Origin of the sequence: Celeribacter baekdonensis (assembly GCF_003047105.1) — a bacterium.
Taxonomy (GTDB): Bacteria; Pseudomonadota; Alphaproteobacteria; order Rhodobacterales; family Rhodobacteraceae; genus Celeribacter; species Celeribacter baekdonensis_B.
Genome location: NZ_CP028475.1, coordinates 2,616,409 through 3,074,971 on the forward strand (window position 1 = coordinate 2,616,409; position 458,563 = coordinate 3,074,971).

438 protein-coding genes, 6 tRNA genes, 3 rRNA genes and 16 pseudogenes (1 of these 463 cut by a window edge) are annotated in these 458,563 nt (G+C 56.1%); 251 read left to right on the forward strand and 212 right to left on the reverse strand.

The features are described from left to right. Positions 1-35 precede the first annotated feature (35 nt). Entirely contained in the window at positions 36-803 is a 768-nt protein-coding gene (gene radC, locus DA792_RS16495; protein ID WP_107721199.1) for a RadC family protein, read from the forward strand. A 1-nt stretch (position 804) separates the two neighbouring features. Here the strand turns inward: radC and DA792_RS16500 are convergent, their stop codons facing one another. The 4 genes from DA792_RS16500 to secA all read right to left on the reverse strand — a co-directional run bounded on the left by DA792_RS16500 (position 805) and on the right by secA (position 6,208). Further along, positions 805-2,376, reverse strand: coding sequence for a phosphate ABC transporter substrate-binding/OmpA family protein (locus DA792_RS16500; RefSeq protein ID WP_107721201.1), 1,572 nt, complete (start codon positions 2,374-2,376; stop codon positions 805-807). 33 nt (positions 2,377-2,409) lie between these two features. After that, positions 2,410-2,901 carry a hypothetical protein gene (locus tag DA792_RS16505; RefSeq protein WP_107721204.1) on the reverse strand — a complete coding sequence of 164 codons (492 nt, stop codon included), beginning with the start codon at positions 2,899-2,901 and terminating at the stop codon, positions 2,410-2,412. Between the two features lies 1 nt (position 2,902). Further along, positions 2,903-3,370 (reverse strand): hypothetical protein, encoded by a 468-nt coding sequence (locus DA792_RS16510; RefSeq protein WP_159075300.1) that lies wholly within the window; start codon positions 3,368-3,370, stop codon positions 2,903-2,905. Between the two features lie 135 nt (positions 3,371-3,505). Then, positions 3,506-6,208, reverse strand: coding sequence for a preprotein translocase subunit SecA (secA, locus tag DA792_RS16515; protein ID WP_107721208.1), 2,703 nt, complete (start codon positions 6,206-6,208; stop codon positions 3,506-3,508). 179 nt (positions 6,209-6,387) lie between these two features. On the opposite strand from secA, the gene DA792_RS16520 reads away from it, so the two are divergent. From DA792_RS16520 to DA792_RS22465, 4 genes are all read left to right on the forward strand, one after another. Beyond that, positions 6,388-7,230, forward strand: coding sequence for a peptidylprolyl isomerase (locus tag DA792_RS16520; RefSeq protein WP_107721210.1), 843 nt, complete (start codon positions 6,388-6,390; stop codon positions 7,228-7,230). Positions 7,231-7,370: 140 nt separating this feature from the next. Further along, positions 7,371-8,618, forward strand: a complete 1,248-nt coding sequence (gene argJ, locus DA792_RS16525) for a bifunctional glutamate N-acetyltransferase/amino-acid acetyltransferase ArgJ (protein WP_107721212.1) — start codon at positions 7,371-7,373, stop codon at positions 8,616-8,618. Beyond that, positions 8,615-9,013: an 8-oxo-dGTP diphosphatase MutT gene (gene mutT, locus DA792_RS16530; protein WP_107721214.1), complete on the forward strand. Its 399-nt coding sequence runs from the start codon at positions 8,615-8,617 to the stop codon at positions 9,011-9,013. Before argJ ends, mutT begins: the two co-directional genes overlap by 4 nt. 156 nt (positions 9,014-9,169) lie before the next feature. After that, entirely contained in the window at positions 9,170-9,310 is a 141-nt protein-coding gene (locus DA792_RS22465; protein WP_199908083.1) for a hypothetical protein, read from the forward strand. A 74-nt stretch (positions 9,311-9,384) separates the two neighbouring features. Here the strand turns inward: DA792_RS22465 and infB are convergent, their stop codons facing one another. The 5 genes from infB to pip all read right to left on the reverse strand — a co-directional run bounded on the left by infB (position 9,385) and on the right by pip (position 15,934). Next, entirely contained in the window at positions 9,385-11,919 is a 2,535-nt protein-coding gene (gene infB / locus DA792_RS16535; protein ID WP_107721216.1) for a translation initiation factor IF-2, read from the reverse strand. Continuing rightward, entirely contained in the window at positions 11,916-12,548 is a 633-nt protein-coding gene (locus DA792_RS16540; RefSeq protein WP_107721219.1) for an RNA-binding protein, read from the reverse strand. The genes infB and DA792_RS16540 overlap by 4 nt, the downstream gene beginning before the upstream one ends. Positions 12,549-12,574: 26 nt before the next feature. Then, complete coding sequence (gene nusA / locus DA792_RS16545) at positions 12,575-14,182, reverse strand: transcription termination factor NusA (RefSeq protein WP_107721220.1); 1,608 nt, start codon at positions 14,180-14,182, stop codon at positions 12,575-12,577. Between the two features lie 14 nt (positions 14,183-14,196). Then, on the reverse strand, positions 14,197-14,784 hold the full coding sequence (rimP, locus tag DA792_RS16550; RefSeq protein WP_107721222.1) for a ribosome maturation factor RimP: 588 nt from the start codon (positions 14,782-14,784) through the stop codon (positions 14,197-14,199). Between the two features lie 172 nt (positions 14,785-14,956). Beyond that, positions 14,957-15,934, reverse strand: coding sequence for a prolyl aminopeptidase (gene pip, locus DA792_RS16555; protein WP_107721224.1), 978 nt, complete (start codon positions 15,932-15,934; stop codon positions 14,957-14,959). A 69-nt stretch (positions 15,935-16,003) separates the two neighbouring features. On the opposite strand from pip, the gene ubiG reads away from it, so the two are divergent. Then, complete coding sequence (ubiG, locus tag DA792_RS16560; protein WP_107721227.1) at positions 16,004-16,750, forward strand: bifunctional 2-polyprenyl-6-hydroxyphenol methylase/3-demethylubiquinol 3-O-methyltransferase UbiG; 747 nt, start codon at positions 16,004-16,006, stop codon at positions 16,748-16,750. A 3-nt stretch (positions 16,751-16,753) separates the two neighbouring features. Here the strand turns inward: ubiG and DA792_RS16565 are convergent, their stop codons facing one another. The 4 genes from DA792_RS16565 to DA792_RS16580 are packed head-to-tail and all read right to left on the reverse strand — an operon-like array spanning position 16,754 to position 19,046. Then, positions 16,754-17,203, reverse strand: coding sequence for a MarR family winged helix-turn-helix transcriptional regulator (locus DA792_RS16565; protein ID WP_107721229.1), 450 nt, complete (start codon positions 17,201-17,203; stop codon positions 16,754-16,756). Continuing rightward, positions 17,200-18,036 (reverse strand): carbon-nitrogen hydrolase family protein, encoded by an 837-nt coding sequence (locus DA792_RS16570; RefSeq protein WP_107721231.1) that lies wholly within the window; start codon positions 18,034-18,036, stop codon positions 17,200-17,202. The genes DA792_RS16565 and DA792_RS16570 overlap by 4 nt, the downstream gene beginning before the upstream one ends. 3 nt (positions 18,037-18,039) lie before the next feature. Next, positions 18,040-18,297, reverse strand: a complete 258-nt coding sequence (gene grxC, locus DA792_RS16575) for a glutaredoxin 3 (protein ID WP_107721233.1) — start codon at positions 18,295-18,297, stop codon at positions 18,040-18,042. Positions 18,298-18,332: 35 nt separating this feature from the next. Further along, positions 18,333-19,046 (reverse strand): ComF family protein, encoded by a 714-nt coding sequence (locus tag DA792_RS16580; protein WP_107721235.1) that lies wholly within the window; start codon positions 19,044-19,046, stop codon positions 18,333-18,335. A 187-nt stretch (positions 19,047-19,233) separates the two neighbouring features. Between DA792_RS16580 and DA792_RS16585 the strand changes: the two genes are divergently transcribed. Further along, entirely contained in the window at positions 19,234-19,941 is a 708-nt protein-coding gene (locus DA792_RS16585; RefSeq protein WP_368074479.1) for a methyltransferase domain-containing protein, read from the forward strand. Positions 19,942-20,019: 78 nt separating this feature from the next. Then, positions 20,020-21,081 carry a ferrochelatase gene (hemH, locus tag DA792_RS16590; RefSeq protein WP_107721237.1) on the forward strand — a complete coding sequence of 354 codons (1,062 nt, stop codon included), beginning with the start codon at positions 20,020-20,022 and terminating at the stop codon, positions 21,079-21,081. Positions 21,082-21,176: 95 nt separating this feature from the next. Here hemH and DA792_RS16595 read toward each other — a convergent pair whose 3' ends face one another. Further along, positions 21,177-21,362: a hypothetical protein gene (locus DA792_RS16595; protein WP_107722744.1), complete on the reverse strand. Its 186-nt coding sequence runs from the start codon at positions 21,360-21,362 to the stop codon at positions 21,177-21,179. Between the two features lie 124 nt (positions 21,363-21,486). Next, positions 21,487-22,080, reverse strand: coding sequence for a L,D-transpeptidase (locus DA792_RS16600; protein WP_107721238.1), 594 nt, complete (start codon positions 22,078-22,080; stop codon positions 21,487-21,489). A 166-nt stretch (positions 22,081-22,246) separates the two neighbouring features. On the opposite strand from DA792_RS16600, the gene DA792_RS16605 reads away from it, so the two are divergent. Continuing rightward, a complete protein-coding gene (locus DA792_RS16605; protein WP_199908084.1) occupies positions 22,247-22,780 on the forward strand; it encodes a CAP domain-containing protein in 534 nt (177 codons plus the stop codon). A gap of 10 nt (positions 22,781-22,790) precedes the next feature. On the opposite strand, the gene DA792_RS16610 is transcribed toward DA792_RS16605, so the two are convergent. The 5 genes from DA792_RS16610 to DA792_RS16630 all read right to left on the reverse strand — a co-directional run bounded on the left by DA792_RS16610 (position 22,791) and on the right by DA792_RS16630 (position 27,319). Then, entirely contained in the window at positions 22,791-23,291 is a 501-nt protein-coding gene (locus DA792_RS16610) for a L,D-transpeptidase family protein (protein WP_107721242.1), read from the reverse strand. A 70-nt stretch (positions 23,292-23,361) separates the two neighbouring features. Beyond that, positions 23,362-24,579, reverse strand: coding sequence for a class I SAM-dependent RNA methyltransferase (locus DA792_RS16615; protein WP_107721244.1), 1,218 nt, complete (start codon positions 24,577-24,579; stop codon positions 23,362-23,364). Position 24,580: 1 nt separating this feature from the next. Then, on the reverse strand, positions 24,581-25,684 hold the full coding sequence (locus DA792_RS16620) for a CCA tRNA nucleotidyltransferase (protein WP_107721246.1): 1,104 nt from the start codon (positions 25,682-25,684) through the stop codon (positions 24,581-24,583). A 47-nt stretch (positions 25,685-25,731) separates the two neighbouring features. Then, complete coding sequence (locus DA792_RS16625; protein ID WP_107721248.1) at positions 25,732-26,334, reverse strand: CoA pyrophosphatase; 603 nt, start codon at positions 26,332-26,334, stop codon at positions 25,732-25,734. Next, the gene (locus tag DA792_RS16630; protein WP_107721250.1) at positions 26,318-27,319 is read right to left on the reverse strand and encodes an Hsp33 family molecular chaperone HslO; all 1,002 of its coding nucleotides are present in this window, start codon (positions 27,317-27,319) and stop codon (positions 26,318-26,320) included. The genes DA792_RS16625 and DA792_RS16630 overlap by 17 nt, the downstream gene beginning before the upstream one ends. A gap of 78 nt (positions 27,320-27,397) precedes the next feature. On the opposite strand from DA792_RS16630, the gene DA792_RS16635 reads away from it, so the two are divergent. Then, a complete protein-coding gene (locus DA792_RS16635) occupies positions 27,398-27,829 on the forward strand; it encodes an NUDIX hydrolase (protein ID WP_107721252.1) in 432 nt (143 codons plus the stop codon). Here the strand turns inward: DA792_RS16635 and DA792_RS16640 are convergent. Next, positions 27,819-29,102 carry a PP2C family protein-serine/threonine phosphatase gene (locus tag DA792_RS16640; protein WP_107721254.1) on the reverse strand — a complete coding sequence of 428 codons (1,284 nt, stop codon included), beginning with the start codon at positions 29,100-29,102 and terminating at the stop codon, positions 27,819-27,821. The two genes, DA792_RS16635 and DA792_RS16640, sit on opposite strands and share 11 nt — an antisense overlap. A 150-nt stretch (positions 29,103-29,252) precedes the next feature. Between DA792_RS16640 and DA792_RS16645 the strand changes: the two genes are divergently transcribed. Further along, positions 29,253-29,573, forward strand: coding sequence for an Hpt domain-containing protein (locus DA792_RS16645; protein WP_107721257.1), 321 nt, complete (start codon positions 29,253-29,255; stop codon positions 29,571-29,573). Positions 29,574-29,583: 10 nt separating this feature from the next. On the opposite strand, the gene ilvA is transcribed toward DA792_RS16645, so the two are convergent. Then, complete coding sequence (ilvA, locus tag DA792_RS16650) at positions 29,584-30,834, reverse strand: threonine ammonia-lyase IlvA (protein WP_107721261.1); 1,251 nt, start codon at positions 30,832-30,834, stop codon at positions 29,584-29,586. Further along, complete coding sequence (locus DA792_RS16655; RefSeq protein ID WP_107721263.1) at positions 30,827-31,579, reverse strand: hypothetical protein; 753 nt, start codon at positions 31,577-31,579, stop codon at positions 30,827-30,829. The genes ilvA and DA792_RS16655 overlap by 8 nt, the downstream gene beginning before the upstream one ends. Before the next feature lie 147 nt (positions 31,580-31,726). Between DA792_RS16655 and DA792_RS16660 the strand changes: the two genes are divergently transcribed. Next, a complete protein-coding gene (locus tag DA792_RS16660) occupies positions 31,727-32,953 on the forward strand; it encodes an argininosuccinate synthase (RefSeq protein WP_107721265.1) in 1,227 nt (408 codons plus the stop codon). A gap of 51 nt (positions 32,954-33,004) precedes the next feature. On the opposite strand, the gene DA792_RS16665 is transcribed toward DA792_RS16660, so the two are convergent. The 3 genes from DA792_RS16665 to DA792_RS16675 form a co-directional block, all read right to left on the reverse strand. After that, positions 33,005-33,187: a YegP family protein gene (locus tag DA792_RS16665; RefSeq protein ID WP_107721267.1), complete on the reverse strand. Its 183-nt coding sequence runs from the start codon at positions 33,185-33,187 to the stop codon at positions 33,005-33,007. A 265-nt stretch (positions 33,188-33,452) separates the two neighbouring features. Beyond that, positions 33,453-34,328 (reverse strand): ribokinase, encoded by an 876-nt coding sequence (locus tag DA792_RS16670; RefSeq protein ID WP_107721268.1) that lies wholly within the window; start codon positions 34,326-34,328, stop codon positions 33,453-33,455. Positions 34,329-34,349: 21 nt separating this feature from the next. After that, positions 34,350-36,614 carry an NADP-dependent malic enzyme gene (locus tag DA792_RS16675; RefSeq protein ID WP_107721270.1) on the reverse strand — a complete coding sequence of 755 codons (2,265 nt, stop codon included), beginning with the start codon at positions 36,612-36,614 and terminating at the stop codon, positions 34,350-34,352. A 169-nt stretch (positions 36,615-36,783) separates the two neighbouring features. Here DA792_RS16675 and mutS point away from each other — a divergent pair, with 169 nt between their 5' ends. Then, positions 36,784-39,405: a DNA mismatch repair protein MutS gene (mutS, locus tag DA792_RS16680; RefSeq protein WP_107722745.1), complete on the forward strand. Its 2,622-nt coding sequence runs from the start codon at positions 36,784-36,786 to the stop codon at positions 39,403-39,405. A 62-nt stretch (positions 39,406-39,467) separates the two neighbouring features. On the opposite strand, the gene DA792_RS16685 is transcribed toward mutS, so the two are convergent. Both DA792_RS16685 and hrcA read right to left on the reverse strand, forming a co-directional pair. After that, complete coding sequence (locus tag DA792_RS16685) at positions 39,468-40,028, reverse strand: nucleotide exchange factor GrpE (protein ID WP_107721272.1); 561 nt, start codon at positions 40,026-40,028, stop codon at positions 39,468-39,470. Between the two features lie 11 nt (positions 40,029-40,039). After that, positions 40,040-41,104 (reverse strand): heat-inducible transcriptional repressor HrcA, encoded by a 1,065-nt coding sequence (gene hrcA, locus DA792_RS16690; protein WP_107721274.1) that lies wholly within the window; start codon positions 41,102-41,104, stop codon positions 40,040-40,042. A gap of 120 nt (positions 41,105-41,224) precedes the next feature. On the opposite strand from hrcA, the gene rph reads away from it, so the two are divergent. The 4 genes from rph to hemW are packed head-to-tail and all read left to right on the forward strand — an operon-like array spanning position 41,225 to position 44,098. Then, the gene (gene rph, locus DA792_RS16695; protein WP_107721276.1) at positions 41,225-41,938 is read left to right on the forward strand and encodes a ribonuclease PH; all 714 of its coding nucleotides are present in this window, start codon (positions 41,225-41,227) and stop codon (positions 41,936-41,938) included. Next, on the forward strand, positions 41,938-42,558 hold the full coding sequence (gene rdgB / locus DA792_RS16700; RefSeq protein WP_107721278.1) for an RdgB/HAM1 family non-canonical purine NTP pyrophosphatase: 621 nt from the start codon (positions 41,938-41,940) through the stop codon (positions 42,556-42,558). Before rph ends, rdgB begins: the two co-directional genes overlap by 1 nt. Further along, positions 42,555-42,938: a RidA family protein gene (locus DA792_RS16705; protein ID WP_107721281.1), complete on the forward strand. Its 384-nt coding sequence runs from the start codon at positions 42,555-42,557 to the stop codon at positions 42,936-42,938. The genes rdgB and DA792_RS16705 overlap by 4 nt, the downstream gene beginning before the upstream one ends. 2 nt (positions 42,939-42,940) lie before the next feature. Beyond that, positions 42,941-44,098, forward strand: a complete 1,158-nt coding sequence (gene hemW / locus DA792_RS16710; protein ID WP_107721283.1) for a radical SAM family heme chaperone HemW — start codon at positions 42,941-42,943, stop codon at positions 44,096-44,098. Here hemW and DA792_RS16715 read toward each other — a convergent pair. The 7 genes and pseudogenes from DA792_RS16715 to hemJ all read right to left on the reverse strand — a co-directional run bounded on the left by DA792_RS16715 (position 44,095) and on the right by hemJ (position 51,516). After that, positions 44,095-45,003: a ParB/RepB/Spo0J family partition protein gene (locus DA792_RS16715; protein ID WP_107721284.1), complete on the reverse strand. Its 909-nt coding sequence runs from the start codon at positions 45,001-45,003 to the stop codon at positions 44,095-44,097. The genes hemW and DA792_RS16715 overlap by 4 nt on opposite strands. 3 nt (positions 45,004-45,006) lie before the next feature. Continuing rightward, the gene (locus tag DA792_RS16720; RefSeq protein ID WP_107721286.1) at positions 45,007-45,807 is read right to left on the reverse strand and encodes a ParA family protein; all 801 of its coding nucleotides are present in this window, start codon (positions 45,805-45,807) and stop codon (positions 45,007-45,009) included. After that, positions 45,800-46,416 (reverse strand): annotated as a pseudogene (gene rsmG, locus DA792_RS16725) (16S rRNA (guanine(527)-N(7))-methyltransferase RsmG). The gene DA792_RS16720 and the pseudogene rsmG overlap by 8 nt, the downstream one beginning before the upstream one ends. Beyond that, complete coding sequence (gene mnmG / locus DA792_RS16730) at positions 46,416-48,284, reverse strand: tRNA uridine-5-carboxymethylaminomethyl(34) synthesis enzyme MnmG (RefSeq protein ID WP_107722746.1); 1,869 nt, start codon at positions 48,282-48,284, stop codon at positions 46,416-46,418. The pseudogene rsmG and the gene mnmG overlap by 1 nt, the downstream one beginning before the upstream one ends. Before the next feature lie 23 nt (positions 48,285-48,307). Next, positions 48,308-49,603 (reverse strand): tRNA uridine-5-carboxymethylaminomethyl(34) synthesis GTPase MnmE, encoded by a 1,296-nt coding sequence (mnmE, locus tag DA792_RS16735; protein ID WP_107721288.1) that lies wholly within the window; start codon positions 49,601-49,603, stop codon positions 48,308-48,310. A 24-nt stretch (positions 49,604-49,627) separates the two neighbouring features. After that, positions 49,628-50,899 carry a transcription termination factor Rho gene (rho, locus tag DA792_RS16740; RefSeq protein ID WP_107721290.1) on the reverse strand — a complete coding sequence of 424 codons (1,272 nt, stop codon included), beginning with the start codon at positions 50,897-50,899 and terminating at the stop codon, positions 49,628-49,630. 164 nt (positions 50,900-51,063) lie between these two features. Then, positions 51,064-51,516 (reverse strand): protoporphyrinogen oxidase HemJ, encoded by a 453-nt coding sequence (hemJ, locus tag DA792_RS16745; protein ID WP_107721292.1) that lies wholly within the window; start codon positions 51,514-51,516, stop codon positions 51,064-51,066. 394 nt (positions 51,517-51,910) lie between these two features. Here hemJ and DA792_RS16750 point away from each other — a divergent pair, with 394 nt between their 5' ends. From DA792_RS16750 to dnaQ, 4 genes are read left to right on the forward strand one after another with little or no spacing between them, the layout of a single operon-like run. Next, a complete protein-coding gene (locus DA792_RS16750) occupies positions 51,911-52,516 on the forward strand; it encodes a Maf family protein (RefSeq protein ID WP_107722747.1) in 606 nt (201 codons plus the stop codon). Then, complete coding sequence (locus DA792_RS16755) at positions 52,513-53,343, forward strand: shikimate dehydrogenase (protein ID WP_107721295.1); 831 nt, start codon at positions 52,513-52,515, stop codon at positions 53,341-53,343. The genes DA792_RS16750 and DA792_RS16755 overlap by 4 nt, the downstream gene beginning before the upstream one ends. Further along, entirely contained in the window at positions 53,340-53,942 is a 603-nt protein-coding gene (gene coaE / locus DA792_RS16760; protein WP_107721297.1) for a dephospho-CoA kinase, read from the forward strand. Before DA792_RS16755 ends, coaE begins: the two co-directional genes overlap by 4 nt. Further along, a complete protein-coding gene (dnaQ, locus tag DA792_RS16765) occupies positions 53,935-54,678 on the forward strand; it encodes a DNA polymerase III subunit epsilon (RefSeq protein WP_107721300.1) in 744 nt (247 codons plus the stop codon). Before coaE ends, dnaQ begins: the two co-directional genes overlap by 8 nt. 9 nt (positions 54,679-54,687) lie before the next feature. Here dnaQ and secB read toward each other — a convergent pair whose 3' ends face one another. Together secB and DA792_RS16775 are read right to left on the reverse strand one after the other, a co-directional pair. Further along, positions 54,688-55,206 carry a protein-export chaperone SecB gene (secB, locus tag DA792_RS16770; protein WP_107721303.1) on the reverse strand — a complete coding sequence of 173 codons (519 nt, stop codon included), beginning with the start codon at positions 55,204-55,206 and terminating at the stop codon, positions 54,688-54,690. Between the two features lie 51 nt (positions 55,207-55,257). Next, a complete protein-coding gene (locus DA792_RS16775) occupies positions 55,258-55,776 on the reverse strand; it encodes an FxsA family protein (protein ID WP_254679293.1) in 519 nt (172 codons plus the stop codon). Positions 55,777-55,883: 107 nt separating this feature from the next. Between DA792_RS16775 and DA792_RS16780 the strand changes: the two genes are divergently transcribed. The 3 genes from DA792_RS16780 to DA792_RS16790 are packed head-to-tail and all read left to right on the forward strand — an operon-like array spanning position 55,884 to position 58,206. After that, positions 55,884-56,549, forward strand: a complete 666-nt coding sequence (locus tag DA792_RS16780; protein ID WP_107721305.1) for a Tim44/TimA family putative adaptor protein — start codon at positions 55,884-55,886, stop codon at positions 56,547-56,549. Next, positions 56,549-57,589, forward strand: coding sequence for a murein transglycosylase A (gene mltA / locus DA792_RS16785; protein WP_107721307.1), 1,041 nt, complete (start codon positions 56,549-56,551; stop codon positions 57,587-57,589). The genes DA792_RS16780 and mltA overlap by 1 nt, the downstream gene beginning before the upstream one ends. After that, on the forward strand, positions 57,586-58,206 hold the full coding sequence (locus DA792_RS16790) for a Smr/MutS family protein (protein ID WP_107721309.1): 621 nt from the start codon (positions 57,586-57,588) through the stop codon (positions 58,204-58,206). Before mltA ends, DA792_RS16790 begins: the two co-directional genes overlap by 4 nt. Positions 58,207-58,215: 9 nt before the next feature. Here DA792_RS16790 and hslU read toward each other — a convergent pair. The 9 genes and pseudogenes from hslU to regB form a co-directional block, all read right to left on the reverse strand. Next, a pseudogene (gene hslU, locus DA792_RS16795) lies at positions 58,216-59,519 on the reverse strand (ATP-dependent protease ATPase subunit HslU). Next, positions 59,516-60,073 carry an ATP-dependent protease subunit HslV gene (gene hslV / locus DA792_RS16800; protein ID WP_107721313.1) on the reverse strand — a complete coding sequence of 186 codons (558 nt, stop codon included), beginning with the start codon at positions 60,071-60,073 and terminating at the stop codon, positions 59,516-59,518. The pseudogene hslU and the gene hslV overlap by 4 nt, the downstream one beginning before the upstream one ends. 109 nt (positions 60,074-60,182) lie before the next feature. After that, positions 60,183-60,503: a thioredoxin gene (gene trxA, locus DA792_RS16805; RefSeq protein ID WP_009570410.1), complete on the reverse strand. Its 321-nt coding sequence runs from the start codon at positions 60,501-60,503 to the stop codon at positions 60,183-60,185. A 57-nt stretch (positions 60,504-60,560) separates the two neighbouring features. Then, positions 60,561-63,956, reverse strand: coding sequence for a double-strand break repair helicase AddA (gene addA / locus DA792_RS16810; protein ID WP_107721315.1), 3,396 nt, complete (start codon positions 63,954-63,956; stop codon positions 60,561-60,563). Further along, positions 63,953-66,931: a double-strand break repair protein AddB gene (gene addB, locus DA792_RS16815; RefSeq protein ID WP_107721317.1), complete on the reverse strand. Its 2,979-nt coding sequence runs from the start codon at positions 66,929-66,931 to the stop codon at positions 63,953-63,955. The genes addA and addB overlap by 4 nt, the downstream gene beginning before the upstream one ends. Before the next feature lie 10 nt (positions 66,932-66,941). Beyond that, positions 66,942-67,622, reverse strand: coding sequence for a nucleotidyltransferase family protein (locus DA792_RS16820; RefSeq protein WP_107721319.1), 681 nt, complete (start codon positions 67,620-67,622; stop codon positions 66,942-66,944). Continuing rightward, the gene (locus tag DA792_RS16825) at positions 67,595-68,548 is read right to left on the reverse strand and encodes an aminoglycoside phosphotransferase family protein (RefSeq protein WP_254679295.1); all 954 of its coding nucleotides are present in this window, start codon (positions 68,546-68,548) and stop codon (positions 67,595-67,597) included. Before DA792_RS16825 ends, DA792_RS16820 begins: the two co-directional genes overlap by 28 nt. A gap of 191 nt (positions 68,549-68,739) precedes the next feature. Next, positions 68,740-70,239 (reverse strand): PAS-domain containing protein, encoded by a 1,500-nt coding sequence (locus DA792_RS16830; RefSeq protein ID WP_159075301.1) that lies wholly within the window; start codon positions 70,237-70,239, stop codon positions 68,740-68,742. 169 nt (positions 70,240-70,408) lie between these two features. After that, positions 70,409-71,803 (reverse strand): sensor histidine kinase RegB, encoded by a 1,395-nt coding sequence (gene regB / locus DA792_RS16835; protein WP_107721323.1) that lies wholly within the window; start codon positions 71,801-71,803, stop codon positions 70,409-70,411. Between the two features lie 92 nt (positions 71,804-71,895). On the opposite strand from regB, the gene DA792_RS16840 reads away from it, so the two are divergent. Together DA792_RS16840 and DA792_RS16845 are read left to right on the forward strand one after the other, a co-directional pair. Continuing rightward, positions 71,896-72,525, forward strand: coding sequence for an SCO family protein (locus DA792_RS16840; protein ID WP_107721325.1), 630 nt, complete (start codon positions 71,896-71,898; stop codon positions 72,523-72,525). Between the two features lie 88 nt (positions 72,526-72,613). Further along, positions 72,614-73,168 carry an ActR/PrrA/RegA family redox response regulator transcription factor gene (locus DA792_RS16845; protein WP_107721328.1) on the forward strand — a complete coding sequence of 185 codons (555 nt, stop codon included), beginning with the start codon at positions 72,614-72,616 and terminating at the stop codon, positions 73,166-73,168. 54 nt (positions 73,169-73,222) lie between these two features. On the opposite strand, the gene DA792_RS16850 is transcribed toward DA792_RS16845, so the two are convergent. Then, positions 73,223-74,119: a LysR family transcriptional regulator gene (locus DA792_RS16850; protein WP_107721331.1), complete on the reverse strand. Its 897-nt coding sequence runs from the start codon at positions 74,117-74,119 to the stop codon at positions 73,223-73,225. Between the two features lie 97 nt (positions 74,120-74,216). On the opposite strand from DA792_RS16850, the gene DA792_RS22300 reads away from it, so the two are divergent. Beyond that, positions 74,217-74,423 (forward strand): hypothetical protein, encoded by a 207-nt coding sequence (locus DA792_RS22300; RefSeq protein ID WP_159075302.1) that lies wholly within the window; start codon positions 74,217-74,219, stop codon positions 74,421-74,423. On the opposite strand, the gene DA792_RS16855 is transcribed toward DA792_RS22300, so the two are convergent. Next, positions 74,386-74,976, reverse strand: a complete 591-nt coding sequence (locus tag DA792_RS16855) for an HD domain-containing protein (protein WP_107721333.1) — start codon at positions 74,974-74,976, stop codon at positions 74,386-74,388. The two genes, DA792_RS22300 and DA792_RS16855, sit on opposite strands and share 38 nt — an antisense overlap. Before the next feature lie 157 nt (positions 74,977-75,133). Between DA792_RS16855 and ahcY the strand changes: the two genes are divergently transcribed. Together ahcY and DA792_RS16865 are read left to right on the forward strand one after the other, a co-directional pair. Continuing rightward, entirely contained in the window at positions 75,134-76,525 is a 1,392-nt protein-coding gene (gene ahcY / locus DA792_RS16860; RefSeq protein WP_107721335.1) for an adenosylhomocysteinase, read from the forward strand. Positions 76,526-76,697: 172 nt separating this feature from the next. Next, a complete protein-coding gene (locus tag DA792_RS16865; RefSeq protein ID WP_107721337.1) occupies positions 76,698-77,039 on the forward strand; it encodes a DUF2853 family protein in 342 nt (113 codons plus the stop codon). 297 nt (positions 77,040-77,336) lie between these two features. Here the strand turns inward: DA792_RS16865 and DA792_RS16870 are convergent, their stop codons facing one another. Genes DA792_RS16870 through DA792_RS16880 form a run of 3 tightly spaced genes read right to left on the reverse strand, consistent with a single transcriptional unit; the run spans position 77,337 to position 79,030 of the window. Continuing rightward, the gene (locus DA792_RS16870) at positions 77,337-77,759 is read right to left on the reverse strand and encodes an EVE domain-containing protein (protein WP_107721339.1); all 423 of its coding nucleotides are present in this window, start codon (positions 77,757-77,759) and stop codon (positions 77,337-77,339) included. Continuing rightward, positions 77,759-78,031 carry a YciI family protein gene (locus DA792_RS16875; RefSeq protein WP_107721341.1) on the reverse strand — a complete coding sequence of 91 codons (273 nt, stop codon included), beginning with the start codon at positions 78,029-78,031 and terminating at the stop codon, positions 77,759-77,761. The genes DA792_RS16870 and DA792_RS16875 overlap by 1 nt, the downstream gene beginning before the upstream one ends. Before the next feature lie 3 nt (positions 78,032-78,034). Then, positions 78,035-79,030 carry an NAD(P)H-dependent glycerol-3-phosphate dehydrogenase gene (locus tag DA792_RS16880; protein WP_254679297.1) on the reverse strand — a complete coding sequence of 332 codons (996 nt, stop codon included), beginning with the start codon at positions 79,028-79,030 and terminating at the stop codon, positions 78,035-78,037. A 52-nt stretch (positions 79,031-79,082) separates the two neighbouring features. Between DA792_RS16880 and DA792_RS16885 the strand changes: the two genes are divergently transcribed. The 5 genes from DA792_RS16885 to DA792_RS16905 all read left to right on the forward strand — a co-directional run bounded on the left by DA792_RS16885 (position 79,083) and on the right by DA792_RS16905 (position 82,777). Beyond that, on the forward strand, positions 79,083-79,799 hold the full coding sequence (locus DA792_RS16885) for a uroporphyrinogen-III synthase (RefSeq protein WP_159075303.1): 717 nt from the start codon (positions 79,083-79,085) through the stop codon (positions 79,797-79,799). An 82-nt stretch (positions 79,800-79,881) separates the two neighbouring features. Then, complete coding sequence (locus DA792_RS16890; RefSeq protein WP_107721345.1) at positions 79,882-80,310, forward strand: hypothetical protein; 429 nt, start codon at positions 79,882-79,884, stop codon at positions 80,308-80,310. Continuing rightward, a complete protein-coding gene (locus tag DA792_RS16895; RefSeq protein WP_159075304.1) occupies positions 80,232-81,122 on the forward strand; it encodes a COG4223 family protein in 891 nt (296 codons plus the stop codon). Before DA792_RS16890 ends, DA792_RS16895 begins: the two co-directional genes overlap by 79 nt. A 12-nt stretch (positions 81,123-81,134) precedes the next feature. After that, a complete protein-coding gene (locus DA792_RS16900; RefSeq protein ID WP_107721349.1) occupies positions 81,135-82,628 on the forward strand; it encodes a heme biosynthesis protein HemY in 1,494 nt (497 codons plus the stop codon). A 73-nt stretch (positions 82,629-82,701) separates the two neighbouring features. Next, positions 82,702-82,777: transfer RNA gene (locus tag DA792_RS16905), tRNA-Thr, on the forward strand. 81 nt (positions 82,778-82,858) lie between these two features. Here DA792_RS16905 and DA792_RS16910 read toward each other — a convergent pair. Both DA792_RS16910 and DA792_RS16915 read right to left on the reverse strand, forming a co-directional pair. Then, positions 82,859-85,230: pseudogene (locus DA792_RS16910) on the reverse strand (DUF1989 domain-containing protein). A 68-nt stretch (positions 85,231-85,298) separates the two neighbouring features. Beyond that, positions 85,299-86,642 (reverse strand): NAD(P)-binding domain-containing protein, encoded by a 1,344-nt coding sequence (locus DA792_RS16915; RefSeq protein ID WP_107721351.1) that lies wholly within the window; start codon positions 86,640-86,642, stop codon positions 85,299-85,301. 178 nt (positions 86,643-86,820) lie between these two features. Between DA792_RS16915 and DA792_RS16920 the strand changes: the two genes are divergently transcribed. The 6 genes from DA792_RS16920 to glnT all read left to right on the forward strand — a co-directional run bounded on the left by DA792_RS16920 (position 86,821) and on the right by glnT (position 93,279). Next, complete coding sequence (locus DA792_RS16920) at positions 86,821-88,107, forward strand: ABC transporter substrate-binding protein (RefSeq protein ID WP_107721353.1); 1,287 nt, start codon at positions 86,821-86,823, stop codon at positions 88,105-88,107. Between the two features lie 42 nt (positions 88,108-88,149). After that, entirely contained in the window at positions 88,150-88,785 is a 636-nt protein-coding gene (locus DA792_RS16925; RefSeq protein ID WP_107721356.1) for a helix-turn-helix domain-containing protein, read from the forward strand. A 189-nt stretch (positions 88,786-88,974) separates the two neighbouring features. After that, a complete protein-coding gene (locus DA792_RS16930; RefSeq protein ID WP_107722749.1) occupies positions 88,975-89,862 on the forward strand; it encodes a class II glutamine amidotransferase in 888 nt (295 codons plus the stop codon). Positions 89,863-89,865: 3 nt separating this feature from the next. Next, entirely contained in the window at positions 89,866-90,552 is a 687-nt protein-coding gene (locus DA792_RS16935; RefSeq protein ID WP_107721358.1) for a GXGXG domain-containing protein, read from the forward strand. A 10-nt stretch (positions 90,553-90,562) separates the two neighbouring features. Then, positions 90,563-91,888 carry an FMN-binding glutamate synthase family protein gene (locus DA792_RS16940; protein ID WP_009570435.1) on the forward strand — a complete coding sequence of 442 codons (1,326 nt, stop codon included), beginning with the start codon at positions 90,563-90,565 and terminating at the stop codon, positions 91,886-91,888. A 71-nt stretch (positions 91,889-91,959) separates the two neighbouring features. Beyond that, positions 91,960-93,279: a type III glutamate--ammonia ligase gene (gene glnT / locus DA792_RS16945; protein WP_107721361.1), complete on the forward strand. Its 1,320-nt coding sequence runs from the start codon at positions 91,960-91,962 to the stop codon at positions 93,277-93,279. A gap of 55 nt (positions 93,280-93,334) precedes the next feature. Here glnT and DA792_RS16950 read toward each other — a convergent pair whose 3' ends face one another. After that, positions 93,335-94,117 (reverse strand): GlxA family transcriptional regulator, encoded by a 783-nt coding sequence (locus tag DA792_RS16950; protein ID WP_254679298.1) that lies wholly within the window; start codon positions 94,115-94,117, stop codon positions 93,335-93,337. A 14-nt stretch (positions 94,118-94,131) separates the two neighbouring features. Further along, on the reverse strand, positions 94,132-94,269 hold the full coding sequence (locus tag DA792_RS22880; protein WP_254679299.1) for a hypothetical protein: 138 nt from the start codon (positions 94,267-94,269) through the stop codon (positions 94,132-94,134). 111 nt (positions 94,270-94,380) lie between these two features. Between DA792_RS22880 and DA792_RS16955 the strand changes: the two genes are divergently transcribed. The 20 genes and pseudogenes from DA792_RS16955 to DA792_RS22885 form a co-directional block, all read left to right on the forward strand. Then, positions 94,381-95,631: a sarcosine oxidase subunit beta family protein gene (locus tag DA792_RS16955; protein ID WP_107721363.1), complete on the forward strand. Its 1,251-nt coding sequence runs from the start codon at positions 94,381-94,383 to the stop codon at positions 95,629-95,631. A gap of 9 nt (positions 95,632-95,640) precedes the next feature. Further along, a pseudogene (locus tag DA792_RS16960) lies at positions 95,641-95,930 on the forward strand (sarcosine oxidase subunit delta). After that, positions 95,927-98,872: a sarcosine oxidase subunit alpha family protein gene (locus tag DA792_RS16965; RefSeq protein WP_107721365.1), complete on the forward strand. Its 2,946-nt coding sequence runs from the start codon at positions 95,927-95,929 to the stop codon at positions 98,870-98,872. The pseudogene DA792_RS16960 and the gene DA792_RS16965 overlap by 4 nt, the downstream one beginning before the upstream one ends. Beyond that, positions 98,865-99,425, forward strand: a complete 561-nt coding sequence (locus tag DA792_RS16970) for a sarcosine oxidase subunit gamma (RefSeq protein WP_107721368.1) — start codon at positions 98,865-98,867, stop codon at positions 99,423-99,425. Before DA792_RS16965 ends, DA792_RS16970 begins: the two co-directional genes overlap by 8 nt. Beyond that, a complete protein-coding gene (gene folD, locus DA792_RS16975) occupies positions 99,425-100,315 on the forward strand; it encodes a bifunctional methylenetetrahydrofolate dehydrogenase/methenyltetrahydrofolate cyclohydrolase FolD (protein WP_107721370.1) in 891 nt (296 codons plus the stop codon). The genes DA792_RS16970 and folD overlap by 1 nt, the downstream gene beginning before the upstream one ends. Positions 100,316-100,382: 67 nt before the next feature. Beyond that, positions 100,383-101,267: a formyltetrahydrofolate deformylase gene (gene purU / locus DA792_RS16980; RefSeq protein ID WP_107721372.1), complete on the forward strand. Its 885-nt coding sequence runs from the start codon at positions 100,383-100,385 to the stop codon at positions 101,265-101,267. A gap of 170 nt (positions 101,268-101,437) precedes the next feature. Next, complete coding sequence (locus tag DA792_RS16985) at positions 101,438-102,163, forward strand: FadR/GntR family transcriptional regulator (protein WP_107721374.1); 726 nt, start codon at positions 101,438-101,440, stop codon at positions 102,161-102,163. Between the two features lie 420 nt (positions 102,164-102,583). Then, positions 102,584-103,963 (forward strand): ammonium transporter, encoded by a 1,380-nt coding sequence (locus tag DA792_RS16990; protein ID WP_107721376.1) that lies wholly within the window; start codon positions 102,584-102,586, stop codon positions 103,961-103,963. 26 nt (positions 103,964-103,989) lie between these two features. Continuing rightward, the gene (locus tag DA792_RS22305) at positions 103,990-104,166 is read left to right on the forward strand and encodes a hypothetical protein (RefSeq protein WP_157789776.1); all 177 of its coding nucleotides are present in this window, start codon (positions 103,990-103,992) and stop codon (positions 104,164-104,166) included. 89 nt (positions 104,167-104,255) lie between these two features. Beyond that, entirely contained in the window at positions 104,256-105,389 is a 1,134-nt protein-coding gene (locus DA792_RS16995) for an aminomethyltransferase family protein (RefSeq protein ID WP_107721378.1), read from the forward strand. 70 nt (positions 105,390-105,459) lie between these two features. Next, a complete protein-coding gene (locus DA792_RS17000; protein ID WP_107721381.1) occupies positions 105,460-106,062 on the forward strand; it encodes a dimethylamine monooxygenase subunit DmmA family protein in 603 nt (200 codons plus the stop codon). Next, complete coding sequence (locus DA792_RS17005) at positions 106,059-107,009, forward strand: PDR/VanB family oxidoreductase (RefSeq protein WP_107721383.1); 951 nt, start codon at positions 106,059-106,061, stop codon at positions 107,007-107,009. Before DA792_RS17000 ends, DA792_RS17005 begins: the two co-directional genes overlap by 4 nt. 12 nt (positions 107,010-107,021) lie before the next feature. Further along, on the forward strand, positions 107,022-108,065 hold the full coding sequence (locus DA792_RS17010; RefSeq protein ID WP_107721385.1) for a heme-dependent oxidative N-demethylase family protein: 1,044 nt from the start codon (positions 107,022-107,024) through the stop codon (positions 108,063-108,065). Positions 108,066-108,222: 157 nt separating this feature from the next. Beyond that, positions 108,223-109,074: a flagellar motor protein MotB gene (locus DA792_RS17015; protein WP_107721387.1), complete on the forward strand. Its 852-nt coding sequence runs from the start codon at positions 108,223-108,225 to the stop codon at positions 109,072-109,074. 91 nt (positions 109,075-109,165) lie between these two features. Beyond that, a complete protein-coding gene (locus tag DA792_RS17020; RefSeq protein WP_107721389.1) occupies positions 109,166-110,461 on the forward strand; it encodes a flagellar hook protein FlgE in 1,296 nt (431 codons plus the stop codon). 34 nt (positions 110,462-110,495) lie between these two features. Continuing rightward, the gene (gene flgK / locus DA792_RS17025) at positions 110,496-111,953 is read left to right on the forward strand and encodes a flagellar hook-associated protein FlgK (protein WP_107721392.1); all 1,458 of its coding nucleotides are present in this window, start codon (positions 110,496-110,498) and stop codon (positions 111,951-111,953) included. A gap of 1 nt (position 111,954) precedes the next feature. Further along, positions 111,955-112,677, forward strand: coding sequence for a flagellin (locus DA792_RS17030; RefSeq protein ID WP_107721394.1), 723 nt, complete (start codon positions 111,955-111,957; stop codon positions 112,675-112,677). A gap of 41 nt (positions 112,678-112,718) precedes the next feature. Continuing rightward, positions 112,719-112,961, forward strand: a complete 243-nt coding sequence (locus tag DA792_RS17035; RefSeq protein ID WP_159075305.1) for a flagellin — start codon at positions 112,719-112,721, stop codon at positions 112,959-112,961. Continuing rightward, positions 112,961-114,064, forward strand: a complete 1,104-nt coding sequence (locus DA792_RS17040) for a flagellar basal body P-ring protein FlgI (protein ID WP_107721398.1) — start codon at positions 112,961-112,963, stop codon at positions 114,062-114,064. The genes DA792_RS17035 and DA792_RS17040 overlap by 1 nt, the downstream gene beginning before the upstream one ends. Positions 114,065-114,208: 144 nt before the next feature. After that, positions 114,209-114,930: pseudogene (locus DA792_RS22885) on the forward strand (IS5 family transposase); the annotation flags it as partial. A 68-nt stretch (positions 114,931-114,998) separates the two neighbouring features. Here DA792_RS22885 and DA792_RS17055 read toward each other — a convergent pair. Next, complete coding sequence (locus tag DA792_RS17055; protein ID WP_107721400.1) at positions 114,999-116,180, reverse strand: CaiB/BaiF CoA transferase family protein; 1,182 nt, start codon at positions 116,178-116,180, stop codon at positions 114,999-115,001. A 12-nt stretch (positions 116,181-116,192) separates the two neighbouring features. Then, positions 116,193-117,392: an acyl-CoA dehydrogenase gene (locus DA792_RS17060; protein ID WP_107721402.1), complete on the reverse strand. Its 1,200-nt coding sequence runs from the start codon at positions 117,390-117,392 to the stop codon at positions 116,193-116,195. A gap of 111 nt (positions 117,393-117,503) precedes the next feature. Between DA792_RS17060 and DA792_RS17065 the strand changes: the two genes are divergently transcribed. From DA792_RS17065 to gyrB, 6 genes and pseudogenes are all read left to right on the forward strand, one after another. Continuing rightward, positions 117,504-118,424, forward strand: a complete 921-nt coding sequence (locus DA792_RS17065; RefSeq protein WP_368074481.1) for a LysR family transcriptional regulator — start codon at positions 117,504-117,506, stop codon at positions 118,422-118,424. Between the two features lie 737 nt (positions 118,425-119,161). After that, complete coding sequence (gene dnaA / locus DA792_RS17070; protein ID WP_107721404.1) at positions 119,162-120,520, forward strand: chromosomal replication initiator protein DnaA; 1,359 nt, start codon at positions 119,162-119,164, stop codon at positions 120,518-120,520. Between the two features lie 198 nt (positions 120,521-120,718). Continuing rightward, positions 120,719-121,837, forward strand: coding sequence for a DNA polymerase III subunit beta (dnaN, locus tag DA792_RS17075; RefSeq protein ID WP_107722751.1), 1,119 nt, complete (start codon positions 120,719-120,721; stop codon positions 121,835-121,837). 34 nt (positions 121,838-121,871) lie between these two features. Beyond that, entirely contained in the window at positions 121,872-122,981 is a 1,110-nt protein-coding gene (gene recF / locus DA792_RS17080) for a DNA replication/repair protein RecF (protein WP_107721406.1), read from the forward strand. Continuing rightward, positions 122,978-123,597, forward strand: a pseudogene (locus DA792_RS17085) (LysE family translocator). Before recF ends, DA792_RS17085 begins: the two are co-directional and overlap by 4 nt. A gap of 89 nt (positions 123,598-123,686) precedes the next feature. Next, positions 123,687-126,125 (forward strand): DNA topoisomerase (ATP-hydrolyzing) subunit B, encoded by a 2,439-nt coding sequence (gyrB, locus tag DA792_RS17090; protein WP_107721408.1) that lies wholly within the window; start codon positions 123,687-123,689, stop codon positions 126,123-126,125. Between the two features lie 189 nt (positions 126,126-126,314). On the opposite strand, the gene DA792_RS17095 is transcribed toward gyrB, so the two are convergent. After that, on the reverse strand, positions 126,315-127,127 hold the full coding sequence (locus DA792_RS17095) for an ABC transporter permease (protein WP_217621083.1): 813 nt from the start codon (positions 127,125-127,127) through the stop codon (positions 126,315-126,317). A 305-nt stretch (positions 127,128-127,432) separates the two neighbouring features. Between DA792_RS17095 and DA792_RS17100 the strand changes: the two genes are divergently transcribed. From DA792_RS17100 to DA792_RS17130, 7 genes are read left to right on the forward strand one after another with little or no spacing between them, the layout of a single operon-like run. Then, entirely contained in the window at positions 127,433-128,458 is a 1,026-nt protein-coding gene (locus DA792_RS17100; protein WP_107721412.1) for a sugar transporter, read from the forward strand. A 1-nt stretch (position 128,459) separates the two neighbouring features. Next, complete coding sequence (locus DA792_RS17105; RefSeq protein ID WP_107721414.1) at positions 128,460-129,131, forward strand: ABC transporter ATP-binding protein; 672 nt, start codon at positions 128,460-128,462, stop codon at positions 129,129-129,131. Positions 129,132-129,186: 55 nt separating this feature from the next. Beyond that, the gene (locus DA792_RS17110; RefSeq protein WP_107721416.1) at positions 129,187-130,077 is read left to right on the forward strand and encodes a glycosyltransferase family 2 protein; all 891 of its coding nucleotides are present in this window, start codon (positions 129,187-129,189) and stop codon (positions 130,075-130,077) included. 3 nt (positions 130,078-130,080) lie between these two features. Next, positions 130,081-130,806 (forward strand): hypothetical protein, encoded by a 726-nt coding sequence (locus DA792_RS17115; RefSeq protein WP_107721418.1) that lies wholly within the window; start codon positions 130,081-130,083, stop codon positions 130,804-130,806. Positions 130,807-130,810: 4 nt separating this feature from the next. Further along, the gene (locus DA792_RS17120; protein WP_159075306.1) at positions 130,811-132,049 is read left to right on the forward strand and encodes a glycosyltransferase; all 1,239 of its coding nucleotides are present in this window, start codon (positions 130,811-130,813) and stop codon (positions 132,047-132,049) included. After that, the gene (locus DA792_RS17125) at positions 132,050-133,075 is read left to right on the forward strand and encodes a hypothetical protein (protein WP_107721422.1); all 1,026 of its coding nucleotides are present in this window, start codon (positions 132,050-132,052) and stop codon (positions 133,073-133,075) included. It begins immediately after the preceding gene. 7 nt (positions 133,076-133,082) lie between these two features. Beyond that, positions 133,083-134,180, forward strand: a complete 1,098-nt coding sequence (locus DA792_RS17130; RefSeq protein ID WP_107721424.1) for a glycosyltransferase — start codon at positions 133,083-133,085, stop codon at positions 134,178-134,180. A 4-nt stretch (positions 134,181-134,184) separates the two neighbouring features. On the opposite strand, the gene DA792_RS17135 is transcribed toward DA792_RS17130, so the two are convergent. Further along, on the reverse strand, positions 134,185-135,510 hold the full coding sequence (locus tag DA792_RS17135; RefSeq protein WP_107721426.1) for a GSCFA domain-containing protein: 1,326 nt from the start codon (positions 135,508-135,510) through the stop codon (positions 134,185-134,187). Positions 135,511-135,645: 135 nt separating this feature from the next. Here DA792_RS17135 and DA792_RS17140 point away from each other — a divergent pair, with 135 nt between their 5' ends. Continuing rightward, positions 135,646-136,512 (forward strand): glycosyltransferase family 2 protein, encoded by an 867-nt coding sequence (locus tag DA792_RS17140; protein WP_107721428.1) that lies wholly within the window; start codon positions 135,646-135,648, stop codon positions 136,510-136,512. Here the strand turns inward: DA792_RS17140 and DA792_RS17145 are convergent. Next, entirely contained in the window at positions 136,506-137,267 is a 762-nt protein-coding gene (locus tag DA792_RS17145) for a glycosyltransferase family 2 protein (RefSeq protein WP_107721430.1), read from the reverse strand. The genes DA792_RS17140 and DA792_RS17145 overlap by 7 nt on opposite strands. 173 nt (positions 137,268-137,440) lie before the next feature. Between DA792_RS17145 and DA792_RS17150 the strand changes: the two genes are divergently transcribed. Continuing rightward, positions 137,441-140,383: a calcium-binding protein gene (locus tag DA792_RS17150; RefSeq protein ID WP_159075309.1), complete on the forward strand. Its 2,943-nt coding sequence runs from the start codon at positions 137,441-137,443 to the stop codon at positions 140,381-140,383. 88 nt (positions 140,384-140,471) lie between these two features. Here the strand turns inward: DA792_RS17150 and DA792_RS17155 are convergent, their stop codons facing one another. From DA792_RS17155 to trhO, 3 genes are all read right to left on the reverse strand, one after another. Next, positions 140,472-143,132, reverse strand: coding sequence for a M10 family metallopeptidase C-terminal domain-containing protein (locus DA792_RS17155; protein WP_107721434.1), 2,661 nt, complete (start codon positions 143,130-143,132; stop codon positions 140,472-140,474). Between the two features lie 123 nt (positions 143,133-143,255). Further along, a complete protein-coding gene (locus DA792_RS17160; RefSeq protein WP_107721436.1) occupies positions 143,256-143,696 on the reverse strand; it encodes a hypothetical protein in 441 nt (146 codons plus the stop codon). Between the two features lies 1 nt (position 143,697). Beyond that, positions 143,698-144,609, reverse strand: coding sequence for an oxygen-dependent tRNA uridine(34) hydroxylase TrhO (gene trhO, locus DA792_RS17165; RefSeq protein ID WP_107722752.1), 912 nt, complete (start codon positions 144,607-144,609; stop codon positions 143,698-143,700). Positions 144,610-144,711: 102 nt separating this feature from the next. Between trhO and DA792_RS17170 the strand changes: the two genes are divergently transcribed. From DA792_RS17170 to DA792_RS17180, 3 genes are all read left to right on the forward strand, one after another. Continuing rightward, on the forward strand, positions 144,712-146,109 hold the full coding sequence (locus DA792_RS17170; RefSeq protein ID WP_107721438.1) for a trypsin-like peptidase domain-containing protein: 1,398 nt from the start codon (positions 144,712-144,714) through the stop codon (positions 146,107-146,109). Positions 146,110-146,232: 123 nt separating this feature from the next. Next, positions 146,233-146,832 (forward strand): bifunctional nicotinamidase/pyrazinamidase, encoded by a 600-nt coding sequence (gene pncA, locus DA792_RS17175; RefSeq protein ID WP_107721439.1) that lies wholly within the window; start codon positions 146,233-146,235, stop codon positions 146,830-146,832. Positions 146,833-146,836: 4 nt separating this feature from the next. Further along, positions 146,837-148,108 (forward strand): SulP family inorganic anion transporter, encoded by a 1,272-nt coding sequence (locus tag DA792_RS17180; protein ID WP_107721441.1) that lies wholly within the window; start codon positions 146,837-146,839, stop codon positions 148,106-148,108. Here DA792_RS17180 and DA792_RS17185 read toward each other — a convergent pair whose 3' ends face one another. Further along, positions 148,109-148,669: a hypothetical protein gene (locus tag DA792_RS17185; RefSeq protein ID WP_159075310.1), complete on the reverse strand. Its 561-nt coding sequence runs from the start codon at positions 148,667-148,669 to the stop codon at positions 148,109-148,111. A gap of 132 nt (positions 148,670-148,801) precedes the next feature. Here DA792_RS17185 and pncB point away from each other — a divergent pair, with 132 nt between their 5' ends. After that, positions 148,802-150,094, forward strand: coding sequence for a nicotinate phosphoribosyltransferase (gene pncB, locus DA792_RS17190; protein WP_107721445.1), 1,293 nt, complete (start codon positions 148,802-148,804; stop codon positions 150,092-150,094). A 20-nt stretch (positions 150,095-150,114) separates the two neighbouring features. Continuing rightward, positions 150,115-151,317, forward strand: coding sequence for a hypothetical protein (locus DA792_RS17195; protein WP_159075311.1), 1,203 nt, complete (start codon positions 150,115-150,117; stop codon positions 151,315-151,317). A gap of 251 nt (positions 151,318-151,568) precedes the next feature. Here DA792_RS17195 and arfB read toward each other — a convergent pair whose 3' ends face one another. Continuing rightward, positions 151,569-151,985: an alternative ribosome rescue aminoacyl-tRNA hydrolase ArfB gene (arfB, locus tag DA792_RS17200; protein ID WP_009570143.1), complete on the reverse strand. Its 417-nt coding sequence runs from the start codon at positions 151,983-151,985 to the stop codon at positions 151,569-151,571. A 258-nt stretch (positions 151,986-152,243) separates the two neighbouring features. On the opposite strand from arfB, the gene DA792_RS17205 reads away from it, so the two are divergent. From DA792_RS17205 to DA792_RS17220, 4 genes are read left to right on the forward strand one after another with little or no spacing between them, the layout of a single operon-like run. Then, complete coding sequence (locus DA792_RS17205; RefSeq protein ID WP_159075312.1) at positions 152,244-152,555, forward strand: DUF883 family protein; 312 nt, start codon at positions 152,244-152,246, stop codon at positions 152,553-152,555. 5 nt (positions 152,556-152,560) lie between these two features. Then, complete coding sequence (locus DA792_RS17210; protein WP_107721451.1) at positions 152,561-152,953, forward strand: phage holin family protein; 393 nt, start codon at positions 152,561-152,563, stop codon at positions 152,951-152,953. 55 nt (positions 152,954-153,008) lie between these two features. Then, positions 153,009-153,956, forward strand: a complete 948-nt coding sequence (locus DA792_RS17215) for a DnaJ C-terminal domain-containing protein (RefSeq protein WP_107721453.1) — start codon at positions 153,009-153,011, stop codon at positions 153,954-153,956. Further along, complete coding sequence (locus tag DA792_RS17220; protein ID WP_107721455.1) at positions 153,953-154,282, forward strand: hypothetical protein; 330 nt, start codon at positions 153,953-153,955, stop codon at positions 154,280-154,282. The genes DA792_RS17215 and DA792_RS17220 overlap by 4 nt, the downstream gene beginning before the upstream one ends. Positions 154,283-154,287: 5 nt before the next feature. On the opposite strand, the gene DA792_RS17225 is transcribed toward DA792_RS17220, so the two are convergent. The 10 genes from DA792_RS17225 to chvE form a co-directional block, all read right to left on the reverse strand. After that, positions 154,288-155,136, reverse strand: a complete 849-nt coding sequence (locus tag DA792_RS17225; protein WP_107721457.1) for an SMP-30/gluconolactonase/LRE family protein — start codon at positions 155,134-155,136, stop codon at positions 154,288-154,290. Further along, positions 155,133-155,741 (reverse strand): 2-dehydro-3-deoxy-6-phosphogalactonate aldolase, encoded by a 609-nt coding sequence (locus DA792_RS17230; RefSeq protein ID WP_107721459.1) that lies wholly within the window; start codon positions 155,739-155,741, stop codon positions 155,133-155,135. The genes DA792_RS17225 and DA792_RS17230 overlap by 4 nt, the downstream gene beginning before the upstream one ends. Positions 155,742-155,750: 9 nt before the next feature. Then, a complete protein-coding gene (locus tag DA792_RS17235) occupies positions 155,751-156,674 on the reverse strand; it encodes a 2-dehydro-3-deoxygalactonokinase (protein WP_107721461.1) in 924 nt (307 codons plus the stop codon). After that, positions 156,671-158,188, reverse strand: a complete 1,518-nt coding sequence (locus DA792_RS17240) for an aldehyde dehydrogenase (NADP(+)) (protein ID WP_107721463.1) — start codon at positions 158,186-158,188, stop codon at positions 156,671-156,673. The genes DA792_RS17235 and DA792_RS17240 overlap by 4 nt, the downstream gene beginning before the upstream one ends. 16 nt (positions 158,189-158,204) lie before the next feature. Further along, a complete protein-coding gene (locus tag DA792_RS17245; protein ID WP_107721467.1) occupies positions 158,205-159,122 on the reverse strand; it encodes a dihydrodipicolinate synthase family protein in 918 nt (305 codons plus the stop codon). 18 nt (positions 159,123-159,140) lie between these two features. Next, positions 159,141-160,070, reverse strand: coding sequence for a Gfo/Idh/MocA family protein (locus DA792_RS17250; protein WP_107721469.1), 930 nt, complete (start codon positions 160,068-160,070; stop codon positions 159,141-159,143). Next, the gene (gene araD, locus DA792_RS17255) at positions 160,070-161,815 is read right to left on the reverse strand and encodes an L-arabinonate dehydratase (RefSeq protein ID WP_107721471.1); all 1,746 of its coding nucleotides are present in this window, start codon (positions 161,813-161,815) and stop codon (positions 160,070-160,072) included. Before araD ends, DA792_RS17250 begins: the two co-directional genes overlap by 1 nt. Positions 161,816-161,839: 24 nt before the next feature. Beyond that, a complete protein-coding gene (gene mmsB, locus DA792_RS17260; protein ID WP_107721473.1) occupies positions 161,840-163,051 on the reverse strand; it encodes a multiple monosaccharide ABC transporter permease in 1,212 nt (403 codons plus the stop codon). Positions 163,052-163,063: 12 nt separating this feature from the next. Then, positions 163,064-164,581, reverse strand: coding sequence for a multiple monosaccharide ABC transporter ATP-binding protein (gene mmsA / locus DA792_RS17265; protein WP_107722753.1), 1,518 nt, complete (start codon positions 164,579-164,581; stop codon positions 163,064-163,066). 127 nt (positions 164,582-164,708) lie between these two features. Next, complete coding sequence (gene chvE, locus DA792_RS17270; protein WP_107721475.1) at positions 164,709-165,761, reverse strand: multiple monosaccharide ABC transporter substrate-binding protein; 1,053 nt, start codon at positions 165,759-165,761, stop codon at positions 164,709-164,711. A gap of 161 nt (positions 165,762-165,922) precedes the next feature. On the opposite strand from chvE, the gene DA792_RS17275 reads away from it, so the two are divergent. Further along, a complete protein-coding gene (locus DA792_RS17275; RefSeq protein WP_107721477.1) occupies positions 165,923-166,840 on the forward strand; it encodes a LysR family transcriptional regulator in 918 nt (305 codons plus the stop codon). 306 nt (positions 166,841-167,146) lie between these two features. Here DA792_RS17275 and DA792_RS17280 read toward each other — a convergent pair whose 3' ends face one another. The 5 genes from DA792_RS17280 to DA792_RS17300 form a co-directional block, all read right to left on the reverse strand. Next, a complete protein-coding gene (locus DA792_RS17280; protein WP_107721478.1) occupies positions 167,147-167,788 on the reverse strand; it encodes a queuosine precursor transporter in 642 nt (213 codons plus the stop codon). 95 nt (positions 167,789-167,883) lie between these two features. Beyond that, positions 167,884-168,765, reverse strand: coding sequence for an esterase-like activity of phytase family protein (locus tag DA792_RS17285; RefSeq protein ID WP_107721480.1), 882 nt, complete (start codon positions 168,763-168,765; stop codon positions 167,884-167,886). Next, entirely contained in the window at positions 168,738-169,646 is a 909-nt protein-coding gene (mepA, locus tag DA792_RS17290; RefSeq protein ID WP_107721482.1) for a penicillin-insensitive murein endopeptidase, read from the reverse strand. Before mepA ends, DA792_RS17285 begins: the two co-directional genes overlap by 28 nt. A 2-nt stretch (positions 169,647-169,648) precedes the next feature. Next, entirely contained in the window at positions 169,649-171,031 is a 1,383-nt protein-coding gene (locus DA792_RS17295) for an MFS transporter (protein ID WP_107721484.1), read from the reverse strand. A 69-nt stretch (positions 171,032-171,100) separates the two neighbouring features. Beyond that, positions 171,101-171,703 (reverse strand): acyl-CoA thioesterase, encoded by a 603-nt coding sequence (locus DA792_RS17300; protein ID WP_254679302.1) that lies wholly within the window; start codon positions 171,701-171,703, stop codon positions 171,101-171,103. A gap of 69 nt (positions 171,704-171,772) precedes the next feature. Between DA792_RS17300 and DA792_RS17305 the strand changes: the two genes are divergently transcribed. Together DA792_RS17305 and recQ are read left to right on the forward strand one after the other, a co-directional pair. Beyond that, complete coding sequence (locus DA792_RS17305) at positions 171,773-172,060, forward strand: YggT family protein (protein WP_107721486.1); 288 nt, start codon at positions 171,773-171,775, stop codon at positions 172,058-172,060. A gap of 58 nt (positions 172,061-172,118) precedes the next feature. Next, positions 172,119-174,188: a DNA helicase RecQ gene (recQ, locus tag DA792_RS17310; RefSeq protein WP_107721488.1), complete on the forward strand. Its 2,070-nt coding sequence runs from the start codon at positions 172,119-172,121 to the stop codon at positions 174,186-174,188. Between the two features lie 4 nt (positions 174,189-174,192). On the opposite strand, the gene DA792_RS17315 is transcribed toward recQ, so the two are convergent. The 4 genes from DA792_RS17315 to DA792_RS17330 all read right to left on the reverse strand — a co-directional run bounded on the left by DA792_RS17315 (position 174,193) and on the right by DA792_RS17330 (position 180,222). Further along, on the reverse strand, positions 174,193-176,376 hold the full coding sequence (locus DA792_RS17315; protein ID WP_107721490.1) for an ATP-binding protein: 2,184 nt from the start codon (positions 176,374-176,376) through the stop codon (positions 174,193-174,195). Positions 176,377-176,580: 204 nt separating this feature from the next. After that, complete coding sequence (locus DA792_RS17320) at positions 176,581-177,324, reverse strand: metallophosphoesterase family protein (RefSeq protein WP_107721492.1); 744 nt, start codon at positions 177,322-177,324, stop codon at positions 176,581-176,583. Between the two features lie 87 nt (positions 177,325-177,411). Continuing rightward, the gene (gene serA, locus DA792_RS17325; RefSeq protein ID WP_107721494.1) at positions 177,412-179,004 is read right to left on the reverse strand and encodes a phosphoglycerate dehydrogenase; all 1,593 of its coding nucleotides are present in this window, start codon (positions 179,002-179,004) and stop codon (positions 177,412-177,414) included. 75 nt (positions 179,005-179,079) lie between these two features. Continuing rightward, positions 179,080-180,222, reverse strand: a complete 1,143-nt coding sequence (locus tag DA792_RS17330) for a phosphoserine transaminase (RefSeq protein WP_107721496.1) — start codon at positions 180,220-180,222, stop codon at positions 179,080-179,082. A gap of 255 nt (positions 180,223-180,477) precedes the next feature. Here DA792_RS17330 and serB point away from each other — a divergent pair, with 255 nt between their 5' ends. Both serB and DA792_RS17340 read left to right on the forward strand, forming a co-directional pair. Beyond that, positions 180,478-181,371 carry a phosphoserine phosphatase SerB gene (gene serB, locus DA792_RS17335; RefSeq protein ID WP_107721498.1) on the forward strand — a complete coding sequence of 298 codons (894 nt, stop codon included), beginning with the start codon at positions 180,478-180,480 and terminating at the stop codon, positions 181,369-181,371. Continuing rightward, on the forward strand, positions 181,364-182,122 hold the full coding sequence (locus DA792_RS17340; RefSeq protein WP_107721500.1) for a TSUP family transporter: 759 nt from the start codon (positions 181,364-181,366) through the stop codon (positions 182,120-182,122). The genes serB and DA792_RS17340 overlap by 8 nt, the downstream gene beginning before the upstream one ends. Here DA792_RS17340 and DA792_RS17345 read toward each other — a convergent pair. After that, the gene (locus tag DA792_RS17345; protein WP_107721502.1) at positions 182,119-183,129 is read right to left on the reverse strand and encodes an asparaginase; all 1,011 of its coding nucleotides are present in this window, start codon (positions 183,127-183,129) and stop codon (positions 182,119-182,121) included. The two genes, DA792_RS17340 and DA792_RS17345, sit on opposite strands and share 4 nt — an antisense overlap. Positions 183,130-183,308: 179 nt before the next feature. On the opposite strand from DA792_RS17345, the gene DA792_RS17350 reads away from it, so the two are divergent. The 4 genes from DA792_RS17350 (at position 183,309) to DA792_RS17365 (ending at position 185,901) form a co-directional block, all read left to right on the forward strand. Continuing rightward, on the forward strand, positions 183,309-183,848 hold the full coding sequence (locus DA792_RS17350; RefSeq protein ID WP_074645067.1) for an invasion associated locus B family protein: 540 nt from the start codon (positions 183,309-183,311) through the stop codon (positions 183,846-183,848). Between the two features lie 124 nt (positions 183,849-183,972). Further along, positions 183,973-185,151, forward strand: a complete 1,179-nt coding sequence (rlmN, locus tag DA792_RS17355) for a 23S rRNA (adenine(2503)-C(2))-methyltransferase RlmN (protein WP_107721504.1) — start codon at positions 183,973-183,975, stop codon at positions 185,149-185,151. A 163-nt stretch (positions 185,152-185,314) separates the two neighbouring features. Further along, a complete protein-coding gene (locus DA792_RS17360) occupies positions 185,315-185,668 on the forward strand; it encodes a hypothetical protein (RefSeq protein WP_107721506.1) in 354 nt (117 codons plus the stop codon). A gap of 26 nt (positions 185,669-185,694) precedes the next feature. After that, positions 185,695-185,901: a hypothetical protein gene (locus DA792_RS17365; protein ID WP_107721508.1), complete on the forward strand. Its 207-nt coding sequence runs from the start codon at positions 185,695-185,697 to the stop codon at positions 185,899-185,901. Between the two features lie 2 nt (positions 185,902-185,903). Here DA792_RS17365 and DA792_RS17370 read toward each other — a convergent pair whose 3' ends face one another. Further along, positions 185,904-186,764 (reverse strand): TIGR00730 family Rossman fold protein, encoded by an 861-nt coding sequence (locus tag DA792_RS17370; protein WP_107721510.1) that lies wholly within the window; start codon positions 186,762-186,764, stop codon positions 185,904-185,906. 123 nt (positions 186,765-186,887) lie between these two features. Here DA792_RS17370 and dapD point away from each other — a divergent pair, with 123 nt between their 5' ends. The 4 genes from dapD to DA792_RS17390 all read left to right on the forward strand — a co-directional run bounded on the left by dapD (position 186,888) and on the right by DA792_RS17390 (position 189,505). Continuing rightward, a complete protein-coding gene (gene dapD / locus DA792_RS17375) occupies positions 186,888-187,715 on the forward strand; it encodes a 2,3,4,5-tetrahydropyridine-2,6-dicarboxylate N-succinyltransferase (protein WP_107722755.1) in 828 nt (275 codons plus the stop codon). An 89-nt stretch (positions 187,716-187,804) separates the two neighbouring features. Continuing rightward, positions 187,805-188,047, forward strand: coding sequence for a GlsB/YeaQ/YmgE family stress response membrane protein (locus DA792_RS17380; protein WP_074645056.1), 243 nt, complete (start codon positions 187,805-187,807; stop codon positions 188,045-188,047). A gap of 96 nt (positions 188,048-188,143) precedes the next feature. Next, positions 188,144-188,494, forward strand: coding sequence for a hypothetical protein (locus DA792_RS17385; RefSeq protein ID WP_107721512.1), 351 nt, complete (start codon positions 188,144-188,146; stop codon positions 188,492-188,494). Between the two features lie 3 nt (positions 188,495-188,497). Continuing rightward, on the forward strand, positions 188,498-189,505 hold the full coding sequence (locus DA792_RS17390; protein WP_107721514.1) for a TIGR00341 family protein: 1,008 nt from the start codon (positions 188,498-188,500) through the stop codon (positions 189,503-189,505). Between the two features lie 12 nt (positions 189,506-189,517). Here DA792_RS17390 and DA792_RS17395 read toward each other — a convergent pair whose 3' ends face one another. Together DA792_RS17395 and DA792_RS17400 are read right to left on the reverse strand one after the other, a co-directional pair. Then, entirely contained in the window at positions 189,518-190,570 is a 1,053-nt protein-coding gene (locus DA792_RS17395) for a transporter substrate-binding domain-containing protein (RefSeq protein ID WP_107721516.1), read from the reverse strand. Between the two features lie 59 nt (positions 190,571-190,629). Beyond that, positions 190,630-191,610: a Hint domain-containing protein gene (locus DA792_RS17400; protein WP_159075313.1), complete on the reverse strand. Its 981-nt coding sequence runs from the start codon at positions 191,608-191,610 to the stop codon at positions 190,630-190,632. Between the two features lie 445 nt (positions 191,611-192,055). On the opposite strand from DA792_RS17400, the gene dapE reads away from it, so the two are divergent. The 5 genes from dapE (at position 192,056) to DA792_RS17425 (ending at position 197,915) form a co-directional block, all read left to right on the forward strand. Beyond that, complete coding sequence (gene dapE / locus DA792_RS17405; RefSeq protein ID WP_107721520.1) at positions 192,056-193,213, forward strand: succinyl-diaminopimelate desuccinylase; 1,158 nt, start codon at positions 192,056-192,058, stop codon at positions 193,211-193,213. Continuing rightward, positions 193,210-193,635, forward strand: coding sequence for a GNAT family N-acetyltransferase (locus tag DA792_RS17410; protein ID WP_107721522.1), 426 nt, complete (start codon positions 193,210-193,212; stop codon positions 193,633-193,635). Before dapE ends, DA792_RS17410 begins: the two co-directional genes overlap by 4 nt. A gap of 17 nt (positions 193,636-193,652) precedes the next feature. Next, positions 193,653-194,222 carry a TIGR04282 family arsenosugar biosynthesis glycosyltransferase gene (locus DA792_RS17415; protein WP_199908199.1) on the forward strand — a complete coding sequence of 190 codons (570 nt, stop codon included), beginning with the start codon at positions 193,653-193,655 and terminating at the stop codon, positions 194,220-194,222. 75 nt (positions 194,223-194,297) lie between these two features. Further along, the gene (rnr, locus tag DA792_RS17420) at positions 194,298-196,553 is read left to right on the forward strand and encodes a ribonuclease R (protein ID WP_107721525.1); all 2,256 of its coding nucleotides are present in this window, start codon (positions 194,298-194,300) and stop codon (positions 196,551-196,553) included. A gap of 99 nt (positions 196,554-196,652) precedes the next feature. Further along, complete coding sequence (locus DA792_RS17425; RefSeq protein ID WP_107721527.1) at positions 196,653-197,915, forward strand: lytic murein transglycosylase; 1,263 nt, start codon at positions 196,653-196,655, stop codon at positions 197,913-197,915. A 7-nt stretch (positions 197,916-197,922) separates the two neighbouring features. Here the strand turns inward: DA792_RS17425 and DA792_RS17430 are convergent, their stop codons facing one another. The 7 genes from DA792_RS17430 to DA792_RS17460 all read right to left on the reverse strand — a co-directional run bounded on the left by DA792_RS17430 (position 197,923) and on the right by DA792_RS17460 (position 204,906). Further along, positions 197,923-198,402 (reverse strand): RNA pyrophosphohydrolase, encoded by a 480-nt coding sequence (locus DA792_RS17430; protein ID WP_107721530.1) that lies wholly within the window; start codon positions 198,400-198,402, stop codon positions 197,923-197,925. A gap of 47 nt (positions 198,403-198,449) precedes the next feature. After that, entirely contained in the window at positions 198,450-199,775 is a 1,326-nt protein-coding gene (locus DA792_RS17435) for a S41 family peptidase (RefSeq protein WP_107721532.1), read from the reverse strand. Between the two features lie 42 nt (positions 199,776-199,817). After that, positions 199,818-200,951: a murein hydrolase activator EnvC family protein gene (locus tag DA792_RS17440; RefSeq protein WP_107721534.1), complete on the reverse strand. Its 1,134-nt coding sequence runs from the start codon at positions 200,949-200,951 to the stop codon at positions 199,818-199,820. Then, positions 200,948-202,474 (reverse strand): 2,3-bisphosphoglycerate-independent phosphoglycerate mutase, encoded by a 1,527-nt coding sequence (gene gpmI, locus DA792_RS17445; RefSeq protein ID WP_107721536.1) that lies wholly within the window; start codon positions 202,472-202,474, stop codon positions 200,948-200,950. Before gpmI ends, DA792_RS17440 begins: the two co-directional genes overlap by 4 nt. A 103-nt stretch (positions 202,475-202,577) precedes the next feature. Continuing rightward, the gene (rlmH, locus tag DA792_RS17450; RefSeq protein WP_107721538.1) at positions 202,578-203,048 is read right to left on the reverse strand and encodes a 23S rRNA (pseudouridine(1915)-N(3))-methyltransferase RlmH; all 471 of its coding nucleotides are present in this window, start codon (positions 203,046-203,048) and stop codon (positions 202,578-202,580) included. Then, entirely contained in the window at positions 203,048-203,437 is a 390-nt protein-coding gene (gene rsfS, locus DA792_RS17455; protein WP_107721540.1) for a ribosome silencing factor, read from the reverse strand. The genes rlmH and rsfS overlap by 1 nt, the downstream gene beginning before the upstream one ends. A 152-nt stretch (positions 203,438-203,589) precedes the next feature. Continuing rightward, a complete protein-coding gene (locus tag DA792_RS17460; RefSeq protein WP_107721542.1) occupies positions 203,590-204,906 on the reverse strand; it encodes a mechanosensitive ion channel family protein in 1,317 nt (438 codons plus the stop codon). A 281-nt stretch (positions 204,907-205,187) separates the two neighbouring features. On the opposite strand from DA792_RS17460, the gene leuC reads away from it, so the two are divergent. The 5 genes and pseudogenes from leuC to DA792_RS17485 all read left to right on the forward strand — a co-directional run bounded on the left by leuC (position 205,188) and on the right by DA792_RS17485 (position 209,455). Beyond that, positions 205,188-206,597, forward strand: coding sequence for a 3-isopropylmalate dehydratase large subunit (gene leuC / locus DA792_RS17465; RefSeq protein ID WP_107721544.1), 1,410 nt, complete (start codon positions 205,188-205,190; stop codon positions 206,595-206,597). Positions 206,598-206,615: 18 nt separating this feature from the next. Then, a pseudogene (locus DA792_RS23325) lies at positions 206,616-206,897 on the forward strand (sialate O-acetylesterase); the annotation flags it as partial. Further along, positions 206,825-208,153, forward strand: a complete 1,329-nt coding sequence (locus DA792_RS17475; RefSeq protein ID WP_302665960.1) for a sialate O-acetylesterase — start codon at positions 206,825-206,827, stop codon at positions 208,151-208,153. The pseudogene DA792_RS23325 and the gene DA792_RS17475, both read left to right, overlap by 73 nt. Before the next feature lie 14 nt (positions 208,154-208,167). Then, entirely contained in the window at positions 208,168-208,773 is a 606-nt protein-coding gene (gene leuD / locus DA792_RS17480) for a 3-isopropylmalate dehydratase small subunit (protein WP_107721549.1), read from the forward strand. A gap of 163 nt (positions 208,774-208,936) precedes the next feature. Further along, positions 208,937-209,455, forward strand: a complete 519-nt coding sequence (locus DA792_RS17485) for an HdeD family acid-resistance protein (RefSeq protein WP_107722756.1) — start codon at positions 208,937-208,939, stop codon at positions 209,453-209,455. 39 nt (positions 209,456-209,494) lie between these two features. Here the strand turns inward: DA792_RS17485 and DA792_RS17490 are convergent, their stop codons facing one another. The 3 genes from DA792_RS17490 to DA792_RS17505 form a co-directional block, all read right to left on the reverse strand. After that, positions 209,495-209,734: a calcium-binding protein gene (locus tag DA792_RS17490; RefSeq protein ID WP_107721551.1), complete on the reverse strand. Its 240-nt coding sequence runs from the start codon at positions 209,732-209,734 to the stop codon at positions 209,495-209,497. A gap of 288 nt (positions 209,735-210,022) precedes the next feature. After that, the gene (locus DA792_RS17500) at positions 210,023-210,679 is read right to left on the reverse strand and encodes a 3-oxoacid CoA-transferase subunit B (protein ID WP_107721555.1); all 657 of its coding nucleotides are present in this window, start codon (positions 210,677-210,679) and stop codon (positions 210,023-210,025) included. Between the two features lie 11 nt (positions 210,680-210,690). Next, positions 210,691-211,344 (reverse strand): CoA transferase subunit A, encoded by a 654-nt coding sequence (locus DA792_RS17505; RefSeq protein ID WP_107721557.1) that lies wholly within the window; start codon positions 211,342-211,344, stop codon positions 210,691-210,693. A gap of 364 nt (positions 211,345-211,708) precedes the next feature. Here DA792_RS17505 and DA792_RS17515 point away from each other — a divergent pair, with 364 nt between their 5' ends. From DA792_RS17515 to DA792_RS17530, 4 genes are all read left to right on the forward strand, one after another. After that, positions 211,709-212,545 carry a hypothetical protein gene (locus DA792_RS17515; RefSeq protein WP_107722757.1) on the forward strand — a complete coding sequence of 279 codons (837 nt, stop codon included), beginning with the start codon at positions 211,709-211,711 and terminating at the stop codon, positions 212,543-212,545. Between the two features lie 44 nt (positions 212,546-212,589). Beyond that, positions 212,590-213,594 (forward strand): endonuclease/exonuclease/phosphatase family protein, encoded by a 1,005-nt coding sequence (locus DA792_RS17520; RefSeq protein ID WP_199908208.1) that lies wholly within the window; start codon positions 212,590-212,592, stop codon positions 213,592-213,594. A 58-nt stretch (positions 213,595-213,652) separates the two neighbouring features. Next, entirely contained in the window at positions 213,653-214,756 is a 1,104-nt protein-coding gene (gene leuB, locus DA792_RS17525; RefSeq protein WP_107721561.1) for a 3-isopropylmalate dehydrogenase, read from the forward strand. 214 nt (positions 214,757-214,970) lie between these two features. Then, positions 214,971-215,801, forward strand: a complete 831-nt coding sequence (locus tag DA792_RS17530) for a DUF2167 domain-containing protein (RefSeq protein ID WP_159075316.1) — start codon at positions 214,971-214,973, stop codon at positions 215,799-215,801. A gap of 32 nt (positions 215,802-215,833) precedes the next feature. Here DA792_RS17530 and DA792_RS17535 read toward each other — a convergent pair whose 3' ends face one another. Beyond that, positions 215,834-216,118 carry a hypothetical protein gene (locus tag DA792_RS17535; RefSeq protein ID WP_107721565.1) on the reverse strand — a complete coding sequence of 95 codons (285 nt, stop codon included), beginning with the start codon at positions 216,116-216,118 and terminating at the stop codon, positions 215,834-215,836. A 102-nt stretch (positions 216,119-216,220) separates the two neighbouring features. On the opposite strand from DA792_RS17535, the gene DA792_RS17540 reads away from it, so the two are divergent. The 5 genes from DA792_RS17540 to DA792_RS17560 all read left to right on the forward strand — a co-directional run bounded on the left by DA792_RS17540 (position 216,221) and on the right by DA792_RS17560 (position 221,116). Further along, a complete protein-coding gene (locus tag DA792_RS17540) occupies positions 216,221-217,165 on the forward strand; it encodes a DMT family transporter (protein ID WP_199908085.1) in 945 nt (314 codons plus the stop codon). Positions 217,166-217,213: 48 nt separating this feature from the next. Then, a tRNA-Pro gene (locus DA792_RS17545) sits at positions 217,214-217,290 on the forward strand. Between the two features lie 1,087 nt (positions 217,291-218,377). Then, positions 218,378-219,364 carry a TRAP transporter substrate-binding protein gene (locus DA792_RS17550; RefSeq protein ID WP_107722759.1) on the forward strand — a complete coding sequence of 329 codons (987 nt, stop codon included), beginning with the start codon at positions 218,378-218,380 and terminating at the stop codon, positions 219,362-219,364. Between the two features lies 1 nt (position 219,365). After that, the gene (locus DA792_RS17555; RefSeq protein WP_107721569.1) at positions 219,366-219,872 is read left to right on the forward strand and encodes a TRAP transporter small permease; all 507 of its coding nucleotides are present in this window, start codon (positions 219,366-219,368) and stop codon (positions 219,870-219,872) included. Beyond that, a complete protein-coding gene (locus DA792_RS17560) occupies positions 219,869-221,116 on the forward strand; it encodes a TRAP transporter large permease (protein ID WP_107721571.1) in 1,248 nt (415 codons plus the stop codon). Before DA792_RS17555 ends, DA792_RS17560 begins: the two co-directional genes overlap by 4 nt. Positions 221,117-221,165: 49 nt before the next feature. On the opposite strand, the gene DA792_RS17565 is transcribed toward DA792_RS17560, so the two are convergent. Beyond that, entirely contained in the window at positions 221,166-222,488 is a 1,323-nt protein-coding gene (locus DA792_RS17565) for an aspartate aminotransferase family protein (protein WP_107722760.1), read from the reverse strand. A gap of 119 nt (positions 222,489-222,607) precedes the next feature. On the opposite strand from DA792_RS17565, the gene DA792_RS17570 reads away from it, so the two are divergent. From DA792_RS17570 to DA792_RS17590, 5 genes are all read left to right on the forward strand, one after another. Continuing rightward, positions 222,608-223,489 carry a MurR/RpiR family transcriptional regulator gene (locus tag DA792_RS17570; RefSeq protein WP_254679303.1) on the forward strand — a complete coding sequence of 294 codons (882 nt, stop codon included), beginning with the start codon at positions 222,608-222,610 and terminating at the stop codon, positions 223,487-223,489. 47 nt (positions 223,490-223,536) lie between these two features. After that, positions 223,537-224,502: a TAXI family TRAP transporter solute-binding subunit gene (locus DA792_RS17575; RefSeq protein WP_107721573.1), complete on the forward strand. Its 966-nt coding sequence runs from the start codon at positions 223,537-223,539 to the stop codon at positions 224,500-224,502. A gap of 80 nt (positions 224,503-224,582) precedes the next feature. Next, a complete protein-coding gene (locus DA792_RS17580; protein WP_107721575.1) occupies positions 224,583-227,198 on the forward strand; it encodes a TRAP transporter permease in 2,616 nt (871 codons plus the stop codon). Continuing rightward, positions 227,195-227,626: a universal stress protein gene (locus tag DA792_RS17585; RefSeq protein WP_107721577.1), complete on the forward strand. Its 432-nt coding sequence runs from the start codon at positions 227,195-227,197 to the stop codon at positions 227,624-227,626. The genes DA792_RS17580 and DA792_RS17585 overlap by 4 nt, the downstream gene beginning before the upstream one ends. 103 nt (positions 227,627-227,729) lie before the next feature. Then, entirely contained in the window at positions 227,730-227,933 is a 204-nt protein-coding gene (locus DA792_RS17590; protein WP_107721579.1) for a hypothetical protein, read from the forward strand. 40 nt (positions 227,934-227,973) lie between these two features. Here the strand turns inward: DA792_RS17590 and DA792_RS17595 are convergent, their stop codons facing one another. Continuing rightward, the gene (locus DA792_RS17595; protein ID WP_254679304.1) at positions 227,974-228,459 is read right to left on the reverse strand and encodes a flavin reductase family protein; all 486 of its coding nucleotides are present in this window, start codon (positions 228,457-228,459) and stop codon (positions 227,974-227,976) included. Positions 228,460-228,829: 370 nt separating this feature from the next. On the opposite strand from DA792_RS17595, the gene DA792_RS17600 reads away from it, so the two are divergent. Further along, positions 228,830-229,327: an MlrC C-terminal domain-containing protein gene (locus tag DA792_RS17600; protein ID WP_159075317.1), complete on the forward strand. Its 498-nt coding sequence runs from the start codon at positions 228,830-228,832 to the stop codon at positions 229,325-229,327. Between the two features lie 78 nt (positions 229,328-229,405). Here the strand turns inward: DA792_RS17600 and DA792_RS17605 are convergent, their stop codons facing one another. The 13 genes and pseudogenes from DA792_RS17605 to DA792_RS17665 form a co-directional block, all read right to left on the reverse strand. Continuing rightward, positions 229,406-229,768 carry a cupin domain-containing protein gene (locus DA792_RS17605; protein WP_107721584.1) on the reverse strand — a complete coding sequence of 121 codons (363 nt, stop codon included), beginning with the start codon at positions 229,766-229,768 and terminating at the stop codon, positions 229,406-229,408. Between the two features lie 37 nt (positions 229,769-229,805). Further along, on the reverse strand, positions 229,806-231,194 hold the full coding sequence (locus DA792_RS17610; RefSeq protein WP_107721585.1) for an NAD(P)/FAD-dependent oxidoreductase: 1,389 nt from the start codon (positions 231,192-231,194) through the stop codon (positions 229,806-229,808). Then, complete coding sequence (locus DA792_RS17615) at positions 231,191-231,931, reverse strand: NTP transferase domain-containing protein (protein WP_107721587.1); 741 nt, start codon at positions 231,929-231,931, stop codon at positions 231,191-231,193. The genes DA792_RS17610 and DA792_RS17615 overlap by 4 nt, the downstream gene beginning before the upstream one ends. Further along, a pseudogene (locus DA792_RS23330) lies at positions 231,928-233,477 on the reverse strand (aldehyde dehydrogenase family protein). Before DA792_RS23330 ends, DA792_RS17615 begins: the two are co-directional and overlap by 4 nt. After that, positions 233,437-234,942, reverse strand: coding sequence for an aldehyde dehydrogenase family protein (locus tag DA792_RS17625; protein ID WP_107721594.1), 1,506 nt, complete (start codon positions 234,940-234,942; stop codon positions 233,437-233,439). Before DA792_RS17625 ends, DA792_RS23330 begins: the two are co-directional and overlap by 41 nt. A 10-nt stretch (positions 234,943-234,952) precedes the next feature. After that, positions 234,953-235,981 (reverse strand): aminoglycoside phosphotransferase family protein, encoded by a 1,029-nt coding sequence (locus DA792_RS17630; protein WP_107721596.1) that lies wholly within the window; start codon positions 235,979-235,981, stop codon positions 234,953-234,955. Continuing rightward, on the reverse strand, positions 235,978-236,322 hold the full coding sequence (locus tag DA792_RS17635; RefSeq protein WP_107721598.1) for a cupin domain-containing protein: 345 nt from the start codon (positions 236,320-236,322) through the stop codon (positions 235,978-235,980). The genes DA792_RS17630 and DA792_RS17635 overlap by 4 nt, the downstream gene beginning before the upstream one ends. A 12-nt stretch (positions 236,323-236,334) precedes the next feature. Further along, the gene (locus DA792_RS17640; protein ID WP_107721600.1) at positions 236,335-236,694 is read right to left on the reverse strand and encodes a cupin domain-containing protein; all 360 of its coding nucleotides are present in this window, start codon (positions 236,692-236,694) and stop codon (positions 236,335-236,337) included. Beyond that, the gene (locus DA792_RS17645; RefSeq protein ID WP_107721602.1) at positions 236,691-237,968 is read right to left on the reverse strand and encodes a glycosyltransferase; all 1,278 of its coding nucleotides are present in this window, start codon (positions 237,966-237,968) and stop codon (positions 236,691-236,693) included. The genes DA792_RS17640 and DA792_RS17645 overlap by 4 nt, the downstream gene beginning before the upstream one ends. 20 nt (positions 237,969-237,988) lie before the next feature. After that, complete coding sequence (locus DA792_RS17650; protein ID WP_107721604.1) at positions 237,989-239,050, reverse strand: ABC transporter ATP-binding protein; 1,062 nt, start codon at positions 239,048-239,050, stop codon at positions 237,989-237,991. After that, complete coding sequence (locus DA792_RS17655) at positions 239,047-239,838, reverse strand: ABC transporter permease (RefSeq protein ID WP_107721606.1); 792 nt, start codon at positions 239,836-239,838, stop codon at positions 239,047-239,049. Before DA792_RS17655 ends, DA792_RS17650 begins: the two co-directional genes overlap by 4 nt. Further along, positions 239,831-240,691: an ABC transporter permease gene (locus DA792_RS17660; protein WP_199908086.1), complete on the reverse strand. Its 861-nt coding sequence runs from the start codon at positions 240,689-240,691 to the stop codon at positions 239,831-239,833. Before DA792_RS17660 ends, DA792_RS17655 begins: the two co-directional genes overlap by 8 nt. 108 nt (positions 240,692-240,799) lie before the next feature. Continuing rightward, positions 240,800-241,843, reverse strand: a complete 1,044-nt coding sequence (locus tag DA792_RS17665; RefSeq protein WP_107721608.1) for a polyamine ABC transporter substrate-binding protein — start codon at positions 241,841-241,843, stop codon at positions 240,800-240,802. 195 nt (positions 241,844-242,038) lie between these two features. Here DA792_RS17665 and DA792_RS17670 point away from each other — a divergent pair, with 195 nt between their 5' ends. The 3 genes from DA792_RS17670 (at position 242,039) to DA792_RS17680 (ending at position 245,510) form a co-directional block, all read left to right on the forward strand. Beyond that, positions 242,039-242,971, forward strand: coding sequence for a GntR family transcriptional regulator (locus DA792_RS17670; protein WP_107721610.1), 933 nt, complete (start codon positions 242,039-242,041; stop codon positions 242,969-242,971). Beyond that, positions 242,968-244,236: a nucleotide disphospho-sugar-binding domain-containing protein gene (locus DA792_RS17675; protein WP_107721612.1), complete on the forward strand. Its 1,269-nt coding sequence runs from the start codon at positions 242,968-242,970 to the stop codon at positions 244,234-244,236. Before DA792_RS17670 ends, DA792_RS17675 begins: the two co-directional genes overlap by 4 nt. Before the next feature lie 125 nt (positions 244,237-244,361). After that, on the forward strand, positions 244,362-245,510 hold the full coding sequence (locus DA792_RS17680) for a muconate cycloisomerase family protein (protein WP_302666021.1): 1,149 nt from the start codon (positions 244,362-244,364) through the stop codon (positions 245,508-245,510). A gap of 85 nt (positions 245,511-245,595) precedes the next feature. Here the strand turns inward: DA792_RS17680 and DA792_RS17685 are convergent, their stop codons facing one another. The 3 genes from DA792_RS17685 to DA792_RS17695 all read right to left on the reverse strand — a co-directional run bounded on the left by DA792_RS17685 (position 245,596) and on the right by DA792_RS17695 (position 247,676). Continuing rightward, a complete protein-coding gene (locus DA792_RS17685) occupies positions 245,596-246,486 on the reverse strand; it encodes a LysR family transcriptional regulator (protein WP_107721613.1) in 891 nt (296 codons plus the stop codon). A gap of 105 nt (positions 246,487-246,591) precedes the next feature. Further along, positions 246,592-247,467, reverse strand: a complete 876-nt coding sequence (locus tag DA792_RS17690) for a dioxygenase family protein (RefSeq protein WP_107721615.1) — start codon at positions 247,465-247,467, stop codon at positions 246,592-246,594. Beyond that, the gene (locus DA792_RS17695; protein WP_159075318.1) at positions 247,455-247,676 is read right to left on the reverse strand and encodes a hypothetical protein; all 222 of its coding nucleotides are present in this window, start codon (positions 247,674-247,676) and stop codon (positions 247,455-247,457) included. The genes DA792_RS17690 and DA792_RS17695 overlap by 13 nt, the downstream gene beginning before the upstream one ends. A 61-nt stretch (positions 247,677-247,737) precedes the next feature. Here DA792_RS17695 and DA792_RS17700 point away from each other — a divergent pair, with 61 nt between their 5' ends. Together DA792_RS17700 and DA792_RS17705 are read left to right on the forward strand one after the other, a co-directional pair. Beyond that, a complete protein-coding gene (locus tag DA792_RS17700; RefSeq protein WP_107721618.1) occupies positions 247,738-248,118 on the forward strand; it encodes a hypothetical protein in 381 nt (126 codons plus the stop codon). Continuing rightward, a complete protein-coding gene (locus tag DA792_RS17705) occupies positions 248,115-248,972 on the forward strand; it encodes an alpha/beta fold hydrolase (protein ID WP_107721620.1) in 858 nt (285 codons plus the stop codon). Before DA792_RS17700 ends, DA792_RS17705 begins: the two co-directional genes overlap by 4 nt. 134 nt (positions 248,973-249,106) lie before the next feature. On the opposite strand, the gene fliP is transcribed toward DA792_RS17705, so the two are convergent. From fliP to fliF, 4 genes are read right to left on the reverse strand one after another with little or no spacing between them, the layout of a single operon-like run. Beyond that, positions 249,107-249,841, reverse strand: coding sequence for a flagellar type III secretion system pore protein FliP (gene fliP / locus DA792_RS17710; RefSeq protein ID WP_107721622.1), 735 nt, complete (start codon positions 249,839-249,841; stop codon positions 249,107-249,109). 5 nt (positions 249,842-249,846) lie between these two features. Further along, on the reverse strand, positions 249,847-250,125 hold the full coding sequence (locus tag DA792_RS17715; protein ID WP_107721624.1) for a FliM/FliN family flagellar motor switch protein: 279 nt from the start codon (positions 250,123-250,125) through the stop codon (positions 249,847-249,849). After that, entirely contained in the window at positions 250,118-250,753 is a 636-nt protein-coding gene (locus DA792_RS17720) for a flagellar biosynthesis protein (protein ID WP_107721626.1), read from the reverse strand. Before DA792_RS17720 ends, DA792_RS17715 begins: the two co-directional genes overlap by 8 nt. Beyond that, on the reverse strand, positions 250,753-252,399 hold the full coding sequence (gene fliF, locus DA792_RS17725; RefSeq protein WP_107721628.1) for a flagellar basal-body MS-ring/collar protein FliF: 1,647 nt from the start codon (positions 252,397-252,399) through the stop codon (positions 250,753-250,755). The genes DA792_RS17720 and fliF overlap by 1 nt, the downstream gene beginning before the upstream one ends. Before the next feature lie 127 nt (positions 252,400-252,526). Between fliF and DA792_RS17730 the strand changes: the two genes are divergently transcribed. From DA792_RS17730 to DA792_RS17770, 9 genes are all read left to right on the forward strand, one after another. Further along, on the forward strand, positions 252,527-253,027 hold the full coding sequence (locus DA792_RS17730) for a flagellar basal body-associated FliL family protein (protein ID WP_107721630.1): 501 nt from the start codon (positions 252,527-252,529) through the stop codon (positions 253,025-253,027). Between the two features lie 10 nt (positions 253,028-253,037). Then, positions 253,038-253,445, forward strand: a complete 408-nt coding sequence (locus DA792_RS17735; RefSeq protein ID WP_107721632.1) for a hypothetical protein — start codon at positions 253,038-253,040, stop codon at positions 253,443-253,445. Positions 253,446-253,591: 146 nt separating this feature from the next. After that, entirely contained in the window at positions 253,592-254,071 is a 480-nt protein-coding gene (locus tag DA792_RS17740) for a MotE family protein (protein ID WP_254679306.1), read from the forward strand. A gap of 77 nt (positions 254,072-254,148) precedes the next feature. After that, positions 254,149-255,018 carry a flagellar motor stator protein MotA gene (motA, locus tag DA792_RS17745; protein WP_107721636.1) on the forward strand — a complete coding sequence of 290 codons (870 nt, stop codon included), beginning with the start codon at positions 254,149-254,151 and terminating at the stop codon, positions 255,016-255,018. Further along, the gene (locus tag DA792_RS17750) at positions 255,015-257,438 is read left to right on the forward strand and encodes a hypothetical protein (protein WP_107721638.1); all 2,424 of its coding nucleotides are present in this window, start codon (positions 255,015-255,017) and stop codon (positions 257,436-257,438) included. Before motA ends, DA792_RS17750 begins: the two co-directional genes overlap by 4 nt. A 237-nt stretch (positions 257,439-257,675) precedes the next feature. Then, the gene (flhA, locus tag DA792_RS17755; RefSeq protein WP_107721640.1) at positions 257,676-259,766 is read left to right on the forward strand and encodes a flagellar biosynthesis protein FlhA; all 2,091 of its coding nucleotides are present in this window, start codon (positions 257,676-257,678) and stop codon (positions 259,764-259,766) included. Next, a complete protein-coding gene (locus DA792_RS17760) occupies positions 259,763-260,539 on the forward strand; it encodes a flagellar biosynthetic protein FliR (protein ID WP_107721642.1) in 777 nt (258 codons plus the stop codon). Before flhA ends, DA792_RS17760 begins: the two co-directional genes overlap by 4 nt. Next, positions 260,539-261,633: an EscU/YscU/HrcU family type III secretion system export apparatus switch protein gene (locus DA792_RS17765; RefSeq protein ID WP_107721644.1), complete on the forward strand. Its 1,095-nt coding sequence runs from the start codon at positions 260,539-260,541 to the stop codon at positions 261,631-261,633. Before DA792_RS17760 ends, DA792_RS17765 begins: the two co-directional genes overlap by 1 nt. Continuing rightward, positions 261,630-262,001, forward strand: a complete 372-nt coding sequence (locus DA792_RS17770; RefSeq protein WP_107721646.1) for a hypothetical protein — start codon at positions 261,630-261,632, stop codon at positions 261,999-262,001. The genes DA792_RS17765 and DA792_RS17770 overlap by 4 nt, the downstream gene beginning before the upstream one ends. 15 nt (positions 262,002-262,016) lie before the next feature. On the opposite strand, the gene DA792_RS17775 is transcribed toward DA792_RS17770, so the two are convergent. From DA792_RS17775 to DA792_RS17815, 9 genes are read right to left on the reverse strand one after another with little or no spacing between them, the layout of a single operon-like run. Beyond that, on the reverse strand, positions 262,017-262,526 hold the full coding sequence (locus tag DA792_RS17775) for a flagellar basal body-associated FliL family protein (RefSeq protein WP_107721649.1): 510 nt from the start codon (positions 262,524-262,526) through the stop codon (positions 262,017-262,019). 11 nt (positions 262,527-262,537) lie between these two features. Further along, the gene (gene flgH, locus DA792_RS17780) at positions 262,538-263,263 is read right to left on the reverse strand and encodes a flagellar basal body L-ring protein FlgH (protein WP_107721651.1); all 726 of its coding nucleotides are present in this window, start codon (positions 263,261-263,263) and stop codon (positions 262,538-262,540) included. A 13-nt stretch (positions 263,264-263,276) separates the two neighbouring features. Then, positions 263,277-263,714 (reverse strand): flagellar basal body P-ring formation chaperone FlgA, encoded by a 438-nt coding sequence (gene flgA, locus DA792_RS17785; protein WP_107721653.1) that lies wholly within the window; start codon positions 263,712-263,714, stop codon positions 263,277-263,279. Then, positions 263,711-264,496 (reverse strand): flagellar basal-body rod protein FlgG, encoded by a 786-nt coding sequence (flgG, locus tag DA792_RS17790; protein ID WP_009570537.1) that lies wholly within the window; start codon positions 264,494-264,496, stop codon positions 263,711-263,713. The genes flgA and flgG overlap by 4 nt, the downstream gene beginning before the upstream one ends. 14 nt (positions 264,497-264,510) lie before the next feature. Next, on the reverse strand, positions 264,511-265,227 hold the full coding sequence (locus DA792_RS17795) for a flagellar hook-basal body complex protein (protein ID WP_107721655.1): 717 nt from the start codon (positions 265,225-265,227) through the stop codon (positions 264,511-264,513). Further along, positions 265,227-265,493: a flagellar biosynthesis protein FliQ gene (fliQ, locus tag DA792_RS17800; RefSeq protein WP_107721657.1), complete on the reverse strand. Its 267-nt coding sequence runs from the start codon at positions 265,491-265,493 to the stop codon at positions 265,227-265,229. Before fliQ ends, DA792_RS17795 begins: the two co-directional genes overlap by 1 nt. Before the next feature lie 3 nt (positions 265,494-265,496). Continuing rightward, on the reverse strand, positions 265,497-265,793 hold the full coding sequence (gene fliE, locus DA792_RS17805) for a flagellar hook-basal body complex protein FliE (protein WP_074643820.1): 297 nt from the start codon (positions 265,791-265,793) through the stop codon (positions 265,497-265,499). Between the two features lie 29 nt (positions 265,794-265,822). Beyond that, positions 265,823-266,215 (reverse strand): flagellar basal body rod protein FlgC, encoded by a 393-nt coding sequence (gene flgC, locus DA792_RS17810; protein WP_107721659.1) that lies wholly within the window; start codon positions 266,213-266,215, stop codon positions 265,823-265,825. A gap of 12 nt (positions 266,216-266,227) precedes the next feature. After that, complete coding sequence (locus tag DA792_RS17815) at positions 266,228-266,620, reverse strand: FlgB family protein (protein WP_107721661.1); 393 nt, start codon at positions 266,618-266,620, stop codon at positions 266,228-266,230. Between the two features lie 80 nt (positions 266,621-266,700). Here DA792_RS17815 and DA792_RS17820 point away from each other — a divergent pair, with 80 nt between their 5' ends. Beyond that, positions 266,701-268,029, forward strand: a complete 1,329-nt coding sequence (locus DA792_RS17820; RefSeq protein WP_107721663.1) for a FliI/YscN family ATPase — start codon at positions 266,701-266,703, stop codon at positions 268,027-268,029. On the opposite strand, the gene DA792_RS17825 is transcribed toward DA792_RS17820, so the two are convergent. Both DA792_RS17825 and DA792_RS17830 read right to left on the reverse strand, forming a co-directional pair. Next, positions 268,026-268,661 carry a winged helix-turn-helix domain-containing protein gene (locus DA792_RS17825; protein WP_439099398.1) on the reverse strand — a complete coding sequence of 212 codons (636 nt, stop codon included), beginning with the start codon at positions 268,659-268,661 and terminating at the stop codon, positions 268,026-268,028. The two genes, DA792_RS17820 and DA792_RS17825, sit on opposite strands and share 4 nt — an antisense overlap. 34 nt (positions 268,662-268,695) lie before the next feature. Next, positions 268,696-268,986 (reverse strand): hypothetical protein, encoded by a 291-nt coding sequence (locus tag DA792_RS17830; protein WP_107721668.1) that lies wholly within the window; start codon positions 268,984-268,986, stop codon positions 268,696-268,698. A gap of 198 nt (positions 268,987-269,184) precedes the next feature. Between DA792_RS17830 and DA792_RS17835 the strand changes: the two genes are divergently transcribed. From DA792_RS17835 to DA792_RS17845, 3 genes are all read left to right on the forward strand, one after another. Beyond that, positions 269,185-269,697 carry a hypothetical protein gene (locus tag DA792_RS17835; RefSeq protein WP_107721670.1) on the forward strand — a complete coding sequence of 171 codons (513 nt, stop codon included), beginning with the start codon at positions 269,185-269,187 and terminating at the stop codon, positions 269,695-269,697. Positions 269,698-269,819: 122 nt separating this feature from the next. After that, the gene (locus tag DA792_RS17840; protein ID WP_107721671.1) at positions 269,820-270,449 is read left to right on the forward strand and encodes a ribonuclease HII; all 630 of its coding nucleotides are present in this window, start codon (positions 269,820-269,822) and stop codon (positions 270,447-270,449) included. A 119-nt stretch (positions 270,450-270,568) separates the two neighbouring features. Beyond that, positions 270,569-271,669, forward strand: coding sequence for a site-specific DNA-methyltransferase (locus tag DA792_RS17845; RefSeq protein ID WP_107721673.1), 1,101 nt, complete (start codon positions 270,569-270,571; stop codon positions 271,667-271,669). A 99-nt stretch (positions 271,670-271,768) separates the two neighbouring features. Here the strand turns inward: DA792_RS17845 and DA792_RS17850 are convergent, their stop codons facing one another. After that, on the reverse strand, positions 271,769-272,908 hold the full coding sequence (locus DA792_RS17850) for an alkane 1-monooxygenase (protein WP_107721675.1): 1,140 nt from the start codon (positions 272,906-272,908) through the stop codon (positions 271,769-271,771). 3 nt (positions 272,909-272,911) lie between these two features. Next, positions 272,912-273,994, reverse strand: coding sequence for an A/G-specific adenine glycosylase (gene mutY / locus DA792_RS17855; RefSeq protein ID WP_107721677.1), 1,083 nt, complete (start codon positions 273,992-273,994; stop codon positions 272,912-272,914). Between the two features lie 102 nt (positions 273,995-274,096). On the opposite strand from mutY, the gene DA792_RS17860 reads away from it, so the two are divergent. After that, positions 274,097-274,633 (forward strand): DUF721 domain-containing protein, encoded by a 537-nt coding sequence (locus DA792_RS17860; RefSeq protein WP_107721679.1) that lies wholly within the window; start codon positions 274,097-274,099, stop codon positions 274,631-274,633. Beyond that, complete coding sequence (locus tag DA792_RS17865) at positions 274,630-275,301, forward strand: DsbA family protein (protein WP_107721681.1); 672 nt, start codon at positions 274,630-274,632, stop codon at positions 275,299-275,301. Before DA792_RS17860 ends, DA792_RS17865 begins: the two co-directional genes overlap by 4 nt. A gap of 4 nt (positions 275,302-275,305) precedes the next feature. Here the strand turns inward: DA792_RS17865 and lpxK are convergent, their stop codons facing one another. The 3 genes from lpxK to DA792_RS17880 are packed head-to-tail and all read right to left on the reverse strand — an operon-like array spanning position 275,306 to position 277,839. After that, positions 275,306-276,298, reverse strand: a complete 993-nt coding sequence (gene lpxK / locus DA792_RS17870) for a tetraacyldisaccharide 4'-kinase (protein WP_107721683.1) — start codon at positions 276,296-276,298, stop codon at positions 275,306-275,308. After that, positions 276,295-277,581, reverse strand: a complete 1,287-nt coding sequence (locus tag DA792_RS17875; protein ID WP_107721685.1) for a 3-deoxy-D-manno-octulosonic acid transferase — start codon at positions 277,579-277,581, stop codon at positions 276,295-276,297. The genes lpxK and DA792_RS17875 overlap by 4 nt, the downstream gene beginning before the upstream one ends. A 12-nt stretch (positions 277,582-277,593) precedes the next feature. Further along, the gene (locus DA792_RS17880; RefSeq protein WP_107721687.1) at positions 277,594-277,839 is read right to left on the reverse strand and encodes a DUF4170 domain-containing protein; all 246 of its coding nucleotides are present in this window, start codon (positions 277,837-277,839) and stop codon (positions 277,594-277,596) included. A gap of 157 nt (positions 277,840-277,996) precedes the next feature. Between DA792_RS17880 and DA792_RS17885 the strand changes: the two genes are divergently transcribed. Together DA792_RS17885 and DA792_RS17890 are read left to right on the forward strand one after the other, a co-directional pair. Next, positions 277,997-278,803 carry an HAD-IIB family hydrolase gene (locus DA792_RS17885; RefSeq protein WP_107721689.1) on the forward strand — a complete coding sequence of 269 codons (807 nt, stop codon included), beginning with the start codon at positions 277,997-277,999 and terminating at the stop codon, positions 278,801-278,803. A 3-nt stretch (positions 278,804-278,806) separates the two neighbouring features. Beyond that, positions 278,807-280,027, forward strand: a complete 1,221-nt coding sequence (locus DA792_RS17890) for a glycosyl transferase (protein ID WP_107721692.1) — start codon at positions 278,807-278,809, stop codon at positions 280,025-280,027. 62 nt (positions 280,028-280,089) lie between these two features. On the opposite strand, the gene DA792_RS17895 is transcribed toward DA792_RS17890, so the two are convergent. The 3 genes from DA792_RS17895 to DA792_RS17905 form a co-directional block, all read right to left on the reverse strand. Beyond that, complete coding sequence (locus tag DA792_RS17895; RefSeq protein WP_199908087.1) at positions 280,090-280,869, reverse strand: 3'(2'),5'-bisphosphate nucleotidase CysQ; 780 nt, start codon at positions 280,867-280,869, stop codon at positions 280,090-280,092. Continuing rightward, entirely contained in the window at positions 280,856-282,202 is a 1,347-nt protein-coding gene (locus DA792_RS17900; RefSeq protein WP_107721693.1) for a TldD/PmbA family protein, read from the reverse strand. Before DA792_RS17900 ends, DA792_RS17895 begins: the two co-directional genes overlap by 14 nt. A gap of 120 nt (positions 282,203-282,322) precedes the next feature. Beyond that, positions 282,323-283,855, reverse strand: a complete 1,533-nt coding sequence (locus tag DA792_RS17905; RefSeq protein ID WP_107721695.1) for a hypothetical protein — start codon at positions 283,853-283,855, stop codon at positions 282,323-282,325. 113 nt (positions 283,856-283,968) lie between these two features. Here DA792_RS17905 and DA792_RS17910 point away from each other — a divergent pair, with 113 nt between their 5' ends. The 3 genes and pseudogenes from DA792_RS17910 (at position 283,969) to DA792_RS17920 (ending at position 286,506) form a co-directional block, all read left to right on the forward strand. Then, positions 283,969-284,724 (forward strand): SDR family oxidoreductase, encoded by a 756-nt coding sequence (locus tag DA792_RS17910; RefSeq protein WP_199908088.1) that lies wholly within the window; start codon positions 283,969-283,971, stop codon positions 284,722-284,724. Continuing rightward, positions 284,721-285,334 (forward strand): annotated as a pseudogene (locus DA792_RS17915) (enoyl-CoA hydratase/isomerase family protein). Before DA792_RS17910 ends, DA792_RS17915 begins: the two are co-directional and overlap by 4 nt. Then, the gene (locus DA792_RS17920) at positions 285,331-286,506 is read left to right on the forward strand and encodes a TIGR03862 family flavoprotein (RefSeq protein WP_107721697.1); all 1,176 of its coding nucleotides are present in this window, start codon (positions 285,331-285,333) and stop codon (positions 286,504-286,506) included. Before DA792_RS17915 ends, DA792_RS17920 begins: the two are co-directional and overlap by 4 nt. Here DA792_RS17920 and DA792_RS17925 read toward each other — a convergent pair. The 6 genes from DA792_RS17925 to DA792_RS17950 form a co-directional block, all read right to left on the reverse strand. Next, entirely contained in the window at positions 286,490-287,488 is a 999-nt protein-coding gene (locus DA792_RS17925; RefSeq protein ID WP_199908089.1) for an LLM class flavin-dependent oxidoreductase, read from the reverse strand. The two genes, DA792_RS17920 and DA792_RS17925, sit on opposite strands and share 17 nt — an antisense overlap. A gap of 72 nt (positions 287,489-287,560) precedes the next feature. Beyond that, positions 287,561-288,586, reverse strand: a complete 1,026-nt coding sequence (gene holA / locus DA792_RS17930; protein ID WP_107721699.1) for a DNA polymerase III subunit delta — start codon at positions 288,584-288,586, stop codon at positions 287,561-287,563. Next, complete coding sequence (locus DA792_RS17935; protein ID WP_159075319.1) at positions 288,583-289,080, reverse strand: hypothetical protein; 498 nt, start codon at positions 289,078-289,080, stop codon at positions 288,583-288,585. Before DA792_RS17935 ends, holA begins: the two co-directional genes overlap by 4 nt. Further along, positions 289,067-291,628, reverse strand: a complete 2,562-nt coding sequence (gene leuS, locus DA792_RS17940; RefSeq protein ID WP_107721703.1) for a leucine--tRNA ligase — start codon at positions 291,626-291,628, stop codon at positions 289,067-289,069. Before leuS ends, DA792_RS17935 begins: the two co-directional genes overlap by 14 nt. A 147-nt stretch (positions 291,629-291,775) precedes the next feature. Further along, positions 291,776-292,357, reverse strand: coding sequence for a DUF3576 domain-containing protein (locus DA792_RS17945; protein ID WP_107721705.1), 582 nt, complete (start codon positions 292,355-292,357; stop codon positions 291,776-291,778). Between the two features lie 145 nt (positions 292,358-292,502). After that, positions 292,503-293,579, reverse strand: a complete 1,077-nt coding sequence (locus tag DA792_RS17950; RefSeq protein WP_107721707.1) for a porin — start codon at positions 293,577-293,579, stop codon at positions 292,503-292,505. A 219-nt stretch (positions 293,580-293,798) separates the two neighbouring features. Here DA792_RS17950 and DA792_RS17955 point away from each other — a divergent pair, with 219 nt between their 5' ends. Next, positions 293,799-294,455: a YggS family pyridoxal phosphate-dependent enzyme gene (locus tag DA792_RS17955; RefSeq protein WP_107721709.1), complete on the forward strand. Its 657-nt coding sequence runs from the start codon at positions 293,799-293,801 to the stop codon at positions 294,453-294,455. Positions 294,456-294,490: 35 nt separating this feature from the next. Here the strand turns inward: DA792_RS17955 and DA792_RS17960 are convergent, their stop codons facing one another. After that, a complete protein-coding gene (locus DA792_RS17960; protein ID WP_107721711.1) occupies positions 294,491-294,985 on the reverse strand; it encodes a L,D-transpeptidase family protein in 495 nt (164 codons plus the stop codon). Continuing rightward, positions 294,982-296,070, reverse strand: coding sequence for a GTP cyclohydrolase II (gene ribA, locus DA792_RS17965; protein WP_107722767.1), 1,089 nt, complete (start codon positions 296,068-296,070; stop codon positions 294,982-294,984). Before ribA ends, DA792_RS17960 begins: the two co-directional genes overlap by 4 nt. 169 nt (positions 296,071-296,239) lie before the next feature. On the opposite strand from ribA, the gene DA792_RS17970 reads away from it, so the two are divergent. The 5 genes from DA792_RS17970 (at position 296,240) to DA792_RS17990 (ending at position 299,720) form a co-directional block, all read left to right on the forward strand. Then, positions 296,240-296,926: a response regulator transcription factor gene (locus tag DA792_RS17970; protein WP_107721713.1), complete on the forward strand. Its 687-nt coding sequence runs from the start codon at positions 296,240-296,242 to the stop codon at positions 296,924-296,926. A 172-nt stretch (positions 296,927-297,098) separates the two neighbouring features. Beyond that, positions 297,099-297,887: an exodeoxyribonuclease III gene (locus DA792_RS17975; RefSeq protein ID WP_107721715.1), complete on the forward strand. Its 789-nt coding sequence runs from the start codon at positions 297,099-297,101 to the stop codon at positions 297,885-297,887. A 53-nt stretch (positions 297,888-297,940) separates the two neighbouring features. After that, positions 297,941-298,858: a thioredoxin gene (trxA, locus tag DA792_RS17980; protein ID WP_107721717.1), complete on the forward strand. Its 918-nt coding sequence runs from the start codon at positions 297,941-297,943 to the stop codon at positions 298,856-298,858. Between the two features lie 26 nt (positions 298,859-298,884). Next, positions 298,885-299,520 carry an LON peptidase substrate-binding domain-containing protein gene (locus tag DA792_RS17985; protein WP_107721719.1) on the forward strand — a complete coding sequence of 212 codons (636 nt, stop codon included), beginning with the start codon at positions 298,885-298,887 and terminating at the stop codon, positions 299,518-299,520. Continuing rightward, entirely contained in the window at positions 299,520-299,720 is a 201-nt protein-coding gene (locus DA792_RS17990) for a Trm112 family protein (RefSeq protein WP_009570581.1), read from the forward strand. The genes DA792_RS17985 and DA792_RS17990 overlap by 1 nt, the downstream gene beginning before the upstream one ends. Before the next feature lie 9 nt (positions 299,721-299,729). Here the strand turns inward: DA792_RS17990 and DA792_RS17995 are convergent, their stop codons facing one another. Further along, a complete protein-coding gene (locus tag DA792_RS17995; protein WP_107721721.1) occupies positions 299,730-300,965 on the reverse strand; it encodes an FAD-dependent monooxygenase in 1,236 nt (411 codons plus the stop codon). Positions 300,966-301,097: 132 nt separating this feature from the next. On the opposite strand from DA792_RS17995, the gene DA792_RS18000 reads away from it, so the two are divergent. The 4 genes from DA792_RS18000 (at position 301,098) to DA792_RS18015 (ending at position 307,462) form a co-directional block, all read left to right on the forward strand. Then, on the forward strand, positions 301,098-302,426 hold the full coding sequence (locus DA792_RS18000) for an amidase (RefSeq protein WP_107721723.1): 1,329 nt from the start codon (positions 301,098-301,100) through the stop codon (positions 302,424-302,426). 127 nt (positions 302,427-302,553) lie between these two features. Further along, a complete protein-coding gene (locus tag DA792_RS18005; RefSeq protein ID WP_107721725.1) occupies positions 302,554-303,735 on the forward strand; it encodes an aminotransferase class I/II-fold pyridoxal phosphate-dependent enzyme in 1,182 nt (393 codons plus the stop codon). 10 nt (positions 303,736-303,745) lie between these two features. Then, positions 303,746-306,766, forward strand: coding sequence for a DNA translocase FtsK (locus DA792_RS18010; protein WP_107721727.1), 3,021 nt, complete (start codon positions 303,746-303,748; stop codon positions 306,764-306,766). Positions 306,767-306,847: 81 nt separating this feature from the next. Then, positions 306,848-307,462: a LolA family protein gene (locus DA792_RS18015; RefSeq protein WP_107721730.1), complete on the forward strand. Its 615-nt coding sequence runs from the start codon at positions 306,848-306,850 to the stop codon at positions 307,460-307,462. A gap of 4 nt (positions 307,463-307,466) precedes the next feature. Here the strand turns inward: DA792_RS18015 and DA792_RS18020 are convergent, their stop codons facing one another. Together DA792_RS18020 and DA792_RS18025 are read right to left on the reverse strand one after the other, a co-directional pair. Continuing rightward, positions 307,467-308,051 carry a lytic transglycosylase gene (locus DA792_RS18020; protein WP_107721732.1) on the reverse strand — a complete coding sequence of 195 codons (585 nt, stop codon included), beginning with the start codon at positions 308,049-308,051 and terminating at the stop codon, positions 307,467-307,469. A 106-nt stretch (positions 308,052-308,157) separates the two neighbouring features. Further along, positions 308,158-309,039, reverse strand: coding sequence for an AEC family transporter (locus DA792_RS18025; RefSeq protein WP_107721734.1), 882 nt, complete (start codon positions 309,037-309,039; stop codon positions 308,158-308,160). A gap of 85 nt (positions 309,040-309,124) precedes the next feature. Between DA792_RS18025 and hspQ the strand changes: the two genes are divergently transcribed. Beyond that, the gene (gene hspQ / locus DA792_RS18030; protein ID WP_009570589.1) at positions 309,125-309,451 is read left to right on the forward strand and encodes a heat shock protein HspQ; all 327 of its coding nucleotides are present in this window, start codon (positions 309,125-309,127) and stop codon (positions 309,449-309,451) included. An 18-nt stretch (positions 309,452-309,469) separates the two neighbouring features. On the opposite strand, the gene DA792_RS18035 is transcribed toward hspQ, so the two are convergent. Beyond that, positions 309,470-309,892, reverse strand: coding sequence for an ATP-binding protein (locus DA792_RS18035; protein ID WP_254679307.1), 423 nt, complete (start codon positions 309,890-309,892; stop codon positions 309,470-309,472). A 58-nt stretch (positions 309,893-309,950) separates the two neighbouring features. Next, positions 309,951-310,295, reverse strand: a complete 345-nt coding sequence (locus DA792_RS18040; protein ID WP_107721738.1) for an STAS domain-containing protein — start codon at positions 310,293-310,295, stop codon at positions 309,951-309,953. Between the two features lie 91 nt (positions 310,296-310,386). Here DA792_RS18040 and DA792_RS18045 point away from each other — a divergent pair, with 91 nt between their 5' ends. The 4 genes from DA792_RS18045 (at position 310,387) to DA792_RS18060 (ending at position 313,238) form a co-directional block, all read left to right on the forward strand. Further along, positions 310,387-310,839, forward strand: coding sequence for a GAF domain-containing protein (locus DA792_RS18045; RefSeq protein ID WP_107721740.1), 453 nt, complete (start codon positions 310,387-310,389; stop codon positions 310,837-310,839). 18 nt (positions 310,840-310,857) lie between these two features. Beyond that, positions 310,858-311,505 (forward strand): RluA family pseudouridine synthase, encoded by a 648-nt coding sequence (locus DA792_RS18050; RefSeq protein WP_107721742.1) that lies wholly within the window; start codon positions 310,858-310,860, stop codon positions 311,503-311,505. A gap of 105 nt (positions 311,506-311,610) precedes the next feature. Then, a complete protein-coding gene (locus DA792_RS18055; protein WP_107721744.1) occupies positions 311,611-312,264 on the forward strand; it encodes a peroxiredoxin in 654 nt (217 codons plus the stop codon). Positions 312,265-312,341: 77 nt separating this feature from the next. Continuing rightward, positions 312,342-313,238, forward strand: coding sequence for a glycosyltransferase family 92 protein (locus tag DA792_RS18060; RefSeq protein ID WP_107721746.1), 897 nt, complete (start codon positions 312,342-312,344; stop codon positions 313,236-313,238). 77 nt (positions 313,239-313,315) lie between these two features. On the opposite strand, the gene pnp is transcribed toward DA792_RS18060, so the two are convergent. Beyond that, positions 313,316-315,448, reverse strand: a complete 2,133-nt coding sequence (gene pnp / locus DA792_RS18065) for a polyribonucleotide nucleotidyltransferase (protein WP_107721748.1) — start codon at positions 315,446-315,448, stop codon at positions 313,316-313,318. Between the two features lie 210 nt (positions 315,449-315,658). Between pnp and DA792_RS18070 the strand changes: the two genes are divergently transcribed. After that, complete coding sequence (locus DA792_RS18070) at positions 315,659-316,426, forward strand: SGNH/GDSL hydrolase family protein (protein WP_254679308.1); 768 nt, start codon at positions 315,659-315,661, stop codon at positions 316,424-316,426. A gap of 134 nt (positions 316,427-316,560) precedes the next feature. On the opposite strand, the gene rpsO is transcribed toward DA792_RS18070, so the two are convergent. Then, on the reverse strand, positions 316,561-316,830 hold the full coding sequence (gene rpsO / locus DA792_RS18075; RefSeq protein ID WP_009570598.1) for a 30S ribosomal protein S15: 270 nt from the start codon (positions 316,828-316,830) through the stop codon (positions 316,561-316,563). A gap of 150 nt (positions 316,831-316,980) precedes the next feature. Next, on the reverse strand, positions 316,981-317,277 hold the full coding sequence (locus DA792_RS18080) for a DUF5665 domain-containing protein (RefSeq protein WP_107721750.1): 297 nt from the start codon (positions 317,275-317,277) through the stop codon (positions 316,981-316,983). Between the two features lie 173 nt (positions 317,278-317,450). Here DA792_RS18080 and DA792_RS18085 point away from each other — a divergent pair, with 173 nt between their 5' ends. After that, entirely contained in the window at positions 317,451-318,857 is a 1,407-nt protein-coding gene (locus DA792_RS18085; protein WP_107721752.1) for a calcium-binding protein, read from the forward strand. A 12-nt stretch (positions 318,858-318,869) separates the two neighbouring features. Here DA792_RS18085 and DA792_RS18090 read toward each other — a convergent pair whose 3' ends face one another. From DA792_RS18090 to rbfA, 3 genes and pseudogenes are all read right to left on the reverse strand, one after another. Then, positions 318,870-319,382: a DUF1643 domain-containing protein gene (locus tag DA792_RS18090; RefSeq protein WP_107721754.1), complete on the reverse strand. Its 513-nt coding sequence runs from the start codon at positions 319,380-319,382 to the stop codon at positions 318,870-318,872. A gap of 39 nt (positions 319,383-319,421) precedes the next feature. Beyond that, positions 319,422-320,329: pseudogene (truB, locus tag DA792_RS18095) on the reverse strand (tRNA pseudouridine(55) synthase TruB). Beyond that, positions 320,329-320,766, reverse strand: a complete 438-nt coding sequence (gene rbfA / locus DA792_RS18100) for a 30S ribosome-binding factor RbfA (RefSeq protein ID WP_107721757.1) — start codon at positions 320,764-320,766, stop codon at positions 320,329-320,331. Before rbfA ends, truB begins: the two are co-directional and overlap by 1 nt. Before the next feature lie 102 nt (positions 320,767-320,868). Between rbfA and dapB the strand changes: the two are divergent. Next, a pseudogene (gene dapB, locus DA792_RS18105) lies at positions 320,869-321,689 on the forward strand (4-hydroxy-tetrahydrodipicolinate reductase). 70 nt (positions 321,690-321,759) lie between these two features. After that, on the forward strand, positions 321,760-322,107 hold the full coding sequence (locus tag DA792_RS18110) for a dihydrodipicolinate reductase (protein WP_107721759.1): 348 nt from the start codon (positions 321,760-321,762) through the stop codon (positions 322,105-322,107). 16 nt (positions 322,108-322,123) lie between these two features. Here the strand turns inward: DA792_RS18110 and DA792_RS18115 are convergent, their stop codons facing one another. Then, the gene (locus DA792_RS18115) at positions 322,124-322,330 is read right to left on the reverse strand and encodes a DUF1674 domain-containing protein (protein ID WP_107721762.1); all 207 of its coding nucleotides are present in this window, start codon (positions 322,328-322,330) and stop codon (positions 322,124-322,126) included. Between the two features lie 47 nt (positions 322,331-322,377). Between DA792_RS18115 and DA792_RS18120 the strand changes: the two genes are divergently transcribed. The 10 genes and pseudogenes from DA792_RS18120 to DA792_RS18165 all read left to right on the forward strand — a co-directional run bounded on the left by DA792_RS18120 (position 322,378) and on the right by DA792_RS18165 (position 334,602). Further along, on the forward strand, positions 322,378-323,670 hold the full coding sequence (locus tag DA792_RS18120; protein WP_107721764.1) for an RsmB/NOP family class I SAM-dependent RNA methyltransferase: 1,293 nt from the start codon (positions 322,378-322,380) through the stop codon (positions 323,668-323,670). Between the two features lie 93 nt (positions 323,671-323,763). Continuing rightward, positions 323,764-325,508: pseudogene (locus DA792_RS18125) on the forward strand (heparinase II/III family protein). Between the two features lie 48 nt (positions 325,509-325,556). Then, positions 325,557-327,146, forward strand: coding sequence for a bifunctional phosphoribosylaminoimidazolecarboxamide formyltransferase/IMP cyclohydrolase (purH, locus tag DA792_RS18130; RefSeq protein WP_107721765.1), 1,590 nt, complete (start codon positions 325,557-325,559; stop codon positions 327,144-327,146). A gap of 9 nt (positions 327,147-327,155) precedes the next feature. After that, entirely contained in the window at positions 327,156-327,629 is a 474-nt protein-coding gene (gene lspA, locus DA792_RS18135) for a signal peptidase II (RefSeq protein WP_107721767.1), read from the forward strand. A 58-nt stretch (positions 327,630-327,687) separates the two neighbouring features. Continuing rightward, positions 327,688-328,179 carry a DUF3035 domain-containing protein gene (locus DA792_RS18140; RefSeq protein WP_107721769.1) on the forward strand — a complete coding sequence of 164 codons (492 nt, stop codon included), beginning with the start codon at positions 327,688-327,690 and terminating at the stop codon, positions 328,177-328,179. 111 nt (positions 328,180-328,290) lie between these two features. After that, positions 328,291-329,636: pseudogene (locus tag DA792_RS18145) on the forward strand (M16 family metallopeptidase). Beyond that, positions 329,633-330,940, forward strand: a complete 1,308-nt coding sequence (locus DA792_RS18150) for a M16 family metallopeptidase (protein ID WP_107721771.1) — start codon at positions 329,633-329,635, stop codon at positions 330,938-330,940. The pseudogene DA792_RS18145 and the gene DA792_RS18150 overlap by 4 nt, the downstream one beginning before the upstream one ends. 69 nt (positions 330,941-331,009) lie before the next feature. Beyond that, positions 331,010-332,913 (forward strand): annotated as a pseudogene (mutL, locus tag DA792_RS18155) (DNA mismatch repair endonuclease MutL). Continuing rightward, complete coding sequence (locus tag DA792_RS18160; RefSeq protein WP_107721773.1) at positions 332,913-334,094, forward strand: DNA recombination protein RmuC; 1,182 nt, start codon at positions 332,913-332,915, stop codon at positions 334,092-334,094. The pseudogene mutL and the gene DA792_RS18160 overlap by 1 nt, the downstream one beginning before the upstream one ends. Before the next feature lie 115 nt (positions 334,095-334,209). Beyond that, positions 334,210-334,602, forward strand: a complete 393-nt coding sequence (locus DA792_RS18165; protein WP_107721775.1) for a DUF3775 domain-containing protein — start codon at positions 334,210-334,212, stop codon at positions 334,600-334,602. Between the two features lie 107 nt (positions 334,603-334,709). On the opposite strand, the gene ykgO is transcribed toward DA792_RS18165, so the two are convergent. Together ykgO and DA792_RS18175 are read right to left on the reverse strand one after the other, a co-directional pair. Continuing rightward, positions 334,710-334,835 carry a type B 50S ribosomal protein L36 gene (gene ykgO, locus DA792_RS18170; RefSeq protein WP_005850168.1) on the reverse strand — a complete coding sequence of 42 codons (126 nt, stop codon included), beginning with the start codon at positions 334,833-334,835 and terminating at the stop codon, positions 334,710-334,712. Between the two features lie 61 nt (positions 334,836-334,896). Then, positions 334,897-334,971, reverse strand: a tRNA-Val gene (locus DA792_RS18175). A gap of 284 nt (positions 334,972-335,255) precedes the next feature. On the opposite strand from DA792_RS18175, the gene DA792_RS18180 reads away from it, so the two are divergent. Continuing rightward, positions 335,256-336,116: an N-formylglutamate amidohydrolase gene (locus DA792_RS18180; RefSeq protein ID WP_107721777.1), complete on the forward strand. Its 861-nt coding sequence runs from the start codon at positions 335,256-335,258 to the stop codon at positions 336,114-336,116. Between the two features lie 7 nt (positions 336,117-336,123). Here the strand turns inward: DA792_RS18180 and DA792_RS18185 are convergent, their stop codons facing one another. Next, a complete protein-coding gene (locus tag DA792_RS18185) occupies positions 336,124-337,377 on the reverse strand; it encodes a DNA polymerase IV (protein WP_107721779.1) in 1,254 nt (417 codons plus the stop codon). Between the two features lie 92 nt (positions 337,378-337,469). Here DA792_RS18185 and DA792_RS18190 point away from each other — a divergent pair, with 92 nt between their 5' ends. Genes DA792_RS18190 through DA792_RS18200 form a run of 3 tightly spaced genes read left to right on the forward strand, consistent with a single transcriptional unit; the run spans position 337,470 to position 339,074 of the window. Further along, positions 337,470-338,363 carry an SPFH domain-containing protein gene (locus DA792_RS18190; protein WP_107721781.1) on the forward strand — a complete coding sequence of 298 codons (894 nt, stop codon included), beginning with the start codon at positions 337,470-337,472 and terminating at the stop codon, positions 338,361-338,363. Further along, positions 338,363-338,650: an NfeD family protein gene (locus DA792_RS18195; protein WP_107721783.1), complete on the forward strand. Its 288-nt coding sequence runs from the start codon at positions 338,363-338,365 to the stop codon at positions 338,648-338,650. Before DA792_RS18190 ends, DA792_RS18195 begins: the two co-directional genes overlap by 1 nt. Then, entirely contained in the window at positions 338,637-339,074 is a 438-nt protein-coding gene (locus DA792_RS18200) for an NUDIX hydrolase (RefSeq protein ID WP_107721786.1), read from the forward strand. The genes DA792_RS18195 and DA792_RS18200 overlap by 14 nt, the downstream gene beginning before the upstream one ends. A gap of 12 nt (positions 339,075-339,086) precedes the next feature. On the opposite strand, the gene pyrF is transcribed toward DA792_RS18200, so the two are convergent. Beyond that, on the reverse strand, positions 339,087-339,800 hold the full coding sequence (gene pyrF, locus DA792_RS18205) for an orotidine-5'-phosphate decarboxylase (RefSeq protein ID WP_107721788.1): 714 nt from the start codon (positions 339,798-339,800) through the stop codon (positions 339,087-339,089). Between the two features lie 238 nt (positions 339,801-340,038). Between pyrF and clpB the strand changes: the two genes are divergently transcribed. After that, positions 340,039-342,657 (forward strand): ATP-dependent chaperone ClpB, encoded by a 2,619-nt coding sequence (gene clpB, locus DA792_RS18210; protein WP_107721790.1) that lies wholly within the window; start codon positions 340,039-340,041, stop codon positions 342,655-342,657. Positions 342,658-342,718: 61 nt separating this feature from the next. On the opposite strand, the gene DA792_RS18215 is transcribed toward clpB, so the two are convergent. Then, on the reverse strand, positions 342,719-343,153 hold the full coding sequence (locus DA792_RS18215; RefSeq protein WP_107721793.1) for a DsrE family protein: 435 nt from the start codon (positions 343,151-343,153) through the stop codon (positions 342,719-342,721). A 186-nt stretch (positions 343,154-343,339) separates the two neighbouring features. Between DA792_RS18215 and DA792_RS18220 the strand changes: the two genes are divergently transcribed. From DA792_RS18220 to ggpS, 12 genes are all read left to right on the forward strand, one after another. Beyond that, entirely contained in the window at positions 343,340-344,857 is a 1,518-nt protein-coding gene (locus DA792_RS18220) for an FMN-binding glutamate synthase family protein (RefSeq protein WP_107721795.1), read from the forward strand. 65 nt (positions 344,858-344,922) lie between these two features. Beyond that, positions 344,923-345,849 (forward strand): protein-methionine-sulfoxide reductase catalytic subunit MsrP, encoded by a 927-nt coding sequence (msrP, locus tag DA792_RS18225; protein WP_107721797.1) that lies wholly within the window; start codon positions 344,923-344,925, stop codon positions 345,847-345,849. Between the two features lie 3 nt (positions 345,850-345,852). Next, complete coding sequence (gene msrQ, locus DA792_RS18230) at positions 345,853-346,455, forward strand: protein-methionine-sulfoxide reductase heme-binding subunit MsrQ (RefSeq protein ID WP_107721799.1); 603 nt, start codon at positions 345,853-345,855, stop codon at positions 346,453-346,455. 724 nt (positions 346,456-347,179) lie between these two features. Continuing rightward, positions 347,180-348,647: ribosomal RNA gene (locus DA792_RS18235) — 16S ribosomal RNA — on the forward strand. Between the two features lie 195 nt (positions 348,648-348,842). Further along, a tRNA-Ile gene (locus DA792_RS18240) sits at positions 348,843-348,919 on the forward strand. A gap of 15 nt (positions 348,920-348,934) precedes the next feature. Then, a tRNA-Ala gene (locus tag DA792_RS18245) sits at positions 348,935-349,010 on the forward strand. Between the two features lie 512 nt (positions 349,011-349,522). Beyond that, positions 349,523-352,403 (forward strand): 23S ribosomal RNA (locus DA792_RS18250). A 129-nt stretch (positions 352,404-352,532) separates the two neighbouring features. Next, a 5S ribosomal RNA gene (gene rrf, locus DA792_RS18255) occupies positions 352,533-352,647 on the forward strand. The 16S, 23S and 5S rRNA genes sit together here with 3 tRNA genes alongside, the layout of an rRNA operon. A 167-nt stretch (positions 352,648-352,814) precedes the next feature. Further along, a tRNA-Met gene (locus DA792_RS18260) sits at positions 352,815-352,891 on the forward strand. Between the two features lie 478 nt (positions 352,892-353,369). Continuing rightward, complete coding sequence (locus tag DA792_RS18265) at positions 353,370-354,437, forward strand: NAD(P)H-dependent glycerol-3-phosphate dehydrogenase (RefSeq protein WP_107721801.1); 1,068 nt, start codon at positions 353,370-353,372, stop codon at positions 354,435-354,437. A 3-nt stretch (positions 354,438-354,440) separates the two neighbouring features. Next, positions 354,441-355,223: an HAD-IIB family hydrolase gene (locus DA792_RS18270; protein WP_107721804.1), complete on the forward strand. Its 783-nt coding sequence runs from the start codon at positions 354,441-354,443 to the stop codon at positions 355,221-355,223. Between the two features lies 1 nt (position 355,224). After that, positions 355,225-356,730 (forward strand): glucosylglycerol-phosphate synthase, encoded by a 1,506-nt coding sequence (gene ggpS, locus DA792_RS18275; RefSeq protein ID WP_107721807.1) that lies wholly within the window; start codon positions 355,225-355,227, stop codon positions 356,728-356,730. A 46-nt stretch (positions 356,731-356,776) separates the two neighbouring features. Here ggpS and DA792_RS18280 read toward each other — a convergent pair whose 3' ends face one another. From DA792_RS18280 to DA792_RS18330, 11 genes are all read right to left on the reverse strand, one after another. Beyond that, complete coding sequence (locus tag DA792_RS18280; RefSeq protein ID WP_107721809.1) at positions 356,777-359,893, reverse strand: efflux RND transporter permease subunit; 3,117 nt, start codon at positions 359,891-359,893, stop codon at positions 356,777-356,779. Continuing rightward, the gene (locus DA792_RS18285) at positions 359,890-361,254 is read right to left on the reverse strand and encodes an efflux RND transporter periplasmic adaptor subunit (RefSeq protein WP_107721811.1); all 1,365 of its coding nucleotides are present in this window, start codon (positions 361,252-361,254) and stop codon (positions 359,890-359,892) included. The genes DA792_RS18280 and DA792_RS18285 overlap by 4 nt, the downstream gene beginning before the upstream one ends. A gap of 68 nt (positions 361,255-361,322) precedes the next feature. After that, the gene (locus DA792_RS18290) at positions 361,323-362,498 is read right to left on the reverse strand and encodes an acetyl-CoA C-acyltransferase (RefSeq protein WP_107721813.1); all 1,176 of its coding nucleotides are present in this window, start codon (positions 362,496-362,498) and stop codon (positions 361,323-361,325) included. 11 nt (positions 362,499-362,509) lie between these two features. Then, entirely contained in the window at positions 362,510-363,802 is a 1,293-nt protein-coding gene (locus DA792_RS18295) for an ArgE/DapE family deacylase (protein WP_107721815.1), read from the reverse strand. An 8-nt stretch (positions 363,803-363,810) separates the two neighbouring features. Further along, complete coding sequence (locus DA792_RS18300; protein ID WP_199908090.1) at positions 363,811-364,479, reverse strand: 3-oxoacid CoA-transferase subunit B; 669 nt, start codon at positions 364,477-364,479, stop codon at positions 363,811-363,813. Beyond that, a complete protein-coding gene (locus DA792_RS18305; protein ID WP_107721817.1) occupies positions 364,466-365,158 on the reverse strand; it encodes a CoA transferase subunit A in 693 nt (230 codons plus the stop codon). Before DA792_RS18305 ends, DA792_RS18300 begins: the two co-directional genes overlap by 14 nt. Then, the gene (locus DA792_RS18310) at positions 365,155-366,504 is read right to left on the reverse strand and encodes an aminotransferase family protein (protein ID WP_107721819.1); all 1,350 of its coding nucleotides are present in this window, start codon (positions 366,502-366,504) and stop codon (positions 365,155-365,157) included. The genes DA792_RS18305 and DA792_RS18310 overlap by 4 nt, the downstream gene beginning before the upstream one ends. After that, a complete protein-coding gene (locus DA792_RS18315; RefSeq protein ID WP_107721821.1) occupies positions 366,501-367,331 on the reverse strand; it encodes an amino acid ABC transporter ATP-binding protein in 831 nt (276 codons plus the stop codon). Before DA792_RS18315 ends, DA792_RS18310 begins: the two co-directional genes overlap by 4 nt. A gap of 16 nt (positions 367,332-367,347) precedes the next feature. Further along, complete coding sequence (locus DA792_RS18320) at positions 367,348-368,004, reverse strand: amino acid ABC transporter permease (protein ID WP_107721824.1); 657 nt, start codon at positions 368,002-368,004, stop codon at positions 367,348-367,350. A gap of 42 nt (positions 368,005-368,046) precedes the next feature. Next, a complete protein-coding gene (locus DA792_RS18325; protein ID WP_107721826.1) occupies positions 368,047-368,694 on the reverse strand; it encodes an amino acid ABC transporter permease in 648 nt (215 codons plus the stop codon). 98 nt (positions 368,695-368,792) lie between these two features. Next, a complete protein-coding gene (locus DA792_RS18330; protein ID WP_107722770.1) occupies positions 368,793-369,578 on the reverse strand; it encodes a transporter substrate-binding domain-containing protein in 786 nt (261 codons plus the stop codon). Between the two features lie 168 nt (positions 369,579-369,746). Between DA792_RS18330 and DA792_RS18335 the strand changes: the two genes are divergently transcribed. Beyond that, the gene (locus tag DA792_RS18335; RefSeq protein WP_107721828.1) at positions 369,747-370,703 is read left to right on the forward strand and encodes a LysR family transcriptional regulator; all 957 of its coding nucleotides are present in this window, start codon (positions 369,747-369,749) and stop codon (positions 370,701-370,703) included. A gap of 14 nt (positions 370,704-370,717) precedes the next feature. On the opposite strand, the gene hemP is transcribed toward DA792_RS18335, so the two are convergent. Continuing rightward, positions 370,718-370,879, reverse strand: coding sequence for a hemin uptake protein HemP (hemP, locus tag DA792_RS18340; RefSeq protein ID WP_107721830.1), 162 nt, complete (start codon positions 370,877-370,879; stop codon positions 370,718-370,720). A gap of 385 nt (positions 370,880-371,264) precedes the next feature. On the opposite strand from hemP, the gene DA792_RS18345 reads away from it, so the two are divergent. From DA792_RS18345 to DA792_RS18365, 5 genes are read left to right on the forward strand one after another with little or no spacing between them, the layout of a single operon-like run. Continuing rightward, entirely contained in the window at positions 371,265-372,320 is a 1,056-nt protein-coding gene (locus DA792_RS18345) for an efflux RND transporter periplasmic adaptor subunit (RefSeq protein ID WP_159075321.1), read from the forward strand. Further along, the gene (locus DA792_RS18350; protein ID WP_107721834.1) at positions 372,317-373,027 is read left to right on the forward strand and encodes an efflux RND transporter periplasmic adaptor subunit; all 711 of its coding nucleotides are present in this window, start codon (positions 372,317-372,319) and stop codon (positions 373,025-373,027) included. The genes DA792_RS18345 and DA792_RS18350 overlap by 4 nt, the downstream gene beginning before the upstream one ends. Further along, on the forward strand, positions 373,027-373,389 hold the full coding sequence (locus DA792_RS18355; protein ID WP_107721836.1) for an efflux RND transporter periplasmic adaptor subunit: 363 nt from the start codon (positions 373,027-373,029) through the stop codon (positions 373,387-373,389). Before DA792_RS18350 ends, DA792_RS18355 begins: the two co-directional genes overlap by 1 nt. Then, positions 373,386-376,433, forward strand: coding sequence for an efflux RND transporter permease subunit (locus DA792_RS18360; RefSeq protein WP_107721839.1), 3,048 nt, complete (start codon positions 373,386-373,388; stop codon positions 376,431-376,433). Before DA792_RS18355 ends, DA792_RS18360 begins: the two co-directional genes overlap by 4 nt. Further along, a complete protein-coding gene (locus tag DA792_RS18365; protein WP_107721841.1) occupies positions 376,430-377,131 on the forward strand; it encodes a TetR/AcrR family transcriptional regulator in 702 nt (233 codons plus the stop codon). The genes DA792_RS18360 and DA792_RS18365 overlap by 4 nt, the downstream gene beginning before the upstream one ends. On the opposite strand, the gene DA792_RS18370 is transcribed toward DA792_RS18365, so the two are convergent. The 5 genes from DA792_RS18370 to DA792_RS18390 form a co-directional block, all read right to left on the reverse strand. After that, entirely contained in the window at positions 377,123-377,779 is a 657-nt protein-coding gene (locus DA792_RS18370; RefSeq protein WP_107722771.1) for an aspartate/glutamate racemase family protein, read from the reverse strand. The genes DA792_RS18365 and DA792_RS18370 overlap by 9 nt on opposite strands. Before the next feature lies 1 nt (position 377,780). Continuing rightward, the gene (locus DA792_RS18375; RefSeq protein WP_107721843.1) at positions 377,781-378,617 is read right to left on the reverse strand and encodes an ABC transporter permease; all 837 of its coding nucleotides are present in this window, start codon (positions 378,615-378,617) and stop codon (positions 377,781-377,783) included. 2 nt (positions 378,618-378,619) lie between these two features. Then, entirely contained in the window at positions 378,620-379,474 is an 855-nt protein-coding gene (locus DA792_RS18380) for an ABC transporter permease (RefSeq protein WP_107721845.1), read from the reverse strand. Between the two features lie 113 nt (positions 379,475-379,587). Continuing rightward, a complete protein-coding gene (locus DA792_RS18385; protein ID WP_107721847.1) occupies positions 379,588-380,853 on the reverse strand; it encodes an ABC transporter substrate-binding protein in 1,266 nt (421 codons plus the stop codon). Positions 380,854-380,891: 38 nt separating this feature from the next. After that, positions 380,892-381,866: an ABC transporter ATP-binding protein gene (locus tag DA792_RS18390; RefSeq protein ID WP_107721849.1), complete on the reverse strand. Its 975-nt coding sequence runs from the start codon at positions 381,864-381,866 to the stop codon at positions 380,892-380,894. 252 nt (positions 381,867-382,118) lie between these two features. Between DA792_RS18390 and DA792_RS18395 the strand changes: the two genes are divergently transcribed. From DA792_RS18395 to DA792_RS18440, 11 genes are all read left to right on the forward strand, one after another. After that, a complete protein-coding gene (locus DA792_RS18395; RefSeq protein WP_107721851.1) occupies positions 382,119-382,805 on the forward strand; it encodes a GntR family transcriptional regulator in 687 nt (228 codons plus the stop codon). After that, on the forward strand, positions 382,802-383,068 hold the full coding sequence (locus DA792_RS23335; RefSeq protein ID WP_368074483.1) for a GNAT family N-acetyltransferase: 267 nt from the start codon (positions 382,802-382,804) through the stop codon (positions 383,066-383,068). Before DA792_RS18395 ends, DA792_RS23335 begins: the two co-directional genes overlap by 4 nt. Then, on the forward strand, positions 383,011-383,634 hold the full coding sequence (locus DA792_RS18400) for an N-acetyltransferase (protein WP_368074484.1): 624 nt from the start codon (positions 383,011-383,013) through the stop codon (positions 383,632-383,634). The genes DA792_RS23335 and DA792_RS18400 overlap by 58 nt, the downstream gene beginning before the upstream one ends. Positions 383,635-383,712: 78 nt before the next feature. After that, positions 383,713-384,399 (forward strand): HAD family hydrolase, encoded by a 687-nt coding sequence (locus DA792_RS18405; protein WP_107721853.1) that lies wholly within the window; start codon positions 383,713-383,715, stop codon positions 384,397-384,399. Continuing rightward, positions 384,386-385,357, forward strand: a complete 972-nt coding sequence (locus DA792_RS18410) for a sugar-binding transcriptional regulator (protein WP_107721855.1) — start codon at positions 384,386-384,388, stop codon at positions 385,355-385,357. The genes DA792_RS18405 and DA792_RS18410 overlap by 14 nt, the downstream gene beginning before the upstream one ends. Before the next feature lie 110 nt (positions 385,358-385,467). Beyond that, positions 385,468-386,778: an ABC transporter substrate-binding protein gene (locus tag DA792_RS18415; RefSeq protein WP_107721858.1), complete on the forward strand. Its 1,311-nt coding sequence runs from the start codon at positions 385,468-385,470 to the stop codon at positions 386,776-386,778. A gap of 89 nt (positions 386,779-386,867) precedes the next feature. Further along, the gene (locus DA792_RS18420) at positions 386,868-387,740 is read left to right on the forward strand and encodes a carbohydrate ABC transporter permease (RefSeq protein ID WP_107721860.1); all 873 of its coding nucleotides are present in this window, start codon (positions 386,868-386,870) and stop codon (positions 387,738-387,740) included. A gap of 10 nt (positions 387,741-387,750) precedes the next feature. After that, positions 387,751-388,581, forward strand: a complete 831-nt coding sequence (locus DA792_RS18425; protein ID WP_107721862.1) for a carbohydrate ABC transporter permease — start codon at positions 387,751-387,753, stop codon at positions 388,579-388,581. 24 nt (positions 388,582-388,605) lie between these two features. Continuing rightward, the gene (locus tag DA792_RS18430; RefSeq protein WP_107721864.1) at positions 388,606-389,610 is read left to right on the forward strand and encodes an ABC transporter ATP-binding protein; all 1,005 of its coding nucleotides are present in this window, start codon (positions 388,606-388,608) and stop codon (positions 389,608-389,610) included. Next, positions 389,607-390,380, forward strand: a complete 774-nt coding sequence (locus DA792_RS18435) for an L-iditol 2-dehydrogenase (protein ID WP_107721866.1) — start codon at positions 389,607-389,609, stop codon at positions 390,378-390,380. The genes DA792_RS18430 and DA792_RS18435 overlap by 4 nt, the downstream gene beginning before the upstream one ends. A gap of 7 nt (positions 390,381-390,387) precedes the next feature. Beyond that, positions 390,388-391,857 (forward strand): mannitol dehydrogenase family protein, encoded by a 1,470-nt coding sequence (locus DA792_RS18440; RefSeq protein WP_107721868.1) that lies wholly within the window; start codon positions 390,388-390,390, stop codon positions 391,855-391,857. Here the strand turns inward: DA792_RS18440 and DA792_RS18445 are convergent. Genes DA792_RS18445 through DA792_RS18455 form a run of 3 tightly spaced genes read right to left on the reverse strand, consistent with a single transcriptional unit; the run spans position 391,842 to position 393,894 of the window. After that, on the reverse strand, positions 391,842-392,648 hold the full coding sequence (locus DA792_RS18445; protein ID WP_107721870.1) for a metal ABC transporter permease: 807 nt from the start codon (positions 392,646-392,648) through the stop codon (positions 391,842-391,844). The genes DA792_RS18440 and DA792_RS18445 overlap by 16 nt on opposite strands. Next, positions 392,645-393,409, reverse strand: a complete 765-nt coding sequence (locus DA792_RS18450; protein WP_107721872.1) for an ATP-binding cassette domain-containing protein — start codon at positions 393,407-393,409, stop codon at positions 392,645-392,647. Before DA792_RS18450 ends, DA792_RS18445 begins: the two co-directional genes overlap by 4 nt. After that, entirely contained in the window at positions 393,406-393,894 is a 489-nt protein-coding gene (locus tag DA792_RS18455; protein WP_107721874.1) for a Fur family transcriptional regulator, read from the reverse strand. Before DA792_RS18455 ends, DA792_RS18450 begins: the two co-directional genes overlap by 4 nt. A 100-nt stretch (positions 393,895-393,994) precedes the next feature. On the opposite strand from DA792_RS18455, the gene DA792_RS18460 reads away from it, so the two are divergent. From DA792_RS18460 to DA792_RS18495, 8 genes are all read left to right on the forward strand, one after another. Continuing rightward, entirely contained in the window at positions 393,995-395,053 is a 1,059-nt protein-coding gene (locus DA792_RS18460) for a zinc ABC transporter substrate-binding protein (protein WP_107721876.1), read from the forward strand. Positions 395,054-395,122: 69 nt separating this feature from the next. Continuing rightward, entirely contained in the window at positions 395,123-395,917 is a 795-nt protein-coding gene (locus tag DA792_RS18465) for a S49 family peptidase (RefSeq protein WP_107721878.1), read from the forward strand. Between the two features lie 168 nt (positions 395,918-396,085). Next, positions 396,086-397,045, forward strand: a complete 960-nt coding sequence (locus tag DA792_RS18470) for a calcium/sodium antiporter (RefSeq protein WP_107721880.1) — start codon at positions 396,086-396,088, stop codon at positions 397,043-397,045. A gap of 11 nt (positions 397,046-397,056) precedes the next feature. Continuing rightward, positions 397,057-397,842 (forward strand): SDR family oxidoreductase, encoded by a 786-nt coding sequence (locus tag DA792_RS18475; RefSeq protein WP_107721882.1) that lies wholly within the window; start codon positions 397,057-397,059, stop codon positions 397,840-397,842. Positions 397,843-398,142: 300 nt separating this feature from the next. Then, positions 398,143-400,032, forward strand: coding sequence for an excinuclease ABC subunit UvrC (gene uvrC / locus DA792_RS18480; RefSeq protein ID WP_107721885.1), 1,890 nt, complete (start codon positions 398,143-398,145; stop codon positions 400,030-400,032). Positions 400,033-400,050: 18 nt separating this feature from the next. Further along, complete coding sequence (gene pgsA / locus DA792_RS18485) at positions 400,051-400,617, forward strand: CDP-diacylglycerol--glycerol-3-phosphate 3-phosphatidyltransferase (protein WP_107721887.1); 567 nt, start codon at positions 400,051-400,053, stop codon at positions 400,615-400,617. Beyond that, positions 400,607-400,858, forward strand: a complete 252-nt coding sequence (gene moaD / locus DA792_RS18490; RefSeq protein ID WP_107721889.1) for a molybdopterin converting factor subunit 1 — start codon at positions 400,607-400,609, stop codon at positions 400,856-400,858. The genes pgsA and moaD overlap by 11 nt, the downstream gene beginning before the upstream one ends. Positions 400,859-400,860: 2 nt before the next feature. Beyond that, complete coding sequence (locus tag DA792_RS18495; protein WP_107721891.1) at positions 400,861-401,310, forward strand: molybdenum cofactor biosynthesis protein MoaE; 450 nt, start codon at positions 400,861-400,863, stop codon at positions 401,308-401,310. A 21-nt stretch (positions 401,311-401,331) separates the two neighbouring features. Here DA792_RS18495 and DA792_RS18500 read toward each other — a convergent pair whose 3' ends face one another. The 3 genes from DA792_RS18500 to ubiA form a co-directional block, all read right to left on the reverse strand. After that, a complete protein-coding gene (locus DA792_RS18500) occupies positions 401,332-401,658 on the reverse strand; it encodes a hypothetical protein (RefSeq protein ID WP_107721893.1) in 327 nt (108 codons plus the stop codon). Further along, positions 401,655-403,580 carry an OmpA family protein gene (locus tag DA792_RS18505; protein ID WP_107721895.1) on the reverse strand — a complete coding sequence of 642 codons (1,926 nt, stop codon included), beginning with the start codon at positions 403,578-403,580 and terminating at the stop codon, positions 401,655-401,657. The genes DA792_RS18500 and DA792_RS18505 overlap by 4 nt, the downstream gene beginning before the upstream one ends. 64 nt (positions 403,581-403,644) lie before the next feature. Next, the gene (ubiA, locus tag DA792_RS18510; RefSeq protein ID WP_107721897.1) at positions 403,645-404,610 is read right to left on the reverse strand and encodes a 4-hydroxybenzoate octaprenyltransferase; all 966 of its coding nucleotides are present in this window, start codon (positions 404,608-404,610) and stop codon (positions 403,645-403,647) included. A gap of 11 nt (positions 404,611-404,621) precedes the next feature. Between ubiA and DA792_RS18515 the strand changes: the two genes are divergently transcribed. From DA792_RS18515 to DA792_RS18525, 3 genes and pseudogenes are all read left to right on the forward strand, one after another. Next, entirely contained in the window at positions 404,622-405,359 is a 738-nt protein-coding gene (locus DA792_RS18515; RefSeq protein WP_107721899.1) for a 16S rRNA (uracil(1498)-N(3))-methyltransferase, read from the forward strand. Next, positions 405,359-405,865 (forward strand): hypothetical protein, encoded by a 507-nt coding sequence (locus DA792_RS18520; RefSeq protein WP_254679309.1) that lies wholly within the window; start codon positions 405,359-405,361, stop codon positions 405,863-405,865. Before DA792_RS18515 ends, DA792_RS18520 begins: the two co-directional genes overlap by 1 nt. 93 nt (positions 405,866-405,958) lie before the next feature. Then, positions 405,959-407,328, forward strand: a pseudogene (locus DA792_RS18525) (glutamate--cysteine ligase). Between the two features lie 75 nt (positions 407,329-407,403). Here the strand turns inward: DA792_RS18525 and DA792_RS18530 are convergent. The 7 genes from DA792_RS18530 to DA792_RS18560 all read right to left on the reverse strand — a co-directional run bounded on the left by DA792_RS18530 (position 407,404) and on the right by DA792_RS18560 (position 412,387). Further along, on the reverse strand, positions 407,404-407,829 hold the full coding sequence (locus tag DA792_RS18530) for a DUF805 domain-containing protein (protein WP_107721901.1): 426 nt from the start codon (positions 407,827-407,829) through the stop codon (positions 407,404-407,406). 76 nt (positions 407,830-407,905) lie between these two features. Next, positions 407,906-408,409, reverse strand: a complete 504-nt coding sequence (locus tag DA792_RS18535; protein WP_107721903.1) for a DUF805 domain-containing protein — start codon at positions 408,407-408,409, stop codon at positions 407,906-407,908. A gap of 88 nt (positions 408,410-408,497) precedes the next feature. Then, positions 408,498-409,091, reverse strand: a complete 594-nt coding sequence (gene plsY / locus DA792_RS18540) for a glycerol-3-phosphate 1-O-acyltransferase PlsY (RefSeq protein WP_107721905.1) — start codon at positions 409,089-409,091, stop codon at positions 408,498-408,500. A 41-nt stretch (positions 409,092-409,132) separates the two neighbouring features. Beyond that, positions 409,133-410,398, reverse strand: a complete 1,266-nt coding sequence (pyrC, locus tag DA792_RS18545; RefSeq protein WP_107721907.1) for a dihydroorotase — start codon at positions 410,396-410,398, stop codon at positions 409,133-409,135. Next, positions 410,395-410,910: a hypothetical protein gene (locus DA792_RS18550; RefSeq protein WP_107721909.1), complete on the reverse strand. Its 516-nt coding sequence runs from the start codon at positions 410,908-410,910 to the stop codon at positions 410,395-410,397. Before DA792_RS18550 ends, pyrC begins: the two co-directional genes overlap by 4 nt. Next, positions 410,907-411,428 carry a hypothetical protein gene (locus DA792_RS18555; RefSeq protein WP_107721911.1) on the reverse strand — a complete coding sequence of 174 codons (522 nt, stop codon included), beginning with the start codon at positions 411,426-411,428 and terminating at the stop codon, positions 410,907-410,909. Before DA792_RS18555 ends, DA792_RS18550 begins: the two co-directional genes overlap by 4 nt. Then, the gene (locus DA792_RS18560) at positions 411,425-412,387 is read right to left on the reverse strand and encodes an aspartate carbamoyltransferase catalytic subunit (protein WP_107721913.1); all 963 of its coding nucleotides are present in this window, start codon (positions 412,385-412,387) and stop codon (positions 411,425-411,427) included. Before DA792_RS18560 ends, DA792_RS18555 begins: the two co-directional genes overlap by 4 nt. A gap of 123 nt (positions 412,388-412,510) precedes the next feature. Between DA792_RS18560 and DA792_RS18565 the strand changes: the two genes are divergently transcribed. From DA792_RS18565 to DA792_RS18585, 5 genes are all read left to right on the forward strand, one after another. Next, positions 412,511-413,311: a uracil-DNA glycosylase gene (locus DA792_RS18565; protein ID WP_107721916.1), complete on the forward strand. Its 801-nt coding sequence runs from the start codon at positions 412,511-412,513 to the stop codon at positions 413,309-413,311. Further along, a complete protein-coding gene (locus tag DA792_RS18570; protein ID WP_107721918.1) occupies positions 413,308-413,937 on the forward strand; it encodes a LysE family translocator in 630 nt (209 codons plus the stop codon). The genes DA792_RS18565 and DA792_RS18570 overlap by 4 nt, the downstream gene beginning before the upstream one ends. 22 nt (positions 413,938-413,959) lie before the next feature. Beyond that, a complete protein-coding gene (gene moaB, locus DA792_RS18575; protein WP_107721921.1) occupies positions 413,960-414,502 on the forward strand; it encodes a molybdenum cofactor biosynthesis protein B in 543 nt (180 codons plus the stop codon). 141 nt (positions 414,503-414,643) lie between these two features. Then, the gene (locus DA792_RS18580) at positions 414,644-416,113 is read left to right on the forward strand and encodes an efflux RND transporter periplasmic adaptor subunit (RefSeq protein ID WP_107721922.1); all 1,470 of its coding nucleotides are present in this window, start codon (positions 414,644-414,646) and stop codon (positions 416,111-416,113) included. 2 nt (positions 416,114-416,115) lie between these two features. Further along, positions 416,116-419,490 carry an efflux RND transporter permease subunit gene (locus DA792_RS18585; RefSeq protein WP_107721924.1) on the forward strand — a complete coding sequence of 1,125 codons (3,375 nt, stop codon included), beginning with the start codon at positions 416,116-416,118 and terminating at the stop codon, positions 419,488-419,490. 7 nt (positions 419,491-419,497) lie between these two features. Here the strand turns inward: DA792_RS18585 and DA792_RS18590 are convergent, their stop codons facing one another. Then, complete coding sequence (locus tag DA792_RS18590; protein ID WP_254679310.1) at positions 419,498-420,364, reverse strand: protein-disulfide reductase DsbD domain-containing protein; 867 nt, start codon at positions 420,362-420,364, stop codon at positions 419,498-419,500. A 123-nt stretch (positions 420,365-420,487) separates the two neighbouring features. Between DA792_RS18590 and DA792_RS18595 the strand changes: the two genes are divergently transcribed. From DA792_RS18595 to DA792_RS18615, 5 genes are all read left to right on the forward strand, one after another. Beyond that, positions 420,488-421,069, forward strand: a complete 582-nt coding sequence (locus tag DA792_RS18595; RefSeq protein ID WP_107721926.1) for a YqgE/AlgH family protein — start codon at positions 420,488-420,490, stop codon at positions 421,067-421,069. 128 nt (positions 421,070-421,197) lie between these two features. Then, a complete protein-coding gene (locus DA792_RS18600) occupies positions 421,198-422,907 on the forward strand; it encodes an acyl-CoA dehydrogenase (protein ID WP_107721928.1) in 1,710 nt (569 codons plus the stop codon). Continuing rightward, on the forward strand, positions 422,907-423,935 hold the full coding sequence (locus tag DA792_RS18605) for an MBL fold metallo-hydrolase (protein WP_107721930.1): 1,029 nt from the start codon (positions 422,907-422,909) through the stop codon (positions 423,933-423,935). The genes DA792_RS18600 and DA792_RS18605 overlap by 1 nt, the downstream gene beginning before the upstream one ends. Before the next feature lie 148 nt (positions 423,936-424,083). Then, on the forward strand, positions 424,084-424,218 hold the full coding sequence (locus DA792_RS18610) for an aa3-type cytochrome c oxidase subunit IV (RefSeq protein WP_107721932.1): 135 nt from the start codon (positions 424,084-424,086) through the stop codon (positions 424,216-424,218). Positions 424,219-424,246: 28 nt separating this feature from the next. Beyond that, positions 424,247-424,867, forward strand: coding sequence for a hypothetical protein (locus DA792_RS18615; protein WP_107721935.1), 621 nt, complete (start codon positions 424,247-424,249; stop codon positions 424,865-424,867). A gap of 1 nt (position 424,868) precedes the next feature. Here the strand turns inward: DA792_RS18615 and DA792_RS18620 are convergent, their stop codons facing one another. The 4 genes from DA792_RS18620 to greA form a co-directional block, all read right to left on the reverse strand. Next, positions 424,869-425,195 (reverse strand): AzlD domain-containing protein, encoded by a 327-nt coding sequence (locus DA792_RS18620; protein ID WP_107721936.1) that lies wholly within the window; start codon positions 425,193-425,195, stop codon positions 424,869-424,871. Beyond that, on the reverse strand, positions 425,192-425,908 hold the full coding sequence (locus DA792_RS18625) for an AzlC family ABC transporter permease (protein ID WP_107721938.1): 717 nt from the start codon (positions 425,906-425,908) through the stop codon (positions 425,192-425,194). The genes DA792_RS18620 and DA792_RS18625 overlap by 4 nt, the downstream gene beginning before the upstream one ends. A 121-nt stretch (positions 425,909-426,029) precedes the next feature. Beyond that, a complete protein-coding gene (locus DA792_RS18630; protein WP_107721940.1) occupies positions 426,030-427,046 on the reverse strand; it encodes a hypothetical protein in 1,017 nt (338 codons plus the stop codon). A gap of 16 nt (positions 427,047-427,062) precedes the next feature. Beyond that, a complete protein-coding gene (gene greA / locus DA792_RS18635; protein WP_074644768.1) occupies positions 427,063-427,533 on the reverse strand; it encodes a transcription elongation factor GreA in 471 nt (156 codons plus the stop codon). A 397-nt stretch (positions 427,534-427,930) separates the two neighbouring features. Here greA and DA792_RS18645 point away from each other — a divergent pair, with 397 nt between their 5' ends. The 3 genes from DA792_RS18645 to DA792_RS18655 all read left to right on the forward strand — a co-directional run bounded on the left by DA792_RS18645 (position 427,931) and on the right by DA792_RS18655 (position 432,248). Continuing rightward, positions 427,931-429,583 (forward strand): electron transfer flavoprotein-ubiquinone oxidoreductase, encoded by a 1,653-nt coding sequence (locus tag DA792_RS18645; RefSeq protein WP_107721944.1) that lies wholly within the window; start codon positions 427,931-427,933, stop codon positions 429,581-429,583. Between the two features lie 121 nt (positions 429,584-429,704). Then, on the forward strand, positions 429,705-431,411 hold the full coding sequence (locus DA792_RS18650; RefSeq protein ID WP_107721947.1) for a tetratricopeptide repeat protein: 1,707 nt from the start codon (positions 429,705-429,707) through the stop codon (positions 431,409-431,411). Between the two features lie 9 nt (positions 431,412-431,420). After that, positions 431,421-432,248 (forward strand): 4-(cytidine 5'-diphospho)-2-C-methyl-D-erythritol kinase, encoded by an 828-nt coding sequence (locus DA792_RS18655; RefSeq protein ID WP_199908203.1) that lies wholly within the window; start codon positions 431,421-431,423, stop codon positions 432,246-432,248. Positions 432,249-432,338: 90 nt separating this feature from the next. Here the strand turns inward: DA792_RS18655 and DA792_RS18660 are convergent, their stop codons facing one another. After that, positions 432,339-433,349, reverse strand: coding sequence for a polyprenyl synthetase family protein (locus DA792_RS18660; RefSeq protein ID WP_107721951.1), 1,011 nt, complete (start codon positions 433,347-433,349; stop codon positions 432,339-432,341). 50 nt (positions 433,350-433,399) lie between these two features. Between DA792_RS18660 and DA792_RS18665 the strand changes: the two genes are divergently transcribed. From DA792_RS18665 to DA792_RS18675, 3 genes are all read left to right on the forward strand, one after another. Further along, entirely contained in the window at positions 433,400-433,618 is a 219-nt protein-coding gene (locus DA792_RS18665; protein ID WP_107721953.1) for a putative signal transducing protein, read from the forward strand. Further along, a complete protein-coding gene (locus DA792_RS18670) occupies positions 433,615-434,376 on the forward strand; it encodes a tRNA1(Val) (adenine(37)-N6)-methyltransferase (protein ID WP_107721955.1) in 762 nt (253 codons plus the stop codon). The genes DA792_RS18665 and DA792_RS18670 overlap by 4 nt, the downstream gene beginning before the upstream one ends. Positions 434,377-434,513: 137 nt before the next feature. Next, entirely contained in the window at positions 434,514-434,681 is a 168-nt protein-coding gene (locus DA792_RS18675; protein ID WP_107721957.1) for a YdcH family protein, read from the forward strand. A gap of 31 nt (positions 434,682-434,712) precedes the next feature. Here the strand turns inward: DA792_RS18675 and yddG are convergent, their stop codons facing one another. The 4 genes from yddG to DA792_RS18695 all read right to left on the reverse strand — a co-directional run bounded on the left by yddG (position 434,713) and on the right by DA792_RS18695 (position 438,844). Beyond that, positions 434,713-435,576 (reverse strand): aromatic amino acid exporter YddG, encoded by an 864-nt coding sequence (gene yddG / locus DA792_RS18680; RefSeq protein ID WP_107721959.1) that lies wholly within the window; start codon positions 435,574-435,576, stop codon positions 434,713-434,715. 89 nt (positions 435,577-435,665) lie between these two features. Then, positions 435,666-436,388 carry a beta-ketoacyl-ACP reductase gene (locus DA792_RS18685; RefSeq protein WP_107721961.1) on the reverse strand — a complete coding sequence of 241 codons (723 nt, stop codon included), beginning with the start codon at positions 436,386-436,388 and terminating at the stop codon, positions 435,666-435,668. A 301-nt stretch (positions 436,389-436,689) separates the two neighbouring features. Then, a complete protein-coding gene (locus DA792_RS18690) occupies positions 436,690-437,865 on the reverse strand; it encodes an acetyl-CoA C-acetyltransferase (RefSeq protein ID WP_107721963.1) in 1,176 nt (391 codons plus the stop codon). A gap of 151 nt (positions 437,866-438,016) precedes the next feature. After that, entirely contained in the window at positions 438,017-438,844 is an 828-nt protein-coding gene (locus DA792_RS18695) for an EAL domain-containing protein (protein ID WP_107721966.1), read from the reverse strand. Positions 438,845-439,191: 347 nt separating this feature from the next. Here DA792_RS18695 and DA792_RS18700 point away from each other — a divergent pair, with 347 nt between their 5' ends. Together DA792_RS18700 and DA792_RS18705 are read left to right on the forward strand one after the other, a co-directional pair. Next, the gene (locus DA792_RS18700) at positions 439,192-439,932 is read left to right on the forward strand and encodes a PAS domain-containing protein (RefSeq protein ID WP_107721968.1); all 741 of its coding nucleotides are present in this window, start codon (positions 439,192-439,194) and stop codon (positions 439,930-439,932) included. Next, positions 439,932-440,468: a hypothetical protein gene (locus tag DA792_RS18705; protein WP_107721970.1), complete on the forward strand. Its 537-nt coding sequence runs from the start codon at positions 439,932-439,934 to the stop codon at positions 440,466-440,468. The genes DA792_RS18700 and DA792_RS18705 overlap by 1 nt, the downstream gene beginning before the upstream one ends. Here DA792_RS18705 and DA792_RS18710 read toward each other — a convergent pair. Beyond that, the gene (locus tag DA792_RS18710; protein ID WP_199908091.1) at positions 440,437-441,033 is read right to left on the reverse strand and encodes a TlpA family protein disulfide reductase; all 597 of its coding nucleotides are present in this window, start codon (positions 441,031-441,033) and stop codon (positions 440,437-440,439) included. The two genes, DA792_RS18705 and DA792_RS18710, sit on opposite strands and share 32 nt — an antisense overlap. Positions 441,034-441,045: 12 nt before the next feature. Between DA792_RS18710 and argH the strand changes: the two genes are divergently transcribed. The 4 genes and pseudogenes from argH (at position 441,046) to DA792_RS18725 (ending at position 446,503) form a co-directional block, all read left to right on the forward strand. Beyond that, positions 441,046-442,437, forward strand: coding sequence for an argininosuccinate lyase (argH, locus tag DA792_RS18715; protein ID WP_107721972.1), 1,392 nt, complete (start codon positions 441,046-441,048; stop codon positions 442,435-442,437). Beyond that, positions 442,434-442,598 carry a hypothetical protein gene (locus DA792_RS22470; RefSeq protein WP_199908092.1) on the forward strand — a complete coding sequence of 55 codons (165 nt, stop codon included), beginning with the start codon at positions 442,434-442,436 and terminating at the stop codon, positions 442,596-442,598. The genes argH and DA792_RS22470 overlap by 4 nt, the downstream gene beginning before the upstream one ends. 37 nt (positions 442,599-442,635) lie before the next feature. Continuing rightward, positions 442,636-443,899: pseudogene (gene lysA, locus DA792_RS18720) on the forward strand (diaminopimelate decarboxylase). Positions 443,900-443,947: 48 nt separating this feature from the next. Then, positions 443,948-446,503: a DUF4175 domain-containing protein gene (locus DA792_RS18725; protein ID WP_107721974.1), complete on the forward strand. Its 2,556-nt coding sequence runs from the start codon at positions 443,948-443,950 to the stop codon at positions 446,501-446,503. 21 nt (positions 446,504-446,524) lie between these two features. Here the strand turns inward: DA792_RS18725 and DA792_RS18730 are convergent, their stop codons facing one another. Next, on the reverse strand, positions 446,525-447,682 hold the full coding sequence (locus DA792_RS18730; RefSeq protein WP_107721976.1) for a zinc-ribbon domain-containing protein: 1,158 nt from the start codon (positions 447,680-447,682) through the stop codon (positions 446,525-446,527). 42 nt (positions 447,683-447,724) lie between these two features. Between DA792_RS18730 and DA792_RS18735 the strand changes: the two genes are divergently transcribed. From DA792_RS18735 to DA792_RS18750, 4 genes are read left to right on the forward strand one after another with little or no spacing between them, the layout of a single operon-like run. Then, entirely contained in the window at positions 447,725-448,339 is a 615-nt protein-coding gene (locus tag DA792_RS18735) for a cell division ATP-binding protein FtsE (protein WP_417267997.1), read from the forward strand. Next, positions 448,336-449,235, forward strand: coding sequence for a cell division protein FtsX (locus DA792_RS18740; protein WP_107721978.1), 900 nt, complete (start codon positions 448,336-448,338; stop codon positions 449,233-449,235). The genes DA792_RS18735 and DA792_RS18740 overlap by 4 nt, the downstream gene beginning before the upstream one ends. Continuing rightward, entirely contained in the window at positions 449,235-449,978 is a 744-nt protein-coding gene (locus tag DA792_RS18745; protein WP_107721980.1) for a lysophospholipid acyltransferase family protein, read from the forward strand. The genes DA792_RS18740 and DA792_RS18745 overlap by 1 nt, the downstream gene beginning before the upstream one ends. 58 nt (positions 449,979-450,036) lie before the next feature. After that, positions 450,037-450,642 (forward strand): pyridoxamine 5'-phosphate oxidase family protein, encoded by a 606-nt coding sequence (locus DA792_RS18750; protein ID WP_107721982.1) that lies wholly within the window; start codon positions 450,037-450,039, stop codon positions 450,640-450,642. A gap of 47 nt (positions 450,643-450,689) precedes the next feature. On the opposite strand, the gene DA792_RS18755 is transcribed toward DA792_RS18750, so the two are convergent. Beyond that, positions 450,690-451,652, reverse strand: coding sequence for an acetyl-CoA carboxylase carboxyltransferase subunit alpha (locus DA792_RS18755; RefSeq protein WP_107721984.1), 963 nt, complete (start codon positions 451,650-451,652; stop codon positions 450,690-450,692). A gap of 113 nt (positions 451,653-451,765) precedes the next feature. On the opposite strand from DA792_RS18755, the gene DA792_RS18760 reads away from it, so the two are divergent. After that, positions 451,766-452,611, forward strand: a complete 846-nt coding sequence (locus DA792_RS18760) for an AraC family transcriptional regulator (protein ID WP_107721986.1) — start codon at positions 451,766-451,768, stop codon at positions 452,609-452,611. 78 nt (positions 452,612-452,689) lie between these two features. Here DA792_RS18760 and DA792_RS18765 read toward each other — a convergent pair whose 3' ends face one another. Further along, complete coding sequence (locus DA792_RS18765; RefSeq protein ID WP_107721988.1) at positions 452,690-453,649, reverse strand: L-malyl-CoA/beta-methylmalyl-CoA lyase; 960 nt, start codon at positions 453,647-453,649, stop codon at positions 452,690-452,692. A gap of 278 nt (positions 453,650-453,927) precedes the next feature. Here DA792_RS18765 and dgcN point away from each other — a divergent pair, with 278 nt between their 5' ends. Genes dgcN through DA792_RS18780 form a run of 3 tightly spaced genes read left to right on the forward strand, consistent with a single transcriptional unit; the run spans position 453,928 to position 456,837 of the window. Next, positions 453,928-454,929, forward strand: coding sequence for an N-acetyltransferase DgcN (gene dgcN / locus DA792_RS18770; protein WP_107721990.1), 1,002 nt, complete (start codon positions 453,928-453,930; stop codon positions 454,927-454,929). Between the two features lie 50 nt (positions 454,930-454,979). After that, complete coding sequence (dgcA, locus tag DA792_RS18775; protein WP_107721992.1) at positions 454,980-455,948, forward strand: N-acetyl-D-Glu racemase DgcA; 969 nt, start codon at positions 454,980-454,982, stop codon at positions 455,946-455,948. A 28-nt stretch (positions 455,949-455,976) separates the two neighbouring features. Further along, the gene (locus tag DA792_RS18780; protein WP_107721994.1) at positions 455,977-456,837 is read left to right on the forward strand and encodes a D-amino-acid transaminase; all 861 of its coding nucleotides are present in this window, start codon (positions 455,977-455,979) and stop codon (positions 456,835-456,837) included. 74 nt (positions 456,838-456,911) lie between these two features. On the opposite strand, the gene DA792_RS18785 is transcribed toward DA792_RS18780, so the two are convergent. The 3 genes from DA792_RS18785 to DA792_RS18795 form a co-directional block, all read right to left on the reverse strand. Then, positions 456,912-457,853, reverse strand: a complete 942-nt coding sequence (locus tag DA792_RS18785; RefSeq protein ID WP_107721996.1) for a calcium-binding protein — start codon at positions 457,851-457,853, stop codon at positions 456,912-456,914. Positions 457,854-458,014: 161 nt separating this feature from the next. Beyond that, positions 458,015-458,344: a DUF1244 domain-containing protein gene (locus DA792_RS18790; protein ID WP_417267947.1), complete on the reverse strand. Its 330-nt coding sequence runs from the start codon at positions 458,342-458,344 to the stop codon at positions 458,015-458,017. Between the two features lie 5 nt (positions 458,345-458,349). Then, on the reverse strand, positions 458,350-458,563 hold the 3' portion of the coding sequence (locus DA792_RS18795) for a 5-carboxymethyl-2-hydroxymuconate Delta-isomerase (protein ID WP_107721998.1). It continues 131 nt past the right edge of the window; 214 of the gene's 345 nt are visible here — the last part of the coding sequence; its start codon lies off the right edge, out of view — the gene reads right to left on this strand; it ends in the stop codon at positions 458,350-458,352.

Sequence of the window (458,563 nt, forward strand, 5' to 3'; positions counted from 1 at the left end):
TACTTTTTTAGCGAATCGTGGGATGGATTCACTCCATGACCACAACACCGCACCCCTCCGCGTTTCGCGAAATGCCTGACTGGCTCTTCGATCTCGAAGAAGCCCGTCCCGTTGTCCTCCCATCGCGTCCGCCAAGCTACCTACGCAATCATAAAAAGCATCTTCAGGATCGCTTTTTTGATGGTGGCGCTCAGGCGATGCCGGATTATGAGCTTTTGGAACTCATCCTCTATCGTGCCCTCCCGCGTATGGATGTGAAACCGATTGCGGCGGTACTGATCGAGAGTTTTGGTGATTTCAACCGGGTCATTTCTGCGCCCATTTCCCGACTTTTGGAGATTGAGGGCGTCGATCTCGCGGTGGCACAGGATTTGAAAATTGTTGAGGCGGCGGCGCATCGTCTGGCTCGTGCCCGCGTCATGCAGCGCCCGGTGATTTCAAGCTGGGATGCGGTTTTGGACTATTGCCACACAACCATGGCGCATCGAGAAACCGAACAGTTTCGCGTGCTCTACTTGGATCGTAAAAACATCCTGATCGCCGATGAAGAACAGGCGCGCGGCACGGTGGATCATGTCCCGGTCTATCCGCGCGAAGTGGTCAAAAGGGCGCTTGAACTCAACGCCTCTGCGCTCATTCTTGTACATAACCATCCCTCCGGCGACCCAACGCCATCGGATGCAGACATCACAATGACCAACCAAATCCGCGATGCCGCAGAGGCGCTGGACATTCAACTCCACGATCACCTGATCATTGGCAAATCGACAGAGCTGAGCTTTCGGGGGACGGGCTACCTCTGAACTATTTTAAATCTCTCAACCAGATTTCCACACGGCGATTGAGAGACCGGCCCCAAGCGACATCATCACAGGCGAGTGGCATGACTTCGCCATAACCTTGGACGGAAAATCGGACGCGGTCCGACTCAAAGGCCTCACCAAGCGCACGTTGCACGGCCAACAGCACAGCATTCGCACGCCGCTCAGACAACGTGCGGTTCACCGTTGCGGCCCCTTCCCCATCGGAAAATCCGGCGAACATCAATTCTTTGCCGTCATAGACTCCCGCCTCAATCAACTCCGCAAGCAAATGCACGTTGGACCGCGATTGCGCATCAAGGCCGATCGCCCCCCCTTCAAATCGAAACCCCAAGGTCAACCGTTTGGCCCCCTGCAGGGCCTCGGTAACATTCTGAAGATCGTCAAGCGAGATTTCGTCTCCGGCATGGGCGATGGCATTGGCAAACCGGCGTCCCTGATCACGGAATGACAGGTGATCCACCCCCTGATCCACAAAGGCCGTGCGCGCGACGATAACTTGTGCTGCGGGCGACACGGCAAATTCAAGAAACTCCCGCGCCAATTTCGGCAAACGCCGCGCGGGTGTGTAGAGAAAAACAGGACGGGTCAACGGATAGTCTTCGGTTTTGATGTCCGGTGCGATGGCTTGCGCCTCAAACCCACAAGCACCCGTCAACCCAAGGGACTTAACCGACCCGCCTGCTGACATCCGTCCCAATCCGATAGCATATGGATCATGCTCAACCGCAGCAATCAGAGCATCGTAATTGTCATGAATGGCCAACTCACCTGTCGCAGATGCCCCTTTCGCAAGGATCATCCGGCGAAATTCGCTCCCCTCTCGCAAATCATCGCGCATCACATGACGCGACACGGGGGCATCGGCACCGCCAACCTCAGTCCAGTTGGTGACAGACCCTGTATAAATATTGGACAAATCGGTGAGAGACAGCGCCTCAAGTTGGTTTGAGCGGGACACGACAGGCACCAACGCATCCAAGCCAATCACACGCGCCCGCAGGGGATTGGACAGATCGCCAACACCCGCCTCCTGAGCCAGAGATCGCTCCATCGGGGACACCTTGCGCAATGACACGACAACATCGGTGTTCTCAGATACGAGATCGGCAAACCCTTCGCCACTTGAGGTGGGCGCGATCAAAAATTCGCCAACCACCAAATCGTTTGCAGCGTCCAAAAGCAAAAGCACCGTTTGGCCATCCGCCGCCGCCTCTTCGTCCACCACGTAGCCATTGCGCAGGGCGAATGCTGTGATCAAAGCTGGAATAAGGCCCGACGTCCCCGTCGGATCACCAGACAAACGAATTTGGGCGTAATATCCGTCAAGTTCAGGACAGCCTGGCCCCTCACAGCGTACGCCTGTGCCATCGACCGTGAGAACGCCAAGATCGGTATCGACCCGATAGAATTCACCATCGAAACTCAAAAATGTGCCGGTGATAGAAATGGCTCCATCACGCGACAAAAGGTTTACGTCTTGGGCTTGTGCCGAGAGGGGCAAGAGCAAGGAAAGGGCCAATGCGGCGATCTTCGCCGCACTTTGACTGGACATGAGCGCTTAGCCTCGCATGAAAATCGGGTGCAATCAGTTGCTGGCGATTTTCAGCTCTGGGATCATATTTTTCAACTGGATAAAGTCACCAATCGCGTCACAATCCGGCATATCAATAAAAAAACTCTGGCCTTCCGCTGGTGCAAAGGGTGCGATTTCAAATATTTGCCCCCCAATTTGGCGGCCACAGGAGGCCTGTGTCACTTCGGCCTCAACAATCAACCCGACATGGGTCTCCGTTTCCGCCCAATCCACCGGGAAGGAATAGATCTGAGCGCGAGACGCATACGCGCCAATCTCTGAGCCCAATTCAATCATATATCCGGAATGCGATGCCCGAGCACTCTTGGGATCTGAGGGGGTTGCGCTCCAGATATGGCCCGCAGAGCCAAACTCGGCCCCGTTCTCGAACGCATGCAACTGAAATTGAGCTTCACCAAGCCACTGCAGAACGATGCGAGAATAGGTGTCGATGGTGAAGACATCCAAGCTGGCTTCAGCCTGTGCACCGGACGCAAGCGTCACCTCAAAACGCGCAGTTTTTTTGCAAAGCGGGCACGGACAAGGAGAACTCGCCATGGACATCCAAAAGGGCAGAAAACACAAGACCGGCATGAGAGAGCGTGACAGTTTGATTCGCAGCACAGGGTGCGGTCATGGTGAGGCCAACCATCGCATCAGCCATTGAAACGGCCTTTAAACTGACGGGGCACATAAGCTCGTCCGAAGGACGCATCGCATCAGAGATCACGGACGGAGACAGGTGATTTTGCTCCAAGGCGGCGACACGCATCAGGGGGGAATCTTTGATCAAGGGCCGCGGCTCAGCAATAGGAGGAAGCGGCACCATTGAGACCAAAGACGGCGTTTGCACGAAGGCTTCATCGGCAAGATCAATGCGCGCCGCAACTGCGCCCCCTTGCATCACATATCCGATCGCAAAGGCGACAGACATTGTACCCACAGCGGTTAAAACTTTACCCTTAGGGAGCATCACATTCTCCACCAAACCGTTGACCCTTTGTTAAGGATTTAGGCGGGAAATCTGATTTTTCTGAGGTCGCATCAGGGCAAGAAAAAGCCCGCCTCTGACAATCAGAAGCGGGCCAAGCCGGTGTAAGAGACTGATTTAAACAACGCCGTGGCAGTGTTTAAATTTTTTCCCGGAGCCACAAGGGCAGAGATCATTGCGGCCAGGATTGCCCCAGGTTGTCACATCCGCTTCATCAAAACCGGGCGCAGCATCGAGGCTCAACTCAGCGTCTTGATCGGGGGCAACGGGTTGTGCACCCGCCGTTGCCCCCGCTTGCTGTTCCACAAGCTGTTGCAACATCGTGTTGCGCTCTTCTTCGGTCATTGGACGCACACGCGACAGTTTTTGGGTCACTTCTGTACGCAAGCTGTCAAGCATGGTTTCGAAAAGCTGGAAGCTTTCGTTTTTATACTCGTTGAGCGGATCACGTTGTGCATAGCCGCGGAAGCCAACAACAGAGCGTAAATGTTCGAGCGTCATAAGATGCTCGCGCCATTTTGCGTCGATGGTGTTGAGCAGGAACTGCTTTTCGATCTGACGCATTTGATCGTCACCAAAGGCCGCCGTCTTTTCTGCCATCATGGCATCGGACTGTTCAACAATGCGATCAATAATCACCTCATCATCAACACCCTCTTCTTCCGCCCAGTCTTGCACGGGGAGGCCCATGTTGAGGGTCTCAACAATGGATTCTTGCAGTTTCGCAACATCCCACTGATCCGGATAGGATTTCGGCGGAATGGCCTCTGCGACCAGTTCTTCGATCACCTCGTGGCGCATATCCGCCACGATCTCGTTCACATCGGCGGCTTCCATGATGCCACGACGCTGGGAAAACACCACTTTGCGCTGATCGTTCATCACGTCGTCGAATTTCAAAAGCTGTTTGCGGATGTCAAAGTTACGGCCTTCGACCTTCGCCTGTGCTTTGGCGAGGGATTTGTTGACCCAAGGGTGCACAATCGCCTCACCCTCTTTCATCCCCAAAGACGACAGCATTTTGTCGAGGCGATCAGAGCCGAAAATCCGCATCAGGTCATCTTCGAGCGACAAGAAGAACAACGAACGGCCCGGATCACCCTGGCGCCCCGAACGACCGCGGAGCTGATTGTCGATGCGGCGGCTTTCGTGGCGCTCGGTGGCCAGAACATAAAGCCCACCAGCCTCAAGCACGCGCTGCTCTTCGGCGGCATGCTCCGCCTCGATTTGTGCGCGGATGGTGTCAGGATGAGCGTCTGGATTGGCTGCAAGCGCCTCCATCACCTTCATCTCAACGTTGCCACCAAGTTTGATGTCGGTGCCGCGCCCGGCCATGTTGGTCGCGATGGTCACCGCGCCGTATTTGCCAGCGTCCCCAACGATCTGTGCTTCTTGCTCGTGGTGACGGGCATTGAGCACATTATGGACGATGCCCTCTTTGGTCAGAAGGTTGGACAGGTCCTCAGACTTATCAATCGAGGTGGTGCCAACAAGAACCGGCTGACCTTTTTCGTGCGCTTCGCGAATGGACTCGACCACAGCGGCCAGTTTTTCTGCCTCCGTGCGATAGACCCGGTCATGTTCGTCGAGGCGTTGAATCGGACGGTTGGTCGGAACTTCGACCACACCGAGTTTGTAGATTTCCATGAACTCTTCGGCCTCGGTGGCCGCCGTCCCGGTCATGCCGGACAGTTTGCCATAAAGGCGGAAATAGTTTTGGAACGTCACCGACGCCATGGTGATGTTCTCGGGCTTGATCTCGACACCCTCTTTCGCCTCGATCGCCTGATGCAGACCCTCGGACAGACGACGGCCCGACATCATGCGGCCGGTGAATTCGTCGATCAACGCGACCTCACCATTGCGCACAATGTAGTGAACACCGTTCTGAAACAGCTTATGTGCCCGCAAACCTTGGTTCACGTGATGCACGATGGTGGTGCTTTCGGGATCGTAGAGCGTCTGACCCTCGGCCAAAAGACCCGCTTGATGCAGGCGCTGTTCTAGGAATTCGTTGCCCTCTTCAGTAAAAGTCACCTGCCGGGTTTTCTCATCAAGCTCGAAGTGCTCGTCGGTCAATTCCGGGATCAATTTGTCGATGGTCAGGTACAACTCAGACCGGTCATCGGAAGGACCAGAAATGATCAAAGGTGTACGCGCCTCGTCGATCAGGATCGAGTCGACCTCATCGACGATGGCAAAATGATGCCCGCGCTGAACCATTTCGCCCAGTTCGGATTTCATATTGTCACGCAGGTAATCAAACCCAAGCTCGTTGTTCGTGGCATAGGTCACATCACTGGCATAGGCCGCGCGTTTCTCGTCTTCTGGCTGTTGGCTATAGATCGAGGCACAGGTCATCCCCAGCGCTTCAAACACATTCGCCATCCATTCCGCATCGCGTTTGGCCAAATATTCGTTGACGGTCACGACGTGAACGCCCTGTCCAGACAGCGCATTGAGATAACAGGGGAAAGTCGCCACAAGGGTCTTACCCTCGCCGGTTTTCATCTCTGCAATGTTGCCTTCGTGCAGGAAAATCCCACCCATCAACTGAGTGTCAAAGGCGCGCAGCCCAAGCGCACGACGCGCCGCTTCGCGACAATTGGCAAAGGCCTCTGGCAGGAGCGCATCAAGGCTTTCGCCGTCCGCCACCCGCTTTCTAAATTCTTCGGTCTTTGCGATCAAACCGGCGTCGTCGAGCTTTTCAAACTCTGGTTCCAGCGCGTTGATTTTAGCCACGAGAGGGCGGGTCGCCTTGACCTTGCGATCATTAGGGGTCCCAAAAACCTTTTTCGCGAGTGTACCGATGCCCAGCATATTCTCTCCGCTCGATGCGTCCTGACAGGATCGTGTGAGAGGAGGGATTGCCCCAGTGCCATTCACCCCATAGAAACAGGCGGAAGGCTCCTCTTCAGTGACCTAAGGCGATGTAAGGGGCCACATCAACAGTGTCAACGTCGCGCCCCGATATGGGGACGACAGGAAGGATTTTCTCGATGAAATACCGCATTTCTGGTGCCGCAGCTCTCATTTCCGCCGCGTTTTTTGCCATGAGCCCGCTTCATGCCGAAGATGTGACCGCGCAAACCGTTGTCGCAACAATCAACGGCACGCAGATCACCGTTGGCCATCTCATCGCCGCGCGCCAGAGCCTTCCGCCGCAATATCAAAGCCTGACCGACGAACAGCTTTACGACGGCATTCTCAATCAGATCGTCCAACAGGAAATCCTCAAACAATCCGCGGGTGAAATTGGCGAAGCGCTGAAATACCAGATCGAGAATGAAGAACGCGTCGTGATTGCGGGCTCCATGCTTGAAATCATCGCGAAAGAGGCGGTGAATGACGCCTCCCTCAAAGCCGCCTATGACGCCAAATTTGCCGAATTTGAGCCGGGCCGCGAATACCACGCCGCGCATATTTTGGTGGAAACCGAAGATGAGGCAAAGGCCCTTATTGCCGATCTGGATGCAGGCGCAGATTTTGCCGATCTCGCACGCGAAAAATCAACTGGTCCGTCAGGTCCGAACGGTGGTGATCTGGGCTGGTTTGGCCTTGGCATGATGGTGCCCGAATTTGAACAGGTCGTCGTTGGCATGGAAGAAGGCACTGTCTCCGCCCCCGTCCAAACCCAATTTGGCTGGCATGTGATCAAACTGATGGAAACGCGCCTGTCCGAGGTGCCGCCATTGACCGACGTGCAGGATGAATTGGCTGCGGAAATCCAAGACAAAGCCATTCAGGACAAAATCGCCACGCTCGAATCGGATGGCTCCGTTGAGCGTGTTGATGGCATTGATCCGTCCGTGTTGCGGATGGATGATTTGCTCGCCAACTAAAGCCTTTTGCCCTTCATCTGAGGCATGAGTTCATTGCAAAAGGCCGACAACATCGCAATGTTGCATGGCGTTTTGCAAAGCTCTGTGCCTCAGCTTTTTCGCGAACGCTTTGAGATCGTTTTGTAGCAAGGACGCCGACCATGGCCAAAATCGAACACGTTTCCCCGCTCGCGCCCAAATCGGGCTTTCCCGAGTTGCCTGTCATCGAAGGTGTGCGCTTCGCAGCCTTAGAGGCGGGTGTGCGCTACTCTGGCCGCGTTGACGTGATGCTGGCGGAGTTGTGCGAGGGAACGGCTATGGCTGGCGTCTTCACCCGCTCCTCGACGCGCTCCGCAGCCGTGTTGGATTGTCAGGAAAAAATCGGCCTTGAGGGTCCTGGGAAAGCCGCGATTTTGGTCAACTCGGGCAACTCCAATGCTTTCACTGGCAAAAACGGCATGGACGCGGTGCAAAAGATCACCACAGCGGTGGCGGACGCCATGGGCATTGATCAAACCCGTGTCTTCACCTCCTCTACTGGCGTCATCGGCGAGCCCCTGAAATGGGAACGGATCACCGCCAAAATTGCCGATCTCGACGCCGCTTTGGACGAGGCCGGGATCAGCGCAGCCGCCCGTGCGATCATGACCACGGACACTTTCGCCAAAGGCGCCACACAGACAGTCCAACTTGATGGTGCGACCGTCAAAATCGCCGGAATCGCCAAAGGCTCCGGCATGATTGCCCCTGATATGGCGACAATGTTGTCCTATATTTTCACCGACGCGAATATCTCCCGCGATGTGCTGCAACAATGTATCTGGCTCGACAACGCCAAGACATTCAACTGCGTCACGGTTGACGGCGACACCTCCACCTCAGATACGGTCCTTCTGGCCGCGACAGGCAAGGCGGATATGGCTCAGATCACTGATTTCGCCGATCCGCGCGTTCACGCCTTCCGCGAAGGGCTTCATGCGGTGATGAAAGACCTCGCCATTCAGGTCGCACGTGACGGCGAGGGTGCGACCAAACTGATCGAAGTGCAGGTCACCGGCGCCAATGCCAATGGCCCGGCGCATCGGGTCGCGATGGCGATTGCCAATTCACCCTTGGTCAAAACCGCTGTGGCGGGTGAAGATCCGAACTGGGGTCGTATTGTTATGGCCGTTGGGAAATCTGGCGAGCGGGCCGAACGGGACCGTCTCAAAATTTGGTTTGGCGACATTCTTGTAGCTGAGGATGGCTGGGTGTCCCCCTCCTATTCCGAAGAGGCGGGTGCGGCCTATATGAAAAACGACGAGATTGTGATCCGAGTAGACCTCGGTCTCGACAATGGTACGGCCACCGTATGGTCCTGCGACTTGACCCACGGCTATATCACCATCAACGCAGATTACCGCTCGTGAAACTGGTTCTGGTTTCGGCAGTTGCCTTGATTGACGTCGAGGGGCGCGTGCTTTTGGCACAGCGCCCCGAAGGCAAATCCATGGCCGGTCTTTGGGAGTTTCCCGGCGGCAAAGTTGAGCCCGGCGAAACGCCCGAAGCCGCGCTTGTACGCGAGTTGCATGAGGAGCTTGGCATTGAGACCTGGAACTCATGCCTCGCACCGCTGACTTTCGCGTCACACAGCTATGATGACTTTCACCTGATGATGCCGCTGTTTGCCTGTCGCAAATGGAACGGTATTCCCCATCCGCGTGAGGGGCAGGTTTTGCAATGGGCCAAAGTATCTGAGCTTCGTGATTACCCGATGCCTCCGGCAGACGTGCCCCTGATTCCCATGCTGCGCGACCTTTTGTGAAATGCTGCAAAGCAGAAACGGAATATTCTGTGGCTATCGTCTCTGTTTGCACAACATTTGTGCTTAAATAACGGTTTTGTCTTAAATTTGTGAATGATTTTTAAATATTTATAAGTTAATTTATTTTTAACGTCATTTCATTTGGGGGCAAAAAAGATGATGCGTTCTATCTCCGTCGGAAAATACATTTCCGTCCAAGGTCTGTTTGTCGGTGAAACCACCGATGGAAACATCCAAGTTCGCGTTGGTGACAAAACCTTCGAGGGCAAACCCGTTTCCGCAAAAAAAGCCGCCTGACTTCATAAATCAGCGTGCAGAATAAAAAAGGCGAGCCGTTTGGCTCGCCTTTTTGTTTTGATGTATCACATGAATCACTCAAGATTCCGTTGCACTTCTTCGCGCTCAAAGATCTCGATGACGTCGTTCGGACGAATGTCTTCGTAGTTCTCAAAGGCCATGCCGCATTCCTGACCGGACTGGACCTCTTTGACCTCATCCTTGAACCGTTTGAGCGTCTTGAGTGTCCCTTCGTGCATGACAACATCGTCACGCAGCAAACGCACACCCGCCGAGCGACGCGCAACGCCTTCGGTGACAAGACAACCCGCAACCTTACCAACGCCAGAGACCTTAAAGACCTCTTTGATCTTCGCATAACCAATAAAGTTCTCGCGGATTTCAGCGGAAAGAAGGCCGGAAGCCGCCGCTTTCACATCATCCACAAGATCGTAGATCACCGAATAATACCGGATTTCCACGCCTTTTTGGTTGGCGGAGTTGCGCGCCGGAGCATTCGCACGGACGTTAAAGCCAATAACCGGGGCGCCGGATGCCTCAGCAAGACCGATGTCGGATTCGGTGATCGCACCCACGCCGTAGTGGAGAACGCGCACACGCACTTCGTCGTTGCCAATTTTTTCCATCGCCTGAACGATCGCTTCGGCAGACCCCTGAACATCCGCTTTGACCAAGATGGGCAATTCGGAGACGGTTTCATCGGCTTTCGCTTTCGCCAAAAGCTGATCCAACGTCGTCGCAGCGCCAGCAGCAGCACGTTTGTTCTTGGCCGCATGTTCGCGATATTCTGCGATTTCACGCGCCTGTGCTTCGGTCTCAACCACGTTCAAAACGTCACCCGCTTCGGGCGTACCGTTGAGGCCAAGCACCTCAACCGGAACAGACGGGCCAGCCTCATCCACACGCTCGCCTTTGTCGTTTACAAGCGCACGGACTTTACCCCATTGCTCGCCCACAACAAAAATGTCGCCGCGTTTCAAAGTGCCTTTTTGTACGAGCACTGTCGCCACCGGACCACGGCCCACATCAAGCTGCGCCTCAATCACGGCACCTTCGGCGGCGCGATCAGGGTTGGCTTTCAACTCAAGGATCTCAGCCTGAAGCGCGATGGCTTCAAGCAAAGTATCAAGACCTTTGCCGGTTTTGGCCGAAACTTCCACGTCCTGCACATCGCCAGACATCGCCTCGACAACAACTTCGTGTTGCAAAAGCGCGGTCCGAACACGGTTTGGATCGGCATCCGGTTTGTCGCATTTGTTGATCGCAATGATCATCGGAACACCCGCCGCTTTGGCGTGAGCGATCGCTTCGATCGTTTGCGGCATGACCGAATCGTCCGCAGCCACAACCAAGATGACAATATCCGTCACCTGCGCACCACGGGCACGCATGGAGGTAAAGGCCGCGTGACCCGGCGTGTCGAGGAAGCTGAGAACAGCGCCCGAATCGGTGGTCACCTGATAAGCGCCGATGTGTTGGGTGATCCCACCCGCCTCACCAGAGGTCACATTCGCATGGCGAATCGCGTCAAGCAGGGAGGTTTTCCCGTGATCAACGTGCCCCATAATGGTGACAACCGGCGGACGCGATTTGAGATCTTCGGGTTTTTCTTCAACCTGTTGGATCACATCCTCAACGTCGGCATCAGACACGCGCAAAATGCGGTGACCAAATTCTTCAACGATCAACTCGGCCGTATCCGCATCAATAGATTGGTTCTGCGTGACCATCATGCCCATGTTCATGAGCGATTTGACCACATCAGCCACACGTTCAGCCATACGGTTGGCAAGCTCGGACACCACAATGGCTTCCGGGACACGCACTTCACGCACAACCTTTTCGCGCTGCTCGTTGCCCATAGCTTTTTGACGCATGCGCTCTTGTTTGCGCTTCATCGACGCCATGGAGCGATGACGACTGCCTTCGCCGCCCGTCAACGCTTGGTTCACGGTGAGTTTGCCAGAGCGGCGATTGTCCGCCACTTTGTTGCGATTGTTGCGATCGGTCTCTTCACGCTCACGCGCACGCGGTGCCGGAGTGGCCGGACGACCACCACGATCCATTTGCTTTTGCAAAGCAACCTGAGCGGCAGCCGGATCATCATCGACCTTGGGCGCTGCTGCGGCTGCCGGCTTTTTCGCCTGCGCTTGAGCCTGAGCTTCGCGTTTTTTGGCGTCTTCCGCCTCTTGCTTGGCGCGAGCTTCTTCTTCTTCCTTGGCTTTGAGCGCGGCTTCGCGCTCCGCTTCTTCGCGTGCCTTTTCTTCAATTTCACGGCGGCGGCGCTCGCGCTCTTCTTCGCGCGCCTTCTCTTCTTCCGCACGGTTTTTAGCATCCTGAACTTCGGCAGATTTTGCCGCAGCCAATGCCTTCATCCGGCGTTCCATTTCCGCATCGGAAATGCCCGCAGGACGTTTTGATGGGTCCCCGTAGTGGGCTTTCCCGGCACCCGACGCAGACGGTTTCGCGGACCCAGCTTTGGGGACCACGACTCGTTTACGCTTGGTCTCGACCACAACACTCTTGGTGCGCCCGTGGGAAAAGCTCTGTTTCACCGATCCGGGGCCGCCCCGAAGGCCGAGGGGTTTCTTGCCGTCTGTATCGCTCATTTCGTCGTCTTACCCTTCCCGGCGGAGCCCTCTCCACCGATTGTCTCGCGCACGCCCATCAGGCGTGTGGCTTCCTCTACAACACGTTTACTGAGTCCGCCACCTGCGAGCGCGCCATGTATCACACTTTCGCGTCCAAAAGCCAAACCCAATTCGGAACTCGTCAGATGACCGAACCAACGACCACCCTCCGGCGTCCAAAGTTTGCCTTTGCCGCGCTCTGATCCGTCAGAGGCCTGAAGCAAAATTTTTGCCCGCCCATCTGCCAACCAGCCTTTAACTTTTTCGAACCCACACACCGCATCTCCGGCTTTGCGCGCCAGAGAGATCAAATGCACGACACGGTCCGTCAAACCCACTTCAAGCAGATCAACAAACCCGTCAGGGATCGTCAAATCCATCCGCGCGGCCTTTGAAAAGAGACGCTTTTTGAGCGCCTCTTCCAAAACTTCGCGCTCTGCCGAGACGTAAATCCCACGACCGGGAAGCTTTTCTGACAGATCCGGCACGAGGAGCCCGTCCGGGCTAACGACGAACCGAATGAGACCACGCTTCGGCTGCGCTTCGCGCGTCACAATGCAACTGCGCTCGCTCTCATCTCTGTTTTTCGTTTGCCCACCTCGGGTCATATAGCACCTCGTCGCTCAGCCTCAAATCAGGCTTCGCTTTCCTCTTCGACTTCACCGTCCTCATCGGACACAAGATCGGACGGATCGACCCAACCAAGCTGAATGCGCGCCGTCATCACCAGTTTTTGTGCTTCTTCCAGGGACATGTCGAATTTCTCAAGGACACCGTCGTCCTTGACGCGTTCGCCATTGACCGTGGTCCAACCGCCGGCCAATTCCCAATCGGCACAGGTCGCGAAATCTTCGACGGATTTCACACCATCTTCGGCCAATGCTTCAATCATTTGGGGTGTCAGGCCTTCGAATTCAATAAGGCTGTCTTCGACACCCAATTCGCGAGCATGCTCAAGCGCCTTACGATTGGCGGCCTCCAACACATCACGGGCACGAGCCTGAAGTTCAGACGCGGTATCCGTGTCCACGCCGTCGATGACCAAAAGCTCATCCACATCAACATAGGCCACTTCTTCAAGGTTGGTGAACCCTTCAGAAACAAGAAGCTGGGCAAAGAACTCGTCAAGATCGAGGTTGTCCATGAACAGTTTGGTGCGCTCAGCGAATTCGGCCTGACGACGCTGAGATTCTTCAGCTTCGGTCAGAATGTCGATATCCAAGCCGGTCAACTGCGACGCAAGGCGCACGTTTTGGCCACGGCGACCGATGGCGAGCGACAGCTGCTCATCCGGCACAACAACTTCGATTTTGCCAGCGTCTTCGTCGAGCACAACTTTCGTCACCTCGGCTGGCTGAAGCGCGTTGACCAAGAAGGTCGGCGCATCTTCGTTCCACGGGATGATGTCAATTTTCTCGCCCTGAAGCTCGTTCACCACGGCCTGAACACGCGAACCGCGCATACCGACACAGGCACCGACCGGATCAATCGAACCGTCATAGGAAATCACGGCAATCTTGGCGCGCGAACCCGGATCACGGGCCACAGCTTTGATCTCGATGATACCGTCATAGATTTCCGGCACTTCCATTTTGAACAATTCGGACATGAATTCCGGCGCGGTGCGGGACAGGAAGACCTGCGGCCCGCGCGCTTCGCGGCGCACGTCTTTGATGAAACACCGGATACGATCGTTCGGGCGATAGGTTTCGCGGCCAATTTTCTCGTTGCGGCGCAGAATGGCTTCGCCACGGCCAACATCGACAATCACGTTGCCATATTCTTCGCGTTTCACCACACCATTGATGATGGTGCCAACGCGATCTTTGAATTCGTCAAACTGACGATCCCGCTCTGCTTCGCGCACTTTTTGCAAGATGACCTGCTTGGCAGATTGCGCCGCGATCCGGCCGAGTTCCACGGGCGGAACCTCATCCTTGATCTCGTCACCGATTTGCGGGTCGGCCATATATTGTTTGGCCTGTGTGACGGTCAGCTCCGCTTGGTAATTCTCAAGCTCGTCTTCCTCAACCACAGTGCGCACACGGGTAAAGGTGGCGCGGCCGGTCTTGCGATCAATGGACACACGAATGTCCATTTCGGAGCCGTAACGCGACTTTGCAGCGCGTGCGAGGCTCTCCTCCATCGCTTCAACGACCAATTCGGGGTCGATCATTTTCTCGCGGGCCACGGCCTCGGCGGTTTGCAACAGCTCAAGCTGGTTTGCAGAGGTGATTGCCATATCTCAGTCCTCTCTCAATCCTCTGAAGACCCGTCGTCGGTCTGGATTTCGTCAAAATTTGTTTCGTCGATTGCCCCGGACGCTTTGCGTTGGCGCAACATTTCACGGATCAACTCATCGGTCAGCACGAGTTTCGCGTCCGACAGCCAATCAAAATTCAAACCGATGGTGAGCGCTTCACCATTTTCTTCGATCGTCAGGAGAACCTCATCGCCTTCAACTCCGGCGATCTCTCCTTTGAACCGACGGCGGCCGTCGATCATCTCAGTCGTTTCAATCTTGGCCTCATAGCCCTCGAAAGATGCAAAATCTTTCAGGCGCGTCAAAGGCCGGTCGATACCCGGGCTTGACACTTCAAGCGTGTATTCGTCCTCAATCGGGTCTTCGACATCAAGAATAGCAGAAACTGCGGTCGAAATCTGCGCACATTCGTCCACCTCGATCCCACCATCGGGACGTTCGGCCATAATTTGAAGCGTCTTCGATTTGGTCGACGACATCAAACGCACGCGCACAAGTTCAAATCCCATCCCCTCGATAACCGGGGTGATGATTTCCGCCAAACGGCGGTCAATGGCTGTCTTGGCAATAAGTTCGGACATGTCCGGGCTGCCTCTCAGATACGGGTTCACGGGTCGCCCATCGACCAGCTCGGTTTCAGGGCACAAAAAAACGGGCGCGCGGCCCGTCGATCTTTCCCGGTGGAGCTTTGGGACCTCCCAACGCGCCGCTGTTGGCACGTCCTATACGCCGCCACAGGCCGCTCTGCAAGTCTTATCGCATTTCCTGCCCGATCCGATTCATTGTTGCCACCAGTGCTTGCGTGATTCCGGGCTCAGACATGGCATGGCCTGCCTGCCCGACCATCACCAACCGCGCCTTAGGCCATACCTTATGCAGGGCGTAGGCGGTATGCGGCGGACAAATCATATCGAATCGCCCCTGAACAATGGTGCCAGGCACGTCGGCCATTTTCGCAATGTCTTCCAACAACTGCCCATCGCGGTCAAAAAACGCCTTATGGGTGAAATAGTGGTTCTCCAGCCGCGCAAAGGTCCGGGCGTAATCCAGCGCGGGTTCGCCCGCTGAACCATTCGATCCAATCGACGCCAAAGCATTTTCCCAACGCGACCAAATCCGACCAAAACGCAGTTCTTCTTGGTGATTGCCACTGAACAACCGCCGATGATAGGCGGCGATCAAATCATCGTGCTCCTCCTCCGGGATCGCATCGCGAAACTCTGCCCAAAGCTCCGGCCAAAACTGACCCGCACCGCCCGCATAGAACCAATCCAGCTCGCTTTGGCGCGCCAAAAACACACCTCGCAAAATAAGGTGAATGACCCGTTCTGGATGGCTTTGGGTATAGGCCACACCCAGCGTTGCCCCCCAGCTTCCGCCAAACACCGCCCAGCGATCAACCCCAAGTTCGACCCTGATCCGCTCAACATCAGCAATCAGATGCCATGTGGTATTTGCCTCGACAGAGGCGAAGGGCCGCGATTTTCCACAGCCGCGTTGATCAAACAAAATGATGCGAAAAATGGACGGATCGAAATAGCGCCGCATATAAGGGCTACACCCACCCCCCGGACCACCATGGAACACAACCACAGGAATGCCATTCGGATTGCCGCTTTGCTCGACGTAAATCCGGTGCCCGTCCCCGACCTCCAACATCCGGTGGTCATAGACCGCGATTTGGGGATAGAGATAACTATATGCGCTCTTTTGGCCTGAGACCTTATCCATGGAGTTCCTATATAGAGCGATCAATCGGCATAGAAACCGATTTCTAAGTTGAACACGAAGGAGAGGATCATGCAAATGCATCAGTCCACCATTGACCCGCAAGAGGTCGCCAAATTCGAGGCCATGGCCGCCGAATGGTGGGACCCGAATGGTAAGTTTAAGCCATTGCATATGCTCAACCCGTGTCGGCTTGATTACATCACCGCACAAATCGCTGCTGAATTCGGGCGTGACCTGTCCGCTGAGCGACCCTTTGAGGGGCTGCGGCTGTTGGATATTGGCTGTGGTGGCGGGCTATTGTCCGAACCAATGGCACGATTGGGTGCGACGGTTGTGGGCGCCGATGCTGCGGCGGGAAACCTACCCGTTGCGCAGCTTCATGCGGAAAAATCCGGGCTTGTGATCGACTATCGCCACACCACCGCCGAATCATTGGCCGAAGCTGGGGAGCAGTTTGACGTTGTTTTGAACATGGAAGTGGTCGAACACGTCTCCGATCCACAGGGCTACATGACCGCCTGTCAGATGTTGCTCAAACCCGGCGGGCTGATGATTGCCTCAACGATCAATCGCAACCCCAAAAGCTATATGATGGCGATTGTCGGCGCCGAAGTGATCATGCGCTGGCTGCCAAAGGGCACGCATGAATGGAAAAAATTCATCACACCGGACGAGCTCTTTGCATTGATTGAAAAGGCCGGCCTGTCGCCGGTTGATCGCAAAGGTTTTGTCTTCAATCCGGTACTTTGGAGCTGGTCCCTATCTGCCCGCGATCTGTCGGTGAACTACGTCACGGCATCGACCAAGCCGAGTTAGGGTCTAATGTTCTTCCTCAAGACGAATGCGCATTTCCCGCAAGACGGGGAGTGCGGCCTTGACCCGTTCAGTGCCAATCGCCTCGACAATATCAGACAGGATCGGCGCAATCGCCGCCAAAGCTGCGTCTCGTGCCGCACGACCTGAAGGGGAAATCGACACGAATTTACGGCGCGCATCGTCCCAATCCGGGCGAATGTGAACATGTCCCGCCCATTCAAGTTTGTTCAACGTGTTGGTCATCGCGCCACGGGTGACGTGAAACGCCCGCGCAAGCTGCGCCGGAGACCTTTCATCGTTGGCGCGCGCAAGATGGTTGAGCACAGAAAAGTGGCTGATTTCCATACCTTTGGGCATCGCCTTGGTCAGCCGGTTTCGGGCCAGCTGATCCGCCATGAAAATTTCGGAAAACAGCGCCACAGACAGCGAATCATTGTTGGATGAACCACTCATTGCGGAACCTCAAAGTCACGGTCATGGGACAAAGAGGGGATGCGCGATCTGGCACGAGCAACATCATCCATATCAATATCAATCACATCCCACCCCGGCTCAACGCCGCCATCATAAAGCACCTCCCCCCAGGGCGAAATGGCAAGCGAATGACCATAGGTGCGGCGTGTTGACCCCGCGGTTTCGACGTGTTGCCCCGTTTGCGCCGGAGCGAAAACAAAACACCCGGTTTCAATCGCCCGCGCTCTAAGCAGGCTTTCCCAATGCGCGACCCCGGTCACCGCAGAGAACGCCGCAGGCACGGTGAGGATGTCCGCTCCGGCTTGCGCCAATGAGCGAAACAGCTGAGGAAAGCGCACATCATAGCAAATCGCCATACCAATCCGGCCCAGCGCCGTTTGCGCCAAAACCGCGCGATTGCCCGGACGATATCCGGCAGATTCCCGATAGGTTTCCGTTTCGCTGACATCGACGTCAAACATATGGATTTTGTCGTAGAACGCGGCAATCTCCCCCTCAGGCGTGATCAAAAACGAGCGATTGGCAAAGCGCCCATCTGGATCATCGGTCTTTAACGCCAGTGAGCCGATCAAGAGCCAAATCTGACAGGATTTAGCCGTTTCTCGCAGCCCAGCCAAGGTTGGGTCTTCAGATTCAGTGCGCAAAACCTCTCGTTGATGCGCTCGCGAACTTGACACACAATTGGTCACCTCTGGCGTCATCACAATCTGCGCCCCCGCCTCTGCCGCCTGGGTCACATAGCGCTGTGTGATCGCAAGATTGGCAAGCGGATCGTCAGAGGAGTTGAGTGTGATAAGACCGACGCGGGTCATGACTTAATCCGCCAAAAGCGGGTCGAGCTTACCGGCACGTTCAAGGGCATGAAGCTCGTCACAACCACCGACATGAGTGTCGCCGATAAAAATCTGCGGCACGGTGTGGCGACCATAGGCCTTTTGCATCATTTCGGCGCGACGATTGGGCTCAGCCATCACATTGATGTCGGTGTATGTGACCCCTTTGCTTTCAAGCAGGCGCTTGGCCGCGATACAATAGGGGCAAATCGGAGTGGTGTAGAGCGTGACGGGTTGCATGGGAAATCCTTTGATCTTTCGGCGACTATAAGGATTTAGACCTCTCTGGCAACGCGGGCCAGTACCGCGATTGAAATATGGGACGCACCGGCCTCAAGACAAACGCGTGCGCATTGCGTCAAAGTCGCGCCAGTCGTCATAACATCGTCGATCAAAAGCACATGCCGACCGGCAATCCGCTTGGCACGCTTTGGCGTGACTTTGATCGCTCCCGACACGGTTTCATGCCGTTGATCGGCAGTCATCCCATCCAATTTTCGAGTCGCAACAGGTCGGCGCAATAGATCTGGACAATAGTCTAATCCATGAAGCTTCGACACTTGGGCCGCCAACAAGGCGGACTGATTATAACGACGTTGAAGAACGCGCAGCCAATGGAGAGGCACCGGAGCCACAAGCGTATCCTCACACACCAGAGGCGTAGCCGCCTGTGCCAGCCATGCCCCCGCAGAACGCGCAAGATCGGTGCGGTCGCCATGTTTAAACTTCAAAACCATCGACCGGCCATTCTCCGCATATAACATCGCGGCCCGCCCCCGATCCCACAGACGCGGATTGGCGCGACAGTCATCGCAAAGATCACCCTCCTGCGCCTCACCAATCAAAGGACGGCCGCAAGCGTCGCAGGGCGGATCGACAATAAACGGCGTGTGAGACCAGCATTTTGGGCATAATCCACGCGCCACCTCGATCATTTCGTCGCAGGTGAGGCATTGTGCCGGGTAGATCAGCTTGGCCAGTGTTTGCATTTCCCCGTCAACTTCCTACATTGCCCGCAGGTTTGAAACATGACCGTAAAGAAAGCATATCCATGTCCGACCCCGTTCCTTTGATCCATCGGGACCATCTGTCTCGATACCGCACCCGTGCTTTGCGCATGGGGGCGATTTCTTTTTGCACGAAGAGGCCCGCGCTGAGATCGAAGATCGGTTAAGCATGGTTAATAAACCGTTTACATCGCCAGCGATTGTCACCGGTTTCCCCGAGCTGTGGTCAAAATGGTTCCCCAAGGCACGCGTCATTGCCGATGACGATGTGCTCGACTTGGAACCGGGCGCGCATGATTTGGTGATCCACGCCATGTCCCTGCATTGGGCTAATGATCCCGTTGGTCAGCTCATCCAGTGCAATCGCGCGCTCAAACCCGATGGCTTGATGATCGCGGCCTTTTTCGGCGACCAAACACTGCACGAATTGCGCGCCTGTTTGGGTCAGGCGGAAACCGCGCTTTTGGGTGGGCTGTCGCCACGCATTTTGCCGATGGGGGAGCTGCGTGATCTGGGTGCGCTATTGCAACGCGCCTCTTTTGCTCTGCCCGTGGCGGATAAAAGTCCGCGCACTGTGACCTATCCCGATCTGAAAAAACTCGTCACCGATCTGCGCGCTATGGGCGAAAGCAATGCCCTGAGCGCACGACACATGGCGCCAAGCCCAAAGGCGCTTTTTGATCTCACTGAGCATCTCTATCAGACTCATTTTGTACAAGACGATCGGCTTGTGGCGACCTTTGATTTGGTGTTTCTCACGGGCTGGGCCCCGGATGAAAGCCAGCCGAAACCACTGATGCCCGGCTCCGCCAAACACCGCCTGGCAGACGCGCTTCAGGCGCAGGAATTTAAGCTGCCCACAGAGGCCAACTCTTGACCCGAAACCCGACCGCCCTAAGCCTATAAAAAATCAAACAATCAGGACAAACACATGGGACTTATGAAGCCAAGCCGGATGAACTCAAATGCGGCAGACGCCACATGTCCAATGCACGCTCAAACAGACCACCCCAAAGTACCGAAACAAAAAATCGGGGTCTTGCTCTCAAATTTGGGGACGCCCGACGCCACAGACTATTGGTCAATGCGCCGATATTTGAACGAGTTCCTGTCGGATCAGCGCGTGATCGACTATCCGAAATGGAAATGGCAACCAATCCTTCAAGGCATCATTTTGACCTTTAGACCATCGAAATCCGGTGCGGCGTATCGGTCGATTTGGAACAACGAGGCGAATGAAAGCCCGCTGATGACCATCACCAAAGAGCAAACGGCAGCGATCAAAGCAGCGCTTGCCGAGGAGTTTGGCGATGAGGTGATGGTTGATTTCTGTATGCGCTACGGCAACCCATCCACCAAATCAAAGGTGCAAAAACTCGCGTCTGAGGGCTGTAGCAAAATCCTGTTTTTCCCGCTTTACCCGCAATACGCCGGGGCAACCGTCGCCACCGCCAATGACGAATTTTTCCGCGCCTTGATGGAAGAAAACTGGCAACCCGCCGCGCGGACCGTGCCACCCTATTTCGATGATCCCGCCTATGTTGATGCGCTCGCGCAATCCATTGAGCGCGCTTATGAGGCGGCGGAGAAAAAGCCGGATATCCTGATTTGTTCTTATCATGGCCTGCCAGAGCGCTACCTGAAAGAGGGGGGCGACCCCTATCATTGTCAGTGTCGCAAAACCACTCGACTGCTGAAGGAGCGCCTCTGCTGGGATGACACGCAGATCATGACGACGTTTCAATCGAAATTTGGTCCTGAAGAGTGGCTTCAACCCTACACCGTTGAAGAGGTCGCGCGTCAGGCCGAAGCTGGCAACAAACGTATCGCCGTGTGTGCACCCGCGTTTTCCGCCGATTGCATTGAGACACTCGAGGAAATCAACGAAGAGATCAAAGAAAGCTTTGAACACGCGGGCGGTGAGGATTTCCTCTACATCCCGTGCCTCAACGCCGAGCCTTTGCACATTAAGGCCCTTGTGGATCAAATCCGTAAAAATCTAAGCGGGTGGATCTAGACGGGGCTCAAAGAGCCTTAGCTCCACCGCTTTTATAAAATGAAAAGGGCAGCTCGATGAGCTGCCCTTTAAAATTAGTAACTGTCGCGAGACGATTAGTCAGCAGCAACAGCAGCGGCAACGAGTGCCAAGATCAGCAACGGTACAACGTAACCACCGGCGGACGAGGAAGAAGTTTCTTCCACGATGACGGGAGCTTCGATAACCGGCTCAGAGTAGCCGCCAGCGAAAGAGGCGGTGCCAGCCAGAGCAAAAACGGCAGCAGCAGCAAATTTTTTCATTTTCATTCCTCCATGATCCCTGCATTGGCAGGTCAGGTTTGTTACACAGTACTCGTCTTGACGCCAAATTCGGGGAAAATCAATTCCTCGATCACAGAGGAACCATATTTCGGTCGGCTTGTCGTCAAATTAGCAACACCTGCGTACCTACTTTTGTCAAACCATACAACTCCGCAATGTGCTCGTTGTATAAGCCGATGCAGCCATTCGACGACCGACGACCAATTTTTCGCGTGTCGTGGGTGCCATGGATTCGGTAATATTGCCAAGATAGGTAAAGCGCGTGCGTGCCGAGCGGATTATTTGGACCTGGCCCAACAAACTCCGGCCACTCAGGGTTACGAACTCTCATAGCCGGCGTTGGAGACCAGCTCGGTCCTTCGACTTTGCGAATAATCTCAGTGCGGCCGCGACGGGTCAGATCCTCTGTCAACGGAACCGACGTTGGGTAGAGTTTATAGATCGACTGGTCTTCGCTCCAAAAATGCAACGCCCGCGACGTGGTATCCACAAGGATGGCGCCATTGCTGAGGTTGCTGAAATAGGGCTGCCAATCGAGCGAGCGGAAACTTGAGATGTTGCGACGTACAACGGTTGAGATGTCGCCTTCGATCTCTGTGGTGTTATCGGTTTGTGCCAAAGCAGGCAGTGCCAAAACAGCAGAGGAACCTGCAACAAATGCGCGGCGGGAGACCTTGAGGGCCGAAAGTTTGCTCATTGAACGAAGCCAGTCATGAATGTGAAAGCGGGTACTCAGCCTTTATATGGCGCGATTGCCTCAGTCGCAAATCAAACAATCATTCATGGCAAAAAGTCGCGAACAGGATTTGATCCCGGCAATCAAAGGGTCTACGTCATCAGAACACAGTTTTTGGAGTGTCTGAATGTCTCGCATTATTGCTGTCCTCATGATGGCCCTTATTGGTCTCTCCGCCTGCGACGCGCCGACCGAACGTCTTGGGCCAGATGGCAAGCCCTTGCCGCGCCTCTATCGAATCCATGCTCGGGATGAAGCGAAGATTCAATATCACATCCTTGATTCAATCAACGCACTGCGTGCCGCCGCCGGGACCTCCCCCGTTCAACTCAATGCCAATCTCAATGCTGCCGCGGCGACTCATTCGCGTGACATGCACGTCCAAAACCGTCCCTGGCATTTCGGCTCTGACGGCTCCTCGCCGCTCGATCGCGTCAACCGCTCCGGCTACACGGGCTTGATGATTGGTGAGAATATTTCGGAGACTTACGAAACCGAACTTGAAACTCTGTCCGCATGGATGGAGCAGTCCGACACGCGCGATATCATTCTTGATCCGCGCGCTACAGATATTGGCTTTGCCTGGTATCAAGAAGACAATGGGAAATTGTGGTGGACCCTATTGATCGGGGCCAACCCGTCCCAATTTTCAGGCCTCTAATGACCTGAAATTACGGGAAAATATCTACTTGAGTGCCATCTTGCACCATCATGTAGATCTTCTCAATGTTGCGATCGGAAACCGAGATACAGCCCGCCGTCCAATCACGGCCTTTGCCTCGGTTTTCGCCTGCCCTTCCGTGAATGAAAATGTCCCCGCCCGGACGCCGCCCCATCAACGCGGCATTCTCGGCATCAATTTGGTTTGGGTAAGAAATCCCCAGAGACAGATGATAGGCTGAGTTCGGGTTCCGCCGATCTACGATATAGCTGCCTTCCGGGGTCTTGCCATCACCCTCGAATTGCTTGGGTCCAATCGGATTTCCGCCCAGTCCAATTTTGTATTTCTTGAGCACCTTTTCACCGCTCATAAGATACATTCTGCGGCGTCCCTTGTAGATCACAATTCGAGTGACTGCGGGCCCGGAATAGGCCCTGAGCTCACGCGCCAAAACGCCGAATGGCAGCACAATGGCTGCCACAGTTGATGCTAGAAAAGTTCGCCGATCCATTGGGTCTACTCGATTTGTGTTTTCCGCTGGATACACCGATTTGGCTGATCAGGCCAATGATTTGATTGCTCTAAACGCGCAGGAATCGCGCTGCGATTTCGACGTGAGTCGACCAGCGAAACTGATCAATCACCTCAATCCAGTCCAAAACAAAGCCTGCATCGGTCAGTGTTTTGGCGTCTCGCGCGAATGTGATCGGGTTGCAGGACACGAAACCAATGGTTTTCAGCGCACTTTTCGCGATCTCATCACACTGTGCAGCAGCCCCCGGTCGTGGTGGATCAATGATCGCCGCATCGAACCGATTGAGTTCGTCGGCCCGAATCGGTTGTCGAAACAAGTCGCGAGTCTCAACCGTCACGCGTTTGAGACCGTCGGCCTGTCGCCACCCTTTGTTCAACGCGTCAAGCATCTCACTCACGCTTTCCACGGCATGAACCTCAGCTGTCTCCGCGCAAGGCAAGGAAAACGTCCCGCACCCCGCGAAAAGATCAATGACGCGCTGTGCATCTCCGACAGCTCGGCGCATTGCGTGCACAAGTGCTGCCTCACCTGCTGCCGTTGCTTGAAGAAACGCACCGGCGGGCGGTACGACCCGTGCTTTGCCAAAACGCAGATAGGCTGGCGCTTCGCCCGCAACATCTTCGCCATTCCATGACAGGCGTGAAAACCGTTGATCACGCACGACTTGGCCAAGCTCAATCCTCAGATCCATATCGAGCGGCTTGCCATTCTCCACGGACACATCAAGACCGGTTTGCGTGGCGATCACCGCGAGGTTCATTTCGCCACGGCGCGAGGCCCCAAGTTGAACCAACCGTTCAAGCGCACCATAAGCCGACATGATTTCCGGGGTCATCAGAATGCAGTCAGACACCGGAACCAAGCTGCCAGAAGCGCGGCCATACAGCCCGACCATGACACTCTTTTTTGTCCGTCGTCCATGAAACACTGCGCGCCTTCGACTGCGGGAGGGGGATGTATAAATCGTCTCTAACCCAGCCGAAATACCGTGATTTTTGAGGGCAGTTGCAACGATTTCACGCTTCCAGTCGGCAACAAATTCGTCTGAGGCATGTTGAAGCGCGCAACCACCGCACGTCTTGTAGTGGCGACAGGCAGGCGCGACACGTGCAGGAGATGGCGTGATGATCCGACCATTCATCACCCGGTCATTTTCAGCGTCACCCTCTACAATCTCACCCGGAAGCGCATTTGGCACAAACACGCCGTCTCTGGTGATTCCATCGCCTTTATGTCCAAGCCGGATAACTTCGAACTGCGTCATATCACTCACCTTTTGCCCGCGTAATCAAAGCATGCCTATCGAGCGTAAATCCACTTTCAATCCACGCCTGTTCCGCTGTTTTCAACGCAGAGCCAAGCGCGGGCCCTCTCATTTCTGGCATCAAATCTGCCGCACTGATAGGAAACCGAGCCCTGTCGCCTTTGGCAATGTCCGCCTCCACATCCGGTGAGACCGGCTGTTCAAAGAACGCAGATCGAAGACATGCAACCGCGCGCGCCACATCTGCAGTTTCACGATAGGCAATTTCTGCAAGCCTCTTTGTTCCGGCCGCAAGATCTCGATAAGTGTCATATTCTCGACATTGCACCTTGGACAACCTCAAAAGTTCGCTCACATCAAAGTTGCCCAGCGCCGCAAGGCGTAAGATCGGGTTTGGACGTGTCTCAAAAGCGGTCAAAAGAAAAAATGCCTTTGTCGATGCGCCCGGCAGAAGGGCATTCAAAACGCCGGATTGATCCATCGCGCCAATGGCTTGATCAGGCGACAGGGCAGACAGCAATTTGATGAATTCCGCCCCCACACGTTCCCGCGACAGTGTTGCCAATCCATCAAGATGTGACGCGCAGGCTGCCAAGCCATCAGGGTCTAATCCGGCAGAATGATCGCCATACCACGCATAGAACCGAAAGAACCTAAGAATACGAAGATAGTCCTCTTTGATCCGAAGATGAGGATCATCAATAAAACGGACGCGACCGGCGCGTAGATCCGGCAACCCGCCAAGCGGGTCAATAATCTCTCCTGACGCATCGGCATATATGGCATTCATCGTGAAATCGCGTCGCCGCGCATCATCTTCCATATGGGTTGAAAATGCGACCACAGCACGCCGACCGTCTGTCTCCACATCCTTGCGGAATGTTGTGATCTCAAACGGTTCGCCATCCGCGATCACAGTGACCGTGCCATGCTCAATCCCGGTTGGAATGGCTTTCAGTCCAGCATCTTTCGCCAGTTTTAGAGTGAGTTCGGGTCGCACCGGTGTCGAAATGTCCAGGTCGCTGACTGGAACATCAAGCAGACTGTTCCTGACACAACCTCCAACAAAATACGCAACCTCGTCAATTTCGGAGAAGAGGGCCATCACTTGACGCGCCCCTGTACTGTTGAGCCAAGAGGCCGTGAGCCTGGTCACAATTGCACCCGATCCGCCAACCCGCGCAAAATGCGCGCTGTAGCGCCCCAGATGTAGTAAGGGCCGTAAGGCACAGTGAAAAAGGATCGTTTTTGTCCGCGCCATAGACGCGACTGTACATTAAAATTGTCTGGGTTGAGGACGTGGCTCATGGGAACAGTGAAGATTTCAGAAACTTCGCCCGGCTCAGCAATGGGCGTAAAATCGTCTCTAATCCAGCCTAAAACAGGGTACATCTGAAATCGCGTCACGGTTTCATGGGTGGGAAGAGTGCCGATGACATCAACACTCTGTCGCGGCAAACCAATTTCTTCTTCGGCCTCGCGAAGGGCTGCGTCAATCGGGTCCGTATCCGTTGGGTCCACCCGCCCGCCCGGAAATGCAATTTGGCCCGGGTGATGTTTGAGTGCGGATGAACGCTTGGTCAACACAAGTCTTGGCCCATTTGGGTGGTCCATAATGGGGATCAACACACCGGCCGCCCGCAAGTCACCCGTCACAGCGTCCGAAAAATCCGGGTTCAGATCGAAATCTGACGACGGCGCACCAGAGATATGGAGCGCCGCCTCAAGTGTGGTCCGATCAATCGGTGTTTCCATCCGGCTTAACCTCCGCATCGAAGCCAACTGTTTTAGGATCGAGCACATAATGCGCGCCGCAGAATTGGCAATCTGCGGTCACAGTGCCCTCCTCCGTCGTCATATGTCGAATGTCCTTTGCAGAGTACATCGACAGGCTGTTGCGCACACGATCCTCGGAGCAGTTACAACCGAAAGCGACAGGTTGCGGATCAAAAACCCGAGGCCGCTCTTCGTGGAACAGGCGGACGAGGAGATCAGTGGGCTGAACGCGTGGACCGATCAGCTCCATCTCCTCGACCGTGCTCAAAAGGATATTGGCACGGTTCCAATCTTCCAAATCATCCTCGGCCAGAATGTCGGCGGGCTTCAAGAGGCTCTGATCTTCGGCCCCCTCCAAAGGTGCGGCAAAAGGCGAAGCTTTTGGCATTTTTTGCAGCATAATACCGCCCGCACGCCACGACTCGGTTTCGCCAGACAGGCGCGATTTACCAAAGGACGTTGAGAACCGCGTCGGCAATTGTTCGGATTGAGCAAAATAAGTTTCCGCACAAGCAGACAAAGATCCACCGGCGATCGGCGTGATGCCCTGATACGGTGTCGTTCCGCTGCCTTGATCAATTAGGATGGCAAAATAGCCCTTACCAATTTGCGAAAACGGATCAACACCGGGCTGAAGACGCTCTGCATCATAGGATGCATAGGCCCGAATACGCCCTGGTGCACCGTCCTTTTCTGGCGCGTAATAGTCAGTGGCGATCAGCCGAGCCGGGCCATCCCCACGCACCTGCAGTGAGAGCTTCCAACGCAATTTGATGGTCTGACCAATCATTGCGGTCAGCAACGCGATCTCAGCGACCAGCGCTTCTATTTCAGGCGGATAATTGTGCTGCAACAAAACGCGGTCCAAGACCCCGTCAAGACGCGCGACACGGCCCCGGATGTCGGATGCATCCAGTTGAAACGGGAGAACGGTGTCATCCCATGCGATTTTCGATCCGATCATTTGTGCTTTCCTTGAGGTTCGGCGCTGACATATCGTGTTCATATAGGTGGAACAACCGCCGAAGGAAGGTGGAACACGATGCGGCGCTACGGAGAATCGAAAGTTTTAGGGCAAACCTACCGTACACGTCCCGGTGTTTACGCCCTATTGCCACGCAATGGACGTGTTTTATTGACCTACCAAGGCGGCATTCATCACGAGTTTCAATTTCCCGGCGGCGGTGTTGATCCGGGGGAAAGCCCTATTGCAGCACTTCATAGAGAGGTTTTTGAGGAAACCGGTTGGCGTATAGCATCCCCAAGATTGATAGGGTCTTTTCGGCGTTTCGTGTATATGCCCGAATATGACATGTGGGCGGAAAAAATTTGCCGTATATACCGGGCCTTTCCCGTCAGACGGCTTTCCGAACCTCTCGAACCAGACCACTCCGCACATTGGGTTTCACCTGAAGAGGCCGCAATCTTGTTAGAAAATCGCGGCGAACGTGACTTTCTGAACACTAGGCTTTAGAGACCTGCCCCGGGTATTCGAGAAGAATAGCAGAGATGTCGTCAGGGAAATCCTGATCGTTGTTAAAGTCGTTCAAATCCCAAAGGAACGTGTCAAAGAACGCGTTGCCCGTTTCAGTCGAAACCTTTTTGCACATTTCGACCAATCCCTCTTCGCCAAGCATACCATCACCGCCATCGGGGCACTCCGTCACCCCATCGGAAAACAACAAAATCCGATCGCCCGGCGACAGTGTCATGCGAACATCCTCGTAAGTGGCGAAGGGGATCAGACCAACCGGCAATCCACCATCACCAAAAAAGGATATATCCCCATTGGAGCGCTGCACAATCGGGTGGGGATGACCGCATTGCGTCATAACAAATTCGCCGCTGAACCGATCAAAATGACCAAGGATCATGGTGAAATAGAGATCCGTTTCCATTTCCTCCAACATCAGACGATTGAGGGCCATGGCCGCCTCAGACGGGCTGGCCGCAATGTATCCGCCATTGTCGTCAGATCGAATTGCAAGATTTTGTTCGGATGTGGAGCCCGTAAGATAAGCGGCAAGCCGTGCGGTCATCAAAGCCGATGCGATCCCATGGCCGGAAACATCAATCGAAAAAACGCCAAATTGCCGCTCATTGATTGGGAAAAATCCAACAAGATCACCGCCCACATGGCCGCTGGGGCGTAAAAGAAGTGATATTTGAGCCGTCTCAAAATCATGAAATCGCTCCCGCACCAACGATTGCTGCAACTTTCGCGCTTCGACCAGGTCGCGATCAAGGGAATCATAAAGTTCAGATATTTCTTTCAATGTTGAACTGACCAGTCGGTTCTTTTCTGTCAGTTCGCGCTCCATCCGCAAGATGCGCTCCCCGGCCCGAATACGCGCAAGCAATTCGTCCCCGGCAACTGGTTTGGTCAGAAAGTCATCAGCCCCAACATCCAAACCCTGTGCAACTTCAGTCTTATCGGATTTCGAGGTCAACAGGATGAAATACCCATAGTTGATCCGATCAAGTTGCCGAAATAATTGACAAAATTCCAAGCCGCCCATACCGGGCATCATCCAGTCGGAAACGATCAAGTCAATGCTTTCGCTTTGACAGACGTCCATCGCTTCCTCGCCAGAACCGGCTTCGAAAACGGTGTATCCCCAGCGCCCGAGATAGGAAGACAGAATTCTTCTCTGAGCTCGGGAATCATCAACAATCAACACGTTATTGACCACGCCACGCTCTGGCACAGCTTGAAGATAGGCTTGTTTTTCTTGTGCGATGGCCAAAATCAGAATCCTTAAAAGACGTGCTTTGATCGGACAATGCGCCTTGCGGTTTAATGCAGCCTTAAATCTAAAATTTTCTGGAATCATTGAGACACGCTTACGTAAAGGTAAGGTTTTTCTACTCTCATGCGTTGGAAAAAGGAGAGCGTCATGATTGATTGGAGCCGAGTGGACGATCTGCGCGATGAAGTTGGCGCTGAGGACTTTCGTGAGGTCGTTGATCTCTTTCTTGATGAGGTGGATGAGGTGATTGAGCGGATGAAGCGTCATCCAACCCAATCCAGTGTTGAGGAAGATTTACATTTCCTCAAAGGCAGCTCACTCAACCTCGGGTTTGCCGCGTTTTCAAGCCTCTGCGCGGCAGGCGAGCGTGCAGCGCGAAATGGCGATGCTAAAACCGTCGATCTCGGCCAAATTTTTGACGCCTATGCGCAATCGCGCGACGCCTTTGTGGCAAAAGTCGTCTTGTAAGGACATGAGATCAAAGGACGAATTCAGCCAAGGCCTGATCATTGGTGATGTCGCGATAAACAAGACCAGCATCGTCCATCTTTTGAAAGAGCTGTTCAAAGCTGCTTGAATCTGTCGTTTCAATTCCGATCAGGACAGAGCCGAAATTTCGAGCAGACTTTTTAAGATACTCAAATCGTGCGATGTCGTCCTGTGGGCCAAGCATATCCAAAAAATCGCGCAAAGCGCCGGGGCGCTGCGGCATACGCAAGATGAAATATTTCTTGAGGTTGCGGAACCGCTGAGCCCGCTCTTTGACCTCCGGCAGCCGCTCAAAGTCAAAGTTTCCCCCAGACGTCACGCACAAGACACGCTTGCCCCGAATGTGGTCGCGGATGTCCCAAAGCGCATCAATCGAAAGCGCGCCGGCTGGTTCAAGTACAACGCCCTCCACGTTCAGCATCTCGATCATCGTCGAACAAATTCGATCTTCTGGACAAGATAAAACGTGATCCTTCGGCACATCTTTGAGAACGTCAAATGGGATTTCCCCAATCCGAGCAACAGCGGCACCATCGACAAAGCTATCAACATTTTTCAGCGTCACCAATGCGCCCGCATCCAGAGCAGCGGCCAAAGATTGTCCGCCGGCCGGTTCAACAAAATAGACCTCAGCCTGTGGCGCAACCTCTTTGAGATAAGACAGGACGCCAGACGAAAGACCGCCACCACCAACCGGCAGCACAACAACATCCGGTGTCATTTGCGCCATAAATTCCACCGCAACAGTGGCTTGTCCCTCAATCACATCCGCATCGTTGAAAGGCGAAAGAAAATGCCCTGCCTCCTCTGCACAATAGGTGCGCGCAGCCTCTAAAGTGTCGTCAAAATAGTCTCCAACCAAGCGGATTTCGACCATATCCGCACCGAACACTCGGGTCTTGTCAATTTTCTGCTGAGGCGTGGTCACCGGCATAAAAATGACACCACGCACGCCAAATTCACGACAAGCAAAGGCGACACCTTGGGCATGATTGCCCGCAGACGCACAGACAAAAAGCGAAATGTTCGGATCATTTTCCCGCGCCTTGACCATCGCATTCCAAGCGCCACGCAACTTATAAGACCGCACGGGCGTGAGGTCTTCGCGTTTGAGCCAAACGTCACAATCATAAGCCACTGAGAGGTGATCATTGCGCAAACATGGCGTTGGCTCAAACAGGCGTCTCACACGAGCTTCGGCCCCCCGCGCCTTATCTGCAAAATTGGTCCAATCAGTCATTGAAGCGCCCTCGAAAGGAAATCTCGTAAATTGAGGACAAAAGGCTGACGTTCACCATCAAAACGATCCACCCTGTGACCAATTCGTAAATCAGCCCAAACAATCCGCTGCCAAAAAGCATACCAATAATCTGCAGCGCGACCAGACTTACGATCGACAGGATGGCTGCCTGCAAAATTGTAGCGCTGTGCGGTTTGGTGGCGCTCCAAGCCTCTGCAAACCGCATTTTTCCGCCCAATGCGATCGCGGGAAGGACTGGGGACACGCGCAAAAAGCCATAGATTGCTGGCAGACCGATCACGACCATAAGGAACAAGCCGCCGAGGACCATAGCACCTTGCGATCCCAAAATCGACACCAAGAATGCGGCCAAAACACCAACAAAAAGTCCAATCAACAGGCCGATCAGCAAAGACAGACCAAAATACCCCCAAACGCGCGAGCCGCTCCACGACGGAAACGCGGATGTCGGGCGCCTGCCCTCAAGTACATAACGGTGCCACTCGACCGCGACCCAGCAGGAACCGATCGCCATCACAACATTGGACAAAAGAATGAGGAAAAGAGATGTGCCGTCCACCATAGGTACGTCACTTTCCGCCAGGCCTTCCATATCCAACGATCCGAAGGATAAAATTTGGCAAACCAAGATGGCGATCCAAATGAGGCCCGAGACGGCCAGTGCTTCGTCGAGATTGCGGAACACACGCAAAATAGCGTGTTGGAACAATTGAAATCCGGTCATGATCGCCCTTTGAGACTGTGTTTGGGGATGGTTTAGGGCTTTTCGGGCCGAAGCTAAAGCATTCTGACGGTGAACTGAGTGCGAAACCTTGCTCTTGGGCGAAAAACCCGATACTCGCCCGTGCGATATCCGAAAAAGGAAAGTCTCATGTCTGCGCCCAAAAAAGTCGTTCTTGCCTATTCCGGCGGTCTTGATACGTCGATCATTCTGAAGTGGCTCCAGACCGAATATGGCTGTGAGGTTGTCACCTTTACCGCCGATCTCGGTCAGGGAGAGGAATTGGAGCCCGCGCGTAAAAAGGCGGAGATGCTCGGCATCAAGCCGGAGAACATCTATATCGAAGATGTCCGTGAAGAGTTCGTGCGCGATTTTGTTTTCCCGATGTTCCGCGCCAATGCGGTCTATGAGGGGCTCTATTTGCTCGGCACTTCTATCGCCCGTCCGCTGATCTCCAAACGCCTTGTTGAGATCGCTGAGATGACCGGCGCGGATGCCGTTGCGCACGGGGCCACCGGCAAGGGCAACGACCAAGTGCGGTTCGAACTTTCCGCCTACGCCCTCAACCCCGACATCAAAGTGATCGCGCCTTGGCGGGAGTGGGATTTGACCTCGCGCACCAAGCTTTTGGAATTTGCCGAACAAAACCAAATCCCGATCGCCAAAGACAAACGCGGTGAAGCGCCGTTCTCGGTCGATGCCAACCTGTTGCACACCTCGTCTGAAGGCCGCGTGTTGGAAGATCCGGCACAGGAAGCACCCGATTACGTCTACCTGCGCACCGTGAAACCCGAAGATGCGCCCGATGAGCCGGAATTCATCGAAGTCACCTTTGAAAAAGGCGATGCGGTTGCGATCAATGGCGTGGCAATGAGCCCGGCGACGATCCTGACAGAGTTGAACGAATATGGCCGCAAACACGGCATCGGTCGTTTGGATTTCGTTGAAAACCGTTTTGTTGGGATGAAATCGCGCGGCGTGTACGAAACTCCGGGCGGCACGATCCTTTTGGAAGCACACCGTGGCATTGAACAAATCACCCTCGATTCTGGCTCGGGTCACCTCAAAGACAGCCTGATGCCGCGCTATGCCGAGCTGATTTATAATGGGTTCTGGTTCAGCCCGGAACGTGAAATGCTTCAGGCCGCCATCGACAAATCTCAGGAACATGTGTCCGGCACTGTGCGTCTGAAACTCTACAAAGGCTCCGCAGTTACCGTGGGTCGTTGGTCGGACGCGTCGCTTTACTCAGAAGCGCATGTGACCTTTGAAGACGACGCGGGCGCCTATGATCAAAAAGACGCTCAGGGCTTTATTCAGCTCAACGCCTTGCGCCTGAAACTTTTGGCCGCACGGAACCGTCGCCTGAAAGACTGAGACGTCTAAAACCCAAAGAGAAAGGGCGCTTTCGAGCGCCCTTTTGCATTTTTAGAAAGCACCCGAAGCTTCTCTTACCGGTGCATTGGAAGATTGCTTCACAAGAGCAATGCCGCTAAGCGCATCACTCCTATTAAAGTAGCCCTCCCCTGAATCTGCGATCGTCTTGTTGTTAGCTGCGCGCAAACGCCAGCGCCAATAGCCTCCAGCGTCTTTATACAAAACATAGTACATTGTCTTTATCCGTTCATAAGATTGAATTCCCCCGACAAACCGCTTGCCGAGAGAAAGGTCACTTGACGGAGGCGATGCAATCCTAGAGAATCCTAGTGTGTATATTACACTGCGTCCTTGTGACGTCTGAACGCTCATTAGTTGACGCTAATGGGCGTTCGCACGTCTAGGACTCCACGATTCGGCCCGAGAGTCGAGTCTTTTCTTTCAAAATGTAGCCCGCATACGCAACACAACTACACTATACTGTGTATTCCCATAGAACTCACGCAGCCCGAAAAGATTTTACCTCATCGGCGGTCGGGATTGCATCGGCGGTCCCGTGGCGCGTGACCTTAAGTGCGGCCGCCTGAACCGCCCATTCCATCGCCGCCTTGATTGGCATGCCAAGGTCGAGCCCCGCCGCCACATAGCCGATGTAGGTATCCCCTGCGGCGGTCGTATCCACAGGATGCACCACAGGTGAGGGCACTTCGATCACTTCTCCGGTCTCATTGGAGCGCCACATCGCGCCCTGCGCACCAAGGGTAACCATGACCTGCGGGGCAGGAATTTTATCAAGAGTCACGCCCATTTCGGAACAAAGCTGTGCCGCCTCAACCGAATTCATCACCAGCATCGACACATCAGGCACAAGATCGGTGACCGCTTTGATCGAAAAGGGCGCAGCGGAATAGATCACCCGCATGCCTTTGACGATGGCAAAAGTCGCAGCAAAGGCCTGAAGGTTGGTTTCGTTTTGGATCAAAAGCGTGTCAGAGGACGCCGCCTGATCAATTGCATCTACAACAAATTCGCTGTCCTGCTGCATGTTCGCGCCGGCTTCCAAAACGATGGTGTTTTCGCCTTCCGCATCAACATAGATCACGGCATGACCCGTATCCTGTTCGACCAGGCGCAAAAATTTACAATCCACCCCGTAGGATTGGACTTTATCACGCACCCATGTGTCCCGTTTGCCAATCGCACCAATGTGAAACACGGACGCACCCGCCTTGGCGGCGGCAACGGATTGATTCATCCCTTTGCCACCCAACCCAAGGCTGTGCTCGCGCGCGCTGAGTGTTTCGCCCGGCGCAGGAAGATGTGGCAGTGTATAAAAATGGTCGATATTCACCGAACCCAGATTAAAAATCGCCATCCACTTCCCTTCCGAAATCCGTTAGTGCGTCTGACCCACCTTGCAGGCCGCAAGGATCGCCATATTCAGAATATCATTTACAGTAGAAACAGTTGAACAAATCTGAATAGGCCTATCAACCCCCGTCAAAATTGGTCCAATCACGGTCGCACCGGCCATTTCTTGCATCAGCTTCACCGAAATAGATGCAGAGTGTCGCGCAGGCACCACCAAGATATTGGCCGGTCCAGACAAGCGACAAAACGGATAGGCCGCCATCGCATCGGGATTGAGCGCCACATCGACCGTCATTTCCCCATCATATTCGAAATCAACGCCGCGCTTATCAAGCACTTTCGGCGCAATATGCATTTTGTTGGCACGTTCAGAGACCGGATACCCAAAGGTCGAGAAAGACGCAAAGGCCACACGCGGCTCGATCCCCATCGCACGCGCCACCTGAGCGGCAGAAACAGCAATATCGGCAAGATCGTTCTCATCGGGCCATTCATGCACCAGAGTATCAGCAATAAAGATGATCCGGCCTTTGTGCAGCACGGCGGTCACACCCACAGCGCCATCTTCGGCCTTGGCATCAAACACCGAATTGATCCGATCCAACACATGCGCCGATTTACGCGTCGCGCCAGTCACCAGACCATCGGCATGGCCATGCGCCAACATCAGTGCCGAAAACGCGTGACGATCACGGGCCGCCAGACGGTGAATGTCTTTTTGGTCAAACCCGGAGCGCTGTAGGCGATTGTAGAGGAAGGATTTATACTCGTCCAAATACGGTGTGTTGGCGGCGTTTACGATATCAAGCTCCGCCATAGCCTCGCCAAGACCCTCTTCTTGAAGTCGAGTGCGCACATCGTCGTCACGCCCAACCACAAGTGCGCGGCCAAATCCACCACGCTGATAGGCAACGGCAGCGCGCAAGACGCGCGGATCATCACCCTCGGCAAAAATCATCGTCGCTTGCGCCTGTTTCGCCCGCGCATAAAGACCCTGAAGGATCTGCGCCGTCGGGTCCATGCGCGCTTTCAGTTCCTGTACATAGCCTTCCATATCGACAATCGGGCGACGCGCCACGCCGGTGTCCATTCCAACCTGCGCCACAGCGGGCGGGATGGTGTAAATCAGGCGCGGATCAAACGGCGTGGGGATAATGTAATCACGGCCAAACGACAGCTTTTGCCCATAGGCCAAAGCAACCTCATCGGGCACATCCTCACGCGCCAGCTCAGCCAGCGCACGCGCACAGGCAATTTTCATCTCGTCATTGATCGCGCGGGCATGGATGTCCAAAGCGCCCCGGAACAGGTAGGGAAAGCCCAGCACGTTGTTGACCTGATTGGGGTAATCCGAGCGTCCCGTGGCCACGATGGCGTCTTGGCGTACCGCATGGGCTTCTTCGGGTGTGATCTCCGGGTCAGGGTTCGCCATGGCGAAAATCACCGGGTTGGGGGCCATATCCGCCACCATATCCTGAGTCACAGCCCCCTTGGCCGACACGCCAAGAAACACATCCGCGCCCTTCATGGCTTCTTTCAAGGTCCGCGCGTCAGTCTTAGCCGCATGGGCGGATTTCCATTGGTTCATACCTTCGGTACGCCCTTGGTAAATCACGCCTTTGGTGTCGCACATGATGCAATTGTCATGCTTTGCACCCATCGACTTGATGAGCTCCAAACACGCAATCCCCGCGGCCCCCGCGCCATTGAGCACGATTTTACAGTCTTCGACCTTTTTACCCGACAGATAGAGCGCATTGATCAAACCTGCTGCACAAATCACCGCCGTGCCATGTTGGTCGTCGTGAAAGACCGGGATGTCCATCTCTTCTTTGAGCCGTTGCTCGATGATGAAACACTCAGGCGCCTTGATGTCCTCAAGGTTAATCCCGCCAAAACTCGGTCCCATCAAGCGCACCGCTTGGATGATCTGTTCAGGGTCTTCGGTATCAAGTTCGATGTCGATCGAGTTCACATCCGCAAAGCGCTTAAACAACACCGCCTTGCCCTCCATCACCGGCTTGGAAGCCAGCGCCCCGAGATTACCAAGACCCAAAACCGCTGTTCCGTTGGAAATCACCGCCACAAGGTTGCCCTTGTTGGTGTAATCATAAGCCGTTTCGGGATGGGCCGCGATGGCTTCGCAAGGCACAGCCACGCCGGGAGAATAGGCCAGCGACAAATCGCGCTGAGTGTTCATCGGAACACTTGGCGTGATGTCGAATTTGCCTGGGCGCGGCTCCATATGAAATACGAGCGCTTCTTCGCGGGTTTGTTTGATCTTGGACATGCGGGTGGGCCTCCTCCTCGTCAGGCCTGCATCCTTATCCAGACTGAGCCCCGGCCTCAACAAAAAGAACGCGTTCTGGGCCTTTACGCCACATATAGTGCGAGTAAGTTGGGGCAACCCAAACCGGAGAGACAAACCCGTGTCCAACGAAACGCCCGCCGCCACCCCGATGATGGCGCAATATCTTGAGATCAAATCGCGTCATCGCGATGCATTGCTGTTTTACCGCATGGGTGATTTCTATGAGATGTTTTTTGATGATGCGATTGCCGCCTCGCAGGCGCTCGACATTGCGTTAACCAAGCGCGGCAAACATGCGGGTGACGACATTCCGATGTGCGGCGTGCCCTTTCACGCCGCTGAGACCTATCTTTTGAACTTGATCCGCAAGGGGTTCAAAGTCGCGGTCTGTGAACAGCTCGAAAATCCGGCCGATGCGAAAAAACGTGGCGCAAAAGCTGTGGTCAAACGCGATGTGGTGCGTCTTGTCACCCCCGGCACCTTGACCGAAGACAGCCTGCTTGATGCACGTCGCCACAATTATCTCGCCGCCTTCGCTGAGGTTCGAAATGAGGGCGCGCTGGCTTGGATCGACATTTCTACAGGGGCTTTTCATGTCATGCCCTGCCCTTTGGTTGGCCTCGGCCCGGAACTTGCGCGCCTCAACCCATCTGAGATCGTGATCTCTGAGGCAAATGACGCGAATTGGGCTGAATTGGTCTCTGATTTTCATCCAAATATGACACCTCTTTCACGCGCATCCTTTGACAGTACCTCGGCACAAAAGCGCCTGACGGAGCTGTTTCGGGTCTCATCTTTAGATGCATTTGGGGCGTTCTCTTTGGCCGAATTGTCGGCGATGGGCGCGATCATCGACTATCTCGATATCACCCAAAAAGGCAAATTGCCGCTTGTTCGACCGCCCGTGCGTGAATCCCTTCGGGGCAACATGCAGATTGATGCCGCCACCCGACGCAACCTTGAGATCACACATTCCCTGTCCGGTGCACGCGATGGGTCGCTTTTGTCCGCTATGGATCGCACTGTGACCGCGGCTGGCGGGCGCCTTTTGGAGCGTCGCCTCTCAAGCCCATCCCGAGATGCCGACATTATCACGGCGCGGCTTGATGCCATCAGCTTTGCCATAGACAATCCGAAGCTCTCCGAACCGTTGCGTGAGGCTCTACGACGTGTGCCTGATATGGAACGCGCGCTGTCTCGCATTGGTCTGGAGCGCGGCAGTCCACGCGATTTGGCTGCCATTCGCAATGGTCTATCGCAGGCGGAAACCATCGCCGATACCCTTTCAAGCGCAGAACTTCCGAGCCTAATCCAGCAAAAAACAGCATTTCTTGTCGGCCATATTGAACTGATCGACCTTCTCGATACGGCCCTTGTCGCTGAACCGCCGCTTCTTGCGCGCGATGGTGGTTTTATCGCGCCCGGCTATGACACTGAACTCGATGAATGCCGCACCCTGCGCGACCAAGGCCGAGGTGTGATCGCCTCACTTCAATCCAAATACGCCGAAACGGCGGGTGTCTCCTCCCTAAAAATCAAACACAACAACGTGCTGGGCTACTTCATCGAAACAACCTCGACCCATGCAGAAAAAATGTTGTCTGCTCCACTCAATGAAACCTTTATCCACCGCCAAACCACCGCCAACCAAGTGCGGTTTACGACGTTGGAACTCAGCGAGCTTGAGACCAAAATTCACAATGCTGGCGGACGGGCTCTTGAGATTGAAAAGCGCCTGTTTGACACTCTGTGCATGGCCATCCTCCAACGCGCGCCTGCGATCAACGATGCGTCCTCCGCTCTGGCGGAAATGGACCTGATCAGTTCGCTCGCCGATCTAGCAATTTCAGAGGATTGGACCCGCCCAAAGGTGGATCTGGGTCGAAGTTTTGAGATCATTGGCGGGCGTCACCCCGTTGTGGAACGAGCTTTACGCAAGCAAGGTGGCAATAAATTTGTCGCCAATGATTGTGATCTCTCGGATGGTCACGACGGCGCGGCGATCTGGCTTTTGACCGGGCCGAACATGGCGGGTAAATCAACGTTTCTGCGCCAAAACGCGCTCATCGCGCTCATCGCGCAGGCCGGGTCATTTGTTCCCGCCAAAGAGGCGCATATCGGCATTGTCTCGCAACTGTTTTCACGTGTCGGAGCCTCGGATGATCTGGCGCGTGGCCGCTCGACCTTTATGGTTGAAATGGTCGAAACCGCAGCCATTCTAAACCAAGCCGATGATCGCGCGCTCGTTATCCTTGATGAAATTGGCCGCGGAACGGCGACCTATGACGGGCTGTCTATCGCATGGGCCACGCTTGAACATCTCCATGACGTCAACGCCTGTCGCGCACTTTTCGCGACCCATTACCATGAGATGACCAGCCTCTCCGACAAACTCAAAGGGGCAGAAAACGCCACCGTTTCGGCAAAGGAATGGGACGGTGAGGTGATTTTCCTTCACGAAGTGATCAAGGGCAAGGCGGACAGGTCTTATGGCGTTCAGGTCGCGCGCCTTGCGGGCCTACCAACGACTGTGGTTGAGCGCGCCAAGGCCGTGCTTGAGGCGCTTGAAAAAGGCCAATCGCAACATGCGGCCAATCCGAAGGCGATCATTGATGATCTGCCGCTGTTCTCGGCCATGCCCGCCCCTGCTCCTGTGCCGAAGGCGAAAGAAAGTGCTGTGGAGAAGGCGCTTTTGGATATTCTGCCGGACGAATTGACGCCCCGTGAAGCGCTTCAGGTGCTTTATGATTTAAAGGCGAAAATCGGCTGAGTCTTAAATGGAGAAAAGCCCCCACTGCTGTGAGGGCTTTTTGTCTTTCGAATTGCTTGAGCTTAGGCCGGGTTGGACGACACGCCAACCTGAGCCGGACGCAACAAACGATCGTGGATCATAAAGCCCACATTCATCACCTGAATGATGTCGCCCGCTTTTGTGCCCGGCACCGGAGCCTCGAACATCGCTTCGTGCTCCTGCGGATCGAACGCATCACCGACTTCGGGTGCAATGATGACGATCCCGTGCTTTTTGAACACGCTGACCAGTTCGCGCATGGTCAATTCGATGCCTTCGATCAGAGCCGCTTGAGCCTCACGCTGATCTTCGGCAATTGCATCAATCGCGCGTTTCATGTTGTCAAAAATCGGCAACATATCCCGCGCCAATTTCGACCCACCGTAATTCTCCGCCTCACGCCGATCCCGGTCGGCCCGTTTGCGCGAATTCTCGGCATCTGCAACGGCGCGGATAAACCGATCTTTGAATTCATCACGTTCCGCGCGTAGCGTCTCCAGCTCGTCGATCTCTTCTTCGGCCGCAGCCTCAAGAAACTCCTCGAGCTCAGCATCCAGTTCGGTTTCGATCTCTTCAGCCATGTCTTTTTTTGGATCCGTCATGTTCCACCTTTTCACGCCTTGCCGGACAATATGCGACCTACAAGTTGCGCCGTGTAATCCACAATCGGAACAATCCGCCCATAATTGAGACGAGTCGGCCCGATCACTCCCACAGCACCAATTATCTTTCGTTCAGCGTTCATATAAGGAGAAACCACCAAAGAGGAACCCGAAAGAGAGAAAAGTTTGTTTTCTGAGCCAATGAAAATGCGCACGCCTTCGCCATCCTCGGTCAGTTCGAGGAATTCAGCGATGTCGCGCTTCTTCTCCAAGTCATCAAACAGGCTTCGAATGCGGTCCAACTCCTCGGCCTCTGCACTTTCTCCCAAAAGATTTGACCGCCCTCTCACGATGAGACGTTCATAAACGGCCCCCTCGCCCTCCCAAAAGGCGCTGCCATTTTCGATCAGATCAGCAGCAAGGCTATCCAACTCTTGTCGACGCAATTTGATCTCGCGCTCCACCACTGTGCGCAACTCACTTAGGGTTTTGCCCTCAATTAGTGAGTTCAAAAAATTCGTCGCTTCACGTAGCGAAGATGGCGTTTGTCCAATCGGTGGCGTGAAAATCCGGTTTTCCACATGACCATCCGCAAAGACCAAAACCACAAGCGCACGATCTGGCGCCAAATTAACAAATTCCACATGTTTTACAGGGGCTTCGTGCTTGGGCGCCAAAACAAGGCTCGCGCCCTGCGTCAGCCCAGAGAGCGCCGAACCGACCCGATCCAACATCCCACCAACGTGAGATTGATCATCACGCACGGTCTCTTCCATTTTCGCACGCACGTCATCTGTCACGGTTCCAAGTTCAAGCAACCCGTCCACAAACAAACGTAGCCCGAGCTGCGTCGGAACGCGCCCAGCCGACACATGCGGACTGTCCAGCAGGCCCAAATACTCAAGATCCTGCATCACATTGCGCACCGTAGCCGCCGAGACTTTTTCGTTCATTGTCCGCGTCAAGGTGCGCGAGCCAACCGGATCACCATTTTCGAGGTAGCCCTCCACAACACGGCGGAACACCTCGCGGGATCGGTCGTTCATTTCGCTGATTAAATTCGCACGGTCGTTCATATGGCAAAGGGCTCCAACGGTATCGTCATTAAAAGACATGCGTTGCCGGGGTCAATGACACTTGCACCTTTCACACCCACTTCGTTATGTCTCAGCCAACAAAAATTGGAAGGAATGACCATGCGACCCTCCGGACGGAAATTAAACGAGATGCGCCCGATCTCAATCGACACCAATGTGACAAAACATGCCGAAGGCTCATGCCTGATCCGCTGTGGCGACACGCATGTTTTGTGCACCGCCACCATTGAAGAGCGCGTACCGCCGTTTATGCGCAATTCTGGCCAAGGTTGGGTCACAGCGGAATATGGCATGTTGCCGCGTTCGACCTCCTCGCGCATGCGCCGCGAAGCCACTCAAGGGAAACAAGGCGGCCGGACCGTGGAAATTCAACGCTTGATCGGCCGCGCCCTGCGCGCTGGTGTGGATCGCGTTGCCCTTGGCGAACGTCAGATCACCATCGACTGTGACGTCATTCAGGCCGATGGCGGCACCCGCTGCGCCTCGATCACGGGCGGTTGGGTTGCTCTGCGCATTGCCACCAACAAATTGTTGAAATCCGGCGCACTGATTTCTGATCCACTGATTTCCAACGTCGCTGCCGTGTCCTGTGGCATTTACGCAGGTCAGGCTGTGCTCGATCTCGACTACCCTGAGGATTCCGAAGCCGGCGTAGATGGTAACTTCATCATGCTCGCCAATGGTCAGATGATCGAAACACAAATGAGTGCCGAGGGGGCCACCTATTCCCGCGCTCAAATGAACGAACTCCTTGATCTTGCAGAAAAAGGTGTCGCTGAACTGGTTGCTGTACAAAACGCTGCGGTCGCCTGATGCGCACGTTTGATGGCGACACACTGGTCCTCGCCTCCCACAACAAAGGCAAGCTTCGCGAAATCGCGGAGCTTCTTGCGCCGTTCGGTATCAAAGTCATCTCCGCTGGCGATCTTGGGTTCGAAGAACCGGATGAGACCGAAGATACATTCGCCGGAAATGCCCGAATCAAGGCCCATTTTGCCTCGAAAGAAAGCGGGCTTCCTGCGCTTTCCGATGACAGCGGTATAATGGTCGATGCCTTGGGCGGGGCCCCTGGCGTTTACACCGCCGATTGGGCGGAAACACCCAATGGTCGCGATTTTCCGATGGCGATGAAGAAAGTCTGGGACAAGCTAGAGGCTATAGATGCCTCCGAGCCCCGCACCGCACGCTTTTGCTGTACTCTTTGTCTCGCGTGGCCCGATGGTCATGACGAAATTTTTGAAGGCAAAGTCGAAGGTCGCCTTGTTTGGCCAATGCGTGGTGATTTGGGTTTTGGCTTCGACCCGATCTTCTTGCCTGAGGGCGAAACAGAAACGTTTGGTGAAATGGACCCTGCCAAAAAGCAGGACATGAGCCACCGTGCCGATGCTTTTCGTAAACTGGTCTCCGGACCCTTCAAGGACCTCTCTAAATGAGCACTCGTAAACTCATCTCGTCCGGCTCTGCTTTTGAAGCAACCATGGGCTATTCCCGAGCTGTCGCCCAAGGCGATTGGTGTTTCGTCTCCGGCACAACCGGCTACGATTATGCCACAATGACCATGCCCGACAGCATCGCAGATCAGGCGCGTAACTGCTTTGAAACCATCTCAAATGCACTGGAACAGGCCGGGTTTTCCCTCTCAGACGCTGTACGTGTGCAATACACCGTCAGTGACAAAACCTTGGTCGACGAGCTCATCCCGGCACTTGGCGAATTCCTCTCCGACATTCGCCCTGCGGCGACAATGGTAATTGCCGATCTCATCAAGCCTGAGATGAAAGTCGAAATCGAAATCACGGCATTCAAGGGCTGATGATGGAAGACTGGCAAAACGGCGGATTTGGTCTCTATTTTCACTGGCCGTTTTGTCAGGCAAAATGCCCCTATTGCGATTTTAATTCCCATGTCGCGGCCACAATTGACCAAAAGGCCTGGGAGCGCGCGTATCTCTCTGAAATTGACCGAATTGCAGCGCTCACACCGGGGCGCTTGGTCAACACGATCTTTTTTGGCGGCGGAACCCCATCCTTGATGGAACCGGAGCTTGTGAATGCGATTTTAAGCCGGGTTAGAGCCTCATGGACGCTTGCAAATGATGTCGAAATCACGCTTGAGGCCAACCCAACCTCCGTGGAAGCGGGTCGTTTTCGTGGGTATCGCGACGCAGGTGTTGATCGTCTGTCCATGGGCATTCAATCACTTCGTGACGACGATCTCCGCCGCCTTGGTCGACTTCATTCCGTGTCAGAAGCGAAAAAGGCCTTTGATGTCGCTCGATCTGCCTTCGATCGGGTTAGCTTCGATCTCATTTACGCTCGCCAAGGCCAAACTCTGCACGACTGGCGTTTAGAGTTGCGAGAAGCGCTTTCTATGGCGGTCGATCACCTATCTCTCTATCAACTGACCATCGAACAAGGAACCGCCTTTGGCGATCGCTACAATCGCGGCCAATTGCGCGATCTTCCTTCCGATGACGATGCCGCTGACATGTATTTTCTCACCCAAGACGAATGTGACGCCGCCGGTATGCCGAGCTATGAAGTCTCTAATCACGCTCGAAAAGGATCTGAGAGTCGACACAATCTTATTTATTGGCGTTATGGCGATTATGCCGGCATCGGCCCTGGCGCTCATTCTCGCCTCACTCTTTCTGGGCAAAAATACGCAATCGACACACCACTCTCTCCGGCACTCTGGCTCGCGTCCGTTGATGCAAAAGGACACGGCGAACACGAACGCAGCGCCCTGCCCGGTTATGATCAAGCTCTTGAATACCTCATGATGGGGCTTCGAATATCAGAAGGCGTTGATTTAGCTCGGCTATCTTCCCTTTTTGGATATGATTATTCTATTAAAAACAAATATTTATTGGACGACGGGTTTCTAAAATCAGAAAACGGGCGCCTTTCCGTAACTGGAAAAGGGCGCCCGCTGTTAAATGCTGTCATCCGAGATTTGATTCCAGACGCCTAAACGCCTTTCGACAAAATCCTACAAATCGTATCCAGATCATCCAAAGTCGCATAGGTGATCGAGAGTTTACCGCTCTCCGACCCGTCTTTGTGATCAATCTCCACCATCATCCCGACCGTAGCCGACAAATCAGCCTCCAAAGCACGCGTATCAGCATCCTTTTCAGAGGGGCGAAATACTTTTGCGGCTTTTGGCTGAGGTGGGGTTTTTTCCGCCTTAACCAGTTTTTCTGCGTCCCGTACGGAAAGCCCGCCTTTTACAATCCGTTTCGCAAGCTCGCCCGGATGTTCAGCCGTCACCAACGCTCGTGCGTGCCCAGCCGAAAGCTGACCATCAACTACCAAATCCTGAACATCCGGCGGCAAATGCAGCAGACGCATCAGATTGGCAATATGACTACGGCTTTTACCCAGAGCATCAGAAAGCTTCTCCTGCGTGTGGCCAAATCGCTCCATCAATTGCTTGTAGCCTGCCGCCTCCTCGATTGCATTGAGATCTGCGCGCTGAATATTCTCGATAATCGCAACTTCGAGAACCTCGGTGTCGGTATAGGCCCGCAAAATAACCGGCAACTCATGCAATTGTGCAAGTTGCGATGCGCGCCACCGACGCTCACCCGCAACAATCTCATACTCACCGACATTCTTGGGGCTTTCCCGCACGATTAAGGGCTGAATCACACCTTTTTCACGGATAGAATTCGCCAAATCGTCCAATGCACCTTGCTCAAAGGTTCGCCGTGGCTGATCTGGATTCGGCACGATCTTTTCGATAGGCACCATCATATCAGGACGGCGAGGTTCTTTTGCACCAGATGACCCGCCCATTTCCGGCGCAACATCAGCCATTAGCGCTGACAAGCCACGGCCGAGCCCTCGGGTTTTTGGTTTAGACGGATTTTCCATCTGTTAATTTCCCCTCTTTGCGGCAATTTCAGTCGCCAAAGCCCTGTAGGCTAAGCTGCCCTTAGAATTAGAATCGTATTGAAGAACCGGTAAAGCAAAAGACGGAGCTTCGCTAACGCGCACATTGCGTGGAATCACCGTTTGAAACACCAATTCTCCCAAATTCTCACGGGCATCCAACTCAACCTGTCGAGAAAGGTTGTTTCGTTGATCATACATCGTCAATACAACCCCTTCTATTCTCAACTTTGGATTTGCCGTCTGACGCACCTCTCGCACGGATAACATCAATTGAGACAAGCCTTCGAGCGCAAAAAATTCACTTTGAAGCGGCACTAACACGGAATCAGCGGCAACCATCGCGTTCACAGTCAACAGGCTAAGCGAGGGAGGGCAATCAATTAAAATGAAATCAAACAGATAACCATCAATCGCAGGCTGACGCAGCGCATCATGCAAAAGGAAGCTGCGTTTTTCGCTTGAGACCATTTCAATGTCAGCAGAGCTCAAATCAACGGTCGCGGGTGAAATCCACAGGCCCTCAATATCTGTTGTTTGGATAACATCGTGCAAATCCACATCCCCAAGGACCAGGTCGTAAGTGGTGTAGTTACGGCTTTCTACATCAATACCCAGACCAGTCGATGCGTTCCCTTGCGGATCAAGATCAACAACAAGAACACGAAATCCATTTTCAACCAATGCGGCAGCCAGATTTATTGCCGTCGTCGTCTTTCCGACACCGCCCTTCTGGTTTGCGACTGCGATAATCTTTGGGCTAGGTGGGCGGGTGGGATCAGACACGTCCTATATCTCCAATAAGAAGGGTGACGGCATCTTGGCCCGTCGCGCTCGGATATTCTTCATAGGTGAAGCGCCAAGTTTCAAGAGATTCCGCGATCTCGCCTGACACATTGGCCCCTTTTTGGAAAATAGCCAATCCATTGGGAGCAAGGTGGCGCTCAGCAAAACTTAAAAGTAGTGGTAGGGCTGCAAGCGCTCGTGCAGAAATGACATCCGCATTGAGGGGGGGATATCTTCAATGCGTTTTGCCAGTACAGTAACGGAAACATTTAGATCTCGAGCAACTGTGCGAAGGAACTCCGCCTTTCTTTGATCAGACTCAACCAAAGTAAACTCCATATCAGGCGCGAGCTCAGCGGCCAAAACAGCGGAAACCAAACCTGGGAACCCTCCCCCACTACCGATATCGAGCCAGTATTTGCTTTCTCTCGGCGCCAAAGCAAATACTTGGGCTGAATCCAGAAAGTGCCGATTCCAAGCATTTTCAATTGTGGATTTTGCCACCAAATTTATGACAGGATTCCATTTCTTTAAAATTGAAAAATAGGCCTCAAGTCGCTCGAATGTTTCACGTGAAACATCCAAGCCCGCAAATGAAATTTTATTCATCAGGATGCCTTTGCTTTCTTTCCTTGGCGCATCCGCGCAAGAATAAGAGTGGTCGCCGCCGGGGTCATCCCCTCAACACGACCTGCTTGCGCGATTGTTTGTGGGCGCACGCGCTCAAGCTTCATTCGTAGCTCATTCGAAAGGCCGACCAGCGTTGAATAATCGAAATCATCAGGGATAATTTGCTTTTCGTCCCGCTTCATCGCCAAAACATCCCGCTGTTGCCGCTCTATGTAAGTTGCATACAACGCGTCTTTTGAAAGTTGCTCGCGGATATCGCAATCAATCTGAGAAAATATCTGATCAAGCTTGATTATCTCATCATACTCAACGTCAGGAAATGACAGAATTTGAAAGGCGTTGCGACGGCTTCCATCAGAACTTGCAAGAATGCCAGCTGCTGACATCTGTTTTGGAGTAAAAGCATGACTTTCCAAAAGACACCTACCATACGCGAGGGCTTCCATCTTTTGAGTAAACGACTGTTCACGATCTCGACCAACGAGGCCCACATCCAAACCCACAGGCGTTAATCTTTGATCTGCATTATCTGCACGCAAGGACAGTCTAAACTCAGCCCGAGATGTGAACATACGATAGGGCTCGGTCACCCCGCGCGTCACCAAATCATCAATCATCACACCGATATAGCTTTCAGATCGCGCAAACACCGTTGTCTCTTTACCCAAGGATTTGCGTGCGGCGTTTAAACCAGCCACAAGTCCTTGTGCGGCAGCCTCTTCGTAGCCTGTGGTCCCATTGATCTGCCCTGCAAGGAAAAGTCCCGGCACATCGCGCAATTCGAGTGTCATTCGGAGCGCACGGGGATCCACATAATCATACTCAATCGCGTATCCTGGTTGAAGAATCTCAACGGCTTCAAGGCCACGAATGGAGCGCACATAGGCCTCTTGAATATCGACCGGAAGAGAGGTCGAAATGCCGTTTGGATAAACTGTGTCATCATCCGCACCTTCAGGCTCTAAGAAAATTTGATGAGAGGTCTTGTCGGCGAAGCGCACAACTTTATCTTCAATCGAGGGACAATAACGTGGGCCGACCCCTTCAATATGCCCCCCATACATCGCAGATCTCGACAGGTTTTCGCGAATGATATCGTGAGTGGCTTCATTTGTATGTGTGATTCCGCAGGATACCTGACGCGCTGTTGGAGCGTGATTTAGGAAGGAGAACATCACAGGTACATCATCACCCGGCTGTTCTTCCAAAATATCCCAATTGATCGTTTTACCATCCAAACGCGGCGGTGTTCCCGTTTTCAGACGCCCCATTGGCAAACCAAATCCATAGAGTCGCTCAGCCAAAGCGATTGATGGTTTATCCCCCATCCGGCCACCTGAGTGGCTGACATCACCAATATGTATCAAGCCATTCAGGAATGTACCGGTGGTCAGGACGGCAGCGCCGCAGGAAATTTCAGAACCGTCAGCCAAAATGACGCCTGAGATCTGCGCATCCTTCATCATAAGATCGGCAACTTCCGCTTCAATGATGGTTAAGTTTTCCGTGGCAGAAAGTTCTTTTAGCATCTCTTCGCGGTAAATCTTTCGATCCGCTTGTGCGCGCGGGCCCTGAACCGCAGGACCTTTTCGACGGTTCAGCAAGCGAAATTGAATTCCCGCTTTATCTGCAATCCGTCCCATAACGCCGTCCAGAGCATCAATTTCACGAACAAGATGCCCCTTTCCAAGCCCACCGATAGCAGGATTGCAGGACATGACGCCAATATTACTACGCTTAAGTGTGATCAGAGCGGTGCGAGCCCCTGCCCGAGCTGCCGCAGCCGCAGCGTCAGATCCGGCATGACCACCGCCAACGACAATAACATCAAAGTCGGTATGTTTCACGTGAAACACTCCTTGCGTCATTTTCATTTCCCAATGCAAAAACTGGAGAAAATCTCTCCGAGGATATTCTCGACATCGACTCGGCCCACGAGGCAATTGAGTGCGTGGATTGCTGTACGCAACTCTTCTGCCGCCAACTCCGTCCGATCTGGCCCGAGCAATACCTCATTTCTCGCCGATTCTAAAGAGAGCAACGCATCACGAATTGCAACTCGGTGGCGCTCACGAATGGCCGAGGACGCGGACGAAGCGCGTTCTGTCAAGGTCGCAGAAATCTGAGCGACCATCACGTCGATCCCCTGCCCGGTCTTTCCAGACACCGAAAGCCATGTGCCGTGCTTCGATCCGTCGTCATCCTTACTGAGCACCAAAAGATCGCCCTCTTCAGGTATCATCTCCGCAACAGCATCTTTCTCCGCTAAAAGAATAACACGTAGATCAGCGTGTTTTGCCCGTTCACGCGCGCGCTCAATACCAATCGCTTCAACCACGTCATCCGTTTCGCGCAGGCCCGCCGTGTCCAAAAGAGTCACAGGCAACCCACCAAGCTCCATCCGAACTTCAATCACATCTCGCGTGGTCCCAGCAACCTCAGACGTGATCGCCGCATCGCGTCCAGCCAGGGCATTCAGCAGCGTGGACTTTCCAGCATTCGGAGGGCCGACAATGGCGACTTCAAAGCCATCACGAATCCGTTCCGCCATATGTGCACCGCGTGCCTCGGTTTCGAGATCCAGCATGACACTTGCGATCAGTTCAAGCACCTCTGGTGAAACATCAACCGGAACCTCTTCATCGGCAAAATCAATCGTCGCTTCAATCAAAGCCGCTGCACGGACCAGAGCAGTCCGCCAACGTTCAACCTTATCGCCAAGTACCCCTGAGAACACCTTTAAAGCTTGACGTCTCTGCGCCTCAGTTTCCGCTTCGATCAGATCAGCGAGGCCTTCGACCTGCGCCAGATCGAGACGTTCATTTTCCAACGCTCGACGCGTAAACTCACCCGCCTCTGCAATACGCAAACCCTCCATTTCTGAGAGACTGCACAACACCGCATTCACAATTGCAATGGAACCATGAAGTTGTAGTTCAGCGCTTTCTTCCCCGGTGAAAGACGCGCCTTTTTCAAAGCAAATCACCAAAGCCTCATCAAGCACCTCACCTGCCACATCGCGTAGAACGCGCAGCGCCGTGCGCCTTGGAGCGGGCACATCCCCAGTGAAATTTTTGACAGCCAAAAACGCAAGCGGCCCGGAAATCCGGACCACTGCGACGCCTGCTTTGCCGCGGGCGGATGCCAGGGCGTAGATCGTATCCATAGGCTAACCTATTGATATTAAATGTTAAGCGTTCATAGAATCGAAGAATTCGCCGTTGCTCTTGGTCTGTTTCAACTTCGAGATCAGGAATTCGATCGCATCGGTTGTTCCCATTGGGTTCAAGATTCGGCGCAGCACATAAGTTTTCTGAAGATCTTTGGAATCGACCAAAAGCTCCTCTTTTCGTGTGCCGGATTTGAGAATATCCATCGCCGGGAAGACACGTTTGTCCGCAACTTTACGATCCAGAACGATCTCTGCGTTGCCGGTGCCTTTGAATTCTTCAAAGATGACCTCATCCATCCGCGAGCCGGTGTCGATCAAGGCGGTGGCGATGATGGTCAAAGACCCGCCCTCTTCGATGTTACGTGCGGCCCCAAAGAAGCGCTTAGGGCGCTGCAAGGCGTTGGCATCGACACCACCAGTCAAAACCTTGCCGGACGATGGCACAACGGTGTTGAAAGCGCGGCCAAGACGCGTGATCGAGTCGAGCAAGATGACCACATCGCGTTTGTGTTCAACCAGGCGTTTGGCTTTTTCAATTACCATTTCAGAAACGGCGACGTGACGGGTTGCGGGTTCATCAAAGGTAGAAGAAATAACCTCCCCTTTCACAGACCGCTGCATATCCGTCACCTCTTCGGGACGCTCGTCGATCAAAAGAACGATCAGATAGCAATCTGGATGGTTGGTTTCGATCGAATGGGCGATATTTTGCAGCAAAACTGTTTTACCCGTGCGCGGCGGAGCAACAATCAGCGCCCGCTGACCTTTCCCGATCGGAGCAACAAGGTCGATGATCCGAGCAGAGCGGTCTTTCAGCGTCGGATCTTCGATCTCCAACTTGAAACGTTCATCCGGGTAAAGCGGTGTCAGGTTGTCAAAGTTGATCTTGTGACGGGCCTTTTCAGGCTCCTCAAAGTTAATCTGCGTAACCTTGGTGATCGCAAAATAGCGTTCGTTTTCATCAGGTGCCAACATGACACCTTCCACGGTATCGCCGGTGCGCAACCCATGCTGACGGATCACATCCGGGGAGACATAAATGTCATCAGGACCCGGAAGGTAGTTGGCCTCAGGCGCGCGTAGAAACCCGAACCCATCTTGCAGCACTTCAAGCACGCCATCGCCAGAGATTTCCCAATCATCCTCGGCCCGCTCTTTCAGGATCGAGAACATCATCTCGCCTTTGCGCATGGTCGAGGCGTTTTCGATCTCAAGCTCTTCAGCCATTGAAAGAAGGTCTTTGGGGCTCTTAGCTTTGAGATCGGCCAGATTAAGGGTGGTGACTGTCATGAAAAATCCGTCTCGACCAACTCGATGAGTGGTCTCTTGGTCAAATTATACTGGAGAATCCCATTTGTGCCGGACGGCTGGGATTTGAGAGTACATAGGAACAGAAAGCGGTTAAGTCAATCTTTCTCAGACAGAACAGACAGTATTCACCAAACGGGCTTAGGTCAAAATGGTTTGGCGATGATCATGATCACGATGATGATCATCAAAAGCGTCGGCAATTCGTTCATCATCCGATACTGACGCCCTGTCCGGGTGTTGGTTCCCGCTACAAACTCTTTGCGCCGCAAGGCAAGCCAATGATGAAACCAGGTCATTGCAATCACAGAACCGGCTTTGATCCACGACCAACCTGCAGACCAATCAACGATCCCTGGCGTCATCACCAGACAGAGGCCAAAAATCCACGTCGAAATCATCGCTGGGTTCATGATCAGCTTGAGTAGCTTCAACTCCATGTCCTGAAATAGGATATCGGCTTCACTGCCCCGTTTCACGCTTTCAGTGTGTCGAACAAAAAGTCGAGGAAGATAGAAAATCCCAGCCATCCAAGCGATGACAGAAATGACATGTAGAGATTTCACCCATGGATATACGCTCGCTAAAATATCGCCCATGATCGTCTCCCTTGGTTCGCTCTCTTAATAAAATAAAAAGAAAGAAAAGAAAGATGATGTTGTTAGTAAGGCCTGTGGATAATGGGGATTATCGAGTTACTCACACAGTTCTCCTCCGGTTTAAAAGGCCGTTTAATTCTATCCACACCTTTGGATAAATAAGTTTTATAATTTAAATTCAGTGGTTTAAAAAAGGAGACCTCAAAAAATATGGGGATAAAATAGTTTCACATGATGGATGACTAAACCGTACCGTCATCGAGAGATTTCTTTTCCACACAGGAGAAAGAGTGCGTATTTTTCCTCAACCAGCCCTGATATCCCCATATGAGATGGATTGAGCTGATTTCGGCTATTTGATCAACGCAAACGCACAGGAGTTTTCCACAGAGTGATAAACAGTCCCAAACCCCTCATCCTTGCGTCCGGCTCCGAGATACGGCGTGTTCTGTTGCAAAATGCTGGCTTGAGCTTTGATGTGATCGTCGGACGAATTGATGAAGAAAGCGTAAAAGATGCGCTCTTATCTGAAGCCGCAACGCCGCGCGAGATTGCCGATGCTTTGGCTGAGGGCAAGGCCCGCAAAGTGTCGATGAAACATCCAGAGGCCATGGTTATCGGTTGCGATCAGGTCTTGTCCTTTAAAGGGCGCTTGATTTCAAAAGCTAAGGACATCGAAGAAGCTCGCGCGCTTTTGAGTGAAATGCGCGGAGAACGGCATTCGTTGCTCTCCGCTGCTGTCATCTATGAAAACGGTGAACCAAAATGGCGCCATGTGGGCGAAGTGCGCCTCTCGATGAATGTCTTGTCTGATGCCTATCTGGACGCCTATTTGGAGCGAAACTGGGACAGCATTCGCCATGCTGTTGGCTGTTATAAACTCGAAGAAGAAGGCGTGCGGCTTTTTTCACGCATTGATGGCGACTACTTTACGGTCTTGGGTTTGCCCTTGCTGCCACTTCTGGCATACCTGTCGGAAAGGGGGATGATTGCATCATGAGTGACAAAATTCCACTGGCGGGTGTCATCGGTGCGCCAATCAGCCATAGCCAATCACCAAAATTGCATGGGTACTGGTTGAAGCGTTACGGGATCAAAGGCCATTATGTGCCGCTTCATATTGAACAGATGGACCTCAAAGAGGCCCTTCAAACCCTGCCAAAAATGGGGTTTGTTGGTGCAAATGTGACCATTCCGCATAAAGAAACCGTCCTGGGCCTTGCCGATATTGTCACCGACCGCGCGGCTCTCATTGGGGCCGCCAACACGTTGATCTTTCGCCCGGATGGCAAGCTTTATGCTGATAATACAGATGGTTATGGTTTCGTTGAAAACCTGCGTTCCAGTGCCAATTGGGATCCGACGTCTGGTCCTGCCGCTGTGCTTGGCGCGGGTGGCGCAGCCCGGGCTGTGATCGCCTCTTTGCTTGAGGTCGGCGTTCCAGAAATTCGGCTTTCTAACCGCACCCGTATGCGTTCGGATGTGTTGCGCTCTGAGTTTGGCACCAAGGTTGTGGTCTGCGAATGGGTCAATGCCGCTGACATGCTCGATGGGGTTGCCACGCTGGTCAATACCACCTCTCTTGGCATGGTGGGTCAGCCAGAGCTCAAACTTTCTTTGGACCGCCTGAACCCCAAAGCAGTGGTCACAGACATCGTTTATACCCCCTTGCGGACTGGATTGCTCAAGCGTGCCGCCGAGATGGGCTGTCAAACCGTCGATGGTCTTGGCATGTTGCTGCACCAGGCCGCACCTGGGTTTGAGCGTTGGTTCGGTCGGCGTCCCGATGTTGATGAAGCCACTCGAAACTTCATCCTCTCCACATGACTTCCCGGCCTTTTCTCATCGGCCTCACCGGCTCCATCGGAATGGGCAAAAGCACCACCGCAGCGATGTTTGCCGAGGAAGGTGTCCCCGTCTGGGACGCCGATGCCGCTGTGGCACGGCTTTACGGCAAAAATGGCGCGGCTGTCGGCCCGATTTCCAAACTGTTCCCTGAGGCCATTCGTGATGGGGCTGTCTCTAAAGATCGGCTTAAATCCATTATCGTGGCCAATCCCGGCGCACTCAAACAAATTGAAGCCATTGTGCATCCCCTTGTCGCCGTAGATCGGCATAGCTTCGTTTCTGATTGTACCGCCCCTATTGCTTTGGTCGATATTCCGCTTTTGTTTGAAATCGGTGCGGATAAAACCGTCGATGCTGTTGTCGTCGTTTCAACCGACGCAAAAACCCAAGCCACCCGTGTGCTTGCCCGACCGGGTATGACGGAGGCGCATTTTAACGCCATTCTGTCAAAACAACTGCCAGATGCGGAAAAACGGGCCCGTGCCGATACGGTTATTGAAACCGACACTCTTGAATCCACCCGCGCTCAGGTTCAAAATCTGCTCTCAACTCTCAGGACCAAAATAGCCCATGCGTGAGATCGTTCTCGATACCGAAACCACCGGATTTGATCCACATAGCGGCGATCGTCTCGTTGAGATCGGGGCGATTGAACTGTTCAATCACATGCCGACCGGGCGGACCTATCACCAATATATCAACCCGCAACGGGACATGCCCGATGGCGCATTCGGCGTTCACGGCATTGGCCCCGATCTTTTGACGCCACCGCGCGCGCCAAAAGAGGGTGAGGTGACGCTCAAAGATAAGCCGTTGTTCAAAGCTGTGGGTCAGGCCTTTCTTGATTTCATCGGGCCTGAGTCCAAACTCGTGATCCACAACGCCAGCTTTGATATGAAATTTCTCAACGCAGAGCTGAAATGGATCGGCTTACCGGAAATTCCCTTTGCCCGTGCTCTTGATACCCTCGCCATCGCACGCAAAAAATTCCCCGGCTCTCCGGCCACTTTGGATGCATTGTGTCGCCGTTTTGGCATCGACAACGCTGCGCGCACGCTGCACGGCGCTTTGCTTGACTCGGAAATTTTGGCTGAGGTCTATCTTGAACTCATCGGTGGGCGTCAACCCGATCTGGTGCTCGCGCCGGAACCATCAAAAAAATCTGCGGCGTCTTCGGTTCCTGAAAACGACACATGGCGGCCCACACGTCGCCCTGCCCCACTTCCGCCGCGTATCTCAGACGAAGAAACCGCCGCCCACGCCGCCTTTGTGGACGGGTTGGGCGACGGCGCAATTTGGAAAAAATACAGCTAATATAAGATCTTAGTTGGTCGTAGCAGTGGCCTTTTGAGCTTCTGCACGACGCATCATGTCTTGGCGATAGAGCTGAACAAAGTCGATGTTATCCAGGTTCAGCGGCGGGAAACCCCCATCGCGCGTCACATCATGAACAACCCGGCGCAAGAACGGGAACAGCATCCGCGGGCATTCGATCATCAGGAATGGATGCATTTGCTCGTCCGGTACGTTTTCGATCAAGAACACGCCCGCGTAATCAAGCTCAAGGATGAACAGGGTCGCATCCTCTTCGGTCTTGGATTCGACCTTGATTTTGGTCGCCACATCAAACTGATTGTCCTCAGTGCGCTTTTTGGCATCAAGGGCCACTTGAACAGAAATATTCGGCCGACCTTCGACCTTCAAACCTTTCTGCGCAAGAATATTTTCAAACGACATATCGCGGATATATTGGCCCAAGACCTGCATTTTCACAGGGGCAGCTTGTGCTGTCGCTTCGGGAGCAATCGCGGAGTCGCTGGTGTCGGTTCCATTTTCGGCCATGGGTTTCGTCCTTAGAAGTATGAAATTCGCGGTTTTGTATCAGGTTGCCACTCATGCCTCAATGGCGAGTCCAACCTGATGGGTTTTGCGGGTCATTTGGGGCACTGTCGCCGTCTTGATCAATCTCTTGCCATTCGCCGTCAATGGTCGTGGGACCACCCGGTTGATCGCGAAACTCATCCCCACGCGGGGCATGGTTTGTTGGCCCATGGTAAAGCTCTGAACCTTAACCCTCTTGCGTAACTCACGAAACGCAAAGGATCTAAATGCTGGAATCAAAAGTAAAAATCCGACCGTATCGGTGAAAAATCCTGGTGTCAGCAACAGTGCGCCAGACAAAAGGATCAACGCACCATGGGCCAAAGGTTCGCTTGGATCATTGAGCTCAGCAAAAGATTGGCGCAATTGTGATAGGGCAAGCGCGCCTTGTTGACGCACCAACTGCGTTCCCAAGATCGCCGTCACAACAACGATCAAAAGTGTCGGCCAAAGGCCAATAAGGCCGCCAACTTGAATAAAAAGTGCGATCTCAATGATGGGCACAGCAACAAAAATTGCAAAAAGCCACATAGGAACTCCTGTCTTCTCTCTGTGGCACCGGTGGACTTGGTGCCAGTCAGCACCTACATAAGGTCAGTAGACAGATTTTGCCACGTTGCAACGGAGAAGAACCGCCGATGGGTAATTCCCTTCTTTCCATTTTGGTACTTGCGGGTATCGCCATTTTTTTGATCCTGCGTTTGCGCAGCGTTTTGGGTACGCGCGAGGGGTTTGAAAAACCGCGCGCCGATCTTCCCGGTGCGGCTGATGCCACACGCGCCCGACAAAATTTCGAAGTCATTGATGGCGGTGTCGATCATGACATCATCGACAATGTCGAAGCTGGCACCCGCGTCGCCGAAAACCTCGCCGCAATCAAACGGGTTGATCCGTCGTTTAGCGTCAATGAATTTCTCTCCGGTGCCCGTGGTGCCTATGAGATGATCCTTATGGCGTTTGAGCATGACGAGTTGGAAAGCATCCGGCCTTTCCTGTCTGAGGATGTGTATGAGGCGTTTTCCTCCGTCGTGACCGATCGCCAAGCCAAAGGCCTGACGATTGAAAGCCAATTCGTCGGTCTGCGCGAAATTCAGATCATCGACGCCGATTTGGATCGGGCCAGTGATGAGGCGGAAATCAAACTGCGTTTCGTTGGAGAAACCACCTCTGTGGTGCGTGATGCGACGGGCCAGTTGGTTGAGGGCAATCCCAACGACATCAAACGCCAAAAGGACATTTGGACCTTTGCGCGCACGATCGGGGCGGACGACCCGAATTGGCAACTTGTGGCAACGGGTGCCTGATGTGGACGAGGTTGGCGAGCGCTGCCTGTGCGGCCTTGCTGGCTTTGAGCGCGCCAGCCTCATCTGCGGATGATCTTATGGCACGCGTTCTTTCCTTTTCTGATCTCAACACCTGGGCCGAGGATGATCATGCCGCGGCCCTTGCTGTGTTTCGCGACACCTGCGATCTGATCGACGGTGATGAGTGGCCACAACTGTGTAAACTTGCCGCCACGCCGATCAATGCGCGTAGCTTTTTTGAGCTGTTTTTCCGCCCGGTCCTGATCGAAGACGGTGCAGATCCGATGTTCACCGGCTATTTCGAACCCGAGTTGCGTGGTGCGCGCTCCCCCAGTGGCCCCTACCGTTATCCTATTTACCGCCTGCCCCCGGATCGTGTCTCCGGCGCGCCATATCTAAGCCGCCGCGATATTGCCGATGGGGCTTTGGCTGGGCGTGGGCTTGAGATTGCATGGGTCGACGATCCGGTCGAGTTGTTTTTTCTTCAGGTCCAAGGCTCTGGTCGCATTCGCCTCACCGATGGGTCCACCATTCGGATCGGTTATGCCGGCCACAATGGCTATAATTATCGCTCCATCGGTCAGGAATTGATCCGGCGCGGGGTTTATGAGCCGCATCAAGTGTCCGCCAAGGTCATTCAAAATTGGGTGCGGCGTAATCCGGTCGAAGGTCAGGATTTATTGAACTTCAATCCGTCCTATGTCTTCTTCCGCGAATTGCCACGATTGCCTGCCGACAAAGGCCCGATCGGGGCCATGCACCGTTCGATCACGCCGATGCGTTCCATCGCGGTGGACCCGGCCTTTGTGCCTCTTGGTGCTCCCGTTTGGGTGGAAAAAGACGGTGCCACGCCATTGCGCCGCTTGATGATTGCCCAAGACACCGGTTCGGCCATCAAAGGGGCACAGCGGGCCGATATCTTTTTCGGCTCCGGTGCGACTGCGGGCGATATGGCGGGGCAAATCCGTGATCCCGGACGGATGGTCGTCTTGATGCCAATTCAAATCGCCTATGGCCTTGAGGAAAAGGCCAAAGGATGACCCGTAAACGCAAACCCGGCACTTCCTCACTTACGGAAGAGGATCAAACCCTTTGGGATTTGGTCAAAAAAACCGCGACACCTATGCATGGTGCGCTCCCGCCTGCGCCGATTGCTTGTCCGGTCAAACCAAAGGCGTCCACGCCCATCGCCCCGCGCGATGTTGCTCGTGACATACAGCTTTTTGAACTCGAAATTGGCCGTCACGCCAAGGTGGAAAAAGGCCATAACCTTGCGCCCACTCTTACTGAGCGTTTGGCGCAAGCTCCGTTGCGGATGGATCGCAAACATTTCACCAAAATGCGTAAAGGCAAGGTTTCGCCGGAGGCCCGTATTGACCTTCACGGCATGACCATAGCCCAAGCGCATCCTGCGCTCACCCGGTTTATCCTGTCGGCCTGCGCGATGGATCGGCGGCTGGTTTTGGTCATCACCGGCAAGGGCAAACATCGCGATGATGAGGGCCCAATCCCGGTGCGCAAAGGCGTTTTAAAGCATCAGGTGCCGCATTGGCTACAAACACCGCCCCTGCGTGAGGCGGTGTTACAGGTCGCAGAGGCGCATTTGAAACACGGCGGGTCCGGGGCCTATTACGTCTATCTCAGACGGCAAAAATAGCCCCAAACCTCAGAGCATATAGCGGCTTACGTCGACCTCTTTGGCCATCTCGCCGACATGGGTGCGGACATAGGCCTGGTCAATCAAAACCTCCTCACCACCCCGGTCCGGCGCACCAAAGGACAGTTCCTCAAACACCCGCTCGATGATGGTGTAAAGACGACGCGCACCGATGTTTTCAACGGTGGTGTTTACCTCTGCGGCCAACTTTGCGATCGCGGCAATGCCATCTTCGGTAAAGGTGACTTTGACCTCTTCGGTCGCCATCAAGGCGCTGTATTGCAACGTCAGCGCATTTTCCGTTTCGGTCAAAATCCGAACGAAATCACCTTCTTCCAGCGCGCGCAATTCCACTCGGATCGGCAACCGGCCCTGTAATTCTGGCAACAAATCCGAAGGCTTAGCGATGTGGAATGCGCCTGATGCGATAAACAGGATGTGATCGGTTTTCACCGGCCCATGTTTGGTCGACACGGTGGTGCCTTCGATCAAAGGCAACAAATCCCGCTGAACCCCTTCGCGGGACACATCGCCGCCGCGGGCATCGGAGCGCGCGCAAACCTTGTCGATTTCGTCAATGAACACGATGCCGTTTTCCTGCACCGCCTCCAACGCCACCCGCGTCACGGTCTCGTCGTCCAAAAGCTTGTCGGCCTCTTCCGAGATCAACAGATCATAGCTCTCCGCCACCGTAACTTTCTTTTTCACCGTGCGTCCGCCAAAGGCTTTGCCAAAAATGTCGCCGAGATTCATCATCCCGCCCATCTGTGGCTGACCGGGCACTTCAAACATCCCTGTCGGAGTGCCGCTGTCTTGCACTTCGATCTCGATCACGGTCGCATCCAACTCACCCGCGCGCAGTTTCTTGCGAAACATCTCGCGGGTCTGTTCACGTGCGTCCGTCCCGGCAATGGCTTCAATCACGCGATCTTCGGCGGAACTAAACGCCTTGGCCTTCACGTCCTCGCGCATATACTCGCGGGTCTGAGCAATCGCAGCATCCACCAGATCGCGCACAATTTGCTCCACATCGCGACCAACATAGCCAACTTCGGTGAATTTCGTTGCCTCCACTTTGACAAAAGGTGCCTTCGCCAGCTTCGCCAAACGCCGCGAAATTTCGGTTTTACCAACGCCGGTGGGCCCAATCATCAGGATATTTTTCGGATAGACCTCATCGCGGATGTCATCCGACAAATGTTTACGCCGCCACCGATTGCGCAGCGCCACAGCAACCGCGCGTTTGGCGTCATTTTGACCGATGATATAGCGGTCGAGTTCAGAAACAATTTCACGGGGGTCAGGTCAGTCATTTTGAAATCTTCTCAACCGTCAGGTTGCCATTGGTATAAACACAGATGTCAGAGGCAATTTTCATCGCTTCACGGGCAATTGTTTCGGCGTCCTTTTCTGTGGACATCAATCCGCGCGCGGCCGCCAACGCAAAATTTCCGCCGGAGCCAATCGCCGCGATGTCATGTTCGGGTTCCAAAACATCACCTGCTCCGGTGACAACCAAAAGCGCGTCGCCATCGGTCACGATCAACATCGCCTCAAGTTTCGACAGATATTTATCGGTGCGCCAATCTTTCGCCAATTCAACGCAAGCCCGTGCCAATTGGCCGGGGCTGGCCTCCAATTTGGTTTCAAGGCGCTCCAAAAGCGTAAACGCATCCGCCGTCGATCCGGCAAATCCCGCGACAACCTCATGCCCGCCGGGCTTCAAGCGCCGCACCTTGCGTGCAGTGCCCTTGATCACAGTTTGGCCCAAGCTCACCTGCCCATCGCCCGCGATCACAACTTCACCCCCACGCCGCACGCCTATAATCGTCGTGCCGTGCCATCCGGGAAACTCTTCTCTCGACATCGGTTTTCCTTTCGCTTCGTGGTTTATATGAGCGCGCGACCCGCTTGGCGCAACCCGGCCACGAAAAAGGGCGCCAAGCGGCGCCCCAAATCCGTAATGTTAGCCAAACTCAAACAGCTTCGGCAATCCAACCGGCCAATGCGGCTTTCGGCGCTGCACCGATTTTGTTGGAAATCACTTCGCCGTCTTTGAACATGAACAAGGCCGGGATTGAACGCACACCAAATTGCGCAGGCGCATTCGGGTTTTCGTCGACGTTCACTTTGACGATTTTGACTTTGCCTTCGTACTCATTGGAAAGCTCTTCGAGGGACGGGCCGATTTGTTTGCACGGGCCGCACCATTCTGCCCAGAAATCCACAACAACGGGGATGTCTGAATTGAGAACTTCGGATGCGAAAGTGTCATCGCTTACTTTAACAGTCGCCATGGGGCTTCTCCTGAATGCTGAACTTGACCGAAAACCTATGACTTGTGTGGCCAAAGATCAAGATGTGGCGGCTCGACGCAGGGCGGACATCACGATGTCGAGAGGCACCACAGCAAGTTCCGCCGTGCGCGTCCAAAGGATTGCGGTTTCAATCTCTCTCTCCGGGTAAATCTGCGCCATTGCCTCCGCATAGGCACCCAACTGCCGCAGTAATCCGTCCGGGATGTCTTCGACACGGTCTGGGATCACCGCATTGGATTTGTAGTCGATGATTTGCACGCGATCGGGGGTGATAATGAGTCGGTCGATAATCCCGTGGATCACCTGTCCGCCCTTTACGGAAAACCGCGATGTATAGGGCACCTCCGACAAAGAATTGGCCCCAAACACATCCCAGTCATAGGATGCATTGAGCACACCAAGCGCTTCTGCCAACAAATCGTCGACCTCGTCATCGAGCGCGGGATCTTCGCCGGTGGTTAAAACGTGATGGGCCACTTGCGCGCGCCGCTCGGTCTCGACCTCCGGTAGGATTTCAATCAAACGGTGAAGCTGACTACCACGCCACATTGCGGCCTCTTGGTCCAAAACATTCGCTTCACCGGGCAAGGCTTTGGCGCCGCCAAGATCAGACGGGGACAAAACCGCAGCGGTCAAGTCCGGTTCCGGTGCGGGAAAATGACACCAATCCGGGAGAATGGGCGACATTTGCTTGGTGTGCACCTCTCCGGTTTGCGGATCAGGCCAGTCGCCATAGGCATAGCGGTCCACTTCAAAATCGCCAAAATCGACCTTTTGCGTCGGCAGTTCGGCCAATCCGCGCCGCACAAGGTTGTACCAACTGTCCGCCGTCTCTTTTTCTTCGCCCGCCCCGCAGACGACAAGCCACTTTTCCGCGCGTGTCATTGCCACATATAACAGTCGCCGATCTTCCTCTAAGTCAGACATTTTAAGCTGGTTCAGGGTCTGTTTCACAACGTCGGAGCGCTGTTCTTTCGGGCCCTTCCAAACCACCTGACCACTGTCAGGTTCGACAAACTCATCCCGCGTTTCGCGAAGGGATTTTAACGTGTCTGGTAAGATCACAATCGGCGCTTCCAACCCTTTGGACCCATGCGCCGTCATGACCCGAACAAGGTTTGAAGTCTCATCCAGAACGCGTTTGAGTTGAATATCCTGCGCCTCAAGCCACGCGATAAATCCGGTGAGACTTGGCGTTTCCGCCGCCTCATATGCTCGTGCTTGGTACAGCAGGGCGTCAATGCCGTCTTCAGCCTCTTTGCCCAGACGCGCGATAAAGTTTTGTCGTCCGTTATGGCGGATCAAAATCCGCTCGATCAGGTCATAGGGTCGTAAAAAGTCTGATGTTTGACGCAAATCCTCAAGGATTTCAAAGGTCTCTGGCCATTCCGCCCGTCTTTCATAGAACGCGCGCCAAAGTGTGATCGTTGTGCGGCCATGGGCCAATTGATACAGATCGCGCTCGGACCAATTGAACAAAGGTGACCTGAGCGCTTCGGCCAAAGCCAAATCATCATCCTGCAAAGACAGAAACGCCAAAAGTGAACGAATGTCTTTCACCGCGAGTTCGTCGTTCAACGTCAGTCGATCCGCCCCCGCCACTGGAATGCGTGCCGGGTGAGATTTGAGCGTCCGCAAAATCTTCCCAAAAAGTTCAGACCGACTGCGCACGAGGATCATGATATCTCCCGGTGTCACGGGTCGTCCGTCACCATTTTTGTCAGGAATTGAGCCGGATTCGAGAAGGTTTGCGACAAAATCGGCCACTCTCTGCGCCAGCCGTGCGGAGTGGTGTTCGGGTGTGATGATATCGACCGGATTTTCCCAATCCTCGGGATCATCTGCTCCTTTTTCCGGCTCGATCAAGGGCCAAAGGTCAACGCGCCCGGGAATGTCGTCAAAGAACGCAATATGTTCCGTCGCGCCGCCAACCCCGACCCCCTCACTGGCGCGAAAGACCTGATCAGTGGCTGAGAGGATCGCGCGCGAGGATCGAAAAGAATACTGCAATGCAAGATCTTGCAGGGGCTGACCAACGGTGGCCAAACGGTCGCCAAAATGCGCTTTCATCTTGTCGAACGCTTCTGGAGCTGCGCCTTGAAATGAGTAAATCGACTGTTTGTGATCCCCAACCACAAAGATCGTGCGTGTCACATCGGCGCGTGCCCCCTCTCCCGCGGTAAATTCCCCGGCCAAAAGCTGCACTACCCTCCATTGATCCGGACTGGTGTCTTGCGCCTCATCGACAAGGATGTGATCAATCCCGCCATCAAGGCGATAAAGGACCCATTGCGATACGTTTGAGATCGACAACAAATCCCGCGCACGCCGGATCATGTCGTCAAAATCCAAAAGCCCATGTTGCGCTTTGCGCTCCAAATAAGGTGGCAAAACCACGCGCGCCAATTGATGAAGCGCCCAAGTTCGCCGCGCATCATAGAGGCCAAAGACTTTCGGACGGACCGCCTCGATCCGCTTCATGAACGCTTCCAGTTGATGAAACGCATCGGGATGCGCATCAATCAGTTTGCGCGTTGGAAAGCTAGAATGCTGCGCATAAAATTTTGAAACATTTGGGGTTTTGCTTGTTTCGCCGGACAAAAGCTTTTGGCAGCATGTCTCAATCATAGCCATAGAAGGCTCTAATCCGGCCCAAAATCGAAAGAGTGGCGCCAGTTTTTCATCTGCTTTTGTTGAGCCTTCTAAAAGCGTAGCAACCGATTGAAACATCTCTTGCTCGCCGCCCATGAAAACATCGGAGAACAGCGTGGCCTCCTCATAGCCCTCTGGCAGATCAAACCAGGACCAAATCTCCGCCTGACTTCGCGTTGGCAAAAACCCCTCTCGTTTGGACACAATTCGAAGTGCCAAATCCGTCAAATCCAAATCGTTGACATAAACCGCCGCCGCGTCGATTGCATCACGCGCTGGCCCCAATGCCAACTCGTCCAAAATGTCGGCCACCATCCGCCGAGATTGGCGTTCGTCCATTTCTTTGAACTGGGGTGAAACACCGGCTTCTAGGGGAAACCTGCGCAAAAGTGCGCTGCAAAATGAGTGGATGGTTTGAATTTTCAATCCGCCCGGCGTTTCCACGGCGCGGGCAAACAAGGTACGTGCATGTCGAAGGGTTTCCGCATCCAGAACCTTGCCGGGTGCGAGGGCCGTCAATTCGCCAATCAACTCTGCATCGGGCAGCATCGCCCAGCCACCAAGCCGCGCAAATAGCCGGTTTTGCATCTCTGCCGCCGCCGCTTTGGTGTAGGTCAAACACAAAATATGTTGCGGCGGGGTGCCATCCAGCAACAGCCGCGCCACGCGGTCTGTTAGCACCTTGGTCTTGCCCGATCCGGCATTTGCGGAGAGCCAAGTGGACATGTCAGGTTGTGCCGCCATGATTTGGCGTTGGGTCGCCTCATTAAGTGCGCTCATTGCAAATCCTCCGGCATCGGCTCATCCGCTTCCGACCATTCGCCAAAGCGCGCAAGATGTTCAAAGTCGGTTTTGAACCGCACCTTCGCCATCATACGCCGCGCGCTATAGCCCGTTTCGGGATCGTCATAATTGCGGATCAAATCCCGCAGTTTGGCCTGAACCTCTTCAATATCGCTCTTTTCCAGATCAAGCGATGTTTCGGTCAAACCAGAATCAAGCCCCAAGTAGGTCACTTCGGTGACCCTTCCGATAGGCAGGTTTTCAAACCGCCCAGCCTCCAACATGGCCGCCTCAAGCAACAACTGAATGTTGAAAATTCGGGTTTGTTTCTCCGACGGTGGACGCCCAGATTTATAGTCATAGATCACGAATGTATCGTCGTTTTTGCGGTCGATCCGGTCGGCCTTGCAGGTCAAAGAAAAATCAATATCGGTAAAATGCATTGCGCCCTTTACTTCAATGCCTGCAGGTTGCCCTCTGGTCAGGCGTGCCCGTTCTTGGCGGACCAAATCCTCAGCGATTTTGCGCACACGCCCCAACCACACTCGGCGCGCGGAAGGCCAAGCCACCTGATCTTCTAAGACGCGTTCGGCCGTCGCCATGAATCGCGCCAGTGATTGACCGAATGTTTCGTCTGAAATATCAGATAGATAGCTTTCCATGATCGCGTGAAATGCGGTGCCACGTTCACGTACATCGGGGTCGCGGCTCAGCGGATCAAGCTTGTTCAACCGAAGGATGCGGCTGGCGTAAATGTCATAAGGATCGCGGATCAGTGTTTCGATTCGTGTCACTGAAAGCTGCCTTGGGCGTGCCTCAACGGGAGGGCGCGGACTCGGTCGTTTTGCGGGCGCTAAGGTGAAATTGGGTCGATCAAGGTCATCGGCCATCTTGATCCAATCTGCGCCACGTTTGCGCATTGCCTCAAGGGCGGATCGACCCTCATCTGACATGCCAGACATCAGATTAGTCAAGCGGATCAGCCAACGCGAGGCAACAGTTTCCGCCTCCGCATCGCGTTTTGCGCGGGTCAAAACCACCTCGGGCGCGCCAACGGCCTGTTGGAAATCATGTGCGGAAAGTCCTGTGGCTTGTTCGGGTGACAAAAGCCCTGCCTGCTTACGCATGTCGCGACTAAACCATGGATCTTGCCCCGGCGCTTGCGGCCAGATGGTTTCGTTCAGCCCACCCAAAATGACCAAATCGGCCCCCAAGGCCCGTGCTTCCAATGTGCCCCAGATCATCACTTGCGGATGTTTTGGCGACGGGTCGCGCGCCAATCCTCGACCCAAAACTGCGCGAAAGAGATCAGCAAAGGCCAGCGCATTCATAGTGCCGCCATAGTCGGCCTCTCGGCGCAAATCAGACACAAGCCGCAACGTTTCTCGCCCGGCATTTTGGCCCCAAAGTTCGCGGTCATCCGTGCCTTGCGCGCCTTTTACAAAGAGAGACGCGACCGACACGAGATGATCAATGTGATCTGCCAAGCTGCGTTTAGGCGCTACGGCAAGCACATCCAAAAGATCGGCAATCCAGGTCGCCCAAACTTCGCGGGCCTCTTTGTCCGCCTTTTCTGCTCCAGACGAAATAGCCCACTGCAAAAGGCTTTCACGGTCGGGAAACACCACCCCCTTGCGGCGCAAATGCACCTCAAGTTCACGGGTCCACAAAAGGTGATAACCCCGCCCCTCATCGCCCGCATGTCCGCGCGACGTGAGCGGATGTTTCAAAAGGACCAATACGTCTTCAGAGGATAATTTTCGTCCCAAAATCCCTACAATATGGCGTAAAAGTCGACCCGGAGGGGTCTGATTGAGTGGTATCCCGGCACTGTCATCTGGTGTGATGTTCCACCGCCCCAAAAGCGCCGTCACCCGCCGCGCGAGGTCACGATCCGGCGTGATCAGAGCAGCCTTGCGTTTGCTTTGCGCTGCCTCACGGAGGATCAAAGCAATGGCATTGGATTCAATTCGCATATCCGGCGCTTCAATCAAAGTCAGAGCAGAACAGGCTATGTCTGTATTTTGAAATGCAGGGCCTTCTTTCATCCACTGATAGGTCACGGGCGCAGGTCGTAACGAGAGTGAAATCAGACGGTTTCGGATCGCATTTGGCGGCGAAACCTGCGCCCAATTTTGAATATCCCCGGCAGCCAAACCAAGTTTTTCAGCCAGACGCACTGTGCGCTCTTGCGGGTGCTCAACAGCGGGCGCGCTTCTATTGCCCTGCCCTGCAATCTCCTGCCAGACCTCAAGTGGAATATCAAAATCAACGCCCGGCAAAACCACTGCCCCCATGGGCAGACGGGATACCAAGGCCATAAAGCGTGCCATTGTTCCGCGCGAGCCAGTTGAACCCGCCACGATGATCGGGTGATTTGGCGGCTTTTCTGCCCATTGGATTTCCAGGCGATCTACGATCAATCTCAACCGATCTTCTCGGCTGGGCTCTCGGGCGGATGTTGGTCCGAAGTAGTCAAAAATGATCGACAAAAATGCCAATGACTTTTCCCAATGTCCTGACGCATCGGGAATTTTCAGCGACTTTAGACACTCTGGCGTTACGCCCTCATCCTGCATTTCAGAGAGCAAGGCCGCGAGACTATCGGAGAGATCAAACACGGAGGCGCGCGTGGCGAATTGCGGCTCTTGGCGTAAAAAGTGCGACACGAGTTGCGACAATTCCAACCGCCGCCTTAGCCCGCTGATTGGCATAGGTAGGTCCATGAATTCGGGCGATGATCCCAATTCTGAAATCAATTTTACCTGCGGCAAAAGTCGGGATGAGCCGTCGTCAAAGGCGGATAAGATGTCCTTTTTCATCCGTGATGTGTTCACGAATACCTGAGTGCGGGCCAAGACTTCGGGAGGCGTGTCTCGAAACCGTTCCAAAATCCCCTGTTTAAACGCCACCGGATAATCGACGCCGCAGGGCAGACCAAACAAATGTGGCATCTCGATGGGTCCGAACATAATCCGTCCTTTAATTGGCGTCCTTCAAGAGGCGCTCCGCAATCTCAACCCCTTCGGGATGACCGACATCACACCAATGCCCAGGATATTCCACACCGAAAATTCGGCCTGTTTGAAACAGACGCTCCCAAACGAGGTTGAGCGAAAAACACGTCTCATTGATGTTGTTGAGGGCGCTGGTTTTCAAGATTTGAACGCCAGTGTAAACCGAGCCGCGCCCACGCGCCAATCGCCCGCCTGGTAAAATGTCAAAATCACCCTGTCCAAGATGCCCATGCGTGCGCCCAAATGGCACCGTTAACAAGAGCGCATCCATGTTTTCTGGGTCCCAGGCCTCTGCCAAAATCTCAGCGGCCATCGGGCCTTTCCATACCGCATCCGTATTGACGGTAAACACGACATCCGCCTTGAGGTGCGGCAAAGCGTTGCGAAGCCCGCCGCCAGTTTCAAGTAAAACCTCTTCGAAAACAGTCTCTATTCCAGCTGAATTCAGATGTTCTTTAAGCATATCTGGCAAATAGTGAAGGTTTGCGACCCTGTGCTCGACGCTCCTGATTTGAGCCAGCGCATGGTCGACAAGCGGGCGTCCTGCCACCTGAATCATCGGCTTTGGTCGATCCGATGTCAGGGCTTTCATTCGGGTGCCGCGCCCCGCGCAAAAAATCATTGCAGTGTTGGGATGGTTCCGCATTTTTCTTTCAGACACTGAAGGGTTTCTTTTGTGGGTTCTGGTAAATGTGCGCGAATGAGGTGCGCAAGAGCCGCAAGGTCAGGATGATCTAAATCGCGTTGCAAATGCGCCCACACGCGAGGGATCAGGTCAACGTAATGCGGGCGTGCAAAATGAAGTGACATGCGTGCGAAAATCATCAAAATCCGCAGGTTCCGCTGCACCGAACAAATCGCCGCGTCACGACTAAAATCAACCGGATTGAGATTCAATCCGTTACTAAATCGCGCAAGGCATCGGTTTTGAATCGCAATCGGGACATCGCGCCGTGCATCTGTTGTCAGTGAGATCAGATCATAAGCGGGATGGCCGATCATCGCATCCTGAAAATCCAAAAGCCCAACGCGCGAAGGGCCTGTTCGATCCGGCAGCCACAAGAGGTTTTGCGCGTGATAATCGCGTAAAATCGTGGCGCGGGCATGGCCGAGAGTCGCAAGGAGTGGCGTTAAGGCGGCGCGCGCCGTCTCTCGTTCTGTAGACATATCGCGATCCAAAACAGGTTCGGCGTACCAGCGGTAACAGGAGAGCGCGAGGTCGGTCATCAAAGGAGCGTAATCCGCAGCGCCGTCAAGTGGCGTTGATGAAGCAATGTGAATCAGAACATCGACAGCAGCGTCATAAAGTTCGGGTTCTAAACGTGGCTTCTGGGCGCAGACGACATCGTACAGGTCTGTGCCAAAATCTTCTAAGATCAAAAAACCGTTGGCTTCATCGGCGGCATATATTTCAGGGGCCGACAGTCCGAGATCGCGAAGATAGGCGGCAACGTTGAGAAAAGGGCGAACATCTTCTCCGGCCTCTGGGGGCGCATCCATTGCTATCGCGTATCGACCGCTCGAACGTTCCATCAGCCGATGGTATCGCCGCCGAGAAGCATCTCCCGCCAAGGCGGTTGCGTTAGAATTGGCCCAAGGGCTAGCCCGAGAAACTCTTGGAAAAGCTGCGCGCGCTCAGTCATGAGGCCGCTGAAATTTGAGAAGGAGAGGGGCGAAAAGCATTGCGGGGAGCCTTTGATGATCGGGCAAAACATGTGCCCGACTTTAGGCTGCCCCGCAAGGGACGCAAGGGAAGAAGGGCGTTACATTTCCACGAACTGGCTGTCCGCCTGTGGTCGAATCGCGGGGCGTGCAGTGGAGCCGCGGACCTCAGGCGCAAAGCCGACAAGGGTTTGGCCGGACGGCAGGGGCGCAAAACGGCAGGCAAGGCGTCGTCCATCCCAAAGCCGGGTGGCACCAGTCCATTCTTCGCGCACACCAACGCGGCTGACGAACTCCCGAATGTCATTCCAAAGCGGAGATGGCGCACATTTCGAGTGCCATATCCGGGTTGCTTCCACGATGCTTGTCTCGGAAATGCCTTCCATCTGTTCGAGACCCCAAAGCGAGGTGTAGGCCGAATTCGCCATCATCAAAATGCCTTCGCTGTTAAACACGGCAATTGCTTCAGCCAGGCTGTCGAGTACAGCCTGGCCGGTTTCGATCTCTGATCTAAACCGTCGTGTCAGAGACATTTCGGCTGAAATGTCTTCGAACAAAAAGGCAATGGCGCCGTCGGGATGCGGGCGTCCAGAAATTCGATACGTCATACCTCCCGGCAGGGTCCAAACCTCTTGATAGGTGCCATCTTTGGCAGCGGATTCCAACGCGGCCATTTCTTGGCGCCATGATTTATAATCTTTTGGTTCAGGCATCATTTGACTGTCGCGCAGCCGATCGAGGAAGGTGGTCAAAACTGGGCGTGAGATCAAAAACTCAACAGAAAGGGCGGTCAGATCCGTCAGCGCGGGGTTGAACAAAGCCAACCTGCGATTGCGATCAAATACGGCAAGTCCGATTGTGAGATGAGAAAAGGTTTTGGTTAGGGTTTGAGTGAACTCACGAAGAGTTTCCTCCGCTTTGACCACGTGATCGGCGGAATTGGCTGTGAATAGGAAATCGCCGCCCATTTCAAACCGAAACACCTCAAACCAATGTGCGCCGTCGTTTTGATCTTTGATCGTGAGGCGGCGAGATTCTTTTGCGTCAGTGTTGGACAGAAGCGATGTGTCGAACAGAGAAACCGGTGGCCAGCTTGGAATATCATCACCCTGCGCCATACTGTCGGCAAGAGCGATATAGGCAGCATTGGCCCAGCTGATTGTGCCATCTTCCAGCTCGCGCCACACAAGATAGGGCACGTTTTCCGTGGTGGCGCGCAGAGTTTCAAGCTCCCGCTCCATTGCCATGAGGGAATGACGATCCAGCTCGATATGGCTGTGGTCCGTTTCGCGATCCAACAAAGTCAGACGCGCAAGGCCGTTGCGCCATTCGCATTTTATCACCGAACTGCCGTCTCGGGACTCGATGATCAATGTGCCGCGGTCGGCGAGCTCGACGATTTCCTTTTGAAGTGTTGGGAATTTTGAGATCATCACCGATAAAAGCCGCGACCAATCGGAACCAACATCTGCCGCCGCCGCAAGCACGCTTTGAGCGGAGGCCGTCGCGTTTACCAGTTTTTCGTCATCGAACAAAAAGACGATGTCATTGTCCTGGTCCCTTAGAGTGATCGCCTCTGACTTTTCTTTTCTGGCGGCCATCCAAGCAAACCCATAGAGCGCCAAAAAGGCTATGCACAGGCTTCCAATGATAAGGGAAGCAAGAGTGGAAAGGAGTTCGACCGACATGTGATTCCCGACAAAAATACGCTTCTGCGACGGGATGATTTTGGGTAAGGATAGTTAACGCACCGTTAAAACGACCAATAAATCATGTGTCAAATCGGGCATTTTCACCCAAAGCCTTGTTTTGTTCCCCCTCTTGAACGCTGATCCGCTCCCTCGGCCAACTCAGTTCAACGATCGCACCAGACCGACGACCTGCATGCAGGTGGAGGTCGTGGCGGTCCGATCCATTGGCAAACGCAATCTCGGCTCCAGTCCGCTCCAAAAGCGTTTTGGCAATAAAAAGCCCAAGCCCCATACCCTCATAACCAGGGCGCCGATCAATCTCGCGCTCGGGCCGTCTGCGTCGCATGAAAGGGTCGCCAATCCGCCCAATCACCGATGTCGGAAATCCAGCTCCGTCATCAATAATCCGAAGCGTGATGGTGCGTGCGTCCCAAGTGACATCAATCCATGCCGTCGTTTCAGAAAAATCCACCGCATTTTGGACCAGATTGCGCAGCCCGTGAATGATTTCAGGCCGCCGATAAACATAGGGCTGCGATGTCCCATCTTCGCTGCCCAACACCTCAAGTTTGACGGTTTTTCCCCGCGCGATATGCGGTTGGGCGGCCTCTTCAACCACAGCCTGAAGCGGCGCAAACCGCATATGTAGATCGTCCTTGCCGGCCTGCCCCATCGAACGCAAGATATCGCGACACCGATCCGCCTGTTCGTTGATCAACTGCGCGTCCTCGCGCAAAACGTCATGGTCTGCCAGATCATCGACCAACTCGCTGGACACCAGTTTGATGGTGGCCAGTGGCGTGCCCAATTCATGTGCTGCGGCGGCGATCACCCCACCTAAATCCGTCAGCTTCTGTTCGCGTGTGAGTGCCATTTGGGTTGCCAAAAGCGCCTCTGACATGGTGTGAATTTCGGAGGCGACTTTCCACGAAAACACCCCCAAGAAGACCACCCCAATTACAATCCCTGCCCAGCTCCCGAACAAGAAAATTCTCGGCATACGCAAAATTTCACCGTCTAAAAGCTCTAGGGGGACGTGATAAAGCGCTGCGATGGACACCAAGGCGATGGCTGCGCCCCCTGTCAGCACCGATGATTTGGGCCGAAGGGCTGAGGCTGAAATCGACACGGGTGCCAAGATCAAGAGCGCGAAGGGATTGTTCAATCCGCCAGATAGAAATAAAAGTGCCGATAATTGTACGATGTCGAACAGCAACATCAACGTCGCCCCGCGTTCGCTCAATCGGGTGTTTTCTGGGTAAATGAACGTGATCACGACATTTAAAATGATCGACGCGCCGATCACAACGGCAAATCCGCCCAGATCAAATTTGAGGTGAAACACCACCATTGCCAGAATGATCGTGGCAATTTGCCCTGTGATCGCGATCCAACGCAGTGCCGTGAGGGTTCTCAGGCGAACCCAATTGGATCTGCGCTCTTCGGTGATGAGATCGTCACTATTTTCAATCATTGACAGACTTTTGTTCCAACTGCGGCATTAAACCCCTTGTTAGTCTGTGCTGTTGCACCGATCAATGCGTCGCACACGTGAGGAGAGAAAACATGTCGACGAAATCTTTCGCTATTGTCGCTGGTGTCGCCGTTGCCGCCCTATTGGGTGCAAGCGCATGGTATGCCACGCGTCCGGCTGCTGATGATCAATTTGCCCAATGCCGCGGTTCCGCTGTCAGTGGTGGTGCGGGGTCCATTGGCGGGCCCTTTGAACTTGTGAGCGAAGATGGCGTGACCGTGACCGATCAAGATGTGTTTACCAAGCCGACGATCCTCTATTTTGGCTATACCTTTTGCCCCGATGTCTGCCCGCTCGACAATGCGCGCAACGCGGATGCCGAGCGCATCTTGGATGAGCGTGGCTATGACACGCAAACCGCCTTTATCTCCATCGACCCGGACCGCGATACACCTGAGGTGGTCAAAGAGTTCACGGATCTTTTCCATGAAAACATGATCGGCATGACCGGTTCTCCTGAGCAGGTGAAAGCCGCCTCTATGGCTTACAAAACCTACTACAAGAAACAAGAAGAGGGCGATCCGGAGTATTACCTCGTGGATCATTCGACCTTCACCTATTTGGTCTTCCCAGAAATTGGGTTTGTCGATTTCTTCAAACGTGATGACACACCAGAGCAGATGGCGGATCGTGTGGCCTGTTTTATTGATGCGGCTAAATAGAACGCAGGGTAGAAATTGACCCGCCGCCATCCGCGCTCTAGGTTGATACGAATTCAAATAATCACGCATATTGGCGCAAGGGGGTCCCATGACCGGGGATGAAATGATGGACTTGGGAGTGGACAAGTCGCTGTTGCTGGTCGATGACGACGAACCGTTTTTGCGTCGTTTGGCGCGGGCCATGGAAAAGCGCGGCTTTGACGTTGAAATGGCGGGTTCTGTCGCGGCTGGAAAAGCCATCGCCACCGCCCGCCCGCCCGCCTATGCTGTGGTTGACCTTCGGCTTGAGGATGGCAACGGGCTTGATGTGGTTGAGGTGCTGCGTGAAAAACGCCCCGACAGCCGGATCGTTGTCTTGACCGGATATGGCGCGATCGCCACCGCTGTGGCGGCTGTCAAAATCGGTGCCACGGATTATCTGTCAAAACCCGCCGATGCCAATGACATCGTCAATGCGCTTTTGGCCAATGGGGATGCCCTGCCCCCTCCTCCGGAAAACCCAATGTCGGCAGATCGGGTGCGTTGGGAACATATCCAACGCGTCTATGAGCTTTGTGATCGCAACGTGTCCGAGACGGCGCGACGCCTCAATATGCACCGACGCACTTTGCAGCGCATTTTGGCCAAGCGCAGCCCGCGCTAACGCGAAGCTATTGAGGCAATAAGACTTAGAAAGACCTGCTTGGGCGGGTCTTTTTTATGGCTTGGATTGTGGCCCCAAGGTCTTGAGCCAGTCAATGAACAGCCGGGTCGAGGTCCGTTGCGGGCCTTTGGGTGTGACCGCGAAATAGGAAAAATCGGCGTCAATTTCAAAAGGCACATGCAAAAGTGCGCCGGAGGCAAGGTCATCACTCACCGCGATTTCAGACACAAAGGTCACCCCTAATCCACGCACGACGGCTTGCACTGCATCGGATTGCCCCTCGATAAAAATTGCCGGTGCTTTGTGGCCATCGACGCCACCCTTTTTCATGTAAGCCAAATCTTGGCTATGCGCCTGCGATCTAATCCAAGGCATTGCCTCCAAAGGAAGATTGTTTACGTCCCCACCGTATTTGGCGACCAAAATCGGACTGGCAACAAGGATGAATCTCGTCTCCCAAAGCAATTCAACATCTACGTCCGGCCAATTGCCCGACCCAGACCGGATGCCAACATCAAATTGCCGCCGCTTCAGGTCGTCAACCGTGCCGGACGGGGTCAGGGAAACGGGAATATTCGGGTGTGCATCCCAAAATTGACCAAGACGCGGAATGATAAACGCGTAGGACAAAGCGGGCGTACAGGTGACCCGAAGCCCGCGCGAGCGTGGCCCATTGCGTAGGCGCTCGATGCCCTGTGCAATCGTCGAAAATCCTTCGCCCAAAGTCTCGGCCAATTGCGCGCCCGCTTCAGTCAGCGCCATCCCCCGCCCCTCTCGCTGGACAAGTGCCACACCAAGCTCTTTTTCAAGCGCGCGCACCTGCTGCGTGACTGCCGCATGGGTCACATTGAGCGCACGCCCGGCGGCGGTAAAACCACCCAGCCGCGCTGTCGCCTCAAAGGCGCGCAGCGTGGAGAGGGAAGGTATTTGGCGCCAGTCAATGTCGATCATGTGTAATTACAGCTTACATGTTAAAAGAATCGTTGAGTCGCGATATGGCTCTATAGGAGCTAAACACGGATCATACCCAAAGATTTGGAGAGATCAAATGTTACAGATTGTTGCGACCGATATGATGCGTCAGCCAGAGGTGACGCCAGAGATTCAGCATCTGCGCGCCCACATGGAACGTCAGCACGCTGAATCCCAAGCCGCACGTGCCGCATGGTTCGCAGAGCTTCAGGCTTGGGTCGGAAAATTAGGCTTTGTGTCTCGGCTTAAAGCGCGGCCATCAATTCGGCGTGTCGCGCCGTAAAGGCTGTGCGCGCATAGATCGGCGGTCGCAGGTGAATCCGCAGATCGCGCACCAAATCAGGGTCCATTTTACCAAAAAGCTTATTGCCTTCTTCAATAGAAAACCCGGCGATTTGTGTCGCTTCGAGCCAAGCAGAGACCTTATCCGCCTGTTTGATCTTTTTCTTAATTGTCACAGGGATTTTCGCGGGCAACCCAAATCGAATGTGAATGGCTGCGGTGAGGCGTTCGTCCAACTCACCATAGTTCGGCCCAACAGCGGCCTTCACGGGTGAGATCATATCGCCGATGACATACTCTGGCGCGTCATGCAAAAGGGCTGCCAGTTGCCACTTGACTGGCTCTGACGGGTAAAGTTTGCGAAAAATCTCCTCGACCAAGACTGAATGTTCGGCCACGGAATAGGCAAAATCACCGCGTGTTTGCCCGTTCCAGCGCGCCACAAAGGCCAGCCCATGGGCAATATCTTCGATTTCTATATCCATTGGAGTGGGGTCCAAAAGATCAAGTCTCCGACCCGATAACATCCGTTGCCACGCGCGTGGTTGAGCCATGGTTGCCTCATATGTGTTTGGCCCTAGGTAGCGTCTGAGCGGCACAGTTTCTATGATTTTTGTCGACTTAACCGGAAATCAATGCCTCTGCGTTGTAAGGAGAGCGTCAAGCTGGTAACCAGCGCTCAAATTAACCGTATTTATGCAGGAGCCAAAGATGGGCACCGATTACATCGTGAAAGATATCGCGCTCGCCGCTTTTGGGCGCAAAGAGTTGGATATCGCAGAGACCGAAATGCCGGGCCTGATGGCGTTGCGCGAGGAATTTGGCGCAAGCAAGCCGCTCAAAGGGTCCCGTATTGTTGGCTCGCTGCACATGACGATCCAGACTGCTGTGTTGATCGAAACGCTCGTGGCGCTTGGTGCCGATGTGCGCTGGGCCTCGTGCAATATTTTCTCAACGCAGGACCATGCAGCGGCGGCCATTGCTGAGGCGGGCGTGCCGGTATTTGCCATCAAAGGTCAGTCTTTGGTTGAGCATTGGGACTACCTCGACCGTTCCTTCCAATTCCCGGAGGGGCCGAACCTGATTTTGGACGATGGTGGGGATGCGACGCTTTACGTTCTGTTGGGTGCGCGCGTTGAGGCGGGTGAAACCGATCTGATCGAAGTGCCGACCTCTGAGGAAGAAGTCGCAGTTTTTGCCCAGATCAAAAAACGCATGAAAGAGAGCCCGGGCTGGTTCACCAAAATGCGTGGTCAGATTGTTGGCGTTTCCGAGGAGACAACCACAGGCGTCCATCGTCTTTATGATCTGGTGAAAAAAGGCCAACTCCCCTTCCCGGCGATCAACGTGAATGACTCGGTGACCAAATCCAAATTCGACAACAAATATGGCTGTAAAGAGAGCCTTGTGGATGGCATCCGCCGCGCGACCGATACGATGATGGCCGGCAAAGTGGCCGTTGTTTGTGGCTATGGCGATGTGGGTAAAGGCTCCTCCGCCTCGTTGCGTGGAGCAGGCGCGCGGGTGAAAGTCACCGAGGTTGATCCGATCTGCGCGCTTCAGGCTGCTATGGATGGGTTTGAGGTGGTTGTGCTTGAGGATGTTGTTGGTGACGCCGACATTTTCATCACCACCACGGGCAACAAAGACGTCATCCGCATCGAGCATATGCGCGCAATGAAAGACATGGCCATTGTTGGAAACATTGGCCATTTCGACAATGAAATCCAAGTTGCTGCGCTTAAAAACCACAAATGGACGAACATCAAAGATCAGGTCGACATGATCGAAATGCCGTCCGGTGCGCGTCTCATTCTGTTGTCTGAAGGCCGCCTTTTGAACCTTGGCAACGCGACGGGCCACCCGTCCTTTGTGATGTCCGCCTCCTTCACCAACCAGGTGTTGGCGCAGATTGAGCTTTGGACCAATGGCGACACCTATGAGAACCAAGTTTACATTTTGCCGAAACATCTTGATGAAAAAGTGGCACGCCTGCACCTTGCTCGTATCGGCGTGAAACTCACTGAGCTTTCGAAAGACCAGGCGGATTACATCGGTGTGACTGTCGAAGGTCCGTTTAAGCCCGAGCATTACCGCTACTGAGGCCAAACATAAAAGCAAGACAGAAACCGCTCATGGAAACATGGGCGGTTTCATTATGAGTTCATCCGCCAAATTTTCCCTTTTTAAAGCGCTGTGATCCCATTAGGCTTTGCCCGAGCCTCCGTTAGGTTCTGAAATAACGACATAACACTTTGAATGGTGGGAGAATAAAATGGGAAAACGTGACGATCTGATCGCCAAATACGCAGAGGATCTGAAATCCAAATGCGGCGTCGAACCTGACATGGATTTGTTGACCAAGGTGACCATTGGTTGCGGGCCTGCGATCTACAAAGAAGATGCGTCCACAGTTGCAGCTTCGCAAGACGGCGAACTGGAAACGGTCAAAACCAATTTTCTCATGAAAAAACTTGGCCTCGCAGATAGCCCCGAGCTTATGGATGCGATCAATGTTGTGATCGACACATACGGTCGTTCTGAGCGCAACAAATATCGCGCCGTTTTCTACTACATGCTCGTCAAGCATTTTGGCAAAGAAGCCGTCTATAGCTGATCTTGTTTAGATCTATTGAGAGCCGCCTCGATTGTTCGGGGCGGTTTTGTATTGGGCTCAGCTCACTCAAGTTAATCGGAGGTTTCAAAATCTGATTCAACCCTAGCTACTTCGGATTTGCGGTGAATCGCCAAAACCCCTAGGTTGAATACACGGACCAGGACGGACCGGACCTTATATCGAACACGTGTGGTGCCTAAGGGAGCACGTGGGGTGGTGGAGGGTCCCGGGGGTCGGGGCCCTCCTTTTTATTGAAATTTCTCGTTGAAACGGTGCTAGATCAATTTGATCAAAGCATTAGGCCGGATCGGTGTCCCCTAGCTCACAGACAATAGCCCATTCCGCCTCCGACACCGGTTGCACGGAAAGCCGTGTGTTGTTGACCAAAACCATCTCGGATAGACGCGGATCGGCCTTGCACATGGCGAGAGTCACGGGCGTATTAAAGGGACGCACCGCTTTAATGTCGACGCAGTCCCACCGTTCATCGTCGGTTGTGCTGTCTGGATGCGCAAGCGCGCAGACCTCAACAATCCCAACGACCTCTTTTTCTGCGCGCGAGTGGTAGAAAAAACCGCGATCGCCCAGTTTCATCGCACGCATGTTGTTGCGGGCTTGATAGTTGCGCACGCCATTCCATTCCTCGCCAGCGTCACCTTTGGCAACCTGTTGATCCCAGGACCAAACTTCCGCTTCGGATTTAAAAAGCCAATATACCATTAGCCAATCACCTTGTTCCAAGCTTCAATCCGTACATCTGCAAACAGCCCGGCTTTGGCATAGGGATCATTTGCAGCCCAAGAATTTGCGGCCTCAAGATCGTCGACTTCGATGATCACCAGTGAGCCACACATCTTGCCGTCTGTGTCCAAAAATGGCCCGGCCTGCTCAACCACGCCGCAGGATTTCAAATAGGCCACGTGATCCTGGCGCGTTTCGGTACGAATGTGAAGCGAACCGGGTTTGTCGGTGCAAATGACAGCGTATTTCATGGGTTACTCCCTTTTGAGTGGACGGGAGAGCAACACCTCTACCGCTGCAGAAATCGAAATGTGACCATCCAAAATCTGTGTGATGGTCGTTGTGATGGGCATATCTAGGTCTAAGGTGCGCGCAAGATGCACGACAGCCCTGGCTGTCGCCACCCCTTCGACAGTAACGGTCGGGTCAACCGTGGCGCCTGTCCCAAGTTTAAAGCCGTGCGAAAAGTTGCGCGATTTCTCAGACGTGCAGGTCAACACAAGGTCGCCAAATCCTGAAAGCCCTGAAAGCGTGGCAGGATCAGCCCCGACACGGGCCGCAAGCCGCTGCATTTCGGCAAAGCCACGCGTCATCAGCGCAGCACGCGCACTTTCGCCAAGCCCGGCCCCGATGGCGAGACCGCAAGCAATGGCAATCACATTCTTTAATGCCCCACCAAACTCGACTCCAACCGGATCAAGGCTCGAATACAGGCGGATGTTGTCGGTGGTCAAAACAGATTGTAGCGCCTCAACCACCCCCTTGTCGCGCGCGGCAAGGGTCAATGCGGTGGGCAAGCCCTCAGCGATATCGACAGCAAAGGAGGGGCCGGACAGAATGGCCAACTGCGCCTCTGGCACCACGTCCTCAAGAACAGCCAGAGGGCCACGATCAGATTTAAGATCAATCCCCTTACAGCACGCAATAAGGCTTTTACGCCGGATTAGGCTCTTATTTTGGGTCGCGAAATCCGCCAGCTGTTGCATGGGAACGGCCAAAAGAAGGATGGGCGCTTTGCAGGCCAGAGGTAAATCAGACGTGACACTCAGGCGGGATGGAAAGGATTTCCCCGGCAAGCGGCCAAGGTTTTCGCGAGCGGATTGCATGGATGAAGCGGCGTCAGTGGAGCGCGCCCAAAGGGTGACAGGCTTCCCCGATCGCGCAAGAGAAATAGCCAAAGCCGTCCCAAATGCACCTGCGCCGAGCACAGAGATTTGATCCTGGTGTCGCATTTCCTCAGCCAGCCGCATCGGTCGCCCTCCGTTGAGCGTTGTTCTGATGTCTTTTGGGAGGTATCACCGAGTGAACCGTCAGACAATCCCGAGACCGATTTTGCCCCAAACCGTCCTCATCACACGTCCCCAAGATGACGCCACACGACTGGCGCAGGATTTGCGCGCATTGGTGCCGGGGGCGGCTGTGCTGACAGCGCCGGTTTTAGAGATTGTACCTTGCGTCCCAAGTGTCACCACGCAGCGCTATGATGCCGTCATTCTGACGTCGCGCCACGCCGCCCAAGCGGCGATGGAGATGTTTCCGAAACTAACGGCTTATTGTGTTGGAGATGCGACCGCGCAGGCGGCTCAGTCGATTGGATTGATGGCTGTTTCCGTTGCGGGGTCGGCGGATGATTTGATCGCATATCTTGCGGAAAAACCGCTGTGTCGGGCCATCCATCTTCATGGCAAGCATACGCGTGGCGATGTGGCAGGCCGATTGACGGCCGGCGGTTTGGAGACGGATGATGCGGTGGTCTATGATCAGCAGGCTCGAACATGGACATCGGAGGAACAGAACAGCGTGGCGCAGGCGCAATCGCTCGTGGTTCCGCTCTATTCTCCGCGCTCTGCACAAATCCTGTCGAAAAGACTTGAAATCTACTGTGGGCGATTGACCCTTGTCGCGATGTCGCAAGCCTGCCTTGATGCATGGTCTGGGCCTGCTCCCATTTGCTCTATTGTTGCGCAACATCCCGATGGTGCGACGATGAAGCATGCCATTGCGTCGCAATTGACCTGATCATCGCTTGAGGCACAGGGCCTCAGGGTCTAAGTTCCAGAGGCAGTTGTAAAATTGGTTCTGGATTCGAAAGGTTGATCTTTTGGCACGAGACAAAAAAACTCCGCAAAATGATGTGAAAGCCGAAGTGGAGGCGGTTCAGGATCAAGAGAATACGCCGGTTGAAGGACAGGTGTTGCCGGAAACCGATGCGCCAACTGAGGATGTGCCTGAAACGCCTGAGATCGTCGGTGAGGCATCTGACCCGGAGACTAAGGGGGCGCAAGAGCCTGTCACTGAGGATCAGGATGGCCCCGAAGAGACAGAAGAGCCGACGCCGGATGAAGAAGAGATCCCGAATGAGCCCGCCGAAGTGACCCCGCAGCCGGTGGTTGAAAAGGTGGTTGTGAAACGTGGCGGTATTGTTCCGGCGCTTTTGGGGGCGCGCTTTGTGTGGTCCTCGGTTACGCAGGCGCTCAGTTTGTCAAACCTGAGGGCTGGCCTTTCCCAGGGGCCAACACGGATGAGCTAACACAGAAGATCACCGATCTGTCGGCGCAATTGGCGGATCTGAAATTGGGTACACAGGATCAAATCGCGGCGGTTCAGTCGGCGCAGGACAGTTTGAAATCCGATATCGAAACGCAAGTCGCGGCTAGTGATCCAACAAGCGTTATTCAGCCGTTCCAAGATCAGTTGTCCAACTTTGAATCTCGGCTGACCGAATTGGAAGCGCGCCCCGTGGCTGAGGCTGTGGTCTCGCCTGAGGCGACAGCCGCATATGAGCGTCAATTGGCAGAGATGCAGGACTTGCTGACAGGCGAGATTGCGCGACTTGAAGCCGCCAAAGCACAGTCTGTGGCCGAGGAAAAAGCCGCCACCGTCGCAACACAAAAAGCACGATTGCAAAGGCTTGTGGACGCAGGTGATCCTTTTGCCTCCGTTCTGGGTGAGCTTGGCGAGAATGCACCCGCTGCGCTCACAGAGGCGGCGCAGGATGGGATTGCCAGTGTGACGGAGTTGCAGGACACCTATCCTGAGGCCGCAAGAGCAGCTCTCATGTCGGCGTCGCGGGCCGCCTATGAAGCGGGCGAACAGGGCTGGTTTGACACCGCACTTCAAACGCAACTTGGTCTCAGATCGACGAAACCAAAAGAAGGCGAAGACGCCGACGCGATCCTGTCTCGAGCCGAAGACGCCGTGCGCAAAGGTCAGTTTGCATCAGCAATCACCACGCTTGAGGCTTTGCCAGAGGCAGGTCAGACGGAGATGCAGCCCTGGATCGAACAGGCGCAAAAACGGGTGGATGTGATGACCGCTCTCAATGAAATGCTTGGTCAGTAAGGTAGGCGAAACATGCTTTGGTCCCTCGTTAAAATCGTTCTTTTCGTCATCCTTGTGGCTGCACTTGCCTATGGCGGCATGCTTCTTATGGAAACAGAAGGCGGCGCGCAGCTGAGTTTTGGGAACTTCGAAATTACCCTTACACCGCTCAAAGCCGTACTGGCGTTGATCGCCTTGATCGTTGCGTTTTATGTGGCACTCAAGCTCATCGGGCTGTTGATCGCTGTGGTGAAATTCCTTTTGGGTGATGAAACCGCGATCTCGCGTTATTTTGACCGCAATCGTCAGAAAAAAGGTATTGAAGCCCTGACGGATGGGATGATGGCGCTGGCCTCGGGTGAGGGGCGCATGGCACTGACCAAGGTCGCGCGTGCCGAGAAATATCTGCAAAGGCCGGAGCTGACCAACCTGATCAAAGCGCAGGCAGCGGTGATGACGGGTGACAAAAAGACCGCCGAGCGCGCCTACAAACAATTGATCACGGATGACCGCACCCGTTTTATTGGCGTTCAGGGCATCATGAAGCAGAAGCTTGAGGATGGCGATACGGCGACTGCGCTGAAACTCGCGGAAAAAGCTTTTGCCCTCAAACCGAAACATGTCGAGACACAAGACATTTTGCTCCGGCTTCAGGCCGAAAAGGGCGATTGGTCGGCGGCGCGTTCGACTTTGTCGGCCAAGTTAAAACACGGAGCGATCCCGCGCGATGTTCACAAACGTCGCGATGCGGTTTTGGCCCTGTCAGAGGCCAAGGGAGTGTTTGAAAAAGGTGCCACGATTGAAGCGCGTGAAGCCGCGATTGAGGCCAATAAAAAGTCGCCTGATCTTATTCCTGCCGCCGTGATGGCCTGTGAAGAATATGTTGCGGACGACAAGCCGCGCCCGGCGGCCCGTGTGATTAAAAAAGCATGGGAAGCGCAGCCACATCCCGATTTGGCCGCGGCTTTCGCTGCGATTGTCCCGGATGAAACGCCGGAGCAACGGATCAAACGCTTTGCGGCGTTGACCAAAATCCACCCGGAAGACCCGGAAACGAAAATGTTGGCCGCAGAACTGAACATCGCGGCCGAAGATTTTCCGGCGGCCCGGCGTGCGTTGGGCGATTTGGCCGAAATCAATCCGACGTCGCGCAGCCTGACGATCTTGGCGGCGATTGAACGCGGCGAGGGTGCGGATGATGTTGTCGTGCGCGGCTGGTTGACCCGCGCCCTGACAGCGCCGCGTGGGCCGCAATGGGTCTGTGACAATTGCCAAACGATCCATTCGGAATGGGCGCCGGTTTGCGAGCACTGCGGTGGATTTGATACGCTGAGTTGGCGTAAACCAACGCGGTCCGAGGTGGCGATGCCGCAAGGCACCGAAATGTTGCCAATGATTGTGGGTGCATTGCCGGAGCCAAAAGAGGATTTTGTCGATCCGATTGAAGAGGAGCCACGGGACGCACCGAAAGGTATGGTAGATGTGACCCCCGTTGAAGAAGACGAAAACCCAAAGGTCGAAAATTAGGGCTACACACCTTTGAAAGAGGGTGATAAAGACCCGTTCACGTCACGCGCAATAGCGCCTGACAGAGAAGAGTGCCGCTGTAGCTCAGATGGTAGAGCACGTCATTCGTAATGATGGGGTCGTAGGTTCGAGTCCTATCAGCGGCACCACTTTTCTACGCACTCCTGGGAATTCCCCGCACAGAAAAGCCTCCCTTGAGGGAGACTTTGTTGTTTTTCGTTTGGCCAGAATTAGCTGCGTGGGCGTTCCTTTTTGGGATCGTAATGTGGGAAGGCCGCGACCGTGGCGCTGTAGCGTTTCAAATGACCGTCCAACTGGCCAACTTCGACCTCGGTGCCCACCTCAGAATGCGCCACATCGACCCGCGCCAATGCGATGACTTGCCCGGTCCGCGGGGATCGCATCGCGGAGCAAACCTCTCCCACCTGCGCGCGCCCAATGCGAATGCAATCGCCATGGGCAACGTGGTTTTGTCCCTCGACTTCAAGCCCCACAAATTTACGAGCCGGATGTTCTTTGCGCCGCAAAAGCGCGTCACGACCGACGAAATCTACAGTCTTTGATTTGAGGGGGACGGTGAAGCCGATCCCCGCTTCAAACGGGTCGGTTTGATCGGAAAAATCATAGCCTGCGAAGACAAGTCCGGCCTCGATCCGCACCAGATCAAGTCCGGCAAGCCCCATCGGGCGCATGCCATAGGCTTGGCCTCTTTCCCAAACGGCCCTGAACACTGTGTCACCGTCTTTGGGGTGACAAAAGATTTCATAGCCCAATTCACCAGTATAGCCCGTCCGAGACACCACAACGGGTACGCCTTGATCATCCCCAATCCGACCCACGGTGAAACGGAACCAGTCGAGATCGGAGATTGGCGTTTGATGTGGGGCGGTCCAGATGATCTCTTTCATCAGATCGCGGGATTTCGGACCTTGAACAGCAAGGTTGTGCATCTGATCGGTCGAGGCGCGGATCATCACGTTGAGGTTCAGCTTTTCGGCCTGTTCGCGCATCCAGGCTCCGCCCTCATCCGAGCCACCAATCCAGCGGAAATTCGCCGGACCAAGCCGGAAGAGCGTGCCATCGTCAATCATGCCGCCATGCTCGTAACACATCGCAGAATAGACCACCTGACCGACGCCGAGCTTTTCGACGTTGCGGGTCAGAACCCAATTCATCAATGCTTCGGCGTCCGGCCCGGTGACCTCAAATTTGCGCAGGGCAGAGAGGTCCATGACCACGACAGCCTCACGACAGGCCCAATATCCTTCGACTGCGTCGGTTTGCGGAAACGAATTGGGCAACCAAAAGCCACGGTATTCGACGAAATCATTCGTCAGCTCGGCAAAGTTTTGATGAAACGCGCTTTCACGGGTCATGACAGGGTCCTCGTCGGGAGTGGCGCGCCAGGCGACGGAACGGCTGAACCGTTCCTCGGCGGCATAGGTGCGCACATGAATGTCGGTCAAATTCCAGCCATTGGCCGGGGAAGTGTCATCGGGGCAGGCGGAGGACACACAGATCAGGTCGGTGAGAGCACGCAACAACACGTAATCGCCCGGACGTGACCACGGTTCGTCGGCCAAAAGCACGCCATGTTCATCAACATGGGTGTTGAAAAAGAAATTCGCGGCCATCCATCCTTTGCGGGCCGGGATGTCATAGGCCAAAAGTGCGCCGTTGAAATTGTCGGAACAATTGGCATGACCGGGATAGCCGATGTCATCGTAATATTTCGCAGAACAGGCCATGGCGAATGCGTCATGCCGACCACAGGTGTCCTGCACCACTTCGATGAGAGGCGTCATGTCCTGATCGAAATATTTCCCGTGTAGACCGGGCATTGGGTAGGCGTGGTTGAGGATGGTGCGTGTGGTGGTGACATCAAGAGGGAGGTAGTCGCCACGATCCGCTTTGCGCGCGTCGAAACATTGGAAATCGGTACATTGGCGACCATCGACATCGAGGATCTGGATGAACTCACCCTTGCGTACAAAATAGGCCTGTGCTGTCGCTGATTTGACCCGCAGATCCTGAACGGGATCTGCCAAAGGATCGGGCAGGGCGAATTGACCGGATTGGCGAGATTTGGCACGGGTTAGGATCACACGCAGCGGCGTTGTGGTGTCTTGCGTTTCGAAATCCATCCCGTCACCGGGGCGGCAATGATGACCCAACATGGGCCTTGCGCCGTAAAGGTGACCCTGTCTTTCGCGGGGCTTTTCGTGCCAAAAAGACCGATAGCGGATGCACTCTTTAGGTCAATATTCCGATTGATTAGACCCTTTTTGAGACGATCAAAGCCGGACAGCGGCGACAGGAGCATCGCGCGGAGGCCATCGGCGGGCGTGTCAGCAGGTACACCCAAAAGGCCACAATCCAAGCGGCCATCTGGGTGTGCGCTTACAAGCTCACAGCGTTGACCGCCTTCGATATTTTCGATCACGATCTGATCGCCTTGGGCGAGTTCGACCATGGTCGCGCCAGAGCCGGGAACGGTGAAGCGTTCTTCGTTGGATTGAAGCCCATAGGCCGCCGCGCGGCGGGGGCGCGAGGCGGCAGGTGGGCCAGGACGCAACAGGGTTGCGGGAATGTGCGTTTGCATTTTTTGTCCTTGTAAAAAGGAGAGAGACGGGCCTCGCGAAAGGCCCGTCCATTGCGTCACATGTTAGATCAGTTTTGCAGATAGACTTCCATGGAATCGTCCAGCGCATCTTTCCATGGCGTGTGGTGCGCAGGCGCCATGGTTCCGGTGATGACCGATTTATAGCTGTGATTTCGGAAACCCATGATGTCCTCGACCTTATGGTGTTTCCACTCAAAAAAGGCCTCACAGGCACCATCCACATCAAAGGACGGATAGTCGGTGTCTGCGATCAGTTCTTTGACATAATCGCCCTGATAGACGATCGCGTATTTCACATCATCCTGACGTTCTTCGCGCTCAACGCGTTCCGCAACATCGGCCAGAAGCACGTCTTTGTCAGTGGGCACCTCAATGCGATCCATAATGATGTCGCGCACATACCATGCTTGGGCGTCAAACATGTTAAAGGTGAACCACTGGTCCTGCATCCCAAGGTAGAACATCTTTGGATTGTGGACATAGGCGACGCCTTTATAGAGGTCGGCCGTGGCCAAGCGGTTGGCGGTTTTCAGGCGTAGATCATCGGGCAGGAATGGGAAGTAGTGGCGATAGCCGGTGCAAAGGATGATCGCATCGACATCTTTCGTGGTGCCGTCTTTGAAAAAGGCGGTTTTGCCCTCGACCTTCACCAGCGCAGGTCTTTCTTGCCAATTGTCCGGCCAGTTAAAGCCCATGGGAGCGGACCGATAAGAGGTTGTGATCGACTTTGCACCGTATTTCCAACACTGCGATCCGATGTCTTCCGCTGAATAGGACGCGCCCACCAAAAGCACATCTTTGCCCGAAAATTCGCGCGCATCGCGGAAATCATGGGCGTGGACGATGCGGCCATTGAACGTCTCAAATCCAGGGTATTCGGGTACATTTGGCGAAGAGAAGTGACCTGAGGCGACGATCACATGATCAAACACCTCTTTGTACATCCGATCTTCGACCATGTCGTGGGCGGTGATGATAAACTTGCCTGTGTCCTCATCGTAATCCACCCAACGGATCACGGTGGAAAAGCGGATCCAATCACGGACGCCTGCCTTTTTCACACGACCTTCGATATAATCGACCATGACAGCGCGCGGCGGATAGGAGGCGATTTGTTTGCCGAAATGTTCCTCAAAGGAATAATCGGCAAATTCCAAGCCCTCTTTCGGGCCGTTGGTCCACAAATAGCGATACATTGAGCAATGCACGGGCTCGCCATTTTCATCGACGCCGGTGCGCCATGTGTAGTTCCACAACCCACCCCAATCGGATTGTTTTTCAAAACAGACGACGTCGGGAATCTCTGCGCCTTTTTGCGCGGCGGATTGAAAGGCGCGGAGCTGTGCGAGACCGGAGGGGCCTGCTCCGATAATTGCGACACGTTTGGTCATGAGTGTCTCCCTTGGACATTAGAATTCATTGGATTGAACCGAATTAAGAAATTGGTTCAATCGGCATGAACCAGATAAGAACCAACTTTTTTCGTGGTCAATGAATTTTCTTTGTGGGAATATATTTGGAGGGGCCATTTGGCCGTGATGATCATAAAATTAGGCCAACGATGAAAATATGAGCATTTCCTCCCTCTCTCAGCGCCTGCTTGTGACAGGGTCTCTACCGAAACTGGGCGGACATACCCGCGCGCCCATTCGGATTGGCTTTTTGATTCCCATGTCGGGGGATGAACAGGCGTGGGGCCTGCCCGGATATGAGGGCTGCAAGATTTGGGTGGACTGGATCAACACCCATGGTGGGCTGATGGTCGGAGGCCGCAGGCACAAGATCGAAATGCGCGTGCATGATAGTGCAATTGGTCCAGACCAAACTTTGACTGCCGCGCGTGATATGGTCGAAAAGGATCACATCCCGCTGATTGTGACGCTCGGCGGAAATGATGTGGCGCAGGCGATTGATTACCTGATGTCCCGCAAGGTGCTGGTGGCGACCCTGTTGCCCAGCGATCTGTCACCGGATCGGCCGTATTTGATCGCACCTGCTGAGGTGCACCCCCTGTTCAATGTTACGGGTATTGAGTGGCTGGCGCGGACCCAGCCTCAGGCCAAGCGTGTCGCCCTATGTAGCCAAACCGATCTCATGGGATTGCCCTCTTTGGCTGTTTATCGCGCCGGGTTTGAGGCGGCAAAACGCGAGATCGTCAAAGACATCCAATACAGTGCTGACACCAAAGACGCGCTGGGTATTGTCAAAGCCATGATGGTCGAAACCCCCGATATTCTCTGTTGGTGTTCCTCGCCTCCGCCCATGGTCAAGGCTCTGAGCGAAGCCGCCTACAAGCTCGGCTTTGAGGGCCATATCCTGTCTTGTACCGGCGACAATTATGATCGGCTGATCGCGCGGACCTCAACGGCATTCATGGAGCGCTTCGTCTTTCAGTTCCCGGACTTCGATGATCCAAAACTGGCAGATAACGCGTTTTTCTTTCGTCAACCGAAAGCCTTCTTTGATACTTATTGTTCGCGCTTTCCTGGCGCATGGGGTGCGGTAAGTTGGGAATATGCCTCCATCTTGGATCTGTGGCACAACGCGGTTGAACTTGCGGATTCGACCAATTCCGTCTCGGTGTTGGCGGCGATGAAACGCGGGCGCAGGATGTCACATGTTTTCGGACCTGCCCGTTGGTGGGGGGAGGAAATTTTCGGGATTGATAATGCCTTGGTCGGAGATTGGCCCGTGGTTACAATCCGTGATGGCAAGGCCCGGATTGAAGACTTCGTATCCGTCCTGGACTGGCTTGAACAGAATGGACCGCTTTTAAAGCGGCATATGGAAGAGCTTGGACAATTGTGGGATCAACGCCTTTCCCCAGATCGCAGTGCCAAAGCGGCATCGCAGTAAACAGAGCATAGATTTAAGACCAGTTTCGAGACAGGATTCCGAATGACAAAATCACAAACCACCCTGCAACAAGATCCCCATGCAGTTCGTGAGACCCGTGAAAAGAACCTTGAAGTGGCGATCGGACGCCAGGTGCGTGAGTTGCGCAAGCGACAGCGTATGACGGGCGCAGATCTTGCGGGGCAGGCGGGGCTGTCGGTTGGCATGTTGTCCAAAATCGAAAACGGAGTGATCTCACCCTCTTTGAATACGATTCAAACCCTTGCCAATGCATTGCGGGTGCCGCTGGTTCAACTGTTCTCCGGTTTTGAAGAAGAGCGTGGCTGTATGCATGTGAAAGCGGGCGAGGGTGTTGAAATCGAACGTGCTGGGACTCGCGCAGGGCACCAATACAATCTGTTGGGGCATATTGGCTCAAACAACTCCGGCGTTGTGGTTGAGCCCTATCTCATCACTTTGGACAATGAGAGTGACCGTTTCCCGGCGTTTCAACATGAGGGCATTGAGTTGCTCTATATTCTTGAGGGCGTGATCGACTATCGGCATGGCGATAAGCGGTACATCTTGGAACCGGGCGACTCGCTTTTGTTCGATGCAGATTCGCCGCACGGGCCGGAGGCGCTGATTAAGCTTCCTGCGCGCTATCTTTCGATCATCACCTACCCTCAACAAAAATGATGCGTTCCAAGGAAGTCTGTTTTTTGTGCGACCTTCGCCGCCTTCGCCAGATTTTGCGACATTTGCGGGCAATTCTTTCCTAAATGGAAAAACTTGCTCCTACAGAGAAAAACTTTCTTGATGAGAAATAAGTTTTCCTTTTAATCAGATCATGACGGCGATTGGCCGAAGACTCTGATGGAGGGATATATGTGTGGCATTGTAGGCCTGTTCCTTAAAAAGGACGAACTGCGCCCCAAGCTGGGCGATATGTTGACTGATATGCTGATCACCATGACCGACCGCGGCCCCGACAGTGCCGGGATCGCGATCTATGGGGATGAGACGGGCGGCATCAAAATCACCGTTCAATCGGATACGCCGGAGACAGCATTTGCCGATCTCGACGCCGAGCTGTGCGCGGCAATCGACGGGCCTGTGGCGATCAAGTCAATCAGCACACATGCGGTTCTCACTGTCCCCGCCGGATTGGAGAAAGCAGCAATTGCCTTCCTTGAAGACAAAGGGCTGCGCATCATGGGGTCGGGTGAATCCATGGAGATTTATAAAGAAATCGGACTGCCAAAAGATGTGGCGGCTCGGTTTAACCTGCGCGAGATGGGGGGCAGCCACGGCATCGGCCACACGCGTATGGCAACAGAATCCGCCGTCACAACCATGGGCGCGCACCCGTTTTCGACCGCAGATGACCAGTGCCTCGTGCACAATGGCTCGCTGTCGAACCACAACCAAATGCGCCGCGTTCTGGCGAAAAAAGGTGTGTTCACCCGCTCGGAAAACGACACCGAAGTGGGCGCGGCCTACATTTCCTCCCGCATTGCGGATGGCGCAACGCTTGGCGAGGCTTTGGAAGGCACGCTGAAGGATCTCGATGGGTTCTTTACCTTTGTCACTGGAACGAAAAACGGCTTTGGCGTTGTGCGCGATCCGATCGCCTGCAAGCCCGCCGTCATGGCAGAAACAGACGACTACGTCGCTTTCGCCTCCGAATACCGCGCGTTTGCGGACCTGCCGGGGATTGACGCCGCCCGCGTTTGGGAACCGGAACCTGCAACTGTTTATTTCTGGGAGCGCTAATCCATGACCAATACGCTCGATATGACGCAGACAGAACTGCGCGACATCAACAGCACGCTACAGGCTGCTGCAAAAGCACAGGCAAATGCGGAATATATCATCACCAACCCACGCGGCAGCCACGCGATGGCCTGTGGTCTCGATGGCCCGCTTGATGTGACGATCCAAGGGTCTACCGGCTATTACTGCGCTGGTATGAACAAAGAGGCGACAGTTACCGTCAAAGGGTCCGCTGGTCCCGGTGTCGCCGAAAATATGATGTCTGGCACCGTCACCATCGAAGGCGACGCTTCGCAATATGCGGGTGCAACTGGACATGGCGGTCTCTTGAACATCAAAGGCAATGCTTCGTCGCGCTGTGGTATTTCGATGAAAGGCATCGACATTGTCGTGCATGGGAACATCGGCCACATGTCTGCGTTTATGGCGCAAAAGGGCAACCTTGTGGTGCTGGGCAACGCAGGCGATGCACTTGGTGATAGTCTCTATGAAGCGCGGCTTTTTGTGCGCGGGACGGTGAAATCCCTCGGCGCCGATTGCATCGAAAAAGAGATGCGCTCTGAGCACATCGAGATCCTCAAAGAGCTACTTGAAAAAGCGGGTGCCGATGCAAAGCCCGAAGAGTTCAAACGCTACGGCTCCGCCCGCAAACTCTACAATTTCAACATCGACCACGCAGACGAATACTGAGGAGCGCGACATGGAAAAAACACCACAAACCGAACCGCGCCAGTCGTGGACCTTTTCAAAGGATGTGAATGCTGAAATCCGTCGGGCCGCGGCCACCGGGATTTACGACATCCGTGGCGGTGGCGCGAAACGCCGTGTGCCGCATTTCGATGACCTGTTGTTCATGGGCGCATCAATGTCGCGTTACCCCCTCGAGGGCTACCGTGAGAAATGCGACACCTCCGTGACCCTCGGCACGCGTTTTGCGAAAAAGCCGATTGAATTGAAAATTCCGGTGACCATTGCGGGCATGTCCTTTGGCTCTCTGTCGGGACCGGCAAAAGAGGCGCTGGGCCGCGGTGCGACCCTTGCGGGCACGTCAACCACCACAGGTGACGGCGGCATGACCGAAGAAGAGCGCGGCCATTCCGAGAAACTCGTCTACCAATATCTGCCGTCTCGTTACGGCATGAACCCGGACGATTTGCGCCGCGCTGATGCGATTGAAATCGTGGTGGGGCAGGGCGCGAAACCCGGCGGTGGCGGGATGCTTTTGGGTCAAAAGATCACCGAACGGGTCGCAGGAATGCGCGATCTTCCGGTCGGTATCGACCAACGCTCCGCCTGCCGTCACCCGGATTGGACCGGCCCGGATGATCTTGAGATCAAAATCCTCGAAATCCGCGAAATCACCAATTGGGAAAAGCCGATCTACATCAAAATTGGTGGCGCGCGGCCCTATTACGACACCGCTTTGGCGGTCAAATCCGGTGCCGATGTGGTGGTTTTGGATGGGATGCAGGGCGGTACGGCTGCGACCCAAGACGTGTTCATCGAACATGTCGGTCAGCCCACTTTGGCCTGTATTCGCCCCGCCGTTCAGGCGCTGCAGGACCTCGGGATGCATCGCAAAGTTCAGCTTGTTGTCTCTGGCGGTATTCGCACCGGGGCCGACGTGGCCAAAGCTTTGGCATTGGGCGCGGATGCGGTGTCCATCGGGACGGCGGCTCTCATCGCGTTGGGGGACAATGACCCGAAATGGGAATCTGAGTATCAAAAACTCGGCACAACCACTGGGGCCTACGATGATTGGCATGAAGGTCGCGACCCGGCCGGTATCACCACCCAAGACCCTGAGTTGATGAAGCGCCTCGATCCGGTCGCAGCCGGGCGTCGTTTGCAAAATTACCTCAATGTGCTGACCTTGGAATGCCAAACACTGGCCCGTGCCTGTGGTCACAACCATGTTCACAATCTTGAGCCAGAGGATCTTTGTGCTCTGACCATGGAAGCCGCCGCAATGGCCCAAGTGCCGCTTGCGGGGACCAATTGGTATCCGGGCAAACCGGGCTTTTGAGCCAGCGATAAAAGGGGAGGGGCCATGTGCCCCTCATCCTGCCAACAGGGACTAGAAAAAAGGACAAGACGATGAGCGTTCTTGCAGATTTCGCCGCAAAGACCGGCGTAAAATATTTCATGATTTCCTATACCGACCTCTTTGGTGGGCAGCGGGCCAAGCTCGTGCCTGCACAGGCGATTGCCGATATGGAAGAAGACGGCGCAGGTTTTGCCGGTTTCGCAACCTGGCTTGATTTGACGCCCGCACACCCAGACATGTTGGCCGTGCCGGATGCCTCCGCCGTGATCCAATTGCCATGGAAACCTGATGTTGCCTGGGTGCCCGCCGATTGCGTCATGGAGGGCACTCCCGTAGAACAAGCGCCGCGCAACGTGTTGAAGAAACTCGTCGCACAGGCTGCTGAAGCCGGCCTTCGGGTCAAAACCGGGATCGAAGCGGAGTTCTTTCTTTTGACGCCCGAGGGTGATCAGATTTCCGACCCTTTCGATACGGCGGCAAAGCCATGTTACGATCAACAGGCGGTGATGCGCCGCTATGATGTGATTGCCGAAATCTGCGATTACATGTTGGAAATGGGCTGGGGCCCGTATCAAAACGACCACGAAGACGCCAATGGTCAGTTCGAAATGAACTGGGATTTTGACGACGCACTCGTCACAGCCGACCGTCACAGCTTCTTTAAATTCATGGTTAAATCCGTGGCCGAAAAGCACGGATTGCGGGCAACCTTTATGCCGAAACCGATCGAAGGTCTGACCGGGAACGGCTGTCACGCGCATATTTCGGTCTGGGATTTGGATGGTAAAACCAATGCCTTTGCCTCAAAAGACGGCAAAGGTCAGGTGGGCGAAGTTGGCCTCTCTGAGCAGGGTGGGTATTTTCTTGGCGGCATTATGAAACATGCCGAAGCCTTGGCGGCGATCACCAACCCAACGGTGAATTCCTACAAACGCATCAGCGCGCCACGCACGATTTCTGGTGCAACATGGGCGCCGAATTCGGTCACATGGACCGGCAACAACCGCACCCATATGGTGCGCGTACCGGGGCCGGGCCGTTTTGAATTACGCCTGCCGGATGGGGCGGTAAACCCCTATCTGTTGCAAGCCGTGATCATCGCCGCTGGCCTGTCTGGCATCAACTCCAAAGCTGATCCCGGTCAGCGCTACGACATCGACATGTATGCCGAAGGTCACCTTGTCAAAGACGCACCTCGTTTGCCTTTGAACCTGCTCGACGCGATCCGCGCCTATGACGAGGACGAAGGTTTGAAAGCCATGATGGGGACCAATTTCTCGACCTCTTATTCCAAGATGAAGATGCAGGAATGGAATTCCTTTGTCTCCCACTTCTCGCGTTGGGAGCGCGAGAACACGCTTGATATATAAGCGTTTTCCTCTTCCCAGTTCCCCTTTAGCGGCCCCTTCGGGGGCCGTTTTTTTGTCAGTGCCTGCGCAGCGCCGAGGGCGGTTGACCAAACTGGCGGCGGAAGCTTTCGGAAAAATGCGCCTGACTGACAAATCCGGTCATCATCGCGATTTCCCCAATGCGCAATTGGGACTGGCGCAGCAAATCTCGTGCAGTCTCAAGACGAATGTCGCGATAGGTTTCCATGACAGAACTGCCGAGGCATTCGGTGAATTGTCGCTGCAATTGTCGCGAAGAAAGCCCCGATAACTCAGAGAGTTGAGTGATGTCGAGCGGATCCGCAATATGAGATTCCATCAATTCAATCGCCGCCAACACAGGACGAGGCAACGCACCATAGCGCGCCGCAATGCTGGCCTGTTGTGGTGCCTCAGACAGCCGCACTTCGGTTTGAATAAACCAGTCGCTGATCCGTTGGGCAAAACCGACCCCATGATCACGCGAAATGATGGCATGCATCATATCCAACGGCGCGGTCCCTCCGGCGCAAGTGTAACGATCACGGTCAATTACGAACAAACGGCGCTCAAGCAGGAGCTTTGGAAACAGTTTTTGAATGTCCTCATAGTGATGCCAATGCAGGGTGAAGCGTCGATTGTCCAAAAGCCCCGCCTTGGCCAAAATCGCCGCCCCACCTGAGATGCCGCCAAGAGCTGCGCCCGCTCGCGACACACGCCGCAACCATGTCTCTAATTCAGGGTCATTGACGGCCAAAGGGTCGCCGCCCGCCACCACAAACACAAGATCGAAATCGGTTCCGGCTGTAAGCAATGGCGTTGTTTCAAACGTGCTCCCCACAGAGGAGCGGACCCTTACGTTTCGGGGGACAAAACCTGAATATTGTAGAGAGGTTCAGAGCCAAAAAGATTGGCCGCGCGCAACGGTTCAAGCGCTGCTGCCGTGGACATAAGGGCGTGGCCTTCGAGCAAGACGAATCCGATTTTTTTCATGTGCGAACGACCCCAATGTTTTGTCTCAATAAGGAAAATAAATGTCTTTTAAAGAAAAGAATAGGGGCAATTTACAGGGTAAAACTGTCTTAGTCGAATGGAGCGATATGCATGAAATTCTCCGGATTTAAGGTCATCAAAGAGGCTCTGACAGGCCACAAAGGGTGGAAACCCTTGTGGCGAGATCCCGAGCCGCAATCAGACTACGACATCATCATCGTTGGTGGCGGCGGACATGGGCTTGCCACGGCATTTTATCTTGCCAAGACCTTTGGTCAGGCGCGGATTGCTGTGCTCGAAAAGGGCTGGCTTGGGTCGGGCAATATTGGCCGAAACACCACCATCATACGCTCTAACTATCTGTTGCCGGGCAATGAGCCATTCTACGAATTCTCGATGAAACTTTGGGAAAATCTGGAACAAGAAACCAATTTCAACTCCATGGTTAGTCAGCGTGGGATCATCAACCTGATCCACACCGACGCACAACGCGATGCCTATCGTCGGCGTGGAAATGCGATGCGGTTTGCCGGCGCGGATTCGGTGCTTTTGTCGCGTGAAGAGTTGCGTGAGAAGGTGCCGTTTTTGAACTATGATAACGCGCGCTTCCCGATCAAAGGCGGGTTGATGCAGCCGCGTGCGGGTACGGCGCGTCACGATGGAGTGGCTTGGGGCTATGCACGCGGGGCAGACATGCGCGGCGTCGATATCATCCAGAATTGCGAAGTCACCGGGTTCAAAATCGAAGCTGGCAAAGTCTTGGGCGTTGAAACCTCGCGCGGCTTTATCGGCGCCCAAAAAGTCGGCGTGGCCGTGGCAGGTTCGTCCAGTCGCGTCATGTCGATGGCTGGAATGCGCCTGCCGATCGAAAGCCATGTGCTTCAGGCCTTTGTCTCCGAAGGTCTTAAACCGACCATACCTGGCGTGATTACATTCGGTGCCGGGCATTTTTACATCAGTCAATCTGACAAAGGTGGGCTTGTGTTTGGTGGCGACATCGACGGCTATAACTCCTACGCTCAACGCGGCAATCTTCCGGTGATCGAAGATGTGCTCGAAGGTGGCATGGCGCTTATGCCGATGATCGGCCGCGCCCGGCTTTTGCGCGGGTGGGGCGGCGTGATGGATATGTCGATGGACGGGTCTCCGATCATTGATCGCACCGGTGTCGAAGGTCTCTATTTCAACGGCGGCTGGTGTTACGGCGGGTTCAAAGCGACGCCGGCCTCAGGCTATGCCTTCGCGCACTTACTCGCCACTGATCGTCCGCACGACACCGCCAAAGCCTACCGTCTTGATCGTTTTGCCAAGGGCTACGTCATTGATGAACGTGGCGCTGGCGCTCAGCCCAACTTGCATTGAGGTCCACAGATGTTGATCCCTCATCCCCTTCTCGGCCTACGCGATGCTCAGGAGTTCACCTATCTGGGTGATGCGAACCTGATGAACCGTCCAGACCCAAGTGCCCCGATGCTGAAGCGGCGCTTTGCGACTATGTGTTCTTGCGAGACAACCCGGCGGGCGTGCACCGCGAACTTTGGTACCACGAACAAGGCGACCGGAGTTGGCTTGTCGTCACGCGCAACACAGTGACCCATGAAATTCTCAGTGCAGAGCTCGCCTCTGACGTGGCTTTGGCACATAGAGAGGGATCAAAATGACGCGTTTGTCCGGCGGTCTGATTGACCGGAACTCCTCCTTTTCTTTCACCTTTGACGGCAAAACCTATACAGGCCACGCGGGCGACACCTTGGCCTCCGCTTTGCTGGCCAATGGGGTGCGCCTCATGGGCCGCAGCTTTAAATATCACCGCCCGCGTGGCGTTGTGGCGGCGGGATCAGAAGAACCTAACGCCATGGTTGAGCTGCGCAGCGGAGCGCGCACCGAGCCGAATACACGCGCCACGGTGGCCGAATTGTACGATGGTCTGGTCGCCAAATCACAAAACCGCATCGGCTCTTTGGCCTTTGATGCACTTGGCATGAACGACTATTTCGCGCCATTCTTTGCGGCCGGGTTTTACTACAAAACGTTCATGTGGCCGCGTGCTTTTTGGGAAAAACTCTACGAACCAATGATCCGTCGTGCGGCAGGTTTGGGGAGCCTGTCGATGCAGGCCGATCCAGACAGTTATGACAAAGGTTTTTTGCATTGCGATGTCTTGGTCATTGGTGGAGGTGCAGCGGGTCTTGCGGCAGCTTTGACGGCGGCACGCACGGGCGCACAGGTCATTTTATGTGACGAAGACTTCCGTTTGGGTGGTCGCCTTTTGTCCGAAAGCCATAGGCTTGATGGTGCGCCCGCAACGGATTGGATTTCGGCGCTTGAAGCTGAGTTCGAGACTTTGCCAAACCTGCGCATCATGCGACGGACCACAGTGTTTGGGGTCTATGATCACGGGATTTACGGCGCGGTTGAACGTGTCTCCGATCACGTGGCTGAACCGGGCAATAAGGTGCGTCAAACTCTTTGGCGCATCACCGCGAAACGTGCGGTTTTGGCGGCGGGCGCGACCGAGCGGCACATTCCCTTTGCCGATAATGACCGCCCGGGCGTGATGTTGGGCGGTGCGATGCGAGCCTATGCCAACCGTTGGGCCGTTGCTCCGACCAAGTCCATCACAGACCCTGTGGCGATCTTTACCAATAACGACGATGGCCACCGTACGGCGCTTGATTTGATGTCGAAAAATGTCCCAATTTTGGGTGTGATCGACAGTCGTGAAAATGCGACGAGCTTTGGCGATTACGACCTCTTCGCGGGGTCTATGGTGACCGGCACGAAAGGGCGTCTTGGCCTAAAAGAGATCGAAATCACCAAAGATGGCACCGCCTCTTGGCATAAATGTGCATCCCTTGGTGTGGCGGGCGGCTGGAACCCGAATGTGCATCTTGCGTCACATCATCGTGGTCGTCCGGTTTGGGATGACACCCTTTTGAGCTTTGTTCCAAGCGGCGATGGTCCGGCGGGGTTGATCCCAGCGGGCGCATGCGCCGGGTTGGGCAGCACCGCAAAGGCACTCGCCGATGGCGCAAAAGCGGCGCGCGCCGCCTTGAGCGCATTGGGCATGAAAGCCCCCGAGATCGCCTTGCCGGACGCAGAGGACATGGCCGTATCGCAAGCTGATTTCTGGTATGTGCCTGGCAAAAAACGCGCTTGGGTCGATTTCCAAAACGATGTGACGGTCAAAGACATCGCATTGGCGCATAAAGAAAACATGAAGCCAGTGGAGCATCTTAAACGCTGGACCACCCTTGGCATGGCGACGGATCAGGGCAAAACGTCGAACGTCTCCGCGTTGGCTGTTATGGCCGAACTCACCGGGAAATCCATTCCTGAAACCGGAACAACGATCTTTCGGCCTCCTTACACCGGCGTGTCCTTGTCCGTGTTGGGGGGCGGGGATACAGGCGTTAATTTCCGTCCGCGCCGCCTCACCCCGACCCACAGTTGGGCCAAGTCGCAAGGCGCGGAATTTGTCGAAGTTGGCCAATGGATGCGGGCACAGTATTTCCCGCAAAAAGGCGAGGCCGATTGGCGTGAAAGCGTCGATCGCGAAGCCAAAGCCGTGCGCGCGGGTGTTGGACTGTGTGACGTGACCACGCTGGGTAAAGTCGACGTGCAAGGCGCGGATGCCGGGGAATTTCTGAACCGGATGTATTCCAACATGATGGGCACCGTTGCGGTTGGCAAAGTGCGTTATGGTCTTATGCTGCGCGAAGACGGGTTTGCCTATGATGACGGCACCTGCGCGCGGCTGAGTGAGGATCACTACGTTGTCACCACCACGACCGCGAACGCCGGACTGGTGTATCGCAATATGGAATTCGCGCGGCAATGCCTCTGGCCGGATCTTGATGTCCAACTGATTTCTACAACCGATGCCTGGGCGCAAATCGCCGTGGCTGGCCCTAAATCTCGGGTACTCCTGAAGCGCATTGTGGATGCGTTTGACCTGTCCAACGAGGCCTTTCCCTTTATGGGCTGCGCAGAACTTACGGTTTGCAAAGGCCTACGTGCGCGGTTGTTTCGGATCTCGTTTTCTGGCGAGCTGGCCTATGAAATCGCGGTCCCTGCACGTTATGGCAATGCCTTGATGGCGCGGCTGATGGAGCTTGGCTCTGATCTGGGCGCAACACCTTATGGCACCGAAGCCTTGGCTGTGTTGCGGATCGAAAAAGGTCACGCCGCCGGGGCGGAACTCAATGGCCAAACCACCGCCACTATGCTGGGTTTGGGTCGTATGGTCTCCGCGAAAAAGGACTCGATTGGTGCTGTGATGTCGCGTCGCGAGGGCCTCGCAAGCGATGCGCGCCGCCTTGTTGGGCTGCAACCCGTTGGTACAACAGAACGCCTGATGGCCGGGTCGCATCTTTTCACTCAAGGGGCGGAACAGACCACCGAAACGGATCAAGGTTGGGTCACCTCCGCCTGCTATTCGCCACATGTCGGGGCCTATATCGGTCTTGGATATCTTGAAAACGGGGACACGCGGATGAATGAGGAAATCATCGCCGCCAACCCGCTTGAGGGCCGTGAAATGCGCCTGCGCGTTGTTCCCGCCCATTTTGTTGATCCAGAAGGGGAGCGGCTCCGTGACTGATCTGACACCCATCACCGCCTTGGGCGGAACCATCGCCCGCGTTGAAACCTATGGCGCGCTGAGCTTGGCTGAAAACCCCGCTATGGCGCTTGCCTCCCTGGCGTTGCGTAAGGGCCAATCGGTGCCGTCGCCCTTTGCGATGACATTGCCTGAACCGGGAAAATGGACCCAATCAGGCGCGATTGGGCTCTATTGGACGGCGAAAGGTCAATGGATGGTCGAGGCTGAAGGTCGTGCAGAGGAAGACTTTGCGCGGGTCTTGAAGGCCGAAGTGCCCGAGGCCTCTGTGACGGAGCAGACTGACGGTTGGGCCGTGATTGAAATTACCTCATCAAAAGGGGCCGCCCCGATCAAAGCACTGCTTGAGAAGCTCGTGAACCTTGATGTGGAGGCATTTACCCAAGGGTCGGCTCTGCGCACCGGGCTTGAACATATGAGCGTTTTCCTGATCCGTCGGGCCGAAGATCGGCTGGCGTTTTGGGGGATGCGCTCATCGACTGAAACGCTGTGGCACACCCTTGCGGTGGCTGCGCGCCGATTGGAGGACATTTGATGTCTGCACAACTCATCGACGGCAAAGCCTTTGCCGCCACCGTGCGTGAAAAAGTTGCGACACAGGTTGGAAAACTCAAAGAGGTCCATGGCATCACGCCGGGATTGGCCGTGGTCTTGGTTGGCGAAGATCCAGCCTCCGAAGTCTATGTGCGCAACAAGGGCAAACAGACCCATGAGTGCGGCATGAATTCCTATGAACATAAGCTCCCGGCGGACACGTCCGAGGCGGATTTGCTAACGCTGATTGAAACTTTGAACGCCGATCCGGCGGTGCATGGCATTTTGGTGCAACTGCCATTGCCGGACCATCTCGACAGTGATCTGGTGATCAACGCGATTGACCCCGCAAAGGATGTGGATGGGTTTCATATTTCCAATGTCGGTCTTTTGGCCACCGGACAAAAAGCGATGGTGCCGTGCACGCCGCTTGGCTGTTTGATGATGCTGCGGGATCATTACGGTAGCCTGTCTGGTCTGAACGCTGTTGTGGTTGGACGCTCCAACATCGTGGGGAAACCGATGGCGCAGCTTTTGCTGCGTGATAGTTGCACCGTGACCATTGCGCACAGCCGCACGAAAGACATCGCAGAGGTGTGTCGCGGCGCGGACATCCTTGTTGCCGCTGTGGGGCGTCCCGAAATGATCCCCGGAGCGTGGGTCAAGCCGGGTGCGACCGTGATTGACGTGGGCATCAACCGGATCGAACGCGACGGCAAACGCAAACTTGTCGGCGATGTGGATTTCACCAGTGCTGTTGAGGTGGCGGGTGCCATCACGCCTGTACCCGGTGGCGTTGGTCCGATGACCATTGCTTGTCTGCTTGCCAATACACTGACCGCCTGTTGCCGCGCGCATGATTTGCCCGAGCCCAGCGATCTGACCGCTTGATTTCGAAAAATAACAGACGAACCGAAAGCCCGCAGGGGCGAGGTTCGCGATCCAACAGGAGACCCTGATGACCAAATATTGCCTCACCGTAACCTGCCCCACATCCCGCGGTATCGTCGCGGCCATTTCCACGTTTCTGTCCGAGATGGGCTGTAACATCACCGACAGTTCGCAGTTTGACGATGTGGAAACCGGAAAGTTTTTCATGCGTGTCAGCTTTGTGTCGGAGGACGGGCTTGATGATGTGGCGCTCGCAAAAGATTTTGACGAGATCGCCAAATCTTTTAGCATGACCTATGCTTTCCATGATGAGAGCGAAAAGATGAAAGTCGTGATCATGGTGTCACGCTTTGGTCACTGTCTCAACGATCTGCTCTATCGTTGGCGCATTGGTGCTTTGCCGATTGAGATCGTCGCAGTTATTTCAAATCACATGGATTATCAAAAGGTTGTCGTCAATCACGATATCCCGTTCCATTGCATTCCAGTGACCAAAGAGAACAAACCTGTGGCCGAAGCTGCCATCATGAAAGTGGTCGAAGACACCGGCGCGGAACTGATCGTTTTGGCGCGCTATATGCAGATCCTTTCGGATGCGATGTGCCAGAAAATGTCCGGTCGGATCATCAACATCCACCACTCGTTCTTGCCGTCGTTCAAAGGCGCAAACCCGTATAAACAGGCCTATGAGCGTGGTGTGAAATTGATCGGCGCGACCTCGCATTATGTCACCGCTGATCTCGACGAAGGTCCGATCATCGAACAGGACATTGTGCGCATCACCCATGCTCAATCGGCGGCGGATTATGTGTCGCTCGGCCGTGATGTTGAAAGTCAGGCGCTTGCCCGTGCGATTCATGCCCACGCCAATCACCGTGCGTTCCAAAACGGCAATAAAACCGTGGTTTTCCCGGCCAGCCCAGGCTCCTACTCTTCCGAACGGATGGGCTAACAGCCGCATCAACCCCATGGTCTTTTAGGGCATTACCACGCCCAAAGAGACCAAAACATGCCCCGCCCCTCTCCCCTGAGGGTGGGGCATGCGTTCTTGGTCTGGATTTCGCCTCAGCGAAGGCGTTATCTTGTACCGCGTTCCAATCGGCGCGGGCAAAGGACCAAAACGTGACAAACTCTCCCAAAGCATCGACCCTGACCGGACCAGCGCAGTCTTTGCCCGGTGCCACTGTGCGCTATGTGATTGATACGTTGAGCACGCGCATTGCGGCACAGGAATTTGCTCTTGATGAGCGCTTGCCATCTGAGCGCCAGCTTTCGCAGGATTTGGGTGTGGCGCGCAACACCGTGCGCGAGGCGTTGGACCACCTTGAACTGCGCGGTATGATTCGTCGTCGGGCGGGATCAGGGTCCTTCGTGACGTTTAATCCGGGTGGATCGAGCCAAGCGCTCTCAACTGTTGCCGCAGAGACGGGCCCCTTACATCTTCAGGCGGTGCGCGGGATTTTCGAACCGGAAATGGTGCGCCTCGCCATCATATCCATGTCGCCGAAACAGATCGACGCCCTGTCCGAAGTCTTGTCAAAAATGGAAACGGTTCAAGCGGATGCGCTGGCTTTTGTGCGTCTCGAAGAAGAATTTCACCGGATGATCGCCGAAGGTACAGGCAATCCGCTTTTGGTGGCCTGCTATAATCTGGTGATTGATGCGCGCCGTCAGGCCTTTCGCGCCGCAATGTACCGCCGCCATCTGACGCCCGCGCGGATCGCGACCTACCAGCGCGGCTACAATGGGCTGTTCAATGCCATCGCTGCGCGCGACATCGAAGAGGCCACAGAATTCATGAAGCTCTCTTTGATCGAAGACCAAAAGCTTTTACTGCAAGACGAATAATTGGTTCCCTGAGTGGACTGAAATCCTCTCCGCAACAGCCTCTCTTTAAGCCAATTTTCTGATCGGCCAATTGCTACAAAAGCATTGGTCGCTTCTGTCTCCAATGGCGGATTTTTTGCGCATTTTCGGATCGTCTTATGGGAAATAGGGGATTCGCATGTTTCCCCTATTTTTATTGGTGCCTTCAATCTCAGCCTCCGCGTTTTTGCGGGCTGCGTAATAATTGCCCATTTGGGGGTGCGGATGTCTGATTTGTCCTAAAATTTGGGTTTCATGAAATTCCCACGGAGAAAAAATGTTGACCTGTAGTGATTGTTTCGCGTGAACTTGATCTATCCGGGATACCAATTTCGGAATTGGTTCAGGCCAAAATAGGGCTGGCCATTCAATAACGACCTCCACAGGACAGGGAGATCTCAAGTGGAACAGGACCTTGCATCTTTGGCCGCCGCAGTGGCGGAACTCAAAGGCAGCGTAGCCGCAACGAACGGCACGTTTTCCGAGACTTTTTACTTTTTGACGATCCCGCTCATGGTGCTCATCCATGCCGGGTTCCTCGCATATGAAATGGGCGCATCGCGTTCGAAAAACGCATTGGCATCCGGGATCAAAAACATCCTCGCCTTCGCGCTGATCGTGCCCTTTTTCTATTTTATCGGCTGGTGGATCTATTGGGCGTTCCCGACAGGTCTTTCGCTGTCTGAAGGTGCGATGGGCATCTCTGGGCTGGCCTACGCCAATGACGTGGCTTTGCCATGGAGCCAATACATGGGGCCAAACCTTGATGATCGCTCTTCTGGCGTGTTCTGGGGGGCTTTCGTGCTTTTCGCGGCGACCACCGCGTCCATCCTTTCGGGCGGCGTGATTGAGCGGATCAAACTCACCGGCTTTGTGGTTTTGGCGATTGCTTTGGGATCCTTTGTTTGGATTCTTGCGGCCGCTTGGGGCTGGCACGCAGATGGTTGGCTCGTCACCAAATTTGGCTACCATGACTTCGGTGCCGCAGGTGTCGTGCACATGATCGCGGGGTTCTTCTCCCTCGGTGTGATCATCAATCTTGGGCCGCGGATCGGCAAATTCAACGCCGATGGCTCTGCCAACAACATCCCGGGCCACTCTATGCCAATGACCTTGATCGGGCTTATGCTGATCATCGCCGGCTTCTGGGGCTTCCTCATGGGTTGTGTCATCGTTCCGGGCGAAGCCTGGTCTTGGGGCACTGAAATCGAAGCCACGATCTATGGCACTCCAATGACCATCTCCGGCATGACTTTCAACACGTTGATGGGCTTCTCCGGCGGTATCGTTGGTGCTTGGATGATCACACGCGATCCGTTCTGGATGATGTCCGGCGCGCTTGGTGGGATCATTTCCTGTGCGGCGGGTCTCGACCTTTGGTATCCGCCCATGGCCTTTGCCATCGGCTTCATCGGTGCAGTTGCTATGCCGTTTGTCGCCTCCTTCATCGAAAAACGCGGCATCGACGACGCCGTGGGTGCCTTTGCAGTGCACGGTTTCTTGGGCATGTGGGGTTTGCTTGCGGTCGGTATCGCGGCTCAGGGCTACCCGGCTTTGTTTGGCGAAGATGTCATCGAGACCTCCTTTATGGGTCAGCTCGTTGGTGTCGTTGTCATGGGCGCTTTGGGCTTTGTTCCCGGCTACGTGATCTCTTGGCTTTTGAAAGTGACCGGCCAGTTGCGCGTCCCGAAAGAGGCAGAACTCCTTGGCCTCGACGCCGTCAAAGTTCCGGCTTCCGCCTATCCCGAAGCCATTCACCCCTCTGTCAGCCCTGCTGAATAACGCAGGGATCAGGAAAGGAAATATCAATGGAAGCTCCTTTTGAAGCCACAAGCTGGGACGGGATCACTGGCGCCATCTATGCCGGATACGGCAGCGTCGAAGGTCTCTGGCTTGCACTCGTTCTTGCCATGGTTGTGGTGGCCGTCGTGCTTGGCTGGCGGCACGAAAAACACGCCTACAATGCGGTCAAGTCCAAGGACTGATCTTGCCGACATCGGCACAATCCGGGCGGCGGTTTTCCGTCGCCCGGTTTCAAAATCAAAAAGACAAAGCAAATTAAAGGACACGTTTCATGACCGCATCATGGAGATTTTCGGCGCTGGCAGACCGGCATCGTGCGCTGGGCTCAAACCTCGAAGACTGGAGTGGAATGGGCACCGCTTGGACCTATGACAAGGACCAGACGGAAGAATACCTCGCCATTCGGACCAAGGCCGGCGTCATGGATGTTTCGGGCCTGAAAAAGGTCCATCTCATGGGGCCGCATGCGCAATATGTGATCGACAAAGCGACCACCCGCGACATTGAAAAACTCAAACCGGGTCGTTCGACCTATGCGACCATGCTCAACGATGCGGGCAAATTTGTCGACGATTGCGTGATTTACCGTATGGGCCCGCACAGCTTTATGGTGGTGCATGGCTCCGGTGCGGGGCATGAGCAACTGTCAAAATATGCCGCAGGCCGCAATGTCATGATGATGTTTGACGATGATCTGCACGACATCTCCCTTCAGGGTCCGATGGCTGTCGATTATCTTGAAAAACACGTCCCGGGTATTCGCGACGTGGTCTATTTCAGCCATATCCAGACCACGCTGTTTGGCAAACCTGTGATGATTTCGCGCACGGGCTACACCGGCGAGCGCGGCTATGAAATCTTTTGCCGCCGTCAGGATGCTGTAGAAATTTGGGACACGATCGTCTCTGAGGGTGCCGAGATGGGCATCATCCCCTCGCGCTTCACCACGCTCGATCTGTTGCGGGCCGAAAGCTATCTGTTGTTCTTCCCCTATGACAACTCGGAAATGTACCCGTTTGACGACGAGGCCGCAGGCGACACTTTGTGGGAACTTGGTCTCGAATTTACCGTGTCTAAAGGCAAAACCGGATTCCGTGGGGCTGAGGAACACTATCGTTTGCAAGGCAAAGAGCGGTTCAAAATTTACGGTGTCAAACTTGAGGGCACCACACCCGCCGCTGAAGGCGCGCCGCTTTTGCAAGGCGGTAAACCCGTCGGCGTTGTCACCATGGGCATGTATTCCCCGCTCAACGAACACAACGTCGGTATCGCACGGATGCCGGTTGAGTGCGCAGTCGATGGCACCAAGCTGACGGTTCAGAATCCGGACGGCGAGATCGCGGCCATCGCTCATTCGATGCCTTTCTATGACGTCGATAAAAAACGACGCACAGCTAAGGGTTAATCGCCTGTCATAGATCTGGGGCAGGGCGCGGTAAAGCGCCCGCCCTGACACGACAACAGGACCAAAAACAATGCCGAACACTTCATTTTCACCCTCGATTGAAAGCCGCCCCACCTACGCGGGCCTTGTGCCACAGGGGGCTGCTCCGTCGATCATGATTGCCGATGCCGAGGGCGCCGAAGCGATCATGGATCTCGCGGATCGGGACGCCGCTGTGCTGGATCAAGCGCATCTTATTTACATCCCTAAAGGTGCTAAATTCGGCTCTAAACTGGCTGAACTCGGTGCAAAGGGCTATCATGAAGAGGCGTCTTTGGACGCAGCCATGACCCTGATCAACCGGCTCTTAGGGTCCGCCCATATGGGCACACAGCTTTACCTTGCGGGGTCTGAGGGGATGATGGGGCGCGTGTCGGCGCTGGCTCTGTCGCTCGGGCTGCCGCTGGATGCGATCCAGATGGAACATCGCGGCTCCATCGGGCGACCAATGCAATGCGTCCATTGCAAAGGTGTGACCCAAGACGTCATCACCGATCCGTTTACCTGCTCTCATTGCGGGCTGACCCTGTTTGTACGGGACCATTTTTCCCGCCGCCTTGGCGTGTTTCAGGCCGTTTGTGTCGACGCAGAAACCCCCGGCGTTATTCCTGAAACACAGGAGATCACAGTATGAGCAAACAGATGATGCTTGAGGTCACCGAGGTCGAGCCTCTCACTCCGCTTGTGACCCGATTCCGCTTTGAACACCCTGAAAAATCCCCCTTGCCGATCTTTTCCGGCGGCGCGCATGTGGTCGTCGAAATGCCCGATGGCGAGATGCTTCGGCGCAATGCCTATTCTCTGATTTCTGATCCCAATGATGCGTCCGGCTATGAGATCGCCGTGCGTCGCGAAGAGGCTGGTCGTGGTGGCTCGCGCTATATGCACACAGAGGTTATGCCGGGCACTCAGATGCGGATTTCTGTGCCGACCAACCTGTTTGCTCTCGATCCGCGCGCCCGCAAACATGTGTTGATCGCGGGCGGTATCGGCATCACGCCGTTCCTGTCGCATCTGCATCAACTTGATTTGTTGCAACAGCCCTTTGAGCTTCACTATGCTGCACGGTCGCGCGACGAGGCTGCCGGGCTGAAACTTCTGCCAAAATCCGCGCGCATTCATGCGCATATCTCGGAGGAGGGCAATCGCATGGATCTGGGGGATATTCTGACCGGTCAGCCGATTGGCACCCATGTTTATGTCTGCGGTCCTGAGGGGCTAATCTCCTCGGTGATGGACGCAGCTGCGCGCCATGGGTGGCCCAAAGGCGCACTGCATTTTGAAGCCTTCGCTTCGCCGCCGCCGGGCAAGCCCTTTACCGTTACCCTCGCCAAGTCCGGCCGCACGATTGCGGTCAGCGCCAGCCAAAGCCTGCTTGAAGCCCTTGAGGCCGCCAAGGTCGAGATTGATTGGAGTTGTCGTGGTGGTGCCTGTGGTCGCTGTGAAACCAAGGTGACGTCTTGTGATGGTCAGATCGAACACAATGACCATTGGCTGTCGCGCGATGAACGCGCCGAACAGAAAAAAATCATGCCCTGCATGTCGCGCTTTACCGGCGATGCGCTGGTCCTCGACCTTTGATGGAGAGAGAGTATGACCCTTCAATTCAATGACGAAACCTTCCGTGGTGATTACAGCTATTTCAACACGGAACACGCGATCAAACGTTTGCCCTTTCCGTTTGATCGCGATGAATACATGTACTCGGTCAACATCGAGGCTCATCCGGGCGGCCCCAAAGGTTCGCCGTTTGAATTCCGTTTCGATGTTGACGAGCACTATGTCTCTGAGATGAAAGATCGGGCGATCACGCTGGATGACGATCCTTTACGTTGTCAGTCCTTACCGCATATGGAGTTGGCTGGATGGGATCTTTTGGAGATCATCATGGTGTCCAAGGCCGAGGATTACCCCGACCTCTTTACGCTGCACCGCGATGGCAACCGTTGGCATTGGATCAACCGTCCTTTGGGCATCGAGCAAAGGTTTACGTTTCTTGACCCGACGACCCTTCCTTGTGGTCCGATGGAGTATATCACCCGTCAGACCCAAGGCGACTTTGCCCTTTTGCACGAACGCGATGGCAACCTGTGGATGGATGCCGGAATGGTTACATCTCAGGCGGATTGGTCTCTTGATTTCGACATTGGCATGAATTTTTTCGAATGGCACGCGCCAGTGCCCAAGGCCAAGCAGATGGGTGTGTTTGATAAGGCGCTGAAATTTCTTTTGGCGATGCAACAGGGGCAAAGTTATCGTCGTCTCAATTGGACGATGACGGTCAATCCCAGGCTCGATACCAGCCCGGAGAATTACCACAAATGGGGCCCGGAAAAGCGCACCATCACGCCAGAAAATGTGGGTCGAAAGCAGCATCTTCGGATCGAATTACAGAGCTTTTGGCGTCTGCCGCGCTCGAATGCGATCGCCTTTCCGATCCGCTGTTACCTTGCCTGTCTCGAAGACATTTGCACGCAACCGAAATGGGGGCGTCGCCTTCATCGCGTTTTGCGCGATATTGATCCGACCTTGGCCGAATACAAAGGCTTTGCGGTCAATCAGGAGATCATCGTCAACTACCTCGCCCAATTTGATGATGGCGCACCAACGTCTGCGGGGATTTTTCCTGACGATTAATGGGATTCAATGTCTAAGTCTTTGATTACGGGGGCGCGCCAATAAGAGGCGCGGCTCTTGCCATTTACGGTGTCAAAATTCATACAATTGTAGGAGTTAAGCTGCCTTTCATTCCTCTTTGCTACACCTGTTTTTGGGTGAAGAATGAGGTGGTGTGATGAGCGCTAAAGGCAATGCGCCAATTATCATCAAAAGAAAGAAAGTTATCGCCGGTGGCGGTCATCATGGTGGCGCTTGGAAGGTGGCTTATGCTGACTTCGTGACCGCGATGATGGCATTTTTTCTTTTGATGTGGCTGTTGAATGCGACGACGGAAAAGCAACGCAAAGGGCTTGCGGATTATTTCAATCCGACCATTCCTGTAAACCGTATTTCCGGCGGTGGGGATGGGGCTTTTGGCGGAGATTCGGTGTTTACCGAAGAAACGCTGTCGCAAAACGGCACAGGCGCCTCAAGTTCGCATGCCGCGGGTAAAGACGGCTCTTCCAAATCATCCACCTCCACCGAGGACGCAAATGCAGAAGCCATGGAGGCCAAAGCTTTTGCTGAAGTGCAGGAACTGCTTACAGCCTTCAGTGGTGAAAGCATGGCCGCCGATGAGGCGATGCGCCATATTGTGACGCGCGTGACGGATGAGGGGTTGATCATTGAGCTGCATGATCTGGATGACGAACCGCTGTTCAAAGCGCGCTCGTCTGAGCCGGAAGAGATCATGACGCTTCTGGTCGACATGCTGACTGATGTGTTCAAAATTGTCCGCAATGACATCGCGGTCACGGGCTATGTTCAATCGCAACCTTTGGTTGTGGCTGATAATCCGGTTTGGGATCTCTCGACCAAACGTGCCGATCAGGTGCGCCTCCTGCTTGAGGGAAATGGAACGCCGACCAACCGCATTCAGCGTGTGACGGGTTATGCGGACCGCAAACCTGCCGTTGGGAACCCTATGTCGGCGCGCAACAACCGTGTGGAGATCATCCTTTTGCGCAATAATGCGAAAAAGAAATAGATTGGATTTTACGCGTTAGGGGGGCGTTAAGCCTAGGTGTGCATTCTGTGACTCGACCTTCGGGTTTTAGCAGCAGAAAGGCGCTACCTATATGTCTATTTCCTCCTCGCTCAATGCTGGCGTGGCGGGCCTTGCGGCCAATGCCACCCGCCTTGCGACCATTTCAGATAACATCGCGAACTCTGGCACCTATGGCTACAAGCGAGCCGAGGCTGATTTTCAGTCTTTCGTGATCACCAACAGCAACAACTCCGGCACCTATTCCGCCGGGGGTGTGCGAGCCTCCACAAACCGTCTGATCGGCGAACAAGGCTCGTTGGTCTCAACCTCAAACGCCACCGATATCGCAATTTCGGGAAATGGGTTTATCCCCGTGACCACCGAGGTTTCGATTGACGGGTCGATGGGGGATCAACCCCTGATGATGACAACCACCGGGTCATTTTATACCGATGCCGATGGGATTTTGAAAACCGACTCTGGCCTTGTTCTTCTGGGTTGGCCTGCCGAAGCGGACGGAACAATCGCCACATACGCGCGGGACACAATGACAGGGCTTGAACCTGTCGTGATCAATTCGAACCAAACTGCGGGTGACCCGACGACGAAAATCAATTTGGGCGTGAACCTTCCGGCCGAGGATGCCACGGATGTTCTTCCGCTTTCTGTAGAGTATTTTGGCAACCTTGGGACGTCTGAGTCGCTCAATGTGACGTTTACGCCGGATACCGTCGCCCCCAACACATGGGTGATGTCGATCACAGATTCGGCCTCCGCCGGAGCGATCATTGGCGAATACACCATCGTTTTTGATGATTCTCGCGGGTCTGGCGGTACGCTTTCGACGGTCACGCCAACCGCCAATAACCCGGCAACAGCGACCTATAACGCAACCGATGGAACCTTGGCGTTGACCGTTGATGGCGGCCCGATTGAAATGACCATCGGCAAACCGGGCGATACGAATGGGTTGACCCAGCTGTCTGACACGTTCGCTCCGACGTCGATCACCAAAGACGGTTCGCCCGTTGGTAACCTCACCTCGGTAGAAATTGCCGATAACGGATATGTCACCGCCACCTATGACACCGGATTCACCCGGACGATCTACCAAATTCCCTTGGTGGACGTGCCAAATGCCAACGGTCTGACCTCGTTGGGCAACCAGACCTATCAGGTTTCACCTGACTCGGGTTCCTTCTTCCTTTGGGACGCGGGAGATGGTCCGACGGGTACGATCGAGGGCTTTGCGCGCGAGGGCTCTACCACGGATGTCGCAGCGGAATTGACCGATCTGATTCAGACACAAAGGGCCTATTCGTCGAATGCGAAGGTCATCCAAACGGTTGATGAAATGCTTCAGGAGACCACCAACATCAAACGGTAACAGTGAGCGGGTCCGGGGCAAAGGAGGATAAGCGATGAGTATCTCTAACGCTATGGCGAATGCCTTGACGGGCCTGAACGCTGTCTCACGTGCGGCTGATGTTGTGTCGTCCAACGTCGCAAATGCCATGACCGAGGGCTATGGTCGGCGCGACATTGAACTGTCATCGCACCAAGTTGGCAAAACCGGCTCCGGCGTGGCGGTGGACGGTGTGTCGCGATTTTATGACCCCGTCACCACGGGCGAGCGGCGCATCGCAGATGGTGATGTCGCCCTCGAAGATGTGCGAGCAGAGTTCTATGACACATTCACCACGGCCATGGGACAACCAGACGAAGCGAACTCGGTTGCTGGCCGCATCACCGGATTGGAAACCGCGTTGATTGAGGCGGCGAGCCGTCCAGATTCAGAGGCGCGATTGACCACCGTCTTTGATGCGGCGACGGAATTGACGAGCCAAATCAAAACGGCAGCCGATAGCATCAAAGACATCCGTATGGATGCGGATAAGCAAATCGGCAAAGCCGTCGATTTTCTGCAATCTTCTCTTCAGCAAGTGGTTGATCTGAATGTTGCGATTCAAAAGCAGGTTTCCCAAGGCTACGACCCAAATGCATTGATGGATCAACGGCAATCCCTTGTTGACCAAATTTCTGAAATCATTCCGGTCAAGGAAATCCAAAAAAACAATGGCATGATCTCGCTCTACACCTCGGGTGGCGCTGTTTTGGTCGATTCCAAAGCCGCGACGATCGAGTTCACAGCCACTCCGACCATTTCGCCCGATATGACCGTCGAAAACGGTGCCTTGTCGGGCCTGACCATCAACGGTCAATTGGTTTCGACGGACGCGGAAAAAGGGGCGATTGCCGGAGGAAAACTGGCGGGCCTCTTTGAAGTGCGTGACACGCTCGCGCCGGATGCACAGGTTCAATTGGATGCCCTTGCTCGCGATCTGATCGAGCGTTTTGAAACCACAAATGCGGACCCCACGCTTGGCATAGGGGCTGCTGGACTTTTCACGGATGGAGGAAGTGCCCTTGATCCCCTCACCGAAGAGGGTCTGTCCGGCCGGATTTCGGTCAATGCCCTCGTAGATCCCGATCAAGGCGGCGATCTTTGGAAAATCAGAGATGGTCTTGGTGCCATCTCTGAAGGGGATCAAGGCGATGCCACCATCCTAAACTCTCTGGCCGATGCCCTGCAGGAGACCCGCATAGCGTCCTCGGGCAGCTTGACCTCAATCGAACGGTCCGCTCTGGGTTTTGCATCGGACATTTACTCACTCGGGAAAACCAATCAGCTCAAAGCTGAGGCGGACCTGACGTTCGCAACAGCGCGACAAGAGTCCCTTCATTCGATCGAATTGGAGAATGGTGTGGATACAGACAGTGAGATGCAAAAACTGCTCGTGATTGAACAAGCCTACGGGGCAAACGCAAAAGTTATTCAAACGATCCAAGCCCTTATGGATCAGCTGATGGGGATTTAAGATGACAGCAATTTCCTACGGCGATATGGGCGCATCCTTGCGCAACATGCGCTTGATCACCCAAGTAAAACAAGACCTCGACAAATACAGCTACGAGGTCTCAAGCGGTCAGAAACAGGACCTCGCCGCCGCCGTGTCGGGAGATTTTACGCCGCTTGCCTCAATCGAACGCTCCTTGCGCACGCTTGAATCCTACGATGTTGCAATCCAAGAGGCGAACCTCTTTGCCACGAGTATGCAAACGACCTTCGGAGCGATTTCATCTCATGTCGCGGACTTGTCCTCCACACTTTTAACCTCTTCGACCAACGGGGACGCAACCAGCATTTCGGTTGCAGCGCAGGATGCACGGACGCGGTTTGACGCGGTAATCTCAGGGCTCAACACACGTATTGGGGATCGGTCTTTGTTCTCGGGGACAGCCACGAGTAAGACGGCACTGATCCCTGCGGAAGACATGTTAACAGAACTCCAAACTGCGGTGGCAGGCGCGACAACTGCGGCGGATGTCGAAACCATTGTGGATGACTGGTTCATGTCGGCGGGGGCGGCTATGAAACGCTTGCCTACCAGGGCTCCGACAATGTGCTTTCTCCATTCTCGCTTGGAGAAAATGAATCCGTTCGACTGGGCATCACCGCGAAAGATGATGCAATTCGTCAAACCCTTAAAGGGCTGGCTTTGGCGTCTTTGGTGGACGACGGTGTATTTGCTTCAGATGTGAGCCAACAGGCAAGTTTGATGCGCTCTGCCGGTGAAACCCTCATGGGATCCCAGGCCGGTATGGCCGACCTTCAGGCCCGCGTGGGAACTGTCGAGGCCCGTATAGAGGACGCAAACCTGTCCAATTCCAGCATGACCTATGCGTTTGAAACTGCAAAATCCGAGATCATTTCATCGGACCCTTACAAAGCCGCATCGCTTTTGACGCAGACCGAGACACAACTCGAATTGGTCTACACCCTCACCGCGCATATGTCGCGCCTCAGCTTGTCGGACTATATCTAATGCTCAAAGCCCTCCTCGCGGCCGTTTTTTCCGTTCTTCTTGTCACAACGGCGCAGGCGAATCCGATCCGAATAAAAGATCTCGTCGAATTTGACGGCGTGCGTGGCAACGATCTCGTTGGGTACGGTCTTGTTGTTGGCCTCAATGGCACAGGTGACGGCATTCGAAACGCGCCGTTTACCGAAGAAATCATGTCGAACATTCTGGAACGCCTGGGGGTAAACATCACGGGCGAACAATTCAGACCCAAAAACGTCGCGGCCGTCTTTGTGACCGCAACACTTCCGCCCTTTTCGCGGGCGGGTGGTCAGATTGATGTGACCGTGTCAGCGATTGGCGATGCCAAAAGCCTTTTGGGTGGCACGCTGATCATGACGCCGCTCAATGCGCCGGATGGACAGATTTATGCAGTTGCACAAGGGACAGTGATTGCGGGCGGAGCATCCGCACAGGGCGATGGCGCCTCGGTGACACAGGGTGTTCCCACCTCCGGCAGTATCCCTGCCGGCGCGCGGGTTGAGCGCGAAATTGATTTTGATTTTACCCAAATGAAGTCCATCCGGCTGGCTCTGCGTGATCCCGACTTCACCACCGCCGAACGCATCGAAAATGCGATCAACAAAGATTTTGGTCGTGTGGTGTCGCGTATGCTGGATGCGGGCACTGTGCTTTTGGACATCAAGGCGACCCGTGAACTTTCTCCCGCGCATGCCTTGGGCCGGGTGGAAAACATCTCGGTTCAACCAGAGCGCAAGGCGCGCGTGGTGGTGGATCAACGTTCTGGCACCATTGTGATGGGAGAGGATGTGCGCATCTCTCGTGTGGCTGTGAGCCAAGGCAATCTGACGCTTCGGATCGAAGAGGAGCCCCTTGTCATTCAGCCTAATCCCTTCTCTGAAGGTGACACTGTTGTCGTGCCCCGCACACGTGCAACACTTCAGGAGGAGCCGGGCATTGGCCTTGCGGAGATCGACGAGGGCACGTCTTTGTCAGAAGTGATCGCAGGCCTCAATGCTTTGGGAGTGTCTCCGCGGGATATGATCGACATTCTTAAAAGCATCAAGGCTGCAGGAGCCCTGCACGCAGAATTCCTTGTGCGATGAATGTGAGCGCGTCGTTCGCATCCCAAGTTTATTGGGTGTGAAACTAGGGTGTGAACCCAATTCCTTGTCTTGCTGAAATGGGCTCTTCATGATTCATCTGCGGAAAACAGGTGCATGATGGCGAGATTTGATCTGAGCGACGAAGAATGGGCTGCAATCCGGCCTCATTTACCCAAACAAGGGCGCGGTCCGCAGCGCAAGGATGACAGAACAGTCTTGAATGGCATTTTCTATGTTCTGCGCACGGGGGCGCCGTGGCGCGATCTGCCGGACCGGTATGGCCCGCGCACGACTGTTTACAACCGCTATGTCCGCTGGGGTGAGCGCGGGATTTGGCAAGGGATATTTGATGTGCTGGCGACGGAATGTGAGGACGCGCTGATCTTCATTGATAGTTCAATCGTCAAGGCACACCGGGCGGCAGCAGGCTCAAAAGGGGGGAGTTGGCGCAAGGTATTGGACGCTCACGCGGCGGTCGCGGCAGCAAGGTTCACGTCGCCGTAGACCATCGCGGCCTGCCTCTACGGTTCGCGATTACAGGCGCACAAAGGCATGATAGCAAGGTATTTGGTTCATTTGTCGGCTGGCAAAAACAGCCGACAGCTATCGTCGCAGACAAAGCCTATGGCTCAAAAGCCATCCGCCAAACCATCGCTGACGAAGGCGCATTGGCAGTGATCCCATCCAAGTCAAACGCCCGCATCCACATCCCACATGACCCCGACATCTACGCCCAGCGAAACCTTGTAGAGCGGTTCTTCTGCCGCATGAAAGACATGCGAAGGCTAACAACGAGATACGAAAAGTTGAAACGCAACTTCCTGTCGATGGTCCATATCTTTGCAATCAGATGTTGGCTGAATTGAGTCCACACCCTAATAACGGAACCCTTTCAAACATGGGCTTTTGCTTCGTCTTGGGTTTGGCGGCATTTTCAATCGAGAGCGGTTTTAAGAGAAACGCTCGCAGGGGGTGTGTGGGACGGCTTGTTTTGGCCCAAAGTTGGCGCGGCGTGGTCGAGCTGAAGTTTGCTGCGCGAAAAAACGATCGGTGTACGCAATCCAGCAATCCCTTCAGGTGCAATTTGCATCTTACGGGACATAACTTGCGGCTCCTCGAGTGCTTCGCGGACGGAGTTGATCGGGCCAACGGGCACGCCGGATGTTTCTAAGGTGGCAATCAACTCCGATTTCGGCAGCGCAGATGTTTTCTCAGTGAGGATCTCAATCAGCGCGCTTCGATTTGCGACCCGGTCTGGGTTGGTGGAAAATCGGGCGTCTATTGCGAGGTCTGCCAATCCTAAGCTTTTGCAAAGCGCTACAAACTGTCGGTCATTGCCGCAGGCGATGATTAAATGGCCGTCTTGTGCAGGGAAGACTTGGTATGGGACGATATTGGGATGCGCATTGCCCAAACGTGTGGGGGTTTCTCCGCCCAGCAAGAAATTGGTCGCTTGGTTGGCTAAGACGCCGACACCACAATCGAGTAGAGACAAATCAACATGTTGCCCCAGTCCCGAACGGGACCGCTCCGCAAGGGCCGCTTGGATGCCAATCACACCGTAAAGGCCAGTGAAAACATCAATCCAGGCAACGCCAACTTTTTGCGGTTCACCCTCCGGGTCACCTGTCAGATCCATGATTCCACACATGCCTTGGATCAAAAAGTCATACCCAGGCTGTTTGGCGCGCGGGCCATTCTGTCCAAATCCAGTAATGGATGCGTAGACCAATTTCGGATTGATGGCAGAGAGGGTTTCGTAATCGAGTCCGTATTTTTTGAGACCGCCCACTTTGAAATTTTCGATGACGACATCTGCCCGTGCAATCATGTCGCGCAGAGTGCCGAGCTGGGTCGGATCTGAAAAATCACAGATGACGGACGTTTTTCCGCGATTGGCCGAGTGAAAATAGGCCGCAACGGTTTCTGTGTCACCGTTTTCCAATGTGCGGGTGATAAAAGGCGGCCCCCAGCGACGCGTGTCATCGCCCTCAGGAGCTTCGATCTTTGTGACATCCGCCCCAAGATCGGCAAGCGTCTGACCGATCCAAGGACCGGCCAGAATGCGTGCAAGCTCAATGACTTTAAGACCCTTTAAAGGTGCCTCGTTGCTCATCACCTCTGCCCTTTATGCAAAAGCCGATAGGCCAGTGATGGCGCGGCCCAGGATCAGAGCATGCACATCATGTGTGCCTTCGTAAGTATTCACAGTCTCCAAGTTTTGCGCATGGCGCATGACGTGGTATTCGATCGAAATGCCGTTGCCACCGTGCATGTCACGCGCATTGCGAGCAATATCCAAGGCTTTGCCACAGTTGTTGCGTTTGATGATTGAAATCATCTCGGGCGCAAAACGACCCTCATCCATAAGGCGACCAACGCGCAAAGAGGCTTGTAGCCCGAGGGAAATTTCAGTCTGCATGTCAGCCAGCTTTTTTTGATAAAGCTGCGTTGCTGCCAGTGGTCGATTGAATTGAATCCGATCTTGACCGTACTGATGCGCGCGGAAGAAACAGTCTTCTGCCGCCCCCAAGACACCCCAAGAAATGCCGTAGCGTGCGCGGTTCAAACAACCAAATGGCCCGCCCATACCTTCGATATTCGGCAATAGCGCCTCATCGCCGACGTCAACATTATCCATCACGATTTCACCGGTGATAGATGCGCGAAGCGACAGTTTGCCGCCAATTTTGGGGGCCGAAAGACCCTTCATGCCTTTTTCTAAGATAAAGCCACGGACCTTGCCTCCGTGGGCTTCGGATTTTGCCCAAACCACAAAGACATCGGCAATCGGACTGTTGGAAATCCACATTTTCGAACCGATCAGGCGGTATCCGCCTTCGGTTTTGATGGCGCGGGTTTTCATGCCGCCCGGATCAGACCCGGCGTCAGGTTCGGTCAGGCCAAAACAGCCAATGGATTCACCGCTTGCCAGTTTGGGTAGATATTTGAGTTTTTGCTCTTCGGACCCGTAGGCATAAATCGGGAACATCACGAGGGAAGATTGAACCGACATCATCGACCGATAGCCACTGTCAACGCGCTCAACCTCACGGGCAACAAGCCCATAAGACACGTAAGATGCACCAACGCCGCCGTATTGCTCAGGGACCGTCACACCCAAAAGACCCTGTTCACCCATTTCGGCAAAAATCTCGGGATCAGTGATTTCGTCCAGATACGCCTTTTCAACGCGTGGCATCAGGCGGTCTTGGGCAAAGGCCGCAGCGGCCTCAGAGATCATTTTCTCTTCACTGGTGATCTGATCATTCAACAAGAACGGATCTGTCCAATCAAATGAGATACCCTTGTGGAATGTAGATGACATGCAGTTTCCTCCAAACAGTGCGAGACTGTGATTTCATTCTTTATATCGCTGTTATCAGTAGGAATATTGGTAAAAAATCATTATTATCGCATCAAAACATTCAAAGGATGAATGATCATGCGGCCGAGACGATTTTTACCATCAATCAAATTGCTACAGGCTTTGGATGCTGTGGTGCGGCACCGTTCCGTCACAGGTGCCGCCGATGAGTTGAACCTCACGCAAAGTACGGTGAGCCGTCTGATCATGACGCTTGAACAGCAGCTTGGAAAAGAATTGTTCACACGACACAAGAAACGGCTGATCCCCAATTCGGCAGCTTTGACGTATCAGCAAGATATTTCCAAAGCGCTGGATATGATCCAAAGAGCCAGCACCACGGTCGTAACCAACCCAGAAGGAGGCACAATTTCTCTCGCCGTGCTGCCAACATTTGCAACGCGTTGGCTTGGTCCCAGGTTGAGCTATTTTTTGAAACAACACCCAGGTGTGGCGGTGAATCTTGCCACGCGCATACGGCGTTTTGATTTTGAGAACGAGGCCTTCGATGCCGCAATCTATTTTGGCGACGCGGATTGGCCGGCTGTGCGGCACCTAAAGCTGTTTGATGAAAAGGTTACGGCTTGTGCATCGCGAGAGTTCATAGCTCAAAATACATTGTCCAGCCCTGCGGATTTGGCCAATCAGCCCCTCTTGTATCTTGAGTCGCGGCCAAATGCTTGGCCGGATTGGTTCGCGGCACATGGTGTGGATGCCAAAGTGGGCGGCGGCATGCTCATGGATCAATTCTCAATGATGATTCAGGCCGCGATTTCTGGAATTGGTATTGCATTGCTGCCTGACTATATCGCGCAAACCGAGATCGCAGAGGGGCGGCTACAGATACTGCACACCCCCGCAGTTCAGATGCGCGGAGCATATTGGATGGTGTGGCCTGAGGAAAAAGAAAGCTTTTTGCCGCTCGCATCCTTCCGGGCCTGGTTACAGGAGCAGTCCGACGACGAAGGGTCGTCGCTTATGGCCGAGGTCTGAGCGCCACACTGTGAATGTGCGGGGTGGAGGGTTGCTTCGTCTATGTGTGCCATGTGCAGCGAATCTTTTGCAGGTGCAGCGTCTGCCAAATCTCACTCATCCGACGCAACGAGGCAAACTGTACGAGCCCCTCAAATCAACCGACCTGAGACAATTTCATCACGCAGACAGCGGACACAAAAGGCCTTTTCGGATTCGGTCTTGGGAAAGACAGAGTCAAGCGCGAAGTTCGATTGCGCGGAGGCTCCACAGGTTGCTAGCTTGCCCCTGCGATTCACGTCGTCTTGGGGGACATTCAGGGATCGTGCGAGACAAACGAACAGGTAGACTATGCTCGTTCGGGATTCATGTGATCCGTCTGCACGCCATTGAGGCCGTTCGTTTGGGTAGGGGTACCCAAGCGTATAGCTATCTAGACCGATCACGCTTCGGCGTATTGTTCGGCTCTGGTATGTCCACACAACCCGCGCTTGTCGTGTGCAAATTCTGTTGAAACAGGGTGTGAGGTCCCTGTTTTGCTAAAGGGTTTGTACAGGTTAAGCGCGATACACTTGGGCACCGGCGCCGGTAGCATGCGACTTTGTGAGGGAGTCGTATGAACGGCATTTATTTGCTGGTCCCATGGATATCGAGACGACCCGAGGCGCAAGAGCCACAATTCAGGCAGTCTGCTGCCTGAACCCGATGTCGGAAAACCCGACATTGAATGAACAATGATAATGGGTCGAAAATAAAAAATGAAAAATGATACGTGGGGACGTGTTAAGCAACAATTGCTCGAAGCCGTTGGGCGCAATAACTTTGCGAACTGGATTGAGCCGCTGGAACTGACAAAAGTGGACAACGGTGTTGCGGTTTTTTCCGTGCCGACCAGCTTTATGGCCAACTGGGTGTCCCGCAATTTCGCCGATACCATCCTGACACATCTCAAGGCCGCAAATGCCCCGGCGTCCCGTGTTGAATTTAAGGTTGTGGCGCATCAGCCGCAACCTCAGACATCAGAGGCAAAACCCGCTGCCGCCGCGCCTGCCGTGGCCCCGGTTGAACCCGCCGAATTGCCCGGCGCGCCGCTTGATGCGCGGTTCACATTTGACAATTTCGTTGTGGGCAAGCCGAACGAATTGGCTCATGCCGCCGCAAAGCGTGTCGCCGAAGGTGGCCCTGTGACCTTTAACCCATTGTTCCTTTACGGCGGTGTTGGCCTCGGCAAGACCCACTTGATGCACGCCATCGCGCATGAGACCCGCATGCGCAACCCGGAGCTGCGCGTTCTCTATCTCTCCGCCGAACAGTTCATGTACCGCTTCGTTCAGGCCCTGCGTGATCGTCAGATGATCGACTTCAAACAAATCTTTCGTTCGGTCGACGTGTTGATGGTCGATGACGTGCAATTCATTGCCGGAAAAGACAGCACCCAAGAAGAATTCTTTCACACCTTCAACGCGTTGGTCGATCAGGGCAAGCAGATCATCATCTCCGCTGACCGCGCGCCGGGTGAGATTAAGAACCTCGAAGATCGGATCAAATCGCGTTTGCAATGTGGCCTTGTGGTCGATCTGCACCCGACCGATTACGAACTGCGTCTCGGTATTCTTCAAACCAAAGCCGAAGCCTACCGCGCCCAATATCCGGGGCTTCAGTTCTCTGATGGCGTGTTGGAATTTTTGGCGCATCGCATTTCAACCAACGTGCGCGTGCTGGAGGGGGCTTTGATGCGTCTCTTTGCCTTTGCTTCCTTGGTGGGCCGCGAGATCACCCTTGATTTGACCCAAGAATGCCTTGCCGACATCCTCAAACAATCGGATCGCAAAGTCACGGTTGAGGAAATTCAGCGCAAAGTGTCAGAGCATTATGCCATTCGCCTGTCTGACATGATCGGTCCCAAACGAGTGCGCTCCATTGCTCGCCCGCGTCAGGTCGCGATGTATCTGGCGAAACAACTGACCTCGCGGTCCTTGCCGGAAATAGGTCGTCGTTTTGGCGGGCGGGATCACACCACGGTCATGCATGGGGTGCGTCGGATTGAGGAACTCAAAGGCACAGACAGCCAAATCGCCGATGACGTCGAAATGCTGCGCCGCGCCCTAGAAGCTTAACTGCGCGGGTGCGTGATGGCACATTTTGACAAAAACTGAGCCCAATCCGCTGCATCGCCGCGACAAATGTCTCTGGCGATGCGCGCGGCCCTTGACGCTCTGGTTCCAAAACAACACAGTCCCGTTAAACAATATCTTGCGCCCGGGGATGAATGGTTTAGGCTCAACTCCCCGGCTTATGAATTCTACGAGGGTGGCATGAAAATCAGCATCGAACGCGGCACGCTTTTGAAAGCCGTCGGCCAAGCGCAATCCGTCGTTGAGCGTCGGAACACCATTCCGATCCTCGCCAATGTCTTGATTGAGGCTGAGGGCGACACGGTGTCCTTCCGCGCCACCGATCTTGACATCGAAGTGGTGGACAAATGCAACGCCATGGTCGAACGCGCCGGGGCCACGACGGTCTCTGCCGTTATGCTCCACGAGATCGTGCGCAAATTGCCTGATGGCGCAATGGTTCAGCTCACCGATGATGGCACCAATGGTCGTTTGACGGTTGAGGCCGGTCGGTCGAATTTCTCTTTGGCGACATTGCCCAAAGAAGACTTCCCGATGATGGCCTCTTCTGAATATGACAGCAATTTCGCGATTCCTGCCCCGGTGTTGCGCCGCCTGTTCGACAAATCGAAATTCGCTATCTCAACCGAAGAAACCCGCTATTACCTCAACGGTGTGTTCATGCACATCGCTGATAGCGAAAATGGCAAATCTCTGCGCTGTGTCGCGACCGATGGCCACCGGTTGGCGCGCATTGATGCTGTGCTCCCCGACGGAGCTGCCGAGATGCCCGGCGTGATCGTTCCGCGCAAAACGGTGGGCGAATTGCGCAAGCTGTTGGACGATGACGACATGACCATCGCGGTCTCCGTGTCGGAGGCGAAAGTACGCTTTGCCACGCCAGAAATCACTCTGACCTCTAAGGTCATCGACGGCACCTTCCCGGATTACACGCGGGTGATCCCGGTTGGCAATACGCGCAAACTCGAAGTCGATGCGGCGGATTTTGCCAAGGCGGTTGACCGTGTGGCCACCGTGTCCTCTGAGCGTTCGCGTGCAGTCAAATTGACCCTCGAAGAAGACAAGCTGATCCTCTCAGTGAACGCCCCGGATTCAGGGGCCGCTGAGGAGGAACTGGCTGTGGCGTATAATGACGAGCGCTTGGAAATTGGATTTAACGCCAAATACTTGCTCGAAATTGCTTCGCAAGTGGACCGTGAAAATGCGGTGTTCTTGTTCAACTCCTCGGGCGATCCGACCTTGATGCGCGAAGGCAATGACACCTCTGCCGTCTATGTCGTCATGCCGATGCGGGTTTGAGCCGTTCAACCACCTGAAACACAAGTGAGCAGCAATGGGCCGTCTCTATATCGAAGAGCTGAGCCTGTCGCATTTTCGCTCTCACCGGGCCGCACGTCTTGAATTGGACGGGCGGCCTGTTGCGATTTTTGGTGCCAATGGCGCGGGCAAAACCAACATTCTTGAGGCGGTGTCTTTGTTGTCGCCGGGGCGGGGCCTGCGCCGCGCCGCGCCGGATGAGATCGGGCATAAATCCACCGGAGTCGGTTGGAAAATTCGTGCCGATCTCGTCTCTCTGCATCACATGCATGAGTTGGAAACCTGGGCTGAACCGGGCTCCGCGCGCACTGTGCGGATCGACGGGAAATCCGCGCCGCAGGTGGCGTTGGGGCGGGTTGCCCGCGTGGTGTGGCTGATCCCGGCGATGGATCGACTTTGGATCGAAGCGCCTGAGGGGCGGCGACGGTTTTTGGACCGGATGGTGATGTCGTTTGAGCCGCGCCATGCGGAGGCCGTGTTGTCATATGAAAAGGCGATGCGGGATCGCAATCGCTTGCTCAAAGACATGGTGCGCGATGCGCATTGGTATGACGCGCTTGAGGCGCAAATGGCCGATCAAGGTGCGGCGATCATGGCCAATCGCCTGTATGCACTTGATCGTTTGGCGCGGGCGCAGGAGGGGGCCGAAACCGCCTTTCCCGCGGCGCATTTGACGCTGAAGGCCTCCGATGATCTGCCTTTGCCGGTGGAGCGCGCTGATTTGCTGGCCGCTTTTGCCGACAATCGGCCGCGCGACATGCATGCCGGACGTACATTGATAGGGCCCCACCGCGCCGATTTGGCGGCGGTTTACATGGCCAAAGATGTGTCTGCCGATCAATGTTCGACCGGGGAGCAAAAGGCGCTCTTGATCTCGCTGATCCTCGCCAATGGGCGCGCCTTGGCCCAAGACTTTGGCGCTGCGCCAATCTTTCTGCTCGACGAGGTTGCGGCCCATCTTGACGCCAACCGTCGCGCCGCGCTCTATCATGAAATCTGCGCGCTGGGCGCTCAGGCATTTATGACCGGAACCGGTCCTGAACTTTTCGCAGAACTCGACGGGCGTGCCGCCCAATATGAGGTCTCTGAGGAGGGCGGATCGTCCCTTTTGAAAGAGAGTCTATGACCATCGCATTTGGCGATCTTGGCCTCTACGCCATTGCCCTTTTGGCGCTGTTTCTGACCCCCGGCCCGGTGTGGTTGGCGATGTTGGCCCGCGCGCTGTCGGGCGGGTTCAAGGCGGCCTGGCCTTTGGCATTGGGCGTGGTGTTTGGTGATGTGCTGTGGTCGCTGTTGGCGATCCTGGGCGTGTCTTGGATCGTATCCGAGTTTAGCGGCTTTTTGACCGTGCTCAGATGGGTCGCGGTGGCGATGTTTCTGTTCATGGGGGGATGTTGATCCGCTATGCCGACAAACAAATTGCCGCTGACAGCCGCCTTACACGCCCCGGAATGTGGGCCGGTTTCGCCGCGGGGCTGATTTGCATTATCGGAAATCCCAAAGCGATCTTGTTCTACATGGGCTTCTTGCCGGGCTTTTTTGACCTGTCCACCCTCGCGACCCCCGACATCGTGGCGATTTGTGTGGTCTCGGCATTGATCCCGCTGGTCGGCAACTTGATTTTGGGGGTCTCTGTTGGTGCTGTGCGCAAGATTATGACTTCGCCGCACGCGCTCAGGCGGATGAATATCGGCGCTGGCAGCCTGTTGATTTTCGTCGCTTTGGTGATCCCCTTCGTCTGAGCCGGAAACCGCCCTTTTCTCGTGTCAATTGCGTGACATCCCTCCTGTGGTCGCGTATAAATTGATCAAGAAATAACAAGGTACTCCGCATGTCCGATACGCCACACGATCCCTCCGAATATGGTGCAGATTCCATCAAGGTTCTCAGGGGCTTAGAAGCCGTTCGCAAACGTCCCGGTATGTATATCGGGGACACTGACGACGGCTCTGGTCTGCATCACATGGTCTATGAGGTGGTGGATAACGGGATTGACGAAGCTTTGGCTGGTCATGCCGATTATGTGACCGTCATTATCCACAAAGATAGCTCGGTTTCGGTGCGCGACAACGGTCGGGGTATTCCAACCGACATGCACCACGAAGAGGGTGTCTCGGCCGCTGAGGTCATCATGACCCAACTCCACGCGGGCGGCAAATTCGACAGCAATTCCTACAAGGTTTCCGGCGGTCTGCACGGCGTGGGGGTGTCGGTTGTGAACGCTTTGTCTGACTGGCTTGAACTGAAAGTCTGGCGCAACGGCAAAATCCACCAAGCGAGGTTTGAGCGTGGTGATACCGTTGAGCACCTCAAGGTGATCGGGGATGCGGGCGATGAAACCGGCACAGAGGTGCGGTTCATGGCGTCGGCCAAAACGCTTGATCCTGAGGTCGGCACGTTCTCCAACCTCGATTACTCCTTTGACACGTTGGAAAAGCGTCTGCGCGAATTGGCGTTTTTGAACTCTGGCGTTCGGATCATTCTTGAGGATCACCGTCCCGCCGACCCGCTCAAAGCCGAGCTGTTTTATGAGGGGGGCGTCAAGGAATTCGTCAAATATCTTGACCGCCATAAATCTGGGATGATGCCCGAGCCGATTTTCGTCACAGGCGAACGGGATGACATTGGCGTTGAGGTCGCGATGTGGTGGAACGACAGCTACCATGAAAACGTGCTGCCCTTTACCAACAACATCCCGCAACGCGACGGCGGCACCCATTTGGCGGGCTTTCGTGGCGCGCTGACCCGGACGCTGACCAAATATGCCGCCGATTCCGGCATTGCCAAACGCGAAAAGATCACCTTCACCGGCGATGACGCACGCGAAGGTCTAACCTGTGTTTTGTCGGTCAAAGTGCCGGATCCGAAATTCTCGTCCCAGACCAAAGATAAATTGGTGTCTTCTGAGGTGCGTCCTGCGGTTGAAAACCTTGTGAGCGAAAAACTCACCGAGTGGCTGGATGAAAACCCGCGTGAAGCCAAGGTCATCGTCAGCAAGATCGTCGAGGCCGCACAGGCCCGCGAAGCGGCGCGTAAGGCACGCGATCTGACTCGCCGCAAATCGGCGCTTGATGTGAATTTCCTTGCCGGCAAACTCAAAGATTGTTCGGAAAAAGACCCGTCGCAAACCGAAGTCTTCCTCGTCGAGGGTGATTCCGCTGGTGGTTCTGCCCAAACGGGCCGGGACCGTCGGACACAGGCAATTTTGCCGCTCAAAGGTAAAATCCTCAATGTCGAGCGCGCGCGGTTTGACCGGATGCTGGGCTCTCAGGAGATCGGCAACCTTGTCATGGCGCTGGGCACGGGCATCGGGCGCGACGAGTTCAAACTTGAAAAACTGCGCTACCACAAGATTGTCATCATGACCGATGCGGATGTCGATGGTGCCCACATTCGGACGCTGTTGTTGACCTTCTTCTTCCGCCAAATGCCGCAGTTGATCGAAGCCGGTCACCTGTTTATCGCTCAGCCGCCGCTGTACAAAGTCGCGCGCGGCAAGTCTGAGGTGTACCTCAAAGACCAAGCGGCGATGGAAGAATATCTGATCCAACAAGGTGTTGACGGGGCAGTGTTGCGCCTCAAATCCGGCGAAGAGATTGCCGGGGCGGATTTGGCACGTGTGGTCGAGGGCGCACGCACGTTCAAGCGGATTTTGGAAGCCTTCCCAACGCATTACCCGCGCCACATCATCGAACAAGCGGCTCTTGCCGGGGCGTTTGAGCCGGGTCGCGTGGACGCCGATCTGTCAGGCACTGCCGATATGGTGGCGCGTCGTTTGGATATGATCGCGCGTGAATTTGAGCGCGGCTGGACAGGTCGTCCGACCCAAGATGTCGGTATCCGTTTGACCCGCGTTCTGCGAGGCGTCGAAGAGGTGCGCACCCTTGATGGTGCGATCCTGCGTGGCGGCGAAGCGCGCCGGATCAACCAAGAGGTTGCGGCCACCAACGGTGTGTTCAAAGATCCGTCGCGCCTTGTGCGTAAGGATCGCGAAACGCTGATCCACGGTCCGATCGAACTGTTGAACGCCATCCTTGAAGAGGGCGAAAAGGGCCTGTCGCTTCAGCGCTACAAAGGTCTGGGTGAGATGAACCCGGATCAACTTTGGGAAACCACGCTTGATCCAGAGGCCCGCACCTTGTTGCAGGTCAAAATCGAAGACCTCGCCGAGGCCGATGACATCTTTACCAAGTTGATGGGGGATGTTGTTGAGCCGCGCCGCGAGTTCATTCAAGACAACGCGCTCAACGTCGAAAACCTCGACGCGTAGCATGTCTATTGGGCTCCCTTGTACGTGGGCACTGATGAATGGCGCCCCCGCCATTCGCCTGAGGGCAATGGCGAGCGGATAGCTTTGCTCCGCGAAAGATCATAAACGCCGACTAAGGCGGGGTCCGAAAATGGATCAAGGTCTATTAATGGCAAACGCCCACGTTCTGCTTTTGGCGGGACGTGGGCGTTAGTCTCTATTCTGATGCTGCCGCAACATCAAAAGGCCAAAGGCCAATAGCACCAGTGCCGGGCCGAATATGTAAGGCAAAGACACAAAGGTCGCGTCATATGTTGAGTAAAGGCCCCGTCTCATAAGGCCGACAACGTGGACCAGCGGGTTGAACCACAACAAGGATTGGAATGGTTCTGGCGCGCTTTCGAAGAGGTAGAAAATCGTCGACAATAGGAACATTGGACGGTTCAAGATGCCCCAGAGCTGTTCCCAAATGGGAAACTTTGCAAACAAGACAGCATTGATAACGCCGAGTGCGCAGGAGATTACCGTTATCGCAAAGAAAGACAGGAAAACCCATTTGAAATCTATGGTTACACGAACATTTTCCAGCAGTATGATGCCACCAATGATCACGATCACGATTAGGATTTGGGTCAACAGATTTAGGATAAGCCGCGCCAGAATGGCGTCCATGAATGTGACCGCCGGGTAGGACAGCAACTTTTCACTGAAGGCCAATGATTTTCCGATTTTCGACGACAAGTCCCGATACATCGTAAATGGCAACATGCCTGAGGCATAGAACAAAGCAAAATGTGTGCCGAGAGCAGGTTGACGGAAGATGAAAGAAAACATCAGCGTCATAAGAGTGATGCCGGCGACGGGTTCCAACACGGCCCAGATATACCCGCCCGGCGATTTACCGTAATTCGAACTCATCTCACGGATGATCAGTGCTCCAATCGCCGCGCTTGAGCGTCTGAGAGTGGAATGTTGAATTGGGGTCGTCACAGGCTCTCTTTCACGTTGGGCACAAGGTTTCACAATTCTAATAAGATAGTGTTAACCTTCTTGGTTCAACCTTGGCTTGTAGGTCCGGTTGGGATAAATACAGGATCAGATAAGTGTTTAGCGGGACAAAGGGCGCGTGCAGATTGTCAGAACAAGAGTCCCCAAAGCGTGCCAGAGCGAGGAGGAGAGGTAAAGCTCAGCCTAAGCCCAGTGTCGCAGAACCACAGATCATCGTAAGGCCTGTTGCGCGTCCCGCCAGCTTCAAAGGCCGACATATCAATCTGACGCTGTCCTTTGTTCTTTGTGTGATTATCCCCACTTTTCTTGTGGGTCTGTATATGGGTGTGATTGCCCGCGACCAATATGTGTCGGAAGTCGCATTTTCCGTACGCAGTGCGCAGACACCGCCGGCTTTGGAACTCTTGGGTGGGATCAGCACCTTAGGTGGAGCTGACACGATGGATGCCGAAATCCTCTATGCTTTTCTGCAAAGCTCTCAGATTGTGTCAGATATCAATGCGGAAATTGATATTAAAACCAAGTATCTCTGCCCAAAGGGCACAGCGGACCCACTCTTTTGTCTGAATGCGGACGCAACGATTGAAGAGTTGGTCGCCTACTGGAATCGGATGATTGAGATTTCATATGAAAGCGGTTCTGGTATTATTGAGCTGTCGGTGAGGGCCTTTACTCCAAATGAGGCGAAGACAATTGCAGAGGCGGCGTTCGCCCGCAGTGGAGCAATGATCAACGAACTTTCAGATACCGCTCAAGCCGATGCAACGCGCTATGCCAATGATGAACTGATTCACTCCGTGGAGCGCCTTAAAAATGCGCGCCGATTGCTGGCTGAGTTTCGAAACGAAACGCAAATCATTGATCCGAGTTTGGATTTCCAAGGTCAAATGGGGGTGATTTCATCTTTGCAGGAACAGTTGACTGGCGCTTTGATTGACCGCGGTCTCGTTGAACTGACGGCCACGCGGCCTGATCCTAGATTGGATCAACTGGACCGCAAAATTGATGTGATCGAACAACAAATCAAATTGCAACGGGGACAGTTTGGCCGATCTGATGTCAATGATGCCGATGCTTATCCGCAATTGATTGGCCGGTTTGAGGAATTGAATGTGGATGTCGAATTCGCCGAGCAGGCCTATATTCAGGCGCTCGCAAACCTAGATTCCGCACAGGCTGAGGCACAGCGACAAAGCCGATATCTTACGGCGCATGTCCAGCCTACTTTGGCCGAAACCTCTGAATACCCCAAGCGATTTCTAAATACGCTGCTGACGGGATTCTTCTGCTTCTTTACATGGCTCGTCGGCGCACTCGTCTATTATTCGCTGCGAGAAAGAGCGTGAAATGGTTCGATTGGAGAACCTGACCAAAGCTTATCGAACACGGGGGCGTTTAAAGTATATTGTTGATCGTGTCTCTTTGGATCTGCCGTCCAATCGAAGCCTTGCGTTGCTTGGACGCAACGGGGCCGGAAAGTCCACGCTCCTGCGGATCATTTCCGGCAACCTCAAACCGGACAGTGGAACCGTCACGATTGATGGCACGATCTCTTGGCCGGTTGGCTATGCGGGGTCTTTCCATGGTGCCATGACGGGAGCGCAAAACACTCGGTTTGTGGCGCGCGTATATGGTGTAGATACGGATGAATTAACTGATTTTGTCCAAGATTTTTCTGAACTGGGAGATCACTTTCATATGCCAATACGCACCTATTCTTCTGGCATGAAAGCGCGTTTGGCCTTTGCTGTATCCGTCGGCATTCCGTTTCAGACCTATATTATCGACGAGGTGACCTCTGTTGGGGACGCTGCTTTTCGTCAAAAAAGCAGCGCTGTCATGCGTGAGCGGCTTAAACAGTCCGGTGCAATTGTCGTGTCCCATAATATGCGCATGGTACGTGATCTTTGCGATTGTGCGGCTGTGCTTGAAAATGGAAATCTGCGTTTTTTTGACGATGTACGTGATGCCATCGACGTTCATGAGGGCAACATGAAGGCAAATGATTATGGGGAATAGGAGATTTTGACGTTGTCAAAACGGTACACAGCTACAAACACAATGGATTTTTACAATGCTTGATGTCCTTATCCCCCACTATAATGACGCCGACCAACTCGATTTTTCACTTCGTTCGGTTGCGGATCAAACGTGGCGCGGTGATTTGCGTGTGATTGTGGTGGATGATGGTTCAGACAAAGATCAATTGTCCCGTGCGGAAAAGGTCATTATCGACAGCGATCTGAACATTGAATTGATCCGGTGTCCGGAAAATCAAGGGCGGCCGAAAGCCAGAAATACTTTATTGGATGCCTCAGACGCCCGTTTTGTGGCTTGGTTAGACGCTGGAGATGTTTGGTATCCGACCAAACTGCAAACTCAGTTCAATCGTCTCTATAAACTTGACTATGAAGGAGCCGATTTGAATTCAACTTGGGTCACCTGTAACTATGATTGGCAGTGGACGGGGCGTCGGCGCCGAACCGTGAAACAAGACACCACGGGCAATCAACTTCACGATCTTTTTGTAGGGGATCGGTTGCGGGCCTATCTGTGGACTCTGTTGGGCACACGCGCCTCTTTTATGATGGCCAATCGCTTTGACGAACGTCTGACACGGTTACAGGATCTTGATTATTTTATCTCCTTTGTGCGGGGAGGCGGCGTCCTTGTGTCTACAGATACGGCAAAACCGCTGTGTTGCTATTTTAAGTCCGACATTGGCCGTAATGCGACAGAAATCCGGAAATGCTACACGACGATTTTTGACAAACATAGGGCCCCGCTTGAGGCGTTGGGCCCCCGTTTTGTGCGTCGCGCCAAGGCCAAGGCGGATTTCGTGGCCGCACGCTTTGCCAAAAGCAATGGCGATCGCTTGCGTGCGCTTTCCTATCATGTGGACGCATTGCGCACCGATCCATATTACGTCGCACATCGCGTTAAAAAATCTCTTCGAAAAGGCTGAACAATGGACCTTTGCATCATTTTTGGCGAGAAAAGGCTGCTCTTGCCAAGGCATACTCAAGTTGACGCCTTTGAGACGTTTTTACCCGACACTCACCGCGTGTTTGAAATGCCTTGGTATTCACGCAGCGCAGGGCGATATTATCACGACCGCTTGTTGGATCACGCAGGGGATCGTCGGGTCGAAACGTCCGCACTCGCAATGCGCGCTGATTATAAAGCTGGGGATGTGCCGGTTCTGATCTTTTCCGGTGTGTTGGAGGATCGCTCGGATCTTGCATCTTTATGCGCCCTTTTGGAAAAATTGGCCGCAGAGCTTTCAGACACAACTATAAACATATCCTCACGGGTTCTGAGCACTCGTGGTCTTGATGAGGCAATGCGGGCACAGTCGGTCGCACGGCTGGACAAAGCTCTTGGTGCGCTTGACTCTCTCCAGATCGCGCCGTCTGAGATTTTGTTCCTCGAGGATCTTCCGCATTCTGCAATACACAATGCCCAGCTTAATCTGATATGCGACCAGATTGCGGATGGTTGTCTGGCCAGACTGGCGGATCTCGGATTTATCCTGGGTCGCGCGCGGGCCATAGACATTTTGTCCAAGCGCCTTGACGTGTTGGAGCAAGCGGGTTTGACAATCAATCCAGACATACCAGATGCCTATTTGGATCGTTTCACCGAGAGTCTTTTGGGCGAATTGTTGCATCGTCGGCCCAGAGGTAAGGTTTGATGCAATGAGACAGACACCGTGCCGCAAAACGCGCCTATGTTTTATTATTGATAAACTCGCCCTGCGCAGTGGGGGGGCTGAGCGTGTGCTGATTGAAACGGCCAATGCCCTGTATGATCATGGTTATGCGGTTGAAATTGTGACCTATGAACCGCGCGGCAAACGTCCGTTTTATCCGTTACGCAAAGGCATCATACTCTCCAATATTCGGCCCCGTGATCACAATAGATCGCAGGTCTGGCGTGTGATGAGTCGGGTGCGATCTATGCTGCACCGAAATCGCTTTTTCATTCCCGGTCTCTCGCATCTGCAATGGTGGAGTCAAAACGGGAGTTTTCGCCGTCGTCTCGCGGCACATATTGATGCGACGGCACCTGATGTTGCGATCGCTTTTTTGCCGCCCGCGGTGACCGCGTTGGGACATGCGCATTTTTCGCATCAGACAAGGCGCTTTGCATCCCTTCATAACGTGCCAGAACAAGATTTCGATAATCCAGGCCGTTGGGATCCAAATCCGGTGGACCGTAAATTGCGCCGCGCGGCATTGGCGCATTTCGATGGGATTGGCATCTTGTTGCCAGAGTTTAGGGATTGGTTTGATGACGAGTTGCAAGAGCGTTTGATCGTGATGCCCAACGCGGTGCACCCGGTGGATCCGGCTTGTCTATCTGCGGCTAAACGCAAAAAGCGGGTGATTTCGGTTGGGCGTTTGGCGGATGTAAAACAGCATCGGTTGCTGATTGAGGCTTGGAGCCATCTCAAAGATGATTTCCCCGATTGGATTTGCGAAATCTATGGTGTTGGTCCGTTGGAATCCGCACTCAAAGAGCAGATCGAACAGCTCCAGCTTGATGAAACTGTCATTTTACGTGGTGCTACCAACGCGATTGAAAAAGAGTACCTGAGTGCTAAAATCCTAGCTCATCCTGCCGAGTTTGAGGGCTTCGGCCTTGTGATTACCGAGGCTCTTGCGCACGGTTTGCCTGTGGTCGGATTCGAGGATTGCTCTGGGTTTAACTTTATTGTCCATGATCAAGTGTCGGGTCTTTTCGTCTCGGCAGCGGGTGATCGGGCTAAAAATCTGTCAGGATCATTGGCAAAGTTGATGCGTGATCCGGCGCTTTGCACCGCCCTTGGTGACGCCGGCTTGAAAGAAATCGAACGGTTTTCCCCCCAATCTATTCTGGCACTTTGGGAGCAAGCCATTCAGGGCACTGATCAACGCTTGGTATTGGAGGCGTGAATGGGGCGGATTATTTTACATATCGGAACGCATAAAACCGGAACCACTTCGCTTCAAAAGGGGCTGTCGCGCAATCGCGAACAGCTTGAGGCGCGCGGTATTTACTATCCGGATTATGATCTGATTGGCGCAAAGTCGCACTACGCGCATATCGGAATCGTCAATGCGTTTTCAAAGGCGCACCCTGAACTGTCGCGGGAACAAGCAGAAACTTTTTTCGCAGAAGTTCATCGGCGTTCAGCAGACTATGATTTGACCATTCTGAGCGCTGAGCCATTCTTTCGTCATGTTGGCTTTGGCGCAAATGGCCAACCCCGCAAGGTTCCCCGTAATGGCGAAGCCTATTGGGTGGCTCGGAATGATTATATTCGCGATGTGCGTGATCAGTTTGTGGGGGCCGATGTCGAAATCGTCATGGCTGTGCGCAGGCAAGTAGACTACGGCATGTCACTGTATCAAGAGCATGTTAAGACCAGCAGATATAGTGGGGATTTTTCCACGTTCCGCGAGACGTTTTGGCCCCGGTTTGACTATCTGCGCCAAGCGCGTGCCTGGCGAGAGGCCTTTGGTGCTTTTCGGTTGCTGCGGTTTGAAGATCTGGTGCGTCAAAAAGATGTTTTAGCCGCCTTTGGCCGTGCGATTGATGCAAATTTAGATGACCTGCTCCCCGCACCTTTTACCAATGCGGCCCTACCACCCGATCTTGTGGTGTGGAAGCGCATGATGCATATGGCTCAGACGAGCGAAAGGACCCTGCGCAAACAGGTGGACACGTTGTTGTCAGGGCCGCTTGCGCCGCTGTTTGCTGCTCTGCCCAAACGTTCACTCTACACAAGTTTCGAGGACATGCGGGCTTTTCACCGACAGTTTGAGGATGCAAATGAGCTATTGAAACGTGAATTTATGCCTCCGGATCTACAGGGGACACCGATGTTTTCGAATGATCTGCGTGAAGACTATCTGTTCGGTGACGCGCTGCATCCTGAATTTTTGATTCATCTCGCGGCGCATTTGTCGAAACTATGACTGAGACATGATCAAACGCCATCACATTTGCCTCGCCCCCGGTGCCCTGACCGCTGGGGGGATAAGAACGGCATTTTTAATATTGGCAGAGGCATTGTTGGCGCGAGGGCATTGTGTTGATCTGCTTGTGACGCGTCAGGTCATGACGGAGGTAGCGCTACCCAAAGGGCTGCGTGTCATTCAAGCTGGCACCAAAACCCGCAACGCCTTGCCCGCCGCTACCCGATATTTGGCACAAAACACCCCGGACGCGGTGATTTCAGCACGCCCCTATATTGATCTCTTAATGATGGCGGCGCGCGCGCTTTCTGGACATCAAAAATGTAAATTGGTCTGGAGTTTTCATACCCATCAATCCAGCGACTATGCCACCCGGGGTGTTGGCTCGCGTCTTTTGGTCCGTAGCGCCTTTGTTGCGTCTCGCTGGGCCGATAGTCTGGTCGCCGTGTCCGATGGTGTCGCAGAAGATATAGCTCTGGCGTTCTTGCCTGCCCCGAGACCTGTGCATACTATCTATAATCCGGTTAAACGGGCCGATCGCTCAGCTGCCGTCTCTGAGCCGCCACATCCATGGTTGAAAGACAAAAGCATTCCCGTTCTCCTTTCAATCGGCCGACTGGTTCAACAAAAGGACCACATGACGCTTTTGCAAGCCTTTACTGATCTGCGCAAACAGCGTCCCGTACGGCTTTTGATTTTGGGTGATGGTCCGATGCGAAGTCAGCTTGAGGCAGTAGCCCACAGCTTTGGATGCGCCGAAGAGATCGACTTCCTTGGACACCAGGTGCAGCCAGAGCGATTTTTAAGCAAAGCTGATGGGTTGGTCTCAACATCTTTGTGGGAAGGCTTTGGCTATGTGTTGGCTGAGGCCCTAGCGTGGTGTTGCCCTGTGATCGCCGCCGACTGTCCATCAGGTCCTGCGGAGGTTTTAGGTCACGGGCGCTATGGGCGTTTGGTTCCGCCCAATGATCCGAATGCACTTTGCTGTGCCATCGCTCAGGCGCTGGACGACCCTAAGCGCACATACACGTTCGAGGATGATCCATTGGATCGTTTCGATCCGGATCGTATCGCGCAGGCCTATCTTGACCTTCTGGAGGGGTGACGCGTCATTCGGCCCATTTGAGTGCAAGCGGATTGCTGGCATCGTTGGCCAATACCGCACGGGCATATGTGCGCAAATCTTCGTCAAGTCCGCAGCGAGGAAAAATATGCGCAACAGCGCGCAGATGGCGATGCAAGCGTGTGTTGCGGGTCATAATTTCGCGGCCAATTCTACGAATTTCCTTTTTGTCTTTCAGCCGCCAAGAGCTTCGCAGATACACAATGAGTTGGTCATCTGAGAGGTTCTTGAACGCTGGGCGGGCTTGAGCCAGAGCGGTAAAGGCATTCGTTTCATCTGGGCTTAGATTCGATCCCAGTGCCACTGCGGCCTCTTGGATCAGCGCCGAAAGATCATCGGGGACTTCGAAATAGTGTTTGATCAATTGTTTGACGATTTTCCCGACAAACCCATCGCGCACATGACGCAAGTCGGGTTCAAACGCATCCTGTTTGGGGGATAGAGTGGCATTTTCATAACTCGGGAAATAGTCTAAGTTCTTAAATTCGGACGCCAATTTACCCGTTGCGGCACAGAGTGTGGATTTCGACAATGCGTTGGCCAATATGACATCCCGACCGGTGAACGTAGCATTCAAAGCAACGGGAGATACGGTGATGATGATAGAGATTTCGGGGTTGATGCGCCTCAGCGTTTGCACGGTGCGCCGCATGTAAGAAAGGCAAGCCTCGTAATCCAAATTGACAAAATCGTACTGGGTGGCTGCGCGCAGGAGTTGGCGTGTTGCTGGCGCTTGATGGATATGCAGGCCAGTGTCCTGGTCCACCCAGCTTTCTGTCAAACCAAAAGTCAGAGCGACAAGATTTGCCGAAAAGGCATGGGCGTAAAGGTCATAGATTTCACGCCGGCGTTCGATAAATCGATCCTTGCTGACCGGGATAAACCCACCCAAATGAAGGTCGATCACCTGTCCATCTTGGGTATCAAACTGCATCTCTTTTGCGTCGTCTTCGAAAAATCCGGTGCCACGTTCATAGATTTTTGCAGCCCATTCAATTTCTTGGCAGACGGTGGCCGGAGTGTATTTGTTCAAAATACCGTTGCGGCGTAATCCGCCCCATTCGGCTTCTGGCGCGGAAAACTCAAGAGTGGGCAACTCAAAGCCGAGCAAGGATAGGTGTTCCTCGATGTTGCGGGCAAAACAGCTACCGATAGTGAACACCTTTGCTCCGGGAGCAATCCGGAAGGTTGGCTGTAGATTGGGCCAAGCCTGTGGCACAAGGCGATCATGTACATGCGCCCAATTCGCGGTGTCATTTCGGGTTTTCAAAGCCATACGCGCATTACTGCGTTCAAAATGAGTATCTGTCATAGGCGCATACCTTTATTTAACTTCTACCCATGAGCACTTGGGTTACTCATAAGGGGCAACTCAACATTCGTAACTCGAGGGTAGGTTTCTGAAATAGAAAAGCCTAGTCTTATCTGGAGACAAAGAGGTTAATATATGTCTGACACCCCTGAAGTTTCGGTGATAGTGCCAATTTATCGACAGTGGGATTACCTTGAGACGTTGCTTGTGGCGCTCAGCCAACAAACCCTTGAGGTTGCCCGGTTTGAAATCATTCTCGTCGCAAACGAAAGACCACCGCAGGGTTTGAATGACTGTGATTGGCCCGTGTCGGTTAAAATGATCACATGTTTGACACCTGGTTCATATGCCGCGCGCAATGCAGGGCTCAGAGAAGCGCGCGCGCGCTTTTTGGCATTTACCGATGCGGATTGTCGCCCCGAGCACACATGGCTTGAAGCGCTCTTGGCGCGCCTCACATCGGGTAACGTTCCGCTGGTCGCCGGGGCGATCAATATGGATGCACCAAAATCTGAAACGCTGTGGTCCTGTTACGATATGCTGCGTGGCATTCCGCAGCACCGATATGTGGCGCGCGGTTACGGTGCTTGTGCCAATCTTGCGGTGGCACGAAAGGTGTTTGAACAAGTTGGAGAATTTGATGAGACTCGCCTGTCTGGTGGTGACGCGGAATTTTGTCGTCGTGCCGGAGGACAAGGTCATGCCATAGCCTATGATAATAGCGCGTGCGTATGGCACCCATCACGCGCAACATTTCGCGAGGTGTTCACCAAGGCGCGCCGCATTCGCGGTGGTCAAATTCGCGCTGGCACGGTGCAGCGTCGTATCGCATGGGGGCTGATGTCCTTTGTTCCACCCATGCGAGAAACCGGTCGCTTTTTACAAGCCAAACACCCGGCTTCGTGTAAGGCCAAGGCCATTTTAGGTCTGTATGCCTTATGGTTGGGGACGCTTGGTGAAACAGTGCGTCTCAGTGTTGGCGGCTGTCCGGAGCGTCAGTGATCAACATGCCCGAGATGTTTCAAGCTGGTGCGGATAAGATAGGTCCCATAGGCCATAAATGCTCTCATACGGCTGATCTCTGGTAGGGTGCTGTAGACTTGCCACGTTGCCAAAGCGGCGCGCATACGGTTGTCGGATAAAGACCCTGTGCGCCGTCGATACTGCGTCAGAGGAGCGTGCAGCCCATGGCATATGACACCTCTTTGCGTCAGTTTTAACCAAAGGGCATAATCTTGACGCCGATGCAAATCCGGAAACCGCAAATCCCCCAAAGTGTCGCGCGCGATGATTACTGTCGATGTGCCGATGGGATTGCCCTTGAGCAGTTTCTTGAAATCACTTCGCGCGGGCACAATGCGGCGGGCAAGCTGAATGCCCTCTTGCGAAATCACCCCATAATCCGTCGCGCCAAACACAGCGTTCTGTGCCGTAAGAAATGCCAAATGCCGTTTCAGTTTGTCCGGTGCCCAAATATCGTCTGCATCTAGGAAGGCAATCCAACGGCCCTGGGCGCGCTCGAGCGCGGCATTTCGGCTTTTTGCGGCACCCTCGTTTTTTTCATTTTTAATCAAATGGATGCGTGAGGTTTGCTTTTGAAACTCTGTAAGAATTTTATCACTTAAATCTAACGATGCATCCTCCACAGCCCAGAGTTCCCAATCGGTCTCCGTTTGATCCAACACAGATTGCAACGCTGCCCCAAGAAAGGCTTCGGCATTGTAAACTGGCATGATGATTGACACCTTCGGTGGCACACAGATGTCCTTCTTTGGTCTGTATTTCGCAGCTTATCCATCCGGTGGAGACATTCCAAGTGCGAGCATTTTGATTAAACTAATCGGATGATGCCGAGATTTTGCCCGGATTGATTGAGGGTTCAGTAACACCAGTGGCGCACCCTGATCGCGTGGGAAATTTGGGTGTGACAATGCCATTGTTTGGATACTTGGGTGCAGATGCGACCGGCGATGATCGTCTGGATTATGACATCTCCGAAATGTTAATCTATGAGGGGGAATACCATCAGTTCGTGGTCGCATTTAATGGCCCATCCGGTGGCATTTCGACCTATTCCATTGCTGACAACGGTGCGCTGACTCTGTGCGACAGTCGGGTGTTTGGATGGGGTTTGCGTGCGCTTGAAACGAGCCAAACGGCACTCGTTGAAATCTCGGGGCGAACCTATGCAATCGTTGGAGCTTCGTCTTCGGGCGATATTTACGCTTATCGTATTGGAACCCAGGGGGGAATTGGATCACCGACTATTTTACCAAGCTCTGCGGTGGATTTCTCCACCGTGCGCGCGCTTTTGACTGTTTCAGAGGATGGTGACAGTGCTGGCATGATTGCGGTCGGGATCGACGGGTCCGTGCAATATGTTCATGTTGCCGAAGCACCCTCGACCATTGTCGGCATGCAAAGCTCATTGCTGTTCACAGGTGATATCGTCGCTATTGATGTGTTGGATATCGGTGGCACGCAGATCGTTCTTGCGCTTGATCAAACCTCCGCAAATCTGCGGTCCTATCAGTTTGACCCAACATCAGGGACTGCAACACTTATTTCGGTACACGGGGCTGTGGATCAGGTCGGACTTGGTCTGCCCGAAGATTTCACCACTGTGACCGTTTCTGGGGCCACCTATGTTGTGGTCGCCTCTCCTGGCTCTGGGTCTCTGACCGTGTTTAGTTTGTCCGAGACAGGCGATTTAGCCCCAGTGGATCATGTCCTAGATACCAGCAATACGAATTTTGCAAACGCCAGCCATGTAGACAGTTTCGACCTCAACGGAGTGACATTTATTGTGGCAGCTGGGGCCGACAATGGGCTAAGCCTCTTGACCCTCACACCTGAGGGTCGGCTTATTCTGGTTGAAAGCCTGACTGCCTATGCCGGTATGCCAATCTATGATCCCGCCAGTCTTGTCGTTGATTCAGATGGTGGGCAAGTTATGATTTATCTGTCTTCGGAAAGTCAGGCGGGCCTCCTTCAATTTTCGTTTGATACGGTGGCATGGACCGGCGCCTTTTACGGTGGCAGTGGCGCCGATACGGTGCAGGGGCAAAGTGGCAATCAGCTTTTGGATGGTGGTGCCGGAAACGACACTATCCTTGGCGGCAGTGGTGATGACATTTTGGTCGACGGGGCAGGGACCGATACGCTTGCAGGCGGAGATGGGCGCGACGTTTTTGTTTTTGACCGTGATGGGGACACCGATACGATCTCGGACTTTCGCCTTGGATATGATCGGATCGATCTTTCCGCCTATCCGATGGTTTACACCTCAGACGCGGTCGAGTGGTCCTATCTCAGCGGCGGTATTTGCCTGATAATTGATGGTGAACAGCTCAATATCTATTCCCACGACGGATACGATATTTCTTTCGATCAGTTGATGGCTACCGCTTTTGTGACACCGCACCGCCCAATGCTGGCCTCGTCTGGTATGATTAGTGGCAGCACACAGGCAGATGTCCTGTCCGGGTCTATCGTCGATGATATGCTTGATGGGGGTGCAGGGGGCGACATCATTTATGCCGGAGACGGCAATGATGTCATCTACGGTGGCGATGGAGCTGATACCATTTATGGTGGAATAGGCGACGACATCATCTATGGCGATGCTCAGTATGATTTAATTTTCGGTGAGGAGGGTAATGACATCGTCTATGGCGGTTCCGGCCAGGACACTGTGTATCTCGGTGAAGGTGATGATACATTCTATGATGACGATCAAACTGGCACGCATGGGCGTGATACAGTGTATGGTGGCTCTGGGCGCGATGTGATCTCGGGTGGTGGCGGCAATGATGTGTTTTATGGCGGTACCGGATCTGACCGTATTTATGGCGGCGCTGACAACGACTCGTTGTTTGGCGAGGAGGGTTGGGATCGCCTTTACGGTCAAGAGGGCGATGACATGCTCGATGGTGGTGCCGGGACAGACTATCTCTATGGCGGGCTTGGCAACGACACGATTTACGGTGGCGCAGACGATGACATCATCAGCGGAAATGAAGGCGATGATACGCTGTACGGAGATGCAGATGCGGATCGGATCTATGGCGGCAGTGGGGCGGACAGGATCGAAGGTGGGGATGGCCGCGATCGAATTTACGGTCAAGACGGAGACGACGTGCTCTTGGGCGGTGACAGCAAAGATTACCTCTACGGGGCTGGCGGCAATGACCGGATTGATGGTGGGACGGGCGATGATGTCGCTTATGGCGGTGACGGATGGGACCGCCTTTGGGGTGGGGGTGGAGACGATCATATCTATGGTGAGGCTGGCGTAGATCGTTTGTATGGCCAAGAGGGCAATGATACACTTGATGGTGGTCTTGACGCCGATTACCTCTATGGCGGTTTGGGCAATGATACTGTTTTCGGTGGAGATGGAGATGACATCATTTCTGGCAATGAAGACAACGACTCTTTGTTCGGAGATGACGGGACAGATCGCCTTTACGGTGGAACTGGCAATGATGCGATTTCAGGCGGCGTAGGTTCGGATCGCCTATATGGGCAAGAAGATGACGATTCCCTTGCCGGAGAAAGTGGCCGCGATTTTCTCTACGGAGGCGACGGAAATGACCGACTTGATGGCGGCACAGGTGATGATTTTCTCACCGGTGGCACAGGCGTAGACAGTTTCGTTTTTGCACTAAACTTTGGCAAAGATACAGTGAATGATTTTGAGTTGGGTGTCGATGTTTTGGAGTTTGGTGTTGGGGTTCAGGCCTCTGATATCGCCTATTTCACTAGCACCGAAGGGTATCTCGTCATCACGCCAGATGGAGGGGATTCACAGATTATTATGCTCAACCTGACCGAGGCAGACATTGGTGCGGTTGATATGACTTTCGTGTAGCGCCAAGGGAATATGTTCCATGGCTCAACGGTCAAAGACGTTCATTGTGCCATGGTTTTTTTGATGGGATGCTGGATGCCAAAGTTTGTTAAATCAGGCTGATATCCGCAGACAGCGCGTTAAGGTCCGTGAGCCCGCTCAGAGTGATGATGGTGTCGCCAAAATCCAAGATAATGTCGGAGCCAGAGACGCCGCCATATGTCGCGACAATCTGAGCTGCGGTCAGGTTTGCGCCATCCCAAAGAGCATCGGACAGCTCAAGCCTGTCGATACCAAGCTCAAAATCTTGAATCAAATCCGACCCAAGCGCATCCGTGTCAAACACAAAACTGTCGCTGCCGCCGTTGCCCTGTAGCACGTCATCTCCGGTGCCCCCATTGAGGGTATCCGCACCCAGCCCGCCATAGAGATAATCGTTGCCTTGATCGCCAGAGAGATCGTCATCGCCATCCTGACCATAGATGCGGTCCCAACCGTCGCCGCCAATGAGCGTGTCATTTTGGGTGCCGCCGTACATACGATCTCCACCGCCGTCGCCATAAAGCGTGTCCAAACCGGCATCGCCGGTCATAATGTCAGCGCCGTCCTCTCCTCGGAGAAAGTCATTGTCGTTCCCGCCATACATATAGTCACCATCGGCGCCGCCATAGAGCGTATCGTTGCCATCTTGGCCATACAGACGGTCGACCCCGTCATTGCCGTAGACATAGTCTGCACCATCTCCGCCCCACAGGCGATCCCAACCGTCGCCGCCAGAAATCCAATCGCCTCCATCATCGCCGTTCACACGGTCCGCTCCGGCGTCGCCGTAGATATAATCAGTACCTGCCCCGCCCGAAATAATGTCGTTGCCGTCTCCACCGTTGAGAGTATCTATTCCAGCATTGCCAGAAATGGTGTCGTTGCCGGTTCCGCCGTTGACTTCGTCATCGCCATCGCCGCCCAAAAGCGTGTCATTGCCCGCGTCGCCGTTGATGGTGTCATTGTCGGTCCCGCCAGAGACCCAATCATCACCATCTCCGCCATAAATGAGATCGTCGCCGGCATCGCCGTAAATCGTGTCATCGTCGTCCTGACCATAGAGACGGTCAAGACCGTCTCCGCCGACCAACGTGTCGCTGCCGATTCCACCGTAGAGGCGATCCCAGCCAGCTTCGCCGCGGAATTCGTCATCACCGTTGCCTCCAACCATCGTATCGCTGCCGCTACCGCCATAGACAAGATCGCCATAGGCGTCACCTGTTGATCCATCAAAGCGGTCATTGCCGCTGCCAAGGTCGGCGGTATCTTCGCCAGCATCGCCATAGACTGTGTCGTCACCCCCCATGGCTTCGATGGCGTCGTTTCCGGCACCCGCGTGGATTTCGTTGTCTGCGCTGTTGCCATAAATCGTATTGTTTCCAGATCCTGCAAACAGGTTCTCGATCACCGTGCCAACAGCGATTCCAATATTGCCAGTCAATCCGATTACATTTGAAAACTGACCATCGCGCATGTCGATCATGTCGTTATATGGCGAAAAGCTTAGGTCAATTGTATCAACACCGTTGGCATCAAAAATCGTAAACGCAATAGGGTCGCCCGAATAGCTGTTGGTGCCCCCGCCCGCAATGTCTTCGATGATATCGCCCAAATAGTTGTTCAGACCCGTTCCTGCCCCCCAGCGCGTGTCGCCGTCTGTCGCACTGCCCGCATTTGCTGCGCCATAGAGGTCTTGGATGGCGTAAATATCGGCCATCATGGTCGTGATAAGGGAGGCATAGCTCGCATCAACCGCAGTATTGTCGTCCTGCGAAAAATAGGACATGATCGACAATTGCCAGCTGTCGTTGATAAAATCGGCATCAGCGGGATAACTTGCTGATCCGTTGTAGTTTGACTGGTGTCCAAGGCCCAACGCATGGCCAATTTCATGGATATAGGTCTGGAACCCGTAGGTTCCGATTTCGTCCCCCATCGAAGAATTGACCCAGCCGCTGGAAATAATGACTTCCGAGGATGTAATCGTGTTCCCGCTGACGCTCGAGGTGGAATAGGCGTTCAGGGACGTCGAGTCCCCATTTTCATCATTGTAAAACGTGATGTCAGCACCGGCGGATGTGGTTTCTTGAAACGTGATGTCTGCGACCATTTCCCAAGCCTCGAGCGCGGCCCGTGCAAGTCCCCGTTCAGTGGCATTCAAATCCGAAATATTGACTGTGATGACATTTGAGGATGACGTATCGAAAGCGCGTCGAGCTGCGCCATTATCTTCCCAAAATCCATTGGTCAGATATGTGGCGAGTTCTTCCACAGTTGCGACGTCTGGTGGCGCGATTTCCGTCAGTTCAACGGAGTAGCTGCCGTAATTTGATGCCCCATATTGGTAGGCTTCGACGCCAATATAGTAGGTGCCGGTTGATGAGGCTGTGTAGGACAAGGCGGAATAATACCCTGGTCCGCCATCATCATTATAGCCCACAATGGTGCCATTGCTGTTGTAAAGATAGAGCACTGAATCCACGAAATTGGCGCTGCCATTTAGATTAATTTGATAGCTCTCGCCCGCGACAAGGTGAACTTCAATCCAATCCACATCGGTCTCTGACGACAACGCTCCCGTGAACGTATCTCCGACTGAAATATCATACGCCGTTCCAGCATTACTCGCGGCATCGGCACCTTCGATGACGGTTGAAAAAAATTGGCTGGCCTCTTGATAAACGCAATCGTCATCAAGCGGCCTGAATTGGCTACAAATCTCACACATAAAACACCCCGAATGCCCAAGTTATGATCGCAAATATTAAGGAGACTATATTGGATGATGGAGAAAAAATCGCGTCAAAAATATGCTAATTCCGTGGTTGATTTTGCCGCATTCGCAGGAGCGTCATTCAAAAATTTCGGCAAAAAATCGCATAAAAAATCGCGAGTAAAGCGCAGATTTGTCGCCATCTTGTTTATCTACAACAGAGAGGGTTCGATCAAAATGTTGAATGCCGCGTTTTGATCCGTTGAGTGTTGCTTGCATAGAAAGGCCGAGCTGGGTTGGTCGAATGGTCAGGTTTAGACGTGTCAGTTGCGTTGTTTCTGTTGCCTGAGTGACCTCAATACCCGATGCGTTCAAGGCCGTCAGAGCCAAATCACAAAGAGTGTCGTTGGCGCTGCCTTGGAGGTTTCCCTCGGCCTCGCAATGGAATGAAATTTGTGTCACGTCCTTGCCTTTCGATGTTCCGTCAGCCAAGGCGAGGCCACATGCCAACAAAGCCAAAAAACCAAATACAGTCACGATGAACAAGTTGTGCCCCTTTGGCGATTTAAAACGACTCATGTCAAACCTCTTGTCTGAAATGAGTTTCTCCGCGCGCTTTCGCCAAAGCAATCTGGTGTTGCCGCTCGCGGAACCGTTCTTTGCGCGCCTCATCCGTTTCATCCACACATTGATGACAGGACACGCCCTCTTCATATTCAGGCCGTGCTTTGTCTTCGGGTAAAATCGGACGCCGACAAGCATGGCACAGCTCATGCGGCCCCTCGGTCAACCCGTGTCCAATCGACACCCGACCGTCAAAAACGAAACACTCGCCTTCCCAAAGACTCTCCTCTTTGGGCATCTCTTCGAGATATTTCAAAATCCCGCCCTTAAGGTGATAGACCTCCTCAATCCCCTGACCCAACAGGAAATTGGTCGATTTCTCACAGCGAATGCCGCCAGTGCAAAACATAGCAATGCGTTTGTTGTGAAACCGGTCTTTGTTCTCTTCCCACCATTTTGGAAAGTCACGAAAGCTCTTGGTCTGCGGATCAATTGCGTTCTTGAACGTGCCGATGCCAAATTCGTAATCGTTGCGCGTGTCGATCACCGCCACATCATCGGCGGAGATCAGTTCGTTCCACTCGTGCGGATCGCAATAGTGTCCAACGCGCGCGCGCGGGTCGACATCCGGTTGTCCCATGGTCACGATCTCTTTTTTCAACCGCACTTTCATGCGGCCAAACGGCTGCGCCGCCGCTGTCGAGAGTTTGTACTCAAAATCGTCACAGCCGGGCAGGGCGCGGATATGCGCCACCAAACGGTCGATTGCCGCAGGCGTCGGCCCTGCGACGGTGCCGTTGATGCCCTCGCGGGCCAGCAAAAGCGACCCGGTGATACCTTCCGCGAGGCACAGGTCCAAAAGCGGCCCCCGCAAAGCGGACGGGTCATCGAAGCGGGCGAAGTGATAGAGAGCGCAAACTGTAAACATAATGTGTTCGATACTCCCGCCTGTGGGCGCAGGCAAGACCTTGCAAAGCGGCAAAAGGGCGCGTCATTTATACACATCCCGCATTAGACACGAGGTCCCGCAATGAAACGCAGCGCTCTTTTGGTCGCTCTTTTTGTGCTTTCCGTCTCAAACCCGGTGCAAAACGCCTTGGCTGACGCGCCAAAGATCCCCGAAACCCGCGCCGAAATTCAACTGTCCTTTGCTCCAGTGGTCAAAGAAACCTCCCCTTCTGTGGTCAATATCTATGCCTCTCGCGTCGTCCAAGATCGCTTGTCTCCTTTCGCGGGTGATCCGTTCTTTTCGCAATTCTTCCAAAACGGCCCTGCCCGCCAGCGGGTTCAACGCTCCCTCGGCTCTGGGGTGATTGTCTCAAAAGAGGGGCTTGTGGTCTCAAACTACCATGTGGTTGGCGAGGCCTCAGACATCCGCGTCGTGCTCAATGACCGACGCGAATATGAGGGCACTGTTGTCCTCGCCGACAAAGATGCCGACATCGCTGTCCTGCGCTTGAATGGTGCTGCCGACCTGCCTGCCTTGCCTTTGGCCGACAGTGACGCCTTGGAGGTGGGTGATTTGGTTCTGGCCATCGGCAATCCCTTTGGCATCGGTCAAACCGTGTCCTCCGGTATTGTCTCCGGTCTTGCCCGTTCGGGCAGTGCCATACCGGGCGGCGCGGGCTCCTATATTCAAACCGATGCGGCCATCAATCCGGGCAATTCCGGCGGCGCTTTGGTCGATATGGCGGGCCGTTTGGTGGGCATCAATACGTCTATTCTGTCCCGCTCTGGCGGCTCAAATGGCATCGGCTTTGCCATTCCCGTCAACCTCGTGCGTGAATTCACCCGACAAGCCAAAGCGGGGCAAACCACGTTCATCCACCCGTGGTCCGGTGTTACCACCCAAGCCGTCGACGAAGCCGTGGCCGAGGCTCTGGGCCTGCCGCGTCCCGAAGGCGTGGTCCTGTCCGAGCTGCATCCGCAATCCCCCTTTGCCAAAGCTGGGCTCTCTGCCGGGGATGTGGTTTTGACCTTGGACGGGTTGCCCGTCTTGTCGCCTTCCGATCTCGAATATCGCCTGTCCATTTCTCCTATTGGTCAAACCGTGCGTCTGGGTGCCATGCGTCATGGCGAGGCTATTACGCTGGATTTGGATCTTATTGCCGCCCCCGGTACGGGTGACACACAGGATCTTACGATCTCTTCTTCTGGCCCTCTTTTGGGTCTTGTTGTGGCAAACCTCACCCCGGCTTTGATTGATCAATACGATTTGCCACTGATGTCGAAAGGGGTGATCCTGATGTCACTGTCTGGACCTGCCGCACGTTTGGGTCTTTTGCCGGGGGATGTGCTTTTGGATGTGAATGGTGTCACGTTGAACGATGTGGAAGCCCTGTCCGCGGTGGCAAACACCAGACCGGGGATGTGGCGGGTGACTTTCGCGCGTGCTGGGCAGGTGTTGCGGATGCAAATTAGGGGTTAGTTTCCCTTCCTGTCCCAAGGCCTCTTAAAGAAGCGTACCCCTAACGCCTGATGCGATCGGCCGCGCCATGACCCTTGCAATGCCAAGCCAACGCGCGCTACCCCTGAGACAAAGGAGACTCCCATGCGTTCAGCCAATGAAGCCTTGATCGTCATCGACATCCAAAACGATTTTTGTCCCGGCGGTGCGCTGGCCGTGCCCGGGGGGGATGAGATCGTGCCCAGCGTCAATGCTTTGATGGATGAGTTCGCTGCCGTGATCCTGACGCAAGACTGGCACCCTGCGGGGCATTCGTCCTTTGCCAGCACCCATTCGGCACCGCCCTTTAGCACCACCGAGATGCCCTATGGCCCGCAAGTGCTTTGGCCCGACCATTGCATTCAGGGCACGGACGGCGCGGCCTTTCATCCGGGGCTTCGGGTTGATGGCGACCTGATCATTCGCAAAGGGTATAACCCTGAGATAGATAGTTATTCGGCCTTTTTCGAGAATGATCATGTGACCCCAACCGGACTTGAGGGCTATCTCAAAACCCGTGGGATCGACACGCTCACACTGGTCGGTTTGGCGTTTGATTTCTGTGTGAATTTCTCCGCTGTCGATGCAGCGCGGCTTGGATTCAAAGTCTCTGTTCGCGAGGATTTGTGTCGTGCCATTGATATGGATGGCTCAAAGGCGGCGGCGATCGACGGGATGAAAGCCGCCGGGGTTGAGATCATTTAAGAGCATGACACCGAAACTTTTCACCACTCTCAAAACCTACTCAAAAGCCCAGTTTAGAGCCGATGTCTTTGCGGGCATCACCGTGGCTTTGGTCGCGCTGCCACTGTCCATCGCCATCGCCATCGCCTCTGGCGCAGGGCCTGCGGAGGGGATTGTCACCGCAATCGTCGCGGGGTTTTTGATCTCCGCGCTGGGCGGCAGCCGGGTTCAGATCGGCGGACCGACCGGGGCGTTTATCGTGGTGGTTGCCGGGGTGGTGGCGACGCATGGCTATGTCGGATTGGTCACCGCGACCTTCATGGCCGGGATCATCCTGTTGGTGGCCGGGGCATTCCATGCCGGTGGCTTGGTGCGCCATGTGCCCGAAGCGGTGATCAACGGCTTTACCATCGGCATCGCTGTGATCATTGCCACGAGCCAAATCCCCGATCTTTTGGGGTTGACCGGCACGATGCCCGCCGATTTTATCGCGAAAATTCCCGCGATCTGGCACGCCTTGCCTGTCATGACCCCGTCGGCCTTTGCCATAGGATTGGCCACCATGGTGTTGATCGTTTTGTTCCGCCGGGTTGCGCCACGGTTGCCGGGGCTGATTGTGGCGGTGGCGATCACCTCTGCGGCAGTGGCACTTTTTGATCTGCCTGTCGCGACCATTCAATCGCGGTTTGGCGATTTGCCACGTAGCCTGCCGATGCCGCATCTGCCTGACCTGAGCTTTGATCGGGTGCGTGCCCTTTTGTCTTCGGCCGTGATCATCGCGTTTTTGGCAGGTGTTGAATCGCTTTTGTCCGCCATGGTTGCGGATCGCATGATTTCGGGCAAACATCGCTCGAATGCGGAGCTTTTGGCACAGGGGGCGGCCAATCTGGGATCGTCATTGTTTGGCGGTTTGCCCGCGACAGGTGCCATTGCCCGCACTGCGACCAATGTGCGCGCGGGCGGCAAAACCCCGGTGGCGGGGATCGTCCATGCGCTGACCATTCTCGTTATTTTGATGCTAGCCGCGCCATTGGCTGGGTATCTTGCGATGCCTGCCCTCGCGGGTCTGTTGCTTTTGACCGCGTGGAACATGTCTGAGCCGCATCGCTGGGGCAGTTATCTGCGTGCTCCCCGTTCGGATCAGGTGCTTTTGCTCATCACACTTTTGCTCACGGTGCTCACCGATCTGACTCTTGCCATCGGTGTGGGCATCGCGCTTGGGCTGGCGATGAAACTGAGGCATCGCGGCGACAAACGGGTGGAGACAGACGAGGATTGGACCCCGCGCGACCGATAATTACGGGATCACGCCGACCCCGGAAAATCCGCATTCGTCTGCGGCCTTTAGGTAAGCCGCCGTAAATCCATTGAGTTGAAATGCCGCCACAGGTCGCCCCTGAATGACCAAATCCAACCGTCCGTTGGCCTGCATCTTTTGCAACATCCATTGGCTGTAGGGCTGATCATAACTCACCCGTGCAATTTTATAGCCGTCGGGGTCATAGCTTGTGATGGGGGTAGCGGCGGCGGTCTCATAGCTGTCGAAGATGATGTAGCCGGTCATGCCGTCCTGCATCTGGGTGTCATAGCCGCGTGGTGCGTATTCTTCGATCACCACGGAAGGGTACACCGTCGGCGGGCCCGCATCATGGCTCATGAACTCAATCGAAATCCGCGGGTCACCATCGCCGCCACTGCTGGCGATACAATAGTGATAGACGTCCTCAACGATCCCTGCCGTTCCCACGTTTTCGGAAAAGGTGGACACCCGCCACGACCCGTAGTCCCAATCACTCTGCGCCATGGCCGACCCTGTGGCCAAGATCCAAAACACCATTGCCAAAATCGCTTTCATCATCTGTCCTTTTGTCACAATTCAAATCCCGTCTAACACGTAAATCTTTGCAAATGACGAACAAAACCATGGGCCTGCTTGCCAAACCCCTCTCTGCCCTGCTTTAACCGTTCTGTCACAAGAAGGGGCCTGCTCATGGTCGATATCGCCACCCGCGTCTACAATCACAAATGGAAAATCGACCCGATTGTCCGCTCCCTGATCGACACTGACTTTTATAAACTTCTGATGTGTCAGTCGGTGTTTCGCAACAAACCTGACACTCAGGTCACCTTCTCGCTGATCAACCGTTCCAAATCCATCCGCTTGGCCGAGATGGTTGATGAGGGCGAGCTGCGCGAACAGTTGGACCATGTTCGCTCTCTCTCCCTGTCGCGTGGGGAAAGCACATGGATGCGTGGCAATACGTTTTATGGCAAACGCCAAATGTTTCGCCCGGATTTCATGGAGTGGTTTGAAAACCTGCGCCTTCCGCCTTATCAGCTTGAGAAAAAAGACGGCCAATATGAACTGACCTTCGAAGGCTCGTGGCCCGAGGTCATGCTTTGGGAAATCCCGGCGCTCTCGATCTTGATGGAGCTGCGTTCGCGGGCTGTGCTTGGGCCGATGAAAAAGTTCGAGCTTCAGGTGCTCTACGCCCGTGGCATGACCAAACTTTGGGAAAAAATCGAACGGCTGAAACCGCTTGAGGGGCTCAAAATCGCTGATTTCGGCACCCGTCGCCGCCATTCTTACCTTTGGCAGGATTGGTGCGTTCAGGCGATGGTTGAGGGGCTGGGCGAGAAATTTTCGGGCACCTCGAATTGCCATATCGCGATGAAACGCGATCTCGAAGCAGTTGGCACCAATGCCCATGAACTTCCCATGGTCTATTCTGCGCTGGCCCAATCCGACGCCGCGCTGCGCCAAGCGCCCTATGAAGTGCTGGCCGACTGGCACGAAGAACACGATGGCAACCTGCGCATCATCCTGCCCGACACTTACGGCACGCGTGGCTTTTTGAATGGCGCGCCGGATTGGCTTGCGGGCTGGACCGGCATCCGCATCGACAGCGGTGATCCCGCGACGGCGGCGGAAGTGGCGATTGACTGGTGGAAAGCGCGCGGCGAAGACCCAACCAAGAAACTGGTGATCTTTTCCGATGGCTTGGACACCGACAAAATCATCGAACTGCACACGCAATTCGCGGGGCGGGTTCGCACGTCTTTCGGCTGGGGCACTTTGCTAACCAATGACTTCCGAGGCCTGACCGCAGGCGATGCCTTGGCACCGTTCAGCTTGGTCTGCAAAGCGGTCGAAGCCAACGGGCAACCGACGGTGAAACTGTCCGACAATCCGAACAAGGCGATGGGGCCGAAGGCCGAGGTCGAGCGGTATAAACGGGTGTTTGGGGTTGGGGATCAGCGTGCTATGGATGTGGTAGTTTAGAATAAACTAGGAATTTTCAAATGCTGCCATTTTCCACAGAATTTCCCGTAAATAATTACTCAAGAGCTGAGTTTGTTGCATTGGTAACCGGTTGGCTTAAAGGCACAAGTTACTGTTGTTTGTTTAACGCGTCTGCAAAATCTGACCTTGAACGAGAAAATGCAAGTATCTCTTCTGAAAATGGCGAGGAGCTAAAACTTCAAGAATTTACGAGCAAAGATGGTTCAAGGGCTATAGGTTTTAGATACGATAACCCTGATGCGGATGGACGCCTTTGGCGAACCGAATTGGTAATTTCGGGACAATTAGACGATAGCGATTTTTCAATACTTCGAGTCCGCACACAGTGCATCGCACAAAGTTCTACTGCATTAATTGAACAGCCTAGGAAACCTTTTATCATTAAAGCTCTTATTCAGGAGGGCAAGGCCGGAGATGACGGCTATTTTTCGATTTCCGACAAAGCTCAGTTCCTAGATGAAACCGCCGCTTCAGTTCAAGTTGCTGCGGAAATTGTTTCGGGAGCTGCAAGTTTTCACCTCCCTATTGTATACGTTTCATGTGAAAATAATAACAAACACGCCTTGTCTCGAGAGCAGATCGGCAAGTTAGCTTATGATCTAGGAGGAGTGGCGCATATAGTCGTGGAGCCTTCGCGGGATTTTAGCATCAGAGTTCGCGACCTAGTGGCTGGAGCCAACGTTTACGGCGGTTCAGTTGGAGTTTATGCTCCGGGCTCTCCAAGGGGTAGAAAATTCTACGTCGGCGGAGCGATTAAAAATGCGCATGAGCTTTTCTCTTGGATATTCGAGTATTGTTACGACCTGCGCTCTCGTCTTCCTGCGAAGGGTTGGGACTGGACTGAATTGCAGGAACAGGCTTATAGGCGGCAGCGAGAACGAGATCGCAACCGACTTAGCGTCAAAGAGACCGAAGAGCTGTATACACAAGAAATTGAAGCTCTCAAAGAGCGCATTAAAGAGCTTGAAGCTCGCGCTTTAATGGTTGCCTCGAGCTTCATAGGTAATGAGACAAATTCATCGCAGTGGAACCAAGATCTGTTTGTTATGGATATTATGGAAATTTACGAAGGTGAGACAAGTGATCGGCTTCAATACCTCATCAAAGCAGCACTTCAAGCTGCTGAAATGTATGGTCTTGACGGTCGCACAAAGGCTGTTGCTAGACAATTGCTTGAAAAAACGTGCGATCCAAAGAAGTAGATGAGCTCAAGCGGCAACTTGATAGGGTTATTCGCGATCCAAAAAAATTTCCAAAAGAAATTTCGGTGTTGTTAACCAGATATGGATACACACAAAAATCAGAGAAAAATCATGTCAGGCTGGAGCCAAATCCAGATTTGGAAGGCTTGGAATGCCTGACAATTGTTAAGACGCCAAGCGACTACCGTAGTTTGAAGAACCAAAAGTCCCAAATTGAGAATGCTCTCGGTATTTCCAAACTTAATTAATGGTTAATCCACCCGCCCCCGCAGCGCCTTCACTTCCCCCCGGACCTTCTTCGCCTTGATCCGCCGCTCGACACTCCCGCGTGTCGGTTTGGTCTTGACCCGGAATTTCGGCTTTTCCGCCGCCTGTTTGATCAACTCCACCAACCGTTCTCGCACGATCTCGCGGTTGCGCGCTTGATGCCGGGTTTCGTCGCAGAACATCACCAGAGCGCCGTCTTTGGTCCAGCGCCGCCCCGCCAAGCGCCGCAGTCGGTTTTTCACTGGCTCCGGCAAGGACGGTGAGCGCGCCGCCTCAAAGCGAAGTTCCACCGCCGTTGAGACCTTGTTCACGTTCTGCCCGCCGGGACCGGAGGCGCGCACGAATTGCTCGGTGATCTCCCAATCGGCAATTTCGATTTTATCGGTGACAAACAGGGGCATGACAGGGTCCGTGTGAGGGGCAAGAGGGGGCAGATGCGGTGGAATTCAGGCGCTACGACCATATATGATCTTTGCGCGGCTGACTATGGCGAGGGTCGGACGCGTGGGCATAGAGTTGCACAGGTGTTCTTGGAGCCGAAGCTGCGGTTGACACCTCTGGCGACTCCTCCCAAGGTCAAACCATAGAACAGGCCCGAGAGGGGGTTCGACTTTGATTTTCCGCCCTTTTTAATGCCAGTTCCACAGAAGGAGTTTTCGATGAAAAGTGAAACCAACACCCCCGATGCTGCGTCTGTTGCCAAAGATTTCGAAGAACTGACCAAGCAATTGGCCGTTTTGCGCGAGGACATTGCAAAGCTCGCACAGTCCGTTGGGTCGACCGCGACCAAGCAGGGGCGCGACATGAGTGCCGATATTGCCGAAGGGCTTGAGGAAGCGCAAAAATATGTTGAGCGCAAAGGTCGCAGTGCCGAGGCACAGCTTGAAGCATCGGTCACCACCCATCCTTTTATGGCCATCGGTCTGGCTGCAGTTGCGGGGCTTTTGGTTGGGCTCGCGTCGCGGCGTTGAGGCGAATGGTGTTCCCTTTATTGCAACGCGCAGAACGTGACATCAAAGCGGGCGCACGCAGGATGCTCTGGTCGGCCATCGCCATTGTGATTGCTGGGCTGATTGCGGGCGTGGGCGTCTGCTTTGTGTTGCTTTGGGCCTACCTGACGTTAAGCGTAGAGCTTGGCCCGCCAATGGCGGCGGGTGTGATGGGCGTCGGCTTGATTGTCAGCGCAGGGGTGATTTTGGCCCTGTCGCTGCACGAAGCGCGACAGGACCGAACCGACCCACCCAGCCCCCAGCCTGCACCCGAACCCACTGCGGCAAATCCCGAAACAGACACGCTTCCCTCGCTCGTGGCCTTTACGGCTGCGTTTGTGTTGGCCAGGTATCTGTCAGATCGAAATACGGACGAATAAGCCCTTGCGCATGCCAGATCAGAGGTGACGTTGTGCAGGACGAAAAGGAGGCAAAATGCCTGATGATCCTTACAAAGTGCTTGGCCTGACTGTATCGGCGACGGCAGATGAGATCAAAAAAGCCTATCGCAAACTTGTGCGCACCAGCCACCCTGACTTGCACCCGGATGATCCCGATGCGGAAGATCGGTTTAAAGCGATTGGCGCGGCCTATGATCTTTTGAAAAAGCCGGAAACCCGCGCACGCTATGATGCGGGTGAGATTGACGCGCAGGGGGCGGAACGGCCTCCGCGCCAATATTACCGTGATTTTGCGGATGCTTCCGACAATACCTATCAGCAACGGCGGGGCTATGGTGCGGATACCGATCCCGCCGACATTTTCGCTGAAATCCTGCGCAATCGCGCGCGGCAATCCGGCGGTGGCGGGTTTGGTGGCCAAGGGGCCTCAGCGCGTGGTGCTGATCTGCGGTATAGTCTTGACGTGCCGTTTCTGGAGGCTGCTTTGGGCACCAAAACACGGATCACCTTGCCGGACGGGCAGGCTCTTTCGGTGAGTATTCCCAAAGGAACTGCGGATGGCCAAACCCTCCGTCTGCGTGGCAAAGGCGCGCCCGGATTTGGACAAGGCCCCGCCGGAGATGCGCTGATCACCGTGTCTGTACGCCCGCATCCGGTGTTTCACCGCGACGGGGATGATATTTTCCTGACGCTGCCGATTACCATCGAAGAGGCGATTTTGGGCGGCAAAGTCAGCACGCCGACGATCAACGGTCCCGTGGATTTGACCATTCCGCCTGGCAGCAGTTCGGGGCGCATTCTGCGGTTGCGGGGGCGTGGCATTGAACGCGCTGGGGCGAAAGAGAAAGGCGATCAAAAGGTCGAGCTTAAAATCGTCGTCCCGCCTGAGGTCGATGCAGATTTACGAGACTTTATGGCCGCGCATCGTGACAAAAATGCCTTTGATCCTCGCGTTGATCTGATGAAAGGGGGCCACTCATGACCGAGCATTTTTCCGAAGAAGACGTGATCACCACGATCACCCGATTGAGCCGGGACCAACTTGTTCGCTTTGTCGAGGCCGAGTTTGTAAGGCCCGATCGGGGTGAGGCAGGGTATGTGTTTCGGCGCGTTGACATTGCACGGCTGGAATTGCTCTGCGATCTGTCGTTTGATTTGGATTTGGATGAGACAGCTCTGGGCGTGGTGATTTCGCTGATTGATCAACTCCATACCGCTCACCAAGAACGGCTTGCCATTGAACGCGCCATTCAGGCGTTGCCCGCAGATGTACATGAGCGGATTTTGGAGAGCTTGAACGCGTCTTAAGGCCCTTACAGAAGGATGTGCGGCTCCTGTAGCCCTTTCACACCCGCGTCACAGGCGTAGACCATGCCCTGTGCCGCATCCGGTGCGAGGATGTCTTCGCGCGCGGTGGTCACAAACAGCGTGTTCAAATCCGGCCCCCCAAAGGCCGGACAGGAGCTATGCACCCCACCAACCGATATGGCGCGATCAAACGTCCCATCCGGTAAATACCGCGCCACGCGGCCCGCGCCCCATTGCGCATTCCAAATCCCGCCTTCGGCATCCACGACTGCGCCATCGGGGTTCAATCCCGCATCGTTCAGGTCAATAAATACCTCAGGTGCGCCCACAGGCCACCCCGCCGCATCGAGCGGCTGACGGTTGATCTGTCCGGTCTTGGTGCAAGCATAATACGCCATGCGCCCATCGGGGGCAAAACAGATGGCATTGGGGATGGTCAGCCCGTCAAACAGCCGCACCACCTCGCCTTTGTAAAAACGATAAATCGCGCCCAAACCGGGCTCTGCGTGTTTGCCCATGGTGCCGATCCAAAACCCACCCTGCCGATCGGCACGACCATCGTTTGAGCGGGTTTCGGGCCGATCTGCCTCCAAGGGCGCAACCAAATCACGCTGTCCGGTTTCAATGTTGAACCGCCAAAGACCCGTCTCCGAGGCGATCAAAAGCGTATCGTGATCAACCCAACCCGCCGCCGAATGATGTTCGTCAAACTGCCACATTCGTGTGATTTCGCCTTGGCGGGCCAAGAGGCGGCATGCGATGATGTCGAACCAAAAAAGCTCTTGTCGCAGTGGGTGCCAAAGCGGCCCTTCGCCCAAAACACAGGGGCGGGGATCAAAAACCTGCGCCCTCATTGCGCGAACACCGCATCATAGGCGGTGACAATGCTGCGTGCCTTGTCGCGGACCACATCGACACTGTCGCCGGGTTTGTAAACCGCCGAGCCAATGCCAAAGCCATCAACACTGGCCGCGGCCCATTCGGCAAAATTATCTGGACCTGCCCCACCAACACAAAGCACTTCGGTGCCTGCGGGCAAGACCGCGCGGATCGCTTTCAACCCTTCGGGCCCCAAAAGCACGCCGGGGAACAGTTTCAACCCATCCGCTCCGGCTTTGAGCGCAGCAAAGCATTCGGACGGGGTCATCACGCCAGGATAGGACAGCATCCCGGCGGCTTTCGTCGCCTGGATCACCTCGGGGTCCATGTTGGGCGAGACCACAAGCTGTGCGCCGATGGCTTTGAGCTGCGCCACTTGCGCAGTCTCAAGCACGGTCCCCGCACCAATCACCGCCCGTGCGCCGCAGGCCTTGACCATATCGGCAATCGAGGCAAACGGGTTTGGCGAATTCAATGGCACTTCGATCTTGGTGATGCCCTCAGCGATCAGAGCCTCGGCGATGGGCACCGCCTCATCGGGGGTGATACCGCGCAAAATGGCGATGATGTTGCGTGTCATGCGATGTCCTTATGGCTCAAACATATGCGGGTAGGCGGCGTGCAATCCGCACAGAGCAAGATCGCGCCCGTCCTCAATGTGCGGTGTGGAACCGAGTTCGGACAGCGCGCGTGCGTAAAGTGTGGTCAAGGGTCCAGCGCCGATCAAAGTCACCTTGTGTCCGCTCCAAAAATCGCGAGTTGCGGCCAATTCGATGCCAATCAAAAGCCCGGAAAGTCGAGAACGCAAGGTCGAGGAGGGTGTGGCGTTCAAAAGGCTTTCGGCGCGCAGAGCAAACAGCGCGGCAAAGGCCGTCTCCCCCGCATCCAAAGCGTGGAGTACGCCCCGTATGAATGCGGCCTCATCGAGCGTATCCCCGGCAATGTTGCGGCCAACACTGTGCCGCAACACGGAGTGTTCGGATAAAAGCGCAAACATCTCACCCGTCATCACTGTGCGAAAGTGGCGCACTGTTCCATGCGCCAAAGTCACCCATTTGCTATGGGTGCCGGGCAGACAGAGAGTGCCGTCAAATTCGGGATGAAGGGCTGCGAACCCGGCGATTTGGGTCTCTTCACCTCGCATCACATCGGCGGGCGTGGCTTGGGACAGGCCGGGAAGGATACGCACAGTGATCAAGGGCGATGTGATCAAAGGCGCAACGCCCCCGGTGCCAAGTGCGCCCAAGGTGACGGGGACCGGCAAATAGGGGGCCTCGGCCCAGCCTTGTCGCGCCCCCGCCATGCCACAGATCAGTACGGGGGTCGTGCGCGCAGGATCAAGCAGACCGTCGCAAAGGTTCAGGAGCACCGGCTCAAACTGCTCCGGCGTCAACCGTCCCATGCCTTGATCCGAACTCCGCTCGATCCTCACCTGACCTTGGGCGTCTATCGCCCAAAGCCTGAGGTTCGAGGTGCCCCAGTCGACGCCAATCCAGTCTGCAAATGGGCTCACCCGATCAGATCTCCCGGCAAGACGGCCTCTGGGATGTTTTGGTAGCTGACAGGGCGTAGGAAGCGACGGATCGCCAGGGTGCCGACCGAGGTCGCGCCAAAGTTGGTCGAGGCCGGATAAGGCCCGCCATGCACCATCGCGTCACAGACCTCGACCCCGGTCGGAAAACCGTTGGCAAGGATGCGCCCAGCTTTGCGTTCAAGGATTGGCAAAAGGCAACGCGCCAGATCGGCATCGCCCGCGTCCATGTGCAGCGTGCAGGTCAATTGTCCCTGAAGCGATTTGGCCACCGCGCTCATCTCATTCACATCCGTCACCCGAACAATCAGGCCAAGCGGCCCAAACACCTCTTCGCCTAAAACCTCATTCGCGAGCCATTCGGCCCCGGTCGTGGCAAAGAGATAGGGGGTCGCGTTGCGCAGGTCGCAGGTCGAGGTCAGCACCTCTTGGACACCGCTTGTGGCGGCGATTTTGTCTCGGCCAGAGCGGTAGGCCTTGGCGATCCCATCGGTGAGCATGACTTGCGCGCCGGTGGCAGACAGGGCTTTGATCGCGGCGTCCATATAGGTGTCGGCGTCAGGCCCGTCGATGACGATGGAAATGCCCGGGTTGGTGCAAAACTGCCCCGCTCCCATTGTCAGCGATCCGGCCCAGCCTGTGCCCAACTCTGCCGCGCGCGTGGACATCGCAGCGGGCAAAAGGAACATCGGATTGACCGAGCCCAATTCGCCGAAAAACGGGATCGGGTCCGGACGCTGGGCGCAGAGATCAAACAAGGCCCGACCGCCACCCAAGGAGCCAGTAAAGCCCACGGCGCGGATGAGGGGATGCTGCACAAGCGCCGCACCCACCTCGCGCGAGCCGCCTTGCACGAGTGAGAACACGCCGGGGTGTACGCCGCATTTTTGGATCGCGGCATGAATCGCCTCGGCGATGATTTCGCCCGTGCCGGGGTGGGCATCGTGGCCCTTGACCACAACCGGACAACCCGCCGCCAGCGCCGACGCCGTGTCACCGCCTGCGGTGGAAAACGCCAGCGGGAAATTAGAGGCTCCAAACACGGCCACCGGGCCGATCGGGCGCTGTATCATCCGAATGTCGGGGCGTGGCAAAGGCTGACGATCCGGCAAGGCCACGTCATGACGGCGGTCCAAATAATCGCCCTTGAGGATATGCGTGGCAAACAGGCGCAACTGGCCCGTGGTGCGGCCGCGTTCGCCCTGAAGGCGGCCTTCGGGCAGGCCGGATTCCTGCGATCCGATCTCGGTGATCGCTTCGGCGCGGGCTTCGATCTCGTCTGCGATTGTGTTTAATAATGCGGCGCGATCTTCGCGGGAGCTATAGCCAAAGGACCAAAATGCCTCTTCGGCGGCTTGCACCGCCCGGTCCACCACATCAGGTGTGCCGTGTGAAAACAGATGTGACGAGCCATGGGCCGGGGCGGAGGCGAATGTGTCTTTGCTCGCAACCCAGTCGCCTGCGATCAGATGTTTGCCGTGTGGAGTGAAGGTCATGGGAGGATGTCCTCTCTTATTTGCCCCATTTCAGGGCGATAACGTCAAGGTCACGCGACAGTTGCAACAGTCGTGTTTTGGTGCGCGCGCTCATCGGTTGCAATGGGGCGCGGACATAATCGCTTTGGATCACGCCACCCTCCATCATCACGGTTTTCGCCGCGCGCAGGCCGCATTGGCGGTTCTCGTGATTGATCAACGGTAGGCACAAACGCCATTGATCCAAAGCCGCGTCGATGTTGCCGGCGCGGTGCTCGATCAGGATGGGGCGGATTTTTTCCGGCTGAAGCGCGGAGGTCATCGTCCCGGTACAACCTGCGTCCAGATCGGCCAAAAGCGTGACCGCCTCTTCGCCATCAAACGGGCCAACGATGTGATCACCACCCGCCTCGATAAGGGCTGCGAGTTTATCGGCGGCAAAGGGTGTCTCCATCTTGAAATAAGACACATTTTCGATCTCTTTTGCCATCCGAACTAAAAATGGCACAGATAATGTCACGCCAGACAAAGGCGCATCTTGGACCATGATTGGGATATTCACCGCGTCAGAAACGGCTTTGAATTGGCCGAAAATGGCGTGTTCAGGCGGGACCAGACCGACGCCATGATAGGGCGGCATCATCATCAACATCGCGGCGCCCATGGCCTGTGCTTCGCGCGCACGGGCTACGACAATCTCATTGGCGAAATGCGAAATGGTCACGATCACCGGAACGCGACCGGCGACATGTTCCAAACTCACACGGGTCAAAAGCGCGCGTTCTTCGTCCGACAACAGGAATTGTTCGGAGTAATTGGCAAGGATACAGATCGCATCGACGCCTTGGTCGATCATACAATCCAACACGCGCTTCATGCCCTCAGAGTCGACTTGACCATCGGCAAAAAACGGCGTGGGGGCGACGGGAAGAATGCCAGTTAAGGGGTGTTTCATAGCGGGAAATCTTTCGTGTCAGTCGTGAAAAGGGTCAACGGCGATCCGACGGCCAAGGGCCAACGCATCTGAGACATGCACCATCGGGCGCAGGTCCATGTCGATGCCGCCACGCGCAATCAAAGCGGCCATATTGGCGTAAAGGCGGGGGTATTCGCCACTGAGCGGGGTGTCGTCTACAAGCGCGTCTTCACGGCCATCCACCATGATCCGTGCGCCGCCATCGAGCAACGTCAGGGTGCCTTGATCCGTCACCGCCTCGATGGTCCAGATTTGATCCCCCTCTTGGCGCCAATCGAACGCGGCACTGACGTTGGCTCCGCGGGGATGATAAAACGCCAGATTGGCGGCGATCGGGGTTTGACGGTTTTCGGGCACCATCAGTGTGGCGTCACGCAGATGAATGTCCACGGGCAAGATTTCGGTCACGATGGACAGCGCATTGATGCCCGGATCAAACACCCCCATGCCGCCCGGCTCCCAAATCCAATCCTGGTTCGGGTGCCAACGGCGCACGTCTTCTTTCCACGTCACTTTCAGGTTCAAAAGCGTTTTGTCCGCGAGCCATGCTTTGGCCAACGCCACCTTATCTGCCTCGCGCGAATGCCATGTGGCATAGAGCGACAGGCCGTTGTCTTTGGCCAGTTTGGTCAAGGCATGGCATTCGGCCAAGGTCGCCCCGGGGGGCTTTTCCAACATCACATGACGGCCAGCCATGAGTGCCTTTGCGGCATAGTCAAACCGCGGCACCGGAGGAAGACAGAGGGAGATCACACGGATGTCGGGGCGATCGCTGAGGAGTTGGTCAAAATCGGTATAGCTGTCGACGCCATCAACCGCACCATGGCGGGACACAGTGGCCGCCAAGTCCCATTGATCCGACGCGGAAATCGAGGGGATATGTTGGTCCACTGCGATCTTGCCGATCCCTACGAGTGCAAGTTGCATCAATGCGAATCCTTTCCGACAGCCGAGCCACGACAACCTTTGAGGAAATCCAGATCGGCCCCCGTGTCTGCGCCCTCAACGTGTTGTTGATGTAACCAAGCATAGCCACTTTCGGCGCGCTCATGTTGGGGTGTCCAGTTTGCGAGCCGTTCGGCCAATTCCGCATCCGAAATGTCCAAATGCAACCGACGATTGGCGACATCCAACTCAATCATATCGCCATTTTGCACCACAGCGAGCGGGCCACCGGCGGCGGCTTCGGGTGAGGTGTGCAACACGACGGTGCCATAGGCGGTGCCCGACATCCGGGCATCCGAAATGCGCACCATATCGGTGATGCCCTTTTTCAGGATCTTCGGCGGCAGACCCATGTTGCCCACTTCGGCCATGCCCGGATAGCCTTTGGGGCCACAGTTTTTCATCACCATGATGCAGGTCTCATCAATATCGAGATCGGGGTCTTCGATCTTGGCTTTGTAGTCATCAATGTCCTCAAACACGACCGCGCGACCTTTGTGCTGCAACAGCGCGGGCGTGGCGGCGGAGGGTTTGAGCACAGCACCTTTCGGCGCTAAATTGCCTTTGACCACGACGATGCCACCCGATTGTGTGAGCGCTTTGTCTGTGGGTAGGATCACGTCGTCATTGTGGTTCACAACGCCTTTGACCTCATCCCACATGGATTGGCCAGACACGGTGATCGCGTCTTTGTGGAGCAACCCGCCCTCGCCCAGACGTTTGATCACGACAGGCAGACCACCCGCGTAAAAGAACTCTTCCATCAGGTATTTGCCGGAGGGCATGAGGTTCACAATCGTCGGCACATCGCGACCACAACGATCCCAATCCTCAAGCGTCAAATCAATGCCCACCCGGCCCGCCATCGCCAAAAGGTGGATCACCGCGTTGGTCGATCCGCCGATGGCGGCATTGGTGCGGATGGCGTTTTCAAACGCGTGCTTGGTCATCACGTCGGAGGGTTTCAAATCGTCTTTGACCATTTGAACGATGCGCCGCCCGGACAGTTGCGCCATCACGCGGCGGCGGCTGTCCACGGCAGGGATTGCGGCGTTGCCCGACAAAGCCATGCCCAAGGCTTCGGCCATCGACGCCATGGTGGATGCCGTGCCCATGGTGTTGCAGGTGCCGGTGGAGCGCGACATCGAGGCCTCGGCTTCCAAGAACTCGTCCTGCGTCATCTCGCCCGCTTTCACCGCTTCGGAGAATTTCCAAAGATGCGTGCCTGACCCGACCCGTTCGTTGCGGTAGTAGCCATTGAGCATCGGCCCGCCGGTCACCACGATGGCGGGCAAATCGACAGAGGCCGCAGCCATCATCAACGATGGCGTGGTCTTGTCACAGCCAACCAAAAGCACACAGCCGTCCATCGGTTGTCCGCGAATGGTTTCCTCCACGGCCAAAGCGGCCAAGTTGCGAAACATCATTGCGGTCGGGCGAAAGGTGTTTTCCGAGGCGGAGAACACCGGCACTTCGACCGGGAATCCACCAGCCTCCCAAATGCCTGCTTTCACCTTCTCAGCCAGTTCCTTCATGTGGATGCCGTTGCAGGGCGACAGCTCGGACCATGTGTTCAGGATGCCGATGATCGGGCGTCCGTCGAACAGGTCATGCGGGTAGCCTTGGTTTTTCATCCAGCCGCGATGGTAAATCGTATCGCGGGAATTGCCGCCGTACCACTCTTGGCTTCTGAGTCGGCGCGGCCATTTTGCGGGCGTAAATGCCATGGGATGGCTCCTTTCCGTCAGGCCTCAGCCTTGTTTGTTTTTGTTGTAAACGTCAAAGAACACGGCAGCGAGCAGCACCAGGCCCTTGATCACCTGTTGGTAATCAATGCCGATGCCCATGATCGACATGCCATTGTTCATCACGCCCATGATAAAGGCACCCACAACGGCCCCGATGATTTTGCCCGAGCCACCCGACATTGACGCGCCACCGATGAACACCGCCGCGATCACGTCGAGTTCAAGTGAAAAGCCCGCTTTGGGGGTCGCCGTGTTCAACCGTGCGGCAAAGACCAACCCAGCTAAAGCGGCCAAGACGCCCATGTTCACAAAGGCCAAAAAGGTCAGGCGTTCGGTTTTGATACCCGACAGTTTCGCCGCCTTTTCATTGCCGCCCAGCGCATAGATGCGGCGGCCAATAACGGTGCGTTCAGTGACAAAAGCGTAGATCATGATCAATACGCCCATGGTCACCACCACATTGGGCAGGCCGCGAAAGGTGGAGAGTTTGAACATCAAAAACACGATGGCCGCGCTGACGATCAAAGTGCGGGCCCAGAACAGCCCTGCGGGTTCGCTCTCAATGCCATAGTCCATATCGCGTTTGCGCGCTTTCAGGCCCATGCGGATGACAGAGACTGCGGCGGCAAGGCCGAGCGCAAAGGAGAGCACGTTGAATTTGCGTGCGCCAAAGAGCATCGCCAGACCTTCGCCCCAGCTCGCTGGGAAAAGCTCCGGCACAAAGCCCGTTGAGATGATCTGAAAGCTCTTGGGAAAGGGGCCAACCGATTGGCCTTCAAGCAGCCACAGCGACAAGCCACGAAACACCAACATGCCCGCGAGGGTCACGATGAAAGACGGGATGCGCCAATAGGCCACGAAATAGCCCTGCGCGCCGCCAATTGCGGCCCCCGCAATCAAACAGATCGGCACGGTCACAGCCACCGGCAGGTTGTAGTGAACGATCAACACGGCGGCCAAAGCGCCGACAAATCCCATCACCGAACCGACAGACAGGTCGATGTGGCCCGCGACAATGACGATGAGCATCCCCAGCGCCATGATGATCACATAGCTGTTTTGCAAGAACAGGTTGGTGATGTTTACCGGGCGCATCAATGTGCCGCCGGTGACGATTTGAAAGAATACCATGATGGCGATCAGCGCAAACAACAGACCGAAATCGCGCATATGGGCGGCCAAATGTGCCTTAATCCCTTTGGTGTGAGTGTCCATTTCCACGGCCCCTTATTCGTTGACGATGAGCGACATGATGCGCTCTTGGTTGGCCTCTTCGGCGGAGAGTTCGCCGACAAAAGCGCCTTCGTTCATGACGTAAATGCGATCACTCATGCCTAAGAGTTCGGGCATCTCGGACGAGATCATCACGACCCCTTTGCCCTGTGCCGAAAGCTCATTGATGATCGCGTAGATTTCGTATTTCGCACCCACGTCGATACCGCGGGTCGGTTCATCAAGGATCAAAACCTCGGGCGAGGTGTTCAGCCATTTGGCCAAAACCACCTTTTGCTGATTGCCGCCTGACAGGTTGCCGACCTTTTGAAACACCGAGGGCGTGCGGGTGCGCAGGGCTTCGCGGTAGTCTTCGGCCACTTTGGTCTCTGCGTTGGCGTTCAAAACGCCGCCTTTGGACACGCCTTCAAGATGGGCCAAAGTGGTGTTGAACCGAATGGTTTCGTCCAGGATCAACCCAAGGCTTTTGCGGTCCTCGGTGACATAGGCCAAACCCGCCTTGATCGCCCGATCAACACGGGACACATCGGCCTCTTTGCTGTGCAATTTGACTGTGCCGGTGATGCCGCGCCCATAGGAGCGGCCAAAAATCGACATGGCCAATTCGGTCCGCCCTGAGCCCATAAGCCCAGCGATGCCAACCACTTCGCCGGCGCGGACATTGAACGCGATGTCTTTGATCACCTGACGGTCCGCATGTTCGGGGTGCCAGACGTTCCAGCCCTCAACCTCCATCAACATTTCGCCCGCCCGGCGGGTGCGCGCGGGATAGCGGTCGGACATATCGCGCCCGACCATGTCGCGCACGATCTGATCTTCGGACAGGCCCGCCTTGGCGTCCAATGTTGAGACCGACCGACCGTCACGGATCACCGTCACTGTGTCGGCGACATAGCGCACCTCGCCCAGCTTGTGCGAAATGATGATCGAGGTGACGCCCTGCGCCTTAAGCTCCAGCATCAGGTCCAAAAGTTTACGCGAGTCGCCCTCTTGTAGCGCCGCTGTCGGCTCGTCGAGGATCAAAAGTTTCACATCCTTGGAGAGCGCTTTCGCGATCTCAACAAGTTGCTGTTTGCCGACACCCAGACTGTCAATCAGCGTGGTTGGGCTTTCATTGAGGCCGACTTTTTTCAACAGCGCGCTGGTGCGTTGGTTGGCTTCGTGCCAATTGATCACGCCGCCTTTGGCCGTCTCATTGCCCAAGAAAATGTTTTCAGCAATTGACAGTTGCGGCACCAAAGCCAGCTCTTGGTGAATGATGATGATACCGCGATCTTCGCTGTCGCGGATGCCCTGAAACTGCGCCAAAGCGCCCTCAAAATGAATCTCGCCGTCATAGCTGCCTGCCGGATACACGCCGGACAGAACCTTCATCAAGGTTGATTTTCCGGCGCCGTTTTCGCCGCAAATGGCGTGAATTTCGCCGTCTTTTACCGCAAGGTTCACCTGATCAAGCGCTTTCACGCCGGGGAACTCTTTGGTGATGTCTCGCATTTCGAGAAGTGTGGTCATGATGTCCCCTTTGAGCGCCACGCGCTCCGTCCTGCCTTTGTCCGCGCCCACCCCGGTGGGACAAAGGAAACGCGTCGCCCGACCCCGGAAAGAACCCGGACGACGCTGATCTCAAATCAAGTGGAGGTTACTTGATCTGATCCATGCTGTAATACCCGGAGCCGATCAGCACCTCTTCCCAATTGCTGGCGTCAACGGCGACGGGTTCCAACAGGTAAGAGGGGATGACTTTGACGCCGTTGTCGTAGGTGGTGGTGTCGTTGATCTCTGGCTCAGAACCGCCAAGAACCGCGTTCACCATGCCGACGGTCACTTTCGCAAGCTCGCGCGTGTCTTTGAACACGGTCGAATATTGCTCGCCTGCCAAGATGGATTTCACCGACGGCACTTCTGCGTCTTGACCGGACACGATCGGCATTTTCAAATCGCCAGAGCCGTACCCCACGCCTTTGAGCGAGGACAGGATGCCGATGGAGAGACCGTCATAAGGGGACAAAACGCCGTGGACTTCTTTGTCGGTATAATTGGCGGACAAGATGTTATCCATCCGTGCCTGAGCCACAGAACCGTCCCAGCGCAGGGTGCCGACTTTGTCCATGCCCATTTGACCGGACTGAACAACGATGGTGCCATCATCAATCAAAGGCTGAAGGATCGACATCGCGCCATTGTAAAAGAAATAGGCGTTGTTGTCGTCCGGCGAGCCGCCGAAGAGTTCGACGTTATACGGTCCGTCGCCAAACCGCGCTTTCAGACCCTCAACGATGGAGGTTGCTTGTTGCACGCCGACTTTGAAATTGTCGAATGTGGCATAATAATCGAGATCGCCAGAGTCGCGGATCAAACGGTCATAGGCGATGACTTTCACGCCCGCCGCAGCCGCATTTTCGAGTGCATTCGACAAGGTGGTGCCGTCAATCGCCGCAATCACCAACACGTCCACGCCTTTGGTGATCATGTTTTCGATCTGCGCCAATTGGTTCGGAATGTCGTCTTCGGCATATTGAAGATCGGCGGTGTAGCCTGCCGCTTCAAGTTCCTTAACCATATTGTCCCCGTCCGCGATCCAACGCGCCGAAGATTTGGTCGGCATGGCGATGCCCACAAGCCCGTCTGCATAGGCCGCTGACGACAATGCAATTGCCGCAGTCGCTGCGGCAAGAATAGTTTTGAGTTTCATAGTTCCTCCCAATCGGACGCTCCACACGGCCTCCCCGGCCGTCTCCCACGTCCCGTTTTAGGGTTGATCCCCTAGTGCGGACCCTAGGCAGGCTTCACATAACTGTAAAATTCTATTATGTGTGTTTGGCATATCATAAATGTTATATGAGGCATGTTCCCATGGCCCATCTACGACAAACCAAATCGACCCACCTCGGATTGATCCTTAGAATCGCCGAAGTGGGGCAGTTGCAAAAGGCCGCCTCCTCTATGGCCATGTCGCAACCTGCCGCCTCTCGCATCTTGGCCGACATGGAAAAAAACGTGGGCGCACCATTGTTTAAGCGGGGGCCAAAAGGCATGGAGGTCACGCCGCTTGGTATGGCCTTTGTTCGCCACGCCCGCGTGATCCTCTCGGAACTTGATGGTCTCGATAAAGACGTCCAGCGGCTCAAAAGCGGGCAGGCGGGGGAGGTTCGGATTGGCTCGGTGACAGGGCCTGCGGTTTCGACTCTGATGCCAGCGTTGGAGGCGGTGCGCGCCCGTTCACCGCATATCGACGTGACTATCGAGGTCGGCCCCTCCGTTGATCTGGTGCGGGGTTTGGACGAAGGCCGATTCGATTTCATCTTTGCCCGAATCCCTGCGACCCAAGACAGTCGGGATTTTTTGGTACATCCGGCGCAGGAGGAAATCGTCCGTCTGATCATCCGCGACAGCCATCCTTTGGCGGGCCGCGCCAATGTGCGCCTTGAGGATTTGCAAGACTATGATTGGGTCATTCAGGAACGCGGTTCTCCCATCCGACTTGCGGTGGAGGAGGCGTTTCACAGCGCGGGCGAACCCACGCCGACCCGCATTATCAACAGTTCGTCTTTGTTGATCGTGTTGGCCATGCTGGATAGTTTGGACGTCATTGCACCGCAATCGAAAGAGGTCGCGAGCCTATTGAGCGGGCCTATTCTGGGCGGACATTTGACTACCATAGACCTTGCGGAAAAGATCACAGTCTCGCCCTATTACATCATCCGCAACCGTTTCAAAGAACTGCCGCAAGCCGCCAAGGATTTCTACGATGAGGTGTTGTTGCGCATCTAAAGCGTTCCGCCATAAACTTGTTTCAGGTTAAAGGCGGAACGCTTTAAATGCGCGGCCTTTGACAACGACATGCGGCCAAAGGAAAAGGGCTGTCCAGATCAGACAGCCCTTCGAGATCTTCGGAGATGGGCCAGTTAGGAAAGAGCCCAATCAGGGGTGTTTAACCCAAAGGACTGCCTCTAAGTCGCGGCCCCCCCGACTGTCTTGACCTCAATCTCCACTATCACTCTAGACACTGGACCACCTCCTTTCGATGAATTGCCGATACTTGGATGGTGGCACAGATTTGGTATATGGCAAGTAAAATTATACTAAAGGTGCCGTCATCCGCCTAACAATGAGGCGGAAAGGTACGAGAGCGATTAAGGCGAGGGCAAGTTTTACACCCCAATCGGCCACTGCGAGCGAGACCCAGAGCGGTACGGCAGGGCCGACCAACAAGAACGGCACAGAATCCCACGCCCAAGAAATTTCCATATCCGCAGTTTCACCAAAGAAAACAATGGACTGAGAAAAGGCGAGGGTGAAAAAGATCGTGGTGTCTAATGCCGACCCGATGAAGGAAGAGGCAAATGGCGCTTTCCACCAGGCTCCATCCCGTAACTTATTGAAAATAAAGACATCAACAAGCTGAGCAACGAGGAAAGCGGTGGCAGACCCCACAGCCACACGCAATGCGACTGCGGCATAGGTATAGCCGTCGCCTTGCAGCATGATCTGTGTGCCGATGAGCGAACACACAATGCCGGTGGCAAAGCCCGCAAAAATAACTTTGCGCGCAGATTGCACGCCATAGACGCGATTGATCACATCGGTGACGAGAAAGGCAAAGGGGTAAGTAAAGGCGCCCCAGGTCAAAAGCCCATCAGCGATGAGGAATTGTACGAGGATATTGGAGGCCACAACAATGGCGGCCATGGCAAGAATGCCAGGAAGGATGCGTTTCATGTTAGATCCGTTTTTTATCGAAGGTGACGGCAACTCGGCCCCGCGACTGCGAGGCGATGGGCGCGTTTAACCCCAGTATAACTGCAATTCAAGCGCTATTTCGGCACCAGGTAATCGACCAGTTCGGTGCGCTGGAAGAACCGGAAATTGTCGTCGGAGATCATTGTGAGGTGAATCCCCGCCGCATCAGACCAAACCGAAATGCCCTCAAGATTGTCATGGGTGCCTGTCGTCGTGCGCAACAGTTCGATCTCATTGGCGGGGCCTTTGGGTGTCATATCGAACCGCCGCACGCGGCTTGAAAACCCGATCCCGGTGAACCAGCGTTCCAAAAGATAGAGCTTCCCGTCCGGGCCAAAATCCATCCCGACAGGTAGAAAATCCGTGCCACTGTGCCGTGGGATCGACCAGGGCTGATCCCAGCCTGTCCCAGCGCGAAAACGATAGAGCGGAAAGGGGCGGTCCATCGCCCCAGAGCGTTCCGGTAGCGTAAAGATTGCGCCATTTTCATCCACGGCTAGGGCCTCAAGCGACGAATTGGCCTGCATCTTGGTGAAATCGGGGTGGCCTTTGAGATCCGTCGTCTGTCCTGTTTTAAACGACAGTCGTGCGACCCGATGCTTGCCCTCAAAGGAGACGTAAGCGGTGCCGTTTGGCGCCAAAGCAAACCCTTCAGAATCGCCTTTGGCGATCCCCATAGGGGTACCATTCTCGGACCTGAGGCGTTGAACCTTATCAATTTGAGCTGCGGACACGACGCCTTTGTCAGTCCGGGTCAATGTGCCGGAAAACAGGGTAGCGCGATCTGAGAGTGCGTAAAAGTGATGCCCATCCTCCGATATTTCCAACCCTGAAAATCCACCAAAACGCTCCTCAGGGGATGTCCACACAAAGCTGCCCAGATAGTGCGCGCTTTCGGCCTGCCCTGTGAGCGGGACAAGGCTCGCGATCAGCGCGAGGAGGCTACGGCGGAGCATTGTGCAGGGAGTGTCGCGAGGGTGATTGGTGGTTTCGGTTTCGCAGGCTTGGCATTGGGGTTTGGCGGTGGCGGATTGAGGATGTTGTTCACCCAGTCCTGCGCGTCGGCACAGCCATCGCCTGGCGGTGGCGGGGCTTGGTCCACACAAGCATTATCGCCTTTCGGACAGTTCAACCGCACATGAAAATGATAGTGGTGACCATACCACGGTCGGATTTTGCGCAGCCACGTCCGGTCGCCCTTTTCATCCTTACACATTTGGACTTTTGCGCCGGGAAAGACAAAAATCCGCGCCACGCGAGGGTCGCTTGCCGCAGCTTTCAAAACCTGATGATGCTGTGGTGTCCAACTGTCGTTAACATAGGCACCTGCGGCGCGGCGCATCGAAATCGACGAAATGTTTTCGCGTTCCGCCGCGGTTAAATCCAACCGTTTCGGCGGCAACATCCAAATGTCGGCGTCCAACCCGATTTGATGGCTGGCATGGCCCGAAGACATCGGCCCGCCACGCGGCTGGCTCATGTCGCCGACGTAAATGCCGGCCCATCCTGGTTGAGCGGCGGCTTTGCGCGACAGATCTTCGAGGAAATCAATCAAAACAGGATGGCCATAATTGCGGTTGCGCGACAGGCGCATCGCTTGCCATGTCGGCCCGGTTTCGGGCAATTGCGCCGCCCCGCCGATACAGCCCTTGGCATAGCTGCCAAAGGAGGCTGGTTCTTGTCTTGAGGGCGTAGCAATGGGGCCAAAGACCTCTTTGGCAGGTCTGTGATCGGATGAGGAAACTGTGACCTTGTGCTCCGGCGCACGGTCTTTTCCGCCGCCGACGCAGGCGACAAGCATCACACAGGCCAACAGGCCAACCCAATTACGCATCATTTTTACACCTTTGTTCCTTCTGGCGTTCCCTCAGGATTGACCCAAGCTAACAGCACAAGCCCGAGAAGGAAAAGCCCGATCAGCGGCATAATGCCGAGGCGCTGTGATCCGGTGACATCAGACATCACTGCGATCAAGCCAGGGGCCAGAAAAGACGTCGCTTTTCCCGACAATGCGTAAAGTCCGAACGCTTCTGTCATCCGATCTGGGTCGGCTTGACGCACCATCATCGTGCGGCTTGCCGATTGGATCACGCCCGCGACGGCACCCAAGACCGCACCACAGATGTAAAACGCCACATCCGGCAGTTTGCTTGTGGCGTCAACGGCCATGAACAGCACGCTTTCGCGGGTGATGGTCAAGATCACCAAACAGGTTGAGACCAGCACAAGGATGCAGAAAATGATCACGGGTTTCGGGCCAAATTTTTGATCGGCAAAGCCACCAAAATAGGTGAAAATTGCGCCTGTTAAAGCCGCCAAAATACCGAACACGCCAATGTCGACCACGCTCCAATTGAGCGCGCCAAGGGCGTAAATACCGCCAAAGGTAAACACGCCATTTAACGCATCGCGGTAGAACATTGACGAGATCAGATAGGAAAACAGCGATTTGCGCGAGGGCAAGGACGCGAGCGTGCGACCGAGATCACGAATGCCTTTTGACACGGCGCCGGTGAGTGACAAGCCTTTGATCTTTGGCTCTGTGACCCAAAGGAAAAACGGGATCATCGAGATCACAAACCAAAGTGCCACAAACGGGCCGACGAACCGCGTGCCTTCGCGCATCTCCGGGTTAAATCCGAACAGGGGCGGGATGCCCAAAAGTGTCCCGCCAGAGGCGTTTTCGGCGAAGAGCAGAAGCATGATCACCAGCGCAATGATCCCGCCGACATAGCCCCAAGCCCAGCCATTGCCCGAGATTTTGCCAATCTCAGCGCGGGTGCCCAAAGCGGGCAAAAGCGCGTTGGTGAAAATTGTGGTGAATTCGACCCCAATCAGGCCCAAACCAAAGAAAATCAGCACGAGTACCGTGGGGAAATCGCCCGGTGCCGCGAGCCAAAGTCCCGCAGCGCCAATCACATAGAGCGCGGAGAACAGTTTGATCCACGGCATCCGGCTACCGCTTTCATCGGCAATCGAGCCGAGCAAAGGCGCGCTCACCGCAATCAACAACCCGGTCACGGTCAAACCATAGCCCCAGATGGATTGCGCCTGCGCCTTGGCTTGTAACGTTTCCATGCCGCCAGCCGTCAGATAAGAAATCACCTGTTCGGCAAAATAGGGGCCGAAAATAAAGCTGATGATGAGCGTGTGAAAGGGCTGCGTCGCCCAGTCATACATCATCCAGCCCCAGATACGTTTTTTGTGACTTGGTGCGCCCATGGTCCTGCCTTCTCACCTCAGTTGACGCGATAGAACAGGCAAATGGGGGCGCGCGCAACGCCTAAGGCATCAATCGCGCACAGGCGGCCAAGGTCGCGTGTTGTCCGCCTCAATCCAATTTTGAACCCACTCGGGCAGGGGCGGACTTTCGATGTCTGGCTCGATCATCGCCAAAAGGTCGCGCGGCGGCACCATTTTGCGGTTTTTGATCACAGCGCCCCGGATCAGAATATGGTTACAACAGTCACCCTTTTGGTCCCACATCGACTGTTCGATATAGAGAAACCTGTCATCAAACCCCAACGGCTTGGTCCACATATCGACCTTTTGAAACGTCGTGACCCGCTTGCGATAGCGCACCGAGGCCCCGGCCACAGCCATGCCAAACCCACCGGTTTTTGCCGCCTGGGCGGTGCCATTGCGGATCGACATCGGAATCCGACCAAGATCAAAGAGTGTTAAGGTTCTTCCGTTATTCAACTCAAGCCAAAGGTCAATGTCCCAAGGCAGGCAATAGTGATGCGACAAATGTGCGTCGAACAGGCCAAGTTTTGGCGCGTTACGCACTTTGCGGGATTGATGGATCATGCGGACAAATGGATACATGCGTAAACCTTTCGCAGTCGCGGCAAATTCGGTCAAGCCGGGACGTTGCGGCACGGGATGCGACATCGTCCATCTTGCACGATCGGGACGGAGACCTTAGGTGATTGAACAACCTTACTGATTGGACCCCTGCACATGATGTCTCTTTCCCAAATTCTTCTCATGATCCTCGGCATCGTGAAATTCGTCATGATCGTTCAGATCATCATGAGCTGGTTGATCAATTTTCAGGTGCTCAACGTGCGCCAGCCGTTGGTCTATCAAATCTGGGAAGGCCTCTCGCGTTTGTTGGAGCCAATCTATCGTCCGATCCGTAAAATCCTACCGCCGATGAGTGGTCTCGACCTTGCTCCGCTGGTGGCCTTTATCGCGATCTACGCGCTGGAGCGGATCATCTATAACAACGCAGGCATGTTCTACTAAACCGCTTGAGCCTCGCGGCTGCCCGTGCGATTCTGACCGCAACAAAGAGCAGGATCACATGGACACTCTCAAGGCGGACCCGAACACGGGAAACCACGCGCGCGCGCTTTTGTCGTCCGTGTTCGGATTTGACGCGTTTCGCCCCGGCCAGGAAGAGATCGTTGATGCCGTCATTGCGGGGCGCAATGTCTTGGCGATCATGCCGACGGGTGGCGGCAAATCGCTGTGTTTCCAACTTCCCGCGATGGTGCGTGACGGGTTGACCGTGGTCATCTCTCCTCTGATCGCCTTGATGCGCGATCAGGTTCAGGCGCTCAAGGCGGTGGGGGTCGAGGCGGGCGCACTCACCTCTGGCAACACCGATGAAGAGACCGATGAGGTCTTTGCTGCCCTCGCCGAAAACCGTCTCAAACTCCTCTATATGGCACCCGAACGCTTGGCTTCCGGTGGTACATTACCTCTGTTGCGGCGGGCCAATGTGTCGCTGATCGCTGTGGATGAGGCCCATTGTGTATCGCAATGGGGGCATGATTTTCGCCCTGATTATTTGCGCATCGGTGATCTGCGCCGTGCGCTCGATGTGCCTTTGGCCGCATTTACTGCGACCGCTGACGAAGAAACCCGTGGCGAAATCATCACCCGGCTGTTTGACGGCCAAACGCCCGAGGCGTTTCTGCGCGGCTTTGATCGGCCAAACATCCACCTCGCCTTCGCAGTTAAAGATCAGCCCCGCCGTCAAATCCTTGGCTTTGCCTCTGCACGCAAAGGTCAATCCGGCATCGTCTATTGCGGCACCCGTGCCAAAACCGAAAGCCTCGCCAAGGCGCTGACCGATGCGGGTCATCTCGCGCAGGCCTATCATGGCGGTATGGAGCCTGAGCGTCGCCGCGATGTCGAACGTCAGTTTCAACAAGAGGACGAGTTGATCGTTGTCGCCACCGTTGCTTTTGGCATGGGCATCGACAAACCGGATATCCGCTGGGTCGCCCATGCCGACCTGCCGAAATCGGTCGAAAGCTATTATCAGGAAATTGGGCGTTCGGGCCGCGATGGTGCGCCTGCTGAAACCCTCACGCTCTTTGGCCCCGACGACATCCGGTTTCGGCGCACTCAGATTGACGAAAGCCCGGCCCCCTCGGATCGTCGCGCCGCGGATCATGCTCGGTTGAATGCGCTTTTGGGGCTGGCAGAGGCGCAGATGTGCCGGCGTCAAACCTTGCTGTCCTATTTTGGCGAGACCTCCGAGCCTTGTGGCAATTGCGACCTGTGCGACAGTCCCCCCGCGCTGTTTGATGGCACGGTCGCGGTGCGCAAGGCATTGTCCGCTGTGTTGCGGTGTGACGAAGGCTTTGGCGCCGGGCATTTGATTGACGTGCTGACGGGCACGATGACGGACAAGGTTGGGCAGTGGAATCACGACCAATTGTCGGTGTTTGGCGTGGGTAAAGAATACGACAAACGGCAATGGAATGCGGTGTTTCGGCAAATGATGGGGGCCGATCTTGTGCGGCCCAACCCGGATCGGTTCGGCGCGTTGTTCATGACCGAACCCGCGATGCCGATCCTCAAAGGCGAGGCGAGTATCACCCTGCGCCGCGATACCTTGGCCAAGGCCCACAAAGGCCCGGTGGCCAAGGCGCTGGTGTCTGATGAAGACGCGCCGCTTTTGTCCGCTCTCAAAGCCAAACGCCGCGCGCTTGCCGAAGAGCAACGCGTCCCGGCCTACGTCGTGTTTGCCGATCGCACGCTGATCGAAATGGCCGAAACGCGACCGCAAAGCCTTGATGAGATGGTGCGGATTGGGGGTGTTGGGGCCAAAAAACTTGAACGCTACGGCGATGCGTTTCTCTCGGTCATCTTAGGCGCGCCAAGCCCCGAGGTGCATCCGTCACGGCGCAAACTTGCGAGTTCCGGTGGTGGGGATTTGTTTGATCAGTTGCAAGAGATCCAACTTAAACTTGCGCGTGGTGAGTGTGGCACGCTGAAACCGCTGGCGCTTTCACCCGGACAGATTGCCAAAATCGTCCAATTGCGTCCGCGCGACCTTTCCGCGATGGCGCGCATCATTGGTGAAAAGCCTGCCGAACGTTTTGGCCCGGCTATGTTGGACGTGATTGCGGCGGCTTAGTGGCTTATTCGCCGGCCATGACGGTATCGCCGGAGGCAACGGTGGCTGGTTCTTCCGGGAGGATTGGACAGCAGCCTTTTGGAAGCTCTGTCAAAATACGATCTACTATAGACGCCTTTCTGAGAGGTTTTGTCATATAATGGTCTAAACCTGCCGCAAGAATGTCATGCTCGTCACCTGCCATCGCATGCGCCGTCAGGGCCACAATTGGGACATGCGCCCCGGTGTCAATTTCAAGCGCGCGGATTTGACGGGTGGCCTCTTTGCCATCCACCTCGGGCATGGAAATATCCATAAAGATCAAGTCCGGCTGAAAACCCTGATATTGCTCCACCGCCTCGCGCCCGTTGTTGGCAAAGCGCAATTCGATGTCGAGGGATTTAAGCATTTTCCCGAACACCAATTGATTGGTCTTGTTGTCCTCCGCCGCCAAAACCCGCATGCGACGACCGGTTTCGGATGTGGGGTGGCTTGGCTCTTCTGGGATGATCGACGACAAGGCCCGCCATAGGTTTGCCCGCAACAGTGGCTTTTGCAACGTTGTGGCATCATGCCCGTCCAAAGAACCCGCCGAAACCGGCCCGGAGGTCATCAACAGGATCGGCGCCGTGACACCGCGCATGCGCAGGGTTTTGATCAAGGTGCCGATGTCGGTGTTTGGCATATTGTTGTCGAGCAAAAAAACCTGTGCATCGAGCGGTGATGCCAAAAGCGTATCAGCACTTTCAAACGGCGACACCTCAAATCCCAGCACCGTCAATTGCTTTTCCAAGATCAAGGAATTGGCATGGATATGATCCAAAAGCGCGGCTTTGTGCATCCATGATGGCAGGTGCTGCTCTTCTAGCTGTGCAATCACGTCCATGGTGATGTGGAAGCCAAAACACGATCCCACGCCCTCTTCGCTATCGACCCAGATCTCTCCGCCCATCAATTGAACCAACTGACGGGTGATGGCGAGTCCAAGGCCGGTGCCTTCGAATTTGCGATTGCGCTCGTCTTCGACCTGATTGAATTCGCCAAAAATATGCTCGATCATATCAGGGGCGATGCCAATCCCGGTGTCTTCAACGGAAATATGGATGCGCTGGCGTTTGCCCCCTTCCTCTGGCAGGCCAACAACGCGGACGATGACGTGGCCCGCATGGGTAAATTTCACCGCATTGCCAACAAGATTGGTCAAAACCTGACGCATCCGACCGGGATCACCGATGAAACGGGTCGGTAAGAACATGTCATAGTCGATGATCAGATCGACTTTTTTCTGGGTCGCGGTGGGTTGTAGCAGCACCAAAACATCCTGAATGCAGCGTTCAAGATCAAAGGGTTCGGGGTGCAAGGACAGTTTCGAGGCTTCGATTTTCGAGTAATCCAGCACGTCATTGATCAGCCCCAAAAGCGCTTCGCCTGAGGATTTGATGGTTTCGACGTAGAGGATTTGTTCCTCGTTCAATTCGGTTTCCGCCAAGAGATCGGCCATGCCAACCATACCGTTCATTGGCGTGCGGATTTCATGGCTCATATTGGCCAGAAACGCAGATTTGGCGCGGTTGGCGGCCTCGGCTTTGGTCCGCGCTTTTTTAAGCCGTTCTTCGTAGCGGATCGTCGAGGTGATGTTGAGACCCAAGGACACCATATCACCGTCAGAGGAGCGGCGATCGACCAGTTTGACGAATTGGTTGTTCCAAAGCCGCAGCACATGGGGTTCGCGCGATGGTGCACGCCAGCGGATCATGGCGCGTTCGATAAAGGCATCGCGGGTCAGTTCACCAATATCAACGATGCCCTCTTCGACCGCGAGTTTGAGAATGTCGGGATAGCTGATGCCGGGTTGTATGTCTTCGAGCCCGTCAAACACCCGAAGATAGGCCGGATTGGCGGCGATCATGATGTCAGACGGGTCAAAAACGGCGAACCCATCCTGAATGGTTTCAAGCGAGTCCCAAAGACGGCGTTCGGCAATATGGACGGCCACATTGGCCTTTTCCAAATCCTCTTTGGTGCGGATGTTCTCGCCGCGCAGCACCTCAGTCTCTTCGCGTTTGACGATGATCTCATCTGACAGAGACCGCGCATGTTGCGACAGCTTTCGATTGGCTTCGAAAAGCTCGGCCTGTTTGAGTTCCAGAAGCCGCTCAGCGGCAAGGCGTGCGCGGCGTTCCTGAGAAAACGTTTCAGACAGTGACATATGGGACCTCTTCAAACCCTGCCCGGTCCTAGTCAACCGGGGCTTTGCGGTAGAATGGTCCAAACAGGGTGAAGAGAGTCTTAATCAAATTGCGAAAATTGACATGAAAAGACCGCGCAGAGCCGCAAATCCGCGTAATCACACAAGAGATGTCATGCACTGAGGCTGTTGATTGCCGATGTCAGGGCCGTGCGGAGCCTTAGCTTATCCGGGCTTGGCGTGGGTGAGGGGCTTACGGCCGGTCTCGGTTACCACCTCTTCATGACCGTGCTCAATCACCAATGTTGTCATCGGGTGGCCGTAACCTGCGCCGGAATCAATGTCGATGCGGTTGCCAAAATGGGTGGGCTCATCCAAGGCCGTGTGCCCATGCACCACCATCGCTGGCAATGTGCCGTGATAATCAAGCCAGCCTTCGCGAATCCAAATCAGATCCTCTTCTTCTTGATCCTCAAGCGCCACGCCGGGTCGAATGCCCGCATGAACAAAGAGATAATTGCCCCATTGATGGGTCAGTGGCAGGTTTTCGATAAAGTCCAAATGAGCCGTAGGAACGCCCTTATGGGCGCGCATGTGACAGAGCTCAAAGTCACCGTCTTTGGCCTCGACGCCATAGGAGGCCAGCGTTTCCACCCCGCCCAGCGCCGGGTGTAGCCAGCTTTTGCCGGATTTGATCTGAGCATCATGAGCAATGCCGTGGCGGACAAAGCGGGTAAACATCCGGTCGTGGTTGCCGCGAATGGCCAACCACGGCTGACCTGCCGCGATCCCATCCATTAGATATTGGATCACACCATTGCTGTCTGGTCCACGATCGACGTAATCGCCAAGGTGGATGATCTTTGCATCGGGGTCGCCCACGCGCACCTTATCCGCTTCAATCCGCTTATGAGCGGCCTTGAGCATGTCGAGTTGTCCGTGAATGTCTCCGATGGCGTAGATGCGCATGTGTCTCTCCTGTGCTGCGGCCAAAATAGAAGGGCCGCCGGAAAACTCCAGCGGCCCTTGGTGATCTTTTCGTGACTGTTGCTTTGATTACGCTTTGAAGTGCAGCGGGATCACGCGTTGGAACAACCCGGTGTCTTTCAGCGCGGACACAGTTTCCGGTTTGATCGGCGTATCAAGGAAAGTCATCGCAATCGCATCACCGCCCTCGGAGGCGCGGCCCAGCGTGAAGTTCGCGATGTTTTCGCCATGCTCGGCCAACAATGTCCCGAGTTTACCCAACACACCCGGCACGTCTTTGTTGGTGGTGTAGAGCATGTGCTCGCCGATCTCGGAATCAATGGTGATGCCTTTGATCTGGATAAAGCGCGGCTTGCCATCGGAGAACACAGTGCCCGCGATGGTGCGATATTTTTCAACCGTTTGGATGTCGAGTTTGATGAAGCCATCAAATGTGCCCGATGCATCTTGGGTGGTTTTGGAAATCTGAATGCCACGCTCTTTGGCGATCAGCGGGGCCGACACCATGTTCACGTCCGGGTTCACCGCCTGCATGATGCCTGCGATCACGGCGGCTTCCAGCGCCTTGAGGTTCATCTCAGAGGCGACGCCATCATAGGTGATGTTGATGGTTTCGATCGCTTCCTCAGTGACCTGACCAATGAACGACCCAAGGCTTTCACCAAGTTTCACCCACGGACCCATGACTTTGGCTTCTTCGGCGCTCATCGACGGCATGTTCAGCGCGTTTTCAACGGCGCCATCCAGCAGGTAGTTGGCCATTTGCTCGGCCACTTGCAGCGCCACGTTTTCTTGGGCTTCGGTGGTGGAGGCCCCAAGGTGCGGGGTGCAAACGACGTTCGGCAGGTTGAACAGCGGGTTCTCGGTGGCGGGTTCGACGGCGAAGACGTCAAAGGCAGCACCAGCAACGTGACCGGATTTCAACAATTCGGCCAAAGCCACCTCGTCAACCAAACCACCGCGGGCACAGTTGATGATGCGCACGCCCTTTTTGGTTTTCTCAAGGTTCTCTTTCGAGAGGATGTTGCGAGTGCTGTCGGTCAGCGGCACGTGCAGGGTGATGAAATCAGCGCGTTTGAGCAACTCGTCGAGTTCGACTTTCTCAACGCCCATTTCAGCCGCACGTTCCTCGGAGAGGAAGGGATCATAGGCGACCACTTTCATCTTCAAGCCAAGCGCACGGTTGCACACGATGCCACCGATGTTGCCCGCGCCGATCACGCCAAGGGTTTTCGCGGTCAGCTCGACCCCCATGAATTTGGATTTTTCCCATTTGCCAGCATGGGTCGAGGCGGAGGCCTCGGGCAATTGACGTGCCACGGCAAACATCATCGCAATCGCGTGTTCTGCAGTGGTGATCATGTTGCCGAACGGCGTGTTCATCACGATCACGCCTTTTTTCGAAGCGGCTTCTTTGTCGACGTTATCGGTGCCGATGCCGGCACGACCGACCACTTTGAGGTTGGTGGCGTGTTCCAAAAGGGCCGCGGTCACTTTGGTCGCGGAGCGGATCGCAAGACCGTCGTATTTGCCGATCACTTCGGCGAGTTTGTCTTTGTCTTTGCCGAGTTTGGGTTCGAAATCCACTTCGATGCCACGGTCACGGAAGATTTGAACAGCGGTTTCAGACAGGCTGTCGGAGACGAGAACTTTGGGGGCCATGATGGGCGCTCCTGAAATATGTGTGGGGGTGTCGGGCGCGCTCCGCCCGACTGAATGTTTGAAAATCTGGCGCGCTTATTGCGCGTTGATGCACTCTTCAAAGGCCCATTTGAGCCAGAGCGTCAAAGCCTCGATGTCAGAGGATTCAATCGTCGCACCACACCACACGCGCAGGCCAGCCGGGGCATCGCGGTAGGCGCCGATGTCGTAGGCAGCGTTATACTCTTCGAGTTTTTTCGCCACAGCTTTCGCAAATGCCGCACCGTCTTTGATACGATCATCGGTGAATTTCAAACACACGGAGGTGTTGGACCGGGTGGCCTCATCCTCGGCAAGGTTGGCAATCCAATCGTTGCGATCACAGAAGTCCCAAAGCACTTTTGCGTTGGTGGTGGAGCGTTCGATCAGCTTCGGCAGACCGCCGATTTTTTGTGCCCACTCAAGTGCCACAAGGTAATCTTCGACCGCGAGCATGGAGGGCGTGTTGATCGTTTCGCCTTTAAAGATACCGTCGATCAGCTTGCCGCCTTTGGTCATGCGGAAAATCTTCGGCATCGGCCATGCGGGGGTGTAGGTTTCAAGACGCTCAACAGCACGCGGCGACAGAACGATCATGCCATGCGCTGCTTCGCCGCCCATCACCTTCTGCCAAGAGAAAGTGGTGACGTCGAGTTTGTCCCAAGGCAGGTCCATCGCGAAGGCCGCAGAGGTCGCATCACAAATGGTCAGGCCGTCACGGTCGGCCGGGATTTTGTCGCCATTGGGGACGCGCACGCCGGAGGTGGTGCCGTTCCAAGTGAACACAACGTCGGTGTTAAAATCAATCTCGGCGAAATCAACGATGTGACCGTAATCTGCGGTTTTGACTTCGGCGTCGATTTTGAGTTGTTTCACAACATCGGTGACCCAGCCGGAACCAAAAGATTCCCAAGCCACCATCGTGGCTTTACGTGCACCCAAAAGCGACCACATGGCCATCTCAACAGCGCCGGTGTCAGAGGCTGGAACGATACCGATTTTATAATCCTCGGGGATGCCGAGAATGTCGCGGGTCGTCTCAATCGCGGCTTTCAGCTTTGCCTTGCCAACGGCGGCACGGTGCGAGCGACCCAGAGGGGCGTCAGCCAGAAGATCGAGAGAAAATGTGGGGATTTTGGCACAGGGGCCAGAGGAAAAACGCGGATTCGCAGGACGCGAGTGCGGGTGCTTAGTAGCCATTGCTGGTATCCTTACAGATAAATGCCTCTCGTTGGGGAGAGGTGTCCCGTTGATCGAATTAGAGGCTTTCCGAGTGCGCAGCAATATAGATTCGCAAAAAGATGTCGCATTTTTATCCGACATACGTCGCATATGCGCTGGATCGTTTCCGATTGGAAACTTCGAGCCTTGCTCTGAAAACCGTCAAAACGCGCGCTCATAGCACTGGCAACGCGGCATTTCATTGCGTAAACAGGCGACAAACGGAGGCCTCCCATGTTCACCTGTATCCTGCTTACAAACCCCGCCGTACCGGCACTCAACCTGACCACCGTCGATGCATTGCGCTCGGCTTGGGGCGGCGGCGATCTCAAATGGCTCGCACTGGGAGAGGCTGCGGAATTCACTGTCGAGGCGGTGCCGTCGAATCAATGGGATGTCTGGGATGGGCTGCAAGCACAGGGCATCGACTTGATCGTCATTCCCACAGAAGGACGGCGCAAGAAGATGCTCTTGGCGGATATGGACAGCACCATGATCCAGCAGGAATGCATTGATGAATTGGCCGATGTCGCGGGCGTGGGCGATCATGTCAAAGCCATCACCGCCAAAGCAATGAATGGCGAATTGGATTTTGAAGGCGCGCTGAAAGAGCGGGTCGGCTTGCTCAAAGGCTTACCCGAATCCGTCATCCAGCGGGTGATCGACGAACGCATCACCTTTATGCCGGGTGGTTGTGCGCTTTTGGCGACGATGAAACGCGATGGGGCCTATTGTGCGCTGGTCTCGGGCGGGTTCACCGCCTTTACGGGCTATGTGTCGCAGACCCTTGGGTTTGACGAAAATCGCGCCAACACGTTGTTGATCGAAGATGGCAAACTCACCGGCGCGCCGGGGATGCCGATCCTTGGCCGCGAAGCCAAGGTGCAAGCGCTCAAAGACATCACCGCCCGTCTTGGCCTTGGTCATGACGATGTAATGGCCGTGGGCGATGGCGCCAATGATCTGGGCATGTTGGAACTGGCCGGAGCCGGGGTTGCGCTTCATGCCAAACCGTCCGTTGCCGCCGAATGCGACATTCGCATCAATCACGGCGATCTGAGCGCGTTGCTTTACGTCCAAGGCTATGCGAAATCCGAGTTCGCCCAAGTTGAATGCCGGAATGTTTGAGGTCTCAACCGACCTTCTGTTTCTGTTGATCGCAGCGGCTTTTGCCGCGGGGTTTGTCGATAGTATCGCGGGCGGCGGTGGCTTGATCACCGTGCCCGCTTTGATGCTCGCGGGCCTGCCGCCGATCACCGCCTTGGCCACCAACAAAGTGCAGGGACTGTTTGGGGCGGGCATGGCCGCGATCACTTATGCGCGGGCGGGACATGTGGATCTGAAACGTCAAATCGGCCCGGCAATTTTGTCCTTTGTCGGGGCGTTGATTGGCGCGCTTTTGGCAAGTTCTCTGCCGACGGATGTGATCCGTCTGGGTCTGCCGATTCTGCTGATCGCTATCGCGCTGTTCTTTGCCTTCAAACCGGGGCTGAGCGATGTCGATCGGACCCAACGCATCACGCCTGTGGTCTTTGCCACGTGTTTTGTGCCGTTCATTGGATTTTACGATGGTTTGCTTGGCCCCGGCACAGGTGCGTTTTTCATGCTCGGGTTTGTCAGCCTTGCGGGCTACGGCATTCTCAAAGCCACAGCCCACACCAAACTGTTGAATTTCGCCTCCAATATCGGCGGTTTGACCGGGTTTATCTTGGTCGCCAAACCCTTTTGGATGTTGGGTTTGGCAATGGGCGCGGCGCAGATTGCCGGGGCCTATGTTGGATCAACCTTGGCCACGCGCGTGGGGGCAAAGCTGATCAAGCCGGTGCTGGTGATGGCCTCCACCGCCTTGGCGTTGAAACTTATGGCGGACTGGTTTTAAACCGGAAAACCGGGGGCGGTTTTGATCTCGCCGGTGTTGATTCCGGCGAAGTTCGGCACCTCCGGGTTCAGCCGCTTTTTCACCATCGGGTCATTGGCGTCTAACGCACCTAACTTGACCAAAAGAGCGGCAATCGCACATTCGGAGGCGCGCGTCGCTCCATCGGCGATTTTCAACGCAATGCCCAAGCCCTGTTCCGGCAGAATCGCGGTAAATACGCCTTCCGCGCCGGTTTTGATCGTGGCTTTGCCGCCTGCTGCGCGCATCAATTCGGTGCAGGCGCGGCCCTCTCCGGCGACCAGGTCGGGGTGGGTGCGCATCGCCTTAGCCAATCGAAACGCCGCGCGTTCCATCGTGTCGCCGTCTTCGCGCGCACCAGAAAAATATCCCATCGCACGGCCAAGCCCGCGCACCGTGGTGGCGAAATTCGGTGCAGAACACCCGTCGATGCCGTAACCCGGCGAAGTCTCGCCCGTCACGGTTTCAAACGCCTCAAGCGCGGCCCGTTGCACCGGGTGGGAGGGATCAACATAGTCCGGCCCCGCGCCCAAATGTTTGGTCAGGGTCAAAAATCCGCAGTGTTTGCCGGAGCAATTGTTGTGCACTTTGCATTTGCCCTCATCCGCTTTGATTTGGGCGTGAAGCGCGTCCGTGTCCCAGGGCCGTTGCGGGCCGCAGATCAGGTCCTCTTGGCTCAGCCCCAGCCCATTCAGCCAGCTCAGAACCCGCGTGGTGTGGATCGGCGCGCCTTGGTGCGAGGCACAGGACAGCGCGAGTTGTTCAACACTCAGACCAAAGGCATCGGCGGCACCCGATGTGACCAAAGGCAGCGCTTGGATCATCTTCACCGAGGACCGTGGCAAGATCACTGTATCGAGATCGCCCCAGCCCTCAATGATCTCGCCTTTTGCGTTGCAAACCACCGCGAACCCGTCATGTCGGCTTTCGCAAATCGGTCCGCGCCAGACATCAACCATGGGGTGCGTGGAGGGGCGTTGTTGATCCATTTGCTCTTTCCTTTCACGTTTCAGCGAATTTCCGCCAAGGGGCCTTTCCCAAATCAGCGGATTTACGTTACTGTGCCCGCGGAACATCGAAAAAGGTCTCATCACGCCACGAAACCGCAGCTATAGACAGCGGAGGCGTATCGAAAATGGGCCATGATAGCTAGAGGCAGCGAGATAACATGAGTTTTTCTGTGAAACAGGGCCTTCTTGCGGTGGGGTTTGCTATGGTTGCGAGCCATGCAGTCGCGCAGGAAAGCACCAATCAAGTTGGCGCAAACACGGACTGGTACGTCTATGAAGAGGCCGCCCCGTCCAAGACGTGTTGGGCGGTGTCGAAGCCGAAAGAAACCGTTAACACCGACAGCGCAGGCCGTTTGAAATCGGTTACCCGCAGTGAAATCCTATTGTTCGTGACCTATGGTCCGGCCAGTGGTGTCAACGGTCAGGTGTCGTTCTTGGGCGGCTACCCCTTTGCCCCCGGCTCAGAGGTCAGCCTCGACATAGGCGGATCGGATTTCACGCTGTTCACCAAATCCGAGGATGAAACGGCCTGGGCCGTGACCCCGGAAGATGACGCGAAAATCATTGCGGCGATGAAACGCGGCTCTGCGGCGACTCTGACGGCGCGGTCTGCGCGTGGCACGATCACCAAAGACACCTTCTCGCTGTTGGGCTTTACCGCCTCCGTTGAAGAGGCCGCCAAACGCTGCGGCGGTTAATAATTTCCTTTTTCCTACAAAACAAAGGCCCTGCGGAACCTGCGGGGCCTTTTTCATATGGGTTTCATTGTAGCGTCGAATCCTGTATGTGCCGCGCTTATCCATCACAGAAGAGACCCTGAGCATGCAAACCCGCGCCCCGATCACGCAGGATGTTTTGACCATCCCCCGCAAGGAGGACCCCAGCGACAAGATCAATCTCGTCGGCCTGTCCCGTGAGGACCTGCGCATGGTTTTGATCGAAAACGGGACGCCTGAGAAACAGGCGAAGATGCGTGCGGGCCAGATTTGGCAGTGGATATATCAATGGGGCGTGCGTGATTTCACCCAGATGACGAATCTGGGCAAAGCCTACCGCGAAGAGCTTGATGCAAAGTTCGAAGCCCGCATTCCCGAGGTGGTGTCCAAACAGGTCTCCGAGGACGGCACCCGCAAATATCTCGTCCGCATCAATGGTGGGCATGAGGTCGAGGTCGTCTATATCCCCGAAGAGGGCCGTGGCACGCTGTGTATTTCCTCGCAGGTGGGCTGCACGCTGACCTGTTCCTTCTGTCACACAGGCACACAAAAATTGGTGCGCAATCTCACGGCAGGCGAGATCGTCGGTCAGGTGATGATGGCACGCGATGATTTGGACGAGTGGCCAGAAAAAGGGTCACGTAAACCGGATGTTCGCCTGCTCTCCAACATCGTTTTGATGGGCATGGGCGAGCCGCTTTATAATTTTGAGAACGTGCGCGACGCGATGAAAATCGTGATGGATGGCGACGGCATTGCCCTTGGACGGCGTCGGATCACGCTGTCCACCTCCGGCGTTGTGCCGGAAATCCACCGCACGGCCAAAGAGATCGGCTGCCTCTTGGCCGTGTCCTTCCATGCGACCACGGATGAGAGCCGCGACATGTTGGTGCCGATCAACAAACGCTGGAACATCGAGACGCTGTTGGATGCGCTGCGCGACTATCCGAAAGTGTCCAATTCTGAACGCATCACCTTTGAATATGTGATGCTCAAGGACGTGAATGACAGCGACGAGGATGCCTACCGTTTGATCAAACTGCTTGAGGGCATCCCGTCCAAAGTGAACCTCATCCCGTTCAACGAATGGCCCGGCGCGCCCTACAAACGTTCATCGAACAACCGCATCCACGCCTTTGCCAAAATCCTCTTGGCGGCGGGATATGCCTCTCCCATTCGCACTCCGCGCGGCGAAGACATCATGGCCGCTTGTGGTCAGCTCAAATCCGCCACCGAACGCGAACGCAAATCGCGCAAGCAAATCGAGGCCGAAGCCGGGAAGTGATCCCTTTTGACTGTGGAAACAGTGTGTTCACGCTAGGTTCTCGTGTGGTAACGCGGCTTTAACCATGTCCGGGCAAAGTCCCGGCATGGAATGGATACAAATAAGATTCGATAATGACCTTGGTGTCCGCGTTCAACACGCGGCCCATTGTGCCGGGCACCCCATGGGGGCGTATATTCGCGGCGTGTTAGACGTCGCGGTACGCCCCGGTGAGGGGGCGTTCGGCTACAAAGGCCCAAAACAACCCCATGCGCTTCAGGCCTATTTGGCCCATGATTTCGCCTATGCCTCTGGCTGGGACGATCTACAGGATGTGCTGCGCGCGAAGGGATATGAATTGGCCGAGCGTGGCGATGGCTTGATCCTGCAAACCACCGAAGGCGAGCGCCTGTGCAAGGTCTCTCAGATTGGTCAGCCCGACGCGGCCCTCATGAAACAATTCGGCGCGCCCTTTCGGGGGCACGCCCACACATATCTGGCCCAAAAGTCTGTGGGACAGGCCACTCTGACCTTTTAATGCGCACACCTCAAGGAGGTTCCAAAATGGAACAAATCACCCTTTTGCTGTCTGAATCGACGGTTGAAATGCTACATCTTTTGGCGCGCGAGGGCGGTCAAACGATCGGCACCGTGGTGCAAGAGATGGCCCTTGATCGCTACATGCATCGGGCGATGGATGGCGTTCGGTTTGCCGACAGCGCGGCCGAGTATCTTTTGGACGCCGAAATCTCCGTCGCCCAAAAAACCTAACATCAGCGTCCGTCAATGTGTTCGCGGGCCCCTTCCAGCGACCACTCGTCAATCACGGCCACGGCCTCTTCGGCGGTTTCGACGAATTTGAACAGATCAAGGTCGGAATGGGCAATCGTTCCGGCCTCGGCTAGAGCCTCCCAATTGATGATTTTTTCCCAAAAGGCCCGGCCAAACAACAAAAACGGCACCCGGTTCATTCGCCCGGTTTGAATAAGCGTCAGGCTTTCAAACATCTCATCAAGCGTGCCAAACCCGCCCGGAAACACCGCAATCGCTTTTGCGCGCATCAGGAAATGCATCTTGCGGATCGCGAAATAGTGGAAATTGAAACAGAGTTCCGGCGTGACATATTCGTTCGGCGCCTGTTCATGCGGCAAAACGATATTGAGGCCAATGGAAACCCCGCCGGCGTCCTGAGCGCCGCGATTGCCCGCCTCCATCACTCCCGGCCCGCCGCCGGTGACGATCACATTGTGGCGATGCCCGTTCACCTTGGCGCGCTTGGTCATCATCCGGGCAAATGTCCGGGCCTCATCATAGTATTTTGTCAGTTCGGCCAAGGTTTTGGTCCGCGCCGTAGCCTTTTTGACTGGGTCAGGAATGCGCGCGCCGCCAAACAGCACAATTGTGCTTTCGACGCCATATTCGGCCATCATCAATTCGGGTTTCAGCAGCTCCAACTGAAGCCGCACGGGCCGCAATTCGTCGCGGCACATGAACGTGCCATCGGTAAAGGCCAAGGCATAGGACGGCGACCGAGTTTGCGGCGTATCGGGAATATGCCGCGCCGTTTCCATATCCATATGGCTGTCGCGCAACGGATGGCGGCGCGTGGAGGGGGCTTTCGGGGTATCGGTCATGATGTGCAGTGCCTCACAAGTGTTTTGCTTTGCCGCGCTTTGGCATCGTACGCGTTGCGCGGGGGGTCTGGAGCGACTATAGCCTCTGCCAACAGATATTCCATGTTGATCCGGGAGACCCACATGTCCAATGCACTGCTCGAAGCCGCCATCGAAGCCGCCTGGGAGGCGCGCGACACGATCACATCCGCCACCACAGGCGAAACCCGCGAGGCGATCGAAGAGACGTTGAACGCGCTCGACAGCGGCGCATTGCGTGTGGCTGAAAAGCGCGAGAATGGCGATTGGCACGTCAACCAATGGGCCAAAAAGGCCGTTTTGCTCGGCTTCCGCATCAAAGATATGGAAGAACAATCCGGTGGCCCGCAAGGCGGCGGTTGGTGGGATAAGGTCGACAGCAAATTCAAAGGCTGGGGCGACAATCAATGGAAAGCCGCAGGTTTCCGCGCTGTGCCGAACGCCGTTGTCCGCAAATCCGCCTATATCGCACCCGGCGTGGTGTTGATGCCGTCTTTCGTCAACCTTGGCGCGCATGTCGGTGAAGGCACGATGGTCGACACATGGGCTACCGTTGGTTCCTGCGCGCAGATTGGCAAACACGTCCACCTCTCCGGCGGCGTTGGCATCGGCGGCGTTTTGGAGCCGATGCAAGCGGGCCCGACCATCATCGAAGACAATTGTTTCATCGGTGCGCGCTCTGAAGTCGTTGAAGGCGTGATCGTGCGCGAAGGCTCGGTCTTGGGCATGGGTGTCTTTATCGGCCAGTCGACCAAAATCCTCGACCGTGACACTGGCGAAGTCTTCTATGGCGAAGTGCCGCCCTATTCCGTTGTCGTTGCGGGCTCCATGCCGTCGAAAAACGGTGTGCACCTTTATTGCGCGGTCATCGTCAAGCGCGTGGATGAGAAAACGCGCTCCAAAACCGGGATCAACGAGTTGCTTCGCGACTGATCCGCCCTATATCTATTGAGAGCGGGCGCGCGGGGGCAACCTTTGCGCGCCTTTTTCGTTGCCAAATGTCAGTAACTAAGGAGTGTCTTATGGGACTTGGACTTATTGCTTCGATCATCATCGGTGGTATTGCGGGCTGGATTGCAAGCAACCTGATGAAAGCCAACACAGGTCTTCTGATGAACATCGTTTTGGGGATTGTCGGCGCCTTTGTGTTAAATCTGATCCTGTCGCTTATGGGAATTTATGCCGCAAATGCATGGCTGCCGCAGCTCGTCGTGAGTGTTCTTGGCGCAAGCCTTTTGATCTGGGTGGCGCGCCGGGTGCGCTGAGCCGCCTATCATGATCCCGCCTCTCTTTGACGGGATCATACCCCTGTCAATCCGCTGAGGCTTGACTTTCCCTCGCCGCCTGAGCAAACGGATGGCATGACAAAAGAACCAAAAATCAGCCGCCAAAAGGTCTATACCCTGCTGGTCGAAGTGGGTCGCAAAGAAGGCGACGGGTTGCCCAAAGGGGCCACCGGCGGCGCGCTTATGATCTACGCGTCCGGAGTGGACGAAGCCGAGGCTGTGCGCGAAAGCGTCGCGATCCTGAAACAGGCCGACCTCGCGCCGCTTGATGTGACGGGGTATGGCACGTTGGAGGAACGGCTGGCCGAGGGTCACGACATCTCCGACGATGAACGCGCGTTGATGCAGCGCGCCTTGGCTGAAAATTCGGTCATCGTGGCGCAATTGACCCCGTTCTTCGAAGGCGATGACGGCGTGAGGCACTAAGCCATGGCGGATCGCCTCGTTCAGCTTGTGATTTCAAAACAAGATGTCGAGGATGTCTCGGGCTGTCTGACCGAAATGTCGTCCCGCGATTGGTGGCAAGTGCCCTGTGGCGGTGATGATGAACGGGTGACGGTATTTATTTCCCTGCATAAAGCCGATGCCCAAGAGGTTATTGACCGTCTGGCTGAGACATTGGACGGGCGCACTGGGTGGCGACTGTATTCCTTGGCCACCGAATCCAGCCTGCCAGAAAACACCGATGAAGACGAACAAGAGCGGATTGCTCAAAAGGAAACGGCGGCGACACGCGAAGACATTTATGCCGATATTCGCGCCGATGCGGCGCTGACCAAAGACTATTTGATCATGTCCGCCCTTGCGACCTGTGTTGCCGCAATTGGGCTCAGATCGGGTCAAGTTGCGGTGGTCATCGGTGCCATGGTGATCGCGCCGCTTTTGGGGCCCATCATCGCCTTTGCTTTTGCGACAGCACTTGGCAATCTCGCCTTGTTGAAAATCTCGGCGCGCTCTTTGGGTGCTGGGATTTTAGTGTCGGTCTTGGTTGGCGCGGTGATCGGGCAGGTGTTCCCTGCACCTCAAGAAACCGGGCTTTTGGATTACTCTGGCGTCCTGTCGCTTCAGACCGTGATCTTGCCTTTGGCTTCGGGTGCGGCTGCGGCGCTTATGGTCGCCTCTGGCGGCACCTCCGCTTTGATCGGTGTGATGGTCGCGGCCGCGCTTTTGCCGCCGCTTGCGGGATTCGGTCTTTTGATCGGGGGGCAAGATTGGAGCATGGCTATGCGTGCTTTGGCGAGCGTGGCCGTCAATATCGTCGCCATAAACCTTGCCGCTCAAGTGGTTTTTGTCCTCAAAGGCATCCGCCCAAGACGCTGGAAAAGCAAAGCTCATGCCACATCTGTGCGCGTGAGCCTTGCGATCTCTGTCGGCTTGGTCTTGTTGGTGACGCTTGCGTTATGGGGCTTTGGACATCCTGATTTTTGGCACAATTGACGTGCTTCGAGTCTATTTTGATCCAAACCATTTGCGATAAATCGCATCGTAGGTGCCATTTTCCCGCAGTTCCAAAAGGCTTTGATTGATCGGTTCGGCCAACGCAGACCCCGAAGGCAGAGCAATCCCATAGTTTTCCGGCACAAAGATTTGGCCAATAAGCCGCGCTTTGCCCCGGCCTTCTTTGGTCACATAATAGGCGAGGATTGGAGCATCATAGACCACTGCGTCAATCTCGCCCTGTTCAAATGCTTTCAGCATCGCCGCAGGATCATGATAGGGCGTGAAATTCAGATCACGTCGAGTGAGGAACTCTGCCGCAGTCGAGCGCTCAACCGTCCCGATGGTTTTGCCATAAAGATCGTTGAGACCGTTCACATTGGCTTGGATCGCATCGACGGTCAGTGCTGCGGTGATGCGCGCAACAAAAACGGACACTAAAAACAGAGACGAAATCACCAGAAACACGCCAAATAGACGGCCCATGGGCGAGCGCGGTTGCCGTTCCTCAAACCCACCATTGACGACAAGGTTCAAAGCCCACCAAAAGGCCGGGAACATCGCTTGGCTGGCGGGCATGTCGAAATACTCTTGATGACGCTTTTCAAAATGCCACATCAACATGCCACCGCCGAGCAAAAGTGCGAAAGCCCCCGCCAAAGCGAGCAAAAGATCTTTTGAGAGGACGACGGCCCAAACGGAACTGCTGTCATTGCCCAGAGGGGTCATGATTTGCAGGCCAGCCTGAAAAATTGGTTGGGAAAAATCCATGACCGACTCACGGCTTGCCGTGATCGAAATATTCGCAACGGCGGCGTCGGCGGTGTTATCTTCAATCGCGCCAAGCATCTCGGTAAAACTGTCGACCCGCTCGATGGTGTAGCTCCAGCCAAGTTCATTGGCCAATGCGTCCCAAAGCTCCATGGAGAAGCCGGTGTCGCGTCCGCCCTCAAACATGGAAAACGGCACGCGCGAGACGGTCATGATTTTAAAGTCTTGTGCCCATGCCGACATAGGGCTGAACAATAGAAAAAGAAGCGCCCAAAGGCGGAAAATGTGATTCATAGTATCACCCCCATCAAGATCGCATATGGCATATGCAGGGCCCTGCTTTCAATCATGGATCACAGGTAGCGGTCGGAAAGAAGCGCAAGGGCTTCATGGCGCAACAGGGATGCAGGGGCGTCACATGGTTTTGGGATCTGCGTCGTGTTGAGATGCGAGAGGCGGGTCGGTCCAGCTTGGTGCGGGTCGTGGTTCAGGGCGAGAGGCATGACGCGAATGCCTGCGACGTGGTAGGCCTGAAAATCAGCAAGTACGAGATTGTAGCGTTTCGATACCAATCCAGCCAAAGAGGCCGTGGCCGGAAGGAAGGGCGCGATGTGTATGGCTTTGATCGACACGTCTTCGAGGCCAAAGAGATAGGCGGTATCGACCCCTTCGGTCAGGATTTCGCAGCGTTGCGTGACGTCGAGGGTCTGAAGCAGGTTTTGAAAGGGGCGCCGTAGGCGCACCAAACCCATGCTGCCAACATTTGGCAAGGTGGTTTCGATCAGCGCGACCAAGGGCGACAGGCCGCCTGATTGGGTTGAAATGAGCGTCCCGGGCGTGAGGGTTTCGATCGGGCGCGGGCCATGTTCGGTGTCGACCAGTGCTTTGGCGGCGATGCCTTCAGAATATCCCAGAGGTTCAACATGATCAGCAAAGGCAAAACAGGTGACATCAGGCGTCAGAGACGGGCCGTCGATGGCAAACAATATCCGCGCAAGATCGTCTTCGTGCAAGGGCACAGGGCGTTCGGCAGAGGCTTTGGATTTTATAGCACCCGTCTCAAGGTTCTCGGCACCGACCCACGCATTTTGTGTCTCGCAGCACCAACTGTAGGTGATGCGAATGGGGGTTTCTTTGCGCCATGCGGAGAGATCAAGCGACAGAACAGAGAGGTTTTGACCTTGCTCGACGGCCACCCAAAGCCGACCATTGGGTCCCAACACCATGTGAAAACTGCGCCGAATGCCAGCGTGACGTTCAAAGTCTACCAGATCAAGAGGTTGACGAAACTGATCGGGGATCGCGGTTTCGAGGATCACACTGCCGCTGGTCAACGCGCGACACCGCACAGACCCGCGTGATGCGCCCTGCTCCACTCCATGCGGGTTGTAAACGGGGTGACAGTTTGCTGCCCCTGACCCAAGCCACGCCATATGATGCCCGCCCCCTCATGATCATGACCTTGTGCAAAAGATCATGATCTGCACACTGCTGATGAAGCAGAACCAACACACAGGGAACCACGCGGAAAACCGCGTTTTGAGTGACTTGTTAATGGGTAGCAGAACCGTTCGGGTTTGCCCGCAACTGGGTCTGACGCCTGCCTCGTCTTTATTTTGAATATACTCAAACATGCAATTTTGAATTTGTTAACACTTTTTCACACCGCCGCTAAATGGCGATGTGATCTGTTACAGTCACGCCACAATCTTCGGATTGCCCCGCGCGGGCTGGGCGGGTAACTCTTGAGGTCATATTTGGAGACCAAAGGAGGCCGCAATGGCGCTCGATACACCGCTCGATCCGGTTCAACTGACAGCCGACCTGATCCGCTGTCCAAGCGTCACACCAAACGAGGCCGGTGCGTTGGTCCTGCTGGAGCGGGTGTTGACGGGGGCCGGATTTACCTGTGTTCGGGTCGATCGAAATGGCACGCCGAACCTGTTCGCCCGTTGGGGCGACAAAGGCGCGGCCCGCAGCTTGGGCTTCAATGGTCACACGGATGTTGTCCCTGTCGGGGATGTTGAGGCTTGGACCCATGATCCATTTGGTGGCGAGATCACCGATGGTGTACTGTGGGGCCGCGGGGCCACAGATATGAAATCCGGCGTGGCAGCTTTTGTTGCCGCCGCTTGCGACTATGCGACCCAAACTCAGCCCAAAGATGACGCCATCATCATCACCATCACCGGTGATGAAGAGGGTGATGCCACGGACGGCACTGTCGCTTTGCTCGATTGGATGGCGCAAAACGGTGAGGCGATGAGCGACTGTATTGTTGGCGAACCGACCTGCCCGAACACCATGGGTGAGATGATGAAAATCGGACGGCGCGGCTCTCTCACCGCGTATTTCACCGCACGCGGCACTCAGGGCCATGTCGCCTACCCGCATCAGACCCACAATCCGGTTCCAGTTTTGGCGCGGCTGATGGCCGATCTTTCGGCGCATACGCTGGATCAGGGCACGGCACATTTTGACCCGAGCAACCTCGAAGTCACAACATTTGACACAGGCAATCCGGCGACCAACGTGGTTCCGGCACTCTGTCAGGCCACCGTCAACATTCGCTTTAACGATGCTCACTCAGGCGCGTCTCTGTCCGACTGGTTGCGCGCCAAAGCTGCGCGCATGGCCGAGGAAACCGGGATCGAGATCGAGGTGCGGTTTTCCATTTCGGGCGAAAGTTTCCTGACCCCACCCGGTGTCTTCGTGGACTTGGTGGCAGGCTCTGTTGAAGCGGTCACGGGGGTGCGCCCGGAGCTGTCAACCACGGGCGGTACTTCGGATGCGCGTTTTGTCAAAAACCACTGTCCTGTGCTGGAATTTGGCCTCGTCGGCAAGACCATGCATAAAGTTGACGAGCAGGTGTCAGTCTCGCAAATCGAAGACCTAAAAAAGGTCTATTCTCGTCTAATTGGGGACTATTTCGTATGAGTATCACCATCCGCAAAACCGATGACATCAAAGCCTGTTTGGCGCTGAGGCTGATGGTCTTTGTCGAGGAGCAAAACGTCCCGCTTGAAGACGAGATTGACGCATTTGACAATGAGGCGACGCATTTCCTCGCCCAAGATAAGGCGGGTGCTGCCGTGGGCACCGCGCGTGTCATCGAAGCCGATGAAATTGGCAAAATAGGCCGGGTTTGTGTCGAAAAGTCACAAAGAGGCACGGGGCTTGGCGCAGCTCTGATTGAGGCGTGTTTGGCAGACCTCAAGACCCGCCCTCACATCAAAACCGCGAAACTTGGCGCGCAAAACCACGCCATCGGATTTTATGAACGGTTCGGTTTTCGCGTGATTGGTGACGAATATATGGACGGTGGCATTCCGCATCACGACATGGTTCTCCCCCTGTGAGACCACGCGTGGCCCTGATGGTCAAAGAACCGCATCCTGGTCGAGTCAAAACCCGTCTGGGCTGCGACATTGGCATGGTGCACGCGGCGTGGTGGTTTCGTCACCAAGCGCTCGGGACGATCCGCCGCCTGCGCGATCCGCGTTGGGATATTGTGTTGGCTGTATCGCCAGATCACGAGGGTCTGTTAAGTCGAGTGTGGCCCGCTGATCTTATCAAAATTCCACAAGGCCATGGTGATCTCGGTGCCCGTATGACGCGCGTGCTGCGAGCCAGCGCTCCGCATCCAACCTGTGTCATTGGCGCCGATATTCCGGGCCTTCAAAAATGCCACATTCGACAGGCTTTTGCTGGATTAGGGTCATATTCTGGTGTGATCGGCCCCGCTACGGATGGGGGGTATTGGCTCATCGGGATGCGCCATCCGGCGCAGCAACCTTCGGGTTTCTTAACCTCTGTGCGCTGGTCCACGCGTTGGGCGCGGGAGGATACACTCAACTCCGCCAAAGACATGAATTGGGCCGAGTTAGAGACGCTTTCGGACGTCGATGACCTTACTGATTTGCGCCGATTGAGCGGACGCGGCTGACCTGCCCACGATGATTTCATCACATCCACCGCTTTGTCAGTGGTGAGGCGCAGCGGGCCGTGGTAGATTCGCCGCATGAACAAGATCCCCACCAAAGACGAAATCCTCCAATGGATTTCCGATCACCCGACTGAGAGCGCAAAGCGCGATATTGCCAAGGCTTTTGGCATCAAAGGCGCTGCGCGGATCGACCTGAAACGCATCCTCAGAGAGCTTGAGGCGGAGGGTCATCTGCAGAAGCGGCACAAGACCTATCGCGACCCGGATAAATTGCCTCCGGTGTCGGTTTTGTCCGTGTTTGCACCTGACTCTCAGGGCGATTTGTTTGCGCGTCCGCTGGAGTGGACCGGAGAAGGCCCTGAACCACGCATTTTGATGGTGCTGCGCGAAAGCGACGCCGCCCTAGGCGAGGGCGAACGGATCTTGGCCAAGCTGCAAGAGGTGAGGGGCGAGGATCATCAATATGAGGCCCGCCTGATCCGTAAAATAGGCTCTAATCCACACAAAATCTTGGGTGTCTACCGCAAGGATGCCGAAGGTGGGCGGGTTGTGCCGATCGACAAGGGCAATGAAAAAGACTTTTTGGTCCGGTCCGGCAATGACTATGGCGCGCAGGATGGCGAATTGGTTGAGGCCGAGCAGGCCGGACCAAGGGGGCGTATGGGCCTGCCTCTGGCGCGAATTATCACACGTCTGGGCGACCCGAGTGCGCCCAAGGCCGTGTCGCTGATCGCGATCCACCAACATGGCATCCCCGATGATTTCCCTGATGATGTGATCTCTGAGGCCGATGTCGCCAAGCCGGCGGGCCTCAAGGGGCGTGAAGACCTGCGCGATCTGCCGCTCGTGACCATTGATCCCGCCGATGCGCGCGACCACGATGACGCGATTTGGGCTGAATTCGACCCTGATCCGGCCAACTCCGGTGGTTTCATTCTTTGGGTCGCGATTGCCGATGTGGCGCATTATGTGACGCCCGGTTCCGCGCTTGATCGCGAGGCGTGGAAACGTGGCAACTCCACCTATTTCCCAGATCGGGTTGTCCCGATGTTGCCGGATCGTCTCTCCGGCGATCTGTGCTCACTGCACGAAGGCGTGCCGCGGGCCTGTTTGGCGGTGCGGATGGTGATTGATTCCGAGGGCAAAAAGAAATCGCATCGCTTTATGCGTGGGTTGATGAAATCTGCCGCCTCTCTGAATTACGCCGAAGTGCAAGCGGCGCGCGACGGGCAGCCGAACGAGGCCTGTGCTCCGTTGATGGAGACCGTGATTGCGCCGATTTATGAGGCCTACGAGGCGCTCAAACGCGCGCGTCATGACCGTCAGCCGCTGGATTTGGATCTACCTGAGCGCAAGATCGTTTTGGGTGAGGATGGGCGTGTCGCCTCTGTTGCTATAGCTGAGCGCTTTGATGCGCATCGGTTGATCGAGGAATTCATGGTGCTGGCCAATGTCGCCGCCGCCGAAGAGCTGTTTCATCGCAACCGACCACTGCTGTACCGGGTGCACGAAGAACCCTCGGGTGAAAAGCTTGAGGCGCTGCGCGAAGTGGCGCAGGCCTCTGGCTTTACGCTGGCTAAGGGGCAGGTGATCCACACCTCGCATCTGAACAAACTTCTGGCTCAGGCTGAAGGCACGGATCAGGACGAATTGATCAACATTTCGACCCTGCGTTCGATGACCCAAGCCTATTACCACCCGGAGAATTTCGGTCATTTTGGCCTCGCTTTGCGCTCCTATGCGCATTTCACCTCACCGATCCGTCGCTACGCTGACCTCATTGTCCACCGCGGCCTGATTTCGGCTCATGGTTGGGGTAAGGACGGTCTGTCCGCTGATGAGATTGAGCGTTTGGAGGTGACGGCCAAACATATCTCCGAAACCGAACGTCGTTCGATGACGGCGGAGCGCGACACGAATGACCGCTATCTGGCCTCCTATCTGAGCGAACGGATCGGCAATGAGATGACCGGGCATATTTCGGGCATCCAAAAATTTGGCGCTTTCATCAAACTGGACGAAACCGGCGCCGATGGTCTTGTGCCGGTGCGCACGATGGGCGCGGAGTTTTTCCACTATGATCCAGACGAGCAAACGCTCATGGGCTCTGACACCGGCATGAAGATTTCGATCGGCCAAAAGGTCGTCGTGCGCATTGCGGAGGCTGTGCCGGTGACCGGCGGGTTGGAGTTGGAATTGCTGTCGGTTGATGGAGCATTGATGCCGCGCGGACCGCGTCGGGCCAAGGGCCGCGTGGTGTCGCGCAAGTACAATAAAGGTAAGGCCCATAAGGAAAAAATCCGCAAGAAAGCACAGCGGCGGCGGAGCTAAACGGCGCAGATAGCGGATTCTCGCCGCCTCTGTGTTCCCGGCTTCAACCCCGCCAAGGTTTTGGTTTACGTTCGAATAAATGTTATTGGAGCTGTCAGAATGCGCCCTGTTTTCCTCTCTGCCTTTGGTCTGTTTTTCGGGCTTAGCCTTACCTCCGCCGCCGCACAACCTGCGGGGAAAATTGCGGAATTTCCGCATCATTTTAATCGGGAGAGCGCCGTGACCTTGGTCTCATCCACATCACAAGCTGGGTTGGACGCATGGATTGCCGGGTTCAAAACCCGTGCCATGCGTGAAGGCATTTCTCAGACCACCTTTGACCGTGCTTTTCGCGGTGTGCGCTATAATGAGGGCGTGATCGCCAAGGATCGCAAACAGTCCGAATTCACCAAACAAATCTGGGATTATCTCGACAGTGCCGCCTCGCCCACGCGGGTGTCGAACGGTCAGGCCGCGATGCGCAAACATGCTGCGGTTTTGGATGGGGTCGAGCGGGTGTACGGTGTCGATAAACATGTGGTCGCTGCGATCTGGGGCGTTGAGAGTGCCTACGGCGCGACCCGAGGCGATATCAACGTGATCGAAGCGATGGCGACATTGGCCTATGATGGGCGGCGCGGTCGGTTTTTTGAAAGCCAACTTATGGCGGCTTTGAAAATCCTTCAGTCGGGCGACACCTCGCCCCATAATATGAAGGGCAGTTGGGCCGGTGCGATGGGCCACACCCAGTTTATTCCGACCTCCTTTCTGGCCTTTGCGGTCGATGGCAACGGCGATGGCAAACGTGACATTTGGTCGAATGACCCGACCGACGCGCTGGCCTCTACGGCCGCTTATTTGGCCAAGCACGGTTGGAAAAAAGGTCAGCCTTGGGGGGTCGAAGTGCGACTTCCGGCTGGATTCGACTATAGTTCAGCGCGACGGGACACGATGCGTGCCCCCTCAGAATGGGCCTCCTTAGGGGTGATGGGAATCGATGGGCGGCCCGTGCCAAACTATGGCAAAGGCTCGATCCTTTTGCCTGCGGGTGCTTCGGGCGCAGCCTTTATGATCTTTGACAATTTCGCGGTGATTGAGCGGTACAACAAGGCGGATGCCTATGTGATCGGCGTTGGGCATCTGTCCGATCGGTTGCGTGGTGGTCCGGCGATTCAGGCCTCTTGGCCGCGCGGCTATGCGCCGCTGTCGTTCAAGGAAAAGATGCAAATGCAGCGGATTTTGAAGCGCAAAGGCTTTTTGGACGACAAGGTCGACGGCATTATTGGCCCGAACACGATCAACGCGATCCGAGCGTTTCAGAACTCGGTTGGTGTGACCCCGGATGGTTATCCGTCACAGACGCTTTTGAAGCTGTTGAAATAGGGAGATCTCAGGCCAAATGGCCTGAGAATTCAGCCACCAAGGCTTGGTAAATATCGCGTTTAAACGGCACAATATCAGACACCAAACCGGCTGAATCGGTCCATTTCCATTGGCCGAATTCGGGATGATCGGTGTCTATGTTGATGGCGCTCTCAACCCCTTTGAAGCGCAGCACGAACCAGAGCTGTTTTTGGCCGCGATATTTGCCCTTCCAGACCTTGCCCAAAAGGTGATCCGGCAAATCGTATGTTAGCCAATCTGAGGTCTGCGCCAATACTTCGACATGTTCGGAGGTGACCCCGATCTCTTCCCAAAGCTCGCGCAAAGCGGCCTCTTCGGGGGCTTCCCCATCGTCGATCCCGCCTTGCGGCATCTGCCACGCGCCGGGCGTGTCGATACGTTCACCGACAAAAATCCGCCCCTCGGCATTCAACAACATGATCCCCACGCAAGGGCGGTAGGGCAGGGTGGATAGGTCTTTGGTCATCAGGTCCTCGCAAGAAAAAGGGGGCACATGGCCCCCTCTCCATAGGATTAATTTCCGATTTTCGACAGGCCTTTCAGCAGGTCGATCGCATAAGCGAGTTGGAAATCCTCATCGCGCAGCTTCGCGGCCTCTTCGGCGGCAGCGCGCTCTTCTTCGATCTTGCGACGCTCGTCTTCGGTGAAGCTGTCGTTGTTGAGCGCCCCGCGCAGATCGGCCTCGGAACGGAATTTCGGTGCATCTGCGGTCTCGTCGGTTTCGGGCTGACGTGGCGGCTGTGCGACGATGATGTCGGGCGAAATGCCAAGCGCCTGAATAGAGCGACCCGAGGGCGTATAATAGCGCGCCGTGGTCAGGCGCATCGCTCCATCAGATCGCAGCGGCATGACGGTTTGCACCGAGCCTTTGCCAAAGGATTTCGTGCCAACAACAACCGCGCGGTGGTGATCTTGCAACGCGCCAGAGACGATTTCAGAGGCCGAAGCCGAACCGCCGTTGATCAGTACGACAATCGGTTTGCCCTCGGCCAAATCGCCCGGCTGCGCATTGACGCGTTCGCTGTCCTCGGGTGTGCGGCCACGGGTCGAAACGATTTCACCTTCTTCCAAGAAGGCATCAGAGACCTTGATCGCCTGATCCAAAAGCCCTCCGGGATTGTTGCGCAGATCGACGACGATGCCATCAACATTGTCCATCCCGCCCAATTCTTCGACGCCTTTTTTGAGACCATCGGCGAGGTTCGGATAGGTTTGTTCGTTGAACGTGGTGACGCGCAGCACAATGGTGTGGTCTTCGACGCGCGACCGCACGGCGGTCAATTTGATCGTGTCGCGGATGATGGAGATGTCGAACGGTTCTTCGACACCCTCACGCACCACGGTGATGACGATCTCGGAGCCAACCGGCCCTCGCATCAATTCCACGGTTTGATCAAGGGTCATCCCCATCACGCTGCTGCCATCGACGGCGGTGATATAATCGCCGGTTTCAACACCGGCAATATCGGCGGGAGTGCCATCCATCGGCGCGACGACTTTGACAAAGCCCTCTTCTTGCGTAACCTCAATCCCAAGACCGCCAAAGGAGCCGGAGGTTTGCACCCGCATATCGGCGGCGTCTTTGGGGGACAGGTAGGAGGAATGCGGATCAAGCGAGGAGAGCATCCCGTCAATGGCCGCCTCAATCAGCGCCTCGGAATCGACCTCTTCGACATATTGTGCCCGGATGCGTTCAAACACGTCGCCAAATAGATCGAGTTGCTCGTAGACATTGCTGGACTTCTCGGCTTCTTGCGCCAAAAGCGGACCGGCGAATTGCGTCGAGATCAATGTGCCCGCAAGGATACCGGCCACGCCCGCCATCAAATATTTCTTCATTCCTGTTCCTCTCACCAGCCCGACCTGCGGACCCTTGATCGACTAAAGCGGTGCGTTCGCGAACCATTGTTCCGGGTTCACCGGCTTTCCGCCTTCTCTTACCTCTATATAAAGCGTCTCTGACAGACCTGCGCCAGTGCCTTGGGTGGCATTTTCCACAAAGGCATCCAAATCGGGCGCGGCTCCGCCCATCAAACCAACGGCCGTGCCTGCGGGGATCACCTCGCCAACTTCACCGTAGACCTCATCAAGCCCCGCTAAAATCAGCAATACGTCATTTCCGGGTTCAAGTATGATCACATTTCCGTAGTCCAGAAACGCGCCCTTGTAGCGGATCGTGGCGGGCCAAGGCGTTGAGACCAAGGACAGCGCCCGCGTGGCCCAAAGCCAGCCTGGACGCGTCACTCCGGCCGCATCGGGTTCTTTATAGCCGCGGATGAAAACGCCGCTGACCGGCATCGGCCATGTGCCTTTTGCCGCGTCCAGATCGGGCAGGGGGCTGATCCCATCCACCACATCCATCACCGCAAGACCGGAGGCAAAGGCCTCGAGTGTTTCCGAGCTGTCAATCAGGGTCTTTAAACGATCGGGGTCAGTGGTGAACCGGCGCGGCAGATCGGTGCGATCAGACATCGCCTGAGACAGGTCGGTGCGCGCCTGTTGCGCGTCTTTGAGGCCTCGGGCCAAGGTGTCCAGAGCCTCATCTTGCAATTCCCGCAAAATAGAGACCTCTTCAAGTTTGATCCGAAGCGCATCGGCATCCGCCTGCATCGCGGGGGTGATTGCAGACACCAACATTCCGGCCCGCGCATGACCCAAAGGTCCGGTCGGATGCACCAAGGCTTCGGGGGAGGCATCAGGTTTGAGATTGATCAAAATGCCAAGAAGTTGTGCGACCTGGCCGCTTTCATCCTGAAATTCACGGTCCAACGCGTCTTCGCGCAGGGACACTTGGCGTAGCCCCGCGCGCATCGCCTCTAACCCGTCTTCATAGGCGCGAACGACACGGGTGAGGGCCTTGACCCGATCTCCGGCGGATTGTGCCGCTTCCAGTTCAGAATGCGCCACATTGAACTGCGCCACAGCCCCTTCGGCCAGCGCAGCAGGGCTTTCTTCCTGCGCCAATGCGGTCCCGGTCAACAGGGCAAAACAAACTGCGACAGTGCCTAGCCTCATGTGACGATGAGGCTTTCACCTGTCATTTCAGCGGGCTGATCGAGCCCCATCAATTCAAGGATCGTTGGGGCCACATCCGCCAAACGCCCGCCCGACCGCAACCGTGCGCCTTCGGGGCCGCCAAACAGGATCACGGGAACCGGGTTTGTGGTATGCGCGGTGTGGGGACCGCCCGTGATCGGGTCGATCATGGTCTCGCAATTGCCGTGATCGGCGATCACCAACATCGCGCCCCCGACCTTTTCAAGCTCGGCCACAACCTTGCCCAGACCCTCATCAACGGCCTCACAGGCGGCCATTGCGGCCTCTAAAATACCCGTGTGACCGACCATGTCGGGGTTGGCAAAATTGGTGACGATCAGGTCATAGCCCTCATCAATCGCCCAGACGAATTTTTCGGCCACTTCCGGCTCGCTCATCTCGGGTTGCAAATCATAGGTCGCGACTTTCGGAGATTTCGGCATGAACCGATCCTCGCCCACCTCCGGCGTCTCTTTGCCGCCATTTAGGAAAAACGTCACATGCGGATATTTTTCGGTCTCGGCCAAACGGAATTGTTTCAACCCCTTCTTGGCGACCCATTCGCCCAGCGTGTTGATGATCTCGCTTTTGGGATAGGCGGTGGCCATATAGGCACCGTGGCTGACGGAATAGTCAACCATACCCAAGAACGCCGACAGGGTCGGGCGCGGGCCGGTGTCAAACTCGGCAAATCCCGGCTCGCCAATAGCGCGCAGGATCTCACGCGCCCGGTCGGCGCGGAAGTTGAGACAGAAAAAGCCATCGCCATCTTTGGCTCCGGCATAGTCACCAATCACCGTGGCTTTGATAAATTCATCATGCTCGCCGCGTGCATAGGAGGCGGTTACGGCGTCTTCGGCAGTGGCGGCGGTTTCAATGCCTGTGCCATTGATCATCGCGAAATAGGCCTGAGACACCCGTTCCCACCGGTTGTCGCGGTCCATCGCGTAATAGCGGCCAATGACGGTGCCGACGGATGCGCCTTTGGGTAGGCGTGCTACGAGATCAGGAATGAATGTTGCCGAAGATTGCGGCGCGACATCGCGACCATCGGTGATGGCGTGTATGATCACAGGCACGCCGTGATCGGTGATTGCCTTGGCGGCGGCCAGCGTGTGTTCGATATGACCATGGACGCCACCGTCCGAGATCACGCCCATCAGATGCGCGGTGCCGCCTGCGGCTTTGACCTTTTCAGCAAAGGCGACAATTTCGGCGTTCTTAAAGAAAGATCCGTCTTCGATGGCCAGATCAATCTGACCCAAATCCATCGCGACAACCCGGCCTGCGCCGATGTTGGTATGACCGACCTCGGAGTTGCCCATTTGCCCGCTCGGCAGGCCCACATCGGGACCAAATGTGATCAGCGTGTCATGCGGACACTCTGCCATCAGCCGATCAAAAGTTGGAGTTTTGGCCAAAACGGGGGCGTTTGCCTCGGGTGTTGGGCCAATCCCCCAGCCATCGAGAATACAAAGAACGACGGGTTTTGGTGTGGCCATGGCGGGCTTCCTTCTAAAGAGAGCAAAGCAATTGCCCCTTATCTAACGCGCCGTTGCCCTTTGTTGAACCACCCAAGGGGTCATTGCCGTAAAAATACTTGGATCATTCGCGGTGATAGGGCGATCCGGCCAGAATAGAGGCAGCGCGGTAGAGCTGTTCGGTCAACATGGCGCGCACCAGCATATGCGGCCAGACCATTTTGCCCAAAGATACGGAGAAATCCGCCTGTGCGCGCAAGGCGGGGTCAATCCCATCGGCCCCGCCAATGATAAAGGCCACATCAGAGCGCCCGGCATCGCGCCAGCCTGCTAATTTATCGGCAAAGTCGGGGGAGGAAAGGAGTTTGCCGCGCTCATCCATGGTCACGATCACTGTGCCTTTCGGCAGGGCGCGTTCCAAAAGCGCCGCTTCCGCTTTCATGCCGCCGCCCTTTTTGTCCTCAACCTCAGAGAGGGTCAAAGGCCCAAGGCCAAGCGCGCGTCCGGTGCGGTTAAACCGGGTGGTGTAATCGTCAATCAACGCCGCCTCAGGACCGGCACGTAGCCGGCCCACGGCGATGATATGAACTTTCATCAGCTCTCGGTCGGTTTGGACGTCGACGCAGCGCGGGAGTCTTCTGCCGACATCCACATTTTTTCGAGCTGGTAGAACTCGCGGACTTCGGGACGGAAAATGTGAACAATCACATCGCCAGCATCAATCAAAACCCAATCGCCCTGATCTTTGCCTTCGATGCGCGAAAACACTTCATGTTCCACTTTCAGCGCCGCAGAGAGTTTTTCGGCGGTGGCCGAAACCTGACGGGTCGAGCGACCGGAGCAAATCACCATATAATCCGCCATCTCAGACTTGCCTTGCAAGCTGATGGTGACGATGTCTTCGGCTTTGTCTTGGTCAAGAAAGTCGGTGATGAAATTCAACAATTTCTGGCCACCAAATTTTTCAGAGGCTGCGCTTGTCATGGGCATCTCCGAATGTGCAGCGTCAAGGGCTGCGGTCTGAGGTAGAGACAGGACATAGTCCTCCTATCAAAGCGCGCCGTCATGCCCCGGCGCTGGGCATATATTCAATATAACATCAGTAGAGGTAAATCTCAATGTACCCTGCGCGTCGATCAATCAACCCCTTTTGTGACAAGCTGAGAGCCCTCCAACACACGCACTTCGCGTTGTGGGAAGGGGATGGAAATGCCATTGGCTTTGAACGCATCCCACAGCGAAAGATAGACGTCGCCGCGCACATTGGTCAGCCCGCCCGTCGGGTCCGTGATCCAAAACCGCAGGATGTAATCCACTGAGTTGTCGCCAAAACCAACGATATGACAGACGGGCGGCTTGGTCGTCAGGACCCGTTTGACGGCTTTGGCGGCGTCAATTGCGATCTGGCGGACTTGGTGTGGATCGTCGCCATAAGCGGTGCCAAAATAGATGTCCAAACGCACAAAATCGTTTGTGTGTGACCAGTTGACCACCTGCCCGGTGATCAGATCTTCGTTTGGGATCAAAAATTCTTTGCCATCGCGCGTGGTGATCGAGGCATAGCGCGCGCCCAGCGTGTTGATCCAACCAAAAGTGTCCCCGAGTGAAATCACATCGCCGGGTTTGATCGACTTGTCCAACAGGATAATCACGCCAGATACGAGATTTGACACCACCTTTTGCAAACCAAAGCCAAGCCCCACGCCGATCGCACCGGACAAAACCGCAAGCCCGGTCAGGTCAAACCCGACCGCTTTCAACCCAATAAAAAACGCAGCGCCATAAAGAGACACTTGCACGCCTTTGATGATCAACTCGCGCATCGAGGGTGAAATGTCTTCGTTGCGCCGGATTCGGGTCGAGGTTTGGCGGGCGGTGATCCGAGCAAAGGTGACCAAAAGACCGGTCACCACCAAAGCTTTTAACAACGAGAGGGCGGAGAGGCGAAATGTGCCAAACTGCACCGCGATGCTGTCTAAAAACGATGCGGCCCAGTCCAGTCCGCCAAAGAAATAGAGCGTCACATAGGCCCAAAGCCCCCAACGCACGGTGCGGCGCAACGAGCGGTTGCGGACCAGTTGCACCACGAATTCCACCGCAAACCACGCCGAGACCACCCGCGCGATGATGGCAATCAAATAGGAGCGCGATGGCCATGTGATTTGGTGCATCACAAGGTAAACGGCCCAGAGGAGCAGCGCCCAAACCAATAAAGGCAGCCGCTTTTCCATCGCCAAAAGCAATCGCAATTGCCATTTTGGCCGCCCTTCTAGGCTGCGCATCCAATTGCGCATCCGGGCACTGAGAATCCGCCCGATCAAGATCGCGCCAGCGAGCGTTACAAGGGTGATGCCGATCTGATAGAGGTTCCACCGTCTGAGCAGGCCTTGGGCAAACCCAAGAATATCGCCGCCGGTTTGGTTCAAGAGCTCTGTGATCTGGGTCGGTTCCACGCGCGGTCCTTTGGTCTTTGGATCAGCTTGGCACGGAGAGCTATTGCCGCGCAAGCACGGCAAGGCACCCAACGCGTCAACTCCCTTGCGGGACTCACTGCCAACCTATATGTGAACCGCATGGAACGTATGTTTGAAATCGCTGATCGGGCCTGGTTGCCCTGGCGCTTCTTCGGAGCGATGTGCTCAGTCCTTGCCCGACTTTGATGCGGCCTGGACAGGTGTGTCCGCACGCCACCCATAATTCCTAAAATTCACTCACATATCCACGGGAGAGCGAAATGACCGCCCCGAAGACACTCTATGATAAAATCTGGGACGCCCATGTGGCCCACGAGGACGCAGATGGCACCTGTTTGTTGTACATCGACCGCCACCTCGTTCACGAAGTGACGTCGCCGCAGGCCTTTGAAGGTCTGCGCATGACGGGCCGCAAAGTGCGTGCGCCGGAAAAAACCATTGCCGTGCCGGATCACAACGTGCCGACCACCTTGGACCGCGTGTCTGGCATCATCGCCAACGAAGAGAGCCGTATCCAACTTGAGGCGCTCGACACCAACGCCAAAGAATTCGGCGTGCATTACTATCCGGTGTCGGACGTCCGTCAGGGCATCGTGCACATCGTTGGCCCGGAACAGGGCTGGACTTTGCCCGGCATGACCGTGGTGTGCGGCGACAGCCACACCGCCACCCACGGTGCGTTCGGCGCGCTGGCTCACGGGATCGGCACGTCCGAGGTCGAACATGTGTTGGCCACCCAAACGCTGATCCAGCGTAAGGGCAAAAACATGAAGGTCGAAATCACCGGCAAGTTAAAGCCCGGCGTGACCGCGAAAGACATCACCTTGGCGGTGATCGGTGAAACCGGCACCGGCGGCGGCACGGGCTATGTGATTGAGTATTGCGGCGAAGCGATCCGCGATCTGTCGATGGAAGGCCGTATGACCGTCTGTAACATGGCGATTGAGGGCGGCGCACGTGCGGGTCTGATCGCACCGGACGAGACCACATTTGACTATGTCAAAGGCCGCCCGCATGCCCCCAAAGGCGCACAGTGGGAAGCGGCTCTGAATTGGTGGAAGACGCTCTACACCGACGAAGGCGCGCATTTTGACAAGGTTGTGACGCTGAAAGGCGAAGACATTCAGCCGGTTGTGACCTGGGGCACCTCACCCGAAGACGTGCTGCCGATCTCCGCAGTCGTGCCGTCGCCCGAAGATTTCAAAGGCGGCAAGGTCGAAGCGGTCAAACGCGCGTTGGAATATATGGGCATCGAGCCGGGCCAGAAACTGACCGATATCAAAATCGACACCGTCTTTATCGGGTCTTGCACCAACGGTCGGATTGAAGATTTGCGTGCAGCCGCCGCGATCCTCAAAGGCAAAAAGGTCAAAGACGGCATGCGGGCGATGATCGTTCCGGGGTCGGGCCTTGTGCGCGCACAAGCCGAAGAAGAGGGTTTGGCCGACATCTTTATCGAAGCGGGCTTTGAATGGCGTTTGGCCGGGTGTTCCATGTGTTTGGCGATGAACCCGGATCAACTTGCGCCGGGCGAGCGCTGTGCAGCGACTTCGAACCGCAACTTTGAAGGGCGGCAAGGGCGGGGCGGACGCACCCACCTGATGTCTCCGGCCATGGCGGCGGCGGCGGCGCTCACCGGTCATCTGACCGACGTGCGCGAGATGCTCTAAACAGCTTGGGCCACGGACATGGCGCAACAGGCACCCTCTGATCTGATCTTGATGGCTGGCCAAAGCAACATGGCTGGCCACAAGGTTGGTGTGGACGATCTCGCTGACACAGAGCGGGGTCTGATCGAGGGTGCGCGGATTTGGGCTGATGGGGCTTGGGTGCCTCTGGCGGTCGATGCGGGCTATCAGAAACGGGGTTTCGGTCCCGAACTGAGCTTTGCACGGCAGTGGCAGGACCAGACCGGAGGACCGTTGTCCATCGTCAAACTGGCCAAGGGTGGATCTTACCTGTCCCGCGGCTGGTCTGCCGAGGGGCGCGGGGGCCGCTCTACCAACGTTTGGTGTCTGAGGTGCGTGCTGCAATGGCCACGGAACCAGTGCGGTTGCGGGGTTTGGTGTGGATGCAGGGCGAAAGTGATGCCTTGGATATTGAGGATGCAAAGGCCTACGCGGCGCGGTTCGAAGCCTTTGTCGCGCGCTTGCGGCAAGACCTCGGCGTGCCCGATCTGCCGATTGTCGCGGGGCTGATCTCAGCTCCGGGCGATCACGTTGATCTGGTGCGCGACACAACAGCGTCCGCCGCCTTGACCGCGTTCAAAACGGTAGAAACCCGCGATCTCGCGCATCGTCCCGACGGCATTCATCTGACGGACTCTGGGCTTGCGGCACTGGGTCAACGCTGTGCCGATGCGTTGTCTTCATTTGAGGACACCGCATTGATCCGGCAATGGCTTTGGAACAGCGGCCAGTATCACGCTTGGTATGAGGGCGAGACTCTCACGCCGAAAGGTGTTGTGATCTCGCTGCCTCATGCGGTGGCCGACAATGGCTTTGCTGAATCGGGCTTTGGTCAAAGGTTTTTCCGCAAACGCGGGACGCCTGTGGTTTATGTCCGGGCGCGGATGTCCAATTGGTTTCAGGATGATGAGGTCTTTGACGTGGCCAAGGCGATCCGTGCCTTTATCCCCAAAGAGACCAAAGTCGTCACCTACGGGGCCTCAATGGGTGCTTATGGTGGGCTTTTATTGTCAGGGGCTTTGGCTGCGGATCGGGTTCTGGCCGTGGCACCGCAATATTCCATCGACCGGGCGATTGTGCCTTGGGAAAAACGGTGGAGCAAAGCGGCGAAACGGATCGACGGGTTTGTGCATCGGATGGAGGACCATGTATCTCCTACGGCGCAAAAGCTTGTGTTTTATGATCCGCTCAATGCCGATCGCAACCAAATCGCCCTGTTTGACACTGATGATACATGGTCCCTGATCAAAATCCCGCTGGCTTCGCATCAAGTGGCACAGCGGCTTTTGGACAGCAAATCTCTGTCGCTTTTGTTCAACGGCCTGTTCGACGACGGCCCGCCCGTGAATGACATCCGCAAAGCCGCGCGCGCGCGGCGGCGTGACAGCAAAATATACTGGCTGACCCTGGCCAACAAAAGCGCCGAGCGCCGCCCGGGTCTTGCTCTTTATGCCATTGACCGTTGCCTTGAGGTCGGTGGCCCCAAATGGAAACTCAAAAAATTGCGCGAGACATTGTCCGCGCGTGAAACGACCTGAAAGGATTCGTGGACATGGAAAAATTTGAAAAGATCACGGGCATCGCGGCACCTATGCCACTTGTAAATATCGACACCGATATGATCATTCCCAAAAACTTTCTCAAAACGATCAAGCGCTCTGGTCTGGGTGTGAACCTGTTCGATGAGATGCGCTATGACGATGACCGCAACGAAATCCCCGATTTCGTGCTCAACAAACCGCAATATCGTGAGGCTCAGGTCATCGTTGCGGGCGACAACTTTGGTTGTGGTTCCTCGCGCGAACATGCGCCGTGGGCCTTGGCGGATTTTGGCATCAAATGCATCATCTCGACCTCTTTCGCCGACATTTTTTACAACAACTCTTTTAAAAACGGCATCCTCCCGATTGTGATGCCACAAGAGGTTGTGGATGTGTTGATGTCTGATGCCGAAAAAGGCGCAAATGCACGGATGACCGTCGATCTCGAAGCCCAGACCGTGACCACCTCGGACGGCCAAGAGTTCCCGTTTGAAGTGGATGCGTTCAAAAAGCATTGCTTGTTGGAAGGGCTCGATGACATCGGCCTGACCATGGCGAATGTCAAAGACATCGACGCCTATGAGACCAAAATGGAACAAGAGCGTCCTTGGGTCTAAGCGCGACTTCAGCACCATCACGACAGATGTGAAGCGGCGGCCCATTGGGTCGCCGTTTTAATTTTACGCTGAGTGTTTATATCTAAAGCGTCACGCCATTAACCTGAGACAGGGGAAAGGCGTGACGCTTTAAGCTCAGATCCGCAATCCGATGGAGGACGTCATGATCAATTGGAAAACTTGGGTCGGCATCGGCGCTTTGACCTTTCTGTTCGGCGTTTTGGCGCTGGGCAATGCCGTGGTTGCCTCACTGGCCATCACGATCCTTCTCGGCACGCTGTTTGCCGTCACCGGAGCCGCGCAACTTTGGGCCGGATTTTCCGCCGAGGCCGGTGGGCACCGCATTTTTAGCCTGCTTTGGGGGCTGATCAGCCTGATGATCGGGGTCAGTTTTATCGCCAATCCGGTCGAAGGCACCCTGTCTTTGACCATGGTGGTCATGGCCTTTCTTATGGCGTCCGGCGTGATCCGGTTGGTGATGTCATGGCAGATGCGACAGACGCGGTTCTTCTGGGCGATGCTTTTGTCGGGCGCTGTGACGGTCCTGTTGGCGGGTTATATCTTTGCCAATTTTGCCGCCGTGTCGCTGTCGCTTTTGGGGATTTTGCTTGGCATCGAGCTTTTGGTGAATGGCGCGGGTCTTATCGGGTTTGGATTGTTCCTGCGCAGCCATCGTTCCTGACGAAACGGCGGCCCCTGTGAGCCGCCGTTCCCAGAGTGCTTATTCCATCGGGGGAAGCAGACCTTCGTTTTGTGCCGCAGCCAGTTCTTCAATGGACACTTCCCCACTCTCATCAGCGTCGATTGCTGCGAAAGTGTCTTCCATCATGTTGGGATAGGCCATCACCATTTCCTTCATGGAGTAGGTGCCGTTTTTGTCAGTATCCACCAGAGACGACTGCGCGAAAGCCGGGGCTGCACACAGAGTCAGCGCACCAAAAGTCAAAGCCATACGTTTCATGTCATGTGTCCTTTCATTGTGTGGCACCCGCGTTACGTTTGCGGGCAAATTGAAACGGTTTTGAACCGCTGCCCTGAGAGATACGTTTGTGGGGAAAGGATGCAACAGCTTCAAACTATTGAAATATTTTTGCGCGCAAGCTTGCCATGGCCACGCAAGATGCCGCGCATTTTTCGGCAATTTTTAGCAAATAGGCGGCGTTTGAAGCCTGAAATCGGCAAGGAGATGCCAGCATGAGAAAGGGGGCAAAAGCCCCCTTGATAAATCGACCAAACCTCCAGTCCACCCTCAACACCCCACATGCATTTCCGGCACATCGGCGTCGTAAATGAGTCTGGCCTCCGTCATCGCGAGGATCGCCTCAAGCGTCACGTTTGGCGCGCGTTCAATCAGATGCAGCCCGTCGTCTTCGGGTTTGAACACGCCAAGCTCGGTGACGATCAAATCGACCCGACGCTGTGAGGTCAGTGGCAGGGTGCATTCCCGCACGATTTTGGCTTTGCCTTTGGCCCGGTGTTGCATCGCAATGATCACCTTTTTCGCACCCGTGACCAAATCCATCGCTCCGCCCATTCCGGGCGTGTACTGGCCGGGGATGGTCCAGTTGGCAAGATGCCCGGCCTCATCGACCTGAAGCGCGCCAAGCACCGTCAAATCAAGATGCCCGCCCCGGATCAGACCAAAGGAAAAGGCGGAATCAATCGTCGATGCGCCGGGCACAAAGGACACGAATGTGCCACCCGCATCGGTGAGGTGGCGGTCGCTCATGCCTTCGGGCGGGCGATGGCCCATCCCGACCGCACCATTTTCGGCCTGAAAAAACACGCCCATATCTTCGTCGAGATAATCAGACACAAGCGTGGGGATGCCGATGCCAAGGTTCACCAATGTGTTGGGCTTAATCTCCTGCGCCACGCGGCGGGCGATAAGGGCTTTGGGGTCCATGATATGCCTCCTTATGACGTAGACCTGATGACGTGATCGACGAGAATGCCGGGGGTCTTGACCGCATCGGGCGGGATCACCCCCACAGGGACGATCTCTTCGGGTTCGCAAATCACGGTGCGGCCCGCGAGCGCCATAATTGGGTTAAAATTGGTCGCGGTCAGCATATAGGACAGGTTGCCGACGTAGTCGCAGGAGCGCGCAGCGATCAGTGCAAAATCAGCAGAGAGAGGCGTCTCAAGCAAATAGTCTTTGCCTTCAAGAGTGACGATCTGTTTGCCCTCGGCCACCAATGTCCCAACGCCTGTCGGTGTCAAAATACCGCCAAGACCCACGCCTGCCGCGCGGATGCGTTCAACCAACGTGCCCTGCGGCACCAATTCCACCTCCAACTCACCTGAGGCGTATTGTGCCTGAACGATGGTGTTCAGTCCCATATGGCTACAAATCAGTTTTTTGACGCAGTGCGCGGCAAACAACGGCCCCGGCCCGGTGGTGTCCCGCGCCGTGTCATTTGAAATCAGGGTCAGGTCTTTTTTGCCAGCCTCGGCCAAGGCGCGCACGATCCCATCGGGGACGCCCACACCCATAAATCCAGACAGCATCACAGAGGCTCCATCCGGGATCAGATCGACCGCGTCATGAAGCGATATGGCAAGGTGCATGGCTCTCCTCCCTCCCTTTCCATTTCAGACACGCATGAAATCACGGATTCGCGAGTATTTCCATGCGCTCGGTCAACGTCGCGCAATAGACCAAGGGTGCGAAAAGACGTCTGAGCATGAACACAGCATATTGTATCGTCTTTGCTTGCGCCCCATAGGGCGGCTCAAAATGATGTAAAATCGCACCGCTTTGTCCACGAAACGGCCCCAATTGCCCCATTAACCTTAACCATTCCTTGCTGGATCAAATGAAAGAAGGCAAAAGTTGGGCAAGATTGAGGCAGTCGGCCATATTTGGCAGGATCAAAATGGGAAAAGAGAGCGGCATCGTATCGCACTCGACCAGTTTGAAGGGAAATGGGCAGTGATATATCGCATCCTAGGAGCGATTGTGCGCGCGGTGTTGGTGGTCATACTGATCACAACGCCGTCTATTTTGTTGCCAAACGTGTCCGCTGATGGCGCACAGGTCGTCGCGCTTGTGGCGCTGTTCGGCGCGGCTCTGACGTTTTTCGAATATGTTTCCGCCTATCCGGGCCTTGTCGAATTTCGCGATGCGCCGCCGTTCAATCGCGTGCGGTTTGGCTCTCTGTTTCTCACCGTTCTGTTGCTGACCCTCATTTTTCGCGGAACATCCGAACCGACAATTGCCACCGACTTCGTGACCTCGGTTGGCGCGTTGATCGGCTATGTGCTCGACTTCCCGTATTCTCCTGTACGGCTGATGTTGCTTGCCTTGCCGGATGGCGCGTCCTTGGGCGAGATTGAGATGATGCGCGAAGCTGCGGGCTTGAGCTATCTCATCTCCTTGGTTGCGCTGTCGGTCTTTATGATCCTTTTGCGACTGGGTCATTGGCCCTCTAAATCTGGCTCTTTTAACGTCTGGATCAACCTGCCCACCTTCGATCCCACCGCCGGTGGTGACGTGATTGCGCGCCTTAAACGTGACGCTCGGATCAATATTGTGATCGGCTTTCTGTTGCCTTTCGTGATCCCAGCCGTGATACAGTCGGCCTCAAATCTGTTCGGTGGTTTGAGTTTCACCAACGACCAATCCCTGATCTGGACCGTGGCCGCATGGGCGTTTTTGCCATCCTCTTTGTTCATGCGCGGCATCGCCATGGGGCGTGTGGCGTCGATGATTGCCGAGAAGCGGCGTCAGACCTACGCGCAGGCCGATTTCGACCATCAATTGGTGTGATCTGTCGCCTTTTCCTTGCCCTGTGCTGTGTGGTTTGGCCCTTTGTGGGACAGGCGCAAGATCGGTTGCGTGTGGCAACATGGACCGTTGAATTGACGCGCAACGGGCCGGGGGTTTTGCTGCGTGACATCCTAAAAGGCGATGACGTCCAAATTCTTGCGGCCCAATCCCACATCAAAGCCCTGTCTCCAGATGTCCTGCTGCTCGTCGGATTTGACACTGACCTTGATGGCCACGCTTTGGCGCAATTCGCCCGCGATCTCGATTATCCGTATCTTTTCACCCGCTCCGGCAATTCCGGCCGATCAACGGGTATCGACATGGACAAAGACGGGCGATTTGGTGAACCGGAAGATGCACAGTCTTATGGCGAATTCACCGGGCAGGGCGGCATCGCATTTTTGTCGCGTTTGCCGATTGATGTCGATGGTATCCGCGATTTTTCCGAAATGCTGTGGCGGGATCTACCGCGCGCGCGCCTTCCTGAGGGCTATTTTCAGCCCAAAGATTTGGACGTTGTGCGCCTCTCTTCTCATGCCCATTGGGACATTCCCGTGCTTTGGAATGGTGCGCCGTTGCATCTCTTCACCTATGCCGCCACCTCGCCGGTGTTTGATGGTGACGAAGATCGCAACGGACGCCGCAACGCCGACGAAACCCGGTTTTGGCAATTGTATCTCGATGGTGCGCTGGCCTTGCCACCACCCGCTGCGCCCTTTGTGATCCTTGGGGATAGCAATCTTGATCCTTCCGATGGTGATGGGCTGCGGGTGGATATGGTGGCGCTGCTGTCCGATCCACGCCTACAAGACCCCAAACCGCGCTCTGATTTTGGCGCTGAGATCGCCAATCCCGATCATCTGGGTGATCCGGCCCTGGACACCGCCAACTGGACCGATCCGGTGCCGGGCAATTTGCGGGTCGATTATGTGCTGCCGTCCAAAGAGCTGGCCGTCATGGATGCGGGGGTGGCGTGGCCTCCCGTGGACGGTTTGGAAACCCCGTTTCGCCATGGGCTTGTCTGGGTTGATCTTGCGCGGATTCCTTGACGTAAGCGCGGCGGTCCGTTACGCCGGGTCGACTTTAAAAATAAGGACTTGATGCGACATGAGCACGCCCTCTCTCCTCATTCTGCCCGGCGATGGTATTGGCCCCGAAGTGATGGCCGAAGTCGTCAAAATCATTGATTGGTACGGCGACAAGCGTGGCCTGAACTTTGATGTCTCGATGGACCTCGTGGGGGGCGCTGCCTATGACAAACATGGCGTGCCTTTGGCCGATGAAACCATGGCAAAGGCCCACGAGGTTGATGCCGTTTTGTTGGGTGCCGTGGGTGGTCCGAAATACGATGTGCTTGATTTCTCGGTGAAACCCGAACGCGGGTTGTTGCGGTTGCGCAAGGAATTGGACCTGTTTGCAAACCTGCGCCCGGCGCAGTGTTTCGACGCGCTGGCCGATTTCTCTTCGCTGAAAAAAGACATCGTTGCCGGTCTCGACATCATGATCGTGCGCGAATTGACCTCGGGCATCTATTTCGGCGAGCCGCGTGGCATCATCACCGAGGGCAACGAGCGCGTCGGCATCAACACCCAGCGCTACACCGAATCTGAAATCCGTCGCGTCGCGATTGCGGCTTTTGAATTGGCGATGAAGCGCGGCAAGAAACTGTGCTCGATGGAAAAAGCCAACGTCATGGAATCGGGCATTCTCTGGCGCGAAGTCGTCGAAGAGGTGGCCAAAGATTACCCCGAGGTTGCGGTCAGCCACATGTACGCCGACAATGGCGCGATGCAGTTGGTGCGGGCGCCGAAACAGTTCGACGTCATCGTGACAGATAACTTGTTTGGCGACATCCTGTCCGATTGCGCGGCGATGCTCACCGGCTCTCTTGGCATGTTGCCCTCCGCCTCCTTGGGCGCTCCGATGGCCAATGGCCGCCCGCGCGCCATGTACGAACCGGTGCACGGCTCCGCGCCGGACATCGCCGGTCAAGGCAAAGCCAACCCGATCGCCTGCATCCTCTCCTTCGCCATGGCGCTGCGCTATTCCTTTGATGAGGGCGTTGAGGCCACGCGCTTGGAAGCTGCGATTGAAAAAGTACTGGCCGATGGCGTGCGCACGGCCGATCTTTTGGGGGAAGAGGGCGCAACGCCTGTGACCACCTCTGAGATGGGCGACAAGATCATCGAAGCACTGAACGCGTCGCTTTAAGCGCTCAAAACGCTGACGGAGAGGGCGCCCATGTGGCGCCCTTTTTTGTGAAAATGGCCACTCTTTGGCTATGAATTTGAGAATCTCATGTTAGCTTTGCGCCCGAGATCAAATTTTTGTGAGATATATTGTGGGATATTTAAAACGCATTTCCGCTCTCTGTGGCATCCTTTTTCTGTCTTGTTCGATGGCGCAAGCCAAGTCACTTGAAGAGATGTTCCCTCTGATTGAGTTCGATGGCCTGACCCAAGAGCAACAGGACTGGTTGGCGCTGCAAAAGGGGCTGGATTACCAAACGGGCACCATCACGCTACCCGGTTCGCAAGCCGTTTTGGAATTGGGGGACGCGTATTACTACTTCAGTCCAGAAGACACAAAATATGTGCTTGAGGAGCTTTGGGGCAATCCACCGCGCGACCTGTCCTTGGGGATGGTGTTCCCGGCGGAGGACCTGCCTCTGGAATGGGACGCGTGGGGCATGTTGCTCAACTATGACCCGATCGGGTTTGTCTCTGACGAAGATGCGGCCTCTTACAATTACGATGAGTTGCTGAGCGATATGCAAAAGGATACGCTTGCCGCCAACAAGGAGCGAGAAGAGCTTGGCTACGGTACGGTCGATCTTGTCGGTTGGGCCGAGCCGCCGCATTACGACGCCGAAAGCAAAAAGCTCTATTGGGCGAGAGAATTGTCCTTTGATGGGGTCGAGGATCATACCGTCAATTACGACATTCGCGCCCTTGGGCGCAAAGGCGTGTTGGTCATGTCGGTGATCGGGTCGATGGATCAAATCGACAGTATCAAAGCGGCGGCACCTGATCTGATTGCTATGACCCATTTCACGGTTGGCCAGCGCTACGTCGATTTTGATCCCTCCCTCGACACGGTTGCCGCGATTGGGATCGGCGGTTTGATCGCCGGTAAAGTGGCGGCAAAAGCGGGCTTTTTGGCCGTCGCACTTGTGTTTTTGAAAAAGGGCTGGGTGCTTTTGTTCATCGGCTTTGCGGCGCTCAAGAACAAGATCTTCAAACGGAAATCATCGTGAGGTGAGGTGCGCAAAGCGGTACCAGAAGCGGTTTAATCAAACAGATCAAACACATCCTCAGCTGCATCAAACAACCGATGCGCGATGGATTTTTGTTTTTTCTTTTTCTTCTTTTTGGGCACGCGCTCAGGAGAAGGTCGCTTTTTTCCGCTGACAATAAACGGGTCTTCGACATGATCCGTGCGCAGCGCCTTGAGCCGCGATAAGGGCGCGCCGCAGGCTTTACATTGCAATTCATGACGGGCACCCTGTCCGAAAGACAGCACGGTTTTCGAGCCGCAGTAACAACAGGTTGCCGATTTATGTGTGCGATACATCGGCCTCATGTGGGGGCGGTGTATGGTCGTGACAAGGGATGCGCCCTTGTGTGTTTTGAAATCTGGCCTATTGATAGCGCAAACAGCAAGCGGGATGATCTTATGAATATCACAGGTGCATTTTACGCCCTTGCGGCCTTTGCCATTTTTTCCACCCATGACGTGGTGATCAAATTCTTGGGCGGCATCTATGCGCCGTTTCAGATCATCTTTTTCTCAACGCTGTTCTCTTTCCCGTTGGTGATGTTCATGCTGATCCGCGACCGCACCGAAGGGCATTTGCGCCCGGTTTATCCGTTGTGGACGTTGCTTCGGACGCTGGCGGCCATGATCAACACCGTCGCCGCCTTTTATGCGTTTTCCGTTTTGCCACTGGCGCAGGTCTATGCCCTGATCTTTGCCACCCCCCTCGTCATCACCATCTTGTCGATCCCGATCCTTGGCGAAAAGGTGGGATTCCACCGATGGGCCGCTGTCATTGCCGGGTTGATCGGCGTGCTGGTGGTGTTGCGCCCAGGGGGAACCGCGTTCACGCTCGGGCATATGGCGGCGTTGTCCTGTGCCTTTTTCGGCGCATTTGCCTCCATCGTGGTGCGTAAAGTTGGACGCGAAGAACGCACCGCCGTTTTGATGCTCTATCCTCTGGTTGCCAATTTCGTGGTCATGGGGGCCATGATGACGTTTTTCTACAAACCTCTGCCACTTTTGGACCTCGGCGGCGTCGGCATGGTGTCGCTGTTGGGCTTCACCGGCGGGGTGATTTTGATCCTCGCGTATCGCGCCTCGGAGGCAGCGATCGTGGCGCCAATGCAGTATTCCCAAATCATCTGGGCCACGATTTTCGGCTACTTTATCTTTGGCGAAACCGTCGACGCCCCAACCGTCATCGGGGCCGGGATCATCATCCTGTCTGGCCTGTATATCGTGTTCCGGGAATCACGGGGTGGGCATTCGGAAAACACGCCCGTTCTCAGAACCCGCTCGCGGGCCTCTTCGGCCGCCTCTTTTCGAATTTCTCCCTTTATTCGCCGTGTCAAACAGCGCTAATTGGCCCTTGCAAATCCCACCAAGTCGCTATATCCCGCCCGTCACGGTCGGGCTGTAGCGCAGCCTGGTAGCGCACCTGCTTCGGGAGCAGGGGGTCGGAGGTTCGAATCCTCTCAGCCCGACCAATACCACCTTTGTCGAGTTCACTGAACTCTGCCTTTATGGCGCTGAATCTTTCCTTAAATATATCCGCCTCCCGCAGTTTTTCTGACGTCTAAACACGTGTGACCGGCGCACCGATCTGATGTCTTTTTTAAGGTTTTTTGCACGCAAACTGGAACGCCACGGCGTTTCATATAATTGGTGGGCACGAGATCTGAAGACGTCGGTGAACAAGCTCTGATGCGCAGATTGGATGCCGCATGACCGATTGTGCGTCTCGGGGCTATTCCTATCTTACAACGGGTATCAACTTGGGTTGGCCACAAAGCGAGTGCCGGATATTCCCCTGCCGTCGACTTCGCGCCGCATGTAGCTGACACTCAGCTGGGTGGCACGGTGCGGCGGATAAGAGCTGATCACGCTCACTGGAATGCTCAAGTTGGTCGGTTGAAAATTCAGAAAAAGAGTATTTTCCGAAGACATAGGCGACGAGCAGAAAAGCTGTTCCAAATGTAGTTACGGCGATCCAATTGATTTTGGACATGCCAATAGATGCGCCCCTGAAAACGTCTCAAGAGATAGCTTGCTCGCGATGGCAACCTCTTTAGACTGATTCCAATGCTGCCCAGAAACTCAACAAGTTGAGTGTAAGTCATACGATGTTGCGTCTTTGCGCCCAAATATCTGCCTGTGCGTTTGTATGCTTTGGGGCTCTATAGCTCTACACAGCACAAGCGCCGGACCTACGGCTGTGACGTCAGCTTGCGGCGTGGCGGCAATTTGGACCCACCCTGTGCAGTTGAGCTATTCCACCATGGTTTTAGCGGGTTCGAATGGCGCGTGTTCCATTGTTTCGCATGGATTCACCACACATATTTATATGCGAGGCCGTTGATGTGTTTGACGTCTCTGAGGCGCAAAACCTTATCGCAGATCGCATGAGAGTTGAACCTACCGGCTTGCATTCCAAACTGGCTTCACGCCATATGCGCAATAAATCCGCATTTTGGAGATGCCTTGCGTATCTTTATGACGCTTAATGATCTTTTTGAGATGTCTTTTGATCTCAGCGTCTTTGAATGCCCTTATTGCACGTTTGGGAGGACCAACATGAAGACCTTTATCACCACTGTTGCTGTTGCGGCCACGGCTCTGATGGCACACACCGCGCCGCTTGCAGCAGAGATCAAACCGACGACTTTGCGTTTGGCGCATGTGGTCAACGAACAGGACGCCTATCAGATCGCCGCCACCAAGTTCCAAGAGCTGGTGTCTGAACGCTCCGACGGCGCGATCACGGTCGAGATTTTCCCCAACGCCACTTTGGGAGACGAACGCACCCTTCTCGAAGGCATGCAAATCGGCACAGTCGACATGGGCATCATCACCAATGGTCCGGTTGCAAACTTTGTCGAAGACATGGCCGTGTTTGAGTTGCCGTTCCTGTTCAAAACCCCCGAAGCCGCCTATGGCGTTCTGGATGGTGAGATCGGTCAAGAGTTGTTGGATCGTCTGTCCGAGGTGAACCTCAAAGGCTTGGCTTACGCCGAACGTGGGTTTCGGAACCTGACAAACTCGCGCCACCCGGTGCGCACCCCTGCCGATCTTGATGGTCTGCGTGTGCGTGTGATGGAAAACCCGGTCTATATCGACACCTTCCGCGCGCTCGGGGCCGATGCCACGCCGATGGCATGGACAGAGGCGCTTACTGCGATGCAGCAGGGTACGATTGATGGCCAGGAAAACCCGGTGGGTGTGGTCTATTCGTTCAAATTGAACGAGACGCAAACCAACATGACGATGACGCGCCACACCTATGCGCCAGCGGTTTTTGTCATGGGGATGCCCGCATGGAATAAACTCTCCGATGACGCGCAAGAGGTCGTCTTGCAAGCCGCCAAAGAGGCCTCCGCCTATGAGCGGAAAATGAATGCTGAAGCTGAGGCCTCGCAGCTTGCGGCATTGAAAGCGTCGGGCATGAACGTGATCGAAGATGCCGATCTGTCTACTTTCTCTGCGGCACTTGTGCCTGTGTATGAAAAATACGGCCAGAAATTTGGCGACTACCTGCCGCGCATCCAAGAGGCGCTGAAGTAAAATGTTGAAAGGGCTGGCGTGGATTGATCGGGGGGTGGGCGAAGTCCTCAAACCTGTCGTCTTTGCGGGAATGATTGGTCTGACCGGCGTGATCACGCTTCAAATCGTGTCACGGGTGTTTTTCACCTCTGTGGGATGGACAGAAGAGGTTGCACGTTTTCTGTTGATTTGGATCACTTTTCTCGGGGCTGCGCTGGCCTTTCAACAGGGGCGGCACATTGCTGTCGCGCTTTTGCGGGACAGCTTGCCATTGACCTTGCGCCGGATTGTGTCTGGCGCGGGGATCGTTGTGACATTTACATTTCTTGTGACCTTGGCCGTCATCGGCTGGCGGTACATGAATATGCAAAGCTATCAAAAATCGCCGTCTTTGCGCCTGTCTATGACCTATATTTATGCGGTCATGCCCTTGGCCTCAGTGATTATGGCGGGGCTTTCGCTGATAGATCTGATCCGGCTTTTGACCGGGCAAGCACCACGCGAAGCCCAGGCGGAGTTGAATGAATGAGCCTTGTCCTGGCTGGTCTTTTTGTTGTCTTTCTTATCATGGGAATTCCGGTTGCGATTGTGATCGGTGCGGCCTCGATGACGGCGTTGAACCTGTCAGGCGTCCCGCTCATGGTGGTGCCGCAACAGATGTTTTCCGGCATCAACTCTTTCGCCTTTGTCGCTGTGCCGATGTTCATCTTGGCGGGCGATATCATGGCGCAGGGGGAAATCTCTAAACGTCTCGTTGCCTTCGCCGACAGTATGTTTGGCTTTATCAAGGGCGGCCTCTCTATCGTTTCAGTGCTGGCCGGGATGTTCTTTGCCGCCATTTCCGGCTCCGGTGCCGCAACGACAGCCGCCGTGGGCGCAAGCCTTGTGCCGGAACTCAAACGCAAGGGCTATGATCCCGCCGCAGCTGCCTCTTTGATTGCCGCATCGGGCACCATCGGCGTGGTGATCCCGCCCTCCGTTCCCATGATCATCTATGCGGTGATCGCGCAGGAATCCGTGGCAAAACTGTTTCTGAATGGCTTTATCCCAGGCGTTGCCATGGGCGTCGGTTTGATCGCAATCGCCCTCGTTCAGGGGCATCGGCGCGCCTATCCGCGCGGCACGCCGTTTGATCTTTCGACCATCTGGCGCACGCTTTTGTCCGCCAGCTGGGGCCTCATGGCACCTTTGCTCATCTTGGGCGGTATTTTTTCGGGAGTGTTCACCCCCTCCGAGGCGGCGGTCGTGGCGGTTAACTATGCCATCATCGTTTCGCTGTTCATTTACCGCGATCTCACCTTGAAGGGCCTTTATCAGATCATGATGCGCGCAGGGGTGACCACCGCGGTTATCATGTTCGTGATTGCGGCCTCGTCGGTGTTGAGCTGGGCCTTGTCGAGTTGGCAAGTGCCCTCAGCCATAGCAGAGTATGCTTTGTCACTGTCGTCCAACCCTTATGTGCTTCTCTTGTTGATTATGGCATTGATCCTAGTCACCGGGGTATTTTTGGAAACGGCATCAGCCCTCATTATCCTGACCCCGATGCTTTTGCCTTTGGCGATGCAATTGGGCATTGATACCGTGCATTTCGGGATCATCATCGTCGTCGGATTGGCGATTGGCATGGTCACGCCGCCGGTGGCGATCAACCTGTTCGTTGCCTCCACAACGGCCAACTTGCCGATCGAACGGATCACAAAGGCGGTTTTCCCTTACCTTATGGCTTTGATCTTTGTGTACCTGATGATTGCCTTTGTTCCATTGGTCTTTTGACGCCTGACAGCGGCAGGTGAGCATACGTGCGGGTCGTCGCGCAGTGCATTCATGCCAGTGCCGCCTCGACTGCAATCCCCAGTTTGTCGATCAACTCGCCGATCTGATCCTCGGTCAGGATGAACGGCGGGGCCAACAGCACATGATCGCCCCGCTGCCCATCCACCGTGCCGCCCATCGGGTAACAGATGAGCCCCGCTTCGAAAGCGGCGGCTTTCACGCGCTTGTTGATCCCGCGCGCGGGGTCAAAGGGGGCTTTGCTGGCGCGGTCCTCAACGAGTTCCAGCCCGCGGAACATGCCCCGCCCACGAATGTCGCCGATATGGGGGTGGTCGCCGAACGCATCGCGCAGGGCGCGATCAAGCGTTTCGCCCATCATGGCGGCACGGTTCACCAGACCGCCATCGGTCAGCTTCGTCACCACCGCATGGCCCGCAGCACAGGCCACCGGATGGCCGATATAGGTGTGTCCATGTTGGAAAAATCCCGACCCTTGCACAAAGGCCTCATGGATCCGCGTCGAACAGAGCGTCGCTCCGATTGGCTGATACCCGGCACCAAGCCCCTTGGCGATGGTGAGAATATCGGGGGCAATCTCGTCTTGCTCACAGGCAAAAAGCGTCCCTGTGCGCCCCATACCGCACATCACCTCGTCGAGGATCAACAACACGCCATAGCGGTCGCAAATCTCGCGAATGCGTTTGAAATATCCGGGCACGGCGGGCACGGCACCCAGCGTCGCCCCGACGACGGGCTCCGCAATAAAGGCGATGACCGTCTCCGGCCCCACTCGCAAAAGCTCGGCCTCCAACTCACCTGCGACACGCTGCCCATAGGCCTCTAAGCTTTCGCCCTCTTCTTGGCCGCGATAGGCGTAACAGGGCGCAATATGGGCGGTCTCGGCCAAAAGCGGGGCAAATTGCGCCTTGCGCCAGACATTGCCGCCCGCCGCCAGCGCGCCTAAGGTGTTGCCGTGATAGCTTTGACGGCGCGAGATAAAGCGGGTCCGCTGTGGCTCTCCGGTCTCGACAAAATACTGCCGTGCCATTTTGAGTGCAGCCTCCACCGCTTCCGAGCCGCCAGAGACGAAATAGACCTTATCAAGCCCCTCGGGCGCATGCGCGATCAGGCGCTCGGCCAAGGCTTCAGCTGGTTCAGAGGTGAAGAACCCAGTATGGGCAAAGTCGAGGCTGGCGACTTGGCTCTGAACCGCTGCAATCACATCTGGGTCGGAATGCCCAAGACAGGACACCGCCGCGCCGCCGGAGCCATCGAGATATTGCTTGCCCGCGTCATCATAAATATAGGCCCCCTCGCCACGTGTGGCTTTTGGTGGGGTACTGCGGGAATTGCGATAGAAAACATGTGTCATTGTCGTGCTCCGAGGGCGAAAAGAGGCCATGTTGGATCGGGCCCTTTCATAAAACTGAAACGCATCGGCCAAACATTGACAAGAGTTGAAACAATTGAAACAGTCCCTGAAAGTCTTTTATGGTCACGGGGACTGCGGTGCCGACAAGCTATCAGCAAAGGTTGGCGGAACATTACGCCGAATTGAGCCCGCGCTTGCGTGAGGCCGGGGACTACCTTGTCGAAAATCCGTTGGATGTGGTCACACGGTCGCTCAGGTCGATTGCAGAAGAGACGCGAATCGCTCCGGCGACCTTTAGTCGTCTGGCGCGCGCCTTGGGATTTGAAACATTTGAAACTCTGCGCGAGGGGGTGCGGGTACAATTGTCGCTGAAAGTGTCGAGCTTTGCGACGCGCGCAAAAGACCTCAGCGAGGCCCCCAAAGGCGATGTCGCTGAGTTGCTCATGCGCTCTCTGGAGATGACCCAAAGCAATCTTGAAGACCTTGTGCGCGGCCTTGATCAGGTTGAACTTGCAAAGCTAATTGATGTGCTACATCACGCGCGCCGGGTGCTGATCGTAGGGGCTTTGGGATCGACGGGGATTGCCGAATATGCGGGTTATATGGCAAATTTCTTAGGTGGAAAATGGCGACTCGCCGGGCGAATGGGGTCGTCTTACGGTTCTGTGCTCAGCGATATGGACCAAAAGGATGCGATGATTGTGATCACCATGACGCCATCCGCACGGGTGTCGGTCAATGCCGCCGAGATCGCCCGCCGCCAAGGTGTCCATGTGGCCGTGATCACGGACAGCTACGCGTGTCCTGCCTTGCGCTACGCAAACGCGTCTTTCATGATAACAGGGGAAACTCCGAACTTTTTTAACACTTACACGACCACGGTTTTTCTTCTTGAAGTTATTATGGCGATGCTTGCTCAGAAAGCCGGGCCGGATGTCGTGGAACGCATATCAGAGATCGAGCGCCGCAATCGGGCGCTTGGAGAAGTGGTCGATCTGTGAGGCGTGAGTGCCTCGGGATGACCGGAAAATCACTAAGGGAGACACCTATGACCAAACACTTTAAACTTGGCCTTGCCGCTGCGGCTGCCTCCGCCATGATCGCGGGCTCTGCGATGGCCGAAGAGTTTATCACCATCGGCACCGGTGGCGTGACGGGCGTGTATTATCCGACGGGCGGCGCGATCTGTCGTCTGGTCAATAAAAACCGCAAGGAAACCGGCGTGCGGTGCTCGGTCGAATCCACCGGCGGGTCGGTGTATAACGTGAACACGATCAAGGAAGGCGAGTTGGAATTCGGCGTTGCCCAATCCGATATTCAATACAACGCCTATAACGGCGTCGTGCAATTTGAAGGTGAGCCGTTCGAAGGCCTGCGCTCCGTGTTCTCCGTGCACCCAGAACCCTTTACCGTTGTGGCACGCGCCGATGCTGGGGTGAAAACCTTTGAAGATCTCAAAGGCAAACGCATGAACATCGGCAACCCAGGTTCCGGTCAGCGCGCCACCATGGAAGTGGTGATGGACAAGCTTGGCTGGACCTCGGATGATTTCGCCCTCGCGACCGAGCTCAAGCCGTCGGAACAATCGGCGGCGCTGTGCGACAACCAGATCGACGCCATGGTCTACACGGTGGGTCACCCGTCGGGGTCCATTCAAGAAGCCACCACTGCCTGTGACTCCGTCCTCGTGGAAGTGGCCGGTCCGGCCATCGACGAACTGGTTGCTGATAACCCCTACTATCGCGTGGCAACCATTCCGGGCGGCATGTATCGGGGCAACGACGAAGACGTGAAAACCTTTGGTGTCGGCGCAACCATCGTGACCTCTGCGGATGTCTCCGAGGATGCAGTCTATGCCGTGGTTTCTGCTGTCTTCGAGAATTTCGATGACTTTAAGGGTCTGCACCCGGCCTTTGCCAACCTGAAGCCGGAAGAGATGATCAAAGACGGTCTCTCCGCTCCGCTGCATCCGGGGGCAATTAAATACTACAAAGAAAAAGGCTGGATGGAATAATCAGCCAAACATTTCAGGGGCGGCGCATCAGTGCCGCCCCTTTCCCATAAAAACACAACAGGGACGGTGGGGTATAAAGAATGACAGACACTGAAAAACGTGCATTGAACGAAGACGAACTTCAGGAACTGGTTGCGGCTTCCGACAGTGGCGCGCGCAATGTGCCGGGAACACTAGGCAAGGCGATCGCGGCGGTGGCGCTGTTGTGGTCGATTTTCCAGGTGCTTCTGGCCTCTCCGATCGGGCTCAAGATTTTGCCCGGCGACATGATCAACAACGCGCGGCAAATTCACCTTGCCTTTGCGATCTTTCTCTCCGCCATGTCCTATCCTCTGTTTAAATCGGCGTCGAAAACCTCTGTGCCATGGTATGACTGGGTGTTGGGACTCGGCGGGGCATTTCTCGCCATGTATGGCTATTTCTTCTACGCGAAGATTGTCGGAAACGGCGGCCTTGCGGACACGAGTGACTCCTATTTCGCCCTTGCGGGCCTCACCTTTCTGTTCATCGCGGCGTATCGCACGCTTGGTCCGGTGATGGTGATCCTCGCCATTGTGTTCTTGGGCTATGTCTTTTTCGGTGCTTCAGATGTTGTGCCAGATCAGATCCGTTGGGCGGGCGCGTCGCTGCGTAAAGCGATGTCACATATGTGGATCACGACCGAAGGCGTGTTCGGTATCGCGCTCAACGTCTCGACCCAATTCGTGTTCCTTTTTGTCCTCTTCGGTGCCCTGCTCGATAAGGCCGGTGCCGGGAACTATTTCATCAAAATGGCCTTTGGCGCCCTAGGCCACCTGCGCGGTGGTCCGGCAAAAGCGGCCGTGGTCGGCTCCGCTGCGACGGGTCTGATTTCCGGCTCCTCCATCGCCAACGTGGTCACGACGGGCACGTTCACCATCCCGCTGATGAAACGCGTGGGCTTTTCTGCGGAAAAAGCCGGTTCCGTCGAAGTTGCCTCCTCCGTCAACGGCCAAATCATGCCTCCGGTGATGGGGGCTGCGGCCTTTCTCATGGTGGAATATGTCGGCATTTCCTATTTCGAAGTCATCAAACACGCCTTTCTGCCCGCGATCATTTCCTACATCGCCTTGGTCTACATCGTTCACCTCGAAGCGGTGAAAGACAACATGCCGACCATCGGCAACAAGGTCGTATCACTGTGGCGCACGGTTATGGGGATGTTCCTGTTTTTCGCGGGCTTTGGCGGACTGTGCTATGCCACGCAATTTCCCGTGCGCATGATCACCTCAATGGTGCCCGAGGGCAGCGGCTGGGTATTGGCCGTGTTGATCGGTGTGGTCTATGTTGGCCTCGTCAAACTTGCGGCCAGCACTGATGAGCTTGAGATCGACGATCCCAATGCCGAAGTGATGGAACTGCCGGATGTGGCCAAGCTGTGGACGGCTGGTCTCTATTATTTGTTGCCGATCATTGTTCTGGTCTACTTCCTGATGATTGAACGCAAATCTCCCGGCCTGTCGGCGTTTTGGGCGACCTTCCTTTTGTTCTTCATCTTGCTGACGCAAAAGCCACTCAAAGCGATGTTCCGTGGTGAAAACGATGCTGTTGCCCGCATGAAAGAGGGGCTGTTCGATCTGGTCGAAGGCATGATCGACGGGGCCCGCAACATGATCGGGATTGGCCTTGCGACTGCGACCGCTGGCATCATCGTCGGCACCGTGTCTTTGACGGGCATTGGTCAGGTGATGGCGGATTTCGTTGAGTTCCTGTCGGGCGGCAATCTGATCTTGATGTTGGTGTTCGTTGCAATCCTGTCGCTGATCCTCGGCATGGGCCTACCGACCACGGCGAACTATATCGTGGTGTCTTCGCTCATGGTCTCCGTTGTTGTCGAACTTGGCGCACAATCGGGTCTCATCGTTCCGCTGATCGCCGTGCACCTGTTTGTGTTCTACTTCGGGATCATGGCGGACGTGACGCCCCCTGTGGGACTTGCGAGTTTCGCCGCCGCCGCCGTGTCGGGCGGGGACGCGATCCGCACAGGCTTCATCGCCTTCTTCTATAGCCTGCGGACAGTGGCTTTGCCGTTTGTGTTCATCTTCAACACCGATCTGTTGTTGATCAATGTGACGGTGGTCCAAGGCATTATCGTCTTTGTTGTCGCGACCATCGGCATTTTGGTGTTCACCGCCGCGACGATGGGGTTTTACATCACCAAGTCGCGGATTTGGGAAACGGTGGCGCTTTTGCTTGTGGCCTTTGCCCTGTTCCGTCCGGGGTTCTTCATGGACATGATCCAACCGCCATTCCACGAGACCGCGCCCATGGCCTTGGCACAGGCACTCGAAGAGGCCCCCGCCGGATCGCAAATGCGTATCGTGGTGATGGGACCAGATTTCGACACGCTTGAGGAAAAGGAAATTCACCTTGCCCTCACCGTGCCGGATGCTGAGGGCGGTGATGCGCGTCTTGCTGCGCTTGGGCTGATGCTCACGGCTGATGGCGACCAGATGATCATGGACGAGCCGATGTTCGGCACGCCTTTGGCCAAGAAACTGTCGAGCTTTGACTTCTATGGGGATGAGCCGGTGCAGATCACCAATGTTCAGGCGCCCGCCAAGCAGCTTCCGAAAGAGCTGATGTTCATTCCTGCGCTCATTCTCTTGGGCCTCGTGACCGTTCTGCAACGACGCCGGGCGGCCTCTAAACGCGAACTCGAAGGAGAACCAGCATGATCCAGACCATTCTCTGCGCCGTTGATGTGAACCGCGTCAAAGATGAGGTGAAAGTCCTGCAAACCGCCGCACGTCTGGCTGTCGCCGAAGGGGCGCAGCTTGATGTGATCACCGTCCTGCCCGATTATGGCATGAGTTGGGTTGGCGGATATTTCGACGAGCAACACACGAAAGACGCGCGAGACAAGGTGAAACAGGCCCTGCGTGAGCTGGTGGAAGAGGCGCTCGGCCCAGAGGTCAACGCGAAGGTGCGTCATCTGGTGGCGGTTGGCACCGCCTACCATGAAATCCTCGAAACGGCGAAAAAGGACGGTGCCGACCTCATCGTCCTTGGTGCGCATCGACCGGATCTGAAAGACTACCTCTTGGGGCCAAACGCGGCTCGGGTTGTGAGGCACTCTAAATGTTCGGTTTTCGTTGTCCGTTAAATGACGCTGTCCATTAAATGACGCTGTCCATGTAAACCTTTGGCCTGCTTTGGAGACGAGGCAGGCCCTTTGTTTGAACGATCAAGAGAGAGGATAAAGCGACATGAAACTGGCACGATACGGAGAGCGGGGCGCCGAGAAGCCCGCATTGGTGGACAAGGACGGAAATTTGCGTGACCTGTCAGCACATGTCAGCGACATCGCGGGCGAGATCCTAACACGCCTTGACGATCTCAAATCCATCGACCCCGAGACGCTGCCTCTGATAAGTGGAAAGCCGCGTCTTGGGGCCTATGGTGGACGTTGACACCCGTTGGGATAGGCTTGTTGTCTGCCCCTTGGTCAAGTCAATCGAGGGGTTGAATTTGACTGTCAGCACGGGTGATGTTGAAGTGATCTATCGTGCGACAATAGAGGCCCGCGCCTCCCATGCGCGCGATGGGGGCATGAGCGCTAAGTTCAATTGTGGCCGTGCTTGGGTCGATCATCAACTCATCTTGAACGTAAAGCGATAGGATCTCTCCAAGGACGATTTTCTGTTGCGTGCGGGTGGATATGGTTTGCATCAACTGGCATTCCAGCCGGACGGGAGAGGACGCAATGCCCGGAACCCTATTGGTGGCGGCCGGGCAAAGCGCAACCGCGGCCATGTCCGCTTCGCTTTCGGTATAAGGCAAATCCGTTGCGGTTTGGTTCATCAGCGGAGCAAGCTCTTCGGTCACCAAATTCACCGTAAAACGCTCGGTTTGCGTGATGTTGCGCACGGTGTCTTTGAGCGATTTTTCGGGGTGTTCCAATATTCCGAGCGCAACCACCGCAGGGTCATGCCCCATCACATTGAAAAACGATAGGGGGCCAGATTGGCGACACCACTGGCGGAGAGAGTGGAGACCCATGCGATCGGGCGCGGTACCACGAGAGAAGACAAGAGTTTATATCGCGTCCACGCCACTAAGGACGTCATATCGTATTGCATTGAAAAGCCTCTATAAACATGGCTGCCCTGCCATATGAATGACAGGGCAGCGCGATCTTATTGTGTTGCCGTGCGGTCAGCAGCGTCAAGCAAGACGGCGCGCATCTCTTTGAGCAGGGCGTCACGCTCTTCTTTGGGGAGATAGTGCACGGTGAGTATGTCGCACATGTTGCAGAGCAGATTGCGCGCGCCATATGGGAGGGCGCGATCATGTGGGGGAGGCGATTTTGACCCCAGCGGAGGCTGCACGGCTGTCCTATGCGCATGAGAACACTGTTGCGCTGGTTTTGGCGGATTTGTCCGACAACCCCGGCGATGGAGCTTATGGCGATGCCACTGACGTTTTAAGCGCTCTGATGTCCGACGGGGGCGAGAATATCCTGTTGGGGGTCTTGTACGACCCCGTGGCCGTTGTGATGGTAGCTCAGGCTAGGGGCGGTACCAGTCTTGAGCTGTCGCTCGGCGGGCATTCTGTCCCAGAGTACGGGGGTGCACCTCCGGTCGTGACGGCGCAGGTGCGTGCGCTCAGTGACGGGAATTTCATCTGTGATGGGCCAATGTGGAACGGGGTGGTCCACTCCTTTGGTGCGGCTGCCATCCTGCAGGTATCAGATGTTATCGCCTTGAAATTGTTTAAACATTTCCGGACTGCCTATGCGCCCTATGCCGCACGCATCGCCCTTGTTGATGGTGGCGGCTTGGCCAGCCCACGGAGCGGCGCCTAAAGTACAGCCGCGTTCCGCGCCCGATCTATCCTTTGGACGGGACTGTGGCGCTATGATCCGCTGAGACAGCAGCTCACCCTAATGGGCCGCTGTCAGGATAAAAAACACCTTGCGCACATGGGTCAGATTTTCCCATGTGCCGACAAAACCAGCCGCCACCACAAAACTGTCGCCGGGACCAAAGACCCGTTGCGCGCCGTCCGCATCCGTCAGGCGCACTTGGCCCTCTAAAATGTGGCACATCTCGTCATAGTCGCAGGCGCAGCGTTCCAAATGCGGGCCAGCTTCCCAAATGCCGCTGAGCGCGCGCCCATCCGAGCTTTCAAAACAGCGCCAGCTTTTGCTGTCATAGGGCGCATCGACCAAGGCGGGATCGTCCACGCGGGTTGTGCGCGGGGCGCTCTGTGTTTCAAAGGCGATCACATGGGTGGGGTTGCTCATATCAGTCCTTTCAAGACGCAGGTGTTAGGGTGCAACGTCAAGACGCGAGGCCAATACCAAAGGCATCCAGAAGGCGCAGAACGGCGCTGCGATGGCCGGTCTCATCTTCGCGGGCCAAATCTTTTTGTGCCATTTTGACGGCAATGCTGCGGATCGGTTCGGGCGGAAAAGGCACCGCCCAACGGCGCGGCATTTTCAATCGCGTGCGTTCAGTGTCTGCCCCATTCAACAAATCCAACATGGTCAGTGCAGCAAAGCGACTGGCGGAGACGCCCTGTCCGGTGAACCCCATCGCATAGGCGAGTTGACCGCCATAGGCCAAGCCAGAAAAAAAAGTCGTGCGGGCCGAGGTGTCGATGATGCCGCCCCACGCGTGGTCAAACCGAACATCTGAGAGGGACGGGAAGGCGGCGGCAAATTGGTCTGCCAGCCGTTGGAAACTTGCGTCACGCTGCAACAACGCATCACTGCGATCACTGCCGTAGTGATAAATCGCGTCATACCCGGCCCAAAGCATCCGATTGTCGGCGGTCTTGCGGAAATAGTGAAACTGGTTGCCGCAATCAGCGATGCCATAACGGTCTGTCCAACCGATGCTGGCCCATTGCGCCTCGGTCATCGGTTCGGTCACCAGCGAGTAATCATAGATCGGGATGAAAGACAGGCTCAGGCGCTTGAGCAGGGGCTTGGCCGAGTTCGTCGCCAAGATCACCTGTTTGGCGCGGATCACCGCTTGGGCGGTGTCCAACTTGAGAACGGTGCCATCGCGGGACAGCTTGGAGACGCCGGAGTTTTCACAAATTGTAACGCCGTGCTGCAAACAGACCCGGCGCAGTTCGGCCACTGTGCGCGCCGGATCAACCAGCGCATAATTCGGTTCAAACAAACCCGCCGAATAGACCGGACTGTCGAGTTTCTCGGCCAATTCCGCACCGGACAGCAGACTGTGTTCGATGCCAAAGCGGGCATAGTTGCGCGCCATGTCTTGCAAGCCCTGTGCCTGCCATGGCGTTGCTGCGACATTGAGTTTGCCGGAGCGTTCAAACCCGGCATTCATACCATAGCGCTCAAGGTCCCGCGCGTAATGATCAAGGTTGTCACGCCCAAGCCGGATCAACCGCTCCGCCTCACCTGTGTGGCGCGTGAGCGCATTGGACACGCCATGCGAAATCGACGGCGCGCAAAACCCACCATTGCGCCCACTGGCGTCTTGGCCGCATCGCTTGGCCTCAAGCACAACAATCGTGGCGTCAGGGTGACGTTCGCGGGCCTTCAGTGCACTCCACAGCCCGGTAAAGCCACCGCCAACAATCGCCAAATCACAAGACAGATCCGAGGTGGCCGGAAGGCAGGCGGGCAAAGGCGGAACGGTCGTGGTCCAAAACGGAACGGGACGGGCGGTGCTCAACCGAATGTCGCCTGTCATCTCATGCCTCCTGCTCTGCTAAGGTGGTGCTCCAAAGCCGCCAGTTCGGCGTGGGAATTCACGCCGGTGACCTCGGTCTCATCCGCCTCGACACAGGCCACAGAGTGACCATCGGCACGGGCAAGGGCGACAAGATCGGTGAGATAATATTCGCCTTTGCTGTTGTCATTTTTCACCGTGGCCAACAATGGCCAAAGGATGTCAGAGCGCAGCGCGACAATGCCGGAATTGCAAAGCCTAATGGCACGTTCTTCGTCCGTCGCCTCAGCATGTTCAACAATCCGCTCCAACCCGCCTTTGGCATCGGTAACAAGGCGGCCATAGCTGCGCGTGTCGTTGGGGCGAAAGCCCAGCACCGCCATGGCATTGGTCGCATCGACCGCCGCACACAGCCGCCGCATTGTCGCTGTCGTGACCAATGGCACATCGCCATAGAGCACAAGCACCACGCCGTGAAACGCCTTAAGCGCAGGTTCTGCCATTTGCACCGCATGGGCCGTGCCAAGCTGCGGTTCTTGCAGCGCGGTCGTCTCATTGGGATAGGCCTGGGTGATCTGTTCCCGTCCCGCACCCACGATCAAAACCCGCTGGGATGCGCCGAGATTATCCAAACTGTCGAGCAAATGATCCAACATTGGCCGCCCCGCCAAAGGGTGCAGCACCTTATGCAGATCAGAGCCCATCCGCGTGCCTTTTCCAGCCGCAAGCACAACGGCGGCAATCGGTGTCTGGCTCATGACAGGTCTGCCGGGTCTAAATACCAACCCCAGGTTTGGCTGTGGTCATAGCGGGTGATTTGTTTGGTCTCGCGAAAGGCCATAAAGCCCGCCGTGCCCAATTCGCGCCCGATGCCGGAGGATTTGTAGCCACCCCATGGCACTTGCGTGAATGTGGGCTGCGAACAGTTGATCCAAATGACCCCCGCGCGCAGCTTGGCCGCGACCCGTTCACAGCGTTCCAGATCGTCGGACATCACCGCACCGGCTAGCCCGTAGACACTGTCATTGGCCAGTGTGAGCGCATCTTCTTCGCTGTCAAACGGGTTTACACAGACGACGGGACCAAAAATTTCTTCGCGCCAAATCGCGGCCTCAAGGGGCACGTCGGCAAAGATCGTAGGCGCGATATAGTAGCCGATCTCAAAGCCGTCAGGACGCCCGCCCCCACTCACAAGCCGCGCCGCTGTGGCTTTGCCGGCGACAATGGCGGCCATGACTTTGTCATATTGAGATTTCGACACAATCGGTCCCAGTTTGACGCCCGGCGTGTCTCCAGCGCCAATCGTGATTGCCTCTGCCGCTTGTTTCAGCCGCGCGAGCAAAGCGGGATAGAGGCTGCGTTCGACCAAGACGCGGGAGGTGGCGGAACACACCTCGCCCTTGTTCCAGAAGATGCCGAACATGATCCATTCGACCGCTTTGTCGATGTCGCTGTCGGCGAAAATGACAAAGGGTGATTTGCCACCAAGTTCCAAGGACACGGTGCGGATGCCCGCCGCCGCTGCCGTCATGATTTTACGCCCGGTTGCGGTTGATCCGGTAAAGGCGAGCTTGTCCACCAGTGGGTGATCAGACAGGGGCGCGCCCGCCTCCGGCCCGGTGCCGGTGATCAGGTTGAAGACGCCGGGGGCAGGTCGGCGGCATCAATGATTTCGGCCAAAAGCGCGCAGCTCAGCGAACAGAACTCGGACGGTTTGAGCACCACGGTGCACCCCGCCGCCAGTGCCGGAGCGACTTTCCAGACCGCCATCAGCATCGGGAAATTCCATGGCGTGATGGCGCCGACCACACCCAAAGGTTCGGTGGACACGGTGCTGGTGAATGCAGGATCTCCGACATCGACGGGGGTTGCTCCGTCGCGCTCATGCGCCTCGGCCAAATCAGCGTAATACTCAAACACAAAGGCCGCATCGCCAATGTCCCATTCGGCCTCTGGGATCGGCTTGCCATTGTCGCGGGTCTCTACCGCTGCGATCTCCGGCAGTCGGGCTTTGATCCCCGCTGCAATACGCCGTAACGCTGCTGCGCGTGCGCTTGCGGGCAGTGTCGGCCACGGACCGTCGTCAAAGGCCCGACGCGCGGCGCGCACGGCCCGGTCCACATCCGTAGCCCCGCCCGCAGCAATGCGGGCAAAGGCCGTTTCGGTGGCCGGGTTGATCGCTTCAAAGCTGCCGCTTGCTGCGGGGGCTACAAAAGCGCCGTCGATGTAAAGTTTGGTCGTCTGCATGATGTTTGCCCCCTGATCAGGAAATTTTGCGCCCGCCCGCGTCCAAGAACCAGTCATCCGGGTAGGGATACCACCAGTCTTGCCGCACCGGTTTGTGGTCCAAGATCACCATTTTCGAGCGGCGGAAGGTCTCAAGTCCCATTCGCCCCAACTCGCGCCCAATGCCGGAGTTTTTCCAGCCGCCGAAGGGCAGGGCATCATTGTCGATCATTGGGTTGTTGATCCAAACCATCCCAGCTTGAAGCCGCTCATGCGCCTCATGTGCCTCTTCGAGAGACGTGGTGAAAATCGACGCGCCAAGGCCGAATTCAGAGGCGTTGGCCCCTGCAATGGCCGCATCAAAATCCGGCACGCGCATGATCGCTGCAACAGGCCCGAAACATTCCTCATGCAGGATGTCCATCTCCGTGGTGCAATTGGTCAAAATCGTAGGCTCGTAAAACCATCCGGTGGTCTGGGACGGCGGCACGCGCCCGCCGCAGATCAGCGTGGCACCTTTGGCGCGCGCATCGGCCACAAGGCGTTCCACCTTATCGCGGGCGGCTTTGCTCACCAGCGGGCCGATTTCGGATTTATCCAAACCATTGCCGATGCGAAGGCGTGCAGTCTCGGTCTTGAACGCCGCGACAAAGGCATCGTGCACCGCATCGACGACATAAAGCCGCTCGGTCGAGGTGCAAACCTGACCCGACATGTGGAAGGCCCCGGTCACGGCCCCGGCGGCGGCCACGTCGATTGGCGCATGGGCGGAGATGATCATCGGGTCGGAGCCGCCCGCCTCGATCACCGCCGGTTTGAGTTTCGATGCGGCGGCCATGGCCACGGCTTGACCTGCGGCAACCGAGCCAGTGAAGGCCACGGCATGGGTACGAGGGCTTGCGACCAGCGCCTTGCCGACCTCGGCCCCGCCGGGCAGACAGGCCACGAGGCCTTCGGGCAAACGACGGAACACTTTCATAAATTCCAGCGTCGAGAGCGTTGTCGCCTCGGCCGGTTTGATGACGCAACCGTTCCCCGCCGCCAAGGACGCAGCCACAGTCCAGCACATCAACAACACCGGAAAGTTAAAGGGCATGATGTGCACGGAAATGCCCAGCGGTTCGTATTTGGCGAATTGCAGCGAGCCGATTTGAGTGGTGCCTGCGACTTTGCCAGCCTCGTCACGCGCCATTTCGGCGTAATAGCGAAAGATCGGTGCGCAATTGGCCAGTTCGCCGATGGCTTCGGGATAGGGTTTGCCCATCTCGCGGCTCATCACGATGGCGCAATGGGTGAGGTCGGTGGTCTCAATGAAATTGGCGAGATCGTGCAGCATCTTGGCCCGGCTTTTGGCATCCGTTGCCTGCCATTTCGATTGCGCCGCTGCCACGGACGTCAGGGCCGCGTCGATCTCTGACGCCGTCACTTCGGCGCGTTGGCCAACGGTGTCGAGCGTCGCCGGGTCGATCACATCCTGAGTGGCCCCCGTACTTTTGGGGAAGTCTGGCGACACAAAATAACAGGCGTTGAGAATGTCAGTCATAGCGGTATCCTTACGTATTCATCCGCGAAAGTGCGGGTCCAGCGTCGCGCCAGCCGGGCAACGTCTGGTCAATAAAGTCTGCGATCTCGTTGAGATTGGCGGCCTCCAAGGCGGCCTGCATCTGGCGCATCACGCGGGGCATGAAGGCCAGATAGCCGGGCTTGCCATCGCGTTTGCACAGGCGCAGAAATTGTCCGGCCAAGCGGGTGTGCCGCTGTGCGGCCAAAAGGTGATAGCGGTGCAGGATCTCATCCTTGCTGCCGCAGTGCGCGGGGATGGCGGTGAGATACCGATCCAACATTGCCTGCTCCAGTCCGGGTGCCAAATCGCGGCGCGCATCTTGCAGCAGGGACATGAGGTCATACTCCCCCGCACCCCGCACGCCGTCTTGAAAATCAAGCAAGCCACAGCGCGCGACGCCTTGGCGATCGGCCAACAACATCAGGTTGTCGATGTGAAAATCACGTAGAACCAAGGCGTTCAACTGCCCGTCCAGTGGCGCAAAAGCCGTGTCCCAGAGCCGTGAGAACCGCGCATCGAACACGGACGCGTCCAAATCGGGGCGAAACGCCGGGACGAACCAATGGGAGAACCGCGACACTTCTTCGAGCAGAACCGCCCGATCATAGGCCGGAACGGTTACCTCAATTGCGGTCGGTTGGCTGTGCAGATGCACCAAAGCATCAATCGCCAACTCATAAAGCTCGGTTTCATCATGCCCGGAGGTGAGCAGATTGCCATAGGTCGCCGTGCCGAAGTCTTCGATCAAGGCAAGCCCCACCGCCGGGTCTGCCCCCACAACCCGTGGGGCGCTCAGGCCCAAACCTGCGAGGTGGCGCGCCAACCGCAAGAACGCGGCAAAGCCCACCGGGTCAGTGCGGTCATCCATCAACAACAGCTCCGCATCCGTCAGGCGGAAATACCGCCGCGCCGAGGCGTCGCCGGGCAGCGCCGACACCGTGGCGGCGGCCTGTCCATGACGCGCCAAAAACGAGGCGATGGGCGGATCAAGTTTGGTGGGGGCACAGAGCACGGTCATCGGATCATATAGACCTTTTTGATGGTCTCATGGACGGTGCAGACGCCTTTCCAATCTTTCGGGAAAAACGCCGCCGTGTCAGGGGTGATTTCAATCACTTCACCGCTTTCATGGACATAGGTGCAGCGTCCCTCAAGGAAGTGACAGAATTCGTCAGAGGTCACATGGCACTCCCATTTGCCGGGGGTGCAGATCCACACCCCGCATTCAGACTGGCCCTCGGGTCCTTTGTGCATCACCACGCCGCTGACGTGGGACTCGCCCTCGATCATGGTGGGGATGATGCCCCAATCGACGGTCTCGGTGAGCGCAGTCGGGTTTTTCAAAACAGGTGTTGTCATCTCTCAAATCCCTTAGGTGAGCATGTAGCTGTTGCGGGTTGTTTCAAAAATCTCGGCCACGCCGGTCCATCCGGCCTTAAACACCACAGCGGTGCCGGGGGTGATGTCGATCACCTCGCCTGCGTCACTGCGGTATTGGGCGCGCCCGGAGATAAAGTAACAAAACTCATCGCGGGGCACGGAAAGCCGCCATGTACCGGGTGTACAGACCCAAATGCCGGTTTCGGGGCTATTGTTTGGCCCTTTGAACAGAAGCCGCCCGGTGGAATGTGACGCGCCTGCAAGGGCGTCGGGCTGTGCGCCCCAATCGGCGAGATCGTCAAACGTGGCGGCACCGTGAATATGCGGCGCGGAGGAGGAAAGGTTTGTCATGCGACCAACCCCGCCAAAAGTTTCGCCGCCTTCAAAGGCCCTTCGCAGGACTGCATATGTTTGGAAATGGCGACCAAGCGGTCGGCCATGTCTGCATCTGTCAGACAGGCTTCGATCTTGGCGATCATCTCTTCGTCGCTCCATTCATAGCGATCGGAACGGAAACCGTAGCCGGTTTCTTGCACGCGCATCGCGTTGTCATGGCCGTCCCAAACATAGGGCATGATGATCGCGGGTCTGCCAAAATACAGGCACTCGGTGAAGGAGTTGTTGCCACCATGGTGGATCACCGCATCGACTTGCGGGATGACGGAGGGCTGTGGATACCAGCTTTCGATGATCACATTGGGCGGGATGTCGGAGTATTCGTCTTTGTAATCGCCGACATTGAACAGGGCACGATAGCGGGTCTTGCCGATCAGCGTGATCAGCCGTTTCAACAGATCGGTGTCGCCAGAGCCCAGCGAGCCGAAGGAGACATAAAGCAGCGGACCGTCGTTGTTGGCGGCAAATGTTGGCACCTCATAGGGCGCATCTTCGCGCACGCAACCTTCGAGATACTGGAACCGCGCCGGGTCAAGCGGGGTCTCGCGCTTATAGGTCAGCGGCTGCGGATAGAGCATCATGTTCATATAGGGGGAGGCTTCGAAAAACTCGCCGATCTTGTACGCGTCTTCGCCGCACTCCGCGAGGAAAGCGTTGAAATCGGCGTGGATCGGGGCAATGACCTCCTCGAACTTGGCGCGAAACGCCGCGTGGCCCTCGGTGTCGTTTTCCGACATGCCGGAGAGGTGCGGCGGGATGGCCGGGTCTTCGATCTCGTTTTCAGAGCAGGAAATGATCCGCACCCATGGCACGCCATATTGTTTGATCGCCGGGAACAGGATGACGTTATCGACGGCAATCACGTCGGGTTTGATCCTGTCCAAAACGGCGGGCAAATCTTTTTGCGCCCATTTGGCGCTGTCGACGATCGCCTCCCAACATTCCTTGACGTAATTGTCGATCTGATCAATCGGCGCTTTGCGGAAATTGGGGATGTGACCGTTGATGAAATCTTCCCAGAATTTCGCCATTTGCTCGGGCGGCATCGGTTCAGAGAGGGCCACGGGATGGGCCTCAAAGCCGTAGCCTTGGTAAATTTCGACAAAGCCGGGATCGGACAGGAACACCACTTTATGTCCCATCTTGGTCAAGGCTTGTGCAATCCCGACTGAATTCAACGCGGGACCGTAGGCGGCTTCGGGGAAAAGGGCGAAGGTTTTCTGTTCCATGGTGACTCCTTTGACGGGGTTCAATTTGGGAAAATATGGGTGTCTTTGGCGGACCACTGCACGGTGATACTTTGGCCGACTTCGGGGGCGTGGCCGTCCGCCTCATCTGCGGTCATCCGCGAAATCACCGGGGTGTCTGAGAGCGGCGTTTTGATATGCAGCAACAGATCAAGACCGTGATAGGCCACCGCGACGATCTCGCCGCTCAACTGGTTGTCGCCGGTGCCGGTGACATGGAGCCGCTCGGGGCGAATGGCGGCGAGGGCCGCGCCATTCTTGGCGATCTCAGCGATGCTTTCGGATCGGATCACACGGCCATCCATGCCAACGAAGTCAGCACCCTTTTTGTGGACCGGCAGGAAATTCATCACCCCGATAAAGTCGGCGGCAAATTTGCTTTGCGGCGCTTCGTAAATGTCATGTGGGCTGCCGACCTGCAAAAGTTTGCCATCCTTCATGATGGCGATGCGGTCGGCCATAACCAAAGCCTCTTCTTGGTCATGGGTCACGATGATAAAGGTGATGCCGAACTCATGCTGCAACCGTTTGAGTTCAAGCTGCATCTCGCTGCGCAGTTTTTTGTCCAACGCGCCCAGCGGTTCGTCGAGCAAAAGCACCTTTGGCCGTTTCACCAAAGCCCGCGCCAAGGCGACCCGTTGGCGTTGCCCACCCGAAAGTTGGTCGGGTTTGCGTTTGGCCAAATGACCAAGCTGAATGACCTCAAGGATCTCATTGACCCGCGCTGCGATCTCCGCTTTCGGCAGGCGATCCATCTCAAGCCCGTAAGCAATGTTTTGCGCCACGGTCATATGCGGGAACAGCGCGTAGGATTGGAACATCAGGTTTAAAGGCCGCTGGTTGGGCGCGAGTCCGGCGATGGACGTACCCTCCAGCGTGATGTCACCGGCCGAGAGGTCTTCAAACCCCGCGAGCATGCGCAACAGGGTGGTTTTGCCACTGCCTGAGGCGCCGAGGAGCGCGAAGAACTCGTTCTTGCGAATGTCCAGCGACACGCCATCGACAGCTTGCACAGTGCCAAAGGTCTTGGAGACGTCTTTGATGCTTAAAAACGATTGGGTCATTGGCCGGGCAAGCCTCCTTTGTTCAGTCGCTGGGAGAGGGCCAGTGCGATCACAGAGACCGCCATCACCAGAGTGGCCAGAGCGTTAATTTCAGGGGTCACACCAAAGCGGATCATGGCGAAAATCTGCATCGGCAGAGTGATCGAGGCGCGTCCGGCACCTGATGTGAAAAAGGCGATGATGAATTCATCCACAGAAAGGGTGAAGGCCAAAAGCGCCCCCGCAACGATGGCGGGCATCAACACCGGAATGATGACGCGTTTGAGCGTGGTAAAGGTCGAGGCACCGAGATCTGCGGAGGCTTCGACAATCGACCAGTCAAAGTTTTTCAACCGCGCCCGCACCACGGCGCAGACAAAGGCCAGGTTGAACACCACATGGCTGACGATGATCGTGTGCAGCCCCATTTTTACGCCGATCAGCGAGAAAAACGACAACAACGCGATGGCCAAAACGATGTCGGGAATGATCATCGGGGCGAAAATCAGAGTTTCCAACCATTTGCCATTACGACGGCGGATTTCGACGCCGATGGCCAACAAGCTGCCCAAAAGCGTGGACAACAGGGTCGAAAAAATCGCCACGATCAAAGTGTTGCCCGCCGCTTTGAGGATGTCCTCATTCTCAAGCAAAGCACCATACCATTTGAACGAAAACCCGGTCCAAGCGGTGGGGAGGCCACCTTCGTTAAAGGATAGGCCCACCAGCACCGAAATAGGGATGTAGAGAAAGGCAAAGATCACGCCGAGGATGACCAACATCAGGCGGAATGTGTTGCGATCAGCCATTTTGCGCTCCTTTGCGACCAGAGGCGCGCTCGGCCACGACAGCTTGCAGCATCAAAAGACCAAGCATCACCGCGATCAACACCATCGAAAGCGCCGCACCAAAGGGCCAATCATTCGCGGTCAGGAATTGGGCGTAGACAAGGTTGCCGATCATTTGGAACTGGCCACCGCCTAAGAGCGCGGGGGTCACGAAATTGCCGATTGAGAGGACGAAGACAAAGACAAACCCCGTGGCGATCCCCGGCACAGTCATCGGCAGCGTCACACGGCGGAACGTGGTCCATCCAGACGCGCCCAGATCGCGCGAGGCCTCGGAAATATCGGGGTTCAGACGCGACAGTGGCGCGTAACAACTGAGAATGACGAAGGGCAGGTAGTTGTAGACCAGGCCGATGATCACGGCTTGCTCCGAATACAACATGCTGGGCAATTCACCCTCAAACCCAAGCCAGCGGGCAAGGTTCACGATCAAGCCTTCGCGGTTCAGCAACACGATCCACGCATAGGTGCGCACCAGATAGTTTGACCAGAACGGCAGCACGGCAAAGAACAACAGCATGGATTGGTGGCGACGTGGCATCGCGGCAATAGCATAGGCCGCCGCATAGCCCAGTACACAGGCAATGGCGGCGGACAGCCCGGCGATCCCGGCGGATTTCAGGAAAATCTTGAAATACAGCGGGTCAAACACCAGCGCGAGGTTTTCAAATGTGACTGTATACTCAATCCCGCCGTAAATGCCCCGCCGGAAAAAGGCGAGCACGAGGATGAGCACACAGGGCACAACCATCAACCCAAACAGCCAGAACATGGCCGGGGTCATCAAGATCATGGGGCGGCGGTCAGTGGACATAGAAAATCCCTGTGCTGAACCAGTCAGCATCATTTTGTGCGATTGGGGGGGGATGGTCCCGCCCTTGGGGAAAGAGGCGGGACCAAAAGGGAGCGAGGCGTGTTTGGATCAGTTCGCTTTGATCTCGGAGACGAGGCGAGAATAGTCGCGCTGGGCGGCTCCCACGTCACGCAATTGCTCAAATTTCAACATATCCGCCGGGGCCATGCCCATGTTTGGGAATGTCTCGATCAGCGCCGGGTCGACACCGTCCATCGCGGCCTTGTTCGGCACTTTGTAGAGGATGTTTTCGGCGGCCCAACGGTGATTTTCGGCATCCAGAATGTAGTTCACAAATGCATAGGCCGCATCTTTGTGCTCAGACGCCTTCAGGATCACCATCGTGTCGACCCAAAGATCAGAACCTTCAGTCGGGATCATGTATTTGATGTCGGAATTTTCACCGATGCCGTAGTTGCACCAGCCATCCCATGCTTGCACCAATTCTGCTTCGCCGGACACAAGCTTGGCGTAGAACGTCGTGTCATCATAGGCCAGCAAAGTGCCTTTGGCTTTGATCAAAAGATCACGCACTTCGGCCATTTTGTCGGGATCTGTTTCGTTCACCGAATAGCCAAGCGCCAATTGACCCGCAGCCAACAACCAACGGTCGGTTGCGAGCATGGTGGTCTTGCCGGAGACGGCTTCGGTGGGTTCCAAAAGATCGTACCAAGAGGTCGGTTCTGCAACCAGATCGGAGCGATAGCAAAGCCCAGTCGTGCCCCAGGCATAAGGCAGCGAGAACACGTTGCCCGGATCGTGCGGCAGCTCGGTGGCTTCGGTGTAGAGATTGGCGATGTTGGGGATTTTGTCGTGGTCGAGCTCTTCGGCCAAACCTAGGTTGTGCAAGACTTCGGCAAACGGCGAGGACACAAAGACAACATCATAACCTGCGCCTTTTGACGCGATCAATTTGCCCATGATTTCTTCGTTTGTGGCGTGCAACACCAGTTCGGCTTCGTTGCCGGTTGCGGCGTTGAACGTGTCAATCGCATCGGCGGCCATATAGCCATCCCAGTTTGACACGGTGAGCGGCTCAGCCAGCACAGGTGCGGCCAGCGCAGCCAGTGTCACGGTCAAGCAAACACCGCTGCGCAGTGTGTGTTGTATCATAAACGTAACCTCCAATGGGTCTGTTGGACTGTCCGAACCATGGTTCGGTAATTTGTGTTGCGATTCTTTATGATCGCTATAGTCTTAGTATTAATCGTAGAAATTATACGTCAATTTGTTTTTGCGGTCTTTTTTGGTGGCGGCCGATTGGTCGGATGCTCTGGGCCCAAAACCCCAGCCTCAGAGGAGGGGCTTATGCCGAGATCGCGCAGCAACACGCGTCAAAACCACCTAAAGCTGGCCCGCCAGATCATTGAGTTCATTTTAGAGCATGATTTGAATAAGGGAGATCACCTGCCGGAATCGGTCTTGTCCGAGGCGTGTGGGGTGTCGAGAACGCCCATTAGATCCGCATTTAAGCTATTGGAACAAAAAGATATTGTTCAAAGGCGCGAGGAGGGTGGGTTTTTCCTTAATCTCACGCCGGATGCTCTGTCGGCGGACATCTCCTCTGATCTTGATGATATGGAGGGGTCTTTGGCGGCGCGCATTCTCTCGGATCGGGCTGAGCGCCGCCTCTCAGATGTTCAGTCTGTCAGCGCGCTTGTTCGGCGCTACGGCGCACCAAGATCGTCTGTATTAAATTCACTAAAAATACTGTCTTCCGACGGAATCGTTGTTCAGCTTCCGGGCCGCGCTTGGGCGTTTCAGCCGATGTTGGACACGCCAAACGCGATTGAAGAAAGCCTCGCCTTTCGATTGACGCTTGAACCACAGGCCATTTTGACGCCGGGTTTTCAGGTCGACAGCCAAAAGATCGGCTTGATGCGGCAACAGACGGAAGAGTTTCTCCAACGCCCTGATGGCAAGCTCAGTTCCTCGGCTTTTCTACGCTTGGATTGCGCCTTTCACAGCTTCATCGCCGAAAGTTCTGGCAACCGTTTTGCGCGCGGCGTCTTGCTGGCTCATCAGCGCCTGCGCCTCTCGACGCAAAAGGATCACACCATCGCGGATTTTCGCCTGCGCCAATCGCTGAATGAACATCTGGGTATTCTCGACAGTCTGGAGCGGATGCAACTTCAGCTTGCCGCCGACCAAATGGTGCTGCATCTACGGCGCAGCCAGATCCGTAAACCGCAAACGGTCAATCGCGGCATTCTACCCCTCGCGCGCGGAGGCTCATTATGACGAAGCCCATTATTGCCCTTTTCCCCGAAGCCAGTTTTGGCTCTGCTCTCAATTGCGTTGGTATTGCGCAAGACTTGCAACGCTATGGCGCTATCCCGGTGTTCCTATGCCACCCTGGGTTCAACGGTGTTTTTGCCGAATACGGGTTTAAGGAATACCAACTTCCGGCCACAGCACCCTCACAACCGCAAACCGAAGACACATGGCAGAGCTTTGTCACGGCCCATGTCGCCCATTTCAACCAAGATCCCATGGCACAACTGCACAGCTATGTTGCGCCCACTTGGGACGCGATTGTGGACACGGCGATCCGGGCCGAGGACGGGCTTGAGACCCTGCTCAAACGGATCAAACCCGCGGGGATTGTGCTCGACAACGTCATCATGTTTCCGGCCATCGCGAATGCGGGCGTGCCTTGGGTGCGTGTGGTGTCCTGTACCGAAACCGAAATCCCTGATGCACATGTCCCGCCCTATTTGTCGGGCATGGCCGCAGACGATCCTGCGCGCCCGGCCTTTGAGGCGGCCTATCTTGAGATCACGGCCCCGGCGCATCACAGATACAACGTGTTCCGGGGTCAGCGCGGCCTGCCGCCCCTGCCTGCGGGTCTGTTTTTGGAACCTTCGCCTTATTTGAACCTATTGCTGGCCCCCACGGCGATCCGTCATGACCGCGTGGTGCCGCTGGACGAGCGTCTGTTCGTGTTTCTCGAAGGTTGCGTGCGCGAAGAGGCGCAATTCGACCCGCCGCCCCTGCCTGTCAACGAGGGGCCGATTGTCTACATGAGCTTTGGGAGCCTTGGGGCCATCGACACTGAGCTGTTTGCGCGGATGATCGAAGTGTTTGCCACCATTCCCGCCCGGTTCTTTGTCAATGTCGGTGGCTTTTTGGAAAGCTACAGCCAAGTGCCTGACAATGTGTATCTGGGCAGTTGGTTCCCACAGCCCTCGATCGTGTCGCAAGCGGATTTGTTCATCCACCACGGCGGCAACAACAGCTATTGCGAGGCGATGTATTTTGGTGTGCCGTCTCTAGTGATGCCCTATTGTTGGGATGGTCATGACAATGGTCTGCGCGCCGAGCAGACTGGCACGGGTGCGTTTTTGCAGCGCAACGACTGGACGCCCGAACAATTGCGCGAGGTGATCAGCGCGCTTCTGGGAGATACGGCGATGTTGGCCCATCTCAAAACCATTTCTGAGCAGATGAAAGCAACCCCCGGTACGCGCATCGCGGCGCAGTCTATTTTGACAGTGATTTCATAAATGTAGGCCAGTTTTAGTCCGCAACAGTTCTTTAGGGTATCACCCAAGACCCGGCGCATCATCGACACAAGGCGGCTGTGACGCGCAAACTCATCGCAACAAAACTTATAAATGCGGTGACAGACGTGACGAAAATCGACCAGATCGAAACCATGATCCTCGATATCCCAACCATTCGGGGACATGTGTTGTCGATGGCAACGATGCGGATGCAATCGGCTGTTCTGGTCCGTATGACGTTTTCTGATGGGTCCGAAGGTCTTGGCGAGGGTACAACAATTGGCGGGCTGAGCTACGGTCCGGAAAGCCCGGAAAGCATTCAATCGGCCATTGAGACCTATATTGCACCGGCTCTGCTGGGTCGTGACGCCGATAATGTGAATGGCATCCTTCAGCTCATGGACAAACAGGTGCGCGGCAACCGGATCGCAAAAGCGGCTGTCGAGATTGCCCTTTGGGACGGTTTGGGCAAGCGTCTTGGGGTTCCCGTTTCGCAGCTTTTCGGCGGCGGGGTGGCGGACAAAATGCCCGTGGCGTGGACCTTGGCGTCGGGCCATTCAGAGACAGATATTGCCGAGGCGTTGGACATGATGGAGGCGCGTCGCCACAATATTTTTAAGCTCAAGATCGGAAAGCGTTCCGTGCGGGAAGACGTGGCACATGTCGCCCGGATCAAAGATGCGCTTGGAGATGCGGCCAGCATTCGTGTGGACATCAACCAGGCGTGGTCTCTTTCCGAGGCGCGGTGGGGATTGAAGGGCTTACAAGACGTTGGGTGCGAGTTGGTCGAACAGCCAGTGCAGGCGCGCTACCTCGACGCGATGGCGGAGTTGACCCGGTCCTATGAGATTGCTGTCATGGCGGATGAGGCGCTGAACGGACCCGAGGACGCTTTCGCGGTGGCCACCCATCGTGCCGCTGATGTGTTTGCGGTGAAAATCGGGCAATCTGGCGGACTGAAACGCGCCGCCGAAGTGATTTCGGTCGGGCAGGCGGCGGGGATCAGTCTTTATGCTGGCACAATGCTTGAGACGGGATTGAGCACGGCTGCGGCACTTCAAATCTTTTCGACGGTCGAGACTTTGCAATGGGGTACGGAACTCTTTGGCCCGCTGCTGTTGACCGAAGACATTCTGGCCGACCCCATCATCTACAGGGATTTTTGCGTCGAAGTTCCGCAGGGGCCGGGGATCGGCATCAGTTTGGACCCGGACAAGATCAAATTCTTTTGCCGGGGAGGCGGGGGACGATTGCAAACCGTCGCTGGGGCATAGCCCGCGGGCAACACAGTGTGTCAGCGCAAGAACATGGCCGTGACGTTCAGGACGAGGAAAAAGCTCCAATCATGGCCGATAGCTTTCAGATCAGTTTTCGCGCGACGCGCTGTGCAAGTTTGACAAAATTCTGAACATGCACGCCCTGCTCGTCCAGACGATAATTTAAGGACAGAGACGTTCGTGCGATTGCGGGCTCGATCTTAAGGAACTTGATCCCGTTTCGGGGCGTCGATCCGACCGAGGCGGGGACGATACACACGCCCTCGCCGATCGCGACGAGGCTCAGCGCAGTGTGCAAATCCATGGTAAAAACGCGCATCGGAACCGTGAAACCGGCATCTTCGCAGGCTTTGATCACCATATCTGCGTAGCTGGGGCGCGGGAATTCCGGGTAAAGGATCAGGTTATGCGTTGCGAGTTTGCTAAGGTCGGCAATCTGGCGCGACCCTGTGTCGAACGTATCCGGCAGGGCAAGGACCAAATCTTCTATCACAAGCTCTTTCACCGCGAATTCAGGATCTTTCAGAGCGGGGCGTGCGAAGGCGACGTCGATCATCCTTGAGACGAGCTGCTTTTGAAGTTGAGCATTGTTCAAAGGGATCAGACTCATGTTGACCGTCGGGTAGGTGGCACGAAAGGATTTTATGATCGTTGGAAAAATCCCATAGGTCGAAGAACCAACAAACCCGATGCGCAGTCGCCCCTCGGCGCCTTGGCCGATCCGTCGAATTTCCAGTTTTGTGTCATCCAATTGCGCCAGAATGGATTTGCTGCGTTCAAGCAACCGCTCGCCCGCCTGCGTCAGAGTGATTGCACTGCGGCCACGGTTAAAGAGGATTGCTCCAAGGTCTTCTTCAATCTGTTTTATCGCCCGGCTCAACGGAGGTTGGGCCATGTCGAGCCGCTCTGCCGCACGGCCAAAATGAAGCTCCTCTGCAACTGCGATGAAATAGGTCATCTGTTTGAAATTCATAGCCCCCCGCCTGACATCCGCCCTTGTCGTTTCAACTGTAAGTCACGCCCGCGATTAAAAAAAGGCCCCCGATCTACGGGGGCCATTCACAGGAAGGTACAGGTTTTATTCGGCTGCGACTGATGTCGCGTTTGCGTCCGCCTTGAGGACGAAGTCGAACTCGAAGTGCAAGTCGGTTCCAAGCGCTTCTGCCGCAGGCTTGAACGTGCCGATCAGGCTGTCCTTGACGGCAAACACGCTGTCATTGTCGAGCCAATCACTTTCGGCATCGTAAATCTGGCTGATCAAAGGGCGATAGCCGTCTTTAGAGAAGATAAAGTGCATATGGCCGGGACGGTTTGGGTGATGCCCCATAAACCGCAACAGCTCGCCCGCGGTCTCATTGTCCGGGATCGGGTAGGGCACAGGCCGAACGGCAACAAAGGCGTAGTGGCCGTTTTCATCGGTCTCAAAGCGACCGCGAAGATTGTATTCCGGCTGCTCAGGGTCGAGGTTTTCGTAAATTCCGTTTGGCGCATCCTCCCAGACGTCCATGGTGACACCGGCAACACCATTGCCGGCTGCGTCGCGGATATACCCTTCGTAATAGGCGGTTTCCTCATTGTCGTAATGTTTGAGGATCGTGGATGCGCCTTTGGGGAGGACGGGCGGATTTTCGCGGTAAAATGGCCCAAGAACGGTCGATTCACTTTCCGTGCCTTCAATGGGGTTCGACAACATGTCGACCAACACTTCAACACCCAAAATATCGCCCAAAAGAATGAATTCCTGACGGTTTTCATCACAGGTCTGCCCTGCCCGTTTCAGAAAGTCGCACCCTTCCAAAAATTCGCCATGTTGCAGGTTCACGTCTTTACAGAACCCATGCAAGTGCTTGATGAGCGAGGTCATGATCTCGCGCTGGCGGTCGGTGATATCACCGGACTTGCCCAGACTCGCGATCACGACATCCGTGATGTTTTCAAGGTTTACAATGCCCATGTTTTCTCCTCCACATTGGCGACTTTGTCTTTTGGACAGGACGCGGTTTTCAGGCCGGTCTTTGCATATTCTTCGGGCAAGCGGGTGTTTGAACCAATGCCGTGAGCGGTATCGGGTGATACCCGACCATGCGCTGGGTCGTGCTCCATCGCCACGTTGGTGCCATGGTCTCCGTGTTTGAGAGTATCACCCCATACCCAGACCGGCATGGCAAGACTGCCCCGCGACATGGCACCTGTGGTTCATCAAGGTTCTGTAGAGGAGATGTAGGTGATTAAGGTATTCCAGAACATACAAACGCAACTGAACACGACACCGCACCTACTGCGTTTGGGCCGCCTGTTTTCCGAGACTGTTTTGATCGAGATTGACGGTGAAGAGATCTATCTCACCTTTGAGAAAGGTCGGTTGGTTGAAGTGATGCCTGGCCCCAGCCGGAAGACGCCTTGGCGCTTTGCGTTTCGGACAGATGCTGAGGCTTTGCAAAAATTCTGGCAGCCTCTTCCCGAGGCCGGATTTCATGATCTGTTTGGTCTTGTCAAAATCGGCCGCGGACGGATTGATGGTGATATCCTTTGCCTCGTCAAAAACTTGCGGTTTTTCAAAGATGTTATGGCGCTTGCGCGCCTGTCAAAAGAGGTGGCAGCATGAGTATTGAACCCATCATTGGGCGCTATCTGACTGTGACGGTCGCTGGCGCATCGCGTCGCATCTTTTTCGAAGAAGCCGGGCAGGGGCGTCCCGTTCTGTGCCTTCACACGGCGGGTGCGGATACCCGCCAATGGCGGCATCTGATGAATGACGCTGACATCACTGCCTCTAACCGTCTGATCGCGTTCGATATGCCGTGGCACGGCAAATCTTTGCCGCCTGAAGGGTTTGAAACGCAGGAATACCTGCTCACAACCGACGCCTATATTGAAACGGTTCTCGCGGTCATTGACGGGCTTGGCCTTGACCGCCCGCTTCTTGCCGGCTGTTCGATGGGGGGGCGCATCGCACTACAGCTTGCTGCGCTGCACCCGGAAAAATTTAGCGGCTTCATTGCCATTGAGGCGTCCGACTTTCAGCCTGCTTGGTATGACATTGACTGGTTTGATCGCCCCGACGCCCATGGTGGCGAAATGGGAGCGGCGCTTGTGTCGGCGAATATCTCTCCTTTCGCGTCACAGGTCGAGCGATCGAACACACTTTGGATGTTTATGCAGTCTGGCCCTGGGGTGTTTCGGGGTGATCTCAGCTTTTACACCCGTGACGATAGCCTGATCGCGCGTTTGGGCCAGATCGACACCGCAAAAACGCCGGTTCACATCATGGTCGGGGCCTACGATCTGACCTGCACGCCCGAAGACGCCAAGCGGACTGTCGACGCGATTCCGGGGGCGACGCTTGCGGTGATGGAGGAGCTTGGGCATTTCCCCATGAGCGAGCATCCAGAAGGCTTTCGTCCCTTTTTTGTGGAGGCGCTGAATAAGATGACGAAAGATGTTGTCGAATGTGCTTGATCGGGAGTTCTCTTTCGCGGCGGCACGTGGCGCGCGCGCCTCGTTTGACGGCGTTCGGCCACTCCTGTTCACTTGAGACGGCGGGCCAAAATACGCTCTACTCTCCACCGCTCTACAGGTGCACTGCAATCTGGCTAAAAATAGCTGCGTACCAAGGCACTTGATATCAGGGCCCATCCATCGGAGACCACGAAAAACGCCAGTTTGAAGGGCAAGGAGACGATGGCAGGCGGCACCATCATCATCCCCATCGACATCAGAATTGCCGAGACAACGAGGTCGATGATCAGGAAGGGCAGAAAAATCAAAAACCCGATCTGAAAGGCGCGTTCTATTTCCGACAAGAGGAAAGACGGAACCAAGAGTGACAGGGGGGCGTCGCGAGAGACGCCGTCGATCTCTCCCAAATCCACCCTCAACTCCTGCAGTTGCGAAAAGGTATCCGGGTCGATCCGGTTTGACATAAAGCCGCGAAACGGATCGACGGAAAGGGTGAAGGCCTCTTCAAGTTCGACTTGGCCATTCACAAAAGGCTCGACCCCGTTGGTCCAGCTTTCCATAAAAACCGGTTCCATCACGAAATAGGTCAAAAACATCGCGAGGCTGACCATCAACATGTTTGGGGGAGATTGCTGAAGGCCGATCGCCTGACGCAGGATGGACAAAACGGTGACGATGAACGGGAAACAAGTCAACGTCACCGCGATGCCGGGCACAATGCTGAGCACTGTGACCAAGAGCATGATTTGGATGGACCGCGTGGCAAGAGACCCATCCTCGCCAAGATTGAGGGTGATGTCCTGCGCAACCGCCGTATCTGCAAAAAGCGCCAAACCAAGAATGAGTGCGGGCAGTAGGAAACGCCGCATAGGCTTCACAGCCCGTTCTTGAGATCGGCCACTTCGGTCAAACGAACCGCAAGTTGCCCGGCTTGATCGCCATCGAGTTCTTGCAACTCACCACGGGCGATCAATTTGTCGCCAACATAAAGTTCGACGGGGTCGTCCACAGTACGGTCCAGCGCCAGAACGCTGTCGCTTTGAAGTTTGAGCAAATCCTTGACCAAAGGCCGCGCCTTTCCGACGGAGATCATGATTTCAATCGGCACCTGTGAAAATGGGTGCGCATTGGTGTCTTCGCTGTCGTCAACCATGTTTCATGGCCTCCTCGTTCAATGCATAGACCGCGTTGATGGCTTGGCCGATCTTGTCGACCGCCGCATCCATATCGATCCTTTTTTCCAGCTCTCCCATCCGCAGGTAGACCTGTCCGTCTGCGAGGCTGGGTTCCTCAATGATTTCCAATGGAATGGTTAACGACTCGTCAATGAGACGCTGAATTGCCGGACGTGATGCTGGAGAGATCACAATCTGAATCGGTGCATCCGAGGCATCTTCGGCCATTGGCAGGAGATGTTCCAAAATTGTTTGACCCAAAGTTTCCGCTACCAATTGCGGCAAAACTTTTGCCACCATTTCAGATAACAGAGGTTCGAGCGCTTTCATGATGTGTGATCGGGCTTCGTGGAATGTGAAGCCTAAGTCCTGAAGATTGCGGGCAAATTCCGCACCAATGCGACCCTGATCCTCGGCTTCTGCCGTTGCGGCGTCATCCCACCCCGCCTTATAGCCCTGTTCATATGCGGCCATCCGGTTGGTTTCGATTTCCTCGGGCGAGGGGCCGGCAGGCACAGGAGCGGACACAGGCGTTTGGGCCGTCTGCCGGGTTGGGGCTTTTTTAGGCGTGGCGCCGAAATCTTCCAATGGGAAAAGAGATTTCATCAGGCGGTCTCCTCCGTGTCTTCCATCCAGCCACGCAGGATCTCAACCGTTTCGTCCTGACGGTCTTCGATCAGTCGTTTCAGGCGCTTAACCGGGTCGTTGGAGATGCCAAAGTCTTCGTCGCCAAAGTCAAAATCCGAAACCACGCCAAGGGTTGGCAACTCAAAGCCACCGTCAATTTCCCCATTGAGCGCAGGCGCACTGGAACGCGGCATCTCCGGCATGGGTATTGTCGCTGGCATATTGTCCATTCCGCTCCGCTCGGCGGCGGATTCGGCAGGTGCGGGAAGGGCAGCCGTGGCCGGTTTGGACAGGATCGGGCGCAGTACAAATAGACCCAAAACCAGCGAAACAACTGCCAAAACGGCGAGTTGGATGACAGACATAAGATCAATATTGATCCCGGAAATCAGCGAACTTTGTGCCTCTGTGCCAGCAATGAGGAGAGGCTCGAACTCCATGGTTTTGATTGTAATCTGATCACCGCGTGTCTCGTCTAACCCGATGGCTGAGGACACAAGAGCGCTGAGTGAGGCCAGTTCATCTTCGCTTCGTGGGGTCCAGACGGATTCCTCGGTGTTAGGATCAATGGTTCGGATGCCATCAACCAAGACAGCAACGGTCAGCCTTTTGATGGCCCCCGGGCCACGTTGAACTTCACGGCGGGTTTCCGAGACCTCATAGTTCACGCGCTCGCGTGTTTCGCTGTTGTTTGAGCTCGAATCTCCCCCTGCGGCTCCGGCTCCGGTGGGCAGATTGGAGGCGACTGTCACCGACCCATTGCCAGAATCTTGTGAGGAATTTGAACGCTCTTCGGTTTCGGAACTGATGGCCACGCGCCCTTCCGGGTCGAATCGATGTTCAAAAATGGATTCTTGGTCGGTCACCGTTTCGAGCGAAACTTCGACCACCGCTTTGCCCACGCCCACCCGTGCCTCAAGCAAGCGCTGAACATTCTGGCGCAGTTCATCGGCGCGATCTGTGCTGGATGATGTGCCTGCTGCGGCGTCATCGCCCGAGACGACCACGCCGGAGCGACCATCAATCACCGATACGTCTTCAGGGGCCAGGCCGGAGACAGCGGAGGCAACAAGATAGCGAAACGCCTTGGCCTGATCCGTGGAGAGGGCGCCGCTGGTGGTGATGACAGTCACGGAGGCCGAGGCTGCGATTTGGCGTTTGAAGGGTTGCGAAGAAGGATTGGCGATGAGCACTCTTGCGGAGCGAATTTGCGGGGATGAAACAATCGTGCGTGCGATTTCGCCTTCTTTTGCCCGCCAATAGGCCGCGTCGAACATTTGCGATGTGGTGCCAAAGCCAGACAGGGAATCAAGCAATTCATAGCCACTGGTTGAATTCGAAGGCAGCCCTTCGGAGGCAAGTGTCATGCGCAACTCATCGCGGGCACTTGTGGGAACAAAGATCGCGCCTCCACGAATTTCATAGGCCACGCCTCGTGCCTCAAGCGATTGCACAACCTCGCCCGCCGCACTCGATTCGAGTCCGGAATACAAAAGCGCCATGGAGGGTTTGGTCACCATCCGAGACAGCCCGAGAATCGCGGCGAACATCAGCACAGTTGCGCCAATGACAATCACCCGGCGTTTCGGGTCGAGGTTGGACCAAACAGAGAGGATCTGTTGCAAGACGTCACTCCTTAGATGTGCGGGCTTCTGCCCCCGTCTGTTTTAAGGAATGTCTGATGAGCCTTAACAATCGGTTAGCTAACTTCAGGATAAAACGGATTCGAGAAAGAAATTTTTGGATGGACCCATGGCTGACGCGGAACAGCTCGACGAAGAACCGAAGAAAAAATCAAAACTCCCCCTGATCTTGGGGGTTGTCTTGATGTTGGCTTTGGGAGGCGGGGGATTTTTTGCCGTCTATTCAGGTTTGTTGCTCGCTCCTGCGGGCGGGCATGAAGAAGAGCAATTGAGCGAATTGGAGGGAGAGCCGCTCTCACTTTTACCAAGCGTCGCCTTCGTGTCGGTTGAGCCTTTGATCGTCAATCTCATTGATACCTCTGGGCGAGGTCGCCACCTGCGGTTTCAGGCGCAATTGGAAGTGCCTTTGCAATATGAACAAGAGGTGATCACCCTTCTCCCCCGGGTTGTCGATATTTTGAACGGCTATCTTCGTGCCGTTGAAGTGTCAGAACTTGAAAACCCATCCGCCTTAGTGCGGCTGCGGTCGCAGATTTTGCGGCGGGTGCAGATCGTTGCGGGTGAAGGGCGGATCAAGGACGTTCTCATCATGGAATTCGTGGTCAATTGAGGAGCCGGATATGGAACTGATAGCTGATATTTTGATGATCGCCGGGACCTTCGCCGTTGGCGTGTATTGCGCGGTTCTTGCCCGCCGACTTAGTCGGTTTACCGATCTTGAAAAAGGTGTTGGTGGCGCGATTGCCGTTTTGTCCGCTCAGGTGGATGATATGACTAAAACATTGATCAAGGCACAAAAAACAGCGGCTGGATCTGCGGTGAAGCTCGAAGATCTCACCTCGCGCGCTGAAGATGTGTCGCGCCGTTTGGAGCTGTTGATTGCCTCCATGCACGATTTGCCAGAAGCCCCCAAAACTGCTCCGAGCGGAGGTTCATCCGTTGCCCCTCAGTCTTCTTCGGTAGACGTTAATATTGAAGGCGAAACATTGTTTCTGAGTCAGAGACGCCGCGTGGAGGCCGCAGAATGAAAGCGTCCAAGCCCAAGGTAAAAAGGAAGACACCCAAACGCAAAATGCGCTCAGGCCGCGGTGCTCTGTGGATCATTGCCTTGGTCTTTTTGACCTCGGCCGTGGTGCGTTTGGCGTCGGGCACAGGTGCCGCAATTGCAAGGGAAGTGTCGGATCTTAAACATGGTGCGGGAACAGAATCGCATGGGGCGGCTGATCCGGCTGTGTGTCAAACGGACGAAGAAACTCAGGCGCTGATTGCAGCTCTTCTAAAGCGTGAAAAGCGTGTTGGCGAAAAAGAGTTTTTGGTCGCTCAGAAAATGAAAGAAATTGAAGTCGCAAAGGCTGAAATTATTGAAAGCATGGGCGTTTTAGAACAGGCGGAAGCGCGCCTGGAAGCGACCATGGTTCGTTCACAATCTGCCGCTGAGGACGATTTGGCAAAGCTCACAACCGTCTACGAATCGATGAAACCGAAAGAGGCAGCGGCGTTGTTTGAAGCGATGTCCCCCGATTTTGCCGCCGGTTTCTTGGGTCGGATGCGTCCCGATGCGGCCGGTGCCGTGATGGCGGGCCTAAAGCCCGAAACAGCCTATACAATATCTGTCATTTTGGCGGGCAGAAATGCCAATGCCCCAAGCGAATAAAATGCATTTTACAGACTTTTTTAAGAGGTTTGTGACAGGGTTATCTCACCCGGACTCTAGGTTAAGGACATAAAAACATGATCGGTATCGTTGGAATTCTGCTGATCTTTATCATGGTGTTCGGTGGCTACATTGCCGCGGGCGGCAAGCTTGGGATTATTCTCAAATCATTGCCCTTTGAGTTCATGATGATCGGCGGCGCCGCTGCTGGGGCTTTCGTGATTTCCAACGATATATCCGGTATCAAACACACGCTGAAAGATATGGGGAAAGTTTTCAAAGGCCCTAAATGGAAGCATGAAGATTACAAAGACCTGCTTTGTCTGCTTTTCGAACTGATCCGTTTGGCAAGACAAAATCCCGTGGGGCTTGAGGAGCATATTGAGGCACCTGAAAATTCTTCGATATTTACGAAATACCCTAAAATTTTGAGTGACACAGAAGCCGTGGCACTGATCTGCGATACTTTGCGCTCGGCCTCCATGAACTATGATGATCCGCATCAAGTTGAGGAAGTCCTTGAAAAGCGTCTTGAGGCGAATTTGCATCACGCTCTTCATTCGTCCCACGCCATGGCAGCGATCGGTGACGGACTTCCCGCACTTGGGATCGTCGCGGCCGTGTTGGGCGTCATCAAAACGATGGCGTCCATTGATCAGCCACCAGAAATCTTGGGCAAAATGATTGGCGGTGCTCTCGTCGGGACATTCCTTGGGGTGTTTTTGGCATACGGTCTGGTTGGGCCATTCTCGGCGAAAATGAAGGATGTCATTGAAGAAGACGGACATTTTTACCAACTCATCAGAGAAGTTCTTGTCGCAAACCTTCATAATCATGCCACGAATATTTGTATCGAGGTGGGGCGCCAAAATACTCCTGGCCATTGTCGACCGAGTTTTTCCGAGTTGGAAGAAGCCCTAAAAGAGGTCAAATCGGACGCCGCATGATCCGCGTTTTCACTGTCATTCTCGCGATTTTCATTTGTCCGCTGATGCTGCGGGCCGAATCGGTTGCTCTCCTGTCTGGAGAGCATGCCGATTTTTCGCGCATCGTTCTTCAGTTTCCGACAGTTGTGGATTGGGAGTTTGGGCGGCAGGGTGATAGCTATGCATTTCGCGTATCCGAGAAAGATATCGAATTCGATGCAAGAGCCGTTTTCGACAAGATCCCCAGAACCAGAATCACAGCCATTTCAACCGAACCATCCAGCTTTGTCATTCGGGTTTCTGATGCTGTACATGCGGATGCTTTCGAGCTGCGAGAAGGCCGTATCGTCATAGATATCAAAGATGGAGCGCCACGTTCCGCTTCAAAGTTTGAACGGCCTTTTCCTGCTGTTGAGACAAATCAAGTCATGGAGAATGACAACCTTCTTCCTTTGACAAGAGCTGTAGAAACCAACGAAACAATGCAGACTCCCATGCCCAGTTTGGCGGAGGTCAACGTCGCTGAGCCACTCCTGATTTCCGGTGATGGTCGGGACAATTTTAGAGGTGTGCAAGAGGATGTGATTGGTCAAGACATTGGCCAAGACGGTCTGGAGTTCCCGATTGTGTTTGGTGGTGGTCAAGCTGGAGGCGATCGATTTGCATCGCCACCTCTGTCAACCATGGAGACTTACGAAAAGAACACTGAGAAACGCAATCAGCGCGTTGACGAACTTCAATTGCAGTTGCTTGAACAGGTCGGACGAGCCGTATCCCAAGGATTGCTGGAGGCAGATGTGACCCCGACTGAAACCATCGTCGAAGAAGCCCAGTCACATGCTCAAACCGAGGAGCAACAGGGGCAGATCAAGGCCCCAGAAGCTGAGGTTGAAGACACTAAAGCGGATCGCAGCCACATTCTCATTCAGTCTTCAATTGATCGCGAGCAACTGCGACCAGACGACTCCACACGCCGCGATGAAAATGGCAATATCTGCCTTGAGAATACTTTGGTGGCCATCGAAAATTGGGGCGATCCACTGGATCAGGGATTGCAGCTTCCAATGTTTCGTGCGGGCGCGATTGGTGAATTTGATACCCCTGACCCAGAGGGTGTCAAACGTTTGGCGAGGTATTATCTTTTTCTGACATTTGGTGTTGAGGCAAAGTCGGTTCTAACCAATTTTGGGGTGACGGTTGAAGGGCACGATATCCTCTGGGCGATCTCTGATATTATGGACCATGGATATGCCTCTAACCCTGGGCGTTTGGACCAACAATTTCGGTGTGATGGGGAAGTCGCCTTTTGGTCTGTTATGTCCAAAAAACATCTGAACGCTTGGGAAGAGTACAACAAAAACAGTATTTTGTCGACGTTTTCCGCCTTGCCGCTGCATATTCGCCGCCACCTCGGGCCTATTCTTTCGGAACGCTTTCTTGAGATTAACGATGAGACCAGCGCGAAAAACATTCAAAATGCAATTGCACGCGCCGAAGGTGAACATGGCGATGCATACGACCTTCTCGACGCGGAATTGCAGCTCGCTGATGGTGGCACAGAAAAGGCCGTTTCAACTTTTGAAGACATTGTCCGTCAAGATGGCCCCATGGCTGCAGAAGCCTTGGTTCGTTTGATTGAGACCAAGGCGATCTCCGGTGAAGCCATCGACCGAAAATTTGCGGAGAATGCGGAAGCCATGGCGGTGGAGTATCGGGGCAGTGCTGATGGCGAGGCGCTCCAAAACGCGGCAATCCTTGCGCGGATTTACTCTGGTGATGCAGACGTCGCGCTTCGGCGCGTCCTTGATCGAGAAACAGGGTCGGGTGCAGATAAGACCACGCTAGACGTCTTAATGTCCGCAGCTTTGGAAGAATTGGCGTCAAAGAGTGATGAGATGACTTTTTCCAAAGTTGTGATCGGCAATCTTAACAAAATTTCTAATGCACCCATCACAGATTCGTCGCGTCTCAATACGTCTGAGCGCCTTATAGATATGGGGTTTTTCGATGCAGCTTTAGAAATGATGACTCGCTACAATGGTGAGGGCGACGAAGAGGCTAAGTTGATTTTGGCCAGAGCATTTTTGGGAACTGGTGAGCCAGATGCAGCTCTTCGATATGCCAGCCAAGTCCCGGGGGAAGAGGCGCGCGGCATTGAGGCAAAGGCATATTTCTATTTGAATGAACCAGAAAAAGCACTTCAATCCCTAGAGGGCCTTGGAGAAGGCACCAACAAAGACACGTTTGCTGTCATAGCCGAAGATTGGAATGGCCTCGAAGGTTCTCAAAACCCGGACGTGGCACGGTTCGCGGAGTCTGTGCTGGCAACGCTACCAATTTCGGCGAGCAACACTGATGGGACGCCTAGCCTTTCGTCTGTCCAAGACATCCTCTCTTCAAGCCGTGAGAAACGCAGTGCTCTTGAGGCTATTCTCGACTGAAAAGAGAGAGTGCAGGGCTCGTGTACACACTTTGTAAACCACGTTCACCATAGTCTCGTCGAAACAATAGCAAGAATTGCGACAGACAATGAGCGTATGGATTATTTCCAAGGGGTCTGATCTTTTGTCAGACAAGAGTGCCACATTGGGTCGCTCTGGCGTGGGGCATCAAACCGACACTCGAAAATCCTATCGCCCCATATCCCCTATTGGAACATGCATTTTTGAGGTTGCGCGATGACCTTTAGCCTCAAAGAAATATTCAAACCAACGATCATGTTGGCACTGGCGCTCATGGTGGTCATTGTCATGATGGTCCTGCCGGTGCCATCATGGATCCTCGATCTTGGACTCGCCACAAGCTTTGCGCTTGCCATTCTGATTTTTACGGTCACGCTTTTTATTGAGCGCCCGCTGGATTTCTCAGCCTTTCCCACCGTTCTTTTGGCAAGCCTGATGTTGCGCTTGTCGCTCAATGTGTCCTCTACAAAACTCATCATTGGCCAAGGCCATACCGGTACAAACGCCGCCGGAAATGTGATCGAAGGGTTTGCCAGTTTTGTGATGAGCGGATCAGTCTTGCTCGGGTTGGTTGTCTTTACGGTCCTGTTGATTGTGAACTTTATGGTGATCACCAAAGGCGCTGGTCGGATGGCGGAGGTGGGCGCGCGGTTTGCGTTGGATGGTATGCCTGGACGTCAACTTGCTATTGATGCCGATCTTTCCGCCGGCGCGATCACCCATGAACAGGCGAAACTCCGTCGCGAGTTGGAATTGGCAGAAACCACCTTTTTCGGGTCATTGGACGGGGCCTCGAAATTCGTCAAAGGTGATGCTGTTGCGGGGCTTTTGATCACTCTTATGAATATCATTATGGGGTTGGTCATTGGCGTGACTGTGCATGGAATGCCAATCGGTAAAGCCTTTGAAACCTACGCGATTTTGACAATCGGGGATGGTTTGGTCAGTCAAATTCCTTCGGTTATCATTTCTATCGCGGCTGCCCTGTTACTTGCAAAGGGCGGCACGAGTGGATCTGCTGATCTCGCTCTCTTCCGCCAATTGGGAAAATATCCGCCTGCGCTCTATACCGTCGGTGTTTTGATGACCCTCTTTGCTTTTGTTCCCGGTCTGCCATTCGTGCCGTTCATTGGTGGGGCTGCGCTCTTGGCAGGGAGTGGGTATTATATGGCGCGCAAGAATGACGAAGAAGAAAAAGAGCAGGAAAAACAAGAGGTCAAGGCAAGTGCAGAGGCAGAAAAGACAGAGTCCATGGGCGATATTTTGGACCTCGATGATATCCATGTTGAGTTTGCCCCGGACCTTGTCGCGATGGTTCTTGACCAACAAACGGGTCTTGATGCCCGTATCGTGAATATGCGCAATCATGTTGCCACCGTGTTTGGTCTCATTCTGCCGGAAATCCGTCTGACCGATGATCCGACCCTGCCTGCGGGAACATATGTCGTTCGAATTCAGGGCGTTGAGCAGGCCCGTGATCGGTTGCGCAAAGACCAGGCCCTCGCTCTTGTCTACGGTGATGCCAATGGGCTGCCCCTTGGTGAAGACGTGTCTGAACCGGTTTATGGCGCGCCCGCTCGCTGGATCGATCCGTCCAAAAAAGAAGACGCCGCCTTGATGGGGTGTACGGTTGTGAGCGCAACGGAAGTGTTGGCCACCCATCTTCTGGAAGTGATCAAGCGCAATTTCCCACGCCTTCTGACGATGAAATCGCTGCGCAGATTGCTGGACGAAATGAGCAACTTGTCGGACACCAAACGGGCTGAGGCCAACCAAAAGTTGCTCAATGACATGATCCCAGAGCGGGTGCCGATGGATTTGTTGCTCTCCGTGCTCCGACTGTTGCTTGAAGAACGTGTGTCCATTCGAAATATGGCGCTGATTTTGGAGTCGATTTCCGAGGCACGCGGCGCCCATTCCACTGCGGAATCCATTTGCGAACATGTCCGTCAGCGCCTCGGATTTCAACTGATTTCAGAGATCAAACGCGAAGATGGGACCCTGCCGCTTTTGCAACTTGCGCCAGAATGGGAGGATCGGTTTACGACCTACCAAATTGAGGGCGAGCGCGGGAGTACGGATGTCGCGCTGCCTCCCGCCGAATTTAACAAACTTGCCAAAACCATGGCGGATAAAATCGCCAAAGCTGGCGAAACGGGAATTTATCCGGGGATCGTAACGTCGACACGGCGGCGTCGGTTCCTTCGCACGGTTTTGTCTGCGCAAGGCATTCACAATCCGGTCTATTCGTTTGAGGAAATCGGAACCGACGCCAAACCCTCCCTCGTCGGCTTGGTGCCGGCATGACGGTAGAGCTTGGCGATCTGATTGGGCTGAGCCAGACAGGGTTTGCCATCGCATTTCTGGTGTTTCTACGGGTTGGTGCGGTCATGGCCGTTCTTCCCGCCTTTGGTGAGCGGTCGATCCCGGAGCGTGTGCGTTTGGTTCTGGCCATTTGTTTTACGGTGATCGTTTTCCCGGCTGTCGCGCCACAGCTTCAAACCTTGGCGTTGATGCCGTCGGGTCTGGCAAAAGGTGTCATGACCGAAGTGATCTCGGGGCTTTTGCTTGGCTTGGCGCTCAGGATCTTCGTGATGGCGCTTCAGATCGCGGGAACGATGGTGGCACAATCCACATCCCTGTCGCAAATTTTCGGAGGCGGCTCCGTTGAGGCTCAGCCAGCTATCGGGCACCTGTTGTCTGTGTCCGGTTTGGCGCTGGCGGTGATGCTAGGCTTACATGTGCGCGTGGCCGAGGTGTTGATCCTGTCCTATGACTATTTCCCCCCCGGCCTTTTCGTCGCACCTCAGGATGTGATGGTCTGGGGCGTGGGGCATGTCTCGAAAGCCTTCTCGATCTCTTTCACGCTCGCCGCCCCGTTCGTCGTTGGCTCGCTCATCTACAACGTCGCATTGGGAGTGATCAACCGTGCGATGCCGCAATTGATGGTCGCTTTTGTCGGTGCGCCAGCGATCACACTGGGCGGCCTGTTGTTGCTGTTTGCCACGGCGCCGATCTTGCTTGAAACATGGCGCTCAGGCTTTGCGCAGCTGCTCATTGATCCGTTCGGGGTGCCATAATGGCGGAGGGCGATGATGACAGTGATAAGCAATATGAACCGTCACAAAAGCGGCTTGATGATGCGCGTAAAAAGGGTGAGGTTCCCCGATCAAACGACCTGACCACTGCGGCTGCTTATTTCGGATTTATCATTGCTGCGATGGGGCTTGGGGCCACCAGTCTTCAAGGCATTGGCACCACGTTGCAATCACTTATGGCCAATGCGGATCTGAATGCGCAGGCCTGGTTTGATGGCTCGGGACGGGTTTGGACGTTGGGCCTTATGACCTCCATCGGGGGGGACTTACTGCCATGGTTTGCCATTCCGGCGGTTTTGGCTCTGACAACAGTGTTCGCCACCCGGTCGATGATTTTTGCCCCCAGCAAGCTTGAGCCGAAACTCTCAAAAATCTCTCCCATTTCGAATGCAAAAAACAAATTTGGACGCTCTGGTCTGTTTGAATTTGCGAAAAGCTTTTTCAAACTGTTGATCTACTCGATCGTGCTTGGGTTTTATCTCTATTCAAAACTGCCGGAAATTTTGGCGACGGTTTCACTGAGCCCCGGCATGGTGACGACGACATTGGTCAAATTGGTGATCGGTTTCATGACGATTGTTTTGGTGATCTCTGCTCTGATCGGCGGCGTGGATTTTCTGTTTCAATACACCGAACATATTCGCAAACACCGTATGTCACGCAAAGAAATGATGGATGAATCAAAGGATCAAGAGGGCGATCCACATTTCAAACAGAAGCGGCGTCAAAAAGGCTATGACATCGTGATGAACCAAATGCTTGCGGATGTGCCCAAAGCGGATGTGATCGTTGTGAACCCGACTCACTATGCGGTGGCATTGAAATGGGATCGCATGGCAGGCGGTGCGCCTGTGTGTGTGGCAAAAGGTGTGGATGACATTGCCGCGCGCATCCGCGAGGTGGCCAATGAGAACGCAATCCCGATTCACAGCGATCCGCCAACAGCGCGCGCTTTGTATGCGACAGTGGAAATTGGCGATCAGATCCTGCCCGAACATTATCGCGCTGTCGCGGCTTCCATCCGCTTTGCCGAGGCCATGCGTAAAAAGATGAAAACCCAATTTGGCGGTAAATGATGTCTAAAGATCTCAAAAAACTTAGAAGTCTCAAAGATATAGCGGATCTGTCTCTGACTGCAGAGCTGGCTAAACTTGCTGGGATCAAGCGCGAAGAAGAGGGCCCGAAGGCGAAGTTGCGAGAGATCGAAACGGCCCGTGCGCAGCGCGTTCATCATGTCGGAACGTCTGAGGGGTTTGATATGGCGAGCCTGATGGGGGCCGATTCAGCTTGGTATCGGTGGATTGAAAAGGAAAAGCGCCAAGCCCTGAGAGACTTGGCGCAGATTTCTGAACGACGTGAGACTCAGCTGGGGAAAACCCGGAAGGCGTTTGGGAAAAAGGATGCTTTGGAGCGCCTCACCGAGCGTCACGCCGGAAAGACGTGACGCCAATCTGCGTGTTTAGCCAATGTCTTGGCGCACAATGTCGATCACCAAAACATCGTTGATCTGTGGCCCAATGGTTTTCTGAGCCACTTCAACCAAAGCGCGCCGCAGGGCATTCATCGTGCTGCTGTCAGTAAACGCGCCTTTAAACCCGCCCGTATTGGCATGATCAAACAGTACCTGAAGAAACGCATCACGCAATTTGGGTTCGCGAGCATAGATTGCTTCGCGGCTACCGGTTGTGGCCTCAAGGCTTAGTGAGAGTACAACCATCGCGGTCACTCGCCCCCCATCAAGGTCGGGGATCACGAATTGGTTGTTCAACTTCACGTATTCGAACGCGGCGTCCGCCGGGGGTGCGTCTTCGTCGCCAGCATGTTCTGCGTCTTTGGGCTTTGCAGCCTCCGTATCACCGCAGGGGTCAATGGCGACAATTTCTGGGTTCGGGCGCAACATCAGCCCGCCGCCAACGCCCGCGCCAAGCCCGATAAGGGCCAAAAGAATGGGGAGTAGTTTTTTGATCACGAGACTCTCCTTTAGAACGGCAAAACGATGTCCGCGATTTGTTGCCCATAGCGGGGCTGTTGCACCTGAGAAATCTGACCTCGGCCGCCGTAAGAAATGCGGGCAGAAGCGATTTTGTCATAGGTGATTTCGTTTTGGCGCGAGATGTCTTCGGGGCGGACATAGCCTTCGACCAAAAGCTCACGAATTTCAAAATTCACGCGGACCTCCTGTGAGCCTTTGATGTGCAAAACGCCGTTGGGCAACACATCAACAATCGTCGCTGCGACAAGAAGCTTGAGCTTCTCATTGCGCTTGACGCTGCCGTTGCCCGAAGAGGCAGAGGTCGAATTGGTTGAGACCGCAGATCCCATGGAGGCCCCGTCAGGCAACTGATCATTCAGGCGTTCGGGGATGCCGAACAGGGAGGGGATGCCCATGGATTCAGAGCCGGAACGACCGCGGTTGCTGGTGTTTGACATCTCGGCACTGTCGTCGATCTCGACCACCACAGTCATAATGTCACCGCGCTCAATGGCGCGCCGATCTCCCAAAAGCGAGCCGCGGGACGCATTCCACAGCGATGCGGCATCTGACGGGCTGCGGGTTTCGATCTTGTCCGGGAGGGGCGGATTGAGCATCGCGGATGTTTCGGCAGAGGTTTCAACGGGCGAAAACGAGGGAAGGCGTCCGACCTCTCCGAGATTGCTGCAGGCGGTGAGGGTCAAAAGTGCGGGAAGGATAAGGGACGTACGCATATTAAAATCCTGATTATTGAGAGATGGGGCCGCCGACGCGGACGGTGCCATCCGGCGCAACGACGCCTGAGACGGTGGTTTTGGAGGTAAGGTTCATGACGCGGAGCATGTCGCCCGGGCCCGCACGCCCAAGGGCACGGGCATCCGCATAGATGGAGAGGCCGCCACGGCTATAGACGAGCGAGACAATTTGATTGCGCTCGATGATGGCCGCGGGACCGATGTCAGAAGCTGCAATCGGACGCCCAGTGTAAAGCATCACATGCGCTTCAAGGCCCACGGCATCCTCGATGGTGGTAATAGCACCGGGAACATCGCCTTCGATCACGGTTAGATCGTCGGGCAAAAGCAACGTTTGTGCCCGGATTGTGCGGGCAGCGACCACAGTGTCGGCGGCACTTGGTGTTGTCAAAATTGACAAGATGAGGGGTATGATAAGACGTTTGATCATCGGATTTGCGTCGTCGCAGAGAGCATTTGGTCGGCGGCGGTGATGACTTTGGCGTTCAATTCATAGCCACGCTGGGCTTCGATCAGCTCGGTGACTTCGCGCACGGCATCAACAGAACTGTCCTCAAGATAACCTTGGCGCAATGTGCCCAGCCCGTTCACGCCCGGAGATGCGACAAGCGCCGGACCCGATGCGGTTGTTTCGAGGAAGAGGTTGGAGCCGATCGCCTCAAGCCCCTTGGCATTGGTAAAGCCCGCAAGGGAGAATTGCCCCAGAAGTTGTGGATCAATCACGTCGTTGAAATAGGCGTAGACCTCGCCCTCGGCGTTGATCGAAATGGAGCGCGCGTCGTCCGGAATGGTGATGCCCGGCACCACCTCATAGCCGTCTGAGTTGACGATAAGCCCATCGGCTGAGCGTTTGAGCGCGCCGTCACGGGTATAGGCCGATTGGCCTGAGGGCAGGGTGACTTCGATATAGCCTTGTCCTTCGATGGCCAAATCAAGATCGCCGCCGGTCTGCGACAACGACCCTTGGGCCAATTGTACCGTGACCGAGGACGGCCGCACACCAAGGCCAAGCTGAACCCCGGTGGGCAGGATGGTGCCATCGGCGGAGTTGATTGTGCCGGGGCGGGCCATTTGTTGGTAATGCAGATCGGCGAATTCGGCGCGCCGGGCGTTGTAACCCGTGGTGTTCATGTTCGCGAGGTTCTGCGAAATGGTTTCCACCCGCATCTGCTGGGCGCTCATCCCCGTGGCTGCAATTTTGAGAGCACGCATGTCTGGCTCCTTCCTTAACGACCGAGCGTCGAGATGACGGATTGGATCCGCTCATGCTCTTGCTCCATAAATTTCTGACCCATGGTGTAGGCGTGTTGGACCTCGATCATCCGGGCGACCTCTGTGATCGCATTGACGTTCGAGTTTTCGACGTAACCCTGTAAAATGACCGCATTTTCTTGCGGAATGATCGCGCCGGTGGTCATGAATCGAACACCGTTTGTGCGGGTCAGCGTGTTGGGATCTTCTGGCATGTAGAGGCCGATTTGCGACAGTGGCAGACCATCGGCGGAGAGGGTGCCGTCCGAAGATACCGCAACCGTGCCGGCATCTGGCGGGATGAAAATCGGCGCGCCGCCATTGTCGAGGAGGCGATAGCCATCATGGGTGGTCAATTCGCCCTGATCATTGGTGGTAAATGCCCCGGCGCGCGTGAGGGCCTGACCATCGGGGGTGTCGATCATAAAGAACCCATCGCCTTCAATGGCAAAATCATAGGCTCCGCCGGTGGGTGTCAAAGGCCCCTGACTGTCATTGGTCAGCCGCACATTGCCCTCGGCCATCGACAGGCTGTCTTCGCCCGTTTCCAAAGCGGAAATATATTCGGAAAAGATCAGCCCCTCTTTGCGAAATCCGGTGGTGGACACGTTGGCGATGTTGTTCGCAATCGCCTGCATCTCCCTGTTCAAACCAACCATGCGGGTGAGGGATGTATATCCTGCGCTATCCATTACAGGCCTCCAATCAAGGGGATGATGCGGTCGTGGAAAAAGCTGGCAAGGGTTTCGGTCATGAAGCCCATCGACATCCAAAAGACGACAAGAATAGCCACCAGTTTTGGCACAAAGGTGAGGGTCATTTCCTGAATGCTGGTCAGGGCCTGAAACAGGCCAACGACCAGGCCCGCCACCAAGGCGACGACAAGAATCGGCGTTGAAATCATCACCGCAATCCAAAGCGCCTGTCGCAGCGTGTCATAAAAGACCATCTCATCCATGGCTTACACCGGCATCCGCAGGATTTCTTGGTAGGCCTCAACAACCTTGTCGCGCACGGTCACGGCGGCTTCGACGGCCAGTTCAGTCTGGGCCAAGGCCTGAACCAAAGATTGGCTGTCGGCCTTGCCGGACATGGCGGCCTGAGCGACTTCGTCGCCTTGGCGCAAAGTGTCGGCAAAACTGGCGGCCGCCTGACCAAAGGCGCTTTGGGTGGATTGCCCTTCTGCTCCCGGTTTTGGCGCGGTGGCGGGCCGCGTTGAGGCGTAGCCTTGGGCGGCAAATGCTGAGCGGATGTCCATTCTGGTCTCCTAAAGTTGAGCGCGGCGTTCTACCGGCGCAGCAGTTCAAGTAAGGACGACGACATTTGCCGGGCCTGATCGAACATCTTGAGGTTCGCCTCATAGCTGCGTTGTGCCTCACGGGCGTCCGCAATTTCGATCATCAGCTCGACATTGGAGCCGTCGTAAAATCCATCTTCACCGGCCATCGGATGACCTGGATCGTAGACGCGGGTCAGCTCGGTTTGATCCAACTGAACATCCCCTGTGCTCACCGCGCCGGTCCTTGCGCCTTGTTCGACAACCTCTTCGAAAGAAACGGTTTTTCTGTGGTATCCGGGGGTGTCCGCGTTGGCGATATTTTCCGACACATGGCGCAGGCGGTTGGCCTGTGCCTTCATCCCGGAGGCGGAAAGACTAAGAATATTTTGAAGATCTGACATGGCCGGCCTCCTTTACCTGCGCCCGATTGAGGTGCGTAGAATGTTCATTGAGGTTTTGTAGACAGAGAGCGCCAGATCATGTTCGTGCCGCACCTGCGAGGACTTCATCATTTCGGTTTCTAGCGAAACGGTGTTGCCATTGGGCGAACTGGGGCCGGGTGCATCAAAAAGCCGAAATCCATTCGTATTCTCCGACTCCGCGGACGCCATATGGCCCGCACGCGTTGTGCGCATGGCGGTGTCTGCTTGGTTGCCCTCATAGGCCTCTTCAAAAGACGCAACATCTTGGGCCCGATACCCGGGGGTATCGGCATTCGCGATGTTTTTCGCGACGGCTTCTTGACGTGTCACGGCATGACGGGCCAACCCGCTTGCCATCTTAAAAATATCCAAATTCTCGAACATCGGGGCTTCTCCTCCGAGTTATCTCAACCAAGGCTTAACCTTGATTCCTTTAGAAAGGGTTTCAGAACACGGAGGGCGTCATGAACAGTATTGGCTTTGAAATGCTTCTCTCGGAGATTGCATCGGTGAAACCGGTTCACTCTGTTGGGCGGGTTATCGAAGTGTCTCGCGGGGTGTTGACCGTATCGGGCCTCAGTGAGATCGCGGCGCTGGGCGATCTGGTAGAGATTGGTCATGGCACGCAGGTTCGCCGTGGCGAAGTTCTTCAGCTCGACAAAAAGAGCGTGACCGTTTTGCCGGATGGTGGCCCGGATGGATTGTCGATTGGCGATCCCGTGGCCCATATTGGCAAAAACCATATTGCCCCGGATGATATGTGGATTGGTCGCGTGATTGATCCCTTTGGACAACCTCTTGATGGCAAACCTATTTTACAGGGCAATAAACCACGTGCTTTGCGTGGGCAGCCCCTGAATCCAACGGAACGGCGCGCTTTGGGGAAACGGTTGGAAACGGGTTTGGCCGTGTTCAACACGCTTCTGCCAATTGTGCGTGGGCAAAGGATCGGTCTTTTTGCGGGTTCGGGCGTGGGGAAATCCACGCTTTTGGCCAAACTTGCCACCGGACTTGAGGCCGATGTGGTTGTCATCGCAATGGTCGGGGAGCGTGGGCGCGAGGTGCGCGAATTTATCGACCGGGTTCTTGGCCCTGCTGGGATGAAGCGGGCTGTGATTGTCGCCGCAACATCGGATCAATCGCCGATGGTACGGCGTCGGTGCGCATGGACGGCCATGTCGGTGGCCGAGCATTTTCGCGACAAGGGCAAACAGGTTCTATTTATGGCCGATTCTGTCACCCGGTTTGCGGAATCGCATCGTGAAGTGGCGCTGGCCACGGGCGAATCCAGCTCGCTCAGGGGGTTTCCGCCCTCCACCTCGCATCTGATCACCTCGCTATGCGAACGCGCTGGACCCGGGATCGGCGACGCTGGGGATATTACGGCGGTGTTTTCCGTGCTTGTGGCGGGGTCCGATATGGAAGAACCGATTGCGGATATTTTACGCGGGGTGTTGGATGGTCACATCGTCCTAGATCGCCAGATTGCCGAGCGCGGGCGATTCCCGGCGATTGATCTTTTGCGCTCCGTATCGCGCGCGCTGCCTCATGCGGCCTCGGATAAGGAGAATGAGTTGATTGCGCGGGCGCGGCGTCTTTTGGGAGTGTTTGACCGGTCTGAAATGATGATTCAGGCGGGGCTTTATACCGCTGGCACTGATCCGATGATTGATGAATCAATCGAGACATGGCCACGGTTGGATCACTTTTTGGCACAGTCAGAACCCAATGGCGTGCAAGCCAGTTTTGAGCGTTTGGAGGCCTGTTTCACTCCGGTCAAAGCCGCGCGTTAAACCATCTTGATGACGTCAGGCGGGCAACTGAGCATATAGCCTTTGCGTGCGATGTTTTTGACCAAAAGTTCGCTGACCATTTGGTTGCCCAACGTATCGCGAAGTCGCTTGATCCGTGTCGCTCCGGCCGCTTCGTCGCAATCGACAGAGGGACGGCCCGAGATCACGCTTTCGATTTCGGCCCCCGACATCACCTCATCATCAAGGCGCGCTTCGGCCAAAACGGACAGGGTTTCAATCGCCGCAGGGGTCAATTTGAATTCCATATTGTTGAGGTAGACTGTGTGCTCAGCCCGCGAAATCATCAGGGACGACACCTCGATCCCACGCTTTTCGATTTCTGACATGCGGCGGTTCAGCGCGATGATCGTGACCAAAAACACCAAAGCCGCGATGAGTAAAGCTGTTGCAAAAATCAACAGCACAAAGATCACCATCCGGTAGGAGGTCAACGTGTCGGAGAAGGACGTGCCCGATTGGGCGAGGATTTCCAACAGTTTGATCTCAGCCGTTGAGGTCAGATCGTTTTCAACGAATATCCGTTCGACCCGTGCATTAAACGCATTGGCGTCCGGCAGATTCAGGAACAAAAACACCGCAGCAATCAATAGGATGGCGACAATCGCCCCCATGCCAAAGATGACAACGCGCGAGACCTTGCGGCTGTCAGTATCGGAGGAAATAGTTGCCAGCACTGTCTTTCACCTCGCCAAGTTTATCCTCTGGGATCATCGCGACGATCGTCAGAAGAATCCAGCCGTCTTTTGCCAAACGCGACTGGAGCGCCTTGGCGGCGGCGTCTTTGGAACACTGCGCATCGCTGAGTTCGGCCACGCCGAAATGCAGCTTAAGCGGATTGTCCTGTTTGGCCTTATAGCTGGCGTAACAGGCGGCCTGTGCCAGCCCCGGCATGAGGGCAAGCGCGAGGGCAAGGGCAGGAAGGAGGTGTGGTTTCATGGCTCTCACTTTCATGCCTGTGACCCTGCGTGAAAGGACGATGTTATTCAATATCAAAGCCCGAAGACGCCCGCGCTATCCAATGACATTTGACTGATATTGAGCGATTTTCGCCTTTCCCGGCATCTTTGTCCCATCACCTCTTTCGCCCCGGCCATATGGGCCATGAACGGGCATCAGGACTTGAAAGGACGACCGATGAAACTCACGAAATTCACCGCCGGGCTCTTGGCGCTCTCAATCGGCACTGCCGGACTCGCTGCCGTTCCTGCACGCGCCTCTGATCAAGATGTGGCCATGGCTTTGGGTGGTTTATTGACGCTGTTTGTGATCGGCAAAGCCATCGAGAACAAAGGCGATCACAAAGTGGTTGTCGACACGGCCCATGACAAACCGGATGCGTGGCGCGATCGGAACCGGGGCGATGCTTTCCTAATTCCAAATGAATGCGTCCTCACCGTTGCCTCCTCGCGTGATGGCCACCAGTACAAATACGGGCACGAAAATCGGACACGTCTTGTTGCTCTTGAGCGCTGCGTTGATCAAAACCGCAAAGCCCGCGCTCCGCTGCCCCGCGCCTGTGAAACCCGGGTCTCGACCAAACGTGGCCGCGTTGACGCCTATGACGTTGGGTGTTTGACCAATTTCGGGTTCCGAGTGGCACGGTCTCGCGGCGATTACGATCATGGCAAAGGTCACGGCTACAAGTAAGCCGCTCAAATCCGAATACGCGGTTTCTCGTCCCGATGGGCCGCGTCACTTGGCGGGTGGTTCATGCGTTCCACCCGTCTTTTTTTCTTGCGTGCAGGGCGGGCATCGGCTTCACAAGGCCTATGGTAAAAACTGTCCCAGATTACACATTTGAAGAATCCGCTGGCCTGCGTGGATATAGGCGCATCGTTGGTGTGGATGAGGTGGGGCGCGGCCCTTTGGCCGGGCCTGTTGTGGCCGCTGCGGTTTGGCTTGACCCTGCGCGCATTCCGCCGGGTCTCAATGATTCCAAGGCCCTAAGCGCGAAACGCCGCGAGGCGCTTTATGACCAAATCCTCGCCAATGCGGATGTGTCCATTGCCTCCTGTTCAGTGGAGGAGATCGACGAGATCAACATTCTTCAGGCCTCATTGCGGGCGATGGAACGGGCCGTGGCTGGCCTTAAAATCCGCGCGGATTATGTGTTGGTTGATGGCAACAAAATCCCCGCTGCTTTCGGTCTGGATGCCGAAGCGATTATCAAGGGCGATGCGCGCTCTGTGTCGATTTCTGCGGCCTCGATTGTGGCGAAAACATGGCGCGATAAATTGATGGTGGATTTAGCGCAACAGCATCCCGGTTATGCATGGGAGAAAAACGCCGGTTATGGCACCAAAGCGCATCTGGAGGGACTCCAAAATCTTGGTGTGACCCCTCACCATAGACGTTCGTTCAAACCCATACACAACATCTTGTATCAAGAAAAAACCTAAGTATCTGATTCGAAAAAGAAATTGACTGGGAATCAGCAATGACTCATCTTTGTCCTCATAAAACGACGCCAAAAATGGTGCGTAATTGACGTCCCTCAGGGGCGCATATGAGGCAGAAAATGAAAACCAAAACCCGCTCGAGTGCGGCATCACTCCCGCTTAACCAAATTTTGGCTGGCGATTGTATTGATGTCATGAACAGCCTTCCCGAAGGCTCCGTGGATCTGATTTTCGCCGATCCGCCGTATAATCTACAGCTGCGTGGCGACCTTCACCGCCCGGATAATTCCAAAGTGGATGCCGTGGATGATGCTTGGGATCAATTTGACAGTTTCAAAGTCTACGATGATTTCACCCATGAGTGGCTCAAAGCGGCGCGTCGGTTGTTGAAACCGAATGGTGCAATCTGGGCGATTGGATCGTATCACAACGTCTACCGCATGGGCGCTGAGTTGCAGAACCTTGGATTTTGGATTCTCAACGATGTGGTGTGGCGCAAGTCGAACCCGATGCCGAATTTCCGGGGTAAACGCTTTACCAACGCTCATGAGACGCTGATTTGGGCGTCAAAGAACGAAGCCGCCAAATACACGTTCAATTACGAGGCGCTGAAGGCTCTGAATGAGGGCATTCAGATGCGCTCCGATTGGGTGCTGCCGATTTGTAACGGCGGTGAGCGCCTGAAAAACGAGGAGGGCGACAAAGCCCATCCGACGCAAAAGCCCGAAAGTCTGTTGCATCGCATTTTGGTTGGGACGACCAATCCGGGCGATGTTGTGCTTGATCCGTTCTTTGGCACCGGGACAACCGGCGCGGTCGCCAAAATGCTGGGCCGTGAATTCATCGGCATTGAGCGCGAAGAAAAATACCGCGAAGTTGCCGAAAAACGCATCGCTGCCGTGCGCAAGTTTGACAAAGACGCGCTGCATGTCTCCACGTCAAAACGCGCTGAGCCGCGTGTGCCGTTTGGCCAGTTGGTCGAACGTGGCATGTTGCGTCCGGGGGAAGAATTGTACTCCATGAACGGCCGCAAAAAGGCGAAAGTGCGTGCCGATGGCACATTGGTGTCGAATGATGTCAAAGGCTCGATCCACCAAGTGGGGGCGCATCTTGAAGGCGCGCCAAGCTGTAATGGGTGGACCTACTGGACCTTTAAGCGCGATGGCAAAAACGTCCCGATCGACGTGTTGCGCCAACAAATACGCGCGGAGATGCAGTAAGCCTCTGTTCCCGAAGTTTAAAAGTTACCGCCTGGTGCCTGCGGCCTGACATCGCGGCACCATCTTGGCCCCGTCTGTGTGACGGGGCCCTTTTTAGTTTTAGAAACGCGGGAGCGGGTTGGTGCCGTTTTTATACGGCTCCCAATCCTCAAATGTCGCAAGGTCAGGATAATAGCGTTTGCGCCAAGCTTTGACCTTTGGGTTCATCATCCGCCGCCACACAGGTGGGATCACGGCGGCAACCCCCATCAGCGTATAACCGTAAGGCAATTGCGGCGCTTCATCCTCATCGTAGTTTTGCAAAAGTGGGAAACGGCGGTCCGGTTTGTAATGATGATCAGAGTGGCGTTGCAGGTTGATCAACAACCAATTGGTCGCCATATGCGCGGCGTTCCAACTGTGATGCGGCATGACATGTTCGTATTTGCCATTGCCAAGATGCCGACGGGTCAGCCCGTAATGTTCGACATAGTTGGTCAATTCCAACTGCCAAATTGCCACAAGCGCCTGCCACATAAACAGGAAAAACCCGGGCACGCCGCCGACCAGAATCGCGAGGATCAACATGAGGATCTGAAGCGTCCAATAGCGAAAATGCGGGTTGCGTGGGTGCCATGGCGACACTCCTTTGCGCGCCAACAATGCCTTTTCTGCCGCCCATGCCGAACGCGGGCATTCATGGATCACTCGTGCAAAATAGTGATGAAACCCCTCATTATACAGCGCCGTGACCGCATCGCGGCGGGTGCCGACATGTTTGTGATGCACCAAAAGATGCTCAGTACGAAAGTGCGAATAGAGTACACTCGACAGCAATAAATCCCCCAGCCAGCGCTCCAGCGTGTTCCTTTGGTGAAACAACTCATGCGCGTAGACGATGCCGATGGAGCCAGAGGAGACGCCAAGCCCAAAGAACAACACGATGGTTTCAAAGGTTGAGAGGTGATCGGTGTGGGTGACAAACCAGATCAGGCCAAAGATGTTCGCAAACTGAATCGGAAACCAGATCATCGTGATCAACTGATACCAAAACAGCTCACTTTCGGCTGTGTTCGGGTCTGGATTGGCGGTATTGAGTCCCAAAACCGCGTCCAATGCGCCGATCAGATACCATGCACAAAGCGGCACCAAAATAAGGGTCCAACCACCAACAAAAGCGCTCAACCAAAGCAGTGGCACCACCCCAAGCGAAAGCCAAAAGGGCAGGGCGTTGCGGGGGCTGATTTCCGTTAAATTCATCTTTTAGGCTTCCTGATTTGCATCAGACGCTACGCGGTCCGTGGTAAATGTAGAATGAGCGAGGTCAAATGCCTTGCGCATCACGGTCGGTAAATCGGAAGCGCGAAAGGCGTTTTGGCCTCTGAGCGCATAGGACTCCAACGCACCTTCGACCTGATCTGCGCGATGAACGGTGAGAATCAGGTGGAAATGGGTGAAGGTGTGACGGACCTCGCCCACTTCTGACCATGTGCCTTCAAACGGCGCGGCTTTTGGATGGGCCTCGCGCCAATCGGTGCCCGGCCATCCCAACATCCCGCCCAACAACCCTTTGTCAGGGCGCGTTTCCAACACCCATTCCCCACGCGTCGTGCGTGCGACATAGGCATGTCCGTGGCGCGTGGGTTTGGGCTTTTTGGGCGTTTTCAGCGGGAATCGAGCCTGATCTCCGGCTTTGCGCGCGGCACAGCCGTCCATCCAAGGGCAAATCCCACAGGCCGGAGATTTCGGGGTACAGACCGTGGCACCAAGGTCCATGATCGCTTGCGCATAATCGCCCGGACGCTCGTTTGGGGTCAGCCTTTGCGCCAAAGCGGTCAGTTCCGGTTTGGCCGCGGGCAGGGGTGTTTCGAGGCGAAACAGCCGCGATGTGACCCGCTCGACATTGCCGTCCACCACCGTTTCCGGCAGGTCAAAAGCAATCGAGGCAATCGCAGCAGCCGTGTAGGGCCCAACGCCCGGCAGCGACAAAAGCCCCTCTCGGGTTTTGGGGAACACCCCGCCATGCGCGTCGCGAATGACCCGCGCACATTTCAAAAGGTTGCGGGCACGGGCATAATATCCAAGCCCGGCCCATTCGCCCAAGACGCGCTCATCTTCGGCATTGGCAAGCGCTGTGACCGTCGGCCAAAGCACAATAAACCGCTCAAAATAGGATTTCACCGCCGCAACCGTTGTTTGTTGCAACATGATTTCCGACATCCAAACCCGGTAGGGATCGGGCATGATGCCAGTCTTGCGATCCTGCGGCGAGACACGCCACGGTAAGTCGCGCGCATGACAATCGTACCACCCTAAAAGTGTCGTGGCCATTTCCAGTTGTTTCATTCCGTCACGCAATCTTTAGGTCGTGTCATCGGGTTTGTTGTGGCGTGTTTCGCCTGTGGCTCTACAATAGGGCAGACAATCAGATAGACCAGTCGAGAAACCATGGCAGACGTTCAGACACGCGCAAAACGACGCAAACGGGGGTTCGAGAGAACCTCTGGCCTGTTGCAGTCGAAGATCCGTGAAGCAACGGAAGCGCGTGGGTTTTCTGAGACCCGGCTTTTGACCCATTGGGAAGACATCGTGGGCGCACAAACCGCCGGCATGTCGCGCCCGATCAAAGTCTCTTATGCGAAAGGCGGATTTGGCGCGACGCTCACGCTTTTGACCACCGGGGCCTTTGCGCCGATGGTTCAGGCCGAATTGCCGAAAATTCGCGAACGGGTGAATGCGGTCTATGGCTACAACGCAATCAGTCGCATTCACGTGACGCAAACCGCGCCCACGGGATTTTCCGAGGGACGTGTGGCCTTTTCGATGCCGAAAAAAGATCACCGGCTGGTGATCACAGAGGGTGCGGCCGAAGAGGCCAAATCCATGTCAGAGGGCGCGCAAGACGAAGGTCTGCGCCGCGCCTTGGAGAAATTTGCGGGCACATTCTTGAGCCGCCAAAGCAGCCAAACGAAGGAAGACAAATGAATCGACGCATTTTCATGATCACGACCGCCATGGCAGCCCTGGGAGTTGGAGGGGCTTTCTTGTTGAAACCCTCATCTTCGGTGACGAATTTCGTTGTGACGCCTGCCAATGCTCAAGATGCGGCAGAGGTCGACACCTCGTCCATTTCTGATCTGGTGCTTGGCAGTGCTGATGCGCCGATTGAGATGATCGAATACGCGTCCTACACGTGCCCGCATTGCGCCAACTTTCATAAGGCTGTGTTTGAGCCTTTGAAAAAAGACTACATCGACACCGGCAAGGTGCGCTTTACCTATCGCGAAGTCTATTTCGACAAATTCGGTCTGTGGGCTTCCATGGTGGCGCGTTGTGGTGGGGAAATGCGCTATTTTGGTGTTCAGAAAATTCTTTATGACGAGCAAAAAGATTGGATCGCGGGCGGCAAAGACGCGATGGAGATCGTGGAAAATCTTCGCAAGATCGGCAAGCGCGCCGGGTTGACCGACGACAATCTTGATGCTTGCCTCAATGATGGCGAAATGGCCGAAAAGCTCTATGCTAAGTTCACCAAAGAAATGGCTGAATACGACATCGACGCGACGCCGAGCTTGGTGATTGATGGGGTGAAGCACAGCAACATGAGCTATGAGGATCTCAAGGCCATTCTCGACGCGAAACTTGCGGAATAAGGCTCTAATCCAGCCCAAGACGGGTCAAATGCCTGTCAATCTCTGTCCAGTCCGTCAGTTGCAAACGCACCGGCAAAGTGACCACTTTTAAGCGAAAGGCGCGGGGCAAACGCACCGCGTCTTTTTCTGTAGTCACAAGCTGCGCATTCAGGGCCAGCGCCTCAACCTCAAGCCGTTTCATCAATGCCAATGACAGCGGTTGATGATCCTTCAGGGCTTCAGCGCGCAATAGATCCGCACCCAACTCCCGCAGGGTTTGAAAGAATTTTTCAGGATGGCCAATCCCGGCAAAAGCCAAGGCGCGAAGGCCTTGCCAATCCATGCCAGTCGGCAATGGGGTGAGTTGCGCTACGGCGCGTGGAATCGACACTGATCCGGCCCAATCTGTCGAAAACCGGTCTTGCGCGCGGGGGTCACCAATGGAAATCAAAGCGTCCCCTCGTGCTATCCCGACCGCAACCGGTTCCCGCAACGGACCGCCGGGGATAACCCGACCATTGCCAAATCCGCGCCAGGCATCGACCACGATCAAAGTCACGTCTTTTTGCACCGATGGGTTTTGCATCCCGTCGTCTAAAATCACCACATCCGCCCCCGCGGCTTCGGCGGCCTTGACGCCTGCGGCGCGATCTTTCGCGACCCACGTTGGTGTGAAAGCGGCAATTAAAAGCGGCTCATCCCCCACTTCATCGGCGCGGTGTGTGCGTTCGTCCACGCGCACAGGCCCCTCCAGTTTGCCGCCATATCCGCGCGACACCACATGAGGCACATACCCGCGCCCGATCAGCCGCTGCACGAGGGCGATGGTGGTTGGGGTTTTGCCCGTGCCGCCCGCGTTGATATTGCCAACGCAAATTACGGGGATGCGCGCCCGATAGCCCGATTGGGCCACGCGCCGTGCCGTGGTGCGGGCGTAAAGTGCGGACAGCGGGCGCAAAAGCTGCGCCTGCCAGCCGGGGGCAGGTGGCGGGTTTGACCAAAACAGCGGTGGTTTCATGCGCTGATCCTTTCGCGCAGGTCAAGGAAATCCTGAACCAAATCTGCCACGCGATCGGTAACTTCAGCGCCCGAAGAGGCGATATCCCATGCCGCCTGCGCCATCAATGCGGCCTGATCCGGCGACAAAAGTTGCTCGATCTCTTCGCCAAGAGCGTAGCCATCGCGGACTTTACGCGCGGCTTTGCTTGCGGACAGGCTGTCATAGGCGGCTTTGAAATCGCTCACATAGGGGCCGTGGACAATGGCTGATCCCATTGCAGCCGCGCCATAGGGGTCGATGCCGCCTGCCGGAGTGAGCGACCGTCCCAGAAAGCTGACAGGGGCCGTGCGATACCAAATCCCACCACTGGAATGGGGTACGAGAATGACTTGCGCGACCTCAGAAATTGCTTTGTCCGGGTGGAGCCCACAGACGGCGAGGCCCGCCTTTTCCAACTGCGCCATGACGTTTGTCTTGGTGGCAGGATCGGCCAGAGACAGGATGAGCAAAAGCCGGTGCGCCCGTCGCAAAGCGCGTTTATGTGCACGGATCACTTCACCAATCTCTGCCTCATCAACTTGTGCGGCAAACCACACAGGGCGTGTGCCAATCTCGGTCACACGCCGGGTCAATTCCATCTCATCATAGGGTGGGGCGATCCCGCCCTCTTCGAGCAGTCCCAACGCTTCGATCTGTTCCGGGTCAACCCCGGCCCTGCGCCATGGCAATGTGGCTGCGGCGTTTGCTGTGATGACATGGTCAAAACTGGTGAGAACGGCACCGCGCAAACCGGGGATGCGTTGGTAGACTTCTAAGATGGGTGTGCTTTTGGCGGCGTCGATGGACAGGCACTCGACGCCCCTCTCTTGTGCGGCCTGGATCAAAGCGGGGCGAAATTTTCCTCCGACCCAAATCAAACAATCCGGGTCCCAATGGGTCATAAATCGGCGAATAATGCCCGCGCCTTCTTCGGGCGCAACAGTGATCGTACAGCCGTCTGGGAGAGACCCGATCGGAGGTGCCACGCCAGTTCCCAAAGTGATCAAACCGGCGATGTCAGGACGATCTTCGGCCAAGCGCGCATAGAGTTCCATAGCGGGGCGCAGAGCCGTTTGGGTGCCAGCATGCAGCCACACCAGTTCGCCTTTGGAGCGGGTCGGCAATTTATGCGCAAGGCGTTGATTGTATTCTGTTTCAGACAGGGTTCCTGCGCTGTGCAAACGCGACAAGCGTTCGGTGATCCGGCGTTCGGATCGACCGATCAGGCTCTTATAGAGGAGAAAGGAAAGGGCTATGGCCATCCGGCCTGAACCTCACTCTCCGAGTTCTTCTGTGGCAGAAGCCACCGCGCTTTCGTCGCGCAGGCGATGCAGATGGGCAATGAAATAGCGCATATGGGCGTTGTCCACGGTGCGCTGTGCCTCAGATTTCCAGGCATTATGGGCGGTTTCGTAATTCGGAAAAATGCCAACGATGTGAATGTCATCGACGTTGCGGAACACTGTTTTAGACGGATCGACAAGCTCGCCGCCGAACACAAGGTGAAGTCTTTGAACCATGGTCTCTCTCCGTTTTGCTTGGCCGCACCCTAGTCCAATCGCGGGGCGGGTCAAGCGGCGCTGGGGCTTTGCCTAAATCTTAGGCGTAGCACTGCCAATTTGAGCATTTCGGGGGGCGTCTGTTCCCCTTCTGCGGGCTGGGTGCCATGATGGAGCCATGTTGAAAGACCCAAAGATTGCCCCGCGTCTGATTGTGTTTTCCGATCTTGATGGCACTTTGCTGGATCATGAGAGCTATTCATGGGACCCGGCCCGTCCAGCCTTGGATCAGATGCGCACTCTGGGTCTTCCGCTTGTTCTGGCCAGCTCTAAAACCGCCCCTGAAATGGCCGCTTTACGCGCCGATATGGGGTTTGAGGACGTGCCCGCCATAGTCGAAAACGGTGCAGGCGTGTTGGAGCCGGGTGATGAGGCGGCGCAAGACAAAAGTGTTCACACCGCGATCCTCACCGCGCTTGCCGATCTCGACCCTGATCTGCGTCGGTGCTTTACCGGCTTTTCCGATTGGACCACACAAGAACTTGCGCAGCACACAGGCCTGCCTTTTGATCAGGCCAAATCCGCCGCAGCACGGCAGTTTTCAGAACCGGGTCTTTGGCAGGGCACGCCGGAGCTGCGCACTGCATTCGAGACAAATCTGGCCAAAAACGGCATTTTTGCTCGTCAGGGCGGCCGCTATCTAACCCTTTCAATGGGGGCAACCAAAGCGGATCGTATGGCCGAGATTGTAGCCCGGTTTGATCCCAAACCCGTCACCATGGCATTGGGGGACGCGCCCAATGATGTTGAAATGATCTGTGCTGCGGATCACGGTGTTGTCGTGATGAATGCACATGGGCCGGGCCTACCCGTGCTTGATGGCGAGGCCACCGGGCGGATCACGCGCACGCGGGAGCCGGGTCCAAAAGGTTGGAACACTGCGGTGCTGGATCGCATCGCACAACTCTACACAGAGAGAGGATGACAGATGGCTGATTTTCATCAGGGCGGGCGCGTCGCAACGCTTCACAATCTCCGGCTGAACACCGCAGAGGATCTCAATCGCGAACTCAATGCGTTTGCCACGTCGCGCAAGATCACCCTCATCCTACCGTCCCTGTTTTCCGAACTCGAAGGCGACGCTCTTCCCAATATCATTGACGAACTCAACAAGGTCGATTTCATCCACCGCATCGTGATCGGATTGGATCGCGCCACCGAAGAGCAATACCGTTACGCGCGCCAATTCTTTGCCAAACTCAAAGCCGATCATGTGGTGTTGTGGAATGATGGCCCGCGCTTGTCCGCAGTCGATGCGCGACTTCAGGCGCTTGATCTCTCCCCGTCCGAACCCGGCAAAGGGCGCAATGTGTGGTTCTGCCTGGGCTACACCATTGCTCGGGCCGACAGTGCCGTGGTCGCGGTGCATGATTGCGATGTCGTGACCTATACGGCCGAAATGTTGGCACGGCTGGTCTATCCGGTGGTCAACCCGACCTTCCCCTATCAAATGTCCAAAGGGTTCTACCCGCGTGTCGCGGATGGCAAACTCAATGGCCGGGTCACCCGCCTTTTGGTCACGCCGATGATCCATGCTTTGGCCAAAGTGCTCGGCCCCCGTGAATATCTCGATTTCCTCGCTGATTTCCGTTACCCGTTGGCGGGCGAATTCGCCATGCGCACGTCTATTTTGCCGGATATGCGTATCCCGTCGGATTGGGGGCTTGAGATCGGGTTGTTGTCCGAGGCATGGCGCAATCTTAGCCCGCGTGCTGTCTGTCAGGTCGAAATCTCGGATCGCTATGATCACAAACATCAAGACCTGAGCGAAGAGGATGCGAATGCGGGCCTGTCGCGGATGTCCGTTGATATTTGTAAGGCGCTCTACCGTAAACTTGCCGCCGATGGCACGGTCTTTTCAGAGGAAATCTTTCGCTCGATCAAGGCCACCTATTATCGCGGCGCGCTTGATCTGATCGAGACCTATTTCAACGATGCGCGGATGAATGGGCTGCATGTGGACCGCCATATCGAAGAGAAGGCGGTCGAGCTCTTTGCCAATAACATCATCCACGCCGGCAACGTGTTCCTTGATAATCCGATGGAAACGCCGTTCATCCCGAATTGGTCGCGTGTCCATGCCGCTGATCCAGACATCATTGCGTCGATGACCCGGGCTGTGGCGGAAGATATGGAAGAGTATAAATAAAGCGGTTCGCGATAAACGCGTGTGTCACGTTTGTCACGAGGCACTTTAAGCTGGATTAGGGTCTATTTCAGGCGGGAGAGAATGCCATTGGCCAAGGCTGGACACCCCGCCACAATCCCATCCAGTTTCGGCGTGGACTGGTTGAACAGGGGTGTTTTACCGCGTTGATCGGTGACTTGCCCGCCAGCCTCGGACACGATCAAACTGCCTGCGGCCACGTCCCATTCCCATGTGCCTCTGAGCGAAAACATTGCGTCATATCGGCCCTGCGCCACCAAGGAGAGGCGATAGGCGAGAGAGGGGCGGAATTTGTGAACAAACTTCGGCGCACCCCCGATCCAATGTTCGTCTTTGAGGTGTTGCCCTGTGGCCAAAACCCGTGCACCGTCCAGATCACAGCGCTGGCCCGTGCGCAGCGGTTCGTCATTGAGCCAAGCACCGTCGCCCTTGATCGCGGTAAAAAGACGGTCGCGCAGCGGCAAGTAGACTGCGGCGGCGATCACCTCGCCCTCTTCGGCAATCGCCAAAGAATGCGCCCAATTGTCATCGCCATGGATGAAACTGCGGGTGCCATCAATCGGGTCGACGATAAACACGCGGGTCTTGCCAAGGCGCTCAGAAGTGGTGTCCACCGTCTCTTCGGACAACCAGCCGTAATCCGGGCGCTCAGACAAAAGATACTCGTGCAACATTCTGTCTACGGCCAAATCAGCCTCAGTCACCGGACCTTGCCCGTCCCCCTTGTCCCAAACCTCGGGGTTCGCTTTCCAATAGGGCCGGGCGATCTCTCCCGCATTGCGCGCGGCCTCGATCAAAAGCTCAAGGTCGTCAATCGCCAGCAAGTGTCATCCCTTCCACCAAAAGTGAAGGCACGACGCGGCTCAGATGCAGGCGCGCATCATTGGCCGGGATCAATGTGCTCAACATCTCGCGCAGGTTTCCGGCGATGGTGCATTCGTTGACCGGATAGGTGATCTCGCCATTCTCAACCCAAAATCCACTGGCCCCACGCGAATAATCGCCCGTGGTCGGGTTGATCGAGGAACCAATCATATTGGTGACCAAAAGCCCGGTGCCCATGTCGCGGATCAGGTCTGCGCGGCTTTGGCTGCCTTGGGTCAGAGTGATGTTGGAGGGCGATGGCGACGGGGGTGAGGACACGCCGCGCGCCGCGTTGCCTGTGCTTTCCAAACCCAGTTTACGTGCTGTCGCCAAGTCCAAAATCCAAGACGTCAAACGTCCGTTGTCCACCAGGGTCCGTTTTTGTGTGGCCAATCCTTCGGCATCAAACAGCCGGGAGGCGGAGGTGCGTGCCCTGTGCGGATCTTCGGTCACTGACAGCGCGGGCGGCAAGATACATTCGCCCATCGCATCGCGCAGCCAGCTTGAACCACGCGCGACAGAACTGCCGTTGATCGCGGACAAAAGATGGCCGATCAGCGAGGCGGCGACGCGTTCGTGATAAAGTACGGGATAAGAGCCGGTTTTTGGTTTGCGCGGGCCCATCCGGTCCAAAGTGCGCTCTGCCGCAATCCGGCCGATCTCTTCGGGGCTGGGCAAGTCCACGCCAAAAATCCGACCCTCGCCGCAATAATCGCGCTCCATCCCAGAGCCTGTTCCGGCAATGGCGACACAGGAAATCATCCGATCCGTGCGGCTATAACCACCGCTAAACCCGTTCGTCGCGGCCATGTGGATACGGCGCTTGCCGTAGGCTGCGGCGGCTGCGTCAATCTGGGTGATGCCCGCGACGGCCATCGCTGCGGCCTCGGCGCGCAGGGCGTCGTCTTTTAGGTGTTCGGGATTGGGTTCGTCAGACGGATCATAAAGCTCCAATGCGAAAGTATCGGTGAGGTCGGTGATTTGTGACGGGTCGGCCAACCCGGCGGTGGGGTCTTCGGGCGCAAGGCGGGCCATTTTGACCGCGCGTTCCGCCATGGTGACAAGCGTTTCAGGGCGCGTATCCGAGGCTGACACGCTGGCCTGACGGCGCCCGATCAACACTCTGAGGCCAATGTCCACACCCTCAGATCGCTCCGCATGTTCAAGTGCCCCTTGCCGGACATTGATCGACACCGACGTGCCATCAATCGCCATCGCATCGGCGGCGTCCGCGCCCGCGGCTTTGGCCGCCTGTAACAGCGCCTGCGTCAGATCGGAAAGGTCTTGGGCCATGGGCGTTCCTTTGCTGTCCCTGCGTTTGTTTTGGCGCGCGGGTTGGTCGTCTTTATCATGAGTTAGGCCGCCCGCACTCAAAGCGCAAGCGGCCCATAGATTACGTCATCTCAAGATAGCTTAGAACGGCAGGGGTTGACCATTGGCCAAGATCGCACCGTCTTCCGTCATCTCTAGATCAGAGACCAATTCACCCTCTTCGTCGCCCGGCAGGGTGAACATGCCAAGCATCATTTGCGCCATCATGGACTGGTCTTGCGGTAAAATCCCTGAGGCTGTGAGTTTATTGATCAAGTCTGTCACGCCTTTGAGGTTCAGCGACATCGTCCCCGCAAAAGGCGGCATGCCACCGGGCATGGCCGGCTCTTTATCAAGAAATTTTCCAGCCCCGGTGCCCGCAATCGTGGCACCCGCAAGCGAAAGGAAAATCTCGGGGATTTCGACGGTGTTGACCGCCATAGGCGAGGGGCTGTTCGGCCCCATATTTTCGAGGGTCTTGAGGTCAAACAAATCCATTTTGTTGGTCAAAGTGCCCGCAAAATGCAGTTTCAGCGTTGCCGGATCATGCGGCAATTGGTTGGTCGGGTCCGCGATCATCCATGCAAGATCCGGCAGGGCCAGCTCCTCAAGCCCAATTTCAAGCTCATAGGCCTGCGGCGCATCTGCGGCTTTGAGCGGAAATAAAACCCCGGTTGTCATAGACCCAAGGCCAAATTGAACCTGCTGACCCGGAATCTGCGCGCCAGCCACGGACACCAACATGTCTTTTGCATTGATCCTGTAGCCGGCAGCGCCGCCGCCCAAAGTAAAGTTCAATGTGGTCGTCCCACTGGTCGATGTCAGCTCCATGTCACCACCGGCCTCATCGCCGGACACTTTGATCATCGCCGTGCCTGGGCCGGAGGACAGCTCAATGTCCATCGACGATTCGCCGATTATAGTCGCAAACGTATCCGCACCTTTTGCACCGGAAAATGACATCGTGCCAGAGCCGCGCAAATCGGTTGCGCTGGTGGCCATTTCGACCGTCGTGCCCTCGGTTTCAAACGGCTCAAACCCATAGGTCATCCGGGCCGCGGTAAAATCCATATCCGATGACATAGCATCGCCATCGCGCAGTACGGTGTAGCTGCCAACAATCCCTTCGATCGACATATCCACGCCGGGTTGGAGCGCAACGCCTTCCACCATCGCAGGCGCGCTTTTCATCGTCATGGAACTGCCGTCCATCGTATAGCGCATGTCGTTTTTCACGCCCGACACCTCGGTGACGCCGCCAAAGCTCATGTCGACGCGGGTTTCATAGCCGGGCATGTCCAACACTGGATTGGCGGGAACGCGGCTGATCGAGGTGATCGGCGCAGCGTATTCGATACCAACCTTGCCGCCAGACAGGGCCTGAAAGCGAATTTCAGGGACGGTTGAGGTCGATGTTATGGGGCCTGCCGGGTTGGGGATGTCCATCCCATACACCATGTTGCGCACAACCAAAGTGTCGCCCTCGCGGCTTTCTTCGGCGGTGATGTCCATGCCCATCGAGGTCATCATGGATTGATAGTTTTCCCACACCTCTTCGGGCGTGACATCGGCAAATACAGGGACCCCAATCAAACAGGTCGTGCTTAGAAAAGTTGCAAAAAGTGTGGAACGCATCAGAAGACTCCTAACAGATGGGCGCACAATTTCGTGAATTGCGGGCAGGGTCAAGGCTGGAACCTTGCGGATCAGCACCCTAAAGTCGCCTGCGAACACAGGGAGAGCAGACCATGTTGGATTTAACCGGAAAAATCGCGCTCGTGACGGGTGCCAGCCGTGGGATCGGCGAAGCCACAGCGCGGCTTTTTGCCGAGGCAGGCGCGAAAGTTGCCCTTCTGGCACGCTCAGAGACGGATATTCGGCGCATCGCGGGTGAGATCGGCGCTTCGGCCCTCGCTGTGCCTTGTGATGTGGCGTCCTATGCGGATGTTGATGCTGCGCTGAGCAAGATCGAGGGGACCCTCGGACCTGTTGACATCCTGATCAACAATGCGGGCGTGATTGATCCGATCTCGCATCTGAGTGAGGCCGATCCAATGGCTTGGGGGCAGACGATCGACGTCAATGTCAAAGGCGTGTTTCACATGATGCGCCGCGTTGTTCCGTCTATGTCGGAGCGTGGGGGCGGGACGGTCCTGACCATCTCATCGGGGGCGGCCCATAAGCCGGTTGAGGCCTGGAGCGCTTATTGTACCTCCAAAGCCGGGGCTGCCATGCTCACATCCATGCTCGATCACGAAGACCGCGCCCATGGTATTCGCGCCATGGGCCTGTCGCCCGGCACCGTTGCGACCCAAATGCAGCGGGACATTAAAGCCTCCGGGGTGAACCCGGTCAGCCAACTTGACTGGTCTGATTACATCCCTGCCGATTGGCCTGCGCGCGCGCTGCTTTGGATGTGCGGACCAGAGTCGGATCGTCATTTGGGACAAGAGCTGAGCCTGCGCGATGACGCGTTTCGACGGACATTAGGATTGATCACATGATTACATTGAAACAAGATGGCACCCTTTGGGTTGTGACCCTAAACCGGCCAGAAAAGGCCAATTCTCTCACATCCGACATGTTGTCACGTCTGATTGAAATTGCCGATGAGGCACAGGGGGCCGCGAAAGTTTTGGTCCTGACGGGGGCGGGTAAAGTGTTCTCTGCCGGGGCTGATCTGGACGAGGCACGCGCGGGTCTTGCGACCTCGCCGTTGTGGGAGGAGCTGTCTGGCCGCCTCGCCACACTGCCCTGTCTCACCATCGCTGCGTTGAACGGCACACTGGCGGGCGGGGCCTTTGGCATGGCTTTGGCCTGTGACATGCGGATTGCGGACCCGGCGGCGAAATTCTTTTACCCGGTGATGAAGTTGGGCTTTTTGCCACAACCGTCTGATCCAAAACGCTTGGCCGACTTAATTGGCCCTGCACGCGCGAAAATGATCCTGATGGCCGGGCAAAAAATCCCCTCCGAGGAGGCGTTGGCTTGGGGCTTGTGGATCGTCTGATCCCCGCCGCCGATCAAGCTGAGGCCATCATCGCCCTTTCAGAGGCGGCGCTGGCCGCCACGTCTGATCATATCGCAGGTATCAAAGGTTTGATCCCGGCGTGACGGCGCACACTCAAATCGACGCGTTGATTGTGGGCGCTGGCCCGGCGGGGTTGATGGCCGCAGAGGTGATCTCTGCGGCGGGATTTTCCGTGCTCGTGGCGGAGGCCAAACCGTCGCCGGCGCGCAAGTTTCTTATGGCGGGGAAATCGGGTCTGAACCTGACCAAAAACGAACCGCTGGTGCCGTTCTTCGCCGCCTATGATCCCATCCCCGGCACATTGCGCGATGCGTTGACTGCGTTCGGCCCCGACCAAGTGATCACATGGGCCGAGGGGCTTGGCCAAGAGATGTTCACCGGCTCCTCGGGCCGTGTGTTCCCGAAGGCGATGAAGGCCTCCCCGCTGTTGCGCGCATGGCTGTCCCGATTGACCGCGCAGGGCGTCGAGCTGCGCCGAAACTGGCGCATGACAGCCCTGGGTGACGAGGTGCGCTTTGACACGCCGGAAGGTTCGGCAAAGGTCAGTGCGAAAACCGTTGTTTTGGCGCTAGGTGGGGCGAGTTGGGCCAGATTAGGCTCGAATGGGGCTTGGGCGGATCTTGTGTCTCCCTATGTCGCTCTGGCTCCTTTCATGGCCTCCAATGTCGGGCTTTTGCGCGATTGGAGTCCGCATATGACCCGTCATTTCGGTGCGCCGATCAAGGGTGTGTGCCTGAGGTCTGGGGCCTATTCCACTCGCGGCGAATGTGTGATTTCGGCGCGTGGGTTTGAGGGCGGTGGCATTTACGCGATCACACGCGGGTTGCGCACGGGTGCGCCCTTAATGATTGATCTTTTGCCAGATTGGCCGGCGGAGCGGGTAAAACAGACCCTAATCCAGCGCAAACCGAAAGAAACCCTCACCACGTTCCTCAAACGGGCCTTCCGTCTCCCGCCGGAAAAGATCGCTTTGATGATGGAATGCGCCGGGTCAAAACCGACCGATCTGCAGACCGCGCTCAAACATCTTGAGATCACCGATATTCGCCTGCGACCGGTGGACGAGGCAATTTCCACCGCAGGCGGTGTGCGGTTTGACAGTCTCACTGAAAACCTCGCCGCCTCATCTCGCCCAGACCTGTTTTTCGCGGGCGAGATGTTGGATTGGGATGCGCCGACGGGCGGCTATCTTTTGACCGCCTGTCTTGCCACGGGCCGATTGGCCGGACTGGGCGTGATCAAAGCTCTTTCATAACCTCGGCGGCGATCTCAAAGGATCTGAGCCGTGCTGTGTGATCATGAATATTACCGGCGATGATGATCTCGTCCGGCTCATAGCGCGCGATCATCGCCGCCAATTGATCCCGTACCATCGGTTTCGTCCCGGTGGCGGAGACGGCAAAAATCGCTTCAAGCTGTGGCAAAAACTGCCGCGGCACAACGCTTGCGACATCTGTGATCGGGTGGGGTAATTTGCCGGGTTTGCCCATGCGTAGATTGGCGAACGTCTGCATCATCGACGAACGTATAAACAGCGCGTCTTCCGCGGTTTCGGCCGCAAACACATTGGTCGCCAACATGAAATGCGGTTTTTCAAGATGCTCGGAAGGCTGAAACATCCCACGATAAATCTCAATCGCTTGTTCCAACGCCGCCGGGGCAAAATGTGAAGCAAAAGCGTAGGGCAGGCCCAAAATGGCGGCCAATTCGGCACCATAGGTCGATGACCCCAGCATCCAAACCGGCACATGCGTGCCCGCACCCGGAAACGCACGCACCGCCGCCGTTTCTGGCATGTCGCCGAGGTAAGCGATCAGTTCCTGAACGTCCTGAGGGAAGGTTTCGCCATTGGCATGCCTTGGCGTCAGTGTGCGCCGAAGGGCGCGTGCCGTGGGCATATCCGTGCCCGGAGCGCGCCCAAGACCCAAATCAATCCGGTCGCCGTAAAGCGCCTGCAACGTGCCAAACGCCTCCGCCACCTGCAACGGTGCGTGGTTTGGCAACATGATCCCACCGGAGCCGATCCGCATGGTTTTGGTGGCATTGGCAATATGGCCAATCACCACTGCCGTCGCAGCAGAGGCGATCCCCGGCATGTTATGATGTTCGGCCAACCAATAGCGATTGTAGCCCCAGCTCTCGGCATGCTGCGCCAGATCGACACTGTTTTTCAGCGCGTCAGAGGTGGGTGTGCCATCGGGTACGGGGGCGAGGTCGAGAAGGGAATAAGGGATCATGTGCGGCTCCTTTGCACATCATGTGGGGCATGTCAGAGCCGGTTCCAAGCGCCTCAGCCTGACCGATTTCGCTCACCGCCGTTGCGCCAGCATGGCAAGGCGGATCAAGGCGCGCTCCATCACCGCCATGGTCGGTGCGCGCGAAGACGAACGCAGAGTCAGATCGGTATCGGTCAAAATGCCCAAGGCGGTCTCAAGTTTATAAACACCCCAGCCTTGGGCTTGTCGGGTCATCCGGTCGCGACGGGGTCCAAAAATCGGCGGACGGGCGCGGGCAATGCCAGAGGCCGCCCCGCCGGGATCAGACGCCGCCGCATGAAGCGCGCGAAAATGGCGCATGGTGAAAATGGAGAGGGCGACCGGATCAATGCCCTGCCCCTCGATTTTGATCATCAAGGGCCCAAGTTCGACGGTACGCCCTTCGGCGACGATATTCAAAACATCATCCACCTCCGCCTCAGAGGTCGCTGGGGCGCAGTTTTGCACATCTTCGCTGGACACGGACGACGGATCACTGAGCTTGTAAAGCGACAATTTTTCAAGGGTTTGGCGGAAATCTCCGGGGTCGATGCTGCGCGACAAGGCTTCGATGTCCACCATTGCCTCGCGGGAAATGTCCTGTACGCCCGCCTTTTTCAACGTCGCTTCGATTTCCGCGCGCGATGGAGGATCGGCGTAAATTGCGACGCAATAGGCGCTGGGATGGCCTTCAAACAATTTGCGCAGTTTCGACGTGGCTTTCAGGCTCCCGGCGGTGACAATCACCTGTGCATCGCCTTCGCGCCAATCAAATAGCGCCTCTTTCATCGCATCGGCCACTTGGTCGGTCGCGTCTTCGACAAAGGCAACGCGGGGGCCGGGGAAAAATCCCTGTGCCTTCATCGCGTCCATCAACATGGCTTTGTCTTTGCGCATCTCGGCACCGGACATTCGGGTCAGGCGCATTTCCTCTTCGCCTTGCGGGCCAATCAGGGCTTCAATCACCTCTTGCCGCCGCAGTGCAATCCGCATCGCATCCGGCCCATAGAGCAAAAGCCCGGCCTTTTTCGGGTCGGGCTTGGCAAAATATCCAATCGCGTCGCGGGGCGAGAGTTTCATTTTTGCATCTCAAGGGTGGTGATGAGTTTGCTAACCATTTGATCCGCCAAGATCACCATCAGCCGCGCGTAAGCATCGCGGGGGACGGTGATGGCATCGACGGTCGAACCGGTGGCGGAATAGGCCGTGAAGCTGGAGACGTCGCTTTTGGTCAAGACACGCTGGGATTGGATTTCGGTCAGGGTGAAACGGACTTTGCCTTCAATATGATAGCGGGTGATTTCCTGATCGCGGGTCAGGCCGATGGCGTGTTCGGTCGTCGAGATGTCATAGCTCAACCGATAAAGCGGCGCTGTGGCCGTGCCGAATACTGTGCTGAGGCGGTTGACCAAAGCATAGCTTTCGCGATCCGAAGGGGGATCCACATCGACATGGCCGCGCAGGGCAGCGCCCGCGCCGCCGGGCGCATAGGCCGGGGCAAACCCGCATCCGGCCACCGCCCCCAAAGAGGCGATGGCGGAGATCATGAAAGTGCGGCGATCAAACAACGACATTGACGATGCGGCCCGGGACAACGATGAGTTTCTTAGGCACCCCACCATCGAGCGCCTTTTTCACAGCATCGTTTTCCAAGACCAGCTTTTCAACCTCTTCTTTCGGCATATCTTTCGGAACGGTGATTTCATCGCGCCGTTTGCCGTTGATCTGGATCGGAAGGGTCACGTTGTCCTCGACCAACATCGCCTCATCGGGGATCGGCCAAGGGGCTTTGGTCACCAAGCCTTCGCCACCCAAAAGCGCCCACATTTCCTCGGACACATGCGGCGTCATCGGCGACATGAGTTGAGCCAGAGTTTTCAGCGCAAAGCGTTTTGCCTCGCGGCCTGCCTTGGATTTGGCGATGGTGTTGGTGAAGCCATAGAGTTTGGCGATGGAGGCGTTAAAGCCAAAGGACTCAACGCCTTGGGTGACCTCCAACATGGCTTTATGTGCGCTTCGGATCAGATCCTCGTCGCCTTGGCCCTGTTCCGGTGTTTCATCCAATTCCGCCGCCAAACGATAGACCCGCGCGAGGTGTTTGGAGGAGGCCTCTGCCCCCGAGGCGGTCCATTCGACGTCCCGTTCGGGCGGACTATCGGACAGGACAAACCACCGTGCCGTATCGGCCCCATATTGCTTGATGATCTCGACCGGATCGACCACGTTGTTTTTCGATTTCGACATTTTGGCCGAAGGGATCACGTTGATCCGTTCGCCTGTCTCTTTGACAAACACGCCACCATCACGTTCCTCGACCTCTTCGGGATAGTGATAGATCGTGCGATCATGCGCGCCTTTGCGTTCGGCATTTTCGTAGATCGCATGGGTCACCATGCCTTGGGTGAACAGCGCGTTGAACGGCTCGCGGGATTTGTCCGGCAGGTGCCCGGTCTCGTTCATCGCGCGGGCGAAAAACCGCGAATACAAAAGGTGCAAAATCGCATGTTCAATGCCGCCGATATATTGATCGACGTTCATCCAATAGTCGGCATCCTCGGCCACAGTCGGGGTAGTGGCGCGTGGCGCGGTAAAGCGGGCGTAATACCATGAGCTGTCGACAAACGTGTCCATCGTGTCAGTCTCGCGCAACGCATCGGCGCCGCATGTCGGACAGGTACAGTTGCGCCATGTTGGATGACGATCCAGCGGATTGCCCGGTTTGTCAAAAGTGACATCGTCGGGCAGCTCAATCGGCAGGTTCTCTTTTTTCTCCGGCACAACACCGCAGGACTCGCAATGCACGACGGGGATTGGACAGCCCCAATAGCGTTGCCGCGACAGGCCCCAATCGCGCAGGCGGTATTTGGTCACGCCATGACCGACGCCATTGGATTCACAGAACGCGATGGCTGAGTTCACGCCGTCGTCGCCGGTTTGAACTTCATCGCCCGCAAAGCCGCGCAGATAGCGCACGGTATCGGATTTCAGCGGTGTGTAGGCCTCTGACGTGTTCAACGCGCCTTTGGTCGGTTCAAACACATAATGGATCGGCAGGTCGTATTTGGTGGCAAATTCAAAGTCGCGTTGATCATGCGCCGGACAGCCAAAAATTGCGCCTGTGCCGTAATCCATCAAGATGAAATTGGCGATATAGACCGGCAATTCCACCGAGGTATCAAACGGGTGGCGCACAGTGAGGCCCGTGTTCAGGCCAAGCTTCTCGGCCGTCTCAATCGCCTCTTCGGTGGTGCCACCTTTGCGGCACTCTTCGCAAAACGCGGCAATGTCCGGGTTGCTGTCGGAGAGATGTTTCGCCAGCGGATGATCGGCCGAAATGCCGACGAAGGACGCACCCAGCAACGTGTCGGGGCGGGTGGTGTAAACCTCGATGCGATCATGATGGTCCGGGCCATCCACCAACGAGAAGGCAAATTGCAGACCGCGCGATTTGCCGATCCAGTTTTTCTGCATGGTTTTGACCTTGTCCGGCCACTGATCCAGATGATCAATCGCCTGTAACAAGTCTTCGGAATAATCGGAGATTTTAAAGAACCACTGGGTCAATTCACGCCGCTCAACCAACGCACCAGAGCGCCAGCCGCGCCCATCTTCGACCTGTTCATTGGCCAGAACAGTCATATCCACCGGGTCCCAATTGACCACGGCGTTTTTGCGGTAAACCAGACCCTTGGCCAGCATGTCGATGAACATCGCCTGTTGTTGGCCGTAATATTCCGGGTCACAGGTGGCAAACATCCGGGTCCAGTCGATTGAGAGGCCCAGAGGTTTCATTTGATCGACCATCGTATCGATATTGGCGTAGGTCCATGTTTTCGGATGCCCGCCGGACGCCATCGCGGCATTTTCCGCCGGCATGCCAAAGGCGTCAAACCCCATCGGGTGCAACACATTGTGCCCAGTCGAGGATTTGTACCGCGCCACAACATCGCCCATCGTGTAATTGCGCACATGGCCGATGTGAATGCGACCCGACGGATAGGGGAACATCTCAAGCACATAGTATTTCGGCCGGGTCTCATCGCGCTTGGCGAGAAACACCTCGGCCTCATCCCAGGCCTGTTGCCATTTCGGTTCGATCTCACTTGGCGCGTAACGGCTCATGCGGGTGTCCTTTGGATGGTCAGTCAAACGCCGAGCCCCGAGGCCCGGCGTGGTCGCAAACGTCATAAAACGTTGGTGGCTTGGGGTCCAGAGGCGATCAAATCACACGGACCAGCAACATGGCCCTGCAACATGGACCTGTGTCGGTCATTTACCCGAACGCAACTGACGTGCGCGGGTCAGAATGGCGTCTTCGACGGCGTGAATGGTCTCTTGGCTGACCGCACCGCCTTTGGTGTAGAGCGAAATGTTCAGCGTGCGCGCATCCAGCGCCGGATCGGTGACATGGATCACCGCACGATAAGCGCGGCCACCGCCCGGAGGGGTGCCATAGCCGGTGATGATCACGCCGGTGAACGGATCGGCCTCTTGCACGGGCAAAAAGGACAAGACGTCCAAAGCGGCGTTCCAGATGTATTTGTTGACCTGAACTTTGTCCTCAACCGAGCCGCGCCCGCCGCCAAAAATGGTGCGGCGTTTCGATTGTTCGATGACAATGGTCTCGCCGTTGGGAATCTCGACAACTTGACCTGTAGATTTGCTGTCGATGACCTCTCCAGCATCCGCGCCGGTCTCAGATGTGGTCACTTTCGGCCCGCCCGAAAACGGGCCTGATCCGATGGAGCCCGCGCTGCCACCCAGAGAGCCAAAGCTGTCAAACCCGCCACAGCCCGCAAGCGTTAGGGTTAGGGCACAGGCGGTGGTCAAAACAAAGGTACGGCGAAACATCAAAGGCTCCCTCTTAAGGTATCGCGGCAACCGTATCGTTCGCCGGGAAAAGGAACAAGGCCTTCAATGCGCAAAAGCGATGAGGCAAAAGGAAAGGGCCGCCCCAAAGGGCGGCCCTCAATTGATCTTCTAGACTTCTAAGAAATTAGAAGGAGAAGGACAGAGCCAAGGTGGCGCCGGATTTCAGCTCGTAGCCGCCGAGACCGGTGTCGATGTCGTCGGTCATAGCTGCTGCTGCGTTGTTCGCATCAGCGTAGGAAGCGAGGAAGGATGCGCCGCCGCCGAGGTCATATTCAGCAACGATGTAAGATGCATAGTCGTCGTCGGATACGGAGTCACCGTCGATGTAACCAGCAGTCACAACCAGACCGTTGCCCAAGTCGTATGCGCCTTCAACAGCGTACTCAGCTTCGCCGAGGAACTCTTCGTTGTAGTAAGCAGCGAGAGTGATCGGGCCGTCGGAGTATTCAGCGGATACGCCGTATGCTTCTTCGGAGTCAACGGATGCGAAGTACGCACCGAGGGTCACCGGGCCAACCGGGTAGGAAACGTCGATACCGTAGCCGGTTTCGTCAAAGTAATCCATGACGGAGAAGTTGAATTCAGCGCCGCCCAAGGTGGTGCCGAGGTTCACAACGGTCATTTCCAGAGCGTCGTCGTAGAACAGGCCAGCGTCAACCATGCCGAATTCAGCGCCGAGGTAGAGCTGTGCGTAGTCCAGGTCACCGTCGTTGGTGCCTTCGCCAGCAGTATCGTTCGTTACGATATAGGAAACTGCGCCTTTGACCATGCCGAAGGAGCCTTCAACGAGGATACCAGCAGCGGTGTCTGCGTAGTCAGCAGCTTCATCGAACGGTGCGAAGAAGTCGTTGTCGTACAGAGCGGACACGCCGGAGAAGGAGGCGTATGCAGTGTCAACGTCGCCGAAGGACAGGGAGAACGTGTCGTTGGACAGTTTCAGAACCCAGTCAGAGGAGTCGACAGTACCCATGGAGTATGTGGTGTCTGTGGTGCTCTCGAGGTCGATGTCGAGCGAAGCAGAAGCGGTCCAGCCGTTGTTCAGCTCTTGGGAGAGGTTCACGGTGAGACCAGCGTCGTAGTATACGCCGTCGTTCCAGTCGTCGTTGTAGCCGATTTCTGCGTCACCAGACCAGGTGACTTCAGCGGAAGCGGCGCCTGCAAGCAGGACGATCGCTGCGGAGGAGAGAAGAATCTTTTTCATTTTTTGCCCTCGTGGAATTTTTGAGTATCAGGCATGCCGGCTAACCCGACACATGGGCATTGAAATGCGCCGAGATGGGTTTTGGGTCAAGCAAACGCGCTCTTCGGCGATAAGCTCTCCCAAAAATGATGCAACTTCGCCACACACCTGTTGCATGGGGGGGGAGACCCGCCTTATGAAATCCAATGAGAGTAGTTGGTTACGCCGAAAGGGGCAGATATGGGATTGGCCGAAATCAAACAGCGGATTGTAGACGAAGCCATGCGCTGTGGGCGAAATCCGAAGGATGTGTGTCTGATTGCTGTGTCAAAAGTCCAGCCGGACGAACGAGTCGCAGCCGTGTTGGAGCAGGGGCATCGGGTCTTTGGGGAAAACAAGGTCCAGGAGGCGGCGGGAAAATGGCCGGGCTTTAAGGAGCGCTTTGCGGGTGTTGAGTTGCATCTGATTGGTCCGCTGCAAACCAACAAAGCGCGGCAAGCGATGGAGTTGTTTGATGTGATCCACACCTTGGATCGCCCGAAATTGGCCAAAACCATTGCGCGTTTGGCAGAGGAGATCGGCACCTGCCCGCGTCTTTATATACAGGTGAACACAGGGGCCGAGCCGCAAAAGGCGGGTGTGCTGCCCGAAGAGGCCGATGCGTTTATCAAAGAGTGTCGCGATCTGGGTCTGTCGATCGAGGGGCTGATGTGCATCCCGCCCGCCGATGAGGAACCGTCTTTGAACTTTGCTCTGCTGGCCAAAATTGCCAAGCGCAACGGCATCAAAGGTCTGTCCATGGGCATGTCTGGGGATTTTGAAACCGCGATTGCCCAAGGCGCGACGCATGTGCGGGTTGGCTCCGCGATTTTTGGCGCGCGGGCCTATGAGGTCTGATTTCTTGAGTATTTAGGCTGCAATGAAGGCAGGGCTTAGCGCACGATCAGTCGGGTCGCGGGGGTGATCCGCTCTGCGATCCATTTGAGGTGATCGGCACGAAACGCCACGCAGCCCTCGGTTGGGTGGCGCTGTTTGCGCCAGCGATGGATGAAAATCGCGGAGCCTTTGCCGGGGGTTGCATTCGGCCAATTCCAGTCTGTGGTGAGCACCAGATCATACAAACGATCGCCTCGGCGCATCTTTTCGTGGCTGGCATGAAATGGCGCGCGCACCAAATGATTGTAGTCGGGGTGATCCGTGGCATCGCACCACAAGTCGCCCCCGCGGATTTTGGTGCCATTCAGTGCGGGCACCCGGTCCGCTCTATAATAGAGATTTGCGATCTCATGTATGCCAATCGGCGTGCCGCCATCGCCTTCGCGCTTGGTCGCAACGATGCCGCCTTTGCCGATGGAACAGGGGAACCGTCGCCCCATGAAGCGCGCGCCCCAGCGGGTCACAACAAGATCCTGCGGCGTGATCGTCATAATAAATGCCCGGATTTTTTCGCCTTGGTGGCCAAATAGGCGGTGTTGAACCGGTTTTCACCCACCCGAAGCGGCACGCGTTCGGTCACGGTGATCCCCTGTTCCTCCATGCGCGCGACCTTGGCGGGGTTGTTGGTCAAAAGGCGAACGGTGGAAAATCCCATCTCTTTGAGGATCGCGGCGCCAATGCGGAAATCGCGTTCATCATCTTCAAAACCAAGCCGGTGGTTGGCCTGTACCGTGTCAAATCCTTGGTCCTGTAATGAATAGGCGCGCATTTTGTTGGCGTGACCAATGCCGCGACCCTCTTGGTTGAGATAAAGCAACACACCCGCGCCGACGTCGCCCATTTGCGCCAAGGCCGTGTTCAACTGAGGTCCGCAATCGCATTTGAGCGACCCAAACAGATCGCCGGTGAAACAGGCCGAATGCAGCCGCGCCAAAACGGGCTGGTCGCGATCCGGGCGGCCGATTTCGACGGCAAAATGTTCCTCGCCGCCATCATCGGGGCGAAACACATGCACATGCCCGGCCTCTGAGGCGACCAGCGGAACGCGGGCATGAACCACGTCATGCAGGGGCGCAAGATCGGCCATAAACGGCATGGCTTGGTCCACCGGGATCACCGTCAGGCCGTTCTGTGCCGCGAGCTCCAGGGCATTTTCGACCTCGACCAAGATCGCTGCGGGCAAGAGGCGCGCCGACTTGGACAAAGCAATCGCGGCGCGCGCCGCCGTTGCATCCCCGCCGCGTGCCGATTGAAACGGGCCTTTCATCGGGTGGGTCAAGTCATCAGCGGGGTCTGCGACCGCTTCGATCCACGTCACATCTACATCTTTTGGCAAGATCAGCCGCGCCAGATCACCATCGTAAGCGCGCGCATTTAATGTTTCAGCTCGCCGTGCCGTGATCGCCAAATGCGCCGCGCCAAGTGAGGCGAGATCCGCCAGCCGCGCAACCGAGACCCCTTCGGCGGCCACGGCAAGCGCGGCACCGGAGACGGTTTGCAAGGCCACAGGGACACCCATTCGCAAATCCGCGCGGGCGCGGGCGACACGTTCGGCAAGAGAGGGCGCTAGGCTCATTGGGGCAATCCGCAGTGATTTCAGACCCTTCATGTAGCGATCTTTGACATAAAGTGAAACATTTCCGGTGAATTTGACACGCTTGCGTGAGCACAGTGTTGCAAATCTTGTCGAAGCGGACCTGTGAGCGCACATCACAATCAAGACACAAACAAAGGAGGTCACTGTGATGGCCACTCTCAAGAAGATTCTGCTCGTTGATGATGATGATGATCTGCGCGAAGCGCTGAGCGAACAGCTTGTCATGACCGAAGATTTCGATGTGTTCGAAGCCGACAGTGGCGCCTCTGCCGTCGAGCGCGCGAAAGAAGGCCATTATGACCTGATCATGTTGGATGTTGGCTTGCCGGACACGGATGGGCGCGAGCTGTGCAAGCGCCTGCGTAAATCCGGTGTGAAAGCGCCGATCCTGATGCTCACCGGCCATGACACCGATGCCGACACCATTCTGGGTCTTGATTCCGGTGCCAATGACTATGTGACCAAGCCGTTCAAATTCCCGGTGCTTTTGGCCCGTATCCGCGCCCAATTGCGCACCCATGAACAATCGGAGGCAGCTGTGTTTCAGCTTGGGCCATATACGTTCAAGCCGGCGCAAAAGATGCTTGTCACCGAAGACGACAAGAAAATCCGTCTGACGGAAAAAGAGACCAATATCCTCAAGTTCCTCTACCGCGCCACCGAAGGCGTTGTTGCCCGCGATGTGCTGTTGCATGAGGTTTGGGGCTATAATGCCGGGGTGACCACGCACACTTTGGAAACCCACATCTATCGCCTGCGTCAGAAAATCGAACCCGATCCCTCGAATGCGCGGTTGTTGGTGACCGAATCCGGTGGCTATCGCTTGGCGTCCTGACACGACGGAGCGAAAGCCCTAGCTCAAGCCCTCCGCGCATCGGGGATCGGATGCGCATTCCCTCGTCCCTCTGGCCCGGCTGATCTCAGTCGGGCCTCTTTTTGCACGTCTTTCGGGTGGCGTCCGGCGGTTCTGCGCTTTAGCTTTGGCCAAACCCAACGAGGACCCCGATATGCCCTTTACCCTTGCCACTTGGAACATCAACTCCGTTCGCCTGCGCGAGCCCATCGTGTGTAAACTTCTGGAAGAGGAAGCACCCGATGTGCTCTGCCTGCAAGAATGCAAATCCCCGGTTGATAAAATCCCGATGGATCAGTTTCGCGCCCTTGGGTACACCCACATGGTTGCGCGCGGGCAAAAGGGCTATAACGGTGTGGCGATCCTCTCGAAGTTGCCGCTTGTCGATGCGGGGGGCGAGGATTACGCCAGCTTGGGCCATGCCCGTCATGTTGCCGCCACGTTGGAAAACGGTGTGACGATCCACAATTTCTATGTGCCTGCCGGGGGCGATGTGCCGGACCGGGAGGTCAACGAGAAATTTGGGCAAAAGCTCGATTACCTCACCGAGATGCGAGACGCGTTTCACGCCAATCGCCCGGAAAAATCCATCCTTGTTGGTGATTTGAACATCGCGCCGCGCGAGGATGATGTGTGGAACCACAAGAGTCTGTTGAAAATCGTGTCGCACACGCCGATTGAGGTCGAGCATCTGGCTGAAACTCAAGAGGCTGGCAAGTGGGTCGACATCACCCGCCAAGATATTCCCGAGGGTCTTTTGTATAGCTGGTGGTCGTATCGGGCCAAAGATTGGGACGAAGCCGACAAGGGTCGTCGTTTGGATCACGTCTGGGCCACGTCGGATATTTCCAACGCCGGGCATGGGTCGCGGGTGCTGCGCGCCGCGCGGGGATGGGAGAAACCATCGGATCATGCGCCCGTATTCGCCACCTTCGACCTTTAATTTTCGACGCACAGCGCGCATATAGGGCCAAGCAAGCAGATAAGGGAGACCACATGATGGACCTGGGTCTAACAAACACCACCGCGACTGCCCCGGATGCGGGCGCCTATGTCAAAGACGTCACAGAGGCCGATTTCATGGCCGAGGTGATCGACGCCTCGCAAGAGGTCCCTGTGATCGTGGATTTTTGGGCACCTTGGTGTGGCCCGTGCAAAACGCTTGGTCCGGCTTTGGAAGCGGCTGTGAACGCCGCCGGGGGCAAGGTCAAAATGGCCAAGGTCAACGTCGATGAAAACCAAATGATCGCAGGCCAGATGCGGGTGCAATCCATTCCTACCGTCTACGCCTTTTTCAAAGGCCAGCCGGTAGATGGCTTTCAAGGCGCGTTGCCCCCCTCGCAAATTGCCGAATTTGTCAAAAAGACCGCTGATCTTGCGGGGGATGGTGGGCTGGCCGAGGCTGTGGCTGCCGCAGATGAGATGTTTGATCTCGGTGAGATTGACGATGCGGCGCAAACCTATGCGGCCATTCTTGAAGAAGATCCAAACCTTGCTGCCGCCTTCGCGGGTCTCGCCAAATGTCATATCGCCAAAGGCGAGATTGATGAGGCCGAAGCGGTGCTGAACGGGGTGCCCGCAGATGTCGCTCACACGGCTGCGATCGAAGGTGTCCACGCCCAAATCGCACTGGCGCGTGAGGCCGAAAATGCGGGCCCCGTTGCCGAATTGACCGCCAAGGTCGAGGCCGATCCCTCGGATATGCAGGCGCGTTTGGACCTCGCCGTTGCTTTGCACGCCAATGGTCAAATCGAAGAGTCAGTTGAAACATTGCTGGCCGCGTTCAAATTGGATCGCGACTGGAACGAGGGCGCGATCAAAGAACAATTGTTCAAGGTTTTCGACAGTCTCAAGCCAAACGATCCTATTGTTTTGGCCGGGCGTCGTAAATTGTCCTCGATCATATTTGCCTGATCGGTTCGGTGCTCTAAGTTAGAGCCATGATAACAGCCGCCGATCTTCCAAAAACCATTGCGATTTTCCCGCTGACCGGGGCGCTTTTGCTGCCTCGGTCAAAGTTGCCTCTGCATATTTTTGAGCCGCGGTATTTGCAGATGATCGAAGATTGCATGAAAACCCCGACCCGCTTGATCGGTATGGTCCAGCCCCGCAGTGGGGCAGGGGAGGGCAAACTCAATTCCATTGGTTGTGCTGGCCGCCTCACCGGGTTTTCCGAAACCGAAGATGGTCGCTATATGATCACCCTGTCCGGCATCTCGCGCTTTCGGTTGGGTCAAGAGAGCACTGGGTTTTCGCCCTACCGTAAATTCGACGTTCATTGGGTGGATTTTGCCGCCGATCTAGGGCCTGCCGAACATGATCCCTGTCTGGATCGTCGGCATTTTATCTCGCTGCTGCGTCGGTATTTTGACGAAGAGGACCTGCGCACCGATTGGGAGAATCTGGGCCGTGCCGAAGACGAATTGTTGATCAATTCCCTGTCCATGCTCTGTCCCTTTGGCTGTGAGGACAAACAGGCGCTTTTAGAGGCGCCGTCTCTTTCCACCCGGCGTGAAACTCTGATAACGTTGATCGAATTCGCTCTCAGAGGCGGCAACAACGAGGAGATGATGTAATGGACGCCCCATCCGAACCGCAAACGCCGCTGTTTGATCGTCGTATGTTGGAGGCGCTTGTGTGCCCGCAAACCCACGCGACGCTGATCTATGATGCTGAGGCTCAGGAATTGATTTCCAAAACCGCAGGCCTCGCCTATCCGATCCGCAACGGCATTCCGATCATGTTGGTCTCAGAGGCGCGCAAAATCGACGCCTAAGTGGGCGGTTTAAAGCGCCCGCCCCTGTAACAGTTTTGGCAAATCACCATTCACCCCGGCGGCCTCGCGGATGGCGGCGCGGCGCAGGCCCGTGATCGAATTGACCACGCCCATCCCCATATCACGTGCGATGCGTAGGATGGGATTGTCGTTTGAGAACAACTTGTTAAAGCTGTCCGTCATTAAGGCCATGGTGGCGACGTCGAAGTGACGCCATTGGCTATAGCGCGCCAAAACATCGGCGCGGCCAATGTCTTCGCCGCGCCGATGCGCGTCCACAATCACTTCGCTCAAGGCGGCAACATCTTTCAGGCCAGCGTTCAAACCTTGGCCTGAAATCGGGTGCATCCCATGCGCCGCATCACCGACCAAAGCCACGCGTGGGGCGTAAAATTTGTTCGCCAAGGTAATGTTGAGCGGATAGGCAAAACGATGGCCAACCAAAGAAATATCACCAAGGAAGCCGCCAAAACGAGGCTTTAACACAGCCATATAATCGGCATCAGACAGGGCCTGAATGTCCCAGGCCATCTTATCCTTTTCGGTCCAGACAATCGAACTTTGATTGCCGGGCAAAGGCAGGATCGCCAAGGGTCCCGAGGGCAAGAAAAACTGATGCGCACAGCCGTGATGTGGCAATTCATGGGCAATCGCACAGACCAGAGCCGTTTGGCCATAACCCCATCCGGTGCGGCCAATCCCGGCGCGCTCCGCCGTACCGGATTTGCGGCCATCACAGCCAACAATCAGCCGCCCGGGCAGCACGGTCCCGTCACTCAGTGTCACTTTTGCCCCATGGGCATCGACCTGTTGCGCCGTGACCGTGCCTTCAATTTGGGTGATCCTGGCTTGCCGATCCAAAGCGGCCAAAAACGCCTGTCGAAGATAACGATCCTCGACCATATAGCCCATCGGGCTTTCATCAATTTCGCCGTCGCGAAATTCCAACATAAACGGTGCAGGGCCCTCGCCCGGCTTGCCGTCCGTGACCTTCACGTCCAAAATCTCTTGTGCATGGGCGGCCGCTTTGCCCCAAATCCCAATGGCTTTCAAAAGCCTCTGAGAGGACAGGGACAGCGCATAGCCACGACCGTCAAAGGCGTCGCTGGCGCGGGCCGCCTGCGGCAAAGAGTCGATCAACGTCACGCTCAACCCCGCATGCGCACAGGCCAGCGCCAAGGCTGGACCATTGAGGCCGCCGCCAACGATGATCACATCACTTGAGGGGGTGGAGTTCTGGGTCATGACGGTCTCCCGGGGGCCAATGTGGACTGCGCTAAATATGATGCACGCGACCGGATTGTCCATGCGCTCATCCGTCGCTAGGTTGTCGAACAGCACGATCTGGGGCGTGCTGCGGGCACGAAAGGAAACGCAATGGCCGATTTCAAAGACATGAGTATGTGCGATCTTGGGCGCGGCATTGGCGCGGGCGACATTGATCCGCGTGATCTGGCGGCTGATTTTTTGGATCGTGCGGCCGCTCACCCGCTCAGCCCCCGCATTTATGCCCGTATGATGACGGATCGTGCTTTGGCTGAGGCCGAGGCTGCCGCCATGCGTGCACAAAATGGCGTGCGGCGTGGCCTTTTGGATGGTGTGCCGGTGTCGTGGAAAGACCTTTTCGACACGGCAGACGTCGCGACTGAAGCGGGCACGGCGCTGTTGAAGGATCGTATTCCCGCCCGTGACTCCGAAATGGTCCGCCGCGGTGCGCAGGCTGGGCTGGTTGCCTTGGGCAAAACCCATATGTCAGAATTGGCGTTTTCCGGTCTTGGCCTCAATCCGATCACCGCCACACCGCCCTGTATCAACGATATGGAGGCGGTTTCGGGCGGGTCGTCCTCAGGTGCTGCCGCCTCGGTGGCTTTTGGTCTCGCACCCGGAGCGATTGGGTCGGATACCGGCGGCTCGGTGCGTATTCCGTCTGCGTGGAACGATCTTGTGGGGCTTAAAACCACCGCCGGACGGTTGTCTGTGGAGGGGGTCGTGCCGCTTGCGGCCGCGTTTGACACGGTCGGGCCGCTGGTCAAAACCGTCGAAGACGCCGCCGCGTTGTTCGCCATTCTGGACGGCACATCCGCCTCCGATCTCAAAGGCGCAAGCCTCAAAGGCAAGCGGTTTTTGATCCTCGACTCCGTCGTGTTTGACGACATTCGTGACGCCCCACTTGCCGGGTTTGACGCCGCTGTGGCCAAATTCAAAGACGCCGGAGTCGAGATTCATCGGGCCCCTGTGCCCGCTGTCGAGGCGGCCATGGACCTCTCGGGCATTCTGTTCACCGTCGAAGCCTATGCCGAATGGCGTGAGTATATCGAAGCCGATCCTGACGTGATGTTCCCGCGTATCTTGGAGCGGTTTCGGGCAGGTGGCACGTTCAGTGGTGTTGATTTCGTGGCCGGTTGGAAAAAGCTTGCCCATTTGCGCGCGCAGTATCTCAAAGCCACGGCGGGCTATGATGCCGTGATCCTTCCCACCGCGCCGATCCTGCCGCCCCACGCGGAGCGGTTGATGACGGATGCGGAGTACTATGTGACTGAAAACCTTTTGGCTTTGCGCAACACACGGGTCGGCAACCTGATGGGATTGGCGGCGCTGACCCTGCCCACGGGTGTGCCGTCTTGCGGGATCATCCTGCAAACGCCGCCCAATACGGAAGCGCGCCTGTTACGGCTTGGGGCCGCGGCAGAGGCGGCGCTGGCCTAAAAGCCACAACTGCGACATGGGGCCCCCGGTGTTTGGCGTCTTTTGCTGGACCCGGAGGCCGACGCCCGCTATCTTGATGGTAATTACCCGGGCAAAAGATCCGGAAACACGAGGCAGTAGCAGTTCCATGACGTTTCCTGAGCGGTTTTCAAACCTGCCAGACTATGCGTTTCCGCGTTTGCGGAACCTTCTCGACGCGCATGCGCCGGGCGGTGAGGTGATGCATATGACCATTGGCGAACCGCGCCACGCCATGCCCGATTTTATCGGAGAGGTTTTGGCCGAAAACATCGCAGGTTTTGCCAAATACCCGAACAACAACGGCTCTGACGCGTTGCTGAGCGCGATCTCAAACTGGATTGCGCGCCGCTTTGATGTGGCGGTCGATCCCGAGACTGACATCATGGCGCTGAATGGCACGCGTGAAGGCCTGATGAACGCCTGTCTGGCGCTGTGCCCAGAGAAAAAACGCGGCAAACAGCCGGTCGTTTTGATCCCGAACCCGTTTTACCAAGTCTACGCCGTGGCTGCCGTGACCAGCGGGGCAGAGCCCGTGTTTGTGCCTGCCACGCGGGACACCGGGTTCTTGCCCGATTACGCCAGTTTACCGACCGAGGTGCTCGACCGCGCCACGATTGCCTATATCTGTAGCCCGTCCAACCCACAGGGGGCCGTGGCCTCGCGCGATTATCTGCGCGCCTTGATCACCTTGGCGGAAAAGCACGACTTCAAAGTGTTTGCTGACGAATGCTATTCCGAGATTTACCGGGATGTGCCGCCCACAGGTGCGCTTGATGTCGCCCGCGAATTGGGGGCTGATCCCGAACGCGTGGTGATTTTTCATTCTTTGTCTAAACGCTCGAACCTTCCGGGGCTGCGTTCGGGGTTTGTCGCCTCTGGACCGCAAAATATTCATCACATCCGTCGTCTGCGGGCCTACTCCGGCGCGCCGCTTCCGGGCCCAATCCAAGCCGTGTCCGCGCGGGTTTGGGCCGACGAAGATCATGTCATCGCCTCGCGCGCACTCTATGCCGAAAAATTCGACATGGCCGATGAGGTGTTTGCGGGCATCGACGGTGCGGCGGCCCCTGAGGCCGGTTTTTTCCTCTGGCTGCCCGTCAAAGATGGCGAAGAGGCGGCGATGAGGCTTTGGACACAAACTGGCGTGCGGGTTTTGCCCGGCGCTTATCTTTCGAGGGACGTGGATGGGGAAAACCCCGGCGCGCCATATATCAGGGTCGCTCTTGTGGCCCCAATCAACGAGACACGGCGCGGGCTGATCATGCTTCGCGACTGTTTGTACACATAAAGAGGCAGGCATGGCATCCTATCAGGCACGTGGTCGCGATCCGCTTTTCGACAGAAACACCCAAGCCGTTTTGGAACGGCGGGGGAAGGAACTTATTGGGCTTGGCTTGATTGTGGCAGGGATTCTGTTTGCCCTGATGCTCGGTTCCTATGTGCCCGAAGATCCAAGTTGGCTGTCCGCCACCGACGCGCCTGTACACAATGTTTTGGGTCGGTTCGGTGCCTCGATTGCCTCGCCTTTGATGATCATCGTCGGTGTCGCCTCTTGGGGCTTCCCTCTGGCGTTTCTGGCATGGGGATTGAGGTTTGTCCTGCATCGCGGGGCTGACCGCGCGCTGACGCGGTCTGTGTTTGTCCCGATCGCAATTGCCGTGGCTGCGGTCTATGCCTCGACCCATGCCTCCACCGCGCCGCAAAGTTTTGGCGGTCTTTTCGGCGACACTGTTTTGGCCGCATTGATCCAAATTATCCCATTTGGTGCGGGGTTTAGCCTTAAAGCCCTTTCTGTCCTGTCATTTTTTGGCACGCTTGCGATCGCGCTTTTTGCCTTTGGCTTTGTTGTCCGTGAATTGCTTGCGGGCGGGCGGTTTTTGCTGATCGGTGTTGTGTCGCTCTATGCACTGGTGCTGCACCTTTTGGGGCGCAGTGCACGCGGGTCGATGACGGTCGGACAGCGGTTGGCTCAAAATGCCGCCCAACGTCGCGATGAGCGCCGCCAGGCCGCCGCCGAACTTGTCGAATTTGAAGCGGCGCAGGCCGTGCAGGCCCAGCCGCGACCGGGGCGCGTGTTGCGAGCGCCGATGCCGGAGCCTGCACCACAGGCTGAGGCTTATCCTGCGGAATACGACTCCAAACCTTCGCTTTTCGCGAAGATGCCGGGGCTCTTGAAACGCACCGCGCCTGAAGATTTGGAACCGGAATTGATCGAACGCGACGAGGCCCCGGATGTTTATGTTGCGCCGGGTCAGGACGATCGTATCCGCTCCAAAATTGCCAATGTGATCAGCGCCCGCTCGCGGGTTGGATCACGCGAGGCTCCGGCGGTTTCCGAGCGGGTTGAACCGCCGCTCACCGCCGCGCAAAAGGCCGCGGCGAAATACAAAAAGGGTCCGAAGCCAATGATCTTGGCGCAGGCCGAGCGGTCACAGCCGGTGGTTGCCCCCTATGCGGCGGCCTATGTTGATGATGGCTTGGCCGAGGGCAACTTGCGTGCTGATGAGACCGACGCGGATCTGTCGCCCTATGACACATATGACGATGCTGCGACCTACGATGCCACTGCTTACGATGACTATGGCTATGGTGCAGCAGATGCGTTTGAGGCCGCGCCTCTTCCAGAAGTTGAAGAGATTGAACCCCCGGAGTATCTGAACGCGCAGCCGCAGCGGTATGAACCGCCAAAACCCGCAGCCCCCGAGGCCAAGCGTGTGGTGCAACATCCGGTGCGCAAACCTGTTGTTCAGTCGAAACAGGCGCAAGCCGAAGCCCAGCCTGCGTTGAAATTCGACCCGAAAGAGGCGCAATACGAAGTGCCGCCGCTGTCCTTGTTGGACAACTCGGTCAACATTGTGCGTCACACGCTCTCAGATGAAGCGTTGGAAGAAAACGCACGGATGTTGGAAAGCGTGTTGGACGATTACGGCGTCAAAGGTGAGATCGTTTCGGTCCGCCCTGGCCCGGTTGTCACCATGTACGAACTTGAACCGGCGCCGGGTCTCAAAGCGTCCCGAGTGATCGGCCTCTCCGACGACATCGCGCGCTCTATGTCGGCGCTCTCGGCCCGTGTGTCCACGGTGCCGGGTCGGTCGGTGATCGGGATCGAATTGCCCAATGATCACCGCGAAATGGTCAGCTTCCGCGAAATCCTGTCGACCCGCGATTATGGCGATGGCAAATTGTCCCTACCTCTGGCTTTGGGCAAAGACATCGGTGGCGATCCGGTTGTGACCAATCTTGCCAAAATGCCTCACCTTTTGATCGCTGGGACCACCGGCTCCGGGAAATCCGTGGCGATCAACACGATGATCCTCTCATTGCTCTATCGGCTCACGCCAGAGGAATGTCGCCTGATCATGATCGACCCGAAAATGTTGGAGCTTTCGGTTTATGACGGCATTCCACACCTTTTGTCGCCGGTTGTGACCGATCCGAAAAAGGCCGTTGTCGCGCTCAAATGGGCTGTGGCGGAGATGGAAGATCGCTATCGCAAAATGTCCAAAATGGGCGTGCGCAATATTGATGGGTACAATGGTCGCGTCAAAGAAGCGTTGGCCAAAGGTGAGCTGTTTTCGCGCACGGTTCAAACCGGGTTTGATGAAGAAACCGGTGATCCGATCTTTGAAACCGATGAGTTCCAGCCCGAAACTCTGCCCTATATCGTCGTTATCGTGGACGAGATGGCCGACCTGATGATGGTTGCGGGCAAAGAGATCGAAGCCTGTATTCAACGTCTCGCGCAGATGGCGCGGGCCTCTGGCATCCACTTGATCATGGCGACACAGCGCCCGTCTGTCGATGTCATCACCGGCACGATCAAGGCCAACTTCCCGACCCGGATTTCGTTCCAGGTGACGTCGAAAATCGACAGCCGCACCATTTTGGGGGAACAGGGTGCCGAGCAGCTCCTTGGCATGGGCGACATGTTGTACATGGCGGGGGGCGGTAAAATTCAACGCTGCCACGCGCCGTTTGTCTCCGATGAAGAGGTCGAGAAAATCGTGTCTTATCTCAAAGCCTACGGTCCGCCTGATTATGTCGGTGGTGTGGTTGAGGGCCCGGATGCGGATAAGGAAAGCGACATTGACGCGGTGCTGGGTCTGTCTGGCGGAAACACCGATTCAGAAGATGCGCTATATGACACAGCCGTGGCCATTGTCATTAAAGACCGCAAATGTTCGACCTCCTACATCCAGCGCAAATTGGCCATCGGTTATAACAAAGCGGCGCGTTTGGTGGAGCAAATGGAGGACGAAGGCGTGGTTTCCTCGGCCAACCATGTCGGGAAGCGCGAAATTCTTGTTCCTGAACAATGACATATCCCATCACGTCAAAATCCGCGTGATGTGATCTAAAGAGAGGTGAAAGGGTGCGCGCAAAGGCGTATATGTGAGGGTATGAAACGCTTTATCACCGCTCTTGCGCCCGCCGCCCTGATCGCTTTTTCCGTTGCTGCTCCGGCAATGGCGGAAAAATTGTCGCTCGGAACCCTGTCGAATTACCTCAATGGGCTGTCCACAGTTCAGGCCGATTTCACTCAAACCAACGATGATGGGTCGCGCTCCTCGGGCACGTTGACGCTTAAGCGCCCGGGACGGATGCGCCTGTCCTACGGCGGGGAAAAGGATCCGCTTGTTTTGGGCTCTGGCGGCCAAGTTGCTATTTTCGATCCAAGGTCAAACGAGCCACCGCAGCGCTTTCCGATGGCGCAAACGCCGCTGTCTTTGATCTTGGCGCGCAATGTGGACCTGTCAAAGGCACGCATGGTGGTGTCGCATACTGAGGTCAATGGCGACACCGTTGTGCGTGCGCAAGACCCGGATCACCCGGAATATGGCTCGATTGATTTGATTTTTAGCGCCACGCCCATTCTGAAAGCTTGGGTTATTCACGATCAGAATGGTGGCGACACGACCGTCCAGCTCACCAAGATGATGCTGGGCGGATCGGTGTCTGACAGCGCGTTCAACATCCGCTCGGAAGCCAGACGGCGCGGTACGCCGATCGACTAAAGGTTTAGAGCTGACGACAGGCAATCAATTGTTGCCGATATGTGGCGGAGCGTGCGCCGACCTCGGTGGAGACACGCATCAACCATGCTTTCGCGCGGTAACTGCCGCGCGAATAGCCGGTGCGGCCTTCGTGATACGCGAGGTATTGTGATGTGGCATCCTGTTTTGAAATGCCCAAAACGGAAGTGGATTTATCCATATACCAACCCATGAAATCGGTTGCGTCCTGAATGCGGTCGCGTTTGGCACTCCAGCGTTTTTGTTCGCGGCGGTACTCATCCCAAGTGGCATCGAGCGCCTGCGCATATCCGTAGGCGGAGCTTTGCCTCCCCATCGGGATCACGCCGAGCACGAAACGATAGGGGGTGCGGGCGTTGCCGATAAATTTGCTTTCTTGATAGAACGTCGCCATTTGCACGTTCACCGGAATGCCCCATTTGCGTTCGGTGGCTTTCATCGCCCGAAGATAGGTCGGGCGTTGGGATACGATGGCGCAGGCGTTTTCGAGTTCCCGGGGGGCGGAAAAATTGCCGCTGCCGCAAGCCGAGACCAAGAGAAGTAATGCCACTGCGCGAAGACGTCTGCTCATGTCTGCCTCTCGCTTTTTTGTTGTCTGACAGAATAGCGGATTTGGGCGTGGTGTGAAATGTCTTTCCCGTGATGTTTGCGCTCAAAGGCGGGCAGGACGTCGCGGGTTAAATGACAATGGCCAATAGAATGGGCAAATATAGGACGGAAAGAAGCGTTGAAGCGACAACAAGCGCGGCCACCGCATCAGAATCAGCGCCATATTTTTCCGCCAGCATATAGGAGGTTACTGCGACGGGTGTGGCGATTTGGACCACGAGCACGGCAAAAGCAATGGGGTCTAGGTGAAAATAGCGACCTGCAAGTGCTGCGATCCCGGCGCAAAGGATGACCTTGGCCACAGCGGTGATCCCGGCTCGACCCAGCCCGTGCGGACGCAGTCGCGCCACGGCGACGCCGAGTGTGATCAGCATGATCGGAATGGCAACTTGGCCCAAAAGTTCGAGCGTGTTCATCGCAAATTTGGGTAGGGTCCAGCCTTGCCACAAAAACAGCGCGCCAAGGGCGGTGGCCCAGACCAAAGGTTCCTTGAACGCCTTCGCAGGGGAGCCGCCCCCGGCCGTCACATAGACGCCAAAGGTAAAGGACCACAACGCCATCACGGCGAACACCACCACAGCATAGCTCAACCCTGTTTCACCAAAGGCGAAGAGGGCAAGCGGCAGGCCAAGGTTGCCGGTGTTGCCAAAAATCAGTGGGGCCAGAAAGGTTCGGCTGTCGAGTTTGAACAGTTTCACTGCAAGATAGGCGGCCAGAGTGACCCCCGCATAAGCAGAGATCGCGGCGAAGGACAGGGCGGTCAACGCGGCGGGTTCAATGTCGGCTTTGACCAAAGCGGTAAAGATCAGCGCTGGGACGGAGAGGGTCATCGTCAGCTTGGTGACAAACTCCAATCGGTATTCGTGGCCGGTTTTGACCCAAGTGAACCCGACCAGTGCCAAAAGGAAAACCGGCGACACGATTTCAAGCACTGTTAAAACGAGGTTCACAGACTGTTTCCCATTTCTTTGCCCGTCCCCCGTGGACAGTCGCCATTTTTACGGTCTACTAACCGTTTATGGGGGTTGCAACGTTATGATGACATCACGCGCCAAATATCATCTTGGGCAAGTTGTCTGCCACAAGCAACATCGCTTTCGAGGGGTGATCTTTGACGTGGATGCGATGTTTTCAAACACCCAAGAATGGTATGATGCCATTCCTGAAGACAGCCGACCCCATAAAGATCAACCTTTTTATCATTTGCTCGCTGAAAATGACCAAAGCTATTATGTCGCCTATGTGTCTGAACAGAACCTTGTTGCCGATTATTCCGGCGTTCCGGTTGAGCATCCCGATCTGTCAGATCTGTTCGGTCCGTTTGAGGACGGGTCCTATCCGTTGCATTTCCAACTGAACTGATGCGAACGTGGTAGGGGCTTAGTTGAGGCGACCAATGGACATGCGAAACGAGAGGTGGTTTTGACCGTCTTCGTGATAGTACTCCAAATCATGCGCCAGCTCCCGGATCAGAAACCAACCAAACCCACCCTCAGGAAGATCGGCAACGTTGCAATTGAGGTCACATTGCAGCCCCAGAGGGGGTTCGCCATTTGGCATCATCTCCCCGGTGTCGATGATGGTGCACCATAACCCGGCGGTGGTTTGCGACATTTGAATTTCAATGATGCCCGCCTCATCCTCACGATAGGCATGTTCGACAATGTTGTTGAGGATTTCCGCCAACACCAGTTCGAGACTGGCAAGTTCATCGGCGGAAAAGCCGATCGGGCCAAGGCCACTTTTGATGCTTTTCAATCCGCGTCGAACGGCGTTTTCTCGTGCCGGAAGAATGATCCTCAACTCATTTTCTTTCGATTGCGGACGTATGCTACGGACCGCTTTGTCTTGTAAATTGCCCTCAGGACGCATTCGCCACGCCCTCCACCGCCGTGGAGACGCTGTCGTGAATGGTGAATACGGTGTCCATGCGGGTCAGGTGAAACACCCGTTGCACGGTTGGATGAAGGGCGGCGAGTTCCAGACGTTGCCCATGGCGCACGGCTTTCAACGCAGCGACAACGGCGCCAAGGCCGGAGCTGTCGAGGAATTCAACATTGCCAAGATCGAGAATGATGCGGGAGGGGCCAGCCTCACTCAGCTCGCGCATCTCATCCTTAAACTGGATTGCGCAGGCCGCATCAATTCGGTTTTCGCCAACGCATACGACACGCACATCCTCAAAATCCTGATGGTTCAGTTTCATCTGCGATACCTTTGCTCTTCCGATGAGAAGAAACTACGATCCAAATATTACCAATGGGTTTGCACAGACCCAAAAAACGGAGAAAAACCACATGGATTATGCTGCTTTGTCAGATCGGATCAAAAGCCTCTGCGAAGGGGAAACGGATATGGTCGCTTTGATGGCAACGTTTGCATGCGAGGTGCATCTTTTTGATGATCGCTTTGATTGGACAGGATTTTACCGTGTTGTTTCCAAAGACCTTTTGAAGATCGGGCCGTATCAAGGCGGGCATGGATGTCTTGTGATTCCGTTTTCACGTGGCGTCTGTGGAGCCTGTGCACGCACCGGGGAGACCCAATTGGTTGAGGATGTCGAGGCGTTTGAGGGCCATATCGCCTGCTCGTCGAGCACGCGTTCGGAAATTGTCCTACCTGTGCGAAATGCAAAAGGCACGCTTCTTGGCGTCTTTGATATCGACAGCAATCTGCCTGCTGCATTTACCCAAGAGGATGTGACGGCACTGAGCGAAATCCTGGATGACACCTTTGCCTCCTGTGCGTAGCCATGCTATCGCCGCGCCATGGATACAATCTACGCCCCGCCGCAAGACCCACTTAAAATCATTCACATGGATCATGAAATCCTCGTGGTCGATAAGCCTGCGGGGCTCTTGTCTGTGCCGGGCAAAGGCGAGCATCTGGCCGATTGTCTCATCGCGCGGATCAAAGCGGTATTCCCGGAGGTCTTGCTGATCCATCGACTGGATCGCGATACATCAGGTGTGATGATCTTTGCGCTCACGCCCCATGCGCAGCGCCACATCGGTCTGCAATTTGAAAAACGACAGACCAAAAAGACCTATGTCGCCTGGGTTCATGGCCATATCGCAGAGAAAACCGGCACGGTTGATTTGCCGCTGATCGTCGATTGGCCCAATCGCCCGCGTCAGATGGTGGACCATGAAAACGGCAAACAAGCGATCACCGATTGGCGTGTAGTGCGCTACACGGAGGATCAAACCCGTGTCCGGCTTATGCCCAAAACGGGCCGGTCGCATCAGTTGCGTGTGCATATGTTGGCGCTGGGCCACCCGATTATGGGCGATCCGTTTTATGCCACTGGCCCCGCGCGCGAGGCGCCGCGTTTGATGCTTCACGCTGAACAATTGCGCCTGCGTCACCCGGACGGCGGGGCGGGGCTGTCCTTTACCGCCAAATGCCCGTTTTGACAAAGCCCGAGTAATTTTGTCGCGGGGTGGATCAGAAGGGTGTAAAATCCATTTTTAGAACCTATCTAAACTCACGAACCACGCATTTACTCAAAGGAGAAAACCATGGGCCTTCGCATCAATGACATTGTTCCCAATCTGACCGTGACCACCGACCAAGGTGAGATCACTTTGCACGACTGGATCGGCGACAGCTGGGCGGTGATTTTCTCCCACCCGAAAGATTTTACACCCGTGTGCACCACCGAATTTGGCGCTGTGGCACAGCTTGCCGACGAATGGGTGGCGCGCAACACCAAGGTTCTTGGCGTGTCTGTGGATGGCGTCGAAGAGCACAAGGGCTGGAAAACCGACATCGAATCCTTTGCGGGGGCCAAAGCGGGTTTCCCGATCGTGGCGGACACAGATCTGTCTCTGTCCAAAGCTTTCGACATGCTCCCGTCTGAGGCCTATCTGCCGGATGGGCGCACGCCCGCTGACACTGCCACCGTGCGCTCCGTCTTTATCATTTCGCCGGATAAAAAAGTTCAGTTGATGATGACCTATCCGATGTCTGTGGGTCGGAACTTTGCCGAAATCCTGCGCGCTTTGGATGGCCTTCAAAAGACCTTTGGTGTGCCTTTGGCGACGCCTGCGAACTGGACCATCGGCCAAGACGTGATCGTCGCGACCTCTTTGGATGACGCCGCTGCGACCGAAAAGTTCGGCGCGCTGGACAAAAAACTGCCCTACTTGCGGTTTGCCAAAGACCCAAAGTAAGGGTCTGACACAGCTTTAATTCGCCCCTGTTCGCCTGTGCCATTCTTTCTTATGGTGCTCGCGAATAGGGGTTTTTTATGCTGTCATTTCTGCGCCGAACCAAATCCATCTCTCGCATCGCGCTTGATCCGCCAACGCCCTTACCGGATCGCACAGGGATAGCCCTTGTCGTGATCGTCAAAAACGAAGCGGCGCATGTCGGCGAATGGGCGCGGTTTCACCTGCGCGCCGGGGTGTCGCATGTCTACGTCTATGACAATGGCTCCACCGACACGACATTGGTCGAAATGGTCGCGGCCATCGGCGTGCAACACATGACCGTGGTCCCATGGGACCAAAAGCTGCGCGATGGCATCACAGGTGCGGAAATCCATAATCAAGTGCTGGCCTATACCCATGCCGTGCGCAATTTTGGCGCGGCCTATCGGTGGATGTCTTTCATTGACGTGGATGAATTCTTGGTGCCGAAGTCCGGGCATACGCTGCCTGACTGCCTTGCGCATCTGGAGAGGGAAACCAACATCTCGCTGCCATGGCATATGTTCGGGCGCAACGGCTTTGAGGCCGCGCCTGAGGGTGGCATTATCGCCAATTACACCCGCCGTCACCCCGACCCGATGAGCCCCTTAAAAGGCATGTGCAATTTTAAAATGATCGTCGACCCCTGTGCTGTGACCGCGATCAAAGTGCATTCGGTCGAGACGGACGGGTCCACCGCAAGCGTGAATGACAAAGGCACACGCGCCGCCGCCGGGGATCGTAAAAAGCCGGGTTTTTATTCCGCCGATCACATCCAACTCAACCACTATTACACCCGCTCAAACGCGGAACTTCAGGCCAAAATTAACCGTGGCTCCAACATGACCCAAGACGAGGCCGACCATAAACGCCGCGTCATGCGCAAAGTCGATCAGATCGAGGCGGAGAGTGTCGAGGATTTGGTGGCGAAACGGTGGTTTGGCGCGCGTCCCTAGCTTCATTGCAGTCCAAATACTCGAACAAAAAGCCCCGCCAAAAGCGGGGCTTTTCTTATGTCTGACCAAAGAGCTGATTACTCAGCGGTTTCTTCAGCCACGGCTTCTTCGCCCGTCGTTTGATCGACCATTTTCATGCCGAGGCGCACTTTGCCGCGGTCATCAAAGCCCAGAAGTTTCACGTAAACGTCCTGACCTTCTTTGAGAACGTCAGACGGGTGATTCAGGCGGCGGTTTTCGATCTGGGAGACGTGCACAAGGCCGTCACGCTTGCCAAAGAAGTTCACGAACGCGCCGAAATCGACGAGTTTCACGACTTTACCTTTGTAGACCTTGCCTTCTTCCGGCTCTGCGACGATCGAATAGATCATATCGTAGGCTTTCTGGATGGCTTCACCGTTGGCGGAGGCGATTTTGATGATGCCGTCGTCGTTGATGTCGACTTTTGCGCCGGACATTTCAACGATTTCACGGATCACTTTACCGCCGGAGCCGATCACTTCACGGATCTTATCAACCGGGATTTGCATGGTTTCGATGCGCGGAGCGTGGGCGGAGAATGCGCCAGCGCCGGACAGCGATTTGTTCATCTCACCGAGGATATGCAAACGACCTGCTTTCGCCTGAGCGAGCGCTTGTTTCATGATCTCAGGCGTGATGCCCGCGACCTTGATGTCCATTTGCAAGGAGGTGATGCCCGCTTCGGTGCCCGCGACTTTAAAGTCCATGTCACCCAAGTGATCTTCGTCACCCAAGATGTCGGTCAGGATCGCGAATTCGCCATCGTCTTCCAACACCAGACCCATGGCCACACCAGCCACAGCGGCTTTGAGCGGCACACCAGCGTCCATCATCGACAAGGAGCCACCGCACACAGACGCCATGGAAGAGGAGCCGTTGGATTCGGTGATCTCAGACACGATGCGGATCGTGTAGGGGAAATCGGTGGCAGCGGGCAGAACGGCCTGAAGGGCGCGCCATGCGAGTTTGCCGTGGCCGATTTCACGACGACCCGGGGAGCCTACGCGACCCACTTCACCCACAGAGTAGGGAGGGAAGTTGTAGTGCAGCAGGAAGTTGGATTTGAAGTTGCCATGCAGCGCGTCGATGAACTGTTCGTCATCGCCGGTGCCCAGCGTGGTCACAACCAGACCCTGCGTTTCACCACGGGTGAACAAAGCAGAGCCGTGGGTGCGCGGCAGCAGTCCGGTTTCGCAAACGATCGGGCGAACCTGATCCAATGCACGACCGTCGATGCGCTTGCCCTCTTTCACCACAGTGCCGCGAAGCACGGAGGATTCGAGTTTCTTCAACGCAGAGCCGAGGTTTTCATCGGCCAACTGGTCCTCAGAGAGGGTGGCTTTGATGTCGTCCTTGGCGGCAGAAACCGCAGCAACGCGCTCTTGCTTGTCGGTGATCGCATAAGCGGCGCGCATTTTGTCTTCGCCAGCAGATTTCACCGCAGCGAACAACGCGGAGTAATCCGGTGCGTTGAATTCAAACGGCTCTTTTGCGGCATCTTCGGCCAGATCAATGATCAGGTCGATGACCGGCTGGATTTGCTCATGGGCAAAGGTCACAGCGCCGAGCATTTCGTCTTCGGTCAGCTCGTAAGCTTCCGATTCCACCATCATCACGGCGTCTTTGGTGCCCGCAACAACAAGGTCGAGACGCTGCTCAGGGTTCGAGCGCAGGTTCTGCATGTCATCGACTTCGGGGTTGAGGATGTATTCGCCATCCACAAAACCAACGCGGCACCCGGCAATCGGGCCACGGAACGGTGCGCCGGAAATGGTCAGAGCGGCGGAGGCGGCGATCATTGCAACGACGTCCGGGTCATTGACCAGATCGTGCGACAGAACCGTACACATCACGAGAACTTCGTTTTTGAAGCCCGGCACAAACAGCGGGCGGATCGGACGGTCGATCAAACGCGCAGTCAGCGTCTCTTTTTCAGTCGGACGTGCTTCGCGTTTGAAAAAGCCACCCGGCACTTTACCGGCGGCGTAGTATTTCTCTTGGTAGTGAACCGTGAGCGGAAAGAAATCCTGCCCCGGTTTCTGTGCCTTAGCAAAGGTCACGTTGGCCATGACCGAGGTTTCGCCAAGAGTGGCGATCACGGTGCCATCGGCCTGACGGGCAATCTTGCCCGTTTCCAGTGTCAGCGTCTCTTCGCCCCACTGGATCGATTTTTTCACTTCGTTGAACATCAAGTGTATCCTACTTGGGAGCTCTCCCGCCCCTGCGGGTCTCCCGATTGATTGGCGGCCCCATTGCCGCCGACCCCTCTATCCTAATTTCACAACGCCGGGGTCACTGCGTCACGTCTCAGATGGCTCCGCCCTTACAGCAATTTAGGGGTTTTGTAAAAGACTTCGTTCTGGATGCGGCATCCCAAAATTGACATAAACGGATGCAAAATGAACGCAGAATCCCTCGTGAGGTCTGAAGTGCGATTGAAATCTGGTTTTTATGGCCTGCTGGCCGTCTTTTTGTGTGCTCTGTCTTTGGCAGGCGCGCCTCGCGAGGGCTGGGCACAATCCACACAAGAGGTCGTGTCAGAGGATCAGGCCGCACGCATCCTTGCCATCGGCGATTCCATGATGGCGTGGCACGGGATCACCGGGAATTCGATTGCGGATGCGCTGTCTGACGCGTTGGATGAACCCGTGGTCAACCGCTCTGTTGCGGGGGCACGGATCATTTATGGCCTGCCGATCACCGGTGCGCTTGGGCTTAAAATCGCCAAACAATACCATGGCAAGCCGTGGGATTGGGTGGTGGTCAATGGGGGCGGCAACGATCTTTGGTTGGGCTGCGGCTGTGGCAAATGTGAGCGCAAGATCAACAGGATGGTGGCGAAAAATGGCACCAGTGGTGACATTCCGCAGTTGATTACACGTATCCGTAAGACCGGTGCGCGCGTGGTCTTTATAGGCTATCTGCGCAGCCCTGGTGTCGATTCTATCATCGACGCGTGTCGTCCGTCCGGTGACGCGCTTGAGGCGCGCCTCATACAGATGGCCAAGGAGATGGACGGGGTTTATTTTCTCTCCATCGCCGATCTCGTGCCTGATGGGGATCGCTCTTTTCATGGCGCGGACATGATTCATCCCTCAAAAAAGGGGTCAAAAGCCATCGGGCGTATGGTGGCCGATCTCATTCGACAGGTTGATGAAAGCCGCTAAAGGCGACTGATCCCCATAAAAAAATCCCCCGGTTCCCCGGAGGATTTTAAAACTGCAACGCGAGATCGCCCACACGACACCTGAAACGATCCCCTTGTGGGAGGTGTAAGGTGCGGGGGCGATCTGCTTTTGGCTTAGCGACGCAGGCCCAGACGTTCGATGAGGGACTGGTAACGGGACTCGTCTTTGCCTTTGACGTAGTCGAGCAGCTTACGGCGCTGTGCGACCATCATCAAAAGACCACGACGGCCGTGGTTGTCTTTTTTGTGGATTTTGAAGTGCTCGGTGAGCGTGGCAATGCGCGAGGACAGAATGGCAACCTGAACTTCAGGCGAACCGGTGTCGCCCTCTTTGGTCGCGAATTCTTTCATCAGCCGTGCTTTTTCTTCAGCAGTAATCGACATCGGGGTCTCCTTTAAGATCAAAGGGTTATGGCGCAGGCCGGGATGTCGTCCAGCAAGGCCCTTGGAGGGTATTCTCAATCGGATCGACTGAGAATAGGCGCACTTAGTCGGATTCTGTCGAAAAGGAAAGGGATTTGTGAGTCTGCCGCCTTATTGGCCTGCTCCAACCTTTGCTGTTTCATTCATAATCTCTGCCGCCATTTGCTTGGCCCATTCGCCGACAATCGGAACGACTTCCATTTGATTGAGAACATAGCCCACAATCGACACAAGAATGGTTGCCCCCGCCACGGACCCAAAGCCAAATGCCAAACCGCGCAGGAATTGAAACCACATCAATTTCCAATAAGAATCATGAATGCGCACAAATTTATGCCGGTTAAAACGCGCCACCTCTTCGCGCAGTCCTTTGATATTGCTCGATAAGGTTTCGGTGTCGTCCGTCATGATCCATGCCTTGTTTGGGGATGTCTGTGCCCCCTTATTAGCGTCTTTTTCGCACTATGAAAATTAACCTTTGTTAACAAATGTTTAGATTAACTTGTCTGGAGTTTCCCCCTTTTATTTCAAAACAAACGGCGTAAATTGGACGAGGGTGAATATGTGTGAGGAATGGGTGTATGCTTTGGGCATTGGCGTTGTTAGGGCTGCTTCCTGCGGCATTTGCGGTCAGCGATATGGCCATGGCGTCTGATGATGCTGATTCCCCAGATGACTCCATTGACGATCCCACGGATGACCCCACAGATCCGTCAACCGAGACGGGTGATCTCGTCGATCCATTTGAGGATGTCGATGCATCAGAAGGTGTCGACGCCTCCTCCGTTGATCCGATTACTGATGACCCCGGTGAGGATTACACCGTGTCTCTCGGCTCCGGCGAAACACAATTTGTAAATTTCACAAGTGGCGAAGACCAAGTGACCCTTGACCTCAGCGATGGCGGAACAGGCGAATTTGTCATTGAGCCAATGCTTGATGACAACGGTGCCGAAATTGGCACAAGCCTGTCCTATATGGAGGGCGAAGACGAAACCACACTGTCCTTCCTTGGTCTGAATGAACTGCCGGTTGGTGATATTTCTGTGCTGATTACCGATCCGGACACATTGGAAACACATCTCTTTTCTCTTAGCGAGCTTGGTGATTTCGGCGCCATTGATCCAAACGATCCCGATACGCCAGATGTGGCTGGACCGTCGGGGAGCGCTGATGACGACGTGCTCACGGCCAATGATCCCGATGTGCCCGATGTTGCAGGGCCTGTGGGAACTGCCGATGATGACGTGCTCAGCCCAAATGCGGATGACACCCCTATCGGTGGTGCGCCAACGGGGTCACTGACTGGCGAGACGGTCGAGTATACCTTGGGCGATGATGGCGAAACTTTCATTCTGGCTGATGATGCGATGCAAGGCGGCACAGATGCCACCCTTGCTCTGGATGACAATGACATGCCGACCATCGACACCGACGGGACGCTCAACATCGTCACGGGCGGGGCGGGGGATGACACGATCGCTGCGGGCGATGATGCGGCCATCATTGATGGCGGCGCGGGCAATGATACGATCTACGGCGGGGATGGCACGGCCATCCTGTCGGGGGGCGCGGGCGATGATACCATCTATGCCGGCAATGACACCGGGTCCGCATATGTGCTGTCCGGGGATGACGGGGCTGACCATCTCTATGGCGGCGATGGTGATGATACGATCCTGATGGATGCAAATGACGTGGCTGCGGGCGGTGCGGGAGCCGATAGTTTCTGGCTCTATTACGATGCCAATGCGGATGTCGGCCATGCCGAAATCACCGATTTTGATCAGGGTGAGGACATGCTGCGTGTGACGCTGAACCCCGATGACACCTATTCTGGCACGCTTGATGTCGAAGTTGGTCAGACCGAAGATGGTCTGTCGAGCCAGGTGATTGTGAATGGGGATGTGGTCGCGGTACTGTATGGGGCGCCCAATGTTACGGCGGGTGATGTCGTGGTCGAACTCAGCCCTTCGGCCCTGTCTTAAACGCGCCTTGCCCTATGGCTCCGGCCAAAGCTCCGGCTGCTGAGTGTAGGCAATATAGAGCGGGTGTTTGGGATGCCCGGCCTTGGACAGGCCAAGGTGAAACAAATCCCGCCCCGTATTGCGCAAAAGCCGCTCCATATCGGCGCCGCGATTTAAATGCGCACCATGGGTGCCCCAGGCACAGAGAATCTGATCGGCCCAAAGCGCAAATTCCGCAATCGTTCCGTCATTTTCCGGGCCAACCGGGTCGGCTGCTTGACGCATCTTTTTCGGATCTGTGTCGCGCCACGCGAAAATATTGGTGACGCAAAACGACCCAAACCCCAAAGTCCGCGCCCGCCGTTCACAGCGTTCCACAGTCGGATCGTTTTGAACTTCTGTGGCCGTCGATGGGTTGAGCATGACGAAAAGCGCCTTGCGCCCCTCCGGTTCCCATGTGCGGACAAGCGAGTAACGATAGCGTTCGCAATCGGAATAGACGGCGGTCGAGGGCGCATCGCCTTTGATATGGGTACGGGTGATCATCGGCGTTGAATGGCGTGTTCTGCGGATCAGATCAAGCCTTCAGAGATTGAAAACCCGCGAGGGATGCAATTCCCCGCCCATATAGCGGCCAACCGCCAAGGGTTTGCCCTCAAAAGACGCCCAAACCTCGTCACCATATTCGACCCCATCTGCGGGATAGACCATGCCGGGATTGCCGTTCTTAAGCCGCACCGCGCCCTCGGGGTGCAACGCACCTCTTCGAGATCAGTCAGCCCTTCTTCGACGGGCCGGACGTAGGCGTCGAGCGCTTCGGTCTTGGCCAATTTATCAATGGTGTCCAAGGTGATGCCGTCTTCGGCGTCCCATGGTCCGGACCAGTTTCGGCGCAGCCATTGCACATGCCCGAAACAGCCCAAAACCTCACCCAAATCACGCGCAATCGCGCGGACATAGCCGCCCTTGCCGCACACCATTTCAAGGATCACATGATCGGCGTCCACGCGTTCGATCAGGGTCAATTCATCGACATATAGCGGTCGGGAAGCGATCTCGAACTCTTCGTCGGCGCGGGCCAATTTATAGGCGCGTTCGCCGTCAATTTTCACCGCCGAAAACTTTGGAGGCACCTGCATGATGTCGCCTGTAAACTGCGGCAAAGCAGCTTCGATTTCTGCGTCGGTTGGGCGGGTGTCGCTCTCAAAGATCATTTCACCTTCGGCGTCATCGGTGTTGGTCGATTGGCCCAAGCGCACGGAAAACCGGTATGATTTCAAGGCATCCGTGATGTAAGGGACGGTTTTTGTCGCCTCGCCCAGTGCCACGGCCAAAACGCCGGTGGCCTCTGGATCAAGGGTGCCTGCGTGCCCGGCCTTTTGCGCGTTCAACGCCCAGCGCACCTTGTTGACAACCGAGGTCGAAGTGATGCCAGCAGGCTTGTCCACGACCAACCAGCCGTGAACCTCGCGGCCCTTTTTACGGCGCGCCATTACTCTTCTTCATCCCCGTCGGGGGTGTCATTTGGTGTATCTTGTTTTTGAATGTCGCGCTGAACCCGTTCGTCGGAAAAAATCCGGCGGGTCTCGTCCATCCGGTCAAACGTATCATCCAGGGCAAAGCGCATTTCGGGCGTGTGTTTGATGCCCAAAGCTTTGCCAACCTGATGGCGAATTTCGCCCTTGTTGCGGCGCAGGGCCTCAAGGGCTGCGTCTGCATCTTTGCCGCCCAGCGGCAAGATATAGGCGGTTGCGACCCGAAGGTCCGAGCCCACACGCACCTCGCCCACCGTGATCGACATCATGGTGAGATCGGGATCGTGAATTTCACCGCGCGCAAGCATTTCAGAGAGACGACGCCGAATGGCCTCGCCGATGCGCAGGGTACGATGCGAACCGCTGGGTCCGCCGGAATGAGAACGTTTTGCCATGGCCGCGAGATAATCCCGATTGACCTTTCATGCAAGCGGGCTTTGCCAAACTCTTCGCCACACGCTAAACCACGCCAACACATTCGTCAGGAGACCAAAGACATGACCGACATCCCCGGCACCCTGCCCGGTATCGTGATCACCGGCGCGTCCGGCCGTATGGGCCAGATGTTGATCAAGACCATTGTGGCTTCTGATAAATGTAAACTCGTGGGCGCGATTGAGCGCACGGGGCATGATTGGGTTGGTCGCGATGTCGGTGAGGCCATGGGGGCACGGCGCTGGGCGTGACGGTCACCGATGATGCGTTGGAGGCGTTTTCTCAGGCGCAGGCCGTGATTGATTTCACTGCCCCCGCGGCCACGGTGGAATTCGCAGCCCTCGCGGCGCAGGCGCGTTGCGTGCTTGTGATTGGCACCACGGGGCTGAGTGAGGATGATTTGGCGAACCTGTCGCTTGCGGCGCATCACGCCACGATTGTTCGGGCGGGCAATATGTCTCTTGGGGTCAACCTTTTGACTAAGCTCACAAAAATGGTCTCCGCCGCCTTGGATGCCGATTATGACATCGAAATCATCGAGGCCCATCACAACAAAAAAGTCGATGCGCCCTCTGGCACCGCTTTGATGCTGGGCGAGGCCGCCGCCGAAGGGCGTGGGGTGTCGCTAAACGATGTACGCGAGTCTGGGCGGGACGGCATCACCGGCGCGCGCAAACGCGGCGACATCGGCTTTTCGGCCATTCGTGGCGGTGACATCATTGGCGAACATGACGTGATGTTCGCGGGCGAGGGGGAGCGGATCATCCTGCGCCATGTGGCGTCTGATCGCTCGCTTTTTGCCAAAGGCGCACTGAAGGCCGCGATCTGGGGCCAGGGGCAAAAGCCGGGCGAATATGACATGTTGGACGTTTTGGGCCTGTAAGATTGGGCTGTGAGTGATCCAAATCGGCTGGTGCATCGTAATCTTTGAAAGAATTCAAAGAGGATGCGTCATGTTTCGTATGGCCTTATTGGTTTTGGCTGTCCCAATCGCCGCGCAGGCCGAAGACCTGTCGCGGGTTGAGACTCAGTCCGATTTCATTGCAACCGTTGAGGGACGCGCGCTGACGCGGCTCGGCATAACGCTTGAGGTGCGCACGGACGGCCGCATCACAGGTCGTGCTTTTGGTAAGGATGTGAGTGGCGACTGGACGTGGCGGGACGGATATTTTTGCCGCACATTGTTTCATGGCGCGGATGATTTAGGCCCGAATTGCCAAGTGGTCGCGGCCAGTGCGGATAAAATTCGCTTTACGGCCGATCAGGGGGCCGGGCCGTCAGCGGGCTTTTCGCTAAGATAGCCCGCGTCACACGTGGTTAAAAATCAATCGCGAGACCCTTTTTCTCCCAATCGCCGTAGCGCACGGGTTCGGGACCTTCACGGCCACCCAATTCAATCGGCATGTCCGCCAACGCCGCTTCACGGGCTTTGCGGCGCTCTTCGGCCTCGGCCAAAGCACGTTGTGCGGCGGCGGGCAAATCGGTCTTTGAATCTAAGGCGGGCTTTTGTGTGTCGTCGCTCATCGAGAAATCCTTGTCCGGCTTGCCCTTCTGATATACTCGCCAATGCCATGAAAACAAGATCAACCAACACCCCATCTTCCGTTGCCGGGCTTGAAGCCCGGCGTGCCGCTTTGGCTTTGCTTGACGCCATTTTGGTGGAAAAGCGGCTTTTGTCCGAAGTGCTGTTGCTGCGCACCAAAGATTTGACGCCCGAAGATCGCGCCCGCGCGCAGCGATTGGTGAGCGAATGTTTGCGGGTGATGGACCGTTGTGACCGGATGCTTGGCCCGCATTTGACCAAACGCCCTGCGCCGCATGTAATGAATGCGCTGCGCCTTGGTGTCTATGAAATCTGCGCCGTGGGTGAGGCCGCACATGGGGTGGTGAATGCCTATGTCGCTTTGATGCAAGAACGCGCCAAGGCAAGCCATTTCAAAGGCTTGGTCAACGCGGTTCTGCGCAAAATCGACGCGAGTAAAGACAAATGGGACGCGCTGCCCGCGCCGATGATGCCAAAATGGCTGCGCAAACCGTTGATCGCGGATTTTGGCAAAGAGGCCGTGGCCTTGATGGAAGCGGCCCACGCGCAGGGAGCGCCACTGGACTTGAGCATTAAGGGGGACATGACCGGATGGGCCGAAACGCTGGGCGGTACAGTCTTGCCAACAGGCTCTCTGCGGCTTGATCCGTCGGTTCAGGTCACCAAACTTGAGGGATTCTCCGAAGGCGCATGGTGGGTGCAAGATGCCGCTGCCGCTTTGCCTGCGCGCATCCTCGCGCCGCGCTCAGGCGAACGTGTGTTGGATATGTGTGCCGCACCGGGTGGCAAAACCATGCAGCTTTCTGCGGCTGGGGCCGTTGTGACGGCGCTCGATATTTCCGAATCCCGGATGAAACGGGTGCAAGAAAACCTGACGCGATGTGGCTTGAGCGCTGAAATCGTCATCGGTGATGCGCTGGAATACGAAGATGGTCCGTTTGATGCGATTCTACTGGATGCGCCCTGTACGGCAACGGGCACGATCCGGCGTCACCCGGATCTGCCGCAGGTCAAAGACGGCTCCGATTTTCCCGGTCTGTTTGAGTTGCAAGAGCATCTGATTGACCGAGCTTTGGGCCTACTTAAACCCGGTGGACGGCTGATTTATTGCACCTGTAGCCTGCTCATTGATGAGGGCGAAGAACAGGTGCGCGATGCGAAATTGCGCCACCCTGATTTGGTTGTTGATCTTGATGCGCTGCACATTGAGGGCGTTGATCCCAACTGGATCGGCGCAGAAGGGCTGCGCACGCGGCCTGACTATTGGGCGGATTTTGGCGGATTGGACGGATTCTTTATCACGGTTCTGCGCCGGGGCTAAAATCGCGGCCATTTCCCAATGACATCCCGGCCCCCGCCCGCTATCTTTGCGGGCAAACGAGAATAACCCGAAAACAGGGTGAGGCAGGCCCGTATGTCAGACAGCGAGGATTGGCGCGCAAAGACCGTTCGCCGCATGAACCAGTTTCATGCGTGGCGTGCCGCGCGTGCAAAGCCTGCGACCGGATTTGTCTCGCAACCTGAGCCCAAATCTATCGGTTCTTTTGCGCGCGGGCGGCAACTCATCGCCGGGAATTTTTTATTCGCGGGCTTTCTTATTGAGGCGCCGAACACGTCAATTTGGGACTTGGATGCGCCGAGTTCTGCCTTTGTCGAAGAGCTGCATGGCTTTGCCTGGATGGATGATCTGGCTGCCGTTGGCGATATCAATGCGCGCACGCGGGTGCAGGACTGGATCGAAGTCTGGATGGACCGCTATGCGCGCGGCACGGGACCGGGGTGGACGCCGGATCTAACAGGGCGTCGGCTGATCCGCTGGATCAATCACGCGCTGTTTTTCCTGTCGGGCCGTGAGACCGAAGTCTCCAACGCCTTTTTTCAAACCCTTGCCCAACAAACGATTTTTCTGTCTCGGCGCTGGCAAACGGCCAGTCCGGGCCTGCCCCGGTTTGAGGCTCTGACCGGGTTGATTTACGCGGGGCTGTCGCTTGAGGGGATGGAAGAACACGTCTCCCCCGCCGTGACCGCGCTGGCGCATGAATGCCAGACCCAGATTGATACAGAGGGCGGTCTGCCGACGCGCAACCCCGAAGAATTGCTGGAAGTGTTCACGCTTTTGACCTGGGCCGCGAGCGCGTTGTCTGAGGCCGGGAAAATTGCCGAAGAGGCGCATTTGGCCGCGATAGACCGCATTGCCCCGACCCTGCGCGCGCTGCGCCATTCAGACGGCGGATTGGCGCGGTTTCATGGCGGTGGGCGTGGCACGGAGGGCCGATTGGACCACGCACTGGCGGCCTCAGGAAACAAAGCTGCGCCCGGCGAAGAGCTGCATATGGGCTATCTCAGACTCTCGGCAGGGCGCACCTCGATCATCGTTGATGTGGCCCCCCTCCGGGGCTTGAAAGCTCGTTCAATGCTCATGCTTCGACGCTTGCCTTTGAGCTAACGTCCGGGCGGCGACCGTTGATTGTCAATTGCGGGGCAGGGGCCAGTTTTGGCCCGGAATGGCGGCGCGCCGGGCGGGCAACCCCGTCGCATTCGACGCTTGGCATCGACGGGTTTTCCTCATCGCGGCTTGGTCCGAAAAAGATCATCGGCGGGCATTTGCGCGAATATTTGGTCGATGTGCCGACCGATGTGCGCCTTGAACGCCGGGTCTCTGAGGATGGCGGCGGGTTCGTCGCCGGACACAATGGTTATATGCGCACCCATGGGTTGACCCATGTGCGTCAGATCGAATTGTCACGCGATGGGCGCGGGATTGCAGGCGAAGACACATTGGCCACGATCACCGCCGCCGATGAGGCGCAGTTTGATCGGATGATGGATCGGTTGAAACTTCAGGGCATCCCGTTTCAGGTCCGGTTTCACCTTCATCCCGATGTGGATGCGGAACTGGATATGGGGGGCGCGGCGGTGTCGATGGCGCTCAAATCCGGCGAGGTTTGGGTGTTTCGCCACGATGGACGGGCGAAATTAAGCCTGGAACGGTCGGTTTATCTCGAAAAAACGCGATTAAAGCCGCGTGCGGCGAAACAAGTGGTTCTATCTGCGACCGCAATGGATTATGCGACGCGCGTCCGTTGGACTCTCGCGAAAGCGCAGGAAACGCCCACGACGCTCCGCGATCTTGAGATGGACGACGAGACTTTGAGTTGATCAGAGATCTGATCTGACCTGCATTCGAGCTACCTTGGGGACTGCCACATGACCGACCTTTACCCTGTGCGTCGCGCACTTCTTTCCGTTTCTGACAAAACTGGCCTTATCGAGTTGGGCCGCGCCTTGGCCGGAAAGGGTGTTGAGCTTTTGTCCACGGGCGGCTCCGCCAAAACGCTGCGCGATGCGGGTTTGGACGTAAAAGACGTCTCTGAGGTCACGGGGTTCCCGGAGATGATGGACGGCCGGGTCAAAACGCTGCACCCGAAAGTGCACGGTGGTCTTTTGGCGCTGCGCGACAATGCCGAGCATGTCAAAGCGATGGACGAGCACGGGATTGGTGGCATCGACCTTTTGGTGGTGAACCTCTACCCGTTTGAGGCCGCTTTGGCGCGCGGCGCGGACTATGACGAAATGATCGAGAACATCGACATTGGCGGGCCTGCAATGATCCGCGCCTCGGCCAAGAACCACGGGTTTGTCGCCACTGTGGTGGATGTCGAAGATTACGATGCGTTGATCGCCGAACTTGAGACCAATGATGGTCAGACCACCTATGCGTTCCGTCAAAAGCTGGCGCAAATCGCCTATGCCCGCACCGGCGCCTATGACGCCGCCGTGTCCAATTGGATGGCCGATGCGATTGGCGAGACCGCGCCGCGCCGCCGAGTGGTGGCCGGTCAGATCAAACAGACCCTGCGCTATGGCGAAAACCCGCACCAATCTGCGGCGTTTTACACCGATGGTTCGGACCGTCCCGGTGTGGCGACCTTCACCCAGCATCAGGGCAAAGAACTGTCCTACAACAACATCAACGACACCGATGCGGCGTTTGAATTGGTGGCCGAATTTGACCCGGCGGAAAGCCCCGCTGTGGCGGTGATCAAACACGCCAACCCGTGTGGTGTGGCCAAAGGTGCGACGCTTTTGGAAGCCTATCAAAACGCGTTCGATTGTGACCGCACTTCGGCGTTCGGTGGCATTGTCGCGCTGAACCAAGCGCTTGACGCAGAAACCGCCAAAGCCATCACCGAGATTTTCACCGAAGTGGTGATTGCCCCCGGCGCGTCCGATGAGGCGAAAGCGATTTTCGCCGCGAAAAAGAACCTGCGCCTGTTGACCACCGAAGGCCTGCCGCACGTGTTGGCCAAGCTCAACACCATCCGTCAGGTTGCGGGTGGTTACCTGTTCCAAGACAAGGATGCGGGTTTTGTCGGCATGGATGATTTGAAAGTCGTCACCGAGAAAGCGCCGACACCCGAGCAGATGAAAGATCTGTTGTTCGCGTGGAAAGTGGCGAAACACGTCAAATCCAATGCCATCGTTTACGTCAAGAACCAAGCCACCGTGGGCGTGGGTGCGGGGCAAATGTCGCGTCTCGACTCGGCCTTGATCGCGGCGAAAAAGGCTGAGCGTATGGCCGAAGCTATGGGGCTGCCACAGCCGCTGACCATTGGTTCCGCTGTGGCATCTGATGCGTTCTTCCCCTTCCCTGACGGGTTGTTGGAAGCGGCGGCCGCAGGTGCGACCTGCGTCATTCAGCCGGGTGGCTCGATGCGCGACAACGACGTGATTGATGCCGCAAACGAGGCCGGGCTCGCCATGGTCTTTACTGGCATGCGTCACTTCCGTCACTGAGGGCACAACATGCGGATCACGGCTTATGCAGCGCTGATCACTTTTGTGATCGACCAGCTCAGCAAATGGGTCGTGGTCCATGCGCTCAATCTGAGATCGGTGGGGGAGATCGAGGTCGTCCCCCCCTATCTGGTGTTTCGGATGGCATGGAACCGCGGGGCGAATTTCGGGCTTTTCGCGGAACATGGCGCGCTTTTGCGCTGGGGGTGGGTGATTTTGGCGGTGGTGATTTCGGCTTGGGTCCTGAGCTGGGTCAAACGCGAAAACTTCTCCCGGCTTGGTCAAATCAGTGCCGGTCTTTTGATTGGTGGCGCGTTGGGCAATGCCTTGGACCGCATCCTTTATGGCGCTGTGGCGGATTTTCTGAACACCTCCTGCTGCGGCTTTAAAAATCCCTATGCGTTCAATGTCGCCGATATTGCCATTTTTGCTGGGGCCTTTGGTCTTATCCTTTTCACGGGCGAGCGCAAAAACCGCGCGTGACCTTGACCGCGCCTTGGTCTAAACATAGCTCTGACGCGATGGTGCGGAGGAAAGTCTTATGGTTTCAAAATCGGTTCGCACGGGCATGTGCCTCTTGGCTTTGACGGCGCTCGTGGCTTGTGGCCAGAGCCGCGAATTGACGCCGAATGCGGTCAAAATCGGACCGGATGAGTTTGGCCTCGTGCCCAACAAGCCACTTCAGCAGCCCGCAAGTTTTTCCTCTCTGCCGGTGCCAACGCCTGGAGGGACCAATCTGACGGATGCAACGCCGAAAGCCGATGCGATTTTGGCGCTTGGAGGGCGTGTGCCGCCCGCAACCGGGATTGATGGCGGCATCGTTAGCTATGCCTCGCGCTATGGGGTGGACCCTTTGATTCGCGCTGATTTGGCGAAATCGGACGCCCGCCGCAGCAAAGCCCGCTCTGGCTTGCTTGGCCTTGGTGGAAAATCCTACGAACGGGCCTATCGCGGTCTTGCTCTGGATGCTGTCGCGGAATGGGAACGCTTGCGCGCCTTGGGCATTGTGGTGCCCTCTGCGCCTCAGGACTAAACCCGCCTCCGGACTGATCAAATCCCCGTCACCTCACCTTGCCCTTCACGCAGTTTGCGCGCAACTATGGGCTTGTCGTCCGCGAATGGACCCGACAAAGAAGGTGACCGGATGAAACATGGCTTAATCGCAGCCCTGATTGCGTTTTCTACCCCCGTTTTTGCGGCCGATGTCAGCACATATACGCTCGACAATGGCATGCAGGTTGTGGTGCTCGAAGATCACCGCGCCCCTGTAGTGGCCCATACCGTGTGGTACAAAGTCGGGGCCGCCGATGAACCCATGGGCAAAAGCGGCATCGCGCATTTCCTTGAACATTTGATGTTCAAAGGCACCGATAAAATGGCCGCAGGAGAGCTTTCTGAGACCGTGACGCGAAATGGCGGTTCGGACAATGCCTTCACCTCATGGGATTATACCGCCTATTATCAACGCATTGCCGCCGATCGGCTGGGCCTGATGATGGAGATGGAAGCGGATCGGATGCGTCATCTTCAGATGACCGAAGAGGATGTCGCAACGGAACGTCAGGTGGTGTTGGAAGAGCGCAACCAGCGCACGGACAATGACCCCGGCGCTTTGTTTCGCGAACAAACCCGCGCCGCTCAATATATGAATCATCCTTATGGCGTCCCGGTGATCGGCTGGCGGCATGAGATGGAACAGCTCAATCGTGAAGACGCCTTTGCGTTCTATCACCGCTATTACGCGCCCAATAATGCGATCTTGGTTGTCGCCGGGGATGTTGATCCCGATGCGGTTTATGAGCTGGCCAAAACCTATTACGGCCCGATTGAGCCAACGCCAAATTTGGGCCCACGTGTGCGCCCCTCTGAGCCGCCACAATTGGCCGAACGGCGTTTGACCATGACGGACGCGCGCGTGGCGCAGCCCTCGGTGGCGCGGACCTATCTGGCCCCGGAGCGCAATCCCGGCGATCAAAAAACAGCTGCCGCTCTGAGCATTTTGGCCGAGCTTTTGGGGGCAATTCAACGACCTCTTTTCTGGCGCGCAGGCTCACGTTTGAAAACCCCAAGGCGATCTATGCCGGCGCTTATTATGATGGCTCTTCCATTGACGAGGGCACCTTTAGTCTTGTGATGGTGCCAAAGCCGGGGGTGTCCCTGCAAGACGGCGAGGATGCGCTGGACGCAGCTCTTGCCAAATTCATGGCGGACGGGATTGATCTGGATGAATTGGCGCGGCTCAAAACCCAACTGCGCGCCGGACGTATTTATGCCGAAGACAACATCGAAGGGCTCGCGCGTCAATATGGCGAAGAACTGGCGATTGGCCTGTCGATTGAGGATATTGAGGCCTGGCCGGATCGTCTTCAGGCGGTGACGCCGGAGGATGTGATGGCGGCCGCCGCAGAGGTGTTTGACCGCCGTCATGCGGTGACAGGTTGGCTTATGCCAGCGCAACAACCCGAGACACAACAAGGGGCAAACGGATGAAACGTTTCGCAGTCGCGCTGATGGCGCTGGTTTGGTTCGCATTCCCCGTGCAAGCCGCCGTTGAGATCCAAGACATCACTACGCCGGGCGGGATCAAAGCATGGTTGGTCGAGGAACATTCGATCCCCTTCACCGCCCTTGAAATCAGCTTTCGCGGCGGCACAGTGTTGGATCGTCCCGGCAAGCGCGGTGAGGTCAATTTGATGATGGCGACCTTGGAAGAGGGCGCAGGCGATATGGACGCGCAGGGCTTTGCCAAAGCCCGCGATGCCTTGGCCGCAAGTTTTGATTTCGGTGCCTATAAGGATTCGGTCACCATTTCCGCCCGGTTCTTGACGGAGAACCGGGATGAAGCGATGCAGCTTTTGCGTCAGGCCCTGATGGAGCCACGCTTTGACCAAGATGCGGTGGATCGGGTGCGCGGGCAGGTGATGTCGATCTTGCGCAATGCTGAAACCGATCCCGGCGACATTGCCTCTAAGGCGTTCAATACGATGGCCTTTGGCGATCATCCTTACGGCAGCGACGATAATGGCACATTTGATAGCGTCGCTGGCCTGACCCGAGATGATATGTTTGCCGCCAAGTCCCGTGTGATGACCCGCGATCGGATTTATGTTGGCGCGGTGGGGGATATTTCGGCTCAGGAGCTGTCCACACTTTTGGATGATCTGCTTGGCGATCTTCCCGCAACTGGGCCAGAGGTGCCGAACCGTGTCGATCCTGCTCTGGCCGGTGGTGTCACGGTTGTGCCGTTTGAAACACCGCAATCCGTTGTGATCTTTGGCCAAAAGGGCATTCGGCGCGATGATCCCGATTTCATCCCGGCCTATATCGCCAATGAAATCCTGGGCGGTGGCGCTGATTCTCGCTTGATGCGTGAGGTGCGTGAAAAGCGCGGGCTGACATACGGAATCGGGGCTTATCTTGTCGCTTTTGACCATTCAGAGCTGATCATGGGACAGTTTTCATCCGGCAATGGCTCGGTGTCCGAGGCTGTGGATGTGGTCAAACAGGAATGGGCCAAAATCGCCGCTGATGGCATCACCGAGGAAGAGCTTGATATGGCTAAAACCTATCTGACCGGCGCCTATGCGTTGCGGTTTGATGGCAACGGGCCGATCGCGCGCATTCTTGTGGGTATGCAAATGGATGGGCTCTCTACGGATTATATCGCCACGCGCAATGACTTGGTGACTGCTGTCACTTTGGAGGACATAAACCGGGTGATCAAACGGATTTATGATCCTCAGACGCTGACATTTGTCGTCGTCGGTCAGCCTGATGGACTTCAAACCAACTGAGTTGGCGGGTGAAAAGCCACGTCGAAATGTCGTGGTCGAATCGGAGAATATTATGCTACCTCTAGTGGCATGAATTTACCTCACCGCAACATAAGCCAAGATGAGCCGCGATCCCAATCGCGTCCTGTGATCCGTCAACTGGATGAGGGCGCGATCAACCGCATCGCGGCGGGGGAGGTGGTCGAACGGCCTGCCTCTGCCGTCAAAGAACTGGTGGAAAACGCCATTGATGCGGGTGCGCGCCGGGTTGAGATCGACTATGCCGATGGCGGCAAAACCCTTATTCGGGTGAGTGATGACGGCTGTGGCATGACTGGCGATGACCTGCCCTTGGCGCTGTCACGTCATGCCACGTCAAAAATCGACGGTTCCGATCTTTTGGACATCCACACCTTTGGCTTTCGCGGCGAGGCTTTGCCTTCTCTGGGCGCTGTTGGACGGCTCAAAATCACCTCTCGTGTCGAGGGCGGCGAGGGTGTCACCCTGTCGGTCTCTGGCGGCTATATGGACCCGGTGAAACCCGCCGCTTTGACGCGTGGCACCGTGGTTGAATTGAGTGATTTGTTTTACGCCACGCCCGCGCGGTTGAAATTCCTGCGCACTGATCGGGCCGAGGCACAGGCGATTTCGGACGTGATCAAACGTCTGGCCATGGCTGAACCCTATGTCGGCTTTACGCTACGCGATGTGTCGGGCGGCGGCGAAGGCCGGGTGGTGTTCCGGGTCGATCCCGAAAATGGCGATATGTTTGATGCGCTGCACGGACGTCTGGCCAAGGTTTTGGGCAAAGAGTTTGCCGAAAATGCTTTGGCGATTGATGCCGAGCGCGAAGGCTTGACGCTGACCGGCTATGCCGCGTTGCCGACCTATTCGCGCGGCTCTGCGGTGTCCCAGTTCCTGTTTGTGAATGGCCGGCCGGTGCGCGACAAACTTTTGGTCGGAGCACTGCGCGGCGCCTATTTTGATTTTCTCTCGCGCGACCGCCATCCGGCGGCCTGTTTGTTCCTCGAATGTGATCCGCATTTGGTCGATGTGAACGTGCATCCGGCGAAATCCGAAGTGCGGTTTCGCGATCCTGGCATTGCGCGTGGGCTGATCGTTTCGGCGCTGCGTCATGCTTTGGCGGGGGCGGGGCATCGGGCGTCGACCACGGTGGCCAATGCAACCTTGGGCGCAATGCGCCCGGAGGTGACGGAACCGCGGGTCTATCAAATGGATCGCCCTTCGATGGCCGGGTACGCCGCGCCCTATCGCCCCTCAACCGAGGGGCGGCGCAAAGCTATGCGTGGCAAGCGCCCGAACACCCCGTGCGCAATACGACGCCGGGATTTGCCGAAATGTCTGCGCCCTCTGCACGGATGGAACAGGTCGCGCAACAGCCCGAAACCGAGGCCCTGCCTTTGGGGGCGGCGCGCGCGCAGGTGCATGAAAATTACATCATTGCTCAGACGGAACGTGGCATTGTGATCGTCGATCAACATGCCGCACATGAGCGGCTGGTCTATGAAAAACTGAAAACTCAGATGGCGGAACATGGCGTCAGATCACAGGCGCTTTTGATCCCCGAAGTGGTGGATCTCTCCGCCAATGACGCGCAGATGCTTTTGGATCTGGCCGAGGATCTGGCCCGGCTCGGGTTGGTGATCGAACCCTTTGGCGGCGGTGCGATTGCGGTGCGTGAAACGCCTGCGGTGCTGGGCCGCGTTGATGCCAAGGCGATGATCAATGACATTTTGGACGAGCTGGCCGATTTGGGCGACAGTCACACTGTCCAGGCTCGGATCGAGGCGGTGTTGTCGCGTGTGGCGTGCCATGGCTCGATCCGCTCAGGTCGCCGGATGCATGCCGAGGAAATGAACGCCTTGCTGCGCAAAATGGAGGCCACGCCCCATTCGGGTCAGTGTAACCATGGCCGTCCGACCTATGTCGAGCTCAAGCTGTCCGACATTGAACGGCTGTTCGGACGGACCTGATGGGCAACATAACGGAGACGGGAGTGGCGCTGGATCAGATGCTGATCTTGATGTTTGGCGGCATCGCGGCGCTGGTTTTGATCATGGTGATTTTGCTGTTTGTGTCGGTGCGCCGCTCTGGTGCTGCGATGCGGATGAGCGGACCGATGATGCAGCAAATGGGGCGCTTGGGTCAGACGGTTCAACATCTCTCAGATGGGCAACATCAACTCGCGGGCGGGCTTCAACACGTCTCCGAGGCCCAGGCCGCCGCACAAAGCCACATGATCCAGATGATGGAGAAACGGCTGTCCGATGTGTCTTTGGCGATGTCCGAGAACCTTCAGGGGTCGGCGCGGCGCACGGCGCACTCATTAGGCGAGCTTCAGCAACGGCTGGAGACGATTGATAAGGCGCAGGCGAATATCGAAAAGCTGTCGGGCAATGTGTTGTCGCTGCAAGACATCTTGTCGAACAAGCAAACCCGTGGTGCCTTTGGCGAAATTCAGCTCAATGACATCGTCAGCAAGGCGTTGCCGAAAGACAGCTATACGTTGCAGGCGACGCTCTCAAACGGACGGCGCGCCGATTGTTTGATCCACCTGCCAAACCCGCCGGGACCGATTGTGGTCGATAGCAAATTCCCACTTGAGGCTTATGAGGCGTTGCGGCGTGCGGACACGCAATGGGAGCTGAACGAGGCCGCGAAAATGATGCGGACTTCGGTGAAAAAGCATATCTCTGACATTTCCGAAAAATACATCCTTGAGGGCGAAACCGCCGATGGCGCGTTGATGTTTTTGCCCTCAGAGGCGGTCTATGCCGAGCTTCATGCCAATTTCCCGGAGCTGGTGCGCGAGGGGTTTGATAAAAAGGTCTGGATCGTGTCGCCCACCACCTGCATGGCGACGTTGCACACGATGCGGGCGATTCTCAAAGACGCCCGGATGCGCGAACAGGCGGGGGCCATTCGCAAGGAATTGTCGCTTTTGTCCGGGGATGTGGAACGGTTGGGGCAGCGCGTCGGCAATTTGGACCGGCATTTTGGCCAAGCCTCGAAAGACCTCGAAGAGATCAAAATCTCGGCGGAAAAGGCCGGGAAACGGGCCAATCGGCTTGATAATTTCGACTTTGAAGAGCTCGCGCCCGATGCCGACGTCGTGAGCGTTTCAAACGTCGGAGCGATTGCGCCAAAGCTCTGAGCAGAGTAGGCTTTTGTGCGTGTTGACCTGTGTCATGTTCGCTTAATATCGGACGTTGCACAGTGGTTTACCACAGACGAACCAAACATTTACGCACAGTTGGAGGACGCGAAAGATGGATATCAGCCCAAACAAAGTTGCCTTTGTGATTGTCCGCGCCCGCGAGCTTGGCGCGAAGGTGGGGCGTTGGGATACGCCATCTGATGAGGCCGATGCGGATACGATTCTTGAATCCCGGTCCTCTGACGGCACCGAACGAGAATTGGCCAGCTTTATCCGTGGCCTCAATGATGACGAAAAAGCCGCATTGGTGGCGATCATGTGGGTCGGACGCGAGACCTTTGATGAGTATGACGAGGCGTTTGAAACCGCCAAGACGGAGGCCTCAGCCCCGACGGAACGCTACCTTTTGGGCATTCCGCTTTTGTCGGATTACCTTGAAAGCGGGCTTGAAACGTTGGGTGTGGACACATCTGAACTTGAGGATGAGATTTACCGCAAAGTTTAAAGGACATGCCGTCCCGGTCGATGTCGGGGCGGCGCGCCCTGTTTGATCTGTAGGCATAAAAAAACCGCCCGTGAAACACGAGCGGCTTTTTTTGATCGCTGCTGATCTCAGCCCTGACGGGCTTTGAAACGGCGCTGCGTCTTGTTGATCACGTACACGCGGCCTTTACGGCGCACGACGCGGCAGTCGCGGTGCCGGTTTTTCAGCGAGCGGAGCGAGTTACGAACTTTCATAGTCTTTCTCCTTTTCGCGGCGCCTGCGTGCGCCTGTTAAAACCAATCTAACGGTGGAGAATGGTGGGCGTAACAAGGTTCGAACTTGTGACCCCTTCGATGTCAACGAAGTGCTCTACCACTGAGCTATACACCCATTCCTCCTTGGGAAACTCGCGCCTTGTTCTCGTTTCGCTTCGCAGCGCAAAGAACAAGACGCGGGGCATTCCCGCGTCAGTGGAGGTGCGTATAAGAGGAGTCGAATGATTGTTCAAGGACTTTTGACATTGAATTTCAGCGTCTAAAGCGTTTTGCAATTTATCGGTGGTACGGATTGGATGCAAAACGCCCACAGGAGTGACCCGGAGGGGGTCTTTTCCGCTTTTCGTGATTCAGAAAAAGCACAAAAGGCTTTATAGTTCGTGGTGAAAGGGAGTGCCCATGAGCAAAGTGCCGTATCTGTTGCAAAGACCAGAGAGGAGAACCTCTTGTGTGGTCTTTGCGTCGCCTCACAGTGGGCGCGATTATCCCACCGAGATGGTACAACAGTCGATTCTAAGCCCGCTTCAGCTCCGATCTTCTGAGGATGCGCATGTGGATCGGCTCTATGCTGATGTCCCACGATTCGGTGCGGTGATGGTGTCGGCCACCTATCCAAGGGCTTGGGTTGATCTCAATCGGCGCGTCGATGAAATGGACCCGGCTTTGGTGGCGGGCGTCACCCGCGTCGGGTTAAATCCGCGCATTGCCTCGGGGCTTGGGGTGATTCCGCGTGTGGTCGCGGGGGGGCGGTCGATCTATCGTGGGAAAATCAGCCGGGAAGAGGCCGAACAACGGATCAGGACCGTGTGGAAGCCCTATCACCGGTTGCTTCAGGCGGTGATCGACGAATCGCTGGCCTTGTTCGGCCAATCCATTTTGATTGATTGTCATTCGATGCCGCGTGAGGCTTTGTCTGTGGTGCGCAGTGGCAAAGGACGGCGGCCCGAAGTGGTGATTGGTGATCGCTACGGCGCATCGGCCAATCCGGGTGTCGTAAGCGAAGTGGAGCGCGCGTTTCGGCAACAAGGCTTTGAAGTGTCGCGCAATGTGCCCTTTGCAGGTGCATTTGTGACCCAGCATTACGGCCATCCGGCGCGGCGGTGTCACGCGGTTCAGGTTGAAATTGATCGCTCGCTTTATATGGATGAGTGCACACTTGAGCCGCGCCCCGATTTTAGTGATATTCGGGCGCGTGTCAGTGCGGCGGCGGAAGTGATTGCTGACATCGGGGTCGAGCGGCTGCCTTTGGCGGCGGAATAAGCCGCATCTACCGAAGCGCGCGGCCTTTGCGAATCGCGTCTTTGCCAAATTTGCGACGAATCTCATCGCTGGCGCGTTCGGCGCGGGCGCGTTTGATCGCATCCGGGTCGAGTAAATCCGCCGAGACATCCGCCTGATCGGCGGGCACCAAATCCGAGAGGCCGACACCGATCAATCGAAACGGTCCTTTGTCGATCGCGCCATCCAAAAGTCCGCGTGCAGTGCGATACATCTTGTCGGCCATATTGCTGGGTTCATGCAGCGTCACACGTCGCGTCAGCGTGCTGTGATTGCTGCATTTGAGTTTGAGCGTGACCACCCGCCCCGCAGTCTCTTTGGCTTTGGCGCGGTCGGAGACCTGTTCAGCCAGTCGCCAGATATGCCCGTCCAAAATGTCGAGCGAAGCGGTGTCTTCCAAGAAGGTGGTCTCTTTGGAGATGGATTTGACCGGGCGTTTGGCGGAAATGTTACGGCTGTCTTGGCCGCGTGCCAGGTGCCAAAGCCGATCCCCCATTGAACCGAACCGCTGGTGCAAATCGTCTTTCTCCCAGCGCCTCAAATCGGAAAAGGTCCGTATCCCAGCCTTTTCCAAAGAGGTGCGGGTGGCTTGGCCAACGCCCCAGATCAGGCTCACGGGTTTTGGAGCCAGAAACGCCAGAGTTTCCGCGGCACCAATGACGGAAAACCCACGCGGCTTGTCCAAATCAGACGCGACTTTGGCGAGGAATTTGTTGTGGCTCAGCCCGATAGATCCGGTCAGCCCCAACTCCGTATGCATCCGTTTGACCAGCCGGGCCAACATCACCGCTGGCGGGCGACCATGCAGCCGCGCCGTGCCGCGCAGGTCCATAAATGCCTCATCCAGCGAGAGGGGTTCCACATCCGGGGTGAGTTCGTTCATCATGTCGCGGATGGCGCGCGAAGCCTCGGCATAGGCTGCCATGCGGGGGGGAACCACCACCGCTTCGGGACAAAGGGCGAGGGCTTTGAACATGGGCATGGCTGAGCGAACCCCTTTGATCCGCGCGATGTAACAGGCGGTCGAAACCACCCCCCGTGTGCCGCCGCCGATGATCACCGGCTTGTCGCGCAATTCAGGATTGTCGCGTTTCTCCACGGAGGCATAGAACGCGTCGCAATCCATATGCGCGATGGCCAGATCGTACAGTTCGGGATGCGCAATCACCCTCGGCCGCCCACAGGCGGGGCAGCGAGCACCAGTTTCAAACATCGTAAGGCAATCACGGCAAAGCGCGGGCATATGGGTGTTCCTTGACCTCCTGTCAGTCTATACCCACCTAAAGAGAAGGGCTATCCTCGGCCCCATTATTCCATGTCATCGGGAAAGTTTTCATGAACCAGTTCGATCCTTACCAGTTTCTCACCGGCGGCAATATTGTCACCTTGGCCTTGGCGTTTTTCATTGTTTTGCTTGTTCTCAAAGGCGTGCGGATTGTCCCGCAGTCTGAGAAATTTGTCGTTGAACGGTTCGGTCGTCTGCGCACCGTGCTTGGCCCGGGGATCAACTTTGTCATCCCCTTGATCGACATTGTGGCCCATAAAATTTCCATTCTTGAACGCCAGCTTCCCAATGCGATGCAGGACGCGATCACCTCGGACAACGTGTTGGTCAAAGTCGAAACCTCGGTGTTTTACCGCATCACCGAACCCGAGCGGACCGTGTACCGGATTCGTGATGTGGATGCCGCTATTGCGACGACTGTGGCCGGGATTGTGCGTTCTGAGATCGGGAAAATGGAGTTGGATGAGGTGCAATCCAACCGATCCTCATTGATCACGACGATCAAAGCATCGGTGGAAGAGGCGGTGAATGATTGGGGTATCGAGGTGACGCGGGCTGAAATCCTTGACGTGAACCTTGATGAGGCCACCCGCGCCGCGATGATGCAACAGCTCAACGCCGAGCGGGCCCGCCGTGCGACGGTGATGGAAGCGGAAGGTCAAAAGCGCTCTGTCGAACTGGCCGCCGATGCGGCACTCTATTCCGCCGAGCAAACCGCCAAAGCCCGCCGGGTGCAGGCCGATGCCGAAGCCTACGCCACGGGTGTTGTTGCCGAAGCGATTGCCAAAAACGGTCTGGAGGCCGCGCAATACCAAGTGGCTTTGAAGCAGGTTGAGGCGCTGGTTTCCTTGGGCGAAGGCTCGGGCAAACAAACCATCGTGGTTCCGGCGGCGGCTTTGGAGGCCTTTGGCGACGCGTTCAAACTGTTCAAAGGCAAAGCGTGATGGAGCAAGTCATTCTGTTTTTGGAATGGTGGGTCTGGGGCTTGGCTGCGATCATCTTGTTCGCGCTTGAGGTCATGGTCGCGGGTTTTGTGTTTTTAGGCTTTGCTGTGGGCGCGGCAATTGTGGCGCTGTTGCTGTTTTTGGGCTGGTTCGGATCGAACCTAGCGGTTTTGGTGCTGATTTTTGCGGTGATTTCACTTTTGGCATGGTTTGCGATGCGTCAAGTGTTTGGCATTCGCAAAGGTCAGGTCAAAGTCTGGGACAAAGACATCAATGACGACGTTTGACGTCGTGCGGCCCTTTGATGGGGCGAAGATCGCGATTCTGCGTGGGGATGATGTCCTGACGCTGTTGCGCGATGATTGCCCCGACATTCCCTATCCCAATCAATGGGACCTTCCGGGCGGCGGACGCGAAGGGGTGGAGACGCCGTTTGCGACAGCCGCCCGCGAGTTGTTTGAGGAACTTTCGATCAAAATCGAGCTGTCTCGCGTGATCTATCACGTCGAAGAGAACGGTCACTCCAACCCGGAGACAAAGGTGCATTTCTTTGTCGCCCGGTGGGAGGAGCTCGCGGATCAGGATGTGCGTTTGGGCGATGAAGGGCAGTGTTGGGCGTGGATGCCCGCACGCGATTTCACCACCCGCTCTGACGCTGTGATCTCTTTGCGTCAAAGATTGACCCGGGCGCTTGATGCGCTCGGGCTGTGATTTAGGAAAACGTCACTGGTTCCATGTGCGGGCGTTGGCAATCTCGTGCTGAATACGCAGCGCCGCTTCACGCGGGTTCGCATCTTGCCAAACCGGACGCCCGACCACGATATGATCGACGCCATCGCGAATGGCCTGCGCCGGGGTTGCCACACGTTTTTGATCGCCAAGCGCGGCCCCCATCGGTCGTACGCCGGGGGTGACGATCAGTTTGCCACGGGCTTCGGGCAGGGCGCGGATCAGAGCGGCCTCCTGCGGTGAGGCAATCACGCCATCGGCCCCCGCTAGAAAAGCGTTGCCCGCGCGTTCTTGCACCAGATCGCGGATCTCGCCGGATTTGATCAGCGCACCGTCCAGATCGGCCCGGTCCAAAGAGGTCAGCACCGTGACCGCAAGGATTTTCATGTCAGACCCGGACGCGCCCTCTTTCGCGGCTTTGACCACATAAGGATCGCCATGGACGGTGAGAAAATCCATGTCATGCTGGGCCACGCCGCGCACGGCGTTTTCAACAGTGGCCCCGATGTCAAAGAATTTCATGTCCAAAAAGATGCGTTTGCCGCGCTCTTGTTTAAGCTCATTGGCCAAGGCAAAGCCGCCACTCGTCAACATGCCAAGCCCGATTTTGTAAAACGATACGGCATCGCCGATTTTGTCGGCCAAGGCGAGGCCTTGCACGACATTTGGGACATCAAGGGCAACGATCAGGCGGTCATCAGCGGTCATGGGAGCATCCTCTTTCACAGGTTTCCCCTTCCTGCGCAGAACGCCCGCGTGGGTCAAGAGCCGGATGTGCCCAATGCGGTTTAGGGGCGGCGAGGTCGGCTGTGAAAATGTTTCAATTTGGCAACAGTCCCTCTTGCGGAGCCTGCGATCTGACCCCATCTAAAGATCAAGGTCCCACCCCAAGATGTGCCGTATTCGGGCATCGCGATTGCGGGACGCTTACTGAAGGAGAGACAGTATGAATATGGAGAAATTCACCGAACGTGCCCGCGGGTTTATCCAAGCGGCACAGACCATTGCGATGCGCGAAAATCACCAACGTTTGGTGCCGGAGCATCTTTTGAAAGCCCTCATGGACGACGAAGAGGGCTTTGCAACCAACCTTATTTCAAATGCCGGCGGTGACCCGAAACTGGTCCTGTCTGCTGTCGAGGCTGCCGTGGGTAAAATCGCCAAGGTCACCGGCGACGCGGGTCAGATTTATTTGGATCGGAGCATTGCCGAAGTCCTTGATGAGGCCGAGAAGCTTGCCAAAAAGGCAGGCGATAGTTTTGTGCCCGTCGAACGGCTTTTGACCGCGCTTGCGATTGTAAAATCCAAGGCCAAGGATGCGTTGGAAGCAGGTGGCATTGACGCCAAGAAACTGAACGCGGCAATCAATGACATCCGCAAAGGCCGCACGGCCGACAGTGCCTCGGCCGAAGATGGCTATGATGCCCTGAACAAATATGCGCGTGATCTGACCGAAGCGGCGCGTGAGGGTAAGATTGACCCGATCATTGGCCGTGACGAAGAAATTCGTCGCTCCATGCAGGTGTTGTCACGCCGCACCAAAAACAACCCGGTTTTGATCGGGGAGCCGGGCGTGGGTAAAACCGCGATTGCCGAAGGGCTTGCGCTGCGGATCGTCAACGGCGACGTGCCGGAGAGCCTGAAAAACAAACGCCTCTTGGCGCTTGATATGGGCTCGCTTATTGCCGGTGCGAAATATCGCGGTGAATTTGAGGAACGGTTGAAATCCATTCTCAAAGAGATTGAAGCCGCGAGTGGCGAAGTCATCCTCTTTATTGATGAGATGCACACACTTGTGGGTGCGGGCAAAACAGACGGGGCGATGGATGCCGCGAACCTGATCAAACCGGCGCTGGCGCGCGGGGAGTTACATTGTATCGGTGCGACGACCTTGGACGAGTACCGCAAATATGTGGAAAAAGACGCGGCTTTGGCGCGGCGGTTCCAACCCGTTGTGGTTGAAGAACCGACAGTCGAGGACACGATCTCCATCCTGCGTGGCATCAAAGAAAAATACGAACTCCACCACGGGGTGCGGATTTCGGACTCGGCGCTGGTGGCGGCGGCGACGCTCAGCCACCGCTATATTACGGATCGGTTCTTGCCGGACAAAGCCATCGACTTGGTCGATGAGGCGGCGTCGCGCCTGCGGATGGAAGTGGACAGCAAGCCCGAAGAATTGGATGCGCTGGACCGCTCTATCCTTCAGCTTCAGATTGAAGCCGAGGCTTTGAAAAAAGAAGAGGATGCGGCCTCCAAACGGCGGCTTGAGAAACTCGAAGAAGAGCTGTCAGATCTGTTGGAGAAATCCGACTCGATGACGGCGAAATGGGAAGCCGAGCGGCAAAAACTCGAGGGCGCGCGCGACCTGAAAGAGAAACTCGACCGGGCGCGAGCCGATTTGGAAATCGCCAAACGCGAGGGCAATCTGGCCAAGGCGGGTGAGCTGTCCTACGGCGTGATCCCGCAGCTTGAGAAAAAGCTGGTGGAGGCCGAAGCGGCAGAAGATCAGGATCTCATGGTCGAAGAGGCCGTAGGACCGGAGCAGATCGCCGGCGTGGTCGAGCGCTGGACCGGGATTCCGACCTCTAAGATGTTGGAAGGCGAACGCGACAAGCTGTTGCGGATGGAAGATGGCCTGCACAAACGGGTCATTGGTCAGGAGACCGCCGTTCATGCCGTTGCCAATGCGGTGCGGCGCGCGCGGGCGGGTCTCAATGACGAAAACCGTCCGTTGGGATCGTTCCTCTTCCTTGGGCCAACGGGCGTCGGGAAAACCGAACTGACCAAAGCGGTGGCTGAGTTCCTGTTTGACGATGACAATGCGATGGTGCGCATCGACATGTCTGAGTTCATGGAGAAACACAGCGTGTCTCGCCTGATCGGCGCGCCTCCGGGCTATGTCGGTTATGACGAGGGTGGTGTTTTGACCGAGGCCGTGCGGCGCAGACCCTATCAGGTCGTGTTGTTCGATGAGGTCGAAAAGGCCCACCCGGATGTGTTCAACGTGCTGTTGCAGGTCTTGGATGATGGCATTCTGACCGATGGTCAGGGCCGGACCGTGGACTTTAAACAGACGCTGATCATCCTGACGTCGAACCTTGGGGCGCAGGCGCTGAGCCAATTGCCGGATGGCGCGGACAATGCCGCAGCCAAACGCGATGTGATGGACGCGGTGCGGGCGCATTTCCGGCCAGAGTTCCTCAACCGTCTGGATGAGACGATCATCTTTGATCGGCTTGGGCGCGAGGACATGGGTGGGATCGTTGAGATCCAGCTTGCGTTGCTCGAAAAGCGTCTGGCGAAACGCAACATTGGTTTGGCGGTGGATTCCGGTGCCAAAGGATGGCTGGCCAACGAAGGCTATGACCCGGTGTTTGGTGCGCGGCCTTTGAAACGTGTGATCCAACGCGCGTTGCAGGACCCGCTGGCGGAACTGTTGCTGTCGGGCGATGTCGTGGATGGCGATACGCTCCCGGTTTCTGCTGGCTCTGGCGGGCTTTTGATCGGGGAAAAAACCGGGGCGACCCATCAGTCCAAACCGGATGATGCCGTGGTTCACTGACCCAGCACATCTTGAAGCTCGGAAAAGGCGGCCTGTGCGGGCCGCCTTTTTCTGTCGTCTCTTACGGCTTGATGTAGCTGTAGCCCGCTTCTTGCAATTCCACCAACCGCGCGACACCGGAGGGCACGACAATCGCCTCGTCGAGCACCTCAAGCGGCTTGTCCATTTTCTTGCTCATCGCGCGCAGAGTGTTTTCACAGGCCGAAAACTGTACGTCGTGAAACTCAAGCGCCATGATTTCGATCCGGTCCGCCACAGGGCTTTGGTCTTTGAGAAACATTTGCAACCCCGGACCATAGGCGACGATTTCAAGAATGACAGTGTCGCCGATGGAGTTGAAATAGGCGCGCGCGTTGCTTGCGTTGTTGAGCGCCATGTTCATCACCCGCATGTCACTGTCGTCGACATGGATGGCGATTTTATGGGTGATCCCTTCGGCCATGGCGCTCCCTGCGCTCAACGTGATGGCCAGACAGATGGTGAGTGCTTTCCACATATAGGCTTCCCTTTTATCTGCCGATCCTAGTCATATCTGATGTCGCCTGTCACGCTGCACTGCAGGATGTTTGCTCTGCACGCTGACGCGGGAACGTTTACGCTAACATGCACGGAAAGGCGGTTGCGTTTCCGTGTCACTGTGGCAGGGTCCGGCAACGCACAGCATCAGCTCACGAGGTTTTCTATGACGGTTTGGCATTGGACAATGGGGGCCCTTCAGGTGCTCGCGCTTATCTTTGTTCTGGCAATTGGGTTCATGGCGCTGGCGGCGCTGGCCCTTTATGTCCTCGACAAACGCCAGACACGGGACGCGATCCTGCGCAACTATCCCGTTATCGGCCACTTTCGGCATTTGTTTTCCTCTTTGGGCGAATTCTTTCGGCAATATTTCTTTGCCATGGACCGCGAAGAAATGCCGTTTAACCGCGCCCAGCGGGACTGGATTTATCGCGCCTCGGATGGCAAGGGCAACACCGTGGCCTTTGGTTCAACCCGTAGCCTGTCGATCCCGGGCACACCGATCTTCATGAACGCGCCATTTCCGCCGCTCGATGATCAATTCACCTCCACGGACCCGATGGTGATCGGTCCGCATTGCCGGGTGCCTTACACCGCCAAATCCATCTTTAACATTTCCGGCATGTCCTATGGCGCGATTTCCAAACCGGCTGTTTTGGCGCTTTCAAAGGGCGCGAAGGAAGCGGGCATTTGGTTGAACACCGGCGAGGGCGGTTTGTCGCCGTTCCACTTGGAGGGTGGGGCGGATCTTGTCTATCAAATTGGTACAGCGAAATACGGCATTCGCGATGACGCGGGCAATCTGGATGATGACAAGTTGCGCGCGATGGCGGCGCATGAAACCGTGCGGATGTTTGAAATCAAACTGTCGCAGGGGGCAAAACCTGGCAAAGGGGGCATTCTTCCCGCCGCCAAGATCACGCCAGAGATTGCGCAAATCCGTGGGTTGAAACCGGGTGAAGACGGCATTTCCCCGAACCGCCACCGCGAAGTGGATGATTTTAGCGATCTTTTGGATTTCATCGGCCACATCCGCGAAGTCACCGGCAAACCCGTTGGGTTCAAATTCGTCGTCGGCTCATCGCGGCCTTGGGCGGAGTTCTTTGAGATGATCGCCGAGCGCGGGCCGGAGTGCGCGCCGGATTTCATCACCATTGATGGTGGCGAAGGCGGCACAGGCGCGGCCCCGATGCCGCTGATTGACCTTGTGGGGATGCCAATCAAAGAAGCGCTGATCCGCATTGTCGATTTGCGCGACAAATACGGTCTGCATGATCGCATTCGGATTGTGGCGGCAGGCAAGCTTGTGAATCCTGCGGATATTGCTTGGGCGATTTGCGCTGGCGCGGATTTTGTCGCCTCGGCGCGCGGCTTTATGTTCTCTCTGGGCTGTATTCAGGCACTCAAATGCAACAAGAACACCTGTCCCACCGGCATCACCACCCATGATCCGCATCTTCAGGGCGGGCTTGTGGTCAATGACAAGTATAAAAAGGTTGCAGCCTACGCCAAGGCCTCGACCTATGAGCTTGAAATGATCGCGCATTCGGTTGGTGTGTTGGAGCCTCGGCAAATGCGGCGACGTCATGTGCGCATCGTTCAGGCCGATGGGACGTCGATCCCGCTGGACCGTATTGTGCCAAGTTTTGATGCGGAAAGTTACAAAACCCCAACGCAGATGTGACATGAGTTTGTTTGGCGGTTGATGCGGGCCGGGCTACTCTCTTCTAAAGCCAAGAGGAGCGACCCATGTCCAAGACGCACAGCCTGCCTTACTCGACTGTTACGCCGGAACAGACCTACCTTAATCGTCGTGCCCTTTTGGGCGGGATCACCGGGGCGGGTCTGTTGGCCGCCACGGGCGCGCGTGCGCAGGAGGTGCCGGAGTTTCAGATCAAAGGCTTCGACACCACTGAGACGCCGAACAGCTTTAAAGAGATCACCACCTATAACAATTTCTATGAGTTTGGCACCGGCAAGGAAGACCCTGCGCGTTATGCCGGATCGCTGACCACTGATCCATGGTCTGTCGAGATCGACGGGCTGGTGTCGCGTCCGGGCTCTTATGGTCTTGGGGATATCCTCGCTAAGATGGATATCGACGAGCGCATATATCGGTTCCGCTGTGTCGAAGCCTGGTCGATGGTGATCCCGTGGAACGGGTTTGAACTGCGCCAGCTTCTCGAACTTGCGGGTGTCGAACCCTCTGCCAAATATGTCCGCTTTGAAACGCTCTATCGCCCGGAAGAAATGCCGGGGCAAAAGCGCGCCATTTTGGATTGGCCCTATGTCGAGGGCCTGCGTTTGGACGAGGCGATGCATCCCCTGACCATTATGGCGACCGGGCTTTATGGCAAAGAGCTGCCCAATCAAAACGGCGCACCGCTGCGTTTGGTGGTGCCATGGAAATACGGGTTCAAGTCGATCAAGTCGGTTGTGAAAATCACTTTGATGGAGACCCAGCCGGTGAACACGTGGAAGGCGATCAATCATCGCGAGTATGGATTCTATTCCAACGTCAACCCAGAGGTGGATCACCCGCGTTGGACCCAAGCCAGCGAGCGCCGCATTGGTGGTGGCGTGTTTGCCCCCAGGATCGCGACGATCAAATTCAACGGTTACGAAGACCAGGTTGCCAGCCTGTATAAAGGCATGAACCTGAGCAAAGAGTATTAAGCCGTGAGAGACCAGATCAATCGCCTTGCCCGCAAGATCCCGACCTGGCCTCTTTATATAGGCTCGCTGATCCCGCCTGCGTGGTACTTCTATGCCGGGGTCACTGGGCGCATGGGCGTTGAGCCGATCAAAGCGATGGAACATGCGATTGGCATTTTGGGCCTTCAGGTTCTGATTGCCTCTCTTTGCGTGACGCCCCTGCGCACTTACGCGCGCATCAACCTGTTTAAATTCCGCCGTGCGCTTGGCCTGATCGCCTTCTTCTATATTGTGCTGCATCTTTTGGTCTGGCTGCTTTTGGATGTCCGCATTCCGAGTCAGATCATCGCTGACCTCTATAAGCGCCCCTATATTACCATCGGCATGGCCGGTTTACTGCTGCTGATCCCGCTGGCGATCACGTCCAACCGCTATTCCATCCGTAAGCTTGGTGCGAACTGGCGCCGACTGCATTGGTTGGTCTATCCGGCGGTGGCTTTGGGAGGCATCCACTTTGTCATCCTGCGCAAAGGGTGGCAGCTTGAGCCGTTGCTGTATCTGACTGGTATCGGAGTTTTGCTTTTGATCCGGGTTCCGATTGCGCGATTGATCCCCAGGCGTGTGTGAGGCTGTTGATGTTTGGGCGAGTCGTGTGGGTTTGCGTTTTGGAGAGATTCATCTGTGATTCCTGATGTGATTTGTGGTGATTTGGCCTTTGAATACCAAATGTTGCGCGGGGCGGTGTGGATAACCCGGGTCTGTTGCGTTGGCGCCTGACGTGGCGGGTTGGGGTTGATAGGTTTTGGGGAGGGTGCGCAAGAAAAGTCATAAAAAAATATGTTTATTAACAGTGGGTTGCTTTGTTTTTCGATCTATCTGTCATAAAACTGAAAAAAGGGGTTGCGGGTTTGTCGCACTCGCCTTAGAACCCCCTTCACCGGCAGCGACGCAGTCACTGACGGGGCGCTGAACGGGGCGGACGGAACGGGGTCGCGAGAGTGACTTAGGGAAGTTCGGATTGGGACGCGGAAGAAAATTTTGAGGTTTGATCTGGGCGGGCGCGCTGAAGAGGTTTGGCGCACTGGTCTGGTTTTTGTCTCTGGCTCTTTGAAAATTTGGTTGAACGAAGAGATATGTGGGCGGTTTGGTCTTATCGACTGACGAAGCTCAGCATATCGCGCTCTTAGGGAATGGGTTTTACTCGCTACCGATTATAGAGTGTCAGCTTCACTGTTTGTCGGCTTTTTGTTAACTTTGTTAACTGAAGCACAACAAACAGAAGTCCCTACTTATTTGATAGGTAGGGCGATGTGCAGAGGTTCGAACGTCAAGGTTATGCAGTAATGCATTTCAACTTGAGAGTTTGATCCTGGCTCAGAACGAACGCTGGCGGCACGCCTAACACATGCAAGTCGAGCGGGATCTTCGGATCTAGCGGCGGACGGGTTAGTAACGCGTGGGAACGTACCCAGATCTACGGAATAGCCTCGGGAAACTGAGAGTAATACCGTATACGCCCTTCGGGGGAAAGATTTATCGGATTTGGATCGGCCCGCGTAAGATTAGATAGTTGGTGGGGTAATGGCCTACCAAGTCTACGATCTTTAGCTGGTTTGAGAGGATGATCAGCAACACTGGGACTGAGACACGGCCCAGACTCCTACGGGAGGCAGCAGTGGGGAATCTTAGACAATGGGCGCAAGCCTGATCTAGCGATGCCGCGTGAGTGATGAAGGCCTTAGGGTCGTAAAGCTCTTTCGCCTGTGAAGATAATGACGGTAGCAGGTAAAGAAACCCCGGCTAACTCCGTGCCAGCAGCCGCGGTAATACGGAGGGGGTTAGCGTTGTTCGGAATTACTGGGCGTAAAGCGCACGTAGGCGGACTAGTCAGTCAGAGGTGAAATCCCAGGGCTCAACCCTGGAACTGCCTTTGATACTGCTAGTCTTGAGTTCGAGAGAGGTAAGTGGAATTCCGAGTGTAGAGGTGAAATTCGTAGATATTCGGAGGAACACCAGTGGCGAAGGCGGCTTACTGGCTCGATACTGACGCTGAGGTGCGAAAGTGTGGGGAGCAAACAGGATTAGATACCCTGGTAGTCCACACCGTAAACGATGAATGCCAGACGTCGGGTAGCATGCTATTCGGTGTCACACCTAACGGATTAAGCATTCCGCCTGGGGAGTACGGTCGCAAGATTAAAACTCAAAGGAATTGACGGGGGCCCGCACAAGCGGTGGAGCATGTGGTTTAATTCGAAGCAACGCGCAGAACCTTACCAACCCTTGACATCCTGATCGCGGATCGTAGAGATACTTTCCTTCAGTTCGGCTGGATCAGTGACAGGTGCTGCATGGCTGTCGTCAGCTCGTGTCGTGAGATGTTCGGTTAAGTCCGGCAACGAGCGCAACCCACATCCTTAGTTACCAGCGGTTTGGCCGGGGACTCTAGGGAAACTGCCCGTGATAAGCGGGAGGAAGGTGTGGATGACGTCAAGTCCTCATGGCCCTTACGGGTTGGGCTACACACGTGCTACAATGGCAGTGACAATGGGTTAATCCCAAAAAGCTGTCTCAGTTCGGATTGGGGTCTGCAACTCGGCCCCATGAAGTCGGAATCGCTAGTAATCGCGTAACAGCATGACGCGGTGAATACGTTCCCGGGCCTTGTACACACCGCCCGTCACACCATGGGAGTTGGGTCTACCCGACGGCCGTGCGCCAACCTTTCGAGGAGGCAGCGGACCACGGTAGGCTCAGCGACTGGGGTGAAGTCGTAACAAGGTAGCCGTAGGGGAACCTGCGGCTGGATCACCTCCTTTCTAAGGATGTTCCTAGCAGCAAGAACTTGTTCTTACTCGTGGAACACTTAGCAGCTACAGTCCTCACTTAGCCGGATAGGCGGTAGGACATTCAATGTAGCATAAGATCAACGTAATAGTTGATCAAACTCGGACCAGGCCGTCCTCATATCTCTTCGTAACACTAGAATTTACAGGCCACTACCGGTCTGTCTTGGGTCGGTAGCTCAGGTGGTTAGAGCGCACGCCTGATAAGCGTGAGGTCGGAGGTTCAAGTCCTCCTCGACCCACCATCACTTTGTGATAACGGGGCCTTAGCTCAGCTGGGAGAGCACCTGCTTTGCAAGCAGGGGGTCATCGGTTCGATCCCGATAGGCTCCACCATCACTTTGCACTTTCTGCAAGAAAGTGTCAGTCGCGAGAATGGCCATAGTTCGACCTTAGCCGTCTGAATGTATCAGCAAACACTTTAGAGTGTTTTCTCGTCCATTTGGACAGCGGTGCCTCCGCAAGGAGGTGCCAATTGACATCGTATAGAGAGATTAAAATGCAACACTGTTGATCATCACGCGTAAGTGGTTGATCTCAGATGGACTTGCACCCACTGGGTGCGAGAGGCGTTTTAAAGATTGTTTCCTCGATCTTTAATGACGTATCCCTTCTGAAATCGCAGTGTTGTCCAAGTCAAAATACACTAACCGGTTCAAGATCGCACGGTCTTGAACCAAGACGCATCCGCTTCATACGGTGGATGTGATCTTATGTCAGACCTGAGAGGTCTGGCGGGAAAATGTATGCTTTTGGTTTGGAAAGCGCGCCGTCACATCTTACCAGCTTGTGTCGGCCTGCAAGATGGCGAGAACCTTTTGGTTCTCAGTTTTGCTCTTTCTGGATCAAATCAAGCGCGAAAAGGGCGTTTGGTGAATGCCTAGGCAGTAAGAGGCGATGAAGGACGTGATACTCTGCGATAAGTCATGGGGAGCTGAGAATAGGCTTTGATCCATGAATTTCCGAATGGGGGAACCCACCTGACAGTTTGATATAATTGCCTGACCACTTTCGAGTGAGATGGCACTTTATATCCGGCTGAACCAGGTACTTATAGACTGAATACATAGGTTTATAAGAGCAAACCCGGGGAACTGAAACATCTAAGTACCCGGAGGAAAGGACATCAATAGAGACTTCCCTAGTAGCGGCGAGCGAACGGGAACCAGCCGAGCCTGATAAGTGACTAGAACATGTTGGAAACCATGGCCATAGCGGGTGACAGCCCCGTATAGGAAGCTTTGAGGGACGTATTAAGTAGGGCGGAACACGTGAAATTCTGTCTGAAGATCGGGGGACCACCCCCGAAGGCTAAGTACTCCTTACTGACCGATAGTGAACCAGTACCGTGAGGGAAAGGTGAAAAGCACCCCGACGAGGGGAGTGAAACAGTTTCTGAAACCGGACGCCTACAAGCAGTCGGAGGGGCCTTGAGCCCTGACGGCGTACCTTTTGTATAATGGGTCATCGACTTGGTCTCACGAGCAAGCTTAAGCCGTTAGGTGTAGGCGCAGCGAAAGCGAGTCTTAATAGGGCGCATGAGTTCGTGGGATCAGACCCGAAACCGAGTGATCTAGGCATGACCAGGATGAAGGTAAGGTAACACTTACTGGAGGTCCGAACCCACACCTGTTGAAAAAGGTCGGGATGAGTTGTGCCTAGGGGTGAAAGGCCAATCAAACTCGGAGATAGCTGGTTCTCTGCGAAATCTATTTAGGTAGAGCGTCATCCGAATACCCCGGGGGGTAGAGCACTGGATGGGTAATGGGGCCCCACAGGCTTACTGATCCTAACCAAACTCCGAATACCCGGGAGTACTAGATGGCAGACACACAGCGGATGCTAACGTCCGTTGTGAAGAGGGAAACAACCCTGACCTCCAGCTAAGGCCCCTAATTCATGGCTAAGTGGGAAAGCAGGTGGGACGACCAAAACAACCAGGAGGTTGGCTTAGAAGCAGCCATCCTTTAAAGATAGCGTAACAGCTCACTGGTCTAGATAAGTTGTCCTGCGGCGAAGATGTAACGGGGCTCAAGCCATGAGCCGAAGCTGAGGATGCCGTAAGGCATGGTAGCAGAGCGTAGTGTGACATAGGACCTGTCTTTATTACCGCAGTCGAATATTTGGACACGCAAGTGCTCAAGTAGCCGAAGGCGGTAGCACAAGGCATGGTGCTTTCTGTGAAGCCGGCGCGTGAGCGATCCGGTGGAGAGATCACTAGTGAGAATGATGACATGAGTAGCGACAAACAGGGTGAGAGACCCTGTCGCCGAAAGTCCAAGGGTTCCTGCTTAAAGCTAATCTGAGCAGGGTGAGCCGACCCCTAAGGCGAGGCCGAAAGGCGTAGTCGATGGGAACCAGGTTAATATTCCTGGGCCAGTAAGAAGTGACGGATCTCGAGGGTAGTTCATCCTTATCGGATTGAATGGGCTGCTTAGAGGTTCCTGGAAATAGCTCTTACATAAGATCGTACCCTAAACCGACACAGGTGGACTGGTAGAGAATACCAAGGCGCTTGAGAGAACTATGTTGAAGGAACTCGGCAAAATACCTCCGTAAGTTCGCGAGAAGGAGGCCCGGTTCTAAGGCAACTTGGAGCTGGGGGCACAAACCAGGGGGTGGCGACTGTTTACTAAAAACACAGGGCTCTGCGAAGTCGTAAGACGACGTATAGGGTCTGACGCCTGCCCGGTGCCTGAAGGTTAAAAGGAGGAGTGCAAGCTCCGAATTGAAGCCCAGGTAAACGGCGGCCGTAACTATAACGGTCCTAAGGTAGCGAAATTCCTTGTCGGGTAAGTTCCGACCTGCACGAATGGCGTAACGACTTCCCCGCTGTCTCCAACATAGACTCAGCGAAATTGAATTGCCTGTCAAGATGCAGGCTTCCCGCGGTTAGACGGAAAGACCCCGTGCACCTTTACTACAGCTTCACACTGGCATTAGGCCGAACATGTGCAGGATAGGTGGTAGGCTTTGAAGCAGGGACGCTAGTCCCTGTGGAGCCTCCCTTGAGATACCACCCTTGTTCTGCTTGATGTCTAACCGCGGACCGTTATCCGGTTCCGGGACCCTGTGTGGCGGGTAGTTTGACTGGGGCGGTCGCCTCCTAAAGAGTAACGGAGGCGCGCGAAGGTTGGCTCAGAGCGGTCGGAAATCGCTCGTTGAGTGCAATGGCAGAAGCCAGCCTGACTGCAAGACTGACAAGTCGAGCAGAGACGAAAGTCGGCCATAGTGATCCGGTGGTCCCGAGTGGAAGGGCCATCGCTCAACGGATAAAAGGTACGCCGGGGATAACAGGCTGATACTGCCCAAGAGTCCATATCGACGGCAGTGTTTGGCACCTCGATGTCGGCTCATCTCATCCTGGGGCTGGAGCAGGTCCCAAGGGTACGGCTGTTCGCCGTTTAAAGAGGTACGTGAGCTGGGTTTAGAACGTCGTGAGACAGTTCGGTCCCTATCTGCCGTGGGTGTAGGATACTTGAGAGGAGTTGCCCCTAGTACGAGAGGACCGGGGTGAACGATCCACTGGTGGACCAGTTGTTATGCCAATAGCAGTGCTGGGTAGCTATGATCGGAAAGGATAACCGCTGAAGGCATCTAAGCGGGAAGCCCCCCTCAAAACAAGGTATCCCTGAGAGCCGAGGTAGACCACCTCGTCGATAGGCTGGAGATGTAAGTGCAGTAATGCATTCAGTTGACCAGTACTAATTGCTCGATAGGCTTGATTTGATCCAGTAAAAGCAAAACTGAAAAGTTTTACTCACTGTGACAAACAGAAGCATACATACCAACACACAGTATAATGTATCTGACTTGGACAAGGCCGGGCCTCAAACCCGGTCGTGGCTCTTTATTCGGTTTGGTGGTCACAGCGCTAGTGAAACACCCGATCCCATCCCGAACTCGGCCGTTAAGCACGGTTGCGCCGATGGTACTGCGACTTAAGTCGTGGGAGAGTAGGTCACCGCCAAACCTAATAAAGAGCCACATTTAATCTCTCTAACGATATCTAAATATCCCAGATCGATCCACACAGACATCGGGAAATATAAAGAACATATATGTTCTGTTAAAGATCGTGCTTTGACAAAAACACAAAGCACTGTGCAAGCCGAAAAAGGCCAACGCACAACAAAATGTCGCGGGGTGGAGCAGCCCGGTAGCTCGTCAGGCTCATAACCTGAAGGTCACAGGTTCAAATCCTGTCCCCGCAACCAAAAATATAATCAAGAAATTACAATGATATAGTGACCACAAGGGGCGATCTTTGCGTTTGGGCCATTCCCGCGCGGCGCTACAACGGCGCCGCTTTTGCGCGAGGTGTGAGTGACGCTACCGCAATTCTAGCACTCCAAGGAGCGTTTTGCGTGTCTCAAAGCTCAGAGGCGATCCCGTGATCCATCCTGTCCCACAAAGACCATTTTCTGCAATGCGGCATATTGGGTTGAAAAAAACTAAGAAAATGCTATATGTGCGCCTAGGTTCACACGGCGGACCTGTTCGGTCTCACATAGATCGACCCGTATAGCGCGACGCCTTCTGGCTTGTCTTTGCTCCTTGCCGTGCTGCTTTGTGATGAAGCGGGTGGGGCGCGCAGAACCTGAAGAACAGAACAGACCTTAGAGCACCCAAAAGGAGCTCCCTATCAAGGATTCTATCTCCCATACCCCGTCGCTTCCCTATGATCGCATCGCCGTGCTTGGCGCTGGCAGTTGGGGGACAGCTCTCGCCACCGTTTTGGCTCGGAATGGACGCGAGGTGCGCCTTTGGGCGCGGCGTCCCGATCTGGCCGAACGGATCAATCTCACTCACCAAAACTCTGACTACCTGCCCGAGGTCGATCTTCCAAACGGTCTGACCGCCACCGCAGATTTGGCCTATGCGCTTAAAGGCGCTGAGGCCGTTTTGATGGTTACGCCCTCGGCCACGTTACGCCCAATGTGTCAGGCCATTGCAGCCCACTTGCCAGTGGGCATACCGATCGCATTGGCCTGTAAAGGCGTCGAGCGCGGAACCGGTTATCTTTTGTCCGAGGTCGTGTCCGAGGAATTGCCCGGCCACCCCGTTGGTGCCGTTTCTGGTCCGACGTTTGCCCGTGAAACCGCGTTGGATCATCCGACCGCGGCCACGGTGGCCTTTCCCTTCGCGTATCAGGATCGTCTGACACCGGAAAGCAGCCCGGCGGTTCGGCTGACGATGTCGCTCTCTGGCGGTGGGTTTCGGCCTTATGTCTCTGACGATCTTGTCGGCGTTGAAGTCGGCGGCGCTGTTAAAAACGTCATCGCCATTGCCTGCGGTATGATGTCGGGCGCGGGTTTTGCCGAAAACACCCGCGCGGCGTTCATCACTCGCGGCACGGATGAGATGAAACTCTTGGCCCAGACGCTTGGCGGCAAACGTGAAACCGTCACGGGTCTGTCCGGGGCGGGTGATTTGACGCTGACCTGTTCTTCGACCACCTCGCGCAACATGTCCTTGGGCTATCAATTGGGCCAAGGTGTCGCGCGACCGTCGTGTTTTGAGGGGCGTCCGGTCGTTGTCGAAGGCGAGGTCAACGCCGCGTCTGTGACGGATCTTGCTCATCGCCTTGGGGTCTCTATGCCGATCTGTGAAACGGTGAATGCCGTGTTGCACAAGGGGGCCGATCTGCGTGAGGCCTTCACGGCCCTATGGTCGCGCCCGATCGAGGCCGAACCCTATGCGCTTGATCTCTCAATAGATCATCCCTCTCCCGATCTTCCGCTACAATTCGGAGCCGTTTGACTCATGACCGTACACACCACACCGCGCCCGGCCATCGCCGCGCGCCGCTTTACCCTTGCGACCGACCTGGATGGCACTTTCTTGGGCGGCACGCCTGAGGATCGCCAACGCCTCTACACTTGGATCGAGGAGAACCGCGACAGCGTCGGCTTGATCTTTGTGACGGGGCGCGACCCGGACTTTATTATGGAAATGTGCCGGGAACGAGGCCTGCCCTGGCCGGAATTTGTTGTCGGCGATGTCGGCACCACCATTGCCGAGGTGCGTGCCGACGGGTCCATCGCGCCGATTGCCACCCTCGAAGAGGACATTGCCGCGCGTTGGAACGACCAAGGCCAAGCCGTGCGCGAGGCCTTTGCCGATCATCCGGGGTTGAAGCTCCAGCCCACCGAGTTTCGCTATCGCGTCAGCTATGATCTGACGCCGACCGGCTATGATGTGACGGCAGAAGCGAAGGTCGAAGAGATGGGGCTTGATTGGCTGATCTCCGACAATCGCTATTTCGATGTGCTGCCTAAAGGCGTCTCAAAGGGACCCTCTATCAGGCGTCTGATTGAGCATCTTGGTATCCCGGAGGAGCGTGTGCTCTGCGCGGGAGACACCATGAATGACCTGTCGATGTTGATCTCTGGTCTTCCATCCGTGGCCGTTGGCAATTCCGAGACCGCTCTCATGCAGCGGCTTCATGACATCGACACCGTGTATCACGCCAAGGCCCATGGGGCTGCTGGCATCTTAGAGGCCATCGCGGCCTTTGAACTTCACGACATCCCAAAAGGAGTCTGATATGTCTTCCAATCTTGTCATCGTTTACCACCGCCAACCTTATGAAGAGGTCGAGGTGGATGGGAAAATCGAATACCGCGAAAACAAAAGCCCGAATGGCATTGTTCCCACGCTCAAAAGCTTTTTCGGTCGTGTCGACAAAGGCGCGTGGATTGCGTGGAAACATGCACAAGACCCCGCCAACCCCGATTTTGAGCGGGTGATCGAAATCGACGATGCCTATGGCACCTATACCGTTTCGCGTCTGCCTTTGACGCCGGAACAGGTCAAAAGTTTCTATCATGTCTCCTCGAAAGAGGCGTTTTGGCCGATCCTGCATGGGTTCAAAGAGCGCTACAATTACGATCCGGTCGATTGGCCGACTTTTCGCGAGGTGAATTGGGCCTTTGCCGAAGCCGCCGCCGCCGAGGCCGCCGAAGGGGCGGTCGTGTGGGTCCATGATTATAATCTCTGGCTGGTGCCGGGCTATTTGCGCACGCTGCGCCCGGATGTGAAAATCTCGTTTTTCCATCACACGCCCTTCCCGAACGCCGATATTTTCAACGTGCTGCCCTGGCGCAAAGAGATTTTGGAAAGCCTGTTGGCCTGTGATGTCGTTGGTTTTCATATCCCGCGCTACGTGAACAACTTTGTGTCTTCTGCGCGTTCCCTGCTTGAGGTTGACACGCTGAAACGCGAAAAAGTTCACCCGGATATGGTGCCGGAAACCTCCGCGCTCTCTGAGCAAAGTGTGGTCACCGAAATCGGTTTTGAGGGGCGCACGGTGCGCCTTCAGGCCAGCCCTGTGGGCGTTGATGTCGATTATATCGAAGAGGTGGTGGCCAATGAGGCCACGGCCAAACGCGTCAAAGAGATCAAAGAGGAACTTGGCGACGGACAGCTCATCCTTTCGGTCGGGCGCACCGATTACACCAAGGGCGGGATCGAACAGCTGCAAAGTTTTGAGCGAATATTGGAAACCCGGCCTGATCTGCGTGGCAAGGTGCGTTTGATGCATGTCTCGGTGGCGGCCAATTCCGAAATGACCTCTTATGAGGAAATCCAACGCGATCTCGAACATCAGGCGGGGATGATCAACGGTCGCTATGGCAGTTTCGATTGGCAACCTGTGGCGCTGATTTCCCGACCGGTGAAATTCACCGATCTTGTGGCCTATTACCGCGCGGCGGATGTGGCGTGGATCACGCCTTTGGCCGATGGGATGAACCTTGTGTGCAAGGAATATTGCGCGGCGCGCACCGATGGGGACGGGGTGTTGGTTCTGTCCGAGTTTGCCGGGGCTGCGGTGGAATTGGCCTCAGCCGTGCCGACCAATCCGTTCTCGCATAAGTCGATGGATGGTGCGATCCAATTTGCTTTGGAAATGCCAGAAGAAGAGCGGCGTGGTCGGATGAAGAAAAACCGCGAAAAGGTGCGCACTCAGGACATTCGCTTCTGGGCAGAAGATCAAATGCGGGCCTTTGGCGAAGAGATTTTGCCAGCGAGACACGCAGAAACCGCAGCATAACTGTCCTCCTCTCTCTTCGGTCAACGCCGAAGAGAGAGAGCTCAATCTACGCCTGATCCCCGCTCTCGCGCGGGATCGGGCGCTTTTTTTCAAAGTGCAGATCATCCAAAATCGCGACCACAGCGGGCGTCACAAACAGCGACAAAACCGTCGCAACCGTCAGGCCAAAGGCCAGGCTGGCGACAATCGGGCGTAGAAACTGCGCCTGTGTGCTTTGTTCAAAAAGCAACGGCCCAAGCCCGACAATCGTCGTCAAAGACGTTAGGAAAATCGCGCGAAACCGCTCCCGCACCGCCTCGCGCCCGGCCTCGACGATCCCACTCCCCGCGTTCCGTTTGTCTTGCATGAAAGCATCCAAAAGGATCGAGTCGTTGACCACAATCCCGGCCAGCGTCGCCAATCCCACAAGACTTGGCAGCGACAGTTGCAATCCCAAGGCCATATGCCCCCAAACCACGCCGACCAGTCCAAGCGGGATGGCGGCGAGAATGGCGACGGGGCGTAGAAAGCTTTTGAGATGAAACGACAAGAGCAGGAAAACCCCGATCAATCCGATGATCATATTGCGGCCCAGCGAGGCTCCGGTGGTGGCCGTATCTTGGGCCTCACCCAAGATCGAAACAAAGACACCGGGGTGGCGTTCGGGGAGCGATGGTACATAATCCGATTTGAGCGCGACCATCAGTTCGCGCGCATTGGCGATGGTTGGATCAATCGAGCCTTGCACCCGCACCGTGCGCATGCCGTTGACCCGCGTGATCGTGTCAAACCCGCGCGTCAGGCGCACATCAGCCACGGCGCTCAGCGCCACAGGGGTGCCATTCGCGCCGGGGATGCGCAGGTCAAGGATGTCGGATAGGCTGCGCCGATCGTTTGCCGCAAGGCGGGCAATAACATCGACCTGCCCGTACCCATCAACGAAACTCACGGCACTGTCGCCCTTGAAGGCCGCGCGCAGTTCGGTCCCGATGGCTTGCGGCGTCACGCCGAGGGCATTGGCGACCTCAGCGCGCAGGGTCACGACGATTTCGGGCTTGCCGGGTTGCAAATCAAAGGTGACATCGCGCACGCCGTCAAAGTCGCGGAAAAACCGCCGAATGTCACGCGCGGTGACGGAAAGCTCCTCCAAATCATCGCCGGTCAAACGCAGGTCAATCGGTTTACCGCCCGCCCCGCGTTCTTTGTCAGTAAAGCGCAGCGCGGCCATGTCGGGCATCGGGCCTGTGAGTTTTTTCCATTGGCTGAGAATGTCCCCGACCGCCGTTGTTCGCACGCCAGCGGGCAAAAGCGCGGCACTGACCGTGGCCATATGCGCACCTGATCCCGCCGCGTCCGAATTGACGCCATAGGTGATCGTGTAGCTTTGCACCAAAGCCTGCCTGCCCGGTTGATCCGGCGTCCAGTTGGCGTTCATCTGTTCAAGGGCTTTGATGACCTTTGCCACCCGTTGCTCGGTCCGCTCCAAAGGCGCGCCTTGTGACAGCAACAGCCGCGCTTCGACGGTGTCACTCTCAAGTGTCGGGAAGCTTTGATATTTGATGAAACCGCCAGTATAGGGCGCCACGGAAAACAGAATGACAAACAGCGTCAGCCCCACCGTCAGATAGCGATAGCGCAGCGCCAGCTCGGCCAAAGGTACGATGGCGCGATCTCTGAGGTGCTCAAACAGGCCGTTGACCCAACGGCTGATCCGCCCCGGACGCATATCGCGGTCCAGCGCATGACGCATATGTGCGGGCAGGATCAAAAATGCCTCAACCAAACTGACGGTCAGAGTGATCAACAGCACAATCGGAATGTATTTCAGGATCGCGCCAATGCTACCCGCCATATAGGCAAGCGGGCCAACGATCATCGCGGTGGTCAAAAATGACGCAATGACACTGGGCAACACCTGACGCGTGCCATTGACCGCCGCATCGCGGGCACTTTCTCCGGCTTGGCGGCGGCGCACGATGTTTTCAGAAATCACAATCGCATCGTCCATCAAAAGACCGACCGCGACCAAAAGCGCGACCATGGTCATCATGTTGATGGTGTAGCCCAAAAGCTGCATCGCAAAGATCGCGCCAAGGAAAGAGACCGGAAGCCCAAGGGCGACCCAAAACGACATGCGAAATCCGAAAAAAAGCCACATGGTGAAGAACACCAAGATCAGCCCCTGAAACCCGTTTGAGCCGATGATCCGAAGTCGGTCGCGAATGTTGCCGGTTGAGTCTTGTGAAATGGTGAGGGTGATGTTGCCGGGTGCGTCGCGTTGCGCCTCGGCCACTTGACGGTCGAGCGCGGCTTTGACCTTGAGCGCGTCTTGGCTCGCGGTTTTACTGACGGCCACAATCGCGGCGCGGTTTTGGCCGAAATAGCTGGCCTGAGACGGGTCATCAAAGCCAGCGCGCACCGTGGCCACATCGCCCAAGCGCACATGGCCGCCGCCGGCACTGCTGATCAAAGGGATGGTTTCCAATTCCGCCGGTGTGCGTTTTTCGGCCAAGAACCGGATCGCCGCGTCACCAGAGGTGCTTTCGAGCGTGCCTGCGGGCATATCAAGGCTGTGCTTGGCCAAAAGAGCGGTGATTTGGGACATGTCGAGGCCGAAGCGTTCGAGAGAGGACGCATCGAAATTGATGGCAATTTCACGGTCCGAGAAACCGTTGACTGTGACCTGAGAAATCTCGGGATCGGTGCGCAGGCGATCTGCGAATGTCTGGGCATAGGCAAAGAGCACGGCCGGATCGTCTGGCCCCGTGAGTGCGACAGAGGCGACAGATGCCACGCGTTCGACCACGCGAGTGATCGGATCATTGGCTTTGTCTGGCAGGGTGGAAATGCCGCCGACCGCGTCTTTGATGTCATTGTGGAACCGCGTCATATCGGCCCCCTCAAGGATCACAGCGGTCAACACGGCGGCGTTTTCTTGCGACAGGCAAGTCAGCTCATCCAAATTGTCTATTTGCAAAAGCGGTTCTTCAACCACGCTACAAATCCCGGTTTCGACCTCAGAAGGGGCGGCACCGGGATAGGGGATGCGAATTTCGACATCCGTTGGCGCGACCAAAGGAAAGGTGTCGCGTTGCAACATCGGCAGGGCCAAAAGACCCAGCCCCATGAGGATGATCATCAGGATATTGGCCGCTGTCGGGTGCGTGGCGAAAAGGCGGATCATTCCTGCGGTTCCGATTTTTTACCCATGCCTGATCCTGCACCTGCCCCGCCACCCGAACCGGGAACAGGCGTGCCCGCGGGTGTCCCCAAAGCGGCGGCGGCGAGGCTGGCGATGAGGGCCGTATCTTCGACGGGTTTGACCGCCATACCGGGCACGGCGATGGTCGGATCGGTGACGACAAGCACGTCGCCCGCGCTCAAACCTTGTGTGACCACCGCGATGTCATCCGAGGTGAAACCAACCACAACCTTGCGTTTTTCAAGCGTGCCCTCGGCAGCGACCACCAAGGCCGTCCCATCGCGCACCGCGTCACTGGGCACGACAATCTGTGCCGATTTGGGCGCAAAAAGCATCACTTCGACAAACATGTTGCGGCGCAATGGCGGACGTTCCCCGGCCACGCTTTGCCCCAACGGATCAGTGACACGCACGACAATGGCGGCACTTTGGGTTTGGGCATCAATCGCCTCACCGACACGTTCAACTTTGGCGGGCCAGATCACGGCATGGTCCGGCGTGGGAATGCGCACCTGAGCACGTAGGTCAAGCGCGCTCGTGCCCTCTCCCGCCAGTCGCAGCAGCGGGCCCATCCGGCCAATCGGAAATTGCGCCGCGATGTCCACGGCTGCGGTGCCTTCTGCGGACAAAAGCGTTTGCCCGGCCCCGACAAATTGACCAAGATCGGTGGTCACCTCGGTGAGGCGCAACTCATAAGGTGCGCGAATTTCTGTAAAACCAAGGGCACGTTCGACGGAGGCGCGTTGGGTGGCAAGCACATCGCGGTTGGCGACATTGAGCGCGCGCTGATTGGTCAGCTCCAGATGTTTGGTGCGTGCCGTCAGTTCTTGCCGCCGGGTCGCCTCAAGCGTGGCTTGGGTGACGACGCCTTGTTCGGCCAGTGTTTGTTGCCGCGCCAATTCCGTTTGCATCAGGCTCAGGTCGGCCTGCGCCAATGCAAGACTGGCGCTGATCGTGTCATCTTGGAGACGGGAGGAGGCCAGTTGTGCATCTATTTGCGCCAGATCCAGACGCAGATCGCTGTCATCTATTCGAAACAGGAGTGTGCCTGCGGGCATCACCGCACCGGGGGCGAGCCCCTTTGCGGTTTCAATGATCTCCCCCGGAACCCGCGCCACAGCACGCCATTCTCGCACCGGGGCAACCAAGCCATAACCGATCACATGTGGCACCATGTCGATCGGAGCCACCGTCATCACGCGCACGGCGGTGGGCGGGCGTTTGACCTCTGCGGCGGCGGGGGATTGTCGCAACGTGTCAGAGTATAAAACGCTGGTGATCCCTAAAGCCGTTGGCAGGGCAATCGCCAAAGCCCGCAGAAGAAATGTGGTTGATCGTGCCATGATGCCCTCGGTGTCCGAATCTGATATTCATATAATTCTATACAAAAGGCTGGACACCGGGATGTGAATTAAAAAATCTCGAAAAGGCCTGCCGCGCCTTGGCCGCCACCAATGCACATCGACACCACTCCATAGCGCGCACCGCGGCGTTTGCCCTCAAGCAAAATATGCCCAGCCATGCGTGCGCCAGACATGCCGTAAGGATGACCAATGGAAATCGCACCGCCGTTGACGTTGAGTGTCTCATCAGGAATGCCAAGCGTGTCGCGGCAATAGAGCAGTTGAGCGGCAAAGGCTTCGTTGATTTCCCAAAGATCAATATCGTCGATGGTCAGGCCTGCACGTTGTAAAAGACGCGGAATGGCATAGACCGGGCCGATGCCCATTTCTTCGGGTGCGACCCCCGCCACGGCAAAACCCCGCAACGCGCCAAGCGGCTCTAACCCACGCTTTTCTGCCTCTTTGGCCGACATGACGATACAGGCGGAGGCTCCGTCCGAGAGCTGGCTGGCATTGCCTGCGGTGACGGATTTGTCCGGGCCAAGCACGGGTTTGAGACGGCTCAACCCCTCAAGCGTTGTGTCAGGGCGATTGCATTCATCCGCCTCCAGTCGCACGGCCTCTTCACGGCTTTCACCTGTGGCTTTATCCGTCACGGTTTTGATCGCCTCGACGGGGACGATTTCGTCAGAGAATAGACCCAAATCCTGCGCAATCGCGGTTTTCTTCTGACTGGCTAAAGCATAGGCATCCTGCGCCGTGCGGGGGACGCCATAGCGTTCGGCCACCACTTCGGCGGTTTCGATCATCGACATGTAATAGGCATCCGGCACGCCCGGAGATGTGTAGCGGTAGCCGTTCCAATGGGTGTTCTGAACCAGAGAAATAGAGTCTAATCCACCTGCGAGCGCCACATCGACGCTCTCCGCCATGACCATATGCGCAGCCGATGCGATGGCGTTGAGACCCGAGGCGCATTGCCGGTCCAGAGTGACCCCCGCGACGGTATCGGGCAGGCCTGCGGCCAAGGCAATGTGGCGCGCAACGTTGATGCCAGTGGAGCCTTGGGTCAGGGCCGAGCCGAAAATGGCCTCTTCAATCTCGCCCCCGGCAAGACCCGCACGCGCCACGGCGGCACGCACTGCATGTGCGGCCATGGCCGGGCCTTCGAGGTTATTAAATGCACCACGATAGGCTTTGCCAATCGGCGTGCGGGCGGTGGAAACGATAACGGCTTCGCGCATGGGATATGTCCTTAAATGGTCTCAGTGCCGCACCAGTCGGCGATGAACAGGGCGGTGGCCCCAGTGATGCGGCGGATGCTTTCCAATTCGACGCGTTCGTTAAATCCATGGATCGCCTCGGCGCGCGGGCCATAGACCAGCGCGGGCGTGTCGGCATAGAGGCCAAAGAACCGCGCATCGGTCGTGGCGGTGATTGCCGCGTGATCCAAAGTCTCGCCCGTGGTGGTCAGATGTGCGCTCTCTAATGCCCCGATCGCGGCCTGTGCCGTGGTGGATGTGTCTTCTGAGAGCGCATAGGCTTCCGCCATAAAGCCATGATAGATCACCTTAGGCAGCGCATTTTTGAGAAAGGCATTTTGCCGCGCGGCGTCATAGATGGTCTGTTCGATCTCGGCCTTTGCTGCCTCGATGTCTTGACCCGGAAAGATCGCCATGCGCACGTCCATGACTGACCATGCGGGCACGGAACTGGTCCAATCGCCGCCTTGGATTTTGCCGATGTTGAGGTTCAGCGCGTGGTCGTGATGGGCGAAATCTGCGTGACGACATGCGGGTGCGTTCCAGCGGGTTTCCATCTCATGCAGCGCATGGATCAACGGGACCGCCGCCTCAATCGCATTTGCGCCCGTGCCCGCATAGGCGACATGGGTTGGCAGGCCTTTGAGGTGGATCTGAAACCAAATCACGCCAATCTGTGCAGTGACGAGCTTTTCTTCAAACGGCTCAGGGATCAGCGCGGCATCGGCTTTGTAGCCGCGCGCAAGACAGGCCAGCGCGCCGTTGCCGGTGCATTCTTCCTCGACGACGGATTGGAAAAACACATCGGCAGCAGGGGCAAGGTTGAGATGGCGCAGGGCATCAAGCGCAAAGAGGTTGGAGGCCAGCCCGGCCTTCATATCGCCACCCCCACGACCATAAAGCCAACCGTCCGTCACATGCGGTTCAAACGGCGGATTGTCCCACATGTCGAGCGGCCCAGCAGGCACCACGTCGATATGACCGTTGAGGATCAAAGAGCGGCCTTTTTGGCTCCGGCTCTTATGCGTGCCGACGACGTTTTGCGCATCCTCATACGGGCTTAGCACGGGGGAAAACCCCGGCAGATGGCTGATGTCATCAATGTTGATCTGCCATTGATCGACCGCCATGCCGCGCGACGTCAGTTCGGAGGCCATAAAGACCTGCGCGCTTTGCTCATACCCCCGCGTCGAAGGATGCGATGTCAGTTCCGTCAGAAAGTCGACCTCGCGATCAAACAGGTCATCGACCGCCGACAGGATGCGGGTGGAAAGCTCTTGATCCATGGGATGCCTCAAAACGTAGGAATGTCAGTGTCAGGCACGATCAATGGCGCGCCCGTGGCTTCAGTGACCTCTTGGATGGTGACTCCATCGGTCAATTCGCAAAGCTGAAAGCCGCGCTCGGTCACGTCGATCACCGCCAGATCAGTGAAAATCCGCGCCACGCGGCGCTGGGCGGTCAGGGGCAACGTACACTGTTGCAACAGCTTGGGATTGCCATGCCGATCCGTGTGCGTGGTCATCACCACCACACGCCGCGCCTTTTGCGCCAATTCAATCGCGCCCCCCGCACCGGGGGAGAATTTTCCGGGGATTTTCCAATTGGCCAGATCGCCATTTTGCGCCACTTCAAAGGCCCCCAACATGGTCAAATCCAACCGCCCGGAACGGACCAGCGCAAAGGACACGGCACTGTCGAAATAGGCGGAGCCGGGAATCGGCGAGACATAGGCCCCGCCCGCGTCGATCAGATTTCGGTCGGCGCGCTCATAGGGCAGGGTGGCGCCGATCCCGGTCATGCCATTTTCGGTATGAAGGCAAACGGGCAAATTGGCGGGCAGGTGATTGACCACTTTCGTTGGCAAACCAATGCCAAGATTGACCACCATACCGGCGGTGATTTCACGGGCGGCACGGGCGATCATGCGGGCGCGTGGGTCAAGGGGTTTAGCGTCTGACAATGCCGTACTCCTCAGTAAGTTCGACGAGTTCCGCGACGTGATCGACAAAGGCACCGGGGGTTTCAACGGCCTCGGGGGAGAGGCTTCCCAAAGGTCCGAGGCTTTCGACTTCAGCGATCACCATCGGCGCGGCCATCGCCATCAGCGGATTGAAATTGCGCGCCGTGGCGGCATAGGTGAGATTGCCAAAAGGATCGGCGCGGTCGGCATGAATGAGGGCGACATCGGCGCGTAGAGCGCTTTCGACCAAAAGGCGTTTGCCGTTCATTTCCACCACCTGTTTGCCCTCGGCCAATTCCGTGCCCAGACCAATGTCGGTGACGACCGCCGAAAGTCCCGCCCCCCCGGCGCGGATGCGTTCAGCCAAGATGCCTTGTGCACAGAATTCGACCCTAATCCGGCCAGAATTGAGCGCCGAGATCGCATTGGCGTTGAGGCCGATGTGGGTCGAAATCAGGGTTTTTACCTGTCCGTTGGCAATCAAAAGGTCGATGCCCATCCCGGTTTCATTGGCGTCGTTTTTGATCAGGGTGAGGTCTTTTTGACCCTGCCGCACCAGTTCACGGATCAGGGTAAAAGGTGTTCCGGGTACGCCAAACCCACCGATCATGATCGTCGCCCCATCGGGGATGCGTGCCACGGCTGCCTCAATCGTGGTGGTTTTGTCCGGCAGGCTCATCGGCTCACCACCGGCAAGTCGTGATTGGCGGCAAAGGTGTCCAAACTGTCGATCAGGATCGCCATGATCTCGTCAATCTGCGCCTCCGTAACGATCAGCGGCGGACAGACAAGGAAGTGATCACCCTCGGTTCCGCCACGGGTCCGGCGCGAATAGAGGATCAGGCCGCGTGCGTAGGCCAGTTCGACCAGCTCGGAATGGGCGTTCATTTCTTTGGGCAGGGGATCTTTGGTGTCGCGATCCGACATGAGTTCAAAAGCCTGCAACAACCCCTTGCCGCGCACGTCACCAATAAAGGGATAGCGGTCCATCAGGGTCTTGAGCCGGGCGTGTAAAACCTCCCCCATCGCCGCGCAATTTTGAACGATGTTCTGTTCTTCCATCTCTTCCAAGACGGCCAAACCGGCGGCGCAAGCCAAGGGGTTTCCGGCATAGGTGAACCCGTGCAAAAAGCCTCCGGCCTCCATCAAAGCATCGACCATCTCGCGACGCGCAGCGACCGCGCCCAAAGGCGCATAGCCGGCGCCCAAGCCTTTGGACATGGCGATGATGTCGGGGGTGACGCCCCAATGTTCACAGGCCAAAAACGTCCCCGTGCGACCCGCGCCGGTCATGACCTCATCAAAGATCAGGATCACGCCGTATTCGTCGCAAATCTCGCGGATGCGTTTGTAATAGCTGTCCGGGGCGACCAGCGCGCCAGTTGACGCGCCGCCCACGGGCTCCATGATAAAAGCCAAAACCGTGTCCGCGCCCTCCGCCTCGATCCGCTCGCGCAGCATTTCGGCGTATTTGATCCCGCGGTCTTCGTCACTCAGGTTGTCACGATCCAAATAACAGGTCGGCGCTTTGACATGCGGCATGTCTTGGAACATCGGCGCAAAGGGGCCAGCAAAGAGTTTGCCCCCGGTGAGCGCCAGCGCGCCCAAGGTGCCGCCGTGGTAGGCGGGCGTGCGGGCGATGACTTTCCAACGGCTGCTTTGGCCCTGGGTCACGGCATATTGGCGGGCGAGTTTTTCGGCGGTTTCCACCGCTTCCGAGCCGCCGGAGACAAAGAAAATCCGGTCCAACCCCTCGGGCATCAAACCCGCAAGTTTTGTGGCCAAATCTTCGGACGGGTGGGTGCGGAAATGGAGGCGGTAGCCGAATGTGGCCTTGTCCATCTGCGCTTTCATCTTGGCCAAAACGCGTGGGTTTGAGTGGCCAATGTTGGACACCATCGCGCCGGATGAGCCGTCGATGTAGCGCTTGCCGCTTTCGTCATAGAGGTAAATCCCCTCGCCATGATCCAGAAACGGTCGCGGTTGGGTGGCGAGGTAGAACAGGTTGGACTGCTCGGTGGTCATTTTGCACCTTCGTTGGTTTGTGCGGCAGTAAGGGCCGCCGCTTCGGCGGCGTTTTGGGCGTGATGCTGGGCAAGATGTTTGCGCAGAAATTCTTTGGTCCGTTCTTCTGTCGGGTTTTGAAACACGACGCTGGGCGGGCCTTGTTCAATGACAACGCCCTTGTCCATAAAGATCACCCGATCACAGACGGAGGCGGCGAAATCCATTTCGTGGGTCACGATGATCATCGTCATGTGTTCTTCGGCGAGGCGTTTCATCACCAGATTGACCTCTTCGACCAGCTCCGGGTCGAGCGCCGATGTGGCCTCATCAAACAGCATCAATTTCGGTTGCATCGCCAAGGCGCGGGCGATGGCGACGCGTTGTTTTTGACCGCCGGAAAGTTGCGAGGGATAGTAATCAATCCGCTCCAACATGCCGACGTGATTGAGCTGTTCTTCGGCCAGCTTGTCGGCCTCTTTGTCGGAGAGACCTTTGAGCAGCTTTGGCGCCATGGTGACGTTGTCGCGCACCGAGAGATGCGGGAAGAGGTTGAAGTGTTGAAACACCATCCCGACCTGTTGGCGCATGGCATTGATGTGTTTTTCATATTGGCGATAGGGCAGGTCTTTGTTGATCTGCACGCCATCAAGCCAGACCTCGCCGCCGGTGAGCGAATCCAGATCATTGATCGCCCGCAACAGCGTGGATTTGCCCGACCCAGACGGGCCGATGATGGCAACGATTTCGCCTCGGTCCACGGTGAGGGAAATGTCCTTGAGCACCTCAAGATCGCCATAGGCTTTCTGGGCGTGACGGATGTCGACGAATTTATGAGCTTCGGTCATGTCAGGTCCTTAAAGCTTAGCGAGAGAGGGAGGTTTTACGTTCGATGCGGCGCATAACGGCCTCCATGCCGAGATTGACGACGTAGTAAAACACGGCCGCGACGGCGTAGAATTCAAACGGGCGATAGGTGCGGCCAATGGCGAGTTGTGACGAAAGCGTCAGTTCCGATACGCCGATCACGGAGACCAGGGCGGAGTCTTTGAGCAGCGCGATCATGTTGTTGCCAATCGGCGGGATCACATCACGCACAGCTTGGGGGATCACCACCTTGCGCAGGGCTTGCGCGCGGGAACAGCCAAGGGTGCGCGCGGCCTCCATCTGACCTTTGTCCACGGCCAGGATCGCGGTTTGGATCAGTTCAGAATTATAGACCGCAAAGTGCAGGCCCAGCCCGATCACACCGGCGACAAAAGCAGGCAAATCAATGCCAAGCTCGACCAGCCCGAAATAGATCAGAAACAACTGCAACAACAACGGCGTGCCCATAAAGAGCCATGCGAAAAACCGCACCGGAAGCCGGAGGAACCACGGCGCGTAAAGCGCGATCACGGCAAAGAGGATGCCGCCGAAAAAACTCAGGATCGCGGCGCAGACCGTAATGGCGATGGTCCACAAAACACCGATCAAAATCGTGTCGAGGTAGGCGGGGACAACGGAGAAATCAAGACCCATGACGCGCGCCTTTCATGCTGGATTGACGGGCAGGAAACTGGCTCATGGCAGGCGCACCTTTCGGTCGAGATAAGAGATGCCTTTGCCGGTCACGCTGATGATGATGATGTAGAGCACGCCCGCCAAAAAGAACATTTCGAACGGCTTATAGGTTGAGCCGATATAGCGCTGGGCGGTGTAGGTCAGTTCGACCACAGAGATTGCGGCAACAAGTGCGGTGCCTTTGATCTGGGCGTTGATGTTGACCCCCAACGGCCGGATCATCAGGCGCATGGCCTGCGGCAATGTCACCTTACGAAACGCCTGAGCGCGCGACAGGCCCAGGGTGCGCGCCGCTTCGGTTTGCCCCCCATCGACAGACACAATCGCCCCGCGCATGGTTTCCGCCATATAGGCCCCGATGTTGAGGCCAAGCCCGATCACCCCTGCCTCGAACGCATCGAGTTGGATGCCGACCTGGGGGCCGCCGAAGTAGAGGAGAAACAGTTGGATCAGCGCAGGCGTGCCGCGAAAGACGCTGACATAAATCGCGCCAATGATGCGCAACAGGCGAAAACGCGACATCCGCGCAGCCGCCGCCAGCGCGCCACAGATCAGCCCAAGCAGGACCGTAAGCACGGACAGCTCAATGGTCACCACCGCAGCTTCGAGAAAATAGGGATAAACCTTGAGGATAAGCTCTAAGTCCATAGCGACAGAGGTCTCTTTGGGTCAGGAAAAGGAGGGGTGCAAACGAGTGATCAAAAGGGACGCGCAGATCACGCGCCCCTCTCAAGAGCCTGCACGGTTTAGCGGATGTCTTCGCCGATCCACTCTTCGGCAATGGCAAGGTAGGTGCCATCGGCCATCATTTCATCAAGGGCGGCTTGCATGGCGGTCTTCAGCTCTGGGTTGCCCTGGCGAATGGCGATCCCCGCGCCAAAGGGGGCGCTGTCCGGGTCGTCAAAGCTTGTGTAGGTGTACCCGTTTTCTTGCAGCGCCAAAATCGCGGCGATGGAGTCATTGACGATCGCATCAACGCGACCGTTTTCGAGCTCCATGATCAGCTCCGGCAGACCTTTGTAGGTGCGCACTGTGTAGCCTTTGTCTTTTGCCCATTCCTCGTGGGTTTCACCCAAAGTCACGCCAATTTTTTTGCCGTCCAGATCGGCAAGGGTTTCGATGCCGCTACCGGGTTTGGAGAAAATAGCGCGGCCTGTGGTGTAATAGGGGCCAACAAAATCAACAACTTCGGCGCGCTCGTCGGTGATGGTCATCGAGCCAACGATGGCGTCATATTTATTGGCCAAAAGCCCGCCGATGATGCCGTCCCATGCCGTGGTGACGATTTCGGCCTCAAGGCCCATACGTTTGGCGATCTCGGTCCCGATGGCCGGATCAAAGCCGACGACTTCGTTTTTGTCGTTCACAAAGTTGAACGGAGGATAGGCACCGGACATGGCGATCCGCATCACGCCCTTTTCTTTGAGGGTCTCAAGCTCTTCTGCGGCCGTCGGGGCGGCAAGGGCCAGCCCGGTCAGCGCGAAGGCCGAAACAGCGACAGCAGTTTTCAAGAAAGTTCTACGTTTGGTCATCGTCTTCTCCAGTTGGATCCGTATTGCCTTTGAGGGGGGACCCTCTCGGCGGGGGATGGTTTGTGTGATGGTTATGGCCACCTTGGCGAAAAGGCTTGCATGTGTGTATGTATTGCGCAAATAAATAACAAAAATGTTCAACATAGATCAAATTTATGGTTAGGCCTTATGGTTACACCTTACGAACAACGCTTCCCTTGGAACCTCGACTGGAACCTGTTGCGCACCTTTATGGTGGTGGCTGAACAGCGTGGCATCTCGCGCGCGGCTGATTTTTTGGGTCTGAAACAACCCACAATCTCCTCTGCTCTCAAGCGTCTCGAAGACACGGCTGGGCACCAGTTGATCGTGAGAAAACCAAATGAATTCAAAGTGACACGGGCGGGTCAATTGCTCTATGCCGAATGTTCGTCGATTTTTGGCGCGGTGTCACAATTGCCGTCTTTGTTGGAAACAGGCACAGAAGATTTGCGCGGTCATATTTCCATTATTACCACCTCTCATGTGATCTCGGATCACTTTGACGGGGTGCTGAACCGCTTCGTCACGCGCCATCCCAAGGTCAGCGTTTCCTTCACGGTGTCGGAAAGCGACGAGATCGTCACGCGGATCAATCAAAACCGCGCCAGCCTTGGGATCTGTCTGTCGCTTAAAATGCCAGCAGGTTTGAAGGCCGACGTGCTGTACCGTGAATATTTTGGACTGTTTTGCGGACCGAAACACCGGCTCTTTCATCAGGATGTGATTCCCCTATCCGAACTTGAGGGAGAGCGGTCGGTGTCGTTTCAAACCGAAACAAGCGGCGGTCCGTTGGAACCCGTGGCAAAGCTGCGTGCACGCGCTAAAATTGCGACGGGGTGGAGCGGGGTGTCCTCGAACCTGCATGAGCTCAGGCGGATGATCGTCGCCAATATCGGCATCGGCGCTTTGCCTCTGCATGTGGCGAAACGTGATGTCGATATTGGGCGGTTGCGCCAACTGCCCCCCTACGATGCCCTGCCTTTGGTCAGCATTTATCTTGTGACCAACCCGCGTCGCAAAATGTCCGAAGCGGAGGCTGGGTTTTTGACCATGTGCCATGAGATGCTTCAGACGGTTGATTTGGAGCAGCGCACCTATCGCTAAAGGATGAAACAGCGTTATTTGGTGAGGATCAATTTCTGTGCGCGGGTGATCCGTAGGGTGTAGATTTGGCCATCAAGGATGATCTGCCGCGTGGAGCCGTCTGAAATCAGACTGCGGGCATCAATCGGGGGAAGTTGGGTCTCTGCGGCTTGTATTTGCGTTACATGGAGGGTCATTGGCTTGCCTTTTGTCATGTCCGTTTTCCAGGCTAAGGGCCTGTTGCCCCTTTGAGGAGGCGGTTGGTGCGTCAGAAGTTGAAACACCAAGACTGGCTGGGCTGTGGGCCATGGCGTGCCATTGGATGTCGCGAGTCAAAGCGCCCAAAGGCGCGATCTTTGCGACATTAAATTATCCTTAGTCTTTTTGTCAACTTATGTATGTAAAATTCTAGGCTCCAAAAAATGTGCGGAAAAGTCCCGCGATAGATCTTCGGTCTTCATGAAAATTACACCAATACGCCCAAACATCGGGGACTCAGTCCAAAACTGGAAAAGTTAGATTTGACAAAACTGTCAATTCAGATAAATGAGTGGCTTAGTTTTCGATATGTCAGGGGTATTCATGAAAGTTTCAACGCTCTTGGGTCTGATCTGGCTCGTTCTGACCCCGACGCACATTTTGGCCGAAGTGCCTTTGGCCGTCGAAATCATCTCAGCCAAAACGGTGACCGTGGTCCATGAAATTAAGGTTGTCGGGGCCGTCGAGGCGAAAGACAGCTTTCCTGCCTCTTTTCGCAGAGGTGGGCAAATCGACTATCTGGATGCCGAAGTTGGACGCCAATTGAGAGCTGGCGAGGTGATTGCACGCATTGATGCCACCAATATTTCCGCCGCCCTTGACGCGGCTCGGGCCAATTTGAACGCCGCTGAAGCCGCTTGGGTTCAGGCCGAACAAGCCCGCGCGCGCATGGACACCCTGTTGGCGCGCGGCGTTGGCACGCAGGCGCAATATGATGAAGCACAGCAGGCCTTTCTCGCGGCGCAGGCCAGCCGTGATCAGGCCCGCGCCATGTTGGAAACCGCCGAACAGGCGCTCGACGATACGGAAATACGGGCCGAAGACGACGTGACCGTGATCGAAAAATTTGTCGATCTGGGTGAGGTTGTCTCCGCCGGAGCCCCTGTGGCCACCCTCGCGTTGAAGGGCAAAAAGCAAGCGGTGTTTTTGGCCCCGGATGCGGCAGGGTTATCGAAAATTCTCAACCATGAGGTCGAACTTGATCCCAGTGGTGCGGATGGACCGTTTTCATCGAAGATCACAGAAGTGTTGCCGGTTTTGACCTCGACCGGGACGGTCGAAATCCATGCAGATATTCCCGAAGCGACGTCCACGGACATCCCGATCGGCGCGTCAATTTCAGGTCGCGCAACGATTGAAATCGACCAACGCATTGTCCTGCCATGGAGCGCATTGACGGCGGATTCCAAAGGCCCCGCCGTTTGGGTGGTTGATCCTGAAACCTCCACCGTGTCGCTCAAATCCGTGCGCGTTGGCTCATATAACGATATGACCGTTGAACTCACGCAGGGCCTCGACGAGGGCGACCTCGTGGTTGGGGCCGGATCACAAATGCTGTTCGATGGCCGCCCGGTGGTCGCAGGGGAGACGAAGCAATGATTAAACCACTGCGCCTTTTGGCTGTGATGTTTGCTTTCTCTGGCGTTGGACAGGGGGCTTTGGCCCAGTCCGATGGGATTGAAACGCGGGCTCTGCGCCCGGTGATGTCCGAATTCGTGTCGACTGACCCGGTGGTCAAACGTCAATACTCCGGGGTGATCCGGGGCCAAGATGTGACCGCTTTGGCATTCCAAACCAGCGGTCGTTTGGCGACGCTTGATGTCGCCGCCGGGGACCGCGTCGTCAATGGGCAGGTGCTTGCAAGCTTGGACCAAATCACATTGGCGCAAGATGTCGCTGTGGCTGAAGCCGCCGTGTCGGGTGTCCAAGCGCAAGCCGAATTTGCGCAAAGCCAATATGAGCGTGTCTCGGCACTTGTGGAGCGCAATGTGGCGACCACGGCGCAACTCGAAGCGGCGCGCGCCAATCGCGATGCCACGGCGGCGCAGCTCGAAAGTGTGCGTGCCAATCTGGCCCAAGCCACAGAGGCGGCCCGCTACGGTAGCCTTGTTGCTCCGCGCGATGGGATTGTCCTGTCCACCTCCGTCGATCCCGGCACGCTTGTCAGTCCGGGCGTGAGTGTGATGGAGATTGCCGATCCAATGGGACGCGAGGCGATCATTGATGTGCCCGCGTCTGTCGCCGCGATCATGCCCGAAGGTGCGGGATTCGTGGTCCGTCACCGCTCGGGGGGGTCGCTCCGGTGATGGCGCGGCTGAGCGTGATTGAACCCGTTGCTGACACCAGTCTTGAGACACGCAGATTGCGGCTCATGCTGATTGCGCCACCAGAGGATTATCGCATCGGCACTTTGATCACGGCGGCCTATAATCGTGGCGCGGACCCGGCGATGACTCTGCCCATCAGCGCCATTGCGGGGACACAAGACAGCCCCGGCGTTTGGCGGGTCTCGCCGGATCGTGTGGTGACATTTGTCCCGGTGACACTAGGTGACAGCGTTGGCGACCGGGTGGTGATCACCACGGGGCTTTCTGAAAATGATGAAATCGTCGTGCGCGGTGTCCATGCGCTGGAAGACGGACAAAAAGTTGGGGAGCGGCTCGAATGAAGGGGTTCAACCTATCGGATTGGGCACTGGGGCATCGCTCCTTTATCTGGTTCATGATGATCATCGCTGTGGTCGCTGGATCGCTCAGCTACATGAGGCTTGGGCGTGAAGAGGACCCGTCTTTCACCATCCGCACCATGGTGGTGACGGCTAGTTTGCCGGGGGCCACAGCCGAGGAAACCGTGACGCAGGTGACGGATCGGATTGAACGCAAACTGCAAGAACTCGCGACCCTCGATGGTACGCGCTCTGTGACCTATCCGGGGATCACACTGGTCTATGTCGATTTGCGCGACAATGTTCCCGCTTCCGAAGTGCGACCGTCTTGGACCCGCGTGCGGCAAATGATGTCAGACATCCAAAGCCAGTTCCCGCAAGAATTTCAAGGCTTTGCCTATAATGATGACTTTGGGGATGTGTTTGGGACGGTCTATGCCTTTACCGCGGACGGCTATGCGCCCGAGGAGGTCAAAGACTATGTCGAAGATGTCCGCGATGTGGTTCAAAGTCTTGATGATGCGGGTAAAGTCGAAGTGTTCGGCACCCGTGACCAGGTCATTCACATCGAATTTTCCGCCCGTCGTTTGGCCGCTTTCGGCCTCGATGGGCAAACCGTTTTGGGCTCTCTCGCCGCGCAAAACCAAATCGTCCCCTCGGGGATGATCAGCACCGATAACGAAAACATTTTGCTGCGGGTCACCGGGCAATTCGACAGTGTAGACGCTCTCGCCAATGCGCCGCTGCGCTCGGGTGATATCTTTTTCACACTGGCCGATGTGGCCAATGTCACCTCGGGCTACGATGATCCGCCGTCGGAATTGTTTCGTTACAATGGTGCCCCCGCGATCGGTTTGAAAATCGGGATGCGCGAGGGTGGCAATGTGCTCGACTTTGGCGAGACTTTGGATGAAACCATGGCCGAACTCACAACGACATTGCCAGTGGGCATCAATGTCCACCATGTCGCAGATCAGCCGAAAGTGGTTGAGGAGTCGGTGGGGCATTTCGTGAAAGCGCTGATTGAGGCGGTGGTGATCGTGCTTGCGGTGAGCTTCGTGTCTCTTGGTGTGCGGGCGGGATTTGTCGTCAGCCTGACGATCCCCTTGGTTTTGGCTCTGACCTTTGTGTTTATGGAGGTTTTGGGTATCACGCTTCAGCGGATTTCGCTGGGCGCTTTGATCATTGCGCTGGGCCTTTTGGTCGATGATGCCATGATCGCGATCGAAACGATGATCTCGCGTCTTGAACTGGGCGAAAGCCGTCATAAGGCGGCGGCCTATGCCTGGACCTCGATCGCGTGGCCGATGCTGACGGGGACGTTGATCACCACCGCCGGCTTTATCCCGATTGGTCTCAACAGCAGCAACGCCGGTGAATACACCATCACCTTGTTCTATGTGATTACAATTTCGCTGATCCTGAGCTGGATTGTCGCCGTGTTGTTTGCGCCGGTGTTGGGGGCGACGTTTTTACCGAAAAAATGGAAACATGTGCATGGTGAACCGGGATGGTTGCGCCGCCGCTTTCACCACCTTTTGCGGCTCGCGATGCAGTTCCGCCTTTTGACCGTTGTCATCACATTCGCGGTTTTTGCACTGGCCGTGGTTGGCATGAGCAAGGTCGAACAACAGTTTTTCCCAAGTTCGGACCGCCCCGAGGTTTTGGTTGATGTGACCCTGCGCCAAAACGCCAGTATCTATGCGACGGATACGGAGATTGCACAGTTTGAAACATGGCTGGGCGCTCAGGACGAGGCTACATTCTGGACGACCTATATCGGCAATGGTGCGCCCAGGGTTGTGTTGACCTTGGAGGCACTGACACCGGGGCCGAACATTGGTCAGCTCTTGATTATGACCACCGATCTGGAGGCGCGTGATCGCCTTTTGGCGAAAGTACGGGCCTATTCCGAGAACCGGCTTGGCGTTGAATTCTATCCCAAAACCTTTGAGCTTGGGCCGCCGGTTGGCAAGCCCGTGCAATACCGGATTTCTGGTCCAGATTATTCCGAGTTGCGGGACCATGCGCGTGAATTGGCTGCGGTGTTGTCGAAGGAGGAGCGGTTGACCGCGATTTCGCTCGACTGGAATGAGCCCTCTCGGGTGGTGCGTGTCGATCTGGATCAGGCGCGGTTGCGTCAACTTGGGTTGACCCAATCGGATGTGGCGGGGGTGATGTCGAGCCTGTTTGAGGGCTCAACGGTGACACAAATCCGCGATGCGCGCACTTTGATTGATGTCGAGATTCGCGGTGCTGAGGAAGATCGTAAAACCTTGACCGCTCTGGAAAATCTGCAATTTGCCAATGCCCAAGGCGTGTCCATTCCGCTGTCCTCGATTGCGACGCTGGATTGGGTGACCGAACAGCCGCTGATCCGACAAGAGGACCGTGCGCCCGTGATCACCGTAAAGGCGGCGATTGCCTCTGATGATTTGCCAGCCACCTTGGTCAATGCCTTGGAACCGGCGATTGCCAGTTTTGAACAAAGCCTGCCACGCGGCTATACGGTCGAGGTCGGGGGCACGGTGGAAAGCAGCGCCGAAAGTCAGGGCCCGATTGCCACTGTCATGCCGATTATGCTGTTGATCATGCTGACGCTGACGATGATACAGGTCCAAAGTTTCCGCCTGATGTTCGTCGTCATTGCGGTGGCGCCCTTGGGCCTGATCGGCGTTGTTGCCGCACTTTTGAGTGCCAGTGCTCCGATGGGATTTGTTGCCTTGCTCGGGGTGCTCGCCCTCGTCGGCATTTTGATCCGCAATTCGATCATCCTGATTCAAGCCATTGAAGATCTGCGTCGCGAAGGTAAATCGCGTTGGACTGCCGTGTTTGAGGCGTCTGACAGTCGCGCACGGCCGATCCTTTTGACCGCCGCGGCAGCCTCTTTGGCCTTGATCCCGATTTCGCGTCAGGTGTTTTGGGGACCAATGGCCTTTGCGATGATGGGCGGGATCATTGCCGGGACGTTGATCACATTGCTCTTTGCGCCTGCACTGTACTGCCTTGTGTTCCGGGTCAAACCGGAAACAAAGGAGGCGGCGTGACCGAGGATGTGAACTCTGATGCGGACACCGTTGATTACCGCACCCGGATTGGCCAAGAACGCCGCCAGCGCACCTATGATCGTCTGGTTGAGGCGGGCACCATGGTCTTTGCCGACCAGGGTGTGAATGGCACAGTGATTGATCATGTCGTGCGCCGTGCCGGCGTGTCGCGCGGCACGTTTTACAACTATTTTGACACCATTGATGATGTCTTGGTTGCCGCCAAACGAGCCCTTGCGCGCGAAATTGTTTCGCTGATTTTTCATGCGATTGATGAGGAACTGCCTCCGGCGGAACGGCTGGCTTATGGTGTCAAAGCCTTTGTTGAACTGGCCCGCGCACATCCGCTTTTCCTTGAATTTACCGCGCGGATCGGTCGGCATGCCTATGGGTTTGGTCAGGTCTTGGATGAGGTCGCGCCTTGTTTCGTGCGTGACTCGATGATGGCGGGTGACTTTTGCCCGATGCCGGAAGCGATGGTGACCGACATCCTAGAGGTCGGCACGCTTGCGCTTATGCGCCGGATCGTGGCGGGCGAGGACGTCGATGTTCCGGCTTTTGTTGCTGCGATTTTGCGCATGTTGGGGGTCGCACCAGAAGAGGCCACGCGGATTGCGGCACTTCCGGTGGTCTGTCCCGTGGTGCCGAAAGACGCGCTTTTGGCCCAAAGCAACGCTGCTTGGACGAAATCACACTGAGTGCTGATCCACCACCAAAGCCTGCGCCAAAAGCGTGGCTGCCCGGACCCCGTCGATGAGAACCACGCCTGAGCTGTGCGTCAAAGTGGCATGATGCGCGGACATGCCCGCACATCCCAAAATCACGGCTTGTGCGCCGCGCGCGCGCATGGCTTTGATCTCTTTCGTGAGGTGATCCAAGACCTCGGGGCGGCCTTCTTCGACCTCCAAAACCGCGATGCCACTGGCCGAAACCGCAAGGCAGGCCGCCTCAAATCCAAGGCGTTGAATATTGCCTTCGATCACCGGGACAGAGACATCAAGCGTCGTGACCACGCCGTAGCTTTGACCTTTGAGCAGGGCAAAATGATAGGCCGCTTCGCCGATTCCGATCACCGGACAATGCGCGGCTGCGCGCAGGACCTCCAAGCCGGTATCATCAAAACAGGCGATGACAATGGCCTCAACGCTCTCTTCGTGCGCCTTCGGCAACAAAGCCATCAGACCGGGGATCGCCGCCGCGCCATCTTCAGGGCCTTGAATCGCGGGCGGGCCATCCGCGTTGGTCCAGCCTAAAATCTCGGCCTCAGGCAAGAGCGCGCGGGCGGTCGCCACAACACTCTGTGTCATATGGGCTGAGGCATTCGGATTGAGAAAAAGGATTTTCACCTCAGACCCCTTTGCCCGCATCGGACCCAAGCCTTGCGCGGCGTTTGCCCAAAATCCACACGATCAAAAGAAACGCGCCGATGATCCAAAGCGAAAACAACGTGGTCATTGTGCCAAGCGCGTAAATCACCGGCGTAGTCACATTGGTGGTCATGCCAAAGATTTCCAGCGGCAGTGTGTTATACGATCCTGCCGTCAACAAAGTACGGGCGAATTCGTCATAGGACAGAGTGAACCCAAACAGGCCCACGCCAATGAGAGAGGGCGCAATGATCGGCAAAACGACATAGCGCACCGTTTGCCATGGCGAGGCACCTTGGTCGCGCGCAGCCTCTTCAAAGGATTTGTCGAAACGGTTGAATACGGCAAACATGATCAACAAGCCAAAGGGCAAGGTCCATGTCAGTTGCGACCCAAAACCCGACGTGGCCCAGTGGATTTTGAGGCCCAATTGGCTAAAGATCAGGCCGACTCCAAGCGAGATCAGGATCGACGGGATCACCAGTGAGGCGATGATCAGGTAAAACAAAATGCCCGAGCCATAGAAGCGTTTCCGAAAGGCAAAGCCGCCCATAACCGACACCACGACCGTCGTCACCATGACCATCAGCCCAAGCGCAAAGGAACGCCGGAATGATCCCCAAATATCGCCCACCGCCTGTTGTTCAAACAGGTCACGGAACCAATGAAGTGACACACCACGCATCGGAAAGGTCAGCCCGCCTCCGGGTCCCTGAAAGGATAGGATGCCGATGGTCAGGGTCGGGCCGTAAAGGAACAAGATGAATAGGGCGAAAATCGCGCTGAGGACGTAGAAGGAACCGGGGCGTTTTTCCATGATCAAAGCTCCTTGCGAATATCGACAAAGCGCAACAGGATACCGATGACAATCAGCACAGTGATCAACAGGATCACGGCGGTGGCGGCGGCGGAGGGGTATTGCAATAGGGCGATGTCATTGGAAATCAGGCGTCCGACATTGGCCTTTTGCGACCCCGACATGAAGCGCACGGTGATGAAATCGCCCATGACAAGTGTCAGCACAAAGATCGTGCCAATCATGATTCCCGGCTTGGTCAGCGGCACAATCACATGCCGCAACGTTTGAAATCCGCTCGCGCCATTGTCCCGCGCCGCTTCGATCAAGCTGTGATCAATCCGGGTCATCGTGTTGAAAATCGGCACCACCATGAACAGGGTATAGAGATGGACAAAGGCCAGGATCACGGAGAAATCCGAATATAAAAGCCACTCCAGCGGCTGATCAATCACGCCCCAGGATTGCAGTGCCGAATTGGCGATGCCATTGCGGCCAAGGAACGGAATCCATGAGATCATGCGGATGATATTTGAGGTCCAAAATGGGATCGTGCAGAGCAAAAACAGCGCGATTTGCATGGTCTGGCTGCGGATGTGAAAGGCGAGGTAATAGGCGACGGTAAAGCCGATCAAAAGCGTCAGCGCCCATGTGATCGCCGCATATTTCAATGTGGCGTAAAACACTTTGTAGGTGACAGGCGAGCCGAACAGGAACTCATAATTCTCCAAAGAAAAATCTGGGATGATCGAAAATTCTGTGGCGCGCCAAAAGCTGACCACCACGATGGTGATGATCGGCAAGATCAAAAATCCGATGAGGACAAGCGTCAGGGGAGAGGCCTGTAGCCATCCTTGGATGTGACGGTTTTTCAACATCTGTCCTCACTCAACACCGGGTCTCGCCCGCGCGCTTCTTTTGTCTGAAAATATCTCGGGGGAGGAAGGTGCGGCCCCGTAGGGCTGCACCGGCGGGGCAGAGCCCCCTCATATTAGGAGGCGATGAATTCGTTCCATTTGCGGACCATGTATTGGTTCTCATCCATGACCGCGTTCCAACAGGCGACAGAGCCCATCCGGTCGTAGAATGATCCACCATCACGGGTCTCACCCGCCTTGGCCAACACATCGCCAAACGGGGAGGTGATGTCGCCGGTGGCCGCTTTGCCTTCAAACCAGTAGCCCCATTCGTTTTCGGACATGTACTCTTTGGAGGTCTCCGGCACAGCGGAGTAGTAGCCCTGACGCATCAGGAACCCGCCGACCCAGCCATCGAGATACCAGTTGATGTATTCGTAAGCCGCATCCAGCTCCATGCCCGTCAGGGATTTCGAAAGCCCGATGCCGCCACCCCAAGAGCGATAGCCTTCTTTGAGCGGTTGATAGACACACTCAATGCCGCGCGATTTCACCGCAGTGATCGCAGGCGACCACATGGATTGGATCACAACTTCGCCAGAGGCCATCAGGTTCACCGACTCGTCAAAGCTCTTCCAAAAGGCGCGGAACTGACCGGCTTTTTTGGCTTCGGTGAAAATCGCAAATGTCTTGTCGATCTCGTCTTTGGTCATGTTGCCTTTGTCGGCATATTGGATTTCACCCATCGCTTCACAGACCATCGCCATGTCCATGATGCCGATCGAGGAGATGTCGAGGATCGAGGCTTTGCCTTTGAACTCAGGGTTCAACAGTTCGGCCCATGTGTTGATCGGACGGCCGATCAGGTCAGGGCGGATGCCCAGCGTGTCGGCGTTGTAGATCGTTGGGATCAGGGTCATCCAGCCGGTTTCTTCGGTGGCAAATGAGGTCGCGCCCGGACCTTCGACAAAGCCGACGGTGGAGGGCGCGGTGCCTTGGGCGATCACGCTGTCCGGGGTCAGTTTGCCGGATTTAAAAATGCCGACGATCTTGTCGTAATTCTTGATTTTGGACGTGTCCATGGCCTGAAGATTTCCGGTCGGCCAGACCTTTTTACAAATCCAATATTCGATATCGGCGATGTCAAAACTGTCGGGCTGGGTCGCGGCGCGTTGGGTCACGGAATCGGAATCCAATGCGGTCATTTCAAGCGTGAAACCCAAGTCTTCTTTCACCTTTTGCCCAACTTCATTGAGGTTGGACACCCCGGTGCCGAATTGGCGCAGAGTGATATCTTTGATTTCCTGTGCCCAGACCATGGGCGCGGGGAATGCAGAGGCTGCGGCTGCGGCAGCCCCGCCCTTAAGCACCGCGCGGCGCGAATAACGCATTTTAGACATGACAATCTTCCCTTGTTGCAGAGGTTTTGGAGGAGAGGTTAGGCTTGGAGGCGGTGGACCCGCCCCTCGTCCCAAGCAAGCCGCACGGCATCGCCCGGATTTTTCGGCATTTGAAAAAATTGATCTTCGGGCACCAGCGCCAAGACTTCTTCGCCCGCGTTGGTCATCGAGGTCATTGCCACATGCGCGCCCTGATATTCGACCGAGGTCACAGTTGCGGCCAGTCCGGCCTCGCCCAAAGTGACCTCATCGGCACGTAGGGCGACCTTGGTGCCATTCAGCGAAATCACATTATGTCCGCCCATGAAACGTGCCACGAATTCGGTGCGCGGCGTGTTCCACACGCTGCGCGCGGGGCCGGCCTGTTCAATCACCGCATTGTTCATCACCACGATCTCATCGGCCAGCGCCAGCGCTTCGTCCTGCCCATGGGTGACGTGTAAAAAGGTGATGCCCAGCTCGCGTTGAATGCGTTTCAATTCGGCTCGCACTTTGATGCGCAAAAACGGATCAAGGGCGGAGAGAGGTTCGTCGAGCAACAACACTCGCGGCTTGGTCACCAAAGCCCGCGCCAAAGCGACACGTTGCTGTTGTCCACCCGAAAGCTGTGCCGGGAGCCGGTCGGCAAAGGCAGTCATTTGCACCAGTTCCAACATCTCGTTGGCGGCCTTGTGGCGCGCGGGTTTGTCGGTGCCCTTCATTCGCAACGAGAAGGCGACGTTGTCACGGACGTTCAAATGCGGGAACAGCGCGTAGTTTTGAAACATCATCGCAGTGCCGCGTTTGGCCGGGGGCAGGTGTGAAATATCAAATCCATCCAATAGGATAGAGCCGTCAGAGACGCTTTCGTGCCCGGCGATCATCCGCAGTGTTGTGGATTTTCCGCACCCCGATGGCCCCAAAAGGCAGACATAGCTGCCATTTTGAAAGACATAGTTGATCTGATCTACGGCGGTTGTCGTGCCATAGCGCTTTGTCAGATTGACGAGTTCAAGGTCTTTGCCAGAGCGCATGTGCAATCCATCCTTTGGGGTCCGATGGCGTTTACGCTTGTCCGGTTTTTTGCAGGGCAGAAGATTTTTTCGCAGTTGTAGTGGGTGCACACATCAAATGCCCATTGATTGGGCGCTCTGTACATAAAGGTGCATTAATTATGCGCCATGTTTGTATACAATATTGTAGACGATATAATTCAACCATCGGGCTTGAGAATCAGTGCGTGCGGCGAAAAGCTCCAAAGACGGAAAGTACGAAGGATATCGGTGATGCAGGGTATGGTGGAGCACAGCGGCGGTGGCAGCGGCAAAGTCGCGGACAGTCTGGCGACAGCCATTCACGAACACCGCCTGTCGCCGGGGATGAAGCTGAACGAAGACGAGGTGGGTGAGATTTACGGTGTCAGCCGCACGGTGGTGCGAGCCGCGCTGCAACACTTGGCCCACGACCGCCTTGTCGAACTCAAACGCAATCGCGGAGCCTTTGTTGCCCAGCCTTCTGTGCGTGAGGCGCGCGAGGTGTTTGAGGCCCGCGCGCTTTTGGAGCCGCGCACCGCGCGTTCCGCTGCTGAACGGGCCACTGCTTCCGATATAAAGGTCCTGCAAAAGCATATAGACGCCGAACATGCCGCATTGCACGCGGGCGACACCGGACGTGCGCTGCATCTGTCGGGAATGTTTCACATCGAAATGGCCCGGATCGCCGATCAAACCACCATTGCGGACTTCATCGCCCAACTGGTGTCGCGCTCTTCGCTGATCATCGCGTTGTATTGGCAACGCCGCACCGCGCTTTGCGAAAGCCACGCCCATGACGCGCTGATCAAGGCGCTCGGACGCAATGATCCAGATGCGGCGGAGGAATTGATGAAACACCATCTGGTTGATCTGTTGACCTCGCTCGATCTGCGCGATCAGCCCTCTGTCGCGAAATCGTTGAAAGATGCGTTGAAATGAACCTGCGCTCTGCGGAGCCGCAGGATTTGGTACGTGTCTTGGATTGGGCGCGCGCGGAAGGGTGGAACCCCGGACTGGACGACGCATCGGCGTTTTGGGGCGCAGACGGGGACGGTTTTTTTGTGGCAGAGGTCGAGGATCAAATCGTCGCGGCCATTTCTGTGGTCAATCACGATGCGGATTTTGCCTTTCTGGGCCTCTACCTGTGCCTGCCCGCATTCAGGGGCGCGGGATCGGCTATGCGCTCTGGACTGAGGCGTTGAAACACGCCGGAACACGCACGATTGGACTGGATGGGGTGGCCGCGCAAGAGGCCAATTATGCCAAGTCCGGCTTTGTCAAAACCGGGTCTACGGCGCGGTTTGAGGGTGGGATCCCTGTCGTGGTGTTGCCGGGTTTGCGACCGATGATGCCGCAGGATATGATTGCCATCGCCACATTGGATCGGCTGGCCAATGGCTATACGCGCCCGTGTTTCCTGTCCGGGTGGCTTTTAGGAACCGAAACGCAACAGAGCGTTGTTTGCGAAAAAGACGACCAGATCACCGGTTTTGCCACGGCCCGTTTGTGTCACCAAGGCTGCAAAATTGGGCCGGTGATTGCCCCGGATCAACAGACGGCTTTGGCGTTGATGCACAGCGCGGCACAGGCCTTGGGGGCTTCGGATGTCATTGTCGATGTCCCTGATCTGCAACAAGATTTTCGTCAGACACTCATCGCCAAAGGGTTCGAGCTCACGTTTGAGACCGCGCGTATGTATCGTGGCCAGCCGCCCAATCCCCCCGCCGTGCAAACGCTCTATGGCATCGCCACGATGGAGCTTGGCTGAAGGTCGGTTTGCAATTGTCTCGCCTCACCTGCCTCGCTACCCTATGTCGGGCTGAGGGGCAGGAACAAGGGGGACGACATGTTTGATCTGGTGATCTTTGACTGTGACGGCGTGTTGATTGACAGCGAAGTGATTTCCGCGCGGATGTTGATCGCTGAGCTCAAAGGCTATGGCGTGATCATCGACACCGCTTATGTCGCTCAGCATTTCCTTGGTCGTAGCTATCCCGTGGTGCTGGATCAAATCCAAAAGGAATTTGGGATCACCTTGCCCGATGGGTTTGAGGCCGAGTATCGCGCCCGGTTGATGGCCGCGTTTGAGGCGGATTTGAAAATCATGCCGGGGGTGCGCGAGGTGATCGAACAGTTGCGCGTGCCCTATGCTTTGGCGACCAGTTCAAGCCCGCCGCGGCTGGCACAATCGCTGTTGATGGTGGAATTGGCAGGTTTATTCGAGGATCGCACCACGACGTCCAAAGAAGTCTCTCGCGGCAAACCGGCCCCGGATATGTTTCTTTTGGCGGCGCAGAAAAACGGGGTTTCGCCTGAGCGCTGTTTGGTGATCGAGGATTCCTTGGCGGGGGTTCAGGCCGGGCTTTCGGCGGGAATGACCGTGTGGCGGTTTGTGGGCGGCAGTCACCTGGCTGGGTTGGACCTTGATATGTCTAAGCCGCCACAGGCCCATCGTGTATTTGCATCCTACGGCGAATTCTTTCATTCTGCCGAATACCTTATGAAGGATATGTCCGATCATGACGCAGGCTAAACCCAAGGGCAATGTCGACGATACAGACATCTCGCCACGCGATTTGGCGGCGCGCGCGGCATGGTTGTCCTTTGTCGGTGGGCTGACCCAAGACCAGATTGCGCAGGAGCTGGGCATTTCTCGGCAAAGAGCGCAGCGGCTTGTGGCGCGGGCTTCTTCTGAGGGGTTGATCCGGGTGCGGATTGAACATCCGATTGCCGAATGTCTTGAGCTGGAACGGGCTTTGAAGTCCCGGTTTGGTCTGACCTCTGCCTGGGTGTCGCCGGGGCTTGGGGCGGGGGGTGATCCACTTCAGGGCCTTGCCCCTTTTGTTGCCCCGGTGCTGGAGCGGCTGTTTGCCTCTGAGGAGCCGAAAGTCTTTGCCTTGGGCACGGGGCGGACACTTAAAACCGTGGTTGAGCAATTGCGCGCAGTCGATGGATCGCACCACAAGCTCGTATCGCTGATCGGGAATGTTGCACCTGACAGCTCCGCCTCGTTTTACGAGGTGATCATGCGGTTTGCCGAAAAAATTCGGGCCCGTCATTACCCGATGTCGGTGCCTGTTGCGGCGCGTGATGAGGTTGAACTGACCCTATATCGGTCCTTGCCACATGTCATGGCGTCACGCGAATTGGCCAAATCCGCCGATCTCGCGATTGTCGGGATCGGTCAAATGAGCGATGACGCGCCACTTTATGTTGATGGGTTTCTCTCCGCCGAGGAATTGACCGCGGTGCGTGCCTCCGGCGGTGTTGGCGAGATATGTGGTCACATTTTTGATGCCGATGGCAGATACCTTGATCACCCCGTCAATGACCGCATGGTGGGGGTACGCGTGCCCGAAGCGGACATGCCCGTGTATTGCATTGGCGCGGGCGCGAGTAAGCTTGCGGCGCTCGATGCTGCACTGCGAGGTGGATTGATCGACGGATTGTTCACTGACGAGTGGACGGCTAAGTCTCTTATTTCGCAGTAAAAAAAATCTCCCAAAGGGCTTTCATTTAATCGCTCTTGACAGACTCTATGTTTATGAGTGAGCATTGGTCCATGAAGTGAGCAAATGCTCAATTCGTAAGGGAGGATACCATGAATACGACATTCCGCACCCTCATGGGGGCGTGTGCTCTTGCTGCAGTGTCAGCGGGCGCTTCTGCCGAGACCATCACTGTGGCGACCGTGAACAACGGCGACATGATCCGCATGCAGGGTCTGATGGATGATTTTTACGCCAAACACCCGGATATTGAGGTCGAATGGGTGACCCTTGAGGAAAACGTGCTGCGTCAGCGCGTGACCCAAGATGTTGCCACCAAAGGCGGCCAATTCGACGTGATGACCATCGGCACCTATGAGGTTCCGATCTGGGGCGAACGTGGGTGGCTCGTGTCGCTCAATGATCTGCCGGACAGCTACGACATCGACGACATTTTGCCCGCGATCCGCGATGGTTTAACGGTGGATGGCAACCTCTACGGTGCGCCGTTTTATGGCGAAAGCTCGATGGTGATGTATCGCACCGACCTGATGGAAAAAGCCGGGCTGAGCATGCCGGACGCCCCAACGTGGGATTTCATCAAAGAGGCCGCCGCGGCGATGACCGACAAAGACGGCGAAGTCTACGGCATCTGTTTGCGCGGCAAAGCGGGCTGGGGCGAAAACATGGCCTTCCTGACCGCCATGTCCAACTCGTTCGGTGCCAAGTGGTTTGATATGGATTGGAAACCGCAATTCGACTCGGAAGAGTGGAAAACCACGCTCAACTTCTACCTCGATCTGATGAACAACTACGGCCCTCCGGGCGCATCCGGCAATGGGTTTAACGAGAACCTCTCGTTGTTCCAGACCGGCAAATGCGGCATGTGGATCGACGCCACGGTTGCGGCCTCTTTCGTGACCAATCCGAATGACTCGTCCGTGGCTGACAGCGTCGGCTTTGCCCTTGCACCCGACAACGGGCTTGGCAAACGCGGCAACTGGCTCTGGGCGTGGAACCTCGGCATTCCGGCGGGCACCCAAAAAGTCGACGCAGCGAAAGCCTTTGTCGAATGGGCCACCTCGAAAGAGTACACCGCTTTGGTCGCCTCGAAAGAAGGTTGGGCCAACGTTCCTCCGGGCACACGTCAGTCGCTTTACATGAACGAAGAGTATCAAAAAGTGCCGTTCGCGAAAATGACGCTGGAAAGCATCCTCTCCGCCGATCCGCAAAATCCGACTGTGGATGACGTGCCCTATGTCGGTGTGCAATTTGTTGCCATCCCTGAGTTCCAAGGTCTCGGCACTGCCGTGGGTCAACAGTTCTCCGCCGCATTGGCCGGGCAAATGTCGGCAGATCAAGCACTTGAGAACGCTCAAAAACTCACAGAACGTGAAATGATGAAAGCTGGCTACATCAAGTAAGCCCGCCACGTTTTACGCTTCTCCCAGTGGCGGGCCGGTTGACGAAAACCGGCCCGTCCATATCCCTCACGCAGACACCGAGGCACCCCATGGCCACGAAACATTCTCGCGCCAGCGCCCGGATTATGATCTCGCCCGCAGTGCTCTTGCTGCTCGGGTGGATGCTGATCCCGCTCTCCATGACGCTCTATTTCTCCTTCCTGCGCTACAACCTGTTGATGCCGGGGATGGAGGAATTCACCGGGCTGACCAATTACAAATACTTCCTCACCGATCCGGCGTTTTTTGCCGCGCTGACCAATACGATCCTTTTGGTGTGCGGCGTGCTTTTGGTGACGGTGATTGGCGGCGTGCTTTTGGCGCTCTTGCTCGATCAGCCATTTTTTGGCCAAGGCATTGTGCGCATTCTGGTCATCGCGCCGTTTTTCGTGATGCCGACCGTTTCCGCCTTGGTGTGGAAAAACATGTTCATGAACCCGGTGAATGGGCTGTTCGCGCATCTGTTCAAATTCTTCGGGCTTGAGCCGTTTGATTTCCTCGCCCAGGCGCCCTTGGCGTCGATCATTGGTATTGTGTCTTGGCAATGGTTGCCTTTCGCGACGCTCATCCTGTTGACCGCGTTTCAGTCGCTTGACCAAGAGCAACTGGAAGCCTCAGAAATGGACGGCGCGCCCTGGATCAAACGGTTTTGGTTCATCATGCTGCCGCATCTGTCGCGCGCGATCACCGTGGTGATCCTGATCCAAACCATCTTTTTGCTCTCGGTTTTCGCAGAAATCCTTGTGACCACCAACGGCGGTCCGGGCACAGCGTCAACCAACCTCACCTACCTCATCTATATGCAATCTCTGTTGCAATTCGATGTGGGCGGAGGCTCCGCCGGTGGCGTCGTTGCCATCATTCTCGCCAATATTGTTGCGATCTTCCTGATGCGGATGATCGGCAAAAACCTCGACGCGTAAGGAGGCGATCATGGCACGTTCCGTTTCGACCAACCGCAAACTCGTCACCACATTCTTCGCCTGGGCTGTCGGTCTCGCGATCTTCTTTCCGATCCTCTGGACGATCCTGACCTCGTTCAAAACCGAGGCACAGGCCATCTCCGATCCACCGATTTTCTTCAATTTTCACTGGACCTTGGAGAATTACGTCACCGTGCAAGAGCGCTCAAACTACTTCCGCCACTTCTGGAATTCGGTGGTCTTGTCCGGCGGTTCAACGTTGTTGGGGCTGATCATCGCCATCCCCGCCGCATGGTCCATGGCATTCGTGCCCTCACGCCGGACCAAAGATATTTTGATGTGGATGCTCTCCACCAAAATGTTGCCGCCAGTGGGGGTTTTGGTGCCAATGTACCTGATCTTCCGCAACCTCGGCCTGTTGGACACGCAAATTGGTTTGGTCATTGTTTTGACCCTGATCAACCTGCCGATCATCGTCTGGATGCTCTACACTTACTTCAAGGAAATCCCCGGCGAGATCTTGGAAGCCGCACGGATGGACGGGGCGACATTGCGTTCGGAAATCCTGTACGTGCTGACGCCCATGGCGATCCCGGGCATCGCCTCGACGGTGCTTTTGAACATCATCTTGGCGTGGAACGAGGCGTTTTGGACGCTCAATCTGACGGCTGCCAAAGCCGCGCCGCTGACCGCGTTCATCGCCAGCTATTCAAGCCCTGAAGGCCTGTTTTACGCCAAACTTTCGGCGGCCTCGACAATGGCGATTGCACCGATCCTGATCATGGGCTGGTTCAGCCAAAAACAACTCGTTCGCGGCCTGACCTTTGGCGCTGTGAAGTAAAATATCGACAGAAGGAGCGGCCAAATGGGACGCATTACACTTGATAAAGTCAGCAAGGCTTTTGGCGATGTCGAAGTCATCCCGCCACTGGATCTGACGATTGAAGACGGCGAATTCGTGGTCTTTGTCGGGCCCTCAGGCTGTGGCAAATCCACGCTCTTGCGCCTGATTGCCGGGCTTGAGGATGTCTCTGGCGGCGAGATCCGCATCAACGGTCAGGACGCCACCCAAACGCCTCCGGCCAAACGCGGTCTGGCGATGGTGTTTCAAAGCTATGCGCTTTACCCACATATGTCGGTGCGCAAAAACATCGCCTTTCCGATGCGCATGGCCGGGATGCCCAAAGACGAACAGGACAGCCGGATTGAAGCGGCTGCCAAGGCGCTCAACCTCACCGATTATCTCGACCGACGTCCGGGGCAATTGTCCGGTGGTCAACGGCAACGGGTTGCGATTGGTCGCGCCATCGTGCGCGAACCGGATGCGTTTTTGTTTGACGAACCGCTGTCCAATCTGGACGCAGCCCTTCGGGTCGGGATGCGGTTGGAAATCTCTGAACTGCACAAACGCCTGACCACAACCATGGTCTACGTCACTCACGACCAAGTCGAAGCGATGACCATGGCCGATAAAATCGTTGTGCTGCAAGCGGGGCGGATCGAACAGGTCGGCTCGCCGATGGAGCTATACCGCACACCGCGCAACGTCTTTGTTGCGGGCTTTATTGGCTCGCCGAAGATGAACCTTTTGACCGGCCCTGAGGCGGAAAAGCACCGCGCCACCACCATCGGCATTCGCCCGGAACATATCGCGATCTCACCGGATGCGGGCGCATGGAAAGGCACCGTTGGCGTGTCGGAACACTTGGGGTCGGATACGTTTTTCCATGTCACGGTTGAGGGGTTCCATGATCCTCTGACCGTGCGAGCCTCGGGCGAAGTGGCGCTCTATTATGGCGACACGATCTATCTGACGCCGGATCTTGCGCACCTGCATCGGTTTGACGCAGAGGGGCTCCGCATCGCATGAACAGGCTTTCAGGAAAAACCGCGCTGATCACTGGCGCGGCGCGTGGTATCGGCTATGACTTCGCCAAAGCCTATGTGGCGGAGGGCGCGCGGGTCGCCATCGCCGACATCAACATCACCCGCGCGCAGGCCGCGGCAGCGGAGCTGGGAGAGGACGCGATCGCCATCGAGATGGACGTGGCCTCGCAAGACAGCATTGACGCGGCGGTTGCGCAGGCGGCCAAAGCGCTGGGCGGGATCGACATCCTGATCAACAACGCCGCGCTGTTTTCTGCCGCGCCCTTGGTCGAAATCACCCGTGACGATTTTCACCGGCTGTTTGACATCAATGTCGGCGGCACGCTGTTCACCATGCAGGCGGTCGCCAAACACATGATCGCGCGCGGCAAGGGCGGCAAGATCATCAACATGGCGTCGCAAGCCGGACGGCGTGGCGAGGCGCTTGTCGCCACCTATTGCGCCACCAAAGCGGCGGTGATTTCGCTGACCCAATCGGCGGGGCTGAATCTGATTTCCCATGGCATCAACGTCAACGCCATCGCCCCCGGCGTGGTCGATGGTGAGCATTGGGACGGGGTGGATGCGTTCTTTGCCAAATATGAGGGCAAACCCTTGGGCCAAAAGAAAAAAGAAGTCGGAGATGCGGTGCCGTATGGCCGGATGGGCCGGGCCTCTGATTTGACCGGAATGGCCATTTTCCTTGCCTCAGATGAGGCCGATTACATTGTCGCCCAGACGTATAACGTCGATGGCGGCCAGTGGATGAGCTGAGGTCAAGATGAAGACACTTTCAAACGCAACGCTTGCCTCTTTGCCAGATGGGATCACGGTTCCGACCTATGATCGTGCGCGCCTGTCGGCAGGGATTGTTCACATCGGTCTGGGCAATTTTCACCGCGCACATCAGTCGTGGTATCTGCATCGTTTGATGCAACAGGGCTTGGCGCATTCTTGGGCTATCATTGGCGCGGGGGTACGGCCCTATGACGAAGAGATGCGGCGTAAATTGGCGGCGCAGGATTACTTGAGCACGCTGATCGAACTCGACCCGAACGGGTCGTCGGCTGAGGTGGTCGGTGCCATGATCGACTATGTGCCGATCGAGGAAGGCAACAGACCCCTGATCGAACGGATGGCCCAGTCGGACATTCGCATTGTGGCGCTGACGGTCACAGAGGGCGGGTATTTCATTGACCCTGCGACCAAAGGCTTTGACGCCAGCCATCCCGACATCCTCCATGACGCGGCCAATCCCCGGCAACCGCGCACGGCCTTTGGGGCGATGGTCGCCGCTTTAAAACTGCGCCGGGATCGCGGCATTGGCCCGTTCACCGGGCAATCCTGTGACAACCTGCAAGGCAATGGGCATGTGCTGCGGCAAACGGTGGTCTCATTGGCGCGCCTGTCTGACCCGGAGCTTGCGGATTGGATCAACACGCATTGCACCTTTCCGAATGCCATGGTCGATTGCATCGTGCCCGCGACGGGACCAAAGGAAATCGCGCTGGCTGAGGGGTTTGGCATTGAGGATGCCGCGCCGGTCAGCCACGAGAATTTCCGCCAATGGGTGATCGAAGATGAGTTTTGCGCCGGACGCCCGGATTGGGACCGCGCGGGCGCGACGTTTTCCGAGGATGTTCATGCCTATGAGACGATGAAAATCCGCATTCTCAATGGCGGTCATCAGGTGATTTCCGACCCTGGAGAATTGCTGTCTGTCGAGACGATTTCCGGCTGTATGGAGCACCCGCTGATTTCCGCGCTGTTTGAAAAAGTTGAGCGCGAGGAGATCATGCCGCATGTCCATGCCGTGCCGGAATTCACGCCCGAGGCCTATGTCGATCTGATCAAGGCGCGGTTTTCCAACCCGAAAATCATCGACACCACCCGTCGCGTGGCCTTTGATGGCTCTTCTCGGCATCCGGGCTTTATCGTGCCCTCGATCCGCGATGGTTTGGCCAAGGGCACGCCGGTCAATGGTCTTGCGCTGGTTTCCGCGCTCTGGGCGCGCTATTGTTTTGGCACCCGTGAAGACGGGTCGGAAATTGCGCCCAATGATCCGTTCTGGGCCGATCTTACTTTGAAGGCGGCTCAGGCGAAATCTGACCCGAGGGTCTGGTTGTCGATGCGCCATATCTATGGCGATTTGAGCGAGGCCCCGCGGTTTGCCGAGGCCTTCGTCCATTGGCTGACGCTGATTTATCGCGACGGCACTGAGGCCGCGATCTCCGCCTATCTGGCAGGGTGAGCGCGCAACACGCGCACCAGATTTGCCAAGGTAAACAACAGGGCCGCCACGCAAACGATGGTTGGCCCTGTTGGCGTATCAAAGGCAAAGGCACCTTCGATCCCGCCAAAAATCGCGATGCCACCGATCACCATGGCAATCACCGCCATGCGTTCGGGTGTGCGCGCAAAAGGGCGGGCGGCGGCGGCGGGGATCAACAACATGGCCGCAATCAACAGGGTGCCAACCACTTTAATCGCCACCGCGACCACAAGAGCAAGCGCCAGTGACAGGATCAATTGTTCGCGTTTGGGGGAGATGCCAGAGGCCATTGCCAAATCCGGGTTCAGCGTCGCGGTCAAAAGCGCTGACCAGCGCCAATACAAAAGCCCGCTGACCAAGGCGGCCCCGACCCAGATCACCGCCAAATCGCTCCGCCCTACGGCCAAAATATCGCCGAACAGATAGGCCATCAAATCGACCCGCACGCCATGGACAAAGGACACGGCGACAAGGCCAAAGGCCAAGGAACTATGCGCCATCACGCCCAAGAGCGTATCCATGGCAAAGCCGCGGCCATTCAGGCTTGAGACCGCCAAGGCCATGATCAGCGCCACAACCAAAACACCGGCGAAAATTGACACGTTGAACGCCAGCGCCAAGGCGACGCCGAGAATGGCGGCGTGGGCCGTGGCGTCGCCAAAATAGGCCATCCGCCGCCAGACCACGAAACAGCCCAAAGGGGCCGCTGCAATCACAAGGCCAAGGCCCGCAAGGATGGCACGGACCATAAAATCGTCGAGAAGGCTCATGCGCTTTGGTCCTCATGTTGAGGCGCGTGGGCCTTGTGGTCATGATCACAGGTATCATGGCTATGGCTGTGTTCATGGCGGTAAAGCGCCAGCGCCCCATGAGTTCCGGTGCCGAACAGCGCGTGGTATTCCGGGGCAGAGGCCACATGTTCGGGGGTACCGTGGCAACACACATGGCCATTGAGGCAAATCACCCGATCCGAGGCCGCCATGACGACATGCAATTCGTGGCTGACCATCAAAATGGCACAGCCCTTGTCGCGGCGCACCGTTTCGATCTGGGTGTAAAAATCCGCCGATCCGGGTTGATCAAGGCCCTGGGTGGCCTCATCCAAGATCAATAAATCAGGTTTTGAAAGGAGCGCGCGGGCCAGCATAACGCGCTGAAATTGCCCACCGGAAAGATCCGTCATTTGGTGATGACAGAGATGTCCTGCGCCCGCATCGTGAAGTGCCGCGTGGGCATCATCATCGCTGACACGTTTGGGCAGCGACAAAAAACGGCGCACCGTAAGGGGCAGGGTGGGATCAATATGCAGCTTTTGCGGCACATAGCCTATTTTCAGCCCTTTTTTGCGCAAAACCGTACCGTCGGAGGGCTTTATCGCGCCAATGATGGTTCGCAAGAGCGTCGATTTTCCCGACCCATTCGGCCCGACGACAGTGACAATCTCGCCGGGCTCCAATGCCAACGACACATCTTCCAACACTGCCCGCCCGCCAAGGCGCACATTGACATTTGCAAGGGTGATCAGGCTCATTTGTCGGCCTTTTCACGACAGTTTGGACAGATGCCTTCAGCCTCCAAAACTGCGCGTTTGATGGTGAAGCCGGTGGTCTCTGCAATCTGGCTGAGCAGGCTGTGGGACGGGTCGGTTTCCGCCTCCGCCACGGCATGGCATGTGGTGCATATGAGGAACGCGGGCGTGTGCAATTCATTGGGGTGGGCGCAGGCGATAAAGGCATTCAGGCGCTCGATTTTATGCGCCAAGCCATGTTTGGTCAAAAAATCCAACGCGCGGTAGGCCACCGGCGGTTGCGCGCCAAACCCCTCTTCGGAGAGCCGTGCCAACACGTCATAGGCACCAAGCGCGCGATGTTCTTCGAGCAAGATGCCAAGAGCGCGTTTGCGCACAGGCGTCAGTTGCAATCCGGCGTCGCGACACATCCTGTCGGCGGCGGTGATGGCGTCACTGATGCAATGGCTGTGATCGTGTTTGGCAAATCCAACGGTGTTCGGGTCCATGGCGCGGTCTTTTCTGTGAATCTGGCTGTGAGGGCTTGATATGTTATAGCATGCGCTTTATCAAGACGCTTGATGTAATAACATAACGCTTGAGGCTATCATGACCCTTCGCCCCTCCCTCTTTGCTTTGGCACTTTGCTCGACCGCCACAGTGACCGTCGCCATGACGGCCACAGTCGCACAGGCCGAGGTTCCGAGTGTCGTCACCGATATCGCTCCGATTCAATCGCTTGCAGCGCTGGTCATGGGGGATCTCGGGACGCCTGTCGCGCTGATGCGCCAAGGGGCCTCGCCGCATGATTACGCTCTGCGCCCGTCTGATGCAGCGGCGTTGCAATCCGCCAATCTGGTGCTTTGGACCGGACCGGAGCTTGCGCCTTGGCTGGCGGAAATGGTCGCCAAGGTTGCACCGGATGCCGTGTCTGTTCCGTTGGCGGAACTTGATGACGCTGTTGAGTTGCCGTTCCGCGAGGGGGCGACGTTTGAAAAGCATGTGCACGGGGATGATGAGCACGGGGAAGATGCGCATGACGATGATGCAGATCACGACGATCACGATACGCATGATGACCACGCACACGATGACCACGCACACGATGATCATGCAGACGATGATCATGCAAATCATGACCACGCGGGCGAAAGCCATGATCCACACAGCTGGTTGGACCCGATGAATGGCCGAATTTGGTTGGGCGAGATCGCCACGCAACTGGCGGCGCTCGACCCGGACAATGCCGAAACCTATCGCGCCAATGCCATCACGGCTCAGACGCAGATGGACGCGATGATCCAAACCATCTCCACCGAGATGGCACCTTTGCAGGATATGAACTTCATCGTCTTCCACGATGCCTACCAGTATTTCGAAAACCGGTTTGGTCTCTCTGCCGCTGGGGCGATTTCTTTGAGTGATGCCTCGGCACCAAGCCCCGCGCGCATCCGAGAGATTCAGGACGTGATCAAAGCGCAGAATGTCACCTGCGTGTTCTCCGAACCACAGTTCAGTTCGGCTTTGGTCAAAACCGTCTTGGACGGCACCTCGGCCAAATCCGCCGTGATCGACCCGCTCGGCGTTGAAATCACCCCCGGTGCAGGGTTTTACGGGGATTTGATCACAGAGGTCGCGGCGGCTTTTGCCAGCTGCGTCGGAGAATAGTAAAAAAAGGGCGTGGCGCAGAGGGTCGCGCCCTTGTTTGACTGGCCTCGGGGATTTACATCCCAAGGCATGAAGACACGCATCCCCTTTCTCAACACCCCTCCACGGGTCAATGTTCTGCGTCTCAATGGCGCGATCATGACCCGTCAGGGCGGATTGAATGACCAAAGTCTCGCCTCTTCCATTGAACGCGCCTTTCGCAAAGGCAAACCTGTGGCCGTGGCGCTGTCGATCAACTCGCCCGGTGGCTCGCCGGTGCAATCCTCGCTGATTGCCGCGCGGATCACGCGGTTGGCAAAGGAAAAGGAACTGCCCGTTTACGCCTTCGTCGAAGATGTGGCGGCCTCGGGGGGCTATTGGTTGGCCTGTGCTGCCGACAAGATTTTCGTTGACCCAAGCTCGATTGTCGGCTCCATCGGCGTGATTTCGTCGGGATTTGGCTTTGATCAATTGATCGCCAAACATGGGGTTGAACGTCGGGTGCATACCTCTGGGCGTTCTAAATCCATGCTGGACCCGTTCCGCCCGGAAAATCCCGATGACGTGGTGCGGCTCAAAGCGCTGCAAGAAGAGATACACCAAGCCTTTATCGCCCATGTCACCGCTGCGCGCTCTGAGCGGTTGAGTAAAGAGGTTGAGCTGTTTGATGGCTCCTTCTGGACCGGCAATAAAGGCGTGGAGTTGGGACTGGCCGATGGGATTGGCCATTTGGTTCCGACGCTCAAAGACGTCTACGGCGAGAAACTCCGCCTGTCGGTCTTTGGCCCAAAACGTCCGCTGCTGCGCCGATTTGGGGCCGAACTATCGGCGGGCCTTGCCGCGTCTGTTGAAGAACAGGCGCTTTGGTCACGGTTCGGGCTCTGACATGGTGTTTAAAATCATCACGGTCTTTTTGATCTTCATGATGGTTCTTGCCATTTTCGGGCGCTTGCGCTTTCCCGGGCAAGACAAGCTTAAAAATATGAAATGCCCGCGCTGTGGGCGCTATAAAATTGGCAAAGGCGCGTGCGCCTGCGGGAAGGGCAAACCCTGATGGATTTTGTGAATGCGATTGCAGGGCTGGTTCTGTTGTTGGTGGCGGGCGATGTTTTGGTGCGTGGCGCGGTGAACCTGTCCTTGCGGCTTGGTGTGCCAGCTCTGATCGTCTCGCTGACCATTGTGGCCTTTGGCACCTCCGCGCCTGAGCTTTTGATTTCGGTCTCTGCCATTGCCGACGGCGTGCCCGGTCTGGCGCTGGGCAACGTGATCGGGTCGAACACCGCCAATATCCTGTTGGTTTTGGGCATCCCGGCAATGATCACAACGCTGCATGTGATCGACAATTCAACCCGCGCTTCTTATCTTCAAATGCTTGCTGCAACAGTGTTGTTCATCCTGCTCGCGCTGCGTGGTGAGTTTGATTGGATCGCTGGTGTGATCCTGTTGGCGGCGTTGGTTGGTATGCTGGGCCATGCGGTCTATCAGGCGCGCTGTCACCGGGTTGCGACCAAGGAGGCGGCGTCCCTTGCGTGCGAACCCACAGAGGTCGAAGGTGCCGATCCTGATATGCCGTGGTGGAAGATCATCACCTTTTTGATCCTCGGTTTGATCGGCCTGCCGATTGGTGCACAGCTTTTGGTGGATGCCTCCACCAATATCGCCCGCGCTTATGGCGTGTCTGAGACGGTGATTGGTCTGACGTTGGTGGCGCTGGGGACCTCTTTGCCGGAGCTTGCCACTACGGTGATGGCCGCACTGCGCAAACAGGCAGATGTGGCTTTTGGCAATGTCATTGGGTCGAATATGTTCAACTTGTTGGGCATTATCGGCATCTCAAGCCTCATTGGCAAAATCCCCGTCGATGTCGAAATCATGAAATTCGACATTTGGGTGATGTTATCTGTGTCGGTTCTGCTTGGGGTTTTCGTCCTGCGGCGGGTCAATATCACACGGCTCTGGGGCATTGTCCTTTCCGCCCTATATGTCCTCTACGTTTTGGCTGTGCTGAACTAGAGGAGAGGACGATGGCTTTGAAAAAAGCGCTTGTGACGGGCGGGGCACGGCGGCTTGGCCGGGCCATTGCGCTGTCACTGGGGCAGGCGGGCTATGACGTTGCCGTGCATTATCACCGTTCAAAAGACGAGGCCGATGCGGTGGTGGCCGAGTTGCAGGCGATGGATGTGCGAGCCGAAGCGATTCAGGCTGATCTTTTGGCTGAGGCCGAGGTGCAAACCCTTGTCCCGCGTGCGATTGAGGCCCTTGGTGGTCCGCTGACGCTTTTGGTCAACAACGCCTCTGTGTTTGAGCCCGACGAGATCGACACCACCACGCGCGACAGTTGGGATCGGCATTTCGAAAGCAATCTGCGGGCGCCGTTCGTGTTGATCCAAGCCTTGGCCGGGCAGGCCCCCGATCCGATCATCGACGAGGCAGGCCATCCCATCGCGCAGGCGCTTGTGGTGAATATGATCGACCAGAGGGTGCGCAAACTCACGCCGCAGTTCATGTCTTATACGTTGGCCAAATCCGCGCTTTGGACCCTGACACAAACGGCAGCGCAGGGTCTTGCTCCACGGGTGCGGGTCAATGCCATTGGTCCGGGGCCGACCCTCAAAGGTACACGTCAGTCTCCCGAAGGCTTCGCCGCTCAACAGCAGGCCACGCTTTTGCGCCGGGGATCTGCGCCCTCTGACGTGACCGCAGCGCTTGCCTATTTCACCACCTCTGATGCGGTCACCGGACAGTTGATCTGCGTGGATGGCGGGCAGCATTTGGCATGGGAGACGCCGGATGTTTTGGTCTCCGAGTGATCCAAATCAAACGGGTTCGACAAAAGTTTTGCACGGGCCGCGGATTTGTTTCAACTTTGTTACCAAAATGTAAATAAATTCAATGATTTGCAAGGTGTTTGAAAAAATAATTAGCAAAAACAGTCGCTTGGAAAAATGATCATTTTTTGTGCATTCTGGCGAACCAGCCCGTTTTCAAAGGAAAACTCCCGTTCACGAAAAGTTATAAGCACAGTTATCCACAGAAATGGTGGATGAGTTTCCTCTTGCCCTCAATACGATAAGGTTGCAGCCAGAGGTAGGAATCAGACAAAGAGCCCCATGAGCGAAAAAGACGACATATCCACCCTGAGCGACCCCCACAAAGACGTCCCGCGCGGTCACACCGTGATCGAGGGCTATCTGCGACTGTTGGACGGCTCTCCGGGCGTGTACCGGATGCTCGATCCCGATCACCGGGTGCTCTATGTCGGCAAGGCCAAGCACCTGAAAAACCGGGTGTCGAACTATGCGCGGCCAAGTGGCCATTCCGCGCGCATCGCCAAAATGATCTCGGAAACGTCTCAGATGATGTTTCTGACCACGCGCACGGAAACAGAGGCGCTGCTGCTTGAACAAAACCTGATCAAGCAACTCAAGCCGCATTACAACGTGCTGTTGCGCGACGACAAATCTTTTCCGAACATCCTCGTGACCAAAAATCACGACTTTCCGCAGATCACCAAACATCGCGGTGCCAAGTCCAGCAAAGGGGCCTATTATGGGCCCTTCGCCAATGCGACGGCGGTCAATCGCACGCTCAATCAGTTGCAAAAGGCGTTTTTGCTGCGCACCTGTGCCGACAGTGATTTCGCCAATCGCACCCGGCCTTGCCTACAATATCAAATCAAACGTTGCACCGCGCCCTGTGTGGGCAAAATCTCGAAAGAGGATTACGCTGCACTGGTGAATGACGCCGAGCGGTTTCTTCAGGGCAAAGATTCCGGGATGCAAAAGCGCCTCGCAGAAGAGATGCAAGCGGCGTCTGATGCGATGGAATTTGAGGTGGCTGCTGGTCTGCGCGACCGTATCCGCGCCATGACCCAAGTTCAGACCGCACAGGGCATCAACCCGCGCACCATCAGCGAGGGCGATGTGATCGGCCTGCATATGGAAAGCGGGCAGGCCTGTGTTCAGGTGTTCTTTATCCGCGCCCATCAAAACTGGGGCAACCGCGACTTTTATCCGAAAACCAATGGGGCCGAGGCCGAAGAGGTGCTCAGCGCCTTCATCGGTCAGTTCTATGATCAAAAAGATCCGCCGCGCCAAATCATCCTGTCGCATGACCTTGAAGAGCGGGAACTGATCGAAGCGGCGCTGTCGGAAAAGGCCGGGAAAAAGGTCGAAATCCTTGTGCCGCAACGGGGCGAAAAGGCCGAGATCGTTGCGGGGGCTGTGCGCAATGCCCGCGAAAGTCTGGGTCGTAAAATGTCGGAAACGGCGGCGCAGGCCAAACTTTTGGCCGGGGTCCAGGCGGCGTTTGATTTGCCAAACCTGCCCGCCCGCATTGAGGTCTATGACAACTCCCATATTCAGGGGGCGCATGCGGTGGGCGCGATGATCGTCGCAGGTCCCGAAGGGTTCATGAAAAACCAGTACCGCAAATTCGACATCAAAGGCGATGAGATCACGCCGGGTGACGATTTTGGCATGATGAAAGAGATGCTGACCCGCCGTTTCAAACGGCTGCTCAAAGACGACCCGGATCGCAGCAAAGGTCTGTGGCCCGATCTGTTGTTGATCGACGGTGGCGCGGGGCAGGTGTCTGCCGTGCGTGAAATCATGGTGGAGCAGGGGGTCAATGACATCCCGATGGTTGGCGTCGCCAAGGGCATTGATCGCGACCAGGGCAAAGAGGAATTCTACCGCACGGGCAAGCGGCCCTTTGCGCTGCAACGTAATGATCCGGTGCTGTATTTCATTCAACGCCTGCGTGATGAAGCGCACCGTTTTGCCATCGGTACCCACCGTGCCAAGCGGTCCAAAGCGATCTCGGCCACGCCGCTCGACGATGTGCCCGGCGTTGGTGCCACCAGAAAACGTGCGCTTTTGGCGCATTTCGGCTCGGCCAAGGCGGTGTCATTGGCCAATCTCTCGGACCTCAAAGCCGTCACTGGCATTTCCGAAACCATCGCCCAAACCATCTATGACTTCTTCCATGAACAGCGCTAAGCGGATAAAGAGACATCTATGACCTGGAACATTCCCAATATTCTCACTGTGTTTCGCCTGCTCTGCGCTCCCGGCGTGGCGCTGGTGTTTTTGATCTTGCCGCGCCCGTTGGCGGATTGGGCGGCGCTGATCCTGTTTGCCTCGGCCTCGATCACCGATTTCTTGGATGGGTATTTGGCGCGCAAATGGAACCAAATGTCAAAGTTTGGTACGATGTTGGACCCGATTGCCGACAAGGCCATGGTGGTCACGGCCCTTGCGGTGTTGACCATGTTGCATGGCATCAACACGCTGATTGTTATCCCAACCGCCTTTATCCTGTTGCGCGAAACCTTTGTCTCTGGGTTGCGCGAATTTTTGGGCGACACGGCGGGCACATTGAAAGTCACCAAACTCGCCAAATGGAAAACCACGGCACAAATGGTCGCAATCGCGGTGCTGTTTGGCTATGGCGCGGTGGATTTTGCACCGCTGTTCACCTTTGGGATTTTCATCCTTTGGATCGCGGGGGCTTTGACCGTGCTGACCGGTTGGGATTACCTCAGCAAAGCCATGCCCTATTTGCGAGATGACCATGACGCTTAATCTGCTTTATTTCGCATGGGTGCGTGAACGCATCGGGGAGCCGCGCGAAACGGTTGAGACCACAGCGGAGACGGTGATGGATCTTGTGCGTGAGCTGAAAGCCCGCGAGCCACGCTATGAGTTGGCCTTCTCCGATCTGGCTTCCCTAAGGGTGGCGTTGGATCAGGAATTGGCAGAGTTTGACGCACCGCTCGCAGGTGTGCGCGAAGTGGCGTTTTTCCCGCCGATGACGGGCGGGTGAGCATGTCAGAGACACTGCGCATTTCGGTTCAGGAGCAGGATTTCGACCTCGCAACAGAACTCAATGGTTTTGGACGTACGCCCAACACCGGCGCAACCGTGACGTTCACCGGGCTGGTGCGCGACGACACGGGCACGTTGGACCACATGGAAATCGAACATTACCCCGGCATGTGTGAGGCCGCGATCCGCAAGATCGCCGACGAGGCCGCACGCCGTTGGACGCTCACCGATTGTGTTGTGATCCACCGCTTTGGGCGGCTTGTTCCGGGGGAACAGATCATGATGGTCGCCACTGCCGCAAGGCATCGCTCAGAGGCCTTTGCCGCCGCTGAATTTTTGATGGACTATCTCAAATCCCGCGCGCCGTTTTGGAAAAAAGAAGTCACGCGCGACGGGGCCGAATGGGTCGCCGCCAAGGGCAGTGACGAGGACGCGCTGACCCGTTGGTAGGCGCGTCACAGAGAATGAGGGTCAGACTGCGCTGTGTTTTTCGATATAGGCGCGCAGCTCTTCGGCCTCTTGCCGCGCTTCGCGTAGCCCGTCCATCGCCGCACGCAGTTCCGCTTCGGTCTGGTTTTGTTGATTGATCAGATCCGATTCACGTTGTTGGTAATAGGCGATCGCTTGGTCGCGGACCTCTTCGGCTTCGTGAAGCTGCTGCGCCATCGTGTCGAGATCGCTCATTTCGCCTTGGCCAACGCGCACAAAACGGTGGATCAGCCAATGCGCAAACCATCCCATCAAAAAGGCGATAAACAGCACGATTGCCGTGGCGATGATCAATTCAATTCTGTTCATTCGGTTGTTCCGTCCGTTGTCTCGCCCGCAGTCTCATCGACGGCGGCCTCAGGGGCCGCCTCGGTGGGCTCATCTGTGGCACCTGCGCCATCTTCAGTCGCGGCTTGTTCGGTCTCATCGCCAATGAGTTTGAACTCAATGCGTCGGTTCGCCTCACGGCCCTCTTCGGTCGCATTGTCGCCAATTGGATTGGCCTCGCCATAGCCCTTGGCGGTAAAGCTCACCCCGGCCACACGCCGCATCAAAAGCCCGTCCAAAACGGCGTTTGCGCGTTGCGCTGATAGGTTGAGGTTCATTTCCTCACCACCCTGACTGTCACTATATGCGCCGATTTCCATTTCGACGTTTTCGCAGTCTTTCAGCGCCTCGGCAATATGGTCCACCGTCTCATTGGCGGCGGGGTTCAACTCCGTGGACCCCGGATCAAACACGATCTTTGAGGCCACCAAAATTTGGTTCGCGTTTGCGACACATTCCGCTGGCGTCGGCAGGTTCAGAACCGGATCGAGTTTGCGGATATAGTCGACGGAGATGTTGAAGTTCTGCCCCTCGCCCAATTTCTCTGACAACAGTCCGGCGATGGCAGCTTTGGCATTTGGATCCCCGGTTTGGCCACGCACATCAACGGTGTTGGCGGTCATGGTGACGGAGCCTTGGTTGAGCTTTGAGAGCGCTTCAATGGCGGCCATGGCGCGCACGGACCAGCCCACGGGCAAGCTGTCGTCCACGCGCATTGCCGAATAGACGGATTGTGCGCCAAAGGCGGCGCTGGCCAAAGCTTCGGTGGCCAATCTGCTGCGTTCATCTGCGATCCGGCCGCGCAATTGGGTCTGGCCTTCGGGCGAGCGCGTCACGGTGAATTCGGGGCGGGCGTTTTCTGCCTCTGCCACTTCTGGTTCGGGCAAAATGCTGTGCAAGGTGAAGGTCGGCGGCAGGTCCGCTTCCAATTCCCCAACCACTTTGTCAAACAGCGATTCAGAGATGCCTTGGGTCGCGATCAGGCTGACATCGCCGTCCGAGAAAGTGACCGATCCGCTGCCCAATTCTTGTAGCGCGCGCATCCCGGTTTCGACCGCTTGCGCCCATTGCGCCGAAGGCGCGCCAAGCCCGATGGTGCAATTTGGGTCAACGATGCCTGCGGCGCGCGCTGCGGCGGTGATCCGGGCAAGACCTTGCGGGGTTTCGGCGGCGCAGGCGTCAAACCGCGGGCCAGTCTCATCAATCAAAAACCGCACGGTGAACGGCGTGATCACCGGGCGCGGTGCCGATATTTCAATCGTCACGGGAATGGACTTTGGCCGTTCCGCTTTGAGGGATTTCTCAAAAGATGCCTTTTGCGCCTTGCTGTCTGCAAGGGCTGTGACGGTGATTTTGTCGGCGGCCAAGGAAATTTTGGAGCGCGGCAAAAGGCCGATGGCCTCTAGGCCAAACTCCATTGCTGCATCCCAGTGCTCGGGGCTTGGATAATCCGCCTTTTCGAGAAAATCAGCGATCGACCCGGTGCTTCCGGCCTTTTTCAACAGGTCAATGAATTTCGGATGATCCCAAGACGACGGCACCAGTCCGATCAAAGAAATGCCATCGTCATTGCGCAGGATTTCGATGGAAAAGCGCGGGGCCGGGATGGCCTCTTTTTGGACCACGCTCATCACATTCATCACCCGCGCGGGGTCGACCACATGGCCTGCGGCCCTCTGTGCGGCCAATTGGGTTTGCTCGTCGGGAGCGATGCCTGTCAGGACAATTTGCAACCCATCGCCTTGAACATCCACCCAATCATAACCGCGCAGGTTCATTTGGTTTTCAACCGCATGGGTCGACGTCGTTTCAATCGTGCGGGCGCCAATGGCGGCGGCGGCCAGACTTAGGACGGCTCCGGTGAGAATGGCGGCGAGGATGGGTAAAAACTGTGTAATCCGCATGGGCTGCGCTGGCCTATTTATTCAAATTGGCCTTTGTCTTAGGGGCATATGGCCTTTGCTGCAATCAAAGGAACACAGATACGGCAAGAAACAGCGCAGCCAAAAGCCCCGTATCGCGGTTGGAACGGAACAGTTTGAGACACATGTCCGGGTTTTCGGTGTCAAGTTTGGTCATTTGCCACGTCATATGAAGCCCCATCGCCCAAGGTGCGCCCAAGGCGACGACAAGCGCCAAAACCGAGCGGTCCACAAGGGCCTCAACCACGCCCGCCCCCATCAACACAACGGTGATGACCAAAAACCGTCTGAGCCAAAGCGCCGTGTTGTCGCCAAAGAGCCGGGCGGTGGATTTGACGCCGATCATCGCATCGTCGTCTTTGTCTTGGTGGGCGTAGATCGTATCGTAGAAAATCGTCCACGCGATCCCGGCGAAATAGAAAAAGAACGGAGCGGCGCTCAGGCGACCGGACACGGCAGCATAGGCCAAAATCGCGCCCCAGTTGAAAGCGATGCCCAAAAACACCTGCGGCCACCAGGTAAACCGTTTGGCAAAAGGGTAGATCATTACGGGGAGGAGGGAGAGGAACCCCAGCGCAATCGCCAGCTTGCCAAAACTCAACAGGATCACAAGCGCGATCAGAGTTTGGAGCACCATCCAGATCGCCGCTTGTTTGACGGTGACTTGGCCCGAGGGGATCGGGCGGCTTTTGGTGCGCTCGACTTTGCCGTCAAAATTGCGGTCTGAGATGTCATTCCATGTGCATCCGGCGCCACGCATCAACCACGCGCCCAAAGCGCAGCCGATCATGATCCACAGCGTGCGCAGCCCAAACGTTCCGGTTTCCGCCGCCGCCAACAACGCCCCCCACCAACAGGGGAGCAGGAGCAACCAGGTGCCAACGGGCCGATCCGCCCGTGAGAGGCGCAAATAGGGCCGGGTCCATGCGGGCGCATGAGTATCGACCCAATTGCCTTTGACAGCGTCAAAAACCTGTCCACTCGTCTCTGGTGCTTTTGGTGTGTCGATCATATGTTTGCTCCATGAGCCAAGAACAGTTTCAGGCGAAGATCCGCCTCTATGTAGATCACCCTCTGGCCGAGGGGCAATCCATTCCTCTGGAGAGGGATCAGGCGCATTACCTTTTTGGGGTGATGCGACAGGCGGAGGGGTCGTATGTCGCGCTGTTCAATGCGCGCGATGGCGAATATGTGGCGGAGATCACGCAGGCGGGCAAACGCGGCGGGGAACTGACCTGTCGGGTGCAAACCAAACCGTTGCAACTGCCGCCCGATCTCTGGCTGTTGTTTGCGCCGATCAAAAAGGCGCGCACTGATTTTATTGTCGAAAAGGCCACCGAGATGGGCGCAAAACGCATTGTGCCCGTGCAGACCGAGTTTACCAATTCGGAGCGCATTCGTCAGGATCGGTTGCAAGCTCATGCCGTTGAGGCGGCTGAACAATGCGGTGGAACCTATGTGCCCGAAGTGGCTGATCTGCACCGATTGGACCGGATGTTGGCCGAGTGGGACCCGGAGCGCCAGATTATGTTTTGCGACGAAAGCCTCGTGGGCGCGGCCGAAGCCCTGGGCGATGTCAAAGGTGGCAAATGGGCGATTCTGATTGGCCCTGAGGGCGGATTTTCCGACGCCGAGCGCAAACGCCTGCACGCGCTGCCTTTTACCCATGCCGTCTCCCTCGGTCCGCGCATCTTGCGTGCAGACACCGCCGCCGTCGCCGCTTTGACGGTCTGGCAAACCCTCCTTGGAGATTGGTCCTGATGCGACCCGAGGTCAAAGCGATGCTGTGGCGCTGGCGCGAGGTTGCCGTGGCGCTCGCCGTTGTGGCGCTTTTGGGCTGGTGGGCGGTGTCCTCTTTTGGCGTGATGCGCTGGATCGCCTTGGGATTTACCGGACTGGCTGTTGTTTTTGCGGTGGCTGCCGTGCAGCGCGCGCGTTTTGCCCATAAGGGCGATGGTTATGGCTCGGTCGAGGTGGATGAGGGCGTGGTCAGCTATTTCACCCCCTACACCGGCGGGCAGGTCGAGATTGACGCCATGACCTGCGTGACCTTGCTCCCGGCCCTCAAAGGTCCGGCGCATTGGCAATTTGACGCGCCCGGACAGGCGCCGCTTTTGATCCCGCTGGATGCGTTTGGGGCGGATCGGTTGTTTGACGTCTTTGTTACGCTTGATGGGATTGAGACCGAAAAAATGCTGCGCCAAATCAAACAGACGCCTGATCATCCGGTTGTGATCTGGCGGAAACGCACAGCGCTTCTGCGCTGAGATGCGAACCGAATGATGGCCTTCGCATTGACTTCATGGCCCTCTTGACCCAAGTCTACCGAACTGAATTCAACGCTTCGGAGTAGCCCCCACATGTCCATTCCCCAATCCGGCGGAGGTTTGATCGAAAGCCATGACGATCTGGTCAACTTTTTCGCAGAAGGCTGCAAGCCCCGCGAAAATTGGAAAATCGGCACCGAGCATGAAAAGTTCGGCTATTGCAAAGACACGCTGAATCCTTTGCCCTACGCGGGTGACCGCTCGATCAAAGCGCTGCTTGAGGGGTTGCAGGATCGGTTCGGTTGGGACCCGGTGTTTGAAGGCGAACATCTGATTGGTCTGACGCTCAATGGTGCGAATGTGTCGCTTGAGCCGGGGGGCAGTTGGAATTGTCCGGCGCACCTTTGGACACAATCCACCAGACCTGCGACGAGGTGAACGAACATCTGCGCGAAGTGCAATCGGTCGCTGACGAGATGGGGGCGCGCTTTATTGGGCTGGGCATGGCACCGCATTGGACCCATGATCAGATGCCGTTGATGCCCAAGGGCCGCTACAAATTGATGGACGCCTATATGGGCAAGGTCGGGACCACCGGCACCCAGATGATGCGCCGCACCTGTACGGTTCAGGTGAACCTTGATTTCTCCTCCGAAGCCGACATGGTGCAAAAATTCCGCACTGCTTTGGCGTTGCAACCTGTTGCCACCGCCTTATTTGCCAATTCGCCCTTTATGGAGGGCAAACTCAACGGTCATAAATCATGGCGCTCTAAAGTTTGGCGTCACCTCGACCCGTCGCGCACTGGCATGTTGCCGTTTGTGTTTGAAGACGGGATGAGCTTTGAGCGCTACACCGAGTATGCCCTCGATGTGCCGATGTATTTCGTCTACCGCGATGGCAAATATATCGACGCGCTGGGCATGTCGTTCCGCGATTTCTTAAAGGGCAAATTGCCCGCTTTGCCGGGTGAAAAACCAACGCTCTCTGATTGGGCGGATCACCTCACCACGCTGTTCCCTGAGGCGCGGATCAAACAATATATGGAAATGCGCGGCGCCGATGGCGGGCCTTGGCGGCGTTTGTGCGCGCTTCCTGCCTTCTGGGTTGGCTTGATGTATGACCAAAACGCGCTGGATGCGACGACCGACCTGATCAAAGGCTGGACGCCGGAGTTCCGTGAGAACCTGCGTGTCGCGTCCTCCGTCGAGGGGCTTCAGGCCGAGGTGGATGGGGTCAAAATGATCGACCTCGCGCGCGAATGTGTGTCGATTGCCGAAGCGGGCCTGAAAGCACGCGCCTGCCCCGGTGCTGGTGGATTGGTGCCGGATGAAACCCATTTCTTGAACGCACTCAAAGAGAGCATTGAGACCGGTCATGCCCCGGCCGACGAACTTATCGAGAAGTTCGAAGGCGAGTGGAATGGCGATGTGACCAAAGTGTTTGGTGAATATTCCTACTGAGACTTTTGAGGTTTCAAACATGAAAAATGCGGCAAACCGGATGGGTCTGCCGCATTTTTTCTTGCCATGGATGGCTTATTCACCGCGATTGACCGGCGGGATCGCACTGTCTGTGTAGCTCAGCGGAGCCTCTTCGCCGGTGATCGGGTCAGGGCCAAACCGGTTCGGACCGGATGTGCCTTTGGAGACAGCCCAATAGAGAATGAGGAGGACCCCGACGAGCGGCACAAAGCCAATAAAATACCACCACCCGGATTTATTCACATCATGCAAACGTCTTACGAGGACTGAAAGCGACGGTAGAATGATCGCGATAGAGGCAACAGTATAGAAAATCGGCGGCAAACCCAGATTGGATGCGAGCACGATATCAAGTGCCAACGTGCCGAAGGCGGCGAGAAGGGTAAACAGAGTGAAATACCAATATTCTGAGCGTGAGGCGCGGCCACTGAAGGTGATGTATTTCGAGAAACAGGTTTTGATTGCAGTTAAAAAAGTCATGTCATCTTTCCAAATAGAGTCTGATGCGACCTTTTTCTGATCTTACTGCGCCCGACAAGGGGAAAAATACGCCTGATTACACGGTTTTTCCCAAAACGCGCGTTTTGTAATACTCTTGGATTTCCCGGCGACGGGCGTCTTCAAGCTCCTCTGAAGTGGCCCCGCTCACATCCGGCACGCGCATCAACGCAGCATAGGCTGAGTTTGAAGAGGAACCATTGCCCCACCGTTGATTGCCGCCATTCGGTGGCGGCCCCCATCTGTTGTCGCGGGCGTTGGACGGTGTGATGTAAAAGAACAACAGGACAAACGAACCAAAGGGCACAAAGCAAAGCAGCAGCCAAAACCCCGATTTTCCAATGTCGTGCAATCGGCGGACTTGGAGCGAAAGGTTGGGGATGATGTTGAGGGCAAAAAACCACCAAAACAACGTGCCGCTTTTGGATAGGTCAATAAACAAAAGCCCGCAGACAATCGCGTAATATATTGAGAACCACCAAAATTCAGACCGCGATGCGCGGCCCGAAAAATTGAAGGCTCTGAAATAGCCGTTCTCAACGGCTTTCAATGGTCCAGCCATGGACAAACTCCCAACCCAGTGATGTCATGGTAAAATTGACGTCAAATCGGGACAGGAATGGGGCGCAAAGCGCTCTATTTTACGGAAATCAGCCTTTTTTGCCGATTTTTGTTTCTGTGCCGGCTTTCAGGCGGGCGATGTTGTCGCGATGTTTGTAGAAAATCAACGCGGTGAGCACCAACACAAGGATCGCGCCGTGCAGGTGGTAAAACGCGGCTGTGTAAATCGGGGCCATCAGGGCGGCGACCAAGGCCGAGAGGCTTGAGTAGCGCGTCACCACGGCGACCAAAAGCCATGTGGCACAGGCCAAAAGCCCGACCGGGAGTGAGAGCGCCAAAAGTGTGCCAAGGAAAGTGGCTACGCCTTTGCCGCCTTTGAAGCGCAGGTAAAGCGGGTAGAGATGGCCCAACATGGCGCAAAGCCCAGCGACCCCGGCGGCCTGTTCGCCCACCAAAACCCGCGCCAAAATCACCGCCAAAGCGCCTTTGCCACTGTCGCCCAAAAGTGTGAGGAAGGCGGCCAATTTGTTGCCCGTGCGCAAAACATTGGTCGCGCCAATATTACCCGACCCGATTTGACGCAAATCGCCCAGCCCAAACAGGCGCGCCATGACGATGCCAAAGGGGATTGACCCCACAAGATAGGCGATAAGCGCGGTGACAATCAGCATCATTAGCGTCATCGGTGTTCTCCGTGGAAAATTAGGGGTCGCATCGCGGCGGTTTAGCCCTCAAACACCCTCAGCCCATCGACCCAGGTGCCGATGACTTTGCCCTGCATCCGCGCGCCATCAAAGGGGGTATTTTTCGATTTCGAGCGTAATTTGAACCGGTCCAGCACAAAAGGCGCATCGGCATCAAACAGCACCAGATCGGCGGGTGCCCCCTCTGAGAGCCGCCCCGAGGCCAGCCCCATGCGATTGGCAGGGTTCAGCGCCATCGCGCGGAACAACTGCGGCAGGCTGAGCTGATCCGAATGATAAAGGCGCAGCGCCGCAGGCAGCAGCGTTTCAAGCGCGACTGCACCCGAGGCCGCCTCTTCAAACGGCAAGCGTTTGCTTTCCTCATCCTGCGGTGTGTGCATCGACGAGATCACATCAATCAACCCGGAGGCAACGCCCTCAACCATCGCCAAGCGGTCATCTTCGGATCTGAGCGGCGGTTTGACTTTGAAAAAGGTGCGGTAGTCGCCAACATCGAGATCATTGAGTGTCAGGTGGTGAATCGACACGCCTGCGGTGACATCAAACCCGTTTTGTTTCGCACGGTCCAAGGCGGGCAGGGCGCGTGCTGTCGTCAATTGATCAAAGTGATAGCGCACGCCAGTCATCTCGATCAGCGCCAAATCCCGATCCAATCCCATCCGTTCGGCCATGGGTGACACGGCGGGCAAGCCGCGCAGGGTGGCGAATTTGCCCGATGTCACGGCGGCCCCTTTGGACAGGCCGGGCTCTTGCGGGTGACCGATCACCAGCGCGCCACAAGAGCGGGCATAGGTCAGCGCGCGCTGCAACACTTTGGTGTCCTCAACCACATGATCACAATCGGTAAAAGCCACGGCACCCGCGTCCAACATGAAACCGATTTCAACCATCTCACGGCCTGCGCGCCCCTTGGTCAGCGCGGCCATATGTTTGACTTTTACAATGGCGTCTTCTGCGGCCCGGCGTTGGACGAATTCCAACACTTCGGGGGTGTCAATCGCGCTTTGGGTGTCAGGCCGGGTGATCATCGTGGTCACACCACCTGCCGCCGCGGCACGACCTGCGGAGGCAAAACTTTCCTTGTGACGCTCGCCCGGTTCCGACACTTTCACCCCAAGGTCCACGATCCCTGGCGCAAGATATTTGCCAGCGCAATCAATGCTTTCGCCCCGTGGCGGCGTGCCCGTACCACTTTCGGCAATCACATCGCCTTCCATACGAAGCCAGCCCAGATCATCGGTCAAGGTTTCGGGGTTGATCAGACGCGCATTGGTGAAAATCGTCATGCTTTGCCTCTCTGGATGTCGCGGATCAGCCCAAACACGTCTCGGGCGTTCTGAATTTTGGTAAACATGGGCGTGCGATCAAGGTGGGTGCCCACAAGCGGTGTGGCTTTGTCTTGAAACCGCAATGTGCCGGGATTCTTACCGTCGAAGTCGATCCCAAGCGCGGGCGTGAGCTCCAGCGCATTGAGGGTGGGGCCAACAAAGGGCATGTGCGTGGCAAAAAATGCCCGGCGATTGGTGAGCGAATACCAAGTGCGCGAGGCGACAAACGGCATGACGAAAATCGGCCCGATTGCCACAGCCAGCCCGGCAAACAGATGGATCAGGCCAAAGACCCAAATGGTCCCCGCCCGCATCGCCATCGACATCCAAAACACCGCAAATCCCGCGAACATCATCCCGAACAAAAAGACCGGAACTTGCCGCCGCGACAGGCGGGGCGGCACTGACGGCTGGCCTTGCCATAGCACGCGTTCACCCGGCGCAAGGATATCTTGCCAGCCGTCTGTCATCTGCCGACCCACACAAAGGCGGCGACAAACACTGCCAAAAATAGCAACACAACGGTCGCGACCATGCCCGACATGCGCGCCGACGACATCGGCGCTTTGCCTTCGGGCAATTGGCCAAGGGCGCTCTCTGCCATGATGTCTTTGGGCAAAGTCAGGTCTGTGGTCAAACCATAGCGCCCGATCAGCCGGAACGGCGCATCGGGGTCAAACCGGCGCTCGGCCTCGGCCAAGCCTTGGGAGAACACCACCAAAACCGGCCCGGTGAGCGCGTTTAGCATCGCCGCATCGTCGCCCACGGCCATGCCATTGGCCTCAGAGAGATAGCGGGCAAAGCCGTAGTCTTCGAGGTTTGAAAGATCAAACCGCTCCATCGCCTCTGTCTTTGGCGTGCTCCAAAGCCCCAGGGCCTCTGCCAAAGCTTCGGGCGAAAGGGCATCCAACTCCTCCAAGGGACCATCAAAGGCAAAGACCCAAACACGCCGTGCCTCACCGCCGGGGATCTCAAACGGGTCGCTCACACCATCACCTCTTGTGTCGCGGATTCGCGTGAGGCGCGTAGGTTTTGTGCCAAAAGGTCCATCGCGGCCATGCGCACCGCCACGCCCATTTCGACCTGTTCCTGGATCACCGAGCGGTTGATGTCATCGGCGATGGTGCCGTCAATTTCGACGCCGCGGTTCATCGGCCCCGGATGCATCACAATCGCGTCGGGTTTGGCATGGGCCAGTTTTTCGGCGTCCAAGCCGTAGCGATAGAAATATTCACGCTCAGAGGGGATAAACCCACCATCCATCCGCTCTTTTTGCAGTCGCAACATCATTACAACATCGACGTCTTGCAAGCCTTCGCGCATGTCGTCGTAAATCTCACAGCCAAATTCGCGGAACTGTTCGGGCACCAAGGTCGGTGGGCCGACAAGGCGCACACGGTTTTCCATTTTACCCAAAAGGATCAGGTTCGATCGGGCCACGCGGCTGTGGGCAATATCACCGCAAATTGCGATGTTGAGACGGTGCAATCGCCCTTTGGCGCGGCGAATGGTCAGCGCGTCGAGCAATGCCTGCGTCGGGTGTTCATGCCGCCCGTCACCGGCGTTCAGAACTGCGCAATTGACCTTTTGCGCCAATAAATCCACTGCCCCGGAATGCGGGTGACGCACCACCAACAGGTCCGGGTGCATGGCGTTGAGCGTCAAAGCCGTATCAATCAGCGTCTCGCCCTTTTTGATCGAACTGGCCTGCATCGCCATGTTCATGACATCCGCACCAAGCCGCTTGCCCGCCAATTCAAACGAGGCCTGCGTGCGGGTCGAATTTTCAAAGAACATGTTGATTTGGGTGAGGCCTTTAAGCGCATCGGAATGCTTGTTGGCCTGACGGTTCAGCTCGACATAGCGATCCGCCACATCGAGAACGGTTTTGATCTCTTCGGGATGAAGCGGCTCGATCCCCAAAAGGTGTTTTTGCCGGAATGCCATGATGCCCTCTCTCAAACGATCGTGCCTTTGCAGTGCTTATAGAAAAGGGGGCGCGGGCGGGCAATGGCTGCTGTGGCCCTGTCACCGATTTACCTTGGCGTTCGCGCATTGTAGCGTGGTCCAATGGAGACTCAGATCGACTATTGGCAAGCACATGCTCTTTTGGAGTGGCAGATCGAACTCGGCGCAACCGAGGCGATCGCGGAGACGCCTGTCAACCGCTATGAGGTGGCCGCCGCTGCGTCCACATCTGCGCCTGACGCCCCCGTTGCGGCCCGCAGTCCGGCCCCGCCCGTTGTGGCGGCGGCCAAGGAGGTCGATCCGGTTGAGGCGGCGATGGCTCTGGCCAAATCTGTCACAAGTCTGGATGCGTTGCGGGAGGCGATGGCGGGATTTGATCTGTGCGATCTCAAACGCGGCGCGCGCAATTTGGTGTTTTCCGACGGCAATCCCAAGGCCCGGGTGATGATCATTGGCGAAGCGCCGGGGCGCGAAGAGGACCAACAGGGCAAACCCTTTGTCGGTCGCTCAGGCCAGCTTTTGGACAAAATGTTCGCCGCCATCGGCATGGACCGGAGCTCACCGGACGCCGAACATGCGCTCTATATCACCAATCCGATCCCGTGGCGTCCGCCGGAAAACCGCGATCCGACGCCTGCGGAAATCGCCATGCTGAAACCGTTTTTGATCCGTCATATTGAATTGGCCGACCCGGATGTGATCGTGCTGATGGGCAATTGGGCCTGCACCGCCCTGTTGGGGCGCGCCGGGATCACCCGGTTGCGCGGCACTTGGCAAACCGTTTTGGGTAAGCCCGCCATGCCGATGACCCATCCGGCCTATTTGCTGCGCACCCCCGTGGCCAAACGTGAGGCGTGGGCCGATCTTTTGGATATCCAAGCGCGGCTGCGCAGCCTCACATGATTGTCGATCCGCTGACACTCGCGGCGTTTGTTCCGGCGGCTTTGGCGCTCAATCTGACCCCCGGTGCGGATATGATGTTTTGTCTCGCCCAAGGCCTGCGCGGCGACCGGCGCGCTGCCGTGGCCGCCAGTGCCGGAATCGCTGCGGGCGGCATGATCAACGTGGCTTTGGCCGGGCTTGGCCTTGGCGCACTGGTTGCGGCACACCCGGCGCTTTTTGGGACGATCCGCTGGATTGGGGTCGTATATTTGCTCTGGCTTGCGCTCAAAACGCTGCTGACCCCGCTGCCGGAGATGCGTTCAAACATCCCCCTCAAAAGCCGCGCGCGTGCTTTTCGGGAGGGGCTTTTCGTCAATGTTTCAAACCCCAAGGTCATCCTGTTTATTCTCGCCTTTGTGCCACAATTCGTCGATCCCACACGTGGGTCAGTTCTGGGGCAATTTCTCATTTTTGGCGCTGTGATCGGGCTAGGCGGCTTTGTGATCAACGGCCTTGTCGGCTGGTTCGCGGCCGGTTTGGGCGGCGTTTTGGCACGGAGCCGTGGGATGGAGCGCGTGTTACGCTATGTCTCGGCCAGTGTCTTTGGCGGCCTCGCCCTGAAACTCGGCCTCGATTTTACCCGTTAGATTTCACCATGGAGCGCCGCGCATGAGCCGCATTGACGACACGTTAGATTTTATCCCCATTCGCATCGCGGTTTTGACGGTCTCAGACACGCGCGGGATTGAGGAGGATCGCTCCGGTGCCGCTTTGGTCGAGATGATCACCGAGGCCGGGCATATTTTGGCGGACCGTAAAATCATCACCGATGATCGCCCCCTGATCCGCGATCAGCTTCGGACCTGGATCGACACGCCAGAGGTTGATGTGGTGATCTCGACGGGTGGGACCGGGCTGACCGGGCGGGACGTCACGGTCGAGGCCCATCGCGATGTCTATGAAAAGGAAATCGACGCTTTCGGGACGGTCTTTACCATCGTGTCGATGCAAAAAATCGGCACCTCCGCCGTGCAATCGCGCGCCACGGGCGGGGTTGCGGGCGGCACCTATTTATTTGCGCTTCCGGGTTCGACAGGGGCCTGTAAAGACGCGTGGAACGAGATCCTGAAATGGCAGCTCGATTATCGTCACAAGCCCTGCAATTTCGTGCAAATCCTGCCGCGTTTGGACGAACACCTGCGCCGTAAATGACCCCTGACGGAAAAGTGACCAATGAGCGCGACGGGTTTGTATCGTTTGTGCGTATGATACTGTGTCGTGGACTGTGCCGGGCCAAGCCCTAACTCTGTTAAAAATCCGCCTCTCGGGGGCATGAACCAAAGGTTTTACGGAATGCGTTTTTTCCGCCGCTCTTTGATCGGTCTTTTCCTTGTCTCTTTGACGCTCGCCTTGTTGGCGGGGGCGGGCTATCGGTTTTATTCTGCGTTTCAGGCGCGCCTCGCGGCAGAAAGCACGCCGCCACAGGCGCGCGAGCGACAGTTCTCGGTCAATGTGATGGAGGTGGTGCCGACCACGGTGACGCCGGTCTTGACCAGTTATGGCCAAATTGCTGCTCGGCGAACCTTAGAATTGCGCGCGCCGGTGTCAGGGCGGATTGTCGCCTTGGCCGATGGATTTCAAGAAGGCGGCGCGGTTAAGTCAGGTGATGTGATCTTGCGGATAGATCCGGCAGATGCGCAAGCTGCGGTGCGTGTGGCCGAAGCCGATTTTGCCGAGGCCGAAGCGGGCCTGCGCGAGGCTGAGCGATCCCAGCTCTTGGCGGTGGATGATTTGGCCGCAGCCGAGGCGCAGCGCGATTTGCGTTTGGCTGCGCTTGAACGGCAACAAAACCTTTTGGAACGAGGCGTTGGCAGCCCGAGCGGCGTCGAAGATGCGGCTTTGGCCCATGCCTCTGCGGGCCAGTCTGTGCTCTCGAAACGTCAATCCTTGGCTGATGCTGAGGCCAGCGTGGATCGTGCCCGCACCGCCGTTTTGCGCGCCCAGATTGATCTGGACGAAACCCGACGCCGTTTGGATGACACCACCGTCACCGCGGCCTTTGATGGGGTTCTGAGCGACGTCAAAGGCGCATTGGGCACGTTGTTGAGCGGCAACGAACAATTCGCCACGCTGATTGCGCCGGACGAACTTGAAGTCGCCTTTCGCATCTCCACCGAACAATATGCCCGTCTCGTGCAAGACCGCGGTGCGTTGCCCGATATGGCCGTGACTGCCACGCTGGATGTGTCGGGGCTTGATCTGGTCGCCATGGGGACGGTCACGCGCGAAAGTGCCGCCGTGGCCGAGGGGCAGACCGGGCGGATGCTATACGCACGCTTGGACGCGGCCCCCGGATTTCGGCCCGGTGATTTCGTGACGGTTCAGGTGCAGGAGCCCGATGTGACCGATGTCGCGCGCCTCCCCGCAAGTGCGGTTGCGGCCAATGGCACGGTGCTTGCCATTACGGATCAAAGCCGTCTCGAAGAGGTATCTGCCCCCATTCTGCGCCGTCAGGGTGACGATGTCATTGTGGATGCGCGCGGGGTTGCCGGGCGTCAGGTCGTTTTGGAGCGCTCGCCGCTTTTGGGCGCGGGCATTCGCGTCAAAGTCAACGGTGCGCAAAGCGGTGCGGCACAACCTCCGGCGGGAGAGGCGGCCACGATGCTCAAACTCACCCCGGAACACCGCGAAAAACTTTTGGCCTTTGTCGCCAGCAACACCCAGATGCCCGAAGAGGTCCGTGCCCGGATCACCGAACAACTGGCCGCCGACGAAGTGCCGACTGATTTGATCGCGCGCCTCGAAGACCGGATGGGGAGCTAAACATGAGCGCCACATTGGGCAAAGCCAAGGGCATCCTATCGTATTTCACCCGGCATGGCACGGCCGCGAACCTTGTTTTGGTGATCTTGATCGTGGCGGGTTTGGCCGCATTGCCTCGGATGCGGGCGCAATATTTTCCCGACGTTGTGGTTGATACTGTGCGGGTTTCGGTCGCGTGGACAGGGGCGGGGGCGGAAGATGTCGACCATGCCATCGTCCAGCTTTTGGAACCCACGCTTTTGGCTGTCGAAGGCGTGACTGAAAGCAGCGCGAGTTCAACCGAGGGGCGCGCGTCGATCAGCCTGGATTTCGAACCCGGCTGGGACATGCAACGCGCCGCCGACGATGTGAAAGCCGCGATTGATGCCGAAAGCGACCTGCCCGAAGGCGCGGACGATCCGGTCATTCGATGGGGCGGATGGACGGATTCGGTCACCGATGTGGTGATCACCGGGCCTGTTGGCCTCGATCAATTGGCCCGGTTTGCCGATGAATTGGTGGCGCGGTTGTTTGCGCGGGGGGTGACGAAAACCAGCATTTCAGGTGTCGCCGCTTCCGAGATGATTGTCGAAGTGCCCACCCTCAATCTGATCCAACATGACATTTCCATGGCTGAAATCGCCAGCGCGATTGCGGCGCAGACCGACACAAGCCCGGCGGGCAATGTCGGCAATGGCGGGGCGCGGGTGCGCGCAGGGGTCGAGAAGCGTGAGGCCTCTGACATTTCCGCCATCGTGTTGCGCCGCAATGAGGATGGGTCCGAATTGACCATCGGCGATGTGGCGACGGTGCGGGTCAATGGCGTTGATCGCAATGAGGCGTTTTTTGTCGGCGATAATTCCTCGGTCTCGGTGAAGGTCGCGCGTTCGGATCAAGGAGATTCGATTGAAATTCAACGGATCGTCGAAGAGGTCAGCGCCGAGATGGGGCTGACCCTGCCCGAAGGGGTGACGCTTGATCTGTTTCGGACGCGCGCCGAAGCGATCCAAGCGCGGCTCGATCTGTTGCTGTCCAATGGCGCGATGGGGCTTGGGCTTGTTGTGCTCTTGCTGTTCTTGTTCTTGAATGCGCGTACGGCGATCTGGGTGGCGGCGGGCATCCCCGTTGCGATGTTCTCAGCGATCGCGATGATGTATTTGGCCGGGTTGACGCTCAACATGATCTCACTGTTCGCGTTGATCATCACTTTGGGCATCGTTGTCGATGATGCGATTGTCGTAGGCGAACATGCGGATTTTCGCGTCAGGCGTCTCAAAGAAGGGCCGGTTGAAGCGGCGGAAAATGCCGCAAGGCGGATGTTTGCACCGGTGTTTTCGTCAACCATTACCACGGTGATTGCCTTTTTCGGTCTGACGGCGATTTCGGGCCGCTTTGGCGATATGATCTCGGACATTCCCTTTACGGTGATCATGGTTTTGTTGGCCTCGCTTTTGGAATGTTTCATCATTCTGCCCAATCACCTCAGCCATTCCATCGCCTCCACCGCAAAGTCGCATTGGTATGACTGGCCCTCGCGTCAGGTCGATAAGGGCTTTCATGTGTTTCGCGAACGCCTGTTTCGGCCCTTGGTCGGCTGGTCCGTCAAGCTGCGCTATCCGCTGATTGCTGGGATCGTGTTTTTGCTGGCGGTGCAGGTGTCTTTGGTGGTCACGGGGCAGGTGCAATGGCGGTTTTTCAACTCGCCGGAACAGCCATTGATCTCCGGCAATTTTGCCATGGCTCCGGCGGCGGAGCGCGCCGACACACTCGCCATGATGCGCGAATTGCAGCGCGCCACCGAGGTCGTCGGCAAACGCTATGAAGACCAATATGGCACCAATCCCGTCGCCTATGCTGTGGCGCAAATCGGGTCGAATGCCGGGCGGGGCCTGTCTGGCACGGACACCAAAGAGGACTATCAGCTTGGCGGATTGTCGATTGAATTGATCGACGCGGACCTGCGGCCCTATTCGTCTTATGCCTTTGTTGAGAACCTGCAAGCCGAGGTGGTGAACCATCCTTTGGCGGAAACCGTATCCTTCCGGCGTGGCCATTTTGGCCCCGGCGGTGACGCGATTGATGTCGATCTGTATGGCGCAGACTCTGCGACGCTTAAGGCGGCGGCAGAGGCGCTTAAATCCCGGTTGGCACAGTTCCCTGAAGTGTCGGCGTTGGAGGACAGCCTCGCCTATGACAAGGAAGAATTGATCTTGGAGTTGACGCCACAGGGCGAAGCACTTGGGTTTTCCATCGACACACTGGGCACGATCCTGACCCATCGTTTGGGCGGGATTGAGGCCGCGACCTACCCCGAAGGCGTGCGCACGGCCACGGTGCGGGTCGAATTGCCCGAAGGCGAGTTGACCGCCGATTTCATGGATCGCACCCAAATGCGTGCCAGTTCGGGCGTTTATGTGCCGCTCTCGGATATCGTCTCGGTGACACGTCAGACCGGGTTTTCCACCGTGCAACGCGAAAACGGTTTGCGGCTTGTCTCGGTCTCTGGTGATTTGAGCGAAGACAACCCGGCCCGCGCCTCAGACATCCAAACGGCGATCACCGATGACATCTTGCCCACCTTGGACGAAGAATTCGGCATCACCCACCGGGTGTCGGGCCTCTCGGAACAGGAGAACCGGTTCCTCTCCGATGCGATGTTGGGGCTAGGCGGCGTCTTGATCGGGATTTACCTGACGCTGGCGTGGATTTTCTCAAGCTGGACGCGGCCTGTTGTGGTCATGTCGGTCATTCCCTTTGGCCTCATTGGCGCGATTCATGGCCATGCGATTTGGGGTATTCCCTTGTCGATGTTCTCCGTCGTGGGGCTGATCGGTATGACCGGGATCATCATCAACGATTCGATCGTTTTGGTCTCGACCGTGGATGAATATGCCAAAGAGCGCGGTCTGTTTCCGGCGATCATTGACGCCGCAACCGACCGTTTGCGTCCGGTGATGTTGACGACTATGACCACGGTTTTGGGACTCGCGCCGCTGCTGTATGAACGCTCTGCCGATGCGCAGTTTCTCAAACCGACAGTGGTCACCCTGTCTTACGGGCTTGGGTTTGGCATGGTGGTTGTGTTGATGCTGGTGCCAGCGATCCTTGCGATGCAACTGGATGTGGCGCGTCAAATGGCGGCCCTGCGCCGGGCTGTGCGCCATCCGCGCCGGACCCGGCTTGTGGGTTCTGCAATCTTGGCTGCGGGGGCTTTCGCGGTGTTGTGGTTCGCGCTGACGCTGGGACAGGTTATGGTCTTTGGCGCGCTGTCGCCGCTTATGGGCGCTGGCGGGATCGGCGCGGCTTTGGCGCTGTTCCTTGGCGGATTATGTGTCGGGTTTGCGCTGTTTTATGTGGGCGTTGCTGCGGTGATGATGCGGCGGCACAAAGCGAGCTGATCGCTTTTTAGCCGCCAGTACAGCCCTGGGCCTCATAGGCCTGGCCATTGCCGATCACGGTGATGGTCAAGGCCGAGCGATCCACCATAAACGGTTGTGCATCTGAGGGGACCAGATCACTTTGTACCGAAACCGAACCACCGGTGCGGGTGACCATCGCCTCCGACACCCACATATAGCGGTCCGGGTGTTCGACAATCGCCACTTCGCGCGCGCCCAAATGGGGCACATTCAATGTCGCAGTGAGGCGCATCCCATCGGAAATCGGGGCTGCGCTACAGCGCGCACCAGAGACCTTTTGCGGTTGATCTGCCAATGCTTTACGGATTTGTCCGCTGTCCGCGCCGATGGCGCCAGCGCGGGTCTTTTGCGCGAATGTCGCGCCGATTGTGGCCTGCAAGGGCATGCAAATATCGCTGCACACACCGAGGTCCATCACCCCATCTAGGGCAATGTCACCCGCCGCATTTGGTGCGATTTCGATCGGCAAAACCACTTGGCGCTCATAGCCCAGATACCACATGCCATTTTCGGAAAAAAGTTTGGGCACCGGCCAATGGACATTGACCGCAGAGATATTTTTAGACCCGCTCCAATCAAATTGCGGCGGGATGCCCGCCTCTCCGGGGGCGCGCCAATAGGTGTGCCAACCGGGGGCCAGAGTGATGCGAATGGCGGCCATCTGATGACCATTCTCCATTTGCCATCCGGGCAGAACCTCAATCTGCGCCATATCTGCCGGGCTGTCGGCCATGGCGGCAGGCGCAAAGCCAATGCTGGCCAAACCGAAACTGGCCAAACCAAAACAGGCGGCGACGAATGTGTTTGAGATCGAGTGTGTCATGGCTTTCATATAGACACGGGAAGCGGTCACACAAACTCACATTTGAGAGACAGCCCTGCTCTCGCGGTTTTGTGTTGCGGCGCAACCGCGATTTTGGCGCGCAATGCCGCGCGCCCACTTGCGTTCGGGGCCGGGTTCAGGTGAGGTGGGGGTATGTTACACCCCGACCCGATAGAGACCACTGAGCTGACCGGAAAGCTTTTGATCGCGATGCCGGGGATCGGCGACCCGCGGTTTGACGGCGCTGTGGTGTTTTTATGTGCCCACTCAAGCGACGGGTCCATGGGGTTGATCATCAATAAAACCTCCACCGAGATCGCCGTTGCCGACGTGTTTGAACAACTCGACATTCGCGCCTCCCCGACGATGCAGCCGATTCCAGTTTATTTTGGCGGTCCGGTCGAGCTGGGCCGAGGCTTTGTGTTGCACAGTACGGATTATGCCGCAGATCATGCCTCGATGCATGTGGGATCACAGTTTTCCATGACCGCCTCGCGCGAGATTCTACGTGATATGGCCCGCGGTGCTGGGCCGGATGCGCGGTTGCTGTGTCTGGGATATGCGGGCTGGGGGCCGGGCCAATTGGAAGACGAAATCGTCAAAAACGGCTGGCTGACCTGCGATGCGGACCCGGAGATTGTGTTTTCAACGCCAGACGACGCCAAGTGGCACGCGGCGTTGAAGTCGCTCGGCGTCAGCCCGGCGGTTTTGTCTTCGGATGCGGGACGCGCGTGACGCAGCGTTTGGGTTGGGTGCTCGCCACAGCTTCGCTACGGTTATAGTCAATACGTCGGGGGTGTCCCGACCTAGGCTTGACAAAGATCTGTCGCAGCGTGTCGATTTGCGTGCAGAAGGAGACCCACATGACCTATCGCGCCCCGGTTTCAGAGTATCAGTTTATCTTTGATCACATCGTTGATTTCGCGACGGTTCTGGAAACGGACAGTTTTGCCGAAATTGATGCCGACACGGTTCAGGCCATTTTGAATGAGGCGGCCAATCTCACCAGCAATGTGATCGCGCCGCTGGATCGCGGGGGTGATGTGACACCCGCCACTTTGGTGGACGGCGTGGTCAAAACCTCTCCGGGCTTTGGCGATGCTTTGACGCAAGTGGCCGAAGGCGGGTGGATCGGCATGTTGGCCGAGCCGGAGAACGGTGGGATGGGCCTCCCGCTTACGGTGGCGACGGCCGTGAATGAAATGATGTCGGGGGCGTGCCTGTCCTTGTCGCTTTATCCGCTGATGACACAGGGGCAAATCGAGGCACTGGAACATCACGCCAGTGACGAGATCAAAGCGCTCTATCTGCCAAAGCTGATCTCGGGCGAATGGTGCGGCACGATGAATCTCACCGAATCCGGGGCGGGGTCTGATGTGGGCGCGCTGCGGACCAAGGCGACGCGCAATGACGACGGGTCTTACGCCATCACCGGGCAGAAGATTTTTATCACTTGGGGCGACAATGATTTCTCTGAAAACATCTGTCACCTTGTCTTGGCGCGGTTGCCGGATGGGGTGGAGGGGACCAAAGGCATTTCTCTGTTCATGGTGCCAAAGGTCATCCCCAATGCAGATGGCACTTTGGGCGAAGCCAATAGCCTCAGCGTTGTGAGCCTTGAGCATAAGCTCGGCATTCACGGGTCGCCCACCTGTGTGATGGCGTATGAAGGGGCCAAGGGCTGGCTTGTGGGACGCGAGCACGAAGGCATGAAATGCATGTTCACCATGATGAACAACGCCCGTCTTGGCGTCGGTGTTCAGGGGGTTGGTGTCGCCGAGGCCGCCACGCAAAAGGCACTGGCCTATGCCGAGGATCGGGTGCAAGGCGCGTCTCCGATTGGTCGGGAGGGCGGCAGCATTCTGGATCACGCCGATGTCCGCCGGATGGTGGCCACGATGCGGGCCGAGACCTTTGTGGCGCGGTGTCTTTCGCTGGCCTGTGGCGTGGCGCTTGATCGTGGGCGCTTGGACCCGGATCAACAGGCGCGCGGGGCGTTTTTGATCCCGATCGCCAAGGCGTTTTCCACCGACATTGGCCATGAGGTCGCCCAAACCGGCGTTCAGGTCCATGGTGGCATGGGCTACATCGAAGAAACCGGGGCGGCGCAATATGCCCGCGATGCCCGCATCACCTCGATCTATGAAGGCACCAACGGCATTCAGGCGATGGACCTTGTCGGCCGCAAATTGATGGATGGGGGCGACGCGGCCTTTGCCCTTTTGGACGAGATCGAAGCCTTTGCCGAAGAGGCGCGGGCGGTGTTGCCACGTCGTGCGATTGCAGTGTGGAACGCGGCGGAGACCCTGCGCGAAGGGGTTGAGACCATGTTGGCGCTGCCGATGAATGACCGCTTTGCGGGCGCTGTGCCGTTCCTACGGGCCTTTGCGCGCGTGCTGGGCGGGCATTACCACCTCAAAGCCGCGATTGCCGAGGGGGGGGAGGGCAAACACTCCCGTCTTGCGGCCTTCTATATTAAACGTATGTTGCCCGAACACACCGCTCTTTTGGCGCAGGCGCGCCTTGGATCGGCGGATGTTTATGCTTTGAGTTCTGAGGATTTAACCGCCTGATGACTGCCCCCATACGCACGCCATTTGACCCGCCTGAGATGGGCGAGGTTGTCGAGATTGCGGCAGGGGTGCTTTGGACGCGGATGCCTCTGCCGATCCCGTTGGCGCATGTAAATTGCTACCTCTTTGAGGAGGGCGATGGCTGGACTGTGGTCGACACCGGCGTCGATACCGGCAAAACGCGGCAGTTGTGGCAGGGGCTGATTGACGGGGCGCTGCGGGGCAAGCCGGTCCACCGCGTCATTGCCACCCATCATCATCTGGATCACATCGGTCTTGCGGGGTGGTTCATGTCCGAGCATGGCGCGAGTCTGACCACCACGCGCACCGCTTATCTGATGGCGCGGATGCTGCAGCTTGATGTGCAAGAGGCGCCGACAGCGGAAATGTGTGCCTTTTGGCGCTCTTGCGGCATGGCGCCCGAAGTCTATGACAAACGTCTCTCCGAGCGCCCTTTCAACACCGCTGATGCGGTGACGCCGATCCCGCTTGGGTATACTCGCCTGCGTGAGGGGGATGAGATTGAGATCGGCGGTCGCATGTGGGACGTGCGCTGTGGCCATGGTCACGCGCCGGAGCATGCGACCTTTTGGAGCCGGGATGGGGCGTTGGTGATTGGCGGGGATCAGCTTTTGGGCGCGATCTCTCCCAACCTCGGGGCCTCTGCGACCGAACCTATGGCCGATCCCGTGGGCGAATGGATCACATCGTGTGAGAGCTTCGTGCCCCATGCGCAAGACAGCCATCTTGTGATGACCGGGCATAAATTGCCCTACACGGGTCTGCCCGCGCGGTTGCAGCAGTTGCTTGACAATCACCACCACGCGCTCGCCCGCCTGATTGAGACATTGAAAGACCCGCACACCGCCTGCGACTGTTTCGATGTGCTGTTTCGCCGTAAGATCAAAGAGGGTGAATATGGGCTGGCGATGGTCGAAGCCATGGCCCATTGTCGCCATCTTGAAGCACAAGGATTGGCCACCGGGCAGGTCCGCGATGATGGGGCGATCCTGTGGCAGGCGAGGTGAGCCTCGTGCCGGGCGAGCAAAGCGGGGTGACTTGTGGCTGATCTGAAACAGATTGCCCCCTGATCGCATCCGGTGGATGCAAGCAACGGGTGACAGGCCGATCTGAATCGTCTAATTCAATGCCAAAGAAGATAAAAGGACACGCACAATGGCTGAGTACAAACACGGCGAGATGGACACTTCGGTGCAAGAAAAGACCTTTGCAGGGTTTATCAAATGGTCCACTTGGGTCGCCGGCGCTTCTATTTTTATTCTGATTTTTATGGCTATTTTCAATAGCTAAGCCTTGTTTAGGAGCCGGACACTTGCGGATGTTCTCTCGCGTTTTCTGGCTCCTGAGCCTTTTGGCCCTCACCGCGTGTGGGGCCGCAGAGCCCAAATGGGCACCTGATGATGCGGTCGCGCGTGCGCATTATGTGCATGGCGCGCCCTATACGCTGACCCTGTTCACCGTGATCAGCAATCGCTCTGGAAATGGCGCGCATTCCGCTTTGATGGTCAACGCCCCCTCAGAACGCGCGATTTTTGACCCGGCGGGCACGTTTTACCACCCGCATTTGCCCGAGCGAAACGATGTGCATTATGGCATGAGTGACGCCGCTGTGGACTTTTACATCGATTACCACGCGCGGGTGACCTACCATGTGGTTGAACAAACCATCGTGGTCAGCCCCGAAGTCGCACAGCTTGCGATGTCAAAAATTCAGGCCCATGGCGCGGTGGCAAAGGCGCATTGTACCGATAGTATTTCGGGTATCCTGTCGGATCTGCCCGGCTTTTCCGGGGCGCCAAACACGATGTTCCCCAAAAAACTGATGACATGGTTTGGTGAGCTGCAAGGTGTCACTGAGAAAAAGCACTATGACGACAGCCCGGATGAGAACGGACGCCTCATTACAGCCCCGCCGTTGTTGTTGCGTCAGGGCGTCTGAGTCAGCCGATCAGCGCACCAAGGCCAAAGAATAGCCCCAGCCCAATCAAAATCGCCCAAAGCACATTGCGGGTCAAAATCCCCACGGCAATGGTGGCCACCGCACAGCCGAGCCGCAGCGGATCAAAGGCGTTTTCGCCATGTCCCAAAAGCATCGGCGCAACCACGGCGGGCAGCACCGCGACAGGCGTATAACGCAACAGCCGCAAGAGCCAGCCGGGCAAGGGCCGGTCACCGACAAAGCCCAAAAACGCAAAGCGGATCAAAAATGTACCCGCTGCCATAGCGAGAATGATGGTCCAGATTTGGCCTGTCGTGGCGTTGATCATGATGCGGCCTTTCGGTGTTCCATCCAAATTTCAACCTGTGCGCCGACGACCAAAGCAACCGCTGCAGCGACCAAAAGCCCAGACCCAAAGGGCATAAAGCTCAGGGCTAGGACCAACACCACGGAGGTGAGCGCCGCCGCCAAATGCGCCAGAGTTTTCAACATCGGCGAGACCACGGCCAAAAAGGTGATTGGCACGGCGAAATCGACGCCAAGATCGGTGGGGATTTTCTCGCCCAAAACCGCGCCGGTAAAGGTCAGCGCGTACCATCCGATGCCAAGAGGGATCGCGACGCCAAAGAAATACCCAAGCTTTTCGGAGACACTCAGGTTGGGTTCTTTTTCGAATTTTATTGTCGAGAGCGCATAGGGTTGATCGTAGAGCATATAGGCGGCAAAGGCGCGGGTCAGCAGCGAGGATTTGCCAATATGCGGGGTGATTGAGGCTGAATACATCCCCATGCGCAGGTTGACGGCCAAAGCGGTGGCGATGACGATCACTGTGGGGGCATTTTCTGTCATCAATTGCAACGCGGCCAATTGCGCCGATCCGGCGATGACGAGCACGGAAAACCCCATGACTTCCACGATGTTTAGCCCCGCTTGCGTGGCAATCGCGCCAAAAATCGCGGCAAAGGGCCAGAGTACGATGTGAAACGGCAAGCCATCTTTGATGCCTATAAGGAACTGTCGCGAGGCAGGGGATGTAAACATGGATCTATCACTTTTAGGGTCGTGCTAACCTAAGCCATGGGCTTGCGCATGACCAATGGCGATTTGTGAATATGGGTTTTGCAAATGGCGATCAGACGGGGGGAAATCAGGTGGTGCCGATTCAATCAAACGTCCCGGTGACCCGACCCAAAAGCATAAAGGCGCGTGCGGTACGGGTGTCGGAGAGAGCGGAGATTTCTTCGTCTGTGGCGGTCTGTTCAAACTCGGCAAATGTTTTGTCAAATTTGCGCAGGAAATGGTGCACCGCATCGCGGAAAATCGCATCCTGTTTCATCCGCCCCGACGCCAAAGCCAAGGACGACCGATCCCGAACCCCGCCCAATGGCGCGACCGAATGGCCACGTTCTCCGGCCGCGAAACGCCGCCAAACCTCAGGCTTGGCGCGGTCAGGACGCAGGTCATCCATGTAAATCCCGTCTTGTGACAACAGGGTCAACACATCCTGGGCGGCGTGGATCAATTGGCTGACCTTGCGATCAGACAAAGCGCGGCGCAGGGCGCGAAAGCCCTCTTTGTCCTCGGCGGTTTCGGGGAAATTCAACGCCTTGATAAAATCCGCGACCGAAAGGGGCGGCGCGAGGGATTCGGACGGGGTGCCAAGTGCCAGCGAGGCCTGTTCTTCGATCAGAGCGGGCGATGGGATCGCCAATTTGTCTTCCGGCGGTGTGGTGCCGGGGCGGATTGAGGTGAACATCGCGAGGGTGGATTCGGTTTTACGCTGAGCGGCGACAATCTCTTCGAGCTTTTTCTCAACACTGCTGGAGGCCGTGCCGCCGTGTTGTTGTGCCAGATAGGATTGGCGCATGGCCGAAATCGCTGCCTGAAGGCGGCGGCTCTCTTCGCGCATCGTAACGGAGGCCCGCACCGCCAAGGCCCCGACCCAAATCATGGCCACAGGCATGAAAATCGCGATCAACATCATCACAAAGCGGATGCTGTCAAAATCATCCGTGCCTTTGCCGACGATCAGGAAATAGCCAATGGTCAGCGCCAACCACACCAACGACAGGACCGCCGCGGTCATTTCTGTCGCGGTGATCCGAGGGGCGTCATCGGGGCGCTGATACACGCCAAGTTCAATTTTTTTGGGACCTTCGTCTGCCAAAGGGGCCTCCACGACCGCGTCTATAAGGTTAAATATACGCGATCTTGAGGATTTCGTAGCTCTTTTCGCCACCGGGCGTGCGCACTTCGACGCTGTCACCCTCTTCTTTGTTGATCAAAGCGCGCGCCAAAGGGGATGCGATGTTCAAAAGCCCGTTTTCGATATCGGCCTCGTGTTGGCCGACGATCTGAAAGGTTTTCTCCTCGTCGGTGTCTTCATCCACGATTGTCACCGTGGCCGAGAATTTTACAGCACCGGAAAGTGTTTTCGGATCAACAACTTCGGCCAAGGACAACACGCCCTCAAGCTCTTTGATCCGGCCTTCGATAAAGCTCTGTTTTTCACGCGCAGAATGATATTCGGCATTCTCTGACAGATCGCCAAGCTCACGGGCTTCGGCGATCGCCTGAATGACTGCCGGGCGTTCCACCGACTTGAGTTTTTTCAACTCGCTGCTCAACGCGGTGTTGCCCGCGCGCGTCATGAGAATTTTTTCCATCAGGCCACTCATCTGCACGAAAAAAGCGCTGCGAGGTCGGACCCTCCGCGCGCTTTGGTTATCACAATTTATACCCCCAACTGACCCGGAATAGGGTCAGATTGCAAGGGCTCAGTTGCGCGGGGGATGACATGAGGCCTGGCATGGCGTGGATTTGGGTGGTTTGGCGTGACGGATGGGCGACGATTCTTTGGGTACAAACGGTGTGCTTTGTGCGCGCCTTTATGGGGAGATTGGGGCATGACGCCGGGGTTTGGTCGCTTTTGATGCGGCGCTGCGGCGATTTATCGACGTTTGCGCTCAACGGACGCCACGAAAAACACCATCTGAAATTGACCCGGCTATGGCTTAGCGGTTAGGTAAGCGCCGGAAAGCTGTTTGATCAGGGAGAAACTTTATGTCGAATGTCGAACGCGAGGCGATGGAATATGACGTCGTTATCGTTGGTGCCGGACCTGCGGGCCTCTCCGCTGCGATCCGCCTCAAACAGCTGGATGAGGATCTTAACATTGTTGTGTTGGAGAAGGGCTCCGAAGTGGGGGCGCATATCCTGTCCGGTGCGGTGCTCGACCCTTGCGGTCTTGATGCGCTGATCCCGGATTGGAAAAAGCGCGGTGCGCCCGTCTCGACCAAAGTCACCGAGGATCATTTCCACCTTTTGGGCGAAGCCGGATCCATTCGTATCCCCAATACCCCGATGCCGCCGTTCATGTCGAACCATGGCAAATACATCGTATCTATGGGCAATGTGTGCCGCTGGATGGCCGAGCAGGCCGAAGAAATGGGCGTCGAAATTTTCCCCGGCATGGCCTGTTCCGAGCTGATCTACGGCGACAATGGCGAAGTCAAAGGCGTGGTTGCGGGCGAGTTTGGTCGTGGGCCGGATGGCGAACCGACCGAGGCCTATGAACCCGGTATGGAGCTACACGGCAAATATGTTTTGATCTCCGAGGGCGTGCGTGGCTCGTTGGCGAAAGAAATCATCGCCAAATACGATCTGCAAAACGGTCGTGACGTTCAAAAATTCGGCCTTGGCATGAAAGAAATCTGGGAGATTGACCCGGACAAGCACAAAGAAGGCAAGGTTTGGCACTCGATGGGCTGGCCTTTGAATTCGAATGCGGGCGGTGGTGGGTTTGTCTATCACGCGGAAAACAATCAGATTTTCATCGGGTTTGTGGTCCATTTGAACTACAAAAACCCCTATGTGTTTCCCTATATGGAATTCCAGCGCTTCAAACATCATCCGCTGGTGGCGGAGCTTTTGAAGGGTGGCAAACGTGTCGCTTATGGCGCGCGTGCGATCTCCGAGGGCGGCTATCAGTCGATGCCGAAAGCGGCCTTTCCGGGTGGTGCGCTGCTTGGCTGTTCTGTCGGTCTCGTGAATGTGCCGCGGATCAAAGGCAACCACAACGCGATGCTGTCGGGTAAAGCGGCGGCCGAGCATGTTGTGGCGGCGCTCAAAGAGGGCCGGTCTGGCGACACGTTGGAAGGCTATGAAACCGAGCTGCGCACTGGCGCTGTCGGCAAGGATCTGAAACGTGTGCGCAATGTCAAACCGCTCTGGTCGAAATACGGCCTGACGGCGTCGCTGATGCTCGGCGGCTTGGATATGTGGACCAACACCCTGTTTGGTGGCTCGCTGTTTGGCACGGTGAAACATGGCAAAACCGATGCGCAATCGACCGGGAAGGCCGACAAATTCAAACCGATCGACTATCCGAAACCCGATGGTGTGATCTCGTTTGACCGGCTGACCAACGTGTCTTTTGCCGCGACCAACCACGAAGAAAGCCAGCCCTGCCACCTTAAACTCAAAGACCCGCAGGTGGCGATTGATGTGGATTACAAACAGTTCGGTGGCCCATCCGCGCGCTATTGCCCGGCGGGGGTCTATGAATATCTGACACCTGAGGGCGAAGAGCCTAAATTTGTGGTGAACTTCCAAAACTGCGTGCACTGCAAAACCTGTGACATCAAAGAGGCCAGCCAAAACATCACGTGGACCGTGCCTCAGGGGGGCGATGGCCCGAACTATCCGAATATGTAAGGCTCTCACGCCAACGTGTTGACGCAAATGAAAGAACGGGGGCCCAAGCGGTCCCCGTTTGCGTTGCAGCCGTCCGGTTTGAACGATAGGCTTTGTGCAGATAACGCGAAGGAGATTTCTGGTGACACACCGCGCGGGTTTTTCGCTTTCGGCCCTGACCGCCATTGGCCTGATTGTAGGGGCTGGGCTTTTCACCCCGTCTCCTGTTGCGGCGGATGCCGGGGCCTATCTTGCGGCGCGACAAGCCACAATGGACCGCAGTTTTCGCGATCTTGTCAGCTATGCAACGCGGTCGCTGGCCTCTGATCCGCAAAATCCGGTCCTGCTCGAATCCGTGATTTCGGGCCAGATCTCCATGGGCAACTTTGATCAGATCAAAGGTTACGCTTCCGTGTTGCGCGACCTTGAACCCGGCAATCAAATCGCGGCCATGGGCAATCTGACCCTGATGGCACGTGATGAGGATTATGATGGTGTGATTGCGGCCCTTGATGAGGGACAAAGCATTTCCACCGTCGTCGACGGGATGGTGCATGCTTGGGCCTTTGTCGGCAAAGGCGATATGTCCAGTGCTTTGACCCTGTTCGACAGTACGGTCGATGCCGGTCAAGGGTTTGAATTTTTTGGACCTTATAACAAGGCTTTGGCCCTCGCCCTTGTGGGGGATTACGAAGGCGCGCTTGATACGCTGACCTCGGTCGGTCAGCCCGCCACCCGATCCTCTGCCATCGCTCAGGCACAAATGCTAAGCCAATTGGAGCGCAATGACGAGGCGCTCACCTTGATCAATGACAGTTTTGGCGCGACCCCTGATGCGGAAATCGAAGCACTCAAAGCCGCTCTGAGCGCGGGTGAAAGCGTGCCGTTCACGGTCGTGCGCAGCGCGCGGGACGGTATGGCAGATGTGTTTTTCGCCGTCGCGTCCGCCCTCGATGGTGGGCTTGATGACGGCTACACGCTTTTATACGCGCGCATTGCCCAAGCGCTGCGCCCGGATGAGGCCAATTACGCGTTGTTCAGCGCCGCCCTTTTGGAGCGGCTCGACAATTACGATCTTGCCACCACGGCGTTTGACGCCATTGCTGTTGATGATCCGGCCTATCCGATGGCAACGCTTGGCCGCGCCGAAGCGCTGCGGGCGGCAGGCAAAGACGATGCCGAGCTTGAAGTGTTGCGCCAGTTGACGAAATCCCATCCTGAACTGGATGACGGTCATATCGCGCTTGGCGATGCGTTGCGCCGGCATGAACGCTATGCGGAGGCGGCCGAGGCCTATAGCACTGCAATTGATCTCAATCAGCCGCCCTCGCGCGCGCAATGGCCGCTCTATTTCACCCGTGGCATTGCCTACGAGCGTGAAGGTGTATGGGACAAAGCCGAGGCTGATTTGCGCCAAGCGCTTGCGTTGGAACCGGATCAGCCGCAAGTTTTGAATTACCTTGGCTATTCCTTCCTTGAGATGAAAACCAACCTTGATGAAGCCATGGGGATGATCCGCAAGGCCTCTGCCGCACGTCCGAATGATGGTTATATCACCGACAGTCTGGCGTGGGGGCTGTACCTTTTGGGTCGCTATGATGAGGCGGTCAAACCGATGGAACGTGCCGCGGCATTGATGCCGGTGGATGCGGTGGTGAATGATCACTTGGGGGATGTCTATTGGGCCGTTGGCCGCGAACGCGAGGCGCGATTTCAATGGGAACGCGCTCTGTCCTTTGATCCCGAAGACGATGAGGCCAACCGCATTCGCCGCAAATTGGAGGTGGGACTGGACCGGGTGTTGGTTGAGGAGGGGCTTGCGCCCACACGCCCCTTGGATGATGGCTAACATCCTATGATCACAAAGATTTTCGCTCCGGCCAAGGTCAACCTTGCGCTCCATGTCACCGGACAGCGGGCGGATGGCTATCACATCTTGGACAGTCTTGTGGCCTTTGTCGATCTCGGTGATCAAATCATCGCTGAGCCTGCCGCACAGTCGTCTCTGACTGTAACCGGCCCTTTTGCCGCGGGCGTGCCGACGGATGGCACCAATCTTGTGTTGAAAGCGGCGGCTTTGGCAGGGCGACCGATGGCGTTAACGCTTGATAAACACCTGCCGCCAGCCTCCGGCATTGGCGGCGGATCGGCGGATGCTGCGGCGACATTGCGCGCGGCGGCGCGTTTGGGGACACAGCCCGTGACCGCCGATCAGGCACTGTCGCTGGGCGCGGATGTCCCGGTCTGTTTGCGCTCGAAACCCATGCGCATGTCGGGGATTGGCGAGGTCTTATCCCCCGTCATCATGCCCGCACTACATCTGGTGTTGGTCAACCCTCGGGTCGAAGTGTCGACGCCGGAGGTCTTTGCCCGCCTTGAGCGCAAAGACAATATGCCGATGCCCGATAAATTGCCGCATTGGCCCGACACCTTGGCCTTTGTCGATTGGTTGAGCACCCAGCGCAACGATCTTGAACGACCTGCGGTGAAACGTGTGCCCGAGATCGCTGCGGCGTTGACGGCTTTGGCGCTGGCCCCAAAGGTACAAATGGTGCGGATGTCGGGGTCTGGCGCGACCTGTTTTGGTCTCTTCGAGGATCGGTTGTCTGCGGATATGGCGGCGGCGCAAATGGCCGCCAGCAATCCGTGGTGGTGGGTCAAATCGGCCAGTACGCTCCCGGGCTAAGCCGCGCTCTCATTAGCGCAGGCACGCCACATGTTAAACTAGCGCAGCCGAGCCACATGTTAAACTAGCGCAGCCGAGCCACATGTTAAACTAGCGCAGCCGAGCCACGACATAATCCGCGATGTCCGACAGCATCTGAACCACCTCACCCGCAGGCAGGGCAGACAGTGCCGCCTTGGCTTTCTCCGCCCAGTCCAGCGCCACGTCGCGGGTCTCGTTGAGTGCGTTGTGACGGTTCAAAAGCGCGATGGCATGATCCAGATCGCCCTCGTCCTGTTTGCCCTTTTCGATGGTTTTCACCCAAAAGGCCCGCTCTGTCTCGTCTGCCTTGGCAATTGCTTTGATCACTGGAAGGGTCAGTTTGCGTTCGCGGAAATCATCGCCGATGTTTTTGCCAGTTTGCGCCGAGCCCCAATAATCCAAAAGATCATCGACGATTTGAAACGAAATCCCAAGCGCATCGCCATAGTCAAACAGCGCTTTGACGACAGCGTCATCCGCTTCGGCCAAAACGCCGCCGACTTCGGTGGCTGCTGAAAACAGCGCGGCGGTTTTGCCGCGCACGACTTGCAAATAGATGCCTTCGTCGGTTTTCAAATCCTGCGCCGCAGTCAGTTGCAGCACTTCGCCCTCGGCGATGGTCGCGGAGGCGTTGGAGAGGATTTGAAGCACGCGCATGTTGTCGGCATCTGTCATCAACTGAAATGCGCGGGCAAAAAGATAATCGCCGACAAGCACCGAAGATTTGTTGTCCCACAACAGGTTTGCCGTGGGCCGCCCGCGCCGTTGCGCACTTTCATCGACCACATCGTCATGCAAAAGCGTGGCGGTGTGAATGAATTCGACCGTGGCCGCGAGGTGAATGTGATAGGGGCCGCTGTAGCCACAGGCTTTAGCTGCCGCCAGTGTCAACATCGGACGCAACCGTTTGCCGCCCGCTTCGATCAAATGCGCGGTGACTTCGGGAATGCGCGGCGCATGTTCAGAGGACATGCGTTCGCGGATCAGGGCATTCACCGCTTCAAGCTCGGGCGCAAGATACGCGGCCAATTGCTCATGCGGTTTGACTGCCGCTTGTTTTGTCGCCTCACCCAAGCCCATGGGACACTCCTCGTCTCGACAAACCCGTCGGTCTGTCTTTAAATCAAGTGATGAAACAGCTCCTGCGCACAACTGACCCGACCCAGATCATCTATGCCAAAGCCATCTTGTCCGGTGAGGATATAGACTGCTTTGAAATGGACGTCCATATGAGCGTCCTCGAGGGTAGCCTTGGCATATTGCCGCGTCGATTGATGGTCTTGGATGATGATCTTAATCAGGCGCGCCGCATTTTGCGTGACCATGATTTTGAATTGGAAGATCTGTGACGGCGGAGACGACCGAGACCTGTGACGCGTTTTTGGGCGGGAGGGTGCAGCTATATCAACCGGCAGAGGGCTATCGCGCCGGTGTTGATCCGGTTTTGTTGGCAGCTGCCACAGCTGCGCAGCCTGGACAGCATGTGTTGGAATTGGGCTGTGGGGCAGGGGCCGCCGCGCTGTGTCTGAATGCGCGCGTTGCGGGACTGTCGCTAACCGGGGTTGAGATGCTACCGATGTATGCCGATCTGGCCCGTCGCAATGTCACTCTGAACAATGCGGATATGACCGTGGTTGAGGCCGATTTGCGGCATCTGCCGCAAGACATAAAGGCGCGTGGCTTTGATCATGTGATTGCCAATCCGCCCTATTATGACCGGGCACGTTCGACCGCTGCCACCAATGCCGGGCGCGATATGGCCCTTGGCGGCGATACGCCACTGAGCGATTGGATTGAGGTGGCGGCGAAGCGCCTTGCGCCCAAAGGCTATTTGACGATGATCCAAAAGGCGGACCGCCTTCCGGACATTTTGACATCTCTGATGGGGCGGCTTGGGTCGGTGCGGGTGCGCGCGATTCAGCCGCGTCTGGGGCGCGTCGCCGAATTGGTGATCGTGCAGGCGCGTAAGGGCGGGCGGGCTGCTTTCGTCATGGAACCGCCCTTGATCATGCATGAGGGCGCGCGTCATCTGCGCGATGGCGAAAGCTACACGGCTCAGGTGTTAACCATCCTGCGCGAAGGCGGGGATTTGCCCTGGGGGCATTAACCCTTTGGCAATATTTCGCGCGCAACCCTGATCACGTCATTTTGTTCCAAAACAAACCCGTGACACGACTCAAATTCTATGGTGCACTTGTTACATAGCTTTTACATTGAAGCTAAATCAAACGAAGAGGAGAAGACATGAGCTTGGTTTCCCACATTGAGGAATTGAAGAAAAAGCACAAATCCCTCTCTGAAGCCGTCGAAATTGCGCAACGCTCCCCAAGCGCAGACGAGCTTCGGATCGCAGACCTGAAAAAGCAGAAACTCCGCATTAAGGAAGAAATCGCGCGGTTGAGTACAACCTAAAGGGGGCTGCGAAACGTCTCTATACGTATTATTATTCGGTCTGGCGGCTTGCGTAAGCGGCCAGTCCGGCACCGGCGGTGATCAAGCCCGCCGAAATCAAAAGCGCCAAACGCGGTTCAGTCACCCCTCCAAGGATCAGAGCCCCCGTTGACAAAAGTGGCGCGGCATATGCCGCTGTTCCAAGCAGTTGAATGTCGCCCTTTTTCATCCCTACATCCCACAAATAAAACGCACCGCCTGCGGGACCAAGTCCCAATGCAATCAGCGCGCCCCAGCCTATTTGGGTTGCGGGCCAAACGGTCTGTTCAAAGGCCAAATGCGTGATCAATGAGAGGACTGCCGACAAAAGGCAAAATACCGCGACAGAGGCGGTGGTGACATGGCCGAGCCGGCGCGAAATCACTGAATATCCGGCCCATGTAAAGGCCCCCGCCAAGGCCAAAAGATAGCCAAGCCCCGCCTCTCCGGCAAAGGATGTGCCGCGCGCAATGACGAGGATCGCCCCCGCCAGCCCAAGCATGGCCCCCACAATGTGCAGCGGGCGTAGGCGTTCGCCGGGGACAAGGCCGGAAAACAGGACGATCAGCAAGGGCCAGAGGTAGGTGATCAATCCCGCTTCCGCCGGAGGGGCAAGGCGCAGGGATGAAAAATACAGGAAGTGAAAGCCAAAAATCCCAAGTGTGCCAAAGCCATAGACCGAGGGCGAGACGCGTTTCAAATCCCGCCATGCACGGTTTTTGGCGATCCAGATCAGGCCAATTCCGCCACCAATGGCAAAGCTCACAGCATTTAGTTGCAGCGCCGGGACCGGCGTGCTGGCCACTGTGAACAGCGCCAAAAGCGCCCAAAGCAGGACGGCGAGAAAGCCGATGGATGTGGCGGTTTTGCGTGTCATTGCGCGAGATAGCCGTAAGTCTTTGAGCGGCGCAATCATAAAAAAAGGGGCCACGCCTGTGACCCCCCTTCAAACTGCATCTCAAAGCCTTAGGTGAGGTATTGACCGCCGTTCGCCGTGATGGTCGAGCCGGTGATAAAGCCCGCCTCATCGGAGGCCAGGAACACCACGCAGCGGGCGATGTCTTCGGGTTCGCCAAGGCGACCAACGGGAATGGTCGAAATGATCGATTCGCGGACTTTTTCCGGCACGGCCATGACCATTTCGGTCGCGATATAGCCGGGGCAAATCACGTTGACGGTGACGCCAGCGCGCGCACCTTCTTGGGCCAAGGCTTTGGTGAACCCGATGTCACCCGCTTTTGCGGCCGAATAGTTCACCTGGCCGAACTGACCTTTTTGACCGTTGATCGACGAAATGTTGATCACGCGGCCAAATTTACGCTCGCGCATGCCCGGCCAGATCGGATGGGTCATGTTGAACACGCCGGAGAGGTTGGTGTCCATGACTTGCTGCCATTGCTCGCGGGTCATCTTGTGGAACGGCGCATCGCGGGTGATGCCCGCGTTGTTGACAAGAATGTCGACCGGGCCAAGCTCGGCCTCGACTTTGGCAATGCCTTCAGCACAGCCATCGTAATCGGCCACGGACCATTTAAAGGTCTTGATGCCGGTTTCCTCGGTGAATTTAGCAGCGGCTTCGTCGTTGCCGGCATAGTTTGCGGCCACGGTGTAACCTGCGTCTTTCAGGGCTTTCGAAATGGCTGCGCCAATCCCGCGCGTTCCCCCGGTCACGATTGCGACTTTGGACATGATACTCCTCCCTATCAAATCTTCTGTTGGAAATCTTGTTATCCAAAATATTCTGCAGCCGCAACAATATTACTTAGCTGATGCAGAAATTTTTTGGCGCGACGGCATCGTCCCATGACATGGCTCCCAATATTCTGGACATGAACACTGTACCGCCCAATCATGACAAACTGAATGCGGTGCGGGATCAAGAGCTATTTTACGAAGGGAGTGTTTGCGCTACCATTTTGTAGGCTTTGGGCTTGTTTTGAGGACAAGCAGTGGGGAGAGGCCGCAAAAGAGGCCCCTCCCAAGTTGGCTATCAGTCGCGTTCAACGCAGAGGGCAACGCCCATACCGCCACCGATGCAAAGCGTGGCGAGGCCTTTTTTGGCATCGCGGCGCTGCATTTCGAACAACAGCGTGTTGAGGATACGTGCACCAGAGGCACCGATCGGGTGGCCAATGGCAATCGCGCCGCCGTTTACGTTCACCACGGCCGGATCCCAGCCCATGTCTTTGTTCACGGCGCAGGCCTGTGCGGCAAAGGCTTCGTTGGCTTCAACCAGATCGAGATCTTCGGCTTTCCAACCGGCTTTCTCAAGCGCCTTGCGTGACGCATGGATCGGGCCAACACCCATGATCGACGGGTCGAGACCGGCGGTCGCATAGGACGCGATGCGGGCCAGCGGTTGGATGCCGCGCTTGGCGGCATTATCTGCCGACATCAAAAGCACACCAGCCGCGCCATCGTTGATCCCCGAGGCGTTGCCTGCGGTGACGGAGCCTTCTTTGTCGAAGGCAGGGCGCAGTTTTTGCATGGACTCCAACGTCGCGCCGTGGCGAATGTATTCGTCGGCATCAACGATGATCTCACCCTTACGGGTTTTGACCGCAAAGGGGATGATTTCATCAGAGAATTTTCCAGCCTTTTGCGCCGCTTCCGCTTTGTTTTGCGAGGCCAAGGCAAAGGCATCCTGCATTTCGCGGGAAATCTGCCATTGATTGGCAACGTTTTCGGCGGTGATGCCCATGTGGTAGCCGTTGAAAGCATCCCAAAGGCCGTCTTTGATCATCGAATCGATGAACTTCATGTCACCCATTTTATGGCCAGCACGGAGGTTGGCGACATGGGGGGACATGGACATGTTTTCCTGGCCGCCGGCACAGATGATATCGGCATCCCCCAACATGATGTGTTGGGTGGCCAGCGCGACAGTACGCAGGCCTGAGCCACAGACTTGGTTGATGCTCCATGCGGCGGATTCTTGCGGCAGGCCAGCATTGATATGGGCTTGGCGTGCCGGGTTTTGACCCTGACCCGCAGTCAGCACCTGACCAAGAATGGTTTCAGACACCTCGCCTTTTTCAATCCCGGCGCGCGCGACCAGCGCTTCAAGGACTGCGGCGCCGAGGTCATGGGCCGGGGTATTGGCGAAAGCGCCCGAAAAGCTGCCGACGGCAGTTCGTGCTGCGGATGCGATAACGACATTGGTCATGATGGTCTTCTCTCTCCCAGAATGGTTGTGGGGAGATTGCCCAATGGCTGGATTTTTTGCAACAATATTGCGCGGCTCCCCACCAAAGGAGTAGGCTGCGGGCGCAGCATTTTCAACCATCAATCCCAAGATGAGGCGGTTTGACGCCCGGCTAGCTGGCTTTTCGGCGTGTTTCTTTGGTTTGCCACGCCGGATCAATTGTGGCCGCACCAAAATAGTGCCCCTGCATGCAATCGATTCCGATTGAACTCAGATATTGGGCATCGGCTTCGGTTTCGACAAATTCGGCCACCGTATACATGTCGAAATGTTTGGCGACAGAGACCAAGGCCTGGGTCAGCACTTGGTTGTCAGGATTGGTCGCGATGCCGCGGATGAAACTGCCATCAATTTTCACAATATCGAAATAGAATTCCTTGAGATAGCGGAAGGCGGTGTAGCCCGCGCCAAAATCATCAAGGGCAAAGGAAATGCCCATGGATTGCAGTTCCTTCATGAAGACGGACACAAGATCGGGCATCACCATGGCGGAGCTTTCGGTGATCTCCAAAATGAGACGTTCGGCGATGGTTACGTTTTTGGACAGGCCGGCATGAAGCGTTTCTTTCCAACGCGGGTAGCCGATAGAGCGAGCCGACATGTTGATCGCAAGGCGCAATGTCGGGTGATCGTTGAGGGCCGCGAGCCCAAGCTCAAGCGCAAGACAGTCGAGTTGGCGGCCGGTTTCGGTGGTCTCGGCGACCTCGATAAATTCGCGCGCAGGAATCACCCGCCCAGTGTGATCCAAAACCCGAATGAGACCTTCGAAAAAAGCAGGACGATCTGGGCGCAGCGTTTGGACAATGGGTTGATAGGCGAGCATCACCTGTTTTTTGCGTAGAGCCGAATGCACCATGTCCATTGTGCTTCGATCACGTTCCGCGACCGCCGCCGACAGGGGGCTACCAAAATCATCGTGGCCATAGAAAGAGTCAGTCATCCCGTCACCTTGCCTTAAAGCATCCGCATTGTAAGACCGACTTTGAAAGACTTGGGATAACGGCGGGTAAACTCTCAAATTTGTTCAAGACTTTAGAGAAATTTTGAGCAAATGCCCAAAGCATTGATGCCGTTTGTGTATTTCTAAATAATCCCGAAATTGGACGAAGACCCGGTGCATTTACATTGAATTTTCCTTTTTATATTGGCGGATTTTTGCGTCCCAAGTTCGCGCATCGCCGCCATGCAGTTTTCATCGGAAAAATCTTCGGCTGGGTTTGAAACGGCTTAACCATATTGAAAGTAACCTTTGCTCAACTGGGACCAAATCAGACAATTGGGCGAAGCATGTCATTTCAAAATTCTGCAACAGCATTTTCCTCAGGTCGTGACGAAGCACCGTTCGCAATTGAGGAACTGTTTTTTTCGCGCACAGATAAGCGCGGTGTGATCGCGTCCGGGAATGAAGTTTTTCGCCGCATTTCTGAATATTCGTGGCAAGAACTTGTCGGCGCGCCCCATAAAATCATTCGGCATCCCGATATGCCGAAGGGTGTTTTTTATATCCTGTGGGAGCGGCTTAAAAAAGGTCTGGCGACCGGGGCTTATGTGAAAAACCGCGCCAAAGATGGTCGGTACTATTGGGTCTATGCGGTCATCTCGCCCATTGACGGCGGCTACGTGTCTGTGCGGATGAAGCCGTCTTCGAAAGTGTTTGCTCAGGCGCAATCCGTCTATGCCGATATGTTGAAACGTGAAGCATCTGAAGGGCTTACGCCTGAACAAAGTGCTGAGAAGATTCGCGAAACATTATCCGGGCTCGGGTTTCCGACCTATTCTGCCTTTAGTTCTTATGCGATTGCGCAAGAAATGGCGGCCAGAGATGCCGCTCTCGACCGTGCCGATGACGGTCGATTGAACAGCATGAAGGACCTTTTGCCGACATTGCAAAACCTTGAAACAGAACAGCAGAAATTGTTCATGACCTTCGCGAAAATCCGGGGGATTCCTTCAAATATGCGTATTGTTGCGTCGCGTTTGGAGCCGGCAGGGGGCCGATTTCTGCAATCTCTCAAAACTATAGGTTGATGTCAGACGAGGTGACCAACCACCTCGGCGGGTTTCGGGTCGAAAATGGCACCCGGAGCATGACCGAATCGGTTCTGTCGCGGGTGCATCATGGTATTTTCATGATGGCCGCCGCTCGGCTTCAGCGTGAAGTGAAGATGGTCGCGTCAGAGGCCTTCGTGACCGGGATAGAGGGTGACGATTTCAAAAATGAAGTGGAGGTGCTCACAACGTTGCTCGACACCTATTCTATCGATTCGGGTTCAGTTCTGGTTTCTGTGTTCAGCGACGTTACGGCTCTGACGCGCTCTGCGAAGGATCTGCGTCAACTTGTGACGGGGCTCGATTCCATTCGAGTGCTGTGCCGTGTCGAAGCTGGGCGTCTTGGGGCAAATTCAGTGTCGCTCATGCCTGTGATTGATCAGCTCGACAAGTTCCACATCGAAATTGATGCGACTTTGGAGAGGATCATGCATCTTTCAGAACGAGTGAAAACACTGGTCGAGGCGTCGATGCCGCGCGTGTTTAATGGGTCTCTGCGCTATCATCATTCGTGAGGTCGTATTCCTTCAACAGTTTGGCCACAATCGCTTGGGCGGAGGGTGAAAACCACTCCGCATCTCCGGTCATGCGTGCGATTTCCTGGCCTTGTGGAGAAATTAAAATCGACACCGGCAGGCCCAGCACTCCCATGTCGCGTGCCATCGCGCCTTTGGGATCAAGTCGCGGCGTCAGCCCTTTGATCTGAGCGGTTTCAAAGAATTTTTCGATTGCGGGTGTGGGGTTATGCCCGGTCGCAATGGGCAGAACCACGAACCCTTTGTTGCCAAACTCTGTGGAGAGCGCATCAAGGGCGGGCATTTCTTTGCGACAGGGCGCACACCATGTGGCCCAGAAATTGAGAAGGACAAGTTTGCCCGCATAATCCGTAAACGTTTCTTCATCGCCCTCCATCGTCATGAACGGCAGCGTACTCACCTCTTTGGGTTCACTGTGAAAGCCCAGTTTTTGTAGGCTTCCATCGCGCAGCTCCATCACGCTTTGCATATCCTGCGCGGTTGCAGGAATTGCACCAAGGCTCAGGGCCGTATAAAGGGTGGCAGCAATCAGATTTTTCAACATGCGGGTGTGTCCATGACCGATAAGAAATCAAACGCGATGTGGGGCGGGCGTTTCGCCGCCGGACCTGACGCGATTATGGAAGCGATCAATGCGTCCATTGGTTTCGACAAACGACTGGCCTCCCAAGATATCGCGGGTTCGCGCGCCCATGCTTTGATGCTCGCGCAACAGGGCATCATCACGGATAACGATGCTCAGGCCATTCGGGAAGGCCTTCTCACGGTATTGTCAGAAATCGAAACAGGCGCGTTCGTCTTTTCCACGGCGCTTGAGGACATTCATATGAATGTCGAATCCCGCCTCAAAGAGATCATCGGTGAACCGGCCGGGCGGTTGCACACGGCGCGCTCGCGTAATGATCAGGTGGCCACCGATTTCAAACTGTGGACCCGCGATCAAATGGATGCGGCGGTTTCTGGCCTTGAGGCCTTGATCCGTGCGTTGATGGCGCAGGCCGAAAAGGGCGCTGATTGGGTCATGCCCGGCTTCACCCATCTGCAAACCGCGCAGCCGGTGACCTGGGGGCATCATATGATGGCCTATGTCGAAATGTTTGGCCGCGATATGTCCCGGTTCAAAGATGCGCGCGCCCGGATGAACGAAAGCCCGTTGGGCTCTGCCGCCCTTGCGGGAACGGGGTTTCCGATTGATCGCCACATGACGGCTGAGGCGCTGGGCTTTGACCGTCCGACCGCCAACTCATTGGATGCCGTGGCCGATCGGGACTTTGGGCTCGAATTTCTGAGCTGTGCGTCGATCACGGCCATGCACCTGTCGCGTTTTGCCGAAGAATTGGTGATCTGGTCCTCGGCTCAGTTCCGTTTTGTTGCGCTTTCGGACCGGTTTTCCACAGGATCTTCGATTATGCCGCAAAAGAAAAACCCTGATGCCGCTGAATTGATCCGCGCCAAGGTGGGGCGGATTTTTGGCGCCAATGTCGCGTTGATGATGGTGATGAAAGGCCTGCCTTTGGCCTATTCCAAAGACATGCAAGAAGACAAAGAACAGGTGTTCGACGCCGCCGACAACCTCATGTTGGCCCTCGCCGCGATGACCGGAATGGTGTCAGATATGAACGCCAACACCGATAATTTGCGCGCTGCGGCGGCTTCTGGCTTCTCCACCGCGACCGATCTTGCCGATTGGTTGGTGCGCGAAGCGGGCCTGCCGTTTCGCGATGCACACCATGTCACCGGCGCACTGGTGGCGATGGCTGAGAAAAAGGGCTGTGATTTGCCCGATCTGAGCCTGGAGGAGATGACATCCGTTCACGAAGCGATCACCGAAGGCGTCTATGACGTGTTAACAGTTGAAAATTCGGTCGCATCTCGCACAAGCTACGGAGGCACGGCGCCCTCGCAGGTCCGTGCGCAAATTGCGCGTTGGAAAGAGGTGCTTGGATGATCCGTTTTATATCTGCTGTGGCGATGATCGGCCTTGTGGGCTGTGGTGTGAATGGCGATCCCGTCAAGCCGGAGGTGGGTGTGTCCACCACCGTGGGCGTGAATTCCAAACGCGGAAGTTACACCGACACGTCGGTTAACATTCACATTCCGCTGAACTGACTGAGGGCCCTCAGGCCCGGCATCTGAAAGACCCCCTATGGATCATTTCCTTTATCGAGACGGTGTGTTGTACGCCGAAGACGTGCCTGTGTCCGACATCGCGGCACAGGTCGGCACGCCGTTTTATGTCTATTCCACCGCCACATTGACACGCCATTTTAAGCTGTTCGACGAGGCCTTGGGGGGATGGATCACCTGATCTGTTTCGCGATGAAATCGAACTCTAATCTTGCCGTGCTCAAACTCATGGGCGAGTTGGGGGCGGGGATCGACGTGGTCTCCATCGGGGAATACCTCAAGGCCAAAGCAGCAGGTCTGCCGGGGGATCGGATTGTGTTTTCCGGGGTCGGCAAAACCCGCGACGAAATGCGTCAGGCGCTGATCGGGGCATCCGTCAATTTAACGTCGAAAGCGAACCCGAGCTTGAGGCGCTCAATGAGGTGGCGATGTCTTTGGGCGTCAAAGCCCCGATTGCCCTGCGGGTGAACCCGGATGTGGACGCCAAAACCCATGCGAAAATCGCCACGGGGAAATCCGAAAACAAATTCGGCATTCCGATTGCCACCTGCCGCGATGTCTATGCCCGCGCAGGCCAAATGGACGGCATCGACGTGGTTGGCATTGACGTTCATATCGGCTCGCAATTGACCGAACTTGCGCCGTTTGAATTGGCCTTCACGAAGGTGGCGGAATTGACCGAAGCCCTGCGCGCCGATGGTCACAACATCCGCCGGCTTGATCTTGGCGGTGGTCTGGGTATTCCCTACGAGCGCTCAAATGAGGCCCCGCCGCTGCCAGTGGAATATGGTGATGTGATCCGCAACACCGTGGGCCATCTGGGCTGTGAGATCGAGATTGAGCCGGGGCGGCTGATTTCCGGCAATGCCGGGATTTTGGTGTCCTCGCTGATCTATCTCAAACATGGCGAAGGCCGTGATTTTCTTATCCTCGATGCGGCGATGAACGATCTTGTGCGCCCGTCGATGTATGACGCCCATCATGACATCATTCCGGTGATTGAACCCGGTGCAGGTGTGGAACAATTGCCCTATGACATTGTTGGTCCGGTGTGCGAAACTGGCGATACCTTTGCAAAGGCGCGCAACATGCCGCTTTTGGCGGAGGGGGATTTGGTCGCTTTCCGTTCGGCAGGCGCTTATGGCGCGGTGATGGCGTCGGAATATAATTCCCGCCCGCTCATTCCCGAGGTTTTGGTGAAAGACGATCAATTCGCTGTCATCCGCCCGCGTCCGAGCTTTGAAGAGATGATAAATCGCGATACCATTCCTCAATGGCTTTGACATCCGCGCGATCCAGCGCGGCAAAACGGGCTGGATCGGGCGAGCGGCATGGGATTTGATCAAGAAAAACGGACCCTTGAACTGAACGGGCCATTGGCGCGTCGGGTGCGTTTGGCTTTGACTGTCACGGCTGCCGGGCTTTGGCTTGAACGCATTGGACAGGCCTTTTGGCCGTTTTTCTCAATCTTGGTTGGGTTTTGTGGGGTTGCCCTTTTAGGTCTGCATGATCTTTTGCCCGCCTTGGCGCGTACTCTCGTTTTGGCTGGGGTCGCCATGGCGCTTGTTGCCAGTTTCGGCGTAGGGCTCTGGCAGTTCCGCCGTCCCGCGCCGCATGCGGCTTTGGCGCGGGTGGATGCAACCTTGCCGGGCCAGCCGTTGCAGGCGCTCACCGATACGCCTCTGATCGGCGGGGATGATCCAGCATCAAACAGCCTTTGGACGGCCCACCGCGCCCGTATGTTGATACGTCTCAACAGTATACGCGCTGTCGGTCCAACCCTGCGTCTGTCTGCCGCCGACCCCTATGCTTTGCGTCTGATGGCGCTCACGGTGCTTGGCATGGGAGGGCTGTTTGGCTCGCTTGAACAGGCTCGCACGACCACCGATTTGGGCAGTTCCGGGCCTGATATTGCCGCTGGGCCAAATTGGGAAGGCTGGGTGCAGCCTCCGGCCTACTCGGGAAAGCCGACGCTGTATCTGGGGGATTTGAAAGACGAGTTTGACGTTCCAAAAGGTTCCACTGTAACCGTGCGCTTTTATGGTGAGGCGGGGGTTTTGACTCTGTCCGAAACCGTATCTGGCGAGCCGATCATGGGCACAAATGCCGCGCCGGATTTTGCCGTGCGCCAACCGGGTGAGATCGAAATTGACGGGCCAACGGGGCGTCTATGGGATGTGGCGTTGCAGCCGGATGCAGCCCCCACGGCCGAATTGATTGGCGCGATGACCCGCGCGCCCGCGGGCGAGACCCGGCAAAATTTCCGCCTCACCGATGATTTCGGGGTGACGCGCGCGGTGCTGACGATCACGCGCGACCCGGAGGCGGTGGAAAAACGCTATGGCTATGTTTTGCCACCCGAAGATCGCCCGGCGCTTGAGGTCTCAGTGCCGCTGCCGCAGATCGGGGATCGCCGCGAGATCGAAGGCATGATTGGTGAAAACCTGGCTCAACACCCGTTTGCGGGCTTGCCGGTTCAGATTTCTCTCACGGCGTGGGATGAGGCCGGGCAGGCCAGCGAGGAGGCAATCGGCGAGGCCATCCTGCCGACGCGACGGTTCTTTGATCCGCTGGCGGCAGCTTTGATTGATGTCCGCCAAGAGCTGTTGTGGAACCGCGAAAACGCCGCGCGCGCCGCCCAAGTGATCCGTGCGGTCACCGTCGATCCGACGCAACTGTTCGATGATATGCGCCATTATTTCCGCCTGCGCGAGGTGGTCGGTGTGATCGAGGGGCGCGAGGGCACGCTGAGCGATGCGCAGCTGACGGATGTGGCGGGCGCGCTTTGGGAGATCGCGCTTTTGCTCGAAGACGGCCAGTTGAAAGACGCGCTTGAGCGGCTGCATCGAGCCCAGGAGCGGTTGAGCCAAGCGATGCGGGACGGGGCGACGCCTGAGGAAATCCAAAAGTTGATGCAGGAGCTGCGCGAGGCGACCCGCGATTATATGCAGCAATTGGCCGAGCAGCAGGGCGAGCAAGGCGACGGCACCGACATGCCCGATCAAGGTCAACAGGACGGTCAGAAAATCACCGGCGATCAGTTGCAACAATTGATGGATCGCATTCAGGAATTGATGGAGCAGGGCCGAATGGCTGAGGCGCAGCAGCTTTTGGACATGCTGGCCGAAATGCTTGAAAACATGCGCGTCACTCAAAGCGAAGGGCAGGGCCAAGGCGGCGAGGGCATGCAAGGCTTGCAAGACATGCTGCGCGACCAACAACAGCTCAATGACGATACGTTTTCCGACTTGCAGGAACAGTTCGGTGGCGGTCAGCCGCGGGGAGAGCGGGGGGAACAAGGGGATCAAGGCGAAGGTCAGCCGCAGGGCGAGCAGCCCCAGACGGGCGAAGGTCAGGATGGCAAAGGGCAGGGCACGGAGCCGAATGGTCAATCCCTGGCCGAGCGCCAGCAGGCTTTGCGTGATCAATTGGCGCGTCAACGCCAGTCACTGAATGGTGCAGATGGTGGCGACGAAGAGGGGCTTGGCGGCGCTTTGGATCGGGCGGATCGGGCGATGGATGAGGCCGAAGAGGCGCTTGGCCAAAACGATTTGTCCGGCGCGCTCGACAGTCAGGCCGAAGCGATGGAAGCCCTGCGCGAAGGGATGCGCCAGCTTGGTGACCAACAGGCGCAATCCCAGCAGGAGCAAGAGGGCCAGCAAGGCGAAGCGGGTGGGCAATCCGGCAGTGATCCAATGCGGCGTGATCCGCTTGGGCGCGCGGCTGGGGACACTGGCCGGTTTGGCTCAGACGAGCAACTTTATGAGGGCGAAGACGTGTATCGCCGGGCGGAGGAACTCACCGATGAAATTCGCCGCCGCTCCGCCGAACAAGATCGGCCAGAAGACGAGCGCGACTATTTAAACCGCCTTTTGGATCGGTTTTGAGCGCAGGGGCGTTGATCTCACTCAGCTGTTGAGTTGGCTCAACAGCGCGTTGAGGCGGGCACTTGCCGCCGACATGGCGCGATCCATCCAGGCGCGGAACCCGTTTGCCACCGTGACATAGGCGTCCATAACGCCCGCGAGTGAGGGGACCTTTTGCGCGATCAGCGGCGCAAAGAGATACAGCCCGACCAAGACCACGGTGAGCAGCACCAAAAGCCCAAAGCCGGTGCGGAAGCTGGAGCGTTCGGCGCGGGCGCGACGGGTGTCTTCGTCGGGCACCGTGCCGTCGTCGTCTCGGTCAGATGCGGCGCTGAGGGTGGAGTTGATTTCTTCGATGTCGGGCAACAGATCGCGGCGCTTGCCGGTGACTGCGGCGGCACTCCCGGCAATGATCCCCGAATCCGCCGGATCAAGCCCGCGCAACCGCGCCATACGGTCGCGAAGGCTCTTTTTGGCGGCGTCTTGGGATGGCTCTTCCAGTCCCAAATCAGGCTGGGATTCAAGCGGATCACTTTCCGGGCGGCGCATGGTTTGGTCAAACTCGACCTCGGCGCGCAGGATGTCACGCACGCTGTCCTTGAGCACAGAGCTGCGCCGGGCCTCGTCGATCGGCGTGTCCTCGTCTGCGGCATCGGTGTCATCCGCACCATCGTCAATGTCCGCTTCCGCTTCCGCTTTCACGTCGGGTTCGGGCGTGATCTCTGGTGCAGGCGCGGCTTTCGGTTCGGCTTCCGGTGATGGCTCTGCTTCGATGTCGGGCTCAGGCTCCGTGTCAAAATGGGGCGTCTCGGGGCCGGGGGCGTCCGGTGTGGCACCGAAATCGCCTTGCTCCGTCGCCTCTTCGGGCACCTCGTACCCGAGCTCTTCCGCCAGATCATTGTCTTTATGTGCGGGTTGTTGAAACCAAGTGTGACCACAGTTTGAACATTGAACATCCCGCCCCGTGTCGGGAATGACACGTGCGTCAACTTCGTATTGCGCTCCGCAATTGGGACAAATAAGCCGCATTTTTTCCCCTGCCACAGCAAAATCCGTGCTTAGCACGCTTTCTTTGACGGAATTGTTAACGTCCCAAGTCAGATTGTCCATGTTTTTGCGACAGTTGCATTGAAAGCTTTTGACCAGTGAGGCAAAACTGTCGCGACAGAGAACAGGGGTTTGGGTGTGATCGAGTTTCATGATGCTGGCTACGGCTACGGGGGGCGAGAGCTTCTCACGGAGATGACGCTCTCTCTTGCGCCGGGCTCCTTTCACTTTTTAACCGGCCCTTCGGGGACGGGAAAAACCACGTTTCTTAAACTGTGCTACCGCGAGCTTCAGGCGACGGCAGGGCGGGTTTCGATCCTGGGGCAGGACACCCGCGATATGGGCCGTGACGAGGTGGCTCAACTCAGGCGCAAGATCGGTGTGGTGCATCAGGACTGTCAATTTCTGGATCATTTGAGCTTGGCCGAAAACGTGGCCCTGCCTTTGACCGTGGCCGATCGACCGCGCGACGATCAGGATTTGGTGGATCTTTTGGCTTGGGTCGGATTGAGCGAACAGATCAAAGCCAAGCCGCCAGAACTGTCGGGCGGCGAACGTCAACGCGCCGCTTTGGCGCGGGCCGTGATCATGTCCCCCGATGTGATTTTGGCCGATGAACCGACCGGCAATGTCGATTGGGAGATGTCTTTGCGGCTGTTGCAATTGTTGGTCGAACTCAATCGAATGGGCAAAACCGTGGTGATTGCGACCCATGACATGCATTTGATCAGGCAAGCGAAATCGCAGGTGCAAGCGCGCGTGTTGCGGATTTCCAATCGCCGTATCCAACAGGCGGGGGTGGATCTATGAGAACCATTCTTTTGCCGTTCCTTAATTTCTCCGAAAGCGCGCAAGGCCGCGTTGTGCCGCCCTCGGGCTTTACTGCGCGTCTGACGGTTCTCACGGCTGCTGCGATGGCATTTTTGGCGGTGTTTGCGCTGGCTTTGTCTTTGGCGACGGGCCGATTGGCCGAACGTTGGGGCAATGAGTTGGCGCGTGCGTCCACCGTGCGGATTTCGGCGCCCGAGGATCAGGTCGACGCCCAGATCAAAGCGGCGCTTGATGTGCTGAACACCACGCCGGGCGTCGCCTCGGCGCGGGCCTTGAGCCGGGACGAAGAAATGGCCCTGCTTGAGCCCTGGTTCGGTCCGTCTTTGCCGGTTGATACCTTGCCTTTGCCGGCGCTGATCGAAGTGATTGAAACGACGGAGGGCTATGATGGCGAAGGTCTGAGATTGCGTTTGGCCGGAGAGGCCCCCGGTGCGGTTCTTGATGATCACAGCCGCTGGCGTCGCCCGTTGATCAAGGCCGCCAGTCGGCTTCGGCTTTTGGGCTATGTGTCTTTGATTTTGATGACTTGCGTGACTGCGGGGATGATCACTTTGGCCGCCAATGCAGCACTCGCCGCCAATGCTCAAGTGATCCGCACCCTGCGTCTTGTCGGCGCCACGGACAGCTATATCGCCCGCGCCTTTGAACGCCGCTTTACGTTGCGCGGCTTTACCGGGGCCGTCATCGGTGCGTTTCTCGGCACGGTCGCGGTGGCGCTTTTGCCCTCGGCGCAGCAAGAAGGCGGATTTCTCACCGGACTTGGCTTTTCCGGGCTACAGTGGTTCTGGCCCTTTGTGATCCCGCCGCTGGCGGCCTTTGTGGCGTTTTTGGCCACTCGGTTTGCCGCGCTGCAAACGCTACGGAGATTGATGTGATGCTCTATCCGATCCAATGGATCCTCTCTTTGATCTTCGTGGTTCAGATGTATCTGGCGATGATTGTTCTGGCGATTGTCTTTACGCCCTTCGCGATGATCAACCGGGTTTATGCCTATGCTGCATGCCGGACCTATTGCCGTTGGGTGCGGTTTTCGGCGCGTTGGCTTGTTGGGCTACGCTCTGAAATTCGTGGTGATATCCCAACAGATGAGGTTTTGATCGCCTCCAAACACCAAAGTTTTTTCGACATTATCATGATCGTTTCGGTTGTCCCGCGGCCCAAATTCATCATGAAAAAGCAACTGAGCTTGGCCCCGATTGTTGGTTACTACGCCAAGCGGATCGGCTGTGTTGCGGTGGATCGCGGTAAGCGCGGCCAAGCGATCAAAAAGATGGTTGCGGATGTCAAATCCGGTTCCTCCTTGCCGGGGCAATTGATCATTTTCCCGCAGGGCACGCGTGTGGCTGCGGGGGTGCATATGCCCTATAAAGTGGGCACCGGTGTTTTATATGAACAAACCGGCCAAGACATCGTGCCCGCCGCAACCAATGTGGGGGTCTTCTGGCCGCGCCATGGGATCTATCGCGCACGCGGTTTGGCCGTGGTTGAGTTCCTGCCTCGGATCACATCGGGAAAGTCGATCAAAGAGGTGATGACAGAGCTGGAAGAGGTGGTTGAAATCGCCTCGGATCATTTGATGGGGGAGGCCGGGTTTTCCGCGCCGTCGAGCAAAACGTAAGCTGTCATCATTTTGTGATCCTTTCGGGCTAGGCCGCCTGTAAAAAGGAAGAAGCAAGATGACGCCGATCAAAACGATCCAAGACCTTGAGGCGCGGTATGGCATGCCCGGACCGGCCGCCACGCAAAAGGTGGCGCGCCGCATGACGCCGGAGTTTCGCACTTGGCTCACCCGGTCGCGGTTTTGCATTCTCTCAACGGTGGGACCCGAGGGCACCGACGCCTCGCCGCGCGGTGACGATGGCGCTGTGGTGCGCGAATTGGATGCCGGGACGCTGGCCTTGCCGGATTGGCGCGGCAACAATCGGATCGACAGCCTGCGCAATATCGTCCGTGATCCGCGGATCTCTTTGATGTTGTTTGTGCCGGGGTCCAATAATGTGGTGCGGATCAATGGCCGGGCTTTTGTCACGGGCGACGATGATCTGTGTCGCTCTTTTGAAAAAGGCGGACGTCATCCCCGGACCGTCATCGTGATCGAGATTTCTGAGATTTATACGCAATGCGCGCGTGCTTTGATCCGCTCCGGGCTTTGGGCTGCGGGGGACGAAAGTGCAGGCCTGCCGAGTGTGGGCGATATTTTGGCGGCGCTGACTGAGGGCCGTGTCGGCGGCAAAGCCTATGATGAAGAATGGCCGGAACGTGCCGCCAACAGCATGTGGTGAAAAAAAACGCCGCGTGAGGGCGGCGTTTTCTGTGACATATGACTGAATTAGGCGGCGAGCCCTTTTGAGCCGACATCCAAGAATTTCTTGCGACGCTCTTTCAGGATCGCATCGGGTTTCTTCTTTTTCAGCGGCGCAAGCAGGGCTTCAATCGCTTTGCCAACGGCGGCGATGGTTGCTTGTGGGTCGCGTTGCGCGCCGCCCAAAGGTTCGGGAATGATCTGATCAATCACACCGAGTTTCTGCAAATCCTGCGCGGTCAGGCGCAGGGCCTCTGCCGCCTCGCGCATTTTTTCCGCGTCTTTCCAAAGGATCGAGGCACAGCCTTCCGGGGTGATCACCGAATAGACCGAATGTTCCAACATCGCGACCTTATTGGCCGATGCAAACGCCACAGCGCCACCAGAGCCACCTTCGCCAATGATCACAGAAATCAGCGGCACTTTGAGTTGTAGGCATTTTTCAGTGGAGCGGGCAATGGCTTCGGATTGGCCGCGTTCTTCGGCACCTTTACCGGGGTAGGCACCGGGGGTGTCCACCAAGGTGATGACCGGCAGGCCAAACCGATCCGCAAGTTCCATCAAACGGATGGCTTTGCGATAGCCTTCGGGACGCGCCATGCCGAAATTACGTTCGATTCGCGACTTGGTGTCATGGCCCTTTTCCTGACCGATCACCACAACGGGTTGGTCATTAAACCGGGCCAGACCACCCATCACCGCATGGTCATCGGCAAAGTTACGGTCGCCCGCCAAGGGCGTGTATTCGGTAAAAAGCGCGTCAATATAATCGCGGCAATGCGGACGATCCGGGTGACGCGCAACCTGACATTTGCGCCAAGGGGTCAAGCCTTTGTAGAGGTCTTTGAGCATATCGGCGGCTTTTTTATCGAGCCCTGCCGCCTCTTTTTCCACATCCATCTCCGCATTGGCCCGCGCCAGGGCGCGCAGTTCTTCGGCTTTGCCTTCGATTTCCGCAAGGGGTTTTTCGAATTCGAGATAATGGGTCATGCTGTACTCCGACACTGGTCTTGTCTGTATATGGCGATTTTCGCGCGCCGGTGCAACTCGGCAAGATTTGCAAAGTGGATCTATGCGAGGACAAGGGGCGAAAGGGAGAAAGAATGGCACAAGATTACGATCATCGCCTGTTGCGTGTGCTCACGTATATCGAGGCCAATTTGGACGGTGATTTGTCGCTGGACCAATTGGCGGGGGTGGCCGCACTCAGCCGATTCCATTTTCATCGGGTGTTTCGCGCGATGACCGGGGAAACCGTGGCACAGGCGGTGCGGCGCGTGCGGTTGCGCGCGGCTGCGGCTGAATTGTTGCGCGGGGATGAGCCGATCGAGGCGATCGCCGCACGGCACGGCTACCACAATCTGTCCAGTTTTTCACGCGCCTTTCGCGATCAAAATGCAATGAGCCCCGGTGCGTTTCGGGAGCGCGGCTTTGTCACGCCTCAGCCGTTGTCCGAGACGCTGCCGCGGCAAAAGGAGTTTGCCATGTACGACATCGACATCCGTGATATGCCCGCCCATCGTCTCGCTGCGATTGCGCATCTGGGTGATTATATGAAAGTGAACCAAGCCTTTGGCAAAGCCGGTGCTGTGCTCGGCGCACGCGGGATGATGCAACAGGCGGGACCGATGATTGGCGTCTATCTGGACGATCCCTCCTCGGTGCCTTTGGATGCGCTGCGCTCCTATGCGGGGATGAGTGTCCCAGAGGGGGCTTTGATCGAAGATCCGTTAGAAGAGATCGCTTTGGTCGGCGGCAAACACGCGGTTTTGCGCTATGTTGGGCCCTATGAGGGCTTGTCTAATGCCTATGCCACGCTGTTTGGATCGTGGTTGCCGCAAAGCGGTGAAGTGCCCCGCGATGCGCCGCCCTATGAGCAGTATGAAAACACGCCGATGGACACAGCGCCCGAAGATTTGGTCACGTTGATCTGCGTGCCTTTGCAGTAAAAAATACGCCCTGAGGATTGCTCCTCAGGGCGCGGGTCACCTCAACAGTCAGGGCCTCCCCGCCCCACCCGGAGGAGATCAGCTTTTGGCGATCAATTCGGACTGGGCCACGATGACCTCAGCCTGTTTGATCGACGCGATGTCAACAAGGCGGCCTTTGTACACGGTCGCGCCTTCGCCATTGGCTTTGGCGATTTCCATGGCGGCCAAAATTTCGCGGGCCTCTGCCACGGCTTCGTCCGAGGGGGTGAACACCTCATTGGCCAAGGCGATTTGTTTCGGGTGGATCGCCCATTTGCCGACCATACCCAATGTCGCGGACCGGCGCGCTTGGGCGCGGTAGCCTTCGTCATCGGAGAAATCTCCAAATGGACCATCAACCGGCAACACGCCATGGGTGCGGCAGGCGGCGACGATGGCGGTTTGGGCCCAATGCCACGGGTCGGAATAGTGGCGGGTGTCGCCGTGCAGCATGTAATAGTTTTCCTGCGTGCCGCCGATGCCGGTGGTTTGCATGCCCATCGAGGCGGCAAAATCCGCAGCGCCAAGGCTCATCGCCACCATGCGTGGGGAGCTTGCGGCAATCGCTTCGACATGGGCAAGACCTGCGGCCGATTCGATGATCACTTCGAAAGTGATCCGCTTGGTGCGGCCCTTGGCGCGCTCAATCGCGGTGACCAATGCGTCAACGGCATAAATGTCTTCGGCGCAGCCGACTTTCGGGATCATGATTTGATCCAGACGTTCACCGGCCTGTTCCAAAAGATCGACCACATCGCGATACCAATAAGGGGTGTCGAGCGAGTTGATCCGCACAGCCAGCGTTTTCTTGCCCCAATCAATCGTGTTGATGGCTTCAATGATGTTGGCACGGGCGACGTCTTTGTCGGAAGGTGCGACAGAATCCTCAAGGTCGAGGTTGATCACATCCGCGTCCGATGCCGCCATTTTGGGGAACAGTTTGGTGTTTGAGCCTGGGCCAAAAAGTTGGCACCGGTTTGGCCGTTCCACGGGGGTGGGCTGAAGGCGGAAGGACATGTCGGTTCCTTTCGGTAACGATGTTTCTAAATTGATGTTCGCATTGATATAATCTTGCGCAAATATCCGCAAGGGTCATTTTGCTCCTGCGGCAAATCCCGAATACCTCCGTAAACCAAGTTTATTTTTTGCCTATTTTGTGAACAGAAGAGAGTTCCTCCCAAAAATATTAAAAAAATGATACATTTATCCCAAAAGGACAGTGTTGCTGCCCAATTTTCGAAGCACATTGCAGCGATTCACACGCACATTCATTCAAACGCAACTGGAGAGCTGCCATGATTGAAACGCCATACCTTCTTTTCCTCGGAGACGCCCCCGACCAACTGGCCGCGAAAGTGGCGCAGGGGATCAAGGACTGGCGTCCTGAATTTGCCGTCGGCCAATTCCGCATGGATGGTTGTAAAGCCGATATGAAATTGCCCGACATGGACCTCAATGAGGCCAAAGCGGCGGACGCAAAGACGCTGGTGATCGGTGTGGCCAACCGGGGTGGCGTGATCAGCCCGGCTTGGAAAAAAGTTCTGATCCAAGCGCTGGAAGAGGGGTTCGATCTGGCATCGGGCCTTCATAACCTGCTGCGCGACGAGGAAGATCTCGCTGCCGTGGCCAAAGCCTGCGGTCGCACGTTGCATGACGTGCGTGTCCCTTCGGTGAAATACCCCATTGCCAATGGCGTAAAGCGGTCCGGCAAACGCTGTTTGGCTGTTGGCACCGATTGTTCGGTGGGGAAAATGTACACCGCGCTGGCGATGGACGCGGAAATGCGCGCACAGGGGCTGAAATCCACCTTCCGCGCCACGGGTCAGACCGGCATTCTGATCACCGGCGACGGCGTGCCTTTGGATGCGGTCGTGGCCGATTTTATGGCGGGCTCGATCGAATATCTGACGCCCGACAATGACGACGACCATTGGGATTTGATCGAGGGGCAGGGCAGCTTGTTCCACGTGTCTTATTCTGGCGTGACCATGGCCTTGGTCCATGGCGGTCAACCGGACGCGCTGATCCTGTGCCACGAACCGACCCGTGACCATATGCGCGGCTTGCCGGGCTATGCTTTGCCGACGCTTGAAGTACTGCGCGATGTGGCGTTGACCTTGGCCAAAGTGGCAAACCCCGCTTGCGTCGTGGTTGGTATCTCCGTGAACACCCAACACATGTCCGAAGAGGAGGCCGTCGCCTATCTTGGTCGGGTTGAAGCCGAAATGGGCCTGCCTGCTGTCGATCCGTTCCGCCATGGCGCGGCGCGTCTGGTTGAAGCCTTGGCGAACGTTTAAGGTGAAACGAGGGCGTCTTTGGGCGCCCTCATATTTTTAGGGAAGAGATCATGACCAAGCTCACCGTCACCTCCGAGAGTTTTCGTTTGGCCGAGGTCTTTACCATCTCGCGCGGGTCGCGCACCGAGGCCAAAGTCCTGACCGTGCGCGCCACGGATGGCGATCTGATGGGCTGGGGCGAATGCGTGCCCTATGCGCGCTATGGTGAAAGCCTTGAGAGCGTCGCGGACGAGATCATGGCGCTGCCCGAGGACATCACGCGCGCGAGCCTGCAAGAGGCGCTTCACCCCGGTGCTGCGCGCAATGCGGTGGATTGTGCGCTTTGGGATTTGGAGGCAAAGCGGGCCGGAAAACGCGTCTGGCAGATGTTGGATCTGCCTGCACCGATCCCGATGATCACGGCCTACACGCTCTCGCTTGGCACGCCCGAAAGCATGCAGGCCGCCGCCGCCAAACATGCGCACCGACCGTTGTTGAAAATCAAACTCGGCACGCCCGATGACATGGCCCGCCTTGAGGCGGTGCGTCGCGGTGCGCCAAAATCGAAAATTATTGTGGACGCGAACGAGGGATGGTCCGCCGAGGTCTATTCAGACCTTGCGCCGCATTTGGTGCGGCTTGGCGTGCAGCTTGTGGAGCAACCCTTGCCTGCGGGGCAGGATGATATGTTGGCGGAGATTGAGAGACCCCTTCCGGTCTGCGCCGACGAGTCCTGTCATGATCGGGCGAGTCTCCCGGATTTGAAGGGCAAATACGATGTCATCAACATCAAGCTCGACAAAACCGGGGGGCTCACCGAGGCCTTGGAATTGCGCAATGCCGCAAGGGCCGAAGGTTACGGCATCATGGTCGGCTGTATGGTCGGGACCTCTTTGGCGATGGCCCCAGCGGTGCTTGTCGCCCAAGGTGCGCGCGTTGTGGACCTTGACGGACCTTTGCTTTTGGCCGAAGACCGTGACGAACCATTAAAATTCGACGCGCAGGGCGTTCACCCGCCTGTGCGCGCGCTTTGGGGCTAACTCAGCCCCGTCATTTAAGGAGATCATGATGACGCGCACCGTCTATGTGAACGGCGAATACCTGCCGGAAACCGAGGCCAAAGTATCCATTTTCGACCGTGGCTTCCTGATGGCGGATGCGGTGTATGAGGTCACATCGGTGATCGGTGGCAAGTTGATCGACTTTGCAGGCCATACTGCGCGCCTTGAGCGTTCGCTGTCCGAGCTTGAGATGGTGTCCCCGGTCACCATGGACGAACTTTTGGCGATCCACCGTGAATTGATCGCGAAAAACGACATTGACGAAGGCGGTGTCTATCTTCAGATCACTCGTGGTGCGGGCTCTGATCGTGATTTCGTCTGGCCGGACCCCGAAGAGGTGCCGGGTGGTATCGTGCTTTTCACCTTTGCCAAGCCGCTTTTGAATTCCAAAACCATGGACGAAGGCATCAAGGTGATTTCCGTCGAAGACCTGCGTTGGGGCCGTCGCGACATCAAAACCACCCAGTTGCTCTACCCATCTCTGGCCAAAATGAAGGCGAAAAAGGCGGGCTGTTCGGATGCGTGGCTGGTCGAAGATGGCTTTGTGACCGAGGGCTACGCCAACAACGCCTATATCGTCAAAGACGGCACGATCATCACCCGCCAACTGTCCAACGACATTCTGCATGGCATCACCCGCGCCGCGATCCTGCGCTTTGCCAAAGAGGCACAGATCAAGATCGAAGAGCGCCCCTTTACCATTGCCGAGGCGCAAGAGGCGGATGAGGCATTCGTGACCTCCGCGACTGGATTTTCTCAGCCGGTGATCGAAATTGACGGCGCGATGATTGCCGATGGTACGCCGGGGCCGATCGCCAAACGCCTGCGTGAGATTTATGTCGAAGAGATGCTGAAAACCGCGATTTGATCCAGTTGACCAGATTGAAGAAAGCCCGCCAATTTGGCGGGCTTTTTGATGTGTGATCAGCGGTTTTGTCGAGTTTACGCGCTGGTGATATAGTAGATGTCAGATGAGGCCAGATCCGCGATGGTGACGCCTTGGATGATCGACACGGGCTCTCCATTGATGAGCAGTGTCACCCCGTCGCTGGTCTCCACCGCATCGGCGGTCACTTCCGCATCGGTGAGATCCTGAACATAGATGTTCAACGTATCTTCGCTGGCGTTGAAATCGGTGACCACAATCGGATCATCTCCGCTGACATAGCTTTGTTCGATGGTGTCCGCCCCTGTGCCGCCCGTGACTCTATCGCCATCATCGGTAAAAATCAGGTCATTGCCCGCGCCACCCAAAAGCACATCAGGGGTGTCGTCATCGCCGTCCACACCATTGATGATGTCGTTGCCGTCATCGCCCGCCAAGGTGTTGGAGCCGAGGCGATCAAGGATAATGTCATCGCCGTCGCCGCCACTGATGTAATCATCGCCAGTCTCAAGGTATTGCGAGCCAAGCATGTTTGGATCGCCCGACGAAATCCCTGAATAATCGTTGCCCTCGCCCAAGAACAAATAGTCGTTGCCATAGCCACCCTCGACCGTGTCATCGCCCTTGCCGCCATAGATCACGTCATCGCCGCCATTGCCTTCGACATAATCGTCACCCGACCCGGCATGGGCCCAGTCATTGCCTGTGCCAAGTGAGATTGTGTCGTTGCCGCCGTAGCCCTGAACAAGGTCATCACCGCCATTTGCGACAATCTCTTCGCCGCCCATGGTGCCAAGGATTTCTTCGCCCTCATCCGTGCCTTCATAGGCGTCGTCCGCCGGGGCCATTTCGACCGTTGTTTCCGGTGTCGGCTGTTCTGGCATATCCTCTAAAGGATCGTCGTCCGTCTCGGTTTCAGTGTCATCAGACGAGTCGCCGAGATCCAAAGCGTAAATCACGCCGATCAGCATTGGAAAAGCGAGCAGTGCAAGAAGCATGTTCAAATCCTTGAGCTTATAAAATTCGATGTTGTGGCAAATGAAAACACCCCTGCTCGGCTATTTCAGAGCGGGGTGTTTTGGTCAATATAGTATTAATATTACAATGAGTTGCGCGCAACAGTCTCAAAAATTACACAAGACTGTTGTGCAATGGGAAACTATGGTTTGTCAGCTTCGCCTACGTTTTCGGCAAAGGCCGTTTTGAACGCGTCTTGTTGTTCGGCGCTCGCTTCCGTCTGAGACTGGGTTTTCCAGTCCTCATAGGGCATCCCGTAATACAGCTCGCGCGCCGCGTCTTTGCTCATCTCAATGCCACGCTCATTGGCGGCCTCTTGCACCCAGCGCGACAGGCAATTGCGGCAAAACCCGGCCAGATTCATCATGTCGATGTTTTGCACGTCGGTGCGTTTTTCCATCAAATGCGCGCGCAGGGTGCGAAAGGCGGCGGCCTCAAGTTCGATCATGGTTTTTGCGTCGATTTGGTCCATCTGACTTATCCTTTCACACGTTTGGCATAGGCGGTTTTGTTCATGTCGCGGACATCGACGGACAGGCTGCCGACACTGGGCAGCACCGCATCCATCGCGTGCAACACGATGTCGGACAGTCGCGCTTTGGTGTCATCGGCGCGCCCGGCCAAAAGGTAGAGCGTGGCATGGGCGAAGGTCTGCGGTTCCGTTCCGATGTGGAAATAGGGCTGTGGCCGG

Excerpts from the sequence above, each read along its gene's own strand:
- DA792_RS18745 (WP_107721980.1), top strand. The coding sequence starts at position 449,235 with ATGCTCTATCCGATCCAATGGATCCTCTCTTTGATCTTCGTGGTTCAG.
- DA792_RS18335 (WP_107721828.1), top strand. The coding sequence starts at position 369,747 with ATGGTTACACCTTACGAACAACGCTTCCCTTGGAACCTCGACTGGAAC.
- DA792_RS17215 (WP_107721453.1), top strand. The coding sequence starts at position 153,009 with ATGCCTGATGATCCTTACAAAGTGCTTGGCCTGACTGTATCGGCGACG.
- DA792_RS18500 (WP_107721893.1), bottom strand. The coding sequence starts at position 401,658 with ATGAACAGAATTGAATTGATCATCGCCACGGCAATCGTGCTGTTTATC.
- DA792_RS18425 (WP_107721862.1), top strand. The coding sequence starts at position 387,751 with ATGGCACGTTCCGTTTCGACCAACCGCAAACTCGTCACCACATTCTTC.
- DA792_RS17860 (WP_107721679.1), top strand. The coding sequence starts at position 274,097 with ATGGCAGACGTTCAGACACGCGCAAAACGACGCAAACGGGGGTTCGAG.
- DA792_RS18330 (WP_107722770.1), bottom strand. The coding sequence starts at position 369,578 with ATGACCAAACGTAGAACTTTCTTGAAAACTGCTGTCGCTGTTTCGGCC.
- DA792_RS17945 (WP_107721705.1), bottom strand. The coding sequence starts at position 292,357 with ATGTTTCGCCGTACCTTTGTTTTGACCACCGCCTGTGCCCTAACCCTA.
- DA792_RS17505 (WP_107721557.1), bottom strand. The coding sequence starts at position 211,344 with ATGCACCTTGCCATATCGCTTCATGACGCGGTCGATCTGATCCCGGAT.
- DA792_RS17540 (WP_199908085.1), top strand. The coding sequence starts at position 216,221 with ATGAATATCACAGGTGCATTTTACGCCCTTGCGGCCTTTGCCATTTTT.
- DA792_RS16705 (WP_107721281.1), top strand. The coding sequence starts at position 42,555 with ATGAGCACTCGTAAACTCATCTCGTCCGGCTCTGCTTTTGAAGCAACC.
- argH (WP_107721972.1), top strand. The coding sequence starts at position 441,046 with ATGACCGATAAGAAATCAAACGCGATGTGGGGCGGGCGTTTCGCCGCC.
- DA792_RS18285 (WP_107721811.1), bottom strand. The coding sequence starts at position 361,254 with ATGGCACGATCAACCACATTTCTTCTGCGGGCTTTGGCGATTGCCCTG.
- purU (WP_107721372.1), top strand. The coding sequence starts at position 100,383 with ATGACCAAATATTGCCTCACCGTAACCTGCCCCACATCCCGCGGTATC.
- DA792_RS16775 (WP_254679293.1), bottom strand. The coding sequence starts at position 55,776 with ATGTGGCTTTTTGCAATTTTTGTTGCTGTGCCCATCATTGAGATCGCA.
- DA792_RS17715 (WP_107721624.1), bottom strand. The coding sequence starts at position 250,125 with ATGGTTGACGACAGCGAAGACACCAATGCGCACCCATTTTCACAGGTG.
- DA792_RS17830 (WP_107721668.1), bottom strand. The coding sequence starts at position 268,986 with ATGAAACCACACCTCCTTCCTGCCCTTGCCCTCGCGCTTGCCCTCATG.
- DA792_RS17815 (WP_107721661.1), bottom strand. The coding sequence starts at position 266,620 with ATGTTCGAGAATTTGGATATTTTTAAGATGGCAAGCGGGTTGGCCCGT.
- DA792_RS17275 (WP_107721477.1), top strand. The coding sequence starts at position 165,923 with ATGGCCCATCTACGACAAACCAAATCGACCCACCTCGGATTGATCCTT.
- DA792_RS17040 (WP_107721398.1), top strand. The coding sequence starts at position 112,961 with ATGCTCAAAGCCCTCCTCGCGGCCGTTTTTTCCGTTCTTCTTGTCACA.
- DA792_RS16605 (WP_199908084.1), top strand. The coding sequence starts at position 22,247 with ATGTCTCGCATTATTGCTGTCCTCATGATGGCCCTTATTGGTCTCTCC.
- DA792_RS18020 (WP_107721732.1), bottom strand. The coding sequence starts at position 308,051 with ATGAGCAGACGTCTTCGCGCAGTGGCATTACTTCTCTTGGTCTCGGCT.
- fliQ (WP_107721657.1), bottom strand. The coding sequence starts at position 265,493 with ATGGATGAGATGGTCTTTTATGACACGCTGCGACAGGCGCTTTGGATT.
- DA792_RS17340 (WP_107721500.1), top strand. The coding sequence starts at position 181,364 with ATGTTTGAGGTCTCAACCGACCTTCTGTTTCTGTTGATCGCAGCGGCT.
- radC (WP_107721199.1), top strand. The coding sequence starts at position 36 with ATGACCACAACACCGCACCCCTCCGCGTTTCGCGAAATGCCTGACTGG.
- DA792_RS16900 (WP_107721349.1), top strand. The coding sequence starts at position 81,135 with ATGCTTTGGTCCCTCGTTAAAATCGTTCTTTTCGTCATCCTTGTGGCT.
- trxA (WP_107721717.1), top strand. The coding sequence starts at position 297,941 with ATGATGGACCTGGGTCTAACAAACACCACCGCGACTGCCCCGGATGCG.
- rlmN (WP_107721504.1), top strand. The coding sequence starts at position 183,973 with ATGCAAACCCGCGCCCCGATCACGCAGGATGTTTTGACCATCCCCCGC.
- mepA (WP_107721482.1), bottom strand. The coding sequence starts at position 169,646 with ATGATGCGTAATTGGGTTGGCCTGTTGGCCTGTGTGATGCTTGTCGCC.
- DA792_RS18765 (WP_107721988.1), bottom strand. The coding sequence starts at position 453,649 with ATGTCCTTCCGCCTTCAGCCCACCCCCGTGGAACGGCCAAACCGGTGC.
- DA792_RS18600 (WP_107721928.1), top strand. The coding sequence starts at position 421,198 with ATGACCTATCGCGCCCCGGTTTCAGAGTATCAGTTTATCTTTGATCAC.
- DA792_RS16655 (WP_107721263.1), bottom strand. The coding sequence starts at position 31,579 with ATGACCGGATTTCAATTGTTCCAACACGCTATTTTGCGTGTGTTCCGC.
- rlmH (WP_107721538.1), bottom strand. The coding sequence starts at position 203,048 with ATGAAAGTTCATATCATCGCCGTGGGCCGGCTACGTGCCGGTCCTGAG.
- DA792_RS18755 (WP_107721984.1), bottom strand. The coding sequence starts at position 451,652 with ATGACCCATTATCTCGAATTCGAAAAACCCCTTGCGGAAATCGAAGGC.
- fliE (WP_074643820.1), bottom strand. The coding sequence starts at position 265,793 with ATGGACATCCGCTCAGCATTTGCCGCCCAAGGCTACGCCTCAACGCGG.
- DA792_RS17675 (WP_107721612.1), top strand. The coding sequence starts at position 242,968 with ATGACGAAGCCCATTATTGCCCTTTTCCCCGAAGCCAGTTTTGGCTCT.
- DA792_RS18380 (WP_107721845.1), bottom strand. The coding sequence starts at position 379,474 with ATGTTGAAAAACCGTCACATCCAAGGATGGCTACAGGCCTCTCCCCTG.
- DA792_RS18195 (WP_107721783.1), top strand. The coding sequence starts at position 338,363 with ATGGAGCAAGTCATTCTGTTTTTGGAATGGTGGGTCTGGGGCTTGGCT.
- DA792_RS16600 (WP_107721238.1), bottom strand. The coding sequence starts at position 22,080 with ATGAGCAAACTTTCGGCCCTCAAGGTCTCCCGCCGCGCATTTGTTGCA.
- DA792_RS18385 (WP_107721847.1), bottom strand. The coding sequence starts at position 380,853 with ATGTCTAAAATGCGTTATTCGCGCCGCGCGGTGCTTAAGGGCGGGGCT.
- DA792_RS17130 (WP_107721424.1), top strand. The coding sequence starts at position 133,083 with ATGATCAAACGCCATCACATTTGCCTCGCCCCCGGTGCCCTGACCGCT.
- purH (WP_107721765.1), top strand. The coding sequence starts at position 325,557 with ATGACCGACCTTTACCCTGTGCGTCGCGCACTTCTTTCCGTTTCTGAC.
- DA792_RS16580 (WP_107721235.1), bottom strand. The coding sequence starts at position 19,046 with ATGCAAACACTGGCCAAGCTGATCTACCCGGCACAATGCCTCACCTGC.
- DA792_RS16585 (WP_368074479.1), top strand. The coding sequence starts at position 19,234 with ATGGTTAATAAACCGTTTACATCGCCAGCGATTGTCACCGGTTTCCCC.
- DA792_RS17850 (WP_107721675.1), bottom strand. The coding sequence starts at position 272,908 with ATGAATTTAACGGAAATCAGCCCCCGCAACGCCCTGCCCTTTTGGCTT.
- DA792_RS16965 (WP_107721365.1), top strand. The coding sequence starts at position 95,927 with ATGACGCGTTTGTCCGGCGGTCTGATTGACCGGAACTCCTCCTTTTCT.
- DA792_RS16635 (WP_107721252.1), top strand. The coding sequence starts at position 27,398 with ATGCGGCGCTACGGAGAATCGAAAGTTTTAGGGCAAACCTACCGTACA.
- trhO (WP_107722752.1), bottom strand. The coding sequence starts at position 144,609 with ATGTTTACAGTTTGCGCTCTCTATCACTTCGCCCGCTTCGATGACCCG.
- DA792_RS18080 (WP_107721750.1), bottom strand. The coding sequence starts at position 317,277 with ATGACGGACGACACCGAAACCTTATCGAGCAATATCAAAGGACTGCGC.
- dapD (WP_107722755.1), top strand. The coding sequence starts at position 186,888 with ATGTCCAATGCACTGCTCGAAGCCGCCATCGAAGCCGCCTGGGAGGCG.
- clpB (WP_107721790.1), top strand. The coding sequence starts at position 340,039 with ATGAATATGGAGAAATTCACCGAACGTGCCCGCGGGTTTATCCAAGCG.
- DA792_RS18700 (WP_107721968.1), top strand. The coding sequence starts at position 439,192 with ATGTCATTTCAAAATTCTGCAACAGCATTTTCCTCAGGTCGTGACGAA.
- DA792_RS18690 (WP_107721963.1), bottom strand. The coding sequence starts at position 437,865 with ATGACCAATGTCGTTATCGCATCCGCAGCACGAACTGCCGTCGGCAGC.
- DA792_RS17385 (WP_107721512.1), top strand. The coding sequence starts at position 188,144 with ATGACAAAAGAACCAAAAATCAGCCGCCAAAAGGTCTATACCCTGCTG.
- DA792_RS17770 (WP_107721646.1), top strand. The coding sequence starts at position 261,630 with ATGATGTCTAAAGATCTCAAAAAACTTAGAAGTCTCAAAGATATAGCG.
- DA792_RS17345 (WP_107721502.1), bottom strand. The coding sequence starts at position 183,129 with ATGGATCAACAACGCCCCTCCACGCACCCCATGGTTGATGTCTGGCGC.
- lspA (WP_107721767.1), top strand. The coding sequence starts at position 327,156 with ATGCGGATCACGGCTTATGCAGCGCTGATCACTTTTGTGATCGACCAG.
- DA792_RS18550 (WP_107721909.1), bottom strand. The coding sequence starts at position 410,910 with ATGACAGACGGCTGGCAAGATATCCTTGCGCCGGGTGAACGCGTGCTA.
- DA792_RS18460 (WP_107721876.1), top strand. The coding sequence starts at position 393,995 with ATGACCCTTCGCCCCTCCCTCTTTGCTTTGGCACTTTGCTCGACCGCC.
- DA792_RS18495 (WP_107721891.1), top strand. The coding sequence starts at position 400,861 with ATGTCAGAGACACTGCGCATTTCGGTTCAGGAGCAGGATTTCGACCTC.
- DA792_RS18740 (WP_107721978.1), top strand. The coding sequence starts at position 448,336 with ATGAGAACCATTCTTTTGCCGTTCCTTAATTTCTCCGAAAGCGCGCAA.
- pncA (WP_107721439.1), top strand. The coding sequence starts at position 146,233 with ATGCGTTCAGCCAATGAAGCCTTGATCGTCATCGACATCCAAAACGAT.
- DA792_RS17010 (WP_107721385.1), top strand. The coding sequence starts at position 107,022 with ATGACCCTTCAATTCAATGACGAAACCTTCCGTGGTGATTACAGCTAT.
- rsfS (WP_107721540.1), bottom strand. The coding sequence starts at position 203,437 with ATGACAAGCGCAGCCTCTGAAAAATTTGGTGGCCAGAAATTGTTGAAT.
- DA792_RS18055 (WP_107721744.1), top strand. The coding sequence starts at position 311,611 with ATGGGCCTTCGCATCAATGACATTGTTCCCAATCTGACCGTGACCACC.
- hemH (WP_107721237.1), top strand. The coding sequence starts at position 20,020 with ATGAACTCAAATGCGGCAGACGCCACATGTCCAATGCACGCTCAAACA.
- DA792_RS16920 (WP_107721353.1), top strand. The coding sequence starts at position 86,821 with ATGAGCATTTCCTCCCTCTCTCAGCGCCTGCTTGTGACAGGGTCTCTA.
- DA792_RS16620 (WP_107721246.1), bottom strand. The coding sequence starts at position 25,684 with ATGGCCCTCTTCTCCGAAATTGACGAGGTTGCGTATTTTGTTGGAGGT.
- DA792_RS17150 (WP_159075309.1), top strand. The coding sequence starts at position 137,441 with ATGCCATTGTTTGGATACTTGGGTGCAGATGCGACCGGCGATGATCGT.
- DA792_RS17875 (WP_107721685.1), bottom strand. The coding sequence starts at position 277,581 with ATGGCCATAGCCCTTTCCTTTCTCCTCTATAAGAGCCTGATCGGTCGA.
- DA792_RS18355 (WP_107721836.1), top strand. The coding sequence starts at position 373,027 with ATGGCGCGGCTGAGCGTGATTGAACCCGTTGCTGACACCAGTCTTGAG.
- DA792_RS17000 (WP_107721381.1), top strand. The coding sequence starts at position 105,460 with ATGCCGAACACTTCATTTTCACCCTCGATTGAAAGCCGCCCCACCTAC.
- DA792_RS17435 (WP_107721532.1), bottom strand. The coding sequence starts at position 199,775 with ATGAAGAAATATTTGATGGCGGGCGTGGCCGGTATCCTTGCGGGCACA.
- DA792_RS17005 (WP_107721383.1), top strand. The coding sequence starts at position 106,059 with ATGAGCAAACAGATGATGCTTGAGGTCACCGAGGTCGAGCCTCTCACT.
- DA792_RS17625 (WP_107721594.1), bottom strand. The coding sequence starts at position 234,942 with ATGACTGACATTCTCAACGCCTGTTATTTTGTGTCGCCAGACTTCCCC.
- hslV (WP_107721313.1), bottom strand. The coding sequence starts at position 60,073 with ATGTCGAGAGAAGAGTTTCCCGGATGGCACGGCACGACGATTATAGGC.
- leuD (WP_107721549.1), top strand. The coding sequence starts at position 208,168 with ATGGAAAAATTTGAAAAGATCACGGGCATCGCGGCACCTATGCCACTT.
- DA792_RS16820 (WP_107721319.1), bottom strand. The coding sequence starts at position 67,622 with ATGCGGAACCATCCCAACACTGCAATGATTTTTTGCGCGGGGCGCGGC.
- DA792_RS17760 (WP_107721642.1), top strand. The coding sequence starts at position 259,763 with ATGACGGTAGAGCTTGGCGATCTGATTGGGCTGAGCCAGACAGGGTTT.
- DA792_RS18315 (WP_107721821.1), bottom strand. The coding sequence starts at position 367,331 with ATGACCGAAGCTCATAAATTCGTCGACATCCGTCACGCCCAGAAAGCC.
- DA792_RS17950 (WP_107721707.1), bottom strand. The coding sequence starts at position 293,579 with ATGAAAAAGATTCTTCTCTCCTCCGCAGCGATCGTCCTGCTTGCAGGC.
- DA792_RS16780 (WP_107721305.1), top strand. The coding sequence starts at position 55,884 with ATGGGTAATTCCCTTCTTTCCATTTTGGTACTTGCGGGTATCGCCATT.
- DA792_RS17610 (WP_107721585.1), bottom strand. The coding sequence starts at position 231,194 with ATGACAGGCGACATTCGGTTGAGCACCGCCCGTCCCGTTCCGTTTTGG.
- DA792_RS18605 (WP_107721930.1), top strand. The coding sequence starts at position 422,907 with ATGACTGCCCCCATACGCACGCCATTTGACCCGCCTGAGATGGGCGAG.
- DA792_RS17380 (WP_074645056.1), top strand. The coding sequence starts at position 187,805 with ATGGGACTTGGACTTATTGCTTCGATCATCATCGGTGGTATTGCGGGC.
- DA792_RS17925 (WP_199908089.1), bottom strand. The coding sequence starts at position 287,488 with ATGATCCCTTATTCCCTTCTCGACCTCGCCCCCGTACCCGATGGCACA.
- DA792_RS18735 (WP_417267997.1), top strand. The coding sequence starts at position 447,725 with ATGACGCTCTCTCTTGCGCCGGGCTCCTTTCACTTTTTAACCGGCCCT.
- hspQ (WP_009570589.1), top strand. The coding sequence starts at position 309,125 with ATGATGACATCACGCGCCAAATATCATCTTGGGCAAGTTGTCTGCCAC.
- rdgB (WP_107721278.1), top strand. The coding sequence starts at position 41,938 with ATGCGCACGTTTGATGGCGACACACTGGTCCTCGCCTCCCACAACAAA.
- DA792_RS17065 (WP_368074481.1), top strand. The coding sequence starts at position 117,504 with ATGATCATGCGGCCGAGACGATTTTTACCATCAATCAAATTGCTACAG.
- ubiG (WP_107721227.1), top strand. The coding sequence starts at position 16,004 with ATGCAAATGCATCAGTCCACCATTGACCCGCAAGAGGTCGCCAAATTC.
- DA792_RS18120 (WP_107721764.1), top strand. The coding sequence starts at position 322,378 with ATGAAAACAAGATCAACCAACACCCCATCTTCCGTTGCCGGGCTTGAA.
- DA792_RS18040 (WP_107721738.1), bottom strand. The coding sequence starts at position 310,295 with ATGAAACTGAACCATCAGGATTTTGAGGATGTGCGTGTCGTATGCGTT.
- DA792_RS18445 (WP_107721870.1), bottom strand. The coding sequence starts at position 392,648 with ATGAGCCTTCTCGACGATTTTATGGTCCGTGCCATCCTTGCGGGCCTT.
- hemP (WP_107721830.1), bottom strand. The coding sequence starts at position 370,879 with ATGACCCTCCATGTAACGCAAATACAAGCCGCAGAGACCCAACTTCCC.
- DA792_RS17795 (WP_107721655.1), bottom strand. The coding sequence starts at position 265,227 with ATGGATAGCGCAGGATATACATCCCTCACCCGCATGGTTGGTTTGAAC.
- DA792_RS17750 (WP_107721638.1), top strand. The coding sequence starts at position 255,015 with ATGATCCGCGTTTTCACTGTCATTCTCGCGATTTTCATTTGTCCGCTG.
- DA792_RS16830 (WP_159075301.1), bottom strand. The coding sequence starts at position 70,239 with ATGGCCGCCAGAAAAGAAAAGTCAGAGGCGATCACTCTAAGGGACCAG.
- rho (WP_107721290.1), bottom strand. The coding sequence starts at position 50,899 with ATGACAGTCACCACCCTTAATCTGGCCGATCTCAAAGCTAAGAGCCCC.
- DA792_RS17935 (WP_159075319.1), bottom strand. The coding sequence starts at position 289,080 with ATGTCGTTGTTTGATCGCCGCACTTTCATGATCTCCGCCATCGCCTCT.
- plsY (WP_107721905.1), bottom strand. The coding sequence starts at position 409,091 with ATGACGCTAATGATGCTGATTGTCACCGCGCTTATCGCCTATCTTGTG.
- DA792_RS22465 (WP_199908083.1), top strand. The coding sequence starts at position 9,170 with ATGATGCGTTCTATCTCCGTCGGAAAATACATTTCCGTCCAAGGTCTG.
- DA792_RS16930 (WP_107722749.1), top strand. The coding sequence starts at position 88,975 with ATGTGTGGCATTGTAGGCCTGTTCCTTAAAAAGGACGAACTGCGCCCC.
- DA792_RS16840 (WP_107721325.1), top strand. The coding sequence starts at position 71,896 with ATGTCGACGAAATCTTTCGCTATTGTCGCTGGTGTCGCCGTTGCCGCC.
- DA792_RS17300 (WP_254679302.1), bottom strand. The coding sequence starts at position 171,703 with ATGTCGCATCCCGTGCCGCAACGTCCCGGCTTGACCGAATTTGCCGCG.
- DA792_RS22470 (WP_199908092.1), top strand. The coding sequence starts at position 442,434 with ATGATCCGTTTTATATCTGCTGTGGCGATGATCGGCCTTGTGGGCTGT.
- DA792_RS17835 (WP_107721670.1), top strand. The coding sequence starts at position 269,185 with ATGAAACTCACGAAATTCACCGCCGGGCTCTTGGCGCTCTCAATCGGC.
- DA792_RS17210 (WP_107721451.1), top strand. The coding sequence starts at position 152,561 with ATGGTGTTCCCTTTATTGCAACGCGCAGAACGTGACATCAAAGCGGGC.
- DA792_RS18405 (WP_107721853.1), top strand. The coding sequence starts at position 383,713 with ATGTTTGATCTGGTGATCTTTGACTGTGACGGCGTGTTGATTGACAGC.
- DA792_RS18470 (WP_107721880.1), top strand. The coding sequence starts at position 396,086 with ATGGATTTTGTGAATGCGATTGCAGGGCTGGTTCTGTTGTTGGTGGCG.
- araD (WP_107721471.1), bottom strand. The coding sequence starts at position 161,815 with ATGGCATTTACGCCCGCAAAATGGCCGCGCCGACTCAGAAGCCAAGAG.
- DA792_RS17975 (WP_107721715.1), top strand. The coding sequence starts at position 297,099 with ATGCCCTTTACCCTTGCCACTTGGAACATCAACTCCGTTCGCCTGCGC.
- DA792_RS17490 (WP_107721551.1), bottom strand. The coding sequence starts at position 209,734 with ATGAAACGTATGGCTTTGACTTTTGGTGCGCTGACTCTGTGTGCAGCC.
- DA792_RS16865 (WP_107721337.1), top strand. The coding sequence starts at position 76,698 with ATGGGAAAACGTGACGATCTGATCGCCAAATACGCAGAGGATCTGAAA.
- DA792_RS18790 (WP_417267947.1), bottom strand. The coding sequence starts at position 458,344 with ATGGACCAAATCGACGCAAAAACCATGATCGAACTTGAGGCCGCCGCC.
- recF (WP_107721406.1), top strand. The coding sequence starts at position 121,872 with ATGGGCCGTCTCTATATCGAAGAGCTGAGCCTGTCGCATTTTCGCTCT.
- DA792_RS22880 (WP_254679299.1), bottom strand. The coding sequence starts at position 94,269 with ATGAAAAAAATCGGATTCGTCTTGCTCGAAGGCCACGCCCTTATGTCC.
- DA792_RS18475 (WP_107721882.1), top strand. The coding sequence starts at position 397,057 with ATGGCTTTGAAAAAAGCGCTTGTGACGGGCGGGGCACGGCGGCTTGGC.
- DA792_RS18760 (WP_107721986.1), top strand. The coding sequence starts at position 451,766 with ATGGCACAAGATTACGATCATCGCCTGTTGCGTGTGCTCACGTATATC.
- DA792_RS18435 (WP_107721866.1), top strand. The coding sequence starts at position 389,607 with ATGAACAGGCTTTCAGGAAAAACCGCGCTGATCACTGGCGCGGCGCGT.
- DA792_RS17665 (WP_107721608.1), bottom strand. The coding sequence starts at position 241,843 with ATGATACAACACACACTGCGCAGCGGTGTTTGCTTGACCGTGACACTG.
- pnp (WP_107721748.1), bottom strand. The coding sequence starts at position 315,448 with ATGTTCAACGAAGTGAAAAAATCGATCCAGTGGGGCGAAGAGACGCTG.
- DA792_RS18295 (WP_107721815.1), bottom strand. The coding sequence starts at position 363,802 with ATGGATCAAGAGCTTTCCACCCGCATCCTGTCGGCGGTCGATGACCTG.
- DA792_RS18785 (WP_107721996.1), bottom strand. The coding sequence starts at position 457,853 with ATGCTTCTTGCACTGCTCGCTTTTCCAATGCTGATCGGCGTGATTTAC.
- DA792_RS17205 (WP_159075312.1), top strand. The coding sequence starts at position 152,244 with ATGAAAAGTGAAACCAACACCCCCGATGCTGCGTCTGTTGCCAAAGAT.
- DA792_RS17685 (WP_107721613.1), bottom strand. The coding sequence starts at position 246,486 with ATGAATTTCAAACAGATGACCTATTTCATCGCAGTTGCAGAGGAGCTT.
- DA792_RS17135 (WP_107721426.1), bottom strand. The coding sequence starts at position 135,510 with ATGACAGATACTCATTTTGAACGCAGTAATGCGCGTATGGCTTTGAAA.
- DA792_RS18530 (WP_107721901.1), bottom strand. The coding sequence starts at position 407,829 with ATGACTTTTTTAACTGCAATCAAAACCTGTTTCTCGAAATACATCACC.
- rph (WP_107721276.1), top strand. The coding sequence starts at position 41,225 with ATGCGACCCTCCGGACGGAAATTAAACGAGATGCGCCCGATCTCAATC.
- DA792_RS17315 (WP_107721490.1), bottom strand. The coding sequence starts at position 176,376 with ATGTCACTGTCTGAAACGTTTTCTCAGGAACGCCGCGCACGCCTTGCC.
- DA792_RS17735 (WP_107721632.1), top strand. The coding sequence starts at position 253,038 with ATGGAACTGATAGCTGATATTTTGATGATCGCCGGGACCTTCGCCGTT.
- flhA (WP_107721640.1), top strand. The coding sequence starts at position 257,676 with ATGACCTTTAGCCTCAAAGAAATATTCAAACCAACGATCATGTTGGCA.
- DA792_RS22305 (WP_157789776.1), top strand. The coding sequence starts at position 103,990 with ATGGAAGCTCCTTTTGAAGCCACAAGCTGGGACGGGATCACTGGCGCC.
- dnaN (WP_107722751.1), top strand. The coding sequence starts at position 120,719 with ATGAAAATCAGCATCGAACGCGGCACGCTTTTGAAAGCCGTCGGCCAA.
- DA792_RS18070 (WP_254679308.1), top strand. The coding sequence starts at position 315,659 with ATGAACGCAGAATCCCTCGTGAGGTCTGAAGTGCGATTGAAATCTGGT.
- DA792_RS18305 (WP_107721817.1), bottom strand. The coding sequence starts at position 365,158 with ATGAGCCTGCCGGACAAAACCACCACGATTGAGGCAGCCGTGGCACGC.
- DA792_RS17575 (WP_107721573.1), top strand. The coding sequence starts at position 223,537 with ATGACCAAACACTTTAAACTTGGCCTTGCCGCTGCGGCTGCCTCCGCC.
- DA792_RS17630 (WP_107721596.1), bottom strand. The coding sequence starts at position 235,981 with ATGACCGTGCTCTGTGCCCCCACCAAACTTGATCCGCCCATCGCCTCG.
- holA (WP_107721699.1), bottom strand. The coding sequence starts at position 288,586 with ATGAAACTCTCGCCCCGCGACGCGATTGGATATTTTGCCAAGCCCGAC.
- DA792_RS17590 (WP_107721579.1), top strand. The coding sequence starts at position 227,730 with ATGAAACTGGCACGATACGGAGAGCGGGGCGCCGAGAAGCCCGCATTG.
- DA792_RS23335 (WP_368074483.1), top strand. The coding sequence starts at position 382,802 with ATGAACCTGCGCTCTGCGGAGCCGCAGGATTTGGTACGTGTCTTGGAT.
- dapE (WP_107721520.1), top strand. The coding sequence starts at position 192,056 with ATGGCGCTCGATACACCGCTCGATCCGGTTCAACTGACAGCCGACCTG.
- DA792_RS18375 (WP_107721843.1), bottom strand. The coding sequence starts at position 378,617 with ATGGAAAAACGCCCCGGTTCCTTCTACGTCCTCAGCGCGATTTTCGCC.
- hemJ (WP_107721292.1), bottom strand. The coding sequence starts at position 51,516 with ATGGGCGATATTTTAGCGAGCGTATATCCATGGGTGAAATCTCTACAT.
- DA792_RS17890 (WP_107721692.1), top strand. The coding sequence starts at position 278,807 with ATGGCTGATTTTCATCAGGGCGGGCGCGTCGCAACGCTTCACAATCTC.
- DA792_RS18000 (WP_107721723.1), top strand. The coding sequence starts at position 301,098 with ATGGCCGATTTCAAAGACATGAGTATGTGCGATCTTGGGCGCGGCATT.
- rnr (WP_107721525.1), top strand. The coding sequence starts at position 194,298 with ATGAACAAGATCCCCACCAAAGACGAAATCCTCCAATGGATTTCCGAT.
- DA792_RS18270 (WP_107721804.1), top strand. The coding sequence starts at position 354,441 with ATGACCGTACACACCACACCGCGCCCGGCCATCGCCGCGCGCCGCTTT.
- DA792_RS17415 (WP_199908199.1), top strand. The coding sequence starts at position 193,653 with ATGGTCAAAGAACCGCATCCTGGTCGAGTCAAAACCCGTCTGGGCTGC.
- DA792_RS16615 (WP_107721244.1), bottom strand. The coding sequence starts at position 24,579 with ATGACGCAGTTCGAAGTTATCCGGCTTGGACATAAAGGCGATGGAATC.
- DA792_RS18410 (WP_107721855.1), top strand. The coding sequence starts at position 384,386 with ATGACGCAGGCTAAACCCAAGGGCAATGTCGACGATACAGACATCTCG.
- DA792_RS17650 (WP_107721604.1), bottom strand. The coding sequence starts at position 239,050 with ATGACCCAATCGTTTTTAAGCATCAAAGACGTCTCCAAGACCTTTGGC.
- DA792_RS17640 (WP_107721600.1), bottom strand. The coding sequence starts at position 236,694 with ATGACAAACCTTTCCTCCTCCGCGCCGCATATTCACGGTGCCGCCACG.
- glnT (WP_107721361.1), top strand. The coding sequence starts at position 91,960 with ATGAGCGTTCTTGCAGATTTCGCCGCAAAGACCGGCGTAAAATATTTC.
- DA792_RS17350 (WP_074645067.1), top strand. The coding sequence starts at position 183,309 with ATGAGTTTTTCTGTGAAACAGGGCCTTCTTGCGGTGGGGTTTGCTATG.
- hrcA (WP_107721274.1), bottom strand. The coding sequence starts at position 41,104 with ATGAACGACCGTGCGAATTTAATCAGCGAAATGAACGACCGATCCCGC.
- DA792_RS17180 (WP_107721441.1), top strand. The coding sequence starts at position 146,837 with ATGACACCGAAACTTTTCACCACTCTCAAAACCTACTCAAAAGCCCAG.
- DA792_RS16670 (WP_107721268.1), bottom strand. The coding sequence starts at position 34,328 with ATGGCGATTTTTAATCTGGGTTCGGTGAATATCGACCATTTTTATACA.
- pip (WP_107721224.1), bottom strand. The coding sequence starts at position 15,934 with ATGGATAAGGTCTCAGGCCAAAAGAGCGCATATAGTTATCTCTATCCC.
- DA792_RS17900 (WP_107721693.1), bottom strand. The coding sequence starts at position 282,202 with ATGGCCCAAGACCTTTCCGATCTGACGCAGGCGCTGTTACAGGCGGCC.
- DA792_RS17550 (WP_107722759.1), top strand. The coding sequence starts at position 218,378 with ATGAAGACCTTTATCACCACTGTTGCTGTTGCGGCCACGGCTCTGATG.
- DA792_RS17030 (WP_107721394.1), top strand. The coding sequence starts at position 111,955 with ATGACAGCAATTTCCTACGGCGATATGGGCGCATCCTTGCGCAACATG.
- DA792_RS18685 (WP_107721961.1), bottom strand. The coding sequence starts at position 436,388 with ATGTCCAAAGTCGCAATCGTGACCGGGGGAACGCGCGGGATTGGCGCA.
- DA792_RS17305 (WP_107721486.1), top strand. The coding sequence starts at position 171,773 with ATGATGTCTCTTTCCCAAATTCTTCTCATGATCCTCGGCATCGTGAAA.
- DA792_RS17230 (WP_107721459.1), bottom strand. The coding sequence starts at position 155,741 with ATGACACGCAACATCATCGCCATTTTGCGCGGTATCACCCCCGATGAG.
- DA792_RS17285 (WP_107721480.1), bottom strand. The coding sequence starts at position 168,765 with ATGCTCCGCCGTAGCCTCCTCGCGCTGATCGCGAGCCTTGTCCCGCTC.
- DA792_RS17985 (WP_107721719.1), top strand. The coding sequence starts at position 298,885 with ATGATAACAGCCGCCGATCTTCCAAAAACCATTGCGATTTTCCCGCTG.
- DA792_RS18160 (WP_107721773.1), top strand. The coding sequence starts at position 332,913 with ATGGGCAACATAACGGAGACGGGAGTGGCGCTGGATCAGATGCTGATC.
- DA792_RS17500 (WP_107721555.1), bottom strand. The coding sequence starts at position 210,679 with ATGGACCCCAAAGCCCTTATCGCCCGCCGCGTGGCGCAGGAGATTAAG.
- DA792_RS18185 (WP_107721779.1), bottom strand. The coding sequence starts at position 337,377 with ATGCCCGCGCTTTGCCGTGATTGCCTTACGATGTTTGAAACTGGTGCT.
- folD (WP_107721370.1), top strand. The coding sequence starts at position 99,425 with ATGTCTGCACAACTCATCGACGGCAAAGCCTTTGCCGCCACCGTGCGT.
- DA792_RS18535 (WP_107721903.1), bottom strand. The coding sequence starts at position 408,409 with ATGGCTGGACCATTGAAAGCCGTTGAGAACGGCTATTTCAGAGCCTTC.
- DA792_RS18310 (WP_107721819.1), bottom strand. The coding sequence starts at position 366,504 with ATGACCACCGAGCAGTCCAACCTGTTCTACCTCGCCACCCAACCGCGA.
- pgsA (WP_107721887.1), top strand. The coding sequence starts at position 400,051 with ATGACCTGGAACATTCCCAATATTCTCACTGTGTTTCGCCTGCTCTGC.
- DA792_RS16610 (WP_107721242.1), bottom strand. The coding sequence starts at position 23,291 with ATGGATCGGCGAACTTTTCTAGCATCAACTGTGGCAGCCATTGTGCTG.
- DA792_RS17245 (WP_107721467.1), bottom strand. The coding sequence starts at position 159,122 with ATGAAACACCCCTTAACTGGCATTCTTCCCGTCGCCCCCACGCCGTTT.
- DA792_RS18350 (WP_107721834.1), top strand. The coding sequence starts at position 372,317 with ATGATTAAACCACTGCGCCTTTTGGCTGTGATGTTTGCTTTCTCTGGC.
- DA792_RS17635 (WP_107721598.1), bottom strand. The coding sequence starts at position 236,322 with ATGACAACACCTGTTTTGAAAAACCCGACTGCGCTCACCGAGACCGTC.
- DA792_RS18695 (WP_107721966.1), bottom strand. The coding sequence starts at position 438,844 with ATGACTGACTCTTTCTATGGCCACGATGATTTTGGTAGCCCCCTGTCG.
- DA792_RS17660 (WP_199908086.1), bottom strand. The coding sequence starts at position 240,691 with ATGTCCACTGACCGCCGCCCCATGATCTTGATGACCCCGGCCATGTTC.
- regB (WP_107721323.1), bottom strand. The coding sequence starts at position 71,803 with ATGATTGAAAATAGTGACGATCTCATCACCGAAGAGCGCAGATCCAAT.
- DA792_RS17330 (WP_107721496.1), bottom strand. The coding sequence starts at position 180,222 with ATGGCTACTAAGCACCCGCACTCGCGTCCTGCGAATCCGCGTTTTTCC.
- DA792_RS17155 (WP_107721434.1), bottom strand. The coding sequence starts at position 143,132 with ATGTGTGAGATTTGTAGCCAATTCAGGCCGCTTGATGACGATTGCGTT.
- dgcA (WP_107721992.1), top strand. The coding sequence starts at position 454,980 with ATGACCAAGCTCACCGTCACCTCCGAGAGTTTTCGTTTGGCCGAGGTC.
- DA792_RS16645 (WP_107721257.1), top strand. The coding sequence starts at position 29,253 with ATGATTGATTGGAGCCGAGTGGACGATCTGCGCGATGAAGTTGGCGCT.
- DA792_RS18415 (WP_107721858.1), top strand. The coding sequence starts at position 385,468 with ATGAATACGACATTCCGCACCCTCATGGGGGCGTGTGCTCTTGCTGCA.
- hemW (WP_107721283.1), top strand. The coding sequence starts at position 42,941 with ATGGAAGACTGGCAAAACGGCGGATTTGGTCTCTATTTTCACTGGCCG.
- DA792_RS17430 (WP_107721530.1), bottom strand. The coding sequence starts at position 198,402 with ATGACCAAAGACCTATCCACCCTGCCCTACCGCCCTTGCGTGGGGATC.
- yddG (WP_107721959.1), bottom strand. The coding sequence starts at position 435,576 with ATGACACGCAAAACCGCCACATCCATCGGCTTTCTCGCCGTCCTGCTT.
- flgC (WP_107721659.1), bottom strand. The coding sequence starts at position 266,215 with ATGTCAGATCTTCAAAATATTCTTAGTCTTTCCGCCTCCGGGATGAAG.
- secB (WP_107721303.1), bottom strand. The coding sequence starts at position 55,206 with ATGGCCGAAAATGGAACCGACACCAGCGACTCCGCGATTGCTCCCGAA.
- addB (WP_107721317.1), bottom strand. The coding sequence starts at position 66,931 with ATGTTCGGACCCATCGAGATGCCACATTTGTTTGGTCTGCCCTGCGGC.
- DA792_RS18665 (WP_107721953.1), top strand. The coding sequence starts at position 433,400 with ATGAAACAGCTCCTGCGCACAACTGACCCGACCCAGATCATCTATGCC.
- DA792_RS16685 (WP_107721272.1), bottom strand. The coding sequence starts at position 40,028 with ATGACGGATCCAAAAAAAGACATGGCTGAAGAGATCGAAACCGAACTG.
- DA792_RS17485 (WP_107722756.1), top strand. The coding sequence starts at position 208,937 with ATGATCAATTGGAAAACTTGGGTCGGCATCGGCGCTTTGACCTTTCTG.
- DA792_RS18455 (WP_107721874.1), bottom strand. The coding sequence starts at position 393,894 with ATGGACCCGAACACCGTTGGATTTGCCAAACACGATCACAGCCATTGC.
- DA792_RS18560 (WP_107721913.1), bottom strand. The coding sequence starts at position 412,387 with ATGGCATTCCGGCAAAAACACCTTTTGGGGATCGAGCCGCTTCATCCC.
- DA792_RS18165 (WP_107721775.1), top strand. The coding sequence starts at position 334,210 with ATGGATATCAGCCCAAACAAAGTTGCCTTTGTGATTGTCCGCGCCCGC.
- DA792_RS18010 (WP_107721727.1), top strand. The coding sequence starts at position 303,746 with ATGGCATCCTATCAGGCACGTGGTCGCGATCCGCTTTTCGACAGAAAC.
- DA792_RS17195 (WP_159075311.1), top strand. The coding sequence starts at position 150,115 with ATGCTGCCATTTTCCACAGAATTTCCCGTAAATAATTACTCAAGAGCT.
- DA792_RS17240 (WP_107721463.1), bottom strand. The coding sequence starts at position 158,188 with ATGACCTTCACTCCACACGGCAAACATCTGATCGCAGGCGACTGGGTT.
- DA792_RS18705 (WP_107721970.1), top strand. The coding sequence starts at position 439,932 with ATGTCAGACGAGGTGACCAACCACCTCGGCGGGTTTCGGGTCGAAAAT.
- DA792_RS18615 (WP_107721935.1), top strand. The coding sequence starts at position 424,247 with ATGTTCTCTCGCGTTTTCTGGCTCCTGAGCCTTTTGGCCCTCACCGCG.
- DA792_RS17970 (WP_107721713.1), top strand. The coding sequence starts at position 296,240 with ATGGCCACTCTCAAGAAGATTCTGCTCGTTGATGATGATGATGATCTG.
- DA792_RS17825 (WP_439099398.1), bottom strand. The coding sequence starts at position 268,661 with ATGGGGGCGATTGTCGCCATCCTATTGATTGCTGCGGTGTTTTTGTTC.
- DA792_RS17035 (WP_159075305.1), top strand. The coding sequence starts at position 112,719 with ATGGGATCCCAGGCCGGTATGGCCGACCTTCAGGCCCGCGTGGGAACT.
- arfB (WP_009570143.1), bottom strand. The coding sequence starts at position 151,985 with ATGCCCCTGTTTGTCACCGATAAAATCGAAATTGCCGATTGGGAGATC.
- msrP (WP_107721797.1), top strand. The coding sequence starts at position 344,923 with ATGTCCAAGACGCACAGCCTGCCTTACTCGACTGTTACGCCGGAACAG.
- DA792_RS17955 (WP_107721709.1), top strand. The coding sequence starts at position 293,799 with ATGGGATTGGCCGAAATCAAACAGCGGATTGTAGACGAAGCCATGCGC.
- infB (WP_107721216.1), bottom strand. The coding sequence starts at position 11,919 with ATGAGCGATACAGACGGCAAGAAACCCCTCGGCCTTCGGGGCGGCCCC.
- trxA (WP_009570410.1), bottom strand. The coding sequence starts at position 60,503 with ATGGCGACTGTTAAAGTAAGCGATGACACTTTCGCATCCGAAGTTCTC.
- pyrC (WP_107721907.1), bottom strand. The coding sequence starts at position 410,398 with ATGACGATTTTCACCAATGCGCGTCTGATCAACCCCGAAACCTTGACC.
- DA792_RS17280 (WP_107721478.1), bottom strand. The coding sequence starts at position 167,788 with ATGAAACGCATCCTTCCTGGCATTCTTGCCATGGCCGCCATTGTTGTG.
- leuS (WP_107721703.1), bottom strand. The coding sequence starts at position 291,628 with ATGAGCCGTTACGCGCCAAGTGAGATCGAACCGAAATGGCAACAGGCC.
- DA792_RS17990 (WP_009570581.1), top strand. The coding sequence starts at position 299,520 with ATGGACGCCCCATCCGAACCGCAAACGCCGCTGTTTGATCGTCGTATG.
- DA792_RS17425 (WP_107721527.1), top strand. The coding sequence starts at position 196,653 with ATGCGCCCTGTTTTCCTCTCTGCCTTTGGTCTGTTTTTCGGGCTTAGC.
- DA792_RS17160 (WP_107721436.1), bottom strand. The coding sequence starts at position 143,696 with ATGAGTCGTTTTAAATCGCCAAAGGGGCACAACTTGTTCATCGTGACT.
- mmsA (WP_107722753.1), bottom strand. The coding sequence starts at position 164,581 with ATGACCACACTTCTCGAAATGCGAGACATCACCAAAGAGTTCCCCGGC.
- mltA (WP_107721307.1), top strand. The coding sequence starts at position 56,549 with ATGTGGACGAGGTTGGCGAGCGCTGCCTGTGCGGCCTTGCTGGCTTTG.
- DA792_RS17995 (WP_107721721.1), bottom strand. The coding sequence starts at position 300,965 with ATGACCCAGAACTCCACCCCCTCAAGTGATGTGATCATCGTTGGCGGC.
- grxC (WP_107721233.1), bottom strand. The coding sequence starts at position 18,297 with ATGCAACCCGTCACGCTCTACACCACTCCGATTTGCCCCTATTGTATC.
- DA792_RS18610 (WP_107721932.1), top strand. The coding sequence starts at position 424,084 with ATGGCTGAGTACAAACACGGCGAGATGGACACTTCGGTGCAAGAAAAG.
- DA792_RS17645 (WP_107721602.1), bottom strand. The coding sequence starts at position 237,968 with ATGGAACAGAAAACCTTCGCCCTTTTCCCCGAAGCCGCCTACGGTCCC.
- DA792_RS17615 (WP_107721587.1), bottom strand. The coding sequence starts at position 231,931 with ATGAGCCAGACACCGATTGCCGCCGTTGTGCTTGCGGCTGGAAAAGGC.
- DA792_RS18585 (WP_107721924.1), top strand. The coding sequence starts at position 416,116 with ATGAGCGCCACATTGGGCAAAGCCAAGGGCATCCTATCGTATTTCACC.
- DA792_RS18515 (WP_107721899.1), top strand. The coding sequence starts at position 404,622 with ATGAGCCAAGAACAGTTTCAGGCGAAGATCCGCCTCTATGTAGATCAC.
- DA792_RS17295 (WP_107721484.1), bottom strand. The coding sequence starts at position 171,031 with ATGGGCGCACCAAGTCACAAAAAACGTATCTGGGGCTGGATGATGTAT.
- dnaQ (WP_107721300.1), top strand. The coding sequence starts at position 53,935 with ATGCGTGAGATCGTTCTCGATACCGAAACCACCGGATTTGATCCACAT.
- DA792_RS17105 (WP_107721414.1), top strand. The coding sequence starts at position 128,460 with ATGGTTCGATTGGAGAACCTGACCAAAGCTTATCGAACACGGGGGCGT.
- DA792_RS18725 (WP_107721974.1), top strand. The coding sequence starts at position 443,948 with ATGGGATTTGATCAAGAAAAACGGACCCTTGAACTGAACGGGCCATTG.
- DA792_RS18045 (WP_107721740.1), top strand. The coding sequence starts at position 310,387 with ATGGATTATGCTGCTTTGTCAGATCGGATCAAAAGCCTCTGCGAAGGG.
- DA792_RS16875 (WP_107721341.1), bottom strand. The coding sequence starts at position 78,031 with ATGAAATACGCTGTCATTTGCACCGACAAACCCGGTTCGCTTCACATT.
- flgA (WP_107721653.1), bottom strand. The coding sequence starts at position 263,714 with ATGATCAAACGTCTTATCATACCCCTCATCTTGTCAATTTTGACAACA.
- DA792_RS18180 (WP_107721777.1), top strand. The coding sequence starts at position 335,256 with ATGAGCAAAGTGCCGTATCTGTTGCAAAGACCAGAGAGGAGAACCTCT.
- DA792_RS18390 (WP_107721849.1), bottom strand. The coding sequence starts at position 381,866 with ATGCGCTCTGGCAAAGACCTTGAACTCGTCAATCTGACAAAGCGCTAT.
- DA792_RS18440 (WP_107721868.1), top strand. The coding sequence starts at position 390,388 with ATGAAGACACTTTCAAACGCAACGCTTGCCTCTTTGCCAGATGGGATC.
- DA792_RS18050 (WP_107721742.1), top strand. The coding sequence starts at position 310,858 with ATGGATACAATCTACGCCCCGCCGCAAGACCCACTTAAAATCATTCAC.
- pncB (WP_107721445.1), top strand. The coding sequence starts at position 148,802 with ATGGTCGATATCGCCACCCGCGTCTACAATCACAAATGGAAAATCGAC.
- DA792_RS18570 (WP_107721918.1), top strand. The coding sequence starts at position 413,308 with ATGATTGTCGATCCGCTGACACTCGCGGCGTTTGTTCCGGCGGCTTTG.
- DA792_RS18280 (WP_107721809.1), bottom strand. The coding sequence starts at position 359,893 with ATGATCCGCCTTTTCGCCACGCACCCGACAGCGGCCAATATCCTGATG.
- DA792_RS17690 (WP_107721615.1), bottom strand. The coding sequence starts at position 247,467 with ATGGGCATTGTAAACCTTGAAAACATCACGGATGTCGTGATCGCGAGT.
- recQ (WP_107721488.1), top strand. The coding sequence starts at position 172,119 with ATGGACACTCTCAAGGCGGACCCGAACACGGGAAACCACGCGCGCGCG.
- DA792_RS16570 (WP_107721231.1), bottom strand. The coding sequence starts at position 18,036 with ATGACCCGCGTCGGTCTTATCACACTCAACTCCTCTGACGATCCGCTT.
- DA792_RS16845 (WP_107721328.1), top strand. The coding sequence starts at position 72,614 with ATGACCGGGGATGAAATGATGGACTTGGGAGTGGACAAGTCGCTGTTG.
- mmsB (WP_107721473.1), bottom strand. The coding sequence starts at position 163,051 with ATGGACACTCACACCAAAGGGATTAAGGCACATTTGGCCGCCCATATG.
- DA792_RS17365 (WP_107721508.1), top strand. The coding sequence starts at position 185,695 with ATGGAACAAATCACCCTTTTGCTGTCTGAATCGACGGTTGAAATGCTA.
- DA792_RS17360 (WP_107721506.1), top strand. The coding sequence starts at position 185,315 with ATGGGGGCGTATATTCGCGGCGTGTTAGACGTCGCGGTACGCCCCGGT.
- DA792_RS16755 (WP_107721295.1), top strand. The coding sequence starts at position 52,513 with ATGAGTGACAAAATTCCACTGGCGGGTGTCATCGGTGCGCCAATCAGC.
- DA792_RS17880 (WP_107721687.1), bottom strand. The coding sequence starts at position 277,839 with ATGGTTCAAAGACTTCACCTTGTGTTCGGCGGCGAGCTTGTCGATCCG.
- DA792_RS17765 (WP_107721644.1), top strand. The coding sequence starts at position 260,539 with ATGGCGGAGGGCGATGATGACAGTGATAAGCAATATGAACCGTCACAA.
- DA792_RS17060 (WP_107721402.1), bottom strand. The coding sequence starts at position 117,392 with ATGTCATCTACATTCCACAAGGGTATCTCATTTGATTGGACAGATCCG.
- fliP (WP_107721622.1), bottom strand. The coding sequence starts at position 249,841 with ATGCGGCGTTTCCTACTGCCCGCACTCATTCTTGGTTTGGCGCTTTTT.
- chvE (WP_107721475.1), bottom strand. The coding sequence starts at position 165,761 with ATGAAACTCAAAACTATTCTTGCCGCAGCGACTGCGGCAATTGCATTG.
- DA792_RS16870 (WP_107721339.1), bottom strand. The coding sequence starts at position 77,759 with ATGGTATATTGGCTTTTTAAATCCGAAGCGGAAGTTTGGTCCTGGGAT.
- DA792_RS16880 (WP_254679297.1), bottom strand. The coding sequence starts at position 79,030 with ATGCGGCTGGCTGAGGAAATGCGACACCAGGATCAAATCTCTGTGCTC.
- addA (WP_107721315.1), bottom strand. The coding sequence starts at position 63,956 with ATGAGCGCACTTAATGAGGCGACCCAACGCCAAATCATGGCGGCACAA.
- DA792_RS18660 (WP_107721951.1), bottom strand. The coding sequence starts at position 433,349 with ATGGGCTTGGGTGAGGCGACAAAACAAGCGGCAGTCAAACCGCATGAG.
- DA792_RS17565 (WP_107722760.1), bottom strand. The coding sequence starts at position 222,488 with ATGACACATGTTTTCTATCGCAATTCCCGCAGTACCCCACCAAAAGCC.
- coaE (WP_107721297.1), top strand. The coding sequence starts at position 53,340 with ATGACTTCCCGGCCTTTTCTCATCGGCCTCACCGGCTCCATCGGAATG.
- DA792_RS18345 (WP_159075321.1), top strand. The coding sequence starts at position 371,265 with ATGAAAGTTTCAACGCTCTTGGGTCTGATCTGGCTCGTTCTGACCCCG.
- DA792_RS17390 (WP_107721514.1), top strand. The coding sequence starts at position 188,498 with ATGGCGGATCGCCTCGTTCAGCTTGTGATTTCAAAACAAGATGTCGAG.
- DA792_RS17555 (WP_107721569.1), top strand. The coding sequence starts at position 219,366 with ATGTTGAAAGGGCTGGCGTGGATTGATCGGGGGGTGGGCGAAGTCCTC.
- DA792_RS17110 (WP_107721416.1), top strand. The coding sequence starts at position 129,187 with ATGCTTGATGTCCTTATCCCCCACTATAATGACGCCGACCAACTCGAT.
- DA792_RS17730 (WP_107721630.1), top strand. The coding sequence starts at position 252,527 with ATGGCTGACGCGGAACAGCTCGACGAAGAACCGAAGAAAAAATCAAAA.
- DA792_RS18595 (WP_107721926.1), top strand. The coding sequence starts at position 420,488 with ATGTTACACCCCGACCCGATAGAGACCACTGAGCTGACCGGAAAGCTT.
- DA792_RS16850 (WP_107721331.1), bottom strand. The coding sequence starts at position 74,119 with ATGATCGACATTGACTGGCGCCAAATACCTTCCCTCTCCACGCTGCGC.
- DA792_RS18505 (WP_107721895.1), bottom strand. The coding sequence starts at position 403,580 with ATGCGGATTACACAGTTTTTACCCATCCTCGCCGCCATTCTCACCGGA.
- DA792_RS17705 (WP_107721620.1), top strand. The coding sequence starts at position 248,115 with ATGAGTATTGAACCCATCATTGGGCGCTATCTGACTGTGACGGTCGCT.
- DA792_RS16675 (WP_107721270.1), bottom strand. The coding sequence starts at position 36,614 with ATGTCCAAGATCAAACAAACCCGCGAAGAAGCGCTCGTATTTCATATG.
- ggpS (WP_107721807.1), top strand. The coding sequence starts at position 355,225 with ATGTCTTCCAATCTTGTCATCGTTTACCACCGCCAACCTTATGAAGAG.
- dgcN (WP_107721990.1), top strand. The coding sequence starts at position 453,928 with ATGATTGAAACGCCATACCTTCTTTTCCTCGGAGACGCCCCCGACCAA.
- DA792_RS18750 (WP_107721982.1), top strand. The coding sequence starts at position 450,037 with ATGACGCCGATCAAAACGATCCAAGACCTTGAGGCGCGGTATGGCATG.
- DA792_RS17905 (WP_107721695.1), bottom strand. The coding sequence starts at position 283,855 with ATGCGTTCCACACTTTTTGCAACTTTTCTAAGCACGACCTGTTTGATT.
- DA792_RS17020 (WP_107721389.1), top strand. The coding sequence starts at position 109,166 with ATGTCTATTTCCTCCTCGCTCAATGCTGGCGTGGCGGGCCTTGCGGCC.
- DA792_RS17370 (WP_107721510.1), bottom strand. The coding sequence starts at position 186,764 with ATGACCGATACCCCGAAAGCCCCCTCCACGCGCCGCCATCCGTTGCGC.
- DA792_RS17885 (WP_107721689.1), top strand. The coding sequence starts at position 277,997 with ATGTTGAAAGACCCAAAGATTGCCCCGCGTCTGATTGTGTTTTCCGAT.
- DA792_RS18395 (WP_107721851.1), top strand. The coding sequence starts at position 382,119 with ATGCAGGGTATGGTGGAGCACAGCGGCGGTGGCAGCGGCAAAGTCGCG.
- ubiA (WP_107721897.1), bottom strand. The coding sequence starts at position 404,610 with ATGATCGACACACCAAAAGCACCAGAGACGAGTGGACAGGTTTTTGAC.
- DA792_RS16595 (WP_107722744.1), bottom strand. The coding sequence starts at position 21,362 with ATGAAAAAATTTGCTGCTGCTGCCGTTTTTGCTCTGGCTGGCACCGCC.
- flgG (WP_009570537.1), bottom strand. The coding sequence starts at position 264,496 with ATGCGTGCTCTCAAAATTGCAGCCACGGGGATGAGCGCCCAGCAGATG.
- DA792_RS16995 (WP_107721378.1), top strand. The coding sequence starts at position 104,256 with ATGACCGCATCATGGAGATTTTCGGCGCTGGCAGACCGGCATCGTGCG.
- DA792_RS17845 (WP_107721673.1), top strand. The coding sequence starts at position 270,569 with ATGAAAACCAAAACCCGCTCGAGTGCGGCATCACTCCCGCTTAACCAA.
- gpmI (WP_107721536.1), bottom strand. The coding sequence starts at position 202,474 with ATGGCCACACCAAAACCCGTCGTTCTTTGTATTCTCGATGGCTGGGGG.
- ahcY (WP_107721335.1), top strand. The coding sequence starts at position 75,134 with ATGGGCACCGATTACATCGTGAAAGATATCGCGCTCGCCGCTTTTGGG.
- DA792_RS17530 (WP_159075316.1), top strand. The coding sequence starts at position 214,971 with ATGTTCCCTCTGATTGAGTTCGATGGCCTGACCCAAGAGCAACAGGAC.
- DA792_RS16540 (WP_107721219.1), bottom strand. The coding sequence starts at position 12,548 with ATGACCCGAGGTGGGCAAACGAAAAACAGAGATGAGAGCGAGCGCAGT.
- DA792_RS17595 (WP_254679304.1), bottom strand. The coding sequence starts at position 228,459 with ATGGGGCATGACCCTGCGGTGGTTGCGCTCGGAATATTGGAACACCCC.
- DA792_RS18015 (WP_107721730.1), top strand. The coding sequence starts at position 306,848 with ATGAAACGCTTTATCACCGCTCTTGCGCCCGCCGCCCTGATCGCTTTT.
- DA792_RS16625 (WP_107721248.1), bottom strand. The coding sequence starts at position 26,334 with ATGGAAACACCGATTGATCGGACCACACTTGAGGCGGCGCTCCATATC.
- DA792_RS17115 (WP_107721418.1), top strand. The coding sequence starts at position 130,081 with ATGGACCTTTGCATCATTTTTGGCGAGAAAAGGCTGCTCTTGCCAAGG.
- DA792_RS18060 (WP_107721746.1), top strand. The coding sequence starts at position 312,342 with ATGCTGTCATTTCTGCGCCGAACCAAATCCATCTCTCGCATCGCGCTT.
- DA792_RS17910 (WP_199908088.1), top strand. The coding sequence starts at position 283,969 with ATGTTGGATTTAACCGGAAAAATCGCGCTCGTGACGGGTGCCAGCCGT.
- DA792_RS16955 (WP_107721363.1), top strand. The coding sequence starts at position 94,381 with ATGAAATTCTCCGGATTTAAGGTCATCAAAGAGGCTCTGACAGGCCAC.
- DA792_RS17015 (WP_107721387.1), top strand. The coding sequence starts at position 108,223 with ATGAGCGCTAAAGGCAATGCGCCAATTATCATCAAAAGAAAGAAAGTT.
- DA792_RS17720 (WP_107721626.1), bottom strand. The coding sequence starts at position 250,753 with ATGAAATCTCTTTTCCCATTGGAAGATTTCGGCGCCACGCCTAAAAAA.
- DA792_RS18090 (WP_107721754.1), bottom strand. The coding sequence starts at position 319,382 with ATGATCACCCGTACCCATATCAAAGGCGATGCGCCCTCGACCGCCGTC.
- DA792_RS18085 (WP_107721752.1), top strand. The coding sequence starts at position 317,451 with ATGCTTTGGGCATTGGCGTTGTTAGGGCTGCTTCCTGCGGCATTTGCG.
- mutS (WP_107722745.1), top strand. The coding sequence starts at position 36,784 with ATGATGGCGCAATATCTTGAGATCAAATCGCGTCATCGCGATGCATTG.
- DA792_RS17655 (WP_107721606.1), bottom strand. The coding sequence starts at position 239,838 with ATGGCTGATCGCAACACATTCCGCCTGATGTTGGTCATCCTCGGCGTG.
- DA792_RS17585 (WP_107721577.1), top strand. The coding sequence starts at position 227,195 with ATGATCCAGACCATTCTCTGCGCCGTTGATGTGAACCGCGTCAAAGAT.
- leuB (WP_107721561.1), top strand. The coding sequence starts at position 213,653 with ATGAGCACGCCCTCTCTCCTCATTCTGCCCGGCGATGGTATTGGCCCC.
- DA792_RS18430 (WP_107721864.1), top strand. The coding sequence starts at position 388,606 with ATGGGACGCATTACACTTGATAAAGTCAGCAAGGCTTTTGGCGATGTC.
- DA792_RS18620 (WP_107721936.1), bottom strand. The coding sequence starts at position 425,195 with ATGATCAACGCCACGACAGGCCAAATCTGGACCATCATTCTCGCTATG.
- DA792_RS16790 (WP_107721309.1), top strand. The coding sequence starts at position 57,586 with ATGACCCGTAAACGCAAACCCGGCACTTCCTCACTTACGGAAGAGGAT.
- DA792_RS17140 (WP_107721428.1), top strand. The coding sequence starts at position 135,646 with ATGTCTGACACCCCTGAAGTTTCGGTGATAGTGCCAATTTATCGACAG.
- DA792_RS17670 (WP_107721610.1), top strand. The coding sequence starts at position 242,039 with ATGCCGAGATCGCGCAGCAACACGCGTCAAAACCACCTAAAGCTGGCC.
- DA792_RS18200 (WP_107721786.1), top strand. The coding sequence starts at position 338,637 with ATGACGACGTTTGACGTCGTGCGGCCCTTTGATGGGGCGAAGATCGCG.
- DA792_RS17560 (WP_107721571.1), top strand. The coding sequence starts at position 219,869 with ATGAGCCTTGTCCTGGCTGGTCTTTTTGTTGTCTTTCTTATCATGGGA.
- DA792_RS18115 (WP_107721762.1), bottom strand. The coding sequence starts at position 322,330 with ATGAGCGACGACACACAAAAGCCCGCCTTAGATTCAAAGACCGATTTG.
- flgK (WP_107721392.1), top strand. The coding sequence starts at position 110,496 with ATGAGTATCTCTAACGCTATGGCGAATGCCTTGACGGGCCTGAACGCT.
- DA792_RS18780 (WP_107721994.1), top strand. The coding sequence starts at position 455,977 with ATGACGCGCACCGTCTATGTGAACGGCGAATACCTGCCGGAAACCGAG.
- DA792_RS17170 (WP_107721438.1), top strand. The coding sequence starts at position 144,712 with ATGAAACGCAGCGCTCTTTTGGTCGCTCTTTTTGTGCTTTCCGTCTCA.
- DA792_RS18580 (WP_107721922.1), top strand. The coding sequence starts at position 414,644 with ATGCGTTTTTTCCGCCGCTCTTTGATCGGTCTTTTCCTTGTCTCTTTG.
- DA792_RS17865 (WP_107721681.1), top strand. The coding sequence starts at position 274,630 with ATGAATCGACGCATTTTCATGATCACGACCGCCATGGCAGCCCTGGGA.
- rbfA (WP_107721757.1), bottom strand. The coding sequence starts at position 320,766 with ATGGCAAAACGTTCTCATTCCGGCGGACCCAGCGGTTCGCATCGTACC.
- DA792_RS16925 (WP_107721356.1), top strand. The coding sequence starts at position 88,150 with ATGACAAAATCACAAACCACCCTGCAACAAGATCCCCATGCAGTTCGT.
- DA792_RS16520 (WP_107721210.1), top strand. The coding sequence starts at position 6,388 with ATGAAATACCGCATTTCTGGTGCCGCAGCTCTCATTTCCGCCGCGTTT.
- DA792_RS18675 (WP_107721957.1), top strand. The coding sequence starts at position 434,514 with ATGAGCTTGGTTTCCCACATTGAGGAATTGAAGAAAAAGCACAAATCC.
- DA792_RS18005 (WP_107721725.1), top strand. The coding sequence starts at position 302,554 with ATGACGTTTCCTGAGCGGTTTTCAAACCTGCCAGACTATGCGTTTCCG.
- DA792_RS18140 (WP_107721769.1), top strand. The coding sequence starts at position 327,688 with ATGGTTTCAAAATCGGTTCGCACGGGCATGTGCCTCTTGGCTTTGACG.
- mutY (WP_107721677.1), bottom strand. The coding sequence starts at position 273,994 with ATGAAACAACTGGAAATGGCCACGACACTTTTAGGGTGGTACGATTGT.
- DA792_RS17570 (WP_254679303.1), top strand. The coding sequence starts at position 222,608 with ATGGTCACGGGGACTGCGGTGCCGACAAGCTATCAGCAAAGGTTGGCG.
- DA792_RS18645 (WP_107721944.1), top strand. The coding sequence starts at position 427,931 with ATGTCGAATGTCGAACGCGAGGCGATGGAATATGACGTCGTTATCGTT.
- DA792_RS17820 (WP_107721663.1), top strand. The coding sequence starts at position 266,701 with ATGAACAGTATTGGCTTTGAAATGCTTCTCTCGGAGATTGCATCGGTG.
- DA792_RS18730 (WP_107721976.1), bottom strand. The coding sequence starts at position 447,682 with ATGAAACTCGATCACACCCAAACCCCTGTTCTCTGTCGCGACAGTTTT.
- DA792_RS16630 (WP_107721250.1), bottom strand. The coding sequence starts at position 27,319 with ATGATCGGATCGAAAATCGCATGGGATGACACCGTTCTCCCGTTTCAA.
- DA792_RS16940 (WP_009570435.1), top strand. The coding sequence starts at position 90,563 with ATGGAAAAAACACCACAAACCGAACCGCGCCAGTCGTGGACCTTTTCA.
- DA792_RS17120 (WP_159075306.1), top strand. The coding sequence starts at position 130,811 with ATGAGACAGACACCGTGCCGCAAAACGCGCCTATGTTTTATTATTGAT.
- dnaA (WP_107721404.1), top strand. The coding sequence starts at position 119,162 with ATGAAAAATGATACGTGGGGACGTGTTAAGCAACAATTGCTCGAAGCC.
- DA792_RS18110 (WP_107721759.1), top strand. The coding sequence starts at position 321,760 with ATGTTTCGTATGGCCTTATTGGTTTTGGCTGTCCCAATCGCCGCGCAG.
- DA792_RS18220 (WP_107721795.1), top strand. The coding sequence starts at position 343,340 with ATGACGGTTTGGCATTGGACAATGGGGGCCCTTCAGGTGCTCGCGCTT.
- DA792_RS16565 (WP_107721229.1), bottom strand. The coding sequence starts at position 17,203 with ATGAGTGGTTCATCCAACAATGATTCGCTGTCTGTGGCGCTGTTTTCC.
- pyrF (WP_107721788.1), bottom strand. The coding sequence starts at position 339,800 with ATGACCGCTGATGACCGCCTGATCGTTGCCCTTGATGTCCCAAATGTC.
- DA792_RS17695 (WP_159075318.1), bottom strand. The coding sequence starts at position 247,676 with ATGCCGGTCTGGGTATGGGGTGATACTCTCAAACACGGAGACCATGGC.
- DA792_RS17960 (WP_107721711.1), bottom strand. The coding sequence starts at position 294,985 with ATGACGATCACGCCGCAGGATCTTGTTGTGACCCGCTGGGGCGCGCGC.
- gyrB (WP_107721408.1), top strand. The coding sequence starts at position 123,687 with ATGTCCGATACGCCACACGATCCCTCCGAATATGGTGCAGATTCCATC.
- uvrC (WP_107721885.1), top strand. The coding sequence starts at position 398,143 with ATGAGCGAAAAAGACGACATATCCACCCTGAGCGACCCCCACAAAGAC.
- DA792_RS18520 (WP_254679309.1), top strand. The coding sequence starts at position 405,359 with ATGCGACCCGAGGTCAAAGCGATGCTGTGGCGCTGGCGCGAGGTTGCC.
- DA792_RS18465 (WP_107721878.1), top strand. The coding sequence starts at position 395,123 with ATGAAGACACGCATCCCCTTTCTCAACACCCCTCCACGGGTCAATGTT.
- DA792_RS18710 (WP_199908091.1), bottom strand. The coding sequence starts at position 441,033 with ATGTTGAAAAATCTGATTGCTGCCACCCTTTATACGGCCCTGAGCCTT.
- serA (WP_107721494.1), bottom strand. The coding sequence starts at position 179,004 with ATGGCCCCCAAAGTTCTCGTCTCCGACAGCCTGTCTGAAACCGCTGTT.
- mnmE (WP_107721288.1), bottom strand. The coding sequence starts at position 49,603 with ATGGATACGATCTACGCCCTGGCATCCGCCCGCGGCAAAGCAGGCGTC.
- DA792_RS16715 (WP_107721284.1), bottom strand. The coding sequence starts at position 45,003 with ATGGAAAATCCGTCTAAACCAAAAACCCGAGGGCTCGGCCGTGGCTTG.
- DA792_RS18325 (WP_107721826.1), bottom strand. The coding sequence starts at position 368,694 with ATGGACTTAGAGCTTATCCTCAAGGTTTATCCCTATTTTCTCGAAGCT.
- DA792_RS17320 (WP_107721492.1), bottom strand. The coding sequence starts at position 177,324 with ATGCGCATCTACGCCATCGGAGACATTCACGGACAACTCGACATGCTC.
- DA792_RS17580 (WP_107721575.1), top strand. The coding sequence starts at position 224,583 with ATGACAGACACTGAAAAACGTGCATTGAACGAAGACGAACTTCAGGAA.
- secA (WP_107721208.1), bottom strand. The coding sequence starts at position 6,208 with ATGCTGGGCATCGGTACACTCGCGAAAAAGGTTTTTGGGACCCCTAAT.
- DA792_RS18625 (WP_107721938.1), bottom strand. The coding sequence starts at position 425,908 with ATGTTTACATCCCCTGCCTCGCGACAGTTCCTTATAGGCATCAAAGAT.
- DA792_RS16510 (WP_159075300.1), bottom strand. The coding sequence starts at position 3,370 with ATGCTCCCTAAGGGTAAAGTTTTAACCGCTGTGGGTACAATGTCTGTC.
- lpxK (WP_107721683.1), bottom strand. The coding sequence starts at position 276,298 with ATGAAACCACCGCTGTTTTGGTCAAACCCGCCACCTGCCCCCGGCTGG.
- DA792_RS18565 (WP_107721916.1), top strand. The coding sequence starts at position 412,511 with ATGGAGACTCAGATCGACTATTGGCAAGCACATGCTCTTTTGGAGTGG.
- DA792_RS16915 (WP_107721351.1), bottom strand. The coding sequence starts at position 86,642 with ATGACCAAACGTGTCGCAATTATCGGAGCAGGCCCCTCCGGTCTCGCA.
- greA (WP_074644768.1), bottom strand. The coding sequence starts at position 427,533 with ATGGAAAAAATTCTCATGACGCGCGCGGGCAACACCGCGTTGAGCAGC.
- moaB (WP_107721921.1), top strand. The coding sequence starts at position 413,960 with ATGAGCCGCATTGACGACACGTTAGATTTTATCCCCATTCGCATCGCG.
- rimP (WP_107721222.1), bottom strand. The coding sequence starts at position 14,784 with ATGTCCGAACTTATTGCCAAGACAGCCATTGACCGCCGTTTGGCGGAA.
- DA792_RS17055 (WP_107721400.1), bottom strand. The coding sequence starts at position 116,180 with ATGAGCAACGAGGCACCTTTAAAGGGTCTTAAAGTCATTGAGCTTGCA.
- DA792_RS17440 (WP_107721534.1), bottom strand. The coding sequence starts at position 200,951 with ATGAGGCTAGGCACTGTCGCAGTTTGTTTTGCCCTGTTGACCGGGACC.
- DA792_RS16935 (WP_107721358.1), top strand. The coding sequence starts at position 89,866 with ATGACCAATACGCTCGATATGACGCAGACAGAACTGCGCGACATCAAC.
- DA792_RS18215 (WP_107721793.1), bottom strand. The coding sequence starts at position 343,153 with ATGTGGAAAGCACTCACCATCTGTCTGGCCATCACGTTGAGCGCAGGG.
- DA792_RS17410 (WP_107721522.1), top strand. The coding sequence starts at position 193,210 with ATGAGTATCACCATCCGCAAAACCGATGACATCAAAGCCTGTTTGGCG.
- DA792_RS17250 (WP_107721469.1), bottom strand. The coding sequence starts at position 160,070 with ATGCAACTTGCACTCGTAGGGATCGGCAAGATCGCAGTGGACCAACAT.
- ykgO (WP_005850168.1), bottom strand. The coding sequence starts at position 334,835 with ATGAAAGTTCGTAACTCGCTCCGCTCGCTGAAAAACCGGCACCGCGAC.
- DA792_RS18150 (WP_107721771.1), top strand. The coding sequence starts at position 329,633 with ATGAAACGTTTCGCAGTCGCGCTGATGGCGCTGGTTTGGTTCGCATTC.
- DA792_RS17840 (WP_107721671.1), top strand. The coding sequence starts at position 269,820 with ATGGTAAAAACTGTCCCAGATTACACATTTGAAGAATCCGCTGGCCTG.
- ilvA (WP_107721261.1), bottom strand. The coding sequence starts at position 30,834 with ATGACTGATTGGACCAATTTTGCAGATAAGGCGCGGGGGGCCGAAGCT.
- motA (WP_107721636.1), top strand. The coding sequence starts at position 254,149 with ATGATCGGTATCGTTGGAATTCTGCTGATCTTTATCATGGTGTTCGGT.
- DA792_RS16660 (WP_107721265.1), top strand. The coding sequence starts at position 31,727 with ATGTCTGCGCCCAAAAAAGTCGTTCTTGCCTATTCCGGCGGTCTTGAT.
- DA792_RS18190 (WP_107721781.1), top strand. The coding sequence starts at position 337,470 with ATGAACCAGTTCGATCCTTACCAGTTTCTCACCGGCGGCAATATTGTC.
- rpsO (WP_009570598.1), bottom strand. The coding sequence starts at position 316,830 with ATGTCGATTACTGCTGAAGAAAAAGCACGGCTGATGAAAGAATTCGCG.
- nusA (WP_107721220.1), bottom strand. The coding sequence starts at position 14,182 with ATGGCAATCACCTCTGCAAACCAGCTTGAGCTGTTGCAAACCGCCGAG.
- serB (WP_107721498.1), top strand. The coding sequence starts at position 180,478 with ATGTTCACCTGTATCCTGCTTACAAACCCCGCCGTACCGGCACTCAAC.
- DA792_RS18320 (WP_107721824.1), bottom strand. The coding sequence starts at position 368,004 with ATGGGTCTTGATTTCTCCGTTGTCCCCGCCTACCTCGACACGATTTTG.
- DA792_RS16500 (WP_107721201.1), bottom strand. The coding sequence starts at position 2,376 with ATGTCCAGTCAAAGTGCGGCGAAGATCGCCGCATTGGCCCTTTCCTTG.
- leuC (WP_107721544.1), top strand. The coding sequence starts at position 205,188 with ATGACCGCCCCGAAGACACTCTATGATAAAATCTGGGACGCCCATGTG.
- DA792_RS17535 (WP_107721565.1), bottom strand. The coding sequence starts at position 216,118 with ATGTATCGCACACATAAATCGGCAACCTGTTGTTACTGCGGCTCGAAA.
- argJ (WP_107721212.1), top strand. The coding sequence starts at position 7,371 with ATGGCCAAAATCGAACACGTTTCCCCGCTCGCGCCCAAATCGGGCTTT.
- DA792_RS17125 (WP_107721422.1), top strand. The coding sequence starts at position 132,050 with ATGGGGCGGATTATTTTACATATCGGAACGCATAAAACCGGAACCACT.
- ribA (WP_107722767.1), bottom strand. The coding sequence starts at position 296,070 with ATGAGCCTAGCGCCCTCTCTTGCCGAACGTGTCGCCCGCGCCCGCGCG.
- DA792_RS18290 (WP_107721813.1), bottom strand. The coding sequence starts at position 362,498 with ATGCGCGAAGCCGTTATCGTTTCCACCGCCCGCACGCCGATTGGCAAA.
- flgH (WP_107721651.1), bottom strand. The coding sequence starts at position 263,263 with ATGCGTACGTCCCTTATCCTTCCCGCACTTTTGACCCTCACCGCCTGC.
- DA792_RS17395 (WP_107721516.1), bottom strand. The coding sequence starts at position 190,570 with ATGAATCACATTTTCCGCCTTTGGGCGCTTCTTTTTCTATTGTTCAGC.
- DA792_RS17100 (WP_107721412.1), top strand. The coding sequence starts at position 127,433 with ATGGGTGTGATTGCCCGCGACCAATATGTGTCGGAAGTCGCATTTTCC.
- DA792_RS17225 (WP_107721457.1), bottom strand. The coding sequence starts at position 155,136 with ATGAGGGCGCAGGTTTTTGATCCCCGCCCCTGTGTTTTGGGCGAAGGG.
- moaD (WP_107721889.1), top strand. The coding sequence starts at position 400,607 with ATGACGCTTAATCTGCTTTATTTCGCATGGGTGCGTGAACGCATCGGG.
- DA792_RS17185 (WP_159075310.1), bottom strand. The coding sequence starts at position 148,669 with ATGATGAAAGCGATTTTGGCAATGGTGTTTTGGATCTTGGCCACAGGG.
- DA792_RS17605 (WP_107721584.1), bottom strand. The coding sequence starts at position 229,768 with ATGAGCAACCCCACCCATGTGATCGCCTTTGAAACACAGAGCGCCCCG.
- DA792_RS22300 (WP_159075302.1), top strand. The coding sequence starts at position 74,217 with ATGTTACAGATTGTTGCGACCGATATGATGCGTCAGCCAGAGGTGACG.
- DA792_RS17220 (WP_107721455.1), top strand. The coding sequence starts at position 153,953 with ATGACCGAGCATTTTTCCGAAGAAGACGTGATCACCACGATCACCCGA.
- DA792_RS18420 (WP_107721860.1), top strand. The coding sequence starts at position 386,868 with ATGGCCACGAAACATTCTCGCGCCAGCGCCCGGATTATGATCTCGCCC.
- DA792_RS18360 (WP_107721839.1), top strand. The coding sequence starts at position 373,386 with ATGAAGGGGTTCAACCTATCGGATTGGGCACTGGGGCATCGCTCCTTT.
- DA792_RS18450 (WP_107721872.1), bottom strand. The coding sequence starts at position 393,409 with ATGAGCCTGATCACCCTTGCAAATGTCAATGTGCGCCTTGGCGGGCGG.
- DA792_RS16665 (WP_107721267.1), bottom strand. The coding sequence starts at position 33,187 with ATGTACTATGTTTTGTATAAAGACGCTGGAGGCTATTGGCGCTGGCGT.
- DA792_RS16855 (WP_107721333.1), bottom strand. The coding sequence starts at position 74,976 with ATGGCTCAACCACGCGCGTGGCAACGGATGTTATCGGGTCGGAGACTT.